This is a genomic window from Peribacillus sp. NJ11, assembly GCF_030348405.1.
Lineage (GTDB): Bacteria > Bacillota > Bacilli > Bacillales > DSM-1321 > Peribacillus.
Window position 1 is genome coordinate 2,017,723 of sequence record NZ_JAUCFO010000001.1, and the last position, 461,373, is coordinate 2,479,095.

445 protein-coding genes, 12 pseudogenes, 3 riboswitches and 5 other annotated features (2 of these 465 cut by a window edge) are annotated in these 461,373 nt (G+C 39.5%); of the genes and pseudogenes, 322 read left to right on the top strand and 135 right to left on the bottom strand.

Translation table 11 applies throughout. The annotated features are described in order from the left end of the window. The 8 genes and pseudogenes from QUF86_RS09940 to QUF86_RS09975 all read left to right on the top strand — a co-directional run. Window positions 1-531 carry the 3' portion of a zf-HC2 domain-containing protein gene (locus QUF86_RS09940; protein WP_289334196.1) on the top strand. Its footprint begins 129 nt before the window's first position, so 531 of the gene's 660 nt are visible here — the last part of the coding sequence; its start codon lies beyond the left edge, outside the window; it ends in the stop codon at window positions 529-531. 215 nt (window positions 532-746) lie between these two features. Further along, a complete protein-coding gene (locus QUF86_RS09945) occupies window positions 747-1,292 on the top strand; it encodes a GrpB family protein (protein WP_289334197.1) in 546 nt (181 codons plus the stop codon). Window positions 1,293-1,478: 186 nt separating this feature from the next. Beyond that, complete coding sequence (locus QUF86_RS09950) at window positions 1,479-1,784, top strand: hypothetical protein (protein ID WP_289334198.1); 306 nt, start codon at window positions 1,479-1,481, stop codon at window positions 1,782-1,784. Between the two features lie 206 nt (window positions 1,785-1,990). After that, entirely contained in the window at window positions 1,991-2,533 is a 543-nt protein-coding gene (locus QUF86_RS09955; protein WP_289334199.1) for a PepSY-associated TM helix domain-containing protein, read from the top strand. A 185-nt stretch (window positions 2,534-2,718) separates the two neighbouring features. Then, window positions 2,719-3,798: a DUF3626 domain-containing protein gene (locus QUF86_RS09960; protein ID WP_289336208.1), complete on the top strand. Its 1,080-nt coding sequence runs from the start codon at window positions 2,719-2,721 to the stop codon at window positions 3,796-3,798. 134 nt (window positions 3,799-3,932) lie between these two features. Then, a complete protein-coding gene (locus tag QUF86_RS09965; RefSeq protein WP_289334200.1) occupies window positions 3,933-4,340 on the top strand; it encodes a GNAT family N-acetyltransferase in 408 nt (135 codons plus the stop codon). 95 nt (window positions 4,341-4,435) lie between these two features. After that, window positions 4,436-4,681: pseudogene (locus QUF86_RS28905) on the top strand (IS110 family transposase); the annotation flags it as partial. A gap of 49 nt (window positions 4,682-4,730) precedes the next feature. Next, the gene (locus QUF86_RS09975) at window positions 4,731-6,002 is read left to right on the top strand and encodes an MFS transporter (protein ID WP_289334201.1); all 1,272 of its coding nucleotides are present in this window, start codon (window positions 4,731-4,733) and stop codon (window positions 6,000-6,002) included. Window positions 6,003-6,240: 238 nt separating this feature from the next. On the opposite strand, the gene QUF86_RS09980 is transcribed toward QUF86_RS09975, so the two are convergent. Next, a complete protein-coding gene (locus tag QUF86_RS09980) occupies window positions 6,241-6,585 on the bottom strand; it encodes a hypothetical protein (RefSeq protein WP_289334202.1) in 345 nt (114 codons plus the stop codon). A 413-nt stretch (window positions 6,586-6,998) separates the two neighbouring features. On the opposite strand from QUF86_RS09980, the gene QUF86_RS09985 reads away from it, so the two are divergent. The 15 genes from QUF86_RS09985 (at window position 6,999) to QUF86_RS10055 (ending at window position 18,539) form a co-directional block, all read left to right on the top strand. Continuing rightward, entirely contained in the window at window positions 6,999-7,481 is a 483-nt protein-coding gene (locus QUF86_RS09985) for a DUF2975 domain-containing protein (RefSeq protein ID WP_289314835.1), read from the top strand. Window positions 7,482-7,496: 15 nt separating this feature from the next. Next, window positions 7,497-7,718, top strand: coding sequence for a helix-turn-helix domain-containing protein (locus QUF86_RS09990; RefSeq protein ID WP_289314836.1), 222 nt, complete (start codon window positions 7,497-7,499; stop codon window positions 7,716-7,718). A 95-nt stretch (window positions 7,719-7,813) separates the two neighbouring features. Continuing rightward, window positions 7,814-8,605 carry a DUF817 domain-containing protein gene (locus tag QUF86_RS09995; RefSeq protein ID WP_289334203.1) on the top strand — a complete coding sequence of 264 codons (792 nt, stop codon included), beginning with the start codon at window positions 7,814-7,816 and terminating at the stop codon, window positions 8,603-8,605. A 390-nt stretch (window positions 8,606-8,995) separates the two neighbouring features. After that, entirely contained in the window at window positions 8,996-9,970 is a 975-nt protein-coding gene (locus tag QUF86_RS10000; protein ID WP_137020318.1) for a sugar-binding transcriptional regulator, read from the top strand. A 75-nt stretch (window positions 9,971-10,045) separates the two neighbouring features. After that, the gene (locus tag QUF86_RS10005; RefSeq protein ID WP_289314838.1) at window positions 10,046-10,468 is read left to right on the top strand and encodes a transcriptional regulator GutM; all 423 of its coding nucleotides are present in this window, start codon (window positions 10,046-10,048) and stop codon (window positions 10,466-10,468) included. Window positions 10,469-10,488: 20 nt separating this feature from the next. Then, window positions 10,489-11,034 carry a PTS glucitol/sorbitol transporter subunit IIC gene (srlA, locus tag QUF86_RS10010; protein ID WP_289314839.1) on the top strand — a complete coding sequence of 182 codons (546 nt, stop codon included), beginning with the start codon at window positions 10,489-10,491 and terminating at the stop codon, window positions 11,032-11,034. 13 nt (window positions 11,035-11,047) lie between these two features. Continuing rightward, on the top strand, window positions 11,048-12,073 hold the full coding sequence (srlE, locus tag QUF86_RS10015; protein WP_289334204.1) for a PTS glucitol/sorbitol transporter subunit IIB: 1,026 nt from the start codon (window positions 11,048-11,050) through the stop codon (window positions 12,071-12,073). A gap of 56 nt (window positions 12,074-12,129) precedes the next feature. Next, the gene (locus tag QUF86_RS10020) at window positions 12,130-12,495 is read left to right on the top strand and encodes a PTS glucitol/sorbitol transporter subunit IIA (RefSeq protein WP_289314841.1); all 366 of its coding nucleotides are present in this window, start codon (window positions 12,130-12,132) and stop codon (window positions 12,493-12,495) included. A gap of 172 nt (window positions 12,496-12,667) precedes the next feature. Then, the gene (locus QUF86_RS10025; RefSeq protein WP_289314842.1) at window positions 12,668-13,468 is read left to right on the top strand and encodes an SDR family oxidoreductase; all 801 of its coding nucleotides are present in this window, start codon (window positions 12,668-12,670) and stop codon (window positions 13,466-13,468) included. Between the two features lie 288 nt (window positions 13,469-13,756). After that, window positions 13,757-14,005 (top strand): colicin immunity domain-containing protein, encoded by a 249-nt coding sequence (locus QUF86_RS10030; RefSeq protein WP_289334205.1) that lies wholly within the window; start codon window positions 13,757-13,759, stop codon window positions 14,003-14,005. A 220-nt stretch (window positions 14,006-14,225) separates the two neighbouring features. Beyond that, window positions 14,226-14,909 (top strand): hypothetical protein, encoded by a 684-nt coding sequence (locus QUF86_RS10035; protein ID WP_289314844.1) that lies wholly within the window; start codon window positions 14,226-14,228, stop codon window positions 14,907-14,909. A 155-nt stretch (window positions 14,910-15,064) separates the two neighbouring features. Then, window positions 15,065-15,328, top strand: coding sequence for a CPCC family cysteine-rich protein (locus QUF86_RS10040; protein WP_289318288.1), 264 nt, complete (start codon window positions 15,065-15,067; stop codon window positions 15,326-15,328). Window positions 15,329-15,602: 274 nt separating this feature from the next. After that, the gene (locus QUF86_RS10045; RefSeq protein ID WP_289334206.1) at window positions 15,603-16,361 is read left to right on the top strand and encodes a carbon-nitrogen hydrolase family protein; all 759 of its coding nucleotides are present in this window, start codon (window positions 15,603-15,605) and stop codon (window positions 16,359-16,361) included. Between the two features lie 399 nt (window positions 16,362-16,760). Beyond that, window positions 16,761-17,954, top strand: coding sequence for a YhgE/Pip domain-containing protein (locus tag QUF86_RS10050; protein WP_289334207.1), 1,194 nt, complete (start codon window positions 16,761-16,763; stop codon window positions 17,952-17,954). Window positions 17,955-17,999: 45 nt separating this feature from the next. Continuing rightward, window positions 18,000-18,539: a PadR family transcriptional regulator gene (locus QUF86_RS10055; protein WP_289334208.1), complete on the top strand. Its 540-nt coding sequence runs from the start codon at window positions 18,000-18,002 to the stop codon at window positions 18,537-18,539. Window positions 18,540-18,906: 367 nt separating this feature from the next. Here the strand turns inward: QUF86_RS10055 and QUF86_RS10060 are convergent, their stop codons facing one another. Beyond that, window positions 18,907-19,266 carry a winged helix-turn-helix transcriptional regulator gene (locus QUF86_RS10060; RefSeq protein WP_289334209.1) on the bottom strand — a complete coding sequence of 120 codons (360 nt, stop codon included), beginning with the start codon at window positions 19,264-19,266 and terminating at the stop codon, window positions 18,907-18,909. Between the two features lie 258 nt (window positions 19,267-19,524). On the opposite strand from QUF86_RS10060, the gene QUF86_RS10065 reads away from it, so the two are divergent. Next, a complete protein-coding gene (locus QUF86_RS10065; protein WP_289334210.1) occupies window positions 19,525-19,923 on the top strand; it encodes a hypothetical protein in 399 nt (132 codons plus the stop codon). Window positions 19,924-19,977: 54 nt separating this feature from the next. Further along, the gene (locus QUF86_RS10070; RefSeq protein ID WP_289334211.1) at window positions 19,978-21,039 is read left to right on the top strand and encodes an alkene reductase; all 1,062 of its coding nucleotides are present in this window, start codon (window positions 19,978-19,980) and stop codon (window positions 21,037-21,039) included. A 368-nt stretch (window positions 21,040-21,407) separates the two neighbouring features. Here the strand turns inward: QUF86_RS10070 and QUF86_RS10075 are convergent, their stop codons facing one another. Then, complete coding sequence (locus QUF86_RS10075) at window positions 21,408-22,820, bottom strand: FMN-binding glutamate synthase family protein (RefSeq protein ID WP_289334212.1); 1,413 nt, start codon at window positions 22,818-22,820, stop codon at window positions 21,408-21,410. A 211-nt stretch (window positions 22,821-23,031) separates the two neighbouring features. On the opposite strand from QUF86_RS10075, the gene QUF86_RS10080 reads away from it, so the two are divergent. Beyond that, entirely contained in the window at window positions 23,032-23,778 is a 747-nt protein-coding gene (locus QUF86_RS10080; RefSeq protein ID WP_289334213.1) for a YqjF family protein, read from the top strand. A gap of 1,164 nt (window positions 23,779-24,942) precedes the next feature. Here QUF86_RS10080 and QUF86_RS10085 read toward each other — a convergent pair. Next, a complete protein-coding gene (locus QUF86_RS10085) occupies window positions 24,943-25,938 on the bottom strand; it encodes a zinc-dependent alcohol dehydrogenase family protein (RefSeq protein ID WP_289314848.1) in 996 nt (331 codons plus the stop codon). Between the two features lie 265 nt (window positions 25,939-26,203). Between QUF86_RS10085 and QUF86_RS10090 the strand changes: the two genes are divergently transcribed. From QUF86_RS10090 to QUF86_RS10100, 3 genes are all read left to right on the top strand, one after another. Continuing rightward, a complete protein-coding gene (locus tag QUF86_RS10090; protein WP_289334214.1) occupies window positions 26,204-26,581 on the top strand; it encodes a winged helix-turn-helix transcriptional regulator in 378 nt (125 codons plus the stop codon). A gap of 274 nt (window positions 26,582-26,855) precedes the next feature. Then, window positions 26,856-27,281 (top strand): FosM family fosfomycin resistance protein, encoded by a 426-nt coding sequence (gene fosM, locus QUF86_RS10095; protein ID WP_430103813.1) that lies wholly within the window; start codon window positions 26,856-26,858, stop codon window positions 27,279-27,281. A gap of 355 nt (window positions 27,282-27,636) precedes the next feature. Then, the gene (locus QUF86_RS10100) at window positions 27,637-27,759 is read left to right on the top strand and encodes a hypothetical protein (protein WP_284702828.1); all 123 of its coding nucleotides are present in this window, start codon (window positions 27,637-27,639) and stop codon (window positions 27,757-27,759) included. Between the two features lie 380 nt (window positions 27,760-28,139). On the opposite strand, the pseudogene QUF86_RS10105 reads toward QUF86_RS10100, so the two are convergent. Both QUF86_RS10105 and QUF86_RS10115 read right to left on the bottom strand, forming a co-directional pair. Then, window positions 28,140-28,559: pseudogene (locus QUF86_RS10105) on the bottom strand (acyl-CoA thioesterase); the annotation flags it as partial. A gap of 178 nt (window positions 28,560-28,737) precedes the next feature. Next, on the bottom strand, window positions 28,738-28,890 hold the full coding sequence (locus QUF86_RS10115) for a hypothetical protein (protein WP_289334216.1): 153 nt from the start codon (window positions 28,888-28,890) through the stop codon (window positions 28,738-28,740). Between the two features lie 969 nt (window positions 28,891-29,859). Here QUF86_RS10115 and QUF86_RS10120 point away from each other — a divergent pair. The 7 genes and pseudogenes from QUF86_RS10120 to QUF86_RS10150 form a co-directional block, all read left to right on the top strand. Beyond that, window positions 29,860-30,183: pseudogene (locus QUF86_RS10120) on the top strand (GNAT family N-acetyltransferase); the annotation flags it as partial. A 306-nt stretch (window positions 30,184-30,489) separates the two neighbouring features. Further along, on the top strand, window positions 30,490-30,918 hold the full coding sequence (locus QUF86_RS10125) for a hypothetical protein (protein WP_289334217.1): 429 nt from the start codon (window positions 30,490-30,492) through the stop codon (window positions 30,916-30,918). Between the two features lie 233 nt (window positions 30,919-31,151). Continuing rightward, entirely contained in the window at window positions 31,152-31,655 is a 504-nt protein-coding gene (locus QUF86_RS10130) for a hypothetical protein (protein ID WP_289334218.1), read from the top strand. Between the two features lie 767 nt (window positions 31,656-32,422). Next, window positions 32,423-33,583 carry a CapA family protein gene (locus tag QUF86_RS10135; protein ID WP_289314852.1) on the top strand — a complete coding sequence of 387 codons (1,161 nt, stop codon included), beginning with the start codon at window positions 32,423-32,425 and terminating at the stop codon, window positions 33,581-33,583. A 667-nt stretch (window positions 33,584-34,250) separates the two neighbouring features. Continuing rightward, window positions 34,251-34,856, top strand: a complete 606-nt coding sequence (locus QUF86_RS10140) for a DUF6241 domain-containing protein (protein WP_289334219.1) — start codon at window positions 34,251-34,253, stop codon at window positions 34,854-34,856. A gap of 302 nt (window positions 34,857-35,158) precedes the next feature. Further along, entirely contained in the window at window positions 35,159-35,695 is a 537-nt protein-coding gene (locus QUF86_RS10145; protein WP_289314854.1) for a nucleotidyltransferase domain-containing protein, read from the top strand. Between the two features lie 370 nt (window positions 35,696-36,065). After that, window positions 36,066-36,401, top strand: coding sequence for a hypothetical protein (locus QUF86_RS10150; protein ID WP_289314855.1), 336 nt, complete (start codon window positions 36,066-36,068; stop codon window positions 36,399-36,401). A 516-nt stretch (window positions 36,402-36,917) separates the two neighbouring features. On the opposite strand, the gene QUF86_RS10155 is transcribed toward QUF86_RS10150, so the two are convergent. The 6 genes from QUF86_RS10155 to QUF86_RS10180 all read right to left on the bottom strand — a co-directional run bounded on the left by QUF86_RS10155 (window position 36,918) and on the right by QUF86_RS10180 (window position 40,462). After that, window positions 36,918-37,106: a histidine kinase dimerization/phospho-acceptor domain-containing protein gene (locus QUF86_RS10155; protein ID WP_289334220.1), complete on the bottom strand. Its 189-nt coding sequence runs from the start codon at window positions 37,104-37,106 to the stop codon at window positions 36,918-36,920. Window positions 37,107-37,121: 15 nt separating this feature from the next. Then, window positions 37,122-37,868, bottom strand: coding sequence for a twin-arginine translocase subunit TatC (gene tatC / locus QUF86_RS10160; protein WP_289314858.1), 747 nt, complete (start codon window positions 37,866-37,868; stop codon window positions 37,122-37,124). A gap of 64 nt (window positions 37,869-37,932) precedes the next feature. Next, entirely contained in the window at window positions 37,933-38,112 is a 180-nt protein-coding gene (locus QUF86_RS10165) for a twin-arginine translocase TatA/TatE family subunit (RefSeq protein WP_144479126.1), read from the bottom strand. A gap of 12 nt (window positions 38,113-38,124) precedes the next feature. Further along, on the bottom strand, window positions 38,125-38,280 hold the full coding sequence (locus QUF86_RS10170; protein WP_289334221.1) for a hypothetical protein: 156 nt from the start codon (window positions 38,278-38,280) through the stop codon (window positions 38,125-38,127). 52 nt (window positions 38,281-38,332) lie between these two features. Continuing rightward, entirely contained in the window at window positions 38,333-39,712 is a 1,380-nt protein-coding gene (locus QUF86_RS10175; protein WP_289334222.1) for a metallophosphoesterase, read from the bottom strand. Window positions 39,713-40,249: 537 nt separating this feature from the next. Next, window positions 40,250-40,462 carry a hypothetical protein gene (locus QUF86_RS10180; protein ID WP_483313950.1) on the bottom strand — a complete coding sequence of 71 codons (213 nt, stop codon included), beginning with the start codon at window positions 40,460-40,462 and terminating at the stop codon, window positions 40,250-40,252. Between the two features lie 877 nt (window positions 40,463-41,339). Between QUF86_RS10180 and QUF86_RS10185 the strand changes: the two genes are divergently transcribed. The 6 genes from QUF86_RS10185 to QUF86_RS10210 all read left to right on the top strand — a co-directional run bounded on the left by QUF86_RS10185 (window position 41,340) and on the right by QUF86_RS10210 (window position 45,328). After that, the gene (locus QUF86_RS10185) at window positions 41,340-41,660 is read left to right on the top strand and encodes an ArsR/SmtB family transcription factor (RefSeq protein ID WP_289334224.1); all 321 of its coding nucleotides are present in this window, start codon (window positions 41,340-41,342) and stop codon (window positions 41,658-41,660) included. Window positions 41,661-41,673: 13 nt separating this feature from the next. After that, window positions 41,674-42,171, top strand: coding sequence for an SRPBCC family protein (locus tag QUF86_RS10190; protein ID WP_289334225.1), 498 nt, complete (start codon window positions 41,674-41,676; stop codon window positions 42,169-42,171). A gap of 580 nt (window positions 42,172-42,751) precedes the next feature. Beyond that, the gene (locus tag QUF86_RS10195) at window positions 42,752-42,934 is read left to right on the top strand and encodes a hypothetical protein (protein WP_106028659.1); all 183 of its coding nucleotides are present in this window, start codon (window positions 42,752-42,754) and stop codon (window positions 42,932-42,934) included. 114 nt (window positions 42,935-43,048) lie between these two features. Further along, complete coding sequence (locus QUF86_RS10200) at window positions 43,049-43,180, top strand: DUF6254 family protein (RefSeq protein ID WP_289314864.1); 132 nt, start codon at window positions 43,049-43,051, stop codon at window positions 43,178-43,180. A gap of 755 nt (window positions 43,181-43,935) precedes the next feature. Then, entirely contained in the window at window positions 43,936-44,727 is a 792-nt protein-coding gene (locus tag QUF86_RS10205; RefSeq protein ID WP_289334226.1) for a phosphotransferase, read from the top strand. A gap of 91 nt (window positions 44,728-44,818) precedes the next feature. Further along, window positions 44,819-45,328, top strand: a complete 510-nt coding sequence (locus tag QUF86_RS10210; RefSeq protein WP_289334227.1) for a DUF6584 family protein — start codon at window positions 44,819-44,821, stop codon at window positions 45,326-45,328. Between the two features lie 155 nt (window positions 45,329-45,483). Here QUF86_RS10210 and QUF86_RS10215 read toward each other — a convergent pair whose 3' ends face one another. Continuing rightward, window positions 45,484-46,539, bottom strand: a complete 1,056-nt coding sequence (locus tag QUF86_RS10215) for a potassium channel family protein (RefSeq protein WP_289334228.1) — start codon at window positions 46,537-46,539, stop codon at window positions 45,484-45,486. Between the two features lie 429 nt (window positions 46,540-46,968). Here QUF86_RS10215 and QUF86_RS10220 point away from each other — a divergent pair, with 429 nt between their 5' ends. The 3 genes from QUF86_RS10220 to QUF86_RS10230 are packed head-to-tail and all read left to right on the top strand — an operon-like array spanning window position 46,969 to window position 48,757. Next, window positions 46,969-47,544 (top strand): LysE family translocator, encoded by a 576-nt coding sequence (locus QUF86_RS10220; protein ID WP_289334229.1) that lies wholly within the window; start codon window positions 46,969-46,971, stop codon window positions 47,542-47,544. Window positions 47,545-47,569: 25 nt separating this feature from the next. Beyond that, window positions 47,570-48,346, top strand: a complete 777-nt coding sequence (locus tag QUF86_RS10225; RefSeq protein ID WP_289334230.1) for a helix-turn-helix domain-containing protein — start codon at window positions 47,570-47,572, stop codon at window positions 48,344-48,346. 33 nt (window positions 48,347-48,379) lie between these two features. Continuing rightward, complete coding sequence (locus QUF86_RS10230; RefSeq protein WP_289334231.1) at window positions 48,380-48,757, top strand: hotdog family protein; 378 nt, start codon at window positions 48,380-48,382, stop codon at window positions 48,755-48,757. A 474-nt stretch (window positions 48,758-49,231) separates the two neighbouring features. On the opposite strand, the gene QUF86_RS10235 is transcribed toward QUF86_RS10230, so the two are convergent. Then, window positions 49,232-50,146 (bottom strand): DUF4240 domain-containing protein, encoded by a 915-nt coding sequence (locus tag QUF86_RS10235; protein ID WP_289334232.1) that lies wholly within the window; start codon window positions 50,144-50,146, stop codon window positions 49,232-49,234. Between the two features lie 291 nt (window positions 50,147-50,437). Here QUF86_RS10235 and QUF86_RS10240 point away from each other — a divergent pair, with 291 nt between their 5' ends. The 4 genes from QUF86_RS10240 (at window position 50,438) to QUF86_RS10255 (ending at window position 53,358) form a co-directional block, all read left to right on the top strand. Then, window positions 50,438-50,851 (top strand): DUF4262 domain-containing protein, encoded by a 414-nt coding sequence (locus tag QUF86_RS10240; RefSeq protein WP_289334233.1) that lies wholly within the window; start codon window positions 50,438-50,440, stop codon window positions 50,849-50,851. Window positions 50,852-50,963: 112 nt separating this feature from the next. Next, window positions 50,964-51,506 carry a hypothetical protein gene (locus QUF86_RS10245; protein WP_289334234.1) on the top strand — a complete coding sequence of 181 codons (543 nt, stop codon included), beginning with the start codon at window positions 50,964-50,966 and terminating at the stop codon, window positions 51,504-51,506. Between the two features lie 148 nt (window positions 51,507-51,654). Continuing rightward, window positions 51,655-52,197 (top strand): GNAT family N-acetyltransferase, encoded by a 543-nt coding sequence (locus tag QUF86_RS10250; RefSeq protein ID WP_289314873.1) that lies wholly within the window; start codon window positions 51,655-51,657, stop codon window positions 52,195-52,197. Window positions 52,198-52,350: 153 nt separating this feature from the next. After that, on the top strand, window positions 52,351-53,358 hold the full coding sequence (locus tag QUF86_RS10255; RefSeq protein ID WP_289334235.1) for an IS1595 family transposase: 1,008 nt from the start codon (window positions 52,351-52,353) through the stop codon (window positions 53,356-53,358). Window positions 53,359-53,480: 122 nt separating this feature from the next. Here the strand turns inward: QUF86_RS10255 and QUF86_RS10260 are convergent, their stop codons facing one another. Together QUF86_RS10260 and QUF86_RS10265 are read right to left on the bottom strand one after the other, a co-directional pair. After that, window positions 53,481-53,786: a hypothetical protein gene (locus QUF86_RS10260; RefSeq protein ID WP_289334236.1), complete on the bottom strand. Its 306-nt coding sequence runs from the start codon at window positions 53,784-53,786 to the stop codon at window positions 53,481-53,483. Window positions 53,787-53,999: 213 nt separating this feature from the next. Continuing rightward, entirely contained in the window at window positions 54,000-55,250 is a 1,251-nt protein-coding gene (locus QUF86_RS10265; protein WP_289334237.1) for an MFS transporter, read from the bottom strand. Window positions 55,251-55,445: 195 nt separating this feature from the next. Here QUF86_RS10265 and QUF86_RS10270 point away from each other — a divergent pair, with 195 nt between their 5' ends. The 11 genes from QUF86_RS10270 (at window position 55,446) to QUF86_RS10320 (ending at window position 62,630) form a co-directional block, all read left to right on the top strand. Further along, window positions 55,446-56,297 carry a LysR family transcriptional regulator gene (locus QUF86_RS10270; RefSeq protein ID WP_289334238.1) on the top strand — a complete coding sequence of 284 codons (852 nt, stop codon included), beginning with the start codon at window positions 55,446-55,448 and terminating at the stop codon, window positions 56,295-56,297. A gap of 460 nt (window positions 56,298-56,757) precedes the next feature. After that, window positions 56,758-57,267, top strand: coding sequence for a hypothetical protein (locus QUF86_RS10275; RefSeq protein ID WP_289334239.1), 510 nt, complete (start codon window positions 56,758-56,760; stop codon window positions 57,265-57,267). 147 nt (window positions 57,268-57,414) lie between these two features. Further along, window positions 57,415-57,705, top strand: coding sequence for a hypothetical protein (locus QUF86_RS10280; RefSeq protein WP_289334240.1), 291 nt, complete (start codon window positions 57,415-57,417; stop codon window positions 57,703-57,705). 520 nt (window positions 57,706-58,225) lie between these two features. Continuing rightward, entirely contained in the window at window positions 58,226-58,537 is a 312-nt protein-coding gene (locus QUF86_RS10285; protein WP_289334241.1) for a hypothetical protein, read from the top strand. A gap of 86 nt (window positions 58,538-58,623) precedes the next feature. Next, window positions 58,624-58,992, top strand: coding sequence for an ArsR/SmtB family transcription factor (locus QUF86_RS10290; protein WP_289334242.1), 369 nt, complete (start codon window positions 58,624-58,626; stop codon window positions 58,990-58,992). Between the two features lie 20 nt (window positions 58,993-59,012). Beyond that, window positions 59,013-59,510 (top strand): SRPBCC family protein, encoded by a 498-nt coding sequence (locus QUF86_RS10295; RefSeq protein ID WP_289334243.1) that lies wholly within the window; start codon window positions 59,013-59,015, stop codon window positions 59,508-59,510. A gap of 252 nt (window positions 59,511-59,762) precedes the next feature. Beyond that, on the top strand, window positions 59,763-60,674 hold the full coding sequence (locus QUF86_RS10300) for a DMT family transporter (protein WP_289334244.1): 912 nt from the start codon (window positions 59,763-59,765) through the stop codon (window positions 60,672-60,674). 65 nt (window positions 60,675-60,739) lie between these two features. Beyond that, window positions 60,740-61,135, top strand: coding sequence for a VOC family protein (locus tag QUF86_RS10305; protein ID WP_289336209.1), 396 nt, complete (start codon window positions 60,740-60,742; stop codon window positions 61,133-61,135). Window positions 61,136-61,239: 104 nt separating this feature from the next. After that, on the top strand, window positions 61,240-61,677 hold the full coding sequence (locus QUF86_RS10310; protein ID WP_289334245.1) for a GNAT family N-acetyltransferase: 438 nt from the start codon (window positions 61,240-61,242) through the stop codon (window positions 61,675-61,677). Between the two features lie 384 nt (window positions 61,678-62,061). Next, a complete protein-coding gene (locus QUF86_RS10315) occupies window positions 62,062-62,328 on the top strand; it encodes a hypothetical protein (protein ID WP_289314883.1) in 267 nt (88 codons plus the stop codon). 71 nt (window positions 62,329-62,399) lie between these two features. Further along, window positions 62,400-62,630 carry a hypothetical protein gene (locus QUF86_RS10320; RefSeq protein ID WP_289314884.1) on the top strand — a complete coding sequence of 77 codons (231 nt, stop codon included), beginning with the start codon at window positions 62,400-62,402 and terminating at the stop codon, window positions 62,628-62,630. Window positions 62,631-62,752: 122 nt separating this feature from the next. Here QUF86_RS10320 and QUF86_RS10325 read toward each other — a convergent pair whose 3' ends face one another. The 3 genes from QUF86_RS10325 to QUF86_RS10335 all read right to left on the bottom strand — a co-directional run bounded on the left by QUF86_RS10325 (window position 62,753) and on the right by QUF86_RS10335 (window position 64,253). Further along, window positions 62,753-63,457, bottom strand: a complete 705-nt coding sequence (locus QUF86_RS10325) for a Dph6-related ATP pyrophosphatase (RefSeq protein WP_289326491.1) — start codon at window positions 63,455-63,457, stop codon at window positions 62,753-62,755. 109 nt (window positions 63,458-63,566) lie between these two features. After that, window positions 63,567-63,974, bottom strand: coding sequence for a type VII toxin-antitoxin system HepT family RNase toxin (gene hepT / locus QUF86_RS10330; RefSeq protein ID WP_289314886.1), 408 nt, complete (start codon window positions 63,972-63,974; stop codon window positions 63,567-63,569). Between the two features lie 162 nt (window positions 63,975-64,136). Further along, window positions 64,137-64,253, bottom strand: a complete 117-nt coding sequence (locus tag QUF86_RS10335; protein WP_289334246.1) for a nucleotidyltransferase domain-containing protein — start codon at window positions 64,251-64,253, stop codon at window positions 64,137-64,139. Between the two features lie 406 nt (window positions 64,254-64,659). Between QUF86_RS10335 and QUF86_RS10345 the strand changes: the two genes are divergently transcribed. From QUF86_RS10345 to QUF86_RS10355, 3 genes are all read left to right on the top strand, one after another. Further along, window positions 64,660-65,664, top strand: coding sequence for a phosphotransferase enzyme family protein (locus QUF86_RS10345; protein ID WP_289334248.1), 1,005 nt, complete (start codon window positions 64,660-64,662; stop codon window positions 65,662-65,664). A gap of 71 nt (window positions 65,665-65,735) precedes the next feature. After that, window positions 65,736-66,164: a bleomycin resistance protein gene (locus tag QUF86_RS10350; RefSeq protein WP_289334249.1), complete on the top strand. Its 429-nt coding sequence runs from the start codon at window positions 65,736-65,738 to the stop codon at window positions 66,162-66,164. Beyond that, entirely contained in the window at window positions 66,161-66,694 is a 534-nt protein-coding gene (locus QUF86_RS10355; RefSeq protein WP_289334250.1) for a GNAT family N-acetyltransferase, read from the top strand. The genes QUF86_RS10350 and QUF86_RS10355 overlap by 4 nt, the downstream gene beginning before the upstream one ends. Window positions 66,695-66,816: 122 nt before the next feature. Here the strand turns inward: QUF86_RS10355 and QUF86_RS10360 are convergent, their stop codons facing one another. Further along, the gene (locus tag QUF86_RS10360) at window positions 66,817-67,614 is read right to left on the bottom strand and encodes a peptidoglycan-binding protein (RefSeq protein ID WP_289314891.1); all 798 of its coding nucleotides are present in this window, start codon (window positions 67,612-67,614) and stop codon (window positions 66,817-66,819) included. 246 nt (window positions 67,615-67,860) lie between these two features. Between QUF86_RS10360 and QUF86_RS10365 the strand changes: the two genes are divergently transcribed. The 8 genes from QUF86_RS10365 to QUF86_RS10400 all read left to right on the top strand — a co-directional run bounded on the left by QUF86_RS10365 (window position 67,861) and on the right by QUF86_RS10400 (window position 79,702). Beyond that, entirely contained in the window at window positions 67,861-68,568 is a 708-nt protein-coding gene (locus QUF86_RS10365; RefSeq protein WP_289334251.1) for an HAD family hydrolase, read from the top strand. A gap of 114 nt (window positions 68,569-68,682) precedes the next feature. Further along, window positions 68,683-69,201 (top strand): GNAT family N-acetyltransferase, encoded by a 519-nt coding sequence (locus QUF86_RS10370; RefSeq protein WP_289334252.1) that lies wholly within the window; start codon window positions 68,683-68,685, stop codon window positions 69,199-69,201. A gap of 898 nt (window positions 69,202-70,099) precedes the next feature. Next, on the top strand, window positions 70,100-71,032 hold the full coding sequence (locus QUF86_RS10375; RefSeq protein ID WP_289314894.1) for an ABC transporter ATP-binding protein: 933 nt from the start codon (window positions 70,100-70,102) through the stop codon (window positions 71,030-71,032). Beyond that, on the top strand, window positions 71,032-71,988 hold the full coding sequence (locus QUF86_RS10380; protein WP_289334253.1) for an ABC transporter permease: 957 nt from the start codon (window positions 71,032-71,034) through the stop codon (window positions 71,986-71,988). Before QUF86_RS10375 ends, QUF86_RS10380 begins: the two co-directional genes overlap by 1 nt. Window positions 71,989-72,567: 579 nt before the next feature. Then, window positions 72,568-78,558 carry a DNRLRE domain-containing protein gene (locus QUF86_RS10385; protein ID WP_289334254.1) on the top strand — a complete coding sequence of 1,997 codons (5,991 nt, stop codon included), beginning with the start codon at window positions 72,568-72,570 and terminating at the stop codon, window positions 78,556-78,558. A 23-nt stretch (window positions 78,559-78,581) separates the two neighbouring features. Then, a complete protein-coding gene (locus QUF86_RS10390; protein ID WP_289334255.1) occupies window positions 78,582-78,887 on the top strand; it encodes a hypothetical protein in 306 nt (101 codons plus the stop codon). Between the two features lie 316 nt (window positions 78,888-79,203). Then, window positions 79,204-79,392, top strand: coding sequence for a hypothetical protein (locus tag QUF86_RS10395; protein ID WP_289334256.1), 189 nt, complete (start codon window positions 79,204-79,206; stop codon window positions 79,390-79,392). 106 nt (window positions 79,393-79,498) lie between these two features. Then, complete coding sequence (locus tag QUF86_RS10400) at window positions 79,499-79,702, top strand: zinc ribbon domain-containing protein (protein WP_098373407.1); 204 nt, start codon at window positions 79,499-79,501, stop codon at window positions 79,700-79,702. Between the two features lie 65 nt (window positions 79,703-79,767). Here the strand turns inward: QUF86_RS10400 and QUF86_RS10405 are convergent, their stop codons facing one another. Beyond that, on the bottom strand, window positions 79,768-80,634 hold the full coding sequence (locus QUF86_RS10405; RefSeq protein ID WP_289334257.1) for a LysR family transcriptional regulator: 867 nt from the start codon (window positions 80,632-80,634) through the stop codon (window positions 79,768-79,770). Between the two features lie 137 nt (window positions 80,635-80,771). Here QUF86_RS10405 and QUF86_RS10410 point away from each other — a divergent pair, with 137 nt between their 5' ends. Together QUF86_RS10410 and QUF86_RS10415 are read left to right on the top strand one after the other, a co-directional pair. Further along, entirely contained in the window at window positions 80,772-81,905 is a 1,134-nt protein-coding gene (locus QUF86_RS10410; RefSeq protein ID WP_289334258.1) for an NADH-dependent flavin oxidoreductase, read from the top strand. Between the two features lie 54 nt (window positions 81,906-81,959). Continuing rightward, window positions 81,960-82,856 (top strand): DMT family transporter, encoded by an 897-nt coding sequence (locus tag QUF86_RS10415; RefSeq protein ID WP_289334259.1) that lies wholly within the window; start codon window positions 81,960-81,962, stop codon window positions 82,854-82,856. A gap of 31 nt (window positions 82,857-82,887) precedes the next feature. Here the strand turns inward: QUF86_RS10415 and QUF86_RS10420 are convergent, their stop codons facing one another. Further along, window positions 82,888-84,378, bottom strand: coding sequence for a LysM peptidoglycan-binding domain-containing protein (locus QUF86_RS10420; RefSeq protein ID WP_289334260.1), 1,491 nt, complete (start codon window positions 84,376-84,378; stop codon window positions 82,888-82,890). Between the two features lie 448 nt (window positions 84,379-84,826). On the opposite strand from QUF86_RS10420, the gene QUF86_RS10425 reads away from it, so the two are divergent. After that, window positions 84,827-85,312 (top strand): DUF2975 domain-containing protein, encoded by a 486-nt coding sequence (locus QUF86_RS10425; RefSeq protein WP_098372987.1) that lies wholly within the window; start codon window positions 84,827-84,829, stop codon window positions 85,310-85,312. 412 nt (window positions 85,313-85,724) lie between these two features. Continuing rightward, window positions 85,725-85,895, top strand: a pseudogene (locus QUF86_RS10430) (DinB family protein); the annotation flags it as partial. 57 nt (window positions 85,896-85,952) lie between these two features. On the opposite strand, the gene QUF86_RS10435 reads toward QUF86_RS10430, so the two are convergent. Then, window positions 85,953-86,369: a hypothetical protein gene (locus QUF86_RS10435; protein ID WP_289334261.1), complete on the bottom strand. Its 417-nt coding sequence runs from the start codon at window positions 86,367-86,369 to the stop codon at window positions 85,953-85,955. A gap of 367 nt (window positions 86,370-86,736) precedes the next feature. Here QUF86_RS10435 and desA point away from each other — a divergent pair, with 367 nt between their 5' ends. From desA to argS, 3 genes are all read left to right on the top strand, one after another. After that, a complete protein-coding gene (gene desA / locus QUF86_RS10440; protein WP_289334262.1) occupies window positions 86,737-87,768 on the top strand; it encodes a Delta(5) desaturase DesA in 1,032 nt (343 codons plus the stop codon). Window positions 87,769-87,861: 93 nt separating this feature from the next. Continuing rightward, complete coding sequence (locus tag QUF86_RS10445; RefSeq protein WP_289314904.1) at window positions 87,862-88,407, top strand: response regulator; 546 nt, start codon at window positions 87,862-87,864, stop codon at window positions 88,405-88,407. 88 nt (window positions 88,408-88,495) lie between these two features. Further along, window positions 88,496-88,714 (top strand) — a binding site (T-box leader). Window positions 88,715-88,752: 38 nt separating this feature from the next. After that, window positions 88,753-90,432 carry an arginine--tRNA ligase gene (argS, locus tag QUF86_RS10450; protein WP_483313911.1) on the top strand — a complete coding sequence of 560 codons (1,680 nt, stop codon included), beginning with the start codon at window positions 88,753-88,755 and terminating at the stop codon, window positions 90,430-90,432. Between the two features lie 56 nt (window positions 90,433-90,488). Here argS and QUF86_RS10455 read toward each other — a convergent pair. Further along, a pseudogene (locus tag QUF86_RS10455) lies at window positions 90,489-90,620 on the bottom strand (hypothetical protein); the annotation flags it as partial. Between the two features lie 356 nt (window positions 90,621-90,976). Between QUF86_RS10455 and QUF86_RS10460 the strand changes: the two are divergent. The 6 genes from QUF86_RS10460 to hxlB all read left to right on the top strand — a co-directional run bounded on the left by QUF86_RS10460 (window position 90,977) and on the right by hxlB (window position 96,275). Continuing rightward, on the top strand, window positions 90,977-92,011 hold the full coding sequence (locus tag QUF86_RS10460; RefSeq protein WP_289334264.1) for a LacI family DNA-binding transcriptional regulator: 1,035 nt from the start codon (window positions 90,977-90,979) through the stop codon (window positions 92,009-92,011). A gap of 93 nt (window positions 92,012-92,104) precedes the next feature. Then, the gene (locus QUF86_RS10465) at window positions 92,105-92,875 is read left to right on the top strand and encodes a sugar phosphate isomerase/epimerase family protein (protein WP_289334265.1); all 771 of its coding nucleotides are present in this window, start codon (window positions 92,105-92,107) and stop codon (window positions 92,873-92,875) included. Further along, window positions 92,862-93,833 (top strand): sugar kinase, encoded by a 972-nt coding sequence (locus tag QUF86_RS10470; RefSeq protein ID WP_289334266.1) that lies wholly within the window; start codon window positions 92,862-92,864, stop codon window positions 93,831-93,833. Before QUF86_RS10465 ends, QUF86_RS10470 begins: the two co-directional genes overlap by 14 nt. Beyond that, window positions 93,815-95,098, top strand: a complete 1,284-nt coding sequence (locus QUF86_RS10475) for an MFS transporter (RefSeq protein ID WP_289314909.1) — start codon at window positions 93,815-93,817, stop codon at window positions 95,096-95,098. Before QUF86_RS10470 ends, QUF86_RS10475 begins: the two co-directional genes overlap by 19 nt. Further along, window positions 95,095-95,727 carry a 3-hexulose-6-phosphate synthase gene (gene hxlA / locus QUF86_RS10480; RefSeq protein ID WP_289334267.1) on the top strand — a complete coding sequence of 211 codons (633 nt, stop codon included), beginning with the start codon at window positions 95,095-95,097 and terminating at the stop codon, window positions 95,725-95,727. Before QUF86_RS10475 ends, hxlA begins: the two co-directional genes overlap by 4 nt. Then, entirely contained in the window at window positions 95,724-96,275 is a 552-nt protein-coding gene (gene hxlB, locus QUF86_RS10485; protein WP_289314911.1) for a 6-phospho-3-hexuloisomerase, read from the top strand. Before hxlA ends, hxlB begins: the two co-directional genes overlap by 4 nt. 160 nt (window positions 96,276-96,435) lie before the next feature. Here hxlB and QUF86_RS10490 read toward each other — a convergent pair whose 3' ends face one another. Further along, the gene (locus tag QUF86_RS10490; RefSeq protein ID WP_289314912.1) at window positions 96,436-97,617 is read right to left on the bottom strand and encodes an NAD(P)/FAD-dependent oxidoreductase; all 1,182 of its coding nucleotides are present in this window, start codon (window positions 97,615-97,617) and stop codon (window positions 96,436-96,438) included. Window positions 97,618-97,656: 39 nt separating this feature from the next. Continuing rightward, window positions 97,657-98,088: a helical membrane plugin domain-containing protein gene (locus tag QUF86_RS10495; RefSeq protein ID WP_289334268.1), complete on the bottom strand. Its 432-nt coding sequence runs from the start codon at window positions 98,086-98,088 to the stop codon at window positions 97,657-97,659. 335 nt (window positions 98,089-98,423) lie between these two features. Here QUF86_RS10495 and QUF86_RS10500 point away from each other — a divergent pair, with 335 nt between their 5' ends. After that, window positions 98,424-98,594, top strand: a complete 171-nt coding sequence (locus tag QUF86_RS10500) for a hypothetical protein (protein WP_289314914.1) — start codon at window positions 98,424-98,426, stop codon at window positions 98,592-98,594. Between the two features lie 645 nt (window positions 98,595-99,239). Here the strand turns inward: QUF86_RS10500 and QUF86_RS10505 are convergent. Next, complete coding sequence (locus QUF86_RS10505; protein ID WP_289334269.1) at window positions 99,240-99,824, bottom strand: DJ-1/PfpI family protein; 585 nt, start codon at window positions 99,822-99,824, stop codon at window positions 99,240-99,242. Window positions 99,825-99,974: 150 nt separating this feature from the next. Here QUF86_RS10505 and QUF86_RS10510 point away from each other — a divergent pair, with 150 nt between their 5' ends. Then, window positions 99,975-100,415 carry an Lrp/AsnC family transcriptional regulator gene (locus tag QUF86_RS10510; RefSeq protein ID WP_289318290.1) on the top strand — a complete coding sequence of 147 codons (441 nt, stop codon included), beginning with the start codon at window positions 99,975-99,977 and terminating at the stop codon, window positions 100,413-100,415. Window positions 100,416-100,526: 111 nt separating this feature from the next. Further along, a complete protein-coding gene (locus QUF86_RS10515; protein WP_289334270.1) occupies window positions 100,527-101,354 on the top strand; it encodes an STAS domain-containing protein in 828 nt (275 codons plus the stop codon). A 230-nt stretch (window positions 101,355-101,584) separates the two neighbouring features. Here QUF86_RS10515 and QUF86_RS10520 read toward each other — a convergent pair whose 3' ends face one another. Further along, entirely contained in the window at window positions 101,585-102,109 is a 525-nt protein-coding gene (locus tag QUF86_RS10520) for a GNAT family N-acetyltransferase (protein ID WP_289334271.1), read from the bottom strand. Window positions 102,110-102,266: 157 nt separating this feature from the next. Here QUF86_RS10520 and QUF86_RS10525 point away from each other — a divergent pair, with 157 nt between their 5' ends. The 3 genes from QUF86_RS10525 to QUF86_RS10535 all read left to right on the top strand — a co-directional run bounded on the left by QUF86_RS10525 (window position 102,267) and on the right by QUF86_RS10535 (window position 103,948). Further along, complete coding sequence (locus QUF86_RS10525; protein ID WP_141994063.1) at window positions 102,267-102,413, top strand: hypothetical protein; 147 nt, start codon at window positions 102,267-102,269, stop codon at window positions 102,411-102,413. A gap of 122 nt (window positions 102,414-102,535) precedes the next feature. Continuing rightward, window positions 102,536-103,501 carry a quinone oxidoreductase family protein gene (locus QUF86_RS10530; protein WP_289334272.1) on the top strand — a complete coding sequence of 322 codons (966 nt, stop codon included), beginning with the start codon at window positions 102,536-102,538 and terminating at the stop codon, window positions 103,499-103,501. Between the two features lie 267 nt (window positions 103,502-103,768). After that, complete coding sequence (locus QUF86_RS10535) at window positions 103,769-103,948, top strand: hypothetical protein (RefSeq protein WP_289334273.1); 180 nt, start codon at window positions 103,769-103,771, stop codon at window positions 103,946-103,948. Here QUF86_RS10535 and QUF86_RS10540 read toward each other — a convergent pair. After that, entirely contained in the window at window positions 103,932-105,332 is a 1,401-nt protein-coding gene (locus QUF86_RS10540; RefSeq protein WP_289334274.1) for a hypothetical protein, read from the bottom strand. The genes QUF86_RS10535 and QUF86_RS10540 overlap by 17 nt on opposite strands. 44 nt (window positions 105,333-105,376) lie before the next feature. Continuing rightward, window positions 105,377-105,745 (bottom strand): hypothetical protein, encoded by a 369-nt coding sequence (locus QUF86_RS10545; protein ID WP_289334275.1) that lies wholly within the window; start codon window positions 105,743-105,745, stop codon window positions 105,377-105,379. 286 nt (window positions 105,746-106,031) lie between these two features. On the opposite strand from QUF86_RS10545, the gene QUF86_RS10550 reads away from it, so the two are divergent. Further along, window positions 106,032-107,792 carry a hypothetical protein gene (locus QUF86_RS10550; RefSeq protein WP_289334276.1) on the top strand — a complete coding sequence of 587 codons (1,761 nt, stop codon included), beginning with the start codon at window positions 106,032-106,034 and terminating at the stop codon, window positions 107,790-107,792. A gap of 131 nt (window positions 107,793-107,923) precedes the next feature. Here QUF86_RS10550 and QUF86_RS10555 read toward each other — a convergent pair whose 3' ends face one another. After that, entirely contained in the window at window positions 107,924-108,616 is a 693-nt protein-coding gene (locus tag QUF86_RS10555; RefSeq protein WP_289334277.1) for an FHA domain-containing protein, read from the bottom strand. A gap of 181 nt (window positions 108,617-108,797) precedes the next feature. On the opposite strand from QUF86_RS10555, the gene QUF86_RS10560 reads away from it, so the two are divergent. Further along, window positions 108,798-108,926, top strand: coding sequence for a hypothetical protein (locus QUF86_RS10560; protein WP_289314924.1), 129 nt, complete (start codon window positions 108,798-108,800; stop codon window positions 108,924-108,926). A gap of 521 nt (window positions 108,927-109,447) precedes the next feature. On the opposite strand, the gene QUF86_RS10565 is transcribed toward QUF86_RS10560, so the two are convergent. Continuing rightward, window positions 109,448-110,695 carry an AraC family transcriptional regulator gene (locus QUF86_RS10565; protein ID WP_289334278.1) on the bottom strand — a complete coding sequence of 416 codons (1,248 nt, stop codon included), beginning with the start codon at window positions 110,693-110,695 and terminating at the stop codon, window positions 109,448-109,450. 430 nt (window positions 110,696-111,125) lie between these two features. Here QUF86_RS10565 and QUF86_RS10570 point away from each other — a divergent pair, with 430 nt between their 5' ends. Next, window positions 111,126-113,927, top strand: coding sequence for a beta-glucosidase (locus QUF86_RS10570; RefSeq protein WP_289334279.1), 2,802 nt, complete (start codon window positions 111,126-111,128; stop codon window positions 113,925-113,927). A 118-nt stretch (window positions 113,928-114,045) separates the two neighbouring features. Further along, window positions 114,046-115,470 (top strand): glycoside hydrolase family 30 protein, encoded by a 1,425-nt coding sequence (locus QUF86_RS10575; protein WP_289334280.1) that lies wholly within the window; start codon window positions 114,046-114,048, stop codon window positions 115,468-115,470. Window positions 115,471-115,832: 362 nt separating this feature from the next. On the opposite strand, the gene QUF86_RS10580 is transcribed toward QUF86_RS10575, so the two are convergent. After that, entirely contained in the window at window positions 115,833-116,234 is a 402-nt protein-coding gene (locus QUF86_RS10580) for a phosphotransferase (protein WP_289334281.1), read from the bottom strand. A gap of 784 nt (window positions 116,235-117,018) precedes the next feature. Here QUF86_RS10580 and QUF86_RS10585 point away from each other — a divergent pair. Beyond that, window positions 117,019-117,447 carry a hypothetical protein gene (locus QUF86_RS10585; RefSeq protein WP_289314929.1) on the top strand — a complete coding sequence of 143 codons (429 nt, stop codon included), beginning with the start codon at window positions 117,019-117,021 and terminating at the stop codon, window positions 117,445-117,447. A gap of 380 nt (window positions 117,448-117,827) precedes the next feature. Next, window positions 117,828-119,285 (top strand): protein adenylyltransferase SelO, encoded by a 1,458-nt coding sequence (locus tag QUF86_RS10590; RefSeq protein WP_289334282.1) that lies wholly within the window; start codon window positions 117,828-117,830, stop codon window positions 119,283-119,285. 91 nt (window positions 119,286-119,376) lie between these two features. Here the strand turns inward: QUF86_RS10590 and QUF86_RS10595 are convergent, their stop codons facing one another. After that, window positions 119,377-119,802, bottom strand: coding sequence for a MarR family winged helix-turn-helix transcriptional regulator (locus tag QUF86_RS10595; protein WP_289334283.1), 426 nt, complete (start codon window positions 119,800-119,802; stop codon window positions 119,377-119,379). Between the two features lie 121 nt (window positions 119,803-119,923). On the opposite strand from QUF86_RS10595, the gene QUF86_RS10600 reads away from it, so the two are divergent. Beyond that, the gene (locus QUF86_RS10600) at window positions 119,924-120,511 is read left to right on the top strand and encodes an NAD(P)H-dependent oxidoreductase (protein WP_289334284.1); all 588 of its coding nucleotides are present in this window, start codon (window positions 119,924-119,926) and stop codon (window positions 120,509-120,511) included. A gap of 501 nt (window positions 120,512-121,012) precedes the next feature. Continuing rightward, entirely contained in the window at window positions 121,013-123,103 is a 2,091-nt protein-coding gene (locus QUF86_RS10605; protein ID WP_289334285.1) for an Ig-like domain-containing protein, read from the top strand. Between the two features lie 180 nt (window positions 123,104-123,283). Here QUF86_RS10605 and QUF86_RS10610 read toward each other — a convergent pair whose 3' ends face one another. The 7 genes from QUF86_RS10610 to nikC (QUF86_RS10640) form a co-directional block, all read right to left on the bottom strand. Continuing rightward, a complete protein-coding gene (locus QUF86_RS10610; RefSeq protein WP_289334286.1) occupies window positions 123,284-124,615 on the bottom strand; it encodes an SLC5/6 family protein in 1,332 nt (443 codons plus the stop codon). A 3-nt stretch (window positions 124,616-124,618) separates the two neighbouring features. Continuing rightward, window positions 124,619-125,317 (bottom strand): AraC family transcriptional regulator, encoded by a 699-nt coding sequence (locus QUF86_RS10615; protein WP_289314935.1) that lies wholly within the window; start codon window positions 125,315-125,317, stop codon window positions 124,619-124,621. Continuing rightward, window positions 125,314-126,075: a sensor histidine kinase gene (locus QUF86_RS10620; protein ID WP_289334287.1), complete on the bottom strand. Its 762-nt coding sequence runs from the start codon at window positions 126,073-126,075 to the stop codon at window positions 125,314-125,316. The genes QUF86_RS10615 and QUF86_RS10620 overlap by 4 nt, the downstream gene beginning before the upstream one ends. An 88-nt stretch (window positions 126,076-126,163) precedes the next feature. Further along, the gene (locus QUF86_RS10625; protein WP_289314937.1) at window positions 126,164-127,150 is read right to left on the bottom strand and encodes an ABC transporter ATP-binding protein; all 987 of its coding nucleotides are present in this window, start codon (window positions 127,148-127,150) and stop codon (window positions 126,164-126,166) included. A gap of 2 nt (window positions 127,151-127,152) precedes the next feature. Next, window positions 127,153-128,175: an ABC transporter ATP-binding protein gene (locus QUF86_RS10630; RefSeq protein ID WP_430103539.1), complete on the bottom strand. Its 1,023-nt coding sequence runs from the start codon at window positions 128,173-128,175 to the stop codon at window positions 127,153-127,155. 12 nt (window positions 128,176-128,187) lie between these two features. Beyond that, window positions 128,188-129,108, bottom strand: a complete 921-nt coding sequence (gene nikB / locus QUF86_RS10635) for a nickel ABC transporter permease (RefSeq protein WP_289314939.1) — start codon at window positions 129,106-129,108, stop codon at window positions 128,188-128,190. 12 nt (window positions 129,109-129,120) lie between these two features. Then, complete coding sequence (nikC, locus tag QUF86_RS10640) at window positions 129,121-130,023, bottom strand: nickel transporter permease (RefSeq protein ID WP_289334288.1); 903 nt, start codon at window positions 130,021-130,023, stop codon at window positions 129,121-129,123. Window positions 130,024-130,233: 210 nt separating this feature from the next. On the opposite strand from nikC (QUF86_RS10640), the gene QUF86_RS10645 reads away from it, so the two are divergent. The 13 genes from QUF86_RS10645 (at window position 130,234) to pdxR (ending at window position 150,560) form a co-directional block, all read left to right on the top strand. After that, on the top strand, window positions 130,234-131,790 hold the full coding sequence (locus QUF86_RS10645) for a glutathione ABC transporter substrate-binding protein (RefSeq protein WP_289334289.1): 1,557 nt from the start codon (window positions 130,234-130,236) through the stop codon (window positions 131,788-131,790). A 66-nt stretch (window positions 131,791-131,856) separates the two neighbouring features. Then, window positions 131,857-133,365 carry an amidohydrolase family protein gene (locus QUF86_RS10650; protein ID WP_289334290.1) on the top strand — a complete coding sequence of 503 codons (1,509 nt, stop codon included), beginning with the start codon at window positions 131,857-131,859 and terminating at the stop codon, window positions 133,363-133,365. A gap of 1 nt (window position 133,366) precedes the next feature. Beyond that, on the top strand, window positions 133,367-134,872 hold the full coding sequence (locus QUF86_RS10655) for an amidohydrolase family protein (RefSeq protein WP_289334291.1): 1,506 nt from the start codon (window positions 133,367-133,369) through the stop codon (window positions 134,870-134,872). Window positions 134,873-134,973: 101 nt separating this feature from the next. Next, window positions 134,974-136,539, top strand: coding sequence for a glutathione ABC transporter substrate-binding protein (locus QUF86_RS10660; RefSeq protein ID WP_289314944.1), 1,566 nt, complete (start codon window positions 134,974-134,976; stop codon window positions 136,537-136,539). 500 nt (window positions 136,540-137,039) lie between these two features. Then, a complete protein-coding gene (locus QUF86_RS10665) occupies window positions 137,040-138,287 on the top strand; it encodes an amidohydrolase family protein (protein ID WP_289314945.1) in 1,248 nt (415 codons plus the stop codon). Window positions 138,288-138,311: 24 nt separating this feature from the next. Further along, complete coding sequence (locus QUF86_RS10670) at window positions 138,312-139,586, top strand: amidohydrolase (RefSeq protein ID WP_289334292.1); 1,275 nt, start codon at window positions 138,312-138,314, stop codon at window positions 139,584-139,586. A 5-nt stretch (window positions 139,587-139,591) separates the two neighbouring features. Continuing rightward, complete coding sequence (locus QUF86_RS10675) at window positions 139,592-140,839, top strand: amidohydrolase (RefSeq protein ID WP_289334293.1); 1,248 nt, start codon at window positions 139,592-139,594, stop codon at window positions 140,837-140,839. A gap of 558 nt (window positions 140,840-141,397) precedes the next feature. Then, a complete protein-coding gene (locus tag QUF86_RS10680) occupies window positions 141,398-142,693 on the top strand; it encodes a uracil/xanthine transporter (protein ID WP_289334294.1) in 1,296 nt (431 codons plus the stop codon). Window positions 142,694-143,040: 347 nt separating this feature from the next. Continuing rightward, window positions 143,041-143,304, top strand: coding sequence for a heterocycloanthracin/sonorensin family bacteriocin (locus QUF86_RS10685; RefSeq protein ID WP_289334295.1), 264 nt, complete (start codon window positions 143,041-143,043; stop codon window positions 143,302-143,304). A 141-nt stretch (window positions 143,305-143,445) separates the two neighbouring features. Further along, window positions 143,446-145,389 carry a putative thiazole-containing bacteriocin maturation protein gene (locus QUF86_RS10690; RefSeq protein WP_289334296.1) on the top strand — a complete coding sequence of 648 codons (1,944 nt, stop codon included), beginning with the start codon at window positions 143,446-143,448 and terminating at the stop codon, window positions 145,387-145,389. Beyond that, window positions 145,386-147,329 (top strand): TOMM precursor leader peptide-binding protein, encoded by a 1,944-nt coding sequence (locus QUF86_RS10695; RefSeq protein WP_289334297.1) that lies wholly within the window; start codon window positions 145,386-145,388, stop codon window positions 147,327-147,329. The genes QUF86_RS10690 and QUF86_RS10695 overlap by 4 nt, the downstream gene beginning before the upstream one ends. Before the next feature lie 23 nt (window positions 147,330-147,352). Continuing rightward, window positions 147,353-148,924, top strand: a complete 1,572-nt coding sequence (locus QUF86_RS10700) for a SagB family peptide dehydrogenase (RefSeq protein ID WP_289334298.1) — start codon at window positions 147,353-147,355, stop codon at window positions 148,922-148,924. A 205-nt stretch (window positions 148,925-149,129) separates the two neighbouring features. Further along, entirely contained in the window at window positions 149,130-150,560 is a 1,431-nt protein-coding gene (gene pdxR, locus QUF86_RS10705) for a MocR-like pyridoxine biosynthesis transcription factor PdxR (protein WP_289334299.1), read from the top strand. 92 nt (window positions 150,561-150,652) lie between these two features. On the opposite strand, the gene QUF86_RS10710 is transcribed toward pdxR, so the two are convergent. After that, the gene (locus tag QUF86_RS10710) at window positions 150,653-150,940 is read right to left on the bottom strand and encodes a hypothetical protein (RefSeq protein WP_289334300.1); all 288 of its coding nucleotides are present in this window, start codon (window positions 150,938-150,940) and stop codon (window positions 150,653-150,655) included. Between the two features lie 779 nt (window positions 150,941-151,719). Here QUF86_RS10710 and QUF86_RS10715 point away from each other — a divergent pair. Together QUF86_RS10715 and QUF86_RS10720 are read left to right on the top strand one after the other, a co-directional pair. Beyond that, window positions 151,720-151,914, top strand: coding sequence for a hypothetical protein (locus QUF86_RS10715; protein ID WP_061464872.1), 195 nt, complete (start codon window positions 151,720-151,722; stop codon window positions 151,912-151,914). Window positions 151,915-152,288: 374 nt separating this feature from the next. Next, window positions 152,289-152,738, top strand: a complete 450-nt coding sequence (locus QUF86_RS10720) for a YfmQ family protein (protein WP_289314955.1) — start codon at window positions 152,289-152,291, stop codon at window positions 152,736-152,738. Between the two features lie 160 nt (window positions 152,739-152,898). Here QUF86_RS10720 and QUF86_RS10725 read toward each other — a convergent pair whose 3' ends face one another. The 3 genes from QUF86_RS10725 to QUF86_RS10735 all read right to left on the bottom strand — a co-directional run bounded on the left by QUF86_RS10725 (window position 152,899) and on the right by QUF86_RS10735 (window position 156,160). Next, window positions 152,899-153,741, bottom strand: coding sequence for a MurR/RpiR family transcriptional regulator (locus QUF86_RS10725; protein WP_289334301.1), 843 nt, complete (start codon window positions 153,739-153,741; stop codon window positions 152,899-152,901). Window positions 153,742-153,900: 159 nt separating this feature from the next. Next, window positions 153,901-154,593: an N-acetylmannosamine-6-phosphate 2-epimerase gene (locus QUF86_RS10730; protein ID WP_289334302.1), complete on the bottom strand. Its 693-nt coding sequence runs from the start codon at window positions 154,591-154,593 to the stop codon at window positions 153,901-153,903. Between the two features lie 31 nt (window positions 154,594-154,624). Next, window positions 154,625-156,160, bottom strand: coding sequence for a maltose/glucose-specific PTS transporter subunit IIC (locus QUF86_RS10735; RefSeq protein ID WP_289334303.1), 1,536 nt, complete (start codon window positions 156,158-156,160; stop codon window positions 154,625-154,627). Window positions 156,161-156,498: 338 nt separating this feature from the next. Between QUF86_RS10735 and QUF86_RS10740 the strand changes: the two genes are divergently transcribed. The 9 genes from QUF86_RS10740 to QUF86_RS10780 all read left to right on the top strand — a co-directional run bounded on the left by QUF86_RS10740 (window position 156,499) and on the right by QUF86_RS10780 (window position 166,572). Further along, window positions 156,499-156,867 carry a DUF2294 domain-containing protein gene (locus QUF86_RS10740; RefSeq protein ID WP_370016368.1) on the top strand — a complete coding sequence of 123 codons (369 nt, stop codon included), beginning with the start codon at window positions 156,499-156,501 and terminating at the stop codon, window positions 156,865-156,867. A 197-nt stretch (window positions 156,868-157,064) separates the two neighbouring features. Next, window positions 157,065-158,111 carry an ABC transporter substrate-binding protein gene (locus QUF86_RS10745; protein ID WP_289334304.1) on the top strand — a complete coding sequence of 349 codons (1,047 nt, stop codon included), beginning with the start codon at window positions 157,065-157,067 and terminating at the stop codon, window positions 158,109-158,111. 21 nt (window positions 158,112-158,132) lie between these two features. After that, entirely contained in the window at window positions 158,133-159,062 is a 930-nt protein-coding gene (locus QUF86_RS10750; protein ID WP_289334305.1) for a nucleoside hydrolase, read from the top strand. Window positions 159,063-159,086: 24 nt separating this feature from the next. Beyond that, window positions 159,087-159,908 (top strand): ABC transporter permease, encoded by an 822-nt coding sequence (locus QUF86_RS10755; RefSeq protein ID WP_289314961.1) that lies wholly within the window; start codon window positions 159,087-159,089, stop codon window positions 159,906-159,908. 6 nt (window positions 159,909-159,914) lie between these two features. Continuing rightward, entirely contained in the window at window positions 159,915-160,703 is a 789-nt protein-coding gene (locus QUF86_RS10760; RefSeq protein ID WP_289314962.1) for an ABC transporter permease, read from the top strand. 15 nt (window positions 160,704-160,718) lie between these two features. Further along, window positions 160,719-161,783, top strand: a complete 1,065-nt coding sequence (locus QUF86_RS10765) for an ABC transporter ATP-binding protein (protein ID WP_289314963.1) — start codon at window positions 160,719-160,721, stop codon at window positions 161,781-161,783. A 16-nt stretch (window positions 161,784-161,799) separates the two neighbouring features. Further along, the gene (locus tag QUF86_RS10770; RefSeq protein WP_289314964.1) at window positions 161,800-163,518 is read left to right on the top strand and encodes an adenine deaminase; all 1,719 of its coding nucleotides are present in this window, start codon (window positions 161,800-161,802) and stop codon (window positions 163,516-163,518) included. Between the two features lie 320 nt (window positions 163,519-163,838). After that, window positions 163,839-163,994, top strand: coding sequence for a hypothetical protein (locus QUF86_RS10775; RefSeq protein WP_289334306.1), 156 nt, complete (start codon window positions 163,839-163,841; stop codon window positions 163,992-163,994). 673 nt (window positions 163,995-164,667) lie between these two features. After that, complete coding sequence (locus tag QUF86_RS10780; protein WP_289334307.1) at window positions 164,668-166,572, top strand: endonuclease MutS2; 1,905 nt, start codon at window positions 164,668-164,670, stop codon at window positions 166,570-166,572. Between the two features lie 74 nt (window positions 166,573-166,646). On the opposite strand, the gene QUF86_RS10785 is transcribed toward QUF86_RS10780, so the two are convergent. Further along, on the bottom strand, window positions 166,647-166,790 hold the full coding sequence (locus QUF86_RS10785) for a hypothetical protein (RefSeq protein ID WP_289334308.1): 144 nt from the start codon (window positions 166,788-166,790) through the stop codon (window positions 166,647-166,649). 35 nt (window positions 166,791-166,825) lie between these two features. Beyond that, the gene (locus QUF86_RS10790) at window positions 166,826-167,791 is read right to left on the bottom strand and encodes a DMT family transporter (protein ID WP_289334309.1); all 966 of its coding nucleotides are present in this window, start codon (window positions 167,789-167,791) and stop codon (window positions 166,826-166,828) included. Between the two features lie 135 nt (window positions 167,792-167,926). Here QUF86_RS10790 and QUF86_RS10795 point away from each other — a divergent pair, with 135 nt between their 5' ends. Further along, a complete protein-coding gene (locus tag QUF86_RS10795; protein WP_289334310.1) occupies window positions 167,927-168,823 on the top strand; it encodes a LysR family transcriptional regulator in 897 nt (298 codons plus the stop codon). A gap of 98 nt (window positions 168,824-168,921) precedes the next feature. Continuing rightward, window positions 168,922-169,815: a LysR family transcriptional regulator gene (locus tag QUF86_RS10800; protein ID WP_289334311.1), complete on the top strand. Its 894-nt coding sequence runs from the start codon at window positions 168,922-168,924 to the stop codon at window positions 169,813-169,815. A gap of 401 nt (window positions 169,816-170,216) precedes the next feature. Here QUF86_RS10800 and QUF86_RS10805 read toward each other — a convergent pair. Continuing rightward, a pseudogene (locus tag QUF86_RS10805) lies at window positions 170,217-170,324 on the bottom strand (site-specific integrase); the annotation flags it as partial. Window positions 170,325-170,847: 523 nt separating this feature from the next. On the opposite strand from QUF86_RS10805, the gene QUF86_RS10810 reads away from it, so the two are divergent. The 7 genes from QUF86_RS10810 to QUF86_RS10840 all read left to right on the top strand — a co-directional run bounded on the left by QUF86_RS10810 (window position 170,848) and on the right by QUF86_RS10840 (window position 177,362). Then, on the top strand, window positions 170,848-171,024 hold the full coding sequence (locus QUF86_RS10810) for a hypothetical protein (RefSeq protein WP_169803986.1): 177 nt from the start codon (window positions 170,848-170,850) through the stop codon (window positions 171,022-171,024). A gap of 169 nt (window positions 171,025-171,193) precedes the next feature. Then, on the top strand, window positions 171,194-171,391 hold the full coding sequence (locus QUF86_RS10815; RefSeq protein ID WP_289334312.1) for a hypothetical protein: 198 nt from the start codon (window positions 171,194-171,196) through the stop codon (window positions 171,389-171,391). 152 nt (window positions 171,392-171,543) lie between these two features. Next, a complete protein-coding gene (locus QUF86_RS10820; RefSeq protein ID WP_289334313.1) occupies window positions 171,544-172,248 on the top strand; it encodes a hypothetical protein in 705 nt (234 codons plus the stop codon). 598 nt (window positions 172,249-172,846) lie between these two features. Beyond that, window positions 172,847-174,043, top strand: a complete 1,197-nt coding sequence (locus QUF86_RS10825) for a M20 family metallopeptidase (protein WP_289334314.1) — start codon at window positions 172,847-172,849, stop codon at window positions 174,041-174,043. 65 nt (window positions 174,044-174,108) lie between these two features. Beyond that, window positions 174,109-175,539: a YfcC family protein gene (locus QUF86_RS10830; RefSeq protein ID WP_289334315.1), complete on the top strand. Its 1,431-nt coding sequence runs from the start codon at window positions 174,109-174,111 to the stop codon at window positions 175,537-175,539. Between the two features lie 387 nt (window positions 175,540-175,926). After that, on the top strand, window positions 175,927-176,793 hold the full coding sequence (locus tag QUF86_RS10835; protein WP_289334316.1) for an RNA polymerase sigma-70 factor: 867 nt from the start codon (window positions 175,927-175,929) through the stop codon (window positions 176,791-176,793). A gap of 107 nt (window positions 176,794-176,900) precedes the next feature. Next, entirely contained in the window at window positions 176,901-177,362 is a 462-nt protein-coding gene (locus tag QUF86_RS10840) for a carboxymuconolactone decarboxylase family protein (protein WP_289334317.1), read from the top strand. Window positions 177,363-177,627: 265 nt separating this feature from the next. Here the strand turns inward: QUF86_RS10840 and QUF86_RS10845 are convergent, their stop codons facing one another. The 3 genes from QUF86_RS10845 to QUF86_RS10855 form a co-directional block, all read right to left on the bottom strand. Further along, window positions 177,628-177,855: a hypothetical protein gene (locus QUF86_RS10845; RefSeq protein WP_289314977.1), complete on the bottom strand. Its 228-nt coding sequence runs from the start codon at window positions 177,853-177,855 to the stop codon at window positions 177,628-177,630. Then, window positions 177,855-178,175 (bottom strand): YbjQ family protein, encoded by a 321-nt coding sequence (locus QUF86_RS10850; protein WP_289314978.1) that lies wholly within the window; start codon window positions 178,173-178,175, stop codon window positions 177,855-177,857. Before QUF86_RS10850 ends, QUF86_RS10845 begins: the two co-directional genes overlap by 1 nt. 551 nt (window positions 178,176-178,726) lie before the next feature. Further along, window positions 178,727-179,416, bottom strand: a complete 690-nt coding sequence (locus QUF86_RS10855; RefSeq protein ID WP_289334318.1) for a response regulator transcription factor — start codon at window positions 179,414-179,416, stop codon at window positions 178,727-178,729. Between the two features lie 444 nt (window positions 179,417-179,860). On the opposite strand from QUF86_RS10855, the gene QUF86_RS10860 reads away from it, so the two are divergent. The 5 genes from QUF86_RS10860 to QUF86_RS10880 all read left to right on the top strand — a co-directional run bounded on the left by QUF86_RS10860 (window position 179,861) and on the right by QUF86_RS10880 (window position 185,224). Then, window positions 179,861-181,678, top strand: a complete 1,818-nt coding sequence (locus tag QUF86_RS10860) for a sensor histidine kinase (protein WP_289334319.1) — start codon at window positions 179,861-179,863, stop codon at window positions 181,676-181,678. Beyond that, window positions 181,650-182,396 (top strand): LytR/AlgR family response regulator transcription factor, encoded by a 747-nt coding sequence (locus tag QUF86_RS10865; RefSeq protein ID WP_289334320.1) that lies wholly within the window; start codon window positions 181,650-181,652, stop codon window positions 182,394-182,396. The genes QUF86_RS10860 and QUF86_RS10865 overlap by 29 nt, the downstream gene beginning before the upstream one ends. Before the next feature lie 141 nt (window positions 182,397-182,537). Next, window positions 182,538-184,331 carry a carbon starvation protein CstA gene (gene cstA, locus QUF86_RS10870; RefSeq protein ID WP_289334321.1) on the top strand — a complete coding sequence of 598 codons (1,794 nt, stop codon included), beginning with the start codon at window positions 182,538-182,540 and terminating at the stop codon, window positions 184,329-184,331. Window positions 184,332-184,659: 328 nt separating this feature from the next. Next, window positions 184,660-184,986 (top strand): hypothetical protein, encoded by a 327-nt coding sequence (locus QUF86_RS10875; protein WP_289334322.1) that lies wholly within the window; start codon window positions 184,660-184,662, stop codon window positions 184,984-184,986. An 82-nt stretch (window positions 184,987-185,068) separates the two neighbouring features. Then, window positions 185,069-185,224, top strand: a complete 156-nt coding sequence (locus tag QUF86_RS10880; RefSeq protein WP_065310844.1) for a DUF1540 domain-containing protein — start codon at window positions 185,069-185,071, stop codon at window positions 185,222-185,224. Window positions 185,225-185,613: 389 nt separating this feature from the next. On the opposite strand, the gene QUF86_RS10885 is transcribed toward QUF86_RS10880, so the two are convergent. The 4 genes from QUF86_RS10885 to QUF86_RS10900 form a co-directional block, all read right to left on the bottom strand. Further along, window positions 185,614-186,252 (bottom strand): O-methyltransferase, encoded by a 639-nt coding sequence (locus QUF86_RS10885; protein ID WP_289334323.1) that lies wholly within the window; start codon window positions 186,250-186,252, stop codon window positions 185,614-185,616. After that, window positions 186,239-186,583 (bottom strand): hypothetical protein, encoded by a 345-nt coding sequence (locus tag QUF86_RS10890; RefSeq protein ID WP_289334324.1) that lies wholly within the window; start codon window positions 186,581-186,583, stop codon window positions 186,239-186,241. Before QUF86_RS10890 ends, QUF86_RS10885 begins: the two co-directional genes overlap by 14 nt. Window positions 186,584-186,753: 170 nt before the next feature. Continuing rightward, window positions 186,754-187,197 (bottom strand): MarR family winged helix-turn-helix transcriptional regulator, encoded by a 444-nt coding sequence (locus tag QUF86_RS10895; RefSeq protein WP_289334325.1) that lies wholly within the window; start codon window positions 187,195-187,197, stop codon window positions 186,754-186,756. A gap of 133 nt (window positions 187,198-187,330) precedes the next feature. Beyond that, a complete protein-coding gene (locus QUF86_RS10900; RefSeq protein ID WP_289334326.1) occupies window positions 187,331-188,422 on the bottom strand; it encodes a low temperature requirement protein A in 1,092 nt (363 codons plus the stop codon). Window positions 188,423-188,631: 209 nt separating this feature from the next. Here QUF86_RS10900 and QUF86_RS10905 point away from each other — a divergent pair, with 209 nt between their 5' ends. The 11 genes from QUF86_RS10905 to QUF86_RS10955 all read left to right on the top strand — a co-directional run bounded on the left by QUF86_RS10905 (window position 188,632) and on the right by QUF86_RS10955 (window position 200,094). Further along, complete coding sequence (locus QUF86_RS10905) at window positions 188,632-189,192, top strand: NADPH-dependent FMN reductase (RefSeq protein ID WP_289314986.1); 561 nt, start codon at window positions 188,632-188,634, stop codon at window positions 189,190-189,192. A 176-nt stretch (window positions 189,193-189,368) separates the two neighbouring features. Then, window positions 189,369-190,010: an isochorismate family cysteine hydrolase YcaC gene (ycaC, locus tag QUF86_RS10910; protein WP_289334327.1), complete on the top strand. Its 642-nt coding sequence runs from the start codon at window positions 189,369-189,371 to the stop codon at window positions 190,008-190,010. Between the two features lie 707 nt (window positions 190,011-190,717). After that, complete coding sequence (locus tag QUF86_RS10915; protein WP_289334328.1) at window positions 190,718-192,784, top strand: BglG family transcription antiterminator; 2,067 nt, start codon at window positions 190,718-190,720, stop codon at window positions 192,782-192,784. Beyond that, window positions 192,781-193,047 (top strand): PTS sugar transporter subunit IIB, encoded by a 267-nt coding sequence (locus QUF86_RS10920; RefSeq protein ID WP_289314989.1) that lies wholly within the window; start codon window positions 192,781-192,783, stop codon window positions 193,045-193,047. The genes QUF86_RS10915 and QUF86_RS10920 overlap by 4 nt, the downstream gene beginning before the upstream one ends. Before the next feature lie 17 nt (window positions 193,048-193,064). Then, window positions 193,065-193,331, top strand: a complete 267-nt coding sequence (locus QUF86_RS10925) for a PTS sugar transporter subunit IIB (protein WP_053347686.1) — start codon at window positions 193,065-193,067, stop codon at window positions 193,329-193,331. Window positions 193,332-193,362: 31 nt separating this feature from the next. Further along, window positions 193,363-194,631 carry a PTS ascorbate transporter subunit IIC gene (locus QUF86_RS10930; protein WP_289314990.1) on the top strand — a complete coding sequence of 423 codons (1,269 nt, stop codon included), beginning with the start codon at window positions 193,363-193,365 and terminating at the stop codon, window positions 194,629-194,631. 118 nt (window positions 194,632-194,749) lie between these two features. Further along, window positions 194,750-195,595, top strand: coding sequence for an HAD family hydrolase (locus tag QUF86_RS10935; RefSeq protein ID WP_289334329.1), 846 nt, complete (start codon window positions 194,750-194,752; stop codon window positions 195,593-195,595). A gap of 623 nt (window positions 195,596-196,218) precedes the next feature. Then, a complete protein-coding gene (locus QUF86_RS10940; protein ID WP_289334330.1) occupies window positions 196,219-197,187 on the top strand; it encodes an ABC transporter substrate-binding protein in 969 nt (322 codons plus the stop codon). Between the two features lie 85 nt (window positions 197,188-197,272). Beyond that, entirely contained in the window at window positions 197,273-198,277 is a 1,005-nt protein-coding gene (locus QUF86_RS10945) for a FecCD family ABC transporter permease (protein WP_289314993.1), read from the top strand. Then, entirely contained in the window at window positions 198,274-199,287 is a 1,014-nt protein-coding gene (locus QUF86_RS10950; RefSeq protein ID WP_289314994.1) for a FecCD family ABC transporter permease, read from the top strand. Before QUF86_RS10945 ends, QUF86_RS10950 begins: the two co-directional genes overlap by 4 nt. A 15-nt stretch (window positions 199,288-199,302) precedes the next feature. Next, window positions 199,303-200,094 carry an ABC transporter ATP-binding protein gene (locus QUF86_RS10955; protein ID WP_289334331.1) on the top strand — a complete coding sequence of 264 codons (792 nt, stop codon included), beginning with the start codon at window positions 199,303-199,305 and terminating at the stop codon, window positions 200,092-200,094. A 97-nt stretch (window positions 200,095-200,191) separates the two neighbouring features. Here QUF86_RS10955 and QUF86_RS10960 read toward each other — a convergent pair whose 3' ends face one another. After that, window positions 200,192-200,530, bottom strand: coding sequence for a YmaF family protein (locus tag QUF86_RS10960; RefSeq protein ID WP_289334332.1), 339 nt, complete (start codon window positions 200,528-200,530; stop codon window positions 200,192-200,194). A gap of 176 nt (window positions 200,531-200,706) precedes the next feature. Here QUF86_RS10960 and QUF86_RS10965 point away from each other — a divergent pair. From QUF86_RS10965 to QUF86_RS11020, 12 genes and pseudogenes are all read left to right on the top strand, one after another. Next, window positions 200,707-201,696: pseudogene (locus QUF86_RS10965) on the top strand (zinc-dependent alcohol dehydrogenase family protein). 219 nt (window positions 201,697-201,915) lie between these two features. Then, the gene (locus QUF86_RS10970; RefSeq protein WP_289334333.1) at window positions 201,916-203,226 is read left to right on the top strand and encodes an amidohydrolase family protein; all 1,311 of its coding nucleotides are present in this window, start codon (window positions 201,916-201,918) and stop codon (window positions 203,224-203,226) included. 319 nt (window positions 203,227-203,545) lie between these two features. Then, on the top strand, window positions 203,546-203,797 hold the full coding sequence (locus tag QUF86_RS10975; protein ID WP_289334334.1) for a hypothetical protein: 252 nt from the start codon (window positions 203,546-203,548) through the stop codon (window positions 203,795-203,797). Window positions 203,798-203,819: 22 nt separating this feature from the next. Continuing rightward, on the top strand, window positions 203,820-204,176 hold the full coding sequence (locus QUF86_RS10980; RefSeq protein WP_289334335.1) for a nuclear transport factor 2 family protein: 357 nt from the start codon (window positions 203,820-203,822) through the stop codon (window positions 204,174-204,176). A 110-nt stretch (window positions 204,177-204,286) separates the two neighbouring features. Next, a complete protein-coding gene (locus tag QUF86_RS10985) occupies window positions 204,287-204,754 on the top strand; it encodes a GNAT family N-acetyltransferase (protein WP_289334336.1) in 468 nt (155 codons plus the stop codon). A 140-nt stretch (window positions 204,755-204,894) separates the two neighbouring features. After that, a riboswitch (SAM riboswitch) is annotated at window positions 204,895-205,006 on the top strand. A 102-nt stretch (window positions 205,007-205,108) separates the two neighbouring features. Beyond that, complete coding sequence (locus QUF86_RS10990; protein ID WP_289334337.1) at window positions 205,109-205,261, top strand: hypothetical protein; 153 nt, start codon at window positions 205,109-205,111, stop codon at window positions 205,259-205,261. Between the two features lie 40 nt (window positions 205,262-205,301). Next, entirely contained in the window at window positions 205,302-206,324 is a 1,023-nt protein-coding gene (locus QUF86_RS10995; RefSeq protein WP_289334338.1) for a methionine ABC transporter ATP-binding protein, read from the top strand. A 13-nt stretch (window positions 206,325-206,337) separates the two neighbouring features. After that, entirely contained in the window at window positions 206,338-206,988 is a 651-nt protein-coding gene (locus tag QUF86_RS11000; protein ID WP_289318292.1) for a methionine ABC transporter permease, read from the top strand. A gap of 21 nt (window positions 206,989-207,009) precedes the next feature. After that, window positions 207,010-207,882, top strand: coding sequence for a MetQ/NlpA family ABC transporter substrate-binding protein (locus QUF86_RS11005; protein ID WP_289334339.1), 873 nt, complete (start codon window positions 207,010-207,012; stop codon window positions 207,880-207,882). An 87-nt stretch (window positions 207,883-207,969) separates the two neighbouring features. Continuing rightward, window positions 207,970-209,178: a M20 family metallopeptidase gene (locus QUF86_RS11010; RefSeq protein WP_289334340.1), complete on the top strand. Its 1,209-nt coding sequence runs from the start codon at window positions 207,970-207,972 to the stop codon at window positions 209,176-209,178. Window positions 209,179-209,390: 212 nt separating this feature from the next. Next, window positions 209,391-209,600 (top strand): Fur-regulated basic protein FbpA, encoded by a 210-nt coding sequence (locus QUF86_RS11015; protein ID WP_289315006.1) that lies wholly within the window; start codon window positions 209,391-209,393, stop codon window positions 209,598-209,600. A 34-nt stretch (window positions 209,601-209,634) separates the two neighbouring features. Beyond that, entirely contained in the window at window positions 209,635-209,829 is a 195-nt protein-coding gene (locus tag QUF86_RS11020; RefSeq protein WP_289334341.1) for a Fur-regulated basic protein FbpA, read from the top strand. Window positions 209,830-209,842: 13 nt separating this feature from the next. Here QUF86_RS11020 and QUF86_RS11025 read toward each other — a convergent pair whose 3' ends face one another. The 4 genes from QUF86_RS11025 to QUF86_RS11040 all read right to left on the bottom strand — a co-directional run bounded on the left by QUF86_RS11025 (window position 209,843) and on the right by QUF86_RS11040 (window position 212,445). Then, window positions 209,843-210,436, bottom strand: coding sequence for a dienelactone hydrolase family protein (locus QUF86_RS11025; RefSeq protein WP_289334342.1), 594 nt, complete (start codon window positions 210,434-210,436; stop codon window positions 209,843-209,845). Between the two features lie 71 nt (window positions 210,437-210,507). Further along, window positions 210,508-211,116 (bottom strand): DUF3885 domain-containing protein, encoded by a 609-nt coding sequence (locus QUF86_RS11030; protein WP_289336210.1) that lies wholly within the window; start codon window positions 211,114-211,116, stop codon window positions 210,508-210,510. 96 nt (window positions 211,117-211,212) lie between these two features. Continuing rightward, window positions 211,213-211,692 carry a hypothetical protein gene (locus QUF86_RS11035; RefSeq protein ID WP_289334343.1) on the bottom strand — a complete coding sequence of 160 codons (480 nt, stop codon included), beginning with the start codon at window positions 211,690-211,692 and terminating at the stop codon, window positions 211,213-211,215. Between the two features lie 357 nt (window positions 211,693-212,049). Then, the gene (locus QUF86_RS11040; protein ID WP_289315009.1) at window positions 212,050-212,445 is read right to left on the bottom strand and encodes an SRPBCC family protein; all 396 of its coding nucleotides are present in this window, start codon (window positions 212,443-212,445) and stop codon (window positions 212,050-212,052) included. Between the two features lie 191 nt (window positions 212,446-212,636). Between QUF86_RS11040 and QUF86_RS11045 the strand changes: the two genes are divergently transcribed. The 3 genes from QUF86_RS11045 (at window position 212,637) to QUF86_RS11055 (ending at window position 214,274) form a co-directional block, all read left to right on the top strand. Further along, on the top strand, window positions 212,637-213,251 hold the full coding sequence (locus QUF86_RS11045; RefSeq protein ID WP_289334344.1) for an undecaprenyl-diphosphatase: 615 nt from the start codon (window positions 212,637-212,639) through the stop codon (window positions 213,249-213,251). A 138-nt stretch (window positions 213,252-213,389) separates the two neighbouring features. Continuing rightward, entirely contained in the window at window positions 213,390-213,815 is a 426-nt protein-coding gene (gene fabZ, locus QUF86_RS11050) for a 3-hydroxyacyl-ACP dehydratase FabZ (protein ID WP_289334345.1), read from the top strand. A gap of 33 nt (window positions 213,816-213,848) precedes the next feature. Next, on the top strand, window positions 213,849-214,274 hold the full coding sequence (locus QUF86_RS11055; protein WP_289334346.1) for an NUDIX hydrolase: 426 nt from the start codon (window positions 213,849-213,851) through the stop codon (window positions 214,272-214,274). Between the two features lie 72 nt (window positions 214,275-214,346). Here the strand turns inward: QUF86_RS11055 and QUF86_RS11060 are convergent, their stop codons facing one another. Continuing rightward, a complete protein-coding gene (locus QUF86_RS11060) occupies window positions 214,347-214,928 on the bottom strand; it encodes an LOG family protein (RefSeq protein WP_289315012.1) in 582 nt (193 codons plus the stop codon). Window positions 214,929-215,025: 97 nt separating this feature from the next. On the opposite strand from QUF86_RS11060, the gene QUF86_RS11065 reads away from it, so the two are divergent. The 3 genes from QUF86_RS11065 to QUF86_RS11075 all read left to right on the top strand — a co-directional run bounded on the left by QUF86_RS11065 (window position 215,026) and on the right by QUF86_RS11075 (window position 219,437). Continuing rightward, window positions 215,026-215,346 carry a MazG-like family protein gene (locus QUF86_RS11065; RefSeq protein WP_289336211.1) on the top strand — a complete coding sequence of 107 codons (321 nt, stop codon included), beginning with the start codon at window positions 215,026-215,028 and terminating at the stop codon, window positions 215,344-215,346. A gap of 273 nt (window positions 215,347-215,619) precedes the next feature. Then, window positions 215,620-216,195 carry a TetR/AcrR family transcriptional regulator gene (locus tag QUF86_RS11070; protein WP_289315013.1) on the top strand — a complete coding sequence of 192 codons (576 nt, stop codon included), beginning with the start codon at window positions 215,620-215,622 and terminating at the stop codon, window positions 216,193-216,195. A 71-nt stretch (window positions 216,196-216,266) separates the two neighbouring features. Further along, window positions 216,267-219,437, top strand: coding sequence for a bifunctional cytochrome P450/NADPH--P450 reductase (locus QUF86_RS11075; protein ID WP_289334347.1), 3,171 nt, complete (start codon window positions 216,267-216,269; stop codon window positions 219,435-219,437). Here the strand turns inward: QUF86_RS11075 and QUF86_RS11080 are convergent. From QUF86_RS11080 to QUF86_RS11100, 5 genes are read right to left on the bottom strand one after another with little or no spacing between them, the layout of a single operon-like run. After that, window positions 219,390-219,635: a hypothetical protein gene (locus tag QUF86_RS11080; protein ID WP_289334348.1), complete on the bottom strand. Its 246-nt coding sequence runs from the start codon at window positions 219,633-219,635 to the stop codon at window positions 219,390-219,392. The genes QUF86_RS11075 and QUF86_RS11080 overlap by 48 nt on opposite strands. Then, on the bottom strand, window positions 219,632-219,778 hold the full coding sequence (locus QUF86_RS11085) for a hypothetical protein (RefSeq protein ID WP_289334349.1): 147 nt from the start codon (window positions 219,776-219,778) through the stop codon (window positions 219,632-219,634). Before QUF86_RS11085 ends, QUF86_RS11080 begins: the two co-directional genes overlap by 4 nt. Further along, window positions 219,775-219,942, bottom strand: a complete 168-nt coding sequence (locus tag QUF86_RS11090) for a hypothetical protein (RefSeq protein ID WP_289334350.1) — start codon at window positions 219,940-219,942, stop codon at window positions 219,775-219,777. Before QUF86_RS11090 ends, QUF86_RS11085 begins: the two co-directional genes overlap by 4 nt. Continuing rightward, window positions 219,939-220,064, bottom strand: coding sequence for a hypothetical protein (locus tag QUF86_RS11095; protein ID WP_289334351.1), 126 nt, complete (start codon window positions 220,062-220,064; stop codon window positions 219,939-219,941). Before QUF86_RS11095 ends, QUF86_RS11090 begins: the two co-directional genes overlap by 4 nt. 17 nt (window positions 220,065-220,081) lie before the next feature. After that, window positions 220,082-220,249, bottom strand: coding sequence for a hypothetical protein (locus QUF86_RS11100; protein WP_289334352.1), 168 nt, complete (start codon window positions 220,247-220,249; stop codon window positions 220,082-220,084). Window positions 220,250-220,545: 296 nt separating this feature from the next. Here QUF86_RS11100 and QUF86_RS11105 point away from each other — a divergent pair, with 296 nt between their 5' ends. Further along, complete coding sequence (locus QUF86_RS11105; RefSeq protein WP_289334353.1) at window positions 220,546-220,995, top strand: NUDIX hydrolase; 450 nt, start codon at window positions 220,546-220,548, stop codon at window positions 220,993-220,995. 87 nt (window positions 220,996-221,082) lie between these two features. Here QUF86_RS11105 and QUF86_RS11110 read toward each other — a convergent pair. Next, window positions 221,083-221,460, bottom strand: a pseudogene (locus QUF86_RS11110) (cytosine permease); the annotation flags it as partial. 24 nt (window positions 221,461-221,484) lie between these two features. Here QUF86_RS11110 and QUF86_RS28590 point away from each other — a divergent pair. The 8 genes from QUF86_RS28590 (at window position 221,485) to QUF86_RS11145 (ending at window position 228,997) form a co-directional block, all read left to right on the top strand. Further along, window positions 221,485-221,640 carry a DUF4181 domain-containing protein gene (locus QUF86_RS28590; RefSeq protein WP_353957655.1) on the top strand — a complete coding sequence of 52 codons (156 nt, stop codon included), beginning with the start codon at window positions 221,485-221,487 and terminating at the stop codon, window positions 221,638-221,640. Between the two features lie 28 nt (window positions 221,641-221,668). Further along, entirely contained in the window at window positions 221,669-222,163 is a 495-nt protein-coding gene (locus tag QUF86_RS11115) for a hypothetical protein (RefSeq protein ID WP_289334354.1), read from the top strand. Between the two features lie 155 nt (window positions 222,164-222,318). Further along, window positions 222,319-223,200, top strand: a complete 882-nt coding sequence (locus QUF86_RS11120) for a PhzF family phenazine biosynthesis protein (RefSeq protein WP_289334355.1) — start codon at window positions 222,319-222,321, stop codon at window positions 223,198-223,200. A gap of 172 nt (window positions 223,201-223,372) precedes the next feature. Beyond that, window positions 223,373-224,074 carry a response regulator transcription factor gene (locus tag QUF86_RS11125; RefSeq protein ID WP_289334356.1) on the top strand — a complete coding sequence of 234 codons (702 nt, stop codon included), beginning with the start codon at window positions 223,373-223,375 and terminating at the stop codon, window positions 224,072-224,074. Next, window positions 224,071-225,414: a sensor histidine kinase gene (locus QUF86_RS11130; protein WP_289334357.1), complete on the top strand. Its 1,344-nt coding sequence runs from the start codon at window positions 224,071-224,073 to the stop codon at window positions 225,412-225,414. Before QUF86_RS11125 ends, QUF86_RS11130 begins: the two co-directional genes overlap by 4 nt. 84 nt (window positions 225,415-225,498) lie before the next feature. After that, the gene (locus QUF86_RS11135; protein ID WP_289334358.1) at window positions 225,499-226,254 is read left to right on the top strand and encodes a PepSY domain-containing protein; all 756 of its coding nucleotides are present in this window, start codon (window positions 225,499-225,501) and stop codon (window positions 226,252-226,254) included. 375 nt (window positions 226,255-226,629) lie between these two features. After that, window positions 226,630-227,223, top strand: a complete 594-nt coding sequence (locus tag QUF86_RS11140) for a beta-class carbonic anhydrase (RefSeq protein WP_289334359.1) — start codon at window positions 226,630-226,632, stop codon at window positions 227,221-227,223. A 16-nt stretch (window positions 227,224-227,239) separates the two neighbouring features. Beyond that, window positions 227,240-228,997, top strand: a complete 1,758-nt coding sequence (locus QUF86_RS11145) for a SulP family inorganic anion transporter (protein ID WP_289334360.1) — start codon at window positions 227,240-227,242, stop codon at window positions 228,995-228,997. A 338-nt stretch (window positions 228,998-229,335) separates the two neighbouring features. Here QUF86_RS11145 and QUF86_RS11150 read toward each other — a convergent pair whose 3' ends face one another. From QUF86_RS11150 to blaOXA, 6 genes are all read right to left on the bottom strand, one after another. Beyond that, complete coding sequence (locus tag QUF86_RS11150; RefSeq protein ID WP_289334361.1) at window positions 229,336-230,844, bottom strand: glycoside hydrolase family 32 protein; 1,509 nt, start codon at window positions 230,842-230,844, stop codon at window positions 229,336-229,338. A gap of 132 nt (window positions 230,845-230,976) precedes the next feature. Then, window positions 230,977-232,443 (bottom strand): glycoside hydrolase family 68 protein, encoded by a 1,467-nt coding sequence (locus QUF86_RS11155; protein ID WP_289334362.1) that lies wholly within the window; start codon window positions 232,441-232,443, stop codon window positions 230,977-230,979. 233 nt (window positions 232,444-232,676) lie between these two features. Beyond that, window positions 232,677-233,957 (bottom strand): ABC transporter substrate-binding protein, encoded by a 1,281-nt coding sequence (locus QUF86_RS11160; RefSeq protein ID WP_289334363.1) that lies wholly within the window; start codon window positions 233,955-233,957, stop codon window positions 232,677-232,679. Window positions 233,958-233,995: 38 nt separating this feature from the next. After that, complete coding sequence (locus QUF86_RS11165; RefSeq protein WP_289334364.1) at window positions 233,996-235,168, bottom strand: response regulator; 1,173 nt, start codon at window positions 235,166-235,168, stop codon at window positions 233,996-233,998. Between the two features lie 61 nt (window positions 235,169-235,229). Further along, window positions 235,230-236,990 (bottom strand): cache domain-containing sensor histidine kinase, encoded by a 1,761-nt coding sequence (locus QUF86_RS11170; protein WP_289334365.1) that lies wholly within the window; start codon window positions 236,988-236,990, stop codon window positions 235,230-235,232. 399 nt (window positions 236,991-237,389) lie between these two features. Continuing rightward, window positions 237,390-238,181, bottom strand: a complete 792-nt coding sequence (blaOXA, locus tag QUF86_RS11175) for a class D beta-lactamase (RefSeq protein WP_289334366.1) — start codon at window positions 238,179-238,181, stop codon at window positions 237,390-237,392. Between the two features lie 216 nt (window positions 238,182-238,397). Between blaOXA and QUF86_RS11180 the strand changes: the two genes are divergently transcribed. The 3 genes from QUF86_RS11180 to QUF86_RS11190 all read left to right on the top strand — a co-directional run bounded on the left by QUF86_RS11180 (window position 238,398) and on the right by QUF86_RS11190 (window position 240,099). Continuing rightward, window positions 238,398-239,060 (top strand): alpha/beta hydrolase, encoded by a 663-nt coding sequence (locus QUF86_RS11180; RefSeq protein ID WP_289334367.1) that lies wholly within the window; start codon window positions 238,398-238,400, stop codon window positions 239,058-239,060. 74 nt (window positions 239,061-239,134) lie between these two features. Continuing rightward, window positions 239,135-239,521 (top strand): iron chaperone, encoded by a 387-nt coding sequence (locus QUF86_RS11185; RefSeq protein WP_289334368.1) that lies wholly within the window; start codon window positions 239,135-239,137, stop codon window positions 239,519-239,521. An 86-nt stretch (window positions 239,522-239,607) separates the two neighbouring features. Next, the gene (locus QUF86_RS11190) at window positions 239,608-240,099 is read left to right on the top strand and encodes a PTS sugar transporter subunit IIA (protein WP_289315037.1); all 492 of its coding nucleotides are present in this window, start codon (window positions 239,608-239,610) and stop codon (window positions 240,097-240,099) included. 140 nt (window positions 240,100-240,239) lie between these two features. On the opposite strand, the gene QUF86_RS11195 is transcribed toward QUF86_RS11190, so the two are convergent. After that, window positions 240,240-240,818, bottom strand: coding sequence for a hypothetical protein (locus QUF86_RS11195; RefSeq protein ID WP_289334369.1), 579 nt, complete (start codon window positions 240,816-240,818; stop codon window positions 240,240-240,242). A 657-nt stretch (window positions 240,819-241,475) separates the two neighbouring features. Here QUF86_RS11195 and QUF86_RS11200 point away from each other — a divergent pair. Further along, entirely contained in the window at window positions 241,476-241,892 is a 417-nt protein-coding gene (locus tag QUF86_RS11200) for a VOC family protein (RefSeq protein WP_289334370.1), read from the top strand. Window positions 241,893-241,961: 69 nt separating this feature from the next. On the opposite strand, the gene QUF86_RS11205 is transcribed toward QUF86_RS11200, so the two are convergent. After that, window positions 241,962-242,477 (bottom strand): GNAT family N-acetyltransferase, encoded by a 516-nt coding sequence (locus QUF86_RS11205; RefSeq protein WP_289334371.1) that lies wholly within the window; start codon window positions 242,475-242,477, stop codon window positions 241,962-241,964. Between the two features lie 408 nt (window positions 242,478-242,885). Then, a riboswitch (ZMP/ZTP riboswitch) is annotated at window positions 242,886-242,964 on the top strand. Between the two features lie 138 nt (window positions 242,965-243,102). Between QUF86_RS11205 and QUF86_RS11210 the strand changes: the two genes are divergently transcribed. Next, window positions 243,103-244,302 (top strand): phosphoglycerate dehydrogenase, encoded by a 1,200-nt coding sequence (locus QUF86_RS11210; protein ID WP_289334372.1) that lies wholly within the window; start codon window positions 243,103-243,105, stop codon window positions 244,300-244,302. A 271-nt stretch (window positions 244,303-244,573) separates the two neighbouring features. Here QUF86_RS11210 and QUF86_RS11215 read toward each other — a convergent pair whose 3' ends face one another. From QUF86_RS11215 to QUF86_RS11235, 5 genes are all read right to left on the bottom strand, one after another. Further along, on the bottom strand, window positions 244,574-244,741 hold the full coding sequence (locus QUF86_RS11215) for a hypothetical protein (RefSeq protein WP_289326327.1): 168 nt from the start codon (window positions 244,739-244,741) through the stop codon (window positions 244,574-244,576). Beyond that, window positions 244,738-244,899 carry a hypothetical protein gene (locus tag QUF86_RS11220; RefSeq protein ID WP_289315043.1) on the bottom strand — a complete coding sequence of 54 codons (162 nt, stop codon included), beginning with the start codon at window positions 244,897-244,899 and terminating at the stop codon, window positions 244,738-244,740. Before QUF86_RS11220 ends, QUF86_RS11215 begins: the two co-directional genes overlap by 4 nt. Window positions 244,900-245,349: 450 nt before the next feature. Next, window positions 245,350-245,832, bottom strand: a complete 483-nt coding sequence (locus tag QUF86_RS11225) for a hypothetical protein (protein WP_289334373.1) — start codon at window positions 245,830-245,832, stop codon at window positions 245,350-245,352. 216 nt (window positions 245,833-246,048) lie between these two features. Then, window positions 246,049-246,519: a FixH family protein gene (locus tag QUF86_RS11230; RefSeq protein ID WP_289334374.1), complete on the bottom strand. Its 471-nt coding sequence runs from the start codon at window positions 246,517-246,519 to the stop codon at window positions 246,049-246,051. A gap of 28 nt (window positions 246,520-246,547) precedes the next feature. Continuing rightward, window positions 246,548-247,891 carry a PepSY-associated TM helix domain-containing protein gene (locus tag QUF86_RS11235; protein WP_289334375.1) on the bottom strand — a complete coding sequence of 448 codons (1,344 nt, stop codon included), beginning with the start codon at window positions 247,889-247,891 and terminating at the stop codon, window positions 246,548-246,550. A 385-nt stretch (window positions 247,892-248,276) separates the two neighbouring features. Here QUF86_RS11235 and QUF86_RS11240 point away from each other — a divergent pair, with 385 nt between their 5' ends. From QUF86_RS11240 to QUF86_RS11260, 5 genes are all read left to right on the top strand, one after another. Further along, window positions 248,277-249,338 (top strand): M4 family metallopeptidase, encoded by a 1,062-nt coding sequence (locus QUF86_RS11240; protein ID WP_289334376.1) that lies wholly within the window; start codon window positions 248,277-248,279, stop codon window positions 249,336-249,338. 32 nt (window positions 249,339-249,370) lie between these two features. Then, window positions 249,371-249,688 (top strand): protealysin inhibitor emfourin, encoded by a 318-nt coding sequence (locus QUF86_RS11245; protein ID WP_289315048.1) that lies wholly within the window; start codon window positions 249,371-249,373, stop codon window positions 249,686-249,688. A gap of 494 nt (window positions 249,689-250,182) precedes the next feature. Further along, a complete protein-coding gene (locus QUF86_RS11250) occupies window positions 250,183-250,743 on the top strand; it encodes a competence protein ComK (RefSeq protein WP_289315049.1) in 561 nt (186 codons plus the stop codon). Between the two features lie 725 nt (window positions 250,744-251,468). Continuing rightward, a complete protein-coding gene (locus QUF86_RS11255) occupies window positions 251,469-252,782 on the top strand; it encodes an Nramp family divalent metal transporter (protein ID WP_289315051.1) in 1,314 nt (437 codons plus the stop codon). A 79-nt stretch (window positions 252,783-252,861) separates the two neighbouring features. Continuing rightward, window positions 252,862-253,839, top strand: a complete 978-nt coding sequence (locus QUF86_RS11260) for a 2-hydroxyacid dehydrogenase (protein WP_289315052.1) — start codon at window positions 252,862-252,864, stop codon at window positions 253,837-253,839. A gap of 224 nt (window positions 253,840-254,063) precedes the next feature. Here the strand turns inward: QUF86_RS11260 and aspA are convergent, their stop codons facing one another. After that, the gene (aspA, locus tag QUF86_RS11265) at window positions 254,064-255,500 is read right to left on the bottom strand and encodes an aspartate ammonia-lyase (protein WP_289334377.1); all 1,437 of its coding nucleotides are present in this window, start codon (window positions 255,498-255,500) and stop codon (window positions 254,064-254,066) included. A gap of 20 nt (window positions 255,501-255,520) precedes the next feature. Continuing rightward, complete coding sequence (locus QUF86_RS11270) at window positions 255,521-256,792, bottom strand: cation:dicarboxylate symporter family transporter (RefSeq protein ID WP_289315054.1); 1,272 nt, start codon at window positions 256,790-256,792, stop codon at window positions 255,521-255,523. 205 nt (window positions 256,793-256,997) lie between these two features. On the opposite strand from QUF86_RS11270, the gene QUF86_RS11275 reads away from it, so the two are divergent. Both QUF86_RS11275 and QUF86_RS11280 read left to right on the top strand, forming a co-directional pair. Further along, window positions 256,998-258,269 carry a sensor histidine kinase gene (locus QUF86_RS11275; protein ID WP_289334378.1) on the top strand — a complete coding sequence of 424 codons (1,272 nt, stop codon included), beginning with the start codon at window positions 256,998-257,000 and terminating at the stop codon, window positions 258,267-258,269. Then, entirely contained in the window at window positions 258,266-259,186 is a 921-nt protein-coding gene (locus tag QUF86_RS11280; RefSeq protein WP_289334379.1) for a response regulator, read from the top strand. Before QUF86_RS11275 ends, QUF86_RS11280 begins: the two co-directional genes overlap by 4 nt. Window positions 259,187-259,369: 183 nt before the next feature. Here QUF86_RS11280 and QUF86_RS11285 read toward each other — a convergent pair whose 3' ends face one another. Next, complete coding sequence (locus QUF86_RS11285; RefSeq protein WP_289334380.1) at window positions 259,370-259,627, bottom strand: zinc ribbon domain-containing protein; 258 nt, start codon at window positions 259,625-259,627, stop codon at window positions 259,370-259,372. Window positions 259,628-259,875: 248 nt separating this feature from the next. Between QUF86_RS11285 and QUF86_RS11290 the strand changes: the two genes are divergently transcribed. From QUF86_RS11290 to QUF86_RS11305, 4 genes are all read left to right on the top strand, one after another. After that, window positions 259,876-260,019, top strand: a complete 144-nt coding sequence (locus tag QUF86_RS11290) for a small, acid-soluble spore protein L (RefSeq protein ID WP_289334381.1) — start codon at window positions 259,876-259,878, stop codon at window positions 260,017-260,019. A gap of 475 nt (window positions 260,020-260,494) precedes the next feature. Beyond that, window positions 260,495-262,837, top strand: coding sequence for an RNA polymerase recycling motor HelD (gene helD, locus QUF86_RS11295; RefSeq protein WP_289334382.1), 2,343 nt, complete (start codon window positions 260,495-260,497; stop codon window positions 262,835-262,837). A 180-nt stretch (window positions 262,838-263,017) separates the two neighbouring features. Beyond that, the gene (sspL, locus tag QUF86_RS11300; protein ID WP_289334383.1) at window positions 263,018-263,152 is read left to right on the top strand and encodes a small, acid-soluble spore protein L; all 135 of its coding nucleotides are present in this window, start codon (window positions 263,018-263,020) and stop codon (window positions 263,150-263,152) included. A 275-nt stretch (window positions 263,153-263,427) separates the two neighbouring features. Further along, window positions 263,428-266,598 carry an ATP-binding cassette domain-containing protein gene (locus tag QUF86_RS11305; RefSeq protein WP_289334384.1) on the top strand — a complete coding sequence of 1,057 codons (3,171 nt, stop codon included), beginning with the start codon at window positions 263,428-263,430 and terminating at the stop codon, window positions 266,596-266,598. Between the two features lie 334 nt (window positions 266,599-266,932). On the opposite strand, the gene QUF86_RS11310 is transcribed toward QUF86_RS11305, so the two are convergent. Next, complete coding sequence (locus QUF86_RS11310; RefSeq protein ID WP_289334385.1) at window positions 266,933-268,201, bottom strand: ATP-binding protein; 1,269 nt, start codon at window positions 268,199-268,201, stop codon at window positions 266,933-266,935. Between the two features lie 264 nt (window positions 268,202-268,465). On the opposite strand from QUF86_RS11310, the gene QUF86_RS11315 reads away from it, so the two are divergent. Continuing rightward, complete coding sequence (locus tag QUF86_RS11315) at window positions 268,466-268,924, top strand: SRPBCC family protein (protein WP_289334386.1); 459 nt, start codon at window positions 268,466-268,468, stop codon at window positions 268,922-268,924. Between the two features lie 1,168 nt (window positions 268,925-270,092). Here the strand turns inward: QUF86_RS11315 and QUF86_RS11320 are convergent. Next, window positions 270,093-271,076: an ornithine cyclodeaminase family protein gene (locus QUF86_RS11320; RefSeq protein ID WP_289315063.1), complete on the bottom strand. Its 984-nt coding sequence runs from the start codon at window positions 271,074-271,076 to the stop codon at window positions 270,093-270,095. Between the two features lie 33 nt (window positions 271,077-271,109). After that, window positions 271,110-272,408 (bottom strand): MFS transporter, encoded by a 1,299-nt coding sequence (locus tag QUF86_RS11325; protein ID WP_289334387.1) that lies wholly within the window; start codon window positions 272,406-272,408, stop codon window positions 271,110-271,112. 173 nt (window positions 272,409-272,581) lie between these two features. Between QUF86_RS11325 and QUF86_RS11330 the strand changes: the two genes are divergently transcribed. From QUF86_RS11330 to QUF86_RS11340, 3 genes are all read left to right on the top strand, one after another. Then, on the top strand, window positions 272,582-273,094 hold the full coding sequence (locus QUF86_RS11330) for a helix-turn-helix domain-containing protein (RefSeq protein WP_289334388.1): 513 nt from the start codon (window positions 272,582-272,584) through the stop codon (window positions 273,092-273,094). A 480-nt stretch (window positions 273,095-273,574) separates the two neighbouring features. Next, window positions 273,575-274,240 carry a cell surface protein gene (locus QUF86_RS11335; RefSeq protein ID WP_289334389.1) on the top strand — a complete coding sequence of 222 codons (666 nt, stop codon included), beginning with the start codon at window positions 273,575-273,577 and terminating at the stop codon, window positions 274,238-274,240. Between the two features lie 191 nt (window positions 274,241-274,431). Then, entirely contained in the window at window positions 274,432-274,758 is a 327-nt protein-coding gene (locus QUF86_RS11340; RefSeq protein ID WP_289334390.1) for a hypothetical protein, read from the top strand. A gap of 217 nt (window positions 274,759-274,975) precedes the next feature. On the opposite strand, the gene QUF86_RS11345 is transcribed toward QUF86_RS11340, so the two are convergent. Together QUF86_RS11345 and QUF86_RS11350 are read right to left on the bottom strand one after the other, a co-directional pair. Further along, a complete protein-coding gene (locus QUF86_RS11345; protein WP_289334391.1) occupies window positions 274,976-276,169 on the bottom strand; it encodes an MFS transporter in 1,194 nt (397 codons plus the stop codon). A gap of 253 nt (window positions 276,170-276,422) precedes the next feature. Beyond that, complete coding sequence (locus tag QUF86_RS11350; protein WP_289334392.1) at window positions 276,423-277,217, bottom strand: alpha/beta hydrolase; 795 nt, start codon at window positions 277,215-277,217, stop codon at window positions 276,423-276,425. A gap of 256 nt (window positions 277,218-277,473) precedes the next feature. Between QUF86_RS11350 and QUF86_RS11355 the strand changes: the two genes are divergently transcribed. The 9 genes from QUF86_RS11355 (at window position 277,474) to QUF86_RS11395 (ending at window position 286,201) form a co-directional block, all read left to right on the top strand. Further along, window positions 277,474-279,204 (top strand): T7SS effector LXG polymorphic toxin, encoded by a 1,731-nt coding sequence (locus tag QUF86_RS11355; RefSeq protein ID WP_289334393.1) that lies wholly within the window; start codon window positions 277,474-277,476, stop codon window positions 279,202-279,204. A gap of 21 nt (window positions 279,205-279,225) precedes the next feature. After that, complete coding sequence (locus QUF86_RS11360) at window positions 279,226-279,561, top strand: tRNA-Val4 (RefSeq protein ID WP_289334394.1); 336 nt, start codon at window positions 279,226-279,228, stop codon at window positions 279,559-279,561. Between the two features lie 178 nt (window positions 279,562-279,739). Further along, on the top strand, window positions 279,740-280,195 hold the full coding sequence (locus tag QUF86_RS11365) for an SMI1/KNR4 family protein (protein WP_289334395.1): 456 nt from the start codon (window positions 279,740-279,742) through the stop codon (window positions 280,193-280,195). Window positions 280,196-280,450: 255 nt separating this feature from the next. Beyond that, complete coding sequence (locus tag QUF86_RS11370) at window positions 280,451-280,960, top strand: ankyrin repeat domain-containing protein (RefSeq protein WP_289334396.1); 510 nt, start codon at window positions 280,451-280,453, stop codon at window positions 280,958-280,960. A 333-nt stretch (window positions 280,961-281,293) separates the two neighbouring features. Further along, entirely contained in the window at window positions 281,294-281,722 is a 429-nt protein-coding gene (locus QUF86_RS11375) for an SMI1/KNR4 family protein (protein ID WP_289334397.1), read from the top strand. A 48-nt stretch (window positions 281,723-281,770) separates the two neighbouring features. Continuing rightward, window positions 281,771-281,920: a hypothetical protein gene (locus QUF86_RS11380; protein WP_289334398.1), complete on the top strand. Its 150-nt coding sequence runs from the start codon at window positions 281,771-281,773 to the stop codon at window positions 281,918-281,920. Window positions 281,921-281,979: 59 nt separating this feature from the next. After that, window positions 281,980-282,408, top strand: a complete 429-nt coding sequence (locus QUF86_RS11385) for an SMI1/KNR4 family protein (protein WP_289334399.1) — start codon at window positions 281,980-281,982, stop codon at window positions 282,406-282,408. A gap of 124 nt (window positions 282,409-282,532) precedes the next feature. After that, a complete protein-coding gene (locus tag QUF86_RS11390) occupies window positions 282,533-282,865 on the top strand; it encodes a hypothetical protein (RefSeq protein ID WP_289334400.1) in 333 nt (110 codons plus the stop codon). 525 nt (window positions 282,866-283,390) lie between these two features. Then, window positions 283,391-286,201, top strand: coding sequence for a DEAD/DEAH box helicase (locus QUF86_RS11395; RefSeq protein ID WP_289334401.1), 2,811 nt, complete (start codon window positions 283,391-283,393; stop codon window positions 286,199-286,201). A 5-nt stretch (window positions 286,202-286,206) separates the two neighbouring features. Here QUF86_RS11395 and QUF86_RS11400 read toward each other — a convergent pair whose 3' ends face one another. Further along, window positions 286,207-286,620, bottom strand: coding sequence for a (deoxy)nucleoside triphosphate pyrophosphohydrolase (locus QUF86_RS11400; protein ID WP_289334402.1), 414 nt, complete (start codon window positions 286,618-286,620; stop codon window positions 286,207-286,209). 575 nt (window positions 286,621-287,195) lie between these two features. Between QUF86_RS11400 and QUF86_RS11405 the strand changes: the two genes are divergently transcribed. After that, a complete protein-coding gene (locus QUF86_RS11405; RefSeq protein WP_289334403.1) occupies window positions 287,196-290,210 on the top strand; it encodes a DEAD/DEAH box helicase in 3,015 nt (1,004 codons plus the stop codon). A gap of 525 nt (window positions 290,211-290,735) precedes the next feature. Here QUF86_RS11405 and QUF86_RS11410 read toward each other — a convergent pair. Further along, window positions 290,736-292,694 (bottom strand): oxidoreductase, encoded by a 1,959-nt coding sequence (locus tag QUF86_RS11410; RefSeq protein ID WP_289334404.1) that lies wholly within the window; start codon window positions 292,692-292,694, stop codon window positions 290,736-290,738. Window positions 292,695-293,027: 333 nt separating this feature from the next. Here QUF86_RS11410 and QUF86_RS11415 point away from each other — a divergent pair, with 333 nt between their 5' ends. From QUF86_RS11415 to QUF86_RS11430, 4 genes are all read left to right on the top strand, one after another. Beyond that, window positions 293,028-294,803, top strand: coding sequence for a sigma-54 interaction domain-containing protein (locus QUF86_RS11415; RefSeq protein ID WP_289334405.1), 1,776 nt, complete (start codon window positions 293,028-293,030; stop codon window positions 294,801-294,803). 101 nt (window positions 294,804-294,904) lie between these two features. Continuing rightward, a complete protein-coding gene (locus QUF86_RS11420; protein WP_289334406.1) occupies window positions 294,905-295,045 on the top strand; it encodes a hypothetical protein in 141 nt (46 codons plus the stop codon). Then, the gene (locus QUF86_RS11425) at window positions 295,046-296,647 is read left to right on the top strand and encodes a sodium:solute symporter family protein (RefSeq protein WP_289334407.1); all 1,602 of its coding nucleotides are present in this window, start codon (window positions 295,046-295,048) and stop codon (window positions 296,645-296,647) included. 488 nt (window positions 296,648-297,135) lie between these two features. Next, window positions 297,136-298,590 carry an Msr family ABC-F type ribosomal protection protein gene (locus QUF86_RS11430; RefSeq protein ID WP_289334408.1) on the top strand — a complete coding sequence of 485 codons (1,455 nt, stop codon included), beginning with the start codon at window positions 297,136-297,138 and terminating at the stop codon, window positions 298,588-298,590. A 72-nt stretch (window positions 298,591-298,662) separates the two neighbouring features. Here QUF86_RS11430 and QUF86_RS11435 read toward each other — a convergent pair whose 3' ends face one another. Next, a complete protein-coding gene (locus QUF86_RS11435) occupies window positions 298,663-299,157 on the bottom strand; it encodes a L,D-transpeptidase family protein (protein WP_289336212.1) in 495 nt (164 codons plus the stop codon). A gap of 213 nt (window positions 299,158-299,370) precedes the next feature. Here QUF86_RS11435 and QUF86_RS11440 point away from each other — a divergent pair, with 213 nt between their 5' ends. Beyond that, complete coding sequence (locus QUF86_RS11440; RefSeq protein WP_057276953.1) at window positions 299,371-299,709, top strand: hypothetical protein; 339 nt, start codon at window positions 299,371-299,373, stop codon at window positions 299,707-299,709. A gap of 327 nt (window positions 299,710-300,036) precedes the next feature. Here QUF86_RS11440 and QUF86_RS11445 read toward each other — a convergent pair whose 3' ends face one another. After that, window positions 300,037-301,779 carry a DUF262 domain-containing protein gene (locus tag QUF86_RS11445; protein ID WP_289334409.1) on the bottom strand — a complete coding sequence of 581 codons (1,743 nt, stop codon included), beginning with the start codon at window positions 301,777-301,779 and terminating at the stop codon, window positions 300,037-300,039. Between the two features lie 488 nt (window positions 301,780-302,267). Between QUF86_RS11445 and QUF86_RS11450 the strand changes: the two genes are divergently transcribed. Then, window positions 302,268-302,993: a ZIP family metal transporter gene (locus tag QUF86_RS11450; protein WP_289334410.1), complete on the top strand. Its 726-nt coding sequence runs from the start codon at window positions 302,268-302,270 to the stop codon at window positions 302,991-302,993. A gap of 151 nt (window positions 302,994-303,144) precedes the next feature. On the opposite strand, the gene QUF86_RS11455 is transcribed toward QUF86_RS11450, so the two are convergent. Next, the gene (locus tag QUF86_RS11455; protein ID WP_289334411.1) at window positions 303,145-304,086 is read right to left on the bottom strand and encodes an Abi family protein; all 942 of its coding nucleotides are present in this window, start codon (window positions 304,084-304,086) and stop codon (window positions 303,145-303,147) included. A 355-nt stretch (window positions 304,087-304,441) separates the two neighbouring features. On the opposite strand from QUF86_RS11455, the gene QUF86_RS11460 reads away from it, so the two are divergent. Continuing rightward, the gene (locus QUF86_RS11460; protein ID WP_289326276.1) at window positions 304,442-304,807 is read left to right on the top strand and encodes a hypothetical protein; all 366 of its coding nucleotides are present in this window, start codon (window positions 304,442-304,444) and stop codon (window positions 304,805-304,807) included. 148 nt (window positions 304,808-304,955) lie between these two features. On the opposite strand, the gene QUF86_RS11465 is transcribed toward QUF86_RS11460, so the two are convergent. The 4 genes from QUF86_RS11465 to QUF86_RS11480 all read right to left on the bottom strand — a co-directional run bounded on the left by QUF86_RS11465 (window position 304,956) and on the right by QUF86_RS11480 (window position 309,161). Further along, window positions 304,956-305,825 (bottom strand): 5'-methylthioadenosine/S-adenosylhomocysteine nucleosidase, encoded by an 870-nt coding sequence (locus QUF86_RS11465; RefSeq protein WP_289334412.1) that lies wholly within the window; start codon window positions 305,823-305,825, stop codon window positions 304,956-304,958. A 178-nt stretch (window positions 305,826-306,003) separates the two neighbouring features. Next, window positions 306,004-306,107: riboswitch (purine riboswitch) on the bottom strand. A 518-nt stretch (window positions 306,108-306,625) separates the two neighbouring features. Then, the gene (locus tag QUF86_RS11470; protein ID WP_289334413.1) at window positions 306,626-306,856 is read right to left on the bottom strand and encodes a hypothetical protein; all 231 of its coding nucleotides are present in this window, start codon (window positions 306,854-306,856) and stop codon (window positions 306,626-306,628) included. Between the two features lie 296 nt (window positions 306,857-307,152). After that, window positions 307,153-308,079, bottom strand: a complete 927-nt coding sequence (locus tag QUF86_RS11475; protein ID WP_289334414.1) for an NAD(P)-dependent alcohol dehydrogenase — start codon at window positions 308,077-308,079, stop codon at window positions 307,153-307,155. A 152-nt stretch (window positions 308,080-308,231) separates the two neighbouring features. Further along, window positions 308,232-309,161, bottom strand: coding sequence for a LysR family transcriptional regulator (locus QUF86_RS11480; RefSeq protein ID WP_289334415.1), 930 nt, complete (start codon window positions 309,159-309,161; stop codon window positions 308,232-308,234). 447 nt (window positions 309,162-309,608) lie between these two features. Here QUF86_RS11480 and QUF86_RS11485 point away from each other — a divergent pair, with 447 nt between their 5' ends. The 4 genes from QUF86_RS11485 to QUF86_RS11500 all read left to right on the top strand — a co-directional run bounded on the left by QUF86_RS11485 (window position 309,609) and on the right by QUF86_RS11500 (window position 313,768). Then, window positions 309,609-310,892 carry a GntP family permease gene (locus QUF86_RS11485; protein WP_289334416.1) on the top strand — a complete coding sequence of 428 codons (1,284 nt, stop codon included), beginning with the start codon at window positions 309,609-309,611 and terminating at the stop codon, window positions 310,890-310,892. A 41-nt stretch (window positions 310,893-310,933) separates the two neighbouring features. Beyond that, on the top strand, window positions 310,934-311,710 hold the full coding sequence (locus QUF86_RS11490) for a 3-hydroxybutyrate dehydrogenase (RefSeq protein WP_289334417.1): 777 nt from the start codon (window positions 310,934-310,936) through the stop codon (window positions 311,708-311,710). A gap of 135 nt (window positions 311,711-311,845) precedes the next feature. Beyond that, window positions 311,846-313,279: a GntP family permease gene (locus tag QUF86_RS11495; protein WP_289334418.1), complete on the top strand. Its 1,434-nt coding sequence runs from the start codon at window positions 311,846-311,848 to the stop codon at window positions 313,277-313,279. Window positions 313,280-313,471: 192 nt separating this feature from the next. Continuing rightward, the gene (locus tag QUF86_RS11500; protein ID WP_289334419.1) at window positions 313,472-313,768 is read left to right on the top strand and encodes a sigma-G-dependent sporulation-specific acid-soluble spore protein CsgA; all 297 of its coding nucleotides are present in this window, start codon (window positions 313,472-313,474) and stop codon (window positions 313,766-313,768) included. Between the two features lie 46 nt (window positions 313,769-313,814). Here QUF86_RS11500 and QUF86_RS11505 read toward each other — a convergent pair whose 3' ends face one another. Next, entirely contained in the window at window positions 313,815-314,459 is a 645-nt protein-coding gene (locus tag QUF86_RS11505; protein ID WP_289315088.1) for a hypothetical protein, read from the bottom strand. A 398-nt stretch (window positions 314,460-314,857) separates the two neighbouring features. Further along, on the bottom strand, window positions 314,858-315,724 hold the full coding sequence (locus QUF86_RS11510; protein ID WP_289334420.1) for a LysR family transcriptional regulator: 867 nt from the start codon (window positions 315,722-315,724) through the stop codon (window positions 314,858-314,860). Window positions 315,725-315,930: 206 nt separating this feature from the next. Here QUF86_RS11510 and QUF86_RS11515 point away from each other — a divergent pair, with 206 nt between their 5' ends. The 6 genes from QUF86_RS11515 (at window position 315,931) to QUF86_RS11540 (ending at window position 319,358) form a co-directional block, all read left to right on the top strand. Beyond that, window positions 315,931-316,212, top strand: coding sequence for a DUF2798 domain-containing protein (locus QUF86_RS11515; protein ID WP_430102859.1), 282 nt, complete (start codon window positions 315,931-315,933; stop codon window positions 316,210-316,212). 197 nt (window positions 316,213-316,409) lie between these two features. Continuing rightward, window positions 316,410-316,628: a DUF1659 domain-containing protein gene (locus QUF86_RS11520; protein ID WP_289334421.1), complete on the top strand. Its 219-nt coding sequence runs from the start codon at window positions 316,410-316,412 to the stop codon at window positions 316,626-316,628. 40 nt (window positions 316,629-316,668) lie between these two features. Beyond that, complete coding sequence (locus QUF86_RS11525; RefSeq protein WP_289315091.1) at window positions 316,669-316,887, top strand: DUF2922 domain-containing protein; 219 nt, start codon at window positions 316,669-316,671, stop codon at window positions 316,885-316,887. A gap of 52 nt (window positions 316,888-316,939) precedes the next feature. Then, window positions 316,940-317,095: a YvrJ family protein gene (locus QUF86_RS11530; RefSeq protein WP_289315092.1), complete on the top strand. Its 156-nt coding sequence runs from the start codon at window positions 316,940-316,942 to the stop codon at window positions 317,093-317,095. A 340-nt stretch (window positions 317,096-317,435) separates the two neighbouring features. Further along, window positions 317,436-317,750 carry a KGG domain-containing protein gene (locus QUF86_RS11535; RefSeq protein WP_289334422.1) on the top strand — a complete coding sequence of 105 codons (315 nt, stop codon included), beginning with the start codon at window positions 317,436-317,438 and terminating at the stop codon, window positions 317,748-317,750. A gap of 261 nt (window positions 317,751-318,011) precedes the next feature. Next, a complete protein-coding gene (locus tag QUF86_RS11540; RefSeq protein WP_289334423.1) occupies window positions 318,012-319,358 on the top strand; it encodes a DUF3238 domain-containing protein in 1,347 nt (448 codons plus the stop codon). Between the two features lie 115 nt (window positions 319,359-319,473). Here the strand turns inward: QUF86_RS11540 and QUF86_RS11545 are convergent, their stop codons facing one another. Then, complete coding sequence (locus QUF86_RS11545; RefSeq protein WP_289315095.1) at window positions 319,474-319,866, bottom strand: thiol-disulfide oxidoreductase DCC family protein; 393 nt, start codon at window positions 319,864-319,866, stop codon at window positions 319,474-319,476. A 346-nt stretch (window positions 319,867-320,212) separates the two neighbouring features. On the opposite strand from QUF86_RS11545, the gene QUF86_RS11550 reads away from it, so the two are divergent. Together QUF86_RS11550 and QUF86_RS11555 are read left to right on the top strand one after the other, a co-directional pair. Continuing rightward, window positions 320,213-321,322, top strand: a complete 1,110-nt coding sequence (locus QUF86_RS11550; protein WP_289334424.1) for a D-alanyl-D-alanine carboxypeptidase family protein — start codon at window positions 320,213-320,215, stop codon at window positions 321,320-321,322. A 451-nt stretch (window positions 321,323-321,773) separates the two neighbouring features. Continuing rightward, complete coding sequence (locus QUF86_RS11555; RefSeq protein WP_289315097.1) at window positions 321,774-322,286, top strand: DUF3189 family protein; 513 nt, start codon at window positions 321,774-321,776, stop codon at window positions 322,284-322,286. A 248-nt stretch (window positions 322,287-322,534) separates the two neighbouring features. On the opposite strand, the gene QUF86_RS11560 is transcribed toward QUF86_RS11555, so the two are convergent. Next, the gene (locus tag QUF86_RS11560) at window positions 322,535-322,714 is read right to left on the bottom strand and encodes a small acid-soluble spore protein H (protein ID WP_054399815.1); all 180 of its coding nucleotides are present in this window, start codon (window positions 322,712-322,714) and stop codon (window positions 322,535-322,537) included. Window positions 322,715-323,017: 303 nt separating this feature from the next. Here QUF86_RS11560 and QUF86_RS11565 point away from each other — a divergent pair, with 303 nt between their 5' ends. From QUF86_RS11565 to QUF86_RS11585, 5 genes and pseudogenes are all read left to right on the top strand, one after another. Next, window positions 323,018-323,890, top strand: a complete 873-nt coding sequence (locus QUF86_RS11565) for an AraC family transcriptional regulator (RefSeq protein ID WP_289334425.1) — start codon at window positions 323,018-323,020, stop codon at window positions 323,888-323,890. A gap of 191 nt (window positions 323,891-324,081) precedes the next feature. After that, the gene (locus QUF86_RS11570; RefSeq protein ID WP_289334426.1) at window positions 324,082-324,828 is read left to right on the top strand and encodes a class I SAM-dependent methyltransferase; all 747 of its coding nucleotides are present in this window, start codon (window positions 324,082-324,084) and stop codon (window positions 324,826-324,828) included. Window positions 324,829-324,879: 51 nt separating this feature from the next. Next, a pseudogene (locus QUF86_RS11575) lies at window positions 324,880-325,416 on the top strand (DUF1572 domain-containing protein). Between the two features lie 663 nt (window positions 325,417-326,079). After that, window positions 326,080-326,454, top strand: coding sequence for a hypothetical protein (locus QUF86_RS11580; protein WP_289315101.1), 375 nt, complete (start codon window positions 326,080-326,082; stop codon window positions 326,452-326,454). A 192-nt stretch (window positions 326,455-326,646) separates the two neighbouring features. Next, window positions 326,647-327,165: a histidine phosphatase family protein gene (locus QUF86_RS11585; RefSeq protein WP_289315102.1), complete on the top strand. Its 519-nt coding sequence runs from the start codon at window positions 326,647-326,649 to the stop codon at window positions 327,163-327,165. A gap of 97 nt (window positions 327,166-327,262) precedes the next feature. On the opposite strand, the gene mleCBF is transcribed toward QUF86_RS11585, so the two are convergent. Both mleCBF and QUF86_RS11595 read right to left on the bottom strand, forming a co-directional pair. Beyond that, on the bottom strand, window positions 327,263-328,102 hold the full coding sequence (gene mleCBF / locus QUF86_RS11590) for a CBF family alpha/beta fold macrolide esterase (RefSeq protein ID WP_289334427.1): 840 nt from the start codon (window positions 328,100-328,102) through the stop codon (window positions 327,263-327,265). Between the two features lie 318 nt (window positions 328,103-328,420). Further along, window positions 328,421-329,197 (bottom strand): 3-hydroxybutyrate dehydrogenase, encoded by a 777-nt coding sequence (locus tag QUF86_RS11595; RefSeq protein ID WP_289334428.1) that lies wholly within the window; start codon window positions 329,195-329,197, stop codon window positions 328,421-328,423. Window positions 329,198-329,450: 253 nt separating this feature from the next. Here QUF86_RS11595 and QUF86_RS11600 point away from each other — a divergent pair, with 253 nt between their 5' ends. The 6 genes from QUF86_RS11600 (at window position 329,451) to QUF86_RS11625 (ending at window position 336,881) form a co-directional block, all read left to right on the top strand. After that, a complete protein-coding gene (locus QUF86_RS11600) occupies window positions 329,451-330,398 on the top strand; it encodes a 3-hydroxyacyl-CoA dehydrogenase family protein (protein WP_289334429.1) in 948 nt (315 codons plus the stop codon). Continuing rightward, on the top strand, window positions 330,395-331,570 hold the full coding sequence (locus QUF86_RS11605; protein ID WP_289334430.1) for an acetyl-CoA C-acetyltransferase: 1,176 nt from the start codon (window positions 330,395-330,397) through the stop codon (window positions 331,568-331,570). The genes QUF86_RS11600 and QUF86_RS11605 overlap by 4 nt, the downstream gene beginning before the upstream one ends. Before the next feature lie 64 nt (window positions 331,571-331,634). After that, the gene (locus QUF86_RS11610) at window positions 331,635-333,305 is read left to right on the top strand and encodes a sigma-54 interaction domain-containing protein (protein WP_289334431.1); all 1,671 of its coding nucleotides are present in this window, start codon (window positions 331,635-331,637) and stop codon (window positions 333,303-333,305) included. A gap of 797 nt (window positions 333,306-334,102) precedes the next feature. Next, window positions 334,103-335,488 carry a GntP family permease gene (locus QUF86_RS11615; RefSeq protein WP_289315108.1) on the top strand — a complete coding sequence of 462 codons (1,386 nt, stop codon included), beginning with the start codon at window positions 334,103-334,105 and terminating at the stop codon, window positions 335,486-335,488. A gap of 32 nt (window positions 335,489-335,520) precedes the next feature. After that, window positions 335,521-336,216 carry a CoA transferase subunit A gene (locus QUF86_RS11620; protein ID WP_289315109.1) on the top strand — a complete coding sequence of 232 codons (696 nt, stop codon included), beginning with the start codon at window positions 335,521-335,523 and terminating at the stop codon, window positions 336,214-336,216. Between the two features lie 17 nt (window positions 336,217-336,233). After that, complete coding sequence (locus QUF86_RS11625; protein ID WP_370016234.1) at window positions 336,234-336,881, top strand: 3-oxoacid CoA-transferase subunit B; 648 nt, start codon at window positions 336,234-336,236, stop codon at window positions 336,879-336,881. A gap of 340 nt (window positions 336,882-337,221) precedes the next feature. Here QUF86_RS11625 and QUF86_RS11630 read toward each other — a convergent pair whose 3' ends face one another. After that, the gene (locus QUF86_RS11630; RefSeq protein ID WP_289315110.1) at window positions 337,222-338,136 is read right to left on the bottom strand and encodes an iron-hydroxamate ABC transporter substrate-binding protein; all 915 of its coding nucleotides are present in this window, start codon (window positions 338,134-338,136) and stop codon (window positions 337,222-337,224) included. A 416-nt stretch (window positions 338,137-338,552) separates the two neighbouring features. Between QUF86_RS11630 and QUF86_RS11635 the strand changes: the two genes are divergently transcribed. After that, window positions 338,553-339,470 carry a peptidoglycan-binding protein gene (locus QUF86_RS11635; RefSeq protein WP_289334432.1) on the top strand — a complete coding sequence of 306 codons (918 nt, stop codon included), beginning with the start codon at window positions 338,553-338,555 and terminating at the stop codon, window positions 339,468-339,470. A 256-nt stretch (window positions 339,471-339,726) separates the two neighbouring features. On the opposite strand, the gene QUF86_RS11640 is transcribed toward QUF86_RS11635, so the two are convergent. Continuing rightward, window positions 339,727-340,239, bottom strand: coding sequence for a GNAT family N-acetyltransferase (locus tag QUF86_RS11640; protein ID WP_483313951.1), 513 nt, complete (start codon window positions 340,237-340,239; stop codon window positions 339,727-339,729). Window positions 340,240-340,405: 166 nt separating this feature from the next. On the opposite strand from QUF86_RS11640, the gene QUF86_RS11645 reads away from it, so the two are divergent. The 12 genes from QUF86_RS11645 to QUF86_RS11700 all read left to right on the top strand — a co-directional run bounded on the left by QUF86_RS11645 (window position 340,406) and on the right by QUF86_RS11700 (window position 353,118). Next, window positions 340,406-341,887, top strand: coding sequence for a sigma-54 interaction domain-containing protein (locus tag QUF86_RS11645; protein WP_289334434.1), 1,482 nt, complete (start codon window positions 340,406-340,408; stop codon window positions 341,885-341,887). Window positions 341,888-342,149: 262 nt separating this feature from the next. Beyond that, entirely contained in the window at window positions 342,150-343,592 is a 1,443-nt protein-coding gene (kamA, locus tag QUF86_RS11650) for a lysine 2,3-aminomutase (protein ID WP_289318299.1), read from the top strand. 2 nt (window positions 343,593-343,594) lie between these two features. After that, window positions 343,595-343,861: a YokU family protein gene (locus tag QUF86_RS11655; RefSeq protein WP_289315114.1), complete on the top strand. Its 267-nt coding sequence runs from the start codon at window positions 343,595-343,597 to the stop codon at window positions 343,859-343,861. Between the two features lie 65 nt (window positions 343,862-343,926). Next, entirely contained in the window at window positions 343,927-344,790 is an 864-nt protein-coding gene (gene ablB, locus QUF86_RS11660) for a putative beta-lysine N-acetyltransferase (protein WP_289334435.1), read from the top strand. A gap of 13 nt (window positions 344,791-344,803) precedes the next feature. Next, complete coding sequence (locus QUF86_RS11665) at window positions 344,804-345,034, top strand: ferredoxin (protein WP_061464616.1); 231 nt, start codon at window positions 344,804-344,806, stop codon at window positions 345,032-345,034. 79 nt (window positions 345,035-345,113) lie between these two features. Then, the gene (locus tag QUF86_RS11670) at window positions 345,114-346,481 is read left to right on the top strand and encodes an aspartate aminotransferase family protein (RefSeq protein WP_289334436.1); all 1,368 of its coding nucleotides are present in this window, start codon (window positions 345,114-345,116) and stop codon (window positions 346,479-346,481) included. 10 nt (window positions 346,482-346,491) lie between these two features. After that, the gene (locus QUF86_RS11675; protein ID WP_289315117.1) at window positions 346,492-347,190 is read left to right on the top strand and encodes a CoA transferase subunit A; all 699 of its coding nucleotides are present in this window, start codon (window positions 346,492-346,494) and stop codon (window positions 347,188-347,190) included. After that, entirely contained in the window at window positions 347,175-347,837 is a 663-nt protein-coding gene (locus QUF86_RS11680; protein WP_289315118.1) for a 3-oxoacid CoA-transferase subunit B, read from the top strand. Before QUF86_RS11675 ends, QUF86_RS11680 begins: the two co-directional genes overlap by 16 nt. A gap of 19 nt (window positions 347,838-347,856) precedes the next feature. After that, complete coding sequence (locus QUF86_RS11685) at window positions 347,857-349,038, top strand: thiolase family protein (RefSeq protein ID WP_289334437.1); 1,182 nt, start codon at window positions 347,857-347,859, stop codon at window positions 349,036-349,038. An 11-nt stretch (window positions 349,039-349,049) separates the two neighbouring features. Next, window positions 349,050-350,375 (top strand): peptidase, encoded by a 1,326-nt coding sequence (locus tag QUF86_RS11690; RefSeq protein ID WP_289334438.1) that lies wholly within the window; start codon window positions 349,050-349,052, stop codon window positions 350,373-350,375. Window positions 350,376-350,535: 160 nt separating this feature from the next. Beyond that, window positions 350,536-352,023, top strand: a complete 1,488-nt coding sequence (locus QUF86_RS11695) for an amino acid permease (protein WP_289336213.1) — start codon at window positions 350,536-350,538, stop codon at window positions 352,021-352,023. A 459-nt stretch (window positions 352,024-352,482) separates the two neighbouring features. Continuing rightward, window positions 352,483-353,118, top strand: coding sequence for a DUF7010 family protein (locus QUF86_RS11700; protein ID WP_289334439.1), 636 nt, complete (start codon window positions 352,483-352,485; stop codon window positions 353,116-353,118). 38 nt (window positions 353,119-353,156) lie between these two features. Here the strand turns inward: QUF86_RS11700 and QUF86_RS11705 are convergent, their stop codons facing one another. Next, the gene (locus QUF86_RS11705; RefSeq protein WP_289334440.1) at window positions 353,157-353,375 is read right to left on the bottom strand and encodes a hypothetical protein; all 219 of its coding nucleotides are present in this window, start codon (window positions 353,373-353,375) and stop codon (window positions 353,157-353,159) included. Between the two features lie 177 nt (window positions 353,376-353,552). Further along, window positions 353,553-353,772 (top strand) — a binding site (T-box leader). 30 nt (window positions 353,773-353,802) lie between these two features. Next, window positions 353,803-354,024: a binding site (T-box leader), on the top strand. A 31-nt stretch (window positions 354,025-354,055) separates the two neighbouring features. Further along, window positions 354,056-354,277 (top strand) — a binding site (T-box leader). Window positions 354,278-354,335: 58 nt separating this feature from the next. Between QUF86_RS11705 and thrS the strand changes: the two genes are divergently transcribed. Further along, a complete protein-coding gene (gene thrS / locus QUF86_RS11710; protein ID WP_483313952.1) occupies window positions 354,336-356,243 on the top strand; it encodes a threonine--tRNA ligase in 1,908 nt (635 codons plus the stop codon). A gap of 373 nt (window positions 356,244-356,616) precedes the next feature. Here thrS and QUF86_RS11715 read toward each other — a convergent pair whose 3' ends face one another. Beyond that, the gene (locus QUF86_RS11715) at window positions 356,617-357,243 is read right to left on the bottom strand and encodes a LysE family transporter (protein WP_289334442.1); all 627 of its coding nucleotides are present in this window, start codon (window positions 357,241-357,243) and stop codon (window positions 356,617-356,619) included. A gap of 243 nt (window positions 357,244-357,486) precedes the next feature. On the opposite strand from QUF86_RS11715, the gene QUF86_RS11720 reads away from it, so the two are divergent. Both QUF86_RS11720 and QUF86_RS11725 read left to right on the top strand, forming a co-directional pair. Continuing rightward, a complete protein-coding gene (locus QUF86_RS11720; protein WP_289315127.1) occupies window positions 357,487-357,654 on the top strand; it encodes a hypothetical protein in 168 nt (55 codons plus the stop codon). A 543-nt stretch (window positions 357,655-358,197) separates the two neighbouring features. Beyond that, window positions 358,198-359,433 carry an MFS transporter gene (locus QUF86_RS11725; protein ID WP_289334443.1) on the top strand — a complete coding sequence of 412 codons (1,236 nt, stop codon included), beginning with the start codon at window positions 358,198-358,200 and terminating at the stop codon, window positions 359,431-359,433. Window positions 359,434-359,495: 62 nt separating this feature from the next. Here the strand turns inward: QUF86_RS11725 and QUF86_RS28595 are convergent, their stop codons facing one another. After that, window positions 359,496-359,738: a hypothetical protein gene (locus QUF86_RS28595; protein WP_353957656.1), complete on the bottom strand. Its 243-nt coding sequence runs from the start codon at window positions 359,736-359,738 to the stop codon at window positions 359,496-359,498. A gap of 72 nt (window positions 359,739-359,810) precedes the next feature. Here QUF86_RS28595 and QUF86_RS11735 point away from each other — a divergent pair, with 72 nt between their 5' ends. Beyond that, complete coding sequence (locus QUF86_RS11735) at window positions 359,811-361,229, top strand: amino acid permease (protein WP_483313912.1); 1,419 nt, start codon at window positions 359,811-359,813, stop codon at window positions 361,227-361,229. Between the two features lie 49 nt (window positions 361,230-361,278). Here the strand turns inward: QUF86_RS11735 and QUF86_RS11740 are convergent, their stop codons facing one another. Together QUF86_RS11740 and QUF86_RS11745 are read right to left on the bottom strand one after the other, a co-directional pair. Further along, complete coding sequence (locus QUF86_RS11740; protein ID WP_289334444.1) at window positions 361,279-362,952, bottom strand: ribonuclease J; 1,674 nt, start codon at window positions 362,950-362,952, stop codon at window positions 361,279-361,281. Window positions 362,953-363,190: 238 nt separating this feature from the next. Then, on the bottom strand, window positions 363,191-364,090 hold the full coding sequence (locus tag QUF86_RS11745) for a TetR/AcrR family transcriptional regulator (RefSeq protein ID WP_289334445.1): 900 nt from the start codon (window positions 364,088-364,090) through the stop codon (window positions 363,191-363,193). A 197-nt stretch (window positions 364,091-364,287) separates the two neighbouring features. Between QUF86_RS11745 and QUF86_RS11750 the strand changes: the two genes are divergently transcribed. Next, window positions 364,288-365,793 carry a DHA2 family efflux MFS transporter permease subunit gene (locus QUF86_RS11750; RefSeq protein ID WP_483313913.1) on the top strand — a complete coding sequence of 502 codons (1,506 nt, stop codon included), beginning with the start codon at window positions 364,288-364,290 and terminating at the stop codon, window positions 365,791-365,793. A 311-nt stretch (window positions 365,794-366,104) separates the two neighbouring features. Here the strand turns inward: QUF86_RS11750 and QUF86_RS11755 are convergent, their stop codons facing one another. After that, window positions 366,105-368,108 carry a YhgE/Pip domain-containing protein gene (locus tag QUF86_RS11755; RefSeq protein WP_289334446.1) on the bottom strand — a complete coding sequence of 668 codons (2,004 nt, stop codon included), beginning with the start codon at window positions 368,106-368,108 and terminating at the stop codon, window positions 366,105-366,107. A gap of 122 nt (window positions 368,109-368,230) precedes the next feature. Here QUF86_RS11755 and QUF86_RS11760 point away from each other — a divergent pair, with 122 nt between their 5' ends. Continuing rightward, the gene (locus QUF86_RS11760) at window positions 368,231-369,133 is read left to right on the top strand and encodes a LysR family transcriptional regulator (RefSeq protein ID WP_289315133.1); all 903 of its coding nucleotides are present in this window, start codon (window positions 368,231-368,233) and stop codon (window positions 369,131-369,133) included. 215 nt (window positions 369,134-369,348) lie between these two features. Next, entirely contained in the window at window positions 369,349-370,038 is a 690-nt protein-coding gene (locus QUF86_RS11765; RefSeq protein ID WP_289334447.1) for an alpha/beta fold hydrolase, read from the top strand. 89 nt (window positions 370,039-370,127) lie between these two features. On the opposite strand, the gene QUF86_RS11770 is transcribed toward QUF86_RS11765, so the two are convergent. Further along, complete coding sequence (locus QUF86_RS11770; RefSeq protein WP_289326221.1) at window positions 370,128-370,754, bottom strand: TetR/AcrR family transcriptional regulator; 627 nt, start codon at window positions 370,752-370,754, stop codon at window positions 370,128-370,130. A 189-nt stretch (window positions 370,755-370,943) separates the two neighbouring features. Here QUF86_RS11770 and QUF86_RS11775 point away from each other — a divergent pair, with 189 nt between their 5' ends. Continuing rightward, window positions 370,944-371,702 carry an SDR family oxidoreductase gene (locus QUF86_RS11775; RefSeq protein ID WP_289315136.1) on the top strand — a complete coding sequence of 253 codons (759 nt, stop codon included), beginning with the start codon at window positions 370,944-370,946 and terminating at the stop codon, window positions 371,700-371,702. A gap of 387 nt (window positions 371,703-372,089) precedes the next feature. On the opposite strand, the gene QUF86_RS11780 is transcribed toward QUF86_RS11775, so the two are convergent. The 3 genes from QUF86_RS11780 to QUF86_RS11790 form a co-directional block, all read right to left on the bottom strand. Then, window positions 372,090-372,791 (bottom strand): FadR/GntR family transcriptional regulator, encoded by a 702-nt coding sequence (locus QUF86_RS11780; RefSeq protein WP_289315138.1) that lies wholly within the window; start codon window positions 372,789-372,791, stop codon window positions 372,090-372,092. A gap of 150 nt (window positions 372,792-372,941) precedes the next feature. After that, entirely contained in the window at window positions 372,942-374,300 is a 1,359-nt protein-coding gene (gene gudD, locus QUF86_RS11785; protein WP_289334448.1) for a glucarate dehydratase, read from the bottom strand. 31 nt (window positions 374,301-374,331) lie between these two features. After that, window positions 374,332-375,693, bottom strand: a complete 1,362-nt coding sequence (locus tag QUF86_RS11790) for an MFS transporter (protein WP_289315140.1) — start codon at window positions 375,691-375,693, stop codon at window positions 374,332-374,334. A 311-nt stretch (window positions 375,694-376,004) separates the two neighbouring features. Here QUF86_RS11790 and kdgD point away from each other — a divergent pair, with 311 nt between their 5' ends. From kdgD to QUF86_RS11870, 16 genes are all read left to right on the top strand, one after another. Continuing rightward, window positions 376,005-376,937, top strand: a complete 933-nt coding sequence (kdgD, locus tag QUF86_RS11795; protein WP_289315141.1) for a 5-dehydro-4-deoxyglucarate dehydratase — start codon at window positions 376,005-376,007, stop codon at window positions 376,935-376,937. 17 nt (window positions 376,938-376,954) lie between these two features. After that, window positions 376,955-378,418 carry an alpha-ketoglutaric semialdehyde dehydrogenase GucD gene (gene gucD / locus QUF86_RS11800; RefSeq protein WP_289334449.1) on the top strand — a complete coding sequence of 488 codons (1,464 nt, stop codon included), beginning with the start codon at window positions 376,955-376,957 and terminating at the stop codon, window positions 378,416-378,418. A 129-nt stretch (window positions 378,419-378,547) separates the two neighbouring features. Further along, the gene (garD, locus tag QUF86_RS11805) at window positions 378,548-380,071 is read left to right on the top strand and encodes a galactarate dehydratase (protein ID WP_289336216.1); all 1,524 of its coding nucleotides are present in this window, start codon (window positions 378,548-378,550) and stop codon (window positions 380,069-380,071) included. 209 nt (window positions 380,072-380,280) lie between these two features. Beyond that, window positions 380,281-380,733, top strand: coding sequence for a GNAT family N-acetyltransferase (locus QUF86_RS11810; RefSeq protein WP_289334450.1), 453 nt, complete (start codon window positions 380,281-380,283; stop codon window positions 380,731-380,733). 405 nt (window positions 380,734-381,138) lie between these two features. Then, window positions 381,139-381,552 (top strand): hypothetical protein, encoded by a 414-nt coding sequence (locus QUF86_RS11815; protein ID WP_289334451.1) that lies wholly within the window; start codon window positions 381,139-381,141, stop codon window positions 381,550-381,552. Window positions 381,553-381,797: 245 nt separating this feature from the next. Continuing rightward, a complete protein-coding gene (locus QUF86_RS11820; protein WP_289315146.1) occupies window positions 381,798-382,109 on the top strand; it encodes a hypothetical protein in 312 nt (103 codons plus the stop codon). Window positions 382,110-382,144: 35 nt separating this feature from the next. Then, window positions 382,145-382,621 (top strand): VOC family protein, encoded by a 477-nt coding sequence (locus tag QUF86_RS11825; RefSeq protein WP_289315147.1) that lies wholly within the window; start codon window positions 382,145-382,147, stop codon window positions 382,619-382,621. Between the two features lie 73 nt (window positions 382,622-382,694). After that, window positions 382,695-383,144 (top strand): ASCH domain-containing protein, encoded by a 450-nt coding sequence (locus QUF86_RS11830; RefSeq protein WP_289336217.1) that lies wholly within the window; start codon window positions 382,695-382,697, stop codon window positions 383,142-383,144. A gap of 101 nt (window positions 383,145-383,245) precedes the next feature. Further along, window positions 383,246-383,944, top strand: coding sequence for a polysaccharide deacetylase family protein (locus tag QUF86_RS11835; RefSeq protein WP_289334452.1), 699 nt, complete (start codon window positions 383,246-383,248; stop codon window positions 383,942-383,944). 605 nt (window positions 383,945-384,549) lie between these two features. Then, window positions 384,550-387,588: an efflux RND transporter permease subunit gene (locus QUF86_RS11840; protein ID WP_289334453.1), complete on the top strand. Its 3,039-nt coding sequence runs from the start codon at window positions 384,550-384,552 to the stop codon at window positions 387,586-387,588. A 300-nt stretch (window positions 387,589-387,888) separates the two neighbouring features. Beyond that, window positions 387,889-388,539: a DsbA family oxidoreductase gene (locus QUF86_RS11845; protein ID WP_289315150.1), complete on the top strand. Its 651-nt coding sequence runs from the start codon at window positions 387,889-387,891 to the stop codon at window positions 388,537-388,539. Between the two features lie 55 nt (window positions 388,540-388,594). Further along, the gene (locus tag QUF86_RS11850; RefSeq protein ID WP_289334454.1) at window positions 388,595-389,197 is read left to right on the top strand and encodes a nitroreductase family protein; all 603 of its coding nucleotides are present in this window, start codon (window positions 388,595-388,597) and stop codon (window positions 389,195-389,197) included. Between the two features lie 291 nt (window positions 389,198-389,488). After that, window positions 389,489-390,100, top strand: coding sequence for a flavodoxin domain-containing protein (locus QUF86_RS11855; RefSeq protein ID WP_289334455.1), 612 nt, complete (start codon window positions 389,489-389,491; stop codon window positions 390,098-390,100). Beyond that, entirely contained in the window at window positions 390,021-390,188 is a 168-nt protein-coding gene (locus QUF86_RS11860) for a Fur-regulated basic protein FbpA (RefSeq protein WP_081112861.1), read from the top strand. The genes QUF86_RS11855 and QUF86_RS11860 overlap by 80 nt, the downstream gene beginning before the upstream one ends. After that, window positions 390,181-390,330 carry an FbpB family small basic protein gene (locus tag QUF86_RS11865; RefSeq protein WP_148357550.1) on the top strand — a complete coding sequence of 50 codons (150 nt, stop codon included), beginning with the start codon at window positions 390,181-390,183 and terminating at the stop codon, window positions 390,328-390,330. Before QUF86_RS11860 ends, QUF86_RS11865 begins: the two co-directional genes overlap by 8 nt. 338 nt (window positions 390,331-390,668) lie before the next feature. After that, a complete protein-coding gene (locus tag QUF86_RS11870) occupies window positions 390,669-391,121 on the top strand; it encodes a DinB family protein (protein ID WP_289334456.1) in 453 nt (150 codons plus the stop codon). Between the two features lie 29 nt (window positions 391,122-391,150). On the opposite strand, the gene QUF86_RS11875 is transcribed toward QUF86_RS11870, so the two are convergent. After that, window positions 391,151-391,810, bottom strand: coding sequence for a DUF2238 domain-containing protein (locus QUF86_RS11875; RefSeq protein WP_289315156.1), 660 nt, complete (start codon window positions 391,808-391,810; stop codon window positions 391,151-391,153). A gap of 101 nt (window positions 391,811-391,911) precedes the next feature. Further along, window positions 391,912-392,682 carry an alpha/beta fold hydrolase gene (locus QUF86_RS11880; RefSeq protein WP_289315157.1) on the bottom strand — a complete coding sequence of 257 codons (771 nt, stop codon included), beginning with the start codon at window positions 392,680-392,682 and terminating at the stop codon, window positions 391,912-391,914. Between the two features lie 277 nt (window positions 392,683-392,959). Between QUF86_RS11880 and QUF86_RS11885 the strand changes: the two genes are divergently transcribed. Then, the gene (locus QUF86_RS11885; protein ID WP_289334457.1) at window positions 392,960-393,142 is read left to right on the top strand and encodes a hypothetical protein; all 183 of its coding nucleotides are present in this window, start codon (window positions 392,960-392,962) and stop codon (window positions 393,140-393,142) included. A 213-nt stretch (window positions 393,143-393,355) separates the two neighbouring features. Beyond that, complete coding sequence (locus QUF86_RS11890; RefSeq protein WP_289315159.1) at window positions 393,356-393,916, top strand: peptidoglycan-binding domain-containing protein; 561 nt, start codon at window positions 393,356-393,358, stop codon at window positions 393,914-393,916. Window positions 393,917-394,462: 546 nt separating this feature from the next. On the opposite strand, the gene QUF86_RS11895 is transcribed toward QUF86_RS11890, so the two are convergent. Further along, window positions 394,463-394,891 carry a hypothetical protein gene (locus tag QUF86_RS11895; protein WP_289315160.1) on the bottom strand — a complete coding sequence of 143 codons (429 nt, stop codon included), beginning with the start codon at window positions 394,889-394,891 and terminating at the stop codon, window positions 394,463-394,465. Window positions 394,892-395,113: 222 nt separating this feature from the next. Here QUF86_RS11895 and QUF86_RS11900 point away from each other — a divergent pair, with 222 nt between their 5' ends. Together QUF86_RS11900 and QUF86_RS11905 are read left to right on the top strand one after the other, a co-directional pair. Next, a complete protein-coding gene (locus QUF86_RS11900) occupies window positions 395,114-396,541 on the top strand; it encodes a phospholipase D-like domain-containing protein (RefSeq protein ID WP_289334458.1) in 1,428 nt (475 codons plus the stop codon). Window positions 396,542-396,673: 132 nt separating this feature from the next. Further along, window positions 396,674-397,525, top strand: a complete 852-nt coding sequence (locus QUF86_RS11905) for an MBL fold metallo-hydrolase (RefSeq protein ID WP_289334459.1) — start codon at window positions 396,674-396,676, stop codon at window positions 397,523-397,525. A 111-nt stretch (window positions 397,526-397,636) separates the two neighbouring features. On the opposite strand, the gene QUF86_RS11910 is transcribed toward QUF86_RS11905, so the two are convergent. The 6 genes from QUF86_RS11910 to kynU form a co-directional block, all read right to left on the bottom strand. Further along, window positions 397,637-397,972, bottom strand: coding sequence for a hypothetical protein (locus tag QUF86_RS11910; RefSeq protein WP_289334460.1), 336 nt, complete (start codon window positions 397,970-397,972; stop codon window positions 397,637-397,639). A 182-nt stretch (window positions 397,973-398,154) separates the two neighbouring features. Next, window positions 398,155-398,787, bottom strand: coding sequence for a LysE family translocator (locus QUF86_RS11915; protein ID WP_289315164.1), 633 nt, complete (start codon window positions 398,785-398,787; stop codon window positions 398,155-398,157). A 199-nt stretch (window positions 398,788-398,986) separates the two neighbouring features. Continuing rightward, complete coding sequence (gene kynB, locus QUF86_RS11920; RefSeq protein WP_289334461.1) at window positions 398,987-399,613, bottom strand: arylformamidase; 627 nt, start codon at window positions 399,611-399,613, stop codon at window positions 398,987-398,989. Between the two features lie 63 nt (window positions 399,614-399,676). After that, window positions 399,677-400,531, bottom strand: a complete 855-nt coding sequence (gene kynA, locus QUF86_RS11925) for a tryptophan 2,3-dioxygenase (protein WP_289315166.1) — start codon at window positions 400,529-400,531, stop codon at window positions 399,677-399,679. A gap of 55 nt (window positions 400,532-400,586) precedes the next feature. Next, window positions 400,587-402,008, bottom strand: a complete 1,422-nt coding sequence (locus QUF86_RS11930; RefSeq protein ID WP_289315167.1) for an amino acid permease — start codon at window positions 402,006-402,008, stop codon at window positions 400,587-400,589. A 131-nt stretch (window positions 402,009-402,139) separates the two neighbouring features. Then, on the bottom strand, window positions 402,140-403,417 hold the full coding sequence (gene kynU, locus QUF86_RS11935; RefSeq protein WP_289334462.1) for a kynureninase: 1,278 nt from the start codon (window positions 403,415-403,417) through the stop codon (window positions 402,140-402,142). Between the two features lie 184 nt (window positions 403,418-403,601). On the opposite strand from kynU, the gene QUF86_RS11940 reads away from it, so the two are divergent. Beyond that, the gene (locus tag QUF86_RS11940; protein WP_289334463.1) at window positions 403,602-404,216 is read left to right on the top strand and encodes a TetR/AcrR family transcriptional regulator; all 615 of its coding nucleotides are present in this window, start codon (window positions 403,602-403,604) and stop codon (window positions 404,214-404,216) included. Here the strand turns inward: QUF86_RS11940 and QUF86_RS11945 are convergent. Both QUF86_RS11945 and QUF86_RS11950 read right to left on the bottom strand, forming a co-directional pair. Further along, window positions 404,187-404,597 carry a hypothetical protein gene (locus QUF86_RS11945; RefSeq protein WP_289334464.1) on the bottom strand — a complete coding sequence of 137 codons (411 nt, stop codon included), beginning with the start codon at window positions 404,595-404,597 and terminating at the stop codon, window positions 404,187-404,189. The genes QUF86_RS11940 and QUF86_RS11945 overlap by 30 nt on opposite strands. After that, on the bottom strand, window positions 404,587-404,889 hold the full coding sequence (locus QUF86_RS11950) for a hypothetical protein (RefSeq protein WP_289334465.1): 303 nt from the start codon (window positions 404,887-404,889) through the stop codon (window positions 404,587-404,589). Before QUF86_RS11950 ends, QUF86_RS11945 begins: the two co-directional genes overlap by 11 nt. Window positions 404,890-405,084: 195 nt before the next feature. Here QUF86_RS11950 and QUF86_RS11955 point away from each other — a divergent pair, with 195 nt between their 5' ends. The 6 genes from QUF86_RS11955 (at window position 405,085) to QUF86_RS11980 (ending at window position 409,113) form a co-directional block, all read left to right on the top strand. After that, the gene (locus QUF86_RS11955) at window positions 405,085-405,432 is read left to right on the top strand and encodes a lmo0954 family membrane protein (protein ID WP_289315174.1); all 348 of its coding nucleotides are present in this window, start codon (window positions 405,085-405,087) and stop codon (window positions 405,430-405,432) included. Between the two features lie 19 nt (window positions 405,433-405,451). Continuing rightward, window positions 405,452-406,087: a PspA/IM30 family protein gene (locus QUF86_RS11960; protein ID WP_289334466.1), complete on the top strand. Its 636-nt coding sequence runs from the start codon at window positions 405,452-405,454 to the stop codon at window positions 406,085-406,087. Between the two features lie 154 nt (window positions 406,088-406,241). Next, the gene (gene liaF, locus QUF86_RS11965; protein ID WP_289315176.1) at window positions 406,242-406,988 is read left to right on the top strand and encodes a cell wall-active antibiotics response protein LiaF; all 747 of its coding nucleotides are present in this window, start codon (window positions 406,242-406,244) and stop codon (window positions 406,986-406,988) included. Then, complete coding sequence (locus tag QUF86_RS11970; protein WP_289334467.1) at window positions 406,985-408,031, top strand: sensor histidine kinase; 1,047 nt, start codon at window positions 406,985-406,987, stop codon at window positions 408,029-408,031. The genes liaF and QUF86_RS11970 overlap by 4 nt, the downstream gene beginning before the upstream one ends. Continuing rightward, complete coding sequence (locus QUF86_RS11975; protein WP_289315178.1) at window positions 408,024-408,665, top strand: response regulator; 642 nt, start codon at window positions 408,024-408,026, stop codon at window positions 408,663-408,665. The genes QUF86_RS11970 and QUF86_RS11975 overlap by 8 nt, the downstream gene beginning before the upstream one ends. 148 nt (window positions 408,666-408,813) lie before the next feature. Then, window positions 408,814-409,113, top strand: a complete 300-nt coding sequence (locus tag QUF86_RS11980) for a hypothetical protein (RefSeq protein ID WP_289315179.1) — start codon at window positions 408,814-408,816, stop codon at window positions 409,111-409,113. 72 nt (window positions 409,114-409,185) lie between these two features. Here QUF86_RS11980 and QUF86_RS11985 read toward each other — a convergent pair whose 3' ends face one another. After that, window positions 409,186-410,349 carry an MFS transporter gene (locus QUF86_RS11985; RefSeq protein ID WP_289334468.1) on the bottom strand — a complete coding sequence of 388 codons (1,164 nt, stop codon included), beginning with the start codon at window positions 410,347-410,349 and terminating at the stop codon, window positions 409,186-409,188. A 180-nt stretch (window positions 410,350-410,529) separates the two neighbouring features. On the opposite strand from QUF86_RS11985, the gene QUF86_RS11990 reads away from it, so the two are divergent. Further along, window positions 410,530-410,796 carry a hypothetical protein gene (locus QUF86_RS11990; protein ID WP_289334469.1) on the top strand — a complete coding sequence of 89 codons (267 nt, stop codon included), beginning with the start codon at window positions 410,530-410,532 and terminating at the stop codon, window positions 410,794-410,796. Between the two features lie 324 nt (window positions 410,797-411,120). Here the strand turns inward: QUF86_RS11990 and QUF86_RS11995 are convergent, their stop codons facing one another. Continuing rightward, a complete protein-coding gene (locus QUF86_RS11995) occupies window positions 411,121-412,578 on the bottom strand; it encodes a CehA/McbA family metallohydrolase domain-containing protein (RefSeq protein ID WP_289334470.1) in 1,458 nt (485 codons plus the stop codon). A 294-nt stretch (window positions 412,579-412,872) separates the two neighbouring features. Further along, window positions 412,873-413,131: pseudogene (locus QUF86_RS12000) on the bottom strand (DoxX family protein); the annotation flags it as partial. Between the two features lie 201 nt (window positions 413,132-413,332). Next, window positions 413,333-413,568: a binding site (T-box leader), on the top strand. A gap of 59 nt (window positions 413,569-413,627) precedes the next feature. On the opposite strand from QUF86_RS12000, the gene QUF86_RS12005 reads away from it, so the two are divergent. The 5 genes from QUF86_RS12005 to QUF86_RS12025 all read left to right on the top strand — a co-directional run bounded on the left by QUF86_RS12005 (window position 413,628) and on the right by QUF86_RS12025 (window position 418,641). After that, window positions 413,628-414,977: an amino acid permease gene (locus QUF86_RS12005; RefSeq protein ID WP_289315181.1), complete on the top strand. Its 1,350-nt coding sequence runs from the start codon at window positions 413,628-413,630 to the stop codon at window positions 414,975-414,977. A 243-nt stretch (window positions 414,978-415,220) separates the two neighbouring features. Beyond that, window positions 415,221-415,877: a phosphatase PAP2 family protein gene (locus QUF86_RS12010; RefSeq protein WP_289315182.1), complete on the top strand. Its 657-nt coding sequence runs from the start codon at window positions 415,221-415,223 to the stop codon at window positions 415,875-415,877. 166 nt (window positions 415,878-416,043) lie between these two features. Then, window positions 416,044-417,249, top strand: a complete 1,206-nt coding sequence (locus QUF86_RS12015; protein ID WP_289334471.1) for a hypothetical protein — start codon at window positions 416,044-416,046, stop codon at window positions 417,247-417,249. Between the two features lie 304 nt (window positions 417,250-417,553). Then, complete coding sequence (locus QUF86_RS12020; protein ID WP_214770658.1) at window positions 417,554-417,883, top strand: PadR family transcriptional regulator; 330 nt, start codon at window positions 417,554-417,556, stop codon at window positions 417,881-417,883. A gap of 2 nt (window positions 417,884-417,885) precedes the next feature. After that, the gene (locus QUF86_RS12025) at window positions 417,886-418,641 is read left to right on the top strand and encodes an HAAS domain-containing protein (RefSeq protein ID WP_289334472.1); all 756 of its coding nucleotides are present in this window, start codon (window positions 417,886-417,888) and stop codon (window positions 418,639-418,641) included. An 82-nt stretch (window positions 418,642-418,723) separates the two neighbouring features. Here QUF86_RS12025 and QUF86_RS12030 read toward each other — a convergent pair whose 3' ends face one another. Continuing rightward, window positions 418,724-420,112: an L-cystine transporter gene (locus QUF86_RS12030; RefSeq protein WP_289315184.1), complete on the bottom strand. Its 1,389-nt coding sequence runs from the start codon at window positions 420,110-420,112 to the stop codon at window positions 418,724-418,726. Window positions 420,113-420,413: 301 nt separating this feature from the next. On the opposite strand from QUF86_RS12030, the gene QUF86_RS12035 reads away from it, so the two are divergent. Both QUF86_RS12035 and QUF86_RS12040 read left to right on the top strand, forming a co-directional pair. Continuing rightward, window positions 420,414-420,923 carry a GNAT family N-acetyltransferase gene (locus QUF86_RS12035; RefSeq protein ID WP_289334473.1) on the top strand — a complete coding sequence of 170 codons (510 nt, stop codon included), beginning with the start codon at window positions 420,414-420,416 and terminating at the stop codon, window positions 420,921-420,923. A gap of 187 nt (window positions 420,924-421,110) precedes the next feature. Then, complete coding sequence (locus QUF86_RS12040; RefSeq protein WP_289334474.1) at window positions 421,111-421,974, top strand: pentapeptide repeat-containing protein; 864 nt, start codon at window positions 421,111-421,113, stop codon at window positions 421,972-421,974. Window positions 421,975-422,023: 49 nt separating this feature from the next. Here the strand turns inward: QUF86_RS12040 and QUF86_RS12045 are convergent, their stop codons facing one another. Further along, complete coding sequence (locus QUF86_RS12045) at window positions 422,024-422,731, bottom strand: hypothetical protein (protein ID WP_289334475.1); 708 nt, start codon at window positions 422,729-422,731, stop codon at window positions 422,024-422,026. A 169-nt stretch (window positions 422,732-422,900) separates the two neighbouring features. Here QUF86_RS12045 and QUF86_RS12050 point away from each other — a divergent pair, with 169 nt between their 5' ends. Together QUF86_RS12050 and QUF86_RS28600 are read left to right on the top strand one after the other, a co-directional pair. Continuing rightward, window positions 422,901-423,638: a MerR family transcriptional regulator gene (locus QUF86_RS12050; protein WP_289334476.1), complete on the top strand. Its 738-nt coding sequence runs from the start codon at window positions 422,901-422,903 to the stop codon at window positions 423,636-423,638. 223 nt (window positions 423,639-423,861) lie between these two features. Further along, entirely contained in the window at window positions 423,862-424,287 is a 426-nt protein-coding gene (locus QUF86_RS28600) for a UPF0715 family protein (RefSeq protein ID WP_353957657.1), read from the top strand. A 30-nt stretch (window positions 424,288-424,317) separates the two neighbouring features. On the opposite strand, the gene QUF86_RS12055 is transcribed toward QUF86_RS28600, so the two are convergent. Beyond that, window positions 424,318-424,998: a copper homeostasis protein CutC gene (locus tag QUF86_RS12055; RefSeq protein ID WP_289334477.1), complete on the bottom strand. Its 681-nt coding sequence runs from the start codon at window positions 424,996-424,998 to the stop codon at window positions 424,318-424,320. Window positions 424,999-425,318: 320 nt separating this feature from the next. Between QUF86_RS12055 and QUF86_RS12060 the strand changes: the two genes are divergently transcribed. From QUF86_RS12060 to QUF86_RS12075, 4 genes are all read left to right on the top strand, one after another. Continuing rightward, on the top strand, window positions 425,319-425,585 hold the full coding sequence (locus tag QUF86_RS12060; RefSeq protein ID WP_370016172.1) for a transporter suffix domain-containing protein: 267 nt from the start codon (window positions 425,319-425,321) through the stop codon (window positions 425,583-425,585). Between the two features lie 55 nt (window positions 425,586-425,640). After that, window positions 425,641-426,267, top strand: coding sequence for an NUDIX hydrolase (locus QUF86_RS12065; RefSeq protein WP_289334478.1), 627 nt, complete (start codon window positions 425,641-425,643; stop codon window positions 426,265-426,267). A gap of 409 nt (window positions 426,268-426,676) precedes the next feature. After that, window positions 426,677-427,138 carry a DUF2690 domain-containing protein gene (locus QUF86_RS12070; RefSeq protein WP_289315191.1) on the top strand — a complete coding sequence of 154 codons (462 nt, stop codon included), beginning with the start codon at window positions 426,677-426,679 and terminating at the stop codon, window positions 427,136-427,138. 42 nt (window positions 427,139-427,180) lie between these two features. Beyond that, window positions 427,181-427,666: a DUF2690 domain-containing protein gene (locus QUF86_RS12075; RefSeq protein ID WP_483313914.1), complete on the top strand. Its 486-nt coding sequence runs from the start codon at window positions 427,181-427,183 to the stop codon at window positions 427,664-427,666. A gap of 83 nt (window positions 427,667-427,749) precedes the next feature. On the opposite strand, the gene QUF86_RS12080 is transcribed toward QUF86_RS12075, so the two are convergent. Together QUF86_RS12080 and QUF86_RS12085 are read right to left on the bottom strand one after the other, a co-directional pair. Continuing rightward, the gene (locus tag QUF86_RS12080; RefSeq protein WP_289334479.1) at window positions 427,750-428,280 is read right to left on the bottom strand and encodes a methylated-DNA--[protein]-cysteine S-methyltransferase; all 531 of its coding nucleotides are present in this window, start codon (window positions 428,278-428,280) and stop codon (window positions 427,750-427,752) included. A 20-nt stretch (window positions 428,281-428,300) separates the two neighbouring features. After that, complete coding sequence (locus tag QUF86_RS12085) at window positions 428,301-428,867, bottom strand: bifunctional transcriptional activator/DNA repair enzyme AdaA (protein ID WP_289334480.1); 567 nt, start codon at window positions 428,865-428,867, stop codon at window positions 428,301-428,303. A 210-nt stretch (window positions 428,868-429,077) separates the two neighbouring features. Between QUF86_RS12085 and QUF86_RS12090 the strand changes: the two genes are divergently transcribed. The 17 genes and pseudogenes from QUF86_RS12090 to QUF86_RS12170 all read left to right on the top strand — a co-directional run bounded on the left by QUF86_RS12090 (window position 429,078) and on the right by QUF86_RS12170 (window position 449,262). Next, the gene (locus QUF86_RS12090) at window positions 429,078-430,004 is read left to right on the top strand and encodes a DNA-3-methyladenine glycosylase 2 (protein ID WP_483313915.1); all 927 of its coding nucleotides are present in this window, start codon (window positions 429,078-429,080) and stop codon (window positions 430,002-430,004) included. Between the two features lie 232 nt (window positions 430,005-430,236). Next, window positions 430,237-430,609 (top strand): annotated as a pseudogene (locus QUF86_RS12095) (collagen-like protein). A 455-nt stretch (window positions 430,610-431,064) separates the two neighbouring features. Then, a complete protein-coding gene (locus QUF86_RS12100; protein WP_289334481.1) occupies window positions 431,065-432,660 on the top strand; it encodes an ATP-binding protein in 1,596 nt (531 codons plus the stop codon). Continuing rightward, the gene (locus QUF86_RS12105; protein ID WP_289315195.1) at window positions 432,654-433,343 is read left to right on the top strand and encodes a response regulator; all 690 of its coding nucleotides are present in this window, start codon (window positions 432,654-432,656) and stop codon (window positions 433,341-433,343) included. Before QUF86_RS12100 ends, QUF86_RS12105 begins: the two co-directional genes overlap by 7 nt. 138 nt (window positions 433,344-433,481) lie before the next feature. After that, window positions 433,482-434,364 (top strand): annotated as a pseudogene (locus tag QUF86_RS12110) (helix-turn-helix transcriptional regulator). A 134-nt stretch (window positions 434,365-434,498) separates the two neighbouring features. Next, window positions 434,499-435,899 carry a CitMHS family transporter gene (locus QUF86_RS12115; protein WP_289315197.1) on the top strand — a complete coding sequence of 467 codons (1,401 nt, stop codon included), beginning with the start codon at window positions 434,499-434,501 and terminating at the stop codon, window positions 435,897-435,899. A gap of 206 nt (window positions 435,900-436,105) precedes the next feature. Next, window positions 436,106-438,049: a PTS mannitol transporter subunit IICBA gene (locus QUF86_RS12120; protein ID WP_289334482.1), complete on the top strand. Its 1,944-nt coding sequence runs from the start codon at window positions 436,106-436,108 to the stop codon at window positions 438,047-438,049. An 86-nt stretch (window positions 438,050-438,135) separates the two neighbouring features. Continuing rightward, a complete protein-coding gene (locus QUF86_RS12125) occupies window positions 438,136-440,226 on the top strand; it encodes a BglG family transcription antiterminator (protein ID WP_289334483.1) in 2,091 nt (696 codons plus the stop codon). 5 nt (window positions 440,227-440,231) lie between these two features. Continuing rightward, on the top strand, window positions 440,232-441,377 hold the full coding sequence (locus QUF86_RS12130) for a mannitol-1-phosphate 5-dehydrogenase (protein WP_289334485.1): 1,146 nt from the start codon (window positions 440,232-440,234) through the stop codon (window positions 441,375-441,377). A gap of 758 nt (window positions 441,378-442,135) precedes the next feature. Next, window positions 442,136-443,665: a nickel ABC transporter substrate-binding protein gene (gene nikA, locus QUF86_RS12135; RefSeq protein ID WP_289334486.1), complete on the top strand. Its 1,530-nt coding sequence runs from the start codon at window positions 442,136-442,138 to the stop codon at window positions 443,663-443,665. Next, window positions 443,665-444,618 carry a nickel ABC transporter permease gene (gene nikB, locus QUF86_RS12140; RefSeq protein ID WP_289334487.1) on the top strand — a complete coding sequence of 318 codons (954 nt, stop codon included), beginning with the start codon at window positions 443,665-443,667 and terminating at the stop codon, window positions 444,616-444,618. The genes nikA and nikB (QUF86_RS12140) overlap by 1 nt, the downstream gene beginning before the upstream one ends. Next, a complete protein-coding gene (gene nikC / locus QUF86_RS12145; RefSeq protein WP_289334488.1) occupies window positions 444,609-445,448 on the top strand; it encodes a nickel transporter permease in 840 nt (279 codons plus the stop codon). Before nikB (QUF86_RS12140) ends, nikC (QUF86_RS12145) begins: the two co-directional genes overlap by 10 nt. Next, entirely contained in the window at window positions 445,445-446,242 is a 798-nt protein-coding gene (locus QUF86_RS12150) for an ABC transporter ATP-binding protein (RefSeq protein WP_289334489.1), read from the top strand. The genes nikC (QUF86_RS12145) and QUF86_RS12150 overlap by 4 nt, the downstream gene beginning before the upstream one ends. Next, window positions 446,239-447,003: an ABC transporter ATP-binding protein gene (locus QUF86_RS12155; RefSeq protein ID WP_289334491.1), complete on the top strand. Its 765-nt coding sequence runs from the start codon at window positions 446,239-446,241 to the stop codon at window positions 447,001-447,003. Before QUF86_RS12150 ends, QUF86_RS12155 begins: the two co-directional genes overlap by 4 nt. Window positions 447,004-447,271: 268 nt before the next feature. Beyond that, window positions 447,272-447,676 (top strand): DoxX family protein, encoded by a 405-nt coding sequence (locus QUF86_RS12160; RefSeq protein WP_289315206.1) that lies wholly within the window; start codon window positions 447,272-447,274, stop codon window positions 447,674-447,676. 4 nt (window positions 447,677-447,680) lie between these two features. After that, window positions 447,681-448,526: a VOC family protein gene (locus QUF86_RS12165; protein WP_289334492.1), complete on the top strand. Its 846-nt coding sequence runs from the start codon at window positions 447,681-447,683 to the stop codon at window positions 448,524-448,526. A 49-nt stretch (window positions 448,527-448,575) separates the two neighbouring features. Next, complete coding sequence (locus QUF86_RS12170) at window positions 448,576-449,262, top strand: FMN-dependent NADH-azoreductase (RefSeq protein ID WP_289334493.1); 687 nt, start codon at window positions 448,576-448,578, stop codon at window positions 449,260-449,262. A 354-nt stretch (window positions 449,263-449,616) separates the two neighbouring features. Here the strand turns inward: QUF86_RS12170 and QUF86_RS12175 are convergent, their stop codons facing one another. After that, a complete protein-coding gene (locus tag QUF86_RS12175) occupies window positions 449,617-451,029 on the bottom strand; it encodes a sigma-54 interaction domain-containing protein (RefSeq protein ID WP_289334494.1) in 1,413 nt (470 codons plus the stop codon). A 383-nt stretch (window positions 451,030-451,412) separates the two neighbouring features. On the opposite strand from QUF86_RS12175, the gene pruA reads away from it, so the two are divergent. The 9 genes from pruA to QUF86_RS12220 form a co-directional block, all read left to right on the top strand. Beyond that, entirely contained in the window at window positions 451,413-452,960 is a 1,548-nt protein-coding gene (pruA, locus tag QUF86_RS12180) for an L-glutamate gamma-semialdehyde dehydrogenase (protein WP_289326153.1), read from the top strand. 17 nt (window positions 452,961-452,977) lie between these two features. Beyond that, on the top strand, window positions 452,978-454,171 hold the full coding sequence (locus QUF86_RS12185; protein ID WP_289315211.1) for an ornithine--oxo-acid transaminase: 1,194 nt from the start codon (window positions 452,978-452,980) through the stop codon (window positions 454,169-454,171). A 22-nt stretch (window positions 454,172-454,193) separates the two neighbouring features. Next, window positions 454,194-455,459 (top strand): Glu/Leu/Phe/Val family dehydrogenase, encoded by a 1,266-nt coding sequence (locus tag QUF86_RS12190; RefSeq protein WP_289315212.1) that lies wholly within the window; start codon window positions 454,194-454,196, stop codon window positions 455,457-455,459. 37 nt (window positions 455,460-455,496) lie between these two features. After that, complete coding sequence (locus QUF86_RS12195; RefSeq protein ID WP_289315213.1) at window positions 455,497-455,751, top strand: biotin/lipoyl attachment domain-containing protein; 255 nt, start codon at window positions 455,497-455,499, stop codon at window positions 455,749-455,751. A 795-nt stretch (window positions 455,752-456,546) separates the two neighbouring features. Then, a complete protein-coding gene (locus QUF86_RS12200; RefSeq protein ID WP_289334495.1) occupies window positions 456,547-457,224 on the top strand; it encodes a DUF975 family protein in 678 nt (225 codons plus the stop codon). Between the two features lie 136 nt (window positions 457,225-457,360). Continuing rightward, entirely contained in the window at window positions 457,361-457,540 is a 180-nt protein-coding gene (locus QUF86_RS12205; RefSeq protein WP_289315216.1) for a DUF4083 domain-containing protein, read from the top strand. 537 nt (window positions 457,541-458,077) lie between these two features. Continuing rightward, window positions 458,078-459,316, top strand: a complete 1,239-nt coding sequence (locus QUF86_RS12210; RefSeq protein WP_289336220.1) for a cytochrome P450 — start codon at window positions 458,078-458,080, stop codon at window positions 459,314-459,316. 988 nt (window positions 459,317-460,304) lie between these two features. Then, window positions 460,305-460,955, top strand: coding sequence for a phosphatase PAP2 family protein (locus QUF86_RS12215; RefSeq protein WP_289334496.1), 651 nt, complete (start codon window positions 460,305-460,307; stop codon window positions 460,953-460,955). An 82-nt stretch (window positions 460,956-461,037) separates the two neighbouring features. Further along, window positions 461,038-461,373, top strand: partial view of a DedA family protein gene (locus QUF86_RS12220; RefSeq protein ID WP_289334497.1) — the 5' portion only. Its footprint extends 279 nt past the window's final position; only the first 336 of its 615 coding nucleotides appear in the window; its start codon is at window positions 461,038-461,040; its stop codon lies off the right edge, out of view.

Consider the following 461,373-nt stretch of genomic DNA (forward strand, 5'->3'; position numbering starts at 1 on the left):
GAAACAATGAAACGTAAACTGTATATTCCAGCAGAAAATAAAGCCCCTATTATTAAAAAGATTAATAAAAAATGGCGTAAGAAAAAAGTAATAATTTCATTTGCTTCCATTTTTGCTACGGCTATAATTTTATTAGGAGCGTTTGCATATACTTTTTATTATGAAAGGGTTATTCCATACTCGAAAAATCTAATTAAAATTGAAATGCAAAATGATAATCAATTGGTTTCTCATTATTACGGTAAAAGTTATGCTAGTGTTAGCGAGACCCATCCTATGCCACTTGAAATTGACGGAGAGAAAAAGAATGTAAGTTTTATCTCTTATAAAGAAACAATTGCTGATTCCCCTTCAAGAAACCTAATTAATAACGAGAAGAATCTTAATGAACAGGATTATATCTGGGAATTTTCTGAAAGTGAAAAAATTGATGCTGTTTATTATGTAGATTATGATGTAGAAAAGATCGCTGCTGGAAAAGATTCTTGGGATTCAATTTTAAAACGTGCTGTATTAATTTGGGAGAAATAATTTATTTTATGATTGAAATCATATTTAGTTATTCCATTATAGGGCGCGATTCTTGAATAAGAATCGCTTTTCTTAATGAACTAACGGGTGCGTTAGCTGAAGATCGGAGCTGTCTTTAATGCAGCTTTTTCTTTTATCAAGGCAGGTTTGTAAAAGAATGTAGGTACTAAGATTTTTCTGAAACTGAAAAAATTAAAATCTTGAGGGAGAGTAAAATGAAAGATATTCATGATGAAAGCACATGGCCCGTTTGGGCTAATGAGACAATAGACATTGACGAACCAAATCCCAAGTGGGTAGAAAAAGGTAATCAGGAAAAAGCACTTCTTCTTAATCTTCTTTCAACTTTCGGCATAACGGAAATTCAACATTATGGAAGTACATCTATTCCAAATTTACCAGCTAAACCAATCATTGATTTAATGGCTAAAATTGATTCATTTCAAAAAATAAAAGAAATATCTTCATTGTTAGCTAATCACGACTGGAATTATGTACCACCTAACATAGACAATCGACCTTGGCAAAGATTTTTTGTGAAAGTAATTAACGACAAACGAGTAGTACATTTACATATTTTACTTGAGGGAGAAGAACGGTGGGATAATCAGCTACTTTTTCGTGATTTATTACGGACTAATCAGCAGTTTATTGATGAATACGCTATTCTTAAAAGAAATTTAGCAAAAAAATATAGCAATGATCGTGAAGCGTACACTAAAGCAAAAACAGAATTTATCAATTATGTTCTTAAATCTTAGTTGCGAACTAATATAAGTTTGAGAAGAATGTACTTAAACTAACGGGTGCGTTAGCTGAAGATCGGAGCTGTCTTTAAGGCAGCTCCTTTTCTTATGTAACTAAAGGGTCAGGTCAGTTCAACAAAGATAAGATATAATTTGGATTAATATACAAAATTTTAATGAAAATAGAAAGGAAGCATGAATATGACAGAAAGGTTACCACTGACATCGGAGAATTTAGAGCCATGTATCGAACTCTACATGAACGTTTTTAATAGTGAACCATGGAATGAAAGTTGGACATACGAGACTGCTAAAGAAAGACTTACTGACTTACTGAATACTCCTAAGTTTCTTGGTTTTTTATTCCATGTCGATCACAATCCAGTAGGTTTTATTGCTGGAAATAGTAAGGTGTCTTATCAAGGTTTAACTTTTTATTTGGCGGAACTTTGTGTAAATAATCAATTGCAAGGTAAGGGATACGCTCAAAAATGCTTCATTCTTTAGAAGATGAACTACAGAAGAGAGGGATTAAAAGTTTATATTTATTAACTGCTAACGACGGGCATGCAGAAGCATTTTATCGAAAGAATGATTATGTTGTAAATGAACATAGGATAGTTATGAAGAAAAGTTTATAATTGTGCGATTTTTAGGGTTTTACTTCAAATTGAAAAATGTTGTGAAAAGTAGCCAAGGAGTGTGGTGGAACAATGTCGAAATCTGTAAAGTTGTATCAATTTAGCCGAAAAGTACATAAATGGTCAGGATTAATTTTATCTGTTTTTTTTATGTTCATCGCAGTCACAGGCCTCGTGCTTGTTTATATGATACCACTCGGAGTGGCTGATGAGTTAAGGACGGGGAAAGAGTCGAGTCCAAATCAAGCGATACCAATGGAGAAGGTCGTGTCGATTGCTGTTTCCCAGGGACTTCCAGGTACAGACTCGGTTGATGATATATTTAGAATTGAATATAGACCAAGTGCAAATGTTTACCAGGTTCGCTTTAATAACAGTCAAGGTGTTCAAATCGATGCAAGTACGGGAAAAGTTTTATCCACGAACCCGGATTACTCAACTTTCCTCATTACTTTGCATGATGGATCCTTCTTTGGCAATTGGTATAGATACACGATCCTCACAATGACAGGTTTAGCCTTAATACTGCTGTCATTTTCAGGGTATTATATGTTTGGCTTTCCTCTTTATAAGCGTCTGATGGCGAAAAGAAAAACAAGAGATTCGGAGATTTAGCCAGGGGTCTTGGGGAAGAGCAAGCATCTTTAAGTTCCAAGTGCATAGTGTCTCTATAAAGTGAATATTTTTATAGTTATGGAGATATTGCTGCTTAACGGAGCAGTTAATTGAAAATAAGGGAAAAACAACTTTTCATTGAATTAATTAGGATCAACTGAATGAAAGGAGAGACTCGTCTATTCATGGGTTTATCAAGGGCACAACAATTTGCTTTAAAGCATTTTACAAAGTATGCAAGTAACCATAAACATGAAGCTAAAGCAATAATTAATCACATATTAAAAATGTCCAATATCTCGGAAAAGGTATTTGAAAATGCTGTTGTTAATTTAAAGGCTCATGCAAATATTTGTCTGCATTTTCACCCAGATAGACCAGATTCGACTATGAAAAGCGTTGCTGAAGCAATGCTTGAGCAGGGAATATATAAGAGCCAGTTTGAAACATTTTTATCGAATGGCAGCGTATCCGCATACTCTGGCGGTAATCGCGACATTTGGGAGAAGAGAATTTTTGGAGGAGCATATCAACTGGAGGGCACAACCAATAACCAACGGCCTAAATATGGGGCGCTAAATTTGATGTTACATCCTGATGGGCCTGCTCCACGGTTTGGATCATGCTATTTTGTTCTTTCCCCTGAGGTCTCTTATCGTTCCACCTACACGTATTTGGATTCGCATCAAGACCCAAAAGAAAAGGGCACTTATGAAGAGTTTGACATCATTTTGGCTGCACTCTTGGAAGAAGCGTTCTTAAGGGATTTTGCAATCGGTGAAAGAAATCTGACGCCAGCAAGATTAATCAATCATTTACTGGTTAACCTAGAAAGCCCGTTTATGGATCCAGCAAACAAAGAGCCAAGCCGCAATCTTAACCACTATCTTGAAGCCCAAGTTCATGGGGACATATCACTTAAAGAAGACGTGGAAGTGCTTGTTGCAGATCCTTCATTCAAGGACAATCATGTAGGGAGAACAATGGAACAAATATGCCTTAAGTATTCTATTGATCTTTATTGGCACAAGGGCTCTGTACTTATGGTAGACCAGGTCCCTGCGGATTTTAGAGGCCCATCAATGACTTCCTTGGCAAAACGAATTGCACATAATAATTTAATCGATGCGAACATAATTGGATCTGCTGTAATGGACTTGAAACGCAATCCAGGGTCTTGGAGCGATCGCGGAACGTATCCAGAGGTACTTCAGGAATTAAAACTATTGTGGCATATTTTGGTGAAATATGGGAAGGGAATTTAAAATTGACCTAAAGGGTTTGAGTCGAACATGGAGTTGCTTAGGCAACCTTTTTCTTAACCAACTATCGGGGCAGGCAGTGGAAGATACATGTTGATATTAACTTGTAAGTTACAAAAATCCAGGGAGGTGCTTTTATGGAAAAACCTATATATTATACAATGGAACCCCCTGAAAGTTTCAAGCAAGTACTAACCTTATATGAATCTTTAGGATGGAATTCACTTAAATTAACAGTTAATGAATTGAAACAAATGTGCAATCAAAGCTGGTATGCAATTTATGCTTTTGATGAACAGCAGTTAGTGGGTATGGGACGTGTTATTTCAGATGGTGTGATTACTGGAGTTATATGTGGAGTTTGTGTACTATCGAGCTATCAGTCCAAAGGAATCGGTAAAGAAATATTGAATCGAATAATTGAACATTGTGAGCAAAATCGAGTAATTCCTCAACTTATGTGTGTAGAAAGTTTGGAATCATATTATGAAAATTTAGGATTTGAGAAGTTTACCATTGGTATGACAAAGAATATAATTCGATGAATTTAAAGGTTGGTCTAATAATCGGGGTGCTTTACTTCAATAAGCGAGGTTGCTCGGCAGCCTTTTTTCTTATTGAACTAAAGAAAGGTTAGCTTAATGAAGATGGATTTGCTAGTTTATTAAAATGGATGGATAAGATTCAAAGATTAAATAAACTGGAGGTGCCATTGTAGGAATGGAACCTAAAATCCATTAATGGATAATCTCTCGAAGTGGCTATTTAAACAAGGAATTGAGGTAGTGACGGTAAACTTCACTTAGTAAAAAGGAATAAAGAAAACAGTGATGATTCTCAGTCTAAAAGTGATAAGAAAGATGCCCTGGTCATCGCTAGAACGGTTACTACACCGGAGAAATTACAGAATGATATATGAATTGAGGTCATAACAAATGTCTAGTAAAACATATCAATTGAACCAGAGTTATGTAGATTCTCAAGAAAAACAAAAAATGTTATACAAACGTACATTGATTATTATAAGTATTTCACAAATTTTTGGTGGTGCTGGGTTAGCAGCTGGAGTTACGGTGGGGGCACTTCTTGCACAACAAATGCTTGGCACAGATGCATTTGCTGGACTTCCTTCGGGTTTATTTACTTTAGGGTCTGCAGGGGCTGCTTTAATCGTAGGGAGACTTTCTCAACGTTACGGTCGTCGTACAGGTCTAACAGCTGGTTTTATGGTAGGTGGACTTGGAGCGATAGGAGTCATAACTGCAGCCATAATAAATAGCATTTTCCTTTTATTCGCTTCCCTGCTCATTTATGGTGCAGGAACAGCGACAAATTTACAAGCTCGTTACGCTGGTACGGACTTAGCAAACAATAAACAGCGAGCTACTGCTATTAGTATTACTATGGTATTTACAACATTTGGTGCAGTTGCAGGTCCGAATTTAGTGAATGTAATGGGGGATTTTGCTCTTTCTATTGGTGTTCCATCACTTGCTGGTCCTTTCATTTTATCAGCTGCAGCATTTATCTTAGCAGGTCTTGTACTTTTCATCATGCTTCGCCCAGACCCATTGGTTATAGCAAGAACAATAGAAGTGTCCAACCAAGAAAGTAATCGAATAGAACATTCGACAGATACTGAAAAAACGGAAAACAAAAGAGGCATTATTGTTGGTGCAACAATCATGGTTCTTACTCAAATTGTCATGGTGGCTATTATGACAATGACACCAGTTCATATGAGACATCATGGACATGACTTGGGTGAAATAGGTCTTGTTATTGGCTTTCATATAGGTGCAATGTTTCTCCCTTCACTGGTTACAGGTTTCCTTGTTGATAAGTTTGGTCGTACTGCCATGGCTATTGCTTCTGGAGTTACGTTGCTTCTGGCAGGTTTAATATCAGCGGTTGCACCAGGTGATTCTATGATTCTCCTAGTTATTGCTCTTTCTTTACTTGGATTAGGATGGAATTTTGGTTTAATAAGTGGGACTGCTCTCATTGTTGATTCAACTGGAACTTCAACTCGGGCTAAAACTCAAGGTGCAGTGGATGTTTTAATTGCGTTATCAGGTGCTGCTGGTGGAGCCTTTTCTGGAATGATTGTGGCCGGTTCAAGTTATACAACATTATCATTTATTGGAGGGTTATTATCTTTATTATTGATTCCTGTAGTTATCTGGTCTCGGGGAAGTGAAAAATAAAATAACCAATTTCTCTTGAAATCAGTTTTTTTGTTGAACTAACAGGTGTTTTACTTCGATAAGGAAGGTTGCTGCGGCAGCCTTTTTCTTATGGATTTAAAGGGGCAAGTAGCACAAGTTATTTAAAGTTATGGAGCTTTCTTTCTAAGGAGTATGCTTTTCTTCTTTTTTTTAAAGGCTATGTTAAAGTTCTTGGTTGATTTTACGCCTATAATTCTCTTTGCCCCTTAGGGCTACATCACTGAATTAAGATATTTCCTACATATTGGGCAGTACCTCTTGAACTTGTGAATACAACTTCTAAAACATAACTCCCTTTGTTATTGGGGATTTGAAATTCCCTATTTTCATGCAATTCGAGTTCAATTCGTTGTTCATTTTTCAGTAGGGCAACTGTTATTTTTTGGTCAGTCCAAATGTCTCCACCATTTCTTACGTTCTCTTGAAAATCCAAGGAAACTTTTTCGTTGGCAGTAACCTTCATTTTTTCTTGTGATAATCCTAATTTTTGAATATCATCTATTTTTTGATCTACATCTTCACTTGATGAACTCCAACTGATATTTCCTTCTGTTAATTGCACAGTTGTAGCAAGGTCTTCTGAATATAAATGAGCAGTTGGACACCAACATCATAATCTTCTCCTATGCATCCTGTTAATGTAAATATTAAGAACATTCCTATAAAAAATCTAAAAAAACCTTTCATTTCATCCCCCCGTATTCTTTTGCAATACAAACCTTATTTAACAATCCTGAACCGTTAGTTGTAGTGGAAATCCTCATAATTTCATATATATTTTAACATAAATTACCATTCCGTTCTTTACTTATATATTTTTAAAAATCAACCTTCACCTTTAACATAGCCTTTTTTTAAAATGAAAGGGATAATTCTGTAACAATAATAATATAATAAAAGACAATAATACTTTATTGTAAAACGATAAAACGTGTGTTAAAGTCAAATTAATAATAAATAAGTGAGGTGCTTTTTATGAAACGGGGAACAACACTCTTTTTAAAGATAGCTGTTATTCTTATTGGAATTCCAGTTCTTGCTTTGTGCATATTTTTGGTGCCTGAGATAGCGAATTTTGCAGCAGAATTGTATCCGGATATTGCTTATATGAAATATCTCGTTTTAATCGATTTGTATGCATCGGCGATACCTTTTTACTTTGCTCTGTATCAAGCTTTTAAACTTTTAAGCTATATTGACAAGAACAAAGCTTTCTCGGAATTATCTGTCAGAGCTTTAAAGATTATCAAATATTGTGCAATCACAATCAGTATCTTGTATGTCGCAGGCATGCCACTCTTTTATCTCATTGCGGAGATGGACGACGCCCCAGGTATCATATTAATCGGAATGGTCGTTATTTTTGCTTCAATGGTGGTTGCTGTCTTTGCTGCCGTTCTTCAAAGGCTTTTAAAAGAAGCTATAGATATAAAAGCGGAAAATGATTTAATAGTCTGATCTGAGGTGAATAATATGGCAATTATAATCAATATTGATGTGATGCTGGCTAAGAGGAAAATGAGCGTTACAGAACTTTCTGAGAGGGTTGGAATCACGATGGCTAATCTTTCCATATTGAAGAATGGCAAGGCAAAAGCGATTCGATTATCAACTTTAGAGGCGATTTGTAAGGCTTTAGAATGTCAACCCGGAGATATTTTAGAATACCGAAATGATGAAGGCACAAAAGATTAATAAAGTGGGGAAATGCAACATTGAAAGGAAAAGAAAGATTTTTAAAAAGGGGAGTTACTCATGAATTTAACGATTCAAAAATGGGGGCACCAATCATGAGAGCACTAAAACAACTCGTTCGTTTTGGTTGGGATCAGGCCCTATCATGTTTGTTTCCTGTCGTTATTTTTGCCTCTTTGGCTTTTACAAAAATCATGCCGCTTCCCTTCCTGCCACGGTATGACTGGCTGCTCATCATCTGTCTTCTGATGCAGTGGTGGATGGTGCGTTCTGGACTTGAAACACGGGATGAGCTAAAGGTTATCACATTGTTCCACCTTATCGGACTTGCTCTTGAACTTTTCAAGGTACATATGGGCTCCTGGTCTTATCCAGAGGAAGGCTATTTCAAAATTTTTGGAGTGCCTTTGTATAGCGGATTCATGTACGCAAGTGTAGCGAGTTATCTTTGCCAGGCGTGGAGGAGGCTTAAGGTTGAACTGGTTAAGTGGCCACCGTTTTTGGTAGTTGTACCTCTTGCAGCTGCGATTTATTTGAATTTTTTCACCCACCATTATTGGATTGACGTTCGTTGGTGGTTATCTGGACTTGTAATTATCGTCTTTTGGCAATCATGGGTCACATACGAGGTTGATGGAACTCGTTACCGAATGCCACTCGCGCTTTCTTTTGTGCTCATCGGATTTTTTATATGGATAGCCGAAAATATCGCAACATTCTTTGGAGCGTGGGAATATCCAAACCAAACCGATGCATGGAGTCTGGTTCATCTAGGAAAGGTGAGTTCATGGCTCTTATTAGTGATTGTTAGCTTTCTTATAGTAGCGACGTTAAAACAGGTTAAGGGAAAAAGTTCCACTAGGGTAGATACCAGTCAATTTTTATAACTGTTAAGATCCCTCATAAAAAAAGTCGAATCCTTAGAATAGTAAGGAACTCGACTTTTTTTAGGTTGAAGTTCTCCTGACCTTCAAAATTCCGAAATGGATAAATTGGAAAAGGCAACGTTCGAGTTGTTGCTTTTCTCTTTATAAATACTTTTGATAATACCGTCTTAATGGATAATAGAAATGAAGCAGCCCGATCCAATGGAGCTGCTTCATTTTTTTGGGGCTTTTATGAGTCCACACCAAGCACAAATGACATAATTTTTAAAAAATTTGCACAAGTAGTATTTTTTTGTTGACGTAGCTATTTTTGTAAGCGTATACTAAATTCAATAAAGCACAAATGATTAGGGTTGCACAAATGTGCGTATTTAAAAAGGAAGTGACGAAATGGATAAAAGAGAAGAAAAAAGACTCTTAGTTAAAATTGCGCAAATGTACTATGAAGAAGATATGACGCAAGGCGCCATTTCAAAAGAATTAGGTATATACCGAACATCCGTCAGCAGACTTTTAAAAAAAGCAAGGGAAGATGGGGTAGTTAAAATTACTGTCAGCAGCGATATTGATGGAGCTTTTGAATTGGAACGTCAATTGGAAAAGTTGTTTGGCTTAAAAGAAGTAATTATTGTTCCTGAAAAAAGAGACAGTACCGAACTGGATAAAAAGAAAGTGGTAGCGATGGCCGGGGCTGAATTACTAAAACGGATTATTAAAGACGGTGATGTCGTAGGCTGTGCCTGGGGAAGCACAATGGCCAGTCTGATCGGTGAATTTACCAACGCCGGAAAAAAAGACGCTCATTTTGTCCCTTTAGTAGGCGGGCCTGGACCTATGGATACGAAGCATCACGTCAATAGAATTGTTTATAATATTGCAGAAGATTTTGGAGGAACTTCTTATTTTATTGATGCTGCGGCAGTAGTGGAAAAAAAAGAGACAAAGGATGACATTGTTCAATCTCACTACTTCACTAAAATAACGGAGCTTTGGGACAACTTAACAATTGCAGTAGTAGGGATTGGGAACCCAAACCAATCATCTAATTTAGTCTGGGCCGGCTTTTGCGGCAATCGGGAAATTGAAGATTTAAATCAACAAGGTGCCATAGGTGATATCTGCTCACGATTTTATGATATAGATGGAAACCTGATTCAATCTGACTTATCTGATCGAACAATAGCCATTGAGCTGGAAAAACTAAAAAATATTCCATACTCAATCGGTATTGCAGAGTCTGTTGAAAAAGCTCCTTCCATTATTGGGGGATTAAGAGGAGGATACATCAACACTCTGATCACCACTGAGGAAACGGCAAATGAAATCATTGAAATCATAGAAGAAAATGGAACATCCTTATCTTAAGGAGTATTGATTAATTATCTGATTGTAACGGAAACAAGATGTAAGCTTCAGTTCATATGAAAAGAGGAAATCAAAATGCTATGGTATGTCATTATATTAATTGGTTTTTCTTGGCTCCTTCAAAGCATTTTTGGATTTTTGCAAATCAAGCATTTCAATAAAAGGTATGCAGAGTTGAGAAAGCTTGGAAGGGTCGCGATTGGGAAAAGAACGGGACTTTTTAAATCTGGCACTGTCGTAATGTTTGCAATTGACCGAAAAAACAACATATTGAAAGCCGCCAAAATGCAGGGAGTAACCGTGCTTTCAAGAGTAAGGAACTTAAAAGGATTTGAAGGGAAAAATCTCTTACACCTCGGTGAAGAGGATCTTCATAAAGTAAATAAGTTAACAAGGTTAGCCATTGAGGATGCACTGAACAGCTATCATATTATCTCTAAAGGGGGTGAATTGAAGGTTAAGAAAGGCTGGATTGATTTACTCTTATCAAAAAAATAGGAATTATTGAGGTGAATTGAATGGATTGGCTTACAAATGCAGCAGATGGCTTTATGAATTTATTTAGAGCAGGTGCCGAAACTTTTGTCGATTTAGTAACAGGTATTGTTCCACTCCTTATCATGCTTTTAGTTGCAATGAATGCCCTTATACGGTTGGTTGGAGAAGAAAGAGTGGAACTGATCGCGAAGAAATCGAGTAAGAACCCACTTACAAGATATTTTGTCCTTCCGGTAATTGGAACGTTTGCTTTGGCAAATCCAATGACATTATCACTTGGGAAATTTTTGCCGGAAAAATACAAACCAAGCTATTATGCTGCTGCTTCTTATTCCTGCCACACGCATAACGGACTTTTTCCACACGTTAATCCAGGGGAGCTGTTCGTATTCTTGGGAATTGCTGCAGGAATTACAACACTGGGATTTGAAACAACAGAACTAGCCCTTCGTTACTTCTTGGTGGGGGTTTTCACAAACTTTTTAAGAGGTTGGGTAACAGATTTAACAACTTATTATGTATCTAAACAGCAAGGCGTTAAATTGAAAGAAACAGTGGATCTCTAAGGAGGGGAAAGGAATGACTCAAACGGTTACGAAGTACAAGTCAATTATCGTCAATGCAGGGCAAGGCGGATTTGGCGGGCCATTAGTGATTTCACCGACAGAAGAAAAAAATAAAGTGGTATATGTAACAGGCGGAACAAGACCGGATATTGCAGACACCATTGCAGAATTAACAGGCTGTGAATTAGTCGACGGTTTTAAAACGAGTGTACCCGAGGATGAAATGGCGTGTGTCATCATTGATTGTGGCGGAACGCTCCGATGTGGCTTATACCCCAAAAAAAGAATCATGACGATCAATATCATGCCTACTGGACAAAGTGGCCCGTTAGCAATGCACATTACCGAGGACATTTACGTTTCTGGAGTAAAGCCTCAAAACATTGAATTGCATGAAGGTGCTGCAACACCTCCAACATCCAATGTGAACAATGCTAACGGACAAATTGAAAAAACAATTTCTAAACCTAAGTATAGCGCAGATAAAAAAATTAGTGAACAAAGAAAGCCTAAAGGCGTCATAGTACGCATTGGGATGGCGATGGGTTCCATCGTCAATGTCTTTTATCAGGCTGGCCGTGACACGATAGATACTGTCATTAAAACAATTTTACCGTTTATGGCTTTTGTGGCCATGTTAATCGGGGTGATTAAAGCATCTGGAATTGGGGATGTGTTCGCACAATATTTATCACCATTTGCAGGATCTTTGCCGGGCTTGCTCTTAATCTCTTTAATTTGCTCATTCCCATTATTATCACCATTCTTGGGACCGGGAGCTGTTATTTCACAGGTCATTGGGACATTAATTGGAGTGGAAATTGGAAAAGGAAATATCCCGCCGCACCTTGCATTGCCAGCTCTTTTCGCGATTAACTCACAGGCTGGAGCTGATTTTGTTCCAGTTGGGCTAGGTTTAGCAGAGGCAGAAGTGGAAACCATTGAAGTCGGAGTTCCTTCCGTTTTGTACGGACGTTTTTTAACCGGAGCACCAACCGTTTTTATTGCTTGGCTCGCAAGCTTCGGGTTGTATGAATAATTACTAGAATAGATTCTGAATGAATGATGTAAAGCAAAGAATTGGAGGAGTTTCTTGTGCAGACAGTTTATCAAACTAAAATTAACCAACTTGGTCCATCTGTCTCTGATTTTCTTGGAGAAAAAATGTTCATCCTATTCGGAGCAAATGCCCCGAGTGAATTAGCGGATTATTGCCTATTAATTGATGTAAATGAAATTAATGGAGAAATCGAAAAGGGTGACATTCTCATCTTAGGCAATCAGCAATATACCATTACCTCTGTAGGTGACGTGGTGAAAAAGAATTTAGGTTCACTTGGACATATCACGTTAAAATTCAATGGTTCTGAAACGGCAGAATTACCTGGCACTTTACATCTTGAAGAAAGAGATATTCAAATGCCGCAAGCAGGGACAACTCTTCAAATCTTGAAAAAATAAGCTTTTCAAAGATTTATATAGAATAATTGAATGCAAGAAGAGGGAAGTTCCCTCACCGGAAAATTGCATCAGTAAGACACAGCCAAAACAAGAAAAAAAATTTAGAGTTTGTTACTCATTTTTAAATTTCACCTATGATTCTCGACTCTATATATAATAAGGAGGAAAAAGAATGAATGAATCATGGCCTCAATTAGAAAATAAAGTGGCAATCGTTACGGGTGGTGCCTCTGGAATTGGCTCGAAAATTACAGCACATTTAGTAAAGAACGGTACAAAGGTGATTGTTTCCGATCTAAATGTAAATACTGGCGAACAAACTGATGGAACTTATCATATCCAATGCGACGTTACCAATAAAGAAAGCGTTGAAAAAATGGTCACTAAAGCCACCGAGTTATTTGGAACTGTAGATATTTTAGTTAATAATGCTGGTGTAAACCTACCACGTTTACTTGTTGATTTCCGTGGCGAAAAGCCGGAGTATGAGTTAAGTGAAAAGGACTTTGATTTCATGGTTGCCGTCAATCAAAAAGGACCTTACCTTTGTGCTCAGGCAGTTGCGAGAGTAATGGTGAAAAATAATAAAGGCGTTATCATTAATATTTCTTCCGAGGCAGGTATGGAAGGATCTTCCGGACAAAGTGTTTATTCGGCAACAAAAGGTGCTGTCAATGGCTTTACCCGTTCTTGGGCAAAAGAGCTGGGGAAATTCAACATCCGCGTAGTCGGTGTTGCGCCAGGGATCAATGAGCAAACAGGTTTAACAACAGACGCTTATAATGAAGCATTAGCTTACACACGTGGAGTGACAGTAGAAGGTCTTGGAACAGATTACAGCAAAACGATACCACTTGGACGACCTGGTAAATTGGATGAAATTGGTGAATTGGTCACTTATCTAGCTTCAGACCGTTCTAGTTATATTACAGGTACAACCGTTAATATTTCAGGTGGAAAATCCCGCGGATAAATAATGGCATCAACCACTGAGATCCCTTTCATCCCAATTATGAAAACGAGGGTGTTGGTTGGTATTAGTAAGTCTTTAATTAACAAACAGGTTTGTTCGTATTATAAGGTTAGCCAGTTTATTTTACTGGTTGACCTTTTTTTAATTGAACCTATTATATCAGTAGCCAAGGTAGGCTGTCTTTAAGGCAGCTTTTTCTTTATGCAATTAACGGGGAAGGATAGTTCATTAAGAAATGTTATAATATCACTAATTTACTTTTGGATTCTCTATTGAGAGGGGATAAAAATGTTCGTAAACAAATATAAGAATATAATGGTGGATTTTTTAGAGAGGAAGATTTCTGCAGATGAATTTCAAACTCGTTATATGAAAAATTTCATAAAGTGGAATGATAAGTTGGATGAGACGTTTTTTGAAATACTGAATGGGGTGTTTGAGACAGCAGATTGTTACTGGCACGAGTGTCTTCCTGGACAAGAGACTTCCTTTGAAATTTCTGAACAACAACTAAGAAATGATATAAATGAATCATAAATTAAATTAAATATATTGTTAGATAGCCGATAGCTCTTATTCAGCTAACGGGTGCGATACTTCAATAAGAGGTATCGTTTTTCTTATAGAACTAACTGGTGCGTTAGGTGAAGATCGGAGCTGTCGTTAAGGCAGCTTTTTATTTATGCAACTAAAGGGGCAGTTAGTTTAATAAGTTCAAATGATAAGATAAAAGAAATAATGATAGGGGCGATTCAAAATGGATAACTGGAGAAATAATACGATTTGGTTTGAACAAATACCAGATAATCTTCAATCTTACTTAAACTTAAAAGAAGATAAGTTTAATGAGATGCAGTTTGAAAACATTGAGTATTTAACTCTTTGGCATCATAAAAAGAATAAGCTGGGTAACTTTGATGGTATTCCTGAAAATCTCCTCTATCTAGAATTAAACTGGTCCAATATACAAGATTTCCTTGGGGTAGAAAAAATGAATAAATTAAAGCGTTTAGAATTACATTATTGTACTAAATTACAAAATGATTTGGGTTTGTCTGGATTAGCCAATACGTTAGAACATTTACATATTAATCAATCTAAGAAATTTGTACCAAATGACGAATTATTCTCTCTGAAAAATCTTCGGGTTCTGTGCCTTAATTCTTGCGGTCCTATTAAGAATTTGGATTTTTTAAATCAATTTCCTAATCTAATTGACTTTAGATTTGTTGATACTAATGTGTTAGATGGTGACCTATCACCAATTTTAGACCATCCAACAATCCGAAGTGTAGGCTTTCTGAATAAGAGACATTACAATATTAAAGATGATAAGATGGATGCTTTGTTAAAGGATAAAAATGGTGGGGAAGAATTTAAAACTGTTATCAAGTATGGAAAATATGAGACTTTTAGATATATTTATAACCTCAATTGTTAATGAACTACGGGTGAGTTAGCTCCATAAGAAGGCCGCCAATTGACGGCCTCTTGAATGTACGATCAACTTATTTCTTCCTTAACCAACGGGGCAAGTTAATTGAAGAGTTATGTTTAACTATAAAAAAGAAAAACAAACAACTAAGAGGTGATTTCATGAAATATACTTGTCCTTGCTGTGGATATAAAACTTTAGATGAAGAACCTCCAGGAACGTATGATATTTGTGAAATCTGTTTTTGGGAAGATGATGGTTACCAATATGAACATCCAGATGAGGATGGAGCAAATTATGTTTCCTTTAGAGAAGCACAACAAAATTTTAAAAAATTCAGGGCTAAAGGTGAAAGAAGTTTGCGGTATGTAAGAAAGCCAAATAAGTCCGAAATAAAGGACCCAAATTGGAAACCGTTAGAGTGAGGGGGTACATATAGAAAAGCATAAACGAAGACCTGCTGATGAGAAATCTGAGCAATAACCTCAGCAAAATATAAGAGTGAATCAAAAGTTCCTTTTCGAACTAGAAAGATGAGTTAAAGGGTTTAAGAGTGCTTTACTTCAATAAGGAATGTTGATGCGGCAGCCTTTTCTTATGCAACTAAAGGGGCTGGATAGTTGAACAAGCAAATCAATGTTTATGCTACAATTATTACAAGCATAGCCATTAATATAAGTTGATGTTTGGGAGATCACTATGAGAAGAATAAAAATAGCTTTATTACACCTATTGCCTATCGCTGGTGATGTGGAGTATAACCAAAAACTAATTGAACAAGCCATTCATATAGCATCAAATAATAATGCGGAATGGATTATAACACCCGAACTATGTGTCAGCGGGCTTCAATTCAATCATAAGATTGGGACTGGATGGATTAACAGGCAACCTGATGCTTGGATGAGTAATTTGAGCCGTAAACTAAAGAATTTGAAAAGCACTGTATTTTTGGGTTGCCCTGAAAAAGGCAGTAACGGAGAGTTGTATAATTCTGTGTTTGTCATAGATAAAAAAGGTCTTTTATTAGGTAAACAGAGAAAAATCAGTGTTATTGATGATTGGTCAGCTTCAGGTGATGTAATGGAGCCTATAAAAACAGACAATGTTGAGGTTGGTATCATGATTTGTGCAGACGCATATACCAAAGGTATTGCATACAACTTATTTGAAAAAGGAGCAGAAATATTAATTGCACCGTCTTCCTGGGGTCCCGGATTACATGGTCCAGAGGGAGAATGGGAACAAAGGTCATTAGAAACAGGACTGCCCGTAATTGTCTGTAATCGTACTGGTGAAGACGAAACTGTCCGTTTTTGGGATGCAGAAAGCATGATCATAAAAAATGGTGTACGCCTCCTAACACATAAATCGAAACAATCAGCTATACTTACCTTTGAATGGGATTTACAAAGCATGGAATTAATATCCCCTCATTTCGACATCCATTACATATAATGAGAACTTCACTTACTATATACATTACACTCTTGTTGAACTAAAGGGTGCTTTACTTCATAACCAGGAGCTGATCAGCAGCTCCTTTTCTTATGGCGCGAAAGGGTCAGTTTGGAACTTACAACTACCTAATTTTTAAGGTCCGTCAAAGAATGAAAACCATAAAAATACTCCCCATAGCAGCACATTTCCGTTGGGCTGCTGTATGGGGAGTATTTTTATTTTTTGCACTGTTGGATAAATAATCCATAAAAAATGGAGCGTTTTTTTAATTGACTTTGCAAAAGGAATAAAATAAACTATAAAAGTACTTTAATTAGAGTACTTCAATAAAAGTGCTTTTATTAAAGTGGTATGATTTGATTTAAATAAATTCTTACTTAAGGAAGGATACAACATATGAAATTTACTCAGTTCTTAAAAACAAAAGGTGCAACTGCGACAATCTTCATGGGGATTTTCTATGCCATTGCAATGCTAGGCATCTTCTTGCCTGGTTATACATCAATTCCAGGGAATATCGATAAATTACCGATTGCTATTGTCAATGATGATGCCGGTGAATATGGGGCAAAGATTGCCGACCAGTTACAAGAAAATTTACCGTTTAAAGAAATCGATAGGGATTTAACAAATAAACAAGCCTTAAACAATTTAGAGCACAATGATTTATCATTAGTCGTACACATTCCTGAAACATTCTCTGCAGATATGCAAAAAGGTGAAGCATCATCAGGTATCGACTTTACAATTAATGAAGCAGGGGCAACAACTGTTTCTTCTACTATGAATTCAGTTGTTAACGAAATTAACAATCAATTAAGTACACAATTCTCAGAACAAACAGCCCAAGGTGTATTAATGAACTTTAATGTACCAGAAGAGCAAGCTGCTGAATTAGCAAAAAAGATTGAAACGGCTTACGTAGGAAACGTAGTGACAATCAACGAAGTACCAGACGGTATGAATAATAATATGCTGCCAATGTTCTTAACGATGGCTGGTTATACGGGTGCGATGATCGGAGCGATGCAATTAGTAGGTGCGTTTAAAGAAAGTCGTGGAAAAGCAAGTAAAACACGTTTATTCAGCTATGTACAATTAACTGCGTTATTGGTTGCGGTTGTATCATCTTTAGTTGCTTTAGGTGTAACATATTTAATCAATGAGCCAAGTGGTGACCTGTTCTTCAGTTTAGTAGGACAACAAATTTTAAACTATATGGTATGTTTCAACTTTACAGCGATTATTATCTTCTTAATTGGTGAAGGCGGTATGATTTTAAACTTACCAATTTTATTAATACAAACATTAGCAAATGGTGCCACAATTACACGTGATATGATGTACTTGCCATATGAATGGATGAGCCACATTTCACCAATGTATTATTCGGTACAGGCATACTTCGCAAACCTATATGGCAGCATTAGTCCAAGTCCATATATTTGGTCAATGGTTGCAGTTGGTGCAGGTGCACTGTTAATTAATATTGCTATTGTCGCCTTTATCCATAAACCAATGCCAATAGAAGATCCGGAAACAAAGGCTGAAACGGAAAGTGTAAAGAATGCAACGGAAGTCACAGCTTAGTTTTGCTATAATAAGGAGATAATTCTTCTTGAAGGAGCAAAGAGAATGCCCATTCAAATTTTTATATTGAGTAAATTGATGGAGGATAACAATTATCCTTATAAATTGAAAAAACAGCTATCTGAACCCATTCCAATGGATCGACTAGGCGGGTTAACAGAAAGTAAACTGTACTACCATTTTGATTCATTAGCAAAAAAAGGGTTAGTTGAGGCAGTCGAAATCATAAAAGAAGAGCATCGACCTGATAAGCAAGTATTTGCAATTACAGCTAAAGGTCGTGAAGAACTACCAAAACTAATCTACAAGTTGTTTGAAAATGCGGATGAAATTAAGGATATGGTGGCTGGTTTAGCAAACCTAAAGTATGTTGATCGGGATGAAGTACTAGTAATACTGAAAAGAAAATCAAAAAATATCAGGGATCGTTGGGAGCAAATTAAGGATTTTGAACAGCAGATTCAGATCGACGAAGGTCACGAGAAGTTTATTGAATTTATGAGTGGCTATGTTTCAACTAGAACAGAGCACACAATTTATTGGCTTGAAGAGTTAATTAAACGAATTAATCAAGGGGAAATATAATGGTATTGGTCTAAATAAAGAAAGCCAGTTTTCATTACTATAGGGAAAACTGGCTTTTTTCTTAAAACTGATAGTTGTGAAGAAGCCTACTTAAACTAACAGGTGCTTTACTTCATTACCAGGAGCTGATCAACAGTTCCTTTTTTTATGCAACAAATGGGGTAGCATTCCTGTATTAACTGAAATACTAAAAAGTTTGTGAAGAAATCTACTTAAACTAACGGGTGCGTTAGCTGAAGATCAGAGCTGTCTTTAAGGCAGCTTTTTCTTATGGCACTAACGTGGCAGTTTTGTTGAATAATAAATGAAGAAAAGGCTCACATTTATGTGAGCCTTCAAGTATTTTGCTAGTTAATTATTATCTCTTTTATTTTTTGTATTTTTTCAGTTTATTATCTTCCCCATATAACTCATCTAAATGCTCTAAATGTGATAATCCCCAATTTCTCATAGCTACTAGAACAGGCATTAACCCTCGACCATATTCAGTCATTGAATATTCAACTTTCGGTGGTACTTGTGGATATACCTTACGATTTATAATGTCATGATATTCTAATTCTCTTAGCTGTGTTGTTAACATTTTTTTAGTAACTTCTGGAATGGCCCTTTGAAGTTCACTAAAACGTAATTTTTCATTACTCATAAGGTGAAATAGAATTACAGGCTTCCATTTCCCTACTATTAAGTCTAGAGCGACTTCAATATTACCACAATTATTTGTCATTACTATTTTACTCCTTAATCATTTTTCACGGGTATCTTTTACGATATTAGGTTACTTAAAAGATACTATGTTTAATTATTGTGCCTTCTTCCCAAAATGATACTTGGGTTTTATTATAACCTTAGTAGTTATTTTGAAACAACAAAATTGCTGAACATCTTGGTTATATATACGGATGAACAAATTAAAAGAGGTGATGTCTTAAACAAATAAAGCCGATTCAAATAATCCTTAAAATTTAGCCATGAGGTGGTAAATATGAATAAAACAAGGTTAATTTATAACATCCTAAGAATAGTTTTAGGGGGGATAATTACATCTTCAGGAATAGCTGTACTTTTGTTAGGTGGGGCACCAATTGAATATGCCAGTATTCCTGCCAATGAATTTATGAAGGCACTTGAAGATACAGGATATTTTATGGAGTTCCTATCCATCGTAAAGATTATTTGCGGTATTGCTTTATTAAGTAACAGATTTGTTCCATTGGCTTTGGTAATCTTCATGCCAGTTTCTGTTAATATGGCAATGTTCCATATTTTCTTAGAGTTCTCTTCTGGTATAGCAGCATATGCCATTTTAGCAATTAACACTATTTTACTATTTATGAACATTGAAGAATATCGTTCTTTATTAAAAATGAAATCTAGAATATAACTAATAAAACTAAAAATAATAAATAAATAATATTGAAAAGAAGGGTGATTAATAATGGACAAATTATGGACAGAAATTAAAATTGGAAATATGACTTTACCTCACCGTTTAGCAATGGCACCTATGACACGCAGTCGCGCAAATGATGATGGAACTCCAGGTGAGTCAGCTTCACTTTACTATGCACAACGAGCTTCAATGGGATTAATTATTAGTGAAGGAACACAACCTTCTGAAGATGGTCAAGGTTATTTATGGTCACCAGGTATTTATAACAAGGGACAAGTCGAAGGTTGGAAAAAGGTTACGGATGCTGTGCATGACGCTGGTGGCTACATGTACATTCAATTAATGCATGCTGGTCGTATGTCTCATCCTGACAATACACCTCACCACCGCCAACCAGTTGCTCCTTCTGCCATTGCACCTGGTGTACCAATGTTTACAAAAGCAGGTATGCAAAATGCACCTGTACCTCGTGAATTATCTGTAGAAGAAATTCAAACAACAATCGATGATTTCCGAAAAGCAGCAGCTTGTGCTATTGAGGCAGGAGCAGACGGTGTTGAAATTCATGGTGCTAACGGTTATTTAGTTCATCAATTTATTTCAGAAAATGCCAATACACGTACAGATGAATATGGTGGATCAATTGAAAATCGTGCTCGCTTTGCCATTGAAGTCGCAGCTGCGGTTGCAGATGAAATCGGTGCAGATCGTACAGGATTCCGTATTTCTCCGGGAAACCAAGACTATGTGGGAATTGATGAAGGTGAAAACGGCCTAGATGTATATCGCTATCTAATTCCTGAATTAGCAAAATTAAATTTAGCTTACTTACATGTTCTGCACTTAGGAAATGACGATTTCTTAAAAGAAGTTCGCGATATGTGGCCAAATTCATTACTAGTAAACCGTTCTGGTCGCCCTCTTGAAATGATTGATGCAGACATTGAAGCAAACCTTGCAGATGTAGCACCTGTTGGCGCATGGGCATTAGCAAACCCAGATTTAGTTGCACGCTTAAAAGCTGGTGCACCACTCAATGAACCAGATCGTACAACATTCTTCAGTGGCGATAGTAAAGGATATACTGATTACCCATTTTATAAATAATTAATTTATTCTTTGATTCTAGATTTGAGTGCTTGACTGAAACAAGAACTGTTATCCATACAGTTCTTGTTTTTATTTAATATTTCTTATAGAACTATCAGGTGCTATAGTTCAAGAAGCTAAAGGCAGCAATTATAATTATTATTTTGTTCTTCCGCAATCGGGCGCGTTAGTTGAAGATGGAGTTGCGATGGCAGCTCTTTATTCTTGCTGTTCAACTAACGAATAGGTAAAAGGACCACACATATTAGACATATCAAAAATGTGTGGTCCTTTTAATATCAAAGGTTAAACTTACATTACCTAAATATAACATTTGATCGTTTGCCAATCTGGATATTTTGAATTTGCTTTCTATACACATTCAATTATTTCTCTTTTTGTATGTCTTCCCAAGGTTCAAACGAAAAGGGAATTCCAATCATTTTAGCAGTCAATTCATCATAGGAAACTAAATCTTTTTTTGACAACTCCTTTAAGGATTGTTTCCCCATCGCTCTTAATGCCATTTTCATTTCTTCTATACTTGCTGTAAAGAATTTCTCTGCTGCTTTTACTCCATCTTCTATCTTAAATTGATCCTTGAATTTACCTTGATTCCAAACAACTTGTGTAGGTGGTTCAAAGGGAAGAGCATTCAATGCTTGACTATGCGAGACAGCAAATAATATGGCAGATCCTACATAAACAGCATCAGCACCGAGTGCAAGTACTTTTAAAAAGTGCCCAGGTACTAATAGCCCTCCTGAGACAATTAAACTAATTTGCCCCTTCATTTTTCTCTTTTCTAAATGATTAACAGCCCGGACAACTGCATGCAATGTTGGTATTCCCATGTCATCGGATAAAATGGGGGGGGCACCGTGTGTGGCTGCTTGGCCGCCGTCAATCGTAATGAAATCAACACCGAGTTCAATTAAATGATCTATATCTTCTTCGATTTTTCCACCTGCCCCCATTTTTACACCAATGGGAACACCACCAGTTATGCTCCGAAGTTCATTAACAAGTTTTTTAATATCTTTCAATGTTTGATTTTCAAAAAAATGTTCAAAAATGACTCCATCCTCATTTTCTTTAAGCCCCATCACTTCACGAGCCCGACCTGTTAAATTTTTGGGTGAAATTTTCCCACCCATCCCAGCTAGTGCTCCTTGTCCGAACTTAATTTCAATCATGTCGGCACGCTTAATAAGATCTTCTTCCTTTGACCATTCTGTTTTTGAAAACTGTAAAATATATTTTCCTGCTTTATCTAATTCTTCAGGTATTACTCCGCCTTCTCCGGAATTAATCGCGGTTCCTACATTTTTTGCTGCTTCCGCCAAAGAAAGCCTTGTTTGTTCACTAAGTGCGATACCATAGGCCATCCCTGTAATCATAAGAGGAATTTTTATTTTCATTGGTTTTTTTGCTTTTGGTCCAATGGTTACCTTAACATCAACGTCTTCTTCACCATCAATAGGAAATGGTGTCGTTTGTGCAGGGATAAAGGTAATTGGATCCAAATGCGGCCATTTTTTTGAAGAGCCAAGTGGTCGATGCAGGACGTCGCCTGTTTCTGCACGCAAGCTATTTTCAAGCATATTTTGAACGCCCATATGCCTTAGTCCTGGCATCAACTCCATAATATTTTCTTGATAGCTGTCGGTTAAAATGATTTTTCCCATTTTCTTAACTATACGTTTCATAATCCAACGCCAACCAACAAGCATGAATAAAAATAGGACAAATATTATTGCAACCATCACAAAAGATAAATAGGATAGAATGTTCGACATATTCACTTCTCCACTATCAAATTAATTTAACAGCTCAATATTGTTGTTATTTCTGAAAAAAGTAAAATTGTGTTATTTTATAAAGATATCAGCCACAACTTTATAGGGTGAAAGTCAATACAGAGAGCAATTGAAAAATACAAGCAACATCAAATGATTTTCTGAGTTTTTTTCACCCCTTAACTAAGTAGATATAAAGGAGATACTTTTCATGAACCTACTAGATGATAACGCTCACCGTCCTTGGCCAATACCTTCAAAAAAATGGATTATGCGACAACCTTGGAGAAATCTCTTGTTTACCCATTGGCCTATTCCAGCTGAAACACTAAGACCGCATATTCCTCTTCATTTAGAAATTGACACCTTTGATGGATATGCCTGGTTGGGAGTTATTCTCTTCGTTATGGAGGGAATTTATCCTCGTGGATTGTCATCTGTATCACTAACCCCTAAATTTTCAGAAATCAATGTAAGGACATATGTTCAATGTGATGGTAAACCCGGTATCTTTTTCATGTCTCTTGACGTTGAGGACTGGGCCTCCTATAAAATAGCCAAGAAATGGTTTCGTTTGCCCTATTATTCTGCACAAATTTCTTTAGAAAAAAAAGGACAAACCTTTCATTGTCAAAGTATCCGTAAAGGAAAAACAAGTACTCCAATTAGATTTAATGCAAAGTACGCTCCAATACCAGAAGTTTATTTTCCTGAAAAAGGAACTTTAGACCATTGGCTCACAGAGAGGTATTGCTTGTATAGTACGGATAATGGAGTCAATATCTATTGCGGAGAAATACACCACCGTCCTTGGCCGCTACAAAAAGTAGAGGCAGAGATATGTACGAATACACTTTTTACTCCCTTTAATTTTGACCTTACTGAAGTCAAACCGCTTTTTCATTTCTCTAAAGGTGTTGATACACTTATATGGAATATTAAGAAAACACGGTTCTAGTGTAAAAAGATTCCTTGAACTATTCATTTCTTTCGAATTCGGGGATTAAGAAACTTCACTTAACTTCAATACTCAATATCCCTCACATCTAAAACTTAAATGTAATCGGAATGCAAATAATGAAGAATCCATTTTATTTAATTAGTAATCCCTTAATGGTCGTTTTGATATTATAAAATAACCCTTAGCGTGTAAGTAATTTTGAACCTCCCCGCAAAATACATAAAAATCATTAAATATTGTCTGAGGTATTTTTAATCAAACTTTATTTGAATTCAACACTTAGCTTAAGATCGGAGCTGTCTTTAAGGCTCTTTATTTAACTATCGGGTGCTTTACTTCAATTAGGGAAGTTGCTGAGGTAGCCTTTGTCTTATGGCACTAACGGGGCAGGTTAGTTGAAAAGAGTTTGGGTTTTTATGGTAACATAAAGTAATAGGTCAAAGAACTATTTTTGAAGTTTAAAGCTAGGATAGATATCGCTAGGAAGAAAGGGATTACTTATGAAGAAAATAATGTTTAAACCAGAATATATTACAATGTTTTTGGGGTGTTTAGTAGGGATAGTGCTTCTCATAGGAATAGCAAGTAGACTGTTTTCTATGAAAGAAATAGTTTCTTTTTTTCTCATAATATCTTTACTTTTTGTTTTTAGTATTGATATAAAAAAAGGTGCCTTTAAGAAGGAAAAAAACAAATTCCCTATCAAATATTTTGTATTGATTTGTCTATTTTGTTTATTAACCATTATCTAATTTATGCTGTATTATTCTATTCATTGAACTAATTTCAATAAATTTGTGAAGGATTGTACTTAAACTAACGGGTGCTTTACTTCAATAAGAGGGTTGCTTTGGCAGCTCTTTTTCTTATGGCACTAACGGGGCAGGTTGGTTCTATAAGAAAATGAATTAAAGTATGGTTTTTTGAATGAAGAACAAAAGGATGTAACCGAAAAGAAATTGACAAAAACATTTATTTAAAGAGTATTAGTGGTTTCAAATTATCTTAAAGTTGCCGATTTCTATTACTATGCCCTGATGGTTTTTACAGTAATTAAAAATAAAAGCAGACGGTACATCGAGGATCTTATAGAGATTCGAATGACCATCTACTTTTAAATGAACGTAAAGTTGTTGAGGCATTTCAAATGTGCAAGTAATATTACCAGCTATTTTTCAAAACAATTTTTCCTATCGCCTTGCCTGACTCCATGTACTCATGGGCTTTTGAGACTTCATCAAACGTGAAAATGTTTGAATCCAAAAGCGGGCGCAGCTTCCCTTCCTCAACCACCCTGGCAACCTTCTTCAAGATTTCTCCATAATGTTTATGCAGGTCCTTGTTTAATATCTTCAACAACATAAAGGTAACATGGAGAGAAAGTCCCTTTGAATGCACTGGGGAGAGGTCATGAGTCGAACGTGCAGCAATGGCTATTATCGTTCCATGTACCGCGGCCGCCTCAAAGGAGCGATCAAGGTTTTCACCCCCTACTGTGTCAAATACAACGTCAAATCCTTTTCCGTCTGTATATTTTTGTACATAATCGTGAACGCTTTCTTCTCGATAATTAATGGTTACATCAGCACCAAGACGCGTGCCAATCTCCAGCTTCTCTTGCGAAGAGGCAGTTGTATAGACTGTCGCTCCTCTCCATTTGGCTAGTTGAATGGCAATGTGTCCTACACCGCCGGTGGCTGCATGAATCAGTATATCTTGTCCTGGTGTAAGCCTTGCCCGATTAAATAATGCTTCCCAAGCGGTAATGGCAACTAACGGTAAAGCTGCGGCTTCTTCCATCGTCAAATTTTTCGGCTTGTGAGCAAGTAAATCAACATCTGCAAGCATAAACTCTGCAAGTGCACCGCCAGTCCCTTTAAATCCACCCGCGCATCCAAACACTTCATCCCCAATATTAAACTCGGTTACTCCTTCACCCACAGCAGAGACCAAACCGGCCACATCCCCATGTAATACTGCTGGAAACTCGGGTGCAACGGCCGGAACTGCACCAGCACGGACTTTCGTATCAATTGGATTTACACTTGTAGCCTTTACTTGAATAAGTACATGTCCAGGTTGTAGTTCAGGTTTTGAAATCTCTTTATATTGAAATACGGATGGTTTACCAAAAGATTGTATGATTTGTGATTTCACTCTAGTCACTCCTTTTTATTTTATGGGAAAATGTCTCATCACCTATTCATGTTAAGGATTAATACACCGGAGACATTACCATCCGATTTTATTAGGAACATCTTTAATGATGAATAGTATGAAAAGAAGGAATATTTAGTCTTCTCTTGCAAAATTAATCATACTTTATATAATATAAAATTAAAAGTACGCACATTTTTGTTGAATAGGATAAAATTTGTAATATAGTATACAATTTGATACTTAAAAAGATTGGGGTGTCGATATGAAGGACTTTAAAACGGAAAAGTGTCCTGATACCACTGCTTGTCCTGTTGCCGTTACAGTGGATGTGATAGGAGGTAAATGGAAAGGGATCATATTATATAACTTAATTTCCGGCCCTAAACGTTTTAACGAGTTAGGGAGACTTATGCCCTATACCACACAACGTATGTTAACGTTACAACTTCGGGAATTGGAACAGGATGGTATTGTACATCGTGAAATATATCGGGAGATTCCTCCAAAAGTTGAATATTCTCTTACTGCATTTGGAGAAACATTAAAACCTATCATCTACCTCATGCGAGATTGGGGAGATATTTACCAAAGTGAGGTTTTAATGAAACGAAAGATCTCAGAAAATGTGTCGCATCAATAGCAATCCCTCTGACAAAACCGAAAGTTAGCTTTCAGCATATCCATGACTTATGTTTTTTTACCAATAAGATAAAAATAAAAAGGATGATAATTGAATACAAAAATGAAATTCAGAAATTATATTATGAAATATTGTACTTAAACTAACGGGTGCTTTACTTCAATCAGGAAGGTTGCTGCGGCAGCCTTTTTCTTATTGAACTATCGGGGCAGGTTATTACAATAAGATTTTACTTCCTTTGTATAATAATTAAGAATTCTTATTTTGAGGTGATATGGTGTCTATAAAAGGTTTGAACCACTTTTTATTTTCAGTTTCTAATTTAGAGAATTCCATTGAGTTTTATAAAAATGTTTTTGATGCAAAATTGTTAGTTAAGGGAAGAAATACTGCCTATTTTGATTTGAATGGAATGTGGATTGCCCTAAATGTAGAAAAAGATATTCCCCGTAATGAAATAAGCCATTCATACACACATATAGCTTTTTCAATCGAAGAAGCCGACTTTGTAAAAATGTACGAGAAACTAATGGAATTGAATGTAAACATCTTGTCAGGTCGTCCAAGAGATGAAAAAGATAAGAAATCTGTTTATTTTACTGACCCCGATGGCCATAAGTTTGAATTTCATACAGGTACTTTACAGGATAGAATGGATTACTACAAACAAGAAAAAGCACATATGGAGTTTTTCGATTAAAGGATTTCCTTGTTGACTAACAGGTGCTATAGCTTAAAGCGACTTATGGCCAAGGTATCATAAATGATGGGAGTAAACTCGCTATTTCAGATGGTTTTGGCAGCAATCCTCCTAATGCGACTATCTGTAAGATCATTGACAATCAGTTATTCAAAAATCTTATTAGAATTATTGGTCAGTTAAAATCACGAGGTTGAAGAAGAATCTCAAATAGCATAGCCTGCAAAAAAGAACGCAAACTAAAAATACTGGTTGCCGATAACGAAAAAGGATAAATATTACACAGTATCTTTAAAGAGTGTATTTATTGGCATCCACGTTGTATCACTAACTCAAACTACAGGGGGGTGGAAAAATGTCTAAAAATAAAAATAAGCAATTGAAGAATAATGATGCTTTACCTAGAAAAGATGTAGAATTTGCGCATAATGGACTTGAAAAAATAGCATTAAAAGACCAGGAACGCCAAAAAAAGTAAATATATTTTGAATTCAAACTGTCCCTCAAAAAATTTGAATTGATGTTTTTTGGGGGATACAAAAATTATCGTCACATTTGTTTACCTATATCTCTAGTATACCTCTGTGAATTCGATCAAAAAGTTAGAACTTATTATTAAAGAATACAATGTTCATCATTATCAATAGAAGAAACTCGTCAAAAAAAGCCTTTGCTCCACGGGAGTAAAGGCAATAATTTATCATTTTTATCTTTCGTAGAAACGCTTATCTCTATAAGACTGACACAATATCCTCTCGCTGCATCCTGATTGTAAGAATCACTAGGACTACCATTCCCCTCAGGAAACTAACTTATTGGTCCTTATCTAATTATCCCATTGAACTACGTCCATAAAGCTTAGCAAGAACTATATTGTTCCCAGGGATAATTTGCAGTTAAAAAGGCAGCCAATTCCTTACTTTTTTGTTTCCTTTCCTTGCGAATTCTTGCTCGATCAGATGCGGTTTCATGTAATTTCCGCTCTTCTTCTGTTTCTAGAATGACTTGTGGAACACGTGTTGGCCGGTTATGTTGATCAAGTGCTACAAAAGTCAATAGTGCCGTTGCTGCAATTTTACGATTACCGCTTTTTAAGTCTTCTGCAATGATTTTCACAAAAACCTCCATCGACGAGGTACCTGTCCATGTCACAACAGATTCAAACGAGACTGAATCTGTTGTTCGAACTGGATGTAAAAAATCAACTGAATCTGTCGAGGCGGTCACACATTCCCTGCGGCTATGACGCGCTGCAGAAGTTGAGGATACCTGATCCAGGTGATCTTATAACTCTTGATTCTTTACAGTATTTAGTTTCCATAAACATATCTCTCCTTTAATTTATAAACCTCTTTATATCCATACCTATAAAGGTTCTATTACATCTATCTTTCTTCCTGACTAGTTCAAAAAGAAGGAATGCTAATAGTTATAATTAGCGAAAGATTCTGAAATTTTATATTTTAACTAATTCATGATCATTAAAATAAATGACTTCTGTTAGGAATTTACAACCCTGCATCCCTCTGAAAGCATCTTTAGCTTCTTTTTCAGAGTCAAACTCATAAATTTTAAAGTTGTTCTTTGAATGAACAGTGATTACCCACATAAAAGGCCTCCAATAATAAGTTTTTTTAAATCTGTTTTTCCATTAGATGTTTTTAAAACCAGCACCGGAAACGAAAAGATTCAGCGATCTTTCTTATTCCAAACAATAAGCCGCTATACGCACATCGACTTTGACTTAGTCTATAAATGGTTCATTATTTTAGGATTAAGGACATATTTTCTGTACCTCCTAAGTCTTTAAATCTTTATCAATCTACAATGCAAGTATCGCGCCAACTTGTAACTCGCAGAATTAAAAGAGTTTAAGCGACTATAGACTGCCAAATTTTTTTGCATGAATAATTATTATGTGTCGATAGCAAAATTTTTTTGCACCCTTCTGCCACTTTCAAAAAAAGATTAAGCTGTGTCTTTCCACCCAATTTACTTTAATAAAGTTACTTAAATAAATTATGCAGTTTAGTTTCTTCATCAGCTAGCGGAGGCCTTACTTCAATTAGGGAGTTTCTGGGGTGCCTTTTTCTTATGCAACTATGCGGCAGGTTAGTTAAATAAGGGTAATGGTTTTTTATGGTAATATAAAATGGAGACGAAAACAGGGGGCTGACTATGGAAGGGTTAGACATATATGATTGGTCTAGATTAGTTTTTTACTTTTATAGTTAGTTTAATTGTTATTTTCATGACTTTATTGATTCAGAGAAAACGAAACAACATTGTTAAAGGATTTACAATTACTATTTTTCAATGATTTCTATAATTGTTTCTGGAATTAACCTAATTATCACGGGATACATAGCTGATGAATCAAATTTACCAGGAGACATCATGTCTTCAAATATGTTTCTTATAATTTTAGGGTTAATACTTCAGCTCGATTCCTTAACTCGGAAATCGGCTTTTTTTGATTTAGGATAGTATCATAACTTAAGGGAAATTATGCAATAAAAAGAGGATTATTTTATGTTAGAATTACCTGAATGAAAGAATAATTTTCTAGTAAAACTAAGTGGTGGAAACATCATTAAGGAATTCTATTCATTGCATCACAGTTAAGGATAATGATCAAATTGTGGGTATGGGCAGAATTGTTGGCGATGGAGCTATCTATTTCTATATTCAAGATATAGTGGTTCATCCAGATTATCAGAAAAATGGTATTGGAAAGGAAATAATGAATATCTTGGATGAATACTTAAAACGGAATGCCCCAGATAAGGCGTTTGTCGGTTTGTTTGCATCACAAGGTAAAGAATCTTACTATGAAAAATATAATTTTAAAGATTACTCACCCAACATGACGGGGATGTTTACTGTGATTTCAAAAAAATAGACATAATAGATTTGAAATTCATAGAGAAAACATCAATCAACATTTAAGCAATTGTTCTCCCAGTAACCCTTTTTCCTTAACAAGTTAACAGGTGCTTTACTTCAATAATGAGGTTGCTGTTGCAGCCTTTTTCTTATGGAACAAAGGGGGAGGTTCCTAAGAGGATGTGATTGGAAGGTTGCATCATCTTTGAATATTTCGGTATTCAATAAGTTTTAAAAATGAAAGATGGGAAGAATTTGAAACGATACAAATAAAAATACGTATAAATATAATTATTCAATATGTGTAGGAAGAAGGATTAAAATGTATTATGGTTTACTAATTATGGGTGTAGTGTTATTTTTCGTTAGTATTTATGTGTTTATTTCTATGTACATTGAAAGAGAATTTACTTTTTTCGATACGTTTAAAGCACTTTCTGCATTAATATTAGGCGGGTTATTATTGGTTATAACACTCCCTAGCCTAAAATATATGCTATTTAAAGAGTATGATGTTGTAAAAGGAAGTTGCATCATCGATATAAGTTCTTCTGGGCGCTCCAGCGAAGCGACATTTGAAATGCCGGTTACGGACGAGCAATTTTATTTTGAGGATATTCCTGACTTGGATGCCTATGGAAGGGCAGTTCCCTATTATTGTGAGGTCACCGTCACAAAGGATCATGAGTTTGAAGTAAGTTATAAGATTTATGACGCTAAATCAAGAGATCTTATTCTAACAAGTGAGTAGCTCACGTATACAGTTGATAACATAGGGAGTTAATGAACTAACGGGTGGGTTAGCTTAAGAGCAGAGCTGTCTTTAAGGCAGCTTTTTCTTTATGTAACTATCGGGGCAGGTTAGTTATATAAGGAATTGGTTTATTATGGTATTATATTTAGGTTATTGTCTTCAACACTCAATGTTAGGGTGGATAATTTAATGGTTCGAAATTTACATTCATCCTATAGGAGGACATACCTTTGTTTAATTTAAAAAAATTCACCGTAGGACTCTTGGCTTTAGGAAGTCTTGCTGCTTGTGACAACGAACAAGAACTAGTAAATTATGAAAAAGAAGAGGCACCCAAACAAAACGTTGTTCAAGATTCTACACAACAGAACAAAGAGTCTTCTTTCAATTCACCAAAGTATCATATGTCTGGAGGTTGGACAAATGATGAATTTTATATAATGATCCACGGCAGCAGTGACATTAAAGGTGCTGGCAAGTATACACTGCAAAAAATCCCGAAAAAGGGAAAAGAGAAAGTTGTAAAGCATTTACAGTTAACGGAATCAACGGGAAATAAGCTAACTGCTATAATTTATAGTGAGGATTCTAATAAGACTTCTTTTCTAACATTAGAGATGAACAAAGAAAGAAATGAAATAACTATAACGATGCCAAATGAAAAACCCACGACCTATAGAGAAACAGATATTATGCCATTCGAATTTAATCCTGAATATGTACGGGGAGAATAAAACCAAAATAAAAAGACACCCCATCAACCATAGTGGTAAGCTTTGTTAATGAACTAACGGGTGCTTTAGTTCTATAAGGATCACTAAAAATAATAAAACTATTTTATAAAAACCGTATACTAAATCACTAGAAAAGAATCCATTTTGATTATTTTTTTTAAATGGATTCTTTTTATTTACGCTAATATGTGGGTTCATGAGGACCTTTTGATCAATCCCTACAGTTGATTCTTTTACGTGCAAATTAGCACTTAAAATAAGTGCAAATTATCACCTAAAGTAACAAGCATTTTTAATTGTCTACTATGAGTGTACTCAAAATTTACAAGATATTTTAAATATGTGTTATGAAATCACTCACTAAATGATTCTAGTAAATGAGCCTAAAAAAGCCCCTCTCTATATGAGAAGGGCTTTTATCCGATATTCAAAGTGGTCACATATGATTGGTGCCCATTTTTTAAATTAGCCATTCATTGAACAGTGACAAGTTAGCTCACTTCTAGTAAGTCTATTCATCATTCGCTTCGTTCGCGATTTGCTTTAAGTATCCTTTGGAATGGACTGCGTCAAACTGAAAATGCTTTGTATACGACTGATGAGATAGCAAGCACATCTGACATAGCAACACATGATATGTCTAACTTTTTTTCCTATTTCGTACTCTGTTTCAAACAAATGATGTGTTCATTTTAAATATCAAATAGATATTTTTGTTGTTATTTCCTAAAAACACCCTACTATAATAGTAGGAGGTAGCATTTGCCATGAAAAGAATACTAGTGTTTCTAGCTACATTTATATGTTTGTTATGGATTCTTGCACCATTTGTAAAAGGTCAATTTCAAGAGGAACCAAAAGTCTCGGAAACAAAGGCAGAAAATAAAAAGAAACTTAAACCCGAAAACGCTTCATCTCACGTTCATACACCTGTTCCGAAACAAAAAGTAACTGCAGCAACCATAGGCGCTGTGGGAGATATTTTAATTCACGATAGGGTGTATATACCCGCCCGCAAGTCAAACGGCTCGTATGACTTTAATCCGATGTTCCGATTCGTGAAGCCCTATCTGGGAAAAACGGATATTACGGTGGCTAATCAGGAAACGATGATTGGCGGGAAAGAAATAGGGCTTTCCTCATATCCTTCCTTTAATTCACCAGTAGAGGTGGGAGATGCTCTAAAGGCAAACGGGGTTGATCTCGTGACAATCGCCAATAACCATACACTTGACCGAGGAGAAAAGGCCATTTTGAATGCGCTTAACCACTGGAACAGTATTGGGATGCCTTATACAGGAGCTTATCAATCGTCTGAAGACCAGAAGATCATTCGGATATTAAAAAGAAACGATATTACCTTTTCGTTTCTCAGCTATACGTATGGAACGAACGGGATTCCTGTTCCTGAGGGGAAGCCGTATCTTGTGAATTTAATTGATACCACGAGAATCCAGACGGAAGTTAAAGAAGCAGAGAAAGTTTCAGATGTCGTTGTGGTCAGTCTGCATTTCGGCAAAGAGTATGAACGGTTGCCTAATGATGAACAAAAGCTGCTTGCTCAAACGACAGCTAATGCAGGTGCTGATATTATTATTGGCCACCACCCACACGTTTTGCAGCCTGTTTCATGGCTTACAAAACCAAACGGCGAACGGGCATTTGTTGCTTATTCGCTTGGGAATTTCTTGTCCGGCCAGCAGGGAGATTACAAAGACATCGGCGGTATTATGCAAATTGGCGTAAAGAAAATCCAAACCGGGGATGATGTGAAAATCGAACTGCAAAATCCCAAATTCCTGCCAACCTGGGTCAACCGGCCATATGAGATCATTCCAATGAAAACCTTGAGTGATCAGTCTGACAAATATAACGAAATCCAAAAACATATGAATCAATTCATGCCTGAACTGTCATTTGATTTTTAATGAAGGTACAGTCTTTGGCATTGGAAAAAACTAATTGTTTTACATAATGAAAAAGCCACCGGCTATTTAGCCGGTGGACCGCATATTCCTCCTAATAAGGTAAACACTATTCACCATGTTCCAGCTAAACGGCTTGAACCAACAGACGAACACGACTCATTGACAAAGAACCTATTCCGCAAAACATATACGAAAAACTGTCATATGAGCGAACTATATGAGATTACATTAGATGAACTGATTAAAAATGATCATACATTTCAAAATGAGGAAAACGAATAATTATTATTCAACTAATGGTCATTGTTGCTGTTTTAACCCTTAATGGATAAAACACTATTTAGACCATGTTGAAATATCAGGTATATAGCTTAAGAACGGGACTGTCTTTAAGGCAGTTTTTTTCTTTATGCAACTAAAGGGACAGGTTAGTTCAAAAAGTATGGATAATTTTTCGATTTGCACCAAAACCATACAAGTTCTTGAACAGGCAGGAAGAGAAATGCGGAAGGAACAACAACGTCAAAAGGTAATGGGAAATGGAACAAAAACAATTCAAGGATAATAGTTAAGGTATCTGTTATGATAGTAAATGTAAACTTTGCCCATAAGAGGAATTAACTAAAATCAGCATGAATAATCAAGCTACCATCTGGAGGAATTTATTATGAAAAAGAAAATTATGTATGGAACACTTGGCGCAGCAGTATTAGCTTTTGGAACTTACGCTTCTCTATCTTATAACAGCCCTATCGCAGAAGCTCAAGCTGAACCTGAACCCAACGGCAAAATTGTAGCAGATGCTGAAAATACTCAAACTGCAGAAGTTGATTACAAACTTAGCAGTGAAGAACTTCAAAAAGCTCAAAAGGAAATCGGTAAAGTTAACCACGAAGGAGATGTCATCGTTAGAATGATAGGAATGACACTTCAAAAAGTTAATTTCGGTGGAGAATCTGAAACTCCTAGAGGTATTGATCCTAATTCTATTAATAGAGCTCAAATGACTAAAGGCAACATCCAATTCTTAAAAAATCAGTTAGACTCTATTGAAATCAGTCGTCTTACTAAAACTGACGGATATGAAAAAATGTTAGATAAATGGGCCGAAGGTAATTTTGACCAAGTTGATAAAGATGCAGAAAGCCTAGTAAGTTTCTTATCCGAGCCATACGGTAAATATGAAGGCGATAAAGTAGGGAAGAAAGGCTTTTTACAAGAGGAAAACTACGTTAAAAAAATGTTTGGTGAGAATTCACTAAAATTCCAATAATGATCTTCAGAAGATAAGCTACGAGAAATCGCGGCTTATTTTTTGTTTATAAAATAGGGATTTGAATGTGCGATTTTTCTTCTTTTCTCATATATGATAATTTGTAAAATCATACTTTCAAAATAGAGAATAAAATACCCTTCTTCAACTATCGGGTGCGTTAGCTTAAGAGCCGAGCTGTCTTTAAGGCAGCTTTTTCTTTATGCAACTAACGGGGCAGGTTAGTTAAAAAAGGGTTTTGCAATCCTTATGCAGAATAAGGTAATGCTTAAAATCTTAGTACATAAAGGGTGTGTATGAGGATGGATTGTAAGAATGTTACCGGAGAAAATGATACAGGCAAATCACAATTAAATATACTTCTTGAAATAAATGAAATTTGCTTATCACTTAATTTTAACCTGTGGCTACGAGGCGGATGGGCGATAGATTTTCTTCTTGGAAGGATTACTCGGTCACATTCTGATATTGATTTAGTTACTTGGTTACAGTATCGTGAGCACTTGGAACAGGCTCTTGTTAATGCTGGTTTTCAAATAAAGCCAGTAGGCCAGTTTCAAACCGATTTCCTCAAGAACAATGTCGATGTGAGTTTTGTATTTGTTAGGTATTCTGATAATGGCGATATAGTCGCTAACGGTTTTCCAGATTGGGTATGGAGGAAAGATGCCTTGCCAATGGAACTTTATAATTTACAAGGTGTATCAATAAATGTTCTAAACCCATACCAATTACTTGAGGAAAAAAGAGTTTACGAACAAGGAACAGGAAGAACACTTCGTCCAAAGGATCTTAAAAGCATAGAAATTATTCAACAGATAATTGATGCAAAAAGTTAGAGGTTAAATAAAATTCTTATAGAACTACCATGAAAATAAGTTTCTTTAAAAATGAAAAATGACAATACTTAAGTAGACCCTGCTCAATCGTTTAAAAAAAAGAGGAGAGCGTTAATTAATTAGTCAATGGATTAGGGTTGACTGGATTAAGGTCAGTATCAGTATTGACACTTCCCAACCATTTTCATTCTTTGTGGTGAATCGCCGATTTTTGCGATTCATGGATGGCTAACGGGTGCGTTAGTTGAGAACCGGGGCTGCCATTTGGTGGCCTTTTTGCTTAATGAACTAAAGGGGCAGGTTTGTTCAATAAGGGACTTGAGTACAATCTGCTAAAATAGTTAGAAATAGGCAGGGAAGGGTGAAGTAAATGTGTGGAATCAATTTCATTTTAGCTAACACCTATAAAGAAGCGTATAAGGAAGAAACATATGTAGAATTTGAAGAGGGAATACACTCATATCTTTTAAGCAAGGAAAAGGACTCTAATAATGAGTTTGGTTTACTTCTAAATCTTCATATTTATGGTGAAACAATATTGTATAGAGACGAGATTAATGAATTAATAGGTATATGTGATGGCGTAATTAATAAATACACAGGGGAGGACAAAGAACAAAAAGTTAGATGTTTTGCTAAAGAGTTAAAATTTATTTGCATAGAAGCGTTACAGCGAAAAAAACATATATTTGCCATAGGTGATTAGTTTTAAATAGTCTTAAACTTGGTGCGTTAGCTCAAGATTGGAGCTATCTTTAAGGCAGCTCTTTTTTTATGCAACTAAAGGGGCAGGAGAGTTCCATAAGGAAATGAAGACTAATGTGTAAATTTATACTATATTGGACATATAACGTCAATAATATTAAACCTAAATTTGCAAGGAGAAATAATGAAAATACACTATTTTGTTGTTTTAGTTTTATCTTCAGTTTTATTGTTTGGTTGTTCTTCCAAATAAAAGTATGACAATGCTGCGAAAGCAGAAGTACAAGATGGCCTAAAGGAACAAAGTATTAAATCTAATTCAAGCTCTAAAATTATTTCATCTAACAACAACTCAGAACAAACACCAACATTCACAGTAAATGAAAAAGTAAGAGATGTAATAATGGTAAATGAAACAAGGGGTGAAAATCGGAAATTTGTTTTTTTAGATAAACCTTTGATAGGGGTACGACCGAGATACATGTAAAAAAGGGTCATGAAATGGTATTTATTACCATTAATAACCCTTTTTTACTTTGTGCTGTTTTCTATTTCTAATTAAAGCAACATCCAATTCTCCTCGCATAATCGTTAAGGAAGTACGAAGTTCATGAGAAACATCGGAAGTAAACTGCTGGATTTGAGTGAAAGAAGTTTCTAACCTGTCAATTATGATTGACAGGTTTAGATAAACTCTGCAATTCATCTTCCTCCTCCTTAATTAAGACGTTTTCTTCATTTCAATGACAATATCCGATTGCTTTTTTAATTTTTTTCGGTATACGATTTTTGATAATGTAACACTACATTCGTACAACACTAAAAGCGGTACGATAACTAATATATCGGATATAAAATCAGGTGGTGTAATTAAAATAGACACAACGATAAGCAAAAAGTAAGATATCTTTCGCGCTTTTGAAAGAGTCATAGGATTAATGACACCAAGAGAGGTGAGGAACATGACGACAAGCGGGATTTCGAATAAAAATCCAAACGGCAGTGTCAAGTTAATCATGAATTTAAAATATTTTTCAGATGTGAACATCGTTTCAAATTGTCCTTCAGACAAGGATAGTAAAAAGGAAAGTACGGTTGGATATACTACAAAATAACCAAATGATAAGCCGGTAATAAAGAGGACAAATAATCCAGGAATGTACGATAGGGTCGTTTTTCGTTCTTTTTCAGAAAGCCCCGGTTTTACAAATAGCCATGTTTGATGGGCAGCAATCGGAATAGTAAGAGCAATCGCGATCACTCCTGAAATCATGAAATACACCCAGAGGATTTCACTTGGCCCCAATACTGCTAAATTATGGTTGAGGTCACGGATAAGCCATGTGTAAATTTCCTGTACATAAATGAATGATCCAAATAAGAAAACGATAAAAGCTACCAAAGTATAGATTAACCGTTTCCTGAGTTCTCCGAGGTGCTCAACCAAAAGCATTTCTTGATTAGTCATACAACTTCTCCTTTTCTAAAAACAAGAGGAAGATGCAAGCTTGTTGCCTACATCTTCTTCAAAATTACTTGGATTGCGTCTTTTCTTCTTCGTCTGAAGAAATTAAATCTTTCGTAGAGTTTTTAAACTCTCTTAATGTACTTCCAAAAGCACGTCCAATTTCGGGCAACTTAGATGGTCCAAATATGATGAGGGCAATGACTAAAATTAATATTAATCCAGGTATCCCAATATTTTGAAACATAGTGTTTCCTCCTTAAAATTTAAATCCTTTTTTCTTCGGTTTAACACGTAATAGGGTGTCAGTTTGGGCATTGGCTGTCTCACTTAAAATACCCAGACCAGAAGTGGCAGCCGCACCTGTTCCCATATATGTTAAAAACGTACGACGATTTAGCGGTTTGTTTGCCAAAAAATGTCCTCCTATTAATCTCCTGAAATGTAAAGCTAAATTAGAGAGCGGCCTATGCTTTCGTTATTCCATCTATTTTCAAAAATGTGTCACTTATATTCCCAAATGAATCAATTGCATATACTTCGATACTATAGCTTGTACCAGGCTGTAACCCCTTAACTGGCTGAACGAATGGATTAGGTACTGGATCTTTGTAGAATTCTGAGAAAGCACGAAACTCTTTTGCTATTTGTCCTGTTAGATTGTTCTTCGCTACTACTTTATAAGAATGTACCAGCGAATTATCATTGGCCTGATTAAACATGATATTCATCTCAGTACTAGTGGTATCAACAATCGAAATGCTTGACCCTTTTGGGAAACGAGGTTTTACTTGATCTCTCATTTCTGTATATTTAAATGAATTCTTTTCACCTCGACAGTCAATTACCCATGGTTCGCCTATCCAATCATTTTGAGTAAAATCACGACGATGAATGAACACTTTGTCTCCATGAACCTCTACAATTAGACCTTGGCTAAACGTTTCGGCTCCTTTAGGTAATTCTCCTTGAATATACCCAGCTTCAACCCACATATTTTTTAGAGAAGCAGTTGCAAGTGTAGTAAAATCCTTTTGGTGGATTGTTCTTGGTTCATCTAATGGATAATGTGTATGACCAGAAAACGTGATTACTTGCGGATATTCTTTTAAAGTATCGTAAAAAAGGTCTCTATTTGCAGAGAAGCCCCATTCGCTTCCATAAATGGTTCCTTTGATAGGCTGGTGATGGAAGACAAAAATTGGTTTTTTCGGATCATCAGTGTTTGCTAACTTTAATTGTTCACCCAACCATTCAATTTGCTTCACTGAAAAGGTTCCCTCTGTTTTACCATCTTCCGTACCAAGAACAATGAAATGATAACCTTTGACGACCTTATGGTAGTAAATCGACTCCATTCCCGTTTTCTCAATAAATCGTTTTTGAGAATCTATTACTGATAAACCATTCCAATAGTCATGATTTCCGATTGCAATCATAGATACAGCCTTCGGTTGTTTTTTGATATCATAAATCGACATAAATCGATCATACTCTTCTATGTAACCATTCTCTGTTAAATCACCAACAACAACGAGAGCATCTTGTTTTGGTACTAATTCATTCAATTGATGCAATGCGCTGCCCCACTTTTGCAGATCCGTTGTCCCACTCTTCAAAATATGCACATCACTAATAACTGGAAACACTAAATCGGGGTTTTTATGCAAACCAAGCTTCGACGTTGCTCCAGCTGACTCAAGATTTAGTGAGTTTACTAGCGATAATCCAAGGGTAAGCCCAGCAATCTTCGTTGTACCTTCCAAAAAACTGCGTCGATCCATTCCTTTTTCAAAGATAGTATTCGACGATTTTTCTGATTCGTGTTTTAGTTGCTCGTCTTTCATTGATATCTGCTCCTCTTAAGGTATTTTTGGTTGATTTTGCTAATAATAAATCGGTAATATAGGTGAATTCATATCATGATGCCAGCGCTCAAACATCACCATCTATTCCGTTTTTCAGTAGATAACTCTACTCTTAATGCTGGAAAAGGCTCGTTTTTAACATAAACCGCTAAATGATTCGTGAATGTTTCGATTTGATGTCGACCACCATAAGTCATTTCTAATCCACACAAAAAGACAACTTTTATCACAAATTACCTCTTTTCGACATAAATATACACAAAAAATGTTAAGGAAATGTTAGTCTAAAGTGGATTATTTTTGGTTTTAGTGTAAATTGCCACAATATCCATTTTTTTCACAACTTTAACCAAATAAAAAGAGGAAAAGCTAACATTCGCTTTTCCTCAACGTAACATGCATGATTCTATTTATTTACGATTTCTATACCCTCTTTTTCATACTTCTTCAATATTATTTCCGACAGCTTAGAGTCGGAAATAATACGGTCAATCCGATCAAACTGGCAACCTTCAATCAGGAGGCAATATCAAATTTGCTGCTGTCTGCTAAAACAGTACAATTTCGAGAAATCTCTAGCATCTTCATTTTTACCTGGTATTCACCTAATCCGTAATCCGTTAGTCCTTCCGTCAACGAAATGCCGCTGATACTCATAAAAAATGCATCGATATGAAATCCTTTGAAAAACTCCTCCGCGTTCCTTTTGTCAATAACTGCAATCAGGATATTATGATATTTTCAAAATCACCCAGAACTTTAACATAGCCTGTGACATTAATCCTTACTGCATTATTTTTTTTTCAATAATTCTTAATGAACTAACGGGTGCTTTACTTCAATAAAGGAGTTGGTTTGGCAGCTTTTTTTCTTAGGCAATTTAGTTCATTACAGTTTATACTACAAGCAGACTTTGATTTAGATTGAGGAGATAAAATAATGCGTTCTTTTTTAAGAAAAGAATTTTGGGATGACAGAAATAAACCTATTCTGTTTATACAATGGGTATTGACAATCTTTGCAATAATATTATATTTCCAAACTTATAACAGTATAGATTATTTTCACTCTGGAATTATAAGACTAATTGCAGGGATAATCACCTTTCTAATAGGAATTGAAAACTACATTGTTAAAAAAAGAGAATACATATTTTGGTTCATCCTAACGATAATGTTTTGTGGAATGGGGATAGACATATTAATCAACTAAGGGGAGAGTTAGCTGAAGGTCGGAGCGCAGGTGCGTCTTTCTAATTCAAAGACTAAATAGGGACCCAGTATATTAAGAAGCAATATCAAATATTGTAAGTAGCTATTGAACTAATAGGTTTTTTACTTCGATAAGGGAGTTGCTTCTGCAGCTCTTTTTCTTGTGGAGCTAGCGGGGCAGGATAGTTTAATAAGGGGAAGGATATAATGGGTACAGCCTGGTGTACCAACAAACAAGAAAACTATCATGGAGATAGAAAATAACGATTCACCTCCCCTAGCTATACTAAGTTAGTTCAAGATAAATAATTTCTTCAATATTACTTGATGGGAATATTCCTATTCGTTTATATTCTAATCAAGGGAATATAATTCTAATAAATCGTGGTGTAAAGATGAATACTACATTATTAAGTGCTCTTGCCGAGCCAAATCGATTAAGGATTGTTGAACTCCTTAGAGACAGACCTCTCACCGTGGGAGAAATTGCAGACCGACTTCAGATTCGCCAGCCATTGGCATCTAAACATCTAAGTGTGCTTTATAAATCAGGAGTGGTGGAATTTTATGCGGAAGCAAATCGTCGAATTTATAAACTTCGTCCAGAACCCTTTAAGGCATTAAACATTTGGTTGGAACAGTATCGTGAAATATGGGAAGAAAAACTCGACAGCTTGGAATTTTATCTGAAGGAGCTACAAAATAAAAAACAATAATTGGAGGAATAAAATGTTTCCAAAAACCGAAATCACCCGTAGTTTCAATGCTCCTCGTGAGCTTGTATTTAAGGCATTTACCGAATCAGAACATCTGCAGAACTGGTGGGGCCCTAAAGGATGGGCTTTTGATATTTCTAAGTTCGATCTTCGCAAGGATGGTGTCTTCCATTACAGCCAGACATCTCCTGACGGTAATGTAATGTGGGTCAAATTTGTTTATCATGAAGTAAATGCTCCAGAGAAACTCGTTTACACCTCTTTCTTTTCTGATGAAAAGGGTAACATCGTACGTGCTCCTTTTAACGACAACTGGCCATTGGAAACTCTCAATACTTTTATATTCACTGAGCATGAAGGTAAAACAGTACTTACGATGATTGGGACACCTGTATCCCCAACTGAGGAGGAAATGAAAACATACGAGGAGTCGCAAGAAATGGTTCAGGAGGGCTTTTCAGGAACCTTCGTTCAACTGGCTGATTACCTCTCTAATATTTCAGAAAACTGATATAAGTCGATGACGAACAAAAGAACAATGGGAACACTGTTAATAGCAGTGTTCTCGTTTAAGGAAAGGTAATAACAGTTCAATAATTGGTCATGGAATTAAAGAAGATGAAAAGTCTTTTCTAAAACAGATCTTTGAACTAACAGGTGCTTTGCTTCATTAAGGGAGTTGCTTTGGCAGCTCTTTTTCTTATGCAACTACCGGGTGTGTAGTTCAAAAAGGAATAACAAGGAGTGAGTGGAAATGAGTTTGGCTTCCTATATTGATATGCCCCACTCCTGCTAACGTCTTGAACATCATGTATCCGATTATACACGTGAACCATCTCGTGCATAGGGTATCCATTGTTACGTAGAAAATCCAAGTCAAGAAATTATCTGGAGTTAAGTTAATTTCAAACATCTTATGTAAAAACGGCAACATTGTTGGTATATAACTTATAAAATAACCGAACTGGAACTTATTATTCACTTTGTTTTTTTACCCGAATTACTTGACGGATTCATGTTATTATCGGTTTTAATTCGGGGTATATTTCTTCTTTCTGATCTCATACTAAAGATAAGAAGGAGGGGTATCCATGGCAAAACGAACAAAGAAAAATGATGCAGACCAAAAGAACAAACAAGGATTTGATTCAAGCAAATCTGATTCAGAATTCTCTAAAGAATTTGGCAGTGCAAACGCTAATCAAGCACATAAAAATAAAGCAAAAAAAGAAAAAGCATCTAAAAATCAAGGTGAGTGGAAAGGCATGCATTAATTAATACTTACCAGACTCGACTCTTGATAAGTGATGCCTGCACCGAGTATAAAGGGTGGAGGCTTATCATGCTTCAAACTATTTACTGAACTTTATGTAAAGGAGCTTATTTAGATGACTCAATCTAAGCAACAACAAGAACGCCAATGGAAAGATCGTAAACAATCGCAGAATCCACATGGTAAGGTCAAATCATTTGAACAATTAGCTGATGATATGGGAAAAAATGAATCAGAAACTAAGTAAAACTGTTTAAGAATGAGAGGCTATCCCAAAGGCCAGAGCCCCACATAATAGTGAGGTCACTCCCTTGGGATACCTCTCTTTGTCGTTACCTAAAAGGTCATAATTACCTGGAGTGTAATTATTCATACAGAAATACCGATTAATGATGATGAATATTCAGGTTATTTTTTATATTCGCGGTTGTTTTGCCGGTGAGTTTGACTTGCTAAACGTAAAGAAATATCAGTTTACTACTCCTTACGTTTATGAGGTATCCAGTCATGCGCCAGCCCATTTTCTTATTCGACTAAAGGGGCAGGTTAGTTGCATGAGAAAATGTAATTTTATGTTAAAATAATGGCAGGGATAAAAAAGGAGATAATTTAATATGCCAGCCTGTCATAAATGTGGTTATAAGTGAAGCAGGAATGAAAAATAATATAATTTTTGGACTTGTCATATTTAATGTCTTAGTATTTATGAGTACTCTCATTTGAATACTATTTTTATGATGGCTTCTTAAGTGCAAATTTCATTTATGTAGTATTCCACGTATTATACTCCTTACTGTTTGCTTTACTTTTGTTTAGGTTTCTATTTCTAAAGATGTTTGAAGAGTCAAAACATAATAGTAGAAAAAGCATGAACCAATGAAAATTTAGGCTTAGAAGGTTGCTGAGGCAGCCTTTTTCTTATGGCAATAGCGGGGCAGGTTAGTTGAACAAACAGGATTTGTTTTACGGTTTATAGAAAGTAGATTAGGGGGGGATATTTAGATGTCAAACCATGAAAACGAAGAAATGCTAACAGGGGGGAATGTCTCTAAGGTTTATCGTTCAGGAAATACTGTGCGACGAGAATTAAAGCCAGACAGTACCAAAGTTCATAAGCTATTAAAGCATTTGGAGAACGAAGGTTTCAGTTATGCACCAAAGTTTTTAGGTATTGATGAAAAAGGAAGAGAGATATTATCCTTTATTGAAGGGGAAGCTGGTAATGATCCTTTAAAAGAATATATGTGGTCAAATGATGTTTTAAAAGAAATAGCGAAGATGCTCCGTCTTTATCATGATGCTGTGAGTGATTTTCCATTATCAGATGATTGGAAACCGATAGATAATACTCCACACAAAGTGGAGGTATTATGCCATAATGACTTTGCCAGATACAACATTATTTTTAATCATGAAAGACCAGTAGGTATCATTGATTTTGATGTTGCTGGACCTGGTCCAAGACTTTGGGACATAGCTTATACTCTTTATACTTGTGTCCCCTTAAGTAGATTTTATCTTTCTGAAACAGGTGAGAAAGTTTATTATAAATCATTACAGCAGGCTAACCGTATAAAACAAAGAGTTAAATTGTTTTTTGATTCTTACGGTGAGGGAGTAGAAGAAGATTATTTGGAAATGGTATTGCTGCGATTGGAAGGGTTATGTAAAACAATTACAAGAAAAGCCAGTGAAGGTGACATTGCTTTTCAAAAGATGATAGATGAAGGGCATCTTGAACATTATCAAAACGATATTAAATTCATTCGTGAATATGGAAAAGAGTGGATTTGAGGTAGGTTTTTGTTGAACTAACGGGTGCTTTATTTCAATAAGTAAGGTTGCTACAGCAATCTTTTTCTTCAGGAACTATAGGGTCAGGTTAATGGATGAAGGAGGAGTATTAATAGAAAAAATACCTGTTAAAACCATAAAGAAGATAGAAGAGGACATTAAAAATAATGATTTAGGAAAAGCAAGAGATAGAATACACGGGTTAATTTTCACCTATCCAGATGAATTAGAACTCCGTAAAAAGTTAGGGGATATCTATTTTGCATTAAAATATCCCTCGATGGCCGGTCGATATTGGTATCTAGAAAAGGATAAGACTCCTGAAATGGTAGATGCGTGTATTCAGTTCGAAAAATCAATGGGTAACGATCCTAATAGAATAGCAAGGGTTCTAAAATTTAAAGGAGATAGTGAAATTATAAAAAGACTGCAAGATAAGGAAATTTCTCCTATACAAAATAAAGTTAAAGAAAAATTGACGGAAGAACCTGATGAGACATTGGAGGATAAGTTATTTACTATTGGGTGTATCACGATATTAATATTAATCATTTTCTTTACATTAATCGGAATTTACACTCTCTTTAGCTGGTTTTTTTGATCCCTAGAGTCTTTATTCAAGAGGTATTTATAGTTATTGTTCTTCAGATAATAGGTGCTTTACTTCAATAACAGGGGGTTGCTGCGGCAGCCTTTTAGTTTAATAAGAAAAATAAATAAAGGATGCTATTATAGCATCCCTAAAGATTTCGGCTTTCAAGGTAATGTATTTGAATTTATTTCGGAAATGGTCTTTTTATCACATATAACGAAAAGCTGTGCATCATCAGGAATTCTTTCATCTAATTTTTGGTTTATGGTAAGATTACCACGATCTGCTACCAGTGTGGCTCCTTTGTCAAGAAGATCTATAAACGCATCACGATAGGTTCTCCATTCATCTTGTTTAGAAATCTCATACATGGTTTCTTTATACTTTGTGCTCATAAGTTCAGAATACATGTGGGTGACTCCATGAGAAAATAATGATCTTACTGCTGCGTGGGAGATCATCTCTTGTGTAGGAATAAACTCATCCACTTTTACACGCTCGAATAAACGAATATGCTTTTGATTGATTACCTCGGCGGTGACATGAATAGATGTATTCGTTTTTTCTTCAATGGATGTTATGGCAGTGGCAACTAATAATGTCTTTCCATCGACAAGCAAAGGATCCTTTGTAGCATAATTATCTTGTGTTATTTGGTCAGCAAAAATGATAACGCCTTTTGCTCTAGGCAGGTTTGCACGGAGTAATGTTTCTTCATCGGTAGCATCCCCACGAACATAAAACAGACGCTCTTCCATCATAGGAGCTTTTTCCAAGTTATCAATGATTACAATATCAATGATTTCATCAGATTTTATAATTTCTTGGATGGCGGATTTTGACTTATCACTCCAGCCAATCAGAATGATCTGATTTTTACCTGTATATTTCATTTTTCCACCAACTTTAAATTTTTCGATAAGATATACAGATTTAATGATTTTTCCAATAAAAAGACTAACTAGCCCAATACCCGTGATGTAAAGACCAATGGTAAATGCTTTTCCAAGATCGGTGACCGGTGCATAGTCTCCAAAACCGACCGTAGCAAGCGTTGTAAGTACCCAGTAAACAGAGGTTAAATAAGATTCGAACGTCTCTGGCTCTATAGAATAAGCAACATACGCAGCAACTAATATGTATAAAATGGCAAATGGTAAAAAGATTCTACCTCTTAATTTAATAAAGTAATACATTATTTTTTTAGCCGTAATTCTCATCAATATCCATCCTAGTTTTCAAGTCATCGATTAGATTTATATTTCCCCAATTTAACAATTAATTAAACGTAAGCGTAAAAGTAGTTTACCCAAGTGGGGAGCAAGAACAGCATATAAAAGGAGAATTTTGTATGTTCACAACATATTACGGATAAAGTGAGAGGATCGTGTTATGTAAGAAGATCTTGGGGAAGTAAATGGAAAACTGTTGAATCCCGCTTGATGGCATTTTGGATATCTGAAAACCGAACTTTTTAGTCATCCTTTTTTGTAATGGAGTGGATAATTGAGCATGGGGTCTGAGTTCATTACACAACAACCATAAACTTTTCTTTTGTGATATAGAATGTATCAGCACCCTGCAATAATATACTATAGCCATTTAATTTTAAGATGTAAGATATGAGATACTTGAAAGGAGTATTCCTCATGAATATTACATCTTTTTTAATTTACTGTTTTATTGTTACTTTTACACCAGGACCTACTAATATCATCATTTTATCCACAGTTCATAATTCAGGTACAAAAAAGGCAATGGAATATACGTATGGAGCAACGATTGCTTTTGGTTTATTACTTGTTATTTCTGCCATGTTGAATACTATGCTTGTAACGATAATACCGAAAATCTTGATCGGTATGCAGATAATCGGAAGCTTTTATATGTGCTACCTCGCTTATCAAATTTACAAAATGGATACATCTAAACCAACTGTAAACCAAACTGGTACCTTTATGTCAGGCTTCCTTATGCAGTTTTTAAATCCAAAGGTGTTACTATTTACAATGACTGTAATTCCTAGCTATGTTATGCCCCACTATATCGAAATGACTGAGGTGACAATAAGCGTTATAGCTATAACTATTATTGGATTTTCAGCATTTACTACATGGGTTCTTTTCGGTACAATCTTCAAGCAGTTTTTACAGAAGCATGAAAAGACTGTTAATGTAATGATGGCATTGTTTTTAGTTTATGCTGGAGTAATGATATGGATGTAGGTAAGCCAATTAAGAGGTGAATTAAATGGACAAATTTATCTATAAAAAATCGGCAGGTATTACTGCGTTGTCAGCAAGCATTACTGATTTTAAGTATAAAAAGCACTCTCATAAGGAGTATGCAATAGGGGTAACCTTGCGTGGCATTCAACAGTATAACCTGAATGGCAGTTTACAATTATCCTATCAAAATGGAGTTATGCTTTTTAATCCAGAACAGGCACATGACGGAAGGGCACATGATGAGCAAGGCCTGGATTATGTGATGCTATATATTGAGCCACAATTGCTTTTAGAGGTTATTGAGAAAAAGGATATAGTACGTTTTTCAACCCCTATTGTGTATGATTATAGACTTGAACAAAGAATATTAAGTCTTTCTAATGCAATATTGAGTGAAAAAGATGAGGCTTTGTGCAGCGAATTACTTTTATCCCTCACAGATAGCCTTATTCAAACTAATCTTTCTACAGACTATAAGAAAGATAACGCTCTAATTAGAAAAGCAAAGGATATGCTTCATACCAACTTAGAAAATGTACTTAAACTTGACGAGATATGTAAAGAGCTTAATTTATCAAAATTCAAGTTTATCAGATCATTCAAGGCTCATACCGGAATTTCACCATACCAATACTTTCTTAACTGCAAGATAGAACGTGCAAAGCAGTTAATAGAAAAAAATGGAGATATTTATTCAGCAGTAGCTGAATGTGGTTTTGTTGATTTAACCCATTTAAATAAACACTTTAAAAGCGTATATGGAACAACAGCATTTGAATATATATCACATTTAAATTGAGGAGGGATTTTTTAAAATAAAGGGGGAATAAAATTGTCTTTAAAAACAGGCGATATTCTTACATTTGAACGGACTTTCACAGCAGAAGATGTTGAAGTGTTTACTAAGGTTTCAGGTGATGAAGGCTCACACCATGTTACTCCTGATGAACAGGGAAGACTTGTAATACAGGGATTACTAACCGCTACATTACCAACAAAAATAGGAGGCGATAACAACGTACTCGCTCGTACAATGACTTTTGAGTTTTTAAGGCCTGTGTTTACGGGGGATACAATAATTTGTATAGTCAAAATTGAAAAATACGAAAAGCAAGAAAATAATAGAACAGCTATTGTTGCATCCTTTTTATGTAAAAACCAGAATGAAAAAGAAGTATTAAAAGGGGATTTTTCAGGTGTGATCCTTTAAATTTATACTTTCTCTAAAACATTGAATATCACTTATTGTGCGTTGATCAGCGAGGATTAACGCCTTTTTTTTGTTGGGCCCCTTATAATAAACTGGGAGAAGGACTTTAAAACCATTAAAATTACACCGAAAGTCAAAAGTTGAAGTCATTGAAACTGGAATTGCAAATTGATGTGCTGAGAATACTTCCATTACAATCGAGGAACCAATGAGTTTAAGATTCAGAGAGCTGAATGTAGCTCTTTTTTTATGGCTGTTTTCGTATGGATTTTTGTTTTTTAAGTAATAGCACCCGATTAAGCAAGCAAATCAAACATCAACCCTCTTTCTAAAGGAACAATTGCGGAAGAAATAAAATTAAATCCAAACGCCTGGGAAATCCTCATCGTGGATTGGTAATTGTAATCCTCTAGTTCTGATAAGAACACTCTAAGTAAATTATTAAACTAAAGCACCTGTTAGTTAATCCAAAAATCATTTCCAGCCTTCAACGTTTGAAAAAGACTCATAATCACATCCTGTGATATATTCAAACTCTTTTCCAGTTCTTCTTATATATGCATCGGATGCTAATGAAAGCAAGGATTCAAATGAGTCATCCTTGGGCATATTTTTAGGATTATCGAGAGTTGATTCGAAAAATTCTTTTCCTCTAGCAAGCACGGAACATCTGAAATATAAGAATAAATCCGCAGAGAAATAGTCTCTTTCTTTATCATATGAGTATTCCCCTATGTTTTTTGCGTGTTCTTTCGTATCTAATAAATAAAGTTTGTAAGACAAGGCTTCTTCGAACTGCTTAATGTCTCTTACACTCATCTTTGCCAGTTTATTAACCGCAGGTTCGATAATTTCTTCTTCACATTCAGCATTAAAATTAAGAAGGGAAATAATTGACCAAAACAATTCATCTTTCATCATCTCTTTTGGTTTTTGAATTGTATGGAATTCTTCTATATACCTTTCCTCTTCTTCCCGAATTTCTCTTTCAAAGTTTTCTCTATCATTTTCCCAACGCCACTCTAAGAAAGCTTCTATTCCATCGGAATTATCCCACTTTTCACCGAAAGAATTACATTTTATTTTTCTTTCCTTTTTAGTCAGAGGAATATTACCAATGTAAATAACATCTTTAGGAACCTTGCCATCAACCCATACTAATGCAGGATTATTATCGTAAAAAAATCGATTTTGAATAAGAATTTCTTCTAAAATGTCATTTTCAATTGAAGGAATTTCAGTTCCATTATAAGGTGTTGTAGCTAAAAGGTACGAATTATCCGTTTGATCAAGGATTCTAATTGCCCCGAATTTACCATTTGGCAAATTTACGGCATATATATCTCCAGTCGTTACAGTTTTTTTTGTTTTATTTTTTTGATTGTCCAATTTTCATTACCCTCCTTAAGCCCTACAAGAAGTATTATTGAATACATTCAATAATATAGATTAGCTATCCTTTTTCAACTAAACTGCCTTATATTTTACCATAAAATACAAGTGGTTAGATTTTTATCATGAGAGCAACAATCTTTTAGAAAACACCCTTTTTTATCGTGGTATCAGGTGCTTTACTTCAATAAGGGAGGTTGCTGAAGCAACCTTTTTGTTATGTAACTATAGGGGCGGGTTAGGAACAAGGAATGCTATAATAAAAGAAATGCTTTGGAGGGGAACCACTTGGACAATGAACAATGGGAAAAACAAATGTTAGAAGAATACGGCTGGTATATGGATGCTATTTACGCTGAAGAATACGATGAAATTCACGCTAATTATCATACACACGGAGTCCAAGAGAACTTTAATCATATGGATTTTCAAATAGTACTTAATATGGACCCTGAAATTGCAAATGATGTCTTCTTTACTTTAATTGATGACATACGCCGTGGAAAAAGGTTTGAGGAAGGCAAAAAATACACTGACATACTAGAGGGCTTTGAAGTGATGTTAAAAAAGTATAGAGAAATGGGACGGGACGTATTAAGAGTTCTTTTGCCTGATGAAGACGGAATGCTTCCAACTGAAGAGAATTGTGATGAATATTATAAAACTCAGCTTGATGACTATGATTTTGATAGTAATGATTAAAAAGTTGTTGATATAACCGGTGCTTTACTTCAATAAGGGGTTGCTTTGGCAGCTCTTTTTCTTATGCAACTAAAGGGACTTGTTAGTGATCTATAAAATTTGGAGATTAAGGATGTTTAAAATAACTACATTTCTAGTTAAAACCAGTGAAGGTGATGAGAGTTATATATCCTTAGATGATTCTTTAAAATTAAGAGAAATTTTTGAACATCGAAAATTCACTCAGGAGCATATTCAAATGCATATAAAGATTCAATATAATGATCAAATTATTGTAGGAAATGATATTCCTAGTGGGTTAGATTTATGGAGTGATTATATAGTTGGCATAGAGCAATATTTAGACGGTGAGAACATTGAAATACCTTATGGTATCGATCCATATCTTATGAAGTTAATCTCGATAAACAGCAATTTATTGGAATTTTCCATTGTTGGGGATTGGGAACCTGTTGAGGTGTTTGCACAAGCTAGATTACCTAAAAATGAATTCTTGGAGGCCATTTTAGATGGAGCAACACACTTTTGGAATACATTGAATGATTACAAGGTGTTTGAAAAAAATACAAAGAACACAACCCCTAAAGAATATCCAAAATTAATAATAGAAGAAATTGAAAAACTAAGGAAAAAGGTAAAAACCATAATGAACTAACAGGTGCTTTAGCTTAAAATCGGAGCTGTCTTTAAGGCAGCTTTTTCTTATGGAACCAAAGGGGCAGGTTAGTTAAACATGTGATTTATCTATTAATCATATATGTTAATATACAAAATAAACCAATAGAATAATTAGGGGGATGAGTATGTTCTTACATAAGATTGATGAGGAGTTATCATTGAAACTGTTAGAATTAAAGGATGCAGAAAAAGTTTTCGAAATAACAAATCAATCGAGAGAATACCTACAAGAATGGCTTCCTTGGCTGGATAATACAACAAAACTTGAAGATACAAAAGGGTTTATTAATATGTCTTTAAAAGGTTTTGCTGAAAACAAGAGTGTCAATACAGTTATTATGTATAAGGGACAAATTGTTGGTGTAGCAGGTTATAACCAAATAAATTGGTCAAATAAAACTGCATATATTGGTTATTGGCTCGGAGAAGAATATCAAGGAAATGGAATTATGACAAGAGTAGCTAAGGCATTGACCGATTATGCATTTTTTGAATTGAAACTAGATAAAGTGGAAATAAGGGTTGCTGAGGAGAATAAGAAAAGTAGAGGAATTCCCGAAAGATTGGGTTTTGTTAATGAAGGTTGTATAAGACAAGCAGAATGGTTGTATGACCATTATGTTGACCATATTGTTTACGGTATGTTAGCTAAGGATTGGAATAAGTAGTAATACCTTATAGAACTAACTTCTGCGTTAGTTGATTAAGGAACACAAAAAAATGATCGATCTTTTTTATAAAGGCTGTTTTCGTATAGATTGTTGTTTTTTCCACATACTAAGTAAACGTTGATATAATCCGTTTTAAGGAGGTGTTTAGGTATGTGGGAAAATGTATACGAAGGTTTCAGCGAATTAACGAAGACACAGCAAATGGCTTTATTTGAGGCTATAAAACAAGATTTGTTTCCAGAAGATCCTGATAAAATTGATAAGTTGCTCAGATCTATTCGTGAAGCCCGATTTGCTTCAGGTATAGGTTGTGTTCATTGTGGAAGTACATCTGTTAAACGCAATGGGAAATATCGTTCAAGGCAACGCTATTTATGTAAGGATTGCAACAAAACCTTCAATGATATGACGAATACTCCATTTTCAGGCTCGAAATATCCAGAAAAATGGGTGAGCTACATTGAGCTTATGGTGGAGGGTTATACATTACCCAAGATCGCTAAACGCCTAAAAATCCACATCTCCACTGCATTCTATTGGAGACATAAAATTTTAAACGCATTAGGTAGCCTTGGCTTCAAACAATTAGAAGGTATTGTCGAGAGTGATGAAACATTCTTTCGTGAGTCATTAAAAGGCCGCCGCGAAATCAACCATAGAAAAGCAAAAAAACGCGGAGAAAAAGATAAAAAAAGAGGAATATCTAATCTTAAGGTTGCCGTGGTAGTAGCACAAGACCGTAATGGAAATATGATTGCCCGTAAAGCAGGTACGGGGCGGGTTAAAGCTGAAGAAATCGATGCAGTGATAGGTGAATTTATTCACCCTTCTGCTTTGTTATGCACTGACACGGCGACAAATTACAAGAAATTCGCTAAGATTAAAGGTTTGCTGCACGAAACAATTAACGAACGTCAGAAGCAACGTGTAAAAAAGGGTATTTATCACATACAACACGTCAATAACTTCCACCACCGACTAAAGGGTTGGATGGAACGTTTTCAGGGTGTCGGAACATATTATCTGGATAATTACCTTTACTGGTTTCGCTGGCTTGAATCAGGAAAGAATTTGGCATTTGATAAACGCGTGGAACATATGCTGATTTCGGCTTGTCAAAGATCCAACTATCATACTGTTGAAATGATAAGAAGTTAACAGCTTTGGGAGTTTAGTGGACGAAAAAAACGCTCAGAGCAAGTTTACTCTAAGCGTTATAGTTTAAGTAGACGAGTATTTAATTAAAGCAGCCCATTTATTTAACAAGGGTATGAAATATTTTAGTCGCCAGCAATATGTACTTTACCTATATCTGACCTGGTAATTTCACTGATAAATACTTCATATTCCTCCAGATTATTTCGGGGAAGAAGGTACTTGTAATTATTTAGGTCTGTTATTAGACTAGATAATCTATTACCTGAAAAGGTTTCATCGGTAAGATAATAATCGCTTAACTTCCTAAGCTCCGAATAACTACGCCAAATTTTCTTTGAATTAAAAATCTCACTATGGAGTTCTTCTGATAATTCAAGGATTTTAAGCTTGTCACCTTCACGATTGTATAACACTACATCAAATCCCATATAATCTACCACCTTAAATATTTGCTTACCACAATCCTGCCCGTTTATTGAATAAGTTCCATTTGTATTTTACCATAAAATTCAAGACATTAGTTTTTTATCCTAAGAGCAACATTCTTTTAGAAAACAGCCTTTATAAAAGACTAATCCAATTAAATAGTATAAGGGCATGTGTTGATTCATCTTTTTTCAAAACATGCCGTTTCTATTTATTCATTTATCAAGGTTGTTTGTATTAATTTGATCAAACTTTGTGGTGATCCCATGATCCATTCTTTTTTTTATTTTTGCTCTGTATAAATTAATCGCTCCCAAAGCTACAGATATTCCGGCCAAATATAGGGCTTGTTGATAACTGTTCAATAGATTAACGACTAATCCGAATAAAGAGGGTGCTATGACAATGAATAATTGATTTAATGTCAATGCTGAACTCACCGTTAAACCTATAAAACGTGAATCCGATTGCTCTGTGATACAAGCAATAAAAATGGAATACCAACCAATGGCTACAAAACCCAAAAGAAAACAAAATAATAGCATCAAGATTTCCATTTCAACAGTCATGATGAGTGGCAGTATCACTGTAAGAATTACGGTAACAGCCATCACAATAAGCAATAATCTTTCCCTTTTACTTTCAAAGAATTGATCACTAGCCCATGCGATGACTACCCGTCCAACCATACCACCTATTAAAACGACGCTTAAATATTTTCCTGCCTCTGTTAATCGATAGCCTCCTTCGTTATGCAAATAACTCATAAAATGCGCAATGATAATCATCTGTAATGACATCATCACAACACCGACTATATACATCGGATATAACTCTTTATTATTTTTGATGACACTCATTTTCTCCTTGAACCCGACCGAGGTTGATCCCGTTTCGCTCGTTCTTTCTGGTTCGTTATATAATAATAGGAAGAGCAGCCCTCCCATTATTGCTACGATCCCTTGTACTACATGTACTGATGACAAATTGAAATGATAATATGTATAGGATAAAACTGCAGAGGCTAAAGATCCTCCAATCGGTATTCCCGTCTGTCTTATCCCTAGAGCCAGACCTCTATGTTCGTTTGGAAACCATTTTACGATGGCCGTGCTTCCACCGGTTTGAGCACTTCCGTACCATATACCAACCAACAATAATAAAAGCAGCAATACAATATAATCATTAACAAAAACTAGCGTTAAAGCTGAGAGCCCCAATAAAATGTTCCCCCACCCGATAATGTGTTTTTCCCCTTTTTTATCCATCAAGTAACCGAACGCCAGCAGTGAAAACATCGGACCAATATTGACCGCTGAAACAATGAAGCCTGTTTGAAGTGGTGTTAAATTCCATTCAATTTGATAAAATGCAGCGATGGGTCCCATGCCATATGTCACAAAGGTTGCTGCAGTTTGGGATAACGTGGCCACCAATACGATTAACCATTTATAATATGTATGCATTAAGAAAGGCCTCCCTTATGCTTGATGTATCGTTCAATAATAATTCGGTGGGATAAATTCTTATTTTTAGCTTCTAGCATTATCTAGTCTCACTTACTTTTTAAGCTAACTAGAGTTTACTCTGACTGCCCAGAAGCGTAAAATGGAGGAAAATGATAGGGTTCATAAATATTTTTTATAGGGTGTGCCAACTATATGAACATCAAAGAAATAGCATTGAAAATTGAAATATTAAACCGTCAAAATTTAAGTAAGTCTGCAGAAATCACGAACTATACTCAATCCGCCCTTACGGCTAAAGTGAAAAAAATAGAGTCGGAAATTGGCAAACTTGTTTTTAAACGCACGCCGCAAGGATTGAAAATCACTAGCGTAGGAATACAGTATAAAAACTATCTTCAACTTATTGCACAAGAGTACGAAGGATTTTTACAAAACATTGGTGCTTTTCAAACTAACTCTAAAGTGGATTTTGGCACATCACATACAACCTTGAAAATCTATGGTGCCCACATCGCGAATACTTTGAATATGAACGACATTCAAATGGATGTGGATTTCGCCGTAGATTCCAGTAATGCCATAAACCAAAAAGTGCACAATTCCGAATTAGATTGTGCACTCATTAGTGAACCTATTAAGAAATATCCCGACTTAACTTATGACATCGTTGCAACTGAAACATTCGAGATCATTTCAAGTAAGGACCATATCATCAATTTTGATTGGAAAACACCTATTACATTGCTCGTATTGAGTATAGGTTGTATGTATACAAGAGCTGTGACCGAATGGCTTATGAATAATCAAATACCATATAAATTAAAGGAAATAAAATCAATCAGCAGTATCCAAGATTTTTTGCAAATCAGCAATACCATTGCAGTATTGAATACTAAGCTTATAGATTTATATAACTATACAAACATTCACTATTACAATTTAAGCTTTAACAATGTCATTAATACCGTTTTCGTTTATAAGATGAACGACGCCGAACAGAACAATATCGTACAATTAAAAAATGTTCTGGAGACGATTGGTTAATTATAAAAAAAGGGTTTTATAATTGTATGACTTGATGGGCTTTTTGATATTTTACATATAACATTATTTTTACTTGTTGAAATAATTTGTCCTGAAAAAGAAATATAAAAATGTCTTGGGAAAAAGTACTGATTTATGCTTTGATTACATTAATCTTGGTAGCAATTTTAAACCAACCCTCAGTAAAAAAGATAATTAAAACTATATAAAAAATAGGTGTAATGAAGCTTCAATTATTATTAAAAACAATTAAGACTTTAGTGGAACTAACAGGTGCTTTACTTCAATAAGAGAGTTGCTTTGGCAGCTCTTTTTCTTATGGAACTATCGGGGCAGGTTAGTTCTGTAAGAAATTGGTTTATTATGGTATGATATTTAGGTTATTGTCTTCAATACTCAATGTTAGAATGGATAATTTAATGGTTAGAAATTTACATCCATCTTTTAGGAGGACTGGCCTTTGTTTACTTTTAAAAAAATCTCCGTAGGACTCCTGGTTATATGGAGTCTTGCTGCTTGTGACAACGAACAAGAACAAGTCATAAAAAGTGAAAAGGTGGATGTAGAGCAAAAAAATGAGGTACAAGATTCTACACAACAAGAGGATGTACCCTCTTACGATGCACCCAAGTATCATATATATGGTGGCTGGATGAACGGTGGATCTTATATACTTATCAAAAGTGATGGTGACGATGGCGAGGGTAGAGCCAAGTTCACATTAGAAAAATTCACTAAAACGGGAAAAGATAAAATCATAAAGAATTTCCAGTTATCAGAATCTACTGGATCCAAACTAACCGGTATAATATCTATCAAAGAATCAAACAAGACTTCTTTTCTAACGCTAGAATTAAATAAAGAAAAAACTGAAATAACTGTCAGGTTGCCAAATGAAAAACCCGTTAAATATAAACAAACAGAAATAAATCCGCAAGAATTTAATCCCGATTATGAGTGGGAAGAATGAAACCAAAGTATAAAGAAAAATAAAAAGACACCTCCTGAACCGTAGGAGGTGTTTTTTAGAGGGCAGCCTTTTTCTTAAGCTCGGGGCGGAAGAATACCCGTTTGCGTTATGCTATAGTTTATTCAATGTTAGAGGATGGAGTTTGAAATGAAGAAAGATATGTTTAGTTTTACGGCAGCCATCGTTGGAATTATGGCTCCGTTATTTTTATTTGCTGCAATCGAAATGATGAATGGCAGGTTAGATTATATATTTCTAATTAGTAGTTTGAGTCTGTATGGTGTTTCCATTGTTTGTACGATTATAGCTTTGAAAAGGAAAGAAAAAAATAGGATAAAGTACTTCCCATTCGTTACACTAATCCCCATTGCCTTGTATCAATTATTAATTATTTTCGCTTATAAATTATTAGAATTCATAAATGGGTTGATATTTTAAGATAATCAACAGGGGGTAATCCAGTACCAAAATAAATCGTTCATTATAGGAATGTTGACAAAATTTGCAAAAATAGCGGTGGTGGATAGATTGAAAAAATGGGAAAATGTAGCGAGGGGCATTTCATTTGTAATTATACTAACTTTTCTTCCTTATTTTCTTGAAAATATAGGAATCTCCTTTTGGCTTATAGGGTTATGTATATTTGCTGTGATTTATTGTCTCTTTTTTATTTTATCAAAAATCGAATGCCTTCAGAAATCGGTATCAAATAAAGTAGGATGGTTGACTTATATTATGGTATTTATAATCATAATGGTTTTGTATTTTATTATAAAATAGGCAGTGTGTTATGCCCATGACGGAAGTATGAGAGTTTCGGTAGCTTTTTTCTAGGAACTATCGGGGCATATTAATTGAAGGAAAATAGGAATGTAATCTTATCAGTGCGATTCATTATTATGAGGGATCTGTTTTTTATAAAGCTAGAGGTGCTAAGGTTAGAGAAAAGGAGACTGCAATGAAAATAAATTTACTGATTTTCATATCGTCTGTAAAAGAACAAGAAAAGAGTATATCGATGATGAAAACATTCGAATCTGATATTCGTCCTGTCAGAGGGGATATAATCGATGATCCGGGATTCGATCCGGGGTTTCATAATGGATATGAAGTTGTAAAAGTTTCGATCAATTATGCTTTGAATGAATGTTTTGTTTCGCTGCACCCACTTGCGTTAGAAATTCAGGAAATCAAGATAGAAACCTACATAGGGAAACTTGATGCACATGGTTGGTGTGCTGTCTCAAAAGAAGAATTAAAAAGTATGTAAAAAGGTAAAAACCCTTCATTTTTCACGAAGGGTTTTTTATTTGATGTAGTGCATACATTCATATTTAACCAAATGGTTGAATGTAAATGGCGAAAAACTGTTATATTAACTATATGGTTAAGCAAAATGAGGATAATTTAAATGAAATTTTTCATGCTTTAGCTGATTCAACAAGAAGGGAAATGGTTCAGATGATGGCTCTGAAAGAAAGGACGGTTTCTGAACTAGCGAAACCATTTGAAATGTCTTTGGCTGCTATTTCAAAGCATATAAAGGTCTTGGAGCGGGCAAATCTAGTCGATAAGATTGTCGATGGAAGAACTCACATCTGTCGATTGAATACCGAATCATTATCACAAGCTACAGAATGGCTGCATTTATATGAGAAATTTTGGAGTAATCGTTTTGATCTTCTTGAGAATGAGTTATTGAAAGCAAAAAAGAAAGAACATTAAATTATGTAAGGGGTATGTAAATGCAAAAACATTCAACAACCACTTTAAAGATGACAAGAAATTTTGATGTAGTACCTGAAAGAGTTTTTGATGCATGGTTGAACCCTGAGATGATGAGAAAATGGTTTTTTACATTGGAGGGGACAAATAAGGTGGCACAAAATGATTCTCAAGTGGGAGGCACTTGGGAAATTATTGATCATCGCGATGGAAAAGATTATCGGGCGATAGGGGAGTATCTTGAAATAGACCTTCCAAACAAATTAGTGTTCACCTTTAAAATGCCGCAGTTTAGTGATTCGGAAGATACCATTACAGTTGAGCTGAAGGAACTTCAACTGGGCTGTGAAATGACCTTTTCACAAAATATCAACGTTCCTCATGAAGAAAATTGGACAGAAGCGGATATCGAAAAAGCTCTTGGAGAATATCATGATGGATCTGAACATGGCTGGAATTTAATGTTCATGGGACTGAAGGAATTGGTTGAAACTGGACAAGTTAGCTATAAAGGCTAATAGTCGTTAGCATAATCCAAAGTTGATTCAATGACTCAATTTGAAGGCACTCCAAATTAACTGGAGTGCTTTTTTAATTCAGCATTAATGGTCGCATCTTTTCTTGAAAAGTCGTTTAAATTGACAATTCCCTCATAGCTGGTAACATTTCTTTATTATTCCATTATTCTAGGCGATTCCATTAAAAGGCGATAAAAAAACTTTAGGAATAATGGGTGAAATAATCTAAGAAAGTGGGCAATATCGCTTTATATGACTAACTTTATGTATTTATTTTGTTTATTGGTATGGGGGCTTAATTTTATTGCCGTAAAGATTCAAGGTACGCCTGTGAGTTTAGAATTATCTTTAACGTATCGTTTAAGTTTGACGGCCATCCTATTCTTCATTCTATTGTGCATTCTTAGACCTAAAGGAAAACCAATGAAAAAGGATGTTCCATTTATTATTGTGTTTGGTATATGTAATTTTGCCTTAAGTTATTTATGCCTTTATTACGCCACTATCTTAAGTTCAGCGGCAATGGTTACATTGATATTTTCATTGAAAGTCATTTTAACACCCATCGCCCTCCGTATTTTTTTGAAAGAACCATTACATCCCCGTATCTTAATTGGTGGGGTAATTGGAGTGCTGGCTGTTTGTATCGTTATTTCCCCAAGTTTGAATGACATTCATGGTTTTAATGATATAAAAGGTATCATGATAGCTGTTCTTGGTACGATCCTTACTGCATTGGGCGATGCTAGCTCAGCTAGAAATGCCAAGAATAAAGTAAATCCAATCTATGCTAATGTACTTGGATTTGCGGCAGGGGGAATTCTTTTAGGGGCAATTGTGTTCATTAAAGGACAGGCAGTCAGTCTGCCAACATCTATTACATATTTATCTGCTTTGTTCTATTTAACTATATTCGCTTCCTTTGGAGCTTGGCTATTCTACCTAAAGCTTGTAGAGAAAATAGGTGGGGCGAAAAGTGGATACATGGTTGCCCTTTTTCCGGCAATCGGAGGTATAGCTTCAGTGATGATTGGTGAATCAGATCCATCCATTATCTTGGCTGCTGGCTGTCTTTTCAGTTGTTTAGGTGCTGCTATTGCCTTAGGATTAGGCACGCGTATTGGTAAAATAAACTTGAAGGAAGAAAAATCGACCTTTAAATAAGGGTTTCCGCAGTAATTGGATATACAGAGAGGGATGGGACAATGGAAAGTAAATGGCCAAAAGAAATGAAAGTATCGCAAATCCGAGTTGCACGTCCTACTGATCAACTAAAAAAGGTTGTCAACTTCTATTGTGAAGGATTAGGTCTGAAAAAAATCGGTTCTTTTGAAGAGCACGAGGGATATGACGGTATCATGATCGGGCTACCTGATTCCGACTATCATTTAGAGTTCACTCAACATAAAGATGGCAGTCCTTGTCCTGCCCCATCAAAGGATAATCTGCTTGTCTTTTATATTCCTGAACGTAAGACCATTGAAGAAATCGCAAATAGATTGAAAGCGATGGGGTATGATCCAGTTTCTCCGGAAAATCCATATTGGGAAAAGTCAGGTGTTACCATTGAAGATCCGGATGGTTGGAGAATTGTATTAATGAATTCGCCCGGCATAGGAAATTAAAATAATAAAAGTGTACAGATGGGACTCGCCCCTAGCAATCTGATGAAGGAATTACGGTGTTCAAAGTTGAATGTAATGTTAATAAAATTTTTAGGGGTGTTAATGTGAATTCAACGGTAGAAACAATACAAGAATTAACAGAGAAAGAACAATGGTTAGAAGCCTTTCCAATTATGAATCAGTTACGTACTGACTTAACTCAAAAGACATATCTGGAGTCACTAGAAGAAATGAGGAAAGATGGGTATCGTTTGTATGCTTTATATAAGGATGACCGGATTGTATCCTTGGCTGGTTTAAGTTGGAGAGTTAACTTTTATAATAAACGTCACGTGTTTATTTATGATCTGGTAACAGATACTTCGCACCGTTCATTTGGATATGGAGAGAAATTATTAAGTTATATACATAACTGGGCAAAAGAAAATGGAGCTGCATATGTGGCATTGGAATCTGGAATTCAGCGAAATGAAGCGCACCGTTTTTATGAAGAGAAATTTGATTATGATAAATGGTGCTATTCATTCAGGAAAACGTTGTGATTTAAAAATAGCGGTAATCAAGTATAAGAGCTGAGTAATCAGCTTTTTTTTATGTGACTATCGGGGCAACGGTCGTTTTTGAAGGTGTTTGCCACGGGAACAGTAATTTCATTCCTTGCATAAAAGCCGCAAACTCATGTATCGACCAAACTTACGGGTAAAAGCCTGAAACTCACGAGTAAAAGCCTGAAACTCACGAGTAAAAGCTCGAAACTCACGAGTAAACACCAAAAATCATGAGTAAAAGCCTGAAACTTTATGAAAAACGGGTGTGCTGTAGTCGTACTTAACATTAATTCGGAAAAATTTTGTAATGATTTTTTTAGCCTTGGACATACTTAGTTAAGACTCTTAAAGAAAATTTTAACTTAAGGAGGAACCCCAATGCCTGACGAAAATATACAAATGAAAATGGAAAATATTTGGCAGGATACATGTGGATCATGGGAAAACTGTACGGAAACTACAATTCAGTCATTCTTGGCAAAATCCGAAGAAAGCAATATAGACCCGCAATATTGCATGAGCTGGGTGGAGCAGCATAAAAACCAAATCCCTGAGTGGCCTGCCGTTTCAAAAGTGTCGCTTGACTGGGTTAATCAACATACTTCAACTGGTTCACCGATTTCAATGAAGGAAGAGGATCTTTAGAGGCAATTAAAACTTTTTTCATTTAGATTTTTGGGCTTTACAAACTCTAATGTGTGAAGAGGTGAAAATAGTTGTCGAATAATGAGAAACAAAACGGTCAATCAAATCGTCGGCAAGGTTCAGAAGATACCAGGGAGCATTCGAATAATGATCCAGAGTATAGAGCTAATGCTTGGGGCGAAACGAATGATGCGGATTCATTTGTACAATCAGCCATCCAGGAAGAATTCAACAATCCAGTAATCCAAGAATCCATCTTGAAGTTCAATAAAATAGCAAATGAAGAAGAGAAGGAATCATGATTAGGCGCCCTATTGGGCGTTTTTTATATGGGGCAAACTCTTACTAGCCTTTCCGCTGAAATTATGTAAATTAACAAAAAAAAGATAGTGAGGGGTATCCTCACTATCTTTTTTTTGTGATTTTATACTATATCTGCCATCTGATCTAGCTCCAAAGGCAAAAAGGCATATTCTCCATCCTTAATGATCTCACATTTACGAACTGGAATGGGATGCTTGAAAATGGGCCCATCTATTACCGTGGTATGGAACTCTCCACCTTCTCCGCAAGGGTCGATACCACGGGCTTCAAGCTCCTTCACGTATTCATGGGTCAACGTTCGCCCTAAGTCGTCCTCTCGCATTCCCAATGATAAATTAACAGTTACAATGATCGTTACAAATCCTAGATTCATGAACTCTTCGACAGCTTCACGATGGTTCATTTCCCATAAAGGCATCCCAAGCTTTAATCCCGCATTCTTCGTAACCTTTTCATGCCAACAGCCATGAGCAGGCATATCCAAGTCTCCAGTTACTAAAACTTCCGCTCCTTGATTTTTAGCTTTTTCTAAAAGGCGCATAAATACTTTTTCATAATCTGTCCAACTTGCAGCTGCAGTATATACGGGCAAACCTATGGAATTCGCTTGGGCACGTATGAGCTCAGGAGGCATTCCATGGGATCTGGAACGTTTCCCTTCCTCCTCCAGCATGACGATCAGTCCAACAGCTTCCCCAACCTTCATTGCTTTATACAGAGCTAGGACACTATCTTTTCCGCCGCTAAAAGAAGCTATAAATTTATGCCCGTGAGCACCATGTTTCCAATCGATTAATTCCGCCATTCATATCTTTCCCCTTTATTCTAATGACTTATTTCAAGATGCCCCTGTTATTAGCCAATTTCCTATTTTATATATGAGGTTTCTAGTCCCAAATTTCAGGAAAACCTCTTTACTGGAAATTCAGGACTTGTTTTGTAAAAACAGTGAAATCACTGAGATGATTCACTACGATTTGTTTTAAAATATCTAAATTAATGGTTTGGTAATCATGCACGGCAATATTTCTAAATCCAACCATAGCTTTTAAGCGCTTTGCTGTATCTTCATCAATGACCGAGTGTTCCTGCAACATATCAAAAGCATCCCTGCTTGACTGAGGCAACCCGAGTCTTTGATCAGCTACAATATGCATGGCCAAGTCGATCGAGGATTCGCAAGCACGTTGTATATTTAGGATGATGGAATCTTGTTTGGTAAAGTCCTTTAGGTTTTCTGGATTATTCGCGTATACCACCTTAACGCGGTTCATGCAACGTTCTATTGCATTGATTTTGTTCAAAATCACATCATTCTTCATATATGGTCCCACTTTCCCCTATTTTTTTAAGATGTTTTCACGTTCCTCATTCAATTTAGCTTACATGCTAAGAACAGTCATTTGTTGGTTTTTAAGAAGGGGGTCATCCTTTGAACATATCACAGTACCAGTCGTGTGAATCTGTGCCTGAAAAATAAACATCTATTTCAAGGATATCTGCCGGTTCCTGGGCCAATAAAAAAGCTCATAGGTACTGTAGAACGCCACATCGATGTCACTATCCCGATGTGTAGTATTCTTCGCGTATGAGCCAAACACGATTATAAATGAAGGGATCAATTTTGCCGATTAGGAACTCTTGGATACTTTGAAACATTTCTGTTTTCATAAGATATGCTCCCTAATGATTATACGAATAGTATACCAAACATTAGTTTTCCTTTGTACTGACCACAAAGGATCCTATGAAAAATATGGTTTCATTTATATAGGCTTCTTTATGAACCAAGTGATGCGTTAAACTTTGGGGATAGAGTGATAACTGGTGGGAATCCGTAATTGCTTCATCCCTATAAACATATCTTTATCCTGGTTATCATAAAGTTTTATTAAAGAAGAATGATATACAAATAAAGGGAAAAGGCATCATGATATCGTATAAAGCATAGTATAATTCGTTTTTTTATTAACTAAGTTAGCAACATCATTAATGGGAGTGAAGAGTATGGAAGCGTCGGTAGAGCGGATTTTTTCTAATGAATTGGTGGGAATGGCTGGGCATTTTTTTCAAGTGAGTTCAGGGAGTCCAGTAAAACTTGGAGATGCAGAGAACTATGTATTTGAGGTTTACCGGAATGGAACGCCATACATCTTAAGAATGACACACCAATCACATCGTACAAAAGGCCAAGTGCTTGCTGAGTTGAAGTGGATTGAGCATTTACAGAATAATGGAAGTGAAATTCCGAAAGTCATCCCTTCGACAGGAAATAATTTAGTTGAAATTGTAAATGGCCTGGATGGCACGGATTTTTATTGCTGCCTGTTTGAAAAGGCTCCTGGTGTAAGGATGAAAGTCACCGATGAAAATTTCGACGAACATTTATTTTTTGAATGGGGAAGAACAATAGGGCAACTACATAAAAAAACAAAAAGTTACAAGCCTGAAACGGAATATAAAAGGCTGGATTGGCATGAAGAAGAATTATTGAATGCCGAACTCTATCAATCTGATGTTCCAGAGCAAGTGAAGCACCAACAAGAATTAATCATGAAGAAATTAAATGCGCTTCCAGTTCATCAAGATAATTTTGGATTGATTCATTCTGATATACATAACGGCAATTTCCATTTTCATGAGGGGAAGATTCATGTGTTTGACTTTGATGACTGTTCTTATCACTGGTTTGCCAGCGATTTGGCCATACCCCTGTATTATCTGATATGGAGCTTGGAACGCGAAGGTGTAAAAGAACTCGATGAATATGCTGCAAAATTCATGAGGGAATTTATAAAAGGTTATGAGACGGAAAATAAACTGGAACGTGCAGATTACGAAGCGATCCCGCTATTTTTAAAATTAAGGGACTTGACGTTATATAATTTTTTTCATAAAAAGTACGATTTGAATAGTGGGGATAGTCAATTATACAAAACCGTTCAAAAAATCGAACGCAGAATTATGGAAAGCCGTCCTATTGTTCACTTCGATGCGAACGTGATTCATTGAGGGTTCGAAATGAAAAGTTAAATTGATAATGGCCGTATAAGAAAGTTAGACAAGGAGACTTTAGAACAAATATGAAATTCAATGCTCTAGTACCTGAATTATCAGTATCGGATATAAGCGAATCGAAAAAGTTTTATATGGCTATTTTGGGGTTCCATTTAGAATATGAGCGTGTTAATGATAAATTTGCTTTTCTTTCTTTAGGCGAAGCGCAAATGATGCTAGAAGAAATAAATGGGAGCTGGGATACAGGAGAATTAATCTATCCATTAGGCAGAGGGATTAATTTTCAGATTGATATTGATGATGTTGAAAAATTGGCGGCTGCTTTAAAAAGAAATGGAATAAACTTATTTAGAGAAATGATGGAAAATCATTATGAAAGCGATAAAGGGGTTTTTGTAAAAAAAGAGATTTTAGTTAAAGATCCAGATGGCTACTTACTAAGGTTTTCACAGTCATTGAATCCGAGCGGGAGCAGTCAAGGGGGATTGGAATGACAGAAATGAAAAATGATAGTCTTTCGTATATGATTCGGACTGGTGAATTGGAAGATGCGGAAGCTGTTTTGGAGTTACAGAATTCCGTTATTTCCGAAGGGGAGTATTTCATTGCAGTATCAAACGAGTTTAATAAAACAATAGAACAACAAAGAGATTGGATACAAAGGTCATTGGAAAATGAACGGGAAACCATCATCGTGGCCGAAATCAATGGTGAAGTGATTGGATGGATTGGATTTGAATCGGAAAATAGAAAGAGAATGTCTCACAAGGGCTCATTTGGATTGATGATCAGAAAAAATTACAGGGGTATGGGAATCGGAAAAGAGCTTGTTCAAGCATTATTGGACTGGGCAGAAGCCAATCCGTTAATAGAAAAGGTGAGTTTAGGGGTTTTTTCGACAAATCATCGGGCAATAGCCTTGTACAAAAGTATGGGGTTTGTTGAAGAAGGACGAAAAATAAAGGAATTTAAGATGAGCGAAAGTGAATACGTCGATGACATTATCATGTACAAGTTAGTTTGATAAGTCGGATACTGGCAATCCATAGCTCCAGCAGGATACAGAAAGAGCATGTATTGATTCCATACATGCTCTTTCTGTTTGTTATGTATCTTTTTATATTAAAATGACGTTTCCGTCATGCATCATTTAATTACTTTAACCTTCACTTGCTTTCTTCCCCATGTTAAAGCATCTTCTTCTTTAGCGATGAATACATCGATTCTGTTTCCTTTGATCGCTCCGCCCGTATCTGCAGCGATGGCTTGTCCGTAGCCTTCGACTTCAACGATCGATCCCAGCGGAATCACGTTCGGATCGACTGCTATCAGTTTGGCATCATCATATTTAATTAAATCGACGCCCATTCTTGTTGTGCCTGAGCACCCTTCGCAGCTCGCTGTATAAGCTGTACTTGTAACCGTCAGTTCTTTAACGGCTGAACTTGCTGAAACTGCTTTTTCATTTAATTTACTGAAAGTCCGTGCACCGGCTATTCCATCAGCTGATAATCCCTTTTGCTTTTGAAAGTTCATAACTGCTTGCTTTGTACCTGTTCCATAAATGCCGTCGATCGTTGATGTGTAAACATTCCAGGCTTTCAATAGCCTTTGCAGTTCAGCTACAGGTCTTCCCATATCCCCGCTTTTCAGGGTCTGTATTTTCTGATTCGTTTGTGTTCCTGCTATTCCATCGACTTTCAGTCCTGATTTTTCCTGAAATTTCCTTACAGATTCCTTTGTAATCGGTCCGTAGTAGCCTGTTGCTTCATGATAGGGAAAAACCCCTTTTGTCAGTAATAATTCTTGTAGTTCTTTTACATCGCCATTACTCATTCCAAATGAAAGTGTGCGATCCAAAGCAGCGGCTTCGCCTTTAGTTGGCATGCAAACTCCTAGAATGAATACAGAAGCCGTTAGGATCGTTAATAAAATTTTCTTCATGTTTATCCTCCTCGTTGTTTCCTGCAATTAAACCATTCGTTAAACTATCACTCTTTTAGGCGCAGTTAAGGAAAAACACCGCAAAGGCACTAAGGAATTGTTAAAACATGTAACATAAAGAAAAGAAATGAGGCGGAGAACGGGTTACCATGTCCTTAGTAATTAACGGATTCTGGATTCTATGAAAAATAATCACGCTTCCCATGGAACGAAAAGAACCGTTTGGTTGAACAAGGGGATTCATTCATGTACGTTTATGTTAATAGAAATTCCATTTCACGGTTAGAGGAGGAAACTATTTTGATTAAAGCAGTTATTTTCGACTTTGATGGTTTAATTTTAGATACAGAAACGGCTTGGTATCAGGCTTATAAGGAAACGATGGCTTTTTATAAATCTGATTTGCCTCTCGAACAATTCGTTAAATGCATCGGAACGGATAATACTGAACTTAATCAGTACTTCAAAGATCAGCTGGGGGAAAGGTGTAATATTGATGAAATTGAATCCAGAGCAAAAAGCCTCCATGAAGTAAAGATGAAAACATCACAGGCACGTGAAGGTGTAAAGGATTATTTAGAAGAAGCAAAAAAAAATGGATATAAAATCGCCCTCGCTTCAAGTTCAACAAAAGAGTGGGTCACGCATCATTTGGGGGATCTTGGACTGTTAAACTATTTTGAAGTAATTATCACAGGGGATGATGTGGATAAAGTAAAACCATCTCCTGATTTGTATTTAAAGGCAATTGAAGTTCTGGATATTCAGCCCACAGAAGCCGTAGCATTTGAAGATTCGTTAAATGGGCTTCAAGCGGCCCTGACTGCTGGATTAAAGTGTGTAATCGTACCAAATCCCGTGACGGAAGCTTTAGCTTTTGAAAACCATCATTTACGCCTCCGATCCATGGTGGATAAGAGCTTATCTGACGTTATAAAACATATTGAGCAATAAGCGTTCGCGGTAAGTATAGTATGATAAAGGAATGAAACCACGCCGAAGATGGCAGAGTCTTCGGTTTTTCTGGGTTTTTATTGAATGTTATATTTAGGTGGGGAGGGTGAATTTATGGGATTGCATATCAATGACGAAGGAGTCCGGCTGCGGGAGGTAAAGGAAAGTGATCTTCCTATCTTTTTCGAGCAGCAATTGGATTTGTCCGCAAGTTATATGGCTGCTTTCACATCTAAAGATCCAACAGACAAAGTGGCTTTTCTGACCCGCTGGAAGAATATCTTATCGCACCGGGATATTCAAAAAATGACGATAATCTGCAACGGATGTGTTGCGGGCAGCATTCTCAAGTTTGAACAGTTTGGTAACCCGGAAGTGAGTTATTGGATTGGGAAGCAATATTGGGGTAAAGGAATTGCTACAGAGGCACTGGTCAATTTTTTGCCGAAAATAAATGTTCGTCCTCTTTATGCCCGGGCGGCCAAGGATAATCTAGCATCCATCCGGGTACTGGAAAAATGCGGATTTGAGAGATTCGGTGAGGACAAAGGGTATTCCCATGCAAGGGGTAAAGAGGTTGAAGAATTCATTTTGAAACTTGAATCCCCAAACCCAGTTAAGATAAGAATATAACAATATCGTTTAACCTATGAGGAAACAGGTGACATACAATGGGGTTTAAGATTTTTTCCATCATTTTTATTTTATGTGGTTTTTTTGTAATGTGGTTCGCCGTTTTTGGCAAAAAGAAAGAGATCAAAGAGTTCGGATCCGGAATACCAACGAATTTCATCGATGTAATTGTAATGATGATATATAGGCTTTTTCCTTCTTATATTAGAAGAATCTTTCTTTTTGCCTTAGGTCTTGCCATTTCTATATTCTTTACCTATTTTTTGCTTTTTTTATGATTTTCCATGAATTTTCCTTATTAGATAAAATAATCCTGAAACTTTATTCTTTCGGAAACGTATTAAAAGGTAACGATACATAGGAGTTGTGGCTATTTCGAGGAAAAAAAGTGATGGCAGTGTTATTGATAATGGGAATTATGGGGCGGGATGTCATTTTCTCTTTTTTTAGCAAAAAGGATTTGACATTAAGGTCAAAAATCAAGCAGTGGAAAATATATCAGGATTATATTTGAGCTATCAACACATTCCTCTATACAGGCCGGCAAAGAGTTTAGGCTGAATGTAACCCCGAAGGAAGAGGTTTAACGAGAGTTCGATGATATTGCACTATAAGGATAAAAAAGGGAAGCGGCATACGGAAACCATCATTGGGTATTTGGAAAAAGGGTAAGTCGGAGAGACTGCCATCACCTTGGATTCCATCGATGGTAACGGTGAAAAAATCTATTGATTGTAGCTGATATTGAAAATAACTGTGGCCCATTTGTTTTGATATCAAAGTCCTAATGGGCTGCTCCATATCCAGATGGAAAAATATCAGTATAGTAATAATATGCATAATATGGTAATGTTGGATTTGTGTTACTTTGGAAAATATAAAAAAAGGAAGGTATTATATGTCTGAATCGGTTCTTAAGGTTCAATCCTTAACTAAAAAAATTGGAAAAGCAACCATTGTAGACAATGTTAGCTTTGAAATAAAAAGTAATGAAATATTTGGTTTGCTTGGTCCGAACGGGGCTGGTAAGACCACTATCATCCGTATGATCACAGGTCTTATCAATCGTACGGGCGGCACTGTCATGATCAATGGCAGTGACCTCGATAGAGATTTCGAAGGTGCGATGAATCAATTGGGGGCCATTGTTGAAAACCCGGAGTTTTATAAGTACATGACAGGCAGAAAGAATATCCTGCATTATGCCCGAATGTCATCCAATGAGATATCCAATGAGAGAATAGAAGAGGTCATAAAGCTTGTAAAACTGGATCATGCCATCGATAAGAAGGTTAAAACATATTCATTAGGGATGCGTCAGCGCCTTGGCGTGGCACAGGCCATTTTACATAAACCGTCGTTATTGATTTTTGATGAACCGACGAATGGCTTGGATCCACAAGGGATTCGCGAGTTTCGCGATTATTTGAAAGTACTGGCAAGTGAAGGCGTCGGGATATTGATTTCATCCCATTTACTATCGGAAATGCAATTGATGTGTGATAGTTTTGCCGTTATCGAAAAAGGAAAACTGATACATACGAAAGAACATATATTAGATGAAAAAACCGAAACGATCAATGAAGTTTCATTTACTGTGAGTGATGGGAAGCTAGCTAAAAAAATCCTTCAAGAACAGTTTGTCGATATTACGATTTTAAAATATGATGCGAAGACAATCTCCGTATCAGCCACTCGTGAACAAACGGCCGATATAAATAGGAGTTTTAATGGAAATCAGCTGGATGTCTATGAAATTGGCATTACTAGAAAATCACTGGAAGATAAATTCTTTGAAATCACTGAGCAGGAAATGAGGGAGTCTGTATGATGTCCTTAGTAAAAAATGAATGGATGAAAATCTTTTCAAAAGTTTCAACTTATATATTCATCGCTTTTCTTTTATTGGCAGCATTAGGGGCTGCAGTCATCGATTATAAACTAAGTCCCGAAGAATCAGGTAAAGATTGGAAGCAAGAGTTAAAGGCAGGTATCCAAGAACAGCAAAAGGCTTTGGAAGCTAAGGATATCAGTGACGAGGAAAAAGCGATGATCATGGAAGACATTGATCTCAATAAGCAACTTTTAGCTGATAATATAAACCCTGACTTAAACACGAATTGGACCTATATGGCAGAATGGACGACATCATTAACATCATTTGTCACTTTATTCGTCGTCATTGTTTGCAGCTCGCTCGTTTCCTCGGAATTTTCGGATGGTACCATAAAACAACTGTTGATCAGGCCTTATAAACGGTGGAAGATTCTTCTTTCCAAATACATTACTTCCCTGTTATTTGCTGCGTTATTACTGGCGAGCCTACTTATATTTAGTTATCTAATCGGAATCATATTCTTTGGCAATGGCTCGTATTCAGACAAAATCATGGATCCCGCAGCTTTCGGTGAATTCAGTCCGGTGGTAGTCGGCGAATATTTCGTAGACATGATCGTTTACTGGATACCAGGATTCTTAGTCATCACGACCATCGCTTTCATGTTAAGCACATTATTTAAAAACCAAGCACTTGCAGTAGGTATATCCATTTTCATCCTATTTGCTTCTTCGACATTAAACATGGTCATTCAATCATTCATCGGTAAATACGAGTGGTTAAAATTCGTCTTATTCCCCCATCTTGATTTAAGGGGCTATATTTCCGGAACCATAGAAATGTTTGATGGAGCTACCCTTGGATTTTCAATGGGTGTACTGGGCATCTATTATCTTATCTTTTTAGCGCTAACTTTCTTCTTCTTCCAGAAAAAAGATATCACTAATTAAATAGAGCGAAAAACCGAAATCAGTGGCTGATTTCGGTTTTTTCTTTGGTTAACACGCACAAAAATACGGCAAACGAATTGATAATTCGACCTACACGCTGATAATTCGACCCACGCGGAAACAATTCGACCTACGTGCCGATAATTCATTCGATGCTCAAATAGAAGATCGACCGTGTTAGTTATTTAGTAGATATATTTCTTAATCTTCAACGAATTGGATTAATCCGCAGCGTCATCCCCTCAAATTCCACACTAAAACTACTAAAGCGAAACTCTATATTGAGTGCAAACTGGAAAAAGTTCTTCGAAATTTATCGTTACTTAAAATTTTATTTCCAATGAATCTTGATACCAGATAAGTATATAAATTGAGTTATTTTACCGATAACAGGTATTTTAACCTAATCACTTATGATTATATAAAATTCATTATATATGAAGGGTTCTTTTGTAATGGTTAATAAGTATCTATGTTTTGTTGTATTTTGTTAATATTCTGATATTTTTACTAATTTACTAGATATATTTACTGATGTATAATCTGTTAGAGTTAATTGGAATTTGAGGAAATATTTTGTTGAAATTCAGAAAGTACATTGCATCGATTTTGATTTTGGCTTTGTTATGTAGCTTGTTGCCAACCTATACAGGTGCTTCAAGTGAAAATACGAGTCAGACGAAAGAAAATGAAAAGGAAACAATCAACACTGACAATTTGGATGAAGTGGTGAAAGAAAGAACGGAAAGTTCAAAAACATTCACTGATGGAGAAGGAAACTTTGTTAAAGAGATTTATCCAGAAGAAATACATAACAAAGTAGACGGAAAGTACAAGACCATTTCCGAAGAGTTAGTGGAAAAAGATAATAAGGGCTACATAGAGACAGAAACAACAAACTTAGAATTTATGTTTCCAGAAAAATTAGGGGAAGATAAGCCTTTAATTTATCAATCTGGTGAACACAAGTTATCATTTGAGTTAACTTATGCCTCTGATGGAGAGAAGCAGACTGAACCAACTTATACATCGGGGTCAGTAAAAGAAGAAAATTCAATAACTCATAAATCTATATACCCGAATATTGATCTTCGGCATGTTGCCTTAAATAATGAGGTAAAAGAAGATTGGATTATGAATGAATATCATGGAATCAATGAATTTCACTATACCATTCAAACGGATTTATACGGTCAAGTTGAAAAAGACGGATCTATAGGATTCTATGAAAACGAATCTAAAGAGAAATCAATTTTCACCTTACCAAAGCCTGTAATGGTGGATTCAAACTATAACGACACGTTAGGCGACGGTGTTCGATCAACAGATATCCATTATGAGTTAAATAAAAAATCAGACGATAGTTATGAGTTAGTATTAAATGCTAGTAAAGAATGGCTATCTTCGTCTAAGCGAGTCTTCCCTATTTATATTGACCCTTCAGTATCGATTGATGCATTGGGAGATACATTTGTGATGAGCGCCTATCCAAATAACAATTACAATAAAGAATGGGATCCATCACAAGGAGAATATGTATTAAAAACAGGATATTATGATAGCACTAAAGGAACCAATTACCCGTTTGTTAAATTTAGTGTAATTGGAGATTTAAAGGGTGCAACCATTGATTCTGCTGAATTAGCCGCCTATGTTACCCATTCTTATTATGTCGATACAAAAACGGATATATGGGTAGATGAGGTAAAAGCACAATGGTATGTAGATGAATTAACTTGGAACAATAAGCCATCATCCACCAAAATAACGAGTACATCTGTTGCTAGAGATCAGTGGGCTTATTTTGATGTTAAGAATACCATCCAGGCTTGGGTGGACGGTACCAGAGAAAACTATGGATTTAAATTCCATACGAACGGAAATGGCAAAACACATTGGAAAAAAATCACGGCTGCAGAAAGTGCGAAAAAAGCTAAATTGGTTATTAGTTACCACTATGAAAAGATGAAGAATCCTACAGTCAGTTCTTTCTCCTATGGTGAGGGGAAGGCTGATGGATATATTGATGTTAAGTGGGGTTCCGTTCATGGGGCAAAGTCTTATGATTTACAAATGTATGATGGTAAGGGTTATCAGACTATTTATTCTGGTACATCTACAAGTTGGTCATCAAAGGGCAAAAAGATTTTCCCTAAAGCTCCTTATTCAACAAGTTCCACGTATAAAACGGATAGCACGGGTGTTGAATTACCGGTAGATCCGAGTGCTTTTTATAGTGCGAAAAGTGGAACGACAACTACGAAAAAAGATTACGGATTTCGTGTAGTAGCAAAATTTGCAAATGGAGATAGCCCGGCTTCAACAGCGATTTACAAATCCATACCAGTTGTGCAAGTGGGAATTCCGGATATTCCAACAGTAAAACCATATGCGTACCCGGAAACAGATACAGTAAATAAAGGGCGTGGTTGGCTTGATATTTCCTGGAAACCAGTGACTAATGCAACGGGTTATAAAGTTCTTATTTGGAATGGTACAAAATATAAAGAATTTTCGGTAGGTAAAGTAACCAGTGTCAGTACAAAGGGGAAAAAGATCTGGCCTACGGATGCGGATTTGAAAAATGGGATTAAAGAACTTTATCCAGTAGAATTAGACAAATCGACAAGTATAGGTAAAGGAACAGAATTACCAATTGACCCTAGCATTACTTATGGAAATGGTTCAAATCGTTATAGTATTCGAGTCAAAGCAATTTCTGCAGCAGGAGATTCAGCTTCATCAGATGTTAACTATGGATACATACCATTATATGCACCTAAAAATGCAAAGCTAACTAGTAATTTAGAGGATATGGTCAATAACAAAAGTAGTTTGACAGTGAAGTGGGATGCGACAACTTCAGCAAAATATTACGAGGTACAGATTTCCGATGATAAAACAACTAAAACATATCAAGTAAAAGGCAAAACATCTTTCGCAACAGAACCCATTTATGGTGTTTCATCAAATTATTCCGCAACGGTTAAAGCCTATTATGTGGACGACGACAATGCTCCAGAAACAGAACAGGGTAAAATTACAGGAAATCGTGGTTTAAGTCCTGCTTCGAATAAAGGAACGGTATCAGTTGATCCTAGAGAGGATATAAATGGTTTAGAAGATTATTTCACTTATGAAGACCATTCATTTGGAAATGCAACTGCTTCCGTCAATGTAACCACGGGAAATATGGTCATGGAGTTCACGGATCAATCCCTATTCACTCGAGGTCTCTTAGGATTTGATTTTACCCGTTACTATAATTCACGGTCCACTCGTACTTCTGCGCTTGGGCAAGGTTGGACATTTGCAGGAAATGAAAATCTTGTAGAAGTAGATGCTACGAGCACAGAACCAGCAAAAGTCATTTATTATGATGAAGATGGAACCAAACATGAATTTAGCTATGATTCTAGCAATAAAAAATATATCTCTCCAAAAGGGAAATATTTAACCTTAACAAAGGAAACGGTTAATGATGCACAAGGATTTAGCCTGAAAGAAAAAGATGGATTTTCCAAAATCTTCGAGGGGAATTCAAGTAAAACTAAAGAGTATCGCTTATATGCCTACAAGGATATCAATCAAAATACAATCCGCTTTTTTTACAATCAAGATAAGTTATCCGAAATCTCTGAAGTAAATCAACAAGGCGAAAAAATTCGGACTAGTATTCAATTAGCCTATAACACGGACGGATTAATCAATAAAGTAGGATACGGAAGTAATAGGAAGGAAATTGGATATCAGAATAAGCAGTTGGCATCCATTGTAACGAAGGATACGCGCACAACGGATAGCATCACAGAAAAGCTTACCTATAATACAACTGGCCAACTAGCATCTTATGTAGATGGCAAGGGGAATGAAACCAAGTATCTATATGATGAAAATGAATTGAAAATATTTGACAAACAGGAAAAAGATGCGTCCATTTCTGTCTCTACTACGTATCGTTATGATCAGGCAAAAAATGAATTTACGGTAACAGATACAGACGACAATGAGACGGTTTATAAACGAGATACTGGAAATAACAATTTTACCGTGAAAGAAATACTGAATAGTAATGGTACAACATCGAGTTTTGTATTTGACGAACAATTTAATGTTTTACAGTCTAATGATGAAAATGACATTAAAAATTCATATACCTATGATTCAAACGGGAATGTTAAAACAGAGATAGATCCTAGCGGGAAGACGATGTATGAATATGATGACAAAAATCGTTTGAAAAACAGTACTAATCCAGACGGTGTCAAAACAATATATATTTACGATGGTGAAAATTTATCTAGTATTCAGAATGACGATGAAACGGTCACCTACAAACATGATTCATTTGGTCGTGAAACTAAAGTGATATTTCCGAATCAAACTACTTTGGAAACAACCTACGATGATACAGTTAACGCCATTAATGTAAAAGAAGGTAATGGTCAGTCCACTAAGTCAACCTATGATCAATATGGAAATATCATGAGTAAGGAAGTTGGTGGAGAAAGAAGTATTTCGTATGAATATGATCCATTATACCCTAATGTGATAACTTCAATAAAAGATGGAAACGGAAAAACCACCCGGTATAAATACGACAAAAATGGTAATTTGAAACACATTACAGATGCCATGGGACGAAGTAAAACATTCGATTATAATGATAATGATCAATTAATAAAAGAAAATTTGCCAGGTATGACAACTGCATTTAAACATAATTCAAATGGATATTTGGAACAGGAATCAAAGCCTTCTGGCAATAAAATAAACTATTCATATAATGATATGGGACAATTAGAGAATGTAGAAGTTTCAACTGCCTCTAAAGGAAAAGTATTAGAGAGGGCCCAAACATACAATGATAGTGGTGAATTAGAAAGTATAATATATAATGACATAGTCTCTGGGCAAAATCTTCTAAAAAAAGAATTCTCCTATAATGACCTTGCTCAACTGGAGTCTTTTTCACAGGGAAAATATAAAATAGTATATAATTATGATCAGAACGAACAGCCACAAAAATCATCAGTAAGCTACAATGATAAAGATGATCAATGGAAGATAGAGCAAACACTTATCTATAAAGATGACGGAAAAAGGGATGTTCTGTCAGTCGGATTAGATGAACAAAAAATTATGATTTTTAATTATGATTATGATTTAGTGAAAAATCAAAAGAAAATTACTGTAAATGAAAACTTGTATCAAAAAATCAATACTCAAAATCAAAATAACCTTATTAAACGTATTGAATATATTCAAGGAAATAATACAATATTATTTTTTGATTATTCTTATGATGCTTCAGGAAATGTTCAAAAGGAAGAAAATCCATATGGAAACTTGAGTTTTATCTATGATAAGAATAATCAACTAACTCAAGAATCTTTACCAGATGGAAAAAATATTAAATATAGTTACAACGATGTTGGAAACCGAATAGAAAGAAAATACGGTGAGAAAACTGATTTATTTAGTTACAACAATTCTAATCAAGTAGAATCCAAAAATGGAACAAATTATAAATATGATGCAGATGGAAATCTAATTCAAGATGAAAATTATAAATATGAATATAATGCAATGGGTTCTCAAATAAGAGTAACTGATATTAAAGACAATGAAGTAGCTAGATATGAATATGATGAAGAGGGAGAACTTCGAACAAAGAAAATCGTGGGCACTAAAACCTACGAGTATTATTATGATGGAGATCAATTAACTCTAGAGATTATACGGAATGCTAATTCAATTGAAGAATATCGAAATTACCTATGGGAAGAAAACACTCCGCTTGGAATGGTAATATATGAAAAAGATAATAGTGATCTCTGGAAGAAACAAATCTATCATTATTGGACTAATCACAGGGGCGATGTTATATCAATTAGTGACAATGATGGGAAAATTATTGGTTCTTATTCTTATGATGCATTTGGTAATATATTGCATGAAGAGGGGGAAGTAGCGAAAAACAACCCTATAAGGTATTCAGGATATTATTATGATAAAGAGACAAAAAACTACTACCTTAAAGCGCGGTATTATAGTCCAGCGAATGGGAATTTTTTAGCACTTGACCCAGACAAAGGAGATATTGAAGATCCACTATCTCAAAATGGATATACGTATGCTAATAATAATCCTGTGATGTACATCGATGATAAGGGGCATAGAGGACAGGCTCTAAAATATGTATGGAAGGGCTCACAATGGGTTTGGAAAAGCTTTTTTAAGAAGAAGCCAAAACTTCCTAAAAAAATGACTATCACCGATAAAGGAAGCAGCCATGTTAAAGAAAGGCATATAGGGTATAAAAATAAAAAGTGGGATGATAAAAGTAAGTGGACTGTGACGGGAGGACAATGGAAAACTTTCTCAAGAGATACTTTTAAAAATCCAGATAGGACTCATGTACAAAGTAACGGAAATATTGCATATGAGAAAAAGTTTAAAAAGTCTCCAGGAGTCGACAAAAATGGTAAGAAAGTTTATTATGTGAGGGTAGTTGTTGACAAATCAGGTAATATTGTTACTGCATTCCCTCAAAAAGGATTTATGTGATAAACAGTATTTGGAGGTTTAAAATGGGTCTTGATATAGTAATGTATGGAAAGAGTAATGAAAAACTAGGGTTAAAAGAGATAGATTATTTTTTTTATGAAGCTTTGTTTATCAAAAATGAAAATTGGAGAAGTTATTCTTATCTTAGAAAAATAAGCGATTATTATTTAACTGATATTATGTTTAATAGGGAAGAAATTAATCATCTACTAAATGACTTTAGAAATATAAGAATGTTTATACCAATTGAATATCAAAGCAGTATAGATAAACTTGTAGACCTTCTAAGTGATATAAATATCAATGAAATTCATATTGCTGGAGACTAACTTATATTCTAGGCGATGAGAAACCATCTTCTGGTTAGATAGTGACTTTATGATTATTACTGATACAATAATATGGATAAAGCTAATAAGCATTTAATATTATTAGAATTACGATTAAAAGCCGGTTGTACTTGGGCTTGATATTATCCCCCTTAAGGTAGACAGTGTAAAAAGACCATGAACAAACATGGATGTTACACTTATACATGAAGGGGATTTTTTTATGCTAAAAAGAGGTTAAGTTTCAAACCTATTCAGTTGAATTAAAGATACAAGCCGTAGAAGCTAGAAATTTATTTAAATGGTGAGGGTAGCCATGAGCTGTACGAAGAAATACGAGCTTATTAGTAGAACGCAGTTAAATGGATTGGGTACGGAAATATCAAAGAAAAAAGCGGTGTTTCAGACTCACGGGGAAAAAGAAGCGGCAAAAAGGGGAAGTTTAAAATTCTACCTGGGAGCCAATAAAAACAGTACTCAATGGAATTTACATATTTTTGCATGAGTTCCGAAACCATTTATCACTTTATCCGTATATTTAATTATGAACGGTGCTGGGAAGCTCCGGTATTTATCAGCATTATTATTTATAAATTGGGAGATGAAGGATCATGAATGAAAAGGGATGCATGAAATGCGGAAGCAATGATGCTGCTAAGAAGGACGTAGCCATGACTGGAACAGGATTGTCAAAAATGTTCGATGTCCAGAATAATCAATTTACGGTTGTGTATTGCAAGAATTGCGGTTATTCGGAGTTTTATAATAAGCAATCATCAGCAGGCAGTAATCTGCTTGACTTATTCTTTGGATGATCACTGCACGAAAAGAATCCCCTTTTTCATGAAAAGGGGATTCTTTTTTTCTTCATTATGTTTTTCTACTTTCGGAAATAATCTTGAACGACGTTTGAAAATTCCTTTGCTGCTGGTGAAAGGTCTTTGGATGATTTCATGACCAATCCGATCTCCCGGGAAATTTCCGGAGTCAAGGGCAGGCTTTTTATACGTTCCGGTTTTTCAGGTATAGCCAAGTCGGGCATAATTGAGATGCCTAATTTTCCTGCCACCATTGAGAGCACCGTTTGATTGTCTTTAATGTCGTATGAAATGTTTGGTTTTATTTTGGCATCAAGGAATCTATCCTCTATGAGTGTTTCACAGCCGGATCGCAGCATGATGAATGGTTCATCAGCGAAGTCCTCAAGATTGATTACGGTTTTCTCCGAAAGTGGATGGCCTTCGTATACGACGGCTGATAAAGGATCTGTTAGCAGAAGGATGAATTCCACATTCTTAACTGGTTTTGCTGCAAAGCCGATGTCCACTGTTCCTTCTTCTATCCATTTTAAGATTTCATCATATCCTCCTTCATGAATCAGCAATTCAATAGTAGGGTATTTTTCATTAAAGATAGAGAATAGTATCGGTATGAATCTGGCAGTGAAGCTTGGAAAACTGCCAATCGTTATCTTCCCGATTTCCATTCCATTCACAGCTGCAATCTTTTGTTCGATATGTGCAAGATTGGCAGCAATGGCCCGCATATGTGGAATAACCTGTTCTCCAGCAGTGGTGAGTGTTACTCCTTTTCGATCACGTTTTAATAAAGTCACACCAAGTTCCGTTTCAAGCGCCGTAATGTTATGGCTCACGCCTGATTGAGTCAGTCCGATCCGGTCTCCCGCTTTCGTGAAACTTCCGTGTTCAACAACATGTAAGAAGACTTCCAACTGAAAAAAATTCAAATGCCCCACACCTTTCTTCTAATGAATTATACATGAGAAGTTCTAATGTAAGTGATGAAAAACATTCATTTTACTTATGTTAGGGTCGAGAATACAATAAAATTAGAAAAAATAAAATACGAATGGGTGATGGGAAAATGATGAAACGGAAATACAGCCAAATTTTTTCACCGTACACGCTTTCTAATGGAACGGTTCTTAAAAACAGGATTGTAGTTGCGCCAATGACCACTTATTCTGCTCAAGAGGATGGCTTGGTTTCTGACCAGGAACTAGCTTACTATAAAAGAAGGGCAGATGGACCTGCCATGTTCATTACTGCTGCGGCCGCCATATCCCCTGTTGCTACAAGCTTTCCCCGGCAAATGAAAGTATATGATGAACAAAGCATCGCTGGACTCACACAGCTTTCAAAAACAATCAAATCAAAAGGTGCAAAAGCAATTCTCCAGCTTCATCATGGGGGAAGCGATAGCCTTCCAAGCTGTACAGGCGGAGAACGTATGGTTAGTCCGAGTGGAATCATTGCAAGCGTTTATAAAGAAATGGGCGGGGAATACATTCCAAGGCCAATGAGTCACACGGAGATCATCTCCACTATTCAAGACTTTGGAAGAGCCACTCGCCATGCCATTCGTTCAGGATTCGACGGTGTGGAAATCCATGGTGCGAATGGATATCTCCTTCAGCAGTTTTTCTCACCCCACTCTAACAGGCGGAGAGATCAGTGGGGCGGGAATTTGGAAAATAGAATGCAATTTCCACTTGCAGTCATCGCGGAAGTGAAACGGATACGCGATCTATACGCAGACAAAGATTTCATTATAGGCTATCGCTTCTCCCCTGAAGAACCGGAAGAAGGCGGAATGAAAATGGATGACACAGCTGCATTGGTGGATAAATTGGCTAGCCAAGAGCTTTCCTATTTACATCTTTCCGTTAAAAATGTCTGGTCCATCGCTAGAAGTGGATCAAAGTTGGGGTTAACAAGGACGGAAATCATCCGTGATATCATTGCTGGCAGAACCAGTTTCATATCACTCGGATCGATTCATACTCCAGAAGAAGCAAATGCTGTGCTTGAGAAAAATATACCGCTTTTCGCGCTGGGGAGGGAATTGCTGATGGAACCGGACTGGGCCGCCAAAATAAAGGAAGGTAAGGAAGAAGAAATCATGACAACCTTGCCGCGCGATAGCAGGTGTAAATTGATGATTCCAGAGCAAATGTGGGCCAATATCATCACGCGTGACGGAATGCCCGAGAAGTGATAGTATTAGTTACATTAATGTAAAATAATAGGTGATTATATAAGGGGAAATTAAATGAATAAAATAGCACTTATTCAACTGTCTTTAGCAATGACAATCTTTGGTTCTGTCGGTTTCTTTTCAGAACTATCAGGACTCCCAGCACTGGAGTTGGTATTTGTTCGCTGCATTTGTGCTGCCATATTCTTATGTGCAGCCTGGATGATTACAGGGAATTTCAAGAAAGAAATATGGAACGGTAGAGAGGTGATGCTAATCATATTCTGCGCCGTGGCCAACTTGTTAAACTGGATATTCCTCTTTAAATCATTTGAACTGATATCCGTGACAATTGCCATTTCGCTCTATCATTTAGCCCCGATCATCGTACTCATCATAGGGAGCTTCATCTTTAGGGAGAAAATGACTTTATTCTCCATCCTGGCCATTTCATTATGTTTCATTGGCACATTATTCATTATGGGAACAGATGGATTTCGATCATCATCTCCTGAATGGGAAGGTATCATGTATGGAATCATAGCTGCATTTTTCTATGCGGCAACCATGCTTTTAGGAAAGAGCATTTCAAAGACGAGTGTATATGCGACCACTTTTCTGCAAATGTTCATTGGATTTCTATTACTGATTCCTTTTGTTAATTTTTCAATCTATACAACCCTGCAATCTTCCGAATGGATTTATACGATACTTACCGGCATCATCCATACAGGCGTCGTGTATCTTCTGTTTTTTAATAGTATCCGTCATTTGCCCACAAATGTAGTATCCTTCATGATTTTTGTCGATCCGGCAGTTGCCATCCTTTTGGATATTCTGCTTTCAGGATTTCAACCTGACAGGATTCAAATCTTGGGCATTTCATTAATATTCATTGGGGTGGTCTATTCACTTAAGACGACAAGACCGACTGAAAATGATGTCATGCAGAAAAGGCCGCACACAATGTGAGGCCTTTTTCCTTTATGATTTTTCTATTAACCTATTTCTTAAAATGATATACATCCCAAATGTCAGGAGTTTCTGCTCCAATGTACCAAGCAGCTACACCGCCTAGATGATTTTGTTTTACCAGGTCAAGACGAAGGGCCATCGATTTTTTATCTTCTATCCATATTTGATGCTTTTTCCCTTTGGAGGTATACTCCACATAATTTTGTGAGGTCTTTTTATCCCATACCTTTTTAAGTCCATGAGATGAAATGATTTTGTTGACCTCAGCCATGGTACGGTCATGACTTTTCACTTTATTGGTCGATAAATCGGTTACCCATTCTCTCGTATAAAATGGTACAGCCAATATAATCTTATGAGCTGGTACTTCTTTCATTAAAAGCTTAGTTCCTTCTTTGATCCAAGGTAACGAGGAAACGGACCCAGCTACTGGGCTACCTCCCCAATGCTCGTCATAACCCATTATGATTATGTAGTCCGCTATTTTGCCAAGTGCTTTCCTATCTAGACTTTTTGACCAAAAAGGATCGTCATTTTCTCGGGTGACATCCACAGATAGTTTGATGCCATGGGGTTTTAGGGCCTTTTTTAGTTCGCCTATGAAAAGTACAAAGTCTTTCTTATTTTTTGGATCGATGTTTTCAAAATCTACATTTAATCCATCACTTTTAGTTTGAACAAGTGAATCACGTAAAGCTGAAACTAGTTTCTGACGTTTTTTTGTATTGCCTAGTATAGAACCAGTTAAAACAGGATCGAATTTATTACCGATAAGTTGCCAAACTTGTTTTCCTTGTTTATGAGCGTATTGAACGTATTTTGTATCTACAGAAACGGAAACGAAATTTCCGGTATTCGTCAGCGTATAGGAACGGGGAGATACTACATTTAAATTGGGGTGTTTAAGTTGTTGGGTGTAGTTTTCTTTCGATCCATTATGTTTCCAGCCCATGACGATGCGGTTTTGCGCTTTTTTTTGAAGATGGGATTTCTTTATCCATCCCTTTTTACCTCCAAGCAATTGAACCTGGTAGTAATATTCCGGAATCTTCAATTTTTGGCCAACTTTAAGGGAAGTTGTACGTAAGTTATTCAATTTAGTCAAATCACTTGTGGCTACCTTATATTTAGAAGAAATCTTCCACAATGTATCGCCTGATCCAACCGTATGGATCTTATATTTTTGAGGAATCTTCAATTTTTGGCCAACAGTAATTTCGGAAGAGGTTAACTTGTTTTCTTTCTGTAACGCACTTACTGAAACTCCATATTGATTTGCTACTTTCCATAAGGTGTTTCCAGTCTTTACTGTATGTATAATAGGCTTCGCAGAATCCCCGGCGACAGAAGAAATGACGGGAAATTCCTCGCCCTTTTTTAAGGTCTTTAATATAGTGGAACCTAGTTTAGGAGAACTGAAAACCTTCGTATTGCCTTCCTTAACGGAACCTATGTCAAGGGTTTTACTTGATGCTTCACCACTGGCAGGACAGAGACATATACAAAGAAGGCTTAACATAATAAGACATCCAAAGAATTTTTTCACTATTATTTTATTCCCCTTAAATTACGTCAATTTTAACTTTACTAGTTTACTATGGTAAATAGCTTTAAAATAGAGGTACATTGTGGAAAGGCCCTATATAGAAGGAAATGGGGAATCTAAAAAGGATTACGATTCTGCTGTTATGTTGGTCAAATCGTGCCTATTTACTGTGACCGACACGAATACCAAACTTCGGCTCTCTGCTTATTCTTGTTAAGCTAACGGGCAGTTTTGTTGAACAAGTTGTAAATTTAACATTTTAAAGTAAGAGCATTTCTTTGTAATGAGAAGTGCTTTTTATTTTTGTCAAAATTAGAAGGATATTTCAATAACAATATAAATAAAAACAATATAAATTTATTGTAAAACGATAAATGATATGCTAAAATCATGTTGTCATTAAATAAGTGAGGTGTTTTAAATGAATGTTAAACGAGGTTCAACAACTTTCTTAAAGGTAATTATTTTTCTGGCTGGAATTGCAGTGCTTGCTTTGTGTATCTGGTTGCCTGAGATAGCCGTTAGAGATGCAAGGGTACATCCAGATACGGCTTACTTCCTAATCCCCTTTTTAGTATGTGCATACGGATTCTGTATTGCGTTTTCTGTTGCGTTGTATCAAGCATATAAACTATTAACCTACATCGAAAAGAACAATGCTTTCTCTGAATTATCCCTTAAATCTTTGAAGATTATAAAGAAATGTGCTTTTACAGTCATTTTCCTCATTTTGTTAGGAATAGTAAGCTTAAGGGTGCTTGCTAAAGTTACAGGTAGTGATGATGCAGCGGGTCCTACATCATTATGTCTAATGGGTATTTTAGCAACAAGTATCATCGCAGCCATTGTGGACGCACTTCAAAAGCCATTAAAAAATGCCCCAGATATAAAGTCAAAAAATGAATGATTAACGGATATGTAAGACTTTGGATTGTCAGCCAGGTAATTTTTGGAGTACAAAAGCGACGAAGACACTCAATAAAAACAGACACAACTAATTTATTTAACTACGGGGACGATAGCTCAATGAACCGCCTTTTCACCAAGGCGGTTTTCTTATGGTCAAATATCAACATTAGAATTTAACATAGCCTAAATAAAAAAGATTAGCCATGAGCTAATCTTTTTTTTTTTAGATTGATGGTTTAATAGTCGACAAGTTTGTGTATTCGCCGTGCTTAATTTTATTGACTTTATCTTTTTTCTTAGAAATGATATCCCCATTGTAGATATTGACTGTGTGGTTTTCGCCTGTTTCGACAGCATATCTCACTCTATATCCCATATAGACTTGTCTATTAGGACCTACATTTAGCGTAATTGAGAACCCATCTGGCGGCCTAATGAAAACAAGTGTAGCCGAATTGGTGCCACATGTCGTGAATCATGGAACATATCATCGTGGCAATATCACAGCCATGTTACGCCAAATGGGTTACGCTTCAATTTCGACGGATTATGGTCTTTATTTATTTTTAAAAGGGGAGTGACTAAAGGTTATTGTTGATTTTTCATCTAGAAATAGGACTATTTGTGTATGCAAATATTTATTGTTTTCTTTTAAGTAAAAATCTTGGAGATGGAAGGACTTCTTGTTCAGCTTCAAAATAAGCGAGTTTATTTGGGATACAGGATATGATTGACGGCATTCCCATCCCAACGGATTTTTCTAAGGCGGTTAATAAGGGGAGCTCCTTACCATCAATATCTTCATCCCAGGATATTACATAACAAGAGTCTTCAGCACCATTCTGTTTCAGTAACTTTGCTATATCTACTGGATCTGAATTAGGTTTTGGGATCTCAATGATATATTCTTCACGAAGAGTTGTTCTGTAAGTATGACAAAGTCGACTTAAGGCATCTTTGCGTTTCTTGTTTGAAGACAATTCGAACAGAACTCTATCTTGGAGCCTTTTGGTGAAAAATGATTTTACAATTATTTTTTCGATTTCCTTATCCATTTCAATCCTCCTTTACAGTTTTTTACCTGATAAATACTTATAGTCTAAGCCTATCATAAGTAGCATTTGTCGATAATAAACATCTCTCTAAAATCATTTTACTACTGTTGTATTGTCAAAAAATATTGCCAAGCCTTATTGGAGAACGATATCGAAATCCTATATTTATGAACAGGTTAACCAGCTGTCACTGGTTGGCCTTTTCTCGTTTTTGTTTTTGGGTAAGGTTTTCATATATGTGCAGGCTAAAGAAAAACTTGTACATGACATTTGTCATCTTCTAGTCATGACACCTGGTACTAATAATTTAAGGTTGATTTCTTTATAATATGAAATAACGACAAATAAAAGGAAGTGCAATTGATTAATGACTATACAAAACACTAAAAACTTGAGAAAACAAATTGCTCCTTTTGAACAATCAACGACAAAGGAAAGTATATGGCAGATCATCAATACATTGGGACCGTTCATCATTTTATGGTACCTAGCATATATAAGTCTTTCCGTTTCTTATTGGTTAACTTTAATTCCAGCTGTGTTGGCTGCTGGCTTCCTGACAAGAATTTTCATTATTTTTCATGATTGTACGCATCATTCATTTTTCAAAAGCCGCCGTGCGAATAGAATAGTCGGGACAATCATGGGTGTTTTGACTTTATTCCCTTTTGATCAATGGGGGCATGAGCATTCTGTGCATCACGCAACAAGCGGTAATTTAGATAAGCGGGGTACAGGAGACATTTGGACCCTTACGGTGGATGAATATTTGGCTGCACCGCTTAAGCTTCGTTTTGCCTATCGTTTTTATCGCAATCCATTGGTTATGTTTGGAATAGGTCCAATTTATGTTTTCCTTCTTAAGAATAGATTTAACCGTAAAGGTGCTAGAAAGAAGGAAAAAATGAATACTTATTTGACGAATGCAATAATCGTTGTTTTAGTGGCATTACTTTGCCTGGCAGTAGGTTGGCAGTCGTTTCTTTTAGTACAAGGTTCCATTTTCATGATTTCTGGTTCAGTGGGCATTTGGCTGTTTTACGTCCAGCATACATTTGAGGACTCTTATTTTGAAGAAAATGAGGAGTGGGAATATGTATTGGCAGCAGTGGAAGGAAGTTCTTTTTATAAGCTTCCAAAACTGATGCAGTTCCTTACTGGTAATATCGGTTACCATCATGTTCACCATTTAAGTCCAAGGGTACCTAACTATAAATTGGAAATGGCGCACAATAATACGCAGCCATTAGAGAACGTTCCAACGATTACTCTTGCGACAAGCTTGAGCTCACTCCGTTTCCGTTTATGGGATGAGAAAAACAAGAATTTTGTTGGCTTCAAAGACATAAAATATTTAACGAAAAAAAGCGTTTCCGCTCAAGTGAAATCTGAACTGTAACGTTCATGAATCATTCCAGACTCCCTTAATAATCCTTGGATTAGGGGGAGTCTTTGCTTCATATAAGCGACTCGATAAAGGAGAGAACTTAAAATGATTCGAATTGTCATTGCAGAGAATCAGCAAATGCTGTTAGAGGCAATAAGTTCTCTACTCAATCTTGAAGAAGATATAGAAATTGTCGGGCAAGCCAGTAATGGAGAAGAAGCGATCACTCTTGTGAACCAATTACAGCCTGATGTTTGTATCATGGATATGGAGATGCCTGTAATGAGCGGACTTGAGGCAGCAGAAGCTTTAAAGTCATTTGAATGTAAAGTGATTATATTAACGACATTTCGAAGGACTGGTTATTTTCAACTTGCGTTAAAAGCTAATGTAAGTGGTTATTTATTGAAGGATGGCCCGAGCGAAGAGTTAGCCTGCTCGATTCGCAGCATAATGGACGGCAAGCGTATATACTCCCCCGAACTTACAGATGAGTCTTCCAACAATAATACCCGGGAAATGGGAGTGTTAGGCCTGTTAGCCGATGGTCAAACCACAAATGAACCATCTAATCAGCAAAGAAACCCAATTGGTACCGTAAGGAAATATTTTTCAACGATCAAGGATAAAATGAAGTTACCGGCTGGTTAGTCATATTGAGACTTAATAACCGGTTGGATCTGAAATCCTGTGTTGACACGTATTTTTAAATTGTGTACGATGGATTAAATCATATATTGAAAATTCTGTGATAAAGAGAGTAGTTCATTTTGAAATGGAAAGCGAGTTAGGGATGGTGTGAGCCTAATGCAGGACGGATGAATGAAGCGCACTTTGGAGAAATTTCTTGAAACGTTTAGTAGGGAACATCGGGGAGTCACCTCGTTAACAATGGAAAGTGGTCACGATTTGTGGCAACTAGAGTGGTACCACGGGAATCCATGCTCTCGTCTCTTATTTAGAGACGGGGGCTTTTTTGTTTTTTTAGGAGGGAAAATGACGATGAATAAAACAATTGCAGCATTAATTTCAACTGCTTTAAACAATGAATTGCCAGCAAGCGAAATAGAAAAATTAATGGAAAAGCCTAAATTAATGGAGTTAGGTGATGTCGCCTTTCCATGCTTTACACTTGCAAAAAAATTTAAAAAATCACCTCAAGTTATTGCGTCTGAAATAGCTGAACAATTAACCGGTCATTTGATCCACGAAGTGAACGTAGTGGGTGGCTATCTGAATATCTTCGTCAATCAAAAGATGGTGACGGAAAATGTGCTGCAAACCATATTAAGTGAGAAGGAGCAGTATGGTTCGAAGCAGCCTGTACAGGAAAATGTCGTGATTGATTATTCATCCCCGAATATTGCCAAGCCTTTTTCCATGGGGCACTTACGCTCAACGGTCATAGGGAATGCACTGGCTAACATTGCTGAAAAAAATGGCTATAATGCCGTGCGTATTAATCATTTAGGGGATTGGGGCACGCAATTCGGCAAATTGATTGTCGCGTATAAGCTGTGGGGAGACAAAGAGGCAATCGAAGCATCCCCGATTCAAGAATTATTGAAAATCTATGTGAAGTTCCATGCTATGGCTGAAACGGATGAATCGTTGAATGACCAAGCACGCGCTAGCTTCAAGTCGCTTGAAGATGGAGACGAGGAGGCACTGGCACTATGGAAATGGTTCAGGGATGCGTCTCTAAAAGAATTCGATACGATTTATGATTTATTGGGCATCCGTTTTGATTCCTATGCTGGCGAAGCGTTTTACAATGACAAAATGGATGTTGTTGTCGAGGAATTGAATGAAAAAGGCTTACTTACCCTTTCCGAAGGTGCTTATGTCGTGGAATTGGAAGATATGCCGCCTTGCTTGATTAAGAAAACGGACGGTGCGACACTTTATGCGACGCGTGATTTAGCAGCAGCACTGTATCGTAAAAAGCAGTATGATGCAAAGAAAACATTTTACGTTGTAGGAAACGAACAATCCCTGCACTTTAAACAACTCTTTAACGTCATTGGGAAAATGGGTTACGATTGGTCAAATGACTTACAGCACGTAGCCTTTGGCATGATGTTAAAAGACGGTAAGAAAATGTCGACACGTAAAGGGAAAGTCGTGCTGCTTGCGGATGTATTGGCAGAGGCAATCGAAACTGCAAAGCGCAATATCGAAGAAAAAAATCAGGCACTTGAACAGAAAGAACTGGTTGCGAAACAGGTTGGTGTCGGTGCGGTAATCTTTAATGATTTAAAAAATCACCGCATGAACGATATTGATTTTTCATTAGAGCAAATGATGAATTTTGAGGGAGAAACGGGTCCTTATGTACAGTACACATTTGCGCGAATTTCATCATTGCTTGAAAAAGGTGAATATAAAGAGCAGGCCATCCATTTTGAAGCTTTAGGAGAATATGCTTGGTCAGTACTCCAGCTGCTGGAGCAATATCCAATCATTGTCCAAAAATCATTTGAACAAGCCGACCCATCACAAATCGCGAAATTCAGCTTGCAGTTATCACGCGCATTCAATAAGTATTATGCACATACGAAAATCTTGGTTGAAGATGAATGGAAACAAATGAAGCTCTCATTCGCTTTCTCCGTAGCGATAGTATTAAAGGATGCGCTAAGTTTATTGGGAATTTCAGCGCCGACTAAAATGTAAAGTTAAAACGAATAAAGAATCCATTTTGAAGAAAGATTGATCAAAATGGATTCTTTTTAAATGAAATGGCAAAAACCCCCACTCGATGACATAAAACCATAAGGGGATTTATCATCAATTTCGATCGTGATTTCCACGCCAGCCTTTATATCTTTATGTGCATAAAAGTCTATCGTTAAATCTTCTGAATTATGATCGAACGGCGCATTCGGAGTGTAAGAATGATTGAATAGTGATCCATTTCCTAAGGCAACCCTGGTGCAGTGATACTACTTTGTTTTCCAGATGCTGCACGGTAAATGTAGTTTCCAATGTTTCAATCAAGAGTGTTTTGTAGTACTTACGGTATTGATTCAGGAACCTGCAAGAGAGATTGATTGATGGATGAACGGACCGGAAGAAGAAGCTCCTTTTTCAAAAGCAGGCTCTGCTATTAAAATTTGATATGGGAAAAATATGAATAAAATGGATTGACATTCATTGGGAATGTGTTAATATTTATAAAAATGGAACCGGTTCCAAAATTCGCGAATGGATGAATGAAATGGTTAAACGAGAAAATTCAAAAGTTACAATTTACGATGTCGCTAGAGAAGCAGGTGTTTCAAAAACCTCCGTTTCCCGGTATTTAGGGGGGAGATATGATGAACTCTCTGACAAAACCCGCAAGAAAATCGAGTTTGCGATCAACAAAATGGATTACCGCCCAAACACGATGGCCAGAGGGCTTAAAAGCAATAAGAGTTATTTGATTGGAATCATCGTGGCGGACATCAACAATCCATATACGACGGCCATCCTTCGGGGGGCTGAAGATATATGCAGCCAGAATGGATATAATCTGATGATTTGCAATTCGGATAATAATCCGGAGAAGGAAAGAGGATATTTTGATATGCTTCTATCCCATCGCATTGACGGTCTTATCATTCATACGACTGGCGGAAATCACGACATGTTAAAACAGATGCAAGACCAAAAGACACCGATCATCCTTTTGGATCGGAAAGTGCCGGATCTTGAAATCGATACGGTAGGATTGGATAATTTACAGGCTACTTCTCAAGCGGTCAATTATCTTGTCGGCCAAAATTATGAACGGATTGCGTTTTTCAGCGAACCTGCAAGCAAGGTCAGTACCAGGTATGAACGGCGGCTATCGTTTCAGCAAACGCTGATGAGCCACAGTCATCCGAGTTCAGAAGATGTTTATGAGGTAAATGTCGACGATTTACATGATGTCGGGTCCAAGCTCCAGCATTTTTTAGATGACTCAAAAGGCGTATCAAGAGTTATATTGACGGCAAATAGCGTCGTGCTATTAAAATTAATTTTACTTTTTCAAGAAAAGAAATTGGCGGTACCTAGAGATTTAGCAATAATGGGATTTGATAATCCGGATTGGAGTACCATTGTTTATTCGGGTATTACAACGATTGAACAGCCCACATACCAAATCGGGGTCGCTGCTATGGAAATGATCCTGCGCCGCATTGATGGTCAGGTGTCTCCAGCCCAAACAATGGCATATCAAGCGAAGTTGAATGTTAGACAAACGACGCCTTTTATACAGAAGTAAGTCTTCTAAGCATGGAAGACTTTTATTCTTCACCCAAAATGGTACCGATACCATTTTAGTTTGTTAAAGCGTTCGTTAGGAGGAGGAATCATTATGAAAGTCTTTGTATGCATGAATTCATTACCGCTGGAATTGCTTCAAACGCTCGGACATCTTGAAATCATAAAAGCAGTGGTGGCTGCTGGAGCTGATGGAATCGAAATCAGAAGAGAGCTATTGGGCCAGGATGATAGGTTGGAAGAATTGGGTGCCTTATGCAAGGAGCTTAACTTGGACATTTATTATTCCGCTCCGGAATTCCTGATCGGACCTAACCATCAAATCAATGAACAAGGTTTTAAGCGACTGGCAAGGGAATCGGATGAACTGGGAGCGGAATTGTTAAAGATGCCTCTAGGAAACTACCACTTCTCGGAAACCGATATGGCTCAAGTGAAAGAGGTCTTGACGGAAAATCTGCAAAACGGCGGATTAAAAATCACCATCGAGAACGATCAAACGCTAGACGGCGGAAATGTAAACCGGATCGCCCATTTCCTGAACCGCTCCGAAAAGTTTGATATCCCGATTAGATTGACGTTTGATACGGGGAACTGGCTGTATACAGACGAGGTTCCAATGAATGCTGCAAAAGATTTAGCGAGATATGTAGACTATATTCATCTGAAAAAAGTGAAGCGGGGGAAAGAGGAATGGGTGACCGAGCCGGTATCATTGCCGCTGCAGCCTGGGGTGATAGAGTTATTGGAAAGGTTCAGTGATGCCTGTCCGAGAGCGATTGAATTCCCGGTAACCCTGGAAAATGTAGAGAACTATATTTCACATATGAAATCGGAACGGGAGGTTAGCCATGAGCGAGCTTAAGGTATTGACGATGGGAGAGGCAATGGCGATGTTCATAGCTGATGAGCCAGGAAAACTTGAAGACTGCTTTAGTTATAAACGTTATGTGGCGGGGGCGGAAACCAATGTAGCGATTGGTCTGTCAAGGTTAGGGATCAAAACTGCATGGATGAGCAAGGTGGGGGACGATTCGTTCGGGCGCATGATATTGAAAACGCTAACAAATGAAGGGGTGGATGTCTCCAATGTTTTAGTGGATGCGTTCAATCCAACTGGGTTCCAGCTAAAATCGAAAGTCGAACAAGGGGATCCGGTCGTTGAATACTTTAGGAAGAATTCAAGCGCCAGTAAGATTTCCCTGGAGGATTTTCCCCTGGAGAAGCTCCCTTCAACTCAGCATCTGCATTTAACGGGGATACCTCCTGCGATTTCCAGCAGTTTCAGAGAGTTGTCGTGGGAAGTCTTGAATCATCTGAAACAAAAGGGTGTAACCGTATCATTCGATCCAAACCTTCGTCCATCACTCTGGAAGAATGAAAGGGAGATGATCAACATCGTCAATCGGTTTGCGGAAGAGGCGGATTGGCTGCTTCCCGGAATGAAGGAGGGTGAAATTCTTACAGGATACAGCAAAAAAGAGGATATCGCCAGTTACTATCTCGAACTCGGTGTTAAGCTTGTGGTGATTAAACTTGGGGAAGAAGGCGCCTACTTTGCGACCCAGAATGAAAGGAAAGAGGTACCGGGTTTTGCTGTAACGAAGGTCGTAGATACCGTAGGGGCAGGAGACGGGTTTGCAGTCGGGGTAATAAGCGCTTTATTGGAAGGGGCAACGTATCAAGAAGCCGTTGTACGGGGAAATGCGATAGGGGCCAAAGCTGTGATGTCTTCTGGAGATCACGAAGGGCTTCCTGATATGGCAGAGCTAGAACACTTTATGAAAAAAGGAGTGGTTCAATCATGTCTCAATTACAGGTAGCTTCGCGAAAAAGGTGGATGAGATTGATCCCCTTAGTGTTCATCACATACAGCCTCGCCTATCTCGACCGTGCCAATTATGGGTTTGGTGTAGCGGGAGGGATGGGGGAAGACCTAAATATCACAGCCGGGGTATCTTCCTTTCTGGCCGCGCTGTTTTTCCTGGGTTATTTCTTCTTTCAAATTCCAGGCGCGCATTACGCGGAAAAGAAAAGTGCCAAAATTCTGATTTTCTGGAGCTTGATTCTCTGGGGAGGACTGGCCACATTGACGGGTATGGCGACAAGTGTGGAATGGCTCTATCCGATTCGCTTCTTTCTGGGTGTCGTTGAAAGCGCTGTTATGCCTGCGATGCTCGTTTTCCTTAGCCACTGGTTCTTAAAAGAAGAACGTTCCCGGGCCAACACCTTTTTGATCCTGGGGAATCCTGTTACTGTATTGTGGATGTCGATCCTTTCCGGCTACCTATTGAAGGCATTCGACTGGAGATGGCTGTTCATCATTGAAGGACTTCCGGCTGTCCTGTGGGCGTTCATCTGGTATAAGGCCGTCAATGACCGTCCAAAAGATGCCAAGTGGCTTACCGATCAAGAAAAGAAAGATATGGAAATGGTCCTCCAGAAAGAACAGGCCGCATTAAAACCCGTTAAAAATTATAAGGAAGCTTTTAAGTCGAAGCAGGTCATCGTGCTCAGCATCCAATACTTCATGTGGAGCATTGGGGTTTATGGGTTCGTCATGTGGCTGCCGTCCATTATTAAACAGGCGTCCAATATGGATATAGTAGCAACGGGCTGGCTTTCATCCGGACCTTACTTATTAGCGGTCGTTTCAATGTTGGCACTATCCTATTATTCGGATAAAACATTGAATCGGAAAACGTTCGTTTGGACATCGCTGCTAGTGGGGGCCATCGCATTCTTCGGATCCTTCATGATCGGCACATCGAATTTCTGGCTTTCATATGCACTGTTGGTCATTGCTGGCGGAGCGATGTATGCCCCGTATGGACCGTTCTTTGCCATCATTCCTGAAATACTTCCAAGGAATGTCGCTGGCGGTGCAATGGCCCTGATTAACAGCATGGGGGCGCTTGGCTCATTTGTAGGTGCCTATTTCGTCGGATATTTAAACGGATTGACTGGCGGGCCTGGAGCATCCTATATTTTCATGGCGGGATCTTTATTGATTTCAGCGTTACTGACATTGATGGTTAAAAAGCCAGCGGTTACATCAGTCAAGCAAATGGAGGTGGTTTCGTCTTGAAAATTCAGCTGGCGTTGGATCGCATGAATATGGGGGAAGCCATTGAAATGGCACGAACCGTGGAATCTTCGATTGATTGGATCGAAGTGGGGACTTCCCTGATCAAAGAGTTCGGAACGAATAGCATCAAAGAAATGAGAAAACACTTTCCCGATAAAAAAATCGTTGCAGACATGAAGACGATGGACAATGCGGCTTACGAAATGGATCTTTGCTTTCAAGGCGGGGCCGATGTAGCTACGGTAATGGGGGCTGCTTCAGATGTAACCATCCAAAAATGCCTGGAAAAGGCACTTGAATACAATGGGAAGATCATGATTGATTTATTGAATGTATCCGATTCCCGGCTTGAACAGTTACGGATTTACAATCAGGCGATTTTCTGTGAGCATGTAAGCAAGGATAGCCAGGAGATAGCTGATCATGCCATGATCCATATGAGAAATCACGCTGGATCCATGAGCGCGGCTGCAGGAGGGATCACACTTTCATCCTTGCCTGTAATGATCAGGCGGGGTGTGGATGTCTTGATAATTGGCTCGGCGATTACAAAAGCAAAAAATCCAGCAGAAGCTGCCCGTCTATTTAACGAAACGATGAATGGGGAGAAAGGTGTGAAGAAAGTTTGAAAAAGGAAATTGCGGTTATTTTAGAAGAAATGAACGGTGTATTTCACAAAATGGACGGAACGGAAACGGATGAGCTCCTAAAGCAGTTACAGTCGGACAACAGGATTTTCATCGTAGGTGAAGGAAGGTCGGGCTTCATGGCTAAAGCCTTTGCGATGCGATTGATGCATCTCGGCTTAAACGTTTATGCAGTCGGCGAGACGATTACCCCTTCTATTGCGAAAGGCGATCTAATCATAGCCATTAGCGGGAGCGGCTCGACAAAAAGTGTGATTTCGGTTGCGGCAAAAGGCAGGGAAATGGGATGCAAGGTGTTTTCCATCACGACGAATGATCAATCCGATTTAGCGAATGTCTCTCATGAGGTCTTGTTGATTCCAGCTGCAACGAAAAATCGCTTGGACCATGAAACGAAAAGCGTCCAGCCGTTAAGCTCATTGTTTGATCAATGCGTACATGTTTTATGTGATGCAGTATGCTTGGACTATTCATTAACCCAGTCCATAAGCCACGAGCTCACTTATTCCAAACATAGCAATGTAGAGTGAAATATGGCGGGCCCCCTTCAAGTAGGGGGCCCGCCTTTTTTTCTGTAGGCCATCAATAAAAAGTTAAACCTCGTGAAATAAAAATGCCCTTTACTCCCAATGACGGGGAATAAAGGGCATGTACCGCGGACATGTAAATGCATGTCACGGCTATAATAAATTAATAAGCCAAGCTGAATAGGGCTTTGATGTGTGATAGATAGCGAATATTACTTGCTTCTTTCATCAAAGTAGCGGGCAGACCTTTTAGGGAAGTGTTATTGGCTCCAACAGTTGCCACCGCATCCTTACGGCCAAGGCTCGCAAGTGTACCTGAGTTTACAGGTGAAAATTCTTCGAGTTTCTTGCCTTCAAACGCTGCATATAGGTTGTATCCAACAAGCTCACCCATTTGCCAAGCATTTTGTGCAGTAGGAGCGTATGGACGTCCGCCTTCTGGAGGGAAAGCAAGGGCACTGTCCCCGACGACGAATACATCATTATGGGATTTGGATTGCAAATACTCATTGACGGCCGCTTTGCCGCGATCCACTTCAAGGCCTGATTCGCCTACGATAGGAAGGGCTGCAACTCCGCCTGTCCAAACAAGCGTATTGGCAACGATAGTTTGTCCATCTTTTAATTCGATTTGGTTTCCTTTAACACCCGTAACAGGCAGACCTGTCAAGAATTCAACGCCGCGTGCTTCCAAGCTTGTCATGGCACGTTCGATTAAGTGATCAGGCAGGACCGGAAGGATTTTTGGACCAGCTTCCACAAGCTTGATTTTCAAGTCCTTGAAGTCCACTCCGAACTTTTTGGCGATTTTAGGGAAATGATCCACGATTTCACCGATTAACTCGACGCCCGTCAAGCCGCCGCCGCCGATCACGATCGTTGCGTCCGCTTCATTATTCGTTTGTGCATATTCACGGATGCGATCTTCGATATGTTTGTAAATCTTGTTTGCATCATTTACGGATTTCAAGACCATGCTGTTTTCCTCAAGTCCCGGAATGCCGAAGAATCCTGTTTGGCTTCCCAAAGCAACAACCAGGGCATCATAAGATAAAGTGGAGCCATTGGAAAGCTTCACTTCTTTTTTATCGACTGAGAAAGACTCCACTTTTGAAATGGCAAGGTCGATATCTTTTCCTTTGAAAAGTTTTTCCAAAGGAATGGAAACAGCTTGTTCAGAAATGGATCCGCCTGCAAGACGGTGCAATTCGGTGATGATTTGGTGCGTCGGAAATTGGTTCACCACTGTAACCTGCACTTCATCCTTCTTGTAATATTCACGTACGGATAAGGCAGATAGTAATCCAGCATAACCTGCACCTAAGATGACGATTTGTTTTGACATAGTTAATCCCCCGTCCTTACTGATTGAAAGTTTATCAAATTATTTTTGGTTTTTACGTTCTGAAGAGACTTCAAGAAAAGCTTGGGCGAAACGGAAAAGCTTTTGCGCTTGCGGGTCTTTCATCATTCTTAACAGACCAAAAAGACCGATCACATCATTATTCACTTCGGCGCGATCCTTAGCTTCGATGGAAGTGGCCGCAAGCCCTTTCACTGAATCGACCACAGGTCCTGCGATCTCCGAAATGGCGCTGACCGTATCATTTTTCAAAACATCATCAGTCGTTACTGATTGAGCAAAATCATAAGACTTTGTTAAAATATTCACTATCTCAGTCAGCTTTGGTAACTGCTCAACTAAAGTGTTCAAGGATTCCTGAACCTCAGGCTTTAATAATTGGTCCAGTACATCTAATTGTTTTTGGCGGTCATTAAGTTGTTCAGTCTGTGATTGGGTAATCGTTTCTGACATATCCAATTCTCCTTTACAATAAGCATTTTGTTAATATAATTAGAAAAACTTGTAAAATATTGCACAAAGTGCAACACAAAAAAAATACTTTTAAAAATTAAATAAAAGCTATCCTTTAGTATATCCTTTTAGCTTCATGAAAACAGCTGATTTTTTAAAAATATCCATAAAATAAGCTTTTCCTTCATATTTAAAGGATCTAACCTAATGGAAGGTCTTATGTATGGCCTGGAATTTTTCACTAAAATGGACCATTTTGTAAAGTGTCTATCATCGTCGCCTGTCATACATATTTCCATCTTTATTTGCCATCCTAAATGATGGAGGTGAATATTGTGACTGATTCAGAATCTAAACTTGTAGAAGAGAATAATGATGAGAAGCATAATAAACTGGTTGGCAATATGGAATATACGAAAGCGCAACTATTGGAAGGCATGAATGGAATTTCTGAAGTTTACCTCAAAAACAGTGAGGAAGGCACATCGGAAACATCTGATAAATAATAATTTCGTAAGCACAGCGAACCAGTTATGCTTACTTAGTGTTGCTTATTTTTGTAAAAAAAACTCCTTAATCCTCACTATGCAGCTGTTCGGATATTCTGAAAGTTAACTCGACTTTATGGTGAATTGACTCTAGAAATTCTACTCTCCATCGCCCTAAAATGGACTCGGTGAATTAAATGATTAATCTATAAATAACTGTCGAATCTAATGGACTTCGCCAGCCAGCGAAGCTAAACCTAGATCAAAAACCAGTTCTATCAATTATATCTAATTGATAGAACTGGTTTTTTTATTTCATCATTCATCTTGTTCCGTTTTTGGCCTTCGAAAATCCAGCGGTTGGCTGATACTTTTTCACACAGTTCTATTTGAAAAGACTGTAGGAGAAAGGGAGCGGAAAACGTATCTTTCATAAAATAATTTCCGAACCTATGACCAAAGCAACACCTTCAACTCCTTGGGTTTTGATTGGAGAGGAAGGTGCGAGACTCCTGCGGGAAAAGCGCGTCTAGGGGAGACCCCGCAGGCGCAAGCCGAGGAGGCTCCCGGACCGCCCGCGGAAAGCGAGTGCCTGGATCGGAAATCAACGTCCAAATTGTATACAGTCTGAGGGTTCCGAATTCATTCGGATAAGAGCCATTCTTATTGGAACCCCATCAATTCCTTCACATGTTTACAATTTTCTTCGGAAGTGAGCATTTCCAAGAGCGTGAAGGCAACATCGAATGCTGTTGAAGGATTGTAGGATGTAATGATATTATCAGTGACGACAATCGGTTCATTAACGACAATCGCACCATAATCTTTTAGCTGACCCTGTCTCTTACTAGTCGGATGGTTGTACGTAGTGGCTTTTCTTCCATTCAATATCCCGCTTTTTCCTAATGGGAGAGAACCTACACAAATCGTTGCTATGATTTTGTTCTTATTGTGAAAATACTTTATAACATCAAGAAACCTCTGATCATATGCATCATCATAGAAACCGGCTTCTTCAAAGCCTCCTGGAATGGCCAAAGCATCGAAGTCATCAAGATTTACTTGATCGATGGTAAATTCGGGCTGCACGATGAAATTCCATGTGCATTTCAATTGTTCATGAAGTCCCACCGTAACTAGATCAGTGGTACCATCACCCTCCAATTTATTCCATCCCAATACATCTGTAAACACACTTGCTTCAACCGCTTCGAATCCATTGGAAAGCAGCATCAATACTTTTTTCATAGCAGTATCCCCCTTAAATTTATTTGTATTAATTATATAAAAATGAAATTCCCCATTACATACGATTAATTATGTATTCAATACATTTCTATTTATTTTATAATGTATTTAGATGATTTTTATTAATAATGAAAAGTGAGGGCGATTGAGTTGGATCGAACGGATAAAAAGATACTTTCCCTGCTGGAGAATAATGGGCGCATGTCAATGAAGGAACTGGCACATGAAGTTTCCTTGACAGCTCCAGCCACTAAAGAACGTGTTAATAAATTGGAGGAAAGCGGAGTGATAAAAGGATATAAAACGGATATATCCCTTGAAAAACTTGATAGGAGCATCACAGCTTTCATTTTATTCGAAACGGATCGATGTAAAGACTTTTATAATTTTAGCTTAAGTCATCCAGACGTTCTGGAGTGCCACCGGTTAGCCGGACAATACAGTTACCTTATTAAAATAAGTACATTTTCCATGGAAACACTGGAAGAATTCGTCGATGAAGCCATCAAATACGGGAAATCTTCCACCCATCTGATTTTTTCTTCAGCAACGAAGAATGTCTTTTCAGGCGAGGATGTAACCCAGCTTTAATTATATGCCTGCCATATCTCTAATATTTTAGCAGGAAAAAACTCCACCAATATAGAAAGTAATTAGTAACAAAAGTCACAGTTGAAAGTTACTAAAAGGGAGTGGAGACTAATGAGTTTTGTTTATGAGGAAGAAAAAATAATGGAATTCCTTTTGCAGAATAAAAGTGAGTTTGAAGAATATCTTTTATCGGAAGCTGTCAATGTCAGGGATAAGATTGAAGAAATTCTGCTGATTGGAAATGTCGACCTTTTGAATAATGCTCATAAACTCATCCGTTATATAGTGGAACAGAATGAAGTGGATATGATTGCCTTTGCCGAACAAGAGGGAGTTACGTGGGCAACCCACTCCTTGACGCTTTCATTCAAGCTGGAATGGATTCAGGCCATCCGCCGAACACTTTGGACCTTTCTTTATAAGTTCGAAAGTGCAAAAGTAGTGTTTAGTGAATCCAAAACCTTTTTTGAATTAGAGAAAAAAGTGAATGAAAAGGTTGATGTATTTCTTAAATCCTTTTTCGTCAGTTATTCCGATTACAAAGACAAATTGATTCTGGCCCAGCAAAACTTGGTGGAAAATCTGTCCGTCCCGATTATTCCAATCACTTCAACCACCTGCGTCCTTCCTTTAATTGGGACAATCGATGATTCACGTATACGGATAATCGAGGAAAAGGTATTGCTGGAGATAGGTAAACTACGGATACAGACCTTAATCTTGGATTTATCCGGTATCATTGAAATGGAGGTTGAAATCATTAATGTTTTATTGAAAATCCTCGATGGAACGGCAATGATGGGGTGTAAAGCTGTAGTGACTGGTTTACGCCCTGAAGTGGTTACCAAAATGATCCGTTCAGGGGTTCAAATCGAAAGTAGAGCAGAAACAAAGGGGACGCTGCAGCAGGCCTTGAAAGACTACCTTGTAGTCACCTAAATCGGAAGTCGCCATGATTTTAGTGACTTTTTCTTGTGGGTAATTTGGTATATTAAGAAAATCAATTCGCTGTTTTTTTCGACTCGAATAAGTAAATGGAATCGGGGAACGGATGCTTCGAAGCAATTGAACGTTGAATTCAGCGGATTGCTGAAATCAACTGGAATTTTTTTTAGAAAAAACTGTAGGCAAACAGAATTTTCTTCGAATTTGTCTACAGTCTTGAACCCTCACTTCAGCAGTGAATAGACATATGTATCATGTGGGACACCATTCTGGTATATATAACTCCTTAATATTCCTTCCTGGATGAAGCCCAGCTTAACCAATAGATCACTGGATGGCTGGTTTTCCAGAAAAACAACCGCGCCGATGCGAGTTAAGTCAAGGTCGTTGAAGCCGTAAGCGATAATTTCTTTAAGAGCCTCTGAAGCAAATCCTTTGCGCCAATGTGCAGGATGGATTTCATAACCGATTTCGGCCCGTCTGTATTTGGGACTGTGGGCATGAAAACCTATTGTACCAATCAATTCTTGCGTATCCATGCGTTCAATTCCCCATCTAATCGCTCGTTTTTCAAGATAGTTTTTCGCAAAAGTTGCCACAATATCCTGCGCCTGCCCGACAGTTTCCAATGAATCCTGACCATAAAAGCGGGTGACTTCATCTTTTGATAAACATTGGAAAAGGGCTTCCGCATCACTTTCACGAACTTCCCTTAATCGTAACCTTTCCGTGTTCAATACAGGAAACATATTATTCCCTCCACATATATCAGTTTTCTATCTATTCGGTCTCAGCGATGGTTTTTCCTTTATTATGAAGTGCCTATTTTGCCGGTATTTTCGGTGATAATCGGACAAGCTAACATTAGAAAACGTAATAAATAGCATTATGAAGGGGAGATGCATCATGGGTAAAAAACATCGCAACCGTACCGGTTCACCGAAAAAGAATAACCATATTCCGAAAGCGGACATCATTGCAGAACATGAAGCACACGGTAAGGAATATTCTGCGAATAAACGAAAGAACGGCCCTGGTTCCAATACCGATTGATGGGTCAAACTTAGTGACCGCTCTAGCCTTTAAGGGCAGGGCGGTTATTTGTGTTTCTTGCCATCAAGGGGTTCATCCTATATCTTTAAGATTGTAAAGAACCATTGAAGGGAGTTAGGATGATGAAAGCACTTGTCTTTGATAATTTCGGCGGACCGGAAGTCCTGTCTGTAAGGGAAATTGCAGAACCTGAACATTCAAAATCAGCCGTGATCGTTCGAATGAAAGCAATCGGATTGAATTTTGCTGATGTATATAGAAGGAAAGGGAATTATCACTTGGTGGGTGATCCTCCATTTATTCTAGGTTATGAAGGGGCGGGGGTCATCGAATATGTCGGGGAAGATGTTCATCATGTGAAAGCAGGTGATCGTGTAGGATTTGCTGATGTTCCCCATGCCAATGCGGAGCTGGTTTCAGTTCCAGCGGATAAACTATTACCGCTGCCTGAGGGTATTTCCTTTGAAACGGCCGCTTCCGTTTTACTTCAAGGATTGACTGCGCAATATTTAACTCATGACAGTTATCCAGTAAAAGAAGGGGAAACCATTCTGGTCCATGCAGCTGCAGGCGGAGTCGGTCAATTACTGACACAGATGATCAGGATGAAGGGCTGTCAGGTCATTGGATTGACTTCATCAAATGATAAAGCGTCTGTTGCCAAACAAGCGGGTGCCGATCATGTTTTCCTTTACGGATCCGACTGGGTGAATTCCATTAAGGGTGTAACCGGCGGGAAAGGCGTTAATGTCGTTTATGAATCAGTAGGACAAACTTTGCTGGATAGTTTCGAGGCGACCAAGACTGGTGGAACGGTCGTTTTCTTTGGAATGGCGGGCGGAGATCCAGAGAAAATTGATCCGAGAATGTTGATGGATACATCCAAAGCATTGATAGGTGGAGACCTCTGGAACGTCTTGACTACCCATGAAGAACGGAAAAGAAGGACCGCAGAGTTGTTTGAATGGATCATGTCAGGGAAAATCCTCATTGAAAAACCGACTCTTTTTTCGTTGGAAAATGGGGCGGATGCACATAGACTTCTTGAAAGCCGGAAAAGTACGGGGAAGATATTATTAATACCATAAAACGTATGAGGGTCATCCATTCAAATGGGGGCCTTTTTTCATTCCTTTCTTAAATGGGCCTGCCACAGTCAACTCCTTGTTCATACTGATGATCAGAATCTTTTTCAGTTCCTTTATATAGACCTTTCCTTAGACCCTTGGATAACTCATTTATAAATGCCCATGCCCTTACAGGGGTTAGGGTCTGCTGTCAAAACAACCTGCTGACCAAGTTCCCTTATCCACATGATACATATGCAACCCACGAATTCAAAGGGGAAATCAACAGTGGGCCATCCCCAAACCACAATCGTCACTCTGCAATTCACAGTCGACATTCGTTATCCACATACCCCAAAGACCGCAAAAAAAGAGAACGGATTCGTTCTCTTGAACAATCTGTATGAAAAGGCATGGGGAATCACACGAAACTTAATGCTCCGTGTGAATGTTAGCAAGTGGAAATAGAGAGAACATCCAGACGCTCCTTTTGGATTGCGAAATAGGATTGGAGGGTTTCCTTTTTCTTTGTGAGGGGAGAATTCCGGGCAGACGGGGCCACTGCATGGTTGCCGAATTTAAGGATCAAGGTTAACAGCCTGTCCAACTGTCCATATGTATCGTTTCTAATACGTGTCATATATTCGGCAGCGATCTGCTTATCATCATGCGTACTTTTCTTTTTTCCTTCTGCTTTCAGTTCTTCGGTCACTGTCTTCACACGGGAAATGAGCCATGTCTCGCACCAGCCGTTCAGTACATTGCGGATGAATTCCGCCTGATGGTATTTATGGAGAATGGGTTCGATATGGTCAGCCATTTCCAAATCATTCACTTCCCGGCCTAGAGCTTTCTCGGAGATGTCCCGATGAAAATGAACACGTTCAAGCAAGCTTTTGATGGATTCCGCCTGGTGTGAAAACTTTACCATCTGTTCCAGGGTTTCGTTATAAATGATCTTGCTTAAATAGGCAGATGCTTGTTTTGGTGCCAGTAGTAACTGCTTATTGGCAGGAAGGGCCTTGCCAAATTTCTTAAGGGAATGAGAATAGACGAAACGGGCTAATTTCAGCAGTTCCTGTTGGGTATCATTGGAAACCTCTGGATTTGTCGCTTCTTGTAGAAATGAACGGAAAATATATTTGCCGATCCGTTCCAATTCCCTGCATACAGAATCATTGATATGCCCAAGGAAACCAGAGTTGAAAATCGTTCTTCGCAACAATGTCCGTTCCGCCCGATTTTCCTTATACTGCTCCAAGACGCCTCCGGTAAAGGTGAATACCAGAACTTCTTTCTTTGAAAAAGCCCTGCTTGCAAAAGAAATCCTCACTAAATGGCCTAAAGCGTCATGGACTGCATCGATTGCATCCAATAAGCGCTTCCTAGTGAAGAGCGAGCTGGAATCAGGAACGATTTCACTATAATCGAATAGTACTTCTTCAGACTTCAAAACAGACATTCGAAAAGCGCCCATCAGCAGCAGCCGTTTTCCATGAATCGTTAAGATTTTGAAAGCATCGCTATAAAAGAAACGGTATTTCTTGCAGTAACGGTCCGTCTTCCTGTTAAAACCAAGATTGCTTGCAGGCCCCAGGTTAAACTTATATAAAATGTCTTCGCCCTGATGAACAGGCACAAACACTTTTTTTAGTGATCCTTGAGGGGCGGTGAATTTATTGATGATCTGCCTTAAGTACTTTTCTGTTGTCCCGACTCCTCTGGCCATCATATGAAGCGGGCTCTGGATGACCCCATCCCAATCACTGTGAAGCAAGGCGTACAAACACGTATCGAATTCAGTGGAAGATACATTTCTTAATAGGTATTGGTAGGTTTCTTCATAAATCATACGGTTTTGTCCCCTTTGGTTTTTCTATGACGCAGTGTCATTTTTCAAAGATAATGCGATGTTCTATCTGTGCCATCACAAATATCAATGGCTAATTCGTAACGAATGCTGTACCATTTCGTTTTATTCATTTTCCATTTGTTATAGTTGCATGAAACAAGGCATCCATCCTTTTCAAGAATAAGGATTGTCCGTTTGACTGTACCCTTCGACCAAAAGGGCATCTGCCTTTGCAATTGTTCATAAGTCTGGCAAATCCAATCCCTCCCGTCCCGTTCCACGCCATAAGCTTCAATCAAAGAATGAAGATGTACCAGCATCAGAGCTTTTTGCAAGCCAATCGCTTTCGCCAAATGGGGGTTGAGCCCCATCTCATATCTCTGATCGAGTATCGTTTCCAATTCCATTTTCATTTACATCCCTCCCGAATGGTTTGGTTCGACCCTATCGAATATCTGGTATTTATACATCGAAAAGAACGAACTTCACCATCTATATAAACAATGAATCGGAAAAAGTAGCATCGTTGGAAAAAATAAGTTTTATGATTTGGAAGAAATGATATTTCGACATATTTCAAGAATAGTAAAATTGTTTCACAAAAGTGATAAACTGGGTAAATGGAAACATATTTGACAAGGAGAGATTTTTAAAACCATGATACTTTCACTACTCGTTTTCATCTTAAAAGGAATTTTAATGAAAATACCATTTGCCATATTGGGACTTTCCTTGATTCCGCAGAGATGGACAAACGCAATCACCAAAAAGGATATACCCTTTTTCATTGAACAGGTGCTGAGACTTTTAGTTTCTGCTGCCGTATTATTTTTCGTTATCGATATTATGTTAGTGGATCTTACTGCCGCAGCATTCTTTTCGAGTTTTGCCATCATTCTTGGGCTCATTCTCATCATTGATTCAAGAATGTATGTGTACAGTGCCAGGGAATCTTTAATGACCCGACGAAATCGGAGGGAAAATGAAACTGCCAAGAAACCAAAAACACCATGGAACGTACATTTCAACAGTTTGTTAGGGGGCATTTTGATTGCAGCATGGGTTATCATGTTGTTTTACCCCATCACTTTTGCCGCAGGTCTGCATGGCTTGGCAAAGGTCGATAAGAAAAATGAACTGGAAGAAGTTCAAGATATTAAAACCATGCCGCTTGTTACAGTGAAAATGGCAGACGCAAAAGGCGATGCCGCGATTAATAAAATAGAAAATGCATCATATTTCACTGAAGGCGAATACCGTCTAACCAATATAAATGATAAATTGGCTTATACTTCACCCATTGAAATGGACGGATTTTTGAAAGCCGGGAAAGCGGAGTACACGCCAGGTTATAATCTGATTTCCGCCGTATCGACGGATAAAGGGGCAAGTATGGTAAAAGGGAAGATGTTGTATGCTCCCTCACAGTACCTCGATCATGATTTGGAAAGGACCATCCGGAAGGCCTATCCGAATAAAATCATCCATGATTCATATTTGGAACCGAACGAAGATGGAAAGCCCTACTTCGTAGCTTCTGTGGGACATTATTTGAAATACCGCAGCGGGTCCGTAGTGGACGGGGTGGTATTGGTGAATCCGGAAACGGGGGATACGAAATACTACCCAAAAGGAAAAGAACCTGAATGGGTGGATCGAACATTCACGCTGGAAACAGCCCTGGAATATTGGACCTACTGGGGGAAATATGTTCACGGGTGGAAAAACCAATCCCTGATCGGGCCGAAGAAAGATGTCTTGATACCTAATGAGGATAATATGCAGGTCACGTTTAACGAAAAAGGCGAATTGATTTATGTAGTGGACTTTACAAGGGCTAAATCAAAAGGAAACTCCAAAACCTTGGTAGGTTACGGTGTTTTCAATGCCAAAACCGGTGAAATGACGTACTACAAAGGTGTCACGTCCGTTCTAACTGGAAAGGAAGCAAAATCCAACGCCAATGCGAGTGAATTTTTGTCTAAATATCCAGGCTGGAAAGCCACTAATGGAATTTTCTATACGATATACGGTGCTCCCACTTATGTCATTCCAGTTACAAAGGGCAGCAAGTTTCAAGGTGTCGCGATCGTTTACGCCAATAGCGATAATCCACAAGTGGTCTTCGGGAAAACGAAAGACGAAGCTTTCCGGAATTATAAAAAACTGATTGCATCTTTAGGGAAAGTCAGCGGTATAACGCCACAAAAAGGATTTGAGATGAAAGAAATAAAGGGGAAAGTAACAAGGATCAACGACGCCAATCTCCCAAATGGATATGTTTTTCATTTAATCGTCGAGGGTAATGCCAAGAGATTCTCAGTGGACCCTGGGGTCAATGCGCTATCCGATGTTGTATTGACGAATGTAGGAGACCGGGTTGTACTGAAGGTGATGGATATGGAAGAAGATGTCGTTCCAGTCGATCAATTCACTAATCTGGACTTACCAAAGAAATAAAAGCATTAGGATGGAACGGGTGGATACAGGCTGGCCATCTCCACTATATGAAACACTAAACCAATTATTAAAGCATGAAAAAAAGCATTGTAATCAGCAATGCTTTTTTTCATGTCTTCGAATGATTGTCATTATAAGTCCGATAGATTGAATGTAAGGATGGATTCCATATAATATCCCTTTTGAATTACGGCTTTTATGGCGAAGTGCCCATTTAACCGTTTCCGTACCCGGTACAGGAGTGAAGCGATTTCTTCTGCCGTCACGATTTGCTCGGGATCACCGAGTCTCTCTGGCCATACATGCTGGACAATCTCTTCCTTCGAAATAAGGTTGTCCAAATTCTCATAAAGTAACTTAAAACAATTGAATTCCTTTGTAGGCATTTTAATGGGTGCTTCTTCATTGATGACCACGGTCTGAAGGTGCTCATTGATAGCCACGGTTTGCTTGATATCGGGGTTCACCGGCGTGAAATCCCGTGTTAAGTCATTGTCGATGGAGATCATGAATTCAATCAATCCATTAATCAAAGTAATGGAATCCCCCGGTTCAATGAGACAGGGATTGCCCGGTACGAGCGGCATCTCGTTCACCGAGGTACCGTGTTTGCTTGCCAAATCCTCAATGAAGAGCTGTCCTTCCTCCATATAAATCCGGCAATGTTCCCTGGAAACGAAGTCATTGTAAAGCTTGAAATCAGCTTTGGAGTGCTGGCTTGCACGGCCAATCAGCAGGCTTTTCCCTTCAAAAACATAGGCGAATTCCTCGGTTTGACCTTTGTGCAAAGCCCTCAATACAACCTTGAAAGTTTTATAGATCATTCACTTCATACCCCTTAAAAGTCTGAATATTTAAATTATTTTTATGGATTTATCATTTTGGCTACATGGCTGTTTAGTGGGTTCAATCTTATAATTATAAATTATCAGTCGCTTACTTACTAACGAAAAATGAAAAAATACAAATTAGGCACACAGCCATTATAACAAAGAGAAATGATGGATGAAGAAAGTAACTCTATTTTTGCTGATATTCGCTTTGACTGTGGGAGGAGTATTTTTATGGCGTTTCCTCAAAGCCGACCAGGCAGCACCGGAAGAAGTATGCGATGAAAATGTACCTTACGCTTGAACGCAATGGAAAAGGAGTTGACCAAAGGTGAGTATGTGGAGAGATAGGATAAATGCCTTCAGCATCCTGCTGATGATCATTAGCATGATGGTATATATTATTTTTCCCCAGCCCTTTACCCTCATTCTGTACTGTATATTTGGCATTGCCTTTATCAGCCTGACTTTACTGAATTAAGCATATCCTGGATTGGAGAGGGATGTTGGAGACGAAACGGGAAGGAAGAAGATAGAAAAAGGTGGGGGAGCATGGTGAAAACATCAAGACCCATATTTTTTAACCTTTCAATCGCTTTTTGAGAGGTTTCTTTAATAGTATCCGCGACAGCAATCACGTTGGGTTAGCTTAATGGGCATGTGGCGGTACCCCATTATAATTATAAAAAAAAGTACCCTATAGGTAGACTTTTTTAGTGTCTACTCTATAGGGTACTTTTTAGCAGAATACTCACGCTGTTTTTAGTAGGCTAAATTCCTCAATACGACCCTTGTCAGTAGAAAAGTAACAAGAAAAACTGTTAACTAGATTTCAAATTCGTGGCTATTCCTGAACTGTCTTGGCGTAACGTCTGTATGTTTTTTGAATACTTTTGTAAAGTAACTTTGGTCATTAAAATTAAGTATGAAACTTATCTCTGATACAGTATAATCGGTAAGAATTAAAAGCCTTTTTGCTTCCTCGATACGCTGCCTCTGAATATATTCACTTACTGGAATACCCGTTTCCTTTATGAATAACTGTGACAAATAGCTTGGATTTAATCCGGTGTGCTCACCAAGGTTTTCCAGGGTTATCTTCCTATATAAATGCTTAAAAATATAATTTTGACAGGACAATACCGGTTTAGAAACAATTTGCCCCTTATTTCTTCGCTCGACATCAACAAATTCAAGAAGTGCGTCAATAATGGCATTTTCTACCTTATAGATTGCTTCTAATTCTTCAATATGCTGAATGTGAATATCACTCATTGTATATGCGGTTTCCCAGTCTAAACCTCCGTTTATAGCGGCTCGTGTCCAAAGCGTAACAGCAGTTATGGCAAAATTCTTCCTGCTTCTTAAATAGCTTTGTTTGGATAAAGTTCCAATCGATTCCTTAGGGAAAGACAGATAGGCCTTTAACGCTTCATCCTTTTTTCCAACCTTAATGAGGTGGTACAAATTTTTCTCAAAACTCGGATCCATATGGAAGAATTTGTTTTCACGCTGATTCGACACTATGACATCAAGATGGTCGTTTGGGGTAACTTTGGGTGAATAAATATAGGACTGCTCCAATACTTCGTTCACCTTAAGAGTTTTCCCACAAACAAGGTAATAGAGGAGCGTTCCGATATAAGCCAGCCTCTTTTGGTTAATCACTGGGATGTTCTCGTAATATTGGAACCACTGATCATGATAGTTGCCTGGCACCTTGTTATCTATTATAAGGATTTTTTTGGATTCCTCGGTTAATTCTTTATAGCAAGATGGTCCAATCACAATGGTTCCCAAAGATGGATGACCAGGCAGGCGTAGAACAAGAAAGTGCTCCAAAAAATTAGTCATATGGATAGCTGGCAATAAAGTTCCTTGGTAAAAATGTGTAATTTCACCAAGAAGCTCTTCAATCCCTTCGAATAAGGGATTAGCTTTAAAAGTTTCAGGTAATTTAATTGTGACTTTTTTATTCTCATTTAAATAAAAAACAGGTATGTCGAATGTTTTGAACATAAGATTGCAAATATATGGAATATCCTTCCTGTTAACCATTCTATTCATTTTCATATCACTTACCTTTTTTTACATAACTTATTTGTTTTAAATAGATATATCAAAATAACATTAGCTTACTGTAAAAGATCCAAGCCCCATAGATAATGGAATAGCCTATTATTGATTTATAGAACTCTACTTTTCCCGCGCCAATAAGTCGGAAATAATACTCTTTCTAAATTCTTCGAATGATTATTTTGACCCGTTTTTTAAAAAATCTGTATAATTTTCAACTTACTAACCTTTAATATAAAACCCTTTCATTTCACCAAAGTCCAGTTTCGACAAATAATAAGGATTATGAAGCAAAGTTAGGCATTTTCACCTGTTTCCTTCGACACCTTGAAATTATACCAAATACCTACTAATTGTACCATATATATTAAATATTGTTCTGTAACATTTAGAAGGCAATAATAATTTTGAAAGAGGAGCTGGAAAAATGGTTGGTTTATTAGATGGGAAACGGAAACTTACCGTACTAAGCCTTATTTTTACTTTGGTTCTTAGTATGGTAACTATTCCACTGACGACATCTGCTGAGGCAAATTCGTTTCCGTGGATGAACAAGGAACTTTCTGCTGAAGAAAGAACTAATTTGTTGGTGGATGCAATGACACTGGAGGATAAAGTACATTTTATCACCGGTAATTTGAACAATTATTATGGCTTTTATAATAAGGGAGAAGAGAAATATGGGATTCCCGCGTTAACAATGGCAGATGGGCCTGTCGGGGTCCGGATTGCAAATCCGGATGTGCAGAATAAACAATCGACTGCTTTGCCTGCTGCGATTGGATTAGCTGCAACCTGGAATACGGAAACGGCTAAAAAATATGGGGATCTACTTGGGAATGAAGCATTTAATACAACACACAATGTATTGTTAGGACCTGGATTAGATATTGCTAGAAATGCTTTTGGAGGAAGGAACTTTGAATCCTTAGGAGAAGATCCATACTTACAATCACAAATGGCTACAAATTATGTGAATGCGGTTCAAAACAACAATGTATTAGTTACAGCGAAGCATTATCTATTAAACAATCAAGAAAAAGATCGCTTCACAAGTGATTCACAAGCAAGTGAGAGAGCAATAAACGAAATATATGCAAGACCTTTCGCAAGTGTGATAAAAGATGCAGATTTAGGTAGTGTGATGTGTTCCTTTAACCAAGTAAATAGTATGTATGCTTGTGAAAATGAAGATATCCTAACGAAACTATTGAGAGGAAATCTAAATTTTGCTGGCTTTGTCATGAGTGATTACGGGGCAAACGTAAGTACTTCAGAATCAATTAATGCTGGGTTGGATCTTGAAACGCCTGGAGACCCTAATGGTTTTTGGGGCGATCACTTAGTACAAGCAGTGAAGAACGGAAAGGTAAGTGAAGAAACAATAAACCAAAGTACGTATCGCATTTTATATCAAATGTTTGATAAAGGTTTATTTGATAACACTGTGCAAAATAATGAAATTGACGCAAAAGCACATGGTGCAATTGCTCGACAAATCGCTGCAGAAGCAATGGTTTTACTTCAAAATAAAAAAGATGTCTTACCGTTAAATACGGAAAAACTAGATTCAATTGCTGTAATCGGACCGGATGCAGATACTGCTTCTGCTGCGGGTGGGGGTAGTTCTCTTGTGAATCCTACTTATACTGTAAGCCCACTTGAAGGGATTAAAAACCGTGCAGGGAAAAATGTAAAAGTAGAATATGCGGCTGGAACAGATCCAATTAGTGCGGGAGATATTCTTCCAGGACCAAATTCTATACCATCTGCATTCCTAAAGCCATCAGCTGATGCAATAGAGAATGGATTAAAAGCAGAATACTGGTCGAATAAAAATATGGAAGGCGACCCGGTCTTTGAACATACAACAAAACAAGTTAACTTAAATCTAGGATTTTATAATTTCGAAGGCTTTAATGCTCAATCTTCTAAATTAGATAAACTTCCTACAAATTTAAATGGCATGATGTCGGCAAGCTATACAGGAGTAATCAACGTACCAAAATCTGGTGAGTACAAACTTTCTACCACTAGCTATGGTTCTAGTAAAGTATATATTGATGGCAATCTCGTTATAGATAATGCTGGAGAAGAACTTGGCACTGAAGAGAAAACTGTAACATTAGAAGCAGATAAAAACTATGATGTTAAGATTGAATATAAAACAGATTATCCAAATGCTTCTAGAAATGATGATGGCGGTCAATTACGTTTCGGCTGGGAAGCTGCTGACGATGTTGTAGATGATAATATTGCTAATGCAGTTGAGCTGGCGAAAAAATCAGATGTAGCTGTTATAGTAACAAGAACGTTTGATAGTGAAGGTTATGTAGATCGTTCCGATATGGAATTACCAAATAACCAAGAACAACTTATCAAAGAAGTTGCAAAAGTGAATAAGAATGTGGTTGTTGTAAATGAAAGTGGTATTGCTATTGAAATGGGAGCTTGGAAAGATAATGTTGCTTCTATTGTACAAGCTTGGTATCCCGGACAAGAACAGGGGAATGCTATTGCTGACGTATTATTTGGAGATGTAAATCCATCAGGTAAATTACCTGTTACTTTCCCAGTCGATGAAGATTCAACACCAGTATCATCGGAAGAACAATACCCTGGTATCGACGAAGTGTCAAAATACACAGAAGGTATTTTTGTAGGGTATCGTGGCTTTGAAAAAGCTGGGATAAAGCCAGCCTTCTCCTTTGGACATGGTTTATCTTATACAGAATTTGGCTACCAGAATTTAAAAACAAAGGTAACCTCTTCAAAAGACTCAGAAGAACCTACCTTTAAAGTATCATTAAACTTACGTAATACAGGCGATGTAACCGGATCAGAGGTTGTACAAGTGTATACTGGCAAACTGCCAACAGACGTAGAGACTGCGCCAAAACAATTAGCAGGCTTCCAGAAGGTAGAATTAAAGCCTGGTAAACAAGAAAGAGTAACTATTAAACTCGATGCAAAAGCCTTCGCTTATTATGATGAAGAGAAAAATGAATGGGTAATGCCTTCGGGTCAAGTACCTATTTACGTTGGTAGTTCTTCTGCTGATATTCGCTTAGAAGGTAGTATCACTGTTTCCAATGATAACAGTAAGAATTTTAATCAAGTGAGCAATGCAAATTCAGATAAAAATAATCTAGCAAAAGCAAACACGAATAAAGCAAACAAAAACAAACGTATTAACCCAAATAATAGGGACAGTCTATCTAGAAGATAATCCTTTTCCCCACAATGAATTTACGTTCATGTGGGGAATTTTTTTCAGATGAGGTGAGAAAATGAATTCCTATCGGAAAAGAACGATCTTAATCCTCCTTCTCCTGGTGTTATTTATAATGTTTATTAGTCGATTCAATTCTTATCTTGAAAGGGAAGAAATTTCGCAGGAAAAAGAAGTTTCTGTTTGGCTTACGACTGGTGATCAAAAGAACTTGTTAACTAGTAAATCCCCTATTCTTTTTTCAGACAAGGAAAAAACAAATGTGCAAACTATAACAATTGATCGTAATACAACTTATCAAACAATGGACGGTTTTGGAGCAGCCATTACTGGTTCTTCTGCCTATTTGATTCATAAAAAAATGGATGAATCGAAGCGGGAATATTTATTAAATGACTTATTCACCTCTAACGGAATTAATATCAACTATATTCGGCATACCATTGGGGCTTCTGATTTTTCTGTAGATGAGAATGGGAATCCAAGCAGCTACACATATAATGATACAAATGGTGAGCTGGATTTGGAACTAAACCATTTTTCCATCGAAAAAGATCAAGATGTAATTACTACCTTTCAGGCTGTCCTGGCAAAGAAAAGAGATATTAAGATTGTTGGATCTCCATGGACAGCCCCACCCTGGATGAAATATGGTGTAAAAATATTCAATGGCCGGTACTTAGACTATACCAATGAGGAAATATATAGAGCCTATGCTAATTATTTTGTTCGTTATGTACAGGCCTACGAACAAAAAGGGATTCCTATTGATAGCATTACCATTCAAAATGAGCCTGAATTTACTTCACCCAATTATCCGACGATGAGCATGAGTGCAGAAGAACAGGCGAAATTCATTGGACATTATTTAGGTCCAGTATTTGAGTCGAACGGTATCGAAACGAAAATCATCTCCTATGATCATAATTGGGAGGGGGCTTTAGATTATACTACAGCTTTGTTTCAAAATGAGGACGCAAAAAAATATACAGATGGTACTGCGTTTCACTGTTATGAAGGTACTCCGGCTGCAATGACCCAAGTCCATACAAATTTTCCTGATAAAAATATTTATTTTACCGAATGTAGCAGCGGGGAATGGAGCGAAGACTTTGGGGATAATTTAAGCTGGCAAATGTCCAATATTATCATTGGTGCCCCTCGGAATTGGGCAAAAAACGTATTGATGTGGAATATCGCACTCGACGAAAATGGAGGGCCCACAAATGGCGGCTGTGAGAACTGCCGTGGGGTTGTAACGATTAATCAAGCAACCGGTGAAGTGAAGAAGAATGTAGAATACTACGCCATTGGACACGCCAGTAAATTTGTTAGGTCTGATGCCGTTCGGATTGCCTCCACCACATACCTGAGAACAATTGAAACCGTAGCCTATCAAAACCCTGATCACTCTAACGTTTTAATTGCCTCAAATCCAAGTGAAAAAGATCAAGAATTTCAAGTGAATGATGGAGGGGCATTCTTTACTTATACTCTTCCTCCTAAAAGTGCTGTTACTTTTACCTGGGAGTCGAAATAATAAGTTTATTTATACTTTGATGCAATCAAGGTAATAAATCAATGGAGACAAAAAATTAATTCCTGGCACCAAGGCATTCGGATATAGATTAGTGAACAGTGTGGATCCAAAGTTTTAAAGTAACCAACGTCAGCGTTTTTGCCTTCGTGCCAAGTTTTTAAGGTTATCCTTTTCAACTTTTAGTAATGTATCCATTTTCGGATTTAGCTTATCAAGGGGTACAGCCAACATTTTAACAAAAATATACGCTAAGACAATATTTGGAACAAAAAATCTGATTAGCCCTACTCTAAGGGCAATCAGATTTTTTAATCAAAATGAAATTACATTTAAGTAAACCATTGCAAAACTAGGAGCACATATCATCCAACAATATTTATCAATGTTTGTATATTTTCGGCAAGGAATTCTTTGTTCTTTTCAATACCACGTTTTTTGCACCAAGCTACTCCACTAAATGCGTGGTAAAAAGAATAAAAAGGTAGAAAAGTTTCTAAATTTGGCAAGGTCCGGATGCTTTTGTATCCCAATATAAATTCCTCTTTAGTCTCTGGGTACACGTCCCATTCATACTGCTTTATCTTTGTGAAGTCTATTTCAGATGGACCTCCATGGGCACTTTCAAAATCAATAAGCCCAGATATCTTTGATTCATTAAGAACTAATATGTTACCTGGACGAAAGTCCATATGAACTACGCATGGACCATCCACTTCCTGATGTCGAGACAAAACTTCGTTGTAGTAAGCGATACATTTTTTCAATAAATTAGTATCCAGTATCTCCGAACATGGTGTTTCTAAATCTTCTAATTGATGACGAATATATAGCCACCAATTATTACCTTCGACATAATGAAAACCTTCTTTGTGTCATGCCCAAACCCTGGCATTTTTATATTATGTCGAATCCTCCACTCGATTGGCAAGTTTCTGTTCACCTGTTTGGGAAGATTGTAGATAATGTAAAAAAGCCCGCCGAATCAAAGGCTGGCTTCAGACTGTAGACAAAATCGTAGAAAGCGAGTTTGCCTACAGTTTTTTTCTTTGAAAAACGTTCCAATTGATTTCAGAAATCCGCTCCCTTTCCGCCGACTGTCTGCCAAGCCTCCTTGCCGCAAGCGTCTGTGGGGTCTCGTCTAGCCAGTTATTCGGCAGGAGTGTCGCAAATTTCTTCAATCCAATGAGGGTTTCATCCATATAAAAAAGTAAAAAAACATGGAGGATAACCAAGTCTCATTAAAATCATGGTTCGGAATGAGACCATTCCGAACCCCCTTTTGTCGATAAACTGAAGCCTGCCGATTTAACGGCAGGCTTTTTTTGCACAAGCTAATTTTATAACGTCCCTTTTCCTTGTTTTATAGTAAAAATGATGCTAAAAGCACATATTTCTGTTGTTTTTTCAATTTATTGTGATTTTTATAATTAAAAATACCTATATTAACCATTACTGTAGTAATATCACTTAAGGAGGGTGCTGGGATTTTTTAAAATATTCCTATCCCGATTTTTTGAAAAGAGAATTAAAAGGAGGGAATGATAGTATTTGAAAAAATTAATATTGGTAATAGGTGCTTTCATGCTGCTTGGACTAATCTTAATGAATACCTTAACAGATTCAGGAACAATGGCACGGGATGGCATTGAAATTAATACAACATATTTAAAAGACTCAACAGAATTAGTGGCTGATATGAGTATCTCAGGTAACCTTCGTAAAGAGAAAACGCTTGATATAAAAACTCTTTTAAAAGAAGATAATACTATTTCAATAAAGAACGATCAATCTGGTAGTGAAATAGAATGTATAGTAATTAATTCAAAGGGAGAAAAGGTATTCTCTAAAAAAATAAAAGGCGATGCAATTCGTTCATTTGAATCAATGTCTGGAGAAGGAATCATCAAAATAGTTTTAAATAGTGGGAAACATGATGCAATGTTTATTATTAATGGGGATGAGCTTAAAAAAGAATAAATGAGCAATTCTGTATGTGGAATTAATCAGGAAATCATACTTCTTTCGTCCTGATTTCATTTAATCACGCTGAGCAGTATCACAATTTTAAACGGGAATCGACTATATTCTTAAGCAGGAACCCAGTAAAGGTACCTGCTTTCTTTATTTCTAAGGGACAGCGAGGTTATTGGCGCTTTACACAATCGTTTTATGAAATCCCGGAAGGCGCCATTGATTTTACATGACTTTAAAAGAGCCATTTTTATCCTGAGACGGTATAATTAATTGGCAGAAGTAGACATTAAAATGGACTGCACCTGTGCTTTATGACGTTTATTAATTGAATCATGAGAGAAAGACCTTTATACAATAAAGTCAAAACAAGAAAAGGAGAAACCATGACAAATGAAACTGGATGGAATTTAGATAATAGTTATGCCCGTCTTCCGGAAAAATTTTTCACGAGCACGAACCCGACTCCTGTACGTTCACCGGAGTTGATCATTCTCAATGATCGTGTGGCTGCATCCCTTGGTTTGGACGTTCAAAAGCTGCAAAGCGATGATGGCGTAGCGGTGTTTGCCGGCAACGAGGTTCCAGAAGGTGCTTCGCCTCTTGCCCAAGCCTATGCTGGGCATCAATTCGGGCATTTTAACATGTTAGGCGACGGCCGGGCGATACTGCTTGGCGAGCAGATTTTGCCTCAAGGCGAGCGGTATGATATCCAGCTGAAGGGTCCGGGAAGAACGCCGTACTCCCGCGGTGGCGATGGCCGGGCTGCACTTGGACCGATGCTGCGCGAATACATCATCAGCGAAGCGATGCACGGGCTCGGCATTCCTACCACCCGAAGTCTGGCAGTGGTGACGACCGGTGAAACGGTAATCCGTGAAACCGGGCTGCCTGGTGCCATCATGACTCGTGTGGCTTCGAGTCATCTTCGTGTCGGAACCTTTCAATTCGGTGCAAAATGGGGTACGGTCGAGGAACTCCGGACCCTTGCCGACTATGCAATAAAGCGTCATTTTCCAGATATTGAAGCCGGTGAAGGCCGTTATCTTGCGCTCCTTCAGGAAGTGATCAAGCGTCAGGCCAAGCTTATTGCCCAATGGCAGCTGGTTGGCTTCATCCATGGGGTGATGAATACCGACAACATGACGATTAGCGGGGAAACCATCGATTATGGCCCTTGCGCCTTCATGGATGCTTTTGATCCTGCAACGGTATTCAGTTCAATTGATACCCAAGGTCGCTATGCCTATGGCAACCAGCCGGTTATCGGGGGATGGAATCTTGCGCGATTCGCTGAATCCCTATTGCCGCTGCTGCATGATGATGAGGATCAGGCGGTTACGCTGGCCCAAGATAAGATTTCCGTTTTTAATGATCTTTATCACGCTAATTGGGTAGCGGGAATGAGAGCAAAACTGGGGATATTCAACGAAGAGACACAGGATGAAGCCCTTATTAATGGCATCCTCAGCATGATGAAAAAGCATGGTGCCGACTATACCAATACCTTCCGTGCTTTGACCTTTAATACGATGGAGGAAACGGTCCTTTTCGGGACACCTGAATTCGCTCAGTGGCAAGAGCTCTGGCAGGCGAGACTTGGCAGGCAGAAGGAATCGAAGGAATCTTCGAATCAGTTGATGCAGAACAGCAATCCTGCGGTTATCCCAAGGAACCACCGGGTGGAAGAGGCATTGGAGGCGGCAGTGGAGCAAGGGGACTACAGCGTGATGGAACGGCTTTTGGCGGTTCTTTCAAATCCTTATGCACACTGCAAGGAACAAGCTGAATACTCGACACTACCTGAGTCAACAACACCTTACCGGACCTTTTGCGGTACCTGATTATAAGTTAGTTTTATGCGTAGAAGCTCCCGCGATTGAAGTTGATCAGTTGTCAACTTCAATCGCGGGAGCCTATTTGTGTATTCATGCATTAAAAAAGTTTTGTGTGAAGAATATCCATGGCACGCTCAATATCCTCTAAGTCTTCCTTCGATGCATGCTGCAGTCGGCTTTGGAAACGGGATTCCACGATTGCAAAGGCTTCGTTCATCATCATTTCCCCTTGTTTCGAGAGACGGATGTATTGTTTCCTTCGATCTTCCGAATCACTTAATTTTTCAATTAGATTCTTTTCGCTTAATTTTTTTAGTTCACGGCTCGTGTTAGGCATCGAAATATGCTGACAGTCACTGATTTCACTTGGAGTGACAGGCTGACTGACTGTGATGTATTCAAGAATATTATATTGAACTGGCGTGATCGAAGTAGATTTAGCATGTTGTGTTAATTCGTGTGTCACTTGATGTACGGAAGTTGTAAATGAGACCCATTTATCAAATAGAGCTTTTTTGTCCATAACTTTCACCTCTACAGAGAAGATAACAAAAGTGTTATCAAAACACAATTATCATTTGACAACAAAAAAAAGGGAGTGCTATATTATTGTTATCAAATGATAAGTAAATAGGGGGGACGTCATGAACATGTTGGTCATTTACACATATCCAAATCATAAGAGTTTAAGCTATGCCTTTTTACAAAAAGTCATCAAAGGTAGTAAGGAGAACACCAACATAAAGGGGCTGCAGGTGTTGGATTTATATGCTGAGGGCTTTAATCCACTCTTGGAGTTCAATGAGCATAAACGAAGGCGTGATATGCATCGTGATCCTCAGCTTGAAAAATATAGAAACCAGATTACTTGGGCTGACAAGATTGTCTTTGTCTATCCAATCTGGTGGGGGAGGCCTCCCGCCATGCTCATGGGATACATTGATCAATTATTTTCTGCGAATTTTGCCTACAGGGATAAGAAGGGACTGTTACCAGAAGGTCTTCTAAAAGGAAAGTCGGTCGTATGTGTGTCCACGATGAAGGGCCCTGTAAAGTATCCACTTCTCTGGTTGAATGATGCCCATAAAATATTGATGAAGAGAGCGTTGTTCAATTTTGTCGGAATCAAAAAAGTGAAGTTTTTCGAATTCGGTAATATGGAAAGTCCGAAGGGGAAACAAACCCAAAAACTAGAAAAGGTTTATCGGTACTTCAAAAAGGTGGATAGCTAAGTTTTTACGAGATTAATAGTGTTACTTGAATTTTATATTATCGATGAACCTTGATTTAAAGGGTTAAGAGTCTATCTTTATAAAGATCAAAACTCCAGACTGTAGACAAACTAGATAATAATTGATTTTGCCTACAGTTTTTTTGAGGGTTTGTAAAATAAGAACGTTGCCTCCAGGCACTCGCTTTCCGCCTGCGGGGTCTCCCTTGGACGCGCTTTTCCCGCAGGAGTCTCGCATTTTCCGTGCCAGTCCACTTTGTTTTTTTGTCTCTAAAACTGCCTAGATCTATATAGATCAAGCTCTTTTTATTTGTTGTGTTATAGACTCCCTCAAGACATGCGGAGCCAAATGCACGCAGGTCACTTCTGAATATGTGAATGATAAAAATATTTCCAAAAATACCATACAGTAACATTAATTTATTGCATAATGAAAATATATGGAATTTGTTGTCGATATACTTATTGGTTGTAAAAATTTAATAAGAAAGATGGTTTACTTATGAAGAGGAATTTATTTATTAAAGTGATTGTCATGTTGGTACTATCACTATCGATTGGGTTAGGAAGTAAGACGGCACAGGCTGTAAGTAGTCAATCTTTAAGTGATGGGACATATACAGCAGGGATGGATATATCTGCAGGATTAACTAAATTCAGTATCCCTGAAGGTGCGGCTGCCATTTCCATCAGCAGAGGAAATAACGATATCATTTTTGAAACGCTTAGTGATGATGAGTACTCGTCCAAACGATTTACCGTAAGTTTAATAGAAGGAGACAAAATAGATGTCAATCTCTATGATGCTACTACTGTAGAGGTACAGCAAATCCCGAAACTGGATTTAAAAGGTGTATCTGCAGGTTATTATGAGGTCGGTACTGATATTCCGGCAGGAACTTATACATTGGACATTGATCGCCCAATGGATGACTATGATACGGCATATATAGACATTTTTGATGAAAGCTATAATGAAAAAGATTCCTTCAGCCTCTATTATGAAGATGATGCTTTGGAGTATAAGCTTTCAGAGGGAGAAAAAGTCTATATCTCATCTTTAATCGGTACGATGAGTTTTAAAGAAAAGATCCTTGTTCCTCAAAGTATCTCGTTAAGTAAGTCCAGCTTGTCCCTAGTGGTAAACCGAACCGAACAGTTAAGGGCTACGGTAAACCCTTCTACTGCCGTTAATAAAAGCGTCAGCTGGACAACCAGTAATCCGGAAATTGCGACAGTGGATACGAAAGGCAACGTAAAAGCACGTAAAGCTGGCAGTGCGACCCTGACCGCTATAGCAAATGGTGATGCTTCCATTAAAAAAAGTATTCAAGTTACGGTGACGAACATTGTACCAACCAGTTTGAAGTTAAGTAAATCCACATTGAATATTACAAATAATCAAACTGTAAAAGTAACTGCGACGGTAGCTCCGGCTGATGCGGCGAATAAAACGGTTTTATGGAAAAGTTCAAATGCAAAAGTCGCAAAAGTGGATTCAAAAGGCAACATCAAAGGAATGGCTAACGGATCCGCTACCATAACGGCGACTGCAAAAGATAACACGAAAGTGATGAAAACGGTAGCTGTAAAAGTTTCTGCTAAAACAGTAAAAGTACATAAAACGAGTTTATCCATTACAGCAGGCAAGACTGGAACACTGACTGCAACCGTTTCACCCTCCGATAGTACAGATAAAACCGTGAAGTGGAAATCCGCTTCCACCAAAATTGCAACGGTGGATAGCAAAGGGAAGGTAACCGGCAAAGCAAAAGGAACGACAACAGTTACGGCAACTGTTAAGGGTGCAAAGGATGTAAAGGTAAAAGTAACGGTTACAGCTCCGATCATGGCAAAATCAGTTAAGCTGAACAAGACTTCCGCTACTATATATAAGGGTAAAACCTTAACTTTATCTGCAACGGTAAGCCCAAGCAATACAACGAATAAAACAGTGAAATGGAAATCTTCCAATTCTAAAATAGCGAAAGTGGATAGTAAAGGGAAAGTCACGGCTGTAGGTGTAGGGACGGCCAAGATTACAGTGACCACTATAAATGGTAAAGCAAGTACAACTACGATTCATGTACCTTATAGTAAAAGTTTAAGTGCAGGGAAGTGGAAAGCGGGCAAAGATTTACCAGCAGGCCGTTATAAAATCACTACGAAATCGGGCAGTGGTAATTTATTTATCGGTATGAATACCTACGACCGTTTTGTAAATGAGATTCTATCAAGTGAAGATGATGGTTTTGGCGTAACCGTTGTTACAACGGATATAAAATCGGGGGATAGTATTGAAATTTCTGGATTAGACAGTGTCCAGTTTGTCAAAGTCACTAATGTTAAATCGAATACATTGCATGCTGGATACTGGACAGTCGGTAAAGATATAAATGCGGGAAAATATAAAATAACGACAACCAGTTCATCAGGGAATTTAATTATATACAGGGGACAAAATTTACTTGTAAATGAAATCCTTTCAAATGAACGTGATGATTATTCAGTAACAAGCGTGACCACCACACTAAAATCAGGAGATCGCATTTATATTTCCGGTTTGAATAAGGTGAGTTTCTCGAAAAGGTAATTCGTAAGTGAAATGGATCATCCTTCTTCTTTAACTTTGGGTTGCCGACTTTATGTCGGCAACTTTTTTTACATGTAACAGATTGCATCGGTAGGTGAAATAACGGCTAATATGAGCCAGGTTCATCACACGCTTTGATGGAAGCTATATCGTTTTCGAAATCCAATGAGTCGGCCTTCGTCATACATGCCGTTTTGTTATTACGAATCTCCATTTTTTCTTGATGAACGTAAGGATCGTACAAATCACTATGATGGTCAATGAAGCCAATCCGCTAAACCATATGCTTTGGAATTCACTTACATAAGGCTGGATGATGTATGAAGCGGCAATGGCCAAGACCGCGCTTATCGGTATGAAATCAGCGATTTTCCCTTTACTGAATACGATTACCAGAATTGGAGCCAGCAATGCTGAGTATACATTACCTGAATAAAATAAGAGCTCTAACAGGTTTGGGGAATAGAAGAGCGTAGCTACGAAAATCAATCCACCCATACAGACTGAAAGCAGGCAGGCCATCCTTATTTTTTGCTGGTCGCTTTTTTGGGTTTGGAAGGGTTCAAGAATATTGGCGACGATCAGGCTTACCAATGAATGCAGGCAGGCACCGAATGTCGAGGTGATTGCACTGAAAGCACAGAGCACAAAAAGGATGAAAAAGAATGGAGTCGTTATCTTGTTTGCCAATCCAGCCAAAATCGAGTGTATATCAGTGAATCCGCCCGTAAAGATAACCATTATGAACAGGGATGAAAATGAGAGTGGGAATATGATCCAAATAAGGCCGGATAAAGAAAATGTCAATCGAACCTTTTTCATTTCCATCATAAATAATCGCTGCCATGATGTCAGGTCAAAGAAAAACTGGCCGAATCCAACAAGAAGTCCTGCAAAAAGAAAACTCCATAGATCATACTTATTGATCACCAGCATGTAAGGATGGTATAAACGAATCCCATCATAAACAGGCTGAATGCCTTCCTTGACGAAAAAGTATAAAGGAATTAAGATAACGGCGGCAAACATGAAGACGACTTGAAAAGCTGCGAATCGATGAATGAGCTTTAACCCGCCGAAGCCAGCAAAAAGAACACAAAAACCGTAAAAGAAGAACAGCCCTACATAGAGCGGCGTGTCGAAAAGAAACTGCAATAGGGTGGACGCGGCCATTCCCTGAATGAATAAAATGTGTAAGCTGGTCATGACCAGAATCACGATCAATATCCAATATCCCAATGGATGAAGCCGGGTTTTTAAATAGTCCCCGATGGTCAAACCGACGGGAAAATCCTGCCTGACCCTCTTCCCGATGAAACTGAACATGAACAGGGCGATCGCTCCCATCAGGGCATAGCCGATCCCTCCGAAAACTCCATACTTCACCATCGATTCAGGGGAGGATAATATCGTTGTTCCCGTCACCCAGCGTGCCAGGAGGGAGATGATCCCTAAACCCATCCCAATTTGAATGGGGCCTTGTACGTATTCTTGAAATGTACGTGGTCGCAATGTTCATTTTCCTTTCTCGCGGAACTCCTTGGGCGTGATTCCCTCTATCTTCCGGAATAAAGTGCTGAAATAATGCTGGCTATTGAAACCCGAGTTTTCAGCGACGTCTGATATGCTCCAACTGGTGTTATTGGTTAAGGCCCTTTTAGCTGCCTTTATTCTATATTGCATTAAATATTCCGAAAAGGAAGTGCCGACTTCTTCATGGAATTTCCTGCTTAAATAAGTCGGGTTGGTATGCACTTCACGGGCGATGTCCGAAAGGGAGAGTTTTTCAGCATAATTTTCATGAATGAATGAAAGGGAATGGTGAATCAGGGTTGAGTAGTTATGGGAAGACTCCCTTTTATCATACCTGGATAGCACTTTATGCAAATCGCTTTCAATTACAGGTTTCGTTAAATAATCAACTACGCCTATCCTTATGGATTGCTGGGCATAATCGAAACTTTGATGTGCGGTCACCATGATGATTTCCACTTCTTTGTTCAGTGCCCTTAGGTCTTCACCAAATTCAAGACCCGATCGCCCCGGGAGATTGATATCCAGGAAAGCGAGGTTTATTTTAAAATTTTGGGTGAGGGTCAGTGCCTGACAGGCATCAGCAGCTTTATGAAACTTCCAAAAAGGGTATATGGACTGAATCATATATTCCATTTGTTCAAGGACCAATGGTTCGTCATCAACTAATAATACATTCATTCCGGCGCCGCCTCCTCCATTTTCTTATCATGAACCAGTGGCCATGATACCTCTACCTTTGTTCCAGATTCATTAGAAGATATATTCAATTGTGCACGGTCATTGAAATACAAATATAAACGTTTTTGGATATTATCCAGGCCATGGCCGCCTTCGATTGTAACGGAATGTCCCATTAATCCATTATCCATCACTTCGAGATACACCATCTGCGAATCCTGATGGAACCGGATATGCAGAAGGGCTTCCCCCACTTTTTTTTCCAAGCCGTGTTTAAACGAATTCTCCACTAAAGTCTGGAGAATGAAAGGGGGTACCATTGCAATTGATAATGGGTCTGGGCACTCCATATCGATCTTAAGGCGATCGCCAAAGCGAAGGGTTTGGATGTCGAGATAATGCTGAGTATACTGAATTTCCTGGGAAAGGGGGATTAATGGTTCAGTTGCTTTATATTTGAATTTCAAGAATTGCGAAAATGCCTCTAAGGCCCTTATCAGTTCAGCCGTCCTGTTCAGGCGGGCCAAGCCCAAAATGACATTTAGTGTATTAAACAAAAAGTGAGGCTGGATTTGCTGGTTCAATTTATTATATTGTGCTTCTTGAAGTGCTTGCTCCAGACGTATCTCTTTGTTTTTATTTTCAAGGAGATCGATCCGCTTCTCGAATATGAATAGAAATAAAAGAGCGATAGCTCCCATGATGGGAGCTAATATGAAGAGCATGATAATTAACGTGAATCCCTCGTAACTAAGCATGGAGAACCTCTGCTGGTTATATTTTTATATAACTTTAATTATTCTGTCTATTAGTATCATACTAAAGACCCCTTGGGAAATCTACAACTTATGACACAATGTGACAAGCCACTTGATGATTCTGTTCAGATAATTTTAATTCGGGTGCCTCTGTTTTACAGATGTCCAATGCAAAAGGACATCGTGTATGGAAGCGGCAGCCGCTTGGAGGATCGATGGGTGAGGGGACATCACCCGTCAATAGGATCCGTTCCCTTTCATGCACTGGATTCGGTACTGGGATGGCAGATAGCAATGCTCTCGTATATGGATGCTGTGGCTGCTCGAAAATGGACTTTTTATCGGCTATTTCGACTATCTTTCCGAGATACATGACCATTACACGATCCGAGATATGTCTGACCACACCCAAATCATGTGATATGAAAAGAAAGGTAAGGTCGAACTGTCGCTGTAACGATTTTAATAAATTCAGTACTTGCGCTTGAATGGAGACATCGAGTGCAGATACGGCTTCGTCACATATGATCAATTTTGGGTCCACTGCAAGGGCCCGTGCAATGCCGATCCGCTGTCTCTGGCCGCCGCTGAATTCGTGCGGGTATCTTTCCGTGGATTCAGGTCTCAGCCCGACATGTCCCAATAATTCTTCAATCCTGCTCTTTCGTTTTTCTTTAGGCACTACATTTTGTATGGCTAAGGCTTCTCCGAGAATCTTCCCTATGGTCTGTCTGGGATTAAGAGAGGCAAATGGATCTTGGAAAATAACTTGCAAGTCCTTCCTGGTGCTCCTCATTTCCTTTTTTCCTAAACTCAGTAAATCCCTATCCTGAAAATGTATACTCCCGCTTGTAGGTTCGTCCAATCGAAGGATCGCCCTTCCGGTAGTCGATTTTCCGCAGCCGGATTCGCCAACTATGCTTAAGGTTTCACCCTGATAGATATGGAAGCTGATGTCATCAACGGCTTTTACATGATTGACGGTTCTTCCGAAAAATCCACCCTTGATCGGAAAATATTGTTTCAATTGATCCACTTTAAGCAGAACCTTTTTCTCTGCAACTGGTACACCCATCATTAAACCCCTACCTTCTCTTGAGTGTCATATTCCTTCTCCCATTGGGGGGTGAACATCCAACAGCTGACCTGGGTGCTTGGGCCGGTCGCTTGTAGATCCGGTACGGCTTGTTCACAAATGCTCTTCGCATGTGCACAGCGGGGGGCAAAGCTGCAGCCCTTAGGCATATTGTAAGGACTCGGAACAGTCCCGGGAATTGTAGTCAATTCCTCCTGGTCCATGTCCAGACGCGGAAGGGAGTTTAATAAACCGATGGTGTATGGATGTTTAGGGTTTGTGAATATTTCCTTGGCCAATGTGTATTCAACGATTTTCCCTGCGTACATGACAGCAACCCGATCACAGGTTTCATATACGACACCCAAATCATGAGTGATCAAAATGACAGCCGTCCCGAAATCCTTTTGCAGTGTCTTAATCAGTTCCAGGATTTGGGCCTGGATCGTCACATCCAATGCTGTAGTAGGTTCATCGGCTATTAAAACCTCAGGGTGACAGGCAAGTGCCATGGCAATCATGACCCTTTGCCTCATTCCGCCGCTTAGTTCATGCGGCTCCTGTTTTGCCCTTTTTTCAGGTGAGGGGATTCCGACGAGCCGAAGCATGTCGACCGCTTTGTCCCATGCTTCTTTTTTTCCGAGATTTTGATGGAGCCGGATCGCTTCTGCAATTTGCTCACCTGCTGAATATACGGGATTCAATGATGTCATCGGTTCCTGGAATATCATCGAAATTTCATTGCCGCGTATGGACCGCATCTGTTTTTCAGTCTTCGTAAGCAGATCCTCCCCTTTAAAAAGGATGCTGCCCCCGGCAATCTTTCCGGGTGGCGATGGAATAAGCCTTAACAATGATAAGGATGTTATACTTTTGCCGCTTCCCGACTCCCCGACGATTCCAAGGGTTTCCCCTTTATTTAGGGAGAAACTGATTCCGTCGACGGCTTTACTCGTGCCTTCGTCAGTGAAAAAGTGGGTCTGCAGATTTTTTACTTCCAGTATTTTATCATCAACCTGTTTCATCATCATACCTCCTTAATTCAAATCTATTCTTTTGTTAAAGTATCGATAGAGGACATCCACTGCCAAATTCATGAATACGAAGATAACGGAAGCGATAAGGACCCCGCCCTGAACCATTGGTAAATCCCTCGTTCTGATTGCATCGACTATCAATCTCCCAAGTCCATTGATGGCAAAAACGGACTCTGTCAATACAGTACCGCCGAGGAGTGCACCGAACTGGAGGCCAACGACTGTAATGACGGGGATAAGCGCATTTTTCAGGCCATGTTTATAAATGATGACATATTCTTTTAATCCCTTGGCTCTTGCTGTCCGGATGTAGTCCTGGCGAACGACTTCGAGCATGCTCGACCTGGTCATCCTGGCAACTATGGCCGCTCCGCCGGCCCCAAGGGTTATCGCTGGCAGGATCATGTGCCTGATGGTTCCCCAACCTGAAACCGGAAACCACTGAAGGTTTACGGAAAAGAAGTAGATAAGCATCAGACCCAGCCAAAAACTAGGTAAAGAGATTCCCAGTAAAGCAACGATCATGATGGAAATGTCAGCTGCCGAGTATTGCTTGGTTGCCGAGATGATTCCTGCAAGCATACCAAGGACAACGGTTATGAAAATGCTGGCGAGTGCCAGTTCCAGGGTGATCGGCAAGCGGACCATGATTTCATCCAAAACAGGCCGGCTGCTGCGGAGTGATTCCCCAAAGTCTCCTTGAACGGCATGAATGATATAGTCGACGTATTGATAAAGGATTGGGCGATCCAAGCCAAGCTCATGTCGCAGTGATTCAATCGTTTCTTTAGTCGCTCCTTCACCTGCAAGCAGTGTTGCCGGATCTCCAGGGACCATTTGCATGATGAGGAAAACAACAAGACTTACTCCTAGTAAAACCGGTATGGTTTGAAAGACCCGTCGGATTATAAATACGAACATTTTCTCTCCTCCTTATTTTTTCATTCTTGGATCCAGGGCATCTCTAAGTCCATCCCCGAAGACATTGAAACCGAGTACCAGTGTTGATATGGCTATTCCCGGAAACAAAGCGATGTGAGGGGCGCTGAACAAATAATCCCGACCGCTGCTCAACATGGCTCCCCATTCCGGTGAGGGAGGCTGGGCTCCCAGCCCCAGGAATGATAATCCGGCTGCCGATAGAATGGCTGTTGCCAGACGTAATGTAGCTTGAACGATGACAGGTGATAGAATATTCGGAAAAATGTGCTTGGTTATGATCGTGAAGTCAGTGGCTCCCAATGCACGAATGGCATCGATATATTCAAGCTTCCTGACTGACAGTGTGGAGCCGCGGACAATTCGGGCAAACATGGGTATGGAAAAGACACCGACCGCTACCATTACATTGATTAAACTTGGGCCAAGGGCACTAATGATGGCAAGTGCGAGCAATATTCCCGGGAAAGCCAGCAGAACATCGACAATCCTCATAATGACGGTATCAATCCATTTTCCGTAATAACCAGCCGTTAACCCAAGCAGAATGCCAATGAAAGCCCCGAAGAATACAGAGACAAATCCAACGGTTAATGAAAGCCGGGTTCCATATAATAATCTGCTTAAAATATCCCTTCCTTTATCATCCGTACCCATCCAATGTTCAGCCGACGGAGGCTGGAGTTTGTTGACTAAATCAATTTCATAGGGATCCTGCGGTGAAATCAAAGGTGCAAAGATAGCCAATAAAATATAAAAAAGTACGATATACCCGCCTATCAATGCCAGTTTATTTCTCTTGAATTTTTTATAAAAGGCTTTCCAGTGGCTTAGTTTTGGAGATTTTCTTTCGTTTACCTTCAATTCGGTATTATTAATGACGATCTCTGGCTTCATTGCACTTCCTCCTTTTCTTTCATTAAATTTATTCAAAATAGGTATTGAAGTAAATATGATGCGGAAAAGCAGTAAAGATAATTAAAAAATGTGTAAAGATTCTGAAAATATAAAATTCGGTTTTTTTTTATAATTTGAAGTAAGCCCGATGTACTCATAGCTGAAAGTTACTTGGAGAAACAAAGGCAGGTTGAAAAGGGAGGAAATAGAATGAGAAAAAGTATGATGGGGTTACTGTTTGCATCGTTATTAGGCATCTCATCCGTTTTATCTGGGTGTGCAGCAGATCAAACCGGCAGCAAGGAACCGGAAGAAAAAGCGAAAGAAGGAGGTACACTGATCGTCGCGAGATTATCTGACGCGACCATCCTGGATCCTCATTTCATAACAGACATTCCATCAGCAAACGTCGTTTATGAAAAGGTTTATCAAACGTTGGTCGTTCCTGATAAAAACATGGATCCTAAACCGCTGCTGGCAAAAGAGTGGAAACAACTGGATGATGTCACTTGGGAATTTAAATTGCAAGAGGGAGTCAAATTCCATGATGGAGCTCCATTCAATGCCGAAGCGGTGAAAACCAATTTCGACAGGATACTTGATCCGGCAACAGCTTCTCCGCAGGCTGGTAAATTGGAAATGATCAAAGAAATTAAAGTGGTTGACGAAACGACCGTACAATTCAAGCTGAAATATCCTTATGCACCGCTGTTATCGATTTTAGTGAGTAATGAAGGAAGCATCATCAGCCCTAAAGCGATTAAGGAACATAGTGACAAGTTAGGTCAAAACCCGGTTGGGACAGGGCCCTTCGTTTTTAAATCGTGGAAGCCAGGTGAAGAGATCGCACTTACGAAAAACGAGGAATACTGGGGGGATGAACCGAAGATTGATGGCGTAGTATTCAAGGTTGTCCCTGAAGATGCCACGAGGATTGCGATGATTGAAACCGGTGAAGCACATGTGACCGATCAAGTGCCAGTGACTGAGATTGATAGGATCGAAGCATCGGACACGATGAATTTATATCGCACGGAGGGACTTGCGGTTGAATACCTAAGCTTCAATGTTAAGAAAAAACCTTTCGATGATGTACGTGTCCGTAAAGCGGTCGCTCATGCCATCGAGGTCGATTCGATTATTAAAGGGGTTTATAACGATGTCGGTACGAGGGCAAATTCGACAATGAGCCCAAAAGTGTTTGGCTATGATCCGGATATAAAAGGCTACGACTATGATATTAATGAATCGAAGAAGCTCTTGACTGAGGCAGGGGTCAAGGATGGCTTGGAGTTTACATTGACGACGAGTGACCGTAAGGAAAGGATTAATATGGCCGAAGTGATTCAATCCCAGTTAAAAGGAATTGGAATCAAGGTCAAGATTCAAGTCCTTGAGTATGGGGCCTACATTGATGCGACCGCTAAAGGCGAGCACCAGGTATCGATAGGCGGCTGGGGCAATGCTACCGGGGATGGAGATTATAATCAATTCAATCTTTTTGATAGCAAATCCCAAGGTGCTGCTGGAAACAGTTCATTCTATAGCAACCCGGAAGTGGACAAATTGATTGAAAGTGCACGTAAAGAATCGGATGGCGATAAACGTAAGGAACTATATTCGAAGGCACAGGAAATTGAGAGGGAAGAAGTTCCATATGTTCCTATCCGTAACTATGAACATTTGGCGGTATATGGTGGGACGGTTAAAGGGCTTTGGCTGAATCCGGCAAATTATTTAATGCTTGATGACGTAACCGTGAAGTAGGGAAATCATCAAAAAAGGAAGGCAGCATAAGGGTGTTATGCTGTCTTCTCAATTAGGAGGGGAAATATGATAGATTTACTGCTAATCCATGGAACCGTGATAACCATGGATCAAAACAGGAGAATTCTGCAGGATGGCGCTATCGCCATTAATCAAGGAAGGATTTTAGCCGTTGATTCAACCGAAAAGCTGAAATTGAAGTATGAGGCTGTAAAAGTCATTGATTGCAGCCATCAGTGTATATTGCCCGGATTAATAGATGTTCATGGTCATGGGGGACATTCCATGTTCAAAACGATTGCAATGGAGAATATTGATTTTTGGATGCCCATCATGACAAATACGTACAAGCATTTTGTTACGGATGACTTTTGGTATTACGAAGGAAAGCTATCCTCCCTTGAGAGATTAAAAGCGGGCGTGACAACCGGGGTGAGCGTTTTAGGGTCCATGCCACGATCCGATGAACCGATTTTCGCCATCAATCATGCAAAAGCATACGCCGAAGTGGGAATCAGGGAAGTGGTTTGCACGGGTCCTTGCAACCCTCCATGGCCCCATTCATTCAGCCGTTGGATTGACGGAAAGAGAGTGGTGAAGGAAGTTTCCTATGAAGAAGTATTGAAGGGGGCGGAAGCGGTGATCGAGGCACTGAACCATGCGAATGAAGACCGCACGAGAGCCTTCATTACACCATTTGTCATTGTGACATCCGTTGATCCTTCCAATCCCACATCACCTGACAGGCTTTATGGGCTGAATGATCATGATCTTTATCAAGCGAAGAAAATAAGGGAGATTGCCAGGAAATATAACACAAGGATACACTCCGATGCCTTTGGCGGGATGATTCATTTAGCGATACAGGATAAGGAAAATGCCCTATTGGGTCCGGATGTCCATTTACAGCATTGTCGGGGCATTTCCTTCGATGAAGCAAGAATACTGGCAGAAACAGGTACCAACGTTAGTGCATCACCTGGATTTGGACAGGTTCATGCACGTACCCCGATAACTGAATTATTGGAGATGGGTGCAACTGTGGCGATCTCCACGGATGGGACTTCCCCTTCCACAAGTTTCGATATGTTTCAGGCAATGAGGAAAACGCAGTTCGTTCACCAGGCAGCCCTTAGGGACTACTATTATTTACCCCCAGGCAAACTGTTGGAAATGATCACGATAGATGCTGCGAAATGCATTGGCTGGGATGATGAAATAGGCTCCCTGGAGATCGGGAAAAAAGCGGATGTCATTACGGTCAATCTGCATCAGCCTCATCTGACCCCTGAATTCATGCATGTTCACCGGCTTGTATTCCAAGCAGTGGGGAATGATGTGGAGCATGTCATCGTGGATGGGAAATTGATCATGGAAGGGAGGAATGTACGGACGGTTCATGAAAGTACAGTGCTGAACGAAGCGAATGAAGAGGCCTTTTCAACGATAAAGCGTGCCGGGCTCGAAAAGTATATGCAGCCGACGAAATATTTCTGGGGACATGCCAGGGCATATGTAGATGAAAAAAGATATGACGAACGGGAAGACGCTGCCGCAATGAGGAAAGGGGAATAAGATGAAAACCAAGCTTAAAGGAAGATATGTAATTGGGTATGACGGGTGCGATCATGTCATTTTGGAAAACGCAGAGATCGTTTATGAAAAAGACACGATTCTGTATGTCGGAAAAAATTATCCGGAAGAAGTGGACGAGGTAATGGATGCCGGTAACGCCATTATCAGTCCCGGGTTCATCGATTTAAATGCATTAGGGGACATTGACCATGATATTTTACATTTTGAAGCCGGTTCCAACAGACAGAAAAACCTTCTCTGGTCAGAGAATCATATACAAAGCGGACATCCAGAATTAATGACCGAGGAAGAAGAATCCTTTAAATCTTTATATGCTTATTCACAACTCATTCTTCATGGTGTAACGACGGCCATGCCCATCACTTCCGTTTTTTATAAAAGCTGGGCCGAAACCTATGAAGAATTGGCAGCTGCGGCAAAACATGCAGCTGAATTGGGGTTAAGGATTTACCTGGGCCCAAGTTTCCAATCAGGAATGAGAGTCGTCGAGCCTGACGGAAATATAAAACTGCATTGGGATGAAAAAGCCGGGGAAGCGGGATTGCGGAAAGCGGTGGAGTTTGTAGAAAAATTCGATGGAGCCCATGGAGGCATGGTCAGAGGGATGCTCGCTCCAGAACGTATAGAGTCTCAAACTGCAGAGCAATTAAAACAGATCAAATATTACAGTGAAAAATTGGATGTACCGATAAAGCTCCATGCTGCACAAGGAAGTTTTGAATTCAATACCATATGGGAAGCTTATCGTGTCACACCGATTAGATATTTGTACGACCTTGGCTTTTTGGGTCCAAGAACAGGAATCCCGCATGCCCACTTTGTTTCAGGATACAGTGGAGCGAAATATGGACAGGGTGATGACTTGGCGCTGCTAAGAGAAACGAATACAACAGTGATTCATTGCCCTCTGATTATCGGGAGGCATGGGGAGGCGTTGGAATCATTCGCTAAATATAAAAGGGCAGGGATAAATATCGCGCTTGGAACGGACACCTTCCCTCCGGATATGTTTCAGAACGTCAGGACAGGAAGCATGCTCTCACGGATGATGGAAAGAGAAGCGGAAGGCTCTGCATTTGCCGACTTCTTTCGGTCAGCCACTCTTGATGCGGCGGCTTTTCTTGGCAGGAATGATCTTGGCCGCATTGCAGCAGGGGCCAAGGCGGATATCATTGCGATTGATTTGGACAGTTATCATATGGGTGTAATCGATGATCCCATTCGAACCATGTTCGTAAGCGGATCAGGAAGGGACGTTAAATTATCCATCATAAATGGAAAAGTAGTCATGAAGGATCAAAAAATCCCCAATCTTGATTTAATGGAAATCAAATATAAGGGGCAAAAGTATTTCGATAAGATGAGAAGAGGATATATGGAAAGAGATTATCAGAAGCTTCCTGAGAAAGAATTGTTTAAGCCATCATTTAAGGTCGTCGAATCGATAAGCGATACAGAAGTGAAAACCATTTACGAAAACAAGTAAAGAAAATGAAAAACATAGTAAAGATTTTCAAAATAAATAGTCAGAATATTTCCTATAATTAGATAAATGCTCAATTAAATGAAATCGGGAGGTCGAAGTCCATGGGGTTAAAACGTGGAACAGGAAAGCTTTTTCTAGTCATGATCATGGTTATCATAATTACGGGCTGTTCTTCTAACAATGATGTAAGCAAGACGGCAAATGATCAAAGCAAAGCATCAAACGAAGGGGGTACATTGGTCATTGCCCGTTTGTCCGACGCTGAGAATTTGGATCAGCAGTTCATGTCCACGATTAACGCCGCTAGTGTCACTCACCATAAAATCTATGAAGGTCTTGTACAACGGGATGAGAATAGTGAGATACAGCCTATGCTAGCAGAAAAATGGAAGCAAATAAATGACACGACCTGGGAATTCAAGCTTAGGGAAGACGTAACGTTTCATGATGGCACGCCATTTAATGCAGATGCAGTAAAAAAGACGTTTGATCGACTATTGGATCCAAAGGTCGCTTCTCCTAGAGCGGTAGTATTCGATATGGTAAAAGAGGTGAAACCGATTGATGAATTTACCGTGCAATTCATTCTGAAGGAACCTTTTTCCCCGCTCCTTTCCATATTGGCGAATCACGAAGGCGGCATCATCAGTCCGAAAACAATTGAAAAGTTTGGCAAAAAGATCATCCAGGAACCGAATGGAACCGGTCCTTTCGTTTTTGATTCATGGTCCCCAGGGCAAGAAATCACATTGATGAAAAACAAAAGCTATTGGGGAGACAAGCCAAAATTGGACAAGGTCATCTTCAAGGTCGTCCCTGAAGATTCCACGAGGATATCGATGATTGAAACCGGTGAAGCGCAGATTGCTGAACCTCTTCCTGTAGCTGTCATGGACCAGGTGGAATCTTCACCGGCAATGGATGTTTACCGCAGTGAAGGGTATGGCACCGAATATTTAGGGTTCAATGTCAATAATGAACCGTTCAATGATGTCCGGGTCAGAAAAGCCATTGCCCATGCCATAGAAATGGATTCGATCATCAAGGGTGTCTTCAATAATGTGGGAGTAAAGGCGAACTCATTGATGGGCTCTAAAGTATTCGGGTACAACGAAGATCTGGAAGCCTATGAATACAATCTGAAAGAAGCAAAGAAACTGATGGCTGAAGCTGGATATTCAAAAGGTTTGGATGCGACCATCCTGACGATGGACAGTAAGGAAAGAGTGAACTTGGCTGAAGTCCTGCAATCCCAACTAAAAGGGATCGGAATTAATTTGAAGGTACAGGTCATGGAGTACGGTTCGTTCGTGGAACAAGTGAATAAAGGGCAATCGGAAATGTTCATCATCAGTTGGAGAAACGCGACCGGAGATGCTGATTATAATCAATATAATCTATTTCATACGGATTCACAGGGGGCGGCTGGAAATACATTCTTTTACAGCAATCCAAAGGTTGACAGTTTAATAGATGCTGCCAGAAAAGAAAAGGAAGAAGGGAAACGAAAAGAACTATACGCAGAGGCACAGGAAATCGAGATGGGTGACACCCCGTATATTCCTGTAAGGGTCATTGAAAATGTTGCTGCAGTCGCGACAGAAGTAAAAGGGTTTTCGATCAGCCCTTCAGGCTATCTGGATATAAATGACGTAACGATAAAATGATGGTCGAAAAAAATTCGTGAACGGTCGAATAAAGTGCTGGGTAGGTCGAATGCTGTGCGTGAACGGCCGAATAATTTGTGGTTTGTCGATAAACTGCGTCAACGGCCCAAGACAGTGCAGCGGGTCGAATAAAGTGCTTCGGTCTTTACGTTTTTTACTGTAATCCTCATTGGATTGAAGAGATTTGCGACACTCCTGCCGAATTACTGGCTAGCCGAGACCCCACAGGCGCTTGCGCCGAGGAGGCTTGGCAGGCAGTCGGCGGAAAGGGAGCGGATCTCTGAAATCAATTGAACTTTTTAAATAAAAAACTGCAGGCGAACTGAGTTTTCATAGAGTTGCCTCCAGTCTGAAAGGGTTCATCCATTTTAGGGTGAGCCTTTTTCTTACAATAAGTAAAAATAACATAAAAATGAGTAAAAATTCTGAAATTATTAATTGACCTTTAGAACTATAATGAAATGGATGCATGTTCAATCTGGAGTGGAAGGGTGAGTTTAATGTCACGATCGTATTGGTTGACGAATGTACGCTTGGAAAATGGTTTTACTTATAATGAAAATGAAACGGTTACCGGCACTGAAACCGGAAATTACCACATCAAGATTGAAAATGGAAAAATATCCTCGATTTTATTAGCGGAGGAATCGATAACAGATCAGGATCCACAGCATGATGTTCAAGGACTCCTGATGGTCCCTTCGTTTAAGGAAATGCATATTCACATTGATAAAACGTACTATGGCGGTCCGTGGAAGGCTTGCATGCCTGCCATAAATGGCGTGAAAACCCGGATAGAGGAAGAGCAGGCTTTACTTCCTGAGTTATTGCCCACCGCTAAAGCAAGAGCAGAAAAAATGCTGGATTTATTATTGGGCTTCGGATCTACCCATATACGCACCCATTGTAACATTGACCCCGTTATAGGTCTGAAAAATTTAGAGGCCACCATTCAAGCGCTCGAAGGATATAAGGATAAATTGACGTATGAAATCGTCGCATTCCCACAGCATGGACTATTACGCAGCAATTCCGCGGGACTAGTAAGGGAGGCCATGAAGAATGGGGCGAATCTGGTAGGAGGCGTGGATCCCGCCACCATTGATGAAAATATAGAACGCTCTCTTGAAACGATCATGGATATCGCGGTTGAATCGAATTCCGATATCGATGTCCATTTACATGATCCGGATCACCTTGGACTCTTTACCATGCAACGCCTCGCTTCGATGACGGAAGACGCAGGGTGGCAAGGAAGGGTAACGGTTAGCCACGCCAGCGGTTTGGCAGATCTTTCCGTTGCAGAGGCTACGGGTATAGCCGAAAGGTTTTCGGAAACAGGAATATCCATTACATCCACAGTGCCTATCTTCAGAACGATCCCCATTCCCCTGCTCCATGAAAAAGGGGTGAAAGTTGAACTGGGCAATGACAGCATCACTGATCATTGGACACCATTCGGCATCGGTGACAATCTGGAAAAGGCCGGTCGCCTTGCTGAGAGGTTTCGCATGATTGAGGAACGTTCTTTAGCTAAAAGCCTGCAGTTCATAACAGGAGGGAAGACCCCATTAAACCAAGACGGGGTCAAGGCATGGCCCAATGTCGGGGATGAGGCGAATATCGTTTTGCTTGAAGCAAGCTGTTCCGCGGAAGCGGTGGCCAGAAGGTCAAAGCGTGCCGCTGTCATTTTCAGGGGCAATGTTGTAAGCGGATCTATTTCATCTTTCGAGACGACAGGTGTTTAATCTTCTATTAAAGAGAGTGATTCAATGAATGAACCATACTGGCTTACAAACGTTACACTTGATAGTGGATTTGTTTTTGAGAATGAAAGAATCGATCGAACGAAGACAGCTTCATACAACATGTATATAAAAGACGGGATCATTGAGGAATTGCAATTGGTTTCAAGTATGCCTTTGAAAACGGAAACGCCCGTCCAAGATGCGGGAAACTTGCTTGCACTTCCGCCTTTTAAAGAGATGCATAACCATCTGGACAAGACCTATTTAGGACTGCCATGGAAATCATGCACTCCGGTTCCAAGTTTAATCGAACGCTTGAAATTAGAAGCGGAAGAGCTTGCCGAACTGGCTGAAACTGGGCAGCTCCGGGCTGAACGGATGCTTCAACTATTGTTGAAAGGCGGTGCGACGCATGTAAGGACGCATGTTAACATTGACCCATACATCGGTATGAAGAACTTGGAAGAAATTCAGAAGGCGTTAAGCAGTTTTAAAGGGAAAATGACATACGAGATCGTGGCTTTCCCGCAACATGGACTGCTAAGAACGAATTCAAAAGGGTTGATGAGACAAGCGATGAAAGAAGGGGCGTCTTTGGTGGGAGGCCTGGATCCTGGCGGAGTGGATAATAATATAGAAGCTTCCCTCTATGAAATGATGGATTTAGCTGTTGAATTTGATGCAGACATTGATATTCATATACATGATCCCGGTCATCTTGGTTTTTATACGATTAAGAAACTCGCTTCTTTAATCGATGAAGCAGGCTGGAAAAACAGAGCGGCTGTCAGTCATGCCTTTGCACTTGGGGATGTTTCCAGTGGGGAATCAAATGAATTGGCCAGTGAATTATCAAACCTGGGGATAGCCATAATGTCCACAGTTCCGATCAACCGGGTCATTCCCCCAATTGATGTACTGCATGAAAAAGGTGTCCGCGTTGCTCTCGGATGTGATGGCTTTTATGACTCCTGGTCCCCATTCGGTACAGGGGATATGCTGGAAAAGGCAGGTCGATTGGCAGAGAGGTACAACTGGAAGGACGAGTATGGATTGTCTCAATCGCTCCAATTCATTACGGGCGGGGTCAGGACACTGGACCATGAAGGAAATCGTTTATGGCCGAACGTGGGAAATGAAGCAAGTATGGTATTAGTGGATGCATCTTGTGCTGCCGAGGCAGTTGCCCGGAGATCCACGCGTTCTGCGGTCATGGTCAATGGGAATCTGGTTTACGGCGGACTCGACTGTGAATCCGCCTTGAATGTGAAGGGAATGTCTATTTCAAGAAGGGAATGAAGGGCATGAATACAATCTATTGGTTAAAGAATGTTCGTATGGAATGTGGTTACCGGAAAGAGAATGATAGAGTTACAGGAACAATAACCGGTCTATTCCATCTGTTGATGGAGGATGGAAGGATCACGAAAATCGTTAAAGATGGGGAGGCCATACCTAATGATCTGCCAGCGGAAGATGCAAAAGGATTGCTGGCGTTACCCTCCTTCATTGAAAAGCATGTCCATCTTGATAAGACACTGATGGGGGATGTATGGAGAGCATGCACGCCTTCTAAAAGTGTCATTGAACGCTTTGAAAATGAGAAGAGGGTGCTGCCTTCCATTGCAACAAGCACATGTAAACGGGCAGAGTCTTTACTGGAAATACTTTTAGCTTCTGGCTCTACACATGTACGGACCCATGTTGATATCTACCCGGAAGTGGGATTGCAGAACTTAGAACAAGTCCAACAGGCGCTTGCTGGCTATTCCAATAGACTCAGTTCAGAAATAGTCGCATTTGCGCAGCACGGATTGTTGCGGTCGGGGTCTGTCCAGCTTGTCAGGGAGGCATTGCGAAACGGAGCGGGAATCGTCGGGGCAGTCGACCCAGCCACAGTCGATAACAATATTGAAGCTTCGCTCGTGCAATTGATGGATTTGGCAGTGGAAGCGAACGCTGATGTGGACCTGCATTTACATGATCCCGGCCACTTGGGCACGTTCACCATGAAACGTTTGGCAGCCCTGACCAAGCAAGCAGGCTGGGAAGGCAGGGTAGCATTAAGCCATGCGTTTGGCATAGGGGACGTATCCAGGGAAGAAGCCTTTGAGCTGGCTGACATCCTTAGGGATGCGGGGATTTCCATCGTCACAAGTGTCCCTATTAACAGACAGATGCCCCCTGTTGGTTTATTACATGAAAGAGGGGTTGAAGTATCAGTAGGGAATGATAATATCTTTGATGTATGGTCACCTCTAGGGAATGGTGACATCCTAGAGAGAGCCGGCAGGCTGGCAGAACGCTTCAAATGGATTGATGAAGTCTCCCTCTCCCAAACACTAGGGTATATAACTGGCGGAAAAACCCCATTAGACGAAAAGGGTAACCAGGTATGGCCGAAAGTGGGGGATGCCGCAAGCCTGGTGTTAATTGACGCCAGCTGTTCTGCAGAAGCAGTTGCCAGGCGTTCTGAACGTAAAGCGGTCATTTACAAGGGTAACTTGGTTTCCGGTTCACTATATAAACAAAAGCAGTCAATAGACTTGTAGGGCTAACCCAAGGATCTCTGGATACTTCCGGATTTCCTTTTTCTTTTGGGGATTGAAAGTCTCGGAATGCAGGTAGTCTGCCATGTTCGCTCCCGTGTACTTTTACTTACTGTGATTTTTTTTGCTATATTGGTTAAGGACTTGCTTCCCATGTCATTATTTTTTTGCCCAATATGCTTTAAACAGGATAAAATGGACTACGATTCCAAAAGGGCTGGTTAACAATGATCTCTTCTATCAAACTAAAGGGTTTGGCTTCCGCTTGTCCATTTGCCTTGTAATCGAGTCCAGCCAACAAATTAGCAAGAAGCCGCGGCCTTTGTTACTATTAATGGTAAACGCTGTCATTTTGCATGGAATCTGCATCTTTATTTTGGCATGATGATGGCAGCAGAACCGCAAAGCGTAAGAGGACTTTGATCCCCAGATTGCCATGTGTTCAAGAAATGGCAATCTGGGGACCGCGTCCATTAGCATGGTGTTGTCCTATGAAGGGCGATTAAACCATGTATTCACCATGAGCTTAAAAAAGTATCATGTTCAAAGGAGATGGAATCTATGAAAAGTTGGAGATCTTCCGTGACTCTATTTTCTTCTTTTCAATGGTTGTTTTTTATTTTTGCAAATACGGTAGTGGTGCCCATATCGATTGGCGCAGCTTTTGATCTTCCTCCCAATGTTACGGAAATGACCATGAGAAGCTCACTCATTTTCACCGGGATCGCTTGCGTGATTCAGGGTTGGAAGGGGCATAAGTATCCCATTATGGAAGGGCACTCCGGTCTATTGTGGGGAGTGATGCTGAATTTAGGGTTATCTGCACCATCCATAGGGCTCGGTTATGCTGAAATAGGAGGGGGAATAGCTACTGGTCTCATTGCAGCCGGTGTCGTGACCCTCATTATATCTGGCTTCAACCTGATTTCTTATGTCCAGAAGATTTTTACTCCCATGGTCATGACCGTTTACTTATTCCTTCTGACGTTCCAGCTCATTTTTGTCTTTTTTAAGGGGATGCTGGGGATTACGGAGGATGGGGAAATTAACATCCCGGTCAGTTTCCTATCATTGGGGATTGTCTTTTTAGTAAGTATATTAAAAATAAAAGGACCAAGGACCATAAGCAATTTCTCCATTTTGATCGGAATTGTTGTGGGATGGATTTTTTACTCGCTGCTATTTCCAGAGGACGGGGGAGAAATGGGATCGACGGGTGCCTCTTTTTCCTTGTTCCCATTAGGCACTCCAAACCTGGAATTCGGGATAATAGCGATTTCTTTTTTTGCAGGCTTACTGAATTTGTGTAACACGTTCGCTTCCATTCAAGCCGCATCCGAGTTAATGGGGGATGACGCTGACCACAAGCAGTATCGAAATTCTTTATTCATGACTGGCGGATTTACCATTTTCGCTCCGGTGCTTGGCCTTGTGCCGTATACACCTTTCACTTCATCCATCGGATTTTTGCAAAGCACGCAAATCTATGAGCGGAGGCCCTTCTTATTCGGAGGCATGTTGTTGACCATGATTGGTCTCATTCCTCCGTTTATCTCTTTCCTGGCCAGCATGCCAATAACAGTCGGGAACGCTGTATTGTTCGTCGCTTACCTTCAACTGTTTGGAACGGCTTTCAACAGCGTCAAGGGTCAGCATTTCACTTCAGACACGATATTCAGGCTTGCCGTACCAGTATTGATCGGAGTGAGTTTGATGAATATCCTGCCCAATGCATTTGCGGGTGTTCCCACGCTTTTACAGCCCTTTTTGACGAATGGGCTCATAATGGGTGTATTGATATCAATCGTGCTGGAAAAATCGGTAAACTGGAATCGCTATGAACAACTGCAGAACTAAGGTGTCTTTTCATGCATATCCTGATGACCGATTGATATGGCTATACATAAATGATCCTCCATTGAAGTGTCTTGTAAGGACCTAATTTAAGAGGTGAGCATGAAAACCGGAAGGATATTATCCTTCCGGTTTTCTGCTTTTTCATTTGGTTTTTAATGGTGATCAGGCATTCGACGTGAACGGGATTTAGTAAAAATAGGCTTTTTCATCAGTGGCAATACCCACTCCCCTTACATATTTTGTTGGAGGGATACTTGATGTGGTGTTAATTCCCTGACCATTTCGTCCCGGTTTTTTTTATCTATTCCAGGCACTACCTTATAAATAATATACGGAGGTTTAATAAAATGTATGAATTTCAAAATCAATTGCAAAACCTGAATGTTGATGATTTCCAGGTAACCCAGCCAGTTCCTTGGGAACAAAACCAGTACAATTTGGATGATTCGTCTCGACAATTCATTGGTGTGGGTGGTTGTTTTGGTTGTTTTGGCTGTTTCTTGTGCTTTGGTTGCTTTGGTTGCGGCGGTCGTTGCGGTCGTTGTGGTGGATGCGGACGCTGCGGACGCTGCGGAGGGTGCGGCGGTCGTTGCGGACGTTGCGCTGGTTAAGGTTTCAGGTCTAATAAAGAAAAGTCCCTGCGGTGCAGCAGGGACTTTTCTTTATTAGACATAAGGGACAAATTGTCGTACATAGGATTAAAGTGAAGTGCTGAAGCAGAACGTAGAATGCTTTGGGTTAGGAGGAGCGGAATGGTGAATTTGACCCCTTCTATGCGTTTGAAAGTGAAAAGGGATACGTTTTTTCTACCAGAACCAAACAGAGGTGTTTATTTCAGGAATAACATAAGTTCGTTCCGAATGGAGGGCAGCACGATCGTCCAATGGATTGAAAAGTTATTGCCGATGTTCAACGGGGACCATACATTAAGCGATTTGACGGATGGATTGCCTGGCCCGTATCGGAACCGTGTCATGGAAATTGCCGAGGTTTTGTACGCGAATGGGTTCGTTCGGGATGTAAGTCAGGACAGTCCCCATCAATTAGGGGATCAGGTTCTTGAAAGGTATGCTTCGCAAATCGAGTTCCTCGACAGCTACGGCGATTCCGGGGCATACCGTTTTCAAGCTTATCGAAAGGGAAGGGCTCTGGCAATAGGCTCTGGCCCACTGTTCCTTTCAATGGTGTCCGCGCTGATCGAATCCGGACTGCCCACATTCCATATCCTGATTACGGACACGGTACCGACCAATAGAGAAAGGTTGAAGGAAATCGTTGCACATGCTCGTAAGTCGGACGAAGAGGCAGCGATAGAGGAGGTCGTGCTTGACAAGGGAGCGGGGATTGAATGGCAGGAGATCGTGCGGCCTTTCGAATCGATATTATATGTGTCACAGGAGGGCGATATTAAGGAATTAAGAGAACTTCATTCGGTTTGCAGGCAAGGGAAAAAGGTCCTGTTTCCTGCATTGATCATCAATCAAATAGGCATGGCTGGCCCGCTTGTCCATCCGGATTCCAAAGGATGCTGGGAGTCAGCGTGGCACCGTTTACATCAAACTGTGCTGGAAAAGGATCAGGCTTCGACTTCTTTTTCCTCCACAGCCGGAGCGATGTTAGCCAATATAATGGTTTTCGAGTGGTTCAAAGAGGCCACAGGTGTCACAACTGCAGAACAAGCCAATCAATTCTATCTGTTGGATATGGAAACATTGGAGGGAAAGTGGCATCCATTCATTCCCCATCCGGGGGTGACGGGAAAAGGGGCTGCTAAATGGATTGAAGATTTTGATCAGCGGCTTGAACAGAAATCGGGCCGGGGTGAGCCGGGGAAAGTGTTCATGCATTTCAGCCGGTTGACATCGGCGGAATCCGGAATCTTTCATACTTGGGGAGAGGGCGATTTAAAACAGCTGCCGTTGGCTCAATGCCGCGTTCAGGTTGTGGATCCGTTGTCGTCAGGTCCAGCCGGACTTCTGCCTGATATTATCCGTTCAGATCTGACGCATGAGGAAGCGCGGAGGGAAAGCGGTCTGGCAGGGGTTGAAGCATATGCATCCCGGACACTCAGCCAGCTCGTTCAGACTCTTCCTCCGATTGAGGGAGCAAGCGGAATTAAGGAATCCATCGGTGTCGGAGCAGGTGAAACATTTGCTGAATGTATTTGCCGTGGGCTGCAAAGCAGTTTGGATACAGAGTTTGGAAATAAGGAGTTCAACCAGGAGAAACTTGTGTCGATGCAGTTGGCCGATGTGGATGATGAACGCTGCCGGTATTATCTACAAGCGCTGACCCGGCTGCAAGGAGATCCAATCATCGCGTTGGGTGAGGAAGTGTCCGGTTTCCCAGTTGTTTGGGCAGGAACGAGCGACGGCTGGTCTGGCGCTGTCGGTTTGAATGTAACGATCGCATTACGGAACGCGCTGCAAAAGGCAATCATGAAAGTTCAGAACCAGACCGTTTGCCTCACAGCTCCAGATCTAGTGGCATCGTCTATTCTTAAGGAAAAAAAGGTGAATCTTGTGATTCCTTCGTGCGAGGTAACAGGGAACTCCGAGGTAGTACAGACCGCCATTCAAGTCCTGAAGAAGAATAAGAAGCGGATCTTCGTTTTCGAATTAGAACTAGAACCATTCTTTAAGGAAGAACTGGCAGGTGTGTTTGGGGTATTTTTGCGAGAGGAGGAATCAGGGTGAAAACTGACGTATTGGTTGTCGGGGAAGGAGTGTTGGCCGACCATGTTCATGGGGACCTGTCCGGCCAATATCAGGTCAATCGCCAAACCGATTTCGAGGCAGGAATACCGCAAACGACGGCTTTGGTCCTTGTGCTGCAAGATGCTTGGAATCCCACTGTCCATCAAAAGGCGGAAGAGGTGATAAGAACAGCTGGCATTCCATGGCTGCGGGGGTTCGTATCATTTGGAGAGGGAGTGGTAGGTCCGCTGGTGCGCCCGGGTATTACAGGGTGCTCACAGTGTGCAGACCAAAGACATTTTATGGCCGGGCGTGATCGTAAAGAAATGTGGGGAATCCGCAAACAGCTGCAAGAAAATGGGGGGATACAGCGTGATGTGGCGGCATCACGCACAGGCCTTTTGCAGATGGCTCACCTGATTGGTGCAGAGGTAAGGAAGGTGATGAAAGGAGAACACGCCCGTTCGGAAAGGCGTGTATCATTAATCAATCTGAAAACGCTGAACGGCTCGTGGCACTCTTTTTTACCTGATCCCTTGTGTCCTGTTTGCAGCCAATTACCTGATGACTCGAAGGATCGTGCAAGGATTGCGTTACAGCCAAGTCCGAAAATAAGTCCCGACAGTTACCGGACCCGTTCAATGGAGGATCTGAAAGAAGTTCTGGCCAAGGATTACTTGGATCACCGCACAGGATTCTTGAATAATAAAATGATAGACCTTGTGCCGCCATTTGCCGATGTAAGTGTTAATTTGCCTTTATTCATAGGAGATGAGGGGGCGGCAGGCCGGACTCTCTCATACGCCGTCAGTGAGATGACTGCCATATTGGAGGGATTGGAAAGGTATTGCGGAATGGAGCCCCGCGGCAAACGGACAGTCATACATGACAGCTACAATAACCTGAAAGATCATGCGCTCGATCCCATCAAGATAGGGGTGCACTCGAAGGAACATTATGCACAGCGGGATTTCCCGTTTCAACCGTTTGATCCTGACCGCTCGATAGATTGGGTGTGGGGCCATTCATTTTTGCAAGAGCGGCCGATTTTGGTCCCGGAATTGCTTTCCTATTACAGCTTGGGCTGCGGAGATGGATTCGTCTATGAAACTTCCAATGGCTGTGCATTAGGGGGAAGTTTGGAGGAGGCCATTTTCTACGGCATCATGGAAGTGGTGGAACGTGATTCGTTTCTGCTGACCTGGTACGCGCAGTTGCCCCTCGCACGTCTTGACCCCTATTCTGCAAATGACAAAGAACTGGAATTGATGATTGACAGGGCAAGGGCGGCAGCGGGATATGATATCCATTTGTTTAATGCGACCATGGAACACGGTATACCAAGCGTATGGGCGTTGGCAAAAAACAGGAAACAAAAAGGATTGAATCTCATATGTGCGGCAGGGGCTCATCTGGACCCGATCCGGGCGGTGAAAAGCGCGGTCTTCGAGTTGGCAGGCATGATGCTGACCCTTGACGATAAATTGGAAGAGAACCAGGAGGAGATTGAGAAAATGCTGCATGATTCCTCAATGGTACGGAAAATGGATGATCATGGCATGCTGTACGGTTTACCGCAGGCCGAGGAGCGACTGCAGTTTCTGCTGGATGATGACAGGCCGATGCGAACATTCGATGAAGAATTCGGGAAAAAGGTGAATCATTCGGACTTGACCGAAGATCTGCAGGATATCCTTCAGGAGTTCCGCCGATTGAAACTCGAGGTGATCGTGGTGGATCAGACGACACCGGAGATCGAACGGAATGGATTACATTGCGTGAAAGTGCTGATCCCGGGGATGCTGCCGATGACATTCGGCCATCATCTTACCCGCATAACGGGGCTTGAGAGGATACTGAGGGTTCCGATGGAACTTGGATATGCAAAACGGCCGCTTGAATTCGAACAGATCAATCCGCATCCGCATCCTTTTCCATAAGCGGTGACTTAGGAGGTAGGAGGATGAGTCTAGAGGCATTTTTGCACAATTTGCATTTTGACATCGAAAAGGCAAGTCCGCCGGATTGGGAAGTGGATTGGGATGATGCACCACTAACGTATAAGATTTACCGTGACTTGCCTGTTTTTCCACTATCACTGGAGGTGCCGCTGACGCTTGAGGTGGGCAATGGACCTTCAAAGCTGGACCTCGAAGGAATCGGTCATTTCCTCTGGTATGCATATGGCCTGACCCAAGTCAGTCAGGTACCGAGATCCTCGGAATCCGAGGACCTCATGCAGTCATTCAGGCGTTTTCCGGCATCAGGGGGAGCTTTGTATCCAAGTGAATTGTACGTGTACTTGAAGATGGAGGAAGTGCCTGCTGGCGTATACCACTATGATGCGGCACACCACCGGTTGGTATTGCTGCGGGAAGGGGATTTTGATTCATATGTAACAAAGGCTCTTGGTGAAACCTTTGATATGTCCTCATGTTTTGGGACGGTTTTTGTATCGACGATGTTTTGGAAAAACTTCTACAAATATAATAATTTTTCATACCGCCTGCAAGGTCTGGATGCGGGGGTGCTCATTGGACAGTTACTCGAAGTTGCGAAACGATTTGGAATCGAATCTGGGGTTTGCTTCCAATTCCTTGACCGGGCCATCAATCATCTGCTCGGGCTTTCGGAAGAGGAGGAGAGCACGTATGCGGTGATTCCCTTATCGGCAGAACCAGCATTTTGGTGTACGGATGAAAGCTACAGTGACGGACTTTTCACTTCGACGGAATTATGCAGGGAATTGACGGGGATTCAGCCTGAACACTATGTTCGGTCGAAGAGGATCAGGGAATTTCCGATGTTAACTAAAATGAATGAAGCATCCATGATCGAGTCCACCCAATCATTCCGGCCGATCGCTCCAAAGAATGGGGCCGAATGCGAAGGGCATGTAGTAACCCTACCTATCGTTAAAAGGTTATCCCATGATTTGGCAGCGGTTTGCCGAAAGCGGTTTTCACCTGAAATGGACTTCGCTCTAGGGAAAGTCAGTCAACTGCAACTGGCGGCTCTCCTGCAGGAGGCAACCGCCTCGTTCTCCTATCGAAATGATTTGGATGGAACAAACGAGAACAACGAACATCGCGTTTCCTTATATGTTTGTTTGTATAATGTGGAAGACATTCAAGATGGTGCATACCATTATGACAGCACGACACATTCATTACGACAGATACAATCAGGAGATCATCGGCTCCGACTGCAATACGGAATGTCCCTCGATATCATGAACTTTCAGGAAGTGCCGATATGCATACATGTAGTTGGCAATCAAGATCATTCCAAAAAGCAGCTTGGATATAGAGGGTACCGCATCCAGCAAATGGAGGCGGGGATGCTCGTACAGAAATTACTGATAGCGGCCTCAGCTCTCGGAATGAACGGGCACCCGCTGCTCGGTTTTGATGTGAATATGTGTGATGAACTTTACAAGATCGGTGGTGGTCCCCAAGGAAAAACGAGCCTTATCCAAGTCCCGATCGGCCACTATCGGAATCGTCCTTGGCTGAAGGGGAGTCTGCATTGTTGAAAAAGATGAAACGAAAGCTTCCATTTCATTTAAGAAATGGAGGCTTTCGTTTTTATTTTGTAGTGCAGCTTCTATCCTAAGAGTGCAATAATCTCTACTGAAGATTATACTGAAATAAAAGATTTTACTACTTTTGGGAATGAATAAGTATATAAAGTTAATAATTTAGTACGCTTTAAACTAAACATTTTAAAGGATGTAGCTTATGGAATGGAAAACTGACAGAAAATCCAAGAAGCCTTTATATAAACAAATAGCAGCTTACATCGAGAGTGGCATTGCTGATGGAACATTTTTATTGGATAAGCCGCTACCGTCTGAACGCTTCTTGGCAAGTGAACTGGGAGTTAACAGAAGCACAGTTGTTGCGGCTTATGATGAATTGGAAGCAAATGGGCTAGTTGAACGAAAAAAAGGAAGCGGAACGATGATCAGCAAGGATATCTGGGGAATTACTCGAAAACGTATACCTAGTTGGAATAGATATATCGAAGCGGGTTCTTTTTTGCCCAATATGCCAGTAACCCAAAGAATTCGTAAAGAGACGGAAGGGCATAACCTTATTAACTTAGCTAGTGGGGAACTTTCAGAAGACTTATTTCCAGTCCAATCCTTACGTGAAATCATTTCTAACAGGTCCTTCATTGGTAGCTTAGGTTATGATCACCCTCAAGGCAATGCGGTTTTAAGGGAAACAATAACCAAACATGTTAAACAGTATAGGAGAATTGACACGCATCCATCTTCTATACTCATTACGTCTGGTGCACAGCAAGCCATACATCTGGTGGTCCAATGCTTGTTAAAGCCAGGAGATGCCGTTGTATTGGAAGATCCATCATATAGTTACAACCTTCCCATCTTTCAATCCGCGGGGCTAAGAATTTTTCCTTTACCAGTTGATAAAGATGGCATCAACCCAGAGGATTTACTGGAACTCCATAAAAAACACCGGATCAGGATGATCTTTTTGAACCCTGTATTTCAAAACCCTACAGGAACTGTCCTTCATATCAACCGTCGTAAAAGGATTCTTGAACTTTCATCCGAATATGGAATACCTGTCATAGAAGACGATCCTTATAGTTTAACTTCCTTTGCTGGGGAAGAAATTTCCACTCTTAAATCGATGGACAACAACGGAAATGTTTTATATATAAGCTCTTTGTCAAAAATTGTTGCTTCCGGTTTAAGAATTGGGTGGATTATAGGACCGAAACCAGTTATAGAGAGACTATCTGATGCTAAGCAGCAGGTTGACTTCGGTCATGGCTCATTCACTCAATGGATAGCAAACGATTTTTTGGATTCAGAGTATTTTCCTGCCCATATTGCCTACTTAAGGGGGCAACTGGAAAAAAGAAGGGATGCAATGGTTTCGAGTCTTCAACAATTCCTCCAAAAAAAAGTTGATTATAATTCGCCAAATGGTGGAATTCATTTGTGGTGTAAGCTGAAAGTGCCATTGAACGAAATAAAGTTACTGGAGGAATCCATCAAAAGAGGAATCATATACGTTCCGGGTTCAACACTAGGTACAAATAAGGAATACGTACGCTTTACTTTTGCAAGGGAAAATGAGGAATCCATTCACGAAGGCATCAAAAGGTTTGCAGAGGCTGTAAAAAGTTTATAATCATATGCTTTGATATTCACGAGAGAGAGTCATGATGATTCCATGATTCCAGACTGTAGACAAACTTGTTCGGTTTGCCTGCAGTTTTTTAATTAAAAAGTTCCGTTGATTTCAGAAATCCGCTCCCTTTCCGCCGACTGTCTGCCAAGCCTCCTCGACGCAAGCGCCTGTGGTGTCTCGGCTAGCCAGTAATTCGGCAGGAGTGTCGCAAATTTCTTCAATCTATTGAGGGTTTCATCCATAAAAAGTGAAAAAACATGAAGGATAACCAGCTCTTCTTTAAAATCATGGTTCAGGATGAGACCATTACGAACCATGATTTTAAAACAAAGTTGATTGGAACGTAAGGTACGAGACTCCTGCGGGAAGAGCACGTCCAAGGGAGACCCCGCAGGCTTGCGCCGAGTACGGATTAAAAAAACTGTAGGCAACTCCATTATTATCGAGTTTATCTACAGTGTGTAAGGTGCCGATCATGGCACATTCCTGTTGTCGACAAAAGAGGTTCCATCTATATGTTAAAACAAAGTTGATTGGAACGTAAGGTACGAGACTCCTGCGGGAAAAGCGCGTCAAAGGGAGACCCCGCAGGCGCTTGCGCCGAGGAGGCTCCCGGACCGCCCGCGGAAAGCGAGTGCCTGGAGTGGAAATCAACATCTAAATTGTAACCATAACCGAGGAGTTGAAGGTGTTGTTTGTTTTGGGTCAGTTGGTTCAGGAACATCATTTGATGAAAGTTACGTTTTCCGAATCCCTTTTGTCTACAAACTGGAATCATGACGAAGTCATGATTCTTTTTTTGTCCTTTTCGAGGAAGCAAGTTAGGTCAGAGTTCCTGCAATACGTGGTATCTTAGCCATTTCTTCAGTGGCGCTTTGCACTTTTCTATGTAAATGAACGAAAGAATTCAACAAGTGGATGGTGAAAATTTCACTTAATTGGATGGTCCGAAAATTGGCTGTTCTTTTATTATAGAGAAGTAGGCTTGTTCTAATATATTTACTCAGTAAACACGAATCGCGAACTACTTGGACAATATAATTTTGACATGCAAATTAGGTGCGATTTTTTATGTAGTTACACTACGATATACGATGAGAATCGGAATAATTTGAAATGGTTCAAGGAAATAGATAATAATATTGGGAGGCGTTGAATCATGACGATAAGTGTAATATTAGTAGTAGCCATTAGTTTAGTTGCTCTGGTTGGCACCCTTTCTTTAACGGGGAAGAGTGATAGTGATTATTCTGCAGCAACGAGAGGGAATTTGTTGAACCTTAGTTATATTTATATTGGTCTTGCCCTAGTATTAACTGTGGGCATCATCTACTTCGTAATAAAATTAGCCTAAGATACCACGTGAATGATTATTATAATAGTGTATCAAAATGCATAGTAATATAGGCTTAAATGTATAAAGGTCATGTTTTGTACGAGTGATTTACAAGACATACTCTATTTGTTAAAAAATGTGAATTCGTTCACAAACCGTGGCGAAAATATGAATAAAAAAATCACCTTTGTAAGCTGAGTGAACAATCAAATGAAGTCTTTGACATTTATGGATAAAAAATTATATTGATTGAGTTTAATTATGTTTTGTGCCCTCCTTCAAGTACAACTTTTCACCAAAAATGAAACGTTAATAGAACGGTCACTTCAAAGAAAAACTGACCGCCTCTTTCATTTAATAATTAAATTATAACGTCGCGGAGATGATCAAATATGACAGTGCCTGTATTGATTTTGACAATTATCTTAAGCTTGCTTAAATTATTAGTTACCTGTCTTCCAACCGATGCAGTGAATTGGATTATGAGTAAATTTAAAATGCATTCAGAAATTAGTGATGCTAATGCAATCGTAACCTTTGATGAAAAACGTTTGGAAGGTGAAGACAAAATTCAAGTAATTAATTATTTTAACGAAGCTAAGTTTTTGAAAAAAAATCATATATTCCCAGGGAACGAGAAATTGTTTTTACATCCAGAGAACAGTGGGACTCCAATAATAATTGATACTAAAAGAGGAAAAAACGATGTTAGATTATTTGTCTACATTTACAACGACCACGTGGATGTAGTCAAACAGCACAAGAATAAAGTAGTTGCGTATAGTCTTCTTTCCGAGAGCCTCCAAGAACGTTCCATGCCAGTAATAAGGAATTTAGTTTAAAAGGAACAAAAAAAAGACGTCTTTTAAAGTGAACTGCACCCCAATTGTTAGTAACATCTAACCAATTGGAGATGCAGTTTTTTTATATGATGAATAACGAAAATGACTTTCGGTCAGGTTTAGCTAAACAAACAAACTGATAAATTTCAGCGGCCGAAAGTCAGTCGGTCGCGGTTAATACCTTTAAAGTCTTTTCCCTGATGCTTATCCTGTTTTTATAATCTTTAGCAACCAACTCTGTATATATTAAATCGAAAAGTAATAGTAGCGGAAGCAATGGAGAGATGTTTTGTCCCATATGCAGGCTATTTTTGCTGGTGACCGATAGCGATATATCACCAAGCTGTGAGAGCTCGGAATTTTTATCACCAGTAAAAACCAAGATGCGCGAGCCTTGTGCCTTTGCGATTTTAACTGCGCGAATCACTTCTTTTGTTGCTCCGGAAATGGAAATGCCGATGACAACACTATTCTGGTCACTTAAAGCTGCGTCCATCATTGACTGGTGGGGATCTGTAATAGCCTCAACAGATAAGCCAATCCGGAAAAACTTGGATTTGAACTCCTGGGCGGCTAAACCCGAACTCCCTATTCCATATACATGTATCTTATTTGCCTGTGTAAGGAAAGATACCGCTTTCTGGATATCGTCATATGTAGTTATATGAAAAGTATTATCTATGATACCTAAGTGATCTTGGTACAGTTTAGCGAAATAATCCACCTGCTTGATGTCCTTCATATTTTTCGGTGTTTTTCGGAGATCCACGAACCTTTTTAACTCATGCCTGAACTCATTAAACCCAGAAAAGGCTAATTTTTGGCAGAAACGCGTAATCGTTGCAGGCGAAATATGAAGCTTTTTAGCTATTTGACTAATGGTTAACTGACTTACTTCTTCAGGGCGTTCCAGAATGTATTTGGCCAATTCTTCTTCTGTTTTGGTGAATTTGCCCATACTGCACTCGATGCCATATATGAGGTTTTCTGCTAGATATTCCATCTGATCCCCCATTTCAAATTACTTATATGTATACCTTTTATAGTTTAATGTATCCATTAGGGACGTCAATAACCGGAACGGATGGCTACAGGAATATGAATCAAAAAAGAGACCCAAACTATTGACAGTCTGGGTCATTTCATTACTATGTGCAATTTTCTATTCTTGGATAGCATCCACGAACCTTTTAGTGATTTGCTGCGGTCTGGTAATGGCACCGCCCACTACTACTGCATGGACATTCATATCCAATACAGAGCGGGCGATTTCTGGTGTTATGACATTTCCTTCAGCGATCACTTTCGCTTTTTTCACTGCTTTTACTATCTCTTTGAGCACAGCATAATCATCCTGATATATTTTTTGGCCAAATGTTTCGTTCGTATAGCCGTATAAAGTGGGTGCTACAATATCGAATCCTAACTGTTCGGCGTATACTGCTTCCTCTATGGTGGATACATCAGCCATTAGTAAAACATCCGGATATTTAGCTCTTATTTCGCAATAAAACTGTTTTAACGTTTTACCGTCCGGTCTTACCCGGGCTGTAGCATCCGTCGCAATGATTTCCGCTTTAGTTTCCATCAATGCATCAATTTCGACCATGGTGGGAGTGATAAAGACATCATTTTGTCCATACACCTGTTTAATGATCCCTATGACTGGAAGGTCCACATTTTTCTTGATTTCCATTATGTCAGCTACGGAGTTTGCACGAATGCACTTCGCACCGCCTTCTTTGGCAGCAATAGCCATGCGTCCCATAATAAAAGAGCTGTGCAGCGGCTCATTCTCCAATGCTTGACAAGATACAATTAAGCCTTTGTGAATTTGATCCAGCACCTGTTGCATGTTTAACACTTCCTTATCGTTATCTATGTTCTCAGTGACCCAAGAATTCTTCCACTTCATTTTTGATGATCGTTACTTGGGGACCGTAAACTATTTGAATGCCATTCCCTTTTTTTACGACGCCTTTTGAACCGGTTTGTTTGATGACGTCCTCTTTCACCAATGATTCATCCTTTACCGTGACACGGAGACGGGTTGCACAGCAATCGACTATATCGATATTTTCCTGTCCGCCTAATCCATTAACGATGGTCTGGGTTCTCTCTGATGCCGTTACTTGTGTAACAGCGGCCTGTTCATCATCTTCACGGCCAACCACTTTTAAATTCTTCTTCCTGATCAAGAATTTAAAAGTGAAGTAGTATAGGAAAAACCATGGAATGCCGACGAGAAGTACATAAACCCAGTTTGTTTTACTGATACCCTGGAGAATCCCGAATAAAGTGAAATCAATAAATCCTCCAGAGAAGGTTTGACCGATTGTTATATTGAATATATCTGCCATCATGAAGGCAAGTCCGTCAAACAAGGCATGAAAAACATAAAGGATTGGGGCGACAAATAAGAAACTGAATTCAAGCGGTTCGGTAATGCCTGTTAAGAAAGATGTTAAGGCAGCTGAAAGAAGCAAACCGGCCACGACTTTCTTATTTTTAGGTTTAGCGCAGTGATAAATGGCCAGTGCCGCGCCAGGTAAACCAAACATCATCGTGATGAACCGCCCGGACATGAACCGGGAAACACCCTCATAGTACTTGACAGTAGTTGGATCGGCCAATTGCGCAAAGAAGATATTCTGGGTCCCGCTTACAATCTGCCCTTTAATCTCCATCGTACCGCCTAAAGCTGTTTGCCAGAAGGGAAGGTAGAAAATATGATGCAACCCTAACGGCCCGAGCATCCGTAATATGAATCCGTAAAAGAAAGTCCCAATCGTACCTGTGCTCGTTACCAGCGCACCTAATTGGTTAATGAGAAGTTGGAAATAAGGCCATACGATAAAAAGCACGGCTCCAACCAAGATGGACGCGAAGGAAACGATGATTGGAATGAAACGGGAACCACCGAAAAACCCTAAAACTTGCGGAAGCTGAATTTTATTATATTTATTGTGCAGAAATGCAGCAGAGATACCTACTACGATACCGCCAAACACACCAGTCTCCAGTGTTTGGATCCCGACCGCCATTCCCTGTCCGGCACCTGCCAGATTCTCTTTGGCAAGTTCCCCGTTTATTAGAAGAAGTGCATTTATTGTACTGTTCATGACGAAGTAGCCGATCATGGCTGCAAGTGCAGCGGTCCCTTTATCCGAGCGTGCCAAGCCCACTGCAACACCTACGGCAAAAATAACCGGCAAGTTGCCGAATACGATGCTTCCTGCAGAACTCATGATCGTGAAAATGGCCTGCAGCCAAGCAAAGTCTAAAAAAGGATAGGCCTCAACTGTATTTGGATTAGAAAGAGCACCGCCAATTCCCAGCAATAAACCGGCCGCTGGCAAAACGGCAATCGGGAGCATAAAAGATTTACCGAACTGTTGCGCTTTCTCAAAAGCTTTCTTCATATTAATTCCTCCCTCATTTAACGAGCCCTTTGATACTCTCTATTTTTAATCGCTCTATACTAGCTATATTAAATCCTTATGAGAGCGTTTTCAATGCGATGCAAGGTTATATCAATGGTTTTCAATCTTGCGCTTATTTCTCTGAAAAAGTTTTCATTAATAGAAGGTGCTGGCTTGGATATAAAGTTATATGAATATATTGAAATCCTCATTTGTTTATTTTTATAATTCGTGTATTGGTAAGTAAATGTACGTTTTTTATGAAAAAAAACATTTTTTTGTACGAAATCCGAATATTATCTTGTGCAATTCTGAAAAAGTATATATAATTACCTCAAATGATAGTTTGGCAGGTGATAGTCATCTTACCGATAAACTCTAACGAAACGAAGAAATTGCTTTCTCATATGTATAATGAGGTATCGAAGGAATTGTTCGGCTTTGGTACGACTTTGCTAAAGGTTACCATTGAGAAGAATGTGATTACATTTCAGGCCAAACATCGACGTGCCCCGCGCTCTGAAGCTTTAGAGGGTGAAGTTCCCAGCCTGAAGCAGGAAGTTGACTTCCATATGTCACTGCTTTATAAAAAGAAACTGAGACAAAAGTTGGAAACGCAAACGGATTGGGATATTGAAGCCGTTCTGAGGGATTATGACTCAGCGACGCAGCTGGCATTCACCAATATTGTATTGAAGGAAAATTAATATAATCATATAAATGGATTTCCACTCGGATTTATCTGGAGGGAACGCCACAATAGAACCAAATGATAAGTTTTATCTTTGTTTACAAAGAAAAGACAATCTTGGGTAGAATTTCAATTCTATTTAAGATTGTCTTTTTTTACATTTATATCAGTAAAAAGGAAACTTTAAACAATATGAAAGTGGAGGTTTGAATGATGAAAAAAATGATTAGCGTATTGATGGTGTTATCCCTTTTCACATTTGTTTTAGCTGCATGCTCTTCAAAGGAGGATGGAAAGAAAAAAACAGCCAAATTAGTCGTTTCCACTTGGGGATTCGCTGATGATTTCTTCCGGCCGGAAGTCTACGCACCATTTGAAAAGAAGCATAATGTCGAGATTGTCGTTGATTCAGGAAATAATGCAGATCGACTGAACAAGGTACGCCAAGCGAATAGTGATGTGGATGTTATCTATTTATCCGACTACTATGCACAGCAGGGCATCGATGAAGGCTTATTTGAAAAAATTGACCACAGTAAAATTCCGAATATTGATAATATATACGACAAAGCAAAAGCACCAAATGGCGAGGACTTTGGACCAGCCTATACCATTGCACAATTTGGCATTGCTTATAATCCCGATGAAGTGAATAAGCCAATTACGTCTTGGAAAGATCTTTGGAGCAAGGATTTGGCAGGGAAGATAACGATCCCGTCAATCACATCAACAACTGGACCGATGTTTTTGGATGCCGCTTCAAAAGTCAGCGGAAGTAAAGAGTTCAATGAAGATAAAGCCTTTGATCAAATGAAAAAGATCATGCCGAATGCGGTAAAGGAATATGGGCAAACATCTGAGTTCGTAAACATGTTCTCGCAAGGGGAAATTGCTGCAGGCCCGATCATGGAAATGTATTTTGGCGATTTACAGGAAGCCGTTCCTCAAGCTAAGTTCATTTCACCTGAAGAAGGCGGTTACGCAGTGATGAATACGGTGAATATTGTAAAAGCCAGCGATCAAAAAGAATTGGCCGGGGAATTCATGAATTACATCTTAAGCAAGGAAGTTCAGGAAAAATCAGCGAAAGCGAAAGTGGATTCTCCTGTCAATACCGAAGTCAAGCTCTCTAAAACGGAAGCTAAAGGCTTAACATATGGGGATGACGTCATAAGCAGCTTGCGTGTGTTAGATATGAAGTTTGTAAATCAAGAATCTAAACAATGGATCGACCGTTGGAATCGTGAACTTACACACTAAGAAAAAAAAGAGGTGTGCTTGATGAAGAAAAAAATGATTCTTGATGTGGATACTGGAATAGATGATGCGATCGGGATCATTCTTGCTGTTAAAAGCCGTCAATTCGACATATTGGCGATTACGACAGTGAACGGGAATGTATCACTTGATACGGCCACACTGAATACATGCAAAATATTGGATTTATTGAATGAACAGGACATTTCAGTCATTAAGGGGGCAGATAGCCCAATTATCAGGAGACCCTTTTTTGAACACCGGATCCATGGCGAAGACGGGATTGGCGGAGCCTTGAAGGATGTGCCGGTCAAAAAGCAGCCTGATGATGGATTTGCTTCTGATTTCATCATCAATTCCATTTTGAATTTTCCTGATGAAGTGACGCTTGTCATGACGGGACCTCTTACGAATTTGGCATTAGCGGTGAAAAAATGTCCGCAAATCACCAAGCTTGTTAAAGAAGTCATTTTCATGGGCGGTGTTGTACAAGGGGTTGGCAATGTCACGCCAACTTCTGAATATAACACGTATGTCGATCCTGAAGCAGCCAAAATCGTCTTACAGGCGGGATTCGAATCGATCACGCAAGTGGGTCTTGATGTCACGAGAAAGGTTCTATTGGGTGAAGAGCATATCCAATTGATTCAAAACGATGCACTTGCTGGCTATATAAGCGAAAGTACATCCGATTATCGGAAAAGGTATTTTGAACGTAATGGTATATGGGCTTGTGCAATGCATGATCCATTAGCTGTAGCCATTGCTTTGCAAAATGATCTTGTCACTAGAGAAGAATATTATGTGGATGTAGAAACAAAAAGTGAAATTTGTGACGGACATATGGTTTGCGACTTTCAAAATAGGCTGAATAAGCCGCCAAATGCGCATGTTTGTCTTGACGTGAATGCGGAAGCGTTTTTCGACCTGTTCATTCGCATAATCAATTCATAAATAATACGAACAGGGGGTTCCGAGGTGAAAAAACGCTATCTATACCTGTTGCTGTTGCCAGGGGTTCTATTTTTAACGATATTTATGATCATTCCAATCCTATTGACGATTGGCACGACATTTTTTACTGAAAGCGGCTTTTCCATACAAGGATATCTCGATTTTTTCAAAGATCGATACTTTATTGAAATACTGCTCACGACACTTAGGGTGAGTCTGTTCACGACCATCATTTGCATTCTATTAGGATTTCCAGCAGCTTATTATATTTCAAAACTGAAACAACGAAAAAAAGCGATCATGCTTTTACTGACGATCTTTCCGCTATTGACAAGCCCTGTGGTTCGCTCATTTAGCTGGATGGTGATTATCGGTAAAAACGGCGTGGTGAATAAATTGCTTATGGGCATGGGCCTGATTGAAAAGCCGCTTGATATTTTATATACGCCTACTGCAATCATCATCGGATTGGTCCATTTATTCCTGCCATTGATCATCGTGACGCTGGTGGGAGTTATGGAGAACATCGAGACGGATTTATTAAAAGCGGCGGAGAGCCTTGGAGCGTCAAGATTGGCAGTATTCTCAAAAGTGATCATTCCGCTTTCGGTTCCAGGTTTGGTCATTGGCAGCATCCTTGTTTTTGTAGGGAGCTTCACTGCCTATACGACGCCTGCTTTACTAGGTGGGAAACAGCGGGTCATTTCGACATTTCTTTATCAAAACGCCATTACATTGAACGAATGGCAAGTGGCATCGATTGTCGCCACCATCATGATTGCCGTGACCGTTCTAATCATATCGATCATGAATGGTTTGGCAAAAAAATTAAATCCAAAGGGGTAGAGGTGTATGCAGGAAAAAAATCGAGGATTGGCCCTGTTTACTCTCCTGGTGTTTCTCTTTTTACTAGGGCCTTTGCTTATCATATCCGTTACGTCATTTGAAGGCGGAAATATTTTGAAATTCCCGCCGGAAGAGTTTTCTTTAAGATGGTACGAAAATATTTTTAATGTGGAAATGTTTTTGGTCGCTTTTAAAACTTCCATCCTTGTTTCACTCGGAGGCAATCTTTTGGCACTGTTACTGGGAGTGCCAGCTGCCTATGCATTGAGCCGATATGATTTTAAAGGGAAAAGCGTGATTAATGCATTTTTCGTTTCGCCAATATTAATTCCGGGAATTGTGCTGGGCTTTGCATTTTTACGTTATATTGTCGGAACTTATCAGCTTCCGATATATGCGGCCCTGTTTGTTGGACATACTGTTATCATGCTGCCGTTCATCATCCGTGTGATTTCTTCAAGCTTATCAAACTTTGACTTTTCCATTGAAGAAGCGGCGGAGAGTCTCGGAGCGAGTAAATTGGGGACATTCTTTACAGTCGTCCTCCCGAATATAAAATCAGGAATTCTAGCGGCAGTCATGATCGCCTTCTTGGAATCCTTCAATAATGTAGACATTTCAGTTTATATGACAGGCCCTGGGGTAAGTACGTTTCCGATCCAGATGCTGACGTATGTAGAGAACTACTTCGATCCTACCATTTCGGCCATTTCCGTATTACTCATGTTCCTAACGGCTTTCTTCATGTTTATAGTAGAACGGCTCATGGGCTTGTCTTATTTCACAAAACGATAAAGGAGGTAATGATGGATGGCTTTATTCACTTTACAAGATATATCTGTAGCTTATAACAAACAGAATATATTAAAGGATTTCAATCTTGAGATAGAAAAAGGGAAACTGGTATCCCTTCTTGGCCCGAGCGGCTGTGGGAAAACGACGACCCTGCGTTTAATTGCCGGGTTTTTACAGGCGAACGAAGGGAAGTTTTTATTTAAGGAAAAGGACTATACGAAAGTGCCCGTTAACAAGCGGAATTTTGGCTTTGTGTTCCAAAACTATGCATTATTCCCGCATTTGTCGATATTCGATAATATTGCATTCGGTCTCCGCCTTAGAAAGAATTCAAAAAGTGAAATTGAAAAAAAAGTGATGAATGTGCTCGAAATCGTTAATTTAAAAGGGTTTGAAAAGAGATATCCCCAAGAGCTTTCCGGGGGGCAAAAGCAGCGGGTTGCGATTGCCAGGGCACTGGTGATTGAGCCGGACATCCTATTATTCGACGAGCCATTGAGTAATCTTGATGCGAACTTAAGGGTGAATATGAGAGTCGAGATTCGCCGTATCCAGCAAGAGCTGGGTATTACGACTGTGTATGTCTCCCATGACCAAGAAGAATGCTTTTCCATTTCCGATCAGGTAGCGATTATGAATAAAGGGATCATCGAGCAGCTTAGTGACCCTGCCACCATTTACAAATATCCTGAAACCAAATTTGTCGCAGACTTCATCGGTTTTAAGAACTTCATTGAGTTTGATAAGCGGACGGATCATGAAGGCAAAATTGAACTGAATAAGTCTGGCTACTCATTTGTGCTGCACAAGGATGCACAGATGACCAATTCGACTGGAAAAATAGGCGCCATCAGACCGGACGATCTGTTGATCAGGGAAAAAGACAATGTTGGAGCGGTCCTGGAAAATAGTTTATCAGGCCGGGTTAAGGTAAGTACGTATCTGGGAAGAAGCTATCAATATGTCGTTGAAACGCCAATAGGGGATTTCACTGTGAACAAGGAAATGACGGAATCCTACCGGACGGGGCAGGAAATCATCCTTGAAATTCCGAGAAACCAGATGGTGCTTGTTGACTAGCTTAGGAGGGTAAGTTATGCGAATGGATATGCTTGTAAGAGATATCAACGTGTTTAACAGCTATTTTAAAAGATTCATTAAAGGGAATGCAGCCATCAAGGATGGAAAGTTCTATTATATTGGAGAACGGGAATTGGATGCCTTCGAGCCGGATAGAATCGTCGATGGACAGGGGAAGTATATGGTTCCAGGTCTGATCGATATCCATCTACACATTGAAAGTACAATGGTCACGCCGGCCACGTTTTCCTACGGGTTAATCAAAAACGGCGTGACGACAATCGTGCCGGAACCGCATGAAATGGCCAATGTTTTCGGAATTTCAGGTGTGAAGGAAATGATCAAAGCGAGTAAAGATTGCGTAGCGGATATGTTTTATGCCATCCCGAGTTCTGTTCCTGCGACATCGATGGAAACGACAGGCGGTTCTATCGAAATAGGCGACATAGATGAATTGATGCAAACAGAGGACATTATATGCCTCGGCGAGATCATGAATTACTATGAGGTCATATCCGACCCGGATTGCAAGACGAACCGGATCTTGTCCCATATCCGTTCCCGCTATCCAAATCTGATCATAGAGGGGCACGTTCCAAAGCTGCTTGACTTGGAACTGCAAAAGATTATTTATGCCGGAGTGAATTCAGATCATACACACCAGACCGTAGAAGGGATGGATGCGAGGATCGCAGCCGGAATGTTTATTGAGATTCAAGAAAAATCAATGACTGAAGAAGTGATTGAGTACTTGAAGGAAAAGCAGGTGGATGAGCATTTCTGCTTTGTCACCGATGACGTCATGACCGACTCTTTCCAAAAAAGAGGACACCTGAATGTCCTTTTAAAGAAAGCCATACAAATGGGGATGTCCCCGGAAAAAGCCATCTATGCATGCACATATACACCTGCACAGCGGATGAGGATGTATGACCGCGGCGCCATTGCGCCAGGAAAAGCGGCAGATTTTCTGCTTGTATCCAACTTGGAAACATTTGATATTGAACAAGTATACAAAAAAGGCGAGCTAGTCTATGAATCTTCCCGGCCATATGTGCAAGAAGTGAAGGAAAGACAATTTCCTGAACATTTCTATCAAAGTGTGAAACTAGCGGAACTTACTGAAAACGATTTTAACATCCCAATTTCAGACAAGCATGGACACAGCAAGTGCCGGATCATCAACGTGCAGAATGGTTCCACTTTCACAACGGAAACCCATGATTTTATTGATGGGAAGAATGGTGAATTATGCTGGGAAGAAAGCCCTTATGGTTTAATCGCAACATTCGAGCGATACGGGAAAAACGGCAACAGGGCGCACGGATTAATCACCGGCGATGTTTTGAAGCGGGGAGCGGTTGCCACAACCTATTCGCATGATAACCATAATCTTTTGGTGATTGGCCATAACAAGCAGGATATGCTGCTTGCCGCCAACGAAGTGATAAAGAAGCAAGGCGGAGTCTGTTGCGTTGAAGATGGCAAAGTCCTATCCATGATACCTCTTCCGGTAGGGGGCATCCTTTCCGAAGAGCCAATGGACATCGTATCCGAACAGGTTCAGCACCTGACAGATGCACTTAAATCGTTAGGCTATGAACATTATAATGTCATCATGTCATTAAGCACCTTATCGCTTCCTGTCAGCCCGGCCCTGAAAATAACCGACCATGGATTAATCAACGTGAATGAAGGGAAAATAGTCCCTCTCATAATGAATGATGAAGCTTAAACCGCAAAGGGGATTATCCAATGGATAATCCCCTATTCTTAATGACTTAACAGGATCAATAGAAATTTGAGTTAATTAAAACGGTCTCATTAGGGCGCCTTATCGTCATTTATTTCTAGCTAATCAGGAGATATGTTCAAATATTAGCTGTACTTGTAAATAAAGGGGAATAATCTGAGCTAGAATACGTCCTCTTATTTATTTTCATATATTTTCCATAACGTGAAAGATATGATAAAATAGAGGGACAACTGAGGATAGAGTGGGAGGTCACTGTTTTGCTTTTCCATCTAATTATAGATGGGAAAGGGGGTGACCGTATGATGCATTTCTTATTGAACTTAATTACAGATATGGGTAAAGAGATATTTGTTGCTGTAGCAACCAGTCTAATCCTGTCTGCGTTCGCCAAGAAAAGGAAAAAGAACCACTCATCCTCGCAAGATCGCAGTGGTTCTTCTTCTGACCAAGATTAAATTGTTTAGAAAAGTGATCGCTCACTCTTGCAGTTGTCACCCTCATGTTACCAGCATGGGGGTGTTTTTAGTTTATGTTAATATAAGGATATCATACCCCAATTCTAATGTAAATATTCAAAACTGAAAAGGGGAGGTACTGAAGCATTATGGATGTTAAAGCCAATTCCCCCTTTGTTTTACATGAATAGATTCGAAGGATGGCCCAAAAATGAAAAAATGAATTGACTCTTTCTTACTTATATGGTATGTTAATTCCAATCTAAGAAAAGGTGTGGTGTTTTATGTCGGGAGTAGGTATCAACTAATTTAGTTGAATAAGGTTTTTAATCACTGATATGTCAGTGGATTAAGTATGCCTTTTTTCATAGTGCAACTCTGCATTGTGAATACCTACCTTAAGACTGCTTCCTTTTCCATAAATCGTGTAACATGTAGGTGTTACGACGAAAAGCATGGTGGGATTTGTCCTATCATGCTTTTTTGTGTACGCAGGTCTATTCGAGCTGCCTTATTTGTTAACGATTTTAGGTCCTTATCTATAGATAAGGCCGATGCCCGCAGGAGCTTTCTACTCAAATGGCTTGTTCATTTGTAAAGGTAGGGGGACCATTGCGGGCATTTTTTGGATTCGGGAATTTTAATCACTCACTCATTCAAGGAGGATCATTAGATGTATACAATGACTTATGAAAAATTACAATATATCCAACTCAAGGAAATGGTGAAAAACCATTGCGTAAGCGGTTTAGGAAAAGCGTTATTGGATCAGCTTAAGCCGAGCAGCATTTTGAAGGTCGTTAAAAATCGTTTGAACGAGACTACGGAGGCTAGGAACTTACTGAATGCGGAAAGCCATATTCCCTTAAAAGGCATTTCTCATATTGGCCTCCATATCGACAAACTGGAAAAAGGAATGATTTTGGAGCCGTCAGAGTTAGTGGCGATAGCAGACTTCTTAAGAGGCTGCAGGAATATCAAGAAATTCATGACCGATAAAGAGTTCTTTGCACCAACACTGCATTCCTACGCCCGCTCCATGACTGAATTCAGGAGCATTGAAGAAGAAATCCAATTCACCATCAAAGGAAATGCTGTTGTTTCCGAAGCCAGCAAGGATCTGAAACGGATCAGGAACCAAATCATCAAGACAGAAGGTAAAATAGAGGAACGACTGAATAAGTTCTTGAAGAGCGGAGCCAATAAAGAGTTCATTCAGGAATTTTTCATCAGTAAAAAGGATGATCGCTACACCATCCCGATCAAAGCCTCCTATAAAAATCAAGTGGCCGGAACGATCGTGGAAGTATCCGCAAAAGGGGCTACCGTGTTCATTGAACCTGCCTCGGTAACGAAGTTGAATGTAGAATTGGCCAGTTTAAAAGCGGAGGAATCGATGGAAGAGTATCAACTTTTGGCTACATTATCCGGAACGGTTTTCGAACAGTTGAAACCGATCAAGATAAACATCGAGTTAATCAGTCAATATGATATGATCTTCGCAAAAGCCAAGTTCAGTAAAAGCACGGATGCCATCGAACCGAAAATCAATGATCATGGTTATATTAAATTAAAGGGCTGTAAACATCCCCTTTTGCCACAAGACAGCGTACCTTTGGATTTCGAAATCGGTAAGGACTATCGCAGCTTGATTATTACCGGCCCTAATGCCGGGGGTAAAACGGTCGTCCTGAAAACGATCGGCATCCTTACATTGGCCGTCATGTCAGGGCTGCATGTTGCTGGGAAAGAGGGGACGGAGCTTGCCGTCTTCGATCAGGTATTCGTCGATATCGGTGATAACCAAAGCATTGAAAATGCACTGAGCACTTTTTCGTCGCATATGAAAAATATCTCGGAAATCATGGCGGCATTAACCAATAACTCCTTGCTGCTGTTCGATGAAATCGGGAGCGGAACGGAACCGAATGAAGGTGCCGCGTTAGCGATTGCCATCCTTGAGGAATTTTACCAAAGGGGCTGCATTACCGTTGCGACGACCCATTATGGTGAAATCAAGCGCTATTCGGAAATCCACAGTGATTTCATGAATGCGGCCATGCAATTCAATAGTGAAACACTTGAGCCAAAGTATAAGCTGTTGATCGGTCAATCCGGGGAAAGCAATGCCCTGTGGATAGCGAAAAAAATGAATGTACGTGAAAAGGTTTTGCAAAAGGCAAAGCTATATATCGACAATAAAGACTACGACTTGGAGCGTGTCCAGGAAGGTAAAATCAAAAAAGCGAAGCCAGCTGCCGTTCCTAAGGAGGCATCGTATGAATATGAAGTCGGCGACAAAGTGAAGGTAAGCGAACTGAATGGATATGGGATCGTTTATAAGAAAAAGGATTCATACAATAATGTCACCGTTCTTATCGAAGATACCTTCAAGGAGGTTCATGCCAATAGGCTGGAGCTTGAAATAAAGGCCATCGAATTATATCCTGAAGGCTATGATCTCAATTCCCTATTTGTCAGTTACAAAGAAAGGAAATTGAACCACGACCTTGAAAGGGGATCAAAAAAGGCGCTAAAGAATGTAGCAGCGGATATACGGAAGAAACTTGGTGAATAGTACGATCATCTAATATGCAAAAAAGCCTCTCTAAAATGAGAGGCTTTTTTGCGTTGTATTGGCAAAAGTCTATTTTACTGAGCCCTTTTATTTCTATCATTATACAGATTGATTAATTCTGCATTTTGCTCATTCATTTTTTTCACATTCTTATTAATCGTTGCCAATTCCCATAGTACAGCTAATCCAAAGATTATCATAAGCGTTAATAAATCCATTGTTGCCCTCCTATTGATGTTTTGTACCTTTATGTTTAAACGACTCTCTTTACTTTCCTTGGATTCAATTCCTCAACTTGGGAAGGCGAGTTTTTTCTTTGATAATAATTGTTTTGAATCAATGCATATATCACTAAAAAAGTTCCCAGTAATTCGAATGATGATAGTGATCCTCCTTGAATGAAAACGATGGCCAACGTGGTTATTGGCACTAAATTGATAAATAGGATTCCATTGATCGGCGTTAAAAGTTTAATGCCTAAATTCCAGCTTAAAAGGGCTATGGCACCGGGGAAAATAATCATGAAAATCATTTCACCATAAATGGATTGCATAACCTCTGCTGTAGGGACAGACAGGCCCAGTACAGTTGCAAATAATGTTATGATTCCTGATACCGAAGTTCCTAAAATACATGTTAAAGTCGAATAGCGGAGTGTTGACCATCCATTGAATTGGTTGCCGCCCATTGTATATATAACCCAGCCTATCACCCCGATGAGAATGAAAAGTAGAGGAATGATGCTATCGTTCAATGAAAATAGGAATGATAATTTGCCATTGGTAATGACAAGAATGGCCCCAATTAAGGCAAGGAGCATACTGGCGACGTTATATTTCATGGGTTTGGAATTTTTGAAGACCCACATTATTAAAATTGAGATCATGGGCATTAATGATTCCATGATGGAAGCAACAATTACCCCGTTATGTCCCAGTAAGTCCTGACCTGCGAAAATGAGAAAGTTATATACTGTAAAAGCCATCGTTCCGAAAAACAATAACCTCTTTCCTTGCCCTTCCAGCTTGAATGACTCCTTCCCCTCTTTCATTAAAAGCAATATCCCTAAAATTACGCTAACAGCTAAATATCGCAAAAAAGAGAAATAAAAAGGATCAATATACATTAATGCCCTTTCTGCAACTGGAAACATGGCTCCCCAGGAAATACTGGCTGTCAAACATAAAAGTGCACCGATTAAAACTTGATTTTTTTTCATAAAAGCTTCCCCTCAAAAAATAATGATTGATTAAATTCCTATACACACCTTATGATAAAGTCATTATCATGTAAAATGACTTAAAATGAATATAACCATCATTATTAATGATAGTTGAGGAAGGGGGTCACTTTTATGGAAATACGGGATTTGCAAATATTCCAGTGCGTCGCTAAATATGGCAGCATAAGTAAGGCGGCTGTTGAGTTGAATTACGTCCAATCCAATGTAACGGCGAGGATTAAGCATTTAGAGCAGGAGTTACGGACGCCTTTATTCAATAGACATAAACGTGGTATGTCATTAACTGCAGAGGCCCGAAAAATGTTGGAGTATGTAAACAAAATTTTGCTTGATGTGGAAGAACTCAAGCAAGTATTCCTGGATAGTGAAACACCTACAGGGATATTGAACATAGGTACAGTTGAAACGGTCACCGATCTTCCCAAGATTCTAGCCTCTTATCATAAACAATATCCAAATGTCGATTTATCCATAAAGGCGGGATTAACAGAAGACCTAATTAAAGATGTCATTGAACATAGGTTGGATGGAGCTTTTGTTACAGGGCCGATTAAACATCCACTCATTCAGCCATATGATGTATGTACGGAAAAACTTGTATTGGTTACAAGAAATGAAACATTTGACCTTGAAGAAATTATAACAGAACCATTTTTGGTATTCAGTCAGGGATGTGGCTATCGCTCTAAACTGGAACAATGGCTGAAAGAAGAAGAAGTGATGCCCAAAAGGATCATGGAGTTCAATGTATTGGAAACGATCTTAACCAGCGTATCACTCGGTCTTGGCATTACTCTCGTACCACAATCAGCAGTAAATCACCTTGCAGCCAATGAAAAAGTGCACGTGCATGCAATTCCGGAAGAATACGGCAATATTTCGACTGTCTTCATTCACCGTAAAGATGCTTATATGACAAACTCCATGCAAAGCTTCTTACAAACGATCGAAGTGCATCATGACAACCGATTTAAGCTAAACCCTGGAACTGCGCCTGAACTAATATGAAGGAAGGGGGAGCAGCATATCGCTTTACATAGAATGATAGAGGATCGCTGAAACCGTTGATTATTAGGCTGCGAAACTATTAAGGGTGGGGAAATCGTATGGATGAAAAAGATTGTTTAATTTTACAATATTTATATAAAGACCAGAATCTGACAAAAGCTGCAGAGCGACTTTACATGACCCAACCCGCATTAACGTACCGCGTAAGGCAAATTGAAAAGGAATTCCAGACTGAAATACTAGCTAAAAATGGGAAAAATATTAAAATGACTCCTGCTGGAGAATATTTGGTAAGCTATGCAAACAAAATGCTCATAGATTTACGTCAAACAAAAGAGTATTTATTGAGTATGGGAAGTGAAACGAAGGGTAGTTTGAAATTAGGTATAAGCAGTCATTTCGGACTTTATAACCTGCCTTCCATTTTGGAAGAGTACATGGTTAATTGTCCTAAGGTCCATTTAAATGTTGATACGGGATTCAGTACGGAAATGATGGAATTGCTTATGCAAGGTGAGATTGATGTTGCGATTGTAAAAGGCGATTATGAGTGGTTCGATGAAAAGTTTCTTCTTGAGGAAGAAAATATATGCATCATTTCAAAAGATGAGCTACCTGTTGATAGCCTTCCAGATTTTCCGATGATTAATCGTAAAGAACCGAATGTTTTGCTGAAATATAGAAATATATCGCAAATTCCCTCTGAAAAAAGTATTGATTATTGGTGGAATGAAAGGTTTACATCGTCTCCTCTGGTAATGATGCAAGTGGACAGCTATGAGACATGCAGGGAAATGGTAAAAAGAGGGCTGGGGTATGCCATTATTCCTCGTGTTTTTTTGCAAAAAAGTGATGATTTATTTTCCCATGATTTGATCTTAAAAAATGGTGAAGAGATAAAAAGAAGAACATGGATGTTATACCGGCAATCATCTTTACAATTAGCCAGTGTTTCCAAGTTTGTGAGTGAAATTAAAAAGCTATATTGCTAAAAGGAGATATTGATTGTTCTCCTTTCAGACTGTAGACAAACTCGAGGAAAAGCGAGTTTGTCTACAGTTTTTTTATAAAAAACGTTCAGCTTGATTTCAGAAATCCGCTCCCTTTCCGCCGACTGTCTGCCAAGCCTCCTCGGCGCAAGCGCCTGTGGGGTCTCGGCTAGCCAGTTATTCGGCAGGAGTGTCGCAGATTTCTTCAATCTAGTTAGGGTTCGACTCCATAAAAAAAGTAAAACATGAAGGTTAACCAAGTCTTCTTTTAAAATCATGGTTCGGGATTAGACCATTCGGACCCTACAGTTTTTTATTTAAAAAACGTTCCAGTTGATAGGAATGGAAGGTACGAGACTCCTGAGGGGAAAGAGCGCGGAGGAGGACTCCCTATGCTTATTACATGGATGAGAATGATGCAGAATCCGTTGCAGCATGGCAATATCTTTGGTCGCCTTGTAAAACCAATAGCCAAACGTTTTTCGCAAGGTATGGTTGCCGACATGTTCTAAGCAGGTTTGAAGGCTATAAGATGAGAGGTAAAACAAAATAGACCCCTAAAAGCTTAAAGGAGTCTATTTCTTGTGTCGTTGATTTGTATTAATTTTTTACATCTTTTGAGTTACTAAAAATTTTAAAAATAAAGAGCGCACTAAAGAAAATAACCGGTATCCCTATAATAATATAAAAGATATGGGGATACTGGGCCAGCGATATAGCATAGCAGTGGTATTTATTATTGCTTCGGTTTCCTTATGTTTTTCGTTTATTAATCTTGTTACCTCTAGAAAGTATTTAACATTAACCATAGGTGAAACTAACGATAACTTGGAAAAGCATTTGTGAATTATTTAGACAAAGAGCCAACGATTTCGTTGGCTTTTTGTCTGTACGATCATTTCAATTATCATACATTCAAATTAGAGAAAAAAATACCCTTCTTAAACTAAACTGGTAGTTTGGCTAAAGAAAAATTGTATTAATTTTCATCAATTAGGAAAATATATAAATAATAGCAATAAGGAGGGAACAGAGATGGAAGTAAATATGAGTGTTGAAGAAGTCGTGAATCAAATTTCTCAATTAGTAGAAAAAGAAGGGAAGCCACCTCGAAAGAAAGAGGTAAAGAAGTCAGATCCGGAGTTAATGAAAAATGCATTGTATTATTTTCCTAGTTGGGATACTGCAGTAGAACATAGCATTGGATCTTAACCATAAACGATACATAAACATTTTATTTTTCAAATTAGTATATAAGGCAAGGAAAGTTATGAAGGCCGCCAATTGGCGGCCTTTTGAACGTGCGATTCTTTACATTATCATACATTCAAATTGGTTTTAAAAAGTACTCCTTATTCAAACTTTCTATTGGGTAGTTTAGTTGAATAAAGATATGGACGCATCAAAGGATACCTGGTCTCAATTAGGGAAAGATTATTTCCGGCAAGCCCGTATTAATGTCGATGGCTTACGGATGCGTGAAGCGTTAACTGGTGAAAACGATGTATTAGAACAATTTTTTGATGTTGAACATGTTTTTGATTCCACACGACCAACAGCTAAATTACTTATTCCTTAAGGAGTAACTGTACAATTCGAAATTAGGGATGGAGTGGAGTATCGATCTTTTTTAAGTCTATAAAGTCTGATACTTGCAAAGAAGCATAGTGTAACTTTTTTACATATGGGACCGTATAATAATTTGTTAAAACACTTGAAAAGAGGGTTCCAATGAAAAAGATATTGTTGATTTTGGCAGCCGTTTTTTTGGTAACAGGACTTAGTGCTTGTAAAGGAGTACAGGAGGAAAATAAGGAATCTCCACCAATTTCAGAAAAGCCAAATGATAATCCTAAGCAAACCGACGGGCAAGATGAAGATCCTACAGGTGAATCGGTCGATGATCCGACAAAAGATCGGCCAAATACGAAAACGGATATGATCATATTAGAAGGTATGGAAGAATCATTCCAATTCACGCTTCATCATAGTCAGGCATTGGGATTCTCAACCTATATCGTGGATGACATGGTCGTTGAAGAGGCTAGTTCTGGTGAAGGAGATGCAATGATTGTTTTTGCAAATTTTGCAGGCAAGAGAAATGAGGATGCCAAAGTTCAGATATTTTCCAAAGGGGAGGGTACGAATGCGACAATAGAAGAACAGGCGGAGTTTGCGAGGGAAGTTGTGATAAGCAACGACTTTGAGATTAAACAGCGATCTGATAATACGCCTAACCGATTTGATTGGTCTGAGGTCGAATTTGACATTAGTCAGAAGGACAGTAATTATTCAATATTGGGTACAGTGTCGGTTTTTCAACATGGCGACCGCGTTTACTATGCGATAGTTCAATACCCGGAAGATTATGAAGAAGGCTTCATACCGCGGGTTGTAAAAATGTTTGATGATATCGTATGGTATGAAGCACCTTGATAAATGAGTATCTGAAATTGGGTACCATTTTAACAGAGAGTGGTAATATATTTGTCCAAAAAGGGGGGCATAAGAAGGAATACTGTTGAACGGTAGGGAGCTACTAGACCTAGTTCATTCAAAAAACTTTGATAGCAGCCCTTTTTTTCTTTCTTTTGACTAGTTAATTGAGCCCAATTGACTCTAATTTCACCTCTAATTCAGTCTTAGCCTAATTTCTCAGAATTTTAGTGAGAAATTAGGCTTTTTTACCTTTCATTATCCTTAATGTTGTAAATTCGCATTTTCCTGACTTTACCCCATATAAAACAGTAAAAAATCATGGATTATAACTAGTTCTTGTTTTGAAACTATGAGGATCCCCAATGAGTTAATCCCGTTAAAGCTCCATGCTGGTTCAAAATGAGACCACTCCTAACCCCCTTTTCGTATTCAGAAATTTCGTTAAATTTATAAATATTCATAGTTGTTACTATATTGAACTATAAAAAAATTTTTTAGTTTCATAAAAAAACCTTAATTTTACTTATCATTAAAGTGAACGTAATATTTAAAAAGAAACATTTAATTTTCTGAATTTTTTGGAGGTTGTATATTTATGTCAATACATATTGCTGAAGGAAAGAATTCGATTCAAATGGCAGTTGATGCCCGTGATGATCAATTACGTGAGCTTGCATTGAACATTCATGCTCATCCAGAACTTAGTTTCCATGAATACCAGGCAGTGAAATGGTTGATAGAGCCTTTAAAGAAGGCCGGCTTCTCGATAGAAAAAGGGGTCGCAAATTTAGAAACTTCATTCAGGGCAACATGGGAGGGGCATCCTGGTGGTCCAACGATTGCCATTTTAGCTGAATATGATGCACTGGCAGGACTAGGCCATGGATGTGGCCATAATATTATTGGAACATCTGCCATTGGAGCGGCATTGGCACTGAAAGATGCTCATCCTGACCTTCCGGGGAAAATCGTCGTATTGGGGACGCCTGCGGAAGAGGAAGGCGGAGGGAAAATTTTGATGGTCGAGGATGGCATTTTCGATGATGTGGATGTAGCCATGATGTGTCATCCGCAAAAACAGTCCATGGTATTGCGTGGCGGACTGGCATGTGTGGATGCATCTTTTAAGTTTTATGGTAAAGCATCACATGCGTCTTCTGCTCCCGAAAAAGGAATCAGTGCTCTTGATGCAGTCATTAATACTTTTGTTGCCGTCAATTCTTTACGTCAGTTTTTTAAAGATGATGTGAGAATCCATGGAATCATAACAAAGGGCGGGGATGCAACAAATGTAGTTCCTGCCAATTGCGAGGCTGAATTTTTACTGAGGGCAAGCACTGTGGAAGAGTTAAATGTTGTTCGTGAGAAAGTATATGCTGCAGCTCGTCATGCTACAGAAGCCATAGGTGCCAGGATCGAGATAACCGAAGGCCTGATATATGCTGAACGAAATAATAATAAAGCATTAGCCGCCTTATTTAAAGATAATCTAGAGATGTTAGGGGAGGTTGTATGTGACCCGCCTGCAAAAGGAGGAATCGGTTCATCGGATATTGGTAATGTTGGACAAGTAACTGCAACGATTCATCCGTACATCAAAATAACGGATGACGCAATTACCCATACTCCAGAGTTTGTACAAGCTGCAGCTTCAGAGAGGGGAATGATTGGATTAAATAAAGCAGCAAAGGCTTTAGCGATGACAGCATACGAAGTATGTATGAACCCTCAGCTTCTTCAAGAAATTCGGGAAGAATTCGAAGGGTGGAAAGCTAATAAATCATGTATATGAAAATAAGGGAAGATTCCGTTTTGCGGGGGATCCAGGTGAAAATAATGTAAAAGGTGGTACAAAAAATGAGTAAAGTGAGTGCTGAAAAAATAAAGAGTGAACCCCCATTCAAAAAAAGTAAAATAAAAATGCCACACACATTTGTAATTATTATTTGTATGATCCTATTTGCAGCTGCTCTAAGCTATTTAGTGCCCGCAGGTGAGTTTGACAGAGTGGAAGATGAAAAAACTGGTAATACAGTAGTAGTGGAAAACTCTTATCATTCTGTAGAGAACAACCCCATTGGTATATTCGAGGTTCCTTTAGCAATTGTTCATGGCCTTGTAGATGCAAGTGACACAGTTTTCTTTATTTTCATTGTCGGTGGAGTATTTCAAATCATTAATTCCACAGGTACGATTGAAGCCGTGGCTGCGAGGGTTGGAAAGACTTTCATGAACCAAGGAATCGTCATCATTCCCATTTTTTTAACTCTATTTTCAATCGGCGGATTCACGATTGGAATGTCGGCAGAAGTCATGGCATTTGTACCCATTGGCATTGCAATTGCAAGGTCATTAGGCTATGATGCTTTGACTGGAACTGCCATGGTGACGCTCGGCGCAGCTGTCGGCTTTACAGCTGGACTTCTTAATCCTTTCAATGTAGGAATCGCTCAAGCCATTGCAGAAGTTCCGATGTTTTCCGGGATGTGGTTACGTGGAATCATTTTGGTGGTTTTACTGATTGTCACGAGCATTTATATCATTAGATATGCAAAAAAAGTGAAGAATAATCCACAAGCCGGTATTGTGTATGACTTGGAAAAAGAGGAAAAGCATGAGAATTTGGATATATTCTCTTTATCCTCCATGAAGCTTAGACATTACTTAACGATTATTGTCGTGTTGATAGGATTTAGCTTCTTGATTTGGGGTGTTTCCGAAAAAGGCTGGTGGATGGAAGAATTAGCTGCATTTTTCTTATCTTTAGGTGTTGTTGTTGGGTTTTTATCTAAATATGGTCCGAGCAAAATTGCCAGCGAGTTTGTACAGGGGGCAAGGGATATTACATTCGGTGCTTTTATTGTTGGTCTGGCAAAAGGTGTGGTCGTAGTGTTAGAGCAAGGACATGTTATCGATTCAGTTGTAAATGGACTTGCAGCAACGGTAGGTCATTTGCCTAGTTCGATCCAAGTTCTTGGCATGTATGTATTTCAGACCATCATGAATGTGTTCATCACTTCAGGAACGGGTATGGCAGCAACGACCATGCCGATTTTGACACCGCTTTCCGACCTGATCGGTGTTACAAGGCAAACGACCATACTTACTTATCAGTTGGGAGATGGTCTATCAAACTGCATTCTCCCTACCTCTGCCATGCTTATGGGAAGCTTGGCAGTCTCTAAAATCAAATATCAAGAATGGGTGAAGTTCTTCTGGCCCTTGTTATTGATCTGGATTGTAATAGGTGCTGTGTTTATATTAATAGCGGATTTCATTAGATACTAAACCTTAAAAAACGAATGGCTCTTTGGTTGCTCTAAGTTTGTAGACAAAAGGGGTTCTATCTAAAGTTTAAAAAAAGCTGATTGGAGCGGGTGTTCGGGACTCCTGCGGGAAAAGCGTGTCTAAGGGAGACCCCACAGGCGCAAAGAGCGCCGAGGGCGGACCGCCCGCGGAAAGCGAGTGCCCTACGTTCCAATCAACGTTCACTGTAGAGAAAATCAATCGAGTTTGTCTACAGTCTGAGAGCAGCTCTTTAGCTGCTCTTTTTTATGTTGTTTGAATTACTGCTTTAAACGAGGTGAAGAAGGATAAATGATTGGTTTAGAGAATAATTATGGAAAGGGTCATACGTTCTCGAAAAATGAATTTGATAGAAAATAGGTGAAGCAAGTGGAGTTGGATACTTTATATAAGACATATCAACCTTTTCTTTTTTCCATCGCATACCGGATGCTTGGATCGATTACCGACGCAGAAGATATCGTTCATGATTTATTCCTGCAGCTTAAGCTTGATACCGACCAAATTAAGGACATGAAAGCATATCTTGCGAAAATGACGACAAATCGCTGTCTAAACTTTTTAAAATCAGCCCATAAGAGAAGAGAGGTTTACACAGGACCTTGGCTGCCTGAACCTCGGGTAAACGAAACAGAGCAGCCTTTAGATAAGGTTGTAACGGATGAAACGGTTGCTTATGCTTTCCTCGTTTTGCTGGAACAGCTGACACCTGTTGAAAGAGCGGTGTTCGTGCTTAGAGAAGCATTCGCTTACAGCTATGAAGATATTGCGGAGATGCTTGAAAAGACTGAAGTGAACTGCCGAAAAATCTACAGCCGGGCTAAGCGGAAATTAAAGAATGATATGCCAGTCCTTCCGGAGGATACAAAACATGTCGATCTTTTGGCAAAAACATTCATAAAAGCATCAATGACAGGGAACTTTGAGGAGTTTTTGGATATTCTTACAGAAGATGTCGTTCTTGTCACTGATGGCGGAGGCAAAGTGCTTTCTGCATTAAATCCAATTGTAAACAAACAGCGTGTTTCCTCCTTTCTTAAAGGAGTTTCTGCTAAAGGAGGTTTCATAGGAGAGCTTCTTCCGGTGATGGTCAATGGTCAGGAAGGAATTTTGCAAATGAAAGACGGGCAGCCTATCAAAGTCATCTGCTTTGAATTAGATTCAAAACAAGAAAATATCCGGAAAATTTTCATTGTTTCCAATCCCGATAAATTAACTAATATTTCTGTTCCTTAATAGAATGGACAGAGGGCTCATACGGGCTCTCTATTTTTATGTCACAAATCAATCCTCTATTTTGTCTTATAAGTGAAACCTAAAAAGATTTAATGGAGGAGATAGACATGGAACAACGCATTAACTACATGAAGACAAATCGGGAAGTAGTCAAATTGATGATGGAATTCGAGGAGTACAAGAAAACAACGGAAATCGATAGCAAGTTAATCGAATTGATTAAAATTCGTGCGTCTCAAATCAACGGCTGTGCGTACTGCTTGGATATGCACACAAAGGATGCCCGGGCAATGGGTGAAACGGAACAAAGAATTTACTGTTTAAGTGCTTGGCGTGAATCGCCATTCTATCTTGAGTCGGAAAGGGCAGCGCTGGAATTGACGGAAGCGGTCACGGCCATTTCAGCAAACGGTGTCCCGGATGATCTGTATGAGCGGGTCCGCCTTCACTTTGATGAAAAACAATATATCGATCTCGTTACCATAATCATCACAATCAACGGCTGGAACCGATTGGCCATTTCGGCAAGAAGCATACCCGGACACTATAAGCCTGTAATGGAAAAATGATTTTGAACAAAAAAAACCCCTTGTATGGTTATAACGGGTTCCGTTTACAGGGAGAAACAATGCAATTAGCATATAAATTAGATGACCAATTCGCAAAGCGATTTGGTCTCAATTTTTCCCATAAACCTTGATTTAACGGGAGTTTAGCACACTTCTGCGAAACAACTAATGGAATTGATGGAAGAATTAATACCTGCTCAAAAGTTAAGGATAAAATAAAAACAATAAAAAGCCACGTTTTTGTATAAATCGTGGCTTTTTATAATTATTTTTCTTTTTTATAAAAGCGTTCACCCGTATCAGGATTATAATACACCCTTGTTTTTTCTCCAGTCACAGGGTCTATATTTATTTCATCTGTCGATTGAAATCCATCAGGAACTTTTACACCGTGATTACGATTAAGCCGTTTATCATAGATAAAGTATCCTAGTAAAATGCATAAGATAACTATAATAATTTGTAATATATAGTACCCTATGATGAATTTCATTATATTGTCTCCACAATGACGGCAGTTCCATATGCAACTATTTCACTCATATTTTTACCGATTTCCCCAGAATCAAATCTCATCATTACAATTGCGTTTGCACCCATTTGATTGGCATTTTTTATCATACGGTCCATTGCTTCTTTTCTTGAATCTTCAAGCATAGCTGTATATTGCTTGATTTCTCCACCTACTAGGGATTTTAACCCTGCCATGATATCGCCGCCAAGCCCTCTGCTTCTTACAATTAGACCAAAAACAGGTCCTTTTACTTCTACAACTTTGTAACCTTCAATTTTTTCTGTGGTAACTACCAACACATTAATCGCCTCCATCTTATGCGTATATGTATGTTCTCTTGTCATAACGTAGCACTGCAATTCCTTTTTCCGACCAAACCTTCAGCGGGGTCTGACTTTATAAGGGTAATTATAACTTTTTCATCCCTATTACTTGGTCCAGCGAATACAACGGAAGGAACCAATCCATTAATTTCATTAGTTACTTTATTTCAGCACCCATAACACTTTTTTTATCAGCCATTGTGTTACCTCCAGTGAATAATAACAAATAATAATTACCTTTTTATCAAGGGCAAAAATAATACCTTTCCTTTAAATTTTAACATAATATAAGCTTTATCCTTCTTATACAATAGGAAGTGCACTTATTTAACACGTAGCATATTTCGAGTAAACATAAAAAATCCCATTTCGTAAAAAAGAAATGGGATAAAATTTATTAGTGTTATTTTCTGCGGATTTGATTGTTATTTGTGTGTAGATTTATGATGCTAATTGCACACCTTTTCAAAATGAATTGTTCTCCCTCATAACGGAACCGATTAGTATGATTACGAGGGGTTTGCTTTTTATAAAAAGCGGTTTTTAATCTTTATTTCGCTAAGAATGTCATACAATTTATTTTCATAGTACAAACTGATTAATTGTGATCTGGAAGTTATCTCTAATTCTTCAAACATTTTATTTACATAGTTACGAACTGTAGAAACACTTATATGCAGATTATCAGCTATTTCTTTATCTTTGAGACCTTGAGTTATATTCTTTATTATTCGCAATTCAACTTTATGTTGTTGTTCCCTGGTAATTAAAGATGATGTATCTGTTTTTATTATATCTTCAATTAATAATTTCTCACGATGCACATGTAACTCGTAGGAGATTTGATTAGCTAGCATCTCGGAAATCATTTTGAAATTTTCACTATCATCCGTTGTGATTATACCTACATAACCTTGCAATTCCTTATTTTTAATTTCATGGATGGGGGAAGATATGACACTAAAATCCTTCCCGTAGATTTGGTTTTTAGTTCTTACAGTAGTATTTTGCAATGTACTTAAAACAAATGCATTATTTTCAACAGATTCTTTTATAACCACTTTACATATATCTTCATTTTCAAAATTACTCTTAGAGTATAAAACATTTAGCTCTTTATCAAAGATAAATATAGAAGTTTCAAAATTAAATTTGAAATTCTTAATACTATTCAATACTTTTTTACTAATATAAATGATTTGATTTTTCAATTCCATATTCATACCTCATAGTTATAAAAGATAATATTTTTGGCATCTAAAAAGGGTGTGAATGCACTGTATCTTTAACCCATCAGGTTACTTTTTTTCATGAAATAACCTATTTATTCTCCTCGTTTAACAATAAACTATTTTTCAGTATGATGGATTCCAAAAATGACGAATGCAATTTCAGAAATGATACCGGGGGTGCAAATGTGGACTTTCCGATAATTAACCTTTTTGTGACGGACCGACAAAGGTAATTTCGAAGGCGTAGTTAGAGCAGAATAGATCTAGTGGACAGAAGCTATAGGGCAATTCTATTAAATATAAAAAGGGCAGGTTTGCATTAATCTTTTTTCAAAACATGTCCTTTCCATGTTATTGTTTAGCGCCCCTAGGATTATCAGTGTTAATCGTAAAAACAAAATTCGACAAAGATTTCATGGCTGTTGTAAGATGAATGAAAAAGCCAGAAATGGGGTGAGTGAGTTGGTTCATTTATTACCGTCGCTGTTTGAAAAAGTGGGGATCATCGTGATTGCTGCATTCCTGCTTTCTTATATGAAACCCTTTCGGCAAATGATAGGCCATGAACATGAAATGTCGAAGAAAATCATGTTTATCGCACTTTTTGGAACTTTCGGCATCATAAGTAACTATACAGGAATTGAAATCGGGAATCATGCCATACCAGAGGGTGCTTGGCATACTGAGATAGCTCCGGATAACGCGATTGCCAATACGCGGATCATGGGTGTGGCAATCGGCGGTTTGCTGGGGGGACCATTTGTCGGTTTGGGCGTGGGTTTGATTGCGGGGCTTCACCGTTATTCTCTCGGGGGTTTTACAGCGGTGGCTTGTGCGATCGCAGCGATTTTGGCTGGAGTCTTATCGGGGTTTTTGGGAAAAAGGCGCCGAAAGCATGGGACGATCACCCCTTGGTTTGCCCTCCCAATTTGCATGGCCTTGGAAGCGATCCAAATGGGGATCATACTAGTGACGGCCAAACCATTTGAAAAGGCGTGGGAGCTCGTACAAGTAATCGGTCTCCCGATGATCATCATCAACGGGTTCGGCACTTTACTATTCATGCTCATCATTCAATCGATCACGAGGGAAGAAGCACGGACGCGGGCCGTGCAAACGAACCTTGCATTCCTGATTGCGGATCAGACATTGCCCTATTTCCGGCAAGGGTTGAATCAAACTTCCTGTAAGAGAATTGCCCAAATCATCTTGGGGCTTACTGAAGCCGATGCCGTGGCCATTACCAATGAACATAGTGTACTTGCCCATGTGGGTGCTGCGTCCGATCACCATGTCCCGAAAGTGGGAATAGCGACAGGCTTAACGAAAAAGGCCCTTGAACAAGGCAAAATCATCGTGGCCAAAACAAAAAAGGACATTTATTGTTTTCATGATCAATGCCCATTGCAGGCGGCCGTAGTCCTGCCGTTGCAGGTACAACAGAAAGCGGTGGGGACTTTGAAGATGTATTTCAAGCATCCGGATAAATTAAGCCAAGTGGAGCAAGAGCTAGCGGAAGGATTGGCGAAACTATTTTCCACTCAATTGGAGCTCGCTAAAGCGGAAATGCAAACGAAATTATTGAAAGATGCTGAAATTAAGGCCTTGCAGGCACAGGTCCATCCTCATTTTTTATTTAATGCAATCAATACGATTTCCGTTTTATGCCGGATGGATGTCGAGAAGGCAAGAAATTTATTGTCGGAGCTCAGTGCCTTCTTTCGCTCAAATTTACAAGGGGCCCGTCAAATCCTGGTACCGCTTGAAAAGGAATTAGAGCATGTCAACGCTTATTTATCACTGGAGCAGGCCCGTTTTCCAGATAAATATCATATCGACTATCGCATTGAGCCAAGGCTTAAGGAAGTCCTCATCCCTCCATTCACGTTACAGCCACTTGTTGAAAATGCGGTACACCATGCATTTCCACATGTGAAAAACAAAGGTGAAATCATCATACACGCTTTTTTCAAAGACGATAAGATGCAGATTGTTGTGGCAGATAACGGGAAAGGGATTTCAAGCGGGAGATTAGATGAATTGGGTAAGCATGCTGTAGAATCGACTAAAGGTACAGGAACGGCCCTTCATAATATCAGTGAACGGCTGGATGGGATCTATAATGGTCAGGCCAGTCTCTCGATAGAAAGCGAAACGGGGCACGGAACACAAGTGAAAATATCAATACCACTCAACGAAAAAGGAGCATATGTCAACGATGATGAAAGCATTTATCGTAGAGGATGAACCACTGGCAAGAGATGAATTGAAATATTTACTGAAGAGAAGCAGGCAAGTAGAAGTTGTGGGTGAGGCCGAAGGGATAGAAGATGCCATGAGGGATATCTCCCACCTTAAACCTGATCTTGTCTTTTTGGATATTGAGCTAGCAGAGGGGAATGGTCTCCAATTGGCTAAGCAATTAGCGGAACTTGACCCTGCACCTTCGCTCATATTTGCGACCGCTTATGATGAGTTTGCCCTCCAAGCCTTCGAATTATATGCGTTTGATTATCTATTAAAGCCCTATAATGAAAATAGGATTCGTCAAACATTGGATAAGCTAATGAAGCTGGGTAAAAACAGGGAAGATGGATCCAGAACAGGACCTCTAGCCAGTCGGACGGCGGTGGAACAGACAGGTAAATTGGCTGTAGAGATAGATGATCGGATTGTTTTGATCGACCGGGACACTATTTTATTCATAGGACTCATAGAAGGAAAGACGATCATTAAAACCGGGGAAAATGAATATAAAACCGGTGACCCTCTCATCGTACTTGAAAGGAAGCTCGACAATCGCTCATTTTTACGGGTCCATCGCGGTTTTATCGTGAATGTCATCCATATATCTGAAATACAGCCTTGGTTCAATTCGACTTATAACCTCATTATGAGTGACGGATCAAACATTCCGGTAAGCCGCACCTATGTGAAGGAGCTAAAGCAGCTAATCGGTTTTTAAAAATTTTCACAATTCTGCATTTTATCTTCTATATAATGCAGCCCATCCCTCATTATCTGCATTATAACTTGAAAACCCATTGAATCCGCTTTCATCGTGATATCATCAGTTTACGATGTAAGTAATAGAGGGGGTTCAAATATGAATGCGGTTCCAATCGTCATAGGCTCCATTTGTATATTAATGATTGCCTACCGTTTATACGGGACATTCATAGCACTTAAAGTATTAAAACTAGATGACTCCAAGCCTACTCCTGCCCATAAATTAGAGGATGGAAAAGATTATGTTCCAACAAATAAATGGGTGGCATTCGGCCACCATTTTGCAGCCATTGCAGCGGCTGGTCCATTGGTGGGCCCGATCCTTGCTGCACAATTCGGGTATTTACCAAGTTTATTATGGCTTTTAATCGGGGCCGTAATCGGGGGAGCCGTCCATGATGCCGTCGTGCTTTTCGCGTCGATGCGTAAAGACGGAAAATCCCTATCGGAAGTTGCGAAAGAAGAACTTGGACCTGTAGCAGGCTTCTGTACAGGACTTGCGATGCTTTTTATCATTACCATTACGATGGCAGGACTTTCAATGGTCGTTCTGCATGCTTTGGAAAATAATCCATGGGGGACGTTTGCTGTCGGGATCACCATTCCCATCGCCATGGGTGTTGGGCTTTACCATAAAAAAACTGGCAATCTGAAAGGTGCGACCATCGTCGGGTTCGCGCTCATCATGGCCGGAATTTTACTTGGTCCGAACATTCAAGGAACGGCATTTGGTGAATTATTGACACTGGAAGCGAGCACACTTGCCATCATTTTGCCAATCTATGCTTTCTTTGCTGCCGCATTGCCTGTTTGGCTGCTGCTGGCACCTCGTGATTACTTGAGTACATTTATGAAAATCGGTGTATTTGCTGCATTGATTATCGGCGTTTTCGTGGTGAATCCAGAAATCCAATTTCCTGCGTTTACCGAATTCATTAATGGCGGGGGCCCAATTGTAGCCGGACCTGTCTGGCCATTCATTTCAATAACCATCGCCTGCGGAGCGATTTCAGGATTCCATGCATTTGTTGGATCAGGCACAACTCCAAAAATGTTAAACCGATGGAGTGATATCAAATCCGTTGGTTTCGGAGCGATGCTTGTAGAATGTGTCGTTGCCATCATGGCCCTGATTGCTGCGGTTTCGCTACAGCCAGGAGATTATTTTGCCATTAACTCCACACCTGAAGTATTTCAAACATTAGGCATGGAAACCGTACACCTTAACGAACTCAGTGAAGAAATCGGCATGAATCTAGAAGGACGGACAGGCGGGGCAGTTACACTTGCTGTAGGCATGACCTATATTTTTACCGAAATACCCTTCTTTGACAAACTGGCTTCGTTCTTCTTCCAATTCGTCATCATGTTCGAGGCGGTGTTCATATTAACCGCAATCGATTCGGGGACACGTGTTGCCCGTTATTTAATCCAGGATTTCTTCGGGGAATTCTATAAACCATTAAAAAGAGTCGACTGGTTGCCAGGTAACATCTTCGCCAGTGCGTTAGCCTGCTTTATATGGGGATATCTTCTTTACTCTGGGGACATTGGATCGATCTGGGCACTCTTCGGTGTATCCAACCAGCTCATGGCTTCGATTGGACTCATCATCGGTGCGACCGTCGTTTTGAAAATTGCAGACAAACGCTGGTATATCTGGACATGCCTCGTACCCCTAGCCTACTTATATGCAACCGTTAATGTAGCTGGGTACTGGATGGTGAAAAATGTATACCTGAATCCGGACTCTGCAGGATTCAGCATCTTGAACGGAGTATTATCGATCATCATGCTATGCCTAGGCTTGGTCATTCTCATTGCAGCCTTGAAAAAATGGCGGGAGCTTTGGAAAATCCCACAAGCAGAACTACTGAAAAGATCAGCATGATCATAAAAAAATCCGGGCGGAAGCTGCCCGGTTTTTTTTGTCCTTAGATTCCACACGAGAATGAAATTCTTTCATCGAAAAGCGTTTTACTGGTGAATTTCTGCGTTTTACAGGTGAATTTGGTGGTTTTACTCGTGAGTTAGAGCGAGTTACTCGTGAATTTGAGCAATTTACTCGTGAGTTAGATCGATTTACTCGTGAATTTGAACGATTTACTCGTGAGTTAGAGCAATTTATTCGTGAGTTAGAGCAATTTATTCGTGAATTAGAACGATTTATTCGTGAGTTAGAGCAATTTATTCGTGAGTTAGAGCAATTTACTGGTGAATTGGCGGTTACTCGTGAATTTGAACGATTTACTCGTGAGTTAGAGCGATTTACTCGTGAATTTGATCGATTTACTCGTGAGTTAAAGCAATTTACTCGTGAGTTAGAGCGATATATTCGTGAGTTTGAGCAATTTACTCGTGAGTTAGAGCAATTTACTCGTGAGTTAGAGCAATTTACTGGTGAATTGGCGGTTACTCGTGAATTTGATCGATTTACTCGTGAGTTAGAGCGATTTACTCGTGAATTTGATCGATTTACTCGTGAGTTAAAGCAATTTACTCGTGAGTTAGAGCGCTCTATTACACGAGGTTGGCGGTTTTTTTAAAATGAAGGAACCTGAACCTTAAAAAGGAAAGTATCAATAACCCCAATTTTGTTAATGATAGCAAATGAGGAGGTGTGATACGATGGCAAAAGATGTTCTATGTGAAGTGAATAATTGTAAATATTGGGATTCTGGAAACAAATGCAGTGCAGATGCTATTTATGTTGTCAGTCATAAAGGGAACCAAGCATCAAATAGCAAAGAAACGGATTGCAAAACATTTGATCCAGAAATTTAAATCATCGGGGGTAACCATCAAACTGGTTACCCTTCTTTCATACTTTATTATTGATAATAAAAATCATTTTCATTCAAGATTATAGAAATTCATTTTATTTTTTCTTCAAGACTTAGTGAGTTTGATCGAAAAATTGGGAAATTTGATCGATATAATCCAGAGTTTGATTGATAAATTCGAGAGTTAGGGCGATATACTCGTGAATAAAGCTGTTTACTCATAAGTTAGAGCACTTTACTCGTGAATTAAGCTGTTTACTCATGAGTTAGAGCACTTTACTCGTGAGTTTGGCTGTTTTACTCGTGAATTTAGCAGTATTACTCGTGAATTTTGTTTTTTGACTTATATGTCTTCGTGCACGTACTTTTAATCAAACTTCATTCCATTCTTTATTTCTTTACTTTTGAAATGGTCAGTCCATCACCGATCGGAATGAGCAGGGATTCCAATTGAGGATGATTGGCCACAGTTTCATTGAATGTCTTCATGAATGCAGTATAATGTTTAGGTTTAGCATCCTGGTCTGCGACACTGCCTCCCGCAAGTACGTTATCCATGACGATTAATGCACCCGGTTCTGCCAGGCTAATGCAATATTTCAGGTAATTTTCATAATTGTCCTTGTCAGCATCTATAAAGAAAAAATCAAATTTCTTGTTATCACCAACGAGTTTTTCCAGGCTTAGCAGAGCTGTTCCGGTCATATATGATACTTGATCGCCAAAGCCCGCTTTGGATAGATTGCCATAAGCTAACTTTGCGTACTCCTCCTTTAATTCAAGGGAGGTTAATTTTCCTTCGCTGCCGAATCCCCGGGCAAGGCAAATCCCGCTATATCCTCCTAGAGCGCCTATTTCCAAAATGTTTTTTGCCCCTGAAATGGATACAAGCATGGTAAGTAGTTTTCCAGATGAGGGAGATACCGATATGGACGGCATTCCGTTTTCTTGTATGGACGTAATGACTTCTTCCAAAAGGGCATCTTGGGTATAAAACACTGAATCGATATAACTGTTAATTTGTTTCATTGCTTTCCATTCCTTTCTTACTATTATTGGAAGTTTCCTTTTCTTCACTTTTCTTATCGGCTGCTTCACTTTCTTGTATTTCAAATAATTGAATAAATTCGTTGATTAACATATCAATGGCTTTTAATTCACCGACTAAGATTTGATTAATGGATTGAAACTCTGGTTTATCTAACTGTTCCTTAATGGTTGAACGTTTAAGGTTCATCATGTCTAAAAAGGCAATTGCCCGCCCTCGGCGAAAGGTTTTTGGACCATGGCCTTTGCCACTGTGATGCTCCCCACGGTGATGTCCCTCTTTCTTGAAATCCTTGAATTTTTCATTTCTCATGTTAAAACCTCTTTCTGTGTATACGTATGTATACAATTTTTATCTCATATTAAATGTATACAAATGTATACAAAGTGTCAACGCATACAAATAGGAAAAAAACATCTGCTCAAAGTACAAATTCGATTATCAATAGAAAAACAGATCACCATTAAACAGGTGATCTGTTTTTATTTTTGAACTTTATTAAGTAAATCTAAAAGCTGTTGTTTTTCCGTCTCATTCAAGTTGGCAAACTGTGATGCCTGAAAATGCTCTTGTTTTGGAACAACTTCATGAAAAAACTCTTTTCCTTCCTCAGTCAATGAAAGGTATTTTGTTTTCCATTCCTGTTCCCGTTTAATCAATCCCAACTCTTCCATTTTCCTTAATAGTTGAGTGATATTGCCTTTTGTCACAAAAAGCTTGTTTGCAAGTTCTTGCTGAGACAATCGTTCATGGGAACCAATTTGAACCAAGATATCGAATTGGGCTGCCGATAGATTCCATTTTTTTAAATGTTGATTGGATTCCCGGATAATCTGGTTATATATTCGTGTTATTCGGAACCATAACATTAAACCCAGTCGTTCCTCATTATTAGATGTGGAGGGATTCGTTGTGTTTTCTTTCATGAATGTCACCTCATTCTTCTTTTGTCACAATCAGTTTATGAATAAACTAATTCGAAGTCAAATGCAAAAACTTCCAACTCCCATACAAAGAAACCAGTATTATCGTTTGATACTGGTTTCTTTGATTCCTTTATTATGTGGTCGTCAGTTTAGCAAAGATGATAAAAAACAGTGTTAATTCGCCTATTATCACAATATTCGGTACCACGACAATCAAATTAAAAATAAAAAAGACCGCTAAAATCCCTAAAAATAACCCTAAATGATATATTTGCAACCGCTGGTGCTTATGTCTATATTGGTGGAAAACAAAAGTGGTTGAAATGAAATAGAGCAATACGGAACCAAAAACAAAGTAGAGGATAAATGAAAAATGGACTTCATGTAAAAACAATAATCTGATGGCTGCTGCAATCATGCTTATAGACATTAAAATAAACAGATGACCGTAAATGATGATTTGGCCGGAAGACTGTACAGACTTGTCGACTTTCTTCTCCATGTTATCGAAATATTGCCACCACATAGCTATTATCAAGGTAAATGAAATGATGGAAAAGGCTATCGAGTCCCAATTTCCTTGTTTAGGTTGAATTACGGCAAGAGTGCTGATAAGCGCTTCCCCAAAGAGAATGATGGTAAATAGACCAAAGCGCTCTAACAAGTGGGCCGTATTTGTAGGAACCTTTTCTAAACATTTTCTTCCAAGGATTGGGACAATGATATCGATCAGGATGCCCAAATACAACACAGCATATCGAAGCCAAGAATCAAATAGGACGGAGAATAATGAAATGACAATCCCAATCCAAAAATACCTTCCCAAAAAGAGTGCCGCTTTTTTTCGAAATCCCTCTTCTATTCGCTGTACAACAAGATATTGGATAGCAGTCACGGCTCTTAATCCAATATAACCAATTAAAAAAGAAAGATAATAAGGATCAAAATCAGCTGATAAGCTTGATGTCATAATTAGGACAAAAAACATTTGCAGTATCAAAAATAGCCGTTGATGAAATAAATCCTTTCCAAACCGGTTAATAAAGATGGTTTGCCCTACCCAAGCCCACCAGATAGGAATAAAAATCAACACGAACTTCAATAAATACTCCGGATGGATATATCCATCTTCAACATGCAGTAAAACATGAGTTGCGCCCGCAACGGCCGCCACAAATAACAAATCATAAAAGAGCTCTAACCATGTGACTTTCTTTTCATCCATTTCTACACTCCTCCCAATACCCTTCTAGTTTATAGTATGTTGGAAATATTCAGAAAATGGAAGTGGGATCAATATAAGGAAGTTCTTTTTACCCAGCAATCATGTTACGCCATATTTAGATCACAAGCTTAATTAGGAATAACGTCACTTTTTTATAGTTGGTAGATTATGGTACTATAGGAGATGATTTCAAACAAGGAGGGAAGTAGATGACTAGAACCATCGGCCTTATTTGCGGCAGTTTACGGGAAAATTCTTATAATCGAATCATTGCTCAATCATTGACAGATATGGTTGATTCTTATCAATTTCGCTGGATCGAAATTAATGATCTTCCTTTGTTTAACGAAGACTTGGAATTAAGTGGGGTTCCAGAAACAGTGACATCATTTAATTCCGCCATTCAGGACGTTGACGGTATCATTATCGTTAGTCCAGAGTACAATTCTGGAATACCAGGCGTATTAAAAAATGCATTGGACTGGGCATCAAGACCTCGGGAGTCCGCTGTTCTTACCAAGAAACCAGTTGGCCTGATTGGTGCTACTCCTGGGGGATTAGGTACTGCATTTGCTCAAATGCAAATCAGGCAAGTACTTGAAGCGATGCAAGTTCATGTTCTTCCATTTCAAAAAATGCTGATATCGCAAGTACATAAAAAGATTGATTCTGATCGGAAAGAGCTTACTGACGATCAAACAAAACGTTATCTTGAGCGTTATTTACAACAATTCATTCATTGGATCGATCACACTCCAGTTCTAGATTAATTATCAATAATCAATGATTCTTATTATATATATGATTGACAGGCTATAAGTTTATAGATAAACTTAAAACAACAGTCAGTTAAGTTATAAACTGACTGGAACCAACGAAGGAGTTGGGGGAATTTCCCTACATATGAACTTTCTTCGATAGCTTTAATAAAAGGAGGACTTTAAAAATGTCTGATCTCTATTCTCGTCTTTCCAAAGATGATGCTGCCGTTCTTCTAGTGGATCATCAAACCGGTCTTATTTCCGGGCTAGTGCGTGATTATGGTGTTGATGAATTCAAGAACAATGTTATGGCTCTTGCCAACACCGCCAAGTTTTTTGATTTGCCAGTTATTTTAACAACAAGCTTTGAAAACGGACCAAACGGACCGCTGATGCAAGAATTGGAAGAACTCTTTCCTCACGCACCAAAAATAGCTCGGCCTGGACAAATTAACGCATGGGATAATGAAGAATTTGTTAAAGCAATCGAAGAAACTGGAAAAAAACAACTGATCATCGCGGGCGTGGTTACAGATGTCTGCGTTGCTTTCCCGGCACTTTCCGCTTTGAAAGCTGGTTATGAAGTATTTGCTGTCACTGATGCTTCTGGAACAGTCAGCAAACAAGTAGCTGATGCGGCATTATCGCGTATGGCCCATGGTGGTGTGCAGCTTATGAACTGGTTTAGCGTAGCATGCGAATTACAACGTGATTGGCGCAATGACGTTGAAGGTTTTGGTGCTTTACTTTCCAGCCAGCTTCCTGGTTATCAAAATATAATCGGAAGCTATAGGGGAGCTCAGCGCAATCTCAGCAAGCAGATATAACTCTTATACAAATGGTACTTTAGTTGAATAAAAGAGGGTGCTTTTTGTTCCCTCTCAGACTGTAGGCAAACCCGATGAAAATCGAGTCTGCCTACAGTTTTTTTAGTATTAGTACAATTTGTCCACTCCAGAGACACTCGCTTTCCGCGGACGGTCCGCTCGCGGCGCTCTTTGCGCCTGCGGGGTCTCCCTGGACACGCTTTTCCCGCAGGAGTCTTGCACACCCGTTCCAATTTTTAAAAACAATACTTGGTTATACTCCATGATTTTTTTATTGTTTTATATGGGATGAAACCTTATTGGATTGAAGAAATTAGCGACACTCCTGCCGGATAAATGGCTAGGCGAGACCCCACAGACGCTAGAAAATATGAACGTTGATTTTCCTTTCATTTTGATTTGATGAAAGATATGTTTAGCCCCTTTAAAACGGCTCATCATTCCAAAACCTCAGTTTCACCCAGAACCCCTTTCACGCTAGGTCTCATGACTTCACTGCGACTCCGAACTAAAAAACAAAAGATGTATGAAGTACATAATATCCTCTTCTGAATATAGTCTGTATTTAAAATTGATTACATGCGGTATTGTGCACAAATTTATAAAGAGTTTATTATTGTGCAGTACCCATGACAACATTCGGACTTAGAAACGCTATAATTCTAATAAGAAGTGAGATATCGTAGAAGCAGGGAGAGGGATAGAGAATGTTTTTAGATGAAAGAAGCGCCAATTTACTAAAACTATTACAGCATTCGCCCATTTCAAAAATGAAAGAACTTGAAGCCCAAACAGGTCTGACGAGAAGGCAAATACAATATGGTCTGAACAAAGCGAATGACTGGCTCCAATTTCATGGATATCAACCGATTCAATATAATCGTGAACTGGGCTACTCCTTTTCCGAAACAATCAGGGATGAAGAATTGAACGTAAAACTGACAAAACGCAATTATATATTTTCAGAGACAGATAGGGAAAAGGTTTTTTACCTCATGATCCTGTTAAGCCATGAAGAATTGTCCGTCTATCATTTCCAGACAATCACCGGGCTTTCACGAAATACGGTGTTGAAGGATTTAAAAAGGCTTAAGGAGAAAAACAGGGACATAGCGCTCAAAATCCAGTATTCCAAACAAGATGGCTACGTGGTGATTGGGGAAAGCCGGGTAAAGAGATATATCATTGAACGTCTCGTGCATGATGTACTGAACAGTCCCAATAGTGAATTGATCATGGAGTGCATATGGGGAAATCATGAAAAGCAAATCAGCTCAATCCGGTTCCAGCTTGAAAGGATCGAGCGTAAATTAGGCATCACCTTTACGGATGAACGGCTTCATGAACTGAGCTATTTATTTTTATGTACAGATCAGCTCATAGGTAAAGGGGAAGAGTTACAAGCCGACCAGAGCTGGGCTCCGTTTGTAGCGACGGAAGAATACAAAATGGTTGAGGAAATGACCATGACGGATGCCTTTCAATCAGTGTGGAGCGAAACGGAAAACTTATACGCAACGTTACATTTACTGAGCATGAATCGAACGAAGGACATTTCCCCTCTTAAGGATGATGAAGTCATTCAACAGCTTTTGCAGGAAATCGTGGAAGAGTTCGAGAGGCTGGCGTTTGTTCACCTGAAAGACAAAGAGCAGCTATGCCAACAATTATACGTTCATTTTAAACCGGCATATCATCGCCTGCGGTATGGTCTCCCGCAAATGAACCCGATGACGGGCCGGGTTCAGAAAGTATATCCTGAACTGCATCATTTGACAAAAAAATCCCTGTGGGTGTTGGAGAAAGAGATCGGCTGTCCAGTATCAGAAGAGGAAGTGGCATACTTCACGATCTATTTTGGCGGATGGCTGCGCAGGCAAGGAACCACATTGGATGATCGAAAACGGGCGATTGTCGTATGCCCGAATGGTATCGGCATCAGCAATATCCTCATTTATACATTGAGGGAATTATTTCCGGATATTTTGTTCCTTGATGTTCTGTCAGTAAGGAAAGCGGCTGAATACCCACTGTCGTACGACCTTGTTTTTTCAACGGTGCATATGAGAACGAAAGCGGCCTTATTCGTTGTACCGCCCATTTTGGAAATGCAGGATAAACATACATTGCGCCAGCAGGTCATGCAGGAATTGTATGGATATACGACGGAAAGTGTGGATGTTTCAGCTTTATTAAAAATCATTTCCAAGTATGCGACAATCCATGAACCGGATCAGCTTGAAAAGGCACTGCAGTCGAATGTGTTTACTCACACGCCAAAAGTAACCCAATTTTCTTTAAAGGAGGCAGAGAAGCCTGTGTTAGAAGAACTGCTCAATATGCAAACGATTCAATTACAGCCGCATGTTTCCAATTGGAAAGAAGGCATTCAAGTCGCGGCCAAGCCTCTCGTGGACTTAGGAACCGTCGAAGAACGATATGTGGATGCAATGATCGAGGCCATAGAAACGAATGGCCCATATGTAGTGATAACGCCTGGAGTGGCGATTCCCCATGCACGTCCGGAGCAGGGGGTAAGATCTTTATCCATGAGTTTGCTGAAATTGGATGAAGCCGTGGACTTTGGTCCGGATAAACCGGTTCGCCTGATTATCATTTTGGCAGCCGTAGATAACGATTCGCATTTGCGGGCATTGATCCAGCTCACTCAATTATTGAATGAACCAGCCAATATAGAGGAAATCTTACGCACTTCAGATAAATCGATCCTTATGGAGTACGTTCATAAATATTCGAAGGAGGAAGCGGAATGAAAATCATGGTAGTATGCGGAAACGGATTGGGCAGCAGCTTCATCATGGAGATGAATGTGAAGAAAGCATTGACGGAAATGGGAAAAACGGCCGAGGTGGACCATACGGATCTTACATCCGCAAAAACGGTTCAGGCGGATATTTTCCTGGGAGCGGCGGATATTGTCGGTCAGCTGGATGATGGAACCCGGACGATCGTCACACTGGAAAACATGATGAGCATCCCTGAAATCAAATCTAAATTAGACAAGCATGTAGGATAAAAAAAGGAGAGATTGATATGAAGAAAATCATGGTAGTATGCGGAAACGGATTGGGCAGCAGCTTCATCATGGAGATGAATGTGAAGAAAGCATTGACGGAAATGGGAAAAACGGCCGAGGTGGATCATACGGACCTTACATCCGCAAAAACGGTTCAGGCAGATATTTTCCTGGGAGCGGCGGATATTGTCGGTCAGCTGGATGATGGAACCCGGACGATCGTCACGCTGGAAAACATGATGAGCATTCCTGAAATCACATCGAAATTAGCGTCACATCTATAACAAGAAAACTTAAAAAAGAGGGGGAGAGGCAATGCTGGAACTTATCATGAATGACATCTTGGGTACACCTTCCATACTAGTGGGACTGTTTGCTCTCATTGGCCTGCTGTTACAGCGGAAATCCAGTGCGGATGTTGTATCTGGAACGTTAAAAACAGTCATGGGCTTCATTATCATTGGAGCGGGAGCGGCAGTGCTCATCGGCGCCCTTGATATATTCAGTAAAATGTTCGATCATGCATTCAATGTACAAGGCGTCATACCGAATAACGAAGCCATTGTCGCAGCCGCCCAAAGTGATTTTGGGACCTCGACTGCACTTATCATGGTTTTTGGTATGGTCGTCAATGTATTGCTAGCTCGTTTCACGCCATTTAAATATATATTCTTAACGGGGCACCATACCTTATTCATGGCTTGTTTACTTGCAGTCACCCTATCGGTCGGCGGGCTTGACGGATTTCCGCTTATCTTGGTCGGTTCCATTCTATTAGGGGTATGCATGGTGATGTTCCCAGCCCTCCTTCAGCCATACGTACGGAAGATTACCGGAAGCGATGATTTTGCCATCGGCCACTTCGGGACCATCGGATATTTTGTATCCGCGACTGTTGGAAAATGGTTTGGGAATAAGGAGAAGACGACCGAGCAGATCAAGGTTCCTAAATCTTTAGGATTCCTGAGGGACACATCAGTCGCCGTATCGCTTACGATGACGTTGTTCTTCGTGATCGTCGCTTTGTTTGCCGGACAGAACTATATTGAAACGGAATTATCCGGCGGTTCGAACTTCATCGTATTTTCTTTCATCCAGGCGATAACATTTGCAGCAGGGGTCTACATCATCCTTGCAGGGGTACGGATGTTAATTGCTGAAATCGTCCCTGCATTCAAAGGGATTGCTGATAAAGTGGCGCCGAATACAAAACCTGCATTGGATTGCCCGACCATCTTTCCTTTCGCTCCAAATGCAGTGATCATCGGGTTCCTATTCAGTTTCCTGGCTGGCCTATTATCCATGTTCCTCCTTCCGGCAATCGGATTGAAAGTCATCGTTCCGGGGCTCGTACCGCATTTCTTTACCGGAGCGGCAGCGGGTGTTTTTGGAAATGCCACAGGAGGCAGACGCGGTGCGATGCTAGGATCATTTGCCAACGGGCTCATCATTAGTTTCCTGCCGGCGATACTCCTGGTCTTCTTGGGGGATGTAGGTTTTGAAGGAACCACATTTGGTGATTCAGACTTCGGCGTGGTCGGTCTCTTCATCCTAAGTGTCATGAAACTTTTAGGATTATCCTAAACTGATATACTGATAGGGTACATGAAAAAACATAAATCAATGAAACCAACAGCCTAAGATCTTTTTGATAATGGGCTGTTGGCATTTTCATATCATTCGGATTTTAGAGGTGATTTGCATGACTAACAAGGCAATTGTGCTGGATTTGGATGGCACGACATTGAACGAAATGAATAAGGTGAATGAGACGCTGGAGCAGTACATAGGCGAACTTAGGGAAAGAGGTAAGCTGATTTTCATTGCAACAGGAAGAACGCTGGAAGAAGCGAGGGACGTTTTGCCGTCTGGCATGGAAGCCGATGGAATGGTGACAGCCAATGGAATGTCCGTATTCATCGGAAAGGAACAGATTGTCGAACACGCCCTGTCGCCGGAACTTGTGGAAGAATTGGTCGCCAAAGCAGGAGCTGGAGAGATTTTTTACGAAGTGCATCCGAACGCTGGAACACGGATGGCATTACTTAAAGATAAAGACTATATGGTTAAACAAGGCTTGGTGCCAAAGCCCGAGACAGTCGATGAAAATGAATGGCTATCAAGACAGGATGCAGTGGATGACAAAATAAGATGGTCAGAACAAATGGATATAAGCAGTGTTGCCAAAATCTACTTTTTCAGCAATGAAATGAATACCATTCGAAAATGGAAAGCGGATTTGGGGAAAATCAAGCAATACAATGCCTTCACAACAGCTTCCTCCACCCATCACAATGTAGAAGTGACAGTGGAAGGCGTCTCAAAAGCAACAGGGGTCCAACTATTACTGAAGCATTTCCAGCTAGCACCGGAAAATATCCTGGCAGTGGGCGATGGTGAAAACGACCTTCCCCTATTTAGGCTCGCAGGACATTGCGTTGCCATGAAAAACGCCACTGACCTGGTCAAAGAACAAGCCGATGAAGTGACGGAGCATTCATATCGAGAAGATGGGCTGTATCGCTTTTTGAAGGGAAAGTTTCACTAAATAACCTGGAAAGCAAAGAAAATCCAATATTGTTTCTCAACCCGAACCATGATAGTAAAGCAAGACTAGATAATCCTTATTGATTTTTTACTATTTTATGAAACTCTCAATGGATTCAAGAGTGCGACACTCCTTCCAAAAATGGCTAGCCGAGACCCCACAGGCGCTTGCGGCGAGGAGACATGGCAGACAGTCGGCGGAAAGGGAGCGGATCTCTGGGATCAACTGAATCATTCTTATAATAAACTCCACCTCCATAAAACCCTCAAAAGGGGAAGCTTCTAATGAAGTATATCCTATTGAGGAAATGCTGATGGAAAGAAAATGAGGACGTACATTGATCAAAAGAGCAGACCTTAACGGGTCTGCTTTTTTTACTTTTTTTAAAGTTCAACTTCAAGCCCTTGCCGAATCGGTACTTCAACTTACTTCACGTAATCAATAAAATGCATGCAGGTTGCCTTAATGGCCATAATGATTTTTATTCACAAAATTTCATTAATATTGACGGTATCAATCGATGACTTTATCATAACAACAGGATAATGATAATCATTTTCAATTATGATTAACACGTTGGATAAGAAGTTAAATAGATATAGATGAGAGAAAGGGTGCAAAAAATGCGAGAATCTAAAAAAGCAAGAACATTTGGGGGAGGAGTATTAATCCTGTTATTGACTATTATGATGATGTTATCAGGATGTAATACCTCTCAAAAAACAACAGAAGCAGAGAAGACATCTGCCGAAACAAAGAATCAAGAAATAAGGACGATTAAGCATGAAATGGGAGAAACGGAAATTAAAAATACTCCTAAAAAAATTGTTACCCTTGAGTTATCTTTCGTTGATTCTCTAAATGCTCTAGGAATAAAACCTATTGGGATTTCAGATGACAACAAAAAAGATATGATTACAAAACTTGTAGGTCAAGAAATGGATTACACTTCAGTGGGAACACGTGAACAGCCTAATTTAGAGGTTATCAGTTCTTTACAGCCGGATTTAATCATTGCAGATGCTGAGCGGCATAAAGGTATTTATAAAGATTTACAGCAGATCGCTCCTACCGTTGTCTTAAAAAGTCGGGAATCTACCTATCAAGAAAACTTGGATTCTTTCAAAACGATTGCAAAAGCAGTAAATCAGGAAGAGGCTGCAGATAAAAGATTAAACGAGCATGAAAAAACGATCAAAGAACTTAAATCAAAGCTAACAGTTAATTCAAATATGACGGTTTTACCTGCTGTTGTACGGGATACTTCATTCCAAGCTCATACTTCTTCTTCTTATGATGGAGAATTGCTTGAACGAATGGGATTGAAAAATGCCATTCAGCAAGACCAACCACATGCTGAGATGAATCTGGAGCAACTTGTCGAGATTAATCCGGATGTGCTGCTTTTGGCGAACAATGAGGGAAAGTTACTTACTGATGAGTGGAAAGACAACCCTCTTTGGAAAGACCTCAAGGCTGTAAAAAACAAACAAGTTTATAGTGTTGATCGGGATTTATGGACGAGATACCGTGGTGTTGTATCCGCAGAGGCCATTGCTAAAGACACTTTAAACATGCTTGATAAAGAATAAGGAACAAAAGCGAAGTAAGAGATCCAATTCTTACTTCTCTTTCTATTAGTATGAAAATCTTGTTAGGAAGTGTGTTGTATAGTCAATGGAGACCGTAGTTAGAAGTAAAATGAAAGTGTATTGTACAGCTGTAGCCGGAATCGTTTTGTTAATTTTGGGAGTCCTAACAAGTATTTCTGTGGGTGCGGCCGACATAAATTTAGCAATGGTTTTGAAGTCCTTTTTTGAGATGGACTCGTCAAAAGAACAGGTTATTATAAGGACTCTTCGTTTACCTCGAGCTTTGGTTGGAGCATTGGTCGGTGCTAATTTAGCGGTGGCGGGTGCTCTCATGCAGGCTATCACCCGGAATTCATTAGCTTCTCCACAAGTATTTGGTGTTAATGCCGGTGCGTCATTTTTTATTGTTTCAGCTTTTGTTTTCTTTCCTAACCTTTCTTCCGTCTCTCTAGTTTGCGTTGCATTCATTGGTGCAGCAGTGGGAGGGATGGCAGTCTATTCTTTTGCTTCAGGAGGGGGAATGACCCAAGTAAAGCTGGCATTGGCGGGAATGGCTGTTCACTTTTTTTTATCTTCTTTAACGCAAGGCATGATCATCTTTAATGAACAAGCGAAAGATGTGCTCTATTGGTTAGTCGGATCTATTAATGGGAAAACATGGGCGCACGTTAACATGATTCTTCCTTGGTCTCTTTTTGGGCTATTTGTCGCTGTCGTGTTCTCTCGATCTGTTTCCGTCCTTGTATTAGGAGAAAATATGGCGCAAGGACTTGGGCAACGGGTGTACCGAATCCGTATTTTAGCAGGAATATTGGTCATTATTTTGGCAGGATCTTCGGTTGCCGTCGCAGGCCCAGTGGGCTTTGTTGGTTTGATTATTCCTCATATCGTCAGGAGGCTGGTGGGGGGAGATTATCGAAGAATCATCCCTTTTTCTGCATTATTCGGCGCTTTACTCTTAGTTTATGCAGATATTATCGCCCGGTTTATCGCTTATCCTTTTGAATCGCCAGTAGGAATTGTAACAGCTATGATCGGTGCGCCATTCTTCCTTTATTTAGCGAAGAGAGGGAGGAATATTAAGCAATGAAATTTAATCGAAAATCCGTGTTGAAACCCAAGTTTCACCCTTATTCCATTCTCCTTATGCTTATGGTAATCATGCTGATTTTATCAATGGTGAGCCTGGGATTAGGGGCCATTTACATCTCACCTTTGGAAATCATCCAAAATTTCCTTGGAAATGGCATGCAAAGTCAGGCATTCATACTGCACAACTACCGGATACCCCGTATTTTGATTGCCGTGATAGTGGGGGCCGGATTGGCAACGGCTGGAGCCATTCTGCAAGGGGTCCTTCGAAATCCATTGGCTTCTCCCGATGTGATTGGGGTAACAAAAGGTGCCGGATTAGCAGCTGTTATCGTCATTGTTTTATTTCCGCAATCGCCAATTATCATACTACCCCTTTCAGCTTTTATCGGAGCAGCGGTCATGGCGGCAATTTTGATGATATTTGTTTATAAAAAAGGAGCTCAACCAAATACAATAGCTTTGGTGGGAATTGCTTTAGGGGCAATATGTCAAGCAGGCATAGAGTATTTCATGGTCAAGTTCCCGGATGATGTGAATACGACTCTCTTGTGGTTAACAGGGAGTCTATGGGGAAGAGGATGGGATCAAGTATTCATGTTGCTTCCATGTCTAGTTCTTGTCCCGGTATTAATTGCATTAACTTCTAAAATGGATGTACTGAGCCTTGGAGACGAAATAGCTACAGGTCTCGGTGAAAGATCAAAATTACTGCGTTATATTTTACTAGGTGTTTCTGTCATTTTAATTGGAGTCTGTGTAGCTGCGGTTGGTTCCATTGGATTTATTGGTTTAATCGCCCCCCATATTGCCCGTAGAGTGGTTGGATCTAAATTCAAGGTTTTACTTCCTGCTTCAGCGCTCTTTGGTTCTATCTTTCTACTCGTTGCCGATAGCTTGGGCAGAGGATTGTTCCCTCCAATAGAAATACCCGCCGGAATTATCACTGCGGTGATTGGGGTGCCATACTTTTTATATTTATTACGTCGTGAACGAAAAATAACATAAGGAAGGCGGGAGATCATGACAACATTATCAGCAGAGCATCTTTCTCTCTCTTATGGATCAACTCAAATCATTGATAATATCGATTTAGTAATTCCTGAAGGTAAAATCAGTATAATCATAGGTTCCAATGGTTGTGGCAAATCTACCATTTTACGGTCTCTAGCTAGATTATTAATACCTCAGCAAGGCACGATCTATTTAGATGGAAAGGCCATTCATCAGCAATCTTCCAAGGAAGTTGCGAAGAAATTGGCTATTTTACCGCAAGCTCCGGAAGCTCCGGAAGATATAACCGTTAAAGATCTATGTTATTATGGCAGGCATCCACACAAAGGCTTGTTTTCGAGACAAACTCCAGAAGATCATGCCATTGTCGACCGTGCTTTATCTGCAACGAAAATGACTGAATTTGCTGATCGGACATTGGATGCATTATCTGGAGGACAAAGGCAAAGAGCATGGATTTCGATGGCTTTAGTACAAGAAACCGACCTTTTACTGTTAGATGAACCGACAACCTATCTAGACTTAGCACACCAAATTGAAATATTGGAATTACTGCGCGATTTAAACGTAACTTATGGGCGTACGATTGTCATGGTTCTGCATGATTTGAATCAAGCGGCACAGTATGCCGATCATCTGATTAGCATCGTTAAGGGAAAGATCTATAAAGAGGGACCGCCTGAAACGGTATTTACAAAAGAGATGATCAAGGACGTTTTTAGACTGGAATGCTGTATTATTGAAAATCCAGTTGATCAAACGCCTCTATGCATTCCAATTGGTTTATCTCAAGATCATTAGAATAACTATTTCTAATAAAGGTAGAGATGCATTTAGAATCTATCGGAGGCAAGAAAACATCAGGGGGATTTCCCATCCCCCTGATGTTTTTTCGTTCTTATTTATTTCCTGGAGCAGGTTGATCGACCCCTTTAATTCTATGTCTATGCCCATCATCTTCCGTTGTGTAAAAATCATAATAATGAACGTGCATTCCATTTCCAATCGGAATGGGTGGTCCCGAATATGCCTTATAATAATGGGAATGCCCATCCTCAAATAACACATATCCTTCAGTATAATGAATATGTCCTCCCTCTTGTGATGGAATAGGCGGGGATGTTACATCCAAACATTGATGGACATGGCCGTCCGCTATGGAAGTATAATCAACAGAACCATGATTATGATGTGGTACAAACCCAGATACAAAATCATTTTTCCCTACACTATTCAATCTCTTCCCCCCTTGTACATAAATTTATAAACTATATGCTTGGAACAATAAGAAGATTCTTAACGAGAAATTCATGGAAGATGTGATCATAAAGCGGAAAACCAGAATCATCATAAAATAAACCACAGTTAAATGATAAAATAGATAGACTTATACATAAAAGGAGACTTATTATTTTGGAAGCCAAATGTGTTACATTCTATGAGTTTGGGAATCCGCAAAAGGTTTTAAAAGTTGAAAATAAACTTATTCAAAAACCTTTCGAGGGGGAAGTCCTCGTTCGGATGACCACACGTCCCATTAACCCGTCTGACTTGCTGCCCATTCGCGGTGCCTATTCCCACCGAATCCCCTTACCTGCCATACCTGGTTATGAAGGTGTCGGCATTGTAGAAGAGGTGGGTCCATCGGTTTCGAAAGAGCTGATAGGCAAGCGTGTACTGCCTTTGCGTGGTGAAGGGACCTGGCAGGATTATGTTAAAGCATCTGCGGAGCTGGCCATCGTCATTCCTGATTCGATTGAGGACCATATAGCAGCGCAATTATATATAAATCCGATAACCGCGTGGCTAATAATCACAGAAGTATTAGCATTGAAACCGGATGATGTATTACTCGTAAATGCTTGCGGATCTTCCATTGGCCGTTTATTTGCCCAGTTATCCAGGATTCTTGGTTTTAAGCTGATTGCTGTAACGAGAAACGATAAGTATACGAAAGAGCTGCATGAACTTGGTGCTGCATATGTAATCGATACGTCCCAATCATCCTTGCATGATACCGTGATGTAATGGACGAATGGGCGCGGAGCGAATGCGGCCATAGATTCAGTGGGCGGCATTGATGGTTCAGAGCTAGCTTTTTGTGTTCGGCCTAACGGCATCTTATTAACGATTGGACTTTTATCAGGAAAGTCTGTAAATTGGGCGGAAATTTCACAAAGGACAAAAGTGAATGTTAAAATGTTTCATCTTCGCCATTGGAATCAGCAGGCTTCCGTTCAAACCTGGCATGAAACGTTTAACCTTTTGATGGGTTTCATTGCTGATGAAAGATTGATTTTCATGAAGCCGGATTCCTACTACGGCCTTCAAGATGTGCAAGAAGCCATTCGTATCACCGAAACCCCTGTGGGCAATAGAGGGAAGATTTTTTTTAACAGCTGATTTGCCTGCTGAATTTGCAATGGGCATTTCTATGTGGTTTGCTGATTGAACGGACATATTGAAGGAAGCATTCATCTTGAAGCTCTTCCAATAGGTTCCTAAGGTAAATGGAAATGTCCCCTGATAATATAGAATTACTTGATTACCTGTAAGATGCTAGTTTAGAATGCGGAATAGAAACTTGTTGATACATGAAACGACTTTGGAGGAAATACTTATATGAAAACGATATATATGAATGCTACCTTTTTTACTATGGATAAAGAAAATCAAATCTTTGAAAACGGCATGATGATTGTACAAGATCAAACCATATCCTACATTGGCCAGCACTCTGAAGAACAATTGACAGATGCTGATCAAGTGGTCAACCTTGGCGGAAAATGGATTATGCCAGGCCTTGTGAATGCCCATTCGCATATTGTCATGACCCTTTTACGCGGAATCGGGGACGACATGCTGCTGAAGCCTTGGCTTGAAACGAAAATATGGCCGATTGAAAGCCAGTTTACAACGGAAATCGCCTCTGTAAGTTCTCAACTTGGCCTTATGGAAATGATGAAATCAGGAACTACGACATTTTCGGATATGTTTAATCCTAATGGAATAGATGCGGGTGCTGTCATGGAGACGATAGGCGAAACGGGAATGCGCGGAGCCTTTTCTTACACAATTTTCAGCTTGGGTACGGAAAAAGACCAAAAAGCGAACCTCATGGGGGCTGAGCAGTTTTCAAAAAACTATAAAACGTTTGCCGATGGCCGCCTGACCACCATGGTCGCGCCACACAGCCCTTATGCCTGTACACCTGAAGCGATTATGGAAAGTGCACGGATTGCAAAAGAGAATGATTTGATGGTGCACATTCACGTATCGGAAACGGACTTTGAAATCCTCGACATCGAAAAACGTTACGGATCCCGTCCTGTCGAGCACCTTCGCCGTTTAGGACTGTTCGATCAGCCTACCGTAATGGCCCATGGTGTGGTTCTAAATGATGAAGAGCGAGCGATACTAAAACAGCACGATGTACGCGTTGCCCATAATCCAATCAGTAACCTGAAGCTCGGATCTGGAATAGCAGATGTCGTCAGCCTCCTTGATGCAGGCATTAAAGTTGGGGTTGCAACAGACGGCGTCGCCTCGAACAACAACTTCGATATGTTCGAGGAAATAAGGACAGCTGCATTACTACAAAAAGGCATCTATAAGGACGCCACTAAATTCCCTGCACAAACAGCACTCGCCATGGCTACCAGAATGGGTGCAGAAGCGATTGGAATGGGTCATACGGGATCACTTGAAGCTGGTAAAAAAGCAGACTTCATCACCATTTACCCATATAACAAAGAACATCTGCAGCCACTGAGTGAAGCCTATTCGCACCTGCTTTATGCAGCACGCGGAAATGATGTATGTGATGTATACATTGATGGCAAAATGGTCGTGAAAGATGGCGGATGCTTAACGATCGATGAAGAAAAAGTGATTGCCGAAACGAATCGGCTGCAGGGGACCCTATCACGATAAACATGAACGGATGCACGAAAAAAGGAGCTGCCATTGCAGCTTCTTTTTTTTATGGACTCAATGATAAAAATGGGATGTGGGAGTAATTATTTTGATGAAGGACGGAATAAATCGGGTGTAGGTCGAATTATTTCTATGTAAGACGGAATAAATGGGGTGTAGGTTGAATTAAACTGATGTAGGTCGAAATAATCCGATTTAGGACGTAATAAATCGATTGGAATAATTCGTATCGGATGGCAGTTTAAAAAGGAATTACCGCAATTATTGTGGAATAAATTGTTCTTAACACTTAGAAATCCGTTTTGAGTCAAGTTTCTTGGAAATATTGAGACAAAGTAAGCCGGTTGAAAATATTAATAAGAAAATAGGTATGGCAAAAACGGTTAAAAACGAAAAAATGAAAAAAATGCTGCTGACCGCAAATATTAGCCAACTGGTAATCAGCAAACAACTGGATAAAAAATCTTTGACAGCATGGATCATGAATTCACCACCGTATGAAAGTCTTTGTATGAATTATACACCATTTTCCAATCGTATTGAGAAGCAGTCAACTCGAGGAAAGTAGTTGAAAAAGGAGGACGAGATGAATGGAAAGTGATTCTTCGTTGTTAAAAGAGCATTTGTATCAGCTGGAGGAGAAATTGTTAAAATCTGAAATCCGTACATCTCCAGAAGAACTTTCATTATTATTGAAAGATGATTTCTTTGAGTTCGGCAGTTCGGGTAATATATGGACTAAAAGCGATTTTGTGGGAGAAGAGGGAGCCGGTGCGGTGAAAATGACCTTAAGTCAATTTGACATGCATCAATTGTCAGAGGATACCGTGTTAACTACGTACCGGATTTTTGATGAAAGTAAAGCGGAACATACATTAAGAAGTTCAATCTGGAAATGTGCGAATGGAAGATGGCAAATGTTTTTCCATCAGGGCACAAAAACGTAAGGGCCTCTTTAAGCCTTTTATTTATGAAATTGAAAATGGTGAATTAGCGTAGGAAAATGAGTATTACCTATCTAGAAACTATTCCAATAAAATGATAGGGGTGGATGAAGTTGCTTTTTCGTACCATTGATACGGACAAAGATAAAGATATTATCGTTAAATTCCGGAAAGATTCCTTTGTTGTAAGTTTTGGATCTGAAGACGGTTTTGGAGATGAAAATACATACTTGCAACGAATGAAAGAACGGGTCCGCAAATTTCCTGATGGACAGGTGATCATTGAAAAGGACCAAGAACCGATTGGACAAATGGAGCTTCAAATTCGGGAGTATGAAGGAACTGAGATCGGCTATGTGAATTTATTTTATCTAATTCCCGAATACCGCAGTAAAGGCCTTGGCAAGGAATTGGTTCGCTACGCAGAAAACTTTTTCAGGCAATTTAATGTATCCGAATACCATTTAAGGGTTTCTCCGGATAATCAAAGGGCGATTCGTTTATATACGAGTTCAGGCATGATGAAGATAAGCGAAGAAAATGAAAAACACCCTGTATGGAGAATGAGCAAATCATTATAAAATAGAAATAAAAATTATATTAATATAATTAAAAAGTATCAATTCACTATACTATGAAAATATTTAGAGCGCTTAAAAATATGGTTGACTTTAGAGAAATTAGAATATATAGTGAAGGACATAATTAAATATAACGTTAATTCTTATCAAGAGATGTGGAGGGACTTGGCCCTATGATACCTCGGCAGCGGGTTTTTACTTTTGTAAAAATACTGTGCTAATTCCAACGGACGAAAGTTTGAAAGATAAGAAGGAGCTTTTCTTAGATAATTAAATTAAGAGTTTACTCTTTTTTATTTCTAAAAGAGGCCTCTTCTGTCTGATGACGGAAGAGGCCTCTTTTGTTTATTCAGAATGTATATGGTTATTTGGAGAATTATTGATTTACTCGTGAGATTCGATCATTTACTCGTGAGTTTGGCGCATTTACTCGTGAGTTTCATGCTTTTACTCGTGAATTTCGAAATTAACCCTATCATTATGAAACTTTGCAAAGCTCTTCTCTGATAATGAATTCGTAAAAATAAACAACATGGGGGGAGATTGGATGATTGAGTTTCAAAATGTTAAAAAGGTTTATCAAACAAAGAAACAGACCGTTGAGGCTTTGAAGGGTATTAATTTGACGGTGGAAAAGGGGGATATATTCGGTGTCGTCGGTTATAGCGGGGCCGGTAAAAGTACGTTGATCAGGTTGGTCAATCTGCTTGAACAGCCTTCAGATGGTTCGGTGATTGTCGGGGGTAAGGATTTAACTTCATTGAATCCGAAGGAATTGCGGGCAGAAAAGAAAAAAATCGGAATGATCTTTCAGCATTTCAACTTGCTAAACTCAAAGACTGTTTTTGATAATATCGCCATGCCGCTGGTTTTATCAGGAACTCCTAGTAAAGAAATCAAACAGCGGGTAGGCGAGCTGTTAGAGTTCGTTGGCTTATCAAGCAAGGCAAAGAGTTATCCGGAACAATTATCCGGCGGTCAAAAGCAGCGGATCGGCATAGCGAGAGCATTGGCTACCAATCCATCGATCTTATTGTGTGATGAAGCTACATCTGCATTGGATCCACAAACAACGAGTGCGGTACTGCAGCTCTTAAAGAAAATTAATAAAGAATACAATATTACGATTCTGTTAATCACTCATGAAATGTCTGTTATTAGGGAAATTTGCAATAAAGTAGCGGTCATGGAGGGAGGATGCGTGGTTGAACAAGGTTCAGTTTTCGAGGTTTTTGCCAAGCCGCAGACGGATATTGCAAAAAACTTCGTGAGAACGGTCATACATGACGAGATTCCACAAAGTTTCCTAAAAAGTATAGGGTCCCATATCCCGATTATTTGGAAAATTAATTTTATTGGGACTACTTCGGGTACTCCTTTACTTTCTACCATCTCGAAGAAATATGATGTTCATTTAAGCGTATTATCAGCCAATATTTCTGAAATTCAGGAAACGCCTTTTGGGAATTTGATCATCGAAGTGACAGGGAACAAAAAAGAGGTGGACAAGGCTTATCAATATATTAAAGATGAGGGGATTCTCGTCCAGGAGGTGCAGATAAATGGGTAATACACTTTGGGGAATGGAAATAACGGCAGAGCAGCTGTCGACAGCTTTCGGTGACACACTTTATATGGTAGCCATCTCATTGGTGTTTTCCGGATTGATTGGGCTTCCGCTCGGTATCCTGCTTGTCATTACAAGAAAGGGTCACATCCTGGAGAATAAATGGATCTTTAATGTATTGAATCCGATCATCAATATATTGCGGTCGGTTCCTTTCATCATCTTGCTTGTAGCACTTATTCCGTTTACCAGAATGCTCGTAGGCAGTGCGATCGGAACGAATGCGGCCATTGTTCCGCTTATCTTTTACGCGGCTCCTTATATTGCCCGGCTTGTAGAAAACTCCCTTTTGGAAGTGGACAAAGGGATCATCGAGGCAGCTCAGGCGATGGGGGCGACGACATGGCAAATCATTTATCGCTTTTTGATTCCCGAGGGACTTAGTTCGTTGATCCTTACATTTACAACAGCGACAATCGGGCTGGTCGGATCGACGGCCATGGCAGGTGCCGTCGGAGCAGGCGGGGTAGGAGATTTAGCTTTGGCTTACGGTTATCAAAGGTTCGATACGATGACGATGGTCGTCACAGTAGCGGCGCTCGTGATCATCGTTCAATTACTGCAATCCACCGGGAATTTTGTTTCAAGAAAAATCAGAAGAAGATAAAAATAACAGGAGGTAGGAGAAATGAAGAAAATCTTATTAACGATCATGGTATTGGCATTGGCCATCGTGGCTGCAGCATGCGGGAACGAAGAGGGTGCATCAGGCGGTTCGGATGATGTGAAAACAGTAAAAGTCGGTGTCAGCAGCGGGGATACGAGAACATGGGAATACATTGTCGACTTAGCAAAAGATAAGGGGCTGAATATCGAACTGGTCACTTTCAATGATTATATCCAACCGAACCTTGCGTTAAGTGAAGGGGAAATTGATGCGAATTCATTCCAAACGGTCGCCTACTTCGATGAATTCGTTCAAGATCAAAATCTGAAATTAGAGGCCATCGGGTCGACTGTCATTGCACCTATGGGCCTTTATTCGAAAAAACACAAAGATCTCAAGGATCTTCCAGATGGCGCTACGATAGCGGTTCCGAATGAAGCAACAAACTTTGGCCGTGCGTTACTCCTTCTTCAAGAAGCTGGATTGATTACATTGAAAGAGGAATTCAACGGATCGGGATCATTGGAAATCATTAAGGAAAATCCGAAAAAATTGAAAATCAAACCTGTTGCTGCCGGCAATACACCGCGTCTATTGGATGATGCCGATGCTTCAGCCATTAATAATAACTTTGCTGTCGAAGCAGACCTTACTTTAAAAGATGCATTATTCCATGAAAGTAAAACGGCGAAACCATATATCAATATCATTGCAGTTAAAAAGGGAAATGCCGATCGTCCTGAGCTGCAAAAATTAGTAGAGCTTTATCAATCGAAAGAAGTGGAGGAATTCATTGAAAAAACGTTTAATGGAAACACCATTCCTGCATATGTTTCAGTAGATGAATTAGTGAATTACCAAGATGCTTGGACAAAACCAGCTAACGAAAAATGATGAATAGAACAATGTGAAGGGAATGCCGGAAGGATTCAAAATGCTATCTGGCTTTTTAAACCAATAAATAAAAGGGGAGATAAGAGTATGGCGAGAGAATTAGTGCAGAAGCAGCATCAGCAAATCATTGAAGATCACATCGACCTTCATTCCAAATTATATATCCAAACGAGTCAAGCCATTCATGCCAAACCCGAAATTGGGAATCAAGAGTTCTTCGCTTCGGACACGTTAACCGAAATACTTCAACATGAAGGATTTGAAGTGAACCGCAATATAGCTGGACATGAAACAGGATTCATCGCCAAAAAAACCTCTTCAAAGGAAGGACCTACCATTGCCTTTTTAGCCGAGTATGATGCATTGCCGGGTTTAGGCCATGCTTGTGGCCATAATATCATCGGCACAACGAGTGTTGCAGCAGGCATTTCCTTGGCTCAAGTGCTGGAGGAAACAGGCGGAGAAGTGATTGTTTTCGGTACACCGGCTGAAGAGGGCGGGCCGAATGGAAGTGCAAAAGGCAGTTTTGTGAAACATGGTCTATTTGATGGGGTGGATGCAGCCATCATTATCCATCCTGCCGGGCAAACGGGTATAACTAGTCCATTTTTGGCCGTCGATCCCCTTGATTTTCATTTTTACGGGAAGGCGGCACATGCGGCTGCTGCTCCTGAACAAGGCGTAAATGCACTTGATGGGGTGATTCAGCTATTCAATGGCATTAATGCTTTGCGCCAGCAGCTTCCAACCGAAGTCAAGATCCACGGAATAATCACCAATGGCGGGGAAGCGCCTAACATCATTCCTGAATATGCTTCAGCCAGATTTTACATTAGGGCAACAACATGGAAACTTTGCCAAGAAGTGTCCCGTAAAATACGTGCTGTCGCTGAAGGGGCAGCACTTGCCACAGGAAGCACGGTTAAGGTCGAGCGTTTCCAAAATGAAGTACTCGATTTTGTCATTAATCCAGTCCTTGATGAACTGTTAAAAGAAGAACTGGATCAATTGGGGGAAGCGGTGGCCCCTCGAAAAGAGAGTGGTTTTGGTTCGACGGATGCAGGTAATGTAAGCCATGTAGTGCCGACAGCCCATCCTTATATTAAAATTGGACCGGATGAGTTGATTGCCCATACGAATGAATTCCGCGACTGTGCTAAATCAGAAGCTGGAAACAAAGCCATCCTGACTGGTGCAAAAGCACTTGCGCTTACAGGATATCGATTGCTATCGGATAAAGATCTGTTGGGTAAGGTGAAAACGGCATTTCATGAAGCGAAGCAAACGGAAAAATAAATAAAATCAAAATTTTTGTTGACTACGGAGCTCGGAGTTTGTAATATAAGAAATAACAATACCGAGTAATTAAATAGGAATTATGGGTTAATTGACCGGAAAACCGGAGACTTTTCTTTAAACAGAGATGTCTCCGTTTTTTTTGGTGTATGAGCCAGGTTCCAAGGCTGTTCCAATACCGTAGTTGTTCATATAATAAAGGAGGATTTATTATGGGGATATTATTACGTAAAGCAATTGAAAAGAAAAGAAACTTCTTGATCAACAAGTTGATTAACGAGGGAGTCTATAAAAAGAATGACATCCATCTATTTGAATTAACACTAACCGATTTAGAGGAAGAATATATTAAAATAATTAAAATTGAAGAGAAGGAATCCGATGATCATTCCCCCTGTCTGAAGATCCATCATTTCATATAAATCAGTGGAAAAATAATGAAAAGGGGAGGGTGAAATGAGGAAGGGTGGGGAAGAAAGGCGGAAGGAATTAATCCATAAACTTATGATCCATACTGTAAATAAGAGTGTGGAACAGCTTATGACGTTAACCTTGAAAGAATTGGAAATGGAGTACAAAAAGGTTCAAACGGACAGTCATCCCCATAGTGATGCTGGTTCGATACAATGGATCAATACAAAACGATATTAGAGAATATAACACCTCAGTTCATCATGAAAAACTTCATCATTTTGCTAAATGCGTTTTGTGCTGATTCTACATGATACTTTGAACTGTAAGGGTCACTGAATCCGTGTTTTCCGTTGAATTTATGCACTTCGATATTCTTTATTTCTAAAGCTGAAATCAATTCGTCCACATTAAATGCTGATTCTTCTTGGGGAAAGAATAGCAGTGTAGGGCATTGTGGCGTTAATTCTACATAATTCCTAATACGGGAACCGTAGTATCCAACCATTCCATCGACACATTCGTCCTCACTACACAGCCAAGCCACAGTTGCCCCTGCACTAAATCCAAGGATGAATAATTTTTGGTATTCATCTTTAACATCCGATAATATATCCTTTATTTTATGTAAAGCGCCTGTAAAACCTACATTCTCCATAAAATGACGATAAGCAGCATCCTCTTGGGAATAATCAAAAGGTGTCTCTCGATCTAACAAATTCGGACAAATGACATCAAAACCCTGATTCGATAATGATTCACAAAAACCCTGCATATGTTCGTTCAGTCCATAAATTTCGTGGATGACAATGATTACAGTATCGGAATCTTTCTGTATGTGCAGCATTTTTACCCCCCATTATCCTATTGCTTCATTATATATTGATCTTCAGCTAACGCACTTGTTAGTTGAATCTTTTATTTGAATACCCCGTCTATTTCATTTCTGTCGTAAGCTAATATCCAATCGTTGTAGTTGTCATAAACATCTCTTATTGTTTCGGGCGAGGTCGCCACTAAATCACAACCCCTGTCATCATAAACGTGAAATATAGTTTTCCTGTTGATGTTGATAAAATAGACCATATTAAAAATACTTGGTCTTATCCCCATATCCTGATTGCAGATTGCTTTCAACATAGGAATGTAATTGAAGTCAGATGTTTTACATTTTAAAGTAAATCTATGTGTTTTATATGTTCCTTCTTCATCATCGTCATGAATAATAGTCTTTTGATTTAACCCATATAAGACCGATTTCTTCTTAATATAACGAGAAAAAGTTTTTGATTTAAGTTTAAAATCATCTGCATAATCGCTAACGTCAACTACAATATAAATATCATCGTTATTAGAATGCAAGGACTTAAATAAAGTGATCGACCTTTTATATACTCCTTGTAGATATGGGCTATTTTCATAAGCAAAATCACTATCATAGTCCACACCTAATTCAAAACGGATACCAATTTTCCAACTATAAAACACGGGTGGTCTAAGTTCTAAGTTTGGGAAATTCTCATTCATAAAGTCGTTTAAAAGCATTTTTGCACCTCGTTAATTTCCCTCATTCCTTATTAACTTGTCCTTTATTTCGGAAGAAAAGGGTTGCCGCAGTTGGTTTTACGACTGTTTGTGATAATTTAAATCTTTCCACCCTTCAAAAGTATTTCTGGAATTTCTAGATAAATCATCATCTTTACTAAGAAGTAAAATCAATGAAGTGTCCCACAGAACCAATTCAACCCTAGCCTTAGGATGTTGGATAATTGGATTTTTCACCCAAAAATTTGGATTTCCATCAGCATATGGTTCTTCTTTAATGTCATCTAAATCAATTTTTTCGTTTTTATCGAATGCCGAAAATACACCCCATATAAAATGAAAATCTTTATTATTGGCAAGTTCCGTTAGGTTTTCACCTGTAATCCGGAAGTTATTATGAGGGTCGTCAATAATTCGATAATCTTCGAAGTAATCAAGGTAATTTTCAGGGTAAGACCAATCTAAGTCGGTAAGTAGCCAATTATAATCTTTATTGAGGCCATTGAAAGAGTTTAATATTTCTTTTAACTCCAAGAACTCTTCTAAAATGGTGTTCATTTCTTCCACCTCACAACTAAATTCCCCTTTTTTTTATCACTTCTTCTTCAACGAACCTTCTCTATTGGTTTAAGTAAATTACTCACATCTTTTAATAAACGTCATGACTTTATTTTAAAGCCACATTGTTTTATACTTTCCTAAAAAATTTTCATTCCATATAAATATGAAATCATAATGATTAGCACCATCCAAACAATAGACACCCACAAATCATTTCCAACAGCATGTGAATTAAATAGATTTCTAATTGGTGTCATAGGTTGATTTTCTGCGAATAAGCGAACTAACTTGGGCATTCCACCTACAAGAACAAATTCGGAACTGACAAAGAGCATCATCGTGTTTATTTCATTTTTAGGTATGGGGAAGTTCTCTTCCTTCTGAAAATGCTTTTAGGTTTGCCAGACTAAGTTCAAATCCGTCCATGTTAATGGATACTCTAGTTCCTTCAGGTTCTGGGTATATTTCGAAAGTGAAAACGAGGTTATCAGAATCCGAGGAATAAGAAAACTTTTCGTTAGGAATTACTTCTTGGATGGTAAAGCTCATAGGTATACTTTCGTTATCTTTAAGATTGTTATGTGCACTAGGCATTAATACGAAGATTGCCTTCTCGCCAACCTTGAGTTTAGGAATATTCCATTTTGAACCCGGGGCATACCATTTTGAAATGTTTTCATCATTTGTAATCGCATGCCAAACGGCTTCTTGGTTTTTATGAATTAGAACAGAGTTACTATCATTATTCACCTGACTAACCTCCTGATTTTTCTATGGATTATATAGAATGTCTTAGAAATATACAAGAAGATTTATACTCTAGCGATAGTTGAACACGTGACAATATTGTAAGGTTGCAGCTAAAACTGTTAGGAAAATCGATGGCGATTTACACCTCTTTTCTTTTACTATGAAAGAAAAAGAGGAAAGGTGGATATGAAATGAGTCTTTTTGAATTGAATGTCAATGTATTTAGAATGATAAATGACTTAGGGAAACAATACTCTTATTTAAACCCTTCTGCCATTTTCATTGCCGAGTACATGGTATTTTTATTAGCTTTAGCAGTCATCGTAATATGGTTCACTCGAAATAAACAGAGTAGAATGATGGTTGTTTGTGGAATGATCACGTTTGTAATAGCTGAAATGATGGGGAAAATGGCAGGGGGATTACATTCGAATAATCAGCCATTTGCCGAATTGACCAATGTTAATAAGTTGATTGAAAAAGCAGTGGATAATTCATTTCCAAGCGACCATACCATCTTGTTTTTCTCGTTTTGTGTATCCTTTTGGCTTTTCAAAAGAGGATGGTGGATGCTATGGATCATGCTGGCTTTCCTTGTTGGCATATCCCGTATTTGGGTAGGAGTCCACTTTCCGGCAGATGTGCTGGCAGGTGCTATACTGAGCACCATTTCAGGCTTGGTGGTTTACTTTGTTGTTCCTAAGATAAGCTTGATTCATACAATATTAGCGGGTTATGCGAGGTATGAACAAATACTTCTATCCCCATTGACTAAATCGAAGGAAAAAAAATCAAAGGATTTTTAAGCGAGACTCAAAAACAGGGTTGCTCAGGTAGCCTTTTTTTGTTGAAAGAAGTGTAGTGTGGTAAATACAAAAATATCCATATGATGATTCTGATGGTAAAATAAAGAGAAAGAATTCATCACAATGGGGGGCTTAATATTGGTTGATATCCAAGAAATCAAAGACATTATCAGGCATCGCTATCCATTCCTTTTAGTTGATAGAGTACTGGAATTGGAAGAAGGAAAGAGAGCGGTGGCCATTAAAAATGTAACAGCAAATGAAGAGTTTTTTACTGGACACTTTCCAAATCACCCAGTGATGCCAGGTGTATTGATTGTTGAGGCTTTAGCACAGGTAAGTGCTGTTATTATGCTTACAAAAGAAGAAAATCAAGGGCGGATCGGGCTTTTGGCTGGGATCGATGGATGTCGTTTTAAAAGGCAAGTAAGACCAGGGGACCAATTACGTTTAGAAGTGGAGATTACTCGCTTGAAAGGCCCTATCGGGAAAGGAAAAGGAAGGGCTACTGTCGATGGAGAAACTGTATGCGAGACAGAGCTCATATTTGCTTTTGGTGATTGATCTTTCAATAGGGGTAACTTGAACAACGGGGGTATGAAAGTGATACCGATAAAAAAAGCCTATGGGTATGTGACAAGAATCAAAAATGGAGAAACTCAGGTATTGGTTTTTCAACATCCCATTAGGGAAGCGGGTATACAGATACCCAAGGGAACAGTGAAGCCTCAAGAAAGTGCTTACCAAGCAGTGATTAGGGAAATGAAAGAAGAAACAGGTCTTGAGAATTTTCATGTGGAGAAATTAATTGCGGAAGATTTTTGGGAGAGCGCTGATGGTGCCATACATAATAGATATTTTTATCAATTAAGTGTATCGATTGTTCCTGATGAATGGGACTATCAGCCAACGGGTGGAGGAGATGAAGAGGGGCTGACATTCCATTTCTTCTGGATTTCATCCCAACATGAAGTGGAACTTATTAAAGGGCATGGAGATTATTTAAACCTGATATTTACCTAACCCTTCAGTGCACAGCAGTATATCACAACAGGCCAAGGTCATTATTGATCTTGGCCTGTTGTTTTTTTATGATCAGGTCTGTTTTTCGGTAATGAAAGTTTTTACGGTTGGCGGTTCATATGTATTGAATTGATCAAGAAGTCCATTTGGTTCAACATCTACCAGCGCCATCGAACGGAATTTTTCATGAAGGAACTGTTCGTCGGACATATGATTGAATAAAGCGACCAAAGGATCATAATAGTGATTGATATTTAAGAGTCCGCAAGGTTTTTGATGAAGACCAAGTTGAGCCCAAGTGAAAATCTCAAAGAATTCTTCCAATGTTCCTGGCCCGCCTGGCAAGGCAATGAACCCATCTGCAAGCTCAGCCATTTTAGCTTTTCTTTCATGCATGGATTCCACGACAATCAGTTCGGTTAAGTTCTTATGGGCTATTTCCTTTTTTTCTAGAAAATCTGGCATTACGCCAATTACATTTCCGCCTGCTTCCAAAACGGAATCTGCAACTGCACCCATGATTCCTACACTTGAGCCTCCATAAACAAGGGTAATATTACGTTTTGCCAGTACCGCACCCAGTTTTTTAGCCTCTTCTACATAGACAGCAGATGCACCAATGCTTGATCCACAAAATACAGCTAGACTTTTCAAAATATCACATCTCCCATTTAGTAATCTTCCTTTCTTATCATACATAATTCAGGGGGTTTTGTTAAACTTGAATTATCTAAATGAAGGGTGGATGAATATGAACGTCACTGAATTTCAACAATGGGTAAAAGATTATTATGAAGCACGAGGATGGTCAGAATTGGACATTTTCATTCGCATTGGCTTTTTGGCAGAAGAAACTGGCGAGGTGGCACGAGCCATTCGCTCCCTTGAGATTGGCAGGGATAGACCTGATGAAGTTATTGGATCGTTTGAAGAGAATAAACAGGAGTTAACCGAAGAATTGGGAGATGTGCTAGGTAACTTGATTGTGATTGCGAACAAGTACGATATTCCATTGGAAGAAGTGTTTAATGCCCATAAAAAGAAACTATCCGAACGCTATCATCATGCATAATTTCCGTCATTATTGGTGTACATGAAAAACATCCTGTTTTTAAACTTGAAGAGCTGTGACGATCAGCTCTTTTTCTTATGGGTCTAACGATGGTGATTTGTACTAATTTAACTCATTATAAGAAAAAACATCAGTCTTTTATCCCCGTTCATTAACAAAGAATTCACAAAATATGGGTACTATGCGCGATTGAGATGGGATTTTATTGGGTATACACTTACATTAATAGGAATGAACATTCATTCCGCATCTTATAAAAAGGGGTGAATCATTATGATCAATGCAGTAAATAAACGAGACAGTATAGTATCCAGCGCTTTGGAACTATTCGCCGAACGGGGATATGATGCTACGACGATTCCGATGATAGCTACATCGGCAGGGGTTGGAGCCGGTACCATCTATCGTTACTTTGAGAATAAGGAGGTGCTGGGCAACAAGATTTTTCAAGAGTACTTGGATATTTTCACTGAAACGATCAAGAATGGCTTTCCCCATGATGATTCGATTCGCAATCAGTTCCACCATATTTTTAAATCTATGGTTCATTTTACAACTGTGCAGGACCAAGCTCTTTATTTTATAAAGATACATAGTGGAGCCCATTTTTTAAATGAAGATAGTCATGCTAGTTTTCAAGGGCTATTGAATATTTTTAAAAATTTCTTTGATTCTGGAAAAGAAAAAAAAGAAATTAAGGAGCTGCCTTCTTCAGCTTTGATTGCCATCATTTACGGAGCATTTCTTGAGCTTGAGCGACTTGTCCGCATTGGGGAATTGGAACCTGAACCAAAACTATTGGCAGATGTGGAAGAAAGCTTTTGGGATGCAGTCCGATTGCACGCTTGACACATTTTTAACAATTAAAATGAATGAACGTTCATTCCGGATTCTAAACTATTAAAAGAGGTGCTTATAAAATGGAAAATACAACTCAGTTTCCACAGCCAAAGACTTACGGCCCCCTTGGCAGCCTGCCTATCATTGATAAGGATAAGCCGCTTCAGTCTTTCATGAAGCTGGCACGGGAACTTGGGCCGGTTTTTCAATTTCAATTTCCTGGTCGCATCGCTACATTCGTATCCAGTGCTGACCTCGCTAAAGAAATTTGTGATGAAGCAAGGTTTGATAAGAAAGTTGGACCTGCCCTACAAAAAGTGAGAGCGTTCGGCGGCGATGGTCTCTTCACAAGTGAAACCACGGAGCTGAATTGGAAAAAAGCCCATAACATCCTGCTGCCAAGCTTTAGCCAGCAGGCAATGAAGGGCTACCATGCTAAAATGGTGGATCTTGCAACCCAACTCATTCAAAAATGGGCTCGCCTGAATCCGGCTGATGAGATAGATGTTCCTGAAGATATGACACGATTGACCTTGGATACGATCGGACTCTGCGGGTTCAATTACCGCTTTAACAGTTTTTATCGGGAGACCACCCATCCTTTTGTCACCAGTATGGTGCGTGCGTTGGATGAAGCGATGAGCCAAACGCAGCGACTTGGCATCCAAGATAAACTGATGATCAAGTCTAAAAAACAATTCAGGGAAGACATTCAATATATGTTCTCTCTAGTGGATGAAATGATTGCTGAACGAAAACAAAATGGCGATCAAGGAGAAGATGATCTTCTTTCCCATATGTTGAAGGGAGTCGATCCTGAAACGGGCGTTTCCCTGGATGTTGAAAATATTCGTTTTCAAATCATTACCTTCTTAATAGCCGGGCATGAAACGACGAGCGGTCTCCTATCGTTCGCCATCTATTTCCTGATGAATAACAGGGACAAGTTAAAAAAAGCGCAGCAGGAAGTCGATGAAGTGCTTGGTGATGATGTTCCTGATTACACACAAGTGAAAAAGCTGAAATATGTCCGGATGGTGCTGAATGAAACGCTTCGTCTGTGGCCGACAGCACCGGCATTTTCCGTTTATGCTAAAGAAGATACCGTGCTGGGCGGAAAATACAAGGTGAAGAAAGGCGATGTGTTCTCGCTACTTATTCCTGAGCTTCACCGTGATCCATCCGTTTGGGGTGATGACGTTGAATCGTTCATTCCTGAGCGGTTCGAGGATTTGGATTCCATCCCTTATCATGCTTATAAACCGTTTGGAAACGGGCAGCGCGCCTGTATCGGACAGCAGTTTGCCCTTCATGAGGCAACACTGGTGCTTGGCATGGTTTTACAGCACTTTGACTTGATTGATCATGAAGAATATCAATTGGATGTTAAAGAAACGTTGACTCTCAAACCGGACGGGATGACCATGCGCGTTTCACCGAGGAAGCCGGAGATGTCGTTTACCGTTTCTTCTCCAGAACCAAAGTCTGCGGACAAAGGAGCCACGGCATCTTCAATCGAATCTGCACATGGTACACCATTACTTGTCCTGTTTGGGTCAAACATGGGAACAGCGGAAGGGATCGCCCGTGACCTTGCTGAATCAGGTAAGCGGCAAGGCTTCAATTCCGAGATTGCCCCTTTGAATGATTACACGGGTCGGCTACCTCGAGAAGGGGCTGTTCTCATTGTCTCGGCATCTTATAATGGAAATCCCCCTGATAATGCGGGTGACTTTGTTTCATGGCTGAAGGAAAGTCAGGATGACACATTGGATGGTGTTCACTATGCAATCTTCGGCTGCGGGGACCGCAATTGGGCCAATACGTACCAACGCATTCCACGTTTCATTGATGAGCAGCTGGAACAAAAAGGAGCGGTTCGGCTGTCAGAAACAGGCTATGGAGATGCAAGCGATGATTTTGAAGGTGATTACGAAAAATGGACAGAAGCCCTTTGGCCGAATCTTGCCAAAACCCTTAACATTGAAGTGAATATGAATGATCGGGTAGTCAGCTCGATTACGATGAACTTCGTAAGCGATGTGAGCGGCACGCCACTAGCCCGTACCCATCATGCTTTTACAGCCATTTTAAAAAGGAATTACGAATTACAACATGTGGAAAGTGGAAGAAGTACACGGCATATAGAGTTAACTTTGCCAGAGGGAATACATTATCAGGAAGGCGATCATCTCGGGGTTCTTCCACAAAATCCATCGGAACTTGTCGAGCGAGTGCTCAGTCGATTTAACCTAAACGGCCAAGATTACGTGAATCTGACTGGGGATTCGGGAAAAGCTGCCCATCTTCCTACAGGAAAACCAGTAAAACTCGAGGAGTTACTATCAAACCATGTGGAGTTCCAAGAACCCGCCACCAGGTCTCAAATTCGGGCGCTTGCCACTTACACGGTATGTCCTCCACATGTAAAAGAACTTGAAGAACTTCTTGAGGACAGTACCTATAAACGAGAAATCCTGAACAAGCGCATAACCATGCTTGATCTTATAGAAAAGTACCTTGCATGTGAAATCCCATTTGAACGTTTCTTGGCTTTACTGGCACCTTTAAAAGCAAGATACTACTCTATTTCAAGCTCTCCACTTCACAAGGAAGGAGAAGCAAGCATCACCGTCAGCGTCGTCCGCGGGGAAGCCTTGAGCGGCAACGGGGAATACAAAGGAATTGCATCGAATTATTTGGCAGAACGCTCCTTAGGTGACAAGGTAGCCTGCTTTATCACTACGCCGCAATCCAATTTCCAACTTCCAGAGCAAACAGGAAAACCAATCATCATGATTGGCCCTGGAACAGGAATTGCACCATTCAGAGGATTCATTCAGGCTCGTCGCGTTCTGAAGGAAAAAGGTGAAACGCTAGGGGCTGCCCACCTTTACTTTGGATGCCGTAATCCGGAACACGACTTCCTCTATCAAGAAGAACTCGTGCAAGCCGAACAAGAGGGACTTGTAACAATGCACACCGCTTTCTCAAGATGTCCCGGCCAAGAAAAAACGTATGTCCAGAACCGATTAGCGGAAAACGCTCATGACATACTTCCTTTATTAAAAGAAGGAGGAGGGCACCTATACATCTGCGGAGACGGAGGTAAAATGGCACCCGATGTTGAACGAACATTAATCGACAGCTATATGCATTTCTATCAAAAACCTCAAGAAGAAGCCACGGAATGGCTGCAATCATTAGAGGAGAATGGCAGATATGCAAAAGATGTTTGGGCAGGAGCATAAATAGGAGGGAGCAGCGATTCCAAGAGAATCGCTGCTTTTCTTGTGTGGCAATGATAAAAAATATGAATTCGCGAGTAAAACACGCAAACTCACGAGTAAACAGCACGAACTCACGAGTAAAACAGCAAAACTCACGAGTAAACAGCTCAAATTCACGAGTAAAACAGCAAAATTCACGAGTAAACAGCACGAACTCACGAGTAAAACACGCCAAACTCACGAGTAAAGTACGAACTCACGAGTAAAACCGCAAAACTCACGAGTAAACACGAACTCACGAGTAAAACACGCAAACTCACGAGTAAACAGCACGAACTCACGAGTAAAACACGTAAACTCACGAGTAAAGCGCAAACTTACGAGTAAAGTACGAACTCACGAGTAAAACAGCAAAACTCACGAGTAAAACACGCAAACTCACGAGTAAACAGCACAAATTCACGAGTAAAACACGCAAACTCACGAGTAAACAGCACGAACTCACGAGTAAAACACGCAAACTCACGAGTAAAGCGCAAACTTACGAGTAAAGTACGAACTCACGAGTAAAACAGCAAAACTCACGAGTAAAACAGCAAAACTCACGAGTAAACAGCACAAATTCACGAGTAAAACACGCAAACTCACGAGTAAACAGCTCAAACTTACGAGTAAAGTACGAACTCACGAGTAAACAGCACAAATTCACGAGTAAAACAGTAAAACTCACGAGTAAACAGCACGAACTCACGAGTAAAGTACGAATTCACGAGTAAAACAGCAAAATTCACGAGTAAACAGCTCAAACTCACGAGTAAAACACGCAAACTCACGAGTAAAGCGCAAACTTACGAGTAAAGTACGAACTCACGAGTAAAACAGCACGAACTAACGAGTAAAACAGCAAAACTCACGAGTGAAATAAGCTATTTTTCGCAAAAATAGAAGCGTTGGTTGCAAATGGGGAGTACAACATCCATTGAGGGAGGACGGACGTTTACGGATTCTTTATTCATTGTTAAAATTTGAAGGTGTGTTAATAGTGGAGGCAGATGACGCTCTCTATGGTCAACATTCGTCACGGCCATGTGGTGGGGTTAAACTAACGATAAAGGGGTCACTTTATATAATGTTTAAGTATACAGTTTGTTTTGTTAAGAAAGATAATGAAATACTCATGCTCAATCGGGAGAAGGCTCCAATTATGGGTGTATGGAACGGGGTAGGGGGTAAAATCGAGAACGGTGAAACACCTGATATAGGTGCACGGCGTGAGGTGTTTGAGGAAACGGACATTGAAGTAGAGACCTATTTTTCTAAAGGAACGGTAAATTGGGAGACTCCAGAAGGTGAACTGGATGGGATATATGTGTATTTGTATGAAGTGGATGCAGATTTAATATATGAAACACCGAAAAAAACGCGGGAAGGTATTCTGGAATGGAAATCGATTGAGTGGATCCTTCATCCAGAGAATCTCGGAATTGCTGAAATGGTCGCACAGTACTTACCGGTTCTATTGAAAAAAGAAGGAAACTACACATTCACTTACAAAAATGGTCAAACGTATCATTCATGAAACTAACCTTCCTTAAAAAAGGGATACTACCATTTTGAGCAGTATCCCTTTTTGGGCTGTCATATGAATGTTGATTGCGTCTACAAATTAACTTTCATTCTCGAATATCGTACCTTTTTTGAATCTTGAATCCTTAAAGGCGAACTTCATCAGAATAATATAGGCAATGCCTGCCACAACAACGCCGATGATCCAGGCAAGCTCCACTTTTATAAAGGCGGCACCGGCGCCGGTAAGGGTGGCGAGCAGTGCGCATGGATTATATCCTGCAAATGGTCCGTCTTCTCTGTATAAATCGGCAACATTCATTTTTTTCTTTCTTAATATATAATATTCGACTAATAAAATCGAAACGATCGGGCCTAAAAAAGCGGAATAAATCAGAATGAACATACCGAGCCCCTTCGCCGAAGAATCCTGTACAAGCACCCAAGGGAATGAGCAAAAGGCAAGAAGTCCGGTTAATTTGTTACAGAGGACCCATATGTCATGAAGTTGTATCTGATGTCCTTTTTAATTGTCTTAACTGGTTTTCAGTTGTTCTTGGAATGGAAGTACTTGAAAAACGCAAAAGAACATGTCATTACAATAGTTCAGCTTTTGTTAGCCTTAGTGATTATGTATAATGTGGATTATTTTATATAGGTTGGATGGTACATAAGGAGCGGATAATTTGAAAATAATGAGAGAAGCAACAAGCGGGGATATGGAAGCTGTGTATATGATGGGCCATGATGTTTGGGGAGACAAAATGGCAGCTAACGAATATATAACGATGTGTCGGAATTCCAGTAAATATAAAAAAGGTAAATGGCATGTTTTAGAAGAAACGGCTACAAAAGAGCTATTAAGTTCCTTGATTGTATATGAATTAAATCCCTCGGAAGCCTTGATTGTCAGAGGGATCGGTTCAATTGCCACCCCGATGCATTTGAGGAAAAAAGGATATGCATCGCTATTGATCCAGAAAGTGATAAACGATTTAGAGCAGAGGATGAATTGTACTGACTTTTTCCTATATAGCGATATTGGAACGGCATTTTATAAAAAATTGAACTTTATTGAACTCCCTTCCACTAAGCAAAAATATGAAGATAGTATTTGTATGTATTATTCGAATGAAAAGGATATGGACTCCATATCCTATGAAATCCCAAATTATTTTTAGTGGAATAGATATAGGGCTTTTAACATGAGAGTTGCTCAGGCAGCTCTTTTTTTTATGGAGCTAACTGGGCAAATAGCGACTGTAATTTTAAAAATTTAAATGCAATAATTGGGACATTCGTTTAAATAACTAACAAGTAAATGAGGGGGAGTCTTATGGAGAGGATTAATTATTCTATTGTTGATGTGTTTTCAAATGGAAAATATACAGGAAATCAACTCGCGGTTTTTAAAAACGCTGGAAATGTTCCAGATAATGAAATGCAACAAATAGCCAAAGAAATTAATTTTTCAGAAACTACCTTTATCTTGTCTGATTCAAAAATTGATGGCGGTTATGATGTCCGGATTTTTACACCTAATGAAGAGGTTCCTTTTGCTGGCCATCCGACTTTAGGAACTGCATACATCATTCAAAACGAAGTATTGGATGAACCATTGGAAAACATTATTTTAAACTTTAAAGGTGGTCAGATAACAGTATCATTCAATAATCAGGAAGAACTAATATGGATGAAACAAAATGAACCAACTTTCGGCCGGATTTTAGATGAAAATAAAATTTCTGAAGTTTTAAATATACATAAAGAAAACATAGATGATAGATTTCCCATTCAGGAAGTTTCGACTGGACTACCAGTGATTGTTGTCCCATTAAAATCATTGGATGCCGTTAAAAAAGTAAAGGTGAATAGAGAAAAATATTTTAAGTTAATTGAACATACTGAGGCAAAAGCCATTATGGTTTTTTCTCCAGAAACGTATAACTCGAAAAATGATTTAAATGTTCGAGACTTTGCAGATTTTTATGGTATCCCCGAAGATGCAGCTACTGGCAGTTCTAATGGATGTTTAGCTTCCTACTTAGTTAAATACCGGTATTTTGAAAATAGTGAAATAAACGTTCGCGTAGAACAAGGATACGAAATCGGAAGGCCTTCTTTGTTGTTTTTAAAAGCAGGGGATGTTAACGGGAAAATCAACGTTCATGTAGGAGGTAAAGTAGTGAAAATTGCTCAAGGTGAATGGTACCTTTAATAACCTAACATTCTAACAGGTGCTTTGCTTCGAAATAGTAAGGTTGCTGAGGCAGCCTTTTTCTTATTGAACTTAGCTTCGCTATTAATCTCGTGATCTTTAATGAATCCTATTTTTCTTTCGCAAAATAAAAAGTCCCACAAAAAAATCCCCCCAAAAGGAGGCATTCAATATGAATAAAGAATCAATATTAATCGTAGAAGACGAAGAGAAAATCTTGAGACTGCTTGAATTAGAGCTTGAAATCGAAGGCTACCGAATCGGAAAGGCAATGGACGGGAATGAAGCACTTGAAGTATATGGATCAGGAAAATGGGATTTGATCTTATTGGATGTCATGCTTCCAGGCATTAGCGGGATCGAGCTGCTTCGTAAAATTCGTACGAAAAACACTTTTACACCTGTCATCCTGTTAACGGCAAAGGGGTCGGTTGAAGATAAAGTTTCTGGTCTTGATCTCGGCGCGAATGACTACATTACAAAACCCTTCCAAATTGAGGAATTGCTTGCTCGAATCCGTGCGGTTTTAAGAATGCGAACTTCAGCACCTTTAATGGAAGATGACGGCGATGAATGGCTAAATACTGCTGATTTAAGGTTAAATGTCAAAACGCGCGAAGTCATCAGAGGCGAAAACGAAATTGACCTAACCCCAAAGGAGTATGATTTACTTCTTTATTTACTGAAGAATAAGCGTCAAGTGCTAAATCGGGATCAAATTCTGGAAGCGGTCTGGGGGTATGATTTCTATGGAGAAACAAACGTAGTGGATGTGTATATCCGATATGTTCGAAAAAAGCTCGAATATGGCTTTGATGCGCCACTTATTCATACTGTAAGAGGCGTTGGCTACGTCATGAAGGAAGCCAAATGAGACTTCGAAGGAAAATAAATTTATATACAACGGTGTTATTCATTTTCCTGCTGCTTTTGATGAATGTTTCCATTTATTTTGTTTTCAGTAAACAGGTGATGATGAATGAACTTAATCGTGCGAAAGCGGAGACAGAGAAAATGGCATTTGATGTTAGTGAAAATGTAAATCGTATTTCGCCAAATGATTTACTCCGTGCCTATGTGCCTATAGATGGCATGGTTGGTATTGTAATAGAGGGTCAAAGGCAAGGAACAGTTGTTACATCCAATTCTGAAAAACAGTTATGCAATCGACCTAGCAGCTTTTACCCAGGTGAGGAGAGCGCGATCATCACTTTTGATCAGAAAAAGTATGTGTTCGTTTCAAACCCGATCGTTTGGGGCGATGGAAGTGTAGTTAATCTTCAAATTACCAAAAGCATTCAAGCAACAGAAGAAATGCTCGCTGTTCTTCGCATTGTATTAATTGCTGTAACGGTCATCGCCATGATTCCTGTTTTGATATCAAGCAGTATTCTCAGTAATTTCATTGCTCGTCCGATTCGCTCGATGATTGAAACGATGAAAGAGATTCAAACAAGTGGCCAATTTAAGCGACTCAGCCTAGAAGAAAATTCAAAAGATGAACTTGTGGAAATGGGGAAAACCTTTAATCACATGATCGATTTGTTACAGGCTAACTTCGAGAAACAGGAGCAATTCGTATCAAATGCTTCACATGAATTAAAAACACCGCTAACTGTCATCGAAAGCTATGCAAGTCTTTTGCAAAGAAGGGGTTTAAAGCGTCCTGATTTGTTTGATGAATCAATAGATGCCATTCATTCTGAAGCCATTAGAATGAGAGAGATGACAGAGCAATTGCTCCTGCTTGCAAAGCATCAGGAAAAATGGAATATAGAGAAGGAAAACGTAAATCTGACTGATATCATGGCAGATTTAGCAAAAGTGTATAAAAATGCGTACGATCGAACAGTGGAGATTCATAGCAGCGATGCAATTGAAGCATTAACGGACGTTCAAAAGTTAAAACAGCTTTTGTTCATTTTTTTGGACAATGCAAGAAAGTATAGTGACGAACATATCTCAGTTTACATAGGAAAAACAGGTAATGAAGCATATATCCGCATCGAAGACAGAGGGGACGGAATCCCAAAGGCTGAATTGCCAAAAGTGTTCGATCGCTTTTATCGTGTAGATGAAGCAAGAAGCCGAAAGCAAGGCGGATCAGGATTAGGGCTTTCCATGGCAAAGGAAATTGCCGAGGCAATTGATGTCCGGATTGAAATGGATAGTCTCGAAGGCAGGGGAACAATCGTCACTCTTTTATTTACTTAAGTCCCTTTACTGAAAGAGATTTAAATAAAAGAATGGGTGAATTCTTATTTAATTAAGCCAGAATGACGTTGGATGGGTGATACGATGAAGAGTAGAAGATGGCTGGTACCAGTTGGGTTAATTGTCGTGTTTGGTCTGCTTTCATTTGTCGGATTTCAATGGTGGGCTCCATCATTATCCGCGGAAAACTTGACTATAGAAGAAGTGAACCAGTTAGCAAAGGATAAATATCCTGGAACCATTATTAAGACAACGAAAAATGATGGTGAAGAATATCAGATTGAAATGCAGCTTGAAACTGGGGTATATCAAATTAGGATGGATGCAGAAAGTGGGGAAGTTAATTTCATAAAAAGGAAGAGGTTGACTAAAGAAACTTCAGATCATGCAACTGAAGAAACGACGAAAAAAACACCTCAAAAGCAACTAACTCAAAAAGAAATAAAGGAAAGTATTTCCACAAAAGGTGATCTGGAACAAATTGATTTTGTGCAGGAAAAAGACAACTCCTATTATAAAGCAGTTGTAAATAAGAATAATGAAAAAACCACATTAATACTCGACCCATATACAGGAGCCATTATTGACTCAACGAAGGTAGCAGATAGTATCATTACAGAGAAAGAAGCAATTGCGATTGCCGAAAAACATGTAAAAGGAACAGGTGATGATACGGAATTTTATCAACCCCCGAATCAGACACCCTATTATTTGGTCGAAGTTGAATTGGAAGACGATCGTGACGCAGTTGTCCAAGTGGACGGTTACACAAAAGAAGTAAAAACAGTCACATGGGAAGATGATGATGATGATGTGGATGATAATGATGACTCTAAATAAAACAGTTTGCTCAAAACTGAGAAAAACCAAGAGATGTTTCCCATCACATTTCAATTTTTCTTTCCGCTAAAATAAAAAAGGGTGATACCAATTAGATGTCTAATGGGTATCACCCTTTTTTGTTGAGTAAGGGAAATGCAAAACAAAAGAGAAGAAATTGTAATAATTCTCACCATTTTCTAATCCTTCTATCATTTAACTCTAATTTACTAACTTTAACATGGAATTAGCTTAAAAGAAGGTTCCATCCATGTAAAACGAAGCCAAATAAGATCATTGGAAGAAAGGCATCTGGATCATTGTACATACCCTTTTTTAGAACATTACCTTCTATAACAATTTAACAAAGAATTGCAACGGAAAGGAGAATGATGAATGTCAATCATTTCGAGTATTTTGGATTATAACAAGACGTTTGTCGATCAAAACAAATATACAGAGTTTCAAACGACAAAGTATCCAGATAAAAAGATCGTCATTATAACGTGTATGGATACCCGACTGTTGGAATTGCTTCCAAAGGCGTTGGGTTTAAAAAATGGGGATGCGAAAATCATTAAAAACGCAGGAGCTATTGTTTCTCACCCCTTTGGCAGTATTATGCGCAGTATCCTTGTCGCTATTTATGAGCTGAAAGCGGAGGAAGTATGCGTGATCGGACATCACGGATGCGGTATGGTGGGGCTTCAATCCTCTTCACTTCTTGATGCCGCAAAGCAGAAGGAAGTCAGTCAGGAGCATATTGATATCCTAACAAACTCTGGTATTGATTTATCAAAATGGCTGTCAGGTTTTCAATGCGTGGAGGAGAGTGTTACAAATAGTGTCCGTTTGATCAAAAACCATCCCTTATTACCGGATTCCATTGCCGTTCACGGTATGGTCATCCATCCCGAAACCGGTAAATTGGATCGAATCATAGATGGATATAGCAACGTTGTCAGCAAGGATGAAATACATATTCAATAAAAGAAGGAGTGATAAAATGATGGGTTCTAGCAGGCTTGAAGGATACAACTTTGGCCATTTTCAGAAAGACCTGGTTGCCGGTGTGGTAGTTGGGATTGTAGCAATTCCTTTAGCGATGGCTTTTGCCATTGCTTCAGGGGTAAGACCAGAATACGGACTATACACATCAATCATAGCTGGAATCATGGTCTCCCTTTTAGGCGGATCGAGATATCAAATTGCAGGCCCGACTGGAGCCTTTGTCCCGATCTTGTTGGGAGTGGTCATGCAGTACGGATATGAAAAACTGTTAATCGCCGGTTTCTTGGCAGGTATCATGATTTTTCTTTTAGGTGTGTTCAAACTGGGGAGATTCATCAAGTTCATTCCGCGTCCAGTTACCATCGGCTTTACTGCTGGAATTGCTGTGATTATCTTTTCTGGCCAGATTGCCAATTTCTTTGGACTCAGTAACTTAAAAAAAGAAGAAGTCTTTCTTTTAAACATGAAAGAAATCTTATTGAACTTCAATACAGTTAATATCTACAGTGTACTGGTGGCTATCATAAGTTTAACTCTCGTCATATTAACTCCAAAATATTTACCGAAAATCCCTGGAGCATTGCTGGGATTGATTGTATCAACTCTAGTGGCCACCTTTTTCTTTCCTGATCAGGTAGCGACCATTGGATCGGCTTATGGCGCCATCCCTAATGCATTGCCCCATTTTCAGTTCCCCCATATCACTGGCAGCCTAGTGATTGAACTCCTTCCGGCAGCTTTGGTCATTGCCATGCTTGGAGGAATTGAATCACTATTATCCGCTGTAGTGGCAGACGGCATGACCAACAGTAAACATAACAGCAATAAAGAGCTGATGGGGCAAGGATTGACCAATATGATTACGCCATTATTTGGAGGCATTCCGGCTACAGGTGCCATCGCCCGTACCGCAACGAATATTAAAAACGGTGCAGTTTCCCCTATATCAGGTGTGATACATGGGTTGGTGGTATTGCTGGTGTTAGTCAGTTTAGCTCCTTATGCTTCTGCCATTCCTTTGGCAAGCATGGCTCCCATTCTTATGTTTGTCGCATGGAACATGAGCGAACGCCAAGAATTTTCGCATATCTTAAAAGCAAAAACCATGGATTCGGTCGTATTGATCGTCACCTTCTTGTTAACAGTTTTGATTGACCTGACAACAGGAGTTGGAATCGGTTTACTATTAGCTATTCTATCTTTTGTTAAACTAATGAGCGGTACACTGAAATTGACAAAGGTTTTACCAGATCCAGCTGATAAACTAGTTAAACCGGAAATGGTGCAACAAGGTTCAAGCTGCCCGCAGATAAACATTTATACGATAGAAGGACCTTTATTCTTTGGTTCAATCGAAAGGTTGCAAGAAGAAATCGAAGAAATGATGCGTTCTAAACCAAAAGTCCTCCTATTAAGAATGAGCAATGTGTCATTCATTGATACTTCGGGTGAAGCACTTCTCACCGACATTGTGAAGCAATTCAAGTCCCACAAACTACAAGTGTTGATTTCCGGGATTCAACAGGAACCTAAAGAAATGCTCGAAAAAACCGGTTTTATTAAACTGGTTGGTGAAGAACGGTTCTTTTCCAATACGGGTGATGCCATTAATGAAGCTTTATCCAAACTGGATGAGAACCGTTGTAAAGGGTGTAAACAATTTGCTTTTGATGAATGTACGGTACTCTCCCAGCAGGTTCCAAAGCCTGCGGTATTAAAACAGAAAAGAAAACGGGAGATAGGGTTAACATGACCCTTATCAAGAAAGATCAATTCACGAAAATTAAGGCATCCGCTTTTGGCAGATGCCCTTTTTTCTAATCAACTATCTTCTTGATTCACCATGGCTATAAATGAATACGGTAGTAGTCAGGAAGGTTACAAGTAGAAGTAACTCAAATACAAATAGATTCATGAAGACACAATGGAGAGGGAGGGACAGAAGCCTCTCAGCCATAGCGAAAAGCCGGATTTCAATACTTCTTGAATCCGGCTGTTCGTTATTACTCCTTATTGAAGAGTTTTGGGTAGACATGGTGAATTGTGGTCAAAGTATACCTCATAGTATCGCCATTCATAAATGATGTTCAATTAATCACTGAGGTGTTTGATCTTAATATTATGAAAGACCGCTTTGCCTCCCTCTGAGAAGAGGGATATTCCTTTATCATCAAATTCAGGGAATATTAAATTTGAATGTGCAATCTTTCCATCATCCACAAACACCTCAATACTTGTTTTATCAATGAGGATCTTTAAGTGAACATGTTTCTTGCTAGCATCATATGGAGCAATGCTTTTAATATATTGATTACTTTCGTCAGGGTGTTCGGTAAAAGTTCGATTGACATAAGAGTAGTTTTCTTCTACAAAAATTCCTACGTCAATGTGGCGTGTTCGATCTGCTGATTCTCGAAGCCTTAAGCCTACATTGTTTATGTCTGACCAATTGATATCCGTCTCCAATTGATATACATCACCTTTTACATCTAGTGTTTTGGAACCATTCACTTCAATTTGTTCATAGGAATCCGTTGAACTCGTCAATTCTTTCAATGCTTCGATAGGTTGTGAAGATAAATAATATAGGTTGTTGCCCCCATGTTTTAGCCCGATTTGGCGAACGATGGAATCCATTCCATTAAAGCCCTCTTTCAGGGTCGGAGTATTATCAGCATAGGCCCAATTATTCATCCAAGCGAGAGCATAACGTTTGTTGTATTTATCGCTTTCTGTCCCATCTTCAAATGTAACTCCACCATACCAATCGAAGCCATAATCCAACCATTGCGGTTCATTGTAATCTGGGAAGAATTCCATTCCATCAAAGCTTCCAGTCCAATAGGCATATGTGTTTGGTTTACCATTCGATTGCCCATTAGCACTGACACCAAGTACCCATTTTAAAGTCCCGTCATCCGCCCGTAACAAATAAAGGTCCGGGCACTCTACAATACCTATGTTTTTCGTGACAAAACCGCTCATATACTGCCAATCTTTTAGGTTGTTAGACTTATAAAAACCTATTTTTGTTCCCTCAGCCATGACCATTATCCATTTATGATCACTGTCATCCCAGATGATTTTTGGATCTCTAAAATCTTTCGTTCCTGGATTTGAAATGATGGGATCATCACTGTAGGAGGTAAATGTTTTACCGTTGTCCGTACTATACCATAGAAATTGTTCCTGTTTACCGCCATCCTTGGAGGGCTGCGTAACAATTGCCACAAGAGCATCTTTTCCAAAGCCTGCCGTATTTTCCTTGTCCACAACGACTGATCCCGACCATGGATCTCCATTATCATTGGTATATTTCGGAATGGCTATCCCTTGATCACTCCAATGCACCAAGTCCTCTGAGGTTGAATGACGCCATTCTGTTCCATTTCCATCCGGATAATCCCCATTATAGAGGTAAAAGTAATGGTACTCACCATCAATGAAAATCGGCCTTTGAGGATCGTTTTTCCATTTGTCAGGTACAGTGAAATGGTAGTTAGCTCGATACGATTCCTCTTTATGCTTAACTGGTAAAGTTGATTTGACTAGATAGACTAATAATCCGGCAATGAACAATCCAAGTAATAATAGAGCCAACGACTTAAAACCTTTCTTAGTAAAAACTATTTTGTCCAAGTAAATCACCACGCTAATAAAAAAAGAAAATGCCAATTTAATAGACATTTTCTTTTTTTGATTTATTTTGTAAAAATTAGGGTTAACATTGAATTATTGGTTATTCGTTAGTTGACCCTGTTCCTGAATACTATCTTCTATCACAGCTGTATTTGGCCCTTTAATGTTAAGTGAAAAACTTGGGGCAAAGGTAGATTTATGGTCTTTAAAATAACCTCTATTTGTCATGTAACTTGTAATAACTACATTATCGCTTTCCGGTTGTGGGATAGCATAGTGAGCGTATGTCCAAGTAATATCATAAGGATTAAGATCTTGATGTAAGACAATTCCGGTTTTATTTAACGGTTTGTATGGGCCAGTTAAAGAATTTGCCACGTAGCCTAACATGTAAATATCTTTATCATCAATTCCATCAATGGTCATTTTTGATCCTCTTGTACTTGTGAATAAATACCATTTTCCGTCCTTTTTAAATATGTTAGGACGTTCAATTTCATCTGTTACTGTATTCGAAACAATCAAGGGTTTCATTTCGTTTTTTAATGTATAATCATCGTTTATTTCAATGATGCCAATTGCACCATTTGCTAATTCAGCTAAACCTTTTTTAGAGCTTTGCAGAAGTTTATCCTTTTCAGCTTGGAAGAATTTATTGCTGTTGCCATAGTAAGCACTGTTGTAAAGGGATTCTTCTCCTTGGTAACCATATTCAGTCCCAGTATTCGCTTCAAAAACAAGGTATTTACGACCCTTATCTTCAATATAGTGAGGATCTCTTAATGTATGATTATCACTAAAATTTTCATCAGCGAAAGCTTTATCATGTGATTGATAAAACTTGCTGTCTCCGCCTTCATAGATGGATTTGTAATCTTCTACGCCATCCACTTGCAATGTACCAGCACCTGACTCAGATAAGTTTACTTGAGCTGTTGTTAATGTTTGTTTACCGTATTGCTTGGAATCTGGTGAAAACTGTCCGCGATTTGTATAGAATAAGCGAACTTCTCCTTCAGACGTGAAGGTTGCAGAACCGGACCACTCTTCTGATTGATTTTTTAAATAAGGATCATTTGGAACATTTTTATCATTATCATCAAATACTCTGCCAGCATTTTTCCAAGCATCAATGGATGTTTCTCCAACTTTTTTGTAGAACAAGTAAATGAACGTGTCACTACCATTTTCAGGGTCTCCAGCCAATCCGAATACGATATGATAGCCCTTATATTCTGCCACTGTACCATCAGCGTTTTGTAATGGCCAGGTATCCCATACATCCATATCAATTAAATTTCCTGATTTGTCATACTTTTTTGCGGAGGGAATGTTTTTTATTGTTGATTCGTCAAACTTGGGAACTGTAAACTTTGCATCGCCTTGTTGATTAATCATTTTTTGCATGTCGTAACGAGTGATTTGTGAAGTGCCATACTTTTCATTGTGATCTAATGGGTCTTTTGCCGCCGCGAAAGTTTCTGAGCGACTGCCTCCTAATAAGATAACTGTACTAAGTGTTATTACTGTTGCTTGTTTGGCAAGTCTGTTAAGGTTCATATGCCTTCCTCCTAGAATGTTTATTAGTATATAAAAATAAAGTCTAGTGGAACGATTACTTTTTGGGAGTAACAGTCCCGCCTGTTTGAAGTACTAATAAAATTATAGGTTAGTCTTAATTCTATGGATATGTCATATATTGATTAGAATTTAGTCTTATATTGATATCATAGTTTTCGCCGTACAAAAAAATGCCCCAACAAAGGAGGCAAGAAGTGTACAGAAGTCCTATTTTATTCGTTGGAAGCCCTTTCCCATGACCTCTGAAACTCGTGCAGTAATTGATCACGACTTAGCTTGTTTCCTACATATAGTTGCATGGCAGCCCCGAATTCTTCTCTTATTCCGACAGGGAAATCATACCAGTTTGAGTATAATGTTTTTCCTTCTTTATAATACTGAATTGTTTCATCAGCAAGAGGTCCTAAATTGTCAGCTTCAATGTTAGTGAAAGCAGGTATGAATTTAAAGCGTTCTGTCAAAAACATTTTGCCTTGTTCGGAAGAAACCATCCAATTTAAAAATCTCTTCGCTTCTTTCTTCTTTTCTGGTGTGGTTTGTTTGTTTACAACCCAATAATTCGGTACGCCGACCATCAAGGCTTCCTTCTTAGGTTGATCATTTATTGGTATTGGCATAAATCCGATGTTCATATTCGGGGATTGTTGATCGATCATCGGCTGTATCCAGTTTCCTTGTTGGATAATCGCTGCATTTTCTGAAGTGAATAGATTCACTTCCATGTTGTAATCGGTTGTTAGCGGGTTATTGTTTCCATACTTTAATGTTACATCCAACAAATTGATTAGATCATTGAATTTTTGATTATTATATATTTTTTCAGTTCCATCATTTAGGCCTTTTATAAAAGCCGGTGGATCTTCTTGCTCTGTAAAACCGACATTCATTAAGTGGTCACCCAATTTCCACTCTTCATAATATCCAGTTGCAAAAGGAGTAACCCCTGCTTTTTGCAATTTTTCAGCCACTGCTATTAATTCAGTCAGCGTTTTGGGTAATTCATCGATTCCTTCCTTATTAAATATATCCTTATTATAGATAAATCCGTACCCTTCCAGATTAACCGGCATCCCATGAATTTTCCTATCGAATTTCATAGGGGTTAACGCATCTTCATATGCATGTTCAACCCAGGGTTGGTCAGAAAGATCCTCTAAATATTCACTCCACTGTTTGGCATTTTCGTATCCGCTGTTTGTGAAAATATCAGGACCATTGCCAGTGGCCATTTTTGCTTTCAAATCAGCAAGGTTATCCATAGCCCCGCCAACCGTGTGAACCTTTATATCTACATTTGGATTTTCTTTTTCATAAGCAATCACCATTTGTTCGAACTGCGTAGAAATTTCAACTTTCGGATTCCTTACATTCAAAGTGATTTTTCGCTCTGAAATTTCCGGTTTTTTTGTTCCGCTCTCGGTCTTTGTTTGACATGCACAAAGTGATAGGCTCAATATTCCGATTAAAAATATGTTTAGTATCTCTTTTTTCATCATGTCACCCCTGCAATTTTCTAATTAAGGTGAATTATTTACTTCTGATCTGCATTCTTTTCACCGTTTCGGTACTCGAATGGTGTCATGCCAACCACTTTTTTGAATAGTTTTGAAAAGTATTTCTCATCCTGATAGCCGAGCATTAAAGAGATGGAGTAAATACTTTTTTCGGTTTCTCTTAACCAGCGTTTTGCTTGGTCAGTTCTTAGTTTAGTGACGTATTTGGACAGGAGCATTCCGGTTTTTTGTTTGAACTTTCTTGAGATATGTTCGCGACTTAAGAAGAATACATTCGATAGTTTTTCTAAACTCAATTCTTCCATGTAATATTTTTCAACATATGAAACTATGTCCTCTATGCGACGTGCAACATCCAAGTCATCCAAACGGTGGATGGATCTGAAGTTTTGATTTTTCATTGCTTTTTGTAATGACTTAAAGGAATTGTGTATATCCCCTAATGATTCCAAGGGCTTGCCACAAACAAGGCGAACAGGAATATCAAATTGATGACTGATCCACTCTTCAACGGATAACCAATGGTCAGGTATGGTGATCACTAGACAAAGATTATGATCATTCTGAAGCGCAAATACATTTCCGATTTTCCGCTCAACAAGTTCGTCAGCGAGTAACTGGATGTAGGGGGCAGGATGGTGCATTTGATAAAAGGAAATTAATGTAAGGGTGTATCCGTCTGCTTTTGGAAGATATGACTCAATATCGTTTTTGTCGAAGTGTTCCCCCATACAAGCGGCAGTAACTAATTGATTACTCCGAAACCTTTTAACATCTTCATATACACCGGTATCTTCATTAGCACGAACTTCCTCTTCATTCGCCCATGATTTAACGGCTTCTTCCAGTGTTTTGTTAAATGCATCAGCTTCAATCGGTTTCAACAAATAATCGAAGCTGCTAAACTGAATTGCTTTACGCATAAATGAATAGTCGTCAAAACCCGAAATTAAAATCACTTTACCAGGATAAGAAATGGAATCTAGCCACTCGATTAGTTCCATACCGCTCATTCCAGGCATTTTCACGTCTGTAAAGATGATTTCCGGACTTTCCTTCTCTATCATTCTTTTTGCATCATCGCCATTACTTGCTTCTAATAGTTGGGTGATACCGAATTTTTCCCACTGCCCCAAATGGCGTATTACGTCACGTACATTGAACTCATCATCGACAATTAAAGTTTTCACAGATTTCATCTCCTTATATGAATGAGTTAAAGTGTCCGTTTTTGAATAGCTACGAAGCAATCTATTCATTAGCAAGCGGAAATTCTAGTGGAATCACTATTTTAACGGAAAATCCTTGTCCTTGATACGTATCCACTTCCAGGCCTGCTTTTGATCCATAATTTAGAACTAAACGATCATAAATATTTTTCAGACCGATATGATTATGTGAATATGTGCTTTCATGTGGGGACGCGTATATATTTTCCCGTAATATTTGAAGCTCCGCCTGAGTCAAACTAGGACCCGAATTTTCAACGATGAGGTGTAAAAATTCTCCTTGTATTTCTCCATGAATAGTTAAATGAGCATGATAGAAACCTTCTTCATAACTGTGTTTAAAAAAGTTTTCAACGAGGGGCTGAAGAATCATACTTGGAATCGTCATATCAAGAATCGTCTCGCTTATTTTAATAGAATAGTTCACATTGTCTCCAAAACGCTCCATTTGAAGGTTTAGGTATGCTTCTATATAATTCATTTCATCTCGAACCAACACCCATTGGTTTGCCTTAATGGAGTAGCGCATCATTTTAGATAGTGACGTCAATAAATGGTAAACTCTTGGAGAATTAGATCTTAGGGCAACTGCACCAATAGATTGTAACGAATTAAATAAGAAATGCGGATTAACCTGTGATTTTAATGCTCTGAATTGGTTTTTTCTATTTTCTATTTCGAGTTTATATTCTCTTTCAATGTGTAGATTGATTCGGTTCATCATATCCTTCATATGTTTTTCCAGCTCACCAATTTCGTCTTTTCTTCCATCATCAAAGGGGACATCCATATTTCCACCTTTTATTGTTCTCACTTTCTTGCTAAGAAGTTTAATGGGACGAGTGATTCTGTATGAAATAATACCAATCATTAATAGCCCTAACAAGCCGACTATTAGTCCAACGATTATATTTGTATAGGCAGTCTTCCGGACATCATCGAATAATACATGATTAGGGGTTATCTTAACTAATTTCCAATGATTTAGTGTTCCTGATAATGTTTTGGTTAAGATAATATCTTCACCCGTAATCTGCTTTTTAAATTCAGGAGTAACGGATTTTCCTATAAGGGACCGATCATTTGCATACATGACATTGTTATGTGAATCCATAAGTATTACAGATTCTTCATCCTTTTGAACAAGGCTGTTACATATACGGGCATAGGCATCCAAATCTATATCAATTGTAATTATTCCGAGATATTCGTTTGAAGGCACATCGACTATTTTATGGTGAAAAGTCATCACCATTGTGTCGTCCGATTGGGGAATGATCGCTGTGTCATTGTAATTTTGAATTTGATGTGGCGGCTCAATCATGTAATTGGAGTCAGAGCTATAAAATTGTTTTATCGGTTCCTCATTTAATAAATCGGGTTGAGGTTTCCGGGCGCTGACCGTCGCATTATAAACTGTAAACGATTCTTTATCCTTATCAATATAAAACCGTACTTGACGGATTTCGTTTCGCATCAGATAAAAGGTTTCTATGCTTTTTTCCATCGCAATCGGGTTAAAATATATCGAGTCTTCAAAACCATTCTTGAAAATCCGGAATAAATCGGGATTTCGATATAATAGATAGGGAAGGTTAATCATGTCATCAAAGTATTGCTCCAGTTCTTCAGCGTTATTCTGAAGTTGTTCTTGGCTATTTTCAAGCTCATGTCTCTCCACACTATTTTTTGTATAGCTGTAAATCAGAAACACTGATAGAAAATACGGTAAGATGATAAAAAGAAGTAACATTAACAATAAGCGACTTTGAATGGTTTTCACAGAAGGTGCCCCTTTCGCTAAAGGCCCATTATTTATTTCATGCAGAGTTTATATAAACGTTACAAACAAATAATCCTTAGCTCCATTTTATTATGATGCAGTTTTTTTGCTTTATTTAGTCAGTCTTGAATACTATTTTAAAACTATATCAAATAAACACGTATCGTCAACAAGGCATAAACACGTGATGCGCATTAAGAACATGGAACAAAAAACTATTCGATATAAAAAAACGGGAAATTCATAATTTCTCATTTTTCAAAAATGGAAGAAGGAAGAGTATAAATGATTACGACTATAGGAGCTTGTCTAGAGGAGTTTTGAATGTGTGTGCTGACAAATCAGGTGAAGTTTCATAAACTAAAAACGCATGCCCGAATTAAGAGCATGCGTGAACTATTATTCTTTTATGATATCCAACTCTTTCAGGGTATCCAGTGTAATCGTTTTGGCTTTACTTCCGCTGCCATCCAAGTTGGTGGCGAAGGCCCATTTACCTTTGTCCGTTTCGATGTAACCCACATACCAGCCCAATCCCATATCGGAAAGGCGTGTACCGGTTTTTCCATGGAGGACATATGAGTCTGCTTCTTCATTGATCATGATTCTCTTAACGGTTCTCATATGCTGCTTATCGATAGGCAGTTTTTCCTCTACAAGGTTTTCGATGAACTGGACTTGTTCCCGGGCAGAAATCTTTATGCTGCTGTCCAGCCAGAACTGATCGATCCCACCGGAGATATCATGATTGCCGTAATCGATTAGTTTCACATATTGCTGCATGTTTTCCGCCCCGATATCGCGGGCCATTGCTTGATAATACCAGATCACAGAATGCCTCATGGCTGAAGCCAGCGTATGGTCCCTGTTCCAATCTTCAAATTCCCGGATTACGCCATCCCAGCGCTTCACTTCATATTCATCGCTCACCGCTTTTGTCTGTAAGCCGATTAATGCATTCGCCACTTTGAATGTCGATTCTGGAGTGTAGCGTACTTTACTTCGCTGTTTGTTATAGATAAATACTTTATCATTTTTTAAGTTTTGGAGAACCATCGTACCTTCCGCACCATCGAAAGACTCCCCGATATCCATTTCTTTCACCTTTTGATCGTTTGCACTTGCATGAATCGAGCCCATGGAACCAGTGACTAGCAGGACAAGAATGAAACATAACGCTTTGATTTTCATTACACACTCTCCTTTAAGGCATGGATTGATCGATCATCAGAAATACAGAGTAATTCCCAAAAAATAGGTTGATAGCTAAAGTATACCTATTCCCGGTAAAAAACGAAACCTTATTCTTGGATTCTATCTAGATGTATCAATCAAGGAGGAATGCAGCGGGTAGCTAATGAATATATAGAGCAAACGATAGAATGGATTCAATGGGAGGAATCTATCATGAAGGTTAACCAAGGAAAAATAAATAGTAATGAAAAAGAAATTACATACACGCATATTGAAAATGGAAGCCCAGCCGTTTGTTTTATGTTTTCTGGTGCGGGTTACACGTATGAGAAGCCGCTATTTTATTATTCGACAATGATCATGCTTCAAACTCAGTATGATGTCGTGCATGTTCATTACTCTTACGACCAGGATATATTCAAGCATCCGTTGGTAGATATTACAAAAGTGATAGTTAATGATATTAATCCCGTCATAACTGAAGTTCTTCAAAATCATGAATATCAAGAAACTGTATTTTTGGGCAAATCACTTGGTACCATACCAATCATCAACGGAATTATGAAAAGTGAGCAGTTTATGAATTCCAAGATGATTTTGCTTACGCCACTATTGAAGTTCGATTCGATTTTTGAAGGGTTATTAAGCAGCCACCATTCAGTACATATAATAATAGGAGAAAAAGATCATCATTATATTCCAGGTAAAATTCAAATGATTGAAACAAAAACGAATATAAGTATGGATAAAGTCCCCTATGCTAATCATTCTTTGAATAGTGAACCTTTGAATACTTCAAGGTCGATTACCATGCTAGAAGGTGTAATGAAAAGAATGGAAGAGTTCTTAAAAAATGACTCTCTTAATATAGGTTAGCGAGCTAACGGGTGCTCGGGGAGGGAAATGTTATAATAAGTGTATTGTAGTTTGGATTGATGGAAGGAGAAATCATGGAAGGAACCAATACATTTCATTCAATTGATGAATACATTATACAATTTCCCGAAGAAGTTCAGGAGATATTAAAAACGTTAAGAAAAGTCATAAAGGATGCAGCACCGGCTGCAGAAGAAAAGATCAGTTATCAAATGCCCACTTTTGTTTTAAACGGAAATCTGGTGCATTTCGCTGCCTATAAAAAACATATTGGATTCTATCCAACTCCAAACGCGATCTCTGCTTTTGAACATGCTTTATCTGAATACAAATGTTCAAAAGGGGCCGTTCAGTTTCCACTTAACAAACCAATTCCTTATGAAATAATAACCAAGATGGTTACATTTAGAGTGGAAGAGAATAAGAAGAAAGCAGAAGGCAAATTGAAAAAGAAAAAATAATTTCGACTATTATCAGAATTTACAAAACACTAAATGTAAGCTGTAAGAAGCTTAAAATCAACTGGAAAGAGAAAGGAAGGAATAATATGTTTAAAAAATTATTCGGTAACAAAGAAAAAGTGGAACAACTGCTTGCTCCTATAAATGGACAAGTAATAAATATTGAAGATGTTCCGGATCCGGTATTTTCCGGTAAGATGATGGGGGACGGAATAGCGATTCTTCCTGAGGAGGGGCTGGTTGTTTCTCCTATTGATGCAGAAGTGATCCAGGTTTTTCATACTAAACATGCTTTGGGCCTTCGCACGAAGCATGGCATTGAATTGTTAATTCATATTGGATTAGAAACAGTGAACCTGAAAGGCGAGGGATTCGAAGTCCATGTCACAGAAGGGCAAAGGGTAAAAGCAGGGGACAAGCTTGTTACATTTGATATTGAATTTCTAAAATCCAAAGCTCCAAGCATCGTAACTCCGATTGTTGTCACGAATGGCGACCTGGTTGAAAAAATAGAAAAAACAGATAGTACACAAGCAAATATTAAGGAAACACAGATTATGAGTGTTTATTTGAAGTGAAATAGAACGTCAAGTGCCTTCTATATTAGAAACTTCTAAACAAGAAAAACAGTCCTTGCTGGCGAATGCTGGCAAGGATGTTTTTACTATAAACCCATCACATACAGCTGCAAGACTTCAGCTTCACTTAGCACAGTGAACTATTCCAAGTGCACATACCCCAAATCACTACTAAAAGATTTAAGATCGTTAATTAACTGGTTAATATTTTGGCTTGGACCGCTATCATATAGAGCATTTCTAAATTTTAAGAACTTAGTCCCCTTTTCTATTAAACTATTCAATAGCACATTTTCAGGGAATCTTAGTGTGGATATCTTAGGCATATCATTCCATTCCTTGCTAGCGAAACCATGGTTCCATGTAAATGATATATAGGGATTTTTTTTCATTAGCCTTTTCATTTGCCAATCCATAGAGCGTTCTGAATAGTCGCAGCTGCCAATACCGGTATTTAAACAATCATACATTGCCTGTAAAATTGAAAGCCAAATACCATCAACATCATCCCAATCATAAAAGCTCGAGAGAAATTGATCTTGATAAGATATAATGACTGTGCCGTATAAGGAAGTTCCTTTTGAAGTAAATAACTTTTGATTTCCCAGTTGCTTGGCGCTTGAGTGATGGATTGGGATAAAATCTCCGTTAGCTAATAAATGTTTATTAATAATTGCATCATAACTATTTTTTGATATATATGTTTGAATGGTAACCATCTATGAACCACCTATCCCATAAGGTAATGTTGTCGTTTCCCATCTGTTTTTGACCTGTGCTAGATTTGTAAAACGTGGATTGCTCTACTTGCATAATAGGTGGTGCTTCGAGCGTTTGTTTAGCTATCGGAGAACGAAATGATTGGGCTGAATCCTGGTAAAATAACTGAAAGCAAAACCAGTAAAGAAAATGTTCCGGATACTTTATGTTTTAATACTATTTTTCATAAGCTTACCTCCTTGAAATAATTATTTAATTTTAGTAAAACATGGAATTATAAAGTTATTATTTCAAAAAAGAAAAGATGTGTTTTAGTTATGAAACCCAAATTGAACATCTGGTATACGAATGCAAAAGGGCGGCAGTCTGCTAATTTTTATGCGCAAATGCTACCACCATCCAATGTTGAAGCAACAAGGGAAGAGGCAAATACTCCTTGAAAATTTCATAAGGTAAACTCTCAGGTTGTTTTAAAATTGAATTATCCTGTTTAATATTTGAAATTCACTTTTAAGTAGGTGAATTATGGATGTTCCCAGTGGCTAAGGTTGTATCTGTTCAATTTGAATGCAATGACTGCTGCAAGCAGGAAAATCGAAAAGTGCAGCGAATAGTAGGTGAATGAACATAAAATAAATCAAGCGAGGGTGAATTTGATGGGAGTTCAAGCAGAAAAGATCTTTGTAAACTTGCCTGTTAAAGATTTGGATGCCTCAATGGAATTTTTCACAAAGGTCGGCTTTGAATTTAACGAGCAAATGACCAATGAAAATGCAACGTGCATGGTTATCAGTGAGTCTATATATGTCATGTTATTGGTGGAAGATTACTTTAAAACGTTTACCAAGAAGGATATCCCGGATCCAGCAACAACTACGGAAGCCATCGTGGCCCTATCGGTTAAAAGTAAGGAAGAAGTGGATGAGGTCGTGAATAGGGCACTGGATGCCGGCGGAAAGCCTTTTAATGAAGCAATTGATCATGGTTTCATGTACGGTTGGAGCTTTAAGGATATCGACGGTCATTCTTGGGAAGTGTTTTACATGGACGAAAGCGGATTTAATCAAAATTAAATCAAATGAAAGACACAATCCTTCACTTAGGATTGTGTCTTTTTTTGAAGTTCGGTGCCGTAGGTTTATTCATAACAATACCGGGCTAATATCCTTCCATTCATAAACCAATAGATTTATTTCAGCGCCAGCGATTTTGATTTTTTCGGTTTTAAGCAATTCAGCACCAAATGCCTCATAGAAGTATCGAGATTTATTATCTTCAAGCACCTCAACGAGAATGGTCTTGAATCCAAGTTCTTCAAATTTAAAAAATAACTCTTTGATAAGTTTCTTTCCTATTCCCATTCTTTGAAAATTTTCGAGGATATAAATTGCAGTTAAATCACCCGAATCCTCAGCCTTATTCGTTTCCCTTTTCCCTCCACTTATAAATCCTACTATTTTTCCCTCGTTATTCTCTGCTACATAAATATGATTCCCTTCACTGGATATATTCTTTATCCATAAATCTTTCCTTTTCTCATAAGACAGATTATCTAGAAAATCACTTGGCATTATATTTTCATAAGTGGTTCTCCAGCAATCCACATGGACTATTGCAATACCTTCAGCATCAGCAAGCGTTGCCTCTCTTACTAACATATTAATTCCCCCTAATTATCTTTTAGTTTGCTATACTTTCTATATTTTACTAATATTATCCATTTTACAACAAAGCTGTCCGAGATAGTCCAAGAATATCAACAGCCACTTTCGACAGTGCCTTTTTCCAACGATTAATTTCGTCGATATATTCCTAATTTCGGAGATAAAACGATAGAATTCGTCGATATATTCCTAATTTCGGAGATAAAACGATAGAATTCGTCGATATATCTAATTTCGGAGATAAAACGATAGAATTCGTCGATATATTCCTAATTTCGGGAGATAAAACGATAGAATTCGTCGATATATTTCTGGTGAGTTGTGACTTCTGCAAAAAAAGAGATAAATCTTTAAAATGATATTGAAGATTGCTGAATAATTTGATAAAATAAAATAAATGAAAAGACTATGTGCAACTGGCGAAACACGGATAACCGTGAGGGAACACATAGTGTCGTAGCCGTTCGCCTGGGCAGAGGTAAGGGATTTTATCCCTTGCCTCTTTCTGTGTATTTACAGAGGATAGTAAAGGTTTAGAGAATGCAGATTTTCATGGTTTCAAAATTTTGTCATTATTTTGAAACTTCAAAACTATCATAACCAAAAAGGAGCAAACAAAATGAGCACAGTACTTTTAGAAAAAGTCAAAACGATCAAAGCGTTAAATAATATTGCCGAAAGCGGGTTAAATGTATTCAACAAAGGCGATTTTAAAGTCGACAATGACAGTGAAAACCCTGATGCAATCGTACTTCGCAGCTTTAACATGCATACTATGGAATTCGGCGATCAGTTAAAAGCAATCGCAAGGGCAGGTGCAGGAGTCAATAATATTCCGGTCGACAAATGCACAGAGCAAGGAATCGTTGTTTTCAATACACCTGGAGCTAACGCAAACGCTGTAAAAGAAATGGTGCTAACGTCATTAATGGCTTCATCTCGTAACCTGTTTGCCGGTGTGGCCTGGACAAAGACGCTGGAAGGCGAAGGAGAACAAATTCCAAAGCTTGTAGAAGCAGGAAAGAAACAATTCGTTGGTAAAGAAATCAAGGGAAAAACTCTTGGCGTAATCGGTTTAGGAGCGATCGGTGCACTTGTAGCGAATGATGCCCTGGATTTGGACATGGATGTCATTGGGTTTGACCCGTTCATCTCTGTTGATACAGCTTGGAACTTGTCCCGCAATGTACAACGCGCCATGACAATTGAACAATTGTTTGCAGAATCTGATTACATTACAGTACACGTTCCATTAACTGATGACACTAAAGGAATGTTTAACCAAGAAACATTTGGCATCATGAAGCCTGGTGTACATATCTTGAACTTCTCACGCGGCGAGCTAGTGAATGAAGCGGATATGGAAGCGGCACTTGAAAGCGGAAAAGTAGGCAGGTTCATTACAGACTTCCCGAATGAAAACGTGTTGAAAATGAATAATGTCATTCCAATTCCGCATCTTGGTGCCTCTACACTAGAATCAGAGGAAAACTGTGCCATCATGGCAGCTCGTCAGTTGAAGACCTTTTTAGAAACAGGGAACATCAAGAACTCTGTGAATTTCCCGAATACTGACATTCCTTATACAGGAAATCGTCGTGTGGCAACTTTCCACGAAAACGTTCCTAACATGGTTGGGCAAATCACACTGGCTGTATCTGGCTTTAATTTGAACATCGCTGACATGGTTAACAGAAGCCGTGGGGGATATGCGTATACGATCATCGACATTGACGGTGAAGTAAACGGCGATATCATTCCTGGTTTGGAAGCAAAAATCAAACAAATCGAAGGTATCGTCACAACTCGTATTATCTAATTGGTACCGGAAGATAGATGATAAATAGTGAAAGCCTCAATTCCTTTAAGGAGTTGGGGCTTTTTTTAGGCTTTGTTAATGTTTTTGAACAAAAAAAGCCACTTATTGTGGTGATATCATATTAAACTGACTCACGTGTTGAGAACCTAGGGATTACAACGAACTCAGCCTGGCACGGGTTATGCCAAGCAGCTCGATACAGTCAGTTGAAGTCAAAACTTCTTCCATCACGAATTGCTTAAGATCGAACTTCTCCAAGATTAAAAATCTGTCATGGTTTCACTTCCGTTTCTTCTTCATAATGTACAAACAACATCAAGTAGATTGCGAATAGAAGATGCAAATAAAGTGGAATATTCTTATCGTTTTGAATGACAACAAATATGAAAATTCCATATAGCAAAATTGGAATGGTTAAAAGGATTCTGAGCTTAGTCACATGTCATCCTCCCATTTATCCTCAAATATTAATACATCAAGCATTTGAGCCACTTGAAAATCCTTTTCTGCAATTGCTTTTATTAAACTTGTACAATTATTTTCCCTAAGAACATCTGCTAATAATTGTAAATCCATTGTCATTACAGTTGGTTTCATAGTTTTACCCTCCTAATTTACCAAATATTCTGTCAGTTCCGTTATTACAATAGTATGAAGTACAGAGAAAATGCTGTCAATCAATATTCCATCTGTACTCATTTTGAGTTAATGGATTCAAAAGTTATCTACCAAAATCACTATCTCATATATTAATCTGCTTAGTTAGATAGTCACTGGTGTGTCTCCTTGCTTCCGTTCACTTCAGCGCATCGCCTTTTCCGTTTGGGAAAGGGTTTATTTTTTGCCTTCTTTTGTAGGCATCAGGATTACATCAAAATGTAATATCATGATGGGAAACATTTGAAAAGATGACGTATCAGAAAATAATCCCTAAATTCTCAACCAACCTGTCAGTTCAATAAGGCTTTTGGTAATTTGCTATAGTAAAGAATCGTCCCTAGGAAATACAGAGACGATTCACACCCTTTCTACACAGAAAGGATTACCCTATATTGTTCTTCCCCAAAAATTCTGATACTGATGAAGGATATTCGATGTTAAAAAAGCTCCAACAGGAGGTAATTGCTCGGTATAGGTATTACCACTAACAGGAAATTCATTCAGAGCTATATCAGTAGTGGCAATCCATGATCCAGACTCACCTGCTTGTAAAGAGGGAGGCTTCATAAGAAAACGTCCGCGTAAAATAAAATGTCGAACTCTAATCTGGAAATCATCAATAATGGTTAAGTTGCCAGAGAATGTGGCATAAGGTGAATCGAATGTGAGTTGTTTGGTGCTTTCATTCCAAAAGCCACTAATCGGAATAGGTGTACCACGAAAATTAGCCGTACCACTTACTCTATTATCTGTAATGGAGTTAATGTTAAGTGTTCCCCAAATAATCGTTCTGCCAGCTATTGAAGAGTGGATACCCCATACAGATGGGAATGGAAAGCTAACCGAAGCAGTTCCCTGTGAAGTTACCAATGCTATGCCCTCCCTTAAAGTTTGTTTATGTTCTGAGGAAGCTCCCTTGTTTATAGGAACAATCCAGTATATGCGGCACGAGCAGAATAATCCAATAAATAAAGGTGAAGCATTACATACCCTGCCTGTAAATACATTCTCTCCGAACCACCGTGGTAAACAAATATCCATAAAAAATCCGGTCTTCAAATGAAAACCGGATTTCAAATAAATTTATTAATGATGATGTTCATGACTTTCTTCTTGTTTTTGGCTCCCTTTTTGCAAGAATTTCAATTCACTTTCAGACAGTTTTCCTACGATAAACTGTTTTTGAGGCATAATGATTGAACCATCGTTACTAGCATGTACTTTTATATAGTATAGGCCATCACTATCAAAGTTTTTACGTAAAGTATAAGTACCGTTTCCCTCTTCCTCAGCTTGTTCCATACTATATTTGAGAGAGCCATCTTGTTTCCATATCTGAAAATGAACATAATCTGCGTTTTCAACCTTTTTACCACCTTGAGTAAGAACAGCCTTTATCGTCTCCTGTGTATTAGCTGAAAAGGATGCTGGTATAATTATTTCAGCTTCAAGTGGTGTTTCTTCTTTGTATAGATTAGTGACATCCTTTTCAAGTGAACACGCACTTAACAATAGGCTGAAAATAAAGATTAAAGAAATACATATATTTTTTTTCACGGCAAAAGCCACCCTTTACATTTCCGAATTATGCATTCAAAAACTTCTTAACTGCAGATATTCGTTTAATAATTAACCAGTCAATTAGCCAAACAACAATAAGAGACAAACCAACCAAAGGAAACAAAATTCCTAGACCTATTAACAGAAATAGAAAGAATCTCATGTTCTTTATAGGAGGAGCTTTTGGTGCACCTAATCCTTTTTTCGGCTTTCGCTTCCACCATAAATAAAAACCACTAAATGCAACAAGGATAATTCCTAAACAAATAAGAAGGCTGATTATTTGATTAATCAAACCAAATTGAGTCCCTTTATGCAAGGTAATCCCCCAAGCAACTATTTTTCCTATTAAACCGTAATGATCATAACGATAATCAGCTAGAACCGCACCGGAATATTGGTCAATATGAATAGTTGCTTCATCTTGTGCTTTCGGTGGAAAAGCTGACAATGTATAAACGCCATCCGTTTCTTTTGGAATATTAATGCTATAACTTGGATGCATACCCTCACGATTCGCTATCGTGACTACATCATCAATGGACAGTGGGATAAAACCTTGAATATCTGAGATAGGTACATCTAAATTTTCTGCTGCCCAAGGAACATCTGCAATGTCTTTTGTTTTAATTAAGGATGTTGGAGCACTTCCTGTCCATATGGAAGGAGGATACCCAGATCCGGAATTGGTAGCTAACGATTGAAAATTACTTCCCCAAAAACCTGACCAAGGCAAACCTGTCATAATTAAAAATAACATTCCTGCTGATATCCAAAATGCAGGTACTGCATGTAAATCTCTTCTGAAAGTATTTTTCCCTTTATTTATTCTTGGAAAAAGAACACCAGAAAGACTTAGCTTATTTTTGGGATACCATAAATAAAGACCAGAGACAATTAACATAACTGCCCAACACGCAGCTAACTCTACAATTCTATCTCCCAAGGTGCCAGCCATTAGTTCACCGTGAATTTCCTCGATTTTATCCATAATTCTGTCTTCATCATTTAACTCTCCAATAGATTTACCTGTATAGGGGTCTATAAAAATGGTAAGAGACTCATTATTAGAAGTAATGCTCACTTCGCTTGAACGGGAGGCATTTTCACCGGGATGATATTTTGTCACCACTGCATCTTGGTATAGCTTCTTCACTTTCTCAATCTGCTGGGATGCTGGTAATTTATCTCCTTGCGGTGTTACCTCTTGGTAGTCTTGATAAAGCGCTTGTTCAATCTGTGGCTTAAATAAATAGATTGAGCCAGTAACTGCCAGAATGATAAGTAAGGGTGCAAAAATAATTCCAGCGTAAAAATGCCATCTCCATACAGTACTATACAGAGCGGCGTTTGGTTGTTTAGTTTCCATTTATACAGGACCTCCAAGTAGAACTATTAAATTCACCTATATAGATGATAAAAGAAAATTGTGAGAAAAATATGAAATTTATTTAAAAAAAGGAAGTTTGAATTTGTTAAAGATGAGATGGTCATTCCAAATAAGAAGAACAATTGGAACAAAGGAGCGAACATATTGAGTAAGAGTTTGCGATTGTAGAGTAGGAAGGAATGGAGGGAAATGGGGTAAGTGCGGCGAAAGTAATCTATAGAATGTCTTGAAGATAGGAAGAGCAGCGAGACCACAATGTGAACGGATCAGAGATAAACTGCTAAGGAACATGAAGAAAAACGCATGAAGGGAAGCAGCACTGAAACTGCAATAGATCGTAAAAAATCATGAAGGGGTGTCAAATATGCACAAAAGAGATTGTTCCAAATTGAAGTGTCAGTGTTTCATTGTACCTAACTATATTCTTGAGAATTTGGCACAAAATGAAGTGGAAGAAGCACGGATCAGTTTAGCGAAAAGCCGTCAAATGCGCAGGCGCAGAATTTTGAAAGAATATGATATTGACGGGGTTGTTGCTTTAACTGATGCAGGATCTGGGCGTCATGGTGAATCTGCCCGCCATGTTTATGATTGTAAAGGAGGAACCAAACTCCGGGAGAATGAGGCTAGGAAAGAAGGAGATCGATCAAGTGCAGACTCGGTAGTTAACGCTGCATACGATTATAGCGGAGTTGTGCGTGATTATTTCAAGGATGTCTTGCACCGTAATTCAATTGATAACCAAGGCCTTGATATCATTCTGAACGTTCATTATGGGAATAAATTCACGAATGCCTATTGGGATGGGGATGAAATGGTATTTGGTGACGGCGACGGGGTCATCTTTAGCAATTTTGCCAATTCACTCGATGTAATCGGACACGAACTGACACATGGGGTTACGCAGTTCACAAGTGGATTGGAGTATGAAGGTCAGTCGGGGGCTTTGAATGAACATCTTTCGGATGTGTATGGAGTTGCCATAAAACAATTTCATTTAAAGCAAACAGCAGGTGATGCCGATTGGCTAATCGGTGCTGATATAATGGGACCAACACTGAAAGGACAGGCCCTACGTTCGATGAAAGCACCAGGTACTGCATTTGACAATAAGTTGATGGGTAAAGATATTCAGCCAGATCACATGAGGAATTTCTATAAAGGAGAGCGGGATAATCATGGTGTCCATATCAATAGCGGCATACCGAACAAGGCCTTTTATCTAGTATCCATGGAGATTGGAACGGACAGAGCGGCTTTGATCTGGTTCAATGCAATGCAGAATTTATTTGCAACGGCAAACTTCAATCAATTTGTACAAATAGTCATCAAGGCAGCACAAAAACTTGTTGATAGCGGAGAAGTTACCAAAACAGCCATAGAGACAATCGAAAATGCTTTTAAAGCGGTTGGACTGCCTGAGTAGTCATATTCCATGAATAGGAGGCTTCATCTACAATGCATATCAAATTTAGCTGCATGGGGGGAATGGCCAACCTCGACTTGAACTTTCAGATAGATACAGATGAATTGCCGAAGGAGAAAAATGAGGAATTACAGAACTTAATGAAGACAGCGGACCTTCCTAATGCTCAACTAAATAAAATGGCTGGAGCTAAAGCTCAAGGGTTCGACTCGTTTTCATACCAGCTGGATATAGCTGATGAAAAGAAGGAACAGTCTTTCTCATTTACTGACACAACAGCTCCAGAGGAAGTTCGGCCCTTATTGGATTACTTACGTAATTTGGCCATTGAAATAAAGATGGCAGAATGAAATGAAGGTAATGAAAGAAGGTCTATCTATTCAGATAGACCTTTTTTTACGTGGTTTTAAAACTTCACAAAAATGTCATTTCATTTCACTTTTTACATAGATTTTGGCAGTTAGTTCTCTAAATGGACACAGATTAACAAGAAAAGGTCGATCTAGAGCAGAAAGTTTGAAAAGGAAATTGGAAAGTATGGCCGTTTGATGGCAACTTGTAAAGAGTTAGCTATCAAACAGGTAATGGAGTCACAAAAGGGAATGAATTTTGCTAGAGGTAAAATCAGAGCGATTTTACAAAAAATGCATAAAATAGGATAATGGTCGCAGAGAGGTGAAGTGAATGACATCTCAGGAAATGAAAGTGACGATAGCCGGAAATAAAAACCCCTAGGTGAGTACGTCCGGTCAGACAATCACCTAAGAGCTTGCGAGCAGGAGTATACCTGCCTCTATATCCAGTATACTCCAAGAAAGTGAATAGTAAATGGGGAGTGAATGGAATGATGATCCGAAAAAATTATTTAATGAATATTGAAACGGTGGGAATGATGGAGCGTTTTGATTCAAATGGTGCCGAGATGACCATGGTAGTGGAAGGAGAAAACACATTCCATGTTGCACAACCGCGCCAGGAAATCCTGAATAACACGCTAAACCACTATGGATTGGACCTTGACGGCGGGCTTGCAGCAGCAAAATCCGTGCTTGGCGGAAAATACAGGCTGCCCGTCTGCATAAACGCCCAGCTTGGAATGGTCTGGTTCTCCTCCCGCTCTTTCCGGAAAAGAGGAGGGGTCTGGTTTTCCTACATCCACGTTCGTGATTTAGAGGAAATGAACGAAAAAGAAACAATGGTCCACACAAACTATGGACATTGCCTTCCTGTATCCTTAAGCAAAAATCAGCTCGCCTTCAAAAGGGACCAAGCATCCTATCTGCATACGACCTTCCATGAACGCTCATTAGGAAAAAAAACCTTTTATTACGAGCCGGGAAGCGGAATCACCTTTTGCAAAGAACCTGGTGAGGTCCATTACAGGGTGAAAGGCAAGGAAATCTAGCCAAGGAAAATGTAAAGACAGACCACCTGAATTAGCCATGAAAAACAACTTAAAAGAGCATGATTTCATTTGAAATCTTGCTCCTTGTTATTATTGATTGGAAACGTGACAGCAATCCAATGTAATAAAATTCACGTCAAACATCTCACTCTAGGTACTGTTATTTGTTATTTTGCGATAACGTCGTTTTATAAATTTTCCATTTTCACAAAGAAAGATTTGCTTGTTTAAGAGAATGTAAAACGAAAAAAGTCTGACTCCATTAAATATTGGGAGTCAGGTTTTTTTACTTTGTAAAAGAGTAATTGGTTTCTAAGAGAAAGAATGGTTGAAGAAAAGAATATTCAAGGATTTTTGAGGCTGCCCGTCTGAAATATAACGTCCTGATTTATCAACTAATTAGAAAGGTCATAAGGCTTTTAATGGTTTTATTTTTAAAGAATATTCTAAAATTTATTATTGACTTACATTTTAATTTGTCTTACAATTGCGTTGGTAATAGTCGAAACATTCAATTAAATGGAAGGGGAGCTTTTTTAAGGAGCTGATTCACTTCAACATGAAGCATGACAACATCCTGAGTGTAAACTCTATGTAAATTTCGAAATCATATTTTCAGAAAGTTTTGTCATATTTTCAATATCTGTATGTCTTGAGTAAGCAATTTATTTTTTACTCAGGGAAATGAAAGCGAATACATACTCTTTGGGATGGAGTTGAAAAACTTGAAAAATCAATCTAATCTTGCTGAATCTACTGTAATGGCTCCTGAGGTCGAAAGTAGGAAACAAAATTTTTTCACGAAGTTTAAAACAGCTTATGGTCCAGGAATACTTGCCGTATTAACGTGGCTTGGAGCTGGTGATCTGGTGACTTCTTCTGTTGCCGGGGCAGATTATGGATATAGTTTAATGTGGATTTTAGCTTTATCATTAATCCTTCGTTTTCTTATCGTTAATATCATTGCTCGGTTCCAGCTTTGTAACACAGAGGGGTTAACCATTCTTGAAGGATATGGACGTATTCATCCATTTTTCGGTTACTTCATGTTTGGTTATGCATTAATAATGGGTCATCTTTTTAATGCATATATGATTAAGGGTGCGGGAGAGGTATTATCGACCCTATTCCATGTTAATCAGCCATTCTTGGCTTCAATGGTAGTTGTAGCATTAGTTTTCATGCTTATTGGCAGAAATATTTATAATAGAATTGAAAGTGTAATGAAAGTGCTTTTGGCATTATTGACGATTGCCTTCTTGTACCTGGCCATTTCAGCAACACCGGATGTGGGGCAAATCATTAAAGGGACGGTCGGTTTTAGCATTCCAAGTGATACTGGCGTTCATGGAGCATTATTGGTGGCGATTTCAATTATAGGTGCAGTGGCAGGATCCATTTCGAACTTTGTTCATCCATATTTCATGAGAGAAAAGGGTTGGACGAAACCGAGTCACGTCAAGGTTCAAAGAAATGATTTACTGTTTGCCATCGGAGTTTGCATTGTGATCAATTTGGCCATTTGGGTTGTAGGTGCAGAAATTTTAAAACCAAATGGAATTCATGTGGAAACGATTGATGATTTGGCAATGGCATTACAAATGTCTTTAGGGCAATTTGGCTGGTACATTTTTTATCTTGGTGTATTTGGCGTATTGTTTGCGAGTATAGTAGGGAAGTCAACTGGTTTTCCAAGATTGATTGTAGACGCCTTTTACGTAATTAATAAGGACCGACGCGAAAAGTACAATGGAAAATATGAAAAAGATCCAATGTATAAATGGATTACGATTTTTGTTTTAGTTACTCCAATCATTTGGTCCATTCCTGGCATGCCTGGTTTTATTGCATTGACAATTGGTGTAAATGCAATAAACATAATCGGTTTCCCTATTATCGCAATAGGAATGCTTGTACTATCAAATCGAAAAAGCTTGATGGGTAAATATAAAAATAATTGGTTCGAAAATATTGTTCTGACCCTAGCCTCCGTTTTAGCGGTCTGGTCAGCAGTCCAATTGGCTCTTACCTTTATTTGAAATAATGGTAGATTATAGTTAGGGGATTTGTCTGCTTGGGTAATGAACATCAAACTTTATTCGAAGTGAGGGATCAATGATGAAACCGAGAGTAATCATTTATAAGAAAGTGGATCAAGAAGTGTTGGATTATATTCAAAAGACATGTGATGTCGTATATTTTGAGGGTCTTGACTCACAAAATCAACCTGAATTCCTTCAAGAGTTGAAGACAGCACAAGGGATATTAGGTTCAGGATTAAAAGTGGATAAAAGTTTACTGGATCAGGCACCGCAATTAAAAATCGTCTGTAATTCGTCGGTTGGTTACGACAATCTGGATGTAACAGAGCTGTCCAATCGGGGAATTATGGCTACGAATACTCCTGAGGTATTAAATGAGACAGTCGCCGATACGATTATGGGCTTGATGTTATCCACAGCGAGAAGAATGCCAGAGTTGGATCAATTGGTGAAGTCAGGGCAATGGACATCGAATATCGGGGAAAAATGGTTTGGGGTGGATGTCCATCATAAAGTATTAGGAATCATCGGTATGGGAGGAATAGGATCTGCCGTTTCAAAACGGGCTCATTTTGGGTTTGGCATGAACATTTTATATCACAACAGATCCAGAAATGAGGAAGCGGAACAAAAGTATGGGGCTACATACTGTTCAATGGAAGATCTGTTAAAGCAGTCTGATTTTGTCTGCTTGATGACACCGCTTACTCCCCAAACTGAAAATATGATGGGGGAAAAAGAATTCAAGCTCATGAAGGAGTCCGCCATCTTCATCAATTGTTCAAGAGGGAAAACAGTGGATGAAGAAGCATTGATCCATGCGCTAACAACCGGTGAAATTCACGCGGCAGGACTTGATGTCTTTGTACAAGAGCCCGTCATGGAAGACAATCCATTGCTTTCCATGAAGAATGTTGTCACTTTGCCTCATATCGGTTCCGCAACATATGAAACCCGCTTGAAAATGGCGATGCTGGCAGCAACCAACCTTGTCGCCGGATTACAGGGGGAAACTCCGCCTACCTTGATTAAAGCTGGTGTAAAGGTAAAGTAATTTATAATGGAATGAATTACGCTGGATAGTCCTTTATGGGGCTATCCAGTTTTTCAATTCCGGATTATTCAATATTTTTACTCATCCTGTAAAGCAAAAAAAGCCCTCTATAAAAGAGGGCTTCAGGGAGTTCGGATTTACTGTTTTATGAAATCCTCATTGGATTGCTGAAAACAACTGGGGTTATTCATCAACCACATCTGCCATTCCATCAAAATCGGAAATTACGATCTATCGAACAGCTCAGCCCCAGAAATACCTGGGTTTGTCATCTCGTAAGGATTTAAAATAAGATCAAGCTCTTCCTCTGTTAACACATCATACTGGAGGCATAGTTCACGTACTGATTTTCCTTTTAAAATGGCTTCCCGTGCGATACGGGCTGCCACTTCGTATCCAATATGCGGATTAACAGCCGTGATAATCCCTACGCTTTTTTCCACATTCTCTTTTAGACGGTCTTCGTTTGCTTCAATATCCACCAGACAGTAGTCTGTAAAGGCACGGAATGCATTGTTCATAATGCTGATGGATTGAAGCAAATTGAACACAAGCACAGGTTCCATCACGTTCAGTTCAAGCTGACCCGCTTCAGATGCCAGGCAAATGGTATGGTCATTGCCAATAACCTGGAACGCTACTTGATTGATCATTTCAGGCATGACCGGATTGACTTTTCCCGGCATGATGGATGAACCTGGCTGACGTGCCGGCAAGTTAATTTCCGCAAGGCCCGCACGGGGACCTGAGGCCATTAAACGTAGGTCGTTCGCTATTTTGGACATATTCATCATACATATTTTCAATGCAGCAGAGACTTCTGTATAAGCATCTGTATTTTGTGTCGCATCAACAAGATGCTCTGTCCCAACAAGCGGAAGCCCACTAATATCAGCCAAATGTTCAACCACACTTTCGATGTAGCGAGGGTCTGCATTTAATCCTGTTCCCACAGCTGTTGCGCCCATATTTATCTCATATAAATGCTGGCGTGAATGTTGAATGCGTTTAATATCACGCTCTATTACACGGCTATATGCTTCAAACTCTTGACCAAGACGGATAGGCACTGCATCTTGAAGATGTGTCCGTCCCATTTTAATCACATGGTCAAATTGTTGGGCCTTTTTCCTGAAGATAGTAAGCATATATTCCATCGTATTCAACAATTTTTCGAGTGAAATAAGAGTGGCGATATGAATCGAACTCGGGAACACATCATTTGTTGATTGTGACATGTTCACATGGCTATTTGGACTTAATTGAATATAGTCACCTTTCTCTTTTCCAAGCAATTCGAGTGCACGGTTAGCAATGACTTCGTTTGCGTTCATATTCATGGATGTACCTGCACCGCCCTGGATGGGATCCACGATAAAATGATTATGCCATTTGCCTTCGATTACTTCGTCTGCTGCCTGAATGATCATCTTACCAAGACCATCGTACAAACGTTTAGTATCCATATTTGCTAAAGCCGCTGCTTTTTTCACGATAGCCAACGCTTTAATCAATTCTTCATGAATGCGATAGCCTGTAATCGGAAAGTTTTCGACTGCACGCAATGTTTGGATACCATAGTATGCATGCACTGGTACTTGTTTTGATCCTAAGAAATCTTTCTCAATACGTACGTTATGATTTATATGGACTGTTGACATCGTGTTTCCCCCTTTATAGTTTATGCTACGTCTGATTGTTTAATAGAATCAACGTAATGGTCTGCTTTTTCCTGGTCAAATTCGCCTTCCCACTTCGACATGACAATCGCCGCCAATGAGTTCCCCACGACATTGACCGCTGATCTTCCCATATCCAAAATTCGGTCGATACCGGCAATGAACGCAACACCTTCCACCGGCAGTCCCATAGAACCAAGTGTTGTTAAAACAACAACAAATGACGCTCCCGGAACGCCAGCCATTCCTTTTGACGTTAACATCAGTACTAGTAACAAGGTAATCTGTTGTGTAATGGATAGATCAATACCATACATTTGTGCCACGAAAAGTGAAGCGAGTGCCTGATATATCGAAGAGCCGTCCAGATTAAACGTATAGCCTGTTGGAATAACAAAAGAAGTAATGGATTTCGGGCAGCCAAACTTCTCCATTTTGTCCATAAGCCTTGGTAATACCGACTCTGAACTTGCTGTTGTAAAGGCCAAAATCAGTTCATCCTTTAACACTTTCAGGATAACGAAAATGCTTGTCCCAGACATTTTCGCGATAATTCCAAGAATGACGAACACGAAGAATACCATCGTCACATAAACGGCAACGACTAGGTTCCCTAAAGGAATTAATGTTGCGATGCCAAATTTGGCAACGGTTACACCAATGAGTGCAAATACGCCAAAGGGGGCAAATTTCATGACTAGATTCGTCACCCAAAACATTACTTCCAACACACCTTCAAAGAATCCTAGAATAGGCTTTCCTTTTTCGCCTATCGCAGCCACGCCTAAGCCGAATAAAACAGAAAAGAAGATAATCGGTAATAAATCCGCTTGAGCCATTGATTCAAATACATTTTGAGGAACAATATGAGAAATTGTTTCTCCAAAGCCACTACTTCCAGCCGTTTTTGTTGTTTCTTCATATTTTGAAATATCACTTTTTTCAAGATTGCTTGTATCTAAACCAGCCCCCGGATGGAACAAGTTTGCCGCCAATAATCCAATGACAATGGCAATTGTGGTGACAATCTCAAAATATAGAAGAGTCTTCCCGCCTAATTTTCCTAGTTTTTTAATATCGCCGACTCCCGCAATGGAGACAACTAATGCAGCCATGACGATCGGGATGACAATCATTTTAATTAAATGAATGAAAATATCGCCGATAGGTACCATAATGGCCATGGCTGTTTCATTACCATGGAATAAAGCACCGACAACGATACCTAGTACAAGTGCAATAAAAATTTGAGTAGCTAAGCCAAACTTTTTCATTTAAATTCCTCCTATGATAGTTGTATTATTGATAACGCTTTCAATTTTTAGATTATTTTAAGTTTATGATCATCCTACTGGAACCTACTGAAACCTACTGATACTTACAAGGGCCAGAAAAAATAATAATTTCAGTCAAAACCCTTCTCTCCTTTTTACCATTTCATGTGTTATGTTTTTACTATAGTGACTGGGAGGGACCGTATTGAAAAAGAGTATAAGGATATTACTATTGATTATGATTGCGGTGCCTCTTGCGGGTGAATTCAAGTTTTATCCATTCGACGATACATTCAGAGTTAGTTTGGGAACCCCCGTATTTTTCTTGTTTTTACTATGGGGGAGGGGGATCCACCCGATTATTGCAGGCATATTAACGGGAATGAGTGTGTTTGTTTTTCGTTTTTCAATGGCTGTCGGGATACGGGACATATCTGTTGAGGAAGCGATGTATCTTTATGTTCCAGCCTTTTTCTATTACTTCATCTACGCGTTCGCATTTCATAAAACGAAATTGAATGAACGGCACGATCAGCCGTTTATGATTGGTCTTTTAGGGGTATTGATCGAGCTTTTTGCAAGCGTATCGGAAATGATGATCCGTTCTTTCTTGGCGAATCAGGGCACACCCTTGCTAGCCATTGACCAACTCGTTTTAATCGCCTTTATTCGAAGCTTTTTCGTCCTCGGCTTTTTTAATATATTAAAGCTGAGAGAAGCAAAATTCGCAGAAGCGGAGCAGCGCATGCAAAAGGAACAAATGCTGCTTTTTATTTCAAGTTTGTATGAAGAATCGGTTCAACTGAAGAAAACGATGCAAAATGCGGAAGAAATCACCCGCACTTGTTATGACTTTTACCGTCGGTTAAAATCAGAGGGGACTAATGGAAGCGATGCCCAAACTGCGTTGCAGATTGCCGGTCTCGTGCATGAGATCAAAAAAGATAACCAGCGGATTTATGCGGGGCTGTCGGAACTCGTGTCTTCCGAAAACCTGCAGGAATATATGAATATCGAAGAGCTTGGTAACATCATGATCGTGTCCAATAGACGATATGCAGAGTCCCTTCGCAAAGATATTTCATTTTCCTTGCATATAGATGGTGACCATCCGCCCTACCATGTATATATGGTATTATCATTAATAAATAATTTATTGGCCAATGCAGTGGAAGCCATTAAAGAAGAGGGGTACGTATCACTGCATGTGAAAAGGAAAGATCAATTCGTGGAGTTTTGCATCAGTGACAATGGCCCCGGCATTGCACCGAAGCAGAAGGAACTCATTTTTACAGCAGGATATACAAAGAAATTCGATGCGGCGGGAAACCCTTCGACGGGAATCGGTTTATCGTATGTGAAACAAACTGTTGAAAAATTTGGAGGACATATCAGGCTAATGGATAACTATAAAGAAACCGTATTCATCGTAGAACTTCCGATTGATGCGATTATGGAGAAAGGGTTAACGAGATGAATTATTTCATTATAGATGACGATCCTGCCATTCGAGGAATGCTGACAGAGATGATTGAAGATGAAGATTTAGGAAAAGTGGTAGGAGAAGCAGAAGACGGATCGCTAGTGAATAATGGCTTGCTGTTTTTAAAAAAAGCAGACGTTGTCCTAATTGATTTGCTCATGCCAATAAGGGACGGAATTGAAACGATCAGGGCTCTTGCTGATGGATTTCAAGGGAAGTTTGTGATGATTTCGCAAGTGGAATCGAAGGAACTGATTGGAGAGGCGTATAGATTAGGGGCGGAATACTACATTACAAAACCGCTGAACCAAGTTGAAATTTCAAGCATATTAAACAAAGTGAATGAGCGAATACTGGTGGATCAATCGATCCAGGGCATTCAAAAATCGTTGAACGTTTTTACGGGCCGCCCGAAGTCTTCGAAAGTGTCCTCCTCCCATACAAAAAATATTATGGAAGCCGGACGTTCCTTAATTTCCGATTTAGGTATGATTGGCGAAGGGGGAAGCGAGGATTTACTAAACATTTTAGGATTCCTCCAAAATGAAAAGCAAAGACTCGGTTCCGCCTACACGTTTCCATATTTAAAGGAAATTTTTGCAGGGATTGCTACTGGAAAGCTGGGAGATCAAGCGAAAGAGGCCGAAATCCAGAAAGAAATGAAAGCTTCTGAGCAGCGTGTCCGTCGCGCTCTTAACCAGGCCCTCATCCATATCGCTTCATTAGGATTGACGGATTATATGAACCCAAAATTCGAAGCCTATTCATCCACATTTTTTGATTTCTCGGAAGTCCGCAAAAAAATGCTGGAGCTGGAAGACAAGAGCAAAAAAGTAAGCAGCCAGAGCCGTAATAACATGAAAAAGTTTATCCAAGTGCTGTTTATGGAAGCAAGACAGATGATGAAATAATAAACCAGAAACACAAGTGGAATTGATTGAAAATTCACTAATTCACTAAAACATGATAAAGACAAATCCGTTTATATGGATTTGTCTTTATCGCATTTTTCTTCGTATTTTTTATGAACAGTATGACTTTCTTTCAAATCTACAGAAAAAGATAAAAAAGTTATTCGTTTTCTAATAGTTTGACTAATGCCATCGCTCTAACTTTGGTATTCCTCTAGTAAAAAACTTAGCAATAAATTTAGGCATTTTCATATTTTCCATCAAATGATTTTGAACAAATTTTTGCATTTCTATCGCAGTAATATTTTGAGTGAATTCCCCATTTATATAACAATGACTACAATATTTAGTACTTTTACTACCTTCTTTTTCAGTTCCTCCACCTAATTCATCTTTAGAAAGCGGCATTCCACAACTCTGGCATGTTTTATATCTTTTCATTATAAATTCTCCTACAAAACGTTTTAATCTAAACAAATTATAAGGCAAGAAATTATGAGTAGAACTGACTGAAGTTTGGGACAAGCCCCACATATGTAGGACAAATCCATCAGGCAAGCCTTTTTTTGAATCGTTCTGTTTATTTGACAATGCATGCAGATAAGGAGGCAGTAGAATTACGGATTACAGAAAGAAACTCGTCTTTAATATAGACCAGATCGGACATAATATACTTGGAGATGAAGGAAATGAGTAAAAAGATAGGAAGCGCCAGAATCGCACCAAGTGTTAACCCGCAGGGACATGGAAAAGATGTCGAATTCTCCACAGAGCCAAAAAGCGAGCTTGAAAACAAGCAAAAAGGTCCAATACAAAATAAGCGGAATAATTAAGCACACTTCATATAAGAAAGCCCTTCTCTATATCGAGAGGGGCAATTGTAATCCTCTTATAAGGAGGTCCTGATCATCATCTGTATGCAGGTGTAGGACAATATGAATCACATGTCTCGATACTACGAGTCAAACCGTTGATGAGAGTGTCGTAGCTACCATGAAATCAGTGACCAGCGAAGCAATGAGGCCTTCAAATATGTAAATGGACAAAAAAAATAACCAGCCATGCGACATGCTGGAGTGGTTACTGACATCAAATGTTAAGTTGGATTGTTCCTCCATGCGTTAAAAACGACGGATCTTTCATGGCAACTGTTATGCAATATTCATTGATATAATTCTGGAATTGTGATAACTTAGTATAGAAACACATTTATGAATTATATATAAACAGTTTATCCCTTATTTTAATTATAAGGTTAAACTCACCTCTAGTCAACCCCTAATTTCTTTTTTTGAAGGAGTGTCTGATATGAACAATGAAATTCGGCAGGAGCAAGAACGTTTGGATGAGGTGATAGAAACAATTACAAAGCAAATCAGCAAAATAGAAGGAGAGACTTTACAGCGTAGAAAAGAAGTTGTTAATATCCGGAAACACTTCTGGGATGACCTCAAGGTTAATGTGGATACTTTCGATGATTACCTCGAGACGATCATTGGCTTAAGGCAACAGGCTCAAGACTTGTCACAAAGCGAAGGTGCACATAGATATTCCTTCAAGAGGTTGTCAACACTGCGCCGCATGCAGGGGGCACCTTATTTCGGCCGGATTGATTTAACTGAAGAAGGGGCTTCCCTTACGGAACATATTTATATTGGGACCGCCACCCTTACTGATACAACAGGAGAAAACTTCATTGTCTACGATTGGAGGGCTCCGATTTCGAGTGTTTATTATGACTATCCTCCCGGTCCCGTAGAATACTCTACTCCCGGAGGCGTAATTCGGGGGATGCTGGAGAATAAGTGGCAATATATCATCAAGGGAGGCGTTATCGACTCAATGTTCGATACGAGTCTCACCATTGGAGATGAGATACTGCAGCAGGTGCTTGGTAAGGGGACGGATAAGCATATGCACAGTATTGTGTCCACCATTCAACGGGAGCAAAATAGAATCATCCGGAACGATCGCGGACGTCTGCTCATTGTTCAAGGAGCCGCTGGCAGTGGCAAGACATCAGCTGCCCTCCAACGGATCGCTTACTTGCTTTATAAGTATCGAGATAGGATTAAGGCCGATCAAATCATTCTATTCTCACCTAACTCAATGTTTAATAACTACGTATCCAATGTACTACCCGAACTGGGCGAAGAGAATATGCAGCAGGTAACATTCCAGGAATATTTGGACCATCGTCTGGCTGGCTCATTTCAAGTTGAGGACCCTTATGAGCAATTAGAATTTTTGTTGACTGGAGCGGATGATCCTTCATATAGCACTAGGACAGCGAGTATCCGATTTAAGGCTTCAATTCGCTTCTTTGAGATAATCAAAACATACAGTCAATCACTGGAATCATCTGGAATGATCTTTAGAGGGTTCAAGTTCCGAGGGGAAACGCTCGTCTCCGCCAAACAAATCTCAGAAAGATTTTATAACAGAGACACCACACTAAGATTTCACAATAGGATTGAAAAGTTGAAAGAATGGTTATGTGAGTTACTTGATGAAAGGGAAAAGTTTGAGTTGAAACAACCTTGGGTCCAGGAGGAAATCGAGTATCTTAGCAAAGAAGACTATCAAAAGGTATATACTCACTTAGAGAAAAAACGCGGCGTTAATGAAGATTCCTTTGACGATTATGAGATGGAGAATAAAATGCTCGCGCGTATGATTGTTCGTAAGAAATTGAAGACGTTACGCAAACGGATAAAAGCATTTCATTTTATCAACATTAAGGGAATATACAAGCAACTTTTTGACGAACAGATACGGATCGAACTGTGGAATGAGGGTAAAACACCTATCGAAAGGGAAATTTGCTTATCAACGCAAAAAATGCTGGACGAAGGTAAACTGCATTACGAAGACGCGACTCCATTTTTGCTACTGAAGGAGCTAATTCTAGGATTTCAGACGAATACCTCTATAAAATACGTGCTTGTAGACGAAGCACAAGATTATTCTCCATTTCAATTCGAGTTTTTGAAACGGTTGTTTCCTTCTGCAAGGATGACCGTGCTCGGTGACTTTAACCAGGCAATATTCGCTCATGCCAGCGAACGGGTGGATTTCCAGACTCTTACCAGTTTATACGGAATAAGTGAAACAGAGAGTATAACCTTGGATCAAAGCTACAGATCCACAAAGCAGATTATAGAATTTACACGTGAACTAGTTCCTGAAGGCCATCGAATTAAGGCATTCGACCGTGAAGGTGAAAAGCCTGTACTGACCCAAGTCTCCAGCCGTGATGAATTGCACCACAAAATCGTGTCTAAAGTCAAAGACTTTCAAAGTCGTGAGTATAATACAATCGCAATAATATGTAAATCTGCTGCGGAAAGTGCCGCTGCATACGATGCCCTTAGTATCATCAGTGAAATTAAACTCGTACAGAAAGGCACAAATGAATATGAACAGGGTGTTGTTGTGATACCGGCTTATTTGGCCAAAGGCATCGAATTTGATGCTGTCATCATTTATGATGCATCTGTGCAATCATACGGTGATGAGAGCTTACGAAGATTGTTCTACACCGCATGTACCAGGGCTATGCATAACTTGCAGATATATACGGTTGGCGAACCCAGTCCTTTCTTGCTCAACAACGATGCAACGAAGAGTTTACTTCTGACCCTAGATTGACAAAGAGGGCCCGAATATGGAAAACAACTTTTTTGAAACCTGTGTAGACTTTAGTTCTATGCAGGTTTTTTATTGAGGTACTCTTTATAAATTCCTGATCGCAGCCAGAAGTTCAAGAAAGAAAGGACCTCCATTTTAATTTACAACAGTTCGGACATAATATACTTGGAGGTGAAGGAAATGAGTAAAAAGACAGCAGGAAGAGGCCAAATCGCACCAAGTGTTAACCCGCAGGGACATGGAAAAGATGTCGAATTCTCCAATGAGCCCAAAAGCGAGCTTGAAAACAAGGCAAAAAAGTCCAATACAAAATAAGTGTATTGGACAAAAATATGGTCATACTTCGTAAAGAATGCCCTTCTCTTAATCGAGAGGGGCTTTTATAATCTATAAGAAGGCTTTAATCATTTTATTGATTATGGAAAAAAACCTATCCTAAGTCCACGATTTTTGTCGATGAATCATACGTTTTTGGAGCAGCGGAATGTGAAAGAATAGTAAAATGGAGCTACCGTTAAAAAAATACCAAATACATTTGTCGCTGTGCTAATATGAAAGACTGAGCTTAATAAAATGGAGAGGAGTTACAAATGAAAATAAATCGATTAATAGCGAACAATATAAACCATTTAGATGCAGCACTTCAAGACGATCAATCATTAGGAATTGCTGGGTTATCCGGTTCCGGGAAAACGACTTTTTGCCAAACCATTGGGGAAGAATCCAAGAAGCGTCTCGTTTCCTTATTGCCCAAGTCTGAATATCAGTATTTATTTCCTAATATTATGGAAACCAACTTCAGCGCCATCAAGATGGAGGAAATGCCGCTGGTACTTTTTCTCGGCAAATCATCCATTTCAGCCAATCCCCGTTCAACCATTGGCACACATACTGGTGTGTTTAAAGAGATTCGTGTTTGTCTTGCTGAAAAATTCAATCTTTCTCCGGAAGTTTTTTCATTTAATAATGCCTTAGGCTGGTGCCCCACTTGTAAAGGACGCGGTACGACTAAAAATGTCGAATGTCCAAAGTGTGAGGGGAAGCGCTACAATCAAGAAGTCGAGCAATATACGATTGAATTATTAGATCGCCCGCATACTATTTCCGATATCAACAACTTAAGCATCGAAACGATCCTATCACTCGCAGAGACATTACATATTAGTGAAGCTAAACAGCATATTCTCCAAAATATAATCAATATGAATATTGGTTATTTAAGTTTAAATCGTATTATGGGGACAGTGTCAGGGGGAGAATTAACACGGCTTTACTTGGCCGAATTTATGGCAACAAGTGAAAATACCGTGATCATCATTGATGAAATCTCCGTCGGTCTTGATCATCAAACCCTATTGAAAATTTTAGAACAGATTAAGCAATTAGGATACAAGAATCAAATTTGGCTCATTGATCACTCAGACACGGTTTTAGATAGCACAAATGAACAATTGTTCTTTGGACCTGGCAGCGGGAAATATGGCGGGAAAATTGTTGAGGAATCACCACGTCCCAAACCAATCGCGTGGGAACGAAATGAAGCAGCGCCAACGGAATACTATCAATTTCAGGATCTTTACTGCCGTAATATTCAAATGGAAGAAATCCGGATTCCCAAGAATAGGCTGGTTACCTTTACGGGTGAGTCAGGTTGTGGTAAATCTACACTTGTCAATGAATGCATCTCTAAAGATTTTCAGAAGCGGTATCCAAAAGATAAACTGGTCATGGTCGGGCAGGATCGAAACAAATCGATTACCAGTCGATCAACCGTTGCGACATTTCTTGATATTAAAAAGAAACTCACCAAATACAGTGATGAAATTGATGATATTTTTCTGCGTTCGATTGAAGATATCATCGAAGAATTGCCAAATGAAGACATCGCTCATAAACGCTTGAGCTTATTGATCAAACTTGGTCTTGGTTATTTGACGTTGGAAAGAAAAACACAAACACTATCGACGGGTGAATTTCAATGTGTCCACTTAGTTTCCGAGCTTTTCGCGAAGACAAGAAACCCGCATACGCTGTTCATTTTTGACGAGCCTTCAAAAGGGTTATCGCAAAATATATTAAACCAATTCATCGATAGTGTCAGGGTCATCCTGGAGGATGAATCCGTCTCCATCATCATGATTGAACATAATGGTTATATGCTGGATAGCTCGGATTATATCGTTGATTTTGGTAAACGACAGCTAACACCTGTCCAACATCTTGACGTTGTCAGTCATGATGATCATTTTCGACACAATAACAGTGAGGATCAAGTGGAACCATTGCAAATCACTTCTACACTCCGGTCAAAAAATGGCATCAATTATTTACAGGAAAATCATCTGGACTATTTCAAAAAGGCAGAGAACGTCTATAAGGGTGGCATTTTAAAAAGCTTATCACCAATTGCTCGTGTGATTTATGGTGAATACGAGTCAGACACGATCGCACCTGTGATCGCCATCGATCTTGAACGGCACTTGTATAGTCAATATACGTTTCTTTATGAATTGGGCGGCATGATCAACCATCTAGTGGCTGCACATCCAACCAATAAAGATACAAGAAGCTTCGATTTCTATTCTGCAGAAAATCATTGTCCAAGCTGTTCGGGCCGCAGGGTCATTGAAAAATTTGATTTTGATGTCGTCATTCAAGACAAAAACGTGCCATTCTGGGATGGCTTATTACATCCAGACGTGATGGAAGTACTAAAATATTATCAACATTCAAAACTGCAATTCCTGTTTGATGAGATCAAGAATGAACTCGGTCACGACATTAGTAAAAGCTATAATGAGATGACAGATGCCGAAAAGCAGACCTTCTTATATGGGTATTGGGAAAAGTCCTTTTACGATAAAGCAGGCAAGGCATCAAGAACATGGGAAGGATTCAATTTCATCATTGGACGTTATATGTTCATTTCGAAATCGATCATTAAAGAGCAGATGAAAGCATCAAAAGAGATGATCGCCTGTCCTGTCTGTCAAGGAACGATCCTCAAGCATCATAAAAAACTGACATTTGGTGATACAGACATTCGCGAGATCATCCAACAGCCGATTGATCAAGTCATCAAAATTGTAGGGAAGCTGCCAGAACTGGAAAAATTAAAAGCGATTGTGGGCGGCGATATCGCACTTACAGATGATGTCTCATTCCTTCCTCGGGAAACAAAAGCGGCGTTGAAAATGCTCGAACTGGAACTGGCAAGCTTCGTCGGCTATGAAGTGGTTTTACAAAATACCCTACCATTCTGGGGCAGCATTAAAGGCAATATCGAAGCAATCAGCAGCAAAAACCAGATCACCATCTGTGACTTTGCCAATATTAACGAAACAAGAGAAACCATTATTGATAAATACTTCACCAATGGTAAATACAAAAAACTAACCTATGTCTATGAAGCATTTGGCTACAAAAAAATCGTTACCCAAATCAATAAAATTAAAGCAAGTCATAAATGCCCATTCTGTAATGGGAAGAAGGTCATTTCAGAGGATAACATCCATGACGGTGTGTATAAATTAACGATACCCTGTGTGAGTTGTCATGCCAGTGGCATCGATGATGAAGGGCGTAAAGCAATCGTCGAAGACATCGACGTGCAGACCTGGCTGACAGGTAAAGTAAAAGATGTCGTGGCTGAAAGTGAACGTACCGAAGCCGTTGCCGATATTCCCATTTTCAACCGGATTCGTGAATTGAACAAACGGGATATGATGGCGGTTCATCAATGCCTTGAACAGAAAAAATAAATTTAACAGCACTCAATTGAAAAAAGTCCGCCGATAAAGGCGGGCTCAGACTGTAGACAAACTCGATGAAAATCGGTTTGCCTACAGTTATTTAAGGGTTTGTACAATTTAAACGTTGATTTCCACTCCAGGCACTCGCTTTCCGCGGGCGGTCCGGGAGCCACCTCGGCGCCTTTGCGCCTGCGGGGTCTACCTTGGACACGCTTTTCCCGCAGGAGTCTCGCACCTTCCGTTCCAATCAACTTTGTTTTAAAATTTAGATAGAACCCCTTTCGTCTACAAACTAAAAGTCCGCCGATAATGGCGGACTTTTTTTTATGAAAAGATTCTTCATTTATTTTTTAGGATTATCTTCATGATAAACGGGAAGTGTTACTGAAATCGTTGTTCCCTTATTCAAAAGGCTATTTATATGAAGTGAACCATTCATCGTTTGGATGGTCTTAACAGCTACCATTGATCCTAACCCTGTCCCTTTTTCTTTGGAACTGTAATAAGGTTCGCCAAAACGATTTATTTGTTCTTTGTTCATTCCTATTCCATTGTCACTTATTTCGATAATTATGCCAGAGTTATTTATATAGGAAACAATACTAAGTTCCCCGCCGTTTGGCATAGCCTCGATACCATTTTTAATCAGGTTTAGGAAGCATTGCTTGAAATGTTGAATATTCCCGCGGGTAGTGCCTGGAGTCAACTGTTCTGATATATTAACTAAATTCATGTTAGCTAATGGTTTTATCATTTCAATTACATATCCTATTTCACGGTTAATTAAAATAGTATCCACTTTTTCAATTGCAGGTTTGGCAAATGCTAAGTATTCACTAATAATTGATTCTGCACTATCAAGTTCTCTAACAATATGTTTTATATATTGTTCTTTTACTTCTTGAGAAATATCAGAATCCTTTAGCAGTTGAACAAATCCTTTCACAACCGTTAAAGGATTCCTGACTTCATGTGAAATACTAGCTGCAAGCTGACTAACTATCTCCATCTTTTCAAGCCTTACCATTTGTGTACGGATTAAAATTGCATCTTTTAAAATTTCCATGATATATACAGCTAAACCTATAATGAAAGGAGGAAGGATAATAAAGTAAAATACATAGGCATCCGTTATTCGAAAATAATCAGACATAACGAGTGAAATAGAGCTGGTTAGGATTCCTAGAAACAAAATTAATAGTATCGAGCTATTTAGCTTATTTTTTCTATTAAAATTTTTGAATTTGGAAGAAAATAGAGCCGTTATAATAAAAATAACGATATAAACAATTAACGTAAGGAAATTGAAACCATAAAAAGCAAACCTAAAAGTTAATATTATGACTAACAGGGCAGCCCCTACAGGCCAACCACCATAAAGTGTCCCAATTATAAAAGGAATTTGCCTGAGGTCATGGACACAATATTCATCTATATAAATAGGGAACTTCATACATAATATAATGGGAATGCTCATGCATGCAGTAATAAGGGTCTTGCGATACTGATTTAACCTTTTGCCATGATCTAATAAAATGTAATAAATCAAAATGCTTACTAAAATATAAAAGAGATTATCTAATATGTTTTGATTAATATAAATAAAATTCATTGGATTCTCCTGAAAATTACAATTTGGTCTATTATACAAGAATAACACTAAATGGTAGGAATTTAATAAAGTAATTTATTGGCAGAAAGAAAATTCTAAAAAGAGTTGTTTAACAATGCCATAGGTAATAATGTCACTTGGGCTAGGACATATTCTACACCTTATGATAAATGGACGTAATGATCCCCAGTTTCCAATGATTTATCAGTGTTAATTTGGTTTTACATAGGAAAGTGAATATAATGTAAGTAGAGGTGATTTTCTTTGAAAAAATGGACAAAAGAAATTGAAATAAACGCTCCAATTGAACAGGTTTGGAAATTTCTTGATGGTTCTGTAGAAAATATGCAACGAATCATGCCTCAAGTGGTTGAACAAAAGCCCGTTAAAATAACGGAAGAAGTGGTTGGAAGTGTATATCGCCAAAAATATAGAGAAGGAAAACGAACAGAAGAGTATGATATAGAAACATTAGAATATTTGAATGAAACTAATGAGAAGAAGCTAAAAGTAGGCTTTATACTTGCTAAAATGTTTGAAATTACAGCTTTTTATGAACTAAATAAAATCAATGACAATAAGACTTCCTTTACATATACAGTCACCAGTCGCCCGTTAAAATGGTTTTTAAAAATATTATTATTGTTTGCTACCGATAAAGTGGTAGTTGAATTTTTAGAACGTGTCAAAAAGGTAGCTGAAGCAGAAACAAGTGGATCATGAATTAATTAAGTCAATCTTCCGCATTATGGGGGTCATACAACTTGCCCATGTTGGAGGGTGTGCTTTGATCGTTTCATTCCACTGCAGGCACTCGCTTTCCGCGGGCGGTCCGGGAGCCTCCTCGGCGCTCTTTGCGCCTGTGGGGTCTCCCTTGGACACGCTTTTCCCGCAGGAGTCTCGCACCTTCCGTTTCAATCAACTCTGAGTGAAAACTAAGTAGACACAGCAACACAGATAGAAAATGATCCATCTTTTTTCAAGATGGATTTTTTTTATTTGTCGTAAAATATAGGGTCTGAGGAGGAGTTATTGACTGGTGCTTACTCCAAATAGGGAGTTGCTTGAAGTTATTTTTCTAAAGTTACGGTATCGGAATAGGAGTAAAGGCAGGATTAGAAGATGATAAGTAATTCTAAAAAACAGTGGTTAAAACAAAATTAAAATTAGGTGGTGAATTTTGATATTGATGTCGACAAATAAAGAGAATTATAAAAAGGCTTTAAATTTCGGATTATTATTTTATGCGATATTCGTGGGGTTAAGTGGAACAATTTCCTTTGCAGTTCTATTATTTTGGGTTGTCCCAAAAGATCAAATATCAACAATATTAGTACCTTTACTTTTCATAGCTTTATTTCTCTATGGTACTTGTGCTTTATCTATACTTATTCGTTCAAAAATCAATAAAAAATGGATTTTGAATTTAAAACTTCTACCAATATAAAATGATGGAGTAATGGGTTTATGATTATTCAAAGGCAACATACTAAAGAGAGGTAATAAGTTTTTATGAATAAAACTTTTAAAATAATTCTTTTAATATTACTAAGCATTTTAATAGTAGTTCAAATATTTATGACTAAAGCAGTATTTGATGTTGTCTACCAACTGACAAATATTTCTCAGACTTTACCTGGTATATTAGACCGATAAAGTTATCAAGAAAACGAAACTGCTATTTTAATTGGTAGTGTTTTTTTTGGGTAGTCATAATAAAAAAAGCGACCGTAATAAAGACTTGATCGCTTGTGACAAGATAAGGATTATTCAGAAGACCCTTCCGAAAGAAGGGTCTCTTTTTTTAAAGATGAAATGTTACTGCAAGCTTAAACGTCTCTTGTTTCGGGTTGTTATAACATTCAGCGATAGCAAAATGTATTGGCTTCTGTTATACCTCAATCTCCATCCCGATGTTCCGTTCTTTGGATTGGCAGTAAACACCTTTTGCCACAGCGAGGTCAAAGTAAGCAGCACCGACTGATTTAAAGAAGGTAATTTCCTCATCATTTTCCCTGCCTGTTTTGGTCAGCATTACAAGTTCAAAAAGCTCCCCATGAATATCATTAAACGACCAATTTCCCTGATTGGCTGCATGAATGAGTTCTCCTGCTTCATCCTTCACTCCCGCCAAATCGTCGACGATAATTTTAGCAGCGCGTGAAACCGTGGTATTATCCACTTCTTTCATATACGGCAAATAAGAACCGACCCCGTTAATGTGTGTGCCCGGCTTTAAATCCAGCCCATTAAATACAGGCTCGTTCGAGCGGGTTGCACAGCAAATAATATCTGCTTGACGAACAGCTGTTGAAACATCTTCGCAAACTTCAAAAGGAACGGTTACTCCGAATGCCCGCAGCTTTTCACCGAATTTCTCCGCTTTCTCAGGTGTGCGATTTACTAATAATATACGCTCAATGTCCCTTACGGCTAACACACCAATTGCTTGTTCAAATCCCATAGCTCCTGTTCCAATAATCGTGAGAACCCGGGCGTCTTTACGAGCAAGAAAGTCTGTGGCAATGCCGCTCAATGCCCCCGTTCTGAGACGTGTTAAATATGAGGCATTCAACAATGCTAAATGTTCGCCATTTTCCGCATCTGACAGCAAGATGACTCCTTGTGTTGTTGCCATCCCCCTTGAAGGATTCTTTGGAAAAATGGTAACAACTTTGACCGCCGAAACTTCTTCAGATAAATCAGCGCTTGGCATGTAAAGTGCCGATGCCTCGTGTTGAGGGAAAGCAAGAACTGTGCGATGAGGGTTGTCTATTCTTTGAGCACCATGTGCACGTAATACGGCCTTTACATCCGAAATTGCGTCCTTCATTCCATATGATTGTTGAATTTCCTTTTCACTTATAACCAACATTCAATTGTCCTCCTTGAAGTAAAAAACCATAGGTTACATGGCGCTACTATTATGCGTTTCGTCTAATTTCTGATTGCTGCGATCCTTAACTGCCCAAATCGCCGCTAGGGAAAGGACAGATGCAAAAATAATATAAATGGCGACAGGAACATAGGAGTTATTAAACCTATTAAGTAAAGCAGTTGCAACTAGCGGCGCTGTTCCTCCTGCCAGAGCTGCCCCGATTTGATATCCAAGCGTGATGCCAGTATAACGAATCCTTGCATCGAAAATTTCCGAGAACATCGTTCCAAGAACAGCTGTGATTGGAGCCCAAATAACCCCTAAACCTATCACTGTTGCAATGATTAATAGGAGTACCGATTTTTGCTGCAGCAACCAGAAGTATGGGAATGCAAACAGTGCCATCCCAATCGTTCCTCCTATAAACAGCTTTTTGCGGCCAATTTTATCGGATAACATCCCCATGAATGGTATTAAAATTGTCGTTATAATTGTTGCAATCATGACTGCAGTCAAGGTAGCTGTCCGTGAGAAACCGAGATTCGAAGTAGCATATGATACGACAAATGTGCTGAAAATATAAAATGGCGCTGTTTCTACCACTTTGGCTCCCACGGCGATAATCACTTCACGCCAATAATTCTTAAGAGTTTCTACAATCGGTAGCTTTGGAACTTCTCCGGATTCCTTTACTTTTTTGAAAGACGGTGTTTCATCGATTCCTTTACGAATCCATAAGCCAAAAAACACAAGCAAAGCACTAAAAATAAATGGTAAACGCCATCCCCAAGTCATGAATGCGCTTTCAGGAAGCAGTGTCATAATAGATAAGGCAATGGTTCCAAGCAGCATTCCTATTGTAACACCCATCTGGGGAATAGCTCCGAACAAGCCCCGTTTTTCAGCGGGAGCATATTCAACGGCCAATAAAAGCGCGCCTCCCCATTCACCGCCAATTCCTAGACCTTGAACTAAGCGTAACGTGATTAATAAAATCGGCGCCCAAATACCAACGGCTTGATACGTGGGAAGAAGCCCCATCCCAAATGTTGCGACCCCCATTAAACTAAGTGTTAAAACAAGTGTTTTCTTTCTCCCGATACGATCGCCAATATGACTAAAGATCACTCCGCCAAAAGGGCGGATGAAGAATGCTAACGCAAAGGATGCATAGGAAAGCAACAGCCCTATTGCCGGATCCTCATTCACGAAGAATAGCTGGTTAAACACGAGAGCTGCAACGGTCCCATATAAAAAATAGTCAAACCACTCAATCGAACTTCCGACTAAACTCGCGATTAATATTCGCCGCATTTGTTTCTTTTCCATCATGAGTCACCCCTTTAAAATTGAAGTATCACTTCAATTTATTATTTTCTTCATTTTAAATAATTAGAAATTTTCTGTCAATATTTTTTTAATAAGTTATTAATGACGGAGCATTCATCAAATTTTGTCATGTATAATGAAGCTAGATACTATGTAAAAAAGGGGGCATCTGTATGCCTTTTGATTCAATCGGAAAAAAACTCAAATTATTGAGGAAAGAGCGAAAACTAACATTAAAGAGTCTGGCTGAACAAACAGGCGTTTCGATCAGCTTTTTATCACAAGTAGAACGGGGAAAATCAAGCGTCACATTAGAGTCATTAAAAAAAATCGCTGATACATTAGATGTCAATCCAAGTTTCTTTTTTTCTGAGGACCGCTCCCAAGTAAATTCAGATTATAATCATGAACAATTTCATTATCAGAATTTATCCAGCGGCATTCGTGATGCTGTTTTTTCGCCTATTCTTGTCACTTTAAAGCCAGGTGAAAATAAAGGAAGCGCTTTTTCTCATAGCGGACATGAATTCTTATTCATTATCGAAGGGAAGTTAACAGTGGAAATAGAGGGAGAAAGAATGGAACTCCATGAACAGCAGTCGTTCATGTTCGATGCTAGAAAAGCCCATTACTGGTTTAACTTCTCGGATCAAATTGTCCGGTTTTTGGTAGTGTCGTCGAAATAACGTCACGGTGTTCTGGAATGAAAGTATATCCAGTTAACGAAATAGTTGGTTGTTGTTGTAAATGAGGTCATATGTCGTACTAAAGGATAGATGTAAACAGGTATCCCTCACTGTTCATCTATCCTTTCTTTTTACCGTGTTAATTGTGTGACAGTAAATCAAATCATTAAAGTAATAAATTATTTATCGGAAAGAAAGGGGAGTTTTCCATATGTGAAAATCCTCAATTCAATTTTGGAATCTATCAATCTGGATTTATGGTTATTATGCCATTATAGGAATGAAAATTAAAAATGGGGGGAGAAAAAGTGAAAAACAGTTGATGATTATACACCTTTCCTTACTGAATGATAAATAGGATTATACCATTCTATAAGTTATTATTCTTTTCCTTCTTGCAGAATAAACGTTACAGCAGGTATTTAAAGCTTATACCGCTGCTTATAAGAAATACTAACACGAAGAGGAGTAATGAAAACGATGGGTAAGAAAAAAGTTCAGTTACTTGCTTCACTATTATTTATAGTTAGTCTTTCTTTGATAGTTTCAGCTTGTTCTAGTTCCAAGAAAGATGTAAGTTCGGAGGATAAAAAAAATCTAAAGGTAATTCAAATGGATGGTACTTTTGCTGTAGATGTGGATGATCCAAATGAAACTGTAGGTGATGCAGATTACGTTTTTATAGGCCGAGTTGATGAAGATGTTGACACTGTATACAAAGATCCTGTAACAATTGAAACTAGTGACGGTACTAAAGAGGTTTCAACACCGTATACATATTACAAAGTTACTGTCCTACAAAATATAAAGGGTGATTTAGTTACAGATTCTTCCATTCCTATTCAAAAGGCTGGAGGGATAAATAAAGACGGCTCTTCTGTTGTTTTGTATGAAGATGATACATTACCGGAAGAAGGAAAATCTTATGTGTTTTTAGCGTATGCACAAGATGATGGATCTTTATTAATATCAGGTCCAAATTCGAATGAATACGTCGATGGTATTAAGCGAGATGTGACTAGCGAAAAAATGGAAAAAGGTAAAGCTTCTTTGAACGAGGAAGCCACAGAGGTAGTTTCTGAGTATGAAAATGAAATACCTAAAGATAGAGACCGTTCAGAATCCGAATTTGATGCTGAGCAATAAAAATGAAAAAACTGGCGATGGTGATAGGTAGTTTATGTGTTTACTGAGTATGTTTAAAATTGAATGCTGATGATGTCATGCAGCTAATCCACTTACTATTTATAAAAGTTCTTGGAATTTAGAACCGTGGCAGCCGTACTTATATTAAGGCCTGTAATCCATCATAATTTATTTTTAGGAGGGGGTTTAAGATGCTAATTGAAAGTATGAGTGATTTTTTTTATGAGCCCGTATACATACCTATTTTATTGCTGCTGCTTGGATTATTATATTTAGGTATTTTAGTATATAGTTTTACAAAAATTAAGTATAATATCATAGGATATTTTTTAATAGGAATATCTATAATAACGTATCTTCTTGTTGGATTGTATATGACCGGAAAAGGATATTATTCAGACGGACACGCTCCAGACATGTTTCTTTTTGGAAGTATGGGTTTTTTAGAGCTTACTTTATTAACTTATCCTTATATATTCCTTACTTTGGCGGTAGCTCTTGGAAAAAAGGGCGTATAATTCAGGCAGCGTATATCGCAATTGTCCGCTTGGTTTTTAGAGGTAAGCACCTAGTTTTTTTAAAAAAAGAAGTATCAAAGAACAACTAACGTTCTTGATACTTCTTTCTTCAATTTTATTTGAAGGATTAACTGTAATCCCTTTTATTAGGACATGGAAAGATTTTAGTTCTATTGAGGTACCCTAGGAAGCATACCAAGGCGTTCTTAGCTTTCTCTTATGCTGCTTTCTTTTGTTTTTGGTCTAAGCGATGACTTAGGAAAGTTAGAAGACTTGCACAGATAGCAACTAGCCCACCGACCAATGCCACACTCATCAAATTTCCCTGATGGTAAACAATTCCGCCTAATGCGGAACCAAAGGCGATACCGACATTGCTTGCTACTGGCATCAGTGAAGCAGCTAGTCCTGTAGCTTTTGGTTGATAAATACCGGCAAGGTCTATCAAATAAAGCTGGGTGGATGTTGTTAAGAGGATGGCCATTAATGACATCAAGCTAATGTTAACCAATCCCAAGATAAAATTATTTGTCGTCCAATATAAACTGATCAAAACAATTGCTTGCACGAGGAAAACAAACCGGAGGCGTCCGATAGCATTGTAGCTGGCAATTTTACCCGCGAGTATGTTGCTGAAAATGGAAATAAATCCGTAGCCAAACAAAATCAAACTGATTGAACTACTTGGTGCTTCCATAACTTTCAGGATTGGAACGAGATACGTATAAACAGCATACGTCGCTCCAAATCCAAGAGATGGAATGAAAAAAGCCATTAGAATTCGTGGGTGTGTTAACAAAGAAAATTGATCACGCATTGAACTGCGAATTGGACTGTGCATAGTAGTAGGTAAAATGAGAAAAGATGCCAAAAACGCAATTCCACCGAGAAAAGTCGTTAACAGGAAGGTTGCATTCCAGTCGTACCATTCAGCGATGACAGTGCCTATTGGTACTCCAATCACGTTTGCAAGAGTAAAACCACCGAAAACGAATGATATAGCAAGTCCACGTTTAGCGATCGGTATGGTTTCACTTGCAACAACCATGGCAAGAGAAATTAAAACCCCTGTTACAATCGCAGTCATCATCCGAAGTGCAAGGAGCATGATGTAGCTCGTCGAAATCACGCACAAAGCATTCAGGATGATGAACGAACCTATCAAAAACAACATCCATTTACGCTTTGGAAAATGGCTTGTTACCGACATCACGAGTGGTGTGGCAATGGCAAACGTAATCGCAAACGCAGAAACGAGTGTGCCTGCTTTTGCATTTGTGATATGGAGACTCGAGGAAATATCGGTTAAGATCCCGATGATAACAAATTCGCTTGTCCCGAGAACAAATGTTAATAAAGTAAGTGTTAAGATAAGTAACCAATGTCGCTTGGATAATTCTGTGGCGTGCATAAATACCTCTTTTCTTAGATGAATGTAAATGTGTCACAGGGTAGATAAACAATTTAACTATCATACCACAAAACATTTTTACGAGGAAAACCCTTGCTTAGTTATCGTTGGTTATTTCTTGCTAAAAAACTTGTAGCTGAATCATTCACTAATTTTACCGGACCTGATAAAGGTCTTTGAAAAAAGCAGCCCCGAAGACTGGAGGAAAATCACCAGTCTTCGGGGCTATTGTGATGCAATCGATTAAGGCCAATTAACGATCCAGCTTTTCGGTTTTATTTTCTATGCCAAATAACCAACGAAGTGACTGAATGAAGTAGGTAGAAAAGAATAGGTCATCATGAGTTCCTTCTGGATCTGACTCAAATATTAGATTAGATTTCAAATAGCCTTCCTTGATAAATTCTTGATGGGCCTTCTTCGTGTAGTTAACCATATGCTGTTGAATCGTTTCTTTATAAATTCCCTCTAATTCCCCAACATATAAATAGAGCTGATGATCTTGACGATTCACAGTTGGTTTGATATAGATATTTCCTTGCCGTTCAATCTTTTCCCCTTGAAGATAGCGAAGAACATCCTCGTACCAAAAGGAAGCAGATAATGAGATATATTGATGGAATACCTCTGGATAATGATAGGAGGCGAAAATCGAAACAAGTCCTCCAAGTGAGCAGCCGGAAATAGCTGTATGTGAAGGTTCAGGATTCGTAGGAAAATGCGCATCTATATAGGGCTTTATTTCGGTTACAACAGTATGTAAATAAATCTGTGCTTGTCCTTCAAAGGTAGAAGCATGCGGTGCAAGTGATGGTGCTTCCCACGGCGTATAGTCATTGTTGCGGTTAATTGGTTCAATTCCAATAATGATAAGTGGTTCAATTTGACCTGAAAGAATTAAATGATCGATATAGTTTGCAGCTTGCTTGGCAGTTTCACCACCATCATGCATATAGATCGTTCGGTATTTCTTGGTTTGATCGTAACTTGAGGGTAAGATGACACATACCTCATAGTTGGCAATTTTCTCATCAAGGTATCGAATCATGTAATTTCCTCCACGTTCTTTAGAACATTCGTATTTTGTGATAAATGATAATGATTATCAATTATAATACACTCTCTATTATTTTAAAATGAATTGTCCCTTTTAGGTTAAAATTTAGTGAAATTCCCCTTCGTTTCTTGAATAAATATAGAAACTCTTCTAAAATATAATCTAGTCCATAATTTTACAGTGAATAAAAATATTACATACAAATGACATCTAGTTATAAGAAAAGAAGTTGAAAGGACTTTCCATTATGTCTATGATTTACGAATCTCAAACACTAGTTTCTGCCATGGAAACGCGTGTCGGACAATATAAGGACCTGAAAGAACAGCTCACGGAATTAAAAAAAGGATTTGAGAGTATCGTTCATTTGGATGATGAGCTGCAGGGGCGTGGCGCAGAGGCAATCAAAGGGTTTTACAAAGCACAGATCGATGTCGTGGATTCTTGGCTGCGTCTGATCAATCGGCATGTTGCCTTTTTAAGTGGAATTCAAGGAGATACAATCGAAGCGAACCTTAGTGAAACCGTGGTCACGGTCCCTTTTTTAGAGGAAGAGCTGACAAATGCCACTCGAAATTCCAAGGAAATGGTCACAGCCCAGAAAAATGATCTGAAAAAAATATTGGCTGGAATTGATGATATCATTCAGTTAGAGCCTTTTTCCGATGATGCGTTCTTTGAAAATATCGAGAAGGCTGAAACAAAACGGACCGAAACGATAGACAAAGTAAACGAAATCGATCATAAGTGGACGACTGAATACGCTAAATCCGAAGAAGACCAAGCGGCAGTGACGGCACTTATGGAGCAATTGAAAGTATCCAGTACAATGGGAGGAGTAGTATCCCCTCTCTATTTTAATGCAGCAGCATATAAAAATAGTGAAGCCTATAAAAACCTAGAAGTAAGGAAAAAAGAAACCGCGCAATATCTCAAGGTTAAGAAAGAGGAAGCGGAGAATCGCCGGATCAAAGACTTGAAGGCGCAACTCGATCATGTAACAGATCCAGATGAGTTCCTCAAAATCGCCAAGCAGATCGGGTATGAAAACTTAGCGCCCACCCAGCAGCAATATGTCATGCAGCTAGAAGCATCCAAGCAAACCGCAGACATCGCAAAAGGAATCGGCGTAGGCCTCTATGATGTAGGGAAAGACTTTGTGACAGGAGTTTGGGACTTTGTCACAGATCCTGGGGAAACGGTTGAAGGTGTAGCAAATTCGATCATGCACCCGATAGAAACCTATAAATATATATCCAAATCCATCTCGGACTCATATGAACGGGATATGGTAAATGGCGATGCCTACTCGCGGGCTCACTGGGTATCCTATGCCCTCGGAACAGTCGTCACTTCAGTAGTAGGAACAAAAGGCGCAGGAGCCGTAACAAAGACTGGGGTAGCCACTACAAAAGCCGCTGCAGTAAAAGGCGTTACGAAGGCAAAAGAATTAGCCTCAATTCCTAACCTATTGCCATACAATCCAAAAAACCAACTGTCGTTGGCTGGGGGAGTACCTTATAATGTGGTTAATGGTGCGGGGTTAAAAGAACAGTTAATTTTGATGGCGAAAGTGGAGTCTCAAGTCAATGGAGATGGTGGGAAAAAGTTTACTATAGATACTATGAGGCATGTTTATCATGGAGAGATTAATCGACGTGGAAAAGCTGTTGGTTATCATCACGAGAGTATGATGGGTGGTAAGATAGTTCCAGGTACAGAAAAGAAACCTGATAAAAACGGGGTTTATATGGCGAAGGTCGAGATTGATGGTGTTAAAAAAATAGCAGATTCAAGTTTCTTCCCAAAAGAGTGGAACCGTGCCGAAGTATTAAAAGCTATTAATGAGGCTTACCAATCTAAAGAACAAATCGCCTCAAATAAATATAGGGGTATTACTTCATCAGGTATTAAAGTAGAAATGTACTTGAATAAAGATGGATCAATTGCAACTGCATATCCATTATATAAAAAATAATCTAAAAGGGGATCAAAGCGTATGAAATATTCATATGAGTTTAAGAAAGATCCATTTGGCGATTTAGGAATAATTTTGCCGGAAGAAATTTGTCTTTTCTCAGATTTCATTGAGAATATTGCAACAGTAGACCAAGTCGATGAATATATAGAATATATCGAAAAGGTTTTAAACGGTACATATGAGGACTTTGAAATTGAATTAAATGCTACAAGTGTACTCATAAAAAAAGATGTAACAATTGTTGAAAACTTTTTTAGAATTGAAGAACCTCATGAAAATAAGATAGAAACAAAGCAATTTATAGAATTACTATTAGTATGGCGAGATAAAATTCCAGAAATATTCAAAGGATAAATTATGCGGACCTCGATTGATAAAGTCAGTCGAGGTTTTTTATAACTTATTTAGAGTTGTAAAGTTGCCCGAAAGGAAGGAAAGAAACAGTCTATAGGGGATTGAGGCACTTAGGAATGTTGTAGATATTATTAAATTTGAAATGACTATTGATATTCAATATTAGAAGGTGATTTAGTTGAATTATTCTGAGTTACAAGTATTTATAAAAGAATATGGCAAAGATGATGATTTTACAGGTGGAGTAAGTGATGAAAAAGTTAAAGAAACCGAAATTAAACTAAAAGTCCCACTTCCGGAAAGCTATAAATGGTTTTTAAGAAACTATGGTTATGGTGGCATTTTTGGTGTAGAAATAATTGGGTATGGTTTAACAGGTCCTGCAGTAGTAGATGCTACCAAAGGTCATCAAAAGTATTATGATTTAATAGGTGGACTTGTGGTTATAGAAGACATTGATGAATTTGCCTATTGCCTCGATACTAATAAAATGAAAGATGGAGAATGTCCAGTTATAATGTGGGATAATCATGAAGGCTATGGTCGAACGCTTGCCGATAATTTTTTAGACTATTTTATTGAACGCCTTGAATTGGTAAAAGAAGATTGGGATGAAGATGAAGAAGATTGGTAAAAGTAGAGGGTAATAGTTATATTGCTTTGTTATAAAGTAAGAAACGTTTTTATATAAGAAGAAGTGGATAGAGCCTTTCGAAAATCAAAGGGACTATCCATTTTTTTATTCATTTTGAGGGCACCCAATACCGTAATAGGAAAACATAGTATTGATGCTTTGGGGAATGCTTTGAACCGTTAAGGGTTGTTGAAACTCTTGAAGAATTAGGTGAATTAGCTAGTAGAAGATAATTGAATGTAAGGAGGATATGTTTTGGATAAAAAAAGTGTAAACAAAGCAATAAGGAATGCAATTAAACTTGGTGATATTAATGAAGTAAAGCGTTTAATAGGCGATAATCAAGAATCTTTACATACAATGACACCATTTGGTACGTGGTTACATGTTGCAGCAAAGAAAGGGCATTTTGATATAGTAGAATATCTGATTCTTAAAGGAATTGATGTCAATACAAAAGGTGATATATTTGATGCTTCTCCTTTAAATGTGGCTGCAGGAGCGGGGCATTTGGAGATAGTAAAGTATTTAATAGAGGCAGGCGCAGAATTAGAGGAGAGCTTAGCGAAAAGAAATCCATTATTTGGAGCAATTTATGGTGGGCATAAAGAAGTAGTTGAGCTTCTAGTTGAAAAAGGAATAGATTTTTCAATTAGATATACGGGAGAGAGTATTAAGAATATGGATGCATATGAATATGCTAGAGAATTTGGGCAAACAAAAATTGCTGATTATTTAAAGCTGAAGATGGATGAAAAAGAATAAAGGGATCATACTGTTACTATAAAACTTACAAATTTAATGCTACTTAAAAACAGATGAACTTAAAGCACTTGATTGTCTATTAGTGCTTTTTTTGTTTATTAACGTGAAAAGTTAAAAGAGCATGAAGTGTCCAACATAGCGTAAGGGTAAAATTGATTGCGATTTAGCTAAAGATTATATTAGAAATATCGAGACAACAAGATTAAAAAATACAAAGCGCAAACGGAACAATTAATTTACGTCCTGCCAAATTTCCTGATGAACATCAGGCAGGCATTCATTCATGGTAAAGGATCTCCATCAAATAAATTGTTCCCAAGGAGGTAATTGATGGTGGCTAAATTTGATTATATAAAAAATAATCATAAGTTTTTTCCATTAAAAGAAAAAGATCTTATAGAAGCAGAGGAAAGACTCGGATTTAAATTTCCCCCTGAACTAAGGGAGTTTTACTTAGAAGTTGGATATGGTTTTTTAAAAGGCAATAATGAGAATTCAATAAGTAGATTAATGGATCCTGATACTATTGCAGATATTACACTAAGGGAAGGTATCTTTGAGTATGACCCTGACTTAGAGGGGATATATGATGAAGCAGACAAACTTGTTTTTTATGAAGTAAACGAGGGTGTATATTTAACACTTGATTTAAATGATACTCAAAGGTCCTCCATACACTTCTTTGAGACTAAAATAGCTGATTCATTAGATGATTTTATAAGAAAAATTGATGAAGATAATGAATACTTTTTTGATATTTGAGGATGGTGTTTACCCTTCAAAACGGTTTTAAAGAAAGGAAAAGTAGATATGCCCAAGTGGCAAGAATTATTGATAGAAGTAGAAAAAATTGAAGGGAAATATGATGGTTCACTTAGGAATCCAGAATCGAATTCAGAAATTATAAAAATGAAACAAACTATTCAGCAGAAACTAGGAAACATTATTATTCCTGAGTGACTTCGTATCTAACATTAGGGGAAAACGATGGGACTAGAAACTTTAGGAGGGAATTAAAAATGAGCAATTTGCCTGAGAAATTAGTTCAAGTTCTTGGAGAAGACATATTTAAACGTGAAGACAAAAGTAAAGTAAACGAGGCTTTAGATAGTTTAGAAGTAGATGTATCAGATACATTCCGTGAATTCTATTATTATTATGCTGGACCTTTTTGGGAAGAGTTTGTACCTTTTGAGTTACTTGATATCGTAGATGAAGAGAATAATATTGAATCATATACATTTATTTGCCGAAAAGAGCATGGCTTTCCGAAAAAGTATTTGATTTTAAGTGAAATGTCAGCAAATGCTGTATTAGTGCTTGATACTTTAACGGATAAAGTCTATACGGTGAATTTTGAGGGCGGAGATGAGCTGCTTTTAAAAGGAGAATTAAAAGAAACGTGGCCTACATTTTATGAATTTGTGAAAGCATATTTTAACTGCTAGTAGAAGAAGTTCTGCCGATTCATCTAATTGGACATGCCTTTAGGTTTATGTGGAAATTAATTGGGGATAGAAAATTATAAGGAAACGTAGTTTCTGAAATTTGTATAAAAGGATGTGGTTATAATTGAATAATGATATACCTCTTAAATCAGAAACCCCAATATTAGGAACAGACCATACTATTTTAGATTTTTGGCAATGGGGATTTTCAAAAATATTAACAAACAACCTAAGGGGAATTTTTGCTGAGTTTTTAATTGGAACGGCTCTTGGCTGTTTAAATCAATTACGAGTTGAATGGGACGCATTTGATTTAGTTTATAAAGGCATGAAAATTGAGGTGAAATCTTCTGCATATATCCAAGCATGGCATAAGGAAAATATTCAAACATCAGTTTTAGTATTGGGGCAAAAAAAGAATATGATTATGAAACAAATAAATATAGCCCTACCATAAAACGGAATGCAGATATATATGTCTTTTGTTTACTTAAAGAAAAAAACTTAGAATTAATTGAACCCTTAAATATGACACAATGGGAATTTTACGTTGCATTAACTAAAGACTTGGATATGCATTTTCCCCATCAAAAAACAATATCTTTAAATTCACTAAAAAAAATAGCTCAACCAAGTACATATGAAGAATTGAAACAGACAATAGATGGTCTATTGTAGGGGTTTTTTAACGTCTCTTGGTGTTAGGGAATAATAACAATTAAGGATAATTCGATAAATATAAATATTTAAAAATATAACAACAAAAATGGTCTTTTAAGAAATATGTAATATAGAAAAAGTTAAAGACTTACTAGAACTACTTGATGAAGTAAGAATAGAATATATTTTCCTATCTGATAAAATAGTTGAAGAGAAACCATCGCTTTAAGAAACAAGCCAGAGTACTGTATTATTGTTTTACGAGTTATTGAAATTACATCTGAAAATCCCTTATATATATAACCAAAGTCAGGAGCTAGCTATGATCATCGAGAAAAAGCTAATTGTCAATTCAGACAAGGGTAATCTATTAAATGAATTAATCTCTTCTATAAATGAGTGTGAAAAGTTTTATTTCAGTGTAGCTTTTATTAATTATAGTGGTCTTCAACTTTTGTTGGATACTTTCAAGAACGCGGAGAAAAGGGGAGTAAAGGGAAAGATTATTACTTCTACTTATCTGAATTTTACTGAAGCGAAGGCTTTAAAGAAAATAAATGAGTTTAGTAATATCCATTTGAAGATTTTTGAAACAGATAAGGCGATTGGTTTTCATACGAAAGCGTATATTTTTGAATTTAAGGATAGTTATAAGGTGATTATTGGTTCTTCGAATATTACTCAAAGCGCCCTTAAGAGTAATATTGAGTGGAATGTTGAGATTATTGCTAAAGAGGATGCTCAATTTCTTAAAGATGTATTAAAGGAATATGATGGATTATGGAATAGTAGCGTCGTTGCGGATGACAATTTTATTAGTAAGTATGAAGAGTTTTTGAGTAAATTAAAGGGCTATACGAATACACACCAATTTATTTATGAAAGCTCTGAATATATCATTCCTAATAACATGCAAAAACGTGCGGTTGAAAACCTTGAGAGAATTAGATCGTTTGGGGAAAAGAAAGCTCTCGTTATAGCAGCAACAGGTACGGGTAAAACATATATGTCTGCTTTTGACGTAAAGGGATTCAAGCCTAAAAGATTACTGTTCATTGTACATAGAGAAGAAATATTAAAAAAAGCAAAAGAGACCTTTGAAAAGCTCCTTCCGAATGAAAAACTGACATTTGGGTTACTGACTGGGAATCAAAAGCAAAAAAATGCTGATTATATTTTCTCCACCATACAAACTTTGTCTAAATGTTACGAGGAATTTAAACGAGACGAATTTAATTATATTATTTTTGACGAGGCACACCATGCAACAAGTCCTAGTTATCAAGCTGTACTAGAATATTTCGACCCACAATTCACATTAGGAATGACAGCTACTCCAGAGAGAAGCGATCAACAGAATGTCTTTGACCTATTTGATAATAATGTTGCTTTGGAAGTTCGTTTACATGAGGCTTTAGAGGATGAACTGGTTATTCCCTTTCATTATTTTGGTATTACTGACATTGAGGGAATTGATTTAAGTGATGTAGATATTGACGATGTAGCGGAGATAACGAAGAGATTAAAGGTTAACGAGAGAGTCGACTTTATTATTAAGAATATGAATTTTTATGGCCATGACGGTGAAAAAAGAAAAGGTCTAGGGTTTTGCGTAACCGTTGAACATGCACAATATATGGCACAAGAATTTAATAGTAGAGGTATTCAAAGTATCTGTTTATCTGGAAATGACTCAGTCGAGCTGAGATCACATTATATAAATAAGTTAGAAGAAGACCATGATGATTTAGAATTTATTTTTACGGTTGATATTTTTAATGAGGGTGTTGATATTCCTTCTGTAAATACCGTATTAATGTTAAGACCTACAAATTCTCCGATTGTTTTTATTCAACAGCTAGGACGAGGACTTCGTAAACATAAAGACAAGAGTTTCCTAACCGTACTTGATTTTATCGGGAACCATAGTAAAACCTTCTTGATTGCCATCGCATTAAATGGAAGCCGTTATTATGATAAAGAAAGCTTAAAGGTTGCTATAGCGACTGGCTTTGCAAATATTCCAGGTTGTACGCATATTCAAATGGATAAAATCTCTGAAGAACGGATATTAGCGCAGATTGATAAGGAAAACTTTAATTCTTTGAAGTATTTGAAGGAAGAGTATTTTGAATTTAAAAAAATGAATCAAGGTAAAATTCCTTTATTATTAATGGATTATATGAAATTTGATGGAGCTCCAGATCCGATTAAGTTTATTAATCGCGATAAAACATATTTGCAATTTGTAGCAAAAGTAGAAAAAGAAGATTCACTGAAAAGGCTATTACTAGACGAAGCTTTTGAAGGGGTATTAAGGGAATTATCGAGTAAGTTACCTCTAAAGCGAGTGTATGAATTTGCTATTGCTAAATATCTATTGGACCATGATGAGATCTCTTTAGATACCGCAAAACATGAGATATTGAAATTGGTTAAAGAGGTAGATGAAGATAGCATATTGCATGCCCTTCAGTGTCTAAATCAGGATTTCTATGATCCTGGTCAGAAAAAGAGGAACTTTAAGTTATTTACTCTTGAAGATGGTCATTTATCTAAGACAGCTTCTTATCAAAAGGTTCTACAGAATGAAGAATATAGAACATATATAGAAGATCTTATTATTTATGGAATCTTTAGATATGAAAAGGAATTTAAAGAAGACTACTATGGTGTGCCACATTTGAAGCTGTATGAGCAATATCAAATGGGTGATGCTGCATTACTATCAAATTATCGCAAAAGTCATAGTGCTTTTAGGGGTTCTGGTCTACTTTCAAATGGAAATGACTATTTCTTATTTATTGATTTACACAAGGAAGAGGATATTAAAGAGAGCATTAATTACCACGATGAATTTATAAACGAACGCATTTTTCAATGGCAGACACCAAATAGTACAGCCCCAAGTTCTGAGAGAGGAAAAAATATTGTATTCAACCAGGATAGAGGGATACATTTACATTTATTTATTAGAAAGTATAAAGAAATAGATGGAAAGACAGAACCTTATATTTATATCGGGAAGGGTAACACCGTGGAATATGAAGGGGAAAAGCCCATTACCGTTACAATGGAATTAGAGAATGAAGTTCCGGCTAGTTTATATACTGAGTTCACTAAAAGAGTATAGTCTTCTCATTTGAGAAGACTATTTTTTTCATTGATTAATTGTTCCACAGCTGGAATGTCAGCAGGGGCCCATTTTAAAGAGCCTAAATTCTCTCGGTTTAACCATATGAGTTTAGAATGTTCATTGGCAGTTGGGGTACCTTCAATAATTCTACATTTTATTGACAATAAATTAATTATAAAGGTTTCATACTCATGCGTATTATCATTAAAGATTGAAGTCTCTGTTTCAACCTTGCATTGTAACTCTTCATCAATCTCTCTTTTTAAAGCGGTAAAAATATCTTCCCCTTTTTCTACTTTTCCACCTGGGAATTCCCACATGTTCGGGATGCTCATCTCTGGAGAGCGTAACGCACATAGTATTTCATCATTTTCATTTTCAATAATAGCTGCAACTACTTTAACTTGCTTTTTCATGTTATCCTCCTATAGGTTTGCTATGAATAAATAATATCATGATTAAGGGGGGGAATAAATTACAGAGTCAAGAAAACTGTCCTCCTCTCTTTACCCCAAGAACAACCCGGGTGCTATCCACAAAAAGGAAATTAAGGAAAAAGATGTGTAATGCGGTCTTTTGGGGAGGGGGTTCGTGTTCTGCGGTCTTGCTCGGTGCCCTTGCTACCCTCTTTATTCGATAAAGAAATAACATTGGCTATATTAGGTCATTTGGAAAGGGCGTATTGATTGGTGCGGCAGCTTATGAATTGCTTGTTGATTCGGTACGAGATAGAGGAAACTGGGCGACGCTGGTAGGTTTTATAGCAGGGGCCTTCGTGCTTTATGGGTTGGGATTTCCTTGTTTCCAAAAATAGGTGCGGATAAAAAAGAGTATAAGAGAAACGTGCTTGCATATATAGCAGGTAATGTCATAGTTTAGTGACATTTTATTTTATCTGATCCCATTGGTAATTTTTCCGTTTAATGGATAAAATTAATTTATTATCATGATATAATCGAGAATTATTACAGGATGAAGGGAGCTGTCGATTATGGAAGGTATACTAAAAGCCTGGCATTTTGTTGAGAATTTGACGCCTGGCGCAGTGCCAACTATACCGGGCATGAAATTAGGAAAACGTATGAAAACACAAAAGCAACAACGCGTTTGCCAAACGAAGCTTAGAGAGCAGTTATGGAATGAAGTTGAGCTAACGGATCCTGAACAAGATCACCTTGTGTTTACTTATTATCTAGATTGTTATGTTCAAAACACGTTAATTGAGCTTCTTCGAAAGCTGTTTGGAATCAAAGATGAAATTATTAACGCCAATTGGAATAAAAATTTTAGTATGACATTTTCGGTAAATCAGAAAGGTGAATATATAGAAGAATCGCTATTTATCCCTCCTCTTCAGCTATTAATTACGGAATTGGTTAATAAGGGAGACTATGAGACTGATACTTTTTCGGAACAGCATTTTTTAATGATGAAAGAATGGGAAGAGTTTGCGAATTCGGTCTTTACAGACGGCGTGAATGAAGTAAGCATTCTTAAGCTTCTTAAGAAATATGAGGAAACAATGTATAGACTTTCAACTCAACCGATCCAGGATGCACAGCATTATATTGAAATCGCCATTATAGAAAAAGATGAGCGGCTGGAGTTGAAAAATTTCACGAGCTTTTATACGGGTGATTTAGAGCGTATCTTGCGCCGTAAGCCAAATGAGACGCTGCAGCAATTTCTAGAAGGTCGCCAATTAGCTGTTAATATTAATGAAAATCGATCTGCCATTGAAAATATGATCCAACCGAAAAACTTGCCAGTAGGGCGCTGGCCTTCGACAAATGAGTATCGTTTATCGTTAATGCAGCAAGTAGCGGTGAATCAAATTGTTAATGAGAACGAAAAGGTTAATTCAGTGAATGGCCCACCAGGTACAGGAAAAACGACACTACTGAAGGATATTTTCGCGCAAATAATAGTGGCCCGTGCAACAGAAATGGCGAAGTTTGCTGACCCGACGCAAGCATTTGAAGGAAGTAAGTTATTTTTAAAGAAGTCGTTAACGAAATTTAAAATGGTTATTGCTTCGAGTAATAATGGAGCGGTTGAAAATATTTCAAAGGACTTGCCGAAATTCGCGGAATTAAAATTAAACCCAAAATGTCCAAATGACAATGATTATTCAACAGAAATTAAAGAGCTAGCGTTTTTTCAAGAGCTTTCAAAACAATTAGTGTTTGGTCTATATGATGCGAAGAAATCAAACGATGTTATTTTTGCACCGATATCAGTAGCGCTTGGCAAGAAAAGCAACCATACACAAGTAGCAGATGTATTGGAAGTGGATACATTTACGAATTTATTGAATGCAGAAGTAGAAAAGCTACCACCATCGTCATGGTCGGAGGCAGTGGAGGAATTTGAAATTTTATATCAAGACATTGAACGTGACAAGCGATCCTTGCAGCAATATATTGAAACGCTAAACAAATCGCCTGATTTTGATGTACAACTAGAGCGTCTTAGAGCGGCTAAACTTCAATACGCAGAGCAAGAGAAGGTGACAAAGCAACATCTTCATAACATTTCCTTACGTATAAAAGAAAAGACACAAGCGTTACAGCTGCTACCTAAGCTGACATTTTTGAAGCGGCTATTCAATAAAGAGAATGATGAAAAGAGTTCTCTTGAGCGAGAACTGGCAGGTTTGTCCCAATTAGAGTATGAACAGCGAGCGACTTATGAAGCTTTAGAGCAGCAATTGAAGCAGCTTGTTCAGAAGCAGCAAAAGCTTGAGCAGCAGCGACAAAACTTTGTCACGATGCAAAATGCGTGTGAAAAGGAGCGATTAGAGCTTTCAACCAATGCACATTGGACAATCGAAGCTTATGAAAAGCGTCAAAAGGATATTATTTGGCAGACGGATTCGCTAAACTTTAAACGTGGGTTATTATTTATAAAGGCCTTAAAGCTTCACAAGCTATTCCTTGTATATAACGTTAAGGCGTTAGAACGTCCGCTTAAGATTTTTGGCGATCGCAGCGAGGTCGATTTAAATACGAGTGAGGGTATTCGTGAGCTTGAAAATATGTGGGATGTAGTGCATCTAATAACACCGATTGTTAGTACGACGTTTGCTAGCTTTTCTCAAATGTATAAGGGCATTGATAAGGATTTCATCTCGTACTTATTTATTGATGAAGCCGGTCAGGCGACACCACAGCAAGCGGCAGGTGCTTTATGGCGTTCTGAAAATGCAGTCATTGTAGGAGACCCAATTCAAATCGAGCCTGTTATTACACTTGATACGACGATTTTAAATGATGTTCGAGGTCGTTTTAAAGTTGAAGATCATTATTTAAGTCTGGATTCCTCCGTGCAAAGTTTAGCTGATTTGGCCAACCCTATTGGGACATTTACCGATAATAATAAACGCATTGGGATTCCACTTTGGGTGCATAGGCGCTGTGCCAATCCGATGTTTTCCATTGCCAATGAAATTGCGTACGGCAATAAAATGGTGCTCGCTAAAGACTCTGATCAAAGTGTTGGCGTTTGGTATGACTGTCACGGTGTAGCAACCGATAAGCATTACGTTAAGGTACAAGGACAATTTGTTCTAGAAAAAATTAAACAACATTTCCATCAGATTCAGGCATCAACGAAAGAGACAACTACCTTTCCAGATGTCTTTGTAATTACGCCTTTTACAAAGGTAAAAACGGAGCTTATTAAATTATTGAAGGCTAAATTGAAAACGGAATTAACGAATGTAGATACTAGTAAGCTAAATAAATGGATTGAAAAGTCCATTGGGACTGTACATGCGTTCCAAGGGAAGGAAGCGGACATTGTGTATTTTGTTGTTGGAACAGATGAACAATCAGACACCGCAGCGGATTGGTCGTGCAAGAAGCCAAACCTACTCAATGTAGCAGTGTCACGCGCAAAGCAAGAATTTTATTTAGTTGGTGATATCAAGCGATTAGGCAACAAGAAGAATTATAGAGAATTTGCTTTAAAATTGAAGTGTGTTGAACAAGCCAAACGTATTTAAAGTTATATAAACCTTTAACTGTTCATTTGAAATTAATTTAGAATGTTTAAAAGTAAGGTGTCCATACATAGGTTCTTAGTGACCAAAAGGTGATTTTGACAGATTGATTGGATGCAAGACAGAAACAAATAAAAAGGGGAAACCTTTATATATCAAGGATTCCCCGCTTCCTTTTTATATGGAGCATAGTGTGATCGAACCGCTGACCTCTACGCCGCTAGGGTGAAGAAGGTTAATTAAATAAAATAAGTCCTGGTTTATCAAGGGAAATTGCGATTTCTGATCAATTTAGTTAAATAAGTTTAATCAAAAAATTACAGAAGAAGGATTAGATGCCTTTTTAAAGAGTTTAAATGATAGTTTAATATAGAAGTCTTTCATAATTACTTAACAGAGACAGAGTGCTCCGGAATTTATAATGGCAGCAATGGCAGCCTTCTTTTATTAAACCAATGAGCCACTAATGCCTAACCTATATCATCAAAAAAAAGAGACATCCCACACAAAAGGAATGTCTCTTTCCCCTTATAAACTAATAGCACTCATCATCCCTTCATGCGTCGCTTCTTCGATGGTACGTGGGCCAAGACAGTCTCCTATTTGTTTCACGATGGGAGCATGGCCTTTCATTTCCTCGAATAGTTCTGTGTTGGGAATGCGGCCAAGGGAGAGGACGATGGAGTCCCAATTGGTTAGTTCTTCTTTTTGTTGGGTGAATAGATTCCGGATGATAACGTGATCATCTTTGATTGCCCCGATATCGTAATGGGGAAGCAGTGTGACGTTTAGGTTGTATAGTTTTTTTAGGTATTCATTCCTGAGATATTGGTGGACGGTTTCACCGACGTGCAGTCGTGATGATATAAGTGTCACTTGGTGGCCTTTTTCGGCTAGGTAAATGGCTGCTTCCATGCCAGGCCAGTCACCGCCAAAGTCGAATACTAATACGTTGTCCCCAACTTTTTTAGTTGAGCTGAAAAGGTCATCACTCATGATGATCCGTGGGTCATCCATTCCTTCGATGGCTGGTGTATAGGGCCGTGAGCCGATTGCACAGATAATGGCGTCCGGTTTCGATTCGGCTATTTCTTGGACAGTGGCCGTTTTGCCTAATTGCAGATTCACGTTGCTTCTCATTAATTTCCGGGAGTAGTTATCGAGCATGGATTCTGCTAGTTCATGACGCATGGGTGCTTTGCGCATGGTGCGGAGCAGGCCGCCAATTGATTTACTTTGGTCGATCAATGTAACGGAATGACCGAGTGAGTCCGCTGTTATGGCGGCTTGTAATCCGCCGGGTCCGGCGCCAATCACTAGGACATTCTGTTTGTTTCTCGTTTTCTTTAATTCTGGTAAAATCCATGCTTCTTTACCTGTTGTTGGGTTTTGGACACAGCCAATTGGCAGTCCTTTATGATAGTGACCGATACAGGCTTGTAAACAGCCGATGCATGCATCGATTGCTTGCAGGTCGCCGTTTTTTGCTTTGTTTGGCATGTCTGGGTCGACGATTAAGGCCCTGGTCATTCCTACGACATCGGCTTTTCCGGTCGATACGATCTGTTCCGCTTCAACAGGGTCCACGATTCTATTCCCGACAAAGACCGGTACGGCTCCTGCCATCCTGATTTTGAAGCCATGTGGTGATAGGTAAGCGTGCTTTATCGGTGATGGCGGCACGATATGTGTTGATCCCTCGAAGGTACTTGAATCCCCGGCTGTGACATTTATGAAATCCAATCGAACCTTTTCCGCGAGATACTCAACGATTTGCACGGAATCCTTCATCGTTGTCCCGTCCATCGTCAGTTCGTCTGAACTCATGCGAATGCCAACGGTAAAGTCTTCCCCGACTCTTTCCCATACTTTCTCCAATATTTCCACGATGAATCGCATCCGATTTTCAAATGACCCGCCATAGAGATCGGTACGCTTATTTGTATGCTGCGACCAAAACTGGGCAGGAAGGTATCCGTGTGAACAGCAAATTTCGACTCCATCAAGTCCACCATCCTTTGCCAGCTGTGCTGAATGGGCGAACCCTTCTATCACTCCTTCAATATCCTCTAAGCTCATGGGCTTTGGCATGACGCCGAAGCGCAGGCTGGGAACGGCGGATGGTGCCCATGCTGCATTTCGGTAGTCGCTCGATACGACTTCCCTTCCGCCATGAAATAGCTGGGAGAAAACCTTCGTTCCATATTTATGGAGCATGTCGGAAATCTCTTTGTATGCAGGAACAATTTTTTGGTCATATCCTGCGATTGTTTTGGACGTAAGCATGCCGGATGGATGTACAGATGCTGCTTCAAGGATGATCAATCCGACGCCCCCTTTAGCGCGGGCCTCATGATAGGCCACCATATCCGAAGTGGGGATTCCGTCCGTGACATGATTTGTTTGATGTGCTGTACTTAAGATCCGGTTTTTTAATTCAGTAGAACCGATCGTTAATTGGGTAAACAGATTCTTGAATTGAGCCATGATCATGACCACTCCCTAATTTTAGATAGAATGAGAGTATAGAGGACAATCCACCCTCTACCTATCCCTATATAGGTTCAATATGCAATAATCATGCCGGTGGGGAATTTGGGTTCATCATCGTTTTTTTACTTTTATAAGAAGGGTATGGCCTATGAATCGAGTATTTTATATAGATAACTGAACCTTTTTTGAAAAGTGGTGATTCATAATAGGTTCAGCATTAGATTGGTTGATAGATGGACATTCGTTGCTAATGAAAGGGTCACTTATTTTTTTGCGCACCAAAAAGTGTAACAAATTCGGTTCGAAATCAAAATGTGGGGTGATTATGTGGATACGGAAGTAAAAAAAGAATCACTAATTGTATTTTCCGATATTTCTATTTTGGATGTAAAAGCATTACTGAAAATTCATTCCTCGCCTTTTATTGTCATGAAAAATCACTTGGAAATCCTCGGCATATTAGATGAAGGTTTCTTTTTGAAGAGGTTGGATAGTGAGGGTCAAAATCAGGAAATCACGGCTTTTCTTAATACATCGTTTGTCGTTGTAGAGAATTTAGTTAGGCTAAGTGAAGAGGATATGAGTACCTATGATTTTGTGATTCAACATGGCGATAACCAATATAGATGCTATCCGATTCATGAAGTCAGGGAAATACTGCTTAAAAAGAAGATTAAGAGCTTAATAAGTCTAAATGAATCCCTAAATGAAGAGCTGGAGGTGACAAGAAGGAAGGTGAAAGAGCTAACGCAAATCCTGCATTCCAGCTATGATGAAATTTTCGTAACGGATGCAAACGGGGACACGTTATTCGTGAGTGAAGCGTGCAAGAAGCTTACAGGGCTGCCGCCGGAGGCCTTTATTAATAAGAACATTAAAGAGTTGGTTGAAAAGGGACTTATCGTCAATTCGGTTACATTAAAAACAATGAAAACGAAAGCGATCCATTCAGCGGAACAAACCTATCCACATGGGTTGACTGTATTCTGCACAGCGAAGCCGATTTTTGATGAGGAGGGGAACTTATATAGAATTGTTTCGAATTCCAGGGATATCACGGAATTGGTTGAGATGAAGAGTAAATTGAACAGAGTGAATCTTAGGAACCAGCGGGCCCAGCATGAAAATTCCCATGGCAAGAGAACCGTTTCGTTCAATAACTTCATTACAAATTCCGATAAGATGATAAAGGTTTTGGAGTTAGCTGAAAAAGTCGCCCCAATGGATTCATCGATATTCATCCATGGTGAAACCGGGGTCGGGAAAGGGGTTTTAGCAAGGATCATTCATGATCTCAGCAATAGAAAGGATAAGAAATTCATTCAAGTTAATTGCGGCGCGATTCCATCCGCTTTAATTGAATCCGAGCTGTTTGGTTACGAAAGCGGTGCTTTTACGGGAGCTAATAAGCACGGGAAACAAGGACTTGTTGAGAGTGCTGATGGCGGAACGTTGTTTCTGGATGAAATCGGGGAAATGCCGCTCGACATTCAAGTGAAAATCCTGCATCTGGTTCAGGACAGAACATTCATGAAGGTGGGAGGTACCAAGGAGAGAAAGGTAAATATTCGTATTATCTCCGCCACGAATAAAGACTTGAAGCAAATGATCAAGAATAATCAGTTTCGCGAAGATCTATATTACCGGTTGCATGTCGTTCCAATGGAAATACCGCAGCTGCGTGAGCGAAAGGAAGATATCCTTTTATTAACCGATTATTTTCTGAAGAAATTCAATGAGAAATACGGTCAATCAATCAGTATCGATGATCATTCGAAGTTAATTCTGCAGCTGCAGGATTACCCGGGTAATGTTCGGGAATTGGAAAATGTAATTGAACAAATTGTCGTGACGGCGAGAAAACCTATCGTAACGATAGAGGATTTACCTTCCGAATTAACCTACAAAGATACGGCACTGGTCAATTTAACAGGAATCATTCCCTTGAAAAAAGCGTTAGAGGAAACGGAAAAGCAATTATTGTCACAGGCCCTTTCTACATATAAATCAACCCGGAAAATGGCCAAGGCCCTGGAAGTTAGTCAAACGACGGTCATGCGCAAACTTGGCAAATACCAATTTACCTATCATGACGATAAATAAATATTTATTAACCTCTTATGAAATCTGAATATTCAAAAACTTGGTACGGATATTGCATATTAAACTATTGATTATTTCTATTTTGATAAGGGGGTCAAGAAATGGGTGAGTTAATTTTCTCTTTAAGTTATGGGGGTTCCTTAATTGTCATGGGGTGGGTCACGAAGGTTTTCCTGATAAAAATGAAAAGAAATCAAGAGGAAATAAAAGAAAAAGATCCGATTGAAAAGGTGGGGATGTAAATGGCCTTTCTACTTGGTATTATCATATCTTTTTGTGTGTATGTCTCGATCGGCATTTTTTTATTCAAGAAAGTGAAAAGTTCAGAGGAGTATTATGTATCTGGACGAAGTGGGAACACATTGATGATAACTGGCACGCTTGTTGCATCTTTCTTAAGCACGGTATCCTTCATGGGAGAGGCGGGATTTTCCTATGAAGGGTATCCGATCCTGCTGCTTATCCTCGTTATTTTTAATGCAAGCGGCTATATATTCGGAGTATTCCTGTTTGGCAGGTATTTAAGAAGAAGCAGATCATTGACGGTTCCTGAATTTTTTGGTAACCGCTTTCATTCAAAGAAGGTAAGACTGGCAGCTGCCATCACGACGATTCTCGGAATCTCTGCATACTTGGTTGCCGTTACTCAAGGGGCAGCCGTTTTATTGGCCGAGGTTTCTGGTGTTTCCTATCCAATGGCATTGGTGATCATGTGGGTGGTGTATTCATCCTTTACCATTCTCTCAGGAGCGAAGGGGGTCATGGTGAATGATACCGTGATGTTCTTTTTATTCTCAATCGCAACGTATCTTAGTTTTCCTTATATTATCAAATCCGCAGGCGGTTTCCCTGATGCCGTTACTAAAGCGGCAAACCTGGCTGAACGACCTGATTTATTAAGTTGGCATGGCATTACCGGATCTGCCGCAACGATGGGCACTCCTTTGGAAGCATTGGCCTGGGCAGTCATCATGGGCTTGGTCTGGGGCATTGTCATTGCAGTGAGCCCGTGGCAAAGCAGCCGATATTTAATGGCAAAAAATGAACACGTAGCGATCCGTGCCGGCGTTTGGGCAACCATATCCATTTTGACCGTCTATTTGTTCCTCCATATCAGCATATCGACAATCACCACCATCAAAGCGGATATTGCCCCGACGGAAAAGGTATTCATTTGGGCTGCGATGAATATTGTCCCGACATGGCTTGGGGTCATCATTGTTAGCGGCATCATGGCTGCGGCATTATCATCCTGTTCGAGTTTCCTTCAGATAATAGGAAGCAGCATTACACGGGATATCATGGAACAATCACGGAAAAAGGAATATACAGATCACCATCTATTACGGGCCAGCCGCATTTCCATGGTCGTAATCAGCTTGATCATCTTATTGATTGGATTATTCCAGCCGCCTGCCGTCATGTGGATCGGCTACTTTGCGGCTACATTATTTGCAGCATCATGGGGACCGATTGCCATATCAAGCGTATTTTCAAAGAAGGTAACGAAGGAAGGAGCCTTTTGGAGCATCGTATTCGGATTCTTTGGCGTGATACTCGGAGAAAGCCTAGGCATGTTCGGAATTAGCCTCCCTGTATACTTTAATCCTGTAATCATCGGTTTAATCCTAAGCATCGGCGCACTTATCATTGGCTCCAAGTATGGAACAATTACCATCGAAGAAAGGGAGTTTCAGGCAAATATCCTTCAAACCCCGATTGAAATAGACGAGGAAAAAGAAATGACTATCACTCGCAGATACCCAGCCTATTTAATGATCAGCGGCGTCATGATCATCATGGTTACACTGGTGTTTTATTATTGGCCTATGAATATGAATTGAAAGAAATGGCAGGGGAGATACCTGCCATTTCTTTACTGATAATTAATCATCTATTATATAAAACAAAAAATAATTGACTATTGGAAATATCCTGGTTAGAATAGGGGCAAGAATTGAAAGGAGCGATAAACGTGGCATTTTTACAACTATACTGATATACACACATATTATGGAAAAAACCACTTTGCATAAGGGTTATTTGCTGTGTGTATAGGGTAGGTATGTTGTAGAAGTTTTGTCGTTCTACCGAATATCTATGCCGTTTTTTAGTACACAGAGCCTTCTGTGTACTTTTTTATTTTGGAGGGATTTTTACATGATGATGTTACTTTTCTATTGATACGATCTTATGTCAGTGGTGACTATGAATATGAAGTGGGAGGGAAGGATATTGCAATTTTTATTATTCTTTTGATGCGAGCTTGAAATAGAAGCTCGTATCGATCCTAGCTATCGATACGAAATCACAAATTTCGGAGGTAGCGAATATGGAACAAATATGTTTTGAATTAGAAAATGTCGAAGTGACATATTTAGATAAAGAGATATTGAAGATTGAAAGATTAGCTGTACATCAATTTGACCGCATTGGCATCGTCGGGAAAAATGGTACAGGGAAAAGTACGTTATTAAAGTTACTTGCTGGAGAAATTCAACCGACAGGCGGAAAAGTAAAGTGTTACGTTGATCGTGGCTATTTTGAGCAAGTTGAAGCTCCTGCTGTTGCAGAGGCAGATCCAGCGTTACTGGGAAGATTAGCAGTTCCGCGAATTTCAGAATCGCTAAGTGGCGGTGAGCAAACGAGGGTGAAGCTTGCCCAATTGTTTACGCACTATTTTGAAGCGTTACTTATCGATGAGCCGACAACCCACTTGGACCAGGACGGCATTTCGTTTTTACTTGATGAATTACGCTATTACTATGGTGCGCTTGTATTAATTAGTCATGACAGGGCTGTACTGGACGAACTTGTTACAACGATATGGGAAGTACATGAAGGCGAGGTACACGTATATTCAGGAAATTACAGCGAGTATATGGCACAGAAGCAGTTACAACGTGAACAACAGAGGCAGGCTCATGAACAATTCATTAAAGAAAGAAGTCGACTTGAAAAAGCAGCGCAGGAAAAAATGAAAAAAGCTGAAAAAATCGCTCAAGCTGGAAGATTGTCAAAAAAAGAGGCGAATGCAAAACCGAATAAGTCGTTTATGACGAAATCGAAAGGCACAAGCCAAAAAGCCGCACAACGTGCAGCGAAGGCAATTGAGCATCGAGCGGAAAAACTTCAGGAAGTCGAAGCTGTACAAGAGGAAAGGCAAATCGTATTTCGCCAGTCGAAGCAATTGGAATTGCATAATAAGTTCCCGATTATGGCAGACCGATTGACGCTTCAAGTGAAAGAGAAAGTATTATTAGATGAAGTGAGTTTCCAGCTGCCACTCGGTAAAAAAATAGCCATTACAGGCAACAATGGTAGCGGTAAAAGTACTTTGCTTCACCATATTGCGAATAATGGTGCAGGATTGGCGCTTTCTCCAAAAGCAAAAATTGGTTACTTCCGTCAAATGAGTTATAGATTTGCCAATGATGAAACGGTTCTGCAATTCTTGGGAAATCGCTCAGAATATGATGAAGGATTTTTAAGAAGCGTCCTGCATTCGATGCAGTTTGTCGGTACGGATATTCTGAAAAGTGTTCAGTCTTTAAGTGGTGGAGAAGCGATTCGCCTCCAACTTTGTCAGTTGTTCTTAGGGGAATACAACATTCTGCTATTAGATGAACCGACGAATTTTTTGGATATTACTGCCATAGAAGCATTGGAACGATTTATTGCGGCATATGAAGGGACGATAATATTTGTATCCCATGATCAAGCGTTCATAAATCATGTTGCCGATCTTCAGTATAAAATTCATGCAAAAAAATTGACTTTAGTGTAATTTTTAAATTAATGCCAAAATAAGCCGATGAGAAAATCTCGTCGGCTTATTTATAATAATTCCCTAAACACATTAAGGATGAATTGTAACCAATGTCCCGATTGGAACAATTCTTGATAATTCCTCCACGTCCCGATTATGCATTCGAATACAGCCTTTTGAGACAGCTTTACCAATCGAGCTGGGATCATTCGTTCCATGAATGCCATAGTGTTCTTTTGATAAACTCATCCACATGGTACCGAATGGGCCTCCAGGGTTGGGGGCTTTATTAATGATGATGAACTGTCCTACTGGTGTACCGAACAGCATTCTTCCAACGGCAATCGGATATTGTTTTTGCAGTACTCCATTTTTTAGCAGCCTTAGCTTACGATTGTTAACGGACACATCGATTTGAAATGGAACGGTATCGGCAGGAGGAAAACCAGGTATTAAAATGGGTTGACCAGGGTAAATGACATTTGGATTTATTGACGGGTTGGCAGTGATGATTGCCGATAGCGGTTTCCGATAGTCCCTTGATATCTGTGTCAGTGTTTCACCTGGTTTAACTGTATGGATCAGTCTGAACACCTCCAAATGTTATAGTTGTCATGTTACATTCTATGTAATTATTAAAAAGTGTTTCGTAACTGCCACAAGACTATGACAGGCTGTTATCTTTTTTTAATAAAACTTATTTGTTAAGTAACTAAGCAGAAAAGAAACCGAAATGAAGTTTTGATAAAATAAGTTTTTATGGAGACGGATTTTGTTAGTTAAAGAGGGGGAACAAAGGTGGAGGAACATGTGAAAAAGGCTTTAGTTGAATGGAATGAAGAAATTAGTGATGTGTTAAATGGGATAGAAAAAGAGTATGAAGAAGTTAAGCGTGACCTTCAGGTTTATTCCTATAAATTCAATATCACCAAACAAGTTGTGCAATCCACTATAAATGATGAAATTATTCGGAACATCCGCGAGCTCTATCATAAACCTTTTGAACAAAAGTTGAACGAATTGAAAGAATCGATAAAAGAGCTGGAAGAGAAGAGAAAGGTTTTCCAAATGTTTGTTGATAAAATTGAAAAGGTTAGTGAAAGAGAAGAAGGAAAGCCTCAAATATCAGTCATATAAGGCAGAGATTCAGAGCCTCAATCCATGGAATCCTTATGGGATAACCGGATCGGCTCTACTATTTTTTTCATACTCATCTACCATGGCAGGGATTTATAACTGCTTTTTTTTTGAGGGAATTTGCAAAAAAGCGCAATCTTGATTGGCAGATACAAAGCTCTCCATCATCCTTTAGCAGTTAGGAGAATTAAATTGCAGTAATGCTTATAGGTAGTAAGCCATTTCATAAGAAGTGATGAATTAAATAGGAACTCACACCTTTTTTGTGAGTTCCTGTTTATAGAAAATATTCTTTTTCTGAGCAAATTTTAACCTGCTTTAAATGGTTTAATACCAAACATATTCGGCGAGTTTTCTTAATGCCTTGGATCTTCTATCTATTTCTTCTTTATTCCAAGATACTTTGACAGGCTCATAGTCATAATGTTTTACTGCCTTGTCGTGCTTTGTATTTTTTGTTCCCGTTTCTATTTTTTTAACGATTGAGCGTGTAAAGGACGATTGATTTTCATATACTATTTTTTTTTCTTCGAAAGATTTATTTTTTAGAGAGCTATTATCAGATTTGGATAGTAGAGTTAAATTTCCTATTTTAGAAACTAATGCCTTATAATCAGAGCCTTCTTCCTTAATAAATCCCCAATGATCTTTTTTATCTTCTGGCATTATATGCTCAATGGTTAGGTTAGAATAATCTGCTTCATCAAAAGAAGATGCAAGTTTAGATAGAATATATATTACTTTTTTCTTATCTGAACCTTTTAATTTATAACTTTCAAAAGAATTTAAGGCAAATTCTTTTTTTTCATCGATTAAGGTTTGTAGACCTTTAATAGCGTTATTAAAATGGACATCCCGCCCTTGAGATTTTCGTATTTCTTTTGCTATACTTGGAAATTGCTTTTCTAACTCATTAAATCGGGATGAGGAAATAACATAACTAAATATTAGTGTTTCTAGTTTATTATATAGTTCATGGGATAGCTCATTATTTAATTTGTGAGCAGCTAAGGCTATAATATAGGTTTGTTTTACACCTAATTGTAGGCAGGCATTAATAGAAGGACTAATATTCCCCTCATAAGTTTTTAAATAAATAGCAGCGGCTTCTTCTAAATCTGATACTAAGGTTAGAACACCAGAGTAGGATTTTAAATTGTAAGTTTTTTGTTTTTTACTATTATCCGGATCAGAAACTTGTTTCTCAAACCAATTATATAAATTCTTTTTCTGAACTAAATATCCTTTTGACATTAGAAAATGTTTTAAGAATGTAGATGTGTTTACAATAGGTCTTCCGTTACTATCTGTTAGATAATTAACGAATTTATCCCATATATTTGCGACTCTATCGTATTCATCATCATTTAGATCACGTAGTAACATGTTTTTTAATAAATCCTCTGGTTGAAGCTTTGTACCGCGATCATTTAATGTTTCAAAAATACGAAATGCCATATTTATACTTCCAGAAACCATAGAAACGATGTAAACTTTACTTGTTAGATAACCCATAAATTCTTTAAGAGGGAAACCATTAGCTGGGTCAATTGATTCAATTAAAGTTTCCATAGCATTTAATAAATTTAGTTGAGAAGTGGAATTAACTGAATATTTTTGTGCTGGATTATAATCTAATATTTTTTTGTAAAAATCATTATCTCTAGTATGGTGTGTAAGTCTATAGGTATTTATAAATTGTCCATTTGGTCCAGGATAACTTGTTTTTAAAAATCCTTGATAATAATTTACAAAATCAGTAAATCCTTCATTATTGAAATGATATATTGCTGCAGAAATTAATAGCGTAATTGATGTAATTCTCTGTTGCCCGTCAATGACCATTTTAATTTTGGGGTCATCTTCTGAAAATACCATGCTGCCAATAAAATAATCTTGTTCATTATCTTCTTCCATACTGTCTTTTATGTCAGAAATAAACTCCTTTAAATTTTCTTTACTCCATACATAATTACGTTGCATGATCGGAATTTTATAACGATCTTGTCCGTGTAATAAAGAAGTGATATTAACTAATCCATCTGAATGAAACTGTTTGTTTATACTCATTATGAAGTTCCCCTATTTTTAAATTTAATATTATAATTGTAGAGGAGATTTTAATCAGGATCAATTTTTTTAGAAATTTCCATTCCAAATTTTTCAAAAACGAACTTCATGTATGAGATTACTGTTTGACAACAAGGCTCCAATATTTTAAAACTTACCGAACAAACAGCTACAATACAAGTAACTTTAAACTATATTTACTTATTCTAAGGAGTCTAATAAATGTTAAATAATAAAGAAAAATACCATGAATCGATTGCACTAGAGTTAAAGGCAGAGATTCAGAGCCTCAATCCATAGGATCCTTATGGGATAACCGGATCGGCTCTACTATTTTTTTCATACTCATCTACCATGGCAGGGATTTATAACTGCTTTTTTTTGAGGGAATTTGCAAAAAGACGCTAACGGCCTCTATTCCCGGATCACCGTTTACCCCAACATCAACCAGGGTACACTATCCTATAAAAAGGAAATGGGGGAGTAGCATGTGGAATGCGGTCTTTTGGGGAGGGGTTTCGGGTTCTGCTGTCCTGATTGGCGCACTTGCCGCCATCTTCATTCCGATAAAGAAAAACATCATTGGCTATATAATGGCATTTGGTACGGGAGTATTGATAGGGGCAGCGGCATATGAGCTGCTTGCTGATTCGGTGCGGGATGGAGGAATCTGGGCAACGGCGATTGGATTCATAACAGGGGCCGCCGTGTTTACTGGCTTGGATATTCTTGTTTCCAAACAGGGTGCGAATAAAAGGAAACGGTCCAATAACAGCTCTTCAAAAGAAGCGGGCCTAGCCATTTTTATTGGGACGGTGATGGATGCCATACCGGAGTCGATCATGATCGGCGCAAGCTTAATAAGCGGTGGCTCGGTAAGCTGGCTATTGATCATTGCCATCTTCATCAGTAATATCCCCGAGGGACTCTCCAGTACAACTGGTCTGCTTAAAAGTGACTATTCAAAGAAGAAAATCATGCTGCTGTGGTTTTCCGTAATGCTCATTTCAGCTTTATCTTCGATGTCGGGCTATCTATTTCTCGATCATGCCCCGGAATATGTCCTGGCAGCGATGGCAGCCTTTGCAGGCGGTGGGATCATCGCCATGATTGCGTCAACGATGATGCCTGAAGCATATGAAGACGGAGGACCGATCACGGGCATATTCACTGCAGCCGGCCTGCTTGTATCTTTGGTTCTGGATTCGATGTGATAACGAAAAAGTGAGATTGTCCCCTTGGAAAAGGGGGCATTTTTTTGTGTGGGAAGTAGTTTATGGAGAATTAGAAAGCTGTTGTGGAAAAAAGCCAATTTTATAAACCTGGGTCTATTAGTAAGAGTTTATCATTCCTATCTTTTTACAATTAAGACTTTTGATTATTGATTTTAGATAAAAGTTCATCCCAATTGGAGGGAAACCCAATATGTGAAAATTCCAAGCTATCTTCATACTCTAAAATAAGTGCGTGTATATTAGTAATGAATCTTCGCCCTTCGTCCTTGGTCAATAATCTTTGAATAATGTATATTGCAGCAAATGTAAATCTGTTATCAAATTTTTTTACTTCTTCTTTAAACAAGCGTGGCTTAAAAGTTAACTTTTTATTGTATAACCGTCCATAATGAGCACAGACATTTCGAACATTGGATAATGTTTGCAACCAACTTTCTAAGTATAGATAAGGAACGTTATAATATATTTTTGCTATGTGTTTTTTTACATCTTCGCTTAAATTTCGATATAGTTTAGACAGGAAGCCAAACGGAGTCACTTCTATTGCCACCCAAATAGGAATGTTACCATCATAATTTTTGTAATGATGTTGAATAAATAGTTCACCTTTACGACTTTTTTTAATTAAGTTGTCCAATTCATCCAGAGATTCTTTATGAAATTTTTCATTAATAAAGTTTTCTTTATCTTTATAGCCCAGAGGTCCAAATCTATGGGCAATTTCATAAGAAGTATGAGTTCTGAAGGCTATTTCAATAGTTTCTAATACACTTATAAGCAATACTCTTAATTTACGATCAAATTCATATAATGATAGTAATTTATTAAATGATGCTCCGTTTACATATTGATCATTATTAATTGGATCCTTTAAAGTTAGTCCGTAAGCAGATAGACGATAATAATTAATCCTTTGTAATATTTTTTCTGTATTTTCAGAATTCTCTACATGTAAATTTTTGCTCCTATATAATTCCACTTGTTCTTTATACGTAGTGGGGAGTTTTCCAGTCGGCTTATCTTTTTCAGGATCAATACATACATTTCTCCTTGAATAAATAAAATGACCCACCTTGGTCCGCATTGTTAAGAGGCGTGGTGGGTTCTGTTACTTTTAACCTATCATTCAATATATATAATGTCAAGGAACAAATTAGTAAAATAAGGAAATGTCGAATAGGCTTTTCTATTTAGAGGGCGAGTTCTAGGTTTCTTTGTGTATGCAATACCTTGTCGATCAATATTAAAGCAAGTTTAATTAGAGGTGGCTCGGTAATGGTCATTGTCATCATGACCAGTAATATTCCATTAGAACTTTCAGTATAGCAAGGAAATCTATCTTTAAAGAATAATTGTTGGTGTTAAAATATCATTTCAAATCATACACTTTTCATATATTGGATTTTGGAAATTGAGGTGATGGAGAAATGAACTACGAGATGCAAATAGCGAATATGTTGGCTAAAAACATAAATGGTTTCATTACATTCGTTCGGGAAAATCATGAAAATGAAAACAATTGCTTTTGTTTAAATAGAGATAAATTGTATCAATTAAAGCTTCTTGTTGAGGAGTTTAAGTTTCAAGTATTGGCCGATGAACTTAAACGAATCAATCGGTTTACCTGGGATGAAAACTACACTACTTTATTAGTAGATAGATTCAGGAAAGGAATGGGCATAATTGAAGAATACGTAGAAAATAACTACAGTGATTTATTCATTTTTACCGCTAGAATTTACACATTGAATAGCCTCAGTTTAACCTTTTGTAACGAGGAAGAATCAATATAACCACAAAAAAAATAGTCCGTTAATTTGGGCATCCGCGAATAAAAGAAGAGCACATATTATCGTATATAATATGTGCTCTTTTTCTATTTCATTATAGGGATAGTTGACCAAAAAAATTCTCATTCTTTTATATGCTCCGAGCCCGATCTTATTTGCTTGGCATCGCAGAGATATATTTTTTGACTACTTCATAAACATATTCTTGATTGGCTGCTGCTGTATTAGGGTTATATTTACCGCCATTCACTTTATTATTGGATAGCACTCGTATACCTAAGAAGGGAATATCGTAAGCTTTGGAGATTTGTGCTGCCGCAGCTCCTTCCATTTCTTCAACAGATGTACCATATTTCGTATGGAACCACTTTATCCGATCCACTTCATTATTCCAAACGTCTGCAGAACCGATAGTACCATCGACAACCTTACCTTTTGTGTAGGTATCTTTAACTGCATGAGCAGCTGCGAGTAAATCCTTATCTCCCTCATAGAAGCGTGGTTTTTCAGCATTAGGATCTTCTCCTGCACTTCCTTCGGAAGCCATTAGATCCATTGGTTTCCATATGGTTGGATCGATTCCTTGGTTTTCATCTTTATCTGCTGTTTTTAACGAACCTAGGTTTACTGTTCTTTTTCCTAAAACAATATCAAAAACGTTTAAACTTGGATCATGTCCACCTGATGTCCCTTGATTGATGATGGCAATGGGGTTATATCTTTCAATGGCCAATGCTGTAGCGGCAGCTGTGTTTTCCATCCCTTTACCTGTTTTTGCAACGATTACAGGATAATTGTCTAAAGTTCCAATGTAAAATACAAAATCTCCAGATTTTTCTTCTTTGACATTTTTTAACCTTTTCGCGAAATTTTCAGCTTCGATCGGCATTGGACCTTGAATCATGATAGGCCTTTGAGTCTTTTTTTCGGCCGTTTCATTTTTGGAAGCAGAACTGCATGCTGCAATCACCGACACGAAAAGTAATGTAATGATTCCTAATAGAGTGTACTTTTTTAACATGTTTTTTCTCTCCTTAAAAACAAATTATCCGATTGTTTGAAACACTCGCAGTTGTGGTCAAAGAAAAAGGTCCAGAACGGCAGAATGTTTTCTGCCTTCTAGACCTACGATAGTCAAAGTATAGATGATTAAGCAAAATGATTATAATGCTAAATCATTAGCTGCTCAAGAAAGCGGGCAGCCGAATACTTTAACTCGTAGTCTAGTTCTTTCACTGGGAACCAGGTAGAAACGCTCAGACCATATTTCCGAGCATATACGAGTAAATTACGATTATTACTTTTCTAATATAACAAACAAATGATAGATAATCAATGAAAAAAGTGAACATTAAAATATAAATATAATTTAATGTTCGTGTTTAAGGAGGCGTAGTTCGTTAAAATCGCTAATTTCTTAAAAGGTAAATGGGGTTTTAGTGGGGGCTTGGACACAATCATTATGTGGATGCTTTTCGAATAGTATAATTTAAAGGAAGAGATAGAAGATTCGGAAGTGTCTCATCATGAACCATAATTTTAAAACAAGACTATGGTTTTCTTAATGTTTTTTTGAGGGTTTGTAAATCTGATCGTTGATTGGAACGTAGGGCACTCGCTTTCCGCGGGCGGTCCGGGAGCCTCCTCGGCGCTCGCCTGCGGGGTCTCCCTTGGACACGTTTTTCCCGCAGGAGTCTCGTACCTTCCGTTCCAATCAACTGGAATGTTTTTAAATAGAAAAATGAGGAATTTTCGTTCATTAATGAATAGGGCGAAAAATGATTACAGGATAGAAGAATAGGTGCAAAGGGGTGATCCTATTTAGTTAATCGCCCATAAAAAGATGGCTAAAGCGATCATTGAAGAGATGATACCAAGCATTGCTTTCCACTTTGAAGAAGCGTTCAACCATATAAAGACACTGCTCACTATCATTCCAATAGAAAAAAGCACGCCGCTAATCACTTTCATCCATGTCTTTTCAAAAATTGGTTCGACCAACAAGAATATCAAACTGAGTGCGACTAAACCATATGTAGCGATAAAACGCATACTCGTAAAATCAGTCTACAGGTCATTTCGTTCTTCTTCTGACATCTTTTTATAACCCCGCCACATCATGAAGGCCGGAATCCCTAACATTAAAACTAATCGTACGATTGCATCTATATTCATTGAGTCCTCAGGAAATGCTACATATCTTCCATATACGTTTGTATCTGGTTAAAGTTTCAACATATGAAAGGACACCTTTGATAATGATCACGTGACGAAATACCCCTTTAGATCCATTGTCTAAGGGGTATTTTCATGTCCAAAAGGGTAGTTAAAACATGTGCAAGGTTTTGTCAGGATTTATCATGATCAACCAAAGTTATGACTACATTTCCCTTTTTATGTCCTTGTTCTACATATCTATGAGCCTCGGGAATCTGTTCTAGCGGGTAGCGTTTATCAATGACGGATTTTAACTTTTCTGTTTCGATTAGCTCTTTGAGAAATAGTAAATCTTCCGTACGTTCCTTTGCTATCCCTTGTCCTTCAACAGACACGAATCTCCCGTTCGGGGTTAGTGCCTTCTTGCAAGTGGCTTTCGAGCTTTTCCCGACTGCATCAAAGATGATATCATATCGTTCTTGTCTTTCCGTGAAGTCCTCTTCCGTATAATCAATTACCTTATCGGCCCCCAGCGATTTCACCAATTCAAAATTAGCGGCACTGCATACTCCGGTAACTTCTGTTCCAAAGTATTTGGCAAGTTGTACAGCGGAAGTCCCAACCGAACCGGATGCACCGTAGATGAGGACTTTTTGTCCGTCCTGGATATTGGCTTTTCTGAAAAAATGCAGGGCTGTCGTTCCCCCAAAAGAAACGGCGGAGGCTTCCTCAAAGGTCATATTGGCAGGCTTCAGTGCCATGGGCCCATCTTCAGGTAAGCATGTGTATTCGGCATGTGCCCCAAAATTCATGCCAGTCATGGCAAAAATCGGATCACCTTTTTTGAACTTTTTCACATTCTTCCCTGTTTCCTCTATCTCCCCGGCCAACTCCACTCCGAGTATCGGTTTTCGCGGTTTTCTAAGACCCAGGAAGATCCGCATCGGCAGCCATAACAAGAAAGGGCTCTTGAAACTCCGGACCCTTATGTCCCCTGAAGCCACTGTTGCCGCATGGACCTTTACCAGAACTTCTTTGTCCTTGGGAGTTGGTTTTGCTACCTCTTTGAGTTCCAGAACATCGGGTGAACCGTATTTCGTGCATATCATTGCTTTCATCGCGAGTCTCCTTAGTTTTTGGATTCAATCTTTTAATACTATGAAATAAGCTGAAAGATAAAACTACATTAATACGAAACTAAAGAAACTTTTGAATGAATGCTTAAAAGCAGTGAGATTTCACATCCGAAATCCACTGCTTTTACATTTGTTTAATCTGTTAAAGGCTCATTTTTCATGTCACAATTCATGTATTTTTCCAGACTAACTCCCTCATTCAGCATCTTCAATAATTCCTTCAATGCGAAGGAGTGGTAGGCGTCTTTTTTGGTGATGATCCCGAGTTTCCAGTGGAGGTTCGAGTTTTTTAGCGGGATGACTTTAACATTTTCGTTAGTTTGCTTATGATAAATCGATTTCGGCAGGAGGGTGATGCCCAGTTTAGATGAGACGAGTTCAATGATTAGATCCCATTGTGAGCTTTGGTATGAGATGTCAGGTGTGAATCCTTCTTTTTCACATGCCTGGATAATGTAATCATGTAATGTGAAGTCTTCTGAAAAAAGGATGAATTTCTCTTCCTTCAATTCAGTCAAGGTGATGTCAGAATGGCGGGCAAGTCTGTGCTCTTCATGAAGGAATAAAACGAATTCGTCTTCAATGAAGGAGTAGATATTGAATTTTGTTTCACTGGCCGGCAATACGACGATGCCAAGGTCAATTTCGCCTTCTTCGACAAGCTTTTCGATTAGCTTTGCCCCAAGTTCGACCAACTCGAGGGAAACTTTCGGATAACGTTCTTGAAAGCTGCGGGCAATTTCCGGGAAAAACAGGGTGCCGATCAGCGGCGGGATGCCGATTTTCACTTCGCCTGTTGTAATGTCCCTGAGGTCATCCAAGAGTATGTTCAATTCAGATAATGCCGCGAAGGCTTTTTGGCCTTGCTGGAACACGATTTGTCCGGCATCCGTAAGACGCAAGTGTCTCGTTGAGCGGTCGAATAGTTCGACACGCAGTTCTTCTTCGAGTTTTTTGACGGCTTTACTTAAGGAAGGCTGTGTTAAATAAGAATTTGCGGCGGCATTCGTAAAACTTTTATGAAGGGCTACCTCCATGAATGATTTTAAATCTCGTAATTCCATATCTGGCTCCTATTTATTCGTCATTAGCATAGAACGTATTCTTTTTATTCATTTTACTTATAAATAAAGTGGATGTAAACTATATGAGGATAAAAAAGCAAGTATATATAACCCTATTTTAATAAAATATTCTCTCTTGTAGAAGTATAAGTGGAAAAGATTGCTTATGAGCTGTTTTGGTTAATGAATATATTTCCAACTTATCAAGCGCCATATTCATCTTTCTCAGAATGCGGACAAGTTATGTTTATTAAGTTATTTTAGAATACCAAAAAAAGAGGATGTTATCGTATCCGCTTTCACATTTTTTGTAATGGCATTTAGGGTTGATTTTGATGCTTTAAGACAAGGATTTTGATGTCTGCAGCAGAGGGATGTACACAATCAAGGGGGATTTATGATGGAAAGCATAACTTTTTACATCACCTTAAAAAGAGGTGATTTCGAGTGTTAAGTATAATTGTAGGCTTAGTATTGCTGATGGCTTTGGCTTATTTGGGTTGGTCCATCATTTGGGTGGCCCCCCTGGTGGCTGGAGTAGTCGCATTGATGAGCGGATTGGATGTATTTGATACGTATACTGGTACGTATATGACCGGATTGGTCGGATTCGTACAGAAGTGGTTCCCGATCTTCTTGCTGGGAGCGATTTTCGGTAAGTTGATGGAAGAAACGGGTGCAGCGAAATCCGTTGCCAAGAAGGTAACGCAAATCATTGGTAAAAAGAGGGCGATTCTTGGAGTACTGATCGCTTCCGCTTTATTGACGTATGGCGGAGTTAGTTTATTTGTCGTCGTGTTTGCCGTCTATCCGATCGCGTTGGCGTTATTTAAAGAAGCGAACGTTACGAGAAGGCTGCTTGTTCCTACATTTGCACTTGGGGCATTCACTTTCACGATGACGGCTATACCGGGTACACCGCAAATCCAAAACCTGATACCGATGGAGTATTTCCATACGAAACCTACTTCAGGGATGATCATCGGGATTGTCACTTCATTAATAATGGCAGTTGGCGGGTATTTCTGGTTATCCTATCGAGAAAGATCTCTTTCTGCCAAAGGAGAAGGATTCATCGAAAAAGATGATTCGGTTACGGGTACGGAGCAAGGTGAAATAGTACCGAATTGGTTATTGTCTTTGGTTCCGCTTCTTATTGTTGTCCTCTTGCTTAATGTTGTGAAATTAGAACCTATTTATGCTTTATTATTAGGGGTTCTGAGCATCATGGTCATCAATATCAAGGATTACAAAAAGTTCATTTTCTCTGTTAACGAGGGAGCGAAAGGGTCAGTGATGGCCATCCTGAATACAAGTGCCGCTGTTGGATTTGGGGCTGTCATTGCAGTTATACCTGCATTTGATAACATCACTACTTGGTTGCTTAATATTTCGAGCAATCCGCTGGTTGCTGAATCTCTTGCCGTACAAATCATGGCGATCATCACTGGTTCTGCTTCAGGCGGTATGGGTATTGCACTTAATGCCCTTGGCGATACTTTCTACAGCTTATCCCAATCGACGGGAATCAGTCCGGATGTGTTCCACAGAATGGCTGCCGTTGCTTCGGGTGCATCCATTTTCCCTAACAATGGTGCGCTGTTAACACTTTTGGCGGTTACAGGATTGACTCATAAAGAAACATATAAAGATGTTTTCGTGGTAGCGTTCATCATCCCGACCATTGCCATGATCGTCGGCATTATCATGGGTGCCATCGGTATCGTTTAATAAACCTGAAACATTTTAATTTACTATAGGAGGAATTTATGATGGTTGAAAATAAAGTCGTTATTATTACAGGTTCTGCTCGTGGTATTGGATTTGAAATTGGTAAGCATTTCGCTGAAAGTGGAGCCAAAGTGGTTCTATCCGACATTAATGATGAGGCGGTAAAAGAAGCTGCGGAATCATTGAAACAACTAGGTTACGATTCAATTGGAATCAAAGCCGATGTAACAAAAGAAGAAGATATCGTAAATATGGTGAAGGAAGCTAAAGAAACATATGGTTCAATCGACATCGTGATTAACAATGCCGGACTGCAACATGTATCACCAATCGAAGATTTCCCGACAGATCGATACGAATTGATGATAAAAATCATGCTGACAGCGCCATTCATTCTAACTAAAAACGTGTTCCCGATCATGAAGGAACAAGGTTTCGGCAGAATCATTAACGTCTCTTCCATTAACGGTGTTATCGGATTCGCAGGTAAAGCGGCTTATAACAGCGCAAAACACGGAGTCATCGGTTTAACGAAAGTGGCTGCATTAGAAGGAGCGGAACACGGTATCACGGTTAATGCTTTATGCCCTGGATATGTCGATACTCCACTTGTTCGCGGACAAATGGCAGACTTGGCGAAAACACGTAATGTCCCGGTTGAGGATGTATTGGCAGAAGTCCTTCTTCCATTAGTGCCTCAAAAACGTTTATTGGATGTTAGTGAAATTGCTGATTATGCATTGTTCTTGGCAAGCGATAAAGCGAAAAGTGTAACAGGTCAAGCTGTAGTCATCGACGGCGGTTATACAGCTCAATAATTGATGAATTATAAGAAAAACCATGGTGAACCTTTCTGACAAATTTTAATTTGACAGAGAGGTTCACTTTTGGCGTATTTTTGACTAAGTTGGGCAAAATTTTCAGACTTGGAATAAATGTTAAGGGGGACTTTCATGGACTTAATGATTATATTGCTGGCGCTGGGGCTATTGATGTTTGCAGCCTACCGCGGTTATTCTGTCATTTTATTTGCACCCATCTTTGCACTTTTACCGGTTTTCTTCATTGACCCGGGTAATGTTCTGCCGTTCTATTCCGGCGTCTTCATGGAAAAGATGGTCATTTTCATAAAAAACTATTTTCCCGTCTTTTTATTAGGGGCCATTTTCGGGAAGATCATCGAAATGTCGGGAATCGCCGAATCGATTGCGAAGACGATCGTTCGCCTGATCGGTGCCAAACAGGCCATGCTGACGATTGTCCTTTTAGGTGCCATTTTAACCTATAGCGGCGTGAGTTTATTCGTAGCGGTTTTCGCCATTTATCCTTTTGCCGTTCAATTGTTCAAGCAAGCCGACATACCTAAAAGGCTTATGCCGGCTACCATCGCACTTGGTGCATTCACGTTCACGATGGATGCTTTGCCGGGAACTCCGCAAATTCAAAATGTCATTCCTACGTCCTTCTTTGGTACGGACATTTATGCGGCTCCGATCCTTGGAATCATAGGGGCCATTTTTGTCTTATCGGTTGGATTGGCCTACTTGGAGAGCCGGAAGAGGCGAGCCAAAAAAGCGGGAGAAGGATATTATGGGCTTGCAGAGGAAAATCCCTCTGGACCTGAACATGACAAGGGAAAAGAGGAACCAGTTCCTGATCTGGATTCAAACCAATCTGTTTTACGGCAGATTTTAGCATTCGTTCCGCTTGCATTAGTTGCGATCATGAATAACTATTTGTCTAAAGCCATACCGAAATGGTATCCGGATGGATTCGATTTTTCTGCAATTGGGTTAGAGGATTACTCTGTTGATGTAGCGGCCAATGCTGCAATTTGGTCAGTGGAAATTGCACTGATCGTCGGTATCATCACAGCCCTTGCCTATGATTGGAAACGAGTGACGAAAAACATGAAAGAAGGACTGAACAACAGTATTGGCGGCTCACTGCTTGCCGTCATGAACACTGGTTCGGAATATGGTTTCGGCGGAGTCATCGCTGCCCTTCCAGGGTTTGTAAAAATCAGTGATGGAATTTCTGGCGTATTTTCGAATCCGCTAGTCAATGGTGCTGTCACAACTAGTGCACTGGCAGGTATAACGGGGTCGGCATCCGGGGGAATGGGTATTGCATTAAGCGCAATGGCCGATAAATACAATCAGGCGATCGCTGCGGCAAATATCTCACCCGAAGTGATGCACCGTGTCGTCGCCATGGCATCAGGCGGCATGGATACACTTCCGCATAACGGAGCCGTCATCACCCTGCTTGCCGTCACAGGATTAACGCATAGACAATCATATGGCAGCATATTCATGATTACCATCATTAAATCATTGGCTGTCTTTGTGATCATTGCCCTCTATTCTTGGTTTGGTATTGTATAAATAACGAATTCACGAGTAAATCCTTGAAATTCACGAGTAAAACTCCAAAACTCACGAGTAAAAGCCAAGAATTCACGAGTAAATCCCCAAAACTTACGAGTAAAACCCTAAAGAGAAGGGATATCCAATTTGGATATCCCTTTTTTGGGGTCAACAGAGGAATTTATCAGCAAATAATGGGGGAAGTTATAAATGGAGCATACAAAAAATCTAACATTCGAGAGGGATGGTAAGATGGATCGTACGATTGGTTACTTACGCGAGATATTGTCTAACTATACGGACCAATATCCTGAAGCGCAGGAAATTTATAATAAAATCAAAAGTGGACATTTTCATTCTGAAGAAGAACTCGTCAATAAGCTTACTGGTAAAGAATCCAGTCTCCTTAACCATATTCTTCCCCAGGAAATCAAGCATGCAAAGGAAGTCAGTGATACGGAACGGGTCACTCAATTGTCGGAGGTATATGAACTGCTTCTTATTTAATAAAACCTTGTCCATGATGATCATGGACAAGGTTTTGTTGGTTTTTTTACTCCATTTCACTAAGTGAATCCATATGACTGGCTATCATGGCGATGATCGTGCTAGCTTCTTCCCTGCTGAAAATGAAATTTGTTTCATCCTTTATCAGGTCATCATCCGCTGTCCGAATTCGATTGATCCGTTTCAACACACCATCACCCGTTTCCTGTACGATGCCGAATTGATAGGTGACCTCCACTTCATTATCCTGGATATAGGCGGTCACTTCAGGCGTTTCCCAATCTACATCGATTTCGTATACATCGGATTCTTCGCCGCCGTCTGTATCATAAGATTCATCATACTCATCATCCAATTCAAATTCATAATCGTTGTCATCCTCTTCCAAATAATTATGGAAGCTCTCATGGACAGCATCGACGATATCTTCAATATCTGAAAGGATCACCTTGCTAATCTGCCCTAAATCCGGATCGAAGGATTCCATATAAAATTCCTCATTATACGGATCGAAAAACAGCGTGGAAAAATAATCTCTCTCATCGTCATCCAGCTCTGTATAAAATTCGATGCGTGGATGCTTAGACCCGCGTTCCACGATCATGCTGCCATTGCGGTCGTATTTCTCACAAATTGATTTAAGATGATCCTGCAATTCCCCGCTTACTCTGTCAAACCATTCTAATGACATCCAACATCCACTTCCTTTCACCATTATTATTTCCCAGAAAAGACGAACATGACGTTCCATTTAAAGCCAAATGCAATTTAACTTCAAAAATGTCAGTTATAAAAAAATAATTTAAAGGAAAAATAAAGTGAAAAGTAAAAACGGTATTCTAATCAGAAAAAATTCCAGGATTTTTTTATGAAACAAGCAACCGGGACGGGATAAGGCTAAATGTCTGGTTGTACTATTCCATCAATGGCAATGCTTTTTGCAAACTGCATTGCCTTACTAAATAAAACCAAACCATCTAATGGAAGAGTGTTTATCGAAGCGAATTAAGGCTTTATTTATTGAATTTTTTAATCCAGCCGTTATTGTAAGGTTCCATTTTTGGATAACGTAGTTCTGAGTATTCATTTTTATCTAGCTTCCCTATACCTTTCAATAATGAAGTCAATAAAATACCTACTTGCTATTGGCAATACCCTTTTATCCTTGTATGCCAAAGTAATTGTTCGAATAATAGAAGGAGTGATAGTTTTCGTCACAATATTATAGGGACATCTATTTAAGAGAAGTTTCGGTAAAATCGAAATGCCAAGCTCTTGTTCAATCATGGACATGATCGCATAGGGATCATATACTCGGTATTGTGTATCAGGTTCAAAATTGTACTGTTTAAAAACTATTAAAGGTTCATTTATCACTCCCTCATCCAACAGGATATAAGGATCTTTTAGCAATTCTTTTAATGAGACTTTTGTGGATGATGCTAAAGGATGATTTTCTGACAATACAGCCAGCATTTCATCTTCTTGCAAGGGTATCGTAGTTAGATCCGAAACATTTGAATTCACAAAGCCAAAGTCTACGCTGCCTTCTTTAATCCAGTTTGAGATTTCCGTATAATTTCCTTGATGTAATTCAAAATGAACAGTTGGGTAAAGTTCCTTAAAATCTTTGATCAATCCCGGTATCCAATGGCATGTAACACTGGAAAAGGTGCCAATTCGAATAAGGCAACTTTGCAGTCCTTCCATCTCTTTATGCTTTTCAGTCAGTTCCCTATGTGAATTACAAATCTTCCTGATATAGGGCAAAAATTCCTCGCCATCCGGTGTCAGTGTAATACCCTTTCGAGAACGTAAAATAAGAGTGGTAGAAAGCTCTTCCTCCAATGAATGCACCATTTGGCTAATGGCGGACTGAGTATAGCCAAGTTCTTCAGCAGCTTTTGTAAAACTGCCTGTTTCTATGGTTTTGATAAAAGCATAATACGAATTCAACCTCACAATCCCCTTTACATTAGTAATCCTAATAGATCTATTATAAAAATTGGTTTTACTAATGTAAATGGAGGAAATAAAATATAGTTGTGAACAGGACTACGTAAAACAAGCATACTGATTTTGGTTGGGAAGTAATGTTTCACTTGTTAAATTAATTAAAAATATCAGGAACCTATTAGATCAGGAGTTGAAGTAGAAAGATAATGAATATTAACGTTAAATACAGAAATATTATTTATGCATTTTTAATGGCTTTTAGTATGTCCTTTTTTATTTCATTTATATTAGTCTCAATAAATAGTGGGTATGATCATATATTCTTATCTACATGGTTAAAAACTTGGTCCCAGGCTTTTATCTGTGCTTTCTTTGGAGCTTACTTTTTTCCGAGAGTAATACAACAAATAATGAGAAGAATTAATTTTGTGGAAAAACCGCTAATAATTGAGGAAGATTTTTTAGTGAGAGAAGAAGACAATAGATGATGGCCAGTAGAGAATTTGTGGATATTGTTTTAAAGGCATTCCTGAAAGACGGTAAAAAATATGGTTTTTAAGAAGACTGATAAAGAGAGCTGCTCAAATGATGAGCGGCTTTTTTTATGTCCTAATTAAGAAATTTCAAGGCCATGCTACTTTCATCCCGTAAAAGTTTATATAGAGTGTGAAAGGGGGTGAGTGGCATGGCAAACCAGATTCCAGTATCAAGTACGTTGCGGATCGATTTTGAGACGGGGTTAAATGAAAAAGGGGCTCTCGTTTTCAGACGGAAGTCATTTTCGAACATCAAGGTCGATGCGACGGCAGATCAGTTGTTTTCGACAGCTGTTGCAATCGCGAGTGTGCAGAATTATCCAATGGGCGAAGTGACTCGAGTGGATACGTATTCATTGTTTGGCTAATTGGCTTTTGGAAAGTTGGAAGAGGGGGAGGTGACATGAAATGGCTAAAGTACTGGAAATGATTTTCGTTACGAAGGAAGGGCAGTCAGCGACGATTTCTGTTGATAATCCGAAGGAGCCGGTCAGTGTAAATACGGTTAAACAGGCTATGGAAAAAGTGATAGCGGGGAATGTGTTCGTTACATCTTCCGGGGATTTCGTAGATTTGAAAGCGGCGCGCGTTGTCGAGCGAAATGTCGAGGAAGTGGAACTTATCTAAAGAACAGGTAGTTCATCTTTGAAGGACACCCTGGAAGAGAGGTGAATGAAAAGTGGATCAAATCCTGCCATTTGTCAGTGATATTGGGTTCCCGATCATTGTTACCCTTTATTTGCTTCATAGGATTGAAACGAAATTGGATACTTTGAATGAAACGCTTGTGGAGCTGCCAAATCGCTTGCGAGAAGGGATTTCCAAGTCAGGTTAACGAAAAGCGGGGAGCATCATGAGTGATATCATTCATGATGCTCTTCCTTTTAAAAGGGCAAAGTTTTAATAGATTCTAGTTTTATACTGAAACTATCGGGTATACATAAAACTGTAGCTAGTTCATGAAAAATCCAAATAATAAGGAGGAGTTTTAATGACTAACAACAATGAAAAAATGAGCAGGGAAGAAGCTGGCCGCAAAGGCGGGGAAAAGAGTCGCCGTTAAATAGAAGAAGTGACCTGAAGTATTTGTAGATTCTAGTTTTATGGCCGTTCAAGCGGGTATATGACACATGTAGCTAGTTCATGAAAAATCCAAATAATAAGGAGGAGTTTTAATGACTAACAACAATGAAAAAATGAGCAGGGAAGAAGCTGGCCGCAAAGGCGGGGAAGCGACAGCCAAAAATCATGATAAGGAATTTTTCCAGGAAATCGGCCAAAAAGGCGGAGAAGCCACTTCCGAAAACCATGATAAGGAATTCTATCAGGAAATTGGACAAAAAGGCGGAGAGGCGACATCCGAAAATCATGATAAGGAATTTTATCAGGAGATTGGCCAAAAAGGCGGAGAAGCGACATCCGAAAGTCATGGTAAGGAATTCTATCAGGAAATCGGCGAAAAAGGCGGAGAGGCACGGGCCAATCAATGAGATGGCGACGGCAGCTCTGACGGTTCCGGTAATGGAAAAATGAGCCGGGAAGAAGCAGGACGCAAGGGCGGGGAAAAAAGCCGCCGTTAAAATAGAAGGAAAAATCAGTAAAACACATAAATGACCGAGGGAAGTAATTCCCTCGGTTTTTTTATGTTTGTTCAACATCGTGTCCCGGGGAAATGCCTATCACAGCACATTGCAAAGTGTGCTTGGAGTTTAAAGTGGGTAAAGAAATAACACCTAGAAAAGGAAGAGGTGATGAAGAAGTTGATCGTTCATTATTCATTTCCCCGTTTAAAAGTGGGCGGAGTTACATTCACTGCACGGCATTCATTGCTTGCTCTTGGTCTTGCAGGAATCGCTTATCTCCTTTCCAATAAGAGGAAGCATCAAGCTGTATTCAAAACGGCTTCATTGATGTGTAAGATCGAACGGAAGGAAGATTCGATTAAGTTTATTTGGCCTGATGAAGGTGGTTTCTATCGGGTATATAGGGGGAAAGAGCTTATTTACAGCGGCTCGGAGCCAAGTATTGCAGATCGGGGTTTGACTCCAGGAACCATCTATACGTACACGATAGATAGCTTGAATGAAAAAGAACAGGCAGTGAACAGGATGAAAATACAGACATCAACGACCGCCAAGAATAAAAAAGAGGACAATATCCTTTTGGATTTGGTGTTCACCACGATTGTCGCAAAAGGCCAAACCAGCCTGGAATGGGAGCCCATCAAAGGGATAAAGGAGTATAGGGTTTACCGGAACGGCGTGGAGGTTGGGAAAGTGGATGGATGTTCCTTCAGTGATCGGGGCATTAGTGAAGATCGAGCATACACCTACACCATCAAAGCTAAGCGGCCCCTGCCACTTTCAGAGCAAGAGTCCTTTGCGGTGAAATCCCTTTTGGCGAGTATTGTCGGAGCATTTAAAAAAGGTTCTTCCCAAGCACAGGCAGCGATCGAGGAAATAACGAATACCAAAAAGATAGGACCTGTGAAACAACTTTTACAGTCAGTTGAAAACGATGTGGATGGTAAAAAGAAAAGAAATAGGCAGCTTCGCTATTCCACCTTTTTACCGGAAGAGTGGCTGAAAAACCCCAATCTTGCATCAATGGTTCCATATTTTAAAGGTGACAACCGCGGGTTTGATCCTGAATCATCCCGTTACAGGACTAGGGTCGATGTGTATATTCACGAAAATGAGAAGGAAGCCGAGATCGAATTTTTCAAAGCCGTCGGAAAGAGTGAGGCCTACAACCATGATGGGGATTTCCTCGAAGAAGGAGTGGCATCCGATGAAGACATTTTAGTGAAGCGCATATTATCCAATCAAGAGAAAACGACGATACAACTGACACACTCTGTAGGCAACCCGATCATCATCTCTCCTGCCGTGGACTATAAAGTAATCGGGACCTTTTACCGAAATGGCGAAATCAATATAGCCGGCTATCATGACCAGGCACCCCATCACGAAGTCTACCTAAAGGAGGCAGACGAACCAAACTGGCAACCCCTGCACCAAGCGGAAAACAAAGGGCTCGAAATGATGGCGCATCCTACGGCGAACCATTTATGGAGATACTCCACATTTACACAATGAAAAGGACGAAAAGCCATGACCGCTGATTGTCCTTCTTTTTTTGACCATTTCTAATATAACAAACAAAAAGGACCTCGAATACTTTGAAGTCCTTTTTTTTGTTGATGAGGTCTTTTTATAAAAACCGCTTTCGAACACTTGGCGACGGCAACATACAGCTTTCTTCTTTCTTTCCGAACCATTTGTAACGGTTCTTGGCAATGAAGTCATAAACGAAGTTCCGGATGAAGCTTGGAACGATGATGAAACCGTAAAGCAATTTCCATGCTCCTTGTAAGCGGCGGCAAATCCTCAAGGCTGCAGACGATTTATAGTAGGCCTGATCCTTTTCGATCAGCACCATGCTATCTATATCTGCAGGAACATCGTACTTCTTCAGCAACTCTTGACCCGCCTCACTTTGAAGCGAAGCGTAATGAAAAAGCCCCTGTGGATCCCGCTTGATAATGAACTGGACACTCGAATCGCAAAAGTTGCATTCACCATCAAATAAAATGACCGGATTCATGAACATTCCTCCTATAGAGAGACGTTTATCATACTCATGCTTATATAATACACTACCCGTTTTGGTAAGGCGAAAACGTCTGATCAAGTCTCATTCATTTGTAGCCTTTCTGGCTAAAATAAGTGTTCTCTACGTTATTTGAAGAGAAAGTCATGAACCCACTAAAAGGGCAATCACCCTTATAAAGTTATTTCAGGAAAGAAAATGAAAGATATTACCCGAAATGTTTCCAAAATTATTAAAGGGTAATTACTGTTTTATTTCAATTTCAATAATCCATCTCTAAACATTCAGATTTATTTTATTATGACTATATAGGATTTTACTATCATTAAAGGAGCGGCATATGAATAAGTTTTTCTTCATCTTCATTTTGGCTTTAATCCCCTTCGCCTCTACGACTGTAAGTGCAGAATCTGACTTACCTCTCAATAGTGAAGCCGGAATCATTATTGATGCGAAAAGTGGGAACGTATTATACGAAAAAAATATGAAAAAAAGTATGTATCCAGCCAGTCTAACGAAAGTTGCCACTGCTATATATGCTATAGAACATGGGGATCAGAACGAACTGGTGACTGTTAGCAAAAAAGCAGCGGAGGCAGACGGGTCTTCGGTATTCATTGAACCTGGGGAGGAAATAGAGCTTTCCAAATTAATTGCAGGGATGCTAATCAACTCCGGAAATGATGCAGCCATCGCAATTGCCGAGCATATGTCTGGTAGTGAAAAACTGTTCATGGAGGATTTGAATGAGTTTTTAAGAAAAGAAGTAAACGTCACCGATACTCATTTTACGAACCCCCATGGATTGTTTGACAAAGACCATGTAACTACAGCCAGTGACCTTGCGAAAATTACCCAATATGCAATGAAAAATGAAACTTTCCGTGAGTATTTTGGGGAGAAGGAGTTACCATGGGAAGTGGAAACATGGGACACAACTCTAGTTACCCATCATAAAATTTTAAAAGGCGAACTCCCCTATAAGGGAATAACCGGCGGGAAAACCGGTTTCGTCAGTAAATCCGGCTACACCCTGATATCTACTGCTACTAGAGGAGAGCAGGACTTGATTGCCGTCACTCTAAAAGCTCCTTCAGACAAGGTTGCCTACTCTGATACTGAGCTTTTATTCAACTATGGCTTTGAAAACTTTAAATCAGCCAAAATTGATAAAAAAAGCATACTGTATTCAGCAGACTACTCTAATTCCTACACGCTGAACGAAGACTTATACTATACTCATTTAATTAATGATGTACCCAGTGTAAAAACGAGCAATGATGGAATTCTCTCAATCATGAACCAAGAAGGGGAAGCAATAGATTCCTTTGATCTTAAAACGGTCGCTGATGTTAGGAATACAGTATTGCCTGCCCCGATTAAAAAAGAAACAATCAATGATAAGCTAATAAAATTTTCTGTCCCATCTCTAGGATGGGGAGGATTTTAGAACTCGTTACTAAAGAAACATACCGACTGGCTATCAGAGGCGTTGCTGTCTTATACATACCCCAGACACTAAAGGGGAGCTTATAAAAAACAATAAAAGAGTGCACTTATTAACATGAAATAGGTGTACTCTTTTAATTTTTAACCCTTTTTATGATTTAGGTCTAGATGATCCGGACAGAAATATTCTTTTCGTACTGCAAAAAGGTCGTGTTTATAGTTAAGACAACTTAATTATGTGAATCAAGAGAATATTACTTAATTCGATATATTTCCCTAAAATATGTGGGGAATATGTTTTCTATTTATAAAACTAATGGGGCAGTTTAGTTGTAGAGGAGAGTATGTCGCATTTGCTACAAAAAGTGTAATAAAAGCTAAAATAATCAACCGAATTGGAAATGGATTATCTGACCATAATAGTATTAAATAAAACTATTAGGGATGATATCATGATGTATATCTATAATGATTATGGGGGTACACATACCACGTCTTTGGCTGCCGCATATCATTTAAAACAATTACCTCAATCGGAAAGAAAATTAACTTCGGAAGAAATATTAAATGTAAAATATTTTAATAAATTAACGAAAGAAGATTTTGGAAAGCTGATTTTTCGCGGGACCGATGAGGATGGCGACTCAGTTTATACAATTGGACATAAAAGAGACAAACTTGTTGTTCCAGCATTAAAAGAATTGACTTTACTCCTAGAAGAGAAATTTCATTTTAACGAAAAAATAGTATTCTCCAATACATCACCAACTGTACCTATTGCTATGTCCATAGGGGGATATTTATCAAGAGCATTAAAAATTGATTTTATAGGTGTACCATTATTAGTTATAGGTACCAAACAATGCTGTGATAATATTTTTCGGTTGGTTGAAAATACGAAACAAATAGGGAAAGCAGCGAATGGGGAAAAAGTGATTATATTGGAAAATGAAATATATAAGTAATAATGTTTATCTCTGTTAGTAAAAGATTGCTTAGCCCATAGGAATTCGAATGTCGATATATATATTAAGTCAACAATTGATGTTGGCTTTTTTTGTTACGCTTTTGATGAATATGTGCTATAGAAGAGGTGGTGCTTGTTCATCTAACGGATGCATAGGGGATAGATTAATTAATAAGATGGTAATTGAATTGAACCGAACAATAAACCACCACCCGAAAGTGGAGGTTTATTATTGAATCGAGGAAATTACTGCTCTTGTAAGCTGGTTACAGAAACACTTTGTTTTTTATTTGGATCATCAAGGGGATGGATTGTAGCCGTTCCATTTTGTTCATCCACATGCTCAATGTAGATACTTTCCTCATTATAGGTTACAGTAACCATATTTGGTGAAGAAGCAATTTCTTCCGCTCGTTGTGCGTTCATTTTAGCCACCTCCTTTGGACTTGCAACATGTATAATATTTGTTTCTAATTACTTAGATATACCTGTTGTAATTAAATGCTTGCAAGAATCCCTTACCCCCGTACTTAACTAACTGGTGCGTTAGCTGAGAATCGAGTTAAAAGGTTGCTTTTTTATTGAAAGTCTATAAAAGATTGTGAGGGCTTGTACTTAAACTAACTGAAGTTTAGCTGAAGTAGGATTATACCCTGCATAATCGTGCACAGAAAGTCGGATGATTAGTTTCAACTCCTGCTATTCTGTTGATATAAGGGAGGTCATTGAATGGATTTGCTCAAAAATATGAATGGTGCCATTAAATTCATTGAAGACAATCTTACGAATGAAATTGACTTTAAAGAAGTTGCAAGGCTAGCTTATTGTTCGGAATATCATTTTAAAAGGATGTTTTCCTTCCTGGCAGGTATTTCCCTATCCGAGTATATCCGCCGAAGACGACTTACGCTTGCGGCGTTTGAGCTTAAAGATAACACCATAAAGGTCATTGATATAGCGATAAAGTACGGGTACAGCTCACCGGACTCTTTTACAAGGGCGTTTCAACATTTGCATGGTATCACACCATCAGAAGCGAGAAGTAATGGCCATTCACTTAAAGCCTTTCCACCGATGTCCTTCCAATTATCCATTAAAGGAGGCAGCGAAATGAACTACCGAATTGAAGAAAAAGAGGCGTTTCGCATTATTGGAATTAAAAAAAGAGTTCCGATCATTTTTAACGGGGTTAATCCAGAGATTGCATCCATGTGGCAAAGTTTAGACGAGAAAACGATAAATGAACTTAAAGACCTTTCGAATGTCGAGCCAACAGGACTGCTTAGTGCATCTGCGAACTTTTCCGAAGGCAGGCTGGAGGAAAAAGGGGAGCTTGATCATTATATAGGCGCAGCTACAACGAAGGAATGTCCAGATAACTTAACACAGCTTGAAGTTGATGCATCTACATGGGCGGTATTCGAAGCAGTCGGACCTTTTCCTGAAACACTGCAAAATGTATGGGGACGTATTTATTCCGAATGGTTTCCATCCTCTAACTATGAACAAATCGAAGGGCCGGAAATCCTTTGGAACGAAAATAAAGATGTAACCTCACCAACATTTCGAAGTGAAATCTGGATTCCCGTTTTGAAAAAGTAAGCATAGGCGTAAGATTTATCCGAAGAGCTGTTTCGACAGCTCTTATTTATTTTTAGCTGGGGATCGTAGCTGCCTTAGGCAGCTTTTTTATTATGGAACTATCGGTGGCAGGACTAAGCAAAAGAGGTCTTTTTAATATGTTCCGGGAATTAATATTAATAGATTATTGCTAGAACAGGAGGAGGAAATGAATGAAACAAAATATTTATGATAATCAGATTTTCTTTAATGAATATACGTCGTTACGTGAGAGTGGTGTTACCTATAATGATTTTGTCGAACAGCCATCAATTAAATCTACCATTTCAAACCTTAAGGGAAAATCAATATTAGATTTAGGTTGTGGAACTGGTCATTTTTCAAGTTATTGTATAGAAAACGGTGCTTCGAAAGTTTTAGGTGTAGATATTTCAAGAAATATGATTGAACAGGCGAAAAAAGATAACAATCACGAGAAAATAGATTATATGTGTATACCAATAGAAGACCTGGATCTACCGAATCAAAAATTTGACTTAATCATAAGTTCTTTGGCTATTCATTACATAGAAGATTACCCAAACCTAATTAAGAAGATTAATGGATTATTAAAAAAGAACGGTGAATTTATCTTTTCAACTGAACATCCGATAGTTACAGCTCGAAAAGAGATGGATAATTGGATTCACGATAATGAAGGGGTTAAATTACATTGGGCATTGGATAATTATCAGGAAGAAGGAAAAAGGGAACAACATTGGTATATTGACGGTGTGATTATATATCATAGAACCATTTCAACTTTAATAAATACACTTATAGATAATGGGTTTGTAATAGAAAAGATTATTGAACCACAATCAATCCCTGCTGGATTAGAGCAAATGCCGAAATTAATTAATGAAAACCGGAGACCATCTTTTATTATTATTAAATCAAGAAATTGGGATAGGAGCTAACTTGGCAGTTTAGTTGTGAAGGCTCTATAAAAAAAATGTGGGGGCGGAATAATGAATATTGGAAACGAATATTTAAAAATTGTAATTGAAAGATTTAAAAGTGTAAAAAGTCTTGGAGATAAAACGATAAACCAATTATCTGAAGAGGAAATCTATTGGGCTTATAATGACGAGTCAAATAGTATCGCAATAATAGTAAAGCATCTGAGTGGAAATATGGTTTCAAGGTGGACTGACTTTTTAACAACAGACGGAGAGAAGGAATATAGAAATCGTGACGAAGAATTTTCAGATGATATATCTTCAAAATCAGAGCTCACAATTGTTTGAGAAAAGGGTTGGCAAACCCTGATTGATACATTAACTGGTTTAAGTGAGCAAGATTTATTAAAAAAAATATATATTCGTGGAGAAGGTCATTTGGTATTAGAGGCTATTGAGAGGCAAATGGCACATTATTCTTATCATGTGGGGCAAATTGTTTATATTGGTAAACAAGTAAAAAACAATAAATGGGAAAGCCTCAGTATACCAAAGGGGAAATCTGAAGAATATTTAAAACAAATGCTTGATAAACACCGAGAGTAGATCAATCGTTATTGAGTTAACTGGTGCGTTGAAGATAGGAGCTGTCTGTAAGGCAGCTTTTTCATTATGAATAAGAAGTCGAATTTGCACGCATTATTCCTTCTAATACGATTACAATATCGCCCCAACCAAAAATGTTAGTTGATTTCGCACAATTGATAAGGTTTTGGTCACATTTACAACGACCCGGGTATGATTTGTAAGTACCAAAGCAATAATCGTGAGTACGGCAGCAGGTATCAAGAGAGTGAGCTAAATAGAGATTTGAAGAAAAAAAGAAAATTGTCGTTGATGAAGAATGTTTGGTTCAATCCTTTAAAGTTTAAACAAATTAATGGGTGCGTTAGCTGAAGTTCGGAGCTGTCTTTACCGGCACCCTAGAGCAATTGGCTCGGCTCAGCGGTACAACCGTGTAAGGCCCGCGGATACAACCGACCTTTAATTATAATTACGGATCAAATCGTTTGGTAGGATCAAATCTTTTTTTTGTTTTTATAATAATAACATAAATAGAACAGATGTTCCAGTGGTTGTGTGTAAATATATTACATTTTTTTAAACCAGCTCTGTTAAAGGGTATGTTGATTTTCTTGTAGAACTAACGGGGCAGTTTAGCTCAACAAGAAAATGTTAAAATAGGGAGTTGAAAGGTGGTGATGGTGAGTGAATGTATTCCCGGATGAAGACGATCTTCTTTCGTTGTTTGAGTGTGAACCTACATTATTTGATACCACTGAGAAAGGTTTACCATTTTATTATAATAAAGCAACATATCAATTTTCTAATGGAGAGGAAGACTTTATTGTTACACTATCTCCATCTTACGGTGAAGTAAAAATACAAGTAACTCAACCGACTTCAAATAAATTGTTATCACTTTTGGATTTAAAACGAGTTGACAAATTTGAGATTACAGCAGACAAAAGGGAACTTTCAAGTGTACTTTTAACGGTTCTGAATGAGGATTCCCAACAAACAATAGAAATTGATTTTAGGCCAAAATATAAACTGATTTTTAGGGAACATTATACACGGTAAAACTCAGTCTTGTTCACTAACGGATGCTTTACTTCATTACCAGGAGCTGATCAGAAGCTCCTCTTATGCAACGAACAAGATTCATGCAGGTCTAAATTGTAACGGATGCCTCTGTTTTTATTCTGTTAAAGGTTTTATTAAAGTTGAATAGAATTAATGATTTGGATAAATAAACAAAATTGAGGTGTTATCTTGCAGATACTATTAATTCGACATGGTGAGTCAGAAGACGATTTTTTAGAAGAAAATTATGAAGGATCTACAGATTTACCGCTGACTATTAAGGGCGTGGAACAAGTAGAAAAAATGTGTCGTCGTGTTTCAGAAGAGTTTCCACCGGAATTCATATGGTCAAGTACCTTGATTCGTGCCAGTAAAACTGCCGAAACTTTATCCAATACTATCAGATGTCCAGTAACATTCTTGGATGAGTTACGAGAGATGCAAGATAGGGAGAGTGAATCTGATTTTAGATTACGAGCTCAAAATGTACTTTCCCATCTTAGAGAAAACAGTGCAAACTATAAAAGGATTGCGGTTGTGTCCCACGGGGGTATGATTACAAAACTGATTGAAAGTTTTCTTCAATTGCCACACGAAATTGATGATGTGTGGTTTAATTCCAATAATACTGGCATTCATCTTCTTGAGTATACCGAACATCCATATAAACTTATTAGATTTTTAAACAGTACCACTCATTTGAATTAACGTTTGTATGCACTATATAACAAAGGAAGCCCAATTTCTCGTTTGTAACACTGAGAAATTGGGCTTTTATTAGGGTCATCTTCCACTTATTCTTTTATCACGAACTAAGCTTTATAACTGAATCTATAATTTTGTCCCAATCTTCACTATGAATCTCATGCCCTGATCCATCAAGAGTCACTAATTCTGCATGAGGGATGGCTTTCGCAAGTGCAAGCCCGTGCTCGTATGACAGGGCCGGATCTTCTGTGCCATGAATAATGACGACAGGTACGCTGATCTCACCCATTTTATCGTAATACGTGTCCCCGCCTTGCAGCATGGCATGATTAAATCTGCTCGGTAGCTGTTTGGCGCGATTAAACTCTCTTTCCGCCAGCTTACTCATTCTTTTCTGCTCATAAGGTTTGGAACCGGCTAATGTTTTCCATCCTTCCGCAAGGTAAGGGATGACCGCCTCCCGATTTGACCAATCGATGGAAGCACTCTTCGCATGGTGATCCAATATTGTCTGGTCCATTGGAGGCAGTTTTTCCATCACAGTCCCGAACACACTTGATGCAATTAGCGTAAGCGTAAATACGCGTTCCGGATATCTTAAGGCAAGAATCTGACCGATCATACCGCCTAGGGACATTCCGACGATATGAGCTTGCTTTATGGAATAAGCGTCCAGGACACCCACGGCATCGTCAGCCATGTCCGTTATTGTATAGTTGGAAGTACCGGGTTCATAAACGGCCGATCGTCCCAAATCCCGATGATCGTACCGAATGACAAACCTCCCCTGACCAGCGAGTCGGAGACAGAAATCCTCATCCCACCAGTCTAAAGAAGACATGGCCCCCATGATCAAAAGCACAGCAGGGTCCTTAGGGTTTCCAAAGCTTTCCGTACATATATCGACTTTATTTATTTTCAGTATCTGTTCACTCATGTTTTTTACCTCCGTATTAAATATTATCTAATTGCGCAGATCAATAAATTCTTTCCGGAGCATGATTGGCCTGCCCCTTTAATTATCGCAGTCTAACCCACTTAATAATCATGACGAGGCCTCCTTTTATTTTTGTGAAAAGGGGAGGTATCCCTATATTACTGTAACATGGGGAAATCCTTTCTACCACCAAAATTTTCCACATTTTTTCCTCAGGAAAAGACTGCCATGTTATTCCATGAATACAGAAAAGCCCGAATAAAAGAGCACCTTTTTGGTGCCGTTCATTCGGGCTTTTGTTCTTTTGCAAGATGTATTTTATTGTGCTGTATACCCGCCATCTAACACAACTGCCTGGCCGGTGATGCCTCTTGCTTTGTCGCTTGCAAGGAAAATGGCGTAGTCGGCAATTTCGCTTACGTCGAGCAAGCGGTTTTGTGGGACGAGCGGATAGATGACTTCTTCCAAAACGCTTTCCAGCGGTACTTGCCTTGTTTTTGCCAGGTCCTCCAGTTGACCGCGGACGAGAGGTGTGTCCACGTATCCTGGGCAAAGGGCATTTACGGTTATGCCTGAAGAGGCGCTTTCCAAGGCGGCTACTTTCGTTAATCCGATTACACCGTGTTTTGCACTATTGTAAGCTGCTTTGTTGGCGAATCCAATTAGCCCGTTAATGGAAGAGATGTTGATGATTCTGCCGAAGCCTTGTTCTTTCATGATGGGCAAAACGTTCTTGATCGCGATGAATGGAGCGGTCAGCATGATTTTGATCATCAGTTCGAATTTTTCAGTTGGAAACTCTTCGATTGGTGCAACATGTTGAAGGCCGGCGTTATTAATGAAAATATCAATTCTTCCATATTTGTCTTTAGCGTGTTTGATTAGTTGGATAATATCTTCTTCACTTGTTACGTCTGCTTTTAAGCCGATAACATCCAAGCCTTTGTTCCTTAGGTCCAAGGCAGCCTTTTCAACAGTGTTTTGATCAAGGTCGGACAAAACGACCTTTGCGCCATTTTCAGCAAATATCTTTCCAATCTCAAAGCCAATTCCTCTGGCAGATCCGGTAATTATCGCCACTTTATCTTTAACCATATTACATTCCTCCAATAAAAATGTAATGGTCCAGGTCTGTCATTTTAAGTTGGTGAACAGGGATATTTAACTAGGGAAGGGAATATAAAGGGAAGGTTATGAAAATATGGTATAGGTTATTGAGTAAGAGTCTATCATGATTTTCAAAATAACAAAAGAATTTTTGTTTACCCAATTTGCTGGCACAGATATTGCATACATAAAAAGGTGAGTAAAGGCAGGTAATTTAAACGGATAAGAAAGGAGAATCTGGATGATTAAAAAAATAGCCATTATCGGTTCAGGTGTAATGGGGAGTGGAATCGCTCAATCATTTGCAGTTAGCGGGTATTCCGTCACCATCAACGATATAAAGGAAGAGTATCTATCATATGCCCAAAATCGAATCTCTGAGAATCTAGCATTGCTCATTGAAGAAGGGGTTTTGACTGATCGGGAAAAGCAAGGTGCCTTAGCTAATATTACATATAGTGTAGATTTGGAAGGGGCTATAAGGGATGCTGATTTTATCATTGAGGCCATTCCGGAAGTCATCGGGTTGAAGTTGGATCTTTATCAGCAATTGGAGAAGATAATCAAACCGGATGCAATTGTAGCTTCAAATACATCGACCTTTCCGATTTCCCAATTGATGGAGGAGGCCTCGTTTGCGGACCGAATGGTAATCACGCATTTCTTTAACCCTGGCCATTTGGTTCCTTTGGTTGAAGTTGTTCAGCATAACGATACAAAGCCGGAAGTCGTCAAGACAACACTTGATTTGATGCGTAAAATCGGTAAGTCTCCGATTCTCTTGAAAAAAGAAATAGCGGGATTCATTGCTAACCGTTTGCAGACTGCCTTGATGCGGGAAGCCTTTTATCTATTAAAAGAGGGCGTTGCCAATGCTGAGGATATTGATACAGCGATAACGGCAGGACCAGGTTTTCGATGGGCATTTACAGGGCCAATCGAGATTGCCGATTTTGGCGGACTGGATACATGGCAGCGTGTTTTTGATAATGTTTCACCAGTGTTGGATCAGAGTAAGGAAGCCCCTGTTTTGATTCGTGATTTGGTCGAAAAGGGGAAGCTTGGGGCGAAGTCGGGTGAAGGGATTTTCACATATGAGGAATCTACCGTTTCTCAGAAAATCAATGAGAGGGACCGTAATTTTATTAAACTAGGTAAATTAAAAATGGAGAAGGAGGAAGTATTATGAGAGAAGTAGTGATAGTAGGGGCAGCAAGAACACCAGTAGGTGCGTTTGGAGGCAGTCTTGCCAATGTTTCAGCAGTTGACTTGGGAGTTGTGGCAGCAAAGGAAGCGATTAAGCGGGCAAATATCTCGGCTGATATGATCGATGAGGTATTGATCGGAAATATTCTATCTGCTGGATTAGGGCAAAATGTGGCACGTCAGGTTGCGATTCATGCAGGGATTCCGGAAACAACGCCGGCTATGGCCGTTAATAAACTTTGCGGGTCTGGCCTCCGTACGGTAATAATGGGGGCGCAATTCATTGCCCTTGGTGATGCCGATGTGATTCTTGCTGGGGGGATTGAAAGCATGAGCAATGCCCCGTATTTACTTCCAAATTATCGTTTTGGACAGAAAATGGGTAATGCCGAAGCAGTGGATTCAATGACCTATGATGCCTTAACGGATGTTTTCAATCAGTATCATATGGGCGTGACTGCGGAGAATATTGCGGAGCAGTGGGACATCAGCCGGGAAAAGCAGGATGAATTTGCTTTAGATAGCCAATTGAAGGCTGAAAAGGCGCAGCTAGAAGGAAGATTTGCAGATGAAATCGTACCTGTTGAATATAAACGCAGAGGAAAGACGATCTTGGTAGACCAAGATGAGCACCCACGTCATGGGCTGACGATAGACCAGCTAACGAAGCTGCGTCCTGCTTTTAAGGAAAATGGAACGGTTACGGCTGGAAATGCATCCGGAATCAATGATGGTGGGGCGATGTTGGTCCTGATGTCCAAAGAAAAAGCGGACGAGCTGGGACTGGAAACGTTAGCGACAATTAAGTCATATGGAAACGCTGCGCTTGATCCGAAAATCATGGGATACGGCCCAGTGCCTGCGACAAAAAAAGCTTTGGCAAAAGCGGGATTATCAATAGATGATATTGATTTGATGGAAGTGAATGAAGCCTTTGCGGCCCAGTCACTTGCCGTGCTGAAGGACCTTGAATTGAATCCGGAAAAAGTGAATGTAAATGGCGGGGCAATTGCTCTGGGCCACCCGGTAGGTGCATCTGGTGCCCGCATCTTAGTGACATTGTTGTATGAAATGAAGCGCAGAGATGCAAAAACCGGCCTTGCCACCCTATGTATCGGGGGAGGACAGGGAACTGCGCTGATTGTGGAACGTTGATGCATTGGCCTCAATTTCCTATGATATAATGGGGGAAACTTCAGACCGGTTAAGGAGAATGGGAATGGCCAGCGATAATAAAACTGTTCAATTGGAATTGGTGAAAGCGATATTGGAAGAATTACCTTTTGGGGTTTTGGTAACGAAAAACGAAAAAGAAATCGTTTTATGCAATAGCGTATTATCTGAGGCTTTTGCCGAGAATCAATTTGACCTGCAAGTAAATTTAATTATCGAAAAAAACCTTATACCAGACGTAAATACTCCTATTCGTTTGAACGGTAATAATGGGATTGTCAGAAAAGCAATCGTTCAAATGGTTGATGAGGAATATCAGATTTATCTCCTATTGTTTACAAATAATAAAAGTGATTTCCTTAATATCGATAATCATGAAGAAATTCTGTTTAAAGATATCATCGAATTTGCCTATGATGGCTTGGTGATGGTCGATACGGAAGGGTATGTCCAAATGCTGAGCCACGCTTATGCGGATTTTCTTGGAGTCGATCAGGAAAGCTCTATTGGGAGACATGTAACGGATGTCATTGAAAATACCCGTATGCATGTGGTCGCCAAAACTGGAAAGCAAGAGGTCGCTGAATTACAGAAGATTAAAGATAATTATATAATTGCGACACGCTCCCCGATACGGAAACAAGGTAAATTAATGGGAGCGGTCGGGAAGATTCTTTTTAAGAATGTCGGGCAGTTCACTGCTCTTTCCAAGCGGATAAACTCACTTGAAGTAGAGCTGAAAAAGTACAAAGGCGATTTTCGCGAGAGAAATAAGGCCTCCTATACGTTTGATCATTTGATGGGAAGAAGTCCAGAATTCATGGAAGTAAAAGGTCAAGCAAAAATTGCTGCTAAAAGCGACTCAAATGTGTTGATATTGGGTGAAAGCGGAACGGGTAAGGAACTGTTTGCGCATTCAATTCATAATGCCAGCAGACGGGCCATGGGTGTGTTTGTCAAAGTGAACTGTGCCGCCATCCCAGCAGAGCTGCTGGAGTCAGAGCTTTTTGGCTATGAAGAGGGTTCTTTCACTGGTGCAAAAAAAGGCGGAAAAGCAGGTAAGTTCGAAGCGGCTGAAGGCGGGACGATTTTTCTGGATGAAATCGGTGAGCTGCCACTGCATATGCAAGTGAAATTGCTACGTGTTTTACAAGAAAAAGAAATTGAACGGGTCGGCTCGACAGGAAGCATTCCCATTGATGTACGGGTAATCGCTGCAACAAACCGTAATCTGGAGGAAATGGTCTCGAAAGGGGAATTCCGACTTGATATGTATTACCGGTTAAAGGTCATGCAAATCCACGTACCTTCCTTAAGGGAGCGACCGGAGGACATTGAAATACTGGTAAATCATTTTGTTGAAAAGTATCAGAACCTCATGAAAAAACGCGTACAGGGCATGAGTGATCAAGCATTACGGCTCCTTCGCCTTTATAAATGGCCGGGTAATATTCGTGAGTTGGAAAATATCATTGAACGTGCATTGAATATTGTCGATGAAGAGGAAATGATACGTTCCAAGCATCTCCCTAAAGAAATAACGGGACATAAAGAACCAGTATCTATCCGCACTTTGGCAGAAGTAATGGATGAAACTGAACGGTCTGCAATCGTTTCATGTTTGGAAATGACTTCTGGTAATAAATCAGAAACGGCAAAGAGACTCGGAGTGAGCCGAACAACACTGTATGAAAAAATGAATAAATATGGTTTATGACTGTAGAAAAGAACCCTTTTGCAAAGGGTTCTTTCTGAATTTTAAAACAATATTGATTGGAACGGGTGTGCGAAACTCCTGCTTAGAAAAGCGCGTCCAAGGGAGATCCCGCAGGCGCAAAGGCGTCGAGGGCGGACCGCCCGCGGAAAGCGAGTGCCTGGAGTTGAACGCAACGGTCAATTTATACAAATCCTCAAAAAATCATTATTATGGAGTTTGTCTACATTCTGAAGTGCCCTTTAGCCAAAGGGTACTTTTTTAATACTTTAAGAATAGATACACATTTGTGCATGTTTTACACCGTAAATCTTTGGGTGTGTTAAGAAATCCGTACACAAAAAAAGAGGGAATTTGAATGTTGTAAGAAAAGGTTTACACTTTTTTGGGGTTTATGACTTTTGTGTATTGAAACCTTGACAGTTTTAAGAGGTTTCAGCTTTTACAATTTATAAAAAGGGAGATAAAATCTTTGAAAAGGCTTTAAAAGATGATGTTTTTTTAAGTTAGGATAAGTTGGCACAAGAATTGCATAAATACTTTAGTGAATGGCCTATCTGTCATTTTATATGGTGTTTCCACGTAAAATGAAAAGGGATTTTTAATTCAACAGTTTGTTGAAAGCGTTCTCATAAATGAGAAGCACTTAGTAAAATCATTCAGCTTGACTTGGGGAAGGCAGGTTTGGATGGTGAAAGCGGAAAAATTAAAAATATGGAATTTAGGGAGATTAATGTTTCTACTTAAAGGCTTCCGAAATAATTTGGGGGCAAGGGGAGAAAAGAAAAGGGGGAATTAAATTGGTGATTCAAATCTTAGCCATTGCAGTGGCTTTAGGACTTTTAATCTTTTTAGCCTATCGGGGCTATCCGGTCATTATCATAGCGCCGATTGTTACGTTATTGGCGGTCATTTTATCTGGCGGGCATTTGCTGCCGAGTTATACAGAAACATATATGACGTTTGCTGCTAACTATGTAAAAGCATTTTTCCCGATATTTTTATTAGGGGCCGTATTTGGAAAGGTCATGGAGATGAGCGGTGCAGCAGCATCCATTGCCAAGACCATCGTAAAATCACTAGGTTCAAAGCAGGCTATTCTTGCTGTAGTGCTGGCTTGTTCGGCGCTGACATATGGTGGGGTTTCGCTGTTTGTTGTGGCATTCGCCGTTTATCCATTTGCAGCTGCAATTTTTAAAGAAGCAGACATTCCAAAGCGATTATTGCCAGGAACGATAGCATTAGGCGCATTCACTTATACGATGGATGCCCTTCCTGGAACACCACAGATTCAAAATATCATTCCCACGAACTATTTCGGAACAGATACTTATGCAGCTCCATTAATGGGGATTATTGGCGCGATCATGGTATTCACTGGCGGAATGATCTGGTTAGAACGTCGCCGTAAACAAGCGGTGGCAAATGGTGAAGGCTACGGGGAAGGACATATTAATGAACCGGAAAGTGCCGAAGAGCAAAACCTGCCTAACTTTTGGCTGTCCATCGTACCGCTCGTCCTTGTAGTAGTGTTTAATTTTGCTTTCAGTCGCAGTGCCATTTCGGTTAAGCACTGGTATGATGCATCGATGTTGAAGGAATCCTTCAATATTGCCGATGTAAGCACAGTCACTTCATCCTGGTCTTTGATTGTTGCACTGACAATCGGTATTATTGCAGCGATGCTTCTGAATGTTGGGCGTATAAAGGTCAAATTGGCAAGTGGATTAACAGCTGCTGCAATGGGATCTTTGCTTGCAATATTCAATACCGCGTCTGAAGTTGGTTTTGGTAATGTCGTGAAGACGCTTCCTGGATTCTCGGTGATTCAAAACTGGGTGTTCAATGCAAGCGGTAATCCACTCGTATCGGAGGCTATTGCCGTCAATGTACTGGCAGGGATTACAGGATCTGCATCTGGTGGACTTTCGATTGCGTTAGAAGTAATGGGCGGTCACTATTTACAGGTGGCTCAAAGTGTTGGAATCAGCCCGGAAATGCTGCATCGAATTGCATCCATGGCATCTGGCGGAATGGATACGCTTCCACATAACGGTGCCGTTATTACTTTACTTGCTATTACAGGACTGACACATCGTCAATCCTACAAGGATATCTTTGCGATCACGATTTTGAAAACAGTGACTGTGTTCATCCTTGCTTTTGCAACTTCCCTATTTATTTAATAGAATAGTATTAGGAATGGAGATGATGGAAAATGAGTAAATTATTAACATCTTTTGAAAGCGCTATTCAACAAATCGAGGATGGAGCAACGATTATCGTTGGCGGGTTCGGATTAAGCGGAATTCCAGAAAATCTGATTTTTGCTTTGCGTGATAAAGGTGTAAAGGATTTGACTATTGTCAGCAACAATTGTGGAGTCGATGATTGGGGTCTAGGTCTTTTGCTGGAAAATAGACAAATCAAAAAAATGATTGCTTCTTATGTAGGGGAAAATAAATTATTTGAGCAGCAATTTTTAAGTGGAGAGCTGGAGGTCGAGCTAGTTCCCCAAGGAACGCTTGCTGAGCGTCTAAGAGCGGGTGGAGCAGGAATCCCTGCCTTCTATACAGCTACTGGAGTAGGAACGGAAGTCGCCAAAGGTAAAGAACATAAAGAGTTTGATGGTCGCACATACATTATGGAAAAAGGAATAGTCGGAGATTTTTCCTTTGTGAAAGCTTGGAAAGCAGATCATTTCGGTAATCTCGTCTATCGGAAAACGGCAAGAAACTTTAACCCTGTCGTTGCCACCGCGGGGAAAGTCACGATTGTTGAAGTGGAGGAGCTTGTGAACACAGGAGAGCTCGATCCAGATGAAATTCATACTTCAGGGGTTTATGTACAAAAAGTACTTGTAGGAAACCGTTATGAAAAACGAATTGAAAAACTTACAACTGCTAACTCATAAAAAGGAGGAGTATTCGAATGACTAGACAACAAATTTTAGAACGGGCCGTTAAAGAAATCCAAGATGGTATGTGTGTAAATTTAGGAATCGGAATGCCGACCTTGATTGCTAACATGATTCCAAATGACTTTAATGTTATGCTTCAATCGGAAAATGGCTTACTGGGAATCGGACCATATCCAGAAAAAGATGCAGTCGATCCGGATTTGATTAATGCAGGAAAAGAAACAGTAACGGCAAAAGCCGGGGCATCATTTTTTGATAGTGCTGAATCGTTTGCAATGATTCGCGGCGGCCACATCGATCTAGCTATTTTAGGCGGGATGGAAGTTTCCGAAAATGGGGACTTGGCAAACTGGATGATTCCAGGGAAGATGGTAAAAGGAATGGGAGGAGCGATGGACCTCGTCCAAGGAGCAAAACGGATCGTTGTCATCATGGACCATGTGAACAAGCATGGGGAATCCAAAGTGAAAAAGAGTTGTACACTGCCATTGACGGGTGAAAAGGTCGTCCATTGCCTGATTACCGAATTGGCCGTATTTCATTTTACAGAAGCGGGTATGGAATTGATTGAATTGCAAAATGGCATAACACTTGATGAAGTGAAAAGTAAAACAGAGGCTGACTTTACCATAAGCCCCTCTATTGAAATTAAGGCATAGTAAGAGATTACTTGAATTGACCTATCAGGGAAATGGATAAAACTCATTATTAGGCTACTTTCAGTTCGTAAACGGGCGGACGGAGGTAGTCTAATTTTTTTGTTGTTGAAATAAATTCCCTTTCTATAGTTAAAAAGCAGTTTGTATTTTACTAGAGATTGTGGAGGGAAAACAGGCTTTTCAATTCAGTTATCAATCTTAGGTAAATTATTATCTTCTCCATTTTTTACATAGAGTTTGTATGGAGAAATAAAAAAATTGTAGGTAAACACGGTTTTCATCGAGTTCGTCTACAGTCTGAAAGAAGGAATTCTTATTAAAAGAATTCCTTCTTTGCATATTAATTGTTAAGAAATGATTTTTCGAAGAATTCCAGAAGATACTCTAGAGTGATTGGATCACTGTAAGTTGATGCTTTACTATTTATTTCAAATACACGATCGTTCTTAACGGCAGGTATATTTTTCCATGAATCAGTCTCCAAAAATGAATTAACAACATCCGGATTTTTACTAAAGATCATATAATCTCCAGCATACTCAGGAAGCACTTCCGATGAGAGGACATAAATGCCTGATTTAAGTGCCTTTTCTTTTACTTTCTCAGGCATTTTCAAATCCATTGCTTGATACAATATTTCTGTCCCGCGTGCATAATTATTTCCAAATACATAAAACTCCTTAGCATCATTTTCAATCACGGAAACGGTTGCATCTTCACCAATTTTTGCACGTATCGCTTCTCCTGCGGATTCTGCACGCGTTTTGAAATCATTAACCCATTCTTTTGCTTCCTTTTCTTTGTTTAAGAGTTTTCCGATTTCTATCTGCTGTGATAAATAATCCAATTTTCCCCAAGTGAATACTACAGTAGGAGCAATGTCGTTTAGTTTGCCAATATTTTTCATCTCGGATCCTGCTATGATTAGGTCCGGTTCCAGTTCGATGATTTTCTCTAGGCTATCTTCTGAAACGACTTCCACTCCCTTAAGCTTTTCTTGAAAAAGGGGGTTCATATTAGTCCATTGATCTATCCCAACGATATTACCTTCTAAAGCCAAAACATTAGGTCCATTAGAGAGAGCAATTATTCTTTTTGGGTTTTTAGGAATCTCAATAGGGCCAGTTTCTGATTGATAGGTAAATGTTTCTTTTTTAGTCTTGGATGCATTATCTTCGTTCGCTGTCTCGTTGTTCCCACAAGCACTAAGAATAAGTACGAACAAGAGTAGGAATGGTATGAATAGTTTTTTCATTCTGATTTTCTCCTTGCTAATTATGGTATAGGTTAAAAAAATGTATGTAATTAGTAATGATATTCATTTTCAATTACTACTTAATATGTTAATAGGAATGATAATCATTGTCAATTACTTTCGCCAGATTGCTAAACTCATTGAACTAAACTATCCGCCCCTACTTGTAGAAACATGTTTAAGGCTGGTTGGGGCGAAGCTATGAAAATAAATGGAGGAGTAAGGGGACTGGTAAATGATCGGCAGTGTTGGTCTAGATGTGGCAAAGGAAGAGAGCCAAGTAAGATGGATCAGAACTGAAGAACCTTCAATAGGCATAATCAATTAACGAAGCCTTTAATAATAAAATGGAAATATTCCAGCCATGCTACTTTTCCGTTAAAAAGGCTTATATAAGGTTTAAAGGAGGGATTACATTGACAGTAGCATTACAAACATTATTGGATAAATCAGTGAAAAAGATGGGCACAGGGATGAATCCAGTGGTGAAGGCATCAGCATTGGAAATGATCGAACGTGCTTATAATGAAGGGATTTATGTACAGATAAGTGCTGGCCACCGCTCTTTGGAAGAACAAGCTGCGCTTTATGGCCAAGGAAGAGTTTACAGCTACAATGGAAAAAACTATAGTAATCTAGCTAAGCCTAATGTGACAAACGCTAAACCAGGCCAGTCTTATCATAATTTTGGACTGGCTATTGATTTTTTCACTGTGAGTGATGATGGCAAGAAAGCGAACTGGACAGTGAATTCAAAGTGGCAGCGTGTAGCTGCTATAGGTAAGGATTTAGGATTTAAATGGGGCGGGGATTGGAGTTCATTCAAGGATTATCCCCACTTGGAAATGACGGGTGGGCTATCCTATTCACAGTTACAAGCAGGGAAAGAACCTCAGCTTACCTTTAAATTCGAAAAAACGGATATCCCGAAAATCAGCAAAGGAGATACCCATATAATTTCCATGCAAAAAACGTTAAATAGCCGGTATAAAGCAGCAATTTCCGTTGATGGGTTTTACGGTCCCGAAACTCGATCGGCCCTTATAAAAGCTTTACAAACGGAACTGAATAAGCAATTCAATAAAAAGCTTGCTGTCGATGGAAAATGGGGACCTAAAACCAAGACTGCGCTCGTCACCGTAAAAAAAGGAGCTGCAGGCAATATCACATGGATTCTCCAAGCAGCACTTTACATGGAAGGCTTTAACCCTGGGCCCCTTGATGCAGAATTCGGGGAGAATACAGAGATGGCATTATTTAAATACCAAAAGGCAAGCAAGATTTCTGCAGATAAGCAAGCAGGTAAAGAAACATGGAATGAATTGTTTGCTTGATAGAGAATGCGGGTAAATGATGGCGGATTTGATCCTACACAGCAATAATTCGACCAACATCGTAATAATCCACCTACACCAAATCCGGCCTGCACACGATATTATTCGACCTCCCCCCGAACCTTACCCGGGAAATAATTCACCTAAACTCGGCATAATTCGACTTACCCGGGAATAATTCACCTAAACTCGGCATAATTCGACTTACCCGGGAATAATCCGTCCTACATAAAAATGCCCCTTTTATCTAAAGAATTCATTCAAGTTCAAAGCACCAATCATTGCATCGCATTAGGCTTCCTGGCGGGTATTCGAATTCACATTCAGAGATGAGGTTGAAGTCTAGCTTACGGCAAATTGCGTTTGACGCAGGATTATTGATTGACGGGAATGCGTGAATATATTTATATTTTCGTTCGGTTTTGATTTGGGCTATCAGAGCCTTCACGGCATGGGATGCGATTCCTTGTTCTTGAAATGAAGGGAGGACGCTCCAACCGATTTCGTACACATTTTCATTATTCCATTCGGTTTGCCAGTAGCCAACGGAACCAGCCGCTTCTGTCTCTGGAAACAGGATGATGCTAAACATGCATCCCTTATTTCCCAGCTGAAGATACCGTTGATGCCGTTTCATGATTTGTTCATTACTTTCCGGACCACCAAGATGTGCCATCATTTCTGGGGCATTAAGTTGAAAAAGTAAATCAAGGTCCTTATCTTCCCATGGTTTAATTTCTAATCTGGTTTCTTTGTTTCGTTCTGAAATACGACTCACCCCTGCCTTTTAATTTTCTTATAGTAACTTTCTTTGCTGGATGCGAGATACCTTTTTTTATATGTGAAATTACTATTCTATTGGGGTATGATTTTATTAAAGATAAAGAGATGAAAGTTTCCCATTAAATGCTATAATTTACAGGTGATTCTATCAAATGACAGAGAACGGAGATGAAGAAATGAAATCTTCAGTGAATCAGTTTTCCACTCAATTTGAATGGATATTGAATGTGATCAATGTGGGTGTCCATATAGTGAATAAAGATGGGGATACTGTTTTCTACAATGAAATGATGGCACATATCGATGGGCTTGATCGTGAACAGGTATTGGGGGAGAATATCTTTCAGCTTTATCCATCATTGACTGATGAATCCAGTACGCTGCATGTAGCATTGGAAAAGGGCATGGAAACGATTGAGTCCATTCAGACGTATGTCAATTTAAAAGAGAAAAAAATAACTTCCATCAATAGTACATATCCTTTATATGAGGATGGTGAGATTAGTGGGGCAGTGGAAATAGCGAAGGATATTACGAAGGTCATGAATATGTACGACCAAATTGTTGATTTGCGTTCCCAGCTGGCCGAGACCCATAAGAAAACCAAGTTCCTTGAAGGGACGGCGACCTACCATTTCAGTGATTTAATCGGTGATAGCCCTGCATTTAAGCAAGCCATTTCATTGGCGAAAAAAGCGGCCAGAACACATTCCCCAGTCATGATTTATGGACCTACAGGGACGGGGAAAGAATTGGTCGCTCAAAGTATACATAATGTAAGTGCTCAGCGAAATCAACCATTCATAGCGCAAAACTGTGCGGCTGTTCCAAAGGAATTGATGGAGGGGTTGCTGTTCGGTACGACGAAAGGGGCTTTTACCGGAGCGATGGATCGCCTGGGCATTTTTGAACAGGCAAATGGCGGTACCCTTTTCCTTGATGAGTTGAATAGCCTCGATCTCGGCCTGCAGGCGAAATTGCTGCGTGTGCTTCAGGAAGGCGAGGTACGCCGTGTTGGGGGGGCGAAGGAGCAAAAGGTTAATGTGAAGATCATTGCTGCGATGAACATTTCTCCAGAAGAGGCGTTAGAGCGGGGAATCATTCGCTCGGATTTATTCTTTCGCCTGAATGTCGTGACGATCCAAATGCCTTCACTGCTGGAGCGTAAAACGGATATTCCGGAAATCGTCAATCACTTTATTCAGAAATTCAACAAATCATTCTTTACGGAAGTACGCGGGATCAGTCATAAGGCGATGCAGCGGCTTCTTCAATATCCATGGCCCGGGAACATTCGTGAACTGGGACATGCCATCGAGTTAACCTTTAACGTCATGGACGCAGGGGAAGATATGATTGATGAACACCATCTTCCTGCATATCTTTTTCCTTCAGGGAATTACGCTGCAGCAAATGCGCAGAACCATCCTTCCCCATTGAAAAATAAGATTGATTTACCTGTCGTTCTTGAAGAAATGGAAAGGGAAATGATCATCAATATGTTCGAGAAATATAACGGGAATATCAGTAAAACGGCTGAAGCCCTCAATATTAAAAGACAGGGATTACAATATAAGTTAAACAAGTACGGCATTGAAAAAGTTTATACGGCAGGGTCGCGAGAATCAAAATAAATTTGGTAGTATTTGAAAACGCTGTCACTGCGTGGATAATGATGGAACTTGAAGGGGGCTCTTGTGTAAAGAGACCCTCTTTTTTTTGCTTGGCGCAAAGAATCTGGCTGCAAAAAATTAGGCATAACGAAAAATTTTTTGCGATTTAAAGGTCGATTTGTCCCCGTTTTGCTTATGTTTCCCTTGTTATGAATGTTGGCATCATTCTTGCAAATGTATATAGATAAGTTCTTAGAATAAGGGGGCATATTAAATGAATTTGATGGGATTGGATGTAAAACATAAAGAATACCTAGGTGGACGCAGGCATTATAATGATATCGAACTTTGGAAGGATGTAACGGAAGAGCAGTGGAATGATTGGATCTGGCAATTGACCAATACGATTAAAACACTGGATGATCTAAAAAAGGTCGTCAACTTGACACCGGATGAAGAGGAAGGAGTTCGGATTTCGACTCAAACGATTCCGTTGAACATTACTCCTTATTATGCTTCTTTGATGAATCCGGATGATCCTCGCTGTCCGATTCGTTTACAATCGGTACCGCTTTCGGCAGAAATGAACAAAACTAGATACGATTTGGAGGATCCGCTGCATGAGGATGAGGATTCCCCTGTTCCTGGATTGACGCATCGTTATCCGGATCGCGTTCTATTCCTTGTAACGAACCAATGCTCCATGTACTGCAGATATTGTACGCGACGCCGTTTTTCAGGTCAGGTTGGCATGGGTGTTCCCAAGAAGCAGCTTGACGGGGCGATTGAATATATCCGGAACACTCCGGAAGTGAGGGACGTGCTGATCTCTGGAGGGGACGGCCTGTTGATCAATGATAAGATCCTTGAATACGTATTGAGTAACTTACGTGCAATCCCGCATGTGGAAATCATTCGGATCGGCACACGTGCCCCGGTCGTTTTCCCGCAGAGGATCACGGAAAATTTATGTAATATTCTGAAAAAATATCATCCGATTTGGTTAAATACGCATTTCAATCATTCCCTTGAATTGACGGATGAAGCGAAAAAGGCATGCGATATGCTGTCGATGGCAGGCGTGCCGCTTGGTAATCAGGCAGTCATCCTGGCTGGTATCAACGATAGTGTCCATATCATGAAAAAGCTTATGCATGACTGTGTTAAAGCAAGGGTAAGGCCTTATTACATTTATCAATGTGATCTATCTGAAGGGATTGGCCATTTCAGGGCGCCGGTTTCAAAAGGACTGGAAATCATTGAAGCGCTTCGCGGCCATACATCAGGATATGCGGTGCCAACCTTTGTGGTGGATGCTCCTGGCGGTGGAGGAAAGATTGCCTTGACTCCGAATTACCTGCTTTCGCAAAGTCCGGATAAAGTCGTTTTACGGAACTTTGAAGGAGTGATCACTAGTTATCCGGAGCCGAAGAATTATGTTTCTGGCAGTGCGGATGCTTACTTTGATGAAGTGTATGGTACTGAGGATAGGAAAGAAGCCGTGGGGATTTCCGCTCTCATGACGGATGAGAAATTCAATTTGGTGCCAGAGGGCCTTCGCCGTCTTGACAAGAGAAAGGCGTATGAAAGCACTGATGAACATGCATCATTGAAGGATCGCCGTGATAAACGGGATGAAATGAAGGAAAAATTAAGGTTAGCCCAAGAAAAAAAGAATGCCTTGGTCGGAAGCGGCTCGGTGAAATCTGAAGGCAAGGAGGAATGAAGATGGATTGCTTGTGGTGTAATGCCCCAAACGTAGAAGAAAGTGAAAAAAAGGATTGTTACTGGATCATGCCTGATGGGAAACGCTCAATAAGAGTCCTTCAAGTTCCAGCCTTGAACTGTCCGGAATGTGGAATCTATGTGTCTGATTCGATGAATCAAAAGGTGGACGAAGCCTTATCCATATATGATGTGAGTGAATACCCTGATGAGTTTACGTATGAGCAGCTTCTTCAGGCACCCGTCAAAAAATTATTCAATTGGAAATAGAATGCCGGGAGAAGCGGATGATATGCATCTCTTCTCCCGAATTCTTTAAATAAGGGGGTTACATAATGCCTGTTCAAAAGCTGCCTTTTTTCACCCAGATCGAGACTGGGGATTGTTATACGATGGAACTCTATCATGATCATGCCAATCAGCGCTTGCGCATGGATGATTATCGGGGAAATATCAAAAAAGCGATGGCCCGGGCGCTTGTCATCGCAAAGGAGCAGGGCTTTACTAAAGTGATACTTAAAGCTAGAAACGAAGATTTATCTACGGCATTGGGACAAGGATACATGCTGGAAGGAATATTAAGCAGGTATTTCAACGGGAATGATGCCTATTGTATGGCTTTCTATTTAACGGATGAAAGGCGAACGAGCGACTTTTGGGTGAAGGAAGATAAAGTCATCCAAGATGTAAGTGAGATTCCCAGACTGATGGATATGCAGAAAATTCCTGAAAATTATATCCTCCGTTTTGCTACAGATGAAGATGCGCAAGAGCTGGCTAATTTATATGGTGAAATTTTTGAAACCTATCCTACACCGATGAATGATGAGCGATATATCAAGAAAGTGATGGAGGAAGGTACGATCTTCAGTGTTATCGAATATGAAGGATCCATTGTGAGTGCTGCATCCGCGGAAGTGAATGAGATGTATCATAATGCTGAATTGACGGACTGTGCAACGATTCCCCATCATCGAAAGCATGGTTTCATGAAGGTGCTAATCTCCGCTTTGGAACAAGAATTGATCAGGAAAAACATTTATTGCTCTTATTCATTGGCGCGATCATTGTCGATGGGAATGAACGCCGTTTTTCATCAGCTTGGTTATGAATATGGCGGCAGATTAACGAAGAATTGCAATATTTGGGATAAGTATGAGGACATGAATATTTGGGGTAAAGATTTATCTTTCAAGTAGGAGGATTGTTTCTATGGCTAAATACACATGGGTTGATAAAGAAACCTGTATTGCGTGCGGGGCATGCGGTTCAACAGGTCCTGAAATTTATGACTATGACGATCAAGGGATTGCTTTTGTGATCTTGGATGATAATCAGGGGATTGCCGAAGTTCCTGAAATCCTGCATGATGACATGCAGGATGCTATGGAAGGCTGCCCTACAGAGTCAATCCTGATTCAGGATGAACCTTTTAGCTGGTAAACTAGTTTTTTTTAATCTGCGAAATTAATTGATTAATAGAATGAAGCACGTGGGTACGAACGTTAAAAGGAGAGATGACATGACACGCAATTATTTGATTAAGCCTACTTTAGATCATGACTATCCCACTATCTCTCATGGGAATGGAATTTATCTTTATGATACAGATGGAAAGCAGTATATAGACGGATCATCAGGTGCTGTTACGGCAAGTATTGGCCATGGTGTAATGGACGTTGTCGATGCAATGACGGAGCAGGCCCGCAAAGTTTCTTTTGCATACAGGTCTCATTTTACGAGTGAAGCCGCAGAAGCATTAGCCAAAAAGCTAAGTGATTTGGCTCCAGGGGATTTGAATTGGTCATTTTTCGTGAATAGCGGATCCGAAGCGACCGAAACGGCGATGAAGATAGCGATTCAGCATTGGCAAGAAAAAGGATATGAGCGTAAAAATCGTATCGTCTCCAGATGGACGAGTTATCATGGGATTACGATGGGCGCTTTATCGATGTCAGGTCATGTACCGAGGAGAAAGCGTTTTGTTCCGCTATTGGAAGATTTCCCTAGCATTTCCGCTCCCTACTGTTATCGCTGTCCTTATAATAATGAATCTTCCGGCTGCAAGCTTCAGTGTGCAAATGAACTGGAAACAGCCATTCAAAGGGTCGGCTCCGAGAATATCGCAGCTTTCATCGCAGAACCGATCATCGGGGCATCCGCTGGTGCTGTAACACCGCCGGATGGCTACTATCAAAGGATTAAGGAAATCTGCGAAAACTATGACATTCTCTTTATCGCCGATGAGGTAATGACGGGAATCGGACGGACAGGAAAAATGTTCGCGATGGAACATTGGGGAGTCGACCCGGATATCATCGCATTGGGTAAAGGAATGAGCGCCGGTTATACTCCAATGGCAGCCACAATGGTTAGTGACCGTGTCATGGAGCCCATTTTAAAAGGCTCGAATTCAATCATGGCTGGACACACATATAGTGCAAATCCTCTATCTGCAGCCGTTTCATTGGAAGTGCTTTCCTACATTGAGGGAAATGACCTGGTTCAGGCGGCTGAAGATAAAGGTCAATATCTGTTTAAGAAGCTGCAAGGGTTGGCTGGGAAATTCGACATCATTGGTGATGTACGGGGGAAAGGGCTTCTCCTTGGACTTGAGTTTGTCTCCAATCGGATTTCAAAAACGCCATTCGACTTGCAAATCGGCCTGACCACTAGACTTGTCAATAAGGCTTTTGCGAAGGGATTGTTGATCTATCCTGCTGCAGGTGCGATTGAAGGAATCGCTGGTGATGCGGTTATCCTATCTCCGCCATTAATCATTACGAATGAAGAAATCGATCGCCTCGTCAAGATACTGGAAGCTTCACTTGAAGAGTTGCAGCGTGAATTGCACTCGGAAGGTTTGATTGAGGACATGCAGGCTATTTAGGAGGAACGGTATGAAGCAGGTCATTACGAAGAAAAACAAAATTGTGACCCTGGAAGAAGCACTGGAGCATATTTCCGATGGATGCACGCTCATGTATGGCGGATTTGGCGGAGTGGGGACTCCCCCCACGCTCGTGCAGGGTATCCTGGCCAAGGGTGTTAAGGATTTGACCTTGATTGGCAATGATACTGGATTCCCTGATATCGGCATAGGCCGGCTAGTGACTGCTGAAAGGGCAAAGAAAGTCATCGCCTCACATATCGGATCCAATCCTAATGCAGGCAGGCTCATGACTGAAGGAAAGCTGCAAGTGGAGTTTTCACCGCAAGGGACATTAGCAGAACGGATTCGTGCTGGCGGTGTAGGCTTAGGCGGGATTTTTGTCGATGTCGGGATTGGCACGATAGCCGAAGAAGGCAAGAACAAGATGGTCATAGAAGGAAAAGAATATTTGGTGGAAACCGCGTTGACCGCTGAAGTCAGCATCGTCCATGCGAAAAAGGCAGATTCACTGGGGAATTTAGTGTACGACAAGACTGCATGCAATTTCAATCCGTTGGTAGCGATGGCTGGGGCCTTCACGATTGCGGAAGTGGAAGAAATCGTTCCTGCAGGCGAATTGGATCCGGAGTGTATTGCCACACCAGGCATTTATGTAGATATGGTGATTCCGACAAAAGGGGTGAATTGGAAATGGGCATGGCAGTAGATGTACGAAATCGCATCGCGAAACGCGCCGCCAAGGAAATCGATGACGGATTGATCGTCAATTTAGGCATCGGCATCCCTACCTTGGTGGCCGACCATATACCTCAAGATATCCATGTGCTGTTCCATGCGGAAAATGGCGTTCTAGGTACAGGTCCAAGTCCGGATCCGGGGAAAGAAGATCCTGCCCTCTGTAATGCGGGAGGGTTCCCAATCACCACTGTAATGGGCGCTTCTTACTTTGACAGTGCCACTGCATTTGGAATGATCCGGAAAGGATACATCGACATCACCATCCTTGGAGCCCTGGAAGTCAGTGAAAAGGGAGACTTGGCGAATTGGATCGTCCCAGGTAAGCGGGTGCCGGGGATGGGCGGTGCGATGGAGCTTGCCCAGAAAGCCAAAAAGGTGATCGTCCTGATGAATCACGTGAATAAGCAGGGTGAATCGAAGATATTGAAGACCTGTACGCTTCCGTTGACGGCAAGGCAGAGTGTGGATTTAATCATCACGGATATGGCAGTCATGGAAGTTACGGAAGAGGGATTGGTACTGAAGGAAGTCATGGCGCCATATACCGTTGATGATGTGATAAGGAATACGGAGGCAACGTTGAAAATCCATGCTGCTGTCAACACCATTGAATAGGTAAGAGGAGGAAAAAAGCATGAATGAGGTTGTCATCGTTGCTGGAGCGCGAACTGCAGTTGGATCCTTTGGCAAATCACTACGGAATGTTAAAGCTACCGAATTGGGCCGTCAAGTATTAGAAGGTTTAATGGATAATTATGGGTTAGGTAAAGAAACGGTAAATGAAGTGATTTTCGGACATGGCTATGTCCATGGAGGCGGACTTAACTCGGCCCGAATTTCGTCGCAGATGGCATGTTTCCCACACAGTGTCCCAGGCCACGTTGTAATCAAAGCATGTGGATCAGGTTTAAAGGCCATTACCAACGCCGCTTTAACTATCGCTGCTGGTCAAGAAGACGTAATCATTGCCGGCGGAGTGGAGAGCATGAGCAATGTGCCTTATATCGTGAAAAATAGATGGGGCGGTAAATTTGGAAACGTAACGATGGAGGATGCTCTGCTGGCAGATGGATTAATATGTTCCTTGGGAAATGAGCATATGGGAATAACTGCCGAGCGCTTGGCTGAAAAATACGGTATCCGTCGTGAAGAACAGGATCAATTTGCTTATCAAAGCCACAAGAAGGCTTGGAAAGCTATAGTAGAGGGTCGCTTTGATAGAGAAATTATTTCGCTTAAAATCAAGGATCGAAAAGGACTTCAAATCTTCAACCATGACGAAGGGGTACGCGAGGACATTCTTCTAGATCAACTAGCCAGTCTTCCAGCAGTATTCAAAAATGAAGGAACCATTACGGCAGGAAATGCCTGTCCTATGAATGATGGAGCTGCAGCTGTACTATTAATGTCCAAGCAGCAAGCAGAAGAAAAGGGATTAAAACCGCTCTTGAAAATAAAGGCTTTCGCCAGTGCAGGAGTTGAACCTGGAGTTATGGGGATTGGACCCGTACCAGCGACTCGAAAGGCATTGGCAAAAGCAGGTCTATCGTTAGAGGATATCGGACTGATTGAACTTAATGAAGCCTTTGCTGCCCAAGCACTTGCAGTGATCAAGGAGTTAGATTTGAATCAGGATATTGTCAATGTCAATGGAGGGGCAATTGCACTTGGTCACCCTGTAGGAGCAACAGGTGCAAAATTGACAGTCACACTGATGCATGAAATGTTGCGTTCACAAGTTAAGTACGGAATGGTAACGTTGTGTATGGCAGGTGGAATGGGACTTTCAGTAATCTATGAGAATATGTGTATTTAAGGAGGATAAAAGTGCCGGATATAAAAAAACGGATAAACCAATGGATTAAGGATCATCGGGAAGAAGGAACAGACCTATTGCAAAAAATGGTACAAGCCCCGAGTACGCAAGGAAATGAAGCCGGGGCACAGGCCATCGTCGCCGAAAAGCTGGAGGAAATGGGTTTGCAGATCGATAGTTGGGAACCTGACGGCGGCGAACTGAAGAAGCATTCTTATTTCCATTCTCCACGAAGTGATTTCTCCAACAGCCCTAATGTGGTGGGAATCATGAAAGGGACTGGAGGCGGCCGTTCCATCATTTTGAACGGGCACATCGATGTGGTTCCTGACGGTGACCGGGCACAATGGGACGACGATCCATATAGTGGAGCCATTAAGAATGGAAGAATGTTTGGACGTGGCGTAACCGATATGAAAGGGGGCAATGTATCCCTGATCCTTGCCATGCAGGCATTGAAGGAAAATGGTATCCAATTAAAAGGAGATGTCATTTTTCAAAGTGTGATTGAAGAAGAAAGCGGCGGGGCCGGAACATTAGCAGCCGTCCTGAGGGGATATAAAGCCGATGCTGCCCTTATCCCTGAACCGACGAATATGAGGATTTTCCCGAAACAGCAGGGCTCGATGTGGTTCCGGGTCCATGTTAAAGGACGGTCAGCCCATGGCGGAACAAGGTATGAAGGCGTTAGTGCCATTGAAAAAAGCATGACCGTCATCAATCATATTCGTGCCTTGGAAGAAAAGCGAAATGCACGTATCAGTGACCCGCTTTATCAGAACACGCCTATTCCGATTCCAATCAATCTAGGTGTCATTGAAGGTGGCAATTGGCCGTCATCCGTTCCAGACCTTGTGAAAATCGAGGGGAGGATGGGCGTTGCGCCGGAGGAAACGATGGAGCAGGCGAAGGACGAAATGGCTGACTGGTTAGTGCAGCTGAAAGAAGTGGACGAATGGTTCAAGGAAAACCCGCCCGTATTGGAATGGTTTGGGGCACGCTGGGTTCCAGGAGCAATTGATGTAGAGCATGAACTGATGAATGCGCTTGTTCATCAATATCGGCGAGTTGCTGGCAAGGACCCGGTCATTGAAGCCTCCCCGTGGGGAACGGATGGGGGATTGCTGACACATGTCGGTGAAACGCCCGCAATCGTGTTCGGGCCTGGAGTGACCGAGGTTGCCCATTATCCAAATGAATACATCCTACTCGACAATGTCTTCTCGACAGCGGAGATCATTGCCCTTACTTTAATTCAATGGTGTGGAATGGAACAAGATCAGGATGAGGCTATTCCTGTAGGGAATAAGCTGACGATTCAAGGCAATGGCAATTAAACCGGATAGTAGACTAGCCAGTAAATATCAGGATTTTCCTTAACTGCAATAAAGTCTTCCACAAAAAGGTTGTGGGAGACTATTCATATCTAAAAATATCTCTTTTACTATTTCTTGAACTTTTAATATTAAAAGAAAATGAGGTAGGAACCATATGGACATGAATCTCATTAATAAGCAAGAACCGACAGTTAAAAGGAATCTCAATGATAAGCAAGAACCGACAGTTAAAAGGAATCTCAAAGCAAGGCATATGACCATGATAGCCATTGGCGGTTCAATAGGAACCGGATTATTCCTGGCAAGCGGGGCAACCATCCAGAGTGCAGGGCCCGGTGGTGCCCTCGCTGCATATGCATGCATTGGAATCATGGTTTATTTCCTTATGACGAGCTTAGGGGAAATGGCGACATATATGCCTGTATCGGGATCATTTTCCACCTATGCCACACGCTTTGTAGATCCCGCATTCGGCTTTGCACTTGGCTGGAATTATTGGTTTAACTGGGCAGTCACCCTTGCCGTGGAAATAGCTGCAGCAGCCATCATCATGAAATTCTGGCTCCCTGATGTACCCAGCCTTATCTGGAGTGCACTATTTCTTGGAATCGTCTTCACCCTCAACGCCCTGTCCATTAAAAGCTTTGGTGAATCTGAATATTGGTTTGCTTTAATAAAAGTCGTCGCCATCATTTTCTTTATCATTATTGGATTATTGACCATCTTAGGGGTTTTTGGCGGAAAGGTGATCGGGTTTGAAAACTTCACCATGGATGAGGCACCATTCAAAGGAGGATTTTTATCGATCATCAGTATCTTTCTAATAGCGGGATTTTCTTTTCAAGGCACGGAACTGGTTGGTATTGCTGCCGGAGAAAGTGAGGAACCCGAAAAAAATGTTCCGAATGCGATCCGCCAAGTATTTTGGCGCATCCTATTGTTTTACATCGGGGCCATCCTGATACTCGGTCTGTTAATTCCTTATACGAGTCCAAGTTTGCTGAACGGGGATGTAGAAAACATTTCTGTAAGCCCTTTCACACTTGTTTTTGAACGCGCAGGACTTGCATTCGCGGCATCCGTCATGAATGCTGTCGTGTTAACTTCCTTACTATCCGCAGGGAACTCGGGGCTTTATGCATCAACGCGGATGTTATGGTCGATGGCAAAAGATAATCAAGCTCCCAAATTCCTCGCCAAGGTCAATCGCAGGGGAATCCCGATGAATGCTTTGCTTATCACGGCATTAATTGGGGGACTCGCCTTCTTGACCTCCATTTTTGGGGACCATGTATTTACATGGCTATTGAACGCATCGGGGCTTACCGGCTTCATCGCCTGGATTGGAATTGCCATAAGCCATTATCGCTTTAGACGTGCCTATGTTGCACAAGGTGGTGACTTAACCGAATTGAAATATAAAGCAAAATGGTTTCCATTCGGTCCGATTTTTTCATTCGTCCTTTGCATGGTCGTCATAGCAGGACAAAACTATGAAGCATACCTAAGCGGCAGCATCGACTGGTATGGCGTCGCTGTCTCCTATATCGGATTACCGATATTCCTGGCAATTTGGTTAGGTTACAAGATTTATCATAAAACCAAATTAGTTTCATTGAAAGATTGCCAATTTGATAAAACCATTTAGCTGATAGGAATAGAAAAGCCTGAGACCCCTTTGGGGACTCAGGTTTTTTGTTAATTAAGAAATTGCTTAATTAGACGCCGATACTGTATGAACCTAGTTATATCGACGAAAGTAGAATTATATCGACGAAAACCCAGTTATATCGACGAAAGTAGGAATATATCGACGAAAACTCAGTTATATCTCCGAAAGTAAGAATATATCGACGAAAAGGGCAATTATCTCATTATGGAGGTAAGTAGACATATTCTCTTAGGTCCCCGATAAAAAAGGTCGTTTTATTTGCTGCCAGCCCATTCAATGTTGGCTGAAGGTGAAGTGGCACCATAATAGTCAATGCTTTGGCATTTTTGCAGTTTGGGCTGCATGGCTTAAGACCGTGATGATGAATAATCGGGGAGTGAGCGCAATACTATTATTCTATGTACGATATTACCTGTGGATGAAAGGAAACTGATGATGCAAACCTCAAGACTCATATCGAAAGAGGCGTTTCGCGGTTCTGGAATTGGCGTCATTTTCATGGCATTATTCGGCACGTTGTGGGCAGGTACCGGTGTAATGGGATTGCAAGGGTGGGGGTTTCCTTACGTGGAACTTGCTGCCATATTCGTAGGAATCATAATGGTTATAGAGGGCATTTCATTAATATATGCATCACAAAAAATGCCCGATCAAGTTTCAGAAAATGGGGCTAGGCGTTTGAAACGTATGAATTTCTGGTTTAATATCGTTTTCATTGCCGAAGGTTTGCTGATTGGGATTGCCATCGCCATCTGTAATATGATCAATCAGACCGATCTTATTCCTGGAGTCATCGCCATTATTGTAGGGATTCATTTTTTACCTTTGGCGGCGCTTTTCCAAATCAAGGTCTACTATGCAACAGGAGTGCTTCTCTGTTTATTGGCGATTATCACATTGCTTATTGTGCCAGACACCGTCATGTTTGGGGAGCATCAAATCCTTGCACCGTTATCCTTGCTTGGCTTTGGATGCGCGCTAATTCTTTGGACCACTGGACTGACAGTATTGCTTAGTGTAAAGAATCCAAGGGAAGCGAAAGAGGAAGATTCACACAATGAAAATCAATAGGAAACATACAAAAACCCGTCGTGGCGAACGGGTTTTGATTAATTTTTCATCCAGGTTAATAGCCTGACGATTTGAAATGGTTCATTCCAAACCAGAATGAAACTTAAAAGAAAGAAGGCAGCCACAGCCAGAAGCTTCGTCTTTCCTTTTTCACTTTTTAACATGGCCCCGAAACTAAATAACATACCAATAAGTAACGCACCGAATCCTGAGACCATTAGAAGCTCGAAGGATTTTGGTAAAAAAAAGCGCAGCAAAATGATACGGCACCAATCACTGCAAATACGAAAGACCAATTGCTTAAACTTTTCATAGAGACTCCTTTTTTACTAATTATACCAATTTAGTGTTTGTAATGAAATGAAAAAATTTGAGGTTGTCACTTATGGGAATATATTGTAATATATATAACAATATAAAAATCCATTTACATTTTAGAAGCATTGATAAGGACATGAATCATTTTTACGGTCTGCAGAGAGGGAAGGGCAGCTGCGAACTTCCTGGCTTAGGAAACTGATTTACCGCCTTTGAGCCATATCGGTGAACGAAAGTAACTGATATCGTCTAAGCTACGTTACAGCTCCAGAGCCATAAGTAATCTACTTATGGGAAATTGGGTGGAATCACGGGTATAACGCACTCGTCCCTTACTTAGGGATGGGTGCGTTTTTTATTTTTATAATTATTGCCATGATAAGGACATGAATCATTTTTACGGTCTGCAGAGAGGGAAGGGCAGCTGCGAACTTCCTGGCTTAGGAAACTGATTTACCGCCTTTGAGCTATATCGGTGAACGAGAGTACCTGATATCGTCTAAGCTGCGTTACAAGCTCCAGAGCTATGAGTGTTTCTTGCTTATGGGAAATTGGGTGGAACCACGGGTAAACGCACTCGTCCCTTGCATAGGGATGGGTGCGTTTTTTTATTTTTATAATTATTGCCATGATAAGGACATGAATCATTTTTACGGTCTGCAGAGAGGGAAGGACAGCTGCGAACTTCCTGGCTTAGGAAACTGATTTACCGCCTTTGAGCTATATCGGTGAACGAGAGTACCTGATATCGTCTAAGCTGCGTTACAAGCTCCAGAGCCATGAGTGTTTCTTGCTTATGGGAAATTGGGTGGAACCACGGGTAAACGCACTCGTCCCTTGCATAGGGATGAGTGCGTTTTTTTATTATAAAAAGGGGTGTTTATGTGATGGGTGAAAAAATGATTAAGGTTCAATTCCCGGATGGGCAGCAAAAGGAATATCCGCAAGGGATGACAGTGGAAGGTGTGGCAGGGTCAATCAGCTCAAGTTTAAGGAAAAAGGCAGTAGCAGGAAAACTGGATAAGCAACTGGTTGATCTAAGTTTCAAGTTGAATAAGGATGCCGAACTGTCGATTTTGACTCTGGATTCGGATGAAGGTTTACAAGTTTTACGACATACATCGGCGCATGTTTTGGCTCAGGCTGTGAAAAGATTATACCGAAATGTGGAATTAGGGATGGGGCCAGTCGTGGAAGATGGTTTTTACTATGATTTTAAGTTAGATCATCCTTTGAGCTCAGAAGATTTACAAGCTATTGAAAAAGAGATGGAACATATCATAAGTGAAAATCTGGAAATTAAAAGGATCGAAGTGTCTTATGCAGAAGCTGTGAAGTTATTCCAGGATAGAGGGGAGTCATTCAAGTTGGATATAGCAAAGAATATCCCTAAAGATGAAAAACTAACGCTCTATCAACAGGGGGAATTCGTCGATCTTTGCAGAGGACCGCACCTTCCATCCACATCATTTGTAAAATCGTTCAAATTGACTCGTGTATCGGGAGCCTATTGGCGGGGAGACAATCAAAATGAAGTTCTTCAAAGGGTGTATGGCGTGGCTTTCCGAAAGAAAAAAGATTTACAGGATCATTATAAATTCTTGGAAGAGGCGGCCAAACGCGATCACCGCAAATTAGGGAAGCAGTTGGAGTTATTCATGTTTTCGGAGGAAGCTCCTGGAATGCCGTTTTATTTACCGAAAGGACAAATCGTTAGAAATGAATTGGAGAAGTTCTCGCGGGAGCTTCAGACTGAAGCTGATTACGACGAAGTTCGGACTCCTTTCATGATGAACCAGCGGTTATGGGAACAATCGGGTCACTGGGATCATTACCATGAGAATATGTACTTCACTGAGGTGGATCAAACAAAATTCGCTATGAAGCCAATGAACTGTCCAGGTCATATGCTTATTTTCAAAAACAACCTTTATTCTTACAGGGATTTACCCATCCGGATGGCCGAGTTCGGTCAAGTCCACCGTCATGAATATAGCGGTGCATTGAACGGGATGTTGCGGGTCCGTACATTTTGTCAGGATGATGCCCACATTTTTGTTCGGCAGGATCAAATCGAAAGTGAAATTAAACAAGTGTTTCATCTGATTGATAAGGTGTATCGCACTTTTGGTTTCGAGTATTCGGTGGAACTCTCGACACGTCCAGAGGATTCAATGGGCGATGATTCCCTTTGGGAAGCTTCTGAAACAGCCTTGAAAAATGTTCTGGAAAGCATCGGGATACATTATCAATTAAATGAAGGGGACGGGGCATTTTATGGACCGAAAATTGATTTTCATATTAAAGATGCATTAAAACGAAGCCATCAATGTGCAACAATCCAACTTGATTTTCAGATGCCCGATAAATTTGATCTGACTTACATCGATGAAAATAATGAAAAAGTTCGTCCGGTCGTCATTCATCGTGCCATATTTGGGTCGATCGATCGTTTTTTTGGAATCCTGATAGAACATTTTGCCGGTGCTTTTCCGGTATGGCTTGCCCCGGTGCAAGTACAGATCATCCCTGTCTCACAAGTTCATTTGAATTATTGTTTAAAGGTTCAAAAAGAACTGAAGAATCAAGGCATAAGAGTGAAAATTGATGATCGGAATGAAAAGCTGGGGTATAAAGTCAGGGAAGCGCAGATGGGGAAAATCCCATATATGCTGGTCCTTGGCGATAAAGAGGAGAAAGAAAATGAAGTGAATGTCCGGAAATACGGGGAACAAGAATTTGAAAATGTCGCAATAGAAACGTTCATCAAGAAAATGGTCCAGCAAATAAAAGAACGCAGCATCTAATATGAAAGCAGCTTAATCCAAATTCACGAGTAAATGCACGGAATTCACGAGTAAATGGGCGAAACTCACGAGTAAATGCACGGAATTCACGAGTAAATGCGCGAATTTCACGAGTAAATGCCCATTGGATTAGGTTTGGATAAAAAAAGACAGCCGAATATATCGGCTGTCTTTTTTTATCTATCTACAAATCCATACCCAGCCAACGCCAGGAATGAACTGTTGGAAACAGTTAAAGTAAGATTATTAATACGAACTCACGAGTAAAGCATCGAAATTCACGAATAAATCCGCCAAACTCACGAGTAAATGCCTGAAATTCACGAGTAAAGCACCAAAACTCACGAGTAAATGCTTACAGCTCCTTAAATCTTTATGTAAACAAAACTTTGGCTGCCTGGATGGCAAAGTAAATGCCAATCCCTATAAGGGATATTCCTGAAATGATCGAAATGCCCATTAAAATAGGTTTGGATAAGAAACGTCTGAAGGTGCTGGCGATGAGGGCCATTGTGAAATCCCAGGTTAATAGGCCGATAAGGATGCCTGAACTGTATAAAAGTAAATGATCCATATCATATTTAGAAGCGGAGTTAGCGAGAATGGATCCATAAATTCCTAGCCAAAACAAAATGGATAAAGGATTCGAAAGGGACATGATGAATCCTGTTAGGAATGAAGAAAAAAGGGAATCTTTCGCTTTTCGTACATTCACTTCAATCTTACCTGCACTAAGCAGACTTTCGATTCCGGTATAGGTCAGGACGAAAAAGCCAAAAAGCCACAAAAATGTCTTCATGAAGGAGTTGTCCAAAAAGTGGACAACACCGAAAAAGACGAGGGCTATAAAAACAAAATCCGCTAAAATGGCACCCCAGCCAAAAATCCAGGCATGCCAAAAACCTTTCTTGATCCCTTTGTCCAATTGTGCAGCGTTAATGGGACCGATAGGAGCCGCCAGTGATAAGCCCAATAATACATAGCTGAAAAAAACACCCAATTCATCACCTCATCGTTTGTTACATCTTCGCTTATTTGAATGTATTCAAACAATTAGACTTGTACCACCTTTTTAGTCCTTTTTTTGAGTGGATATGGTGAATTTAGTCGGGTTTGCTGCACTCGGTAGAGACCCTTTTTGTACCAACACAGAAAGGTCCTTCATCATGTAATTTAGTCAAATGGAAAGACGTCAAATATGCATGCATTAAACCAGGGTTCAAAAGGGAATTGGAGGATAATTATGCCGGAATTATCAATGCCAAATAAGTACAAAACAATCTTTGATATCATGCGTACTGATATCGCTATTAATGAAATAAAGGATCATTTTGAAGAAGGACTTTCAACTGCGTTAAACCTAATAAAAGTATCAGCCCCTATTGTTCTAAAAGAGGGTAATGGTAATTAAAGTTTCCAAAAACGAAAATCATACGGGGCTCGAATATCATAAGTCCGTATTGGAAGGAAATCTTCCATATTCAATAGGTGGAGGTATAGGCCAATCCAGTTTATGCATGTTTTTGTTGAAGAAAGCACATATTGGCGAGGTTCAGGTTTCGGTATGGAATGACCAAATAGTAAATGATTGCAATGAAAAGAATATTATTCTTTTATAGTTAAACACGATAGCTGATTAATAGCAGGGACTCTCGAAGGAATGCGAAAGGATACATGTTAGGAAGCGCGTAATCGAGTGACATTTGAAATGCAGGGAAACCCATTCATTTAAAGAATGGGTTTTTTGGTTTAAAGTAGAATGAATCCATATTTTAAAGTCGAGGCAAACTAGAAGGGGGAAGTCCTAAAGGGGTAATTTTGGCACTAATAAATATTATTGCCCTATAACATAATAATTAAAGACATCTAAAAAATGATGCACAACAAATTGATTACACAGATATGTTACCTTTTATGCAATAAGTTGCTTTTATAATGGATGAGGAGTGTAAGTATGGAAGGTCATGAGAAGCAAAAAAATGATGTGAGCGTGTGGTGTCTCATCAGTATGGCATCGATTCCATTAGTAATGACACTAGGAAATTCAATGCTTATCCCTGTTTTGCCGATTTTCGAGGAAAAGGTGGGAATATCTTCATTTCAATCAAGTATGGTGATTACAAGCTATTCTGTTGCATCTATTTTCTTAATTCCTATTGCTGGTTATTTATCAGATCGATTCGGAAGGAAGATGGTGATCCTGCCAAGCCTTGTCCTTGCCCTGATCGGCGGCTTGATCGCGGGTTATGCATCATGGAAAATGGATGATCCCTATACATGGATCATCATTGGGAGAGTATTGCAAGGGATTGGTGCGTCTGGAGCCTCGCCGATTATTTTGCCTCTAGTGGGGGACCTATACAAGGATGATGATGAAAAAACCAGTTCTTGCTTGGGTATCATTGAAACCTCGAATACATTTGGTAAAGTCCTTAGTCCAATATTGGGTTCCCTTTTTGCCGCATTTATCTGGTTTTTACCATTCTTCTCGATTTCATTCTTCAGTTTAATATCTATTGTCTTGGTCTTTTTCTTTATAAAGGTACCAAAGGAGAAGGATGAACCGAAGAAATTTAAAGAATTCTGGCATGATACGAAAAAAATATTCAAGCAGGAGGGAAAATGGTTATATACAGTTTTCCTGATTGGTGTATTTGTCATGTTGGTTTTGTTCGGTGTTCTTTTCTTTTTGTCTGACAACCTTGAAAAAGTCCATGATTTGCATGGAGTCAAAAAAGGTTTCGTGATAGCGATCCCGCTGTTTTTCCTTTGTGTATCTTCTTATGTTGCAGGGAAAAAAATCAAGGGAGAATTACCAATCATGAAAATGATCATCATGATCAGTATAGCTGTCCTTTCTATCAGCCTTGTTTTTGTCGGTTTTACAAAAGAAAAGGTTTTCCTTCTATTACTCATAACGAGCCTAGTTGGCATAGCAATTGGTGCGTTATTGCCGACACTCGACGCAATCATCACTCAAAATATAAAAAAGGAACAGCGGGGGACGATTACCTCTTTCTACATGTCATCAAGGTTCATCGGAGTTGCGGCAGGCCCGCCGGTTATGTCCCTTGTCATGAAAAATCATGTCAATATGACCTATATCATTTCGGGAATCATTGGCATATGCATTGTATTGATTGTTATGAAATTCATTAGTTCAGATAAAAAAGAAGCAGCTGTTAGCTAAAAGGCTTCGAAAAGCATACCAAGGAAAATTCTAAAAAGCCGGGTTTTTCCACACGGATTTTTTTATGTGTAATTCGCGTGAAATGTGTTATCCCCTCGCGGGATGATTTTTCTTGGTCTTACCTGCTGGGATTTTTTTGTAGAGGCATTAACGAATGGATTTCGCAGGTTCTTAAATGAAAAAAGCTTAATGGCGATTTCGATCATCTCTGGATCATCACTGATCGGCTTTGGGATTAATTTTGCTGCCATCCTAACATAATTCTTAATGCTTAAGTTTATTACATAGGGTATTTGATTAATCATCTGGAAAGATTCTTCCTTGCATAATTCATTGTGGCATTATCAACACTATGAATGATGGAAGGGGGTAATGTTATGACAACAAAAGCCAATTGCAGTTCAGCGAAAGGGAAGGCTGGTCAAGATTCCAAGGCATCAGGTGAACAACAAGGCGATATGAAATGGTGGCAGCTATCATTGGTCGGTGTAGGCTGTACGATCGGGACAGGGTATTTCCTCGGATCGACCATTGGGATTAAAACGACGGGGCCATCCATTGTATTTTCATTTTTATTGGCTGCACTAGGTACCTACATCGTTTATAATCTGCTTGCTAAGATGACGGCAGCCGATCCTCAAGAGGGTTCTTTTTGTTATTATGCCAATAAAGCATTTGGAAGATGGGCTGGCTTTAGCTGTGGCTGGAATTATTGGTCCTCCAATATATTGATCATGGGAAGTCAACTTACTGCGCTTTCGCTATTATCACAATTTTGGTTCCCTAAAGTACCGCTGTGGCTATTTGCATCAGGTTTTGCCATAGTTTCAATCGTGGTGGTATTGCTGGGAACAAAAGGGTTCGACAGAGTGGAAAACATCCTTGCGGTAATTAAGACAGCAGCGATCGCAATGTTTATCATTATTGCAATATGTGCCGTTTTCGGCTGGTTTGGTCTTAATGGAGGGAAACCGCCCTCATTTCCTAATACGTACAATGAATTATTCCCAAAAGGGCTAACAGGGTTTTGGACATCCCTTATCTATGCTTTTTATGCGTTTGGCGGCATTGAGGTCATTGGACTGATGGCGATGCAGCTTAAAAATAAAGAAGATGCGCCAAAGGCAGGGACAATCATGCTCTTGGTTCTTACTATAATATATGTCGTTTCATTGGGATTAGCCGTGACCATGATATCGTTAGGGGCATTCAGTGAAAAAGAAAGTCCATTCGTTTCGGCATTGGACAGTTATCACCTGACATTTTTCCCGCACGTTTTTAATGGTGCGATCATCATTGCCGGATTCTCGACGATGACCGCTTCACTATTTGGTGTAACCAATCTATTGGTAACGCTCTCCAATGATGGGAATGCACCCTCGGTATTCATGCAAAAGATCAAGAAATTCAAGGATCTTCCACTGCCCTCACTGGGGCTTGGAGCCTTAGGTCTTTTAGGATCGATCATTACTGCCCTGCTCCTGCCAGGCAAGATTTATGAATACATTACAACATCTGCTGGAATATTACTTTTGTATAACTGGGCATTCATCATTCTTTCTTCATTCAAAATCTTGGAAAATAAGATGTGGAGTAAGATTACGGCCGTTTTCGGACTTCTTTTAATTTTAGCCGCCGTAAGTGGTACCCTGCTTGAAAAAGAAATACGACCAGGGTTCTTCATCAGCCTTTTATTCATCGTGATCATCGGTCTTGCTGCCGTTTTCATGAAGTTCAAGGTTTGGAATAAGAACAAGGCGATGGCCGCAAGAGCCAGTAAATCGGAACTGGATTGAAAAAAGGAACTCGACTATATGAAGTCTAGTTCCTTTTTATGTGTTGGCGCTAAATCTCAATGATTATCGGAAGGATCATTGGTTTTTTCTTAGTTTGGGTAAAGAGATATTGCCCCAGTTCCTTCTTTATGGTTTGTTTAATGATATTCCATCGGTATATTTTATCACTTTGTAAATCGTTGACCGTTTTCGTAACAAGACGATTTACATGTCTCAGGAGCTCTTCGGAATTTTGAACATATACAAATCCACGGGAAATGGTATCGGGTCCTGATACTATTTTTCTTTCCGTCTTGCTTAGTGTTATGACGATTACGAGCATCCCATCTTCGGAGAGCTGCTTACGGTCCCGCAGAACGATTTCTCCAACATCACCAACGCCCACACCGTCAACAAAGGTATTGCCGGCAGCGACCTTTCTCGTTTGACGGGCGACCGAGTTTTCAATATCAACGACATCGCCATTATTGATGATGAAAGTATTGTCCGTCTCCACCCCGACAGACTCAGCTAGTAGTCGATGTTGGTGCAGCATCCGATACTCCCCGTGAATGGGTATGAAATACTTAGGTTTCATCAGGGTAAGCATGAGCTTTAACTCTTCCTGATAGGCATGACCGGAAACATGCATGCCTGTTACAGTTCCAGATCCGTAAATGACTTTGGCTCCCAGTTGAAACAGGTTGTCGATGATGCGTGAAACATCGCGTTCATTTCCCGGTATTGGAGTGGAGGCAAGAATCACGGTATCACCAGCTAAGATACTCATATCCCGATAATTCGAACTGGAAAGGCGAGACAGGGCAGCAAACGGCTCTCCTTGACTTCCCGTACATAAAACCGCGACTCTTTCAGGAGCATAATTATCGACTTCATGTGCTTGGATCAGCATCCCCTCAGGAACGTCGAGGTAGCCGCGCTCGATGGCAACGGATACGACGTTCACCATGCTCCGTCCAAGTAAGGCCAATTTTCGGTTTGTCTTCTGAGCAGCGTTCACCACTTGTTGAACGCGATTGACGTTTGAAGCGAAGGTTGAAAGAAAAACTTTCTGTTTAGCCTGCATAAAGGCTTCTTCAATATGGCTGCCAACCAGATGTTCCGAGGGACTTGAGCCGGGACGTTCTGCGTTCGTGCTTTCAGATAATAAAACCAGTACACCTTCACTCCCGATTTTCGCCATTTTATGAATATCAGGATACTGATCATTCATGGGAGTCAAGTCAAATTTAAAGTCCCCTGTATGAACGACCGTGCCTTCCGGAGTATGCATGGTGACTCCAAGGCAATCGGGTATACTATGATTCGTTTTGAAAAAGTCCAGACGCAACTCCCCGAACTCCAACTTTGAATCCGAGTCGATCTGGATCAATTCAGTATCACCCAAAAGGTTATGTTCTTTTAATTTCAATTCAATCAAACCAAGTGTTAAACGTGTGGCATAAATCGGTACATTCAATTTTTTCAAGAAATAGGGGATACCGCCAATATGATCTTCATGCCCATGAGTCACAATTAAAGCCCGGATCTTCTCCTTATTTTCCTGAAGAAAGGTAATATCAGGAATGATCAAATCGACTCCTAATAAACTTTCATCAGGAAACTTTGCACCACAGTCAATAATGACCAAATCGTTTGAATATTGAACCACATACATGTTTTTACCGATTTCATTCACTCCGCCTAGAGCCAGTATGGACAAAGCATTTTCATTCACACTCAAATAGCTAGACCTCCCTTTAATATAATAAGGATAGTGTTTCCTTAGGCCCCTCTTATAAAACCAACTTCTTTTTTAAAATGACTTCCCAAGCAATTAAAAACCAAACCTTAAAGGGAGGAGGGCTGAGAAACATGCGTTAACAAGCTACTAATGCTCATAAAAAAAACACCTACCGTTTTCAGTAGGTGCATGAGTAAACCATTCCATCCTCATTAGAGAAGAATCCGCTCTCGTTCCTTCATTGGCTCAAGCAAGAGTTGATGCTTTCCTCAAAAGTCTCAATGTATCCTTGGACCTGCTCTGCATATTGAGTCTTTAAAGAGTTCAACAAACTTTCTATCAAAAATTTTCGCGGTTTGTCTGCCTGCATCAGCTCATCTTGGATAAAATCGACCAATTCGATCGCTCTTGTTCGATCTTCACCGCAAGGAAAAGCTTTGTTTATCGCTTTTTTCAATTCCGCGGTGGCGTTCAGCAAATCATTATGGCAAGGATCAAGATGGTTTTTAAAGTTGGGAAACCACGTGTCCATTAGTTCCGGATCAAGAATCTGTTCTCCGCTTTCAGCCACTTCATTGACTAAATGGACAATTCGGTTCATGCAATAGCGAATAGTTTGTATGTCCGGTGTACCGGCCGCATTAGCACGATAGCTAAAATGATTCATGTGGGTCATCATCGAATGAAAGATAATGACGCTATCTAAAAGAAAGGGTTTTTTGCTTTCCCCGAATATATCGAGAAAACGGTTATACATCCAACGTATGCTCAACAATAGCGTCTGATTGATGAATTGTTTTAATTCTTCATCGTTGGAGACACGGACTTCCTCGATCAGGATAAGTAATTTGCTTTGCTTGTTCACCATCATCTGCAGTTCGAGCTGCCGGATGAAAATTTCAATATCTGCGGAATCTTGACCAATCAACAGTTTTTCCCGTTCATGGCGAATCTTTGTATAGAAGGAACGGAAAATCGCTATAAATAATTCACCCTTCGAAGGGAAATAATTATAAAATGTACCTTTTGATATACCGCTGCCGTCAAGAATGTCTTGGATGGACGTGGCTTGGTAGCCCTTGTCAATAAACAGCTTATGAGCCGTGTCGATGACATTCTGCCTTCGATTATTCATCATATCACCTAATTTTCATTATACTGCTTGTATAAATGTAATCGTACTCTATTTTCCATTACAGCACAAACCCTTATTTTAACCAGTAAATATTTATTGCAAAAAATGAACTAGGGGTATATTATTGATTTTATGAGATTGGATTATACCACTCGTACAATTAAATGAACCAATAGTTTGAATGGAGGAATAGATAAAAAGTGAGTACTGCACAAACAACTGAAAAAAAGGGTTCGTATGGCATTTTGATCATACTGATGGTCGCGGCGTTTATATCGATACTGAATTCAACCCTTTTGAATATTGCACTGCCATCAATCAAAATAGACCTGGGGATAGAGACTTCCACAGTACAATGGTTGACGACGGGCTACATGCTAGTGAACGGAATCATGATTCCGACAACAGCTTTCTTAATAAGAAAATATTCGGTGCGTAATCTGTTCCTGACAGCCATGCTCCTATTCTCAATCGGGACGATCGTTGCAGGTGTTGCGCATGAATTCCCGTTATTATTGAGCGCACGTATGGTTCAGGCTGCAGGTTCTGCAATTATGATGCCGTTATTAATGAACGTGCTTTTAACTGCGTTCCCTGTTGAAAAACGGGGTTCGGCAATGGGATTATTCGGTTTAGTCATGATGTTTGCCCCTGCAATCGGGCCGACGCTTTCAGGCTGGATCATCGAACATTATGATTGGAGAATGCTATTCCATTTCATTACTCCGCTAGCTTTACTAGTGCTTATTTTCGGCTACTTTAAACTTAAAGACAAAAAGGAAAAAGTCGATATTCAAATTGATAAATTATCAGTCATCCTATCTAGCTTGGGCTTTGGCGGTCTGCTTTACGGATTCAGCTCGGCAGGCAGCAAAGGGTGGGATAGCCCTTGGGTATATGGAACACTGATTGTCGGTGCCATTTCCCTGATCCTTTTCATTACACGCCAACTTAAAATGGAAACACCGATGCTTGAATTCAAGATCTTCAAACATCCGATGTTCGCTTTATCCGCAACGATTTCAATCGTGCTGAATATGGCGATGTTCTCAGCGATGATCTTAATGCCGCTGTATATACAAACAGTCCGTGGCATTTCACCATTCGATTCAGGATTGCTGATGCTGCCTGGAGCGCTATTAATGGCCATCATGTCACCAATCACCGGAAAGCTCTTCGATAAATTCGGTGCTCGCGTGCTTGCATCGATTGGTTTGCTTATCACCGTGGTCACAACGTATTTCTTCAGTAAATTAACAATGGATACTTCTTATACACATATTGTGATCCTGTTTTCCGTACGTGCATTCGGACTATCCATGGCAATGATGCCAATCATGACAAATGGATTGAACTCACTGCCAGCCCGTATGAACCCGCATGGTACAGCGATGAATAACACGCTGAACCAGATTTCAGGCGCTATCGGAACGGCATTGCTTGTTACGGTCATGTCTAACCATGCAGCATCTTCTGGTGAGAGTTTAATGACCAAAGCGATGAGCAAATTAACAAGCCAGCCCACTGCTGAGATGATGGAACAAATGCAGGCCCAAATCGGGATGCAAGCGATGCTCGATGGAATTAACTTCTCCTTCTTTGTATCTACCTTCATTGCTGCTGTGGCACTGATTCTGACATTATTCATTAAGCGTGCATGGCCGGCTGAAGAAAAACCAGCTGTGAAAGAAGATCAAACCGCTTAAAGGAAACAAGCAAAAAGCCCCTATGTCACCTGAATACTCAGGCAGCATAGGGGCTTTGTTTAAACTTCAGCCGATTTAGTTTGGTTTATCACCCAATTTAAATCCCGGGATGGAAATAATTCGACCTAGAACGGGATAAATCGTCCTACCACCAAAAAATTCGTCCCACAGCGGAATAATTCGACCTACACCCAATATAATTCGACCAACGATCCATAAGCCTCATCCGTTAGTATGTTTTTTCCGTGAGTTCACTTCTGACTTTATGTATGCAAAAAAGCGCAGTGCCATTGGCAATGCGCTCTTTTACATCAGGATGTCACTTCCTCTGAAGTCGCCTTTGCATGCTGGATATGACTCGCTATCCAGCCAATGATCGCTGCAGAAACGAGATAGGCAAGTAGGATCCAAATCTGCGTTCGCAAGTTTTCCCAGCCGCCTAATGAGATGACCTCTTGAAGCTCCTTGAGTGAGTGGGCCATTGGCAAAAATTGACCGATTTTCGTCAATATCGACATGCCCAGTTCGCCTGGGAATGTTCCGCCGCAGGTAGCCAATTGGAATACGAGAAGGGTCACGGCCGCGAATTTGCCGATCACTCCGAATACGGTAACCAACATAAGAATGAACGTCATGAAGGTAAATGAAACGATGATGCTTGATAGAATGAATACAGGGATACTGGCCACATGTAAATGGAATCCAAGCAGGACGACTGCATCCACTAGAAGTGCCTGAATCAAGCCGATTACATATACCAGCCCCAGTTTATTCGTGAAATGGACGGTTCCGGTAACCTTAAGATTCTGCCTGCGGCCAAGCGGCAAGATATTGGAAGCCATGATGCCGCCTACATAAAAGGCCAATGACAGAAAGTAAGGGGCAATCCCGGTTCCATAGTTAGGAACTTCCGACAGGTTGGATTGGACCAATTGCACGGGTTCAGAGAACATCGAGGTGGTCGAATCGTCGTACTGAAGACTGGCCGTTTTATCCGCAGCTTCATTTAGCTTGGAAGATAACTTGTTTGAACCCGTTTCCAATGAAGCCAGTCCGTCTTGAAGTTCCGTAGATCCGCTGGCTAGTCGGCTGCTGCCGTCAGCTAGTGAATCGATTCCGGTATTTAAAGTGGAAAAACCATTAGTCCATTTAGAGAATCCATTCCCGAATTCTTCAGACCCCTCGTTCAATTGTTTAGCACCCGAGGTAGCTTGTGCCATTTTATCACCAAAGGTTTTCATTCCCGATTGAATGGTGCCTTGGCCATCTGCCACTTTAGCTGCACCTTCGCCCAATTGCTTTTGTCCGGCATTTAAAGTGGTGGCTGCTTTTGATAAGCCTTCCGATAGGGCAAGGATTTGCTTGAAGTCTTGATCTTTCATTGCATCGGGATGACTTTTGATATAGGCATCCAATTGTCTCTTAAGAGTATTCGCTGTATCGGCAGCCTGTTCTTGCCCCTGCATCAATTTTGCATTTCCGGCTGCCCAGTTCTCAACACCCTGACTTACTTCATTCATCCCATTTTCCAATGAGCGATGTCCATCCGTTAGCTGCTTCATGCCGGAATACAAGTTCTGGGAACCTGATGTTAATCCTTCCGCACCATCAGCCAAGGCTTCTTGTCCATTCAAGAGCTTGGTGCTGCCTGATTGCAGCTTCTGGGCACCATCATTCAAATCCTGAATGCCATCAGTCAATTTCTCACTGCCGCTTTTCGCATCCGCCGTTCCAAGATGAATCTCTTCCGCTCCATCCCCGGCATCCGCCAAGCCTTTAGAAACGTCCTGGAATTTCGAAAGGATGCCTTCCGAATATACCTTTGTAATGCTTGCGTTGATTTTTGCAGTCATCTTTTCAACAGCAGTTGTGCTGATCTGTGAGGCAACGAAGTTCTTACCTGGATTGACCGTATATAAAAGTTTGGCCGTTTCCGGTTTTTCATCCATTAGTGTCGTGACATTTTCCGAAAAATCATCCGGAATCGTGACAACCATATAATAGGTACCTTCTTCAAGGCCTGTGTTAGCCTCCTCTGCCGAAACAAAGTGAAAGTCCAATTCTTTCTGCTTCTTCAATTGCTTAACGAAATCATCTCCAGCCTCGATTGGCTTATCGTCCATTTCCGAACCATTATCGAGATTGACCACCGCTACCGGGAGCTGATCCAACTTTCCATAAGGGTTCCAATATCCTGCCAAGAAGAAACCTGAGTAAATCAACGGAACGACCAAAAGGAAAATCAACGCGATTCTCCCGTGTTTATGTTTCCACATTGCTGTTATATCATGAAGTACAAGTTGTAAACCTTTCATTATAGAGCCTGCCCTTTCTAACTAAATGAGATTATTTCATCATAAAGGCTTTTTAAGATACTGTATAATACATAAATGATTATGTAATAATAGATTTAAATCTATGTGAAAAGAGTGGGAAAATGGAAATTTTACAGCTGAAGTACTTTCAAACCGTAGCACGACTGGAACATATGACGAAGGCTGCGGAACAGCTTCAGATTGCACAGCCATCCCTCAGTAAAACCATATCCCGCCTAGAAGAGGATTTGGGAGTCGCACTCTTCGATAGGGAACACAGGAAAATCAGGCTCAATGCAGCCGGAAGAATATTCTTGAACCGGGTCGAACGGGCTTTCGCGGAACTGAAAGAAGGAAGGCGCGAAATAGAGGAATTAACAGATCAAGACCAAAAGAACATCACCTTGGCCGTTACCATTCCCAGGGTCCTGCCTGATCTATTGGGTACATTTTTATCTCAATACCCGGATGTCCGTTTTCAACAATTCCTAAAATCCATATCATCCATGAAACAGCTACTAATTGAAGGGGAAATCGATTATTGCATATCATCCGTTCCAATTGAAGGCCCCGAATTAAAGTGGGAACCGCTGATTACCGAAGAAATATATCTGATCGTGCCCCCCAATCACCGGCTGGCAGGCAGGGAAAGCATTCAACTCCATGAAGTGAAAGATGAACCATTCATAAGTATGAACACAGGCTTCGGATTCCGAAACCTAACCGACCAATTTTGCCTCGAAGCTGGATTTGTCCAGCACATCGCATTCGAAGGAGATGAACCTGCTGTCATCTCGGACCTTGTCAGGAAAGGATTGGGCGTCGCCTTCGTATCCGAATTGACATGGCTCCACCAAACTGGATCATTATCCCATAAAATCCGGATAACCGAGCCTGCCTGTCAAAGAACCATTGGGCTCGGCTGGTCAGAAAAACGCTACTTCACACCAGTAGCCAAGCAATTTCGTTTATTTGTCATGGATTACTTCGCTGCTGTCAACTCTGCTAGGCTGATGGATAAATAATGGGACAGAGGCAGGATTGACCGTTCGAAGGTCGAATAAATCGGATGAGGGCCGGAATAGAAGGGATGAAGGCCGAAATTAGTGGATCTAGGTCGAATAAATGGGTGAAGGCATAAAAAGTATAATTTAATTATAGTGAACATAGTATTTTAGGAGGTTTTTATTAAATAGATCGGGTTCAAAATGACAAATCCGATCTTAGGAGATGAATGGAGATGGAAGTACGGGTTAATCAAATTGAGTTGAATGGCCTCACTTTTCAATATCGGGAGAGTGGGGAACGTTCCGCACCACCGCTTGTCGCCCTTCACGCGCTGGGGAAAAGTGCAGAATCATGGGATCAAGCGGCTGCCGTATTAGGGGGAAATTATCGCGTATTAGCTTTAGATCAACGGGGTCACGGTGGGAGTTCGAGAACTGATACATACAGTTTTGAATTGATGTGCGATGATTTGCTTCATTTTGCGGATGCTATGAATTTGGAAAGGTTTTCGTTAATGGGTCATTCCATGGGGGGAACGGTTTCCTATCTTTTCTCTCAAACTTATCCTTCGAGGATAGAAAGGTTGATTGTCGAAGACACGCCTCCTCCTTTTTCGGATAAACCAATCGAATTTCCTTCCAGACCTTCTGGCCCCCTGCCGTTTGATTGGCAAGTGGTGCCTTCGATTCTACAGCAACTGAATGAACCCAATCCCGAATGGTGGGCACGTCTTACGGAGATTACCATGCCTACTCTTGTTATAGGAGGTGGGGCGAGTCATATTCCCCAAAACAAATTACAGGAAGTTTCCGAGCTTATTCCGAATTGTGAATTGGTGACGATTGAGGACGCCGGGCACTTTGTGCATGATGATAATTTACCAGCTTTCTTAGCTGCCGTGAGAAGTTTTCTTATTTCGTGAATCCACCTACTTATAAGGCCCTTTTAATAGATAAATGATTAAATTCCATCCAAATAGCATTTTGAGGGAGGGCTGCCAATGCAGCCCTCTTATTTTTGCCTGGAATCTTTCAATGTTTGGTTTATTTTATAAACGGCGTTTACCGGCTTATTATTAATGATTTCCAGAAGCTGTTCAGCCATATAGTCAGCGCTGTATTTAAATCCAGTGTTGACCCATTCGATTATCATGCCTAAAATCGCGTAAGCTTGGTAACTGGAGGCAAGTTCTGTATTGATCTTTGGGTTCGGCCGGTAATCTTCTAGGTCCTCTAAAGGGAGTTTCTTTAATTCATTACAAATCCTTTCTAGTAATTTTGGCCATGCATTCGACTTTAGAATGAGGGTATAAATGTTTGCATAGTTAGCTACGTGTTCAAATATTTTGATGACGGAAGCCGTCAGTTCATTGATGGTGAAAGTATCCACATCTTTATAAGGTTCCCGGTAAGATATGATCAAATCAGCTATGACATCCTCCATGACCTCTTCAAGCAGTTCCTCTTTGTACTGATAGTGTTTATAAAATGTACCCCGATTAAGGTCGGCGAGTTCTACAATGTCAGTGATCGATATCTCCCTGAAATCCTTATTTTGCATTAATGATATGAGGGATTCTTTTAAAGCCTTTTTGGATTTCCTGATCCTTCTATCAATCCCAGTGTTATTATTAGACATTTTCTTCACCCTTTGTTCGTTATTGTACTTTTGATAAACAATATAACTCTTTCTGTTCATTGTTCAACATCGAGGTCATCATTTGCTGATTGTATAAGCCTGCTGAAACTAATTATACTATATGGGAAGGTAGTTAATGAACATCTGTACAATAAGTATCACTTCACTAGAATGAATGGGGGAGTTTGAATGAAATTACAAGACAAGGTTGCAGTAGTGACTGGCGCAGCATCAGGCATGGGGAAACAAATTGCTATAGATTATGCTAGAGAAGGTGCTAAAGTCGTCGTATCGGATTTAAATCTCGATGGTGCGAATGCAACGGTAGAAGAAATAAAAGCGAATGGCGGAATGGCATTTGCCATTAAAACGAACGTAGCGGTAGAAGAAGATATTCAACATTTGATCGATACCACGGTCAGTACGTATGGTACGGTTGATATTTTGGTGAATAATGCGGGTATCATGGATGGCATGGAACCTGCCGGGGATATAGAGGATTCTGGATGGGATCGGATTTTTGCAATTAACACGACAAGCGTCATGCGTTCGACTAGAAAGGTTTTACCAATCTTTTTAGAAAAACAAAAAGGGGTCATCATAAATATTGCTTCTGCTGGCGGTTTATATGGTGCTCGAGCAGGCGCAGCATATACTGCCTCTAAACACGCAGTGGTTGGGTTCACAAAAAACACGGGCTTCATGTATGCAGATAAAGGCATTCGCTGCAATGCAATAGCACCAGGTGGAGTTGAAACCAATATTGGTTCCAGCATGACGAATATCAATAAGTTTGGCGCATCCCGCCAACAACTGGGTATGGCTATCAATCCACGCAATGGCAAACCTGAAGAAATCGCTAAAGTGGCTTTGTTCCTGGCTTCTGACGATTCCAGTTTTGTTAATGGTACTGTCATCACTGCAGATGCGGGCTGGAGTGCTTATTAAGCCGTATATTAAAAAGAGGATGGTCAAAAACTAAGAGACTATACATGCATTCCTGCCAATAAGCAGGGATGCATTTTTTTGAGTGGGTCATTGGCAGGTTCATTGGATGGGGATTTTGGTTAGTTAGACAATTTGCAAGAGGAAGGTTTCGACTTCATTCGGGAGTCCTGACATTGTCATTTCAATCGAACTGGATAAGTGGGGGCTGGATAGTTCAACTACTATCCAGTTTTTCTCAAAAAGAATTATGCTATCAATTGGATTTAAAAGATGAGATGAACTCTGAAATCTTGGAAGCAAAATTGGTTCCCTGAAAAAATCCACTTTTCCTATTAAATTGGATCATTGAGTGATCCATTAGTTTGCTGCGTCCTAACAAACGATATATTATTTTGCGTGAGAATATTGAAGGACTTTCTGACGAACGTAATCAAGGTGCTTGTACATTTGGTTGAATGCTTCATGGGGATCATGTGCTGCAAGTGCCGCATAGATTGCTTTATGATATTTTACAGTCAACTCCCGTTCCCTGAATTGAATCAGGCTGTTTATTTTATTATGGGTAATCAATAAGGAATCGATCATCCCTTCGATAATGGGATTGTTCGCGCTTAAAGCAATGATTTTGTGGAATTCTTTATCAGCCTCTCCATAATCGTTGTCTTCACTATTGGCAATCGTGTCGATCGTAACTTGTAATTTCTCAAGTTGTTCGTCGGTGATCTTCTCGGCAGCCATTGTTACCAATCCCAATTCCAATGCCATTCGTGCTTCGATGATTGCTGGTAAATTATCGGTAGCCAGCGCCAGCATGACAGAGAATGGATGAGTTCCGATTTTATCGTTAAAAAAGGTTCCTTCACGCGTTTTCCGTGTTATGACACCCAGGGTATCAAGTGCACTGAGGGCTTCCCGTAAAACCGGCCGGCTTACTTCAAGTTCTTTCATAAGTTCCATTTCAGGAGGCAGTTTGTCACCCGCTTTCATTTGTCCAGTGACGAGCAGATGCACAATTTGATCCACTACTTGTTGTGAAAGAGTGTTGCGATGTACCGATTGTACGCCTAATTTCTTTGACGATTCTTCCATTATGTAACCCCTTTTCTGTGACTTCCTATATGTAACCCTACTGTAAGACTAATTATATAATATAATAAACTTATTTGCATGTAGACCTATGTCCAAAAAAAGTAAAATGCGCCGCTCTTAAGAGAGTGACGCATGCATTCCTTTAAAAAATCATCTGACAAGGCAAGGTAATTTTGGATTGAACTTCCATCCGGAGACCAGGTATTGCATAGCGATTGAATCATCACGGGCACCAAGCCCTTTTTGTTTATAAAGCTGATGCGCCTTCTCGATTTGTTCCATATCCAATTCAATTCCAAGTCCGGGTTTGGAAGGAACATCCACCATTCCGCCGACAATTTTAAAAGGTTCTTTTGTTAAGCGTTGACCATCCTGCCAAATCCAATGGGTATCGATCGCAGTGATTTTGCCTGGCGCTGCTGCTGCAACGTGTGTAAACATGGCAAGTGAAATGTCAAAGTGATTATTGGAGTGGGATCCCCATGTCAATCCCCATTCGTTGCACATTTGAGCGACACGGACGGAGCCTTGCATCGTCCAAAAATGCGGATCGGCAAGAGGGATGTCCACGGATTGAAGTTGAATGGAATGCCCCATTTGCCTCCAGTCCGTTGCAATCATATTCGTTGCGGTGGGAAGACCCGTTGCGCGCCTGAATTCCGTCATGATCTCCCGGGCGGAAAAACCGTTTTCCGCTCCGCATGGATCTTCCGCATAAGCTAAAACATGATGCTGATCCCTGCAAAGCTTAATCGCATCCTCCAGCAGCCAGCCGCCATTTGGATCAAGGGTGATCCTGGCTTCAGGGAAGCGTTCCGCAAGTGCCGTCACCGCTTCGATTTCTTCTTCCCCGCGCAAAACCCCGCCTTTCAATTTAAAATCATTGAATCCATAGCGAGTGTGGGCAGCTTCTGCCAAGCGGACAATCGATTCTGGTGTCAGAGCTTCCTCATGACGGAGGCGGATCCAGTCATCTTCCGCTTCAGGTTCGCTTAAATAACCAAGATCTGTTTTATTACGGTCACCTACATAAAATAAGTAGCCCAGCATTTCTACCTTATCCCGTTGCTGTCCTTCGCCGAGAAGGGCAGCGACTGGAACGTCCAAGTATTGGCCAACTAAATCAAGAAGTGCCGCTTCCAATGCTGTTACGGCATGTATGGCAATACGGAGATCAAACGTTTGAAGGCCGCGCCCTCCTGCATCCCGGTCCGCAAACTGCTTACGGATGGTATTTAGAATGTTGTTGTATGTCCCGATGGACTGGCCGACAACCAATTGTTTGGCATCTTCGAGTGTTTGGCGAATTTTTTCGCCTCCAGGAACTTCACCTACACCCGTATTACCCGCATTGTCTTTTAGAATGACAATGTTCCGGGTGAAATAAGGAGCATGGGCACCGCTCAAGTTCAGAAGCATGCCGTCATGGCCCGCAACTGGAATGACGCTCATTTCTGAAATGACCGGTGTGCCGATTTTTACATTATCCTTAAGCAATTGATTGTTCATAATTTTTCCCCCTACCAGAATATTTAATTGACTATGATTTTAACTCGACACGTTTAATTTCACCAACTAGGAATAAATAACTTAAAATCGCGACAAGAGCATTAGCACATACGAAGACTAGCGCCCCATTGAACGACCCTGTCGTAGCAATGATATATCCGATGATAATCGGTGTTGTAATGCCTGCAATGTTACCGAATGTGTTGAAAAGCCCCCCGCTAACACCGGACATTTCTTTTGGTGAGGTATCGGCCACTACCGCCCAGCCGAGTGCCCCAAATCCTTTACCGAAAAACGCAAGCGCCATAACGAAAATAACAACCCATTCCGTATCTACATAGTTTGCAGCTACCAAGCTCATCGATAGAATCATCCCCACAACAATTGGCACTTTTCGGGCGACAGTCAATGAGAATCCCTTCCGTAACAAGAAATCCGAGAATGTCCCTCCGAGAATGCCGCCAAAGAATCCACAAATGGCTGGAAGGGAAGCGACGAATCCAACTTCAAGAATGGTCATGCCTCTTTCTTGCACAAGGTACACAGGAAACCATGTCAGGAAAAAGTACGTTAACGTTGTAATGCAATATTGTCCGAGATAAACACCCAGCAGCATACGGTTCGATAAAAGCTGCTTAATATGATTCCAGTTGACGCCTTTCTTTTCATCTTTATTTGTATTGGTTTGATCCATATTGATCAAAGCGCCGCCTGCTTCGATATATTCAAGCTCAGCTTTGTTGATACGCGGATGTTCCTTTGGGCTATAAATCGTTTTCAGCCAGATGAAAGCAACGACGATTCCTAAAGCGCCCATAAAGAAGAAGACGTATTCCCAACCGAATTTATACGTAATGTAACCCATGATCGGTGCAAAGAGAACAGTTGCAAAATACTGGGCGGAATTGAACGTGGCAGCCGCGGTTCCGCGTTCATGGCTTGGGAACCAGGTAGCAACGATTCGGCTGTTGGCCGGGAAGGAAGGGGCTTCTGCCAATCCAACTAAAAAACGGAGTCCGAACAATACCATGACCGCTGTTCCGGCAGAACCGAAAAATCCGAGGAATCCTTGTAAAAGCGTAAAGGTAGACCATAGCATGATACTCCAAAAGTAAACTCTTTTTGAGCCAAAACGGTCTAAAAGCCATCCACCTGGAATTTGTCCAGCTACATAAGACCAAGCGAAAGCGGAGAAAACATAGCCCATCATGACTGAATCGAGACCAAGCTGACCAGACATGTCCGTACCCGCGATTGATAGCGTCGCACGATCCGCATAATTCAGGGCGGTGACCATAAAGAGCATAAAGACAATGAACCATCGTGTGCGTGTTTTTTTCTGTGCACTTGGCAGTATAGGAGAAGCTTGAAAAACCTTTTCTTCAGCGTTCATATACTCACTTCCTTAAACTTATTTTATTTTCTTGATACCGCTTACAATGTAGTTGCTTCCCCCTTTGCGAAAATTCTAACTATTTAGTTTTGTCCAATGGTAAGACAAATGAAATTGTTTGTCAATGTGTTTTTTGTAAATTCGTTTTTACATTTTAGCTCCTTAATTATCTATTTTTTTTGTATATATTAGAAGCGAAATTATTGAGGTTTGATTTGATTTTGCATTTTTCAGAAAATAAAAAATATACGATTGACCATTTGGTGTATTTGTCTTACAATAAAATAATAATACACAAGGAGGAATCGATAATGAATAAGATTCGCAAAGCACCTAAAGGGATCCTAGGTTTTCCTGTGGCTCCATTCACGACGAGTAATAAGCTTGATGAACAAGCACTCGCCCAAAATATCCAATTTTTATTAGATGAAGGCCTCGAGGCCATTTTCGTGGCATGTGCGGCAGCAGAGTATCCATCATTAAGTAAAGAGGAATATGAAGTGATGGTGGATGTGGCCGTATCCGTCACGGGTGGAAAAGTACCTGTATACACAGGGGTAGGGGGGAACATTCAAACTTCCCTGGAACTTGCCAGAATATCAGCAGATAGAGGGGCGGATGGTTATTTAATATTGCCACCATATCTCGTTACTGGAGAACAGGCAGGTCTAGCGGCTTATTTCAAAGCCATCGCAGAGAGTACAGACTTAAATTCGATTGTATATCAGCGTGATAATGTTTCCCTTTCAATTTCAACTTTGGAAGCGCTTGCGGAGGTCCCGCAGGTGGTCGGCGTCAAAGATGGTCTAGGCAATATGGAGTTGAATGGACTGCTTACACAAACCTTCGGAAAACGTTTCGGCTGGCTGAACGGAATGCCGCTTGCGGAAGTTACCATGTCGGCCTATGTTCCACTTGGTTTTGACTCATACTCATCTGCGATATCCAATTACATCCCGCACATCTCACGAAAATTCTATAATGGCATTTTGAGTGGAGATCAAGAAACGGTCAATGAAATTTACCAACAGGTCATCATGCCAATCAACAACATTCGCCGTCAGCGAAAAGGGTATGCCGTTTCTCTCATTAAAGCAGGTATGGAGATCATGGGAATGCCGGTTGGGCAAACAGTCAGATTACCGATTCTTCCGGTTGAAAAAGAACATTATGCAGAAATGCAAACGATATTAGAGAATGCCTTAGATCGTTTTCCAAAAGAAACAACCATCCAATCAATCTAATAAAGGCGGGATTATATATGATAACTACAGTTCAAACAAAAACGCATCTAAATTATATTAATGGTGAATGGGTTGCTTCCATTTCAAATGAAGTTGAAAAAAGTTTAAACCCGGCAGATAAACAGGCCATTGTCGGATATGTACAGAAATCTACAAAGGATGACTTGAACCTGGCTGTGGAAGCTGCAAAAAAGGCAAAAGATAAGTGGCGCAAACTAGCTGGATCTGAGCGTGGGGAGTATCTATATAAAGTAGCTCAAGTTCTTGAAAAGCGGATTGATGAAATTGCTGAATGTGCAACACGGGAAATGGGAAAGACCTTTGCTGAAACAAAAGGGGAAACGGCACGCGGCATTGCGATCCTGAAATACTATGCAGGAGAAGGAATGCGTAAAGTGGGAGATGTCATTCCGTCTACGGACAGTTCAGCGCTTATGTTCACGACACGCGTCCCGCTTGGTGTAGTGGGTGTCATTACACCTTGGAACTTTCCAATCGCCATCCCAATCTGGAAGATGGCCCCTGCTCTTGTATATGGGAATACGATTGTGGTGAAGCCCGCAACCGAGACGGCCATCACTTGTGCGAAGATTATGGAGTGCTTTGAAGAAGCCGGTTTACCGACGGGTGTAATCAATATGGTCACAGGGCCGGGCAGTGTCATCGGGCAGGGCATCGCCGATCACGAAGATGTTAACGGGATTACCTTTACCGGCTCAAACGGCGTTGGTAAAAGGATTGGACAAGCGGCGTTAGCACGTGGAGCGAAATACCAGCTTGAAATGGGTGGGAAAAACCCGGTAATCGTAGCGGCAGATGCGGATCTTGATCTGGCTGTGGAAGCAGTCATTACAGGTGCGTTTCGTTCAACGGGGCAAAAGTGTACAGCGACAAGCCGTGTGATTGTTGCTGCTGAAGTCTATGAAGAGTTCAAGCGGAAGCTGGTGGAAGAAACGAAAGGCATTTCCATCGGGGATGGATTGGACAGCGGGACATGGATGGGGCCATGTGCTAGCGAAAATCAATTAAATACGGTACTTTCCTATATCGAAAAAGGAGTGGAAGAAGGCGCTACTCTTCTAATTGGCGGAAAGCGTGCTGAAGAAGGCCCTCAGGCAAATGGCTTTTATGTAGAGCCGACGATTTTTGATAACTGCACGTCAGATATGGCAATTGTACAGGAAGAAATTTTTGGTCCGGTGATTGCCTTATTGAAAGCTGATTCAGTGGAAGAAGCCCTGCAACTTGCGAACAGCGTGGAATACGGACTTAGTGCTTCGATTTTTACAGCCAATATTAAACATTTGCTCTCATTTGTTAACGATATGGAAGCGGGATTGATCAGGGTCAACGCGGAAAGCGCAGGCGTTGAATTGCAGGCGCCATTTGGTGGCATGAAAAACTCCAGCTCCCACTCCAGGGAACAAGGGGAAGCGGCAAAAGAGTTTTTTACATCGATTAAAACGGTGTTTGTCAAATAAGGGGAAAAGAAGAAGTGTGTGTGTTACCATTTTATTAAACTGATATTATATCGGAAATGAAATGATAACTGGCCCGTGAATCTTTGTTAGCTTTCTTATAATGAAGGGAGTGGTGAAGTGGATACTAAAATGCAACTCAGGGAGGTACCGCTTTATATTAAGGTAAATTCGATAGACAATGTCGCCATTGTGGTTAATACTGGGGGCTTGGATCAAGGAACCGTTTTCCCTTGTGGGCTAGAATTGAAAGAAAGAATACCACAAGGTCATAAAGTAGCTTTAATGGATATAGACAAGAATGAAGCCATCATCCGCTATGGAGAAGTTATCGGCCATGCAGCTGAATCAATCAGGAAGGGCAGTTGGATTGATGAGTCATTGGTGATACTGCCGGCATCCCCGGATTTAAAGGAATTAACGGTAGCCAATGATGTACCCAAAACTTTACCACCACTTGAAGGATATACATTTCAAGGATTTCGCAATGAAGATGGCAGTGTTGGAACTAAGAACATATTAGGCATTACAACTAGCGTTCAATGTGTAGTAGGCGTTCTGGATTTCGTGGTGAACCGCATAAAAAAAGAGATTCTCCCGAAGTATCCCAATGTTGAAGATGTTGTCGCTTTGAATCACAACTATGGCTGTGGAGTCGCAATCAATGCACCGGAAGCAGTTATTCCCATTCGCACGATTCAGAACCTGGCGAAACACCCAAATTTCGGCGGTGAAGCCTTGGTAGTTGGATTGGGCTGTGAAAAGCTTTCTCCAATGAGAATAAATCCAAGCGGAGACGACTCGGATATCATTTCACTTCAGGATCAGCAGGGATTTGCGGGAATGGTCCAATCCATCATGGAAATGGCTGAAGAACGATTAATGAAGTTGAACCGCAGGCAGCGCGAAACATGTCCAGTTTCCGAATTAGTCATCGGAACGCAATGCGGAGGAAGTGATGCATTCTCTGGTGTTACAGCTAACCCTGCAGTGGGATATGCTACAGATCTGTTAGTTAGAGCAGGGGCGACCGTTCTATTTTCTGAAGTCACGGAAGTACGGGATGCGATTCATTTATTGACGCCTCGTGCAGTGAATGAAGAAGTAGGGAAGGCTTTAATAAAGGAAATGGATTGGTATGATGACTACCTCGCATTAGGTGATGCCGATCGAAGTGCCAATCCGTCGCCAGGAAACAAAAAAGGCGGATTGGCCAATGTAGTGGAAAAATCATTAGGGTCCATTGCCAAATCAGGAGGCAGCCCTATATCTGGCGTACTGGCTCCAGGTGAAAAGGCTACGGAAAAAGGGCTGATTTTTGCAGCTACACCAGCTAGTGACTTTGTTTGCGGAACGTTACAGCTGGCTTCCGGCATCCATCTTCAAGTTTTTACAACCGGAAGAGGGACACCCTATAATCTGGCAATGGCTTCCGTCATCAAAGTTTCTACACGAAATACATTGGCTGAGCAATGGAAAGACTTGATTGATATAAATGCCGGAACTATCGCTACTGGAGAAGCAACCATAGAGGATGTTGGGTGGGAAATATTTCACCTTATATTGGAAGTGGCCAGCGGTAAAAAGAAAACCTGGGCAGAGCATTGGGGCCTGCATAATGATTTGGCATTATTCAATCCAGCTCCAATTACCTAATAATGATTTTCTGGACGGACTTCCTTATAAAAGAGGAAGTTTGTCCTTTTTTTGTTATTCCTATTTTTAAAGCTATCATTATTTTTCCTCGAGAAAAGAGGAACGCCGAACTATTGGCAGAAGTTATACATGAATTTATGGTTGAACTAGATTAGTATTTCATCATGACGAAAAAGTGTGATGATGAAGTACGTATTAGGAGGCATTGTATGATTACATTCAGGAATGCAGCAGCAAAGGACTTAAGTGAAATAGTGAAGATGCTTGCGGACGATATATTGGGGAGGGAAAGGGAGCGCTATGAATATCCCCTTCCTGAAAGCTATCAAAAAGCATTTGAATCCATTGATTCAGATGAGAATAATGAATTGATCGTAGCATGTCTTGGTGAGGAAATCGTTGGGGTGCAACAAATCACGTTCACTCCTTATATTACCCATCAAGGCGGTTGGAGAGCTACGATAGAAGGGGTTCGGACGGCATCTTCAGAACGGGGGAAAGGAATAGGAAGCAAGTTGATCCAATATGCGATTGAGCGTGCAAAAGCGCGGGGCTGTCATATCATTCAGCTAACGACCGATAAAAATCGGGAAGAAGCGCTGCGTTTTTATGAACATTTAGGATTCAAAGCGACTCATGAAGGTTTGAAAATGAAGCTTTAATTCAACGTTTTTTGTCCTGTCATTGGGGAAGGTTGCTGCGGCAACCTTTTTTGTGCACAACTATCGACTGGTATTATATGTAGAAATTATTTGTGAGATATTTATAGATGTGTAGGATCTATCTGGCAGAGATTTTGAACGTACAGAGTATCAAAAAATGAAAAATATAATCCATTTTGATGATGAGTTAGTTATTCATAATCTTTCTAGGTTTGGCCGTAATAAGGAAGAGATACTCAAAGAATGGAAATAAATCATGGAACTAGAATACAGCGTTAAATATGCCACAATAACGAGAATGACTATCCATAATAAAAAGAAGAAAATATTAATTTGTGTAATTGTACTACTGAGTAGTTGTGTTAATATTACTAATGTATGAAATTAGAAAGGTAGGAAATACATATGAAAAAAAGCATCATAGCTTCACTTGCACTTGCACTTGTTTTAAGTCTTTCAAGCTTCGGAGGTGCTCAAAAAGCAGAGGCAGCAGATTGGTCAACTACAGGAAGTATTTGGACTACATATTATCATTCTGGTTCATTCTCCAATTACGTTTACCAACGTACTATGACAACTACTGTGTCAGACGAAATTTGGACTGCTGTAAATGCAAAGAGCTCTGCATCTGGAACATTCAAAGCAATTCTTCAAAAAAAGACTAGTGGCGTTTGGAAGAATTACCGTACAAAATATCCTGCTAAAAATGGCTATACAAGAATGGACTGGACAGGTGTTACCAAAGGCGCTACATACCGTATTAAATTCGAAAATGCAAGTTCTTCAAAAATAACGTATACATTTAACGTAATGCAATAATATTAATTCAATAAAAGCCTACATCCTTAATCGGGATGTAGGCTTTTATCGCTCTATTCACTTACTAATTTCATTTGCAAACCTATGAAAATGAAGCTTTAATTCAACGTTTCTTGTCCTGTCATTGGGGAAGGTTGCTGCGGCAACCTTTGCACAAACATTCGCTGGTATTATATGTTAAAATTATTCGTGAGATATTTATAGATGTGTAGGATCTATATGACAATCATGAAAGGGTGTGCTCGATGGAAAACGAAGCATTTATTCAGAAGAGGTACGGTGTAATTAGTTTTATTTCATTCATCATCGGAATTATTTGCTTTTTTATTGTTTTTGTTACACCTATTGGAATTGCCAATATCGGGAGCCTGACTGGATATTATATAACATTTTTCCTTACGATTACCGGCATCGTCCTTTCTATCATAGGTATTTTGAAGAATACGGAGAAAAAAGTGATTCCTATTATCTCTTTGGTTTTTTCTTCGTCTTTCTTCATATTATGGGTTATCGTCATCACTTTGTTATTAACGGGTGAAATTGAATTTGCCCCGTAGACCAAATTGGATCTGACTAAAAAGGTGGTTTTTCAATGATAAGAGGTTTATATGAAGCACATTTACCGGTCCGTGATTTGAAACGGTCCATCGAATTCTATGAGGGACTTGGTTTACAGTTGGATCATAAGGTTGAAGACAACCTGGCTTTTCTATGGATTGAAAAGGATAAAAGTTGGTTGGGGCTTTGGGAAACGGAAAAAGTGGAGGTTGAGTATCATCCCTCTTTAAGGCATATAGCATTTCAAGTATCATTGGAAGATTTAAAGAGTTCAGTCGCATGGCTTGAAGATAGGGGCTATTCGCCAAGAGAGGCGTTCGGATTTCAACCAATTGAACCTTTCGTGATGCCTCACGGGGAAGATGCCCACGCTAAAATTCACTTTAATGATCCAGACGGCAACAGTTTGGAATTTATCAGTAAATTGGCAAATCCAAAAAAAATCACGAATCGTATGTATTTAAGTGAATGGGAACGGTTAAATGAATACAGAAGTGAAAAAAGCGAATGACAGTTGGGCGGAAGTTTTAAGAATGAATCGCTTTAATATGCTTTATGTTAAAGCAGAATGGGGGATTTATAGAATGAATGTCAAAGCGGAATTATATTGGAATGAATTTTGGCAGGGGAAAGACGAAGGAAAACCCAAGTCAGTCAGTGCGTGGCAATTCGGGGCTGATCCCGATCATTTGGCTCAATTAGTGATCGAAGGGAAAAAAACGGCTACGTGCTCTGGTTATGTTTTTTATGAAGAGGAAAATGAACCATTACCATCCGTGGGTGATTATAGCATTATATTAAGCAGTGAGGATGAGCCCTTAGCCATCATACAAACAGTGAAAGTCGAGGTATTGCCCATGAATGAAGTGAGTGAAGGGTTTGCGATTGCAGAAGGGGAAGGCGATGGAACCTATACATACTGGTGGGATGCTCATGAAAAATTTTTTAAAGAAGCACTGGACAAAATCGGCCACACCTTTAAAGAAGATATGCTGCTTGTGTGTGAGCGTTTTGTATTGATACATGTAAAGTGAATGTAGACGGTTCGATTGAAAGAGAGCAATAAGTTTTTTCGTTCAGTGATTTGCTATAATATCATTGGATTAAAAAACTTATAGAAAGATAGGTATTTGCCATGAAAAAGAAACTGACATTCATTGGATTGGGTATACTGGTTGTTTTCCTGCTATTGCTTGGTACGTATAAATTGATGAATTCGAGAACCTATCAGGTATTCGGAGGATTAACGGATAAGGTCGAGACGAATGAAAAAGTGGTCGCTTTGACTTTTGATGACGGCCCATCGGAGAATGTAAATCAGATCCTTCCGTTGTTGGATAAATACGATGCAAAAGCTACATTCTTCCTGATTGGTAACGAAATCGAAAATTATCCAGAGGAAGCTGGGAAAATAGCGGAAGCCGGACATCAGATTGGGAATCATACGTATGCCCACAAGCGAATGGTTTTTAAATCCCCTTCCTTTATAAAAACGGAAATCGAGAAAACGGATAAATTGATTCGAAACTCAGGATATAAGGGTGAAATCGACGTTCGCCCACCAAACGGGAAAAAGATCTTAGGTTTGCCTTATTACTTAAATAAAAATGATAGGGACACCATTACCTGGAATCTGGAACCGGATAGCTATTACACTTCCGCTTCTGACAAAGTGAAGTATGTGAAGGAAAATATAAAACCAGGTTCGATCATCCTGTTGCATCCGATGTATGATGATACGGGTAAAGAACTTCAAGCGATTGAAGAAATTTTACGAGAGTTAACGAACGAAGGGTACACGTTTGTAACGGTCAATGAACTTCAAGAGTTATAGGGTTTAATTTTACAATATTCTCGAAAAAATGGGTTGCTGCGGCAACCTTTTTTTATTATTCCGCTATGTGAAGGATTAATAATTCCCGATATACAGAATAGTACAAAATGGGGGAGGCATATTGTTTCATAACGGTATGTTGATGTAAGAGGCAGGATTTCCTGTGAATTTTCCTTCATGTAAATAAAGCTATTAAAATGGGGCTGGTTACGTTGTATCGGAATAAAAATACCGCTCTGATCATCATTTTGTGTTTCCTGTTATTCCTATTTCTTGTCGTGCTCGTTTTTCGCCACATCACGGTATACTTCGTGTATAGCTCGGGCATCGGACCTATATTATTTATCGGGATAATGATTTTCGCTATCGTTATGCTTTTTTTAAAAGGATTTAAATAATCAAGATTGTTTCTATGAGGCTGCTGTGCAGCCTTTTTTATGTTATGTGGAAAAAGTTCTTCATACCAAGTTGGTTTATCATTAATTTATAGAGTCACAAAAAAATATAAAAATCAATAAAAAATTAACACTCCAGTATTAGTAAAATATGGTAAGATTTAAAATGGAATTATTTTCTTTTAAATTATAATCAGGGGTGATTTGTTCGTGGAGTTTTTTACTAAGTGGTCGTTTAACAACAAGGCTGCCGTTTCTTTGGTAACCATTTTTATTTTGTTGATAGGTGTGGTCAGTTATTTTAAATTGCCAATGGAATTTTTACCATCTGCTGATAATCCACAAGTTACGATTATCACAATGGGGCAGGGCACTGATTCGAAAACGATGGAAACACAAGTTACAGATCCGATTGAAAGAGCAGTAACGGGAGTTAAAGGAAAGAGTTCAATATACTCCACCACTGGAGATGGATTTTCAAAGGTAGATCTATTTTTTGAAGCCGGATCGGATATGAAACAAGCGAAACTGGATGTTCAAGAGGCTTTAGGTAATGTAGCATTGCCACAAAGCATGGCAAAGCCTACTGTTACACAGCTAAATACATCAATGATTCCCATTTCATTTATAGCTGTTACTTTCAAAGAGGGATTAACAGCTGAAAACATAGACTTTACCAAGAAGGAATTAGAGCCTCTATATAAAGATATTAAAGGAGTTTCGGATGTACAGACATTTGGAGTTTCCCAATCTGTACTTTCAGTCAAAGTGGACAATAAAGAATTGGCTAAAAAGAAAGTCTCCATTCAAGATATCATGGGCGTCCTTAACGGTCAGAATACAGCTCTGGCCGTAGGCGAAAAAGTGATTGATGGGAAGGCAAGTAACATTAAGGTTATTGGGGATTTAACAAGTATTGAAAAATTAAAAGCGTTAAAAGTCACTCCAAATGTAACTCTTGGAGAGATAGCAAAAGTTGAAGAAGCGAAGGATGGTAAACTCATCAGTCGTTTTAACGGAAAGGAAAGCATTGATTTAAGCATTATCAAGGACAGCCAATCAAATGCTGTCACAATCAGTAAAGAGGTTGAAAAAGTATCAAAAGAAATTAATGAAAAGTATGGTGACCAGAAATCGACCATCTATTTATCTACAGCAGATATGGTGGAGACTTCCGTTCAGACGATGGTTAAAGAAGTGCTGCTTGGTGCGCTATTCGCCACCATTGTGATCATGGTCTTTTTACGAAATGTACGTTCTACATTCATTACAATCGTATCCATACCGTTATCTCTTGGCTTTACGTTATTTTTGCTGTCATTGTCGGGAGTGACGCTGAATATTTTGACGCTAGGCGGTGTCGCTGTAGCGATCGGGCGATTGGTGGACGATAGTATTGTTGTTATTGAAAATATTTTCCGGAAAATGCAGCAAGAGAAGATTTCAATCGAATTGGTGATGGATGCAGTAAAAGAGGTGGGAGTGGCGATAACAGCTTCAACCCTTACTACTGTAGCCGTTTTCTTGCCGGTAGCTTTATTGAACGGAGGGCTCCAAGAGTTTCTTCTGCCTTTCGCTTTAACGGTCACTTATTCTTTGCTGGCTTCCTTAATTGTCGCATTGACGGTTGTTCCGTTAATGAGTGCGGGATTGCTGAAAAGAGCGAAGCTTCCAAAACATCGACCAGCCAAGCGTTTCACCAAGCTGGTTACATGGTCATTAAACCATAAATGGGTTGTCTTGATTGTTGCTTTGCTATTGTTTGTCGGTTCTGTTGGTACATATTTTGCCATGCCAAAAGGGGCGATTGATAATTCGTCAGCAGACTATGTCTCCGTGACATTAACTTATCCAAATGATCAGCCATTTGATGAAGTAAAAGAAAAAGCGATTGAACTCGAAGCAACGATGCAAGAAATGAGTGATGTAGATAATGTGTTCATGCAATTAGGAAACTCTGCAGAGGCGGCACAATATGGCGCGGTCACATCACCTACAGAAGCGACTTTCGGCCTCCTGGTGAAGGATAAAGCAAATATTGATGCAATCCTGAAAAAAATTGAAAAGGAACAAGAAAACTATCCTGATGCGAAGCTTACGTCCACCGCTTCTTCATTCATGATGGGGGCATCAAAGACGAACATTACGATAGATGTGATCGGCAGTAATGTTGAAGATTTGGAACTGACTGCCAATAAGGTCAAAGAAAAAATTCAGGATATTAAAGGAATTGAAGATGTTACAACGAACCAGGACGAAAAGAAAACCATTTATTCATTCAAGGTAGATCCAGCTAAAGGCAATACAGAACAAATAGGTCAACAATTAGGGATCATGCTTAATAAAACCCCTATCGGCAATATAACGTTGGAGGATAAGCAGACACCTGTCGTCCTTGAACCAATCTTAGATCCCAAAAAACCAGAGGATTTAAAAAATATTCCCATAATGACAGATGGCGGTCTAGCTCCGGTGTCAAAGGTTGCCTCTTTAAAGAGCGAAGAGAGTGCAACAACGCAGTTCCATAAAGATGGGGAAACGTATCTTCAATTAACGGCAACGGTCGATCCGACTAAACTTTCCGATATTGCAAGCAAAATAAATCTTGAGATATTTGGAGATAAGGAGAACAAAGGCGGCCTTGATATTCCGAAAGATGTAGAAATTTTAGTTGGAGGAGCCAGTGCTCAGCAAACAGATGATTTTACTGATTTGTTCCTTACGATGTTAATATCCATAGGCATTGTCTTTCTAATCATGGTTATAACTTTCAAATCGATTAAAGCACCTGTCGCCATTCTATTTTCCTTGCCATTCGCTGCGATTGGAGCGGTATTAGGATTGGTTATCAGTCGAATTCCAGTGGATATTACAGCACTGTTGGGTGCGCTCATGTTGATAGGAATTGTGGTGACAAACGCAATTGTGCTTCTGGATCGAGTCAAACAAAACGAAGAAAAAATGATTATCCGTGATGCGATCATTGAAGCGACAGCTACAAGATTCCGTCCGATCATAATGACGGCTGTAGCAACCATTTGTGCCATGCTGCCGCTTTTATATAAAAAGGCGGAAACAGGAAGCCTGGTTTCACAAAGTTTAGCGATCGTGGTCATTGGCGGGCTAGCTGTTTCAACACTGCTCACACTTATCGTCATTCCATGTATATATGAATTGCTGTACTATAAAAAATCGAAAAAACAGAGGAAGAAAAAGAGAGAACCCGTTAACGAACAAATCGAGATGTAACGGAGAATAACTGAAAAGTTTGTAGAGAAAGCGACGCTTCCTTTACAAACTTTTTTTCTTACTTCCCGAACTGAAGGTTTTAAAGATTTTTTTATATAATGCTTGACTTATCTTCAACCTGTAACTAAAATGATTACAGCAGAGGTGAAAGACAATAAAGTAAAATCGCAAGAAGCAATCGGCTACGAGTTACTTAATCCAATGCATTCTATATCGTAGAGAATGCATATTTTTTTACTCGTTGTTGTAACTGATTTGGTTACAAGTGAGAGCTAATGATGAAAAGTGAGGGAATATAATATGACAGTGAAAATTAAAGCGTATTCTGATTTTATATGTCCATTTTGTTTTTTGGGCAAAGGTCCTTTAGACGAAATCGTGAAGGAAAAAGATGTGGAAGTGGAATGGATGCCATTTGAACTTCGTCCTAGTCCATATTCCAAAATTGATCCATGGAAGGAACCGGATAAGTTGAATTCATGGGATTCTTACATTCTTCCTGTTGCGAAAAAGCTGGGAGTTGATATGCGTTTACCCCGTGTTTCTCCGCATCCATATACACATTTGGCGTTCGAAGGGTGCCATTTTGCAAAGGAGCACGGAAAAGGGAACGAGTTCCACAACAGAGTATTTACAGCGTTTTTTCAAGAGGAACAAAATATTGAAGATATTGAAGTATTGACAAAATTAGCGGGTGAAGTTGAACTTCCTGTAGATGCTTTTAGAGAAGCATTAGTGTCACGGAAGTATCGGGAAGTGCACCAAGAAGCACTCAAACATGCTTATGAAGAAGCGGATATCAGGGCTGTCCCGACGTTTATTATTGGTGATGAAGTCATCCAAGGACTTGCTAGCAAAGAAAGGTTAGCGCAAGTCATTGAGAAGGAAGAAACCAAGAATAAACTGAATGAATTTGATGGCCTGCAATGCGACGTTAAGGGGAATTGCTAAAAGCTTTTTGAGATATTAAATAAAATTAAATGAAACATAATTTGGAGGAATCAAAATGTCAGCAACTACAACAAATGTAAAAGAAGCAATCATCAATCGTCGTTCCATCCGTATGGTGAAAAAGAACGAAAGTATTACGAAAGAAAGAATTAATGAAGTGTTAAAAACCGCTTTACATGCACCAACTTCATTTAATATGCAAAGTGGACGAGTAGTGGTAGTGATGGATGACGAGCATGAAAAGTTCTGGGATATTGTAAAAGAAACACTACGTTCCCGCGTTCCGGAAGAGAGCTTTGCGGCAACTGTAGAACGATTACAAGGATTTCGTGATGGAGTGGGGACCATTCTATTCTTTGAAAATAAAGAAACGATAGAACAAATGCAAGAAAAAGCACCCTCCTATAAAGAACAGTTTCCATATTGGTCCCATCAAGGAAGTGCTATGCTGCAGTATGCAATATGGGTGACTTTATCAGCGGAAGGCATAGGGGCATCTTTACAACATTATAATCCAATAATTGATGAAGCAGTGATGAAGACTTGGGATCTTCCAGGGAAATGGTCGTTGATAGCTCAAATGCCATTTGGAGAGCCGAATGAACAACCAGGCGACAAAACGTTCCTACCTTTCGAAAATATTGTGAAATTTTATTAATTCAAAGATTAAAGAATAAAGATTTAGGATAATAGATTAACCAAGAGCCCGTTTACTCTTAATGAGTAAAACGGGCTCTTTTTTTGAAGAATGAGTTTGAACGTTCCGGCCACAACGGTGCGTCAATCGGTGTTTTATTACAGATACAGGACAGGGAAAGTGAAGCGAAAATATCCGTTCCTGATTCATCCTTCATATAATTAGCGGAGGTAAATAATTGACATTGAGAATCATTTTCATCTATAGTGAGATGTGTAATGAAATTAATTCTCAATTAGGAAGGTGATATAGATGAAGGTATTCATTGGTTATGTCAGTTTATCCGGTAATACCGAGAGAATGGCTATGAACATAAAGAATAGAATGAAGGCTGTCGGCTGTGAAGTATATATGGAAAGATTGGATACTGTTGAAGTTGATGCCTTAAAGGATTTTGATTTGGCCTTTATTGGTTTATATACATGGAATCTTGAAGATTTACCGTATGAAGCAAACGAATTTTATGAAGAAATTGACCAAGTGGACTTTGCTGGAGTGAAAGTCGCATTCTTTGGTGCCGGCGACTTGACCCATTCGAAACCGTGCGCCGCGATAGATATTCTTTCAGATAAAATGAAGGAATTGGGATTTGATGTACATGATCGAGTATTGAAAATTCACCAGGAAAGCACTAGATACGAACAATTAAGGAAATGTGAAGACTTTGCAGAGCATGCCCTTATATGGGGAAGCAAGAGGAAGAAGTGGAGATTCTTCATGTGGGATCGGATGCTAGGCAACCCAAAATACCAAAAATCAGCATTTTTGTTAAGGAGGGCCCTTGATGATTACCCAATTAAGTGCAAAGGGAGAAGCAAAAAAAGAGGAACTTATCCAAGAACTTCTGAAATTCGGGATTTTTAAAAAATATAATAAACAACTATACGAGCTTCCGTTAGTTGTCCTGCAAAAGGAATTCAATCACTTGAGAGGTGAATTAAAAAATGTCTAGGAGAAAGAAATCTTATACTGAACTGCTAAAAGAAAACCGCGAACTTCTGTTGCATGACAAAATAGAAGTGGAACGCATCTATACAAAAATCGATCAAAAAGCTATCAATGAAAAAAAGGAAAGTAAGCAAGTGCAATCATGACTGGTTAAAATTTGAACGTTGCCTCCAGGTATTGAAGAAATTTGCGACACTCCTGCCGAAAAACTGGCTAGCTGAGACCCCACAGACGCTTGCTTTGATGAGGCTTGGCAGACAGTCGACGGAAAGGGAGCGGATTTCTGAAACCAACTGGAACGTTTTTTAAATTGCAGGGAAACTCGCTTTTTTTCGGGTTTGTCTGCAGTCTGAACCGAAATCCATTTTTGATTTCGGTTTTTTCTTTTGGGTCAGTTATTAAATGCTGTTGATTGAAGAAGAAGGTATTTTCTGGTTGGTTGCCGAATAAAAATCCTTTAGGTAAAACTTAGGGGGAGTGCAACTTGAAAAATGTAATAGATGGAATCAATAATTGGATAGGTTTTATACCAGAAGAGTTCAACCGGATGACAGAAAAAGAATTAAATCATCGACCAATGCCACACAAATGGTCCAAAAAAGAGATTTTAGGACATCTATGCGATTCTGCATTGAACAATATGAATAGGTTTATCAAGATTCAGTACGAAGAACAGCCATATGTTATACAATCATATAATCAAGACCAATGGGTATTAGTCCAGAATTATCAAGAGCGACCAATGGATGAGATAGTTAACCTTTTTTGTACTTTAAATAAGCAAATCTTACATATAATAACGAATACACCAAATGATAGATTATCTAATCTTTGTGATATCGGCAATAATCAACAAAAATCATTAGAGTGGCTAATAAATGATTATCTAGAACATATGGAACATCATATTAACAATCAAATTCTAATTAAAAAATAGTGATCTATATAGATCACTATTTTTTTAATTTATCGTTTTTCAGAGCCTTTCTTTTTGTTTTCTTCTCGATTTTTCACTTTTCGTAACAGCTTGTCATGAAGTTTGGACAAGGTGAACAATACAATGATAGAGCTGATTAAGGTTAACGACATATCCCATTGTGCGTCCCAAATATCACCCTGTGTTCCTAAAAATTCCTTTGAAGCCTTTCCGCCTTTTGAAATGATGGCAGCTATCCATTCGATGATTTCATATAAGGCTCCAATGGCAAGCGCAAAACTTAATGTGACAGCAAATAACCAGGGTCCTTTTGTTAGAGGGGTTTTACGTATTACTATTTCTCTAATCACAATCGCAAATAAACCTTTTAGGAAATGTCCAAACCGATCATAGTGGTTCCGGTTTAGATCGTAATGATCTTTTATCCAATTAAATAGAGGAACTTTTGTGTACGTATAATGGGCACCGATGAACATGGTAATTGAAAGAACGGCAATAACGAAATAGGATAATGTAGTAAGGCGGAATTTATTATATGTAGCCATTACATAAATCAGTAACACAACGGCAGGAAGTACTTCCATTGTCCATATCAAGTATCCTTCAGGCTTAATAACTGACCAAATAAAAACTGCAGTTACTAGCAATAGAAATAATAAATGAATCAGTGTACTTTTATCTCTTCCCAATTTTTTCACTCCATAAATTTATGATATGTACAATAGTAAAAGATTGAAATTTTCTACATAGTACTTGATGGATTGGTTTATTCGTTTATAAATAGAAAGAATCAAACAGTTGTATGGATAAAATGCTTAATACTTTCATTTAAATCATTAGCCGCTTTTGTAGGGATCTGATGCTTTACATGATCAATAAATTTTAATTCCGTACATGGCAATTTTTCATGCAATAAATTAGCATAATGATAAAGTGGTTTATCTTTTTTACCATAGATCAGTAAAATTGGCAGGGTGATTTTCTCTAGCTGATGGGTACAGTTATAATGCAAACTATAATAGTAATACTGCTCGATATTTCTGGCATCTCCTTTTAGGGCTTCATTAAACATTTTGTTGAACAAATTTTCCGTATTTGAATTACTCCATGAAATGGATAGCGCAAGAATTGGAACTGCGTCTTTATTTGCAAGTGATATTCCTAAAGAGATCTTTTGCTTAAAATATTTATCCCTCACTTCAGACATTCCACCTATTACAATGCCTCCTAGAGCCCTATCGGCACAACTCAGCAAAAATTCCAATACGATAGAGCCGCCGGTTGAATATCCGCATATGATTGCTTTTTTAATTTTCAAATGATCCAACAGTTGTTTGATATCTTCTATAATCAGGGGATAAGTTACTGGCAGTTTTGAATACTGACTTCTTCCGTGACCCCTAATATCAAAAGTTATAACTTTGAATTCTTGGGATAATTCCTCCATTTGGTATTGGAAATTCACACTAGTCAGTACTGGAGGATGAATAAAAACAATAGGAACCCCTTTTCCCTTAACAGAATAATACAAGCTAATACCGTCCACATCTAACATTGGCATGAATATTCACCTCAATAATCTTAAATCATTTTTCAATCATTGAATGGCTATACTATTTAATAAACAACTTTTTGATAAGCGTTTGGATTTTAGCATAAAAATAAATTTCCATTCGAAGGGTACTTGCATAATATCCCTCCTAAAAGAATTTTCCCTTAAAAACATATTTTTATTACGAATTGTTTCGGTAACAAACATCTAGAATTTTTTGGGTTCTTTTGAACAAGATATAAGAGTTCAGGTAATGAACAAAAATATATAAAATAAGGTGATGAAAATGAAGGCAAACATGGATAAAATTTTACCAGTTGTCGCTTCGGTCGGGGTAGGTATTGCCACTTATCAAATGTTGAGTGGAAATGGCGGGAAAATGAAAAATATGGTACCGCTTGCCACTAACTTGATGGGAATGGGAACTGGGATGCAAGGGCAGAATCAACAACAGTCAGATTATCAGTAAAAAAATAATCCCCTTAAGGGGATTATTTTTTTATTCAAGAAACGAGGTCTCCATCAAATAAGCTTTGGAAATGCACCCGTAGATACTATTTACCATTTTTTATAATTTAAGTAATAAAACACCAAATAAATAAATCCATACGTTATAATGAATGGGCTCCAAGGAAAGTAAGTCAGAAACCTGCAGGAGTGATTATATGAATGGAGGTTATTTGTGTTGAAGAAGAAAGTATTGGTCATCATTCCAGCCGTTGCCCTGATGTTAGCCCCCTTAGGAACGGGAACTTCAATTACCCAAGCAGCATCTAAGGGCAGTCAAACCCAGAAAATCGAAACGAAGGCGGAAACGCGCCCGACCCTCCGGAAAGGCTCGCGTTCTAGTTATGTAAGAGACTTACAGCAAAGCCTTAAAGATGTTAAATATAATGTAGGCGTTGATGGGATTTTCGGCACCCAAACACAAAATGTCGTAAGAGAGTTTCAAGTGGATCATAACCTGGGTTCAGATGGTATCGTTGGACCATTGACATGGGCAGCCTTAGATGAAAATAAGGTAGAAAGAAAACAGTTCACGGAGAAAGACGCGATTGCGTTAGGTAAAAAGAAGCTGGGTAACAATATCGTTTTCAGCGGTGATGGCAGATTGCTGAAAGACGGCAAAAGAAAATCATATTACAATTATAAAGCAGCTAATAAAGATTGGATGGATCAAGGCGGGTCAGGAACGATTGGGTGGTTCCACATTTACAAAGATGGCCGTGTAGTGGAACAATAATGGGATATACAATGGTCTCACTATAAGTGGGATTTTTTTATGTATAAGCATGGATTTTATAAGGGGAATGAATATATCTATATTTTTCTATAAATAACAAGTAAATACAGATATAATAGAAAGTGGACAGCAATTTGGTATAGTGGGCAGCGGTCACTCCTTTAATGAAAGGGGGTGTCGCTGGTGATTTCTATTATGGACGGACTGATGCTTATGATTTCATTTGCCTCTTTAATCGTCGCAGTAATCGCGGTTACATTAAAAAAGTAACCCCCTCCATACCATCCGGCCAGATGTATGTAGGAAAAGGGTTACTTTCATGATTGAGTAGCTACTGACTTACCACAGAAAGCCGCTGCTCTTTATGCAGTTTGCTGTTCATTAAGACGCTGGTCTAACCAGTGTCTTTTTTTTATATATGTTAGTTATCTTTATTATATCCTCATTTTACCTATACATTCAACTAATAAACATGGAAAGAGACTAAAATCCATTTCTCGATTAGCTTCTTAAATAACGAAGCTTTCGGATTTCAAAGGAGTTCCACTAAATCATTTCCAGTTTGAATAATTTCCTTCCTTTATAAGATACAATCGAAGGAATCAAACAAAGCAAGGCCATCGGTAAACAATAAAGAAGATAGAAGTGCCCCCCGTTTTCCAGCAAGGGAATATAGGCTAAAGCTGTAAAAAATAAGACGGAAAATATGATTGTGAAAATCCCGAAAGACTGATGATAGAACGCATGAATTTCCCTTCTTCGTTCCGCTTGATTGGGTAAAGTCATTGCTGCTTTATGCGTTCGAAGGAATAGGTACAAGGAGAACATTAGAAATAATGCGGAAAATGGTAAAGCGACTGCAAATAATGAAACGTCTAGAATGGAAAGATAAAAGCTGGATAAAAAGAATACCTCTGACACACCTAAGGCAAAACAATAATTGAAAATACTTATTCTATCAGGTTGTTTAAGCATGAAATCCCTCCTTCTATATCATATTATGCAACTGCTTACATGTTCACCACTTTGTCACATTTAAAAGGAAAATAAATGCACCAATTTCTACCCAAGAATGACCTAGATAGGCGCCGCTGGCTAACTGATCAGAGGTGTTTTTATTTATGCTTGAAGATGTTGAATAGAGTACTTCCTTATTACGAATAGTAATAAAATATCGGTTAAAGGGGGGAGTGCGCAATGACGGCAAAAACGGCAATTAAAGGAGTTCTGCTCGTTCTTCTAATGTATTTGCTTTATGTAGTGGTGACGGCAGTGGTTCTTTTCCCCAAAGAAGAAAAAGAAGAAGATAGGCCGATTAATCAAGTAAGTGCATATATGGGAGAGAAGGAAGCCACCGTGGATCGTGTCCTTCTTCTCGAAGACGGTTATGAGTCGGGACTCGCCCGAATGCGAATGATCCAGGAAGCCCAGAATTCAATCGATATTGCCTACTATGCTTTTGGAAAAGGCAAATCAACCGAACTTTTTCTTGGAGCCTTGATCGAAGCGGCTGACCGAGGTGTCAAAGTCCGAATCCTTCTGGATGGAATATCTCATGGACTCAGAGGTCAATTAAGCAGTGCCCGTTATGCATTGGCCTCTCATGAAAACATTGAATTAAGATATTACGAAACCTTTAAGCCATTTAAGCCGTGGACCTGGCATAATCGCCTTCATGATAAGATCATCACTGTAGATGGAAAGTTAGGCATCATCGGAGGGAGAAATATTGCCGATAAGTATTTAGCTAGCAAGCCGCCGAGGAATTTTGTCTATGACAGGGATGTACTCATTTTCAATGTTAAAGAGGAGAAAGATAGTGTAATCGTTGAAATGAAGGACTATTTGCATGAATTATGGACCCATCCGTATACGAGCGATGTTTTTTCGGACCTCTCGAAAAGGCAAACGGAGAAAGGAAAACGTGAAAGAGATGCATTAGCGAATCAATACAGTAAAGCTTTGAAAACTAATGTAGATTTCGTTAATCCTGCCGTCGATTGGAGCAAGGCTACAACACCTACTAAAAAAGTGTCCTTCATACATAATCCCATCGAACGTTTCAATAAACACCCAATTGTTTGGAGATCTCTAGTGGATCTTGCGGCGAATGCCAATCAATCGGTACTCATCCAAAGTCCCTATATTGTTCCTGCGGATGCCTTGAAGGAATATGTACCGAAGCAGATGGATTCAAAGGCTAATTGGACGATACTTACCAACTCGGTGGAATCAACCCCGAATGTGATCGCTTTTTCAGGGTACTTGGCGCTTAGGGATAGTATCGTTGAGACGGGCGCAAGGCTTTATGAATATGCAAAGCCTTATTCTTTGCATGGTAAATCGGTTGTCTATGATCAACGATTAAGTGCAGTGGGTTCCTACAATTTGGATTCTCGATCTGCCTTTTTAAATACAGAATCGATGGTGGTCATCGATAGTGAAAAATTTGCAGCGCAATTGACAGGAGCCATCGAGTCGAAAATCTCAACTAGTACACTCGTTGCGGACAATAATAAATATATAGAACCACCTGAAGATCAGAAAAAGGAAGAGTCTTTTTTTAAAGCCACCTTTTTAAATGCCCTCTCGAAAGTTACGGTATATTTGAATAGGTTCATTTGAATGATGACGAAAAGACAGCAATCACGGTTATTGTTGTCTTTTTAACCTTTTGCGGAGATTATCTTATGAATAGATGGGTAATTTGCTATACTTGAGCAAGCTAATCATAACAATCGTAAGGAGAACAGAAACATGCAAACATTACAGCATCTATCGAAACATATCGTCTATCTGCCGCCAGTTCAGGTAACCGATCGGCCGGTTCTTGCCGCCGTTACGGGAAACAAGAAAACGCTCATCATCGATGTCGGGAATTCCGTCCAGCATGCACAGCTCTTTAAGGACGAATTGCTTCGGAATGATTTAAGCGGGAATTTCCTTGTTCTTACCCATTCCCACTGGGACCATGTTTTCGGACTGGAGCATATCGGGATTCCGGTAATTTGTCAGGAAAAAACATACAACAACATTAAAGATATGCAGCAGCTTTCATGGGAAGATCAGGCACTTGATCAACGGGTCGAAGAAGGGACAGAGATTCCCTTTTGCGCCGATGCAATCAAATTGGAACATGGGACGAATAGAGAGATTTCCCTGCCCCTGCCCGATATCATCTTTGAAAAAAAGATGACAATCGATCTAGGCAATGTAACCTGTGTAATTGAACATGTCGGCGGCGACCATGCCAAAGATTCCTGCATCATTTATGTTCCAGAAGAAAAAACATTATTTCTGGGAGACTGCCTTTATGCCAATCTTTATGCTGAAAAATGGAATTTCACGGCTGAACAGGCATCTCTGCTCGTTAAGAAAATTGAAGCCTATGATGCCGATACATATATACTCTCCCATCATGAGCAGCCTTGCACGAGACTGGAAATGGAGGCGGAGCTTAAGCTAATGAAAGAATGTGCCAGAACCGTAGTCGAACATCGGGGAAACCGAGCTTTAATGGAGCAGGAATTGGCTAAAGAGTTAAACCGGGATTTAACTGAAGATGAGCTCGAAACGATTGGATTTTTCGTGAATGGGTACATTGAGTGATTTGAGCACCTGGTAAGTTAAAGAACACAAAAAGTTAAACACTTTTATTATAAAGGTTTGGGTTTGGTAATGGGCTCATACCCTTTAATTTGACCTTTTTCCGCAACGGACCTACACAAAATCGATAATAATCGATATTAGTACTGAAACAATAAGAACGGATAGGAAGCCTGATATAATTTTCCCTGCTTTTGCTCCGCTATTATCGGGATGAATATGACCAATAATAAAGGAAGGGATGAAAAATATAGCTGAATAGATCATTGTATAATGAATGCCTGTATCTCCATTTGACCAAGCGCTTAGGCCGCTATTATTTAGAATAGTATCTCCAATGCAAAATTCATCACCAAATCGAAAGGTAAACAATATTCCGATTAAACATAGCGCGAAAGAAAGTGAACCTAATCCGATATCTTTTGTTTTCCTAACGGCAATAGTTTTCATGTGTATCTCCTTGCTTACAGGAATCTCCTGAATTTAAAAACACCAAATTATGGTTTTTGTAGTTGTAACATAACTCAGCAAGTACTTAAATCCCTACACCTGTATCAGAACCCAAATAGACCACTATAAAAACTGCACCTCCAATTGTTAGATGGTGTCTAACAATTAGGGTGCAGTTCTAATTAATTATGAGCTTTTTCCAAAGCTAGTTTTATCCCGAAACCAATCAAGACCGTCCCGGTTATACCCTCGAAAATCGCTTGGGTTTTAGGCTTTTTCATAAAAGCACTGATCTGGTTCAACAGATAGATATAAAATACAAACCACATTGCAGTTAAAACGGTATACGTAATGCCCATGATCAGGAACGGTAAAAACGTATCCTTGCCAGGATCCACGAACTGAGGCAGAAACGTTAAGAAGAAAACGGCCACTTTAGGGTTCAGCAGATTGGTAAGGAACCCTTGCTTAAAGCAAGACTGGTTTTCGTACCTACTTTTGACTGACGTTTCCGCCGCTGCAGCCACTTGCTTATTCCTTAATCCCCATAAGGTCTTGAAGCCTAGATATACCAAGTAAACGGCACCGACATATTTGAAGATGGAAAATAGTAAAGCGGATTTCACAATGATTGCCGAAAGTCCGAACACGGCAGCTGATGTATGGATAAGCAGGGCACAGCATGTGCCGAACATGGTTTTAAAACCTCCCGACGTCCCCACGGTAACGGTGTTCCTTGTGGCTATTGCTGTATCTGGACCAGGTAAAATGATGAGAAGAATGCACATGATGATGAACAAATAAAAGTTTTCCATATTCGAACCTCCACTCTTAGTGATGAATTCTGAAAATTATAACATAGATGTACTTGGTTTAGGGAGATAAATTCGATAGAGAGGGGGAATCGTCGGCTTGACTAATAAATACGGTGTTTAATGAAACAAAAAAACAAGCCAAATCATTTTTTGATCTGGCTCGTTTTTTTTATTAATTCAATACCAACACTGTTATATATTAGGGTAACTTTTTCAACACAGCACGTACCGGACTTCCATCTGCTTCAACTAATGGAAGTGGGAGGGCTGCCAACTCATAATTCCCTGGTCCTATATCATCCAATACAAGCCCTTCCAAAATGTGAATTCCATGACTGGCAAGCTCATGATGGGCAGACAGTTCTTTACTATCCAATGGATCTACGGATGGCAAATCAAGACCGATAAGACGAACACCGAGTTCTGAAAGATATGCCGCTAATTCTGGTTGGATATGAGGAATGGTTTGTGGAAACACACGTTTATCCTTCCATGCGTCTGTCCGAATTAACAGACGGGTCACGCCTTGTAGATCCAGATTGGATAATTCATTGACTCCAATGCTCGTTCTGTTTGGTAAATGGATGACTCGGGCATTCCCCATATATAAATCGAGATCCAGTTCAATCACTCTTTTTCCATCGTTATCAAAATGAAAAGGTGCATCAATATGGGTACCAGTGTGAATGCTCATATTGATTTGACCTACATTGACAGATCCACTCTCTTCTTTACTCCAATTGACTTTGTATGAGAAAGGTGTATCTCCAGGCCAGACTGCAACGTTTTCATCCAGACGTTGTGAAATATCAATCCATGTTCCCATGCATCTTACCTCCATATCTTCTGGCTGTTGCTTTCTTTAAAAAATAACCTGCCTATTTTCCTCTTATAGCTTCGTTCTTAGGCTCCAAAGTTCTGGGAAAAAGTGTTGGTCCAAGGCTCTTTTTAAATAGTTGACACCTGATGATCCGCCAGTACCTTGTTTATTACCAATAATCCTTTCCACTGTGGTCATATGATTAAAACGCCATAATTGCTGTTGATGGCCAATGTCCACTAACTTCTCGCCCAACTCATATAAGTCCCAATATTGCTCGACATCGCGGTAAACTGTCAGCCACGCTTCTTCTACACTGGTATTTGGTTCATATTTTTGTGACCAATCCCTGTTAATCGCTTCTTGATCAATGGGTAATCCACGCGCCACAAGGGCATTAATCGCCGCATCATAAATACTTGGCTCATTAAGGGCCTCCAGCATTTGTTCGTATAGGTCTGTCTGATGTTGATAGACAGATAGCGTATGGACATTTTTGTTTCCTAGAGCAAATTCAATCAAACGATTCTGATAGGATTGGAATCCGGAAGATTGTCCAAGTTTATCCCTGAACTCCATGTATTCAGCTGGTGTCAAAGTTGAAAGGACATTCCATGACTGAATCAATTGCTGCTGAATCCTTGAAACACGCGACAGCATTTTAAACGAGGGTTCCAACTTGTTTTGGCGAATAGACTCAGTAGCAGCTGCCAATTCATGTAAAATGAGCTTCATCCATAGCTCACTCGCTTGATGGATAATGATAAAAAGCATTTCATCATGATGATCGGAACATCTATGTTGACTAGTTAAAATCTTATCAAGGTGGAGATAATCTCCGTAAGACATCGATTTTTGAAAATCGGTTTGAATTTCTTTCTCAAGCCCAGTTATTGTTTGTCCATTGTTATCCATATTCTTCATTCCGCAATCCCCTCACTTTTCATATAAAAAACTGTGATCAATTTTTTCCGTCATTCTATTCTATCTTCTCTGCCAGAGTTTCCTCCACTACATTATGATTAATATTTCTTCTTTTCGAAATAAAATAAGCGACAGATAAAAATAGTAACCAAGGAATCCCGAATTGAAGCATGATTTTGAAATCCGTAAACCATGAAGTAATCATCAAACTAAATAGAAGAACGGCTCCTAGTATCGTTAAATAGGGGAAACCGATCATCCTTACCGGTAACTTGCGTCCGCCCGTTTTATCCCATTTCACCCTGAAAAACAAATGGGAAATGAAGATCATAAGCCATGTGAACATGGCACCGAACATGGAAATCCCCATCATGAAGGCATAGGAAGAACCAGGAAGTAACGCATGAACACCTGCAGCGATAAAAATCCCCGTTGAAGAGACAGCAAGTGCTTTTGTCGGAACACCCTTTTTGTTTAACTTTCCTAAAAAGCTAGGTGCATTTTTCCCACGTGCCAATGAAAACATCATACGTGTTGAAGCATAGAGCTGAGCGTTCATGGCAGAAACGGCAGCCGTTAAAATAATAAAGTTCATGATCCCGGATGCACCTGGAATGTTCAATATTTCCATCACTTTTACGAATGGACTTACCTCGATCCCAGCCGTTTTCCACGGAACGATCATCAACATGATCCCGATTGTCAGCACATAGAAAGTGGATAAACGGAACACAGTAGCTTTTAATGCTTTTGGAACAGCTGCATCTGGATCTTTTGCTTCCCCTGATGTAACCGCTATCAATTCAGTTCCAAGAAAGCTGAATAAAGAAATGAATACGGCTATCCACATACCCTTCAAACCAAATGGGAAAAAACCGCCTTCATTCACGAAGTTTTCCGGTCCTATATGTGGCTGTTCGGATGAACCGAATAGTACATAGGCTCCAAGAAGGATAAAACCAACAATGGCACTTATTTTAATAAAGGAGAACCAATACTCAAATGTAGCGAATGTATTCACGCTGGTAGCATTTACATAAATCAGGACACCTGCAAACAACAAAATCCATACGATTCCCGGAACGGCCGGAAACCAATAATTCATATATACGCTGACTGCACTCACTTCAACCCCAACAGCCAAAACATTGCCAATCCAATAGGAATAGCGGACAAGATAGCCTGCCATGGGAGTCATGTACTTTTCAGCAATGGCTCCAAAAGATCCGGAAGTAGGATGGGCAACCGTCATTTCGGCTAAACAGCCCATCAATAGTAAGACAATGAACGCCCCGAGAGCATAACTAAGCAAAACACTTGGCCCTGCAGCTTGAATGGCAAGCCCGCTGCCAAGGAATAGCCCCGTCCCGATGGCACAGCCCATCGCGATCATGGAAAGCTGGCTTGTTTCTAACTCACGTTTTAATCCTTTCTCTGGCTCATCTTTAATGTTCAATTGAGTATTTTTGTTCTCCATAGTTCATCCCCTTTTTATCCAAAAGACTTTATCCTGCCCTAATGGGCAGTCAGTTTTAAGCGTAGACTAATGACGGGCTGATTCAACTAACCATTGGAGGGAAGAAGCCTCATCTGCCGAAAAAATTCAATTTATGCAACCACTTCACGTTCATTCTTGAATTTTTCGTATTGTTTTTCTGACATGATTTTCTTGAGTATTTGTACCACTTCCCAAACTTCTGCGTAGGAAGTATATAGTGCAACTGGAGCAAGGCGAATGATATTGGGTGCGCGGAAATCGGGAATGACACCGTTTTCCTTCAATGCCTTACATATCCGTGCAGCTTCTTTATGCTCAAGGCTTACATGACCGCCGCGACGTATGTCTTCTCTAGGCGTTCCAATGAAAAAACCCATGTCTTCCAATTCGAATTCGACTAAATCCATTAAATATTGATTGATTTTCAGTGATTTTTCGCGAATATTCTCAATTCCCGCTTCTATAAAAATGTCTAATGACCCAATCAAAGGTGCACAACTTAACACATGCGGCGTTCCAATTTGATATGCGCCTGCTGATTCAGCTGGTGTTAAGGTATGTTCCATATCGAATTGTTTTTCTTTTTTGGAGCCGAACCATCCAGCCAATCCAGGCATCGTTCCAAAATGTTTTCGATTTACATATAAACCGCCAACACCGCCAGGACCGCCATTCAAATGTTTATAATTGCACCAATACGCAAAATCCACACCCCATTCGCTGAATGAATGCGGGATAGCACCAATAGAATGACATCCGTCAAAACCGATTACTATTCCTCTATTATGAGCTTCCTCAGTTAATCGTTTCATATCCAATATTTGACCGCTGCGATAGAGGACTGTAGGCAAGATGATCAAAGCGATGTCATCAGTCATTGCTTCGATGATGTCATCCTCTTCAAGAAACCTTCCATCGCGGCTTTTCACGCGGATAAGATCGATTTCCGGATTGTATCCATGTGTACGCAGCTGACTTTGAAGAGCATAAATATCAGTCGGAAAGGTTAGTTCATCTGCCAAAATTTTTGTACGCATGCCTTCCGGCTTATAAAAAGTAGCTACAAGTTGATGCAGATTTACAGTTGTGGAGCCGGTTACAATAACCTCCTCGGGAGAAGCTCCGACCAATTGGGCCATCTTCGCGCCCAATTTCTCTGCCATGAAAAACCATGGGTGATTCCCTTGTGTCCATCCATCAATCCCATGTTCCTTCCAATCTTCCAAAGATTCCAAAAGAGTGCGTTCAGCCCTTTTCGAAAGAAGCCCCAATGAGTTTCCATCCATATATATCGAATCCGGCTTTAAATAAAACTCTTCTCGAAAACCTTTAAGTGTATCTATCTCATCCAATTGTTTTGCATAATCCAACGTGAATTCTGAAACCATAATCATCCTCCTATATTAGTTTATCTAATATTCTAGGAGAATCGTACCAAAGAATATGACATGATGTCAATAAGTTAATTCAGAAAATTATAAAGATTAAACTATTCATAAAAAACATTTTCCAACAAATGTTTTTTATTTTGAGTAAAATCCATTATGCTAGAAGATAAGGGGAGGAATAGGCATGGATAATGGTAAAGTAGGGGATAAACGACATTTGCGCTCAATCATGACACGTCAAAAGTTATTGGAAGCTGCAAAGGAAGTATTTCTTGAAGAAGGTTTTCAAGCTGCGGTTATCTCCCAAATGATCAAAAGGGCAAACATCGGATACGGAACTGCCTATGTTCATTTTAAAGGAAAAGAGGATCTTTTAATTGTACTAATGGAGAACGTAATGGAGCAATTTTACGAAATTGCCGAGACCTCTTTCTTTCCAAAATCAAAAGACGAAGCAAAACATATCATAAACAAACAAGCCAATGCATTTTTAAAAATGGCAGAGGCTGAACGCTATATGATGCAAGTTTTCGAACAGGCCATTGGGGTTTCAACCGTCATATCAGATAAATGGAAAGCGATCCGCATGAAGTTCATCCAGCGAATTTCAAAGGACGTCGCCTACGCACAGCAAAATGGACTGGCAAGAGCTGAACTGAACCATGAGCTTGTGGCAAGAGGGTGGTTTTTCACGAATGAAATGTATCTTTGGGAAATTGTCCGAAACGAACATAATAGTTCTGTCGAAGAAATTGCTCAAACCATCACGTCAGTTTACGTCGAAGGTTTGTATTTGTAATGATAATAGCAGTGCAAAAATCTTCCGGTTATATACAATCGGAAGATTTTTATTTTCAGCATAAATAGCAAAAACAGCTGAATTCACGAGTAAAGTGTCCAAACTCACGAGTAAAACAGCTAAATTCACGAGTAAATCATCAGAATTCACGAGTAAAGTGTCCAAACTCTCGAGTAAACCATCCAAATCCACGAGTAAATCATCAGAATTCACGAGTAAGCCGTCCAAACTCACGAGTAAGCCGTCCAAATTCACGAGTAAAGTGTCCAAACTCACGAGTAAAACAGCTAAATTCACGAGTAAAGTGTCCAAACTCACGAGTAAATCAGCTAAATTCACGAGTAAGCCGTCCAAACTCACGAGTAAACCATCAGAATTCACGAGTAAGCCGTCCAAACACGAGTAAAACAGCTGAATTCACGAGTAAAGTGTCCAAACTCACGAGTAAACCATCCAAATCCACGAGTAAATCATCAGAATTCACGAGTAAAGTGTCCAAACTCTCGAGTAAACCATCCAAATCCACGAGTAAATCATCAGAATTCACGAGTAAGCCGTCCAAACTCACGAGTAAACCAGCTGAACTCACGAGTAAACCATCAGAATTCACGAGTAAAGCGTCCAAACTCACGAGTAAATCAGCTAAATTCACGAGTAAATCATCAGAATTCACGCGTAGCGTCCAAATCCACGAGTAAACCATCCAAACTCACGAGTAAATCATCAGAATTCACGATCAAAACGCCCCTCATTAGCCTGGGACTTACAGCGTCTACGCCTTAAGTCTTACTAGAAAATATAGCTAAGGCTCATTATACGAACTTGTAAAAGTAGATAAGATATAAACAAGGAAAGGAGGACGAAAACAATGAAGAAATTTGGTTTATTTATTGTAGGACTGATCGCATTATTCCTGTTACTGGCGAATGTGGGTCCATTGATCAGCCTGGCGATTTGCTTGGCGATCCTATACTTTGGATTCAAGCAGTTCATGAAGTCCGAATCGACAGGGGCAAAGGTTGCGTGGGGATCAGTCTCCATTATCGTGCTAATCGTTTCTATTTCCCATATCCCGGCAATATTGGGATTGGTGGCAGCTTATGTTCTTTACCTGGTTTATAAAAAATGGAATGAAAATGATGAAAGTGCATCATCGAATGAAAATGACCCATTCTCAAATTTTGAAAGAGAGTGGAAAGAGTTGAATAAGAACTAATAGAAGGGATGGAATTGAAATGGGTAATTTATTTTCAAGAATGAAACAAACGATTTCAGCGGATTTTCATGACTTGTTGGATAAGAAGGAGCAAAAAAATCCAATTGGGATGTTAAATCAATATTTGCGTCAATGTGAGCAGGAGACAGAAAAGGTCGGTAAGCTGCTTGAACGTCAATATCTTTTGAAAGAAGAGTTCACGCGTGAATATAATCAAGCGCAAAATCTAGCTGAAAAACGTAAGCATCAGGCGGAAATTGCTAAGCAGTCGGGAGAAACCGATTTAATGGAATTTGCCATAAAGGAAAGCCAGCACTATGAGGATCGGGCGCTTAGTTTGAAGGAGGCGCATAAAAGTGCAGAGGTTCAGTTGGATGAACTGGAGCGGAAGTATGAAGAAATGAAGCATAAGCTGAAGGATATGCATCTAAAGCGGTTGGAACTGATGGGCAGGGAGAATATTGCCCGGGCAAACAACCGGATCAATCGGGTTTTGGACGGAAGCAGTTCCGACGCGAAACCGGTAGCGATGTTTGAAGAAATGGAGCATTATATCGATCGCATTGAGCACCATGTCCATACAGATTTTAATCGGCATACGATCGATGCCAGGATTGTCCAGCTTGAAAAAGAATTGGAACAGAAAGAAGCGTAAACGTACATTGAAGAATTGCTGTTATCCCCTGGCTTATTGGAATGGAGGGCGGGGGAAAACAGTCTTCAGAACGTGATAATTTCATGGTATTCTTAAAAGGCACGGGTTCCTGTGCCTTTTAAGAATATCATGATCATACAGGGGAGGCGAACCGATGTTGAACAAGATGAAGACGGACTATATGGGATGGATATTTCTCATCGGAGTCGTCCTGCTTTTTTTAGAGATTTCATTTACGGGTGGAGGTCTCCTTTTTTCCATCGCTTTTTCGATAGGATTTATCTATTTAGGCAGGAAATTCACAAAACGGTCAATCGGGAAAATCCTATTTTTTATAGGGCTGATTTCCCTTATCATCACAGTCTTGAATATGTTCGTCTTTAGATTTTTCCTTATGGCGATCCTCATTTACCTTTTGCTTTTATATTATCAGTCCAAAAAGAACCCTGATTGGATCAGTCCCATTTTAACCAATGAGGATTTGGACGAAGAACGGATCAAGAAGGAACGATTGCTGAAAACCGATTATCTATTTAAAAATAAGTTGTTCGGTCATCAACAAACGGCCGAACATGTATATGAATGGAATTCCGTTAATGTTCAGGGCGGGGTCGGTGATACGGTTATCGATTTAAGCAAAACGATTTTACCGAAAGGCGACGCTGTCATTTCCATTAGGAATATCATTGGCAATATCACTGTCCTTGTACCATATGGCATCGAAATCAGGGTCCATCATTCTGTCGTTGCAGGCAGGGCCCGAATCTTTGAAAATAAGCCTGAATCCAGGGTCTTTAATCAAATTTATTCCTACCAAACGGAAGGGTTCAATGAAACGGATCACAAGGTTCATATCATCACTTCAATCCTAGTTGGGGATTTAGAGGTGAAGCGGGTATGAGCATAATGACACGGCAGATATTGACTGCCCTTGGTGTTTCTTTTGTTCTTTCCCTAGCTTTGCCGACGGTGGTTTTTTTTATCTTTCCTTTATCCGACTGGAGTTTATTGTGGGAGAAAGTGGTCATGGGGTTACCCTTCGTCATATTCCTGCCAAGTCTGGTCATTACGGTAGGGCTGATCTATGGAGTCGTTTCGGGGATGTTTTGGAAGAGGCAGCTGGAAAGGGTGGATGAAGGGCTTCATTTACTTGAACAGGGCCGCTTACCTTCGCAACAGGAGACGTTTCCGGTCCAAGAAATGGCTAAAATGGTGGAACGGATGCATCTGATTCATAAGCAAATCAATGAGCAGACTAAATTATCGCAAAAAATGGCGAATGAAAAGGCCATTGATCAGGAGAAACAGATCCAGGAAATCGTTTCCCAGGAACGAAACCGTTTGGCGCGGGAACTGCATGATTCGGTGAGTCAGCAATTGTTTGCCGCTTCGATGTTCATGTCGGCCATTACCGAGTCACAATCCGATATGGAAAAAACGGAAATGAAACAATTCAAGATAGTGGAAGAGATGATTCATCAATCCCAGCTCGAGATGAGGGCTTTATTGCTTCACTTGAGACCCGTTGCATTAAAGGGAAAATCTTTACAGGAAGGAATGAAGGAACTCCTTTTGGAATTGGCCCAAAAAGTAACGATGGATATAAATTGGAAGATGGAGCCTGTCACTCTGGATAAGGGGATTGAAGACCATCTGTTTCGGATTTTACAAGAATCGATTTCCAATACACTAAGACATGCAAAAGCGGATTCGCTTGAAGTGCTATTGATCGTTCGTGATGGGCTGATCATTTTACGGATAACGGATGATGGTATCGGTTTTAAAGTCGAAGAGTCGAAAACGGGATCATATGGTCTGCAAAACATGCATGAACGGGCTGTTGAATTAGGCGGAACGATGCAGCTTGTTAGCGTTCCGAATAAAGGAACGAAACTTGAAGTGAAAATCCCATTATTAAATGCTGGAGGTGATCATGATGATTAAAGTATTATTTGTCGATGACCATGAAATGGTAAGAATAGGGGTATCGGCCTATTTATCCGCACAGGCGGATATCGAAGTGATTGGGGAAGCGGACAATGGTATGAAAGCTGTCGAACTGGCAATGGATTTGCGTCCGGATATCATTTTGATGGATTTGGTCATGCCGGAAATGGACGGCATAGAAGCGACGAAACGAATTATCGAAAAATGGCCTGAAGCAAAGATCATCATTGTGACAAGCTTCCTTGATGATGAAAAAGTTTACCCGGCATTGGAAGCCGGAGCAACGAGCTATATGTTGAAGACATCTAAGGCCAGCGAGATTGCGAGAGCTGTCCGTTCCACGTTCCAGGGGCAAAGCGTACTTGAACCGGAAGTGACGGGGAAAATGATGGAAAAGTTGCGTCGTCCAAAGATTTCACAGCTTCATGATCAATTGACCAATCGCGAAATGGAAATTTTACTGCTGATGACACAAGGGAAATCGAATCAGGAAATTGCGGATGATCTATACATAGCCCTGAAAACAGCCAAAGTGCATGTCAGCAATATATTAAGCAAGCTTGCCGTGCAAGACCGTACGCAAGCAGTGATTTACGCATTTAAGCATTCGCTCGTACAAGAAGAACAGTGAGAGCGTCTATTTACCAATAGGTGAAAGTTTGTTATATTAAGGGAATTATCCCACTATATTGGAAAGTTCTTTTCACTATCAGGGGTTGCTGCGGCAGCCTTTTTTTCTTGGATAATAAATCAGCTTAAAAGCAGAAAGCGGGTGAATGATGTTAAGAGTCATCTTAGAATTATTTCGTATCGTCACCATTATTTTCGTTATTGGAATGATTTTGGGGTTCATCATTAATTCAATCTATGCGATTTTTGGTATAACCGTAGAGAATACCACGGGCGGATGGATGGTTGGTCTGGCAATTTTTCCATTACTTTATGTACTCTATAAAAATCGGCTTCAATTTTCAGGGTTCTATAAAAATGGCGGACAAGTAAAACTCTCAAAAAGGACAACTACAATTCTGCTTTGCATCTCCGTGCTAATGTTAACGGTTGCCCCCTTATTTCGCTAATGGAAACTACATTCGAATGCAAAAAGAGCATGTTTTGATCAAAACATGCTCTTTTTTATACCGTTTTTTGGATTATACAGCTTCTTCTGCAGTATCGAGCCTCTTGCCATATATCCGATAAAGAACCAAAGCAAATATCATTCCTATGAAGGAGATGGAGGAGATGAACAGGTAAAGGGTCTTGCCTCCGAAAGCCCCATATATGGCTCCGCCTATATAAGAAGCAATGATTCCCGAAACCCCGAAGAATAGCAGCGCCAGTACCGTCTGGCCTGTAGCACGCCATTCCACCGGAACGATCCGATACAGATATTGGATGGCGGCCGAGTAGAAAATGGGGAACGTCAATAGCTGCATGACCTGCAAATAAGCTAATAGCTGTGGATCGGTTATCCACGCAGAGACGAAATAACGGATAAAGAAAAACGCTGCTGCAAACGAAATGATGATGATTTCCTTACCCTTGCGCAGCCACCAGAAGCTTAGGGCGAATACAACGATTTCACTTCCTGCCGCTAAGAACCAGGTCAAGCCTACAAGCTTGGCACTTCCTCCAAGTTCCCGGATATACACTCCGAGGAAAGTATCGTTCATCCTTGCTGGAACAGCACAAATAAACACCAATAACAGAAAGAGAAGTGTCTCTTTATTGCTGAAAAAGTGCTTAAGACTGCTTAAAGTGACAGGTTTCCCCGAAACGGGTGCATCAGGCATCATCCAGCTGACGATGAAGCTGATCAAACCTATGCCGGCAAAAAGGAAGGCCAGGCTGTTAGCTCCGAAATATGACATAACATAGCCGGTGATCAGTGAAATGACCGCATAACCCAAAGCACCATATGTCCGGATGGAACCGTAACTGATCCCGGATTTCTCTGCAATCGTGAAGTTGAGGCTTTCCGTCAGGGGATCGATCGGCATCAGAAAGAAATATAGCAGCATGGCAAACAGGATGAGCTGAATATAACTGCTTGAGTCATAGAGAAAATAACCGATTACGCTCGAGAAAAAGATGAGTAACAACAGGACTTTTCGTATAGTCCTCGTTTTGTCGCTGATCATTCCCCATAAAGGCTGGGTGATGAGGGTGACAAAACCTCCTGTACCGATGATGAATCCGATTTGGGCTGGACGCAAACCTTGATCAGCCAGATAAACTGGGAGAAACGGAATGAAAATGGCAAGCAGTCCAAAATATAAAAAGTTAAAACTTTTTAATAATCGTAATGCTTTCATAAAAAGTATGATACCTCACGTGTTCTATAGATTGGTTGATTAACCTTGTTATTGTAACATTGATGACAGAATTTGAGAAAATAGTTTTAATATTAATGGATGGAAATAAAATGGTAGAGTTGGTTTCGAGGTGGAATTTCACTTTTTTAAAATGGATGTAAATGATAGAATTAACACTTATTGTTAAATGCAAGGAGTGGTGTAAATAATGGATCAAAACACAAAAGTGGTTCAAGAGTTGAGTTGCAGGAATTGAAGCAAAAAGTCGGTCATCTTGAAAACCTATTAACGGAGCAAGCGAATAAAAAGGAAAAAGCAGGACCCCTTCGAATCTTCATGGATGCAGTAGTCTCTTTGCTATTCGGCTTAATTATTGTAGGACCGGTTGTGGTGGTTGTCGTTGGGGTGTTGATGGTGGCTGCATCATGGTTAGGGATAGGGTTTTAATAGTTTGATTTGATTAGGCAAACATTATCTGAGCAAAGAGAATACCCAAATAAAAGGTCATTAATTGTTGCAAGAGGACTGAATATAGAGCCTAAAAATGAAAGTGATGTTGGTTGGCTATTTTTATGGAAGACTTTAGATAAGGAACTTTTAGAACATTACGGACTTTCATAGAAAAAGATAAAGGGACAAAAGATGTCCCTTTATCTTTCACTAAAAATCAACATTAAAATTTAACAGAGCCAAGATTAAAGTATCAGTATGTCCAAGATTTAGAGATTAATTGCTATTATTGAAGTTTTTGCACCAGAACCGCTGTTAATATTATTTAACCTTAATAAAGATTGGGTTTGAATAAAACCAGAGATCTGACCATGGATTTTCATCTTTTGGATCCATTTTCGGCTCTAACTCGTGAGTATTTGTTCCCCGTACGCGAATGTAACTATTTGGATTGATATCGTCTAGTTTATAAGATACGGTAATATATTCACCATGACGTTTGAATTCTTTTTCGTTAAATCTTTTGATTACTTTTGTTGTAGGATTCTTGTCATCTTTACTCTCTCCTGTAATCTCACCCATAATTAAGTCAACACGGTTTACTTTTGGATTTTCCTTATTTGCATTTTTGCTGTTTGGATCACGGAACGTAATCTCAACTTTTAAGTTGTTTCGATTATGCTTCGAAATAACGATTTCTTCACCAATTTCAGCCGTTTTTTTCTTTGTGTTTACTGTCACATCTAATTCGCTGATTAAATCACCCGTTGTGACAAACATCCTTCCATTACGCATAGATTCCATAACATCATTATAGTCTTTTTCTGCTTTTACATAAGTCTTTGTATATTCGCCAGGCCAAAATTCTCGTCCACCATCAGAAAAATGTTCATGCATATCAGATGTACCAGTAATCCAATATTTTCTTCCCTCACCCAACATTGCATCCCAGAATCCGCCTAATGTAGCAGACATTTGATCGTAACCGCCAAGCGTCGGAGCTTTTTCATAAATTCCTCTTCCCCGTTTTTCTTCACTATAGAAATCAGCCTGGTGTCCTGGTGCGCCTTCCATTCCTGTAAAAATTGATGGTGCTGCTTCATTCCATCTTCTTAACTCTGCAGGAGATGTTTTTCCATCATAAACCCCAATATCTGAATGATCGCGCGCTGGATGGTTAGCAAACACTAAAGGTTGATCTTTCTTAGGAAGAGATGCCATGTATTGGACAGCCCGATCCATCTTAGCCTCATTATTATCCTCTGGATTTCCAGGAATTTCTCCTCGGCCAAATTCTTTTTCAATTCGATATAAACTATCGGATTCATTTGCATTTTTTGGCATAATTAAAGATACATGGTCTGCCCCGGCCGGATTAAATTCCAGCCCGTAAAAGTGTAATAAATCAGGATGTTTTTCACGGGATTTTAGAACGTCTGGATAAGCGCCCACCAAGTTATCCGCTGAATGATTTGGTCCACCATGATCTGTGGTTACGATCCAATCAAGACCAAACTTTTTAGCCATTTCTGCCTGTTTCTCGATCGGATAAACTGCATCTCCACCTTTGATAGCGGTGATTGGATTTTGAGTATAATCGTATTTAAAGCTCCATTCCGTATGAATATGATGGTCTCCAGCAAGCCATGTGCTTTTATCTTTTTTTTCTGAACTTTCCGCTTCTGTATCAGTCAATATAAATCCTGTTGCAGATATAAGAAAACCGGCTGCCAATGTTGCTGCTACAGGAATAGACTTTTTCCTCTGAAAGAATTTCATAGAATATAGCTCCCTTTGCTAGTAATTTAGAATCTTTTAAATTATATTGATTGTTTGTTATTAAAAAATTAATTTAATGTAAATATTTTATAAAATTCGAGGTCCTCCAATGCCCTCCTTTAGAAGAAGCTTCTTAGTTTGCTCTATTGTGGAGAATAGAAAGAGCATGTTTTGAAACAAGTTGATCAAAACATGCTCTTAGTTATTTAATAGATTATTATTTTTATAAAAAAATTAATTTAAAGTAAGTATATGATTAGCGGTAAACAATAATAGATGGTCAATGTCTTGGTATTAGAAGCGCACTTTCAACTCCCAAATAATGATGATAGAGACAATTAAGCAGAGCGATGCAGGGATGATCATTGCAAGCGATTGATGAGCTCGGAAAATGTGTGCATGAATAGCTCAATAATCCTGATCCAACAGCCAACCAGCGATACCAAATCCCACCGAACATCCCAAATGCCCCAACAATTTCGAGAAACCCGGTAACAGACAGGAACCACAATGGGTATTGATAATGCTGCCAATGTTCTACCTGAAAGGGTACGGCGTAACAGGTGCGTTAGCGCCAAAATAAAGCCACAAAGTGCCTTTATTTTAAATAGTATTTTACTGTTTCAAAAAGCTTTCCAATCATGATTTCCGATGATTTGTTTCTTTAAAAATATTATCCTAAGAAAATTATTGACAAATTTACTTCGAGTCCGTATAGTATTGGATATTATTAAAAATATTCAGATTTAATTTTTGAAACGCAATGATCAGGAGTAGTAAAAGCATATTATTCGGTAAAGAGAGCTGCGGGTTGGTGCAACGCAGTCCAATGATTCTTTGAACTTGCCTGGGAGTGGTAAAGCGGAAGATTAGATGTAATCTACTCTTTTGTTTTAACGATTGACCTTCGTTACAAGGTTTTTAGAGCAGGGTTCGAAAAGAGCCAATAAGAGTGGTACCGCGGTAAGCTTAAGGCATATCGTCTCTTTCTTCATTTGATTATGAAGGAAGAGACGATATGCTTTTTTTGATTTTTGGGAGGTTAGGATATGGAAACTGAAAAACGGAATTTACAGAGGACAATGACTTCAAGGCATATTACGATGATGGCATTGGGCGGTGCCATCGGCGCAGGTTTATTTAAAGGAAGCAGTTCAGCCATTGATATGGCAGGACCATCAGTAATCGTTGCTTATTTGATAGGAGGCATCATCCTATTATTCATCATGCAAGGTTTAGCTGAGATGGCGGTCCGCAATAGCGGTGCACGAACATTCAGGGATTTGGTCCAATCGATTTTAGGAAAGTATCCTGCCTATTTCCTGGATTGGATCTATTGGAAAATGTGGGTATTGAACATCACGGCCGAATCAGTGGTTGCGGCGATTTTCATTCAATATTGGCTGCCTGGATATCCGATCTGGATTCTGGCATTAGCTGTTTCGGTGTTAGTTACTGCGGTTAACTTGCTGTCGGTAAAGGTTTTTGCTGAAACGGAGTACTGGCTTGCATTAATTAAAATTACCGTCATCATTGTGTTTATCATGGCTGGATTATTGTTACTGCTCGTGACTTTTGGTGATCATACAGCGGTCGGTTTCTCTAACTTGACTGAGCATGGCGGTTTCTTTCCGAATGGATCGACAGGTTTAATCACGGCGATGCTGGTGGTAATCTATTCATATGGCGGTACGGAAATCATCGGGGTCACATTGGCTGAAACGAAAAATCCTGAAAAAGTTGTTCCAAAAGCCGTTCGCAGTACATTGGTCAGGATCATTTCTTTCTATATCATTCCATTTTTCATCATCGTTAGCTTGATTCCTTGGAACGAAGTAAACGGTGTGCCGGAAAGTCCGTTTGTGATGGTCTTTCAAATGATAGGGATTCCAGGTGCCGACCATATTATGAACGCCGTCGTTCTACTGGCAATCATTTCATCGATGAACTCTGGATTGTATGGTTCATCCCGCGTACTGTATACACAAGCCGTGGACGGTCGCATTCCGAAAATCTTTTCACGTTTATCCAAGAAGAAAGTTCCTGTTTACGCAATATTAATGTGTACGTCCGCTTTATACGGCGGTGTACTGATTTCCTTGTTTGCAGGAAGCAAGACTTTTGATTTCCTAATGGGATCGCTGGGATATACCGTATTATTCATCTGGTTGATCATTGCATTCGCCCATTTGAAATCACGTAAACAACAGTCCGGAAAAACAAGTGGCTATGCAGTTAAATGGTTCCCGTATACGACATGGGCTGCGATCATCGCTTTAATAACGATCCTGATCGGAATCATTTTCACGACATCCATAATCGTAACGATCATTACACTTTGCATCTATATCTTCATTACCTTGACGTATGTATGGAAAAGAAGGCTTAACAAGATCTAGCAGTAAGCGGGGCATAAATAAAGTTTCAGTTTCAAGCCGTGGTATGCATACCATGGCTTTCCTTATGTCATGCAGCTGAATGGGAATTTAGTTATTTTTGGTCTACAACTGGAAAAGTAAGAGATATCCATTTTACTAGTTCATGGGAATCATTAACTTTAGCATATTAATAATCAATCTAGCGAAAAATGTTGTATAATAATCTTTGGAAATTACCCAATATATTGAAAGCCGGAGCGAGCTATGAAAAACAATCCTATCTTATCCTTTCACCCGCTATGCTATTTATTACTTTTAATGATTACTAGTTCCATCTACTCGGTAATCAATCAATCTTCAGGTCACGCTGTCGATGTTACGACTATAATAGATGGGGAGATTCCCTTTATTAAAGAATTTGTCGTTCCATATTTACTTTGGTATCCGTATATTTATGGATTGCTGATTTACTACTGTTTTGTTGACCGTAAGCACTATTTTGTGGCATTAGGCAGCTTGATATCGGGGAAACTTCTCTGTTTTCTTGTATATTGCCTATGGCAATCGACAGTCCCGCGTCCAGAAGTGGTGGGGAACGATATCTTTGCCCATTTAATGCGATTCGTTTATAGTCATGATCAACCTGTCAACTGTCTGCCGAGCATTCATGTACTGACTACATTCATCATGATGATCGTCGTCCATAAGCGGAAAGAACAGCATAAATGGGAGTATGCCAGTGTCACTGCATTCGGAACACTGATTATCCTTTCCACGCTATTTACGAAACAGCATGCTGTATTGGATGTGCTGGCCGGAATACTCCTTGCATATGGGGTGTATGCTTCTATCCAGTATATGTACCAAGCGTTTTCGGCTTATCAGGCCAATCATTATCCAGCGAGGCAAATAAAAAAATGATCTCAGGCCACATTACATGAAAAATGCCACTGTAAGATATTCGCTCCCGTGAGCTGATATTTTACAGTGGCATTTTGTGTTTCTATTAAGGATTTGGATATTTATGCTAAATTATATATGGTATTATCTTTTTAACCGAATTGAAACAGTGGAGGGGAGGTAAAAAATGACTCATTATCTTAATCGAATTGCTGAAGACTTAGTTAAAGAGAAATTGGAAAAGTATTGGCCGGGTTTTGAACTTGTTGCTTATGCATTATATGATAAGAGAAATGTTTATCTATTCAATCATCCTAAATTTAGTAGCAATCAACAAGGTAGATTTCATATTTTAAGAGGGGATGTACAGTTTACTGGAGATACAATCATTATATATGAAGAATATCCCACTGCGATTGTCAATATGGAATCATATGAGGAATATGAAGGTTTGTATTCAATACTGATTCACGAATTATTTCACGGACATCAGTATATAAAAAGTGAAAAACGGTTTCCAGATGAAATGATGGGAATTACATATCCGTTGTCAAAAGGTAATGTGGAATTACGAAATCAGGAAAGAACAAATCTTTATAATGCATTGTTGGAAAATAACATAATTAAGAAGAAACAATATCTTAATACTTTCATTGCCTTAAGAGAAAAAAGAACAGCCAAGATTAGAGGGTACCTAACATATGAAAAATTAATTGAAACCATTGAGGGACCTGCGTTGTATGTGGAATTAAAGGCTTACTCGGAAAAAAGCCCGCTTGATTACGATTCAGTTTTAAGAAAGTATGGACAGGACTTAATAAACAAATATGAATCTACTTCTAATATAAGAAGGAGTAGTTATAGTTCCGGCTTGTTTATGTGCTTGTTACTCGAAGAGCTTTCGCCAGGTTGGATGGAAAGTTTTTTTGATATAGAAGATACATTATATGACCTATTAAAGCAGCAGTCCGGTGACTATATGGAAAATTCAATAGCTGATGTTAAAATAAGTTCTGAAACAGAGGAAGTCGTTAATTTTGCTATGGAAAAGAGATTTAAAGCATTTGAAGAGTTTAATGAACAAGCAGGTATTCATCTATATATTGAAGGGGAAATAACTGCTAAATCCTTTGACCCTATGAATATCATCCCATTAGAAGATAGACTTTTACATAAGAGCTTTATAAAAGTAAGAATGAACAATCAAGATTTTCTTATTCAACAACCTGTTATTGCCCATGTTGATAATGGAATTCAAAACATAAATAAATTACACCTGATATTAGAGAATGCCCCCATTGAAAACATTGATTCGATTACAATTAATGATGTTGGAGAAATAAAGGGAAGATATAAGAAACAAGAAAATATCTTGCATTTACTTATTGATTAAAATGTATCCTCAACTTATTAAACTATCATGTTTAACTATAAAATGGACAGTAAAGTGAGCTTGGAGATCACTTTACTGTCCATTATTTATATGAAATCTTTTCGGGAGTGTCCCTTTTTGTTAAATCGCCAAAAATTTTAAAACGCAAAAAAGAATAAATCTCACTACAGGAATAATAAGGAATTAATGACTTGCAATACAAGGTAATAAAATGTAAAATAAAGTATATCTTGCTTTGCAAGGTAAATATTTTTGGGCCCAATACCTTGTTATACAAGACAAAGGAAGAAGTGATTCAATATCCATGTCATCAACTCAAATGCTTAAAGGGATTTTGGAAGGTTGTCTGTTAGCGATCATTAAAGAAGGGGAAGTTTATGGGTACGAATTAGCCGAGAAGCTTGGGGAATATGGGTTTGATTCTTTAAGTGAAGGTACCATCTATCCCTTATTAATACGCATGCAGAAAGAAAAATTAGTCAATACCACTTTAAAGAAATCAACAGCAGGACCTAGCCGGAAGTATTACTCGTTATCTGAAAAAGGCGAGAGCGAACTGGAAGTCTTCATTGACCGCTGGGATAAGCTAAGTTCAAATGTAAATAAAATAGTGAAAAACAAAGGGGGAATGTAGCGGTGCTTGATGTTAACAAAACGTTATCCAAGGAGAGTCAAACCTTTTTGGAAAACCTCAGATTATATCTTTTTTCGAGTGGGAAGAAAAAAGATGCAATTGAGGATATCATTGAAGAGTTAGAGGTCCATCTTTTTGAAGCGGAGTGTGATGAAAAAAGTGTAGAACATATCATAGGCAGAAGTCCAAAAGAATACATGAAACTTCTTTCTGATGAAATGTCAGTTGATTTTAAGGGATGGTTTAAATATATATTGATAATTTTATTTGGGGCATTTTCCTATTTGATTATTGATAAGGCTTTAAGTGGTGGAATTGAATTTTCGTTTTTGGAGATCATCGGTTATCCTATGGCTGGAATCCTTTCAATATTAGTTTATATGATATCTTTCAGGTATATGGCGAGGCATAAATTATCCATGTTAAAGCAAGGTGTACTCCTATTTGCCCTAGGCATGATTTCGATAGCATTGTTTGCAGGTATAATTATTTTTAGTGGAATTCATAGCACAACTTTTATAAAGCTTGAAAACACTGGTACTATTGTTGCTGTAATACTAGCCATTTCTATATTCATCCTCATATCCATATGGAGTAAAAGCTGGGTTTCCATCATCATTCCAATATTGCTTTTTGTACCAAAACTTTTATTGACCAATTATCAAGGGAACGTAAATTTGATATTGAGCAGTATCATAACGATGCTGGGTATCCTTCTTTATTGTGGATATACCATCAAGAAAACCAAAAGTGATTGAAGTGATTATATAGTTCCAATTTACAAGCAAATAAAAAAGCATCAAACTTCCCATAAGGCAGGAAGTCCGATGCTTTTTTATTTTACATTTCAGCTTCAATTTTCAAAGATGATTCTTCGCTGAATTGTTCTTTATCCAGGTCACCCGTTATTTTACTTGTCAGAATACCGGAAGTCATGCTGCCGCTGACATTGACAGCCGTTCTTCCCATATCGATCAATGGCTCGACGGAAATCAATATACCGGCCAAAGCGATTGGCAAGTTCATTGCAGATAATACTAGAATGGCAGCGAATGTTGCTCCTCCACCTACACCTGCAACCCCGAAAGAGCTAATGGCCACGACGGCAATCAACATGGCTATAAAGGAAGGCGATAGTGGGTCGATTCCCACCGTTGGAGCGATCATGACCGCTAACATGGCCGGATAGATGCCGGCACAGCCATTTTGACCGATCGATAAGCCGAAGGATCCGGCAAAGTTGGCAATTCCTTCGGACACCCCTAGTTGTTTCTGCGTTTGGATGTTCAATGGAAGTGCTCCTGCACTTGTTCTCGAAGTGAAGGCAAACGATAATACCGGGAAAGCTTTTCTCAAATATACCATTGGATTCAATCCTGAAATCGTCAGCAATAACAAATGGATGAGGAACATGACAATCAGGGCGACATAAGAGGCACCGACGAATTTCCCCAATTTCAGGATGGCATCCAAATCACTCGTAGCTACTGTCTTCGTCATGATCGCCAAGATTCCGTATGGTGTTAAACGAAGGATCAATGTGACTACGCGCATGGTGATGCTGTGCAATGTATCTACTATTTTAGCAAAAAATTCAGCTTGTTCAGGCTGCTTCCTTTTGACCCCTAAATAGGCAATCCCAAGAAATGCGGCAAAAATCACAACTGAAATGGTTGATGTCGGTCGTGCTCCCGTTAAATCAAGGAACGGATTGGACGGAATCAATTCAAGGATTTGCTGCGGCATCGTTTTATCCTGAATCGTACCGTAAGTTTCCGTTATTTCATCCCCGCGGCTTAACTCTGCATCCCCTTGGTCAATTTGAACGGCTTCCAAATTGAACACAGTTGCCGAGGTAATCCCGACGGCTGCTGCAATCGCAGTCGTTCCAAGCAGGATTCCGATGATCAGGATACTGATCTTTCCGATATTGCTGGTTAGTTTCAATCTTGTAAATGCGGATAAGATCGAAATGAAGACAAGCGGCATAACGATCATTTGCAGGAACTTGACATAGCCTGAACCTACAATGTTAAACCAATCGACCGATTTAACGATCGCTTCTGATTGAGGTTCATAGAAAAACTGCAAAAGAAGTCCGAATGCAATCCCTAAACCAAGTCCAGTAAAGACCCTTTTTGTAAAGGAAACATGCTTCTTATTCATGTAAAATAAAACGCCTAAAAGAACGAGCATTATGGCAAGATTTAAAAACACATAACCAATCATATATATTCCTCCTAATTCCGATTAACCAAATGAGAATAATGAATATCTGATGACTATGATACATCATCCGTTGATTTTTTACCAGAAGAAAATAATTTATTTTTGACTTTTGAAGTAATCCATGTATGTATCCATATTCATGGACTGAATAAGAAGTCACAAAAAAGAGGTATACAAATCTTTAAGCTTAGAATACAAATCTTCCATTATATATCTTTATCAGGAAGGAGAATCCCTTGTTTTTCTTGAATGATATAGCAGGCCGTAGATACTTAGCTTTTTTTGAAAGGATGAAGGAATGATGGATATATATATTGAGAGGCTTAATGAACAGGATGCAAAAGAGTTATTTGCATTTGAATGCCATAATAGAACGTTTTTCGAGCAAACGCTCCCAGCCCGGGGAGATGATTATTATAGCTTTGGAACGTTTGGAGTCAGGCATAAGGAATTATTAAAAGAACAAGAAGATGCTATCTCTTCTTTTTATTTGATTAAGGAAGGCTCAGGAACAATCATCGGCAGGATTAATCTTGTGGATATTGATCCCATCAATGGTACGGCTCATGTCGGTTATAGAATCGGTGAAGCGTTTACGCAAAAGGGGATTGCAAACGAAGCTTTAAAGCTTTTGGTTAATCTGGCGCCGGAATTGAATGTGACTCAAATACATGCCAAAACGACAACCGACAATATTGCCTCCCAAAAGGTTTTGGTGAAAAACGGTTTTGAACGGATTTCGATTAATGAGGAAATTAGTTCGGATACGGGTCAAAGGCTAACATTCTACCATTATAGTAAGAACTTATAAATCCATTTTCTTCTATTAATAATAGGGAAAGGGCAGGAGTGACGATTGTAAGGGATCTTGGGAGTTGTAGCAATGAAGACATATTCCCGAGATATTTTCCCGGCATTGCTGGGATTTTTGATAAAATGGTAGAAAACAAAAAATCTACTAGTATGAAACGATTGGTTTTATAGAAGGAAGTGTAAGTATGTTTAATCAATTAACGAATAACGATAGTATTCTTAATCAATTACGTGCAGACTGTGAGAATTGTTTTGGTTTGTGCTGTGTAGCTTTGCCTTATGCAAAATCTGCTGATTTTGCATTGGATAAAGATGGAGGTACACCATGTTCAAACCTGCAATCGGATTATCGTTGCGGCATCCATGAAAATCTCAGAGCAAAAGGATATCGAGGCTGTACGGTATATGAATGCTTCGGTGCAGGTCAGAAGGTATCTCAACTCACTTATGAAGGAAACGATTGGAGAGATAACCCAGCGTCAGCAAAGGAAATGTTCGAGGTATTTCCTATTATGCAACAACTTCATGAAATGCTTTGCTACTTATATGAAGCGCTGAATTTAGAAGATGCGAAACCTCTTCATCGAGATTTGCAGGCCGCTTTTGAGGACACGGAATATCTCACTCAGCAAAGCCCAGAAGCTATCATGAATCTAAATGTACCAGCCCATAGAGCGACCGTTAATGAGTTACTTCTGCGCACAAGTGAACTGGTACGTGCAAAAGTTTCAATTAAGAAAAATGGAACTCGAAAGAAACAGAACAAAATAGGCAGGGGTAGTGACCTTATCGGTGCAAAGTTGAGAGGTGCAGACCTTAGAGGAGCGAACTTAAGAGGGGCCTTGTTTATTGCAACTGACCTCAGAGAAGCTGACATGAGAGTGACTGATCTTATCGGTGCAGACTTTAGGGACGCTGATTTGCGCGGTGCCGACCTCACCGGAAGTTTCTTCATCACACAAGCACAGGTTAACTCGGCTAAAGGTGATATGAAAACGAAATTGCCGCTTTCTTTAAGCATTCCCGATCACTGGAGAAAAGAAGGCTAGCTAAGACCGGAGCTAACTTTTATGCAGAGTTCATAGATAAGAAAATTGTTTAATTCACGAGTAAAAGCATCAAACTCACGAGTAAAAGCTCCAAATTCACGAGTAAAAGGCCGAAACTCACGAGTAAAAGCATCAAACTCACGAGTAAAAGCTCCAAATTCACGAGTAAAAGGCCGAAACTCACGAGTAAAAGCATCAAACTCACGAGTAAAGCCCGATTCACGAGTAAAAGCTCCAAACTCACGAGTAAAAGGCTGAAACTCACGAGTAAAAGGCCGAAACTCACGAGTAAAGCCCGATTCACGAGTAAAGGCTCCAAACACACGAGTAAAAGCATCAAACTCACGAGTAAAAGCTCCAAATTCACGAGTAAAAGCATCAAACTCACGAGTAAAAGGCCGAAACTCACGAGTAAAAGCTCCAAATTCACGAGTAAAAGGCTAAAACTCACGAGTAAAAGCATCAAACTCACGAGTAAAGCCCAATTCACGAGTAAAAGCTCCAAATTCACGAGTAAAAGGCTAAAATTCACGAGGAAAAGGCCGAAACTCACGAGTAAAAGCTCCAAATTCACGAGTAAAAGCTCCAAACACACGAGTAAAGCCCAATTCACGAGTAAAAGCTCCAAATTCACGAGTGAAAGGCTAAAACTCACGAGTAAAAGCTCCAAATTCACGAGTAAAAGCTCCAAACACACGAGTAAAGCCCAATTCACGAGTAATAGCTCCAAACTCACGAGTAAAATGCCGAAACTCACGAGTAAAAGCTCCAAACTCAGGAGTAAAAGGGAATTTTAATACTAACATGCGATTCTTCATAAGGAAGGATCGTCTTTTAAAATTGGGCGGGAAAATTTCAGTTTTCCATTTGACTCTCACGTTGCGTAATACCTTACAGTAAATGATATCGAAAGGAGGTAAAGGGCAGTGGCAATGAAAGTGAAAGAACTGGCCGATTTAGTTGGCATTAGTGTGCGGACACTGCATTATTATGATGAAATCGGGTTATTATCGCCAGAGGAAACAACCGATTCCGGTTATCGCCTTTATTCGAATGATAATCTTGAGATGTTGCAGCAAATCCTGTTTTTTAGGGAACTCGGCATGCCATTAAAGGAAATCAAACAAATGGTAAGCAGCTCTTCGTTTGATAAACAAGAAGCGTTAAGGCAACATCAAAAAATGTTACTGGAGAAACGCAATCAACTTGATAAATTAATTAACACGGTCGATAAATCGATTAAGCATATGAAAGGGGAAATTCAAATGACGAATAAAGAAAAATTTGAAGGGTTTGACTTCAGCCAGAATCCATATGAAGAAGAAGCTCGCAAGCTTTGGGGGGATAAAGCTGTCGATGAGTCGAAAGCTAAAGTGGCGGGCATGTCCAAAGATGCACAAAAAGTTGTATCGGAAATCTATATAAAACTTGCGTCAATGCGAAATGCCTCGCCCGAGTCGGAGGAGGCACAAGAAGCGATTAAAGAATGGTATGACTGTTTGAACAATAACTTTGGAACATACTCATTGGATGCTTTCAAAGGATTGGGTCAAATGTATGTGGATGATCAACGCTTCACCAAAAATATCGACCAATATGGTGATGGTTTAGCAAAATTCATGTGTGATGCGATGGGTCACTTTGCCGATTCTAACAAAAATTGATTATTGTTCATCAATCTTGGGTGCCCAAGATTGAAGGAATTTCATGATGGGAGGTTGCTGCGGCAACCTTCTTTTTGTGCTGAAAATCAGGAGCGAATGGCACGTTGTTTCGCTCCAAATTAAAACATCTCCGCGTTATATAGTATAATGATTATGTAAAAATTACCATAATATTATTGTAGGCTGCGCTGTCCGTCTGCATTATAGCGAGGTGCTGGTTTAAATGGAAACTTGGAAATTGAGTGTAAAGGTATCGGAGCTTAGCGATGTGATTCCTTATTATTTTTTTAGTCTAGTCTCTTCCTGTCTATCGCTTTCTACGGTGTTGGTAATTTTTAGCGAGGGTTCTAATTGGGGGCTGCCTGGCATTATCGTGTTTTCTTTTTATGTGGTTATCCCTTATTTATTTTTTGCTGTTCCGGTACAGGTCCTTTTCAATAAGTATCCTAATAAATTCAATTTAGTTTATTTATGCCTTTATGTTTTTTTCTCTTTGGTGGCTGTATTCCTTTATAGTTCGGTGTTAAACTTTGATTTCAGCATGGAAGTTTTAACTACAAAGGTTTACTATGTAATGAGTTTATCCGCGGCCCTGATTTTTTGGTTTTGGGACTCAGTCTTTTTACAGAGAAAGAGATCTGCATCATAAAAGGGACCAAAGTAGCGGTCCCTTCCGACATTATTTCTTCAGCATGTTTACGATTTCACTAGCTTTTTCTAATTGAACGTCTTCAATGATACTGTTATTTTTTCGAACAGCCGTACCGAAATGATAGTAACCGGTATGCAGTTCGGAATCGATGGAAAGGATATTATCCTTGTTTAAGCCGCTTCCCACCAATATCGCTATGTCGCCGCAGGCTCTTTGCATTTGTTGAATGGTTTTCATGCGGCTGGGGAAATCCCCGTGTCCACCAGAGGTCAAAATCGTTGTGATTTCTGGATATTGGGCTAGCATTTCAGCTGAACGGACTGGGTCGTACGTATCATCGATGGCTCGGTGGAACGTAATCTCCAAACCTTCACATTCTGTCAATAGCTCTTCGAGGTATGGTCGATTGATTTCATTTTTTTCATTTAATGCACCCAATACGACCCCGTTCGCTCCCAGTGATCGAATGATTTGGATATCCTTTTTCATAATTCCCAAATCATTTTCAGTATAACAAAATGACTGGCTATGAGGCCTTACCATCACGTTGACTGGTATCTTTACTGAGCTGACGACAGCTTCTATCAGGGCGTGGCTTGGAGTTAATCCCCCCTCGGCTAAAGCACTGACAAGCTCGATTCGGTCTGCTCCCGATTTTTCGATTAAAAGTGCATCTTCTATGGTTGTGGCAATGAATTCAATATACATTGGATTTTCCTTTCCCTGCATGCAAGTGTTATAAAGAATAGTATGTATAAGATTATTAAATCCATTAAGAATAGTAAAGTCAATCCATTAATGAATACAATGAGTTTTTTCACTCACCGTTATTATAACCGGATACCTTATTAAATAACTGCTTCGGTTTTCCCAAACTTTCCTCAACTGGATTTCTTTATTTCTCATATTTATGAAACGAAATCAACATTCAAACGTATAAAAAAAGAATATATTCAAGATGGTAGATTAGAAAGTCGAAAGTTTTGCAGAATAATCAAATGAATATCATCATGACGGAGGTTATTTAATTGGATAAAAAAAGTAAGGAAGTAACGAAATCGAGGTTTTACAAAGTAGGGATGGGTTGCCTGATCATTTCCCTTCTCACTTGGATCATTCCTGTAATAGCACCTTTTACGCCTTTTTCGACTGCGGTTAAAGCGGGGGTCATAACAGGTGCGATCGTCTTTGCGGAAGTCATGTTCTGGGCAGGTGCACTTTTGGTTGGGAAAGAAGTGGCTGCTAAATATAAAGGTTATTTAAACCCGAAAAATTGGAGAAAAGAAAAAGGGTGAAGAAACGCAGCCAGTTAAGCAGTTTTTTATAAAAAAGCGCTAGGAGTGAAGCTCCATGGAAACTGAGATGTTGAAGATATTCGATTCCAATCGCATTCAAATCGGCGTGGCTACGCGTGAGGAAGTACATAGAATGGGACATTGGCATGAGGTTTTCCAGTGTTGGTTCGTTAGTAGGGAAGCCGGGGTGGATTACCTATATCTTCAACATCGCTGTGCGCTGAAAAAAGATTATCCGAATCTATTGGATATTACGGCTGCCGGTCATTTACTGGCTCATGAAACGGTATATGACGGAGTAAGGGAAATAAAAGAAGAAATAGGCATTGAAATTTCCTTTAACGAATTGGTTCCGTTAGGGATTATCGAATCCCATCAAGCGAAAGAAGATTTCATCGATAAAGAACTAGCTAACGTCTTTCTATATGAAAGTGCACATAGCTTCGATGATTTCACCTTGCAGCCAGAAGAGGTTTCCGGGATGGTGAAGGTTGTACTGAATGACTTTGAAGGGCTTTGGACCGATGCGAAGGAAAAAGTGAACATTAAGGGATTTGAAATGAATCAAGAAGGCCGCAGGATGATGATCGATCGATTTGTCGGGCAGGATGAGTTCGTGCCGCATGAGATTTCCTATTATGAAAGCATCATCAGATTGATTAGGCAAAACTTATCGATGTAGCCAGGTGCTGGCGCCGCTAAATGATAAAATATTCCCCAACGAAACGATTCTTGTTTTGTTGGGGTTTTTCTCTTTTCTAAATCGAATCCCGTTAAAAACATTAAGTATATCGACCTGTGACCATTCCTGGTCAACGGTAGCCTATTGGCTCGTATTGTCCCAACGTGATACGCATATGTCCTTAGTTCATCTCTCATTTCCCTGAATTTCTCATAGGGATAATGACTTTGTCCATGCGGTTATTTAAATGATAAAGCGAGACGTACCAGACTGTAAGGGTGCTAGCGTGATGCAAGTTAAAGGAGGTTTCCGTAGTTTTTCATAATCTAGGGAATTTATCACTTGTAAGAATATTACAAAAATGTAAGATGAACAGTGTATAAATTTTGTTAAGGGGATGAGTGAAACAATGAAAAAAATGGTTTTATGCATTTCATTTCTTGTAGCTTTTTTAGTCCTTTTTGGCTCCCTTGATTCATTTACCAGCAAAGCATCAGCAGAAACACACATCTATGATGGAAAAAGTCCTTACTATAATAGTTGTGCGAATAGCGCAGTCACGAAGAAGGCCGTGAAAATTTATGCCAACGGTGCGTCTGCCAATTTAGAGTTGAAATTCAGCACAACTTGCAAAACGGCTTGGGCAAAGATCACTCTAAGCAGACCGGCTAAAGCTGATGGGGAGGCAACAGCATTGGTTGTCCGAAATACTGATAATAAACAATTTAGCTGTGCATCTCCTGGAGGAAATGGTGAAATAAATAAAGGTCAAACGACATGCTATACACCAATGGTATATGATTTAGATCCGCGAAAAGCAAAAGCGGTCGCGTTTTGGCCATATACAGCAGGTGAAACCGACTGGTATTAATGAAAAAGGAAAAGCCTTCATCTACTTTTATGCAACGAAAGGATGAATGATTTGAATAAAAAGCTTAAAATGATAGGTTTATCGATAGTGATGACACTGTCGATGTTCATTGTTGATTTTGGATTTGGTAATGATCAGGCACTGGCAGAAACACACACCTATGATGGAAAAAGTCCCTACTATAATAAATGTGCAAGTTCGGCGGTGACGAAGGATAAAAAATGGATCGATTCCAATTCGTACGTAGAATTGAAATTCAGCACTGTCTGTAAAACCGCCTGGGCAAAAGTGACCGTAACACGCCCCGCCGTATACAACCATGAAGCGGATGCCAGGATCGTCCGAAGTACTGATGGTAAAGCCTATACTTGCGCCAGTTCCGGGGGAAATGGTGTTGTGAATATCGGGCAGACCGCGTGCTACACACCAATGGTATATGATTTGGACCCGCGCAAAGCACAGGCGCAAGGGATACATGCGATCCCTAATAGTGATGCATATAAAAAAGCGGTGACCATTTGGTACTAGAAAAACTTGGGGAACGTCAAAAGCAGTTTGCAAGCATCCGCATGACCGGATGCTTTTTTTTTCGGTCAGATTGAACTCACCCCTCATTCATCCCCACCATGTTGTGCTTCCAATTGAAGTAGATATTGTTTCATCTCCGTACCTCCCCGGTAACCGGTAATGGCCCCGTTTTTTCCGATTACCCGATGACATGGCACCGTGATCAGAACAGGATTGGCACCAATGGCCGTTCCGACCGCCCGAACAGCTGCGGGTCTTTGGATGATTTGGGCAATATCGGAATAGGAACAGGTTTTTCCATAAGGTATTTGATTCAATGCTGCCCAAATTTCTTGTTGAAAGGGAGTACCTGTTACATCTGCGGGAATAGAGAAAGTCTGCCTGCTCCCTTCGAAATATTCTTGGAGTTCTTTTAGATAGGGTGTTAGTGCTTTTTCATTTTCAACAAGGCTCGCCATTGGAAAGCGTTTTTGTATCCAAGACTTCAGTTCTTCATGCGATTGACCCGGAGAGCCTACATAGCACAGTCCTTTTTCCGTCTTTGCGATATATAATTGCCACGTATCATAATGTAATATGGCCCAGTCAATGGTTTGTTGTTTAACATTCTTCATCTGGCTCACGCTCCTTGGCTTTAGTTTTGGTGATAAGCTTTCCGATATCCTGAAGGTGTATTCCCCATTTTCCTTTTGAATAGCGTTATGAAATATGGTGTGCTTGAGAAACCGGCAGCCAAGCCTATTTCATTTATCGACTGTTCGGAGTTTTCAAGGAGCCTCGTTGCTTTTTCAAGGCGAAGCCGTTGAATGTATTCTGTGGGCGATATCCCCTTCACACGCTTAAATGATCTTTGCAAATGATAGGGGCTGCCGTGGGAAATATCCGCCAATCTATTCAATGTGAGGGGTTCGCTGTAATGGGTGTCGATCCATTCGGCTATTTGTTCAACCCATTCTTCTGTCGGCAAGTTCAGTCCTTCGGGTTTACATCGTTTACAAGGCCGGAAATCATCTTCCAAAGCCATCTTGGCATTTTTGAAAATCTTCACGTTTTCCTTATTCGGCACCCTGGATTTACAGGAAGGCCTGCAAAAGATGCCGGTCGTTTTTACTCCGTATAAAAATTGATCATCATATGCGGCATCACAATCCATAATGGCTTTCCAATAATCATTTGGGATATCGGCCTTTTTCGGATTCATCACATTCACCTCTCTTTTTAGTATACAAGAAAGGGTTGATATACAAACATTTTGATAATATAAAAGCAAGATAACGTAATTAATCATTTTAGAGCTATTCTGTTAAAATAAGGGAGTTGGATGAAATTTCCGGAACATTGCTAAGCTTAAAAGAAAGAGCAAGATAACGTACTCATTTTTTCATTAGAATAAAGCTAAAGGAGGAGCAGAATGAAAGAGACATTATCAAATGATGAAGGCATGACTAAATTGAGAATTCGTGCACCAAAAGAGTTTAGTTTTTCGGAAAATCTTAAATACTTATCAAGATCCTCCAATGAATGCATGTTCGAAATTGTTGATCAAAAGATTTATCGTGCTCTTGTTGTCGATAGCGAGACACTTTTAGTCGAAATCAGTTCAATGAATGAAACGGAGCTGACCGTTCGATTTCTAGGACGAACTGCACCGGTGAAAAAACATGTAAAAGATACTGTTTCCCAATATATTCGTCATTGGTTCGATCTTGAAACGAATCTGCTTCCTTTTTATGAGCTTGCCCAAAATGACCCATTACTGCAAAAGCCGGTAAACCAATTCTTCGGTTTAAGAAATATGGGCATTCCGGATTTATTTGAAGCCATTGCCTGGGGAATACTTGGACAGCAGATAAATTTGACTTATGCTTATACCTTGAAACGGAGATTGGTAGAGAAATTCGGGACATCCGTTGAATATGAAGGGAAACGATTTTGGCTGTTCCCGACGCCTGATGTGATTGCGAATTTAACGGTAGAAGATTTTGTGGAAATGAGAATGACCGTAAAGAAATGCGAATATTTAATTGACGTGGCACAATTAATGGTACGCGGTGAACTTACAAAAGAAAAGCTGTTGAATGCAAAGGATGTAAAAGTTGCTGAAAAAATGCTGACCAAAATACGTGGAATAGGTCCGTGGACTGCCAATTATGTACTGATGAGGTGTCTACGTTTTCCAGCAGCTTTTCCAATCGATGACGTCGGGCTGCATAATTCCATGAAACTGGTCATGGAAACGGAAGCAAAACCAACGAAAGCGGAAATCCTGAAACTATCGGAAGCGTGGGCCGGTTGGGAATCATATGCGACCTTCTATTTATGGAGATTGTTATATTGACTTGAATTATTCTTTGGAACGGATTCAAAAGGTAACTGTAAGTTTCGTTGATATATTTCTATTTTCGGAGATAAAACTGTAGATTTCGTTGATATATTCCAATTTTCGGAGATAAAACTGTAGATTTCGTCGATATTCTCTATTTTCGAAGATGAATTGCAAATCCCCTTCGATGTCAACAGCCCAAACACCTTAAGTCATATTACATTCAATCATATAGAGGTGCATGACCATGTATATGACCCAACGTATTATTATGAAGATCAAGTTTTTCTTGAACGACAGGTTTCCTGGTCTACCGGGCATTCCAGGTTTTCCTCAATTTCCAGGTCAACCTGGACCATCGCCGTATTCTCAAGCACCAGCAGCCCCACCACCAGCGTTTATCCCTCAACAAATCGGCTTCAACATTTGCTGTAGATCCAGGGGCCATTTCGTTTTGTCTGTTCAGGAATACTTTTATCTGGCTAAACAATGGTGCGAGATTCTGGTATTACCCCATATTCGTCGGTCCGCGTTCTGTTGCCGGCTTTAGATGGAATGCCAGGTTCTGGACAATTTTTGGTGTCGATACAAGACAAATCAATTCATTTAGTTGTTTTTGAAAAAATGCTCAAAGGAGATGTCGGTCTCCTTTGAGCATTTTATGTTTTTTTCGAAGTTAGACGGTCAACAATCCCACTAGGGAAAGGAGATACAAGGTGCAAAGCAATTGCTCCTTGAACTTCGCACGATGATTGTTTTGTCTAATAGGAGACTGAGAACTAATCCGATCAGCACCTCAGGTGAAACGATCCCAGATAGAAAAGGTTTGGAAAAAAATCGTAAATAAGCGAAAGGGTGATGAGGGTCATATAGACTATTTGAAAAGGATTCAAGAAATTCATTTTCCCCTCCCTTTTTGTTAAACTATCCCTTGTTTTGGAGGCAGGTGCTCTTTCGTTTTTGATTGTGGCGAAATAAACGGCCAACAATGTTCAATATTTAATAGAAATGGTAAAATCATTATGCTCCTATAAAATTTAGTGAATGAAAATGAAAATAGAGGATGCTGTTGAATATGAGGAAAGTATCACTGGAAACCAAGATTCTCGGGTTGGTCCTATCGTTGAGCCTGTTTTTGATCCTTTTATTGACGACTACTTTTTCCTATATGGAAGGAAGGCAAATAGCGAAGGATAAAGGTCAATTGGCTTTGGAACTCTCAAAGACGATTAGCTTCATGCCTACAGTTACAGAGGCCTTTGAAAAGGAAGATCCCGCTGCCACAATCCAGCCGATTGTCGAAAAGATCCGCGTGGAAACAGGGGCTGAGTTCATCGTTGTAGGGAATAAAGAGGGCATTCGCTATTCCCATCCTCTGGCTTCCGAAATTGGAAAGCGGATGGAAGGAGGAGATAATAGCAGGGCCATTCGGGATGGTGAATATTATGTTTCCGAAGCCGCTGGATCACTTGGTCTTTCCATTCGGGGAAAGTCACCGGTTTTCAATGAGGATGGAAAAATTATTGGAATCGTCTCGGTCGGTTTTTTAGTGGACGATGTCCGCGCCCAAATTTTCAAGGATTTGTCCAGAGAGATGATTGTTTCTTTAGTGGCCATCATGATATCGATCATTGGCAGTTATATGCTGGCAAGGAGCATACGTAAAGATACATTGGGGCTGGAACCTTTTGAAATCGCCAATTTATATAAAGAAAAAAATGCAGTGCTTCAATCGGTGAAAGAAGGGATATTGGCCATTGACCAAAATGGGTTGATTACCTCGATGAATCAGCCGGCGAAAAAATTGCTCGATATAAAAGAGTCCGTTCGCCATTTGAACGTTGATGGCCTATTTCCTTCGAAATATTTATTCGAAGTGTTGAAGTCCGGTAAACCGCAAATAGATAAGGAGATTTCATGGAAAGATAAATCCGTTATTGTTAATTGTACGCCAATCTTCGATAGTGAAGGCGTAAGCGGTGTTGTCGCTTCGTTCCGTGATCGAACGGAAATTGAGGAAATGGTCAACACATTATCGGAAGTGAAGATGCACTCAGAGGATTTAAGGTCACAAACCCATGAATTTACCAATAAACTATATGTCTTATCCGGATTGATACAATTAGGGGAATATGATGAAGCGATAGATATGATCCAAAGCGAAACGTCCGAATTGCATTCCCTGAACCGTGTCGTGTTCGAACAGATAAAGGATACAAAGGTACAAGCCCTGTTACTTGGTAAGATAGGGAAAGCATCGGAAAAGAAGATATTCTTTGAAATTGACGCACAAAGTTACCTAGAGAAACTTCCGGATCATATAAAATTGTCGCAGCTGACATTGATTCTAGGCAATATTATCGATAATGCACTTGAAGCGGTTTCAGGCATGGAAGAGCCCCTTGTGAAATTTTTCGCCACCGATATCGGAAATGATATGGTATTTGAAGTGAGTGATAACGGAAAAGGAATACCTGAGGATGCGATCGCCCATATTTTCGATCGGGGTTTCACTTTGAAAAACAAAGGAAATCCGAGTGGGTATGGACTTTCGAATGCTGATCGTGTCGTAAAAGAGCTGGGCGGCATCATCGAAGTTCAAAGTGAGGGTGGAAACACCATATTCACCGTGTATCTTCCCAAAGAACAGAGAGGAGGGAAAGAATGCTGAAGATAAGAGCAGTCATCGCAGAAGATGATTTTCGTGTAGCGGATATCCATGAAAAATTCTTGAAAAACTTTGATGAAATAGAAGTGGTCGGAAAAGCTGTCAATGCCAAAAAGACGCTTCGGATTTTGGAACAAAAAAGCCCTGATCTGCTTTTGCTTGATGTGTATATGCCAGATCAGCTTGGTACAGACCTCCTTCCGGACATACGGCAAAAATTCCCGAATGTGGATATCATCATGATTACCGCTGCAACGGATAAAGAACAACTTGAAAAGGCGCTTCACTACGGTGTAGAGAATTATTTAATCAAACCAGTGGAAATGAAGCGCTTCAACCAAGTTATCGAAGAGTATCTCAAGAAAGCGCATCTGATGAAATCCAAACAAGAAATAGACCAGGATTTTGTTGATCTCATTTTGAAAAAGGGATCTGCCGTTTCGGAAACGAACGATGGGCCCGCCTTACCGAAAGGCGTCGACGAAATCACTTTGGCGAAAGTGATCGAGGTACTCGAAGCAAGCGATATCGGTTTGTCGGCTGAGCAAGTGAGCGGACAGATCGGCGCTTCCAGGACAACCGCGAGACGCTATCTGGAATACTTGATATCCGTAAAGAAATGTAAAGCGGAAGTCGTATATGGGGTAGTGGGAAGACCCGAGCGAAGATATTATAAAATTCAATAGAGATTATATTAATTGAAACACCTTCATTATGGAGGTGTTTTTTTTATGCATGCATGGTTTGAAAGATTTCAAAAAAAGCAATATATGTCAAAAAAACGATGTTTTAATCTGTTATCTTATTCTTAAGGAGGTTCGGAAATGAGATACAGTCCCATCATTCAAAAAACGATTGAATATATAGAGAATAGCTTACAAGACGAATTGTCCTTGGAGAACATCGCACGATTCGCAGGTTTTTCGAAGTTTCATTATCATCGTATTTTTCACAAGGAGGTTGGCGTGACCGTATCAGAATATATTCGATATCGAAGGATCGCCAATGCCGCAAACATGCTGCTTTATACGGATGAAAAAATAATTGACATTGCTTTATATTACCGCTTTGAAACACAAGAATCCTTTACTCGTTCATTCAAGAAATATTATGAACTGCCGCCAGGGCAATATCGGAAACTCGTAAGTAAATTAACCTTGCAAAAGGAGGAAATGACGATGAAAAACGAACAATTATTAAAAGGATGGAATTTAAGTGGGAGTCATCCATTCAATTATAAAATGGGAATTGACCGGGAGACATTCCATAAAGGCCGGGCATCAGGTTTCCTGAAATCAGTCACTGCGGAATCCAAGGAGGAATTTGCAACGATGATGCAACAATTCAAGGCGGAAAATTACCTTGGTAAAAGAATGAAACTGTCGGGTTTTTTAAAATCAAAAGATGTTGATGGATTTTGTGGTTTATGGATGAGGGTGGATAATGCCCTTCATGATGTTTTGCAATTCGACAATATGGGAAATCGGCCCATCGTTAACGATACGGAATGGAACCATTATTATATTGTCTTGGATGTACCCGAAAACAGTGCCATCATTTCATTCGGGGGTCCTTCTTTCAGGGCGTGGCCAAGTATGGATCGATGAACTGGAATTCGAGGAAGTCAATATAGATACGCCAACGACGAATATAGATTACGGCTGTGACCTATTGGATGGACCGGCAAATTTATCATTTGAAGAATAAATACGAAGCCTCTGCCTTGCATAAAGATTTAGTCACTGTTTGCTTAATAATCATATCTTTTCCTTAAAGAACCCGCCATTCAACCCGGGGGAATGGCGTCCGGTTCACTCTGGAAAATCGCGTCTGTGAACACAATGAACACAATTAACAAAATAGTTTTAAAACACAATAAATTGAAAACGCTTACAGATAAAGCGATTTCATATACAATTTATCTTATTAGAAGATTAGGAGTGATAGATATGCTCGCTTTATTAGGATACTTGATGATAGTAGTGTTTATGATTTTAATTATGACAGGGCGACTTTCAGCCATGATAGCTTTGATTGCAGTACCAAGTGCCTTTGCACTTATTGGTGGGTTTGGCGGTAAAATGGGTGAGATGGCGTTGGAAGGAATCAAAGACGTCGCGCCAACGGGAATCATGATTTTATTTGCGATTCTTTTCTTTGGCATTTTGATCGATGCTGGCGTTTTTGACCCGATCATCAATACGATCCTTAAGGTTGTAAAAGGAGATCCAGTGAAAATTGCCATCGGTACGGCAGTCCTGGCTTTGCTGATTTCCTTGGATGGAGATGGTACGACTACATATATGATAACGATTTCAGCCATGCTTCCGCTATATAAACGGATTGGAATGAGACCGTTAGTATTGGCCGGTATTGCCGTATCGTCATCTGGAGTCATGAACCTTCTTCCTTGGGGAGGCCCTACAGCACGGGTGATGACCGCTTTAAAACTTGAAATGTCCGATGTTTTCACCCCTGTCATTCCAGCGATGATTGGCGGAGTCCTATTCGTCCTTTTCATGGCATATTGCCTGGGTAAAAAAGAAAGAAAGAGAATTGGGATCATAGAAGTCGATTATCAAGCTGTGGCACAGCACGCGGCTGCAACGGAAGATGCTTATCTTAAACGTCCTAAATTGATAATATTCAATTACGCATTGACTCTTACCTTGCTGGTGGCACTGATCATGGAACTTATGCCTTCGGCGGTCCTGTTCATGATAGGTTTTGCCATTGCCATTACGGTTAATTATCCGAAACTCAGTGATCAAAAAGAGCGTGTGGCAAACTATGCGGACAATGCTTTATCTGTAATTTCGATGATTTTTGCAGCAGGTGTCTTCACTGGAATCCTTGCCGGTACGGAAATGGTGGATGCCATGGCAAACTCTTTGATTCAGCATATTCCAGACCAAATGGGTGCACATTTTGCCGTCATCACAGCCATCATCTCAGCACCTTTCACGTTCTTCATGTCTAATGACGCTTTTTATTATGGAGTACTCCCATTACTTGCTAAAGCGGGAGCCGCTTATGGAATTGACCCTGCATTGATTGGAAGAGCTTCTCTTTTAGGGTTGCCTGTTCATCTATTAAGCCCGCTTGTTCCATCTACTTATCTATTGGTTGGAATGGTAGGGGAAGATTTCGGTGCATTGCAGCGCACTTTCCTGAAATGGGCATGCGGATCGACGCTTGTCATGATAGTGGTAGCTGTCCTATTGGGAATCATCCCACTATAAGAAATATTTTAAAAGAGTCCCGTTCGTAAAGATGCGAACGGGACTCTTTTCTATCTGCATCAAGCGCTGAATAATTCTGGTAAATTGAGATACATTATGTTTGTCTTCCCTTCCGCGACAAAGTTAGCTTTTTCTTTTATTGAATGCGGAAGTTACGTACCTTAAGATTAATGGAAACTATATTAATATGAAGGGAAGAGAGCAAAATGGCTCACTTTAATATAAAGGTTGCCGTTCAAAAGTTCGGTAACTTTCTAAGTTCAATGGTCATGCCGAATATATCAGCTTTCATAGCATGGGGGTTAATCACTGCCCTATTCATTCCATCGGGTTTCCTGCCAAATGAAAGCCTTGCCAAAATGGTTACACCAATGGTCACGTTTTTACTGCCGCTTTTAATTGGTTATACGGGCGGTAAGCTAATCCATGACCATAGAGGTGGAGTAGTTGGTGCCATTGCGACAATGGGTGTCATCGTTGGATCTGACATCCCTATGTTCCTTGGCGCAATGATAATGGGACCGTTCGGCGGTTATGCCATCAAGAAATTCGATCAACTGATTGAAGGGAAAATAAAAGCCGGATTCGAAATGCTTGTTAATAATTTCTCGGCGGGGATACTTGGCGGCTTATTGTCCATTCTATCCTTCCTGGCCATCGGGCCTGCTGTGGATGTATTTACAGGCTGGCTTGTAGCAGGAGTCGATTGGCTTGTCGGTACAGGTTTACTGCCGTTGACAAGCATCTTGATCGAGCCTGCCAAGGTATTGTTCCTGAACAATGCCATTAATCATGGTGTACTATCACCAATTGGTGTAGAGCAAGTTAAACAAACAGGGGCTTCAATCCTGTTCCTTCTGGAATCGAATCCTGGACCAGGTATCGGCGTACTGCTTGCCTATTGCTTTTTTGGAAAGGGAACGGCAAAGAAATCGGCGCCAGGAGCAGCCATCATTCATTTCTTCGGCGGGATCCATGAAATTTATTTCCCTTATATCCTAATGAAGCCAATGTTATTCTTAGCCGTCATTCTTGGAGGCATGAGTGGGGTTTTCACATTGGTCCTACTAGGCGGAGGATTGTTCGCCCCGGCTTCTCCAGGCAGCATACTTGCCATTACAGCAGTAACTCCGCATAATGCGGGCGCATATATTGCTAACTTTGCAGGCGTGATCGTAGCGGCCCTTGTTTCATTCATCGTCGGTGCATTCATCTTGAAAACAGGAAAGCAATCCGAAGAGAATATTGAAGATGCCGCGAAAAAAATGCAAGAAATGAAAGGCAAGAAAAGCTCAGTAGCCGATGTATTCGCTTCAGATCCGGGAACGATGCCAACAAACGTCAGCAAAATAATATTTGCCTGCGATGCTGGCATGGGATCAAGTGCGATGGGGGCTTCGCTGCTTCGCAAGAAGGTGAAGGAAGCCGGATTGAATATCGCGGTTACAAATACGGCGATCTCAAACATTCCTGCTGATGCACAAATAGTCATTACACAGGAAGAGTTAACTCCAAGGGCACAGAATAAAGTTCCGAATGCTTATCATGTATCCGTCGATAATTTCTTATCGAGCCCTGAATACGATGCATTGCTTGCACGGCTTCAGGATGACGGTACCGATGAGCTTCATGAAATCGTCGAAGATGCCGAAGAGAAAGTTCCCGGTGTTCGTGAGCATTCAATCGAGCCTGGCATCAACGAAGATGAACAGGATGATAATGAATTGCTTCGCGAAGAAAATGTTTTCCTTAATCAACAATTTGCCAATAAAGAAGAAGCGATCCGCTTTGCGGGAAGGGCTTTGTTCAATGCAGGTTACGTGAAGGAAAGCTATATTGAGGCAATGATTGCCCGCGATGAATTGACTTCAACCTATATGGGCAATGATGTAGCCATCCCGCACGGAACCGAGGAAGCGAAGAAAGATGTTCTTAAATCCGGATTTACCGTTTTACAGATTCCTGATGGTGTCGACTTTGACGGCCAAAAGGCACGATTGATATTCGGCATTGCCGGTAAGGATGGAACACATCTTGAAATTCTATCTGGCATAGCAGTTACCTGCTCCGAAATGGAGAATATTGAAAAGATGGTTAAAGCCACATCAGCCAGGGAATTGATGGATATCATAAACGTCGGAAATAATTAAATACTCTTAACCATGAATAGAAAAGCGTTTTACGCTTTTCTATTCAGTATTTTCTCGTGTTACTCCACCTGAAATGAGTTGGTAGCATGTATATTACTTCAAGGGAAAAATCAATCATAGAATTGATCATAAAAACTTCAGGGAAACATTCGGCCATATCCATTGCGACACAACTGAATGTAAGTGTCCGAACGGTTCAACGTGATCTGAAGTCGATAGAAAAAATCCTGCAATCTTTTGAATTGCATTTAACACGCAATACGCATGAAGGGCTGTCCATCGATGGAAAGAATCAACAAGTCTTTCGGCTTGTACAGCACCTGATGGGTAATCATCCGATCGATCAAACGCCACAAGAAAGAAAGTTGCATCTCCTTTTAGCTTTACTGCAGGAGGAATCATATAAAACTCAAGCACTTGCGGGGGATCTCGGTATAAGCATAACCACTCTTACCACCTATTTAGACGAACTGACCGAGTGGTTAAGAAATTTTAATATCGTGGTTACCAGAAAAAGGGGAGTCGGAATTGAGCTTACCGGAACTGAAGAAAATAAACGGAAAGCCCAGGCCGCCTATTTCTTGCACTTCTTTAATGAAGAGCTGATTGAAAGTTTATTTTTATTGCAAGAAGGAAAATTTCCAGAAGCGAAAATCCTCGACTATTTCGATCCCGAATATCTTCAGGCTATTGATGGGGTGCTGAACTCGACTTTTAACAGTGTCCATTCGCGGTTGGCGGATAGCGGGTATATAGGGTTGATTGTACATATTTATGTAACCCTGCAAAGGAATGAAGGCCAATTTCTTTTGGAGAAGGACTTCAAGAAAATAAGCGAACTCTCGGATGAAAATAATCTCATGAATAAAATAGGCAAGGAACTCAGTGCCATGCTGGAAGTCTCATTTACCATCGATGATATTAGCTACCTTGCGGCCATCCTTAAAGGTTCCAAGCTTCATGCGGCGGATACCGTTCCCTATGACAGTGTGGTGCTGGGCCAGCTGATAAGGAACTTGATAAAAGATGTTTCTGCTCAACTGCAAATCGATTTGACCAAGGATTTCCCATTGTACCAAGGGCTCCTTGCCCATATGGAACCATCGCTCTTCCGGATCAAACAGGAAATGGGATTGTATAATCCCTTAACGGAAGATATTAAACGAAAGTATCCGGTTCTCTTTTTAGCAGTGAAGACCAGTCTGGAAAAGGGATTCAAAGAAATCAAAGAATTTCCTGAAGATGAAATAGCTTTCATCGTCCTTCATTTCGGATCTGCCTTAGTGTTGCGGGAGGAAGAAATATCAATAAGGGCACTCATCGTTTGTCCGACAGGTATAGGCACGTCGAAGATGCTTGCAAGCCGGATCAAAAAAGAAATCATGGAAATCCAGACTGTAGAAATCAAGACGATCAAAGATATCCAGCAGCAGGGCAGCCTGAATAACTATGATGTGATCATTTCTACCGTTCGGCTTCCATATATCGATATGGATTATATCCTCGTGTCCCCTCTTTTGAGTGAAGAGAATATATTGAACATCAGGAATTATTTAAGGAAGAATATTGAAAACTTCACGAAGAATAAGCGTTATGGCAGTCATACAGGCCATAAGGCTTCCCAGCCGAAAAAAGAGGATGGCGAATTGAAGGAAGTGCTACAGGAATTGAAAGATGTCCAGCAGAGCATCGAGTCGATCACGGATAACTTCCGGTTTTATCGGCTTCCGCACATGAAAGGACATCCGCGGATCATCGAAGAAATGGTCAGGCTGGCTGAAAAGGAAGAATTGCTAATTGGTGCGGATGATGTGATCCGATCACTGAACGAGCGGGAAAAAAAAGGCGGATTAGGCATTCCTGGCACTGGAATGGGCCTATTCCATACCAGACATAAGAATGTGAAAGAACTGATATTCCAGGTCGCCCACTTGGAGGATTATTGTCTGGTAAAAGGTATGGATGGAAATGAAGTCCATATGAAAAATTTGCTGCTGATGCTGGCGCCTGAAGAATTGAGTGTGAAGCAGCAGGAAATCGTCAGCTTAATAAGTTCAAGCTTAATTGAAAGTAATGAATCCATCATGATTTTTTCATCTTCTGACGAAGAAATGATCAGCAGAAGACTGGAAGCCATATTTTTGGACTATTTATATACTAACTTGATAAAGGGATGATTGTAATGAAACAAGCAGTACATTTTGGAGCAGGGAACATAGGAAGAGGATTTATCGGAGCACTCTTTTCGCAATCTGGATATCATGTGACATTTGTAGACATAGCTGAACAAATCATCGATCAGTTAAATGATAAAAAACAATATCAAGTCAAATTGGCAACTGATCAACAAGAATCGGTTACTGTAAAAAATGTTTCAGGTTTAAACAGCTTAAAGCAGGAAGAGGAAATCATTAAGGCAATATCAGAGGCAACCTACCTTACCACTGCAATCGGTCCGAATATTTTGCCTCATATCGCTCCTTTAATTGCAAAAGGGTTAGCTTCAAGAGTGAAGGAAACCGATGAAAAACTATATGTGATCGCTTGTGAAAACCAAATATCGGCAACGGACCTTTTAGAAGGGTACATTCTCGAAAACATGGATCAAGAAACGAGGGAAAACCTAGCTGGAAAAGTATTCTTCTTTAATTCAGCTGTCGACCGGATCGTTCCTTTACAAAATAACGAGGGATCACTAGATGTATTGGTGGAACCTTATTATGAATGGGTCGTTGAAACGAATGAAAGCATTCCTGCCGTCGAAGGGATGACCATTGTAAAAGAACTAGCTCCATTCATTGAGAGAAAACTGTTTACCGTTAATACAGGACATGCCGTCATTGCTTACCTAGGTTATCTCAAAAATAACAAATCGACGATTGACCAGTCTTTGGAAGATGAAGGCATTGTAGAGCAAGTCAAGAAAACCTTAGGGGAAACGGGCGAATATTTAATAAGGCAATACGGGTTGGACGCAGATGAGCATAAGCAGTATATCGAAAAAATCATTAATCGATTTAAAAATTCCTACCTAAATGACTCAGTGAATAGAGTCGGCCGTTCACCGCTTCGTAAGCTTGGGCCAAACGACCGTCTCGTCCGTCCTGCCGTAGAAGCTAAGAAAGCCGGTCTTTCCTATACTAATCTGGCGAAGGCGATAGCAGCCGCTTTACTCTTTGATTTTAATGAAGATGAAGAAGCGCTTAAACTGCAAACGATGATCAAAGAACATGGTGTAGCTAACGCACTTAATGAAGTTAGCGGATTGGACGAAAATAGCGAAATAACCAAAATAGTTATCAATCATTACAACGAATTGAAAAAATAAAAATATACAAGATTCGAAGAACTCCTGAAATTTATTTTTCAGGAGTTTTTTTTAAATCAAAAGCCAATTAAAGAAGGTACCTCTTAGCCGATATGGCAGCAAAATTTTGAAGCTCAAAGGAAGAAGTGGAAGCCGTTTAACAAAAACGAAAAAAAACCTTGTTAATAGTAATCATTACGTTTTATAATGAAAGACGGTCAAGACAAGAGTCACTTTTTAATTTTCACAAAGTTTAAATCGTAACGATTTTGATTTATTTGATGGAAGGAGCTTTTAATGTTGGAGGATATAGCACTTGCTTGAGTTTAAGACTTTACATAAGAGGATAAGTGCCGTATTACGAGCGATTCGTGCAATTGCTCAAGAATCTGGGCTATTAAACAAGATTTAGAGAGCTGTTACTCGAGAGTTTGGTGTTTAATCTCGAGTTTAGAGTATTTACTCGTAAGTTTGAAGCAAATACTCGTGAGTTTGGCACATTTACTCGTGAATTTAGAGCAAATACTCGTGAATTTGGCTGATTTACTCGTGAATGGGTGTTTAAGTTGAGTTGGTTGATTTTACACAAGATTTTGCGTCTATTGCACGAGATTTAGAGCTGTTACTCGTAAGGGCGCATGTATTCCGAGTACGGTGCAAGTACATAGGCTGATTTCTGATTGGGGTAACATCAGATTGGTTCGTCATGACTACGGTGTAAATCGTAATCAATACGATTTTACAGCGTAAATAAATATGAAGTAATGGAGGAATATATCATGTTCAGAAAATATAAATCGATTTTTGTGCTATTTCTCTCATTCTTGCTCTTGGCTGCTTGCTCGACGGAGTCTGCGAAAGAGCAAGGGAGTGGGAAGAAGGAAGTGAATTTACTTTTTAATTTCGCAACTAGCTCGCTTGATCCGAATGTTGATACTAGTTATGTGTCACTAAGGGCTGGCATCACTGAGACATTGGTGCATCTCAATGATGAGGATTTGACTATCGAACCTTGGCTGGCGAAAAGCTGGGATAGCAGGGATGGTCAATTATGGAATTTCGAGTTGAGGGAGGGTGTGACTTTTCAGAATGGAAAGCCCATGGATGGCAAAGCGGTGAAGGCATCCTTGGAGCGGGCGATGAAAGATAGTTTAGCTATCAAGAATGCCTTGCGCATTGAATCGATTGAAGCGAACGGAAATGAGCTGACCATTAAGACAGAGGTTCCCTTTCCGGAGTTTCCATCTGAATTGGTCCATCCAAATACATCGATTATTGATGTAACGGAAAGTGACTACATAAACAAGCCGATAGGAACAGGGCCATTTGCCGTTTCGAAGTTCATACCAGGTACGGCTGTTGATCTAATCCGGTATGAGTCTTACTGGGATGGAGCCGCTAAGCTTGAGAAAGCCAGGTTTTCATTTAATGAAGATGCCAATGCACGATCTCTTGCCCTGGAATCGGGAGACGCCGATATTGTTTTCCGTCCGGAAGTGGAAAGCCTGGAAAATTTAGAAGCGATAGATGGGGTGAAGGTGGAATCCACATCGACTTTCCGTGTACATCAAATGACGATGAATTTGGAGCGTAAACCCCTGCAGGACATACACGTCCGAAAGGCGATAGATGCCTTGATCGACCGCTCTTCGATTGCGGATACGATTTTACATGGTCATGCAGAAGTGGCAACAGGGCCTTTTCCATCCACTTTCTCGTTTGCTCCGGACTATCCGAAAAAAGAGAATGGAATGGAAGCGGCTAAGGGGTTTCTTGATCAGGCGGGATATAGGAAAGTGAATGGTGTCATGCAAAAAGACGGCAAACCGTTAACGTTTACACTTCTTACATACAGTTCTCGTGCCGACCTGCCGTTAATTGCCCAAGTTTTTCAATCGGATGCCGGCCAGTTGGGGATTGATGTGAAAATCAAGCAAATAGAAATCCCGGAAGAGTATATGGCTGCCAATCGGGATTGGGATTTAACGACCTACAGCAATTTAACGGCTCCGCGCGGGGATGCCGGTTATTATTTAAATGCAACTTATCATCCAAAGGGAGCTTTGAATTTCAGCGGGGCCGATGATGATCACCTGACGTCCCTTATTGACAAGCTGAATGTAACGGTCGGACAGGAGAAGCGCTCGGATTTAGCTGAAGATATTGCAATGTATGTGGATGAACAAGTGTATAATTCGTTCATTTTACATCCGAATACACTTGTTGCCTATGACGCCGATAAAGTTGAAAACTGGATCACTTCGAGAAGCGAATACTACATGCTGACGAATGAACTGGATGTGAAGTGATGTTCCGCATCTTGTTCCGGCGATTTATTGAGGTCGTGATTTTTGTCCTTGTGATTACATTTATCTCTTTCCTTTTTGTTCGGCTTGCTCCGGGGGACCCGGTTCTTTCGATACTTCAAGTGGATGATGTTTCGATCACAAACGAGCAAGTCAATGAGCTTCGTGAAGAATTGGGGTTCAATGATCCGCTGTTCGTGCAATATGGCGATTGGTTTGCGGACTTTATCCAATTGGATTTTGGGAATTCCTATCTTACGAATCAGCCCGTTATGGAAATGATCATGGGCGGACTGCCTGCTACACTTGAGCTGACGATTGGGGCATTGCTTGTCATGCTTGGTATAGCCATTCCTTTAGGGGCGTTTGCCGCATTGTACAGAGGAAGCTGGGTTGATCAATTAAGCCGTACCGTTTCTTTGTTGGGGGCAGCCATTCCTAGCTTTTGGCTGGGCCTGCTATTGATAGATTTATTTGCGGTGCGATGGGGGGCGCTTCCAACAATGGGCAGGGACGGATTCCGTTCTTTGATTCTGCCATCAGTCACGTTGGGGCTGGCCATCACTAGTGTGTACGTCCGTTTACTGCGTTCGAGTTTGATTGATTCCCTTAGTCAAGATTTCATTAGGGCTGCCCGGTCAAGGGGAATTTCAGAAATCCGGATATTCTTTGTCCATGCATTTCGTTATAGCTTGCCCCCAGTCATTACCGTATTCGGTGTCAGCCTTGGCAGCCTGATCGGCGGTGTAGTGGTGATCGAAGTGATTTTTGCCTATCCAGGCATAGGTAAGATGGTCGTGGACTCGATTCGGTCTCGGGATTACCCAGTTATTCAAGGGTACCTGTTGATCATGGCCATCATTGTATTCATGGTTAATAGTGCCGTTGATTTATCTTATCGATATTTAAATCCGGAGCTAAGACTGAAGGAGAGGAAGCATGGAAAATGGAGTTAGTGTTCAAAAAACAATCCAAAAGACGTTGGAGAGTGACCCTCCTATTTACGGTGATGGTTTTGGTCCTTACCGTTGCGGCTTACACCTTTCTTATCCTGAAACATGATCCGACATTGGTCAATCTGGGAGAAAGGCTATGGCCGGCAAGCATGGAACATCCATTAGGAACGGATCATTTAGGGCGTGATGTATTGACACGCCTTCTGCTAGGTGCACAGCTGACGGTTGGCTACGGGCTCTTATCCTTGTTAGCAGCTGTTATCATCGGCGTCCCATTCGGGGTGATTGCCGGATTTAAAGGAGGACTGATCGATCGGATCTTCATGCGCATTGGCGACGCGTTTCTCGCATTCCCTGATACGATCGTTGCCATTGTGCTGAGTGGCCTATTAGGGCCAGGCATCGAAAATCTTCTTTTGGCGATTGTTCTAGTGAAATGGGTGAATTATGCCCGGCTTGTACGAAGTACGGTGATCACCGAACGCCAGAAGGATTATGTCACAGCTGCTAAAATCAATGGATTAAGTTCATTCAGGATCATGCGGAAGCATCTATTTCCGCATCTCATCGGCAACGTGCTCGTCCTTTCGAGTCTCGATTTAGGGAAAATCATTTTGCTCATATCTTCCTTATCATATATCGGGCTCGGGGCGCAGCCGCCGGCACCGGAGTGGGGGGCCATGCTGAACGATGCCCGTCCGTATTTTCAATCCAATCTGTTGCTGATGATTTACCCGGGGCTAGCCATCGCATTTGTCGTCCTTTTATCCAACATACTCGGTGATTATTTGCGCGATGCATTCGATGTGAAAAAGGAGGTGGAATCATGAGCATTTTATCCGTTAGGCATCTAAATATCATGGGAAAGCAAAATCATATCGTCAAGGATCTTTCATTGGATGTGCATGAAGGTGAGTGGTTCGCACTTGTCGGACAAAGTGGGAGCGGCAAAAGCATGACGGCCATGGCAATCGGCCAGCTGCTTGCACCGAATCTCCAAGCGAAGGGGGAAATATGGTATGGGGAAAAGAATCTTTTAACGCTATCCACTTCTGAAATCCGGCATTTTCGCGGAAAGCGCCTGGCTTATATTTTTCAAGATTACCAGGGTTCATTCACACCGTTCCATACCATCGGTCAACATTTCGAGGAATATCAGCGGACACATTTGAACCTTTCCAAAAAGGCAAGGCGCAAGCAAGCGGTCAAGGCGCTCATATCGGTGGGCCTGAATGAAGGTATCTACAGCAGATACCCTTTTCAATTAAGCGGTGGGCAACTTCAACGTGTATCCATTTCAATAGCCATGCTGCTTGAACCGGATATATTGATAGCTGATGAACCGACCACTGCCTTGGACAGTGTATCTTCCTTTAAGGTCTTGCAGCTGTTATCAAGGCTCCAAAAAGAAACCGGATGTGCAATCTTGTTCATCACCCATGATTTACGTCATGTCAGGAAATATGCGGACCGCATTGCGGTCATGAAAGACGGAGCCATCATTGAAACCGGTGATAAGGATCAGGTATTGAATCATCCACAGCATACTTACACGAAAAGACTGATTCAATCGTCGCCTACACTGAGAAGAAGTCCATTTAAGCTTGAAGGAGTGTCGGGATGAGTTTATTAGACGTTCGGAATGTCCATAAAACCTTTGATAATGGAGTAAAAATACTGAGGAACGTGAATTTTAGCATCGAAAGGAAGGAATGCCTGGGATTAGTGGGAGAGAGCGGGTGCGGAAAAAGCACATTGGCAAGAATCATCCTTCAAATAGAATCTATTGACCAAGGAAGCATCCTATTTGAAGGAACCGCGCTGCAAAATAAAAGTGAAAGCAGTTTAAATCCATACCGCAAGAATATCCAGGCCGTTTTGCAAAATCCTGCATCAGCTTTGAATCCAAAACTAAGGATAAAAGATTCACTAATGGATCCATATCTTCAATATGGCAGCCAGGTCAATATGAAACATTTTACGTATACAAGTGAAGGGAACTTTATCGGACAACTGCTGGAAACCGTGGAGCTTCCAAAGAACTTAGCTGAACGTTACCCGCATGAACTAAGCGGCGGACAAAAGCAGCGGGTGACCATTGCGCGCGCAATCAGCATTGAACCTGCCCTCATTATATTGGATGAACCGACTTCAAGCCTTGACGTGCTGTCACAAGCGGCGGTGCTGAAATTGTTAGGCGAGCTGAGGGAGACTTTGGACATTTCTTACCTTTTCATTTCCCATGATCTGTCGGCAGTACAGGAGATGAGCCAACGGATCATGGTGATGAAAGGGGGTGTTATTGTGGATTCTTTCGAAAACGAACATCTCTTTTGCAACGATCGCCATTCATACACCAAAGAACTGATTTCGATGTTTGAATAAAGTGGTTATACCACTTTTAGGTTTTAAATCGTAACAATTTCGATTAAAGGGAACTTAGGGGGGAGTAAAGTGAAGTCGGGAGAACCATTGCGGACTCTTTCATCATCAATTCAACCATTTATTACACATTTAAACCGTGATACCAAAGGAACGAGTTGCTTCGGCAATTCGTTTCTTTTTATATTCCAATAAACTTACTTGACATTATAAACTTATTTAAATATAATTACTTACATAAAGTAACCGATAAAAAAAGGAGAGTTCATACATGAATAAAAATGAAGCAGGTCAAGTTTTTTTAAGGGTGATTTTAGGTCTTACCTTTTTCATTCACGGCATTTCAAAGTTTCAAGGGGGCATAGGAAACACGGCGGGATTTTTTGATAGCCTTGGTATTCCTGGGTTCATGGCTTATATCGTTGCAGGTATCGAATTAATCGGAGGACTTGCGGTTATACTTGGTTTGGGAACACGAATCGTTTCCGTCCTGTTTGCGGTCATTATGGCGGGGGCGATTTTTACAGCTAAATTATCTGCTGGTTTTCTTGGAAACGGGCAAGCGGCGGGCTACGAACTGGACTTGGCACTACTAGCCATGTCTGTCTATCTAGCGTGTACAAACCGCATAGCCCTCTCTTTGGATAACATGATTTTCAATAAAAAAGGGAAGTGACATTATGAAGAATTTTCATCAAAAACCAGTTACTTTTGTTGGCGAAGTCAGTATAAATGTTTTGGATTTAGATAAAACCATCACGTTTTATCAAGATATCATCGGCCTTCAAGTATTGAAGAGAAATGAAAGGCAAGCTGTTTTAACGACTGACGGAAAAACACCGTTGCTTACACTTGAACAGCCTGCTGATGTGATTCCGAAAGAAGGGCGGACGACGGGCTTATATCACTTTGCCCTTTTACTGCCGACCCGTGCCGACTTATCAATTTTCTTACGACATTTACTTCAAACGAAATATCCATTTGGAGCGGCGGATCATGAAGTGAGTGAAGCGCTGTACATTACCGATCCTGATGGCAATGGCATTGAAGTGTACTCTGACCGGCCATCGACTGATTGGAAGTGGGCCAATGGGGAGGTCGCGATGGGCACGGATCCGTTGGATGGGAATGACCTTCTGGAAGAAAGTAATGGCGAGTGGAGCGTAATGCCTGCAGGTACTTTAATGGGACATATACATTTGCATGTGTCAGATTTACGTAACACGGAGGAGTTTTACATGCAAGGTCTTGGGTTCACTGTTGTGAATCGATACGCAGGAGCACTCTTTACTTCCACCGGGGGATATCATCATCACATCGGATTGAACATTTGGAATGGTGTTGGCGCCCCAGCTCCTAAGGAAAATAGTGTGGGACTAAACTGGTATACCCTCGTTTTTGCAAATGATGAAGCGAGAGATAAAGTGATGGAACGACTGAAAGGAATAGGAGCTGTCGTTACGGAAAAAGAAGAGTTTTATGTCGTAACAGATCCATCAGGCAATGAGATTCATTTAGTCGTCTAAAAAGGGCTTATTGTAATGGAATTAAAGTAGAAAGCAATGGTGAGGAAAAATGGGATTCTTAAACAGATTATTTGGGAAAAGAGAAACGGTAACAGAGGAGAATGGGGAAATGACAAAAGTATTATTCGTAAAAGTGAACGATCGCCCTGCAGATCAGGCAATCAGCTCGAAAATGTATGACACATTCTTAGAAACATATAAAGAGAGCCACCGTACAGATGAAGTGATCGAGTTGGATTTATTTAAAGAAGAACTTCCTTACTATGGGAATACAGCCATTACTGGTTTGTATAAACGCAACCAGGGTCTTGAACTGACAGCTGAAGAGGAAAAAGCGGCAAAACTGGTTGACCAATATTTAAATCAATTCCTAGCCATGGATAAAGTTGTATTCGCATTCCCTCTATGGAACGCAACGGTTCCTGCACCGCTGATCACATACCTTTCCTATTTGTCACAAGCAGGTATTATGTTCAATTATACGGCGGAGGGACCGGTTGGGTATGCTGGCGATAAAAAGGTCATGCTATTGAATGCCCGCGGTTCGGATTATGCATTGGAAGGAATGGCTTCTGCTGAAATGGCTGTGAATTTAGTTAAAAATATCATTAGCCTGTGGGGGATCAACAATCCGGAGGCAGTGGTCATTGAAGGACATAATCAGTATCCGGATCGGACACAGAAAATCATCGCGGATGGTTTGGAAAACGTTGCAAAAGCTGCTGAAACATTCTGATTGCGAAGTGAAAAGAATAGCAGGTAAAGGAAGGCCCTCACTATCAAGGGGGGCCTTCAGACTGTAGACAAACTTGAAGAAAAGCGAGTTTGCCTGCAGTTTTTTTATTTGAATAACGTTTCAGTTGATTTCAGAAATCCGCTCCCATTCCGACGACTGTCTGCCAAGCCGCATCAAAGCAAGCGTCTGCTAGTTATTCGGCAGGAGTGTCGCAAATTTCTTCAATCCAGTGAGGATTCCATAAAGCAGAATTAAACCATTTATTAAAATCACGGTTCAGGATGTGACCATTCCAATCTCCCTTTTGTCGATAAAAAAAAGGCCCTCATATATCAATGGGGGCCTTCTTTGTGCTTATTTGTCCTGATACTTTTTCAAACGGTATTGAAGACTTTGGCGACTGATATTCAGGGCTTTAGCTGCTTTAGAGATGTTCATGCCATGTTCCTTTAATACCTTCTCCAAGTATTGCTTTTCAGTATTGGCGATATAATCATCAAGAGATAATGTCGACTCCTGTAAATCTCCATTCGTTTGGACATCTTTTTTATCGGGATGAATGTCTTCAAAATGGGCCTTCTTTCTAAATAGGGTAGGAAGGTGATTGATGGCAATCTTGGTATCGCCAGGTTCCAGTAAATTCATGGACCCTTCAATGATATGTTCAAGTTCCCTTACATTCCCGGGCCAGTCGTAATCATAAAATAGTGAGTAAACCTCTTCGCTGATCCCTTCAATATTCAATTCGAACAGCGCATTGAATTTCTCGATGAAGGATTGAGCCAGCAAAGGGATATCCTCTTTCCGCTCACGAAGAGGAGGTATGAATAACGAAACGACACTTAATCGATAGTATAAATCCTTTCGTAAATGATCATTTGAAATGGCATCTATTGGATCCTCATTTATCGTTGCAATGACCCGAACGTCAATTTTTTTATCTTTTGTATCCCCAACACGACGAATCGTCCTTTCTTGAAGGGCCCTTAATAATTTCGCTTGCAAATTCGGATTTAACGAATTGATTTCATCAAGCAGGATGGTTCCGCCCTGTGCCTGTTCGAATAATCCAGGCCTTTCGATCGATCCGGTGAAGGCCCCTTTCTTTGTGCCAAAGAGTATTCCTTCAATTAAACTATCTGGCAGGGCAGCACAGTTTTGGCTGATGAAAGGATGTGTCGAACGGCTGCTGCCATTATGGATACTTTGGGCGAAGAGTTCTTTTCCGGTTCCCGTCTCCCCGACGATGAGGATGGAGGATGTGGTCCTGGTCGAGCGCTTGCTCTTTTCTATGACGTCCAGGAAGTTCTCACTGGTACCGATGATGCTGTCAAACGTATATTTGGTATCGCCTTTATTTAAGATATTGTCTTTAATGATTCTTTCGAGATTCGTTATATCCTTTGCCACTTCAATTGCTCCGATGATCGTTTGGTTCGGATCCAAAATCGGAAACGTATTATTGATTGTTGTTATTTCCTGTCCAAGATTATTGAAGTATGTCTGCTTCGAGTTCTCGGTAGCCTTACCTGAATGAAGCGCCCGGATTAATGTACTCTCCGTTTCTTCCTTAAATTTAAAGATATCGTGAATCTTTTTCCCTAATACCTCATCTGATTCCATTCCTTCAATTTCAGCCATTTTCTTGTTATAAACGATGGTTCGACCCTTTATATCGATTATATGTATCCCAATATCGATTACATCCACAAGCGAATAGAGGATGGTTTGGAAACCTTCTATTTTAATGATTTGATCTAAATGCATGAATGCCTCCCGTTTTTATTCATTTCTTAGAGCTATTGTAGTGGAATTGAAGAAAAGGCGCAAATAAAATTTGCATAGCAAGGATATTTTGCATCCAGGTGCAAAAATATTTTGCGGAAAAAGTGTAAAAACACTGTTTTTTATGGTTTTATGAGTTGGCATGAATCTTGCATTAATAAAAAGTGTAAGGTTTAAGCGACAAAAACAGGGATTAGAGCAAAAAATAATGGCATACTATGTCAATTTTGCCCCGGAAGTGCTGAATTTCATTGCATATTTCATAAAAAAACAATATTTTTACGAAAAAATGAAAAGTTGGCACGGAACTTGCTTATTAAATAAGTGAGAAATTAAAAACATAAACTTTAGGGAGATGAGCCATAATGGTCCAACCATATAAACACGAACCATTTACTAATTTTAAAATCGAAGAAAACAATAAAGCTTTTCAAGTGGCATTGAATGATGTAGCTAATGATTTAGGGAAGAAATATCCGCTGGTCATTAATGGTGAAAAAGTGTTTACTGATGAAGTCATTACCTCTGTAAACCCAGCAAATAAAGAAGAAGTAATTGGAACTGTGTCCAAAGCAAATAAGGACCTTGCTGAGCAAGCCATGCAAGCGGCAGATAAGACATTCCAAACTTGGAGAAAAACGAAAGCGGAAGTGCGTGCAAATATTTTATTCAGGGCTGCAGCCATCGTTCGGAGAAGAAAACACTATTTCTCTGCCATATTGGTTAAAGAAGCAGGAAAGCCTTGGAATGAAGCGGATGCAGATACAGCGGAAGCGATCGACTTCATGGAATACTACGCACGCCAAATGCTGAAGCTTAAAGACGGCATGCCAGTGGAAAGCCGTCCGATTGAACACAATGCCTTCAGTTATGTTCCACTTGGTGTCGGTGTCATCATCTCACCTTGGAATTTCCCATTTGCGATCATGGCAGGCATGACGACAGCAGCCCTTGTTTCAGGTAATACCGTCTTATTGAAACCGGCCAGTACAACACCGGTCATTGCAGCAAAATTCATTGAAGTATTGGAAGAAGCGGGCTTACCGGCAGGAGTCGTGAACTTCATTCCAGGAAGCGGTGCTGAAGTTGGTGATTATTTGGTAGATCATCCTCGCACACGTTTCATCAGCTTTACCGGATCTCGTGATGTTGGAATCCGTATTTATGAGCGTGCGTCTAAAGTTCATGAAGGCCAAATTTGGTTGAAACGTGTCATCGCTGAAATGGGCGGAAAAGACACGATCGTTGTTGATAAAGAGGCTGATTTGGAATTGGCAGCACAATCAATCGTCGCATCTGCATTCGGATTCTCTGGTCAAAAATGTTCTGCTTGTTCACGTACCGTCATCGTGGAAGATGTATATGACCAAGTCTTGAATCGTGTCATTGAATTAACGAAAGAAAAAACAGTCGGGGAACCAACCGATGTAAACAACTTCATGGGTCCGGTTATCGATCAAGCCGCTTTCGACAAAGTCATGAGCTACGTTGAAATCGGTAAACAAGAAGGGAAACTTGTTGCAGGTGGAGAAGGAGACAATTCAAAAGGTTTCTTCATCCAGCCAACCATCATTGCTGATGTGGATGAGAATGCACGAGTCATGAAAGAAGAGATTTTCGGACCAGTGGTAGCGTTCTGTAAGGCAAAAGATTTCAATCATGCTATCGAGATCGCCAATAACACGGATTATGGATTAACAGGTGCGGTCATCTCGAACAATATTGAACATATCGAACAGGCGCGTGAGGATTTCCACGTAGGTAACTTGTACTTCAATCGTGGCTGTACTGGTGCCATTGTAGGATACCAGCCATTTGGCGGATTCAATATGTCAGGTACAGATTCAAAAGCGGGCGGTCCTGATTACTTAGTTCTGCATCTTCAAGGAAAAACAACATCTGAAACGCTATAATCTGAGGGGGAATCAACATGACAACAGTAACGGAAAAATTAATCGAGCAAACAGAACAATATGGTGCAAACAATTATAATCCACTTCCAATCGTCATTTCGAAGGCAGAAGGAGTTTGGGTGGAAGATCCTGAAGGAAACAAATATATGGATATGCTAAGTGCCTATTCAGCAGTGAACCAAGGCCACAGGCATCCGAAAATCATCGACGAATTAAAAAAACAAGCAGATCGCGTGACATTGACGTCCCGTGCATTCCATAGTGATAAATTAGGCCCGTGGTATGAAATGGTGTCCCGCATTACGCAAAAAGACATGGCGCTGCCTATGAATACAGGTGCTGAAGCCGTTGAAACAGCAATCAAAGCTGTTAGGCGCTGGGGTTATGATGTTAAAGGGATTGCAGAAAACCAAGCTGAAATCATTGCTTGTATCGGGAATTTCCATGGCCGTACGATGGCAGCCGTTTCATTGTCATCCGATGATGAATATAGAAGGGGCTTTGGACCGATGTTACCAGGGATCAAGCTTATCCCTTATGGTGATCTTGATGCATTGAAAGCAGCGATTACACCGCAAACGGCTGGATTTTTAATCGAACCGATTCAAGGTGAAGCGGGAATCATCATACCGCCTCAAGGATTCTTAAAAGAAGCTTACGAACTGTGTAAAGAAAATAATGTCCTATTCGTTTCTGATGAAATTCAATCAGGACTTGGACGTTCAGGAAAAATGTTCGCCTCTGACTGGGATGGAGTAGTTCCGGATATGTACATTTTAGGCAAGGCGCTTGGCGGCGGGGTTTTCCCAATCTCTTGCGTAGCTGCAAACCGTGAAATCCTTGGCGTATTCAATCCTGGTTCACATGGTTCCACATTCGGCGGCAATCCATTGGCATGTGCGGTTTCCATCGCTTCATTGGAAGTCCTTGAAGATGAGAAGCTTGCGGAACGTTCATTGGAGCTTGGACAATATTTCATGGATAGTTTAAAAGAAATCAAGAATCCGATGATTAAAGAAATCCGTGGTAGAGGTCTATTCATCGGGGTTGAATTGACAGAAGCTGCAAGACCTTATTGTGAGCAACTTAAAGAAGAAAAACTGCTATGTAAAGAAACACATGATACAGTCATCCGTTTTGCTCCGCCGTTAGTGATTACAAAAGAAGAATTGGATTGGGCAATCGAACGCATTAAAAGAGTTTTATCCTAATATCCCTATGAGGTGAATTCCATTGAGTACAACGATCAAAGAAGAAAAAGAAACTGCCAGCTTGCTTGAATCAACACAGGTCGTAATCAAGGAGGCGCTGGATAAGCTTGGATATTCTGAAGAAGTGTTCGAGCTTTTGAAGGAACCTCTTCGTATGCTGACCGTCCGGATTCCAATTAAGATGGATGATAATACGACGAAGATATTCACTGGGTACCGTGCCCAGCACAACGATGCAGTTGGTCCGACAAAAGGTGGGATCCGATTTCATCCTGAAGTAGATGAGGAAGAAGTCAAGGCACTGTCAATGTGGATGAGTTTGAAATGCGGAATTGTGAATCTGCCATATGGCGGAGGAAAAGGCGGCATCATCTGTGATCCGCGCCAAATGTCCATTGGTGAATTGGAAAGACTTAGCCGCGGGTATGTTCGGGCGATCAGCCAAATAGTTGGGCCGACTAAAGATATTCCGGCACCGGATGTTTATACGAATTCACAAATCATGGCATGGATGATGGACGAATACAGTAGAATAAGAGAACACGATTCTCCAGGTTTCATTACAGGTAAGCCACTGGTACTTGGCGGTTCACACGGTAGGGAAAAGGCGACTGCACAAGGTGTCACCATCTGTATCGAAGAAGCGGCAAAGCGTAAGGGCATAGAATTGAAAGGTGCACGCATCATCGTCCAAGGGTTTGGGAATGCAGGAAGCTTTTTAGCCAAATTCATGCATGATGCAGGTGCGAAAGTGATTGGCATCTCGGACGCATATGGTGCAATATATAATCCGGATGGTCTGGATATCGATTACTTACTTGATCAAAGGGATAGCTTTGGAACGGTAACGACACTATTCGAAAACAAAATCACCAATCAAGAACTTTTGGAACAAGATTGTGATATTTTAGTGCCTGCTGCCATTTCCAACCAAATCACCAAAGATAATGCACATCTTATCAAGGCCCAAATTGTCGTGGAGGCAGCGAATGGACCTACCACTTTAGAGGCAACCAAGATCTTGACGGAACGGAATGTGCTTCTTGTACCCGATGTATTGGCAAGTTCAGGCGGTGTGACTGTTTCTTACTTTGAATGGGTTCAAAATAATCAAGGTTATTATTGGGAAGATGAAGAGGTCCAAACCAAATTAAAAGCGTTATTGGTCAACTCATTTAATCAAATATATGAAATGTCCGAGACTAGAAAAGTGAATATGAGGCTGGCGGCATATATGGTGGGTGTCAGAAAAATGGCAGAAGCCTCGATATTCCGTGGCTGGGTTTAAGCTTTAGTCTAATAATGGAGAGTGGAGGAGTGATTCCGTGTTAAAACCGATTCATACCATCGAGTGTGTACATGATGGGACCATCGAACAAGTTTACGTTCAAAAGAATTCCTATGTTTATGAATGGGAGAGGCTCTTTTTAGTGAAAACGGAGGATGGGAAATTGATTGATGTTTCAATAGGTGCCAGTGGTCACATTACTGAAATCAATGTCACGGCAGGGGATCCTATAAACAGAAAGCTACCTTTAGCTTTGCTCCAAGACGATTTTATTATAACTGGCTCTGATTGATTATAGGAAAAAGGGTGTTCCAAAGGCGGAAACTATTCGGCTTTTGGGATGCTCTTTTTTTGTTGTTTTAAAGCGCAATCGGATCTTTAAGGGTAAGTCAGGAAAAATTTCGAAAAAGATATTTTTCGATCGGACCGGAGGAAATCGATAGGGTTCAGGTGGAAGGAACTTATATGGGCGGTTCTTTGGTTCATCAGTACGAAAGGGGGAAAACTAAGTAAAAATAATAGGGGACGAAAAGGGGGAGATTTCCTTTTCGTCCCTTTTACTATCTTGGAACGGATGAAAGGAACTTTCTATAGTGAGAAACTTTTTACTCTTTTCTTGCAAGGGGGTCTTGGAATCTATTTGAGAGTAAATGGCGCACAAAGTCTTATTGGGGAGAAGGAAAATGGAACTAGAATAACAATAGTGAAAAATAAAAGCGCCTTCGCTGACGGTATTCTTAACAAGCCATGGTTCAGCGAAGTTTTTGGAAGGAATTGTTGGGTTCGTGGCACTGAAAGTGATTAATGGCATATTGTCATATTCGCTTTCATAAACTGTTATGGGATACAAACAAGCCAAGGATCATTTAATTGCCCAGATGGGAGGTGATCGTGATTGCCCGAAACCGATTCAACCGCTTGTCGTGCTTTCTAGGAAATTAAGCCCATAGCTCGAAATATTATGTTAAAATACAACTTGGAATCTAAACATCAAATAAATAGTGGTTTTTCTTAATTCAACCAAATATGCAATAAAATGGTGAATATTCAGAATTCCACTGTTTAAAAAAGGGGAGTAAAATAAAATATGAGAATCTCAGAATTAAAAAGGAAAGCCCTGCATTCGTTGGGAGGTAAATGGGGAACAGCTGTATCGCTTATGTTGCTCTTGTTCTTAATAAATCTCATTTTACCTTTAATTGTCGAAGTGATCGGAAGCGGTGGGTTTTCACAATGGTTCATGCAAGAAGAAACACCGGTATGGTCTGATATCTTCAGTACGGTCCTGTCCATCGCTTTAATCCCGCTAACCATTTCAACCACTTGGTTCTACCTGAATTTGGTTAGGGAAGGAAACCCTGATATTCCAGAGGTATTCGCAATCTATAAAGATGGAAGAACCTCTTTCAAGCTTATTGGGGCATCCATTTTACAAGGTATTTTCATTTTTTTATGGTCATTATTATTAATCATTCCGGGTATCATTAAAAGCATCGCCTATTCGCAGCAGTTTTTCTTATTGAAGGATCATCCAGAATACACTGTGCTTGAAGCCATTACAGAAAGCAGAAAAAGAATGAAGGGCTTGAAATGGAAGTATTTCCTTATGCACCTAAGCTTCATAGGGTGGGGCATCCTTTGCATGTTCACGCTGGGAATTGGTTTACTATGGTTGATTCCTTATGCAGGAACAACAATGGCTGCATTCTATAATGAATTAATCGTGCCTCAAGAAGATCTTGACGATCAACAAATAGAGGTATAAATGATCAACCGATAGCAATTGGCTATCGGTTTTTCAATTATGCCGTTAATTCTCGATTCCTCTTAAAAAGGTTAAAATGTTCATTTTTCCTGGTGTATAATAGTATACTGAGAATGCCGTTTAGGGGGATTACATAGTGAGTGGTTTTAATATTGCGGATCTGATATACCAATTGTTTTGCCTTGTATTTTTAATTCTGATCATTGTTGGGACCGTATCCCTTTTCCGTTCCGTCAAGCATCGTAAAACCAGAATGGATATCATGGAAAAGAAAATGGATGATTTACATGAACTGATTAAAAAGGGCAAAAATTGACGGCTGCATTGTGCAGCCATTCAGACTGTAGACAAACTCAAAGATAAGCGGGTTTGCCTGCAGTTTTTTTATTTGAAAACGTTCCAGCTGATTTCAGAAATCCGCTCCCTTTCCGCCGACTGTCTGCCAAGCCACATCAAAGCAGTCCCTTCAATTTTTACAAACTCCGGAAATTATTAAATTATCTATACTGAAATAACTTAGTGAAAAGCACTGTCTCCGAATTTGAAAAAGAGGATTGGATTTTAAGCATCGATTGAGAGACATAAAAAAATAGAAAAAGAAAGGGAATTGTCAAAAATAAGCAGTTTTACATAGGGTTGTTGGGATTGTGGGGCAAATTTCATGTAAGGCTGCTGGTATGGAAGATGCATGGTTTGTTGCGGGATTTTACCCTATAATGGAATAGATGTGTATTTAAGGATTTGGTGAAAAAGTCTATCAGGAATGCTCGACCCTACAACAAATCGACTGAGGTGGGAATGCTGAACATTCGATCCTTTTGTTAGGTATCTTTGAGAAGTGGGAGGAGTCGGTATCATGAAAGAAGTTATAGCAATAAAAGAATTTACTAGGTTTAAAACACGTACGGAGGAATTTAGTCCATACGCTTGGTGTAAACGGATGTTAGAAAATGACCCTGTGAGTTATCACGAAGGAACGGATACGTGGAATGTTTTTAAATATGAAGATGTTAAGCGTGTTCTCAGTGATTATAAACATTTTTCGAGTGTCCGGAAACGTACTACCATATCGGTTGGAACGGATAGTGATGAAGGTTCAGTGCCTGATAAGATCAAAATCACTGAAGCGGATCCACCGGAGCATAGAAAACGCCGTTCACTGCTGGCCGCAGCATTCACACCTAGAAGTCTTCAAAACTGGGAACCTCGCATTCAGGAAATAGCGGATGAATTGATCGGAGAAATGGATGAGGAAACGGAAATCGATATTGTGCAATCATTGGCGAGTCCGCTTCCGATCATTGTCATGTCAGATTTGATGGGCGTTCCTTCGAAAGATCGTTTATTGTTTAAGAAATGGGTGGATATCTTATTCCTTCCTTTTGATAAAGAAAAACAAGAAGAAGTAAATGAATTGAAGCAAGTGGCAGCAAAAGAATACTATCAGTATTTGTATCCGATTGTAGTGCAAAAACGATTGAACCCGGCAGATGATATCATCTCGGATCTTTTGAAGGCGGAAGTGGATGGGGAGATGTTTACGGATGATGAGGTTGTCCGCACGACCATGCTGATTTTAGGAGCAGGTGTCGAGACAACAAGTCATTTACTGGCCAATAGCTTTTATTCCCTGCTATATGATGACAAGGAAGTTTATCAAGAGTTACATGAAAACCTGGATTTGGTTCCGCAGGCGGTCGAAGAAATGCTCCGTTACCGTTTCAATCTCATTAAATTAGATCGCACCGTAAAGGAGGATAACGATCTATTGGGAGTGGAATTGAAAGAAGGGGAAAACGTGGTTGTTTGGATGAGCGCAGCTAATTTGGATGAAGAGATGTTTGAAGACGCCTTCACCCTTAATATCCACCGCCCAAATAATAAGAAACATCTAACCTTCGGAAATGGTCCTCATTTCTGCCTCGGAGCTCCGCTAGCCAGACTGGAAGCAAAGATTGCGCTTACTACATTCCTGAAGAAATTCAAGCATATTGAAGCCGTGCCATCGTTCCAGTTAGAAGAGAATCTTACCGATTCAGCGACCGGGCAAACTTTGACATCACTACCGCTTAAGGCATGCCGTACACTATAAAAAAAACGAAAAACCTTGTGCACTAACCTGCATAAGGTTTTTTCGTTTTAGATTAGACACTTGAAATAGTGGTGATCCAAAAGGGTACTTTTTGATGTACAATCGTATTCTTTTCGTACAACCGTGTCATAGTCTCCCTATCCCAATTCTTTGCACAATATGAATACATAACGGTTTTAGATAATCCCATAAAACTCACCCTAATCATAATTGTCAGATGATTTCCTTATAGGGAGTTGAATTTTTGAAAAAAGTTTTTTCGGGAAACTGGTTTTTCACCTTTCATTTCAAAATCATATATTTTTGCTTGCACAATATAAGAAGAGCCTAAGTAGCTGCAACTACCTAGACTCATGTTAAATATGCATTTTTCCAGAAAAGTAACTTAATAGAGACTTGAAAAGACCATTAAGTCCCTAGAAAATCTAGGAGAGTTATAATTACATTTTGTAGTTTTATTTACTTCTTGGTCTTTGGAGTTTCAATATCATTAGTAATAGCAATAAAATAACTGGTAAGATCAAAAATAAAGTCTGAGGAAATATATCATTCGGGTTGAAGTATGTGTAAGCACTCATTGTGATGCCTACAACAGCAATCAATACTAACAGCGATTTTAATACCATTACTTTTTAATCACCATTTTCATAATTTATTGTGGTTTTATCCAATACGGATAAAATCATCTGCAGCATTAATACAAAATATGTATATTTTGATTGTACCATAATCAATCATTAGTGAGTCCCTGAGAAACGAATACAGAAGATGAAACGATTCAAGTGAATGAAACTAAAGTAACCTGAAGTTGAGGTGACAATGACGAATAGAGTAGTATGAAAAAGTAGAAGATTTGAGCATGTGCATGATCATAAACACTGGATGGGTTGTGGGCAATGAAGCAAATATATTCATTCTGCAATGAAGAAGATATGATAAAATAGAAATTTCCAGATGAAACGGTTTTCAAAAGTGAAAGGATGTTATTATGAAATTAAAGCAACAATTAACCATTGCTTTTATAGTAAGTGTACTTTCTTTAATTGGGTTCAGTTTCATGGCATTTACCATTAGTGCAAATGAATACCTGAAGTTTGATGAAAAGGTGATTTCCTTAGTGCAGGGATGGGAGTCCCCCTTACTGACGGGTATCATGAAGTTCTTTACCTACATAGGTTCAACTTGGTCCTTGATCATCCTCTCTTTGATGATTTTGTTTTTCTTATATAAGGTTTTGAAGCATCGTTTGGAGCTAATCTTATTCAGTGCCGTCATGGTTGGTTCACCTCTTCTCAATTTGATGGTTAAGCTTTTCTTTCAACGCGCCCGGCCCGATTTACATCGGCTCATCGAAATAGGGGGGTACAGTTTCCCTAGTGGACATGCCATGAATGCATTCTCTTTATACGGTATTCTCACATTTCTGCTATGGCGTCACATCACGGCTAAGTGGGCGAGGATCCTATTGATTCTGTTCAGTATGATGATGATCCTATCGATTGGTATAAGTCGAATATACTTGGGAGTCCATTATCCTAGTGATATCATTGCGGGATATTTGGCGGGTGGTTTTTGGATTGCGATTTCCATTTGGTTTTTCCAAAGGTATCAAGAACGGCGGAAGAAAAAAGATATTTAATAAAGGATCAAGATTATTGCAAGATAAGCAGCCGGCGGGTAACAAGTCAGCTGTTGATTCAAATCAGTTAGGAGCGTAATAAATGGAAAACTGGATTACGGAATTCATGAATGATTTTGGGTATATGGGAATCTTTCTATTAATAGCATTGGAAAATATTTTCCCGCCAATCCCGTCAGAGGTCATTCTTACTTTTGGCGGCTTCATGACGACAACAGCGAATATGACGATTATGGGCGTCGTGATTGCATCAACTATAGGGTCAGTGGCAGGGGCAGTCGTCCTTTATGGAATTGGTTTGCTTCTTGATGTTAAGGTCATTGAAAGGTTCGTGGAAAGATGGGGCCATATTCTTCGGTTAACGGTATCGGACGTCCATAAGGCGAATTCATGGTTTGACAAGTATGGGGCATGGACC

Coding starts and splice junctions, on each gene's coding strand:
- QUF86_RS09945 (WP_289334197.1), top strand. CDS start 747: ATGAAAGATATTCATGATGAAAGCACATGGCCCGTTTGGGCTAATGAG.
- QUF86_RS09950 (WP_289334198.1), top strand. CDS start 1,479: ATGACAGAAAGGTTACCACTGACATCGGAGAATTTAGAGCCATGTATC.
- QUF86_RS09955 (WP_289334199.1), top strand. CDS start 1,991: ATGTCGAAATCTGTAAAGTTGTATCAATTTAGCCGAAAAGTACATAAA.
- QUF86_RS09960 (WP_289336208.1), top strand. CDS start 2,719: ATGGGTTTATCAAGGGCACAACAATTTGCTTTAAAGCATTTTACAAAG.
- QUF86_RS09965 (WP_289334200.1), top strand. CDS start 3,933: ATGGAAAAACCTATATATTATACAATGGAACCCCCTGAAAGTTTCAAG.
- QUF86_RS09975 (WP_289334201.1), top strand. CDS start 4,731: ATGTCTAGTAAAACATATCAATTGAACCAGAGTTATGTAGATTCTCAA.
- QUF86_RS09985 (WP_289314835.1), top strand. CDS start 6,999: ATGAAACGGGGAACAACACTCTTTTTAAAGATAGCTGTTATTCTTATT.
- QUF86_RS09990 (WP_289314836.1), top strand. CDS start 7,497: ATGGCAATTATAATCAATATTGATGTGATGCTGGCTAAGAGGAAAATG.
- QUF86_RS09995 (WP_289334203.1), top strand. CDS start 7,814: ATGAGAGCACTAAAACAACTCGTTCGTTTTGGTTGGGATCAGGCCCTA.
- QUF86_RS10000 (WP_137020318.1), top strand. CDS start 8,996: ATGGATAAAAGAGAAGAAAAAAGACTCTTAGTTAAAATTGCGCAAATG.
- QUF86_RS10005 (WP_289314838.1), top strand. CDS start 10,046: ATGCTATGGTATGTCATTATATTAATTGGTTTTTCTTGGCTCCTTCAA.
- srlA (WP_289314839.1), top strand. CDS start 10,489: ATGGATTGGCTTACAAATGCAGCAGATGGCTTTATGAATTTATTTAGA.
- srlE (WP_289334204.1), top strand. CDS start 11,048: ATGACTCAAACGGTTACGAAGTACAAGTCAATTATCGTCAATGCAGGG.
- QUF86_RS10025 (WP_289314842.1), top strand. CDS start 12,668: ATGAATGAATCATGGCCTCAATTAGAAAATAAAGTGGCAATCGTTACG.
- QUF86_RS10030 (WP_289334205.1), top strand. CDS start 13,757: ATGTTCGTAAACAAATATAAGAATATAATGGTGGATTTTTTAGAGAGG.
- QUF86_RS10035 (WP_289314844.1), top strand. CDS start 14,226: ATGGATAACTGGAGAAATAATACGATTTGGTTTGAACAAATACCAGAT.
- QUF86_RS10040 (WP_289318288.1), top strand. CDS start 15,065: ATGAAATATACTTGTCCTTGCTGTGGATATAAAACTTTAGATGAAGAA.
- QUF86_RS10045 (WP_289334206.1), top strand. CDS start 15,603: ATGAGAAGAATAAAAATAGCTTTATTACACCTATTGCCTATCGCTGGT.
- QUF86_RS10050 (WP_289334207.1), top strand. CDS start 16,761: ATGAAATTTACTCAGTTCTTAAAAACAAAAGGTGCAACTGCGACAATC.
- QUF86_RS10055 (WP_289334208.1), top strand. CDS start 18,000: ATGCCCATTCAAATTTTTATATTGAGTAAATTGATGGAGGATAACAAT.
- QUF86_RS10060 (WP_289334209.1), bottom strand. CDS start 19,266: ATGACAAATAATTGTGGTAATATTGAAGTCGCTCTAGACTTAATAGTA.
- QUF86_RS10065 (WP_289334210.1), top strand. CDS start 19,525: ATGAATAAAACAAGGTTAATTTATAACATCCTAAGAATAGTTTTAGGG.
- QUF86_RS10070 (WP_289334211.1), top strand. CDS start 19,978: ATGGACAAATTATGGACAGAAATTAAAATTGGAAATATGACTTTACCT.
- QUF86_RS10075 (WP_289334212.1), bottom strand. CDS start 22,820: ATGTCGAACATTCTATCCTATTTATCTTTTGTGATGGTTGCAATAATA.
- QUF86_RS10080 (WP_289334213.1), top strand. CDS start 23,032: ATGAACCTACTAGATGATAACGCTCACCGTCCTTGGCCAATACCTTCA.
- QUF86_RS10090 (WP_289334214.1), top strand. CDS start 26,204: ATGAAGGACTTTAAAACGGAAAAGTGTCCTGATACCACTGCTTGTCCT.
- fosM (WP_430103813.1), top strand. CDS start 26,856: ATGGTGTCTATAAAAGGTTTGAACCACTTTTTATTTTCAGTTTCTAAT.
- QUF86_RS10100 (WP_284702828.1), top strand. CDS start 27,637: ATGTCTAAAAATAAAAATAAGCAATTGAAGAATAATGATGCTTTACCT.
- QUF86_RS10115 (WP_289334216.1), bottom strand. CDS start 28,890: ATGTGGGTAATCACTGTTCATTCAAAGAACAACTTTAAAATTTATGAG.
- QUF86_RS10125 (WP_289334217.1), top strand. CDS start 30,490: ATGTATTATGGTTTACTAATTATGGGTGTAGTGTTATTTTTCGTTAGT.
- QUF86_RS10135 (WP_289314852.1), top strand. CDS start 32,423: ATGAAAAGAATACTAGTGTTTCTAGCTACATTTATATGTTTGTTATGG.
- QUF86_RS10140 (WP_289334219.1), top strand. CDS start 34,251: ATGAAAAAGAAAATTATGTATGGAACACTTGGCGCAGCAGTATTAGCT.
- QUF86_RS10145 (WP_289314854.1), top strand. CDS start 35,159: ATGGATTGTAAGAATGTTACCGGAGAAAATGATACAGGCAAATCACAA.
- QUF86_RS10150 (WP_289314855.1), top strand. CDS start 36,066: ATGTGTGGAATCAATTTCATTTTAGCTAACACCTATAAAGAAGCGTAT.
- QUF86_RS10155 (WP_289334220.1), bottom strand. CDS start 37,106: ATGAATTGCAGAGTTTATCTAAACCTGTCAATCATAATTGACAGGTTA.
- tatC (WP_289314858.1), bottom strand. CDS start 37,868: ATGACTAATCAAGAAATGCTTTTGGTTGAGCACCTCGGAGAACTCAGG.
- QUF86_RS10165 (WP_144479126.1), bottom strand. CDS start 38,112: ATGTTTCAAAATATTGGGATACCTGGATTAATATTAATTTTAGTCATT.
- QUF86_RS10175 (WP_289334222.1), bottom strand. CDS start 39,712: ATGAAAGACGAGCAACTAAAACACGAATCAGAAAAATCGTCGAATACT.
- QUF86_RS10185 (WP_289334224.1), top strand. CDS start 41,340: ATGAATACTACATTATTAAGTGCTCTTGCCGAGCCAAATCGATTAAGG.
- QUF86_RS10190 (WP_289334225.1), top strand. CDS start 41,674: ATGTTTCCAAAAACCGAAATCACCCGTAGTTTCAATGCTCCTCGTGAG.
- QUF86_RS10195 (WP_106028659.1), top strand. CDS start 42,752: ATGGCAAAACGAACAAAGAAAAATGATGCAGACCAAAAGAACAAACAA.
- QUF86_RS10200 (WP_289314864.1), top strand. CDS start 43,049: ATGACTCAATCTAAGCAACAACAAGAACGCCAATGGAAAGATCGTAAA.
- QUF86_RS10205 (WP_289334226.1), top strand. CDS start 43,936: ATGTCAAACCATGAAAACGAAGAAATGCTAACAGGGGGGAATGTCTCT.
- QUF86_RS10210 (WP_289334227.1), top strand. CDS start 44,819: ATGGATGAAGGAGGAGTATTAATAGAAAAAATACCTGTTAAAACCATA.
- QUF86_RS10215 (WP_289334228.1), bottom strand. CDS start 46,539: ATGAGAATTACGGCTAAAAAAATAATGTATTACTTTATTAAATTAAGA.
- QUF86_RS10220 (WP_289334229.1), top strand. CDS start 46,969: ATGAATATTACATCTTTTTTAATTTACTGTTTTATTGTTACTTTTACA.
- QUF86_RS10225 (WP_289334230.1), top strand. CDS start 47,570: ATGGACAAATTTATCTATAAAAAATCGGCAGGTATTACTGCGTTGTCA.
- QUF86_RS10245 (WP_289334234.1), top strand. CDS start 50,964: ATGTTTAAAATAACTACATTTCTAGTTAAAACCAGTGAAGGTGATGAG.
- QUF86_RS10250 (WP_289314873.1), top strand. CDS start 51,655: ATGTTCTTACATAAGATTGATGAGGAGTTATCATTGAAACTGTTAGAA.
- QUF86_RS10255 (WP_289334235.1), top strand. CDS start 52,351: ATGTGGGAAAATGTATACGAAGGTTTCAGCGAATTAACGAAGACACAG.
- QUF86_RS10260 (WP_289334236.1), bottom strand. CDS start 53,786: ATGGGATTTGATGTAGTGTTATACAATCGTGAAGGTGACAAGCTTAAA.
- QUF86_RS10265 (WP_289334237.1), bottom strand. CDS start 55,250: ATGCATACATATTATAAATGGTTAATCGTATTGGTGGCCACGTTATCC.
- QUF86_RS10270 (WP_289334238.1), top strand. CDS start 55,446: ATGAACATCAAAGAAATAGCATTGAAAATTGAAATATTAAACCGTCAA.
- QUF86_RS10280 (WP_289334240.1), top strand. CDS start 57,415: ATGAAGAAAGATATGTTTAGTTTTACGGCAGCCATCGTTGGAATTATG.
- QUF86_RS10285 (WP_289334241.1), top strand. CDS start 58,226: ATGAAAATAAATTTACTGATTTTCATATCGTCTGTAAAAGAACAAGAA.
- QUF86_RS10290 (WP_289334242.1), top strand. CDS start 58,624: ATGGCGAAAAACTGTTATATTAACTATATGGTTAAGCAAAATGAGGAT.
- QUF86_RS10295 (WP_289334243.1), top strand. CDS start 59,013: ATGCAAAAACATTCAACAACCACTTTAAAGATGACAAGAAATTTTGAT.
- QUF86_RS10300 (WP_289334244.1), top strand. CDS start 59,763: ATGACTAACTTTATGTATTTATTTTGTTTATTGGTATGGGGGCTTAAT.
- QUF86_RS10305 (WP_289336209.1), top strand. CDS start 60,740: ATGAAAGTATCGCAAATCCGAGTTGCACGTCCTACTGATCAACTAAAA.
- QUF86_RS10315 (WP_289314883.1), top strand. CDS start 62,062: ATGCCTGACGAAAATATACAAATGAAAATGGAAAATATTTGGCAGGAT.
- QUF86_RS10325 (WP_289326491.1), bottom strand. CDS start 63,457: ATGGCGGAATTAATCGATTGGAAACATGGTGCTCACGGGCATAAATTT.
- hepT (WP_289314886.1), bottom strand. CDS start 63,974: ATGAAGAATGATGTGATTTTGAACAAAATCAATGCAATAGAACGTTGC.
- QUF86_RS10345 (WP_289334248.1), top strand. CDS start 64,660: ATGGAAGCGTCGGTAGAGCGGATTTTTTCTAATGAATTGGTGGGAATG.
- QUF86_RS10350 (WP_289334249.1), top strand. CDS start 65,736: ATGAAATTCAATGCTCTAGTACCTGAATTATCAGTATCGGATATAAGC.
- QUF86_RS10355 (WP_289334250.1), top strand. CDS start 66,161: ATGACAGAAATGAAAAATGATAGTCTTTCGTATATGATTCGGACTGGT.
- QUF86_RS10360 (WP_289314891.1), bottom strand. CDS start 67,614: ATGAAGAAAATTTTATTAACGATCCTAACGGCTTCTGTATTCATTCTA.
- QUF86_RS10365 (WP_289334251.1), top strand. CDS start 67,861: ATGTACGTTTATGTTAATAGAAATTCCATTTCACGGTTAGAGGAGGAA.
- QUF86_RS10370 (WP_289334252.1), top strand. CDS start 68,683: ATGGGATTGCATATCAATGACGAAGGAGTCCGGCTGCGGGAGGTAAAG.
- QUF86_RS10375 (WP_289314894.1), top strand. CDS start 70,100: ATGTCTGAATCGGTTCTTAAGGTTCAATCCTTAACTAAAAAAATTGGA.
- QUF86_RS10380 (WP_289334253.1), top strand. CDS start 71,032: ATGTCCTTAGTAAAAAATGAATGGATGAAAATCTTTTCAAAAGTTTCA.
- QUF86_RS10390 (WP_289334255.1), top strand. CDS start 78,582: ATGGGTCTTGATATAGTAATGTATGGAAAGAGTAATGAAAAACTAGGG.
- QUF86_RS10395 (WP_289334256.1), top strand. CDS start 79,204: ATGAGCTGTACGAAGAAATACGAGCTTATTAGTAGAACGCAGTTAAAT.
- QUF86_RS10400 (WP_098373407.1), top strand. CDS start 79,499: ATGAATGAAAAGGGATGCATGAAATGCGGAAGCAATGATGCTGCTAAG.
- QUF86_RS10410 (WP_289334258.1), top strand. CDS start 80,772: ATGATGAAACGGAAATACAGCCAAATTTTTTCACCGTACACGCTTTCT.
- QUF86_RS10415 (WP_289334259.1), top strand. CDS start 81,960: ATGAATAAAATAGCACTTATTCAACTGTCTTTAGCAATGACAATCTTT.
- QUF86_RS10420 (WP_289334260.1), bottom strand. CDS start 84,378: ATGTTAAGCCTTCTTTGTATATGTCTCTGTCCTGCCAGTGGTGAAGCA.
- QUF86_RS10425 (WP_098372987.1), top strand. CDS start 84,827: ATGAATGTTAAACGAGGTTCAACAACTTTCTTAAAGGTAATTATTTTT.
- QUF86_RS10435 (WP_289334261.1), bottom strand. CDS start 86,369: ATGGATAAGGAAATCGAAAAAATAATTGTAAAATCATTTTTCACCAAA.
- desA (WP_289334262.1), top strand. CDS start 86,737: ATGACTATACAAAACACTAAAAACTTGAGAAAACAAATTGCTCCTTTT.
- QUF86_RS10445 (WP_289314904.1), top strand. CDS start 87,862: ATGATTCGAATTGTCATTGCAGAGAATCAGCAAATGCTGTTAGAGGCA.
- argS (WP_483313911.1), top strand. CDS start 88,753: ATGACGATGAATAAAACAATTGCAGCATTAATTTCAACTGCTTTAAAC.
- QUF86_RS10460 (WP_289334264.1), top strand. CDS start 90,977: ATGGTTAAACGAGAAAATTCAAAAGTTACAATTTACGATGTCGCTAGA.
- QUF86_RS10465 (WP_289334265.1), top strand. CDS start 92,105: ATGAAAGTCTTTGTATGCATGAATTCATTACCGCTGGAATTGCTTCAA.
- QUF86_RS10470 (WP_289334266.1), top strand. CDS start 92,862: ATGAGCGAGCTTAAGGTATTGACGATGGGAGAGGCAATGGCGATGTTC.
- QUF86_RS10475 (WP_289314909.1), top strand. CDS start 93,815: ATGTCTCAATTACAGGTAGCTTCGCGAAAAAGGTGGATGAGATTGATC.
- QUF86_RS10490 (WP_289314912.1), bottom strand. CDS start 97,617: ATGTCAAAACAAATCGTCATCTTAGGTGCAGGTTATGCTGGATTACTA.
- QUF86_RS10495 (WP_289334268.1), bottom strand. CDS start 98,088: ATGTCAGAAACGATTACCCAATCACAGACTGAACAACTTAATGACCGC.
- QUF86_RS10505 (WP_289334269.1), bottom strand. CDS start 99,824: ATGAAAAAAGTATTGATGCTGCTTTCCAATGGATTCGAAGCGGTTGAA.
- QUF86_RS10515 (WP_289334270.1), top strand. CDS start 100,527: ATGAGTTTTGTTTATGAGGAAGAAAAAATAATGGAATTCCTTTTGCAG.
- QUF86_RS10520 (WP_289334271.1), bottom strand. CDS start 102,109: ATGTTTCCTGTATTGAACACGGAAAGGTTACGATTAAGGGAAGTTCGT.
- QUF86_RS10525 (WP_141994063.1), top strand. CDS start 102,267: ATGGGTAAAAAACATCGCAACCGTACCGGTTCACCGAAAAAGAATAAC.
- QUF86_RS10530 (WP_289334272.1), top strand. CDS start 102,536: ATGAAAGCACTTGTCTTTGATAATTTCGGCGGACCGGAAGTCCTGTCT.
- QUF86_RS10540 (WP_289334274.1), bottom strand. CDS start 105,332: ATGATTTATGAAGAAACCTACCAATACCTATTAAGAAATGTATCTTCC.
- QUF86_RS10545 (WP_289334275.1), bottom strand. CDS start 105,745: ATGAAAATGGAATTGGAAACGATACTCGATCAGAGATATGAGATGGGG.
- QUF86_RS10550 (WP_289334276.1), top strand. CDS start 106,032: ATGAAAATACCATTTGCCATATTGGGACTTTCCTTGATTCCGCAGAGA.
- QUF86_RS10555 (WP_289334277.1), bottom strand. CDS start 108,616: ATGATCTATAAAACTTTCAAGGTTGTATTGAGGGCTTTGCACAAAGGT.
- QUF86_RS10560 (WP_289314924.1), top strand. CDS start 108,798: ATGAAGAAAGTAACTCTATTTTTGCTGATATTCGCTTTGACTGTGGGA.
- QUF86_RS10565 (WP_289334278.1), bottom strand. CDS start 110,695: ATGAAAATGAATAGAATGGTTAACAGGAAGGATATTCCATATATTTGC.
- QUF86_RS10570 (WP_289334279.1), top strand. CDS start 111,126: ATGGTTGGTTTATTAGATGGGAAACGGAAACTTACCGTACTAAGCCTT.
- QUF86_RS10575 (WP_289334280.1), top strand. CDS start 114,046: ATGTTTATTAGTCGATTCAATTCTTATCTTGAAAGGGAAGAAATTTCG.
- QUF86_RS10590 (WP_289334282.1), top strand. CDS start 117,828: ATGACAAATGAAACTGGATGGAATTTAGATAATAGTTATGCCCGTCTT.
- QUF86_RS10595 (WP_289334283.1), bottom strand. CDS start 119,802: ATGGACAAAAAAGCTCTATTTGATAAATGGGTCTCATTTACAACTTCC.
- QUF86_RS10600 (WP_289334284.1), top strand. CDS start 119,924: ATGAACATGTTGGTCATTTACACATATCCAAATCATAAGAGTTTAAGC.
- QUF86_RS10605 (WP_289334285.1), top strand. CDS start 121,013: ATGAAGAGGAATTTATTTATTAAAGTGATTGTCATGTTGGTACTATCA.
- QUF86_RS10615 (WP_289314935.1), bottom strand. CDS start 125,317: ATGAATGTATTATTAGTTGATGACGAACCATTGGTCCTTGAACAAATG.
- QUF86_RS10620 (WP_289334287.1), bottom strand. CDS start 126,075: ATGCTTAGTTACGAGGGATTCACGTTAATTATCATGCTCTTCATATTA.
- QUF86_RS10625 (WP_289314937.1), bottom strand. CDS start 127,150: ATGGGTGTACCAGTTGCAGAGAAAAAGGTTCTGCTTAAAGTGGATCAA.
- QUF86_RS10630 (WP_430103539.1), bottom strand. CDS start 128,175: ATGAAACAGGTTGATGATAAAATACTGGAAGTAAAAAATCTGCAGACC.
- nikB (WP_289314939.1), bottom strand. CDS start 129,108: ATGTTCGTATTTATAATCCGACGGGTCTTTCAAACCATACCGGTTTTA.
- nikC (WP_289334288.1), bottom strand. CDS start 130,023: ATGAAGCCAGAGATCGTCATTAATAATACCGAATTGAAGGTAAACGAA.
- QUF86_RS10645 (WP_289334289.1), top strand. CDS start 130,234: ATGAGAAAAAGTATGATGGGGTTACTGTTTGCATCGTTATTAGGCATC.
- QUF86_RS10650 (WP_289334290.1), top strand. CDS start 131,857: ATGATAGATTTACTGCTAATCCATGGAACCGTGATAACCATGGATCAA.
- QUF86_RS10655 (WP_289334291.1), top strand. CDS start 133,367: ATGAAAACCAAGCTTAAAGGAAGATATGTAATTGGGTATGACGGGTGC.
- QUF86_RS10660 (WP_289314944.1), top strand. CDS start 134,974: ATGGGGTTAAAACGTGGAACAGGAAAGCTTTTTCTAGTCATGATCATG.
- QUF86_RS10665 (WP_289314945.1), top strand. CDS start 137,040: ATGTCACGATCGTATTGGTTGACGAATGTACGCTTGGAAAATGGTTTT.
- QUF86_RS10670 (WP_289334292.1), top strand. CDS start 138,312: ATGAATGAACCATACTGGCTTACAAACGTTACACTTGATAGTGGATTT.
- QUF86_RS10675 (WP_289334293.1), top strand. CDS start 139,592: ATGAATACAATCTATTGGTTAAAGAATGTTCGTATGGAATGTGGTTAC.
- QUF86_RS10680 (WP_289334294.1), top strand. CDS start 141,398: ATGAAAAGTTGGAGATCTTCCGTGACTCTATTTTCTTCTTTTCAATGG.
- QUF86_RS10685 (WP_289334295.1), top strand. CDS start 143,041: ATGTATGAATTTCAAAATCAATTGCAAAACCTGAATGTTGATGATTTC.
- QUF86_RS10690 (WP_289334296.1), top strand. CDS start 143,446: ATGGTGAATTTGACCCCTTCTATGCGTTTGAAAGTGAAAAGGGATACG.
- QUF86_RS10700 (WP_289334298.1), top strand. CDS start 147,353: ATGAGTCTAGAGGCATTTTTGCACAATTTGCATTTTGACATCGAAAAG.
- pdxR (WP_289334299.1), top strand. CDS start 149,130: ATGGAATGGAAAACTGACAGAAAATCCAAGAAGCCTTTATATAAACAA.
- QUF86_RS10715 (WP_061464872.1), top strand. CDS start 151,720: ATGACGATAAGTGTAATATTAGTAGTAGCCATTAGTTTAGTTGCTCTG.
- QUF86_RS10720 (WP_289314955.1), top strand. CDS start 152,289: ATGACAGTGCCTGTATTGATTTTGACAATTATCTTAAGCTTGCTTAAA.
- QUF86_RS10725 (WP_289334301.1), bottom strand. CDS start 153,741: ATGGAATATCTAGCAGAAAACCTCATATATGGCATCGAGTGCAGTATG.
- QUF86_RS10730 (WP_289334302.1), bottom strand. CDS start 154,593: ATGCAACAGGTGCTGGATCAAATTCACAAAGGCTTAATTGTATCTTGT.
- QUF86_RS10735 (WP_289334303.1), bottom strand. CDS start 156,160: ATGAAGAAAGCTTTTGAGAAAGCGCAACAGTTCGGTAAATCTTTTATG.
- QUF86_RS10740 (WP_370016368.1), top strand. CDS start 156,499: ATGATAGTTTGGCAGGTGATAGTCATCTTACCGATAAACTCTAACGAA.
- QUF86_RS10745 (WP_289334304.1), top strand. CDS start 157,065: ATGAAAAAAATGATTAGCGTATTGATGGTGTTATCCCTTTTCACATTT.
- QUF86_RS10750 (WP_289334305.1), top strand. CDS start 158,133: ATGAAGAAAAAAATGATTCTTGATGTGGATACTGGAATAGATGATGCG.
- QUF86_RS10760 (WP_289314962.1), top strand. CDS start 159,915: ATGCAGGAAAAAAATCGAGGATTGGCCCTGTTTACTCTCCTGGTGTTT.
- QUF86_RS10765 (WP_289314963.1), top strand. CDS start 160,719: ATGGCTTTATTCACTTTACAAGATATATCTGTAGCTTATAACAAACAG.
- QUF86_RS10770 (WP_289314964.1), top strand. CDS start 161,800: ATGCGAATGGATATGCTTGTAAGAGATATCAACGTGTTTAACAGCTAT.
- QUF86_RS10775 (WP_289334306.1), top strand. CDS start 163,839: ATGATGCATTTCTTATTGAACTTAATTACAGATATGGGTAAAGAGATA.
- QUF86_RS10780 (WP_289334307.1), top strand. CDS start 164,668: ATGTATACAATGACTTATGAAAAATTACAATATATCCAACTCAAGGAA.
- QUF86_RS10785 (WP_289334308.1), bottom strand. CDS start 166,790: ATGGATTTATTAACGCTTATGATAATCTTTGGATTAGCTGTACTATGG.
- QUF86_RS10790 (WP_289334309.1), bottom strand. CDS start 167,791: ATGAAAAAAAATCAAGTTTTAATCGGTGCACTTTTATGTTTGACAGCC.
- QUF86_RS10795 (WP_289334310.1), top strand. CDS start 167,927: ATGGAAATACGGGATTTGCAAATATTCCAGTGCGTCGCTAAATATGGC.
- QUF86_RS10800 (WP_289334311.1), top strand. CDS start 168,922: ATGGATGAAAAAGATTGTTTAATTTTACAATATTTATATAAAGACCAG.
- QUF86_RS10810 (WP_169803986.1), top strand. CDS start 170,848: ATGGAAGTAAATATGAGTGTTGAAGAAGTCGTGAATCAAATTTCTCAA.
- QUF86_RS10820 (WP_289334313.1), top strand. CDS start 171,544: ATGAAAAAGATATTGTTGATTTTGGCAGCCGTTTTTTTGGTAACAGGA.
- QUF86_RS10825 (WP_289334314.1), top strand. CDS start 172,847: ATGTCAATACATATTGCTGAAGGAAAGAATTCGATTCAAATGGCAGTT.
- QUF86_RS10830 (WP_289334315.1), top strand. CDS start 174,109: ATGAGTAAAGTGAGTGCTGAAAAAATAAAGAGTGAACCCCCATTCAAA.
- QUF86_RS10840 (WP_289334317.1), top strand. CDS start 176,901: ATGGAACAACGCATTAACTACATGAAGACAAATCGGGAAGTAGTCAAA.
- QUF86_RS10845 (WP_289314977.1), bottom strand. CDS start 177,855: ATGAAATTCATCATAGGGTACTATATATTACAAATTATTATAGTTATC.
- QUF86_RS10855 (WP_289334318.1), bottom strand. CDS start 179,416: ATGGAATTGAAAAATCAAATCATTTATATTAGTAAAAAAGTATTGAAT.
- QUF86_RS10860 (WP_289334319.1), top strand. CDS start 179,861: ATGAATGAAAAAGCCAGAAATGGGGTGAGTGAGTTGGTTCATTTATTA.
- QUF86_RS10865 (WP_289334320.1), top strand. CDS start 181,650: ATGATGAAAGCATTTATCGTAGAGGATGAACCACTGGCAAGAGATGAA.
- cstA (WP_289334321.1), top strand. CDS start 182,538: ATGAATGCGGTTCCAATCGTCATAGGCTCCATTTGTATATTAATGATT.
- QUF86_RS10880 (WP_065310844.1), top strand. CDS start 185,069: ATGGCAAAAGATGTTCTATGTGAAGTGAATAATTGTAAATATTGGGAT.
- QUF86_RS10885 (WP_289334323.1), bottom strand. CDS start 186,252: ATGAAACAAATTAACAGTTATATCGATTCAGTGTTTTATACCCAAGAT.
- QUF86_RS10890 (WP_289334324.1), bottom strand. CDS start 186,583: ATGAGAAATGAAAAATTCAAGGATTTCAAGAAAGAGGGACATCACCGT.
- QUF86_RS10895 (WP_289334325.1), bottom strand. CDS start 187,197: ATGAAAGAAAACACAACGAATCCCTCCACATCTAATAATGAGGAACGA.
- QUF86_RS10900 (WP_289334326.1), bottom strand. CDS start 188,422: ATGGATGAAAAGAAAGTCACATGGTTAGAGCTCTTTTATGATTTGTTA.
- QUF86_RS10905 (WP_289314986.1), top strand. CDS start 188,632: ATGACTAGAACCATCGGCCTTATTTGCGGCAGTTTACGGGAAAATTCT.
- ycaC (WP_289334327.1), top strand. CDS start 189,369: ATGTCTGATCTCTATTCTCGTCTTTCCAAAGATGATGCTGCCGTTCTT.
- QUF86_RS10915 (WP_289334328.1), top strand. CDS start 190,718: ATGTTTTTAGATGAAAGAAGCGCCAATTTACTAAAACTATTACAGCAT.
- QUF86_RS10920 (WP_289314989.1), top strand. CDS start 192,781: ATGAAAATCATGGTAGTATGCGGAAACGGATTGGGCAGCAGCTTCATC.
- QUF86_RS10925 (WP_053347686.1), top strand. CDS start 193,065: ATGAAGAAAATCATGGTAGTATGCGGAAACGGATTGGGCAGCAGCTTC.
- QUF86_RS10930 (WP_289314990.1), top strand. CDS start 193,363: ATGCTGGAACTTATCATGAATGACATCTTGGGTACACCTTCCATACTA.
- QUF86_RS10935 (WP_289334329.1), top strand. CDS start 194,750: ATGACTAACAAGGCAATTGTGCTGGATTTGGATGGCACGACATTGAAC.
- QUF86_RS10940 (WP_289334330.1), top strand. CDS start 196,219: ATGCGAGAATCTAAAAAAGCAAGAACATTTGGGGGAGGAGTATTAATC.
- QUF86_RS10945 (WP_289314993.1), top strand. CDS start 197,273: ATGGAGACCGTAGTTAGAAGTAAAATGAAAGTGTATTGTACAGCTGTA.
- QUF86_RS10950 (WP_289314994.1), top strand. CDS start 198,274: ATGAAATTTAATCGAAAATCCGTGTTGAAACCCAAGTTTCACCCTTAT.
- QUF86_RS10955 (WP_289334331.1), top strand. CDS start 199,303: ATGACAACATTATCAGCAGAGCATCTTTCTCTCTCTTATGGATCAACT.
- QUF86_RS10970 (WP_289334333.1), top strand. CDS start 201,916: ATGAAAACGATATATATGAATGCTACCTTTTTTACTATGGATAAAGAA.
- QUF86_RS10980 (WP_289334335.1), top strand. CDS start 203,820: ATGGAAAGTGATTCTTCGTTGTTAAAAGAGCATTTGTATCAGCTGGAG.
- QUF86_RS10990 (WP_289334337.1), top strand. CDS start 205,109: ATGTATATGGTTATTTGGAGAATTATTGATTTACTCGTGAGATTCGAT.
- QUF86_RS10995 (WP_289334338.1), top strand. CDS start 205,302: ATGATTGAGTTTCAAAATGTTAAAAAGGTTTATCAAACAAAGAAACAG.
- QUF86_RS11000 (WP_289318292.1), top strand. CDS start 206,338: ATGGAAATAACGGCAGAGCAGCTGTCGACAGCTTTCGGTGACACACTT.
- QUF86_RS11005 (WP_289334339.1), top strand. CDS start 207,010: ATGAAGAAAATCTTATTAACGATCATGGTATTGGCATTGGCCATCGTG.
- QUF86_RS11010 (WP_289334340.1), top strand. CDS start 207,970: ATGGCGAGAGAATTAGTGCAGAAGCAGCATCAGCAAATCATTGAAGAT.
- QUF86_RS11015 (WP_289315006.1), top strand. CDS start 209,391: ATGGGGATATTATTACGTAAAGCAATTGAAAAGAAAAGAAACTTCTTG.
- QUF86_RS11020 (WP_289334341.1), top strand. CDS start 209,635: ATGAGGAAGGGTGGGGAAGAAAGGCGGAAGGAATTAATCCATAAACTT.
- QUF86_RS11025 (WP_289334342.1), bottom strand. CDS start 210,436: ATGCTGCACATACAGAAAGATTCCGATACTGTAATCATTGTCATCCAC.
- QUF86_RS11030 (WP_289336210.1), bottom strand. CDS start 211,116: ATGAATGAGAATTTCCCAAACTTAGAACTTAGACCACCCGTGTTTTAT.
- QUF86_RS11035 (WP_289334343.1), bottom strand. CDS start 211,692: ATGAACACCATTTTAGAAGAGTTCTTGGAGTTAAAAGAAATATTAAAC.
- QUF86_RS11045 (WP_289334344.1), top strand. CDS start 212,637: ATGAGTCTTTTTGAATTGAATGTCAATGTATTTAGAATGATAAATGAC.
- QUF86_RS11055 (WP_289334346.1), top strand. CDS start 213,849: ATGAAAGTGATACCGATAAAAAAAGCCTATGGGTATGTGACAAGAATC.
- QUF86_RS11065 (WP_289336211.1), top strand. CDS start 215,026: ATGAACGTCACTGAATTTCAACAATGGGTAAAAGATTATTATGAAGCA.
- QUF86_RS11070 (WP_289315013.1), top strand. CDS start 215,620: ATGATCAATGCAGTAAATAAACGAGACAGTATAGTATCCAGCGCTTTG.
- QUF86_RS11075 (WP_289334347.1), top strand. CDS start 216,267: ATGGAAAATACAACTCAGTTTCCACAGCCAAAGACTTACGGCCCCCTT.
- QUF86_RS11105 (WP_289334353.1), top strand. CDS start 220,546: ATGTTTAAGTATACAGTTTGTTTTGTTAAGAAAGATAATGAAATACTC.
- QUF86_RS28590 (WP_353957655.1), top strand. CDS start 221,485: ATGAAGTTGTATCTGATGTCCTTTTTAATTGTCTTAACTGGTTTTCAG.
- QUF86_RS11120 (WP_289334355.1), top strand. CDS start 222,319: ATGGAGAGGATTAATTATTCTATTGTTGATGTGTTTTCAAATGGAAAA.
- QUF86_RS11125 (WP_289334356.1), top strand. CDS start 223,373: ATGAATAAAGAATCAATATTAATCGTAGAAGACGAAGAGAAAATCTTG.
- QUF86_RS11130 (WP_289334357.1), top strand. CDS start 224,071: ATGAGACTTCGAAGGAAAATAAATTTATATACAACGGTGTTATTCATT.
- QUF86_RS11135 (WP_289334358.1), top strand. CDS start 225,499: ATGAAGAGTAGAAGATGGCTGGTACCAGTTGGGTTAATTGTCGTGTTT.
- QUF86_RS11140 (WP_289334359.1), top strand. CDS start 226,630: ATGTCAATCATTTCGAGTATTTTGGATTATAACAAGACGTTTGTCGAT.
- QUF86_RS11145 (WP_289334360.1), top strand. CDS start 227,240: ATGATGGGTTCTAGCAGGCTTGAAGGATACAACTTTGGCCATTTTCAG.
- QUF86_RS11155 (WP_289334362.1), bottom strand. CDS start 232,443: ATGAACCTTAACAGACTTGCCAAACAAGCAACAGTAATAACACTTAGT.
- QUF86_RS11160 (WP_289334363.1), bottom strand. CDS start 233,957: ATGAAAAAAGAGATACTAAACATATTTTTAATCGGAATATTGAGCCTA.
- blaOXA (WP_289334366.1), bottom strand. CDS start 238,181: ATGAAAATCAAAGCGTTATGTTTCATTCTTGTCCTGCTAGTCACTGGT.
- QUF86_RS11180 (WP_289334367.1), top strand. CDS start 238,398: ATGAAGGTTAACCAAGGAAAAATAAATAGTAATGAAAAAGAAATTACA.
- QUF86_RS11185 (WP_289334368.1), top strand. CDS start 239,135: ATGGAAGGAACCAATACATTTCATTCAATTGATGAATACATTATACAA.
- QUF86_RS11190 (WP_289315037.1), top strand. CDS start 239,608: ATGTTTAAAAAATTATTCGGTAACAAAGAAAAAGTGGAACAACTGCTT.
- QUF86_RS11195 (WP_289334369.1), bottom strand. CDS start 240,818: ATGGTTACCATTCAAACATATATATCAAAAAATAGTTATGATGCAATT.
- QUF86_RS11200 (WP_289334370.1), top strand. CDS start 241,476: ATGGGAGTTCAAGCAGAAAAGATCTTTGTAAACTTGCCTGTTAAAGAT.
- QUF86_RS11205 (WP_289334371.1), bottom strand. CDS start 242,477: ATGTTAGTAAGAGAGGCAACGCTTGCTGATGCTGAAGGTATTGCAATA.
- QUF86_RS11210 (WP_289334372.1), top strand. CDS start 243,103: ATGAGCACAGTACTTTTAGAAAAAGTCAAAACGATCAAAGCGTTAAAT.
- QUF86_RS11220 (WP_289315043.1), bottom strand. CDS start 244,899: ATGAAACCAACTGTAATGACAATGGATTTACAATTATTAGCAGATGTT.
- QUF86_RS11235 (WP_289334375.1), bottom strand. CDS start 247,891: ATGGAAACTAAACAACCAAACGCCGCTCTGTATAGTACTGTATGGAGA.
- QUF86_RS11240 (WP_289334376.1), top strand. CDS start 248,277: ATGCACAAAAGAGATTGTTCCAAATTGAAGTGTCAGTGTTTCATTGTA.
- QUF86_RS11245 (WP_289315048.1), top strand. CDS start 249,371: ATGCATATCAAATTTAGCTGCATGGGGGGAATGGCCAACCTCGACTTG.
- QUF86_RS11250 (WP_289315049.1), top strand. CDS start 250,183: ATGATGATCCGAAAAAATTATTTAATGAATATTGAAACGGTGGGAATG.
- QUF86_RS11260 (WP_289315052.1), top strand. CDS start 252,862: ATGAAACCGAGAGTAATCATTTATAAGAAAGTGGATCAAGAAGTGTTG.
- aspA (WP_289334377.1), bottom strand. CDS start 255,500: ATGTCAACAGTCCATATAAATCATAACGTACGTATTGAGAAAGATTTC.
- QUF86_RS11270 (WP_289315054.1), bottom strand. CDS start 256,792: ATGAAAAAGTTTGGCTTAGCTACTCAAATTTTTATTGCACTTGTACTA.
- QUF86_RS11280 (WP_289334379.1), top strand. CDS start 258,266: ATGAATTATTTCATTATAGATGACGATCCTGCCATTCGAGGAATGCTG.
- QUF86_RS11285 (WP_289334380.1), bottom strand. CDS start 259,627: ATGAAAAGATATAAAACATGCCAGAGTTGTGGAATGCCGCTTTCTAAA.
- QUF86_RS11290 (WP_289334381.1), top strand. CDS start 259,876: ATGAGTAAAAAGATAGGAAGCGCCAGAATCGCACCAAGTGTTAACCCG.
- helD (WP_289334382.1), top strand. CDS start 260,495: ATGAACAATGAAATTCGGCAGGAGCAAGAACGTTTGGATGAGGTGATA.
- sspL (WP_289334383.1), top strand. CDS start 263,018: ATGAGTAAAAAGACAGCAGGAAGAGGCCAAATCGCACCAAGTGTTAAC.
- QUF86_RS11305 (WP_289334384.1), top strand. CDS start 263,428: ATGAAAATAAATCGATTAATAGCGAACAATATAAACCATTTAGATGCA.
- QUF86_RS11310 (WP_289334385.1), bottom strand. CDS start 268,201: ATGAATTTTATTTATATTAATCAAAACATATTAGATAATCTCTTTTAT.
- QUF86_RS11320 (WP_289315063.1), bottom strand. CDS start 271,076: ATGTTGGTTATAAGTGAAAAGGAAATTCAACAATCATATGGAATGAAG.
- QUF86_RS11325 (WP_289334387.1), bottom strand. CDS start 272,408: ATGGAAAAGAAACAAATGCGGCGAATATTAATCGCGAGTTTAGTCGGA.
- QUF86_RS11330 (WP_289334388.1), top strand. CDS start 272,582: ATGCCTTTTGATTCAATCGGAAAAAAACTCAAATTATTGAGGAAAGAG.
- QUF86_RS11335 (WP_289334389.1), top strand. CDS start 273,575: ATGGGTAAGAAAAAAGTTCAGTTACTTGCTTCACTATTATTTATAGTT.
- QUF86_RS11340 (WP_289334390.1), top strand. CDS start 274,432: ATGCTAATTGAAAGTATGAGTGATTTTTTTTATGAGCCCGTATACATA.
- QUF86_RS11345 (WP_289334391.1), bottom strand. CDS start 276,169: ATGCACGCCACAGAATTATCCAAGCGACATTGGTTACTTATCTTAACA.
- QUF86_RS11350 (WP_289334392.1), bottom strand. CDS start 277,217: ATGATTCGATACCTTGATGAGAAAATTGCCAACTATGAGGTATGTGTC.
- QUF86_RS11355 (WP_289334393.1), top strand. CDS start 277,474: ATGTCTATGATTTACGAATCTCAAACACTAGTTTCTGCCATGGAAACG.
- QUF86_RS11360 (WP_289334394.1), top strand. CDS start 279,226: ATGAAATATTCATATGAGTTTAAGAAAGATCCATTTGGCGATTTAGGA.
- QUF86_RS11380 (WP_289334398.1), top strand. CDS start 281,771: ATGCCCAAGTGGCAAGAATTATTGATAGAAGTAGAAAAAATTGAAGGG.
- QUF86_RS11385 (WP_289334399.1), top strand. CDS start 281,980: ATGAGCAATTTGCCTGAGAAATTAGTTCAAGTTCTTGGAGAAGACATA.
- QUF86_RS11395 (WP_289334401.1), top strand. CDS start 283,391: ATGATCATCGAGAAAAAGCTAATTGTCAATTCAGACAAGGGTAATCTA.
- QUF86_RS11400 (WP_289334402.1), bottom strand. CDS start 286,620: ATGAAAAAGCAAGTTAAAGTAGTTGCAGCTATTATTGAAAATGAAAAT.
- QUF86_RS11405 (WP_289334403.1), top strand. CDS start 287,196: ATGGAAGGTATACTAAAAGCCTGGCATTTTGTTGAGAATTTGACGCCT.
- QUF86_RS11410 (WP_289334404.1), bottom strand. CDS start 292,694: ATGGCTCAATTCAAGAATCTGTTTACCCAATTAACGATCGGTTCTACT.
- QUF86_RS11420 (WP_289334406.1), top strand. CDS start 294,905: ATGGGTGAGTTAATTTTCTCTTTAAGTTATGGGGGTTCCTTAATTGTC.
- QUF86_RS11425 (WP_289334407.1), top strand. CDS start 295,046: ATGGCCTTTCTACTTGGTATTATCATATCTTTTTGTGTGTATGTCTCG.
- QUF86_RS11430 (WP_289334408.1), top strand. CDS start 297,136: ATGGAACAAATATGTTTTGAATTAGAAAATGTCGAAGTGACATATTTA.
- QUF86_RS11445 (WP_289334409.1), bottom strand. CDS start 301,779: ATGAGTATAAACAAACAGTTTCATTCAGATGGATTAGTTAATATCACT.
- QUF86_RS11450 (WP_289334410.1), top strand. CDS start 302,268: ATGTGGAATGCGGTCTTTTGGGGAGGGGTTTCGGGTTCTGCTGTCCTG.
- QUF86_RS11460 (WP_289326276.1), top strand. CDS start 304,442: ATGAACTACGAGATGCAAATAGCGAATATGTTGGCTAAAAACATAAAT.
- QUF86_RS11465 (WP_289334412.1), bottom strand. CDS start 305,825: ATGTTAAAAAAGTACACTCTATTAGGAATCATTACATTACTTTTCGTG.
- QUF86_RS11470 (WP_289334413.1), bottom strand. CDS start 306,856: ATGCGTTTTATCGCTACATATGGTTTAGTCGCACTCAGTTTGATATTC.
- QUF86_RS11475 (WP_289334414.1), bottom strand. CDS start 308,079: ATGAAAGCAATGATATGCACGAAATACGGTTCACCCGATGTTCTGGAA.
- QUF86_RS11480 (WP_289334415.1), bottom strand. CDS start 309,161: ATGGAATTACGAGATTTAAAATCATTCATGGAGGTAGCCCTTCATAAA.
- QUF86_RS11490 (WP_289334417.1), top strand. CDS start 310,934: ATGGTTGAAAATAAAGTCGTTATTATTACAGGTTCTGCTCGTGGTATT.
- QUF86_RS11495 (WP_289334418.1), top strand. CDS start 311,846: ATGGACTTAATGATTATATTGCTGGCGCTGGGGCTATTGATGTTTGCA.
- QUF86_RS11500 (WP_289334419.1), top strand. CDS start 313,472: ATGGAGCATACAAAAAATCTAACATTCGAGAGGGATGGTAAGATGGAT.
- QUF86_RS11505 (WP_289315088.1), bottom strand. CDS start 314,459: ATGTCATTAGAATGGTTTGACAGAGTAAGCGGGGAATTGCAGGATCAT.
- QUF86_RS11515 (WP_430102859.1), top strand. CDS start 315,931: ATGAATATTAACGTTAAATACAGAAATATTATTTATGCATTTTTAATG.
- QUF86_RS11520 (WP_289334421.1), top strand. CDS start 316,410: ATGGCAAACCAGATTCCAGTATCAAGTACGTTGCGGATCGATTTTGAG.
- QUF86_RS11525 (WP_289315091.1), top strand. CDS start 316,669: ATGGCTAAAGTACTGGAAATGATTTTCGTTACGAAGGAAGGGCAGTCA.
- QUF86_RS11535 (WP_289334422.1), top strand. CDS start 317,436: ATGACTAACAACAATGAAAAAATGAGCAGGGAAGAAGCTGGCCGCAAA.
- QUF86_RS11540 (WP_289334423.1), top strand. CDS start 318,012: ATGAAGAAGTTGATCGTTCATTATTCATTTCCCCGTTTAAAAGTGGGC.
- QUF86_RS11545 (WP_289315095.1), bottom strand. CDS start 319,866: ATGAATCCGGTCATTTTATTTGATGGTGAATGCAACTTTTGCGATTCG.
- QUF86_RS11550 (WP_289334424.1), top strand. CDS start 320,213: ATGAATAAGTTTTTCTTCATCTTCATTTTGGCTTTAATCCCCTTCGCC.
- QUF86_RS11555 (WP_289315097.1), top strand. CDS start 321,774: ATGATGTATATCTATAATGATTATGGGGGTACACATACCACGTCTTTG.
- QUF86_RS11560 (WP_054399815.1), bottom strand. CDS start 322,714: ATGAACGCACAACGAGCGGAAGAAATTGCTTCTTCACCAAATATGGTT.
- QUF86_RS11565 (WP_289334425.1), top strand. CDS start 323,018: ATGGATTTGCTCAAAAATATGAATGGTGCCATTAAATTCATTGAAGAC.
- QUF86_RS11570 (WP_289334426.1), top strand. CDS start 324,082: ATGAAACAAAATATTTATGATAATCAGATTTTCTTTAATGAATATACG.
- mleCBF (WP_289334427.1), bottom strand. CDS start 328,102: ATGAGTGAACAGATACTGAAAATAAATAAAGTCGATATATGTACGGAA.
- QUF86_RS11595 (WP_289334428.1), bottom strand. CDS start 329,197: ATGGTTAAAGATAAAGTGGCGATAATTACCGGATCTGCCAGAGGAATT.
- QUF86_RS11600 (WP_289334429.1), top strand. CDS start 329,451: ATGATTAAAAAAATAGCCATTATCGGTTCAGGTGTAATGGGGAGTGGA.
- QUF86_RS11605 (WP_289334430.1), top strand. CDS start 330,395: ATGAGAGAAGTAGTGATAGTAGGGGCAGCAAGAACACCAGTAGGTGCG.
- QUF86_RS11610 (WP_289334431.1), top strand. CDS start 331,635: ATGGCCAGCGATAATAAAACTGTTCAATTGGAATTGGTGAAAGCGATA.
- QUF86_RS11620 (WP_289315109.1), top strand. CDS start 335,521: ATGAGTAAATTATTAACATCTTTTGAAAGCGCTATTCAACAAATCGAG.
- QUF86_RS11625 (WP_370016234.1), top strand. CDS start 336,234: ATGACTAGACAACAAATTTTAGAACGGGCCGTTAAAGAAATCCAAGAT.
- QUF86_RS11630 (WP_289315110.1), bottom strand. CDS start 338,136: ATGAAAAAACTATTCATACCATTCCTACTCTTGTTCGTACTTATTCTT.
- QUF86_RS11645 (WP_289334434.1), top strand. CDS start 340,406: ATGACAGAGAACGGAGATGAAGAAATGAAATCTTCAGTGAATCAGTTT.
- kamA (WP_289318299.1), top strand. CDS start 342,150: ATGGGATTGGATGTAAAACATAAAGAATACCTAGGTGGACGCAGGCAT.
- QUF86_RS11655 (WP_289315114.1), top strand. CDS start 343,595: ATGGATTGCTTGTGGTGTAATGCCCCAAACGTAGAAGAAAGTGAAAAA.
- ablB (WP_289334435.1), top strand. CDS start 343,927: ATGCCTGTTCAAAAGCTGCCTTTTTTCACCCAGATCGAGACTGGGGAT.
- QUF86_RS11665 (WP_061464616.1), top strand. CDS start 344,804: ATGGCTAAATACACATGGGTTGATAAAGAAACCTGTATTGCGTGCGGG.
- QUF86_RS11670 (WP_289334436.1), top strand. CDS start 345,114: ATGACACGCAATTATTTGATTAAGCCTACTTTAGATCATGACTATCCC.
- QUF86_RS11675 (WP_289315117.1), top strand. CDS start 346,492: ATGAAGCAGGTCATTACGAAGAAAAACAAAATTGTGACCCTGGAAGAA.
- QUF86_RS11680 (WP_289315118.1), top strand. CDS start 347,175: ATGGGCATGGCAGTAGATGTACGAAATCGCATCGCGAAACGCGCCGCC.
- QUF86_RS11685 (WP_289334437.1), top strand. CDS start 347,857: ATGAATGAGGTTGTCATCGTTGCTGGAGCGCGAACTGCAGTTGGATCC.
- QUF86_RS11695 (WP_289336213.1), top strand. CDS start 350,536: ATGAATCTCATTAATAAGCAAGAACCGACAGTTAAAAGGAATCTCAAT.
- QUF86_RS11700 (WP_289334439.1), top strand. CDS start 352,483: ATGCAAACCTCAAGACTCATATCGAAAGAGGCGTTTCGCGGTTCTGGA.
- thrS (WP_483313952.1), top strand. CDS start 354,336: ATGATTAAGGTTCAATTCCCGGATGGGCAGCAAAAGGAATATCCGCAA.
- QUF86_RS11720 (WP_289315127.1), top strand. CDS start 357,487: ATGCCGGAATTATCAATGCCAAATAAGTACAAAACAATCTTTGATATC.
- QUF86_RS11725 (WP_289334443.1), top strand. CDS start 358,198: ATGGAAGGTCATGAGAAGCAAAAAAATGATGTGAGCGTGTGGTGTCTC.
- QUF86_RS28595 (WP_353957656.1), bottom strand. CDS start 359,738: ATGATTAATCAAATACCCTATGTAATAAACTTAAGCATTAAGAATTAT.
- QUF86_RS11735 (WP_483313912.1), top strand. CDS start 359,811: ATGACAACAAAAGCCAATTGCAGTTCAGCGAAAGGGAAGGCTGGTCAA.
- QUF86_RS11745 (WP_289334445.1), bottom strand. CDS start 364,090: ATGATGAATAATCGAAGGCAGAATGTCATCGACACGGCTCATAAGCTG.
- QUF86_RS11755 (WP_289334446.1), bottom strand. CDS start 368,108: ATGAAAGGTTTACAACTTGTACTTCATGATATAACAGCAATGTGGAAA.
- QUF86_RS11760 (WP_289315133.1), top strand. CDS start 368,231: ATGGAAATTTTACAGCTGAAGTACTTTCAAACCGTAGCACGACTGGAA.
- QUF86_RS11765 (WP_289334447.1), top strand. CDS start 369,349: ATGGAAGTACGGGTTAATCAAATTGAGTTGAATGGCCTCACTTTTCAA.
- QUF86_RS11770 (WP_289326221.1), bottom strand. CDS start 370,754: ATGTCTAATAATAACACTGGGATTGATAGAAGGATCAGGAAATCCAAA.
- QUF86_RS11775 (WP_289315136.1), top strand. CDS start 370,944: ATGAAATTACAAGACAAGGTTGCAGTAGTGACTGGCGCAGCATCAGGC.
- QUF86_RS11780 (WP_289315138.1), bottom strand. CDS start 372,791: ATGGAAGAATCGTCAAAGAAATTAGGCGTACAATCGGTACATCGCAAC.
- gudD (WP_289334448.1), bottom strand. CDS start 374,300: ATGAACAATCAATTGCTTAAGGATAATGTAAAAATCGGCACACCGGTC.
- QUF86_RS11790 (WP_289315140.1), bottom strand. CDS start 375,693: ATGAACGCTGAAGAAAAGGTTTTTCAAGCTTCTCCTATACTGCCAAGT.
- kdgD (WP_289315141.1), top strand. CDS start 376,005: ATGAATAAGATTCGCAAAGCACCTAAAGGGATCCTAGGTTTTCCTGTG.
- gucD (WP_289334449.1), top strand. CDS start 376,955: ATGATAACTACAGTTCAAACAAAAACGCATCTAAATTATATTAATGGT.
- garD (WP_289336216.1), top strand. CDS start 378,548: ATGCAACTCAGGGAGGTACCGCTTTATATTAAGGTAAATTCGATAGAC.
- QUF86_RS11810 (WP_289334450.1), top strand. CDS start 380,281: ATGATTACATTCAGGAATGCAGCAGCAAAGGACTTAAGTGAAATAGTG.
- QUF86_RS11815 (WP_289334451.1), top strand. CDS start 381,139: ATGAAAAAAAGCATCATAGCTTCACTTGCACTTGCACTTGTTTTAAGT.
- QUF86_RS11820 (WP_289315146.1), top strand. CDS start 381,798: ATGGAAAACGAAGCATTTATTCAGAAGAGGTACGGTGTAATTAGTTTT.
- QUF86_RS11825 (WP_289315147.1), top strand. CDS start 382,145: ATGATAAGAGGTTTATATGAAGCACATTTACCGGTCCGTGATTTGAAA.
- QUF86_RS11830 (WP_289336217.1), top strand. CDS start 382,695: ATGAATGTCAAAGCGGAATTATATTGGAATGAATTTTGGCAGGGGAAA.
- QUF86_RS11835 (WP_289334452.1), top strand. CDS start 383,246: ATGAAAAAGAAACTGACATTCATTGGATTGGGTATACTGGTTGTTTTC.
- QUF86_RS11845 (WP_289315150.1), top strand. CDS start 387,889: ATGACAGTGAAAATTAAAGCGTATTCTGATTTTATATGTCCATTTTGT.
- QUF86_RS11850 (WP_289334454.1), top strand. CDS start 388,595: ATGTCAGCAACTACAACAAATGTAAAAGAAGCAATCATCAATCGTCGT.
- QUF86_RS11855 (WP_289334455.1), top strand. CDS start 389,489: ATGAAGGTATTCATTGGTTATGTCAGTTTATCCGGTAATACCGAGAGA.
- QUF86_RS11860 (WP_081112861.1), top strand. CDS start 390,021: ATGATTACCCAATTAAGTGCAAAGGGAGAAGCAAAAAAAGAGGAACTT.
- QUF86_RS11865 (WP_148357550.1), top strand. CDS start 390,181: ATGTCTAGGAGAAAGAAATCTTATACTGAACTGCTAAAAGAAAACCGC.
- QUF86_RS11880 (WP_289315157.1), bottom strand. CDS start 392,682: ATGCCAATGTTAGATGTGGACGGTATTAGCTTGTATTATTCTGTTAAG.
- QUF86_RS11885 (WP_289334457.1), top strand. CDS start 392,960: ATGAAGGCAAACATGGATAAAATTTTACCAGTTGTCGCTTCGGTCGGG.
- QUF86_RS11895 (WP_289315160.1), bottom strand. CDS start 394,891: ATGCTTAAACAACCTGATAGAATAAGTATTTTCAATTATTGTTTTGCC.
- QUF86_RS11900 (WP_289334458.1), top strand. CDS start 395,114: ATGACGGCAAAAACGGCAATTAAAGGAGTTCTGCTCGTTCTTCTAATG.
- QUF86_RS11905 (WP_289334459.1), top strand. CDS start 396,674: ATGCAAACATTACAGCATCTATCGAAACATATCGTCTATCTGCCGCCA.
- QUF86_RS11910 (WP_289334460.1), bottom strand. CDS start 397,972: ATGAAAACTATTGCCGTTAGGAAAACAAAAGATATCGGATTAGGTTCA.
- QUF86_RS11915 (WP_289315164.1), bottom strand. CDS start 398,787: ATGGAAAACTTTTATTTGTTCATCATCATGTGCATTCTTCTCATCATT.
- kynB (WP_289334461.1), bottom strand. CDS start 399,613: ATGGGAACATGGATTGATATTTCACAACGTCTGGATGAAAACGTTGCA.
- kynA (WP_289315166.1), bottom strand. CDS start 400,531: ATGAAGAATATGGATAACAATGGACAAACAATAACTGGGCTTGAGAAA.
- QUF86_RS11930 (WP_289315167.1), bottom strand. CDS start 402,008: ATGGAGAACAAAAATACTCAATTGAACATTAAAGATGAGCCAGAGAAA.
- kynU (WP_289334462.1), bottom strand. CDS start 403,417: ATGGTTTCAGAATTCACGTTGGATTATGCAAAACAATTGGATGAGATA.
- QUF86_RS11940 (WP_289334463.1), top strand. CDS start 403,602: ATGGATAATGGTAAAGTAGGGGATAAACGACATTTGCGCTCAATCATG.
- QUF86_RS11955 (WP_289315174.1), top strand. CDS start 405,085: ATGAAGAAATTTGGTTTATTTATTGTAGGACTGATCGCATTATTCCTG.
- QUF86_RS11960 (WP_289334466.1), top strand. CDS start 405,452: ATGGGTAATTTATTTTCAAGAATGAAACAAACGATTTCAGCGGATTTT.
- liaF (WP_289315176.1), top strand. CDS start 406,242: ATGTTGAACAAGATGAAGACGGACTATATGGGATGGATATTTCTCATC.
- QUF86_RS11970 (WP_289334467.1), top strand. CDS start 406,985: ATGAGCATAATGACACGGCAGATATTGACTGCCCTTGGTGTTTCTTTT.
- QUF86_RS11975 (WP_289315178.1), top strand. CDS start 408,024: ATGATTAAAGTATTATTTGTCGATGACCATGAAATGGTAAGAATAGGG.
- QUF86_RS11980 (WP_289315179.1), top strand. CDS start 408,814: ATGTTAAGAGTCATCTTAGAATTATTTCGTATCGTCACCATTATTTTC.
- QUF86_RS11985 (WP_289334468.1), bottom strand. CDS start 410,349: ATGAAAGCATTACGATTATTAAAAAGTTTTAACTTTTTATATTTTGGA.
- QUF86_RS11995 (WP_289334470.1), bottom strand. CDS start 412,578: ATGAAATTCTTTCAGAGGAAAAAGTCTATTCCTGTAGCAGCAACATTG.
- QUF86_RS12005 (WP_289315181.1), top strand. CDS start 413,628: ATGGAAACTGAAAAACGGAATTTACAGAGGACAATGACTTCAAGGCAT.
- QUF86_RS12010 (WP_289315182.1), top strand. CDS start 415,221: ATGAAAAACAATCCTATCTTATCCTTTCACCCGCTATGCTATTTATTA.
- QUF86_RS12015 (WP_289334471.1), top strand. CDS start 416,044: ATGACTCATTATCTTAATCGAATTGCTGAAGACTTAGTTAAAGAGAAA.
- QUF86_RS12020 (WP_214770658.1), top strand. CDS start 417,554: ATGTCATCAACTCAAATGCTTAAAGGGATTTTGGAAGGTTGTCTGTTA.
- QUF86_RS12030 (WP_289315184.1), bottom strand. CDS start 420,112: ATGATTGGTTATGTGTTTTTAAATCTTGCCATAATGCTCGTTCTTTTA.
- QUF86_RS12035 (WP_289334473.1), top strand. CDS start 420,414: ATGGATATATATATTGAGAGGCTTAATGAACAGGATGCAAAAGAGTTA.
- QUF86_RS12040 (WP_289334474.1), top strand. CDS start 421,111: ATGTTTAATCAATTAACGAATAACGATAGTATTCTTAATCAATTACGT.
- QUF86_RS28600 (WP_353957657.1), top strand. CDS start 423,862: ATGGAAACTTGGAAATTGAGTGTAAAGGTATCGGAGCTTAGCGATGTG.
- QUF86_RS12055 (WP_289334477.1), bottom strand. CDS start 424,998: ATGTATATTGAATTCATTGCCACAACCATAGAAGATGCACTTTTAATC.
- QUF86_RS12065 (WP_289334478.1), top strand. CDS start 425,641: ATGGAAACTGAGATGTTGAAGATATTCGATTCCAATCGCATTCAAATC.
- QUF86_RS12070 (WP_289315191.1), top strand. CDS start 426,677: ATGAAAAAAATGGTTTTATGCATTTCATTTCTTGTAGCTTTTTTAGTC.
- QUF86_RS12075 (WP_483313914.1), top strand. CDS start 427,181: ATGAATGATTTGAATAAAAAGCTTAAAATGATAGGTTTATCGATAGTG.
- QUF86_RS12080 (WP_289334479.1), bottom strand. CDS start 428,280: ATGAAGAATGTTAAACAACAAACCATTGACTGGGCCATATTACATTAT.
- QUF86_RS12085 (WP_289334480.1), bottom strand. CDS start 428,867: ATGAATCCGAAAAAGGCCGATATCCCAAATGATTATTGGAAAGCCATT.
- QUF86_RS12090 (WP_483313915.1), top strand. CDS start 429,078: ATGAAAGAGACATTATCAAATGATGAAGGCATGACTAAATTGAGAATT.
- QUF86_RS12100 (WP_289334481.1), top strand. CDS start 431,065: ATGAGGAAAGTATCACTGGAAACCAAGATTCTCGGGTTGGTCCTATCG.
- QUF86_RS12105 (WP_289315195.1), top strand. CDS start 432,654: ATGCTGAAGATAAGAGCAGTCATCGCAGAAGATGATTTTCGTGTAGCG.
- QUF86_RS12115 (WP_289315197.1), top strand. CDS start 434,499: ATGAACACAATTAACAAAATAGTTTTAAAACACAATAAATTGAAAACG.
- QUF86_RS12120 (WP_289334482.1), top strand. CDS start 436,106: ATGGCTCACTTTAATATAAAGGTTGCCGTTCAAAAGTTCGGTAACTTT.
- QUF86_RS12125 (WP_289334483.1), top strand. CDS start 438,136: ATGTATATTACTTCAAGGGAAAAATCAATCATAGAATTGATCATAAAA.
- QUF86_RS12130 (WP_289334485.1), top strand. CDS start 440,232: ATGAAACAAGCAGTACATTTTGGAGCAGGGAACATAGGAAGAGGATTT.
- nikA (WP_289334486.1), top strand. CDS start 442,136: ATGTTCAGAAAATATAAATCGATTTTTGTGCTATTTCTCTCATTCTTG.
- nikB (WP_289334487.1), top strand. CDS start 443,665: ATGTTCCGCATCTTGTTCCGGCGATTTATTGAGGTCGTGATTTTTGTC.
- nikC (WP_289334488.1), top strand. CDS start 444,609: ATGGAGTTAGTGTTCAAAAAACAATCCAAAAGACGTTGGAGAGTGACC.
- QUF86_RS12150 (WP_289334489.1), top strand. CDS start 445,445: ATGAGCATTTTATCCGTTAGGCATCTAAATATCATGGGAAAGCAAAAT.
- QUF86_RS12155 (WP_289334491.1), top strand. CDS start 446,239: ATGAGTTTATTAGACGTTCGGAATGTCCATAAAACCTTTGATAATGGA.
- QUF86_RS12160 (WP_289315206.1), top strand. CDS start 447,272: ATGAATAAAAATGAAGCAGGTCAAGTTTTTTTAAGGGTGATTTTAGGT.
- QUF86_RS12165 (WP_289334492.1), top strand. CDS start 447,681: ATGAAGAATTTTCATCAAAAACCAGTTACTTTTGTTGGCGAAGTCAGT.
- QUF86_RS12170 (WP_289334493.1), top strand. CDS start 448,576: ATGGGATTCTTAAACAGATTATTTGGGAAAAGAGAAACGGTAACAGAG.
- QUF86_RS12175 (WP_289334494.1), bottom strand. CDS start 451,029: ATGCATTTAGATCAAATCATTAAAATAGAAGGTTTCCAAACCATCCTC.
- pruA (WP_289326153.1), top strand. CDS start 451,413: ATGGTCCAACCATATAAACACGAACCATTTACTAATTTTAAAATCGAA.
- QUF86_RS12185 (WP_289315211.1), top strand. CDS start 452,978: ATGACAACAGTAACGGAAAAATTAATCGAGCAAACAGAACAATATGGT.
- QUF86_RS12200 (WP_289334495.1), top strand. CDS start 456,547: ATGAGAATCTCAGAATTAAAAAGGAAAGCCCTGCATTCGTTGGGAGGT.
- QUF86_RS12215 (WP_289334496.1), top strand. CDS start 460,305: ATGAAATTAAAGCAACAATTAACCATTGCTTTTATAGTAAGTGTACTT.